The sequence below is a fragment of the Actinoalloteichus sp. AHMU CJ021 genome (genome assembly GCF_002895405.1).
GTDB lineage: Bacteria > Actinomycetota > Actinomycetes > Mycobacteriales > Pseudonocardiaceae > Actinoalloteichus_B > Actinoalloteichus_B caeruleus.
The window spans coordinates 2,419,393-2,880,765 of the sequence record NZ_CP025990.1; the positions used below are offsets into that span (position 1 = coordinate 2,419,393).

Here is a 461,373-nt window from a genome sequence, read left to right on the forward strand (position 1 = left end):
TCGGGAACCCTCCGACGGAGGGAGATCGGCTTTTCCGGATCGTGCCTTCCGACGCGGAACCGGTACCGCACGTCGTCGCGCCGGCGGTGGAATCGACGGCGGCGCGAATTCGACGGGCGGAATCCCGCGACGCTCGTAGTCTGACGTCAGAGCAGTGCGGTCCTGACGGAATCGGAGAACGCCGGTAGGACCGGCGTTCCGGGGCAGAGGGGCGGTACTTAGCCGTGACCGAACTCAGGGACAGGGTCGCCGTCATCACCGGCGGCACCCGCGGCATCGGCCTGGCCACCGCGACCGCGCTGGCCGAGGCGGGGGCGGCTGTGGTGCTCACCGGACGTTCGGAGACCACGGCCAAGGAGAGGGCGGCGGAGGTGGCCGCCGCCACCGACTCCCGGGTCATCGGCATGGGGCTGGACGTCACGGACGGGCGCGCGACGGCCACCGCGATCCGGGGCGCGGCACGGGAACTCGGCCGGCTCGACATCGTGGTCGCGAACGCGGGTGTCCTGGCCGACGCCGTGCTGGGCATGATCAGCGAGGACCACGTCCGCTCGCTGCTCGACACCAACGTGGTCGGCGCGCTGAACACCGTGCAGGCCGCCGCCCGGGTGATGACCCGGGCCCACGGCGGGTCGATCGTGCTGCTCGGTTCGATCGTGGGCGAGCGGGGCAGCGTGGGGCAGAGCGCCTACGCGGCGTCGAAGGCCGCGATCGGAGGCCTCACCCGTTCGGCCGCCAAGGAACTCGGGCGCCACGGCATCCGGGTCAACGCGGTCGCCCCCGGGGTCGTGGACACCGACCTCGTCCGCTCCCAGTCCGAGGAGACGCTGCGCCACGCCCGGGAATCGAGCCCGTTCGGTCGGCTGGGCCGCCCGGAGGAGGTCGCCACCGTGATCCGCTTCCTGGCCTGCGACGACGCCAGCTTCGTCACCGGACAGGTCATCGGGGTCGACGGGGGTCTGGTGCTGTGACCGCGCTCCGGACCGACACCGTGCTCGCCGACCTGGTCCACCCTGGCAGCGCGCTCGTCGACGCCGCGACGGGCACCACGTGGTCGGGTTCGGACCTGCTGGCCAGGGCGGAACGCTTCGCCGAGGGACTCGTCAACCTGGGGCCCGGCCCCCTCTTCCTGCTCGCCGGCGTGGACACCGGCACGGTCGAGCGCTACCTGGGTGGCCTCGCCGCGCGCCGGCCGGTGGCACTGCTCGATCCGGCCACCCCGCACGCCGTCCTCGCCGACCTCATCGGCAGGTTCCAACCGGCGGCCGTGCTCGGCACCCCCGACGGGGAACGGGCACCGGAGGGGTACCTCCCGACGGCCGACGGGTGGCGGCGGCTCGCCAGCGGGGAGGCCCCACCGCCGCACCCCGACCTCACGCTGCTGCTGGGCACCAGCGGCTCCACCGGCAGCCCCAAGTTCGTCCGGCTCTCCGGTCGGGCCGTCCTCGCCAACGCCCGGTCCGTGATCGCCTCGTTGGGCATCACCACCGCCGAGATCGCCCCCACCTGCCTCCCGCTGCACTACAGCTACGGGCTGTCCGTGCTCCACAGCCACCTCGCCGCCGGCGCGACGGTGGTCGTCACCGGGCACGGCGTCCTCGAACGGCCGTTCTGGACCGCCGTCGACCGGTACGGGATCACCTCGCTCGCTGGTGTCCCCTACCACTACGAGATGCTGCGACGACTGCGGTTCGACCCCGCGGCGCACCCCAGCCTGCGCACCGTGACCCAGGCCGGGGGGCGGCTGCGCGACGAACTCGTCACCTACTTCCACCGCACGATGGCCGCGGTGGGAGGGCGCATGTTCGTCATGTACGGCCAGACGGAGGCCGCGCCGAGGATGGCCTGCCTGCCCGCCGAGGAACTGCCAGGGCGGGTCGGGTCGGTGGGCCGGCCGGTTCCTGGTGGGACCTTCACCATCCGCTCCCTCTCCGACCAGGACACCGCCGGAGGCGCACCGGCGCCACGCCGGGGCAGGAGCGCGACCAGTACCAGCCCGGGGGCTGAGGGCGAGGTCGTCTACCAGGGTCCCAACGTGATGATGGGCTACGCGGAGTCGGCCGCCGAACTGTCGTCGGGCGACGAACTCGGCGGGGTCCTCGCGACCGGTGATCTCGGCTACCTCGACGAGGAGGGCTTCCTGTTCCTCACCGGACGCCTCTCCCGGATCGGCAAGGTCTTCGGCAACCGGGTCAACCTGGACGACGTCGAGCGGCTCCTCCGGGGCAGGACGGGGCACGTCGGCCCGGGAGCCGCCGTCGCGGACGGTGATCGGGTCGTCGTCTTCCTCGAAGGGGGGACCGTCGAGGCCTGCCGAGCCGTGGCCAGGACGCTGGCGGCGGAACTGCGCCTGCACGCGTCCGGGTTCGACGTTCGACCAGTGGACCGTCTCCCCCTGCTGCCGAGCGGCAAGACCGACTACCGCACCCTGGAGGCCGGCACGTGACCACCGCCGCTGAGCGACCGGACGCCGGGCCCGGGTCGGGGCACCCGGGGAACGGCTCCGCCCCCACCCCCTCGTCCCGCGGGGAGGACGCCGACGTCTTCGGGCTCGACCAGCCGGGGCGGGAGGCCGCTCTCCTGCCCGAACTGGTCGACCTCACCGAACGGCACCGCGACGGCTGCCCGGAGTACGACCGGATCCTCACCGCGCTCGGCGTTCCCCGTCCCGCCGCCGCCTCGACCACCTCCGACCTGCCGTGGCTCCCGGTCCGGCTGTTCAAGGAACACGATCTGCGCAGCGTGCCGGCAGAGGCGGTCTTCCGGGTGCTGACCTCCTCGGGGACCACCGGTGCCTCGGTGTCCCGCATCCACCTCGACCGGGAGAGCGCGGCGGCGCAGACCAGGCAGCTGTCGCGGACCCTGCGCGCGGTGCTCGGCCCCCGCCGGTTGCCGATGCTGATGGTGGACAGCGCGTCGACGGCGCGCGGCGGAACCTCCTTCTCCGCCCGGGGAGCCGGGGTCCTGGGCATGGCGAACTTCGGGCGGGACCACGTGTACGTGTTGGACGAGGACGACCGGCCCGACCCCGGCGCGGTCGCCGAGTTCCTCCGCCGGCACGGCGACTCCCCGTTCCTGGTGTTCGGCTTCACGTTCATGGTCTGGCGCTACCTCTACGAGATCGCCAGGGACCACCGGTTCGACCTGTCCAACGGCGTGCTGGTGCACTCGGGCGGCTGGAAGAGGTTGGCGGACCGGGCGGTCGACAACGCCGAGTTCCGCCGACGCTTCGCCGCCGACACCGGGCTGCGGCGCATCCACAACTACTACGGCATGGTCGAGCAGATCGGCACGGTCTTCCTCGAGGGACCGTCCGGGGGGTCGCTGTACTGCCCCGACTTCGCCGACGTGATCGTCAGGGAACCCGGGACCTGGCGGGAACAGCCGGTAGGGGAACCCGGGGTCATCGAGGTCGTCAGCACGCTCCCCCGGTCCTACCCCGGCCACGTCCTGCTCACCGAGGACGTCGGCGTCGTCCACGGAGTCGACGACGGCGACTGGCCCGGCAAGCGCTTCTCCGTGACGGGCCGCCTGCCCAGGGCGGAGGCGAGGGGCTGCGGTGACACGTTCTCCGGGCCGAGGAACACCGGGCCCTCGGGAGGCCGCCCATGAAGGTCACCTCGCGGTTCCCCGCCGGGCCGTCCCTCCCGGCCCCCGACCTGCTCCGCGAGCTGGCGGTCGGTGCCGTCCGCTGTGATCTCCGGGTCGGGGACGAGCGGATGGTGCGGTTCCTGACCGACCTCGCCGCCAGGCTCCTCGCACCGGCCCAGGCCCGCCGCCACCCGGAACTCGCCGCGCTCGGGTTCTTCCTCCGCCGGGGGGAGCTCACCAGGACCCTGGACGCGCTCGGCGACTCGCCCTCGACCGGCACCGCACCCGCCGGGCCCGGCGGCGCCGAGAGCGCGCTCCGGTTCCCCCGGGGCCTGGTCCTGCACGTACCACCGGCCAACGTCGACACCATCTTCGTCTACTCCTGGGCGCTGTCCGCCCTGGCGGGCAACACCAACGTGGTCAGGTTGTCGGAACGTTCGGGCGCGGCCGCCTCCGCCGTCCTCACCGCCATGCACGAGGCCCTGCGCGACGCTCCACCCGAGGTGGCCACGGCGGTGGCCGCGACCCAACGCCTCATCGGCTACGGACGGGACGACTCGGTCACGGCGACCCTCTCCTCGGAGTGCGACCTCAGGGTGGTCTGGGGCGGCGACGCGTCCGTCACGGCCCTGCGCGCCTTCCCGCTGGCCCCGGCTGCCCGGGACCTCACCTTCCCCAACCGGTCGTCCTTCGCCGTGATCTCCTCGGCGTCGTGGCGGCGCACCGACGAGACCACCCGGCGCTCCGTGCTCGGCGGCTTCTACAACGACGCCTTCTGGTTCGACCAGGCGGCTTGTTCCTCGCCGAGGGCCGTGTTCTGGGTGGGCTCGGAGGCGGAGGGGCGCGAGGCGGCCCGCGACTTCACCCGGTTGCTGCTCGACGTCGTCGGGGAGAAGGGGTTCCGCCCCGAGCCGGCGATGGCGGTGCGGCAACGGGTCGGCGCCTACGGTCTCGCCGCGACCGGGGCGGCGAGGTCCGTCAGCTTCGAGGGGGACGCCGTCGCGACGCTGGAGCTCGCCCCCGAGGCGGAGATCCCCCGCGACTGGCTTGGCGTCGCGACCTTCCCCCACCGCGCCGTGGGTTCCCTCCAGGAGCTGGCAGGGCTGGTGCGGCGCGAGGACCAGACCCTGACCCACTTCGGGTTCGACCGGGGCGAACTCCTCGCCCTGGCCGAACGCCTCGGCGGGCGGGGGATCGACCGGATCGTCCCGGTCGGGTCGGCGTTGAGCTTCGCCCCGGTGTGGGACGGCCACGACCTGCTCCGCGAGTTCACCCGGCTGACGACGGTGACCGGGTAGGCGCCGCCGATGTGGTTCCGCGCGAGGGACAGGCCCGCCGGGCCGGTCGGTGGTGCGGGGGGAGCCGGCGGGCCGGCCGAACCCGGGGTCGTGGCGGGCGCCGAACCGGCCGGCGCCCGACGGCCGGTCGAGGTCACGGGCCAGCGAGACCCGAGTGAGAGCCCCGCGGGCGGGGGCGCGGAGAGCCGTGACGTGCCCGGTCGGTCGCGGCGGGCCCGGCTGCTCGCCTGGGCGCAGCGGGGCCTGCTCGTCCTGGTGCTCGCCGCGACGGCCTGGGCGGTGGTGGGCCGGTGGTCCGAGGTGTCGGCGGCGTTGGTCGAGATCCCCTGGTACGTGACGGCGCTGAGTTCGGCGGCGACGGTGGTCGGCATCCTGGTCGGCACCCTGGCGTGGCAGGCGGTGGTGGACGACCTCGGTCCGCCGGTGGGTCTGGTGCGCGGGGCGCAGATCAACCTCGTCGGCCAGCTCGGCAAGTACGTGCCCGGGACGGTCTGGGCGTACCTGCTCCAGATGGAACTCGGCAGGAGGGCCGGCCTGCCCCGGGCACGGATCTTCAGCGGCTCCCTCATCCACCTCGGTGTCTCGATGGTCGCGTCGTTGCTGTTGGGCGTGCTGGCCGCCCCGGTACTGCTCGCGGACACCCCCAGCGCGGCCTGGCTCTACCTGCTCCTGCCCGTTGGCCTGGTGGCGTTGCACCCGGCGGTGCTGACGAGGGCGGCGGCCCTGGTGTTCCGGGTCCTCCGCCGTCCCCCACCGGCGGAGCGGTTGCGGTGGGGCACGGTGGGCCGCGTCCTCGGGCTGTCCCTGACGGCGTACGGGTTGTTCGGGGTGCACCTCTGGCTGTTGGCATCGGCGAGCGGAGCCGTCACTGGCTGGGATGTCCTGGTCTGCGTCGGTGCGATGGCCATCGGCATGAACGCGGGCATCCTGGTCTTCTTCCTGCCCTCCGGCGCGGTCGTCAGGGACGCGATCCTGCTCGCCGCGTTGTTGGCCGCGGGTCTGACCGAAGCCCAGGCCATCGCGTTCACCCTCGCGTCACGGCTGATGTTCGTCCTCGCGGACGTGCTCACGGCTGGCGGCGCGGCGCTGACCGCGCGCCTCGCGCTGCGGCGCGCCGGGGACGGCTGACCCCGGTTCGGCTGCCCTCGTGGTGGGCTGGCCGGATCGTGGCGGACCAGGTCGCCACGGTGCCGGGCCCGCGCCCGCGCTCCCCTGCCGCGCGGCCGGCGTCCACCACATCGGCTCGGCTCCTGGAACTCCCCGCGCCGGCCTGCCTCCGGTGGCCGCCGGCTCCTGGTGGGACGCGCGGGGGAGATGCTCCCGCGCGGCGGGCGTGCACGAGTGGACGGCGGGGTGACCCGCCGGGTCGGGGAGCGCGGTTCGGGGATGGCGTGCGGGTTGGGGATGGCATGCGGGTCGGGGAGGGCGGCGTCCTCAGTCGGGGCCGGTGCCGCCGAGCGGCGCGCGGCGCGGCGCGATCGATCACCCCGGTCCCCGGGTCGGCTCCGGTCCCCCGTCCCGAGGTGCCGCTCCGAGCTCGTCGCCGCGCCCGGTCGCTCTCCAGGGCCTCGTGGGCGTGGAGGAGCGTTCACCAGCTACCCGCTGGCTCCGGAGGATCGGGGTCGGGACGCGGGCGGGCACGGCGCGAGTTCCGTCGAGGCCGTCCCGCCGGGTCCTCCTCCACGTCGGCACCGGGCCCGGCTGCCGGTTCGCCCGGGAGCGGGTGGGAGTCCTTCAGGGACGCGGTGGGCGGTTGGCCCGGTGGCTCTCCCACGTCCCGCACCTCGTCGACCACGAACACCGGACGACCGCGACCGTCGTCGCCGGCACGCCACAGGTACTCGCCGAGCAGACCGAGGAACGCGAGCTGCCCGCCACCGATCACGCACATCACCGCGATCACCAGTGGCCACCCCACGGGGAGCTCGGTGAGTGGCGCGGTGAGGACGACGGACGCCCCGAGCAGTACGCCCACCGCTCCCAGCACCGCTCCCACCACCATCGCCGCCCGCATGGGCGCGTAGGAGAAGGCGACGAAGGAGTCCAGGGCGAGTTTGATCTTCCGGCTGGTGGTCCACTTGCTGGTGCCCGCGGGCCGAGGACGCTGGTCGAAGGTGATGGTGGCCTGCGCGAAACCCACCCAGGCGACCAGGCCCATGATGTTGCGGTTGCGCTCGGGCATGCGCGCCAGCACGTCCAACACGGCGCGGGACACCAGGACCTGGGAAGGCCCCTCCTCGGGGATGTTGGGGATCTGCCCCAGTCGGCGGAGCAGCCAGGAGAACACCAGGGCGGACAGGTTCGACGGTCCACGCCGGACCGAACGGACCCGCCGCACGCCCCACACGATGTCGTGGCCCGACCTCCACCCCGCCAGGAAGTCGGCGACGGCGCTGAGAGGTTCCTGGAGGTCCGCGCTGAGCGTGATCGCCGCGTCGCCCCGGCACAGCTGGAAGCCAGCGGTCACGGCGGCGTGGGAACCGAAGTTGCGGGACAGGACCGCGACCCTGGCGATGTCACCCGGCCCGAGCTGGTCGACCACCGCCTGGGCGGTGCCGTCCTCTGAGCCGTCGTCGACGACCACCAGTTCGAAGTCCAGGTCGGGGAAGGAGTTCCTGACCTGGCGGTAGAACGCGACGAGCCCTGGCGCGTTGGCCGCCTCGTCGCAGGCCGGCACCACCAGCGAGACCAGTCGCCGGCCGGTCACGCGCGCCGTCTCCCCCGTGGGGAACCGTTCTCGCATCGGATCCACCGTCCCTCCGCTCGGTCACGGGTGTCCGCTGTCGTGGTGGTCCTCCTTCCGTTCGTGTTCCGGGGCCGCTGAGGTCGGCTCGGTCGTCCTCGTCGGCTCCACGGGGGACACCTCGGAGTCGCCCGACCGGCGCCGCCGTCGGCGGTGCGTCGTCGTCACCAGCACGAGGCCGGCGGTCAACACCAGGCCGGCGGCCAGCAGGCCCATGCCGAGCCCGAGCCCGGGGGCGTTCCAGCGCAGCTCCAGGGATCCGCCGTCCATCCCGGCCGGCAGCTCGACCTGGAGGAGGCCGTCCGGCCCGGTCCTCGTGGGAACGGGGGCGCCGTCGACGCTGGCCGAGTACCCGGGCCACGCCAGCCTGGCGAAGGTGAGGCGGGTGGGGGCGCTGGGGTCGTCGCGGGTGAAGTCGACGAGTTCCCCGCTCCGGCCGACCACCTCGTCCCGTGTCACCTCGACACCGGCCGGCACGTGCGACACCCGCCCGTCAGGGTGGGGCAGCGGCTCCGTCCGCCGCCACACGGTGACGAAGTCGGTGACCTCCTGGCGTTCCCAGCCTGGCGGGGCCGGCTCCTCCCGCACGTCGACGAGGGCGTGTTGGGCGACGACCGTCTCCGCGCGGAGCAGGTCCACCAGCGGAGCCGGTCCTCCCAGGGGCCGCCGCCAGAAACGTTCCCACGCCTCCGGGCAGGTGACGCTGCCGTAGAAGTTCAGGCACTGCGCCCCGTCCAGCGCGGAGAACCCGATCCCGCTGTAGGCGGTGAGCGTCTCCACCTCCGGGATGGTGTACAGCGACCCGAAGAGGACGTCCCGGTAGATGCCGTGCGGTTCGACCGTGGCCGGGTCCGCCCTGGCGAGGTCGGCGAACTGGACGGTCATGCCCTGGTAGCGGTCCGCGAACCGGTCGCGCAGCTCGTCGGCGTGCAGGGGGAACTGGTAACCGGCGGTGTTGGCGTTGGACGGGAACCAGGTCAACTGGAGGGCGAGCACGCCCACGGTGCCGGTCGCCAGGAGGACGAACCCGCCGGCCCTGCTGGCCCACCCGGCCAGCAGGGGGACCAGCAGGAGGAGGACCGCCGCCGCGCCGAGGAGCTGCCGGGGCAGCGTGTCCGGGACCGACGCCCAGCCGAGGTAGCCGGCGAACGCGACCAGCGAGACCGAGAGGGCGGACCGTGCCACCGGTCGGGTGCGGTGGAAACCGCCACTGGCGACGACGGCCCAGGTCAGCGCGACCGCGAGCAGGAAGAAGGGGATCAGCCTGGCCGGCCAGCGGAACATCCAGAGGTTGGACGGACCGAGCATCAGCACCAGCGACGCGCCCCCGAAGACGGCCAGTCCCACCAGGGGCCGCCAGCGGTCCCGGAGCACCCCCCACCGCAGCCACGGCAGGGTGGGCAGCAGGAACCACCCGAGGTAGAGGCCGGGGAACTCCATCACCGGCAGGCCGAAGGTCGTCACGAAGGGTTGGAACGCGGGGTTGCTCAGGCCGAACAGGTCGGTGAGCGTGGGCACCAGGAAGCCGTCGTTGAAGGTGGGGCTGTCCTGGCGGTACCCGACCACCGAGGTGCCCACCAGCGGGATGAACACGAAGGCCGTCACCAGCGCCGTCGCCACGCCCGCCGCCGCCACACCGGCCACCCGCCACCGCTGCCCGGAGCACCACCCCTCGACCATCACGGCGAGGACCACCAGGGCGGTGGCCAGCAGGCCGTACGGGCTACCGATGGAGGAGCACAGGTAGCCGGCGAGCACGACCCAGAACAGGGAACCGCCCCGGTGGACGGCCCGCCGCGCCGTCCACCACACGTAGGGGACGAGCGCGGTGGTCATCTGCGCGTTGATCCACGCGGTGCCGTCCATGAACAGGTTGTAGCCGGCGAGGGGGAAGGCGAGGCCCACCAGCGCGGCGGCCCACGGCCTGGCCCCGTGGTCCCGGGCCACCAGGTACGTCCCGAAGGCCATGAGCACCATGAACCCGGCCTTGACCAGCGAGATCGCCAACGCCAGGTTGGTGAGTTGGTGGGTGGCGAGGTTCGCGGCCAGCACCAGGGGGTTCCACATGCCGGTGGCCGCCTCGCCCACCAGGTTCCCGCCACGCCACATGTCGAGCTCCAGTAGCGGTAACCTGCCGGCGAGGACCGCCTCGGCCACCCGGTGCCAGATCCCCACGGCCGCCGCGGCGGTGTCGTCCCAGTAGTAGAAGATGCGGTTCCCGACCAGGGGCAGTCCCGCGGCGATCCCGGTCAGCACCAGCATCACCGCCGGGGCCAGCACCCGTTCGCTCGGCCACCTCGGCACCGTCGGACCCGCCTGGGCGGCGGGGGCTGGTTCCTCCGGCGTGCGGTCCCGCCGGGCGGCGGCCTCCGTCACGTCCATGACGGCGGGCTCACCGGACGTCCCGGCGTGGTCGGTGTCGTCGGCACACGGGTCCTCCCTGCGTCGGTCGAACCACATGATTGCCCGGCTGACCGCGGAGCGCCTGCGGGAGGACATCACAGGTCGTCGACGTCGTCGCAGGTCAGACGCACCCCTGGCTGGCCGGGCGCGACGGGGAATGCCGCGTGTGGGCTACGGGCCGACGAGCGGTGGCGAGGTCGGCGGCACGGGAACCGGTGTCGCGGCCGTCCGCGCCGGCGCCTCCCGCCCCGGGCTCCTCCCACCGGCCGGATGACCCGTTGGGCGCACCAGTGGAGGACTGGTGCGCGCCCGTGCGGCTCCGGACCGGGTGGCGGCGGCACACCGGGAGGAACGGCCGCCGCGGGTGTTCGGGACGGCTGGCGGCGCCCACCCGTCAGCGCGGTGCCCGAGGGGCGGGACGGAGTTCGGTCAGAACCAGCGCTCCAGGATTCGCGCCACGCCGTCCTCGGCGTTGGAGGTCGTGGTCTCGTCCGCGACGGCCAGCACCTCCGGGTGCGCGTTCTCCATCGCGACACCGTGCCCAGCCCAGCGCAGCATCGGGATGTCGTTCGGCATGTCGCCGAAGGCGACCACGTCAGCCCGGTCGACGCCGTGCAGGTCGGCCACCTCGGACAGCCCCGACGCCTTGTTCACCCCCGCGCGCATCACGTCGATGAGGCCGTCGTCCGTGGAGTAGGTGATCTCGACGGCGTCCGAGACGAGCGGCCCGACCGTTCTCGCCATCTCGCGGCTGGACACCCCCCGGTGGCGGACGATCAGCCGGACGGCGGGGCGCCCGAGCAGTTCGGCGAGGGGGACCGGGCTTCGTTGGTGGACGCCCCAGGGACTCAGGTAGCCGGGCCCGACCAACGCCACCGGGGCGCCGCGGGTGTCGTCCTCGGGCGGCTGGGTGGGCGGGTCGGCGTCCACGCACTGCTCGACGGCCAGGGCGCAACCGGGCAGGGCGTCGAGCACGACGTCGGCGACGTCGCGCAGCAGCACTGGGTCGATCGCGTGGGTGCTCAGCACGGCCCGACGCTCGACGTCCAGGATCACCGCGCCGTTCACGCAGACGGCGAGCCCGCCGACGCGCAGCGCCCGCGCCACCGGGTACACCCAGCGAGGTGAGCGGCCGGTGGCGAGGACCATCGGGATGGCGGCGTCGAGCACCCTGGAGACCGCCGAGGCGGTGCGTGGGCGGAGTTGTTCGAGCGGGTCCAGCAGGGTGCCGTCCACGTCGGAAGCGACCAGGCCGGGCTTCTCCACGTGGCCGTCCTCACTCGGGGGCACGAGCGCCCGGCCCGTGCCCGGTATGCCGACGCGGGGATCGGCCGGGGGCGGGTGTCCCCTGTTCACGCTGGTCGGCGTGGACGGGAATGACTCGCGTACCGTCGGTCCACCCCCGCGGTCGGCTCGCCTCAGGTGGCGGTAACATTAGTCGGCCGCGACGACGAGGTGAATATCTATGGTCGGGGCCGGGTTCGAGTGGTTGATCGCCAGGAATCCGAACGCGGCCATGATGGCCAAACCGAAAGCAGCGAGCGTCGTGGTCAGTCGTCGGGCCATACGCCTGTCCCTTCCTCGGTGGTCGTCGGTCGCATCTCCGTTGGTCTGATCGTTCTCCCCATCCTGTTTGTTAGCCGGTGCAACCGTTCACCACTGGAACAGAGCAGTCCGTGGAATTATTCCGGCGCCACCATCACCGCTGGTAAGCGGCGAGCGGAGCTGACCATCCGGATGGCCTACCCGGCACCTCGTCCTGTCACGCACGGCGGTGGCGGTGGCCGGCGTCACGTCCGCCGCCACCGGGTCAGGTTGCCCAACACCTCGTCGGTGATCCTGGTGCCGCTGTTCTCCACGCCCCAGCCATAGGCGTGCACGGCCACCACGCACGGGTGGCAGGAACTCGCTGGCAGGTAGATCGGGGCACCGCTCTGACCGCCGAAGGTGTCGTTGTGGTGGTAGACGCGGTGGTCGGTCACCCGGCGCACCTCGTCGACGCTCTGCCACTGGGAGGCCGAGGGCTCCCGGTCCTGTGGGTACCCCTGGGTGACCGTGGTGGCGCCCACCGCGACGGGGCCGGGCGCCTGGTGACCGAACCACCCGGTGGTGGCACCGACGGTGCAGTCCAGCTGGAGGGCCGCGTAGTCGTGGTCGATGCTGCCGTCCCTGGTCCAGCCCACCGTCGCGAACGCGTCGAGGACCTCGCAGTAGCCGTAGGGGGCGTGCGTCCCGTTCCGCCCCGGGTAGACGCGGAAGTTCGTCTTCCAGTCGGCGCCCGGCCCACCGTGCACGCAGTGCCCGGCGGTAGCGACCATGTCCGCGGCGTAGAGGTAGCCGGTGCACCAGCTGGTGCTGTGGGTGAGGTAGACGACCGCGCGCGCCGGGTACGCGGTGGTCCTGGTCACCCGCCGCCGGTCGTCCTCGCCGATCACTGAGTAGGGGGTGGTGTCCGCCTCCGGTTCCGCGCCGGGGCCGGCGAGGTCGGGGTCGAACCGCACCCCCCGCGCGTCCGCCAGGTCCCCGGTTCCCTCGTGGGGTCGGTTCCCGCCATCGTCCCCACCGGCCGCCGGGGAGGAACCCCCGAGACCCGACCTCGACCTCCAGTCGTGTCGGTCCGCCGGCGGTTCCGCCTGGTCGGCCGCCACGGTCACCGCCGCCGCGGCGCTCCGCGGGCTCGTCGGGAGCCCGGCGTCGACGACGACGGCGAGCACCGAGCCGAGCAGGGCGGCGGCGAGCGGGCCTCGGAGACGACGGTTCATGCGGTCACCCCTTCCTGTTGGCTCCCTGCTGCGAACCTGCCCCAGATGCCCGAACATCGACAGTTGAAAGCGCCCGAACCGGCCGAAACCACCCGTGGCGGGGCTCCACGAGAATCGTGAGGTGGTTTCCCGTCCGGGACCCGGACACGTAAGGTCAACCCGCGTGCGAGTTGGCATCGTGATCCTCCCCGAACACCGTTGGTGGGCCGCCGAACCCAAGTGGCGAGCGGCCGAGGAGTACGGCTTCGACCACGCCTGGACCTACGACCACCTCGGCTGGCGGTCCCTGGTCGACGGGCCCTGGTTCTCCGCCGTGCCCACCCTGACCGCCGCCGCTCTCGTGACGAGCCGAATCCGGTTGGGCACCTACGTCGCCTCCCCCAACTTCCGGCACCCGATCCCGTTCGCGAGGGACGTCGCCGCGCTGGACGACGTCTCCGACGGCCGGCTGCTGGTCGGGATCGGCGCCGGAGGTGCCGGCTACGACGTGGAGGTGCTCGGGGGGCGGGAACTACCACCTCGGGCACGGGTGGACCGGTACGGCGAGTTCGTCGAGCTCCTCGACACCGTCCTGACCAACGACCGCACCACCTGGCGGGGCGACTACTACGAGGCCGTCGACGCCAGGAGCGCCCCCGGCTGCGTGCAGCGCCCCCGGGCTCCCTTCGTCCTGGCCGCGAACGGCAGGCGGTCCATGCGGCTGGTCGCTCGCCACGGCGACGGCTGGGTGACCACCGGTCGGCAGACCGAGGACGAACGGGAGTGGTGGAGCTCGGTGGTGGAGCTGTCCTCGGTCATGGACGAGGTGCTCGCCTCGGAGAACAGGGGCAGCGCGAGCGTGGACCGGTACCTGAGCCTGGACTCCGGCGGCGAGTACGGGCTGACGAGCGTGGAGTACTTCCGGGATGCCCTGGGTAGGGCCCGGGAGCTGGGATTCACCGACGTGGTCGTGCACTGGCCGAGGTCCGACGGGCCGTACGCGGGGCACGAGAGCGTGTTGGAGGCGGTCGCCGCCGAGGTGTTGCCCGCCCTGCGCCCCTAAGATCACCCGCCGGCCGGGCGCCCGGCCCCACGGGTGGCGACCGGTACCGCGCCCCCCCGGCGACCCACGGGAGGGAACCCCTTCGGCGGCCGATCGGGACGCCAGGGCGCTCCACCTCCGGACGGACCGGCGACGGCACCGCCAGACGACGGACCGCACGACAGGTCGAACTCGTGCGAACCGGTCGGCTGGTGGCGGTGCGGTGGGTTGGCCCCGGCCGGGCGCACCCGCGCCGCTTGACCCTCCCCCTGGGTCAGAGCCCAGTGTCGTGGACACGGGCGAGGAGCCCGGGACGAGGAGGGGACATGGCCGGCCTGAGCATCGGGGAGTTCGCGCGAGCCTCCGGTCTGACGCCGAAGGCGCTGCGGTTGTACGACGAGCTGGGTCTGCTGCGGCCCGCCCGGGTCGCCTCGTGGTCGGGGTACCGGTCCTACGACCGGGACCAATTGGACCGCGCCAGGCTCGTCGCGTCGCTGCGGGGGTTGGGCATGCCACTGGCCCGGATCCGGGTCGTGGCGGACCTGCCGCCCGCCGCCGCCGCCACGGAGGTGGCCTCCTACTGGCGCCAGGTGGAGGCGGACACCGCGGCCCGGCGTCAGCTGGCCACCCACCTCGTCCGTCGTCTGACGAGGAAGGACAACGGAATGCCCACGGAGGCACGGGGTTGGCTGCTCGACTCGGCCACTCATGTGGACGGCGGACCGGTGCGGCCCAACAACCAGGACGTGGTGTTCGCGGGGCGTCGGCTCCAGGTGGTCGCGGACGGGTTCGGCGCGCCGGGGTCGGATCGGACCGCGAGCGCGGCGGCCGTCGAGGCGCTGCGGGTGTTGGACCGGGCCGAGGGGCACGGGGACGTCGCCGTCGTGTTGGGGGACGCGGTGTCCAACGCCGCCGAGGCGGTTCGGGAGTTCGGTTCCTCCGCGCCCGAGCTGGCGGAGGCGGGTACCACGGTGACCGCCATGCTGTGGTCCGGTTCCAGGTTCGCCCTGGCCCACATCGGCGACTCCCGCGCCTACCTGCTTCGGGATGGTGAGTTCTCGCAGCTGACCCACGACCACACCTTCGTCCAGTCCCTGGTGGACGAGGGTCGGCTGACCGCTGAGGAGGCGGCCGCCCACCCGCGCCGGGCGGCGCTGCTCCGGGCCCTGACCCTCCCAGGAACGGGCGACCCGGACTTCCACCTCAGGGAGGCACGACCCGGCGACCGGTACCTGCTGTGCACCGACGGCCTGCACGCCGTCATCCCGGAACCCCGGCTCCGCGGAGCGCTCCTGGCCGCCGGCACCCCAACCCAGACCGTGAACCGCCTCGGTGAACTGGTCCGGCAGGCCGGCGCACCCGACAACACGGCCTGCGCCGTCACCGACGTCCTCGGACCCCCCTGACCACACCGAGACCGCGCACCAGCGCCCGGATCCCGGGAACCAGCGTCACCGGGTGCAGCCGATCGCCAGGAAGTCGACCGGCACCCCACCCTCCGCCCCCAACCGGTGCGGAACCCGCGAACTGAAACTCGCACTGTCACCCGAACCCAGCAGCACCGTCTCGGTACCGAACTCGATCCGCAACCGACCCTCCAGCACGTACACCCAGTCGTGGCCATCATGGGTGGCCAGGTCGGTGTCACGCCGCACGGGTTCGAGCCGGTACCGGGCCGCGTACAGACCGGGCACCACCGCCCGAGGGGTCAACACCTGGGCGGACAGGCCCCCGCTGTTGACGCTGGGCACGTCCTCACCGCGCAACACCACCGCGGCGGGCCCCGGCGGCTGGTCGGTGAACAACTCCGCCACCGACACGTCCAGCCCCGCCGCCAGCCGCACCAGCACGTTCAGGGAGGGCAGCCGGTCCCCGCTCTCCAACCGGGACAGGTGCGGCTCGCTCAGGCCGCTGACCGTCGCCAGCTGCTGCTGGCTCAGTCCTCGGCGGGTGCGGAGCCTCCGCACCCGCCGGCCGAGCCCGGCGAGCGCCTGGTCCGAGACATCAACCGCCATACCCCGCAGGTTACGTCAGCGGACCCGACGCGGCCCGCCGGCCGAAACCGGGCGCGACCGGAGGTCGGGGTGCCGACGGGGGCCAGGTCAGCGCGCGGTGTCGGGCCCGGGAGGCGCGGGTACCCCGATGGGCAGCGTTCCGCTGTGCTCGTGGTGGCCGCCGGCGCGGCCGTGGCGCCCGGGCCGACTGGGCGGGGAGCCGGAGGGGAGGGCGGTCGGAGATGGCCAAGGGGAAGGTTCGTGTCCTGCTGGACCGCGCGGGGCGGACTTACTCGGACGAGGGAGGTGTCTCGCTCGCGGACAAGCCGGCGCCGCTGTACCGGCTGCTGGTGCTGTCCATGCTGGCCTCGGCGCCGGTCCAGTCGCACCTGGCGATGGCGACGTCCCGCGAACTCGTCAGGAGCGGTTACGGAACTCCGGCGAAGGTGGCGGCGGCGGACTGGCAGGAGCTGGTGGACGCGCTGGGGAGGGCCCACTACCGCCGGTACGACGAGAGCACCGCGACCTCGCTGCGGGAGGGCGCGGAGCTGGTGCGCGACCGGTACGGCGGCGATCTGCGCCGGATGCGGGACGAGGCGACCCGCACCGAGAACGGCACGAGGGTCCTGGACCGCGACCGGCTGCGGGAGCTGCTCACCGAGTTCCGCAGGATCGGGCCGACCGGGGCGGACATCTTCTGCCGGGAAGCGCAGCTGGTGTGGCCGGGGCTGCGCCCCTACTTCGACCGGAAGGCACTCGACGGTGCCAGGCGCGTGGGCCTGCCCACCGACCCCGAGCGGCTCGCGTCACAGGTGGACGACCCCGAGGACTACGCCCGGCTGGCCGCCGCCCTGGTTCGGGTCACCCTCGACCGCGAGGTCGCGGAGGACGTGACGGCGTGACAGCGGGGAACGGCCGGCCGGGGTGCGGGACCGGCGGCCGGCCGGTGGGCGCCGACAGCCGATCGGACGGTTTCCCTCGCTGGTCGGCGGCGGAGACGTCAGATGATGGAGACGGCGACGACGAGGCCGAGCGCGAGGTGCGCGGCGGCCACCACGAAGCTCCCGGCGGTCAGCTCGTCGTCGTGGATGAGCTGACCGATCTGGACCCGCGCCACCCACTCGAGCACCCGCACGGCGACGACCTGGGCGATGATGCCGACGAGACCGAAGACCACGGCGGCAATCAGGCCCTCCACCAGGACACCGGAGGCGTTGTAGATCGCGACGACCACGATCAGGGCCATGCTGAACAACCCGGACGACGTGATGACCACGGCGTTGGGCTTGCCGGCCCGCACCAACTCGTTCAGCCGGCCGGGTGTGGTGAGGTCGATCGCGAAGAAGGCGACCAGCATCAGCAACAGCCCCACGACCGCGTAGAGGGCGATCGCGCCCACACCCTGGCCGAGCATCGAGAAGTAGTCCGCGTTCAGGGCGAGCTGGGTCTGGGTGGCGAGTGGGCTGGCCACGGCGTGGAACCTCCTCCGGTCTGACTGGCCACTGCGGCCTGTCGGCGGACCAAGTCTTACCCGAGATGGACCACCAGGCGACCGGCGGGTCCAGATCTTTGACCGTTATGCAACGCTTTGGGAACTCGTTCGCGTCTCAGCCGGGAATCCGGTGTGGCACGAAGGCGGCTCCGTCGTCGGTGACCAGCCCGGCGGACTCCCGGATCCCCAGCCCCGCCGACTCGTCACCGACCACCCAGGCGCCCAGCACCGGGCGCATGCCGTCGAACTCGGGAAGCGGGTCGAGCATCTGGTAGACGAAGCCCTCGTCCCCGTACACGCCGCCCGTCTCCTGCTCCATCCCGGGAGCGACGATCTTGATGTTGGCGCCCTCCCGTCCCAGGCGGGGCTTGCGGACGTACTCCGTGAGCATGCCCGGGTCGTCCAGGTAGGCCGGCAGCAGGTTGGGGTGGCCGGGGTACATCTCCCAGAGGACGGCGAGCAGCGCCTTGTTCGACAGCAGCATCTTCCACAGCGGTTCGACCCAGAGGGTCTGGGGCTGCGACGGCAGGACGTGCTCGCCGAAGACGTCGTCGACCACCCATTCCCACGGGTACAGCTTGCAGACCGTCGACATGGGGGCTTCCTCCAGGTCGACGAACCGCTCCAGCAGGGGGTCCCAGCCGATCTCCTCGATGGGGAGGCCGACGGTGTTCAGGCCGGCCTCGGCGGCGGTCTCCTGGAGGTAGGCGGCGGTGATGTGGTCCTCACCGGTGCTGTCGCCCCCGGACCAGGTGAAGTGGATCTCGTCGGAGGGCAGCGAACCGGCGATGTGCTCCCACCGGGCCACCAGCTTCTCGTGGATCGAGTTCCACTGGTCCGACCCCTCGTGGGTGTCGGTGAGCCAGTGCCACTGCACGAGCGCGGCCTCCAGCAGCGAGGTCGGGGTGTCCGCGTTGTACTCGAGCAGCTTGGCCGGCCCGGTCCCGTCGTAACGCAGGTCGAAGCGCCCGTAGAGGTACGGATCGTGCCGTTTCCACGACTCGACCACGTAGGGCCAGACCTGCTCGGAGATGCCGAAGTCCCGGAAGCGGTCGGCCGCGACGGCGTTCTCGACCGCTTCGAGGCACATCGAGTGGAGCAGCTCGACGTCAGCCTCCACCGACAGCACCTCGTCGAGCTGGAACACGTAGTGCACCGACTCGTCCCAGTAGGGACGTGGTTCCCCGTCCCGGCCGCGCGAGGGGGTTCCGAAGACCAGCCCCTGCGACTCGACCCGCTGCCGCCAGTCCGGCCTTGGCTCCGACATCTCCCGGTGCACCTGGTCAGCTCCCCCCGCTGCCCCGTCCGGTGCCGAAACCGCCCCGTTGGATGGTCGTCCCGGACTGGGTCCTGATCTCCGCGTTGTTGGGACGCACAGTAGTCCCCCCGGACACCGTGCCCCCCGGGTTGGGGGTCCCTCCGTAGTTGTAGTGGTAGCTGTTCCCCGCGATCCAGATCAGACCGCCCGTCCCGACGTAGCCACCGTTGGAGGTCGCCTGCTGCGGGTCGCAGTAGCTCTCGTCCTCGACGACGTTGTCCTCGGAGTCGACGCAGTAGGCGGTGACCTCCTCGTTGGGCTGGGCGGCCGCGTACATCACGGCGACCAGCGCCACGACGCCGACGGTGACGCCGCCGCCGATGAGGACGCGCTTGCGGGTCCTCGCCCTGGCCTCGGCGGCGGCCGCGGCGCGCTCCTCCTCCTCGCGGCGACGCCGCTCCGCTGCCATCCGGGCCCGCTTCTCGGCGAGGGTGGGTTCGCGGGGCCTGGTCACCCCGAACTCCTGCTGCCGGATCTGGCCCCGCCGTGGTGGCGTGGGACGGGACGACATCGGCCCGCTGCCCCGCTGGCCAGGCGGTGGAGTGGTTCCGCCGCCTTCGACATGCCGGTCGGACCCGCCCTCATTACTCTCGGGAGGCTGCTTCGGGTCGTGGTCTCGGTCGTGATTCGTCATTGGCTACCCCCACGGCACCGTGCTTCCTTGGTAACTGGGACGCAAAATTCCCACCGTTGGACCTTATTTTCACCCGAATGGACGAATTTGGCCAGGTAGGTTGAGGTGGAGCACGATCAGTGTGCACCTCCTGAGCAGGCATGATGGATGAGATGCCCGAGATGAGCGAGCAGAGCGAGCAACGGCAGAACCCCCGCCGCCGCAACACGCGCGTGATCATGATCGGCGCGGTGCTCGGCGCGACCGCGGTGCTCATCGCGACCGCGCTGGCGATCCTGCCCGTCGGTGGGCCCGGTGGTGACCGCCCCAGTCCCGGCGCCGAACGCGGTGGCGAGGAGACCGAGCAGGAACCACAGCCGTACCAGCTGGTCTTCGAGGCCAACCCGGGTGAGTGCCTGTTCTGGACCGAGGACGACGCCTCGGACATCCGGACCGTGACCTGCGGCGAACCCCACCTCTTCGAGGTCACGGGGAAGGTCGACCTCGCGCAGATCCAGGTCGACGACAACGGCGAGGTCGTCCCGGAGGGCGGGGAGGACGCTCCCCCCGCTGGTCCGGCGGCGGCACCGGGTGCGGGCACCGAACCCTCCGACGGCGTCGAGCCGCCGGGACCGCCGGAGCCGAACTTCCCCTATGCCGACGAGGACGCCCCCTTCCCCACGCCCGAGCAGTGGCTGGAGCTCAAGGACCAGCAGTGCGTCCCGCTGTCCAGGGACTACCTCAGCGGCCAGCTCGACCCGTACGGCCGGTTCAGCGTCAACGCCTTCACCCCGGACCGGGACACCTGGGACGACGGGGACCGGACCATGCACTGCGCGCTCCAGCTGACCACGATCTCCGGCGGGCTCTACCCGATCACGGGACGGGTGGCCGAGCTGGAGCAGGCCGACGTCCACGAGCCCGGCGTCTGCCTGGGGATCAACGGCGCGAACCTGGCCGATCCGGTCGACTGCGCGGAGCCCCACGCCCAGGAGATCGTCTCCGTCATCGACCTCTCCGACCAGTTCCCGGACGCCTACCCGGGGACCGACGCGCAGGACGAGTACCTCGCGCCGGCATGCCGGGAGGCCTCGACGGAGTACGCGGGGATGCCGGTCGTCGACAAGGGGGTGGTCCCCTCGTGGAGCACGCTGGCGCCCGAGAGCTGGGAAGCGGGCACCAGGAAGGTCAAATGCTTCGTCGCGCAGCTGCTCCCGGACGGCAGCGGCTACGCCCCGATCACGGGTAGCGTGACCGGCGACATCACCGTGGGCGACCAGCCGGCACCGCCTCCGTCGGAGACGGTGCGGCCGGGCGTGCCGGTGCCGACCGAGGAACCGTCCACGCCGGCCGAGCCCTCGGGCGAGCCGTCGGACGCGGTTCCCCCGTCCGACGCCCCCGATCGGTCGGGTGAACCGGACAGCGAAGGAAACTGATGCCGGTAGAGATGTCCCGGGCCCGCTTCGACGAGCTGGTCTCCGAGGCGCTCGACCTCGTGCCCGAGCGGTTCGCCGCCGCCATGAACAACGTGGTCGTCCTGGTGGAGGACCACAACGAGGAGGACCCCGGGCTGCTCGGGCTGTACGAGGGGGTCGCGCTCACCGAACGCGACTCCACCTACACGGGGATGCTGCCGGACCGCATCTTCGTCTACCGGAGCCCACTGTTGGAGATGTGCGGGAGCGAGGAGGAGGTGGTGGACGAGGTGGCCATCACGGTCGTCCACGAGATCGCCCACCACTTCGGCATCGACGACGAGACCCTGCACGAGCTCGGCTGGGCCTGAGCCGGAGCCCCGGGCCCGCTGGTCAGTCGCCGGCCGCGCCCGCGCCGGCCGGTTGGTCGTCGCCGATGTCGTCGTGCCCGGTCCAGAACACGCAGCGCCACCCGGAGGCGAGCGAGGTGTCCGCCTCCAGCACGACGCGGCCGGTGTTGGGCAGCAGGACCTCGTCGGCCGCCCGGCCCGTCACGTTCTCGGCGATCCAGCCCCCCACCAGGCGCAGCGCGGCTCCGTGGCTGACGAGGACCACCGTGCCCTCGGGGTGCCGGTCGCGCAGCTCCTCGAGCACCGGGAGGAAGCGGTCGAGCACGTCCTGGCCGGACTCCCCGCCGGGGAGGCGACTGCTCACCAGTCCCGTGTGCCAGGAGCCGAAGATCTCGTGGAACGTCCTGAGCGCGTCGACGTCGGAGCGGCCCTCCAACTCGCCGCACTGCACCTCGTGGACGCCCTCCAGGACCTCGACGGTGTGGCCGTGCCGGGCGGCCAGGGGCGCCGCCGTCTGCCGCGCCCGGGTCGCCACGCTGGCGTAGACGGCGACGACCGGTTCCTCGGCCAGCTCCTCGGCCAGCGCCTCCGCCTGGAGGCGGCCCAGGTCGGTGAGGGGCGGGCCCGGCGGTCGGCTGTCGAGCACGCCGCCCACGTTGGACTCGGTCTCGCCGTGCCTCGCCAGGACCAGCCGGAACGCGCTCATACCTCTCTCCCCTCCCTGACCGCGCGCACCCACGCGCTGGCCTCTGCGAACACTTCGTCGGACGTGTGCCGGCCCTCGTCGGGGCCGTGGACCCTCGGTATCGCGTCCGCCTTCGCGAACGAACCGAGGAACCGGACGGTGACGCAGCGGCGCCGGAGGGCGGCGAGACCGTCCGCCATCCTCGACTCGCCGACGTGACCGTCGAGGTCCAGGAAGAAGCGGTACTCGCCGAGGCGGTTCCTGGTCGGCCGCGACTCGATCCGACTCAGGCTGATGTCGCGGAGGGCCAGCTCGTGGAGGGCACCCGCGAGGGACCCGGGGTGGTTGGGCAGGACGACCGCGATGGAGGTGCGGTCCCACCCGGTGGGCGGCGGCGGCGCGACGGGCCGGCTGAGCAGCAGGAAGCGCGTCTCCGCGTGCCGGACGTCGGCGACGTCCTCGGCCACGGCCGCGAGGCCGTAGTGCTCGGCGGCCACCGGTGTGCTGACCGACGCGTCCACCTCCCCGTCCCGGACCGACCTGGCGGCGGCAGCGGTCGAGGTGCTGGGCAGCACGGCCGCCCGGGGGACGTTCTCGGCCAACCAGTTCCGCACCTGGGCGGCGGCGTGGGGGTGCGTCGCGACGGTGCGCACCCGGTCCAGGGTGGTTCCGGGGCGGGTCAGCACGCTGAAGCGGACCGGGAGCACGGTCTCGGCCACGGCCACGGTGGGCGCACCGGAACTGAGCGCGTCCAGGGTCGCGACGACGGAGCCCTCGACGCTGTTCTCGACGGGCACGACGGCCAGCTCGGCGGTGGGCTCGGCGTCCGAGGTCCCGGAGACCGCCCGCACCGCCTCGTCGATGGTGGCCGAGGGCGCGAGCGCGCTGCCCCCGGGAAGCACCTCGGCGCGCCCCAGCGCCCGTGCCGCCTGCTCGCTGAACGTTCCCTCGGGACCGAGATAGACGACACGCGGCATGTTCGCCACCCTACGGGCCTGCCGGGGGTGGCCGTCGAGGGGTGGGGACGAACGGACGGCGACGATCTCCCGCCTGGAGGACAGCCCTTCCACCCTGGTGGATGAAGATCACTGGTTGGCAACGGACGCCCTGGTTACGTCGGCGGTCGGGCTCCTGAAATGCTTGGGGCGTGACCGACGTTTCGGTGCGTTCCACACTCCGAGGAGGCCAACAGCTCCAGCTGGTGCTCTGCGCGCTGGACGACCGCATGGCGAAGGCGTGGCACGAGATCTCCGAGGCAAGACCGGGAATGAGCGTGCACCAGGGCTCCATCCTGGAACTTCCCGTCGACGCGGTGGTCAGCCCGGCCAACTCGTACGGCTGGATGCGCGGCGGCATCGACGCGCTCTACGCCCGGGCTTTCCCCCAGGTCGAGGAGCACGTCCGCAGTGCCGTACTCGCCTACCACGGTGGGGAGCTGCCGGTGGGTGAATCGCTCGCGGTGCCCACCGGGGCGGCCCGGCCCGGCTGGCTGATCAGCGCGCCGACCATGCGGGAACCCGGGGAGCTCCTTCCCCAGGACACCGTGCACCCCTACCTCGCCGCGCGAGCCGTGCTCCGGCTCTGGGCGGAGGGACTGCTGGAGAGCGGCATGCCGGTCCGGCACGCCGTGCGCAGCGTCGCGATGCCCGGTCTGGGCACGGGGGTGGGTGGCGTCGCTCCCGAGACCTGCGCTCGGCAGATCGCGGCGGCATGGGACGAGGTGTTGGCCGACATCCGTTGACCCCGACCAGTGACCCCGGCCCGCGCGCAGGGCCGGGGTCACCTGATCGCTCACTCCGAGGTGGGCCGCTCGCCCTCGGGCTCGGCGGGCTCGACGGTCGTCCCCACCGCCGCCTGCCGGACGGGCACCCGGGTGGCCACCGCCTCGCGGGGCGTGACCTGCCGCACGAGGACCCGCAGCAGCCCCTGGTCGTAGTCGGCGCTCACCTGCTCGGCGGTCACGTGCCGGGGCAGGGCGAACTCGCGGCGGAAGCCGCCGCCCCTGATCTCCCTGGCGAGGACCGCGTCGCTGTCGGCCCGTTCCTCCTCACGCCGCTGGCCGCTGATCACCAGCCGGCCCTGGGACACCTCGACGGCGACGTCGTTGGTGATGTCCACCCCGGGCAGCTCCAGCGTGATCAGCACGTCCTCACCGCTGCGCACCACGTCCGCCGCCGGGACGAACCCGGCCGCGCGCCGGGCCCCGAAGGCCCGGTCGACCATCGCGTCGAACCTGCGGTCGATATCCCTGTCGACACCGCGCACCAGCGCGCTGAACGGATCCCACACCGGTCGACGAGCACTCGTGGTCATCTCGAACTCCCTCTCCGCTCCGAATCGGCACTCGGTCCCGTGCGTGCCCACCGGCTCGGCTGACGGGGTTCCCCGCCCCACTCCCACCGACCCGATTTGGCACTCACCTGTCATGAGTGCCAACGGTGCCGGCGCTGGCGTTGTTCCCGAACTCGCCAAAAAACTGGCACTCGACATAGGCGAGTGCCAGCAGGCACCCGCCCGGACGTAGCCGCCGTCACCTCGGGGGGCAGCCCTCGACAGGGCTGGCCGCTCGGGTCGTAGCGTGGTGCCGTGCCCATTCGTGTGCTCCTCGTCGACGACCACGAGGTCGTCCGCCGAGGCCTGCGGGACCTGTTGGACTCCGAGGACGACATCGAGGTCGTGGCCGAGGCCGGCAGCGCGGGCGAGGCCCTGGCCAGGGCCCGCCTGGTGGCCCCCCAGGTCGCCGTCGTCGACGTGCGCCTCCCCGACGGCGACGGCGTGTCACTGTGCCGCGAACTCCGTCAGCTCGACCGCCCACCTCGCTGCCTGGTGCTCACCGCCTTCGACGACGAACAGGCGATGGTGGGCGCGATCATCGCCGGCGCCTCCGGCTACCTGCTGAAACAGGTACGAGGCCAGGATCTGGTCACCGCCGTGCGGGAGGTGGCGTCGGGCCGGTCCCTGCTGGACTCCGTCACCACCGAGCGGGTGCTGGAACGCATCCGCCGCGAGCAGACCCCGGAGGAACTGGCCGCGCTGACCGAACAGGAACGCCGAGTGCTCGACCTGATCGGGGAGGGCCTGACCAACCGGCAGATCGCCCAGCGCCTCTTCCTGGCCGAGAAGACGGTGAAGAACTACGTGACCTCGGTGTTGGCGAAGTTGGGGATGCAGCGGAGGACGCAGGCCGCCGCCTGGATCGCCCGTCGCGGCCGGCGCCCCTGAGGGGAGCGCCTCCGGTCGGGCTGGACTCCCCGGGTTGGGCCTGGTGCCGCCGGGGCGGAACGCCGTCAGCGGACACTCGCCCGCCCTTGGCGGCGCGGTCATCCTCGGGCGGGTCGCCCGGAGGGGCGGCGGCCCGCCCCGCTCAGGCGGGCGACTCCGCCCAGGGCGGGCCGGACAGGAACAGCTCGACGACCCGGTCGAGCTCCGCGCGGGTGGCTCCGTGCGTGGCCTGCACGGCGAGCCCGTGGGACGTGGTCATGACGTGCCGGGCGAGGTCGGCCGCGTCCAGGTCCCCGGGGAGGTCCCCCTCGTCCCGCGCCCGCTGGAGCCGTCGCCGCAACTCCAGTTCTCCGGAGCGGCGCCAGGAGGCGAGTTCGTCGCGCGGACGCCCTCCCTGTTCTCCCGTGGCGAGTGCCGCCTGGACGAACAGGCATCCGCCGTGGTCCCTGGCTGTCACGACCTCGACGGTGCCCCTGAGCAGTCGTTCGACCACGGCTCGCGCCGTGGGTGCCAGCAGTGCCGCCCGCAGGTGACCACCAGGCCCCTCGGCGTAGCGGAGCACCACGGCCCGGAACAGCTCCTCCTTGTTCCCGTAGGCCGAGTAGAGGCTGGGCCGGTTGATCCCCATCGCCTCGGTGAGGTCGGACAGCGCGGTGCCCTCATAACCCTGCCGCCAGAAGACCTCCAGCGCGCGGTCCAGGCGTTCGTCGACGTCGAACCCGCGCGGTCGCCCCACCGCCATGCGCACCCCCTACTTCTGTACCGATCGTTAGGGTACAGTCCCCGTTCTGTACCTATCAGTACAGAAGTGTGGGCGCCCGCCCACACCCCTGGGGACGGAGGGCACATGTCGGAAGAACTGGCTGGACGGGTCGCGCTGGTGACGGGCGGTTCGCGGGGGATCGGGGCCGCCGTCGCGGCGGCGCTGGCCGCCGAGGGCGCGGACGTGGCCATCAGCTACGGCACGTCGGAAGCGCTGGCGGACGAGATCGTGCGCGAGCTGCGGAACCGGGGAGTACGGGCCGCCGCGTACCGGGCCGACCAGGCCGACCCGGATCAGGTCGGCGAACTGGTCCGCGCGGTGGCCCGGGACTTCGGACGGCTGGACGTGCTCGTCAACAACGCCGGAGTGTCGGTGCGGGGTCCCCTGGACGACACGGGATCCGCCGCCGCCTTCGACCGCCAGTTCGGGATCAACGTCGGCGGTGTGGTCGCGGCCATCCGCGCGGCGGCCCCGATCCTCGGCGAAGGTGGCCGGATCATCACCATCGGATCCACGCTCGGGAGCCGCGCCTCCCTCTCCGGAGGGGCCGACTACTCGGCGACCAAGGCGGCCGTCGTCGGCTACAGCAGGGGCGCCGCCCGCGACCTCGCCCCGCGCGGGATCACGGTCAACGTGGTCGAGCCCGGCTCGGTCGACACCGACATGAACCCGGCCGGCGGACCGTCCGCACCCGCCCAACTGGCGATGAACCCGATGGGGCGGTACGGCAGGCCGGAGGAGATCGCCGCCGGCGTCGTCTTCCTCGCCAGCCCCCGCGCCTCCTTCGTCAACGGGGCGGTGCTGCCCATCGACGGGGGCGTCCTGGCCTGAGGCCCGGTTCCCGTCGCCTCACACCACGGGCCGGGACCGCCGGGCGAGCACCCGGACGGGCCCGGCACCGGGGAGGATCAACGCCAGTAGTCGTTGGCGGCGGCGATGGTCGCGAACTCCGTCGCCACCACCTGCGCCGCCTCGATGAGGCTGTCGGGGTCGGTGGCGTAGTGAGGCCGGCCGCCGCGGAGGATCTCGTGGTCGGGTTGGATGTGCTGGACGGAGTGCCTGGCCAGTTGGAGCGCCAGCTCACGGCCGTGCTCGGGTGTCGGGACGATGAGCGTGTTCCCGGGGATGGTGGTCCTGCCCTGCTTCGGGACGACATGGGTCATGAGGCGATCGTCGTGGCAGCCGGCCCCCACCGCGAGTCGACCTCACCCCGGTTCAGTACAGCGGTACCTCCCAGGTCACCGTCGTCCCGGTGTCCGGGGAGGACTCCACCCGGCACTGGCCACCGGCCGCCGCCGCCCGCTCCTCCAGGTGGAGGAGCCCCCGCCGGGTGACACCCCGGGGGATACCGCAGCCGTCGTCGGCGACCCGCAGCCGCAGGCCCCCCGGGTAGCGGTGCAGCTCGACGGCCAACGACCGGGCTCCCGAGTGGCGCACCACGTTGGACAGCGCCTCCCGCAGCGCCGCCCGCGCGTGGTCGGCGACCACCACGGGCACGTCGTCACACCCACCGACCAGGTCCAGGGTCGGGGTGAGGTCGAGCAGGCCGGCCGCCGTGGCCACCTCGGCCCGCACCGAATCGGGCAGGTCGACGGCGGCCCCCTGGTCGGCCGGGTCGGTGGACCGCAGCTCGCGGACGGTGTCCCTGATCTCGCCGATCGTGCCGTCCAACTGCTCGACAATGTCGGCCAACCGGGCCTCGTCCGCCGGTTCCAGCCGGCCGGCGAGCCGACGGCCGAGCAGGTCGAGCCGCACCCCGGCGGCGTACAGCCGTTGCACGACGACGTCGTGCAGGTCGCGGGCGATCCGCTCCCGCTCCTGGTAGACCGCCACCCGTTGCCGGGCGGTGGAACCCTCGGCGAGCACGATGGCCAACCCCGCCTGGGCCGCGAAGGCCGCCAGCACCTCGACCGTCGTCGGCGCGAACGACCTCGCCCCCCGCCACCGGTAGACCGCCAACGCCCCCAACCGGCGCTCCCGGGTCCCGAAGGGCGCGACGGCGAACGGGCCGTACCCGCGCAGCTGCGGCGGCACGAACGGGGAGGTGCTCGGATCGGCGGTCACGTCGTCGACGACCATCGGCACCCCTCGACGGGCGACCCGGGAGGCCACCGAGCGGGGGGAGAGCACCGCGCCCATCGGGTCCCGCACCCGCCCGGCGGAGTTCCGGTCGGCGTGCGCGGCCTCGACCGTCAGGCTCCCGTCCTCGGCGCGCACCATCACCAGGCACAGGTCGGCCTCGGTGAGGGCGGCGGCCCTCCGCGCGACCAGCGGCAACACCGCTTCGGGCTCGTCGTGGGACATGGCGGCCGTGGTGATCTCGGTCGCCGCGGCCAGGGTGTCCCTGGCGAGAGTGGAGTCCATCATGGCAGCGGCCACGCTACTCGCCCCCCGTGTTCTGCCGGGGAATGCTGACGCGGTCACCGCTGGCCGCCCCCTCGGTGCGCGCCCGATCCGAACCGGCCAGCACCAGGAGGTCGAGGTCCTGGTACTCGCGAACCGCGCCTGAGCGCACCTCCACGACGAGGTCGGCGTCCAACACCTCCTCCGGTCGGTGCGTGACGTGCACCACGGTCCGCCCGGCGAACTCGGCGCGCAGCCTGGCCAGCACCTCGCGGGAGGTGGTGGCGTCGAGGTGGGCGGTCGGCTCGTCCAACAGCACCAGCCCCGAGTCGGGGGCGGCGAGGACCGCCCTGGCGATCCCCAACCGGGCGGCCTCACCCCCGGACACGCTGAGTCCGCCGCTGCCGAGCACCGCGTCCAACCGGTCACCCCAGTCGGGGAGACCGGCGACCGCCAGCGCGCGCCGCAGCTCGGCGTCCCCGGCCCCGGGCCGCGCGACGCGGAGGTTCTCCCGCACGGAGGTGGAAACCAGGGCGGGGTCCTGCGGGCACCACGCCACCCGGTCGGGCAGCCTGGCGACGCCGGTGCGCGGCGGCACGAATCCCAGCAGGAGCGCCAGCAGGGTGGACTTCCCCGCCCCGGACGGTCCGAGCACGGCCACGTGCGCTCCGGCGGGCAGCCGCAACGTCACCTCCCGCAGCACCGGCTGGCGGTGTCCGGGCCACCCCGCGTCCACGTCACGCAGCACCACCTCGCCGTCCGGGGACGGCAGGGTCGTCGCTCCCCCGGGTTCGACGGCACCGTCGTCCTCGGCCTCACCCCACACCTCGTCGAGGCGACGCTGGGCGTCGCGCAGCGCGCCCGCCTGGGTCACCGCGGGTGGGACGGTGGCCACGACCTCGGCGACCGCCAGGGTGGACAGCACCAACACGGCGACCAGCACCGGGTTCAACGCCCCGGCGGCCACGGCCGACGCACCCAGCCACAGGTTCGCCAGCGCGGCGGCGCCGACGACGGCGGTGAGGACGGCGGACCCGGCACCGGCGCCGAGCGCGGCCCGAGCGGCCTGCCGGCCGAGCTCGCGGTCATCCTCGGCCAACGCGGCGCGACGTCGCCCGGCCGCGCCAACGGCGACCAGGTCCGCGGCGGAGTCCAGCAGGTCGAGGACGCCGACCGCGACGCGACGCCGACCAGCCGCGACCCGCCGCTCGGCCCGGCGCTGCACGGCCAGGGCGGCCAGGGACCCCCCGCCGAGCGCGAGCACCAGCGCCACCGCCGTCACCGCGCCGGCGGACGGCAGGATCAGGGAGTGGGCCAGCACCACCATCGCCCCGACCAGCAGTGCCGCCGCCGGCGGCAGCAGGACCCTGGGGACCAGGTCCCGGACCTGGTCGACGTCACCGACCAACCGGGCCGCCGTGTCGGAGTCGCGACGGCGCGGGACCCGGGCCGGACCGAGCCGGACCAGGGCGTTCCACAGCCGGACCCGCAGCCGGCCGGACAGCCGGAACGCCGCGTCGTGGGAGACGAGCCGCTCCAGGTAGCGCAGCAACGCCTTGGACAGCGCGAAGGTGCGCACCGACACCGCCGCGACGGTGAGGGTGAGCACCGGTGGTTGCCCGGCGGCGGTGGCGATCAGCCAGGCCGCGGTGCCGGTGAGCGCCACCCCCGCGGCCAGGGCGAACGCCCCGAGGACGACGCCGAGGGCCGTCCGCCGGTCCACCAGGTCGCGAAGCCGGCTGGCGGCGGGACCAGCCACCGGCTCCCCGCCCCCTCCTGGCGCGGTCGTCGCCTCGCCGGACGAGGGCGGGGGCGACGCCTCGGCGGCGGTGGGGCGGTGCGTCGCCAGCACCACGACCACCCCCCGATCGGCCGCGTCCTCCACGGCGGCCATCACCCGCGCGGCGGTGACGCGGTCCAGGTTCGCGGTCGGTTCGTCGAGCAGCAGCACGCTGGCCCCGTGCCGCACCCGCAGCAGTGCCCGGGCGACCGCGACCCGTTGGCGCTCGCCGACCGACAGGGTGCGGACCGACCGGCCGAGCAGCCGGGCGGCGCCGACGGAGGCCGCTACCTCCCCCAGCTCGGCGTCGGTGGCCGTCGCCCCGGGCCGGTCGCTCAGCGCCAACCGCAACTCCTCGCTGACCGTCTCCGCGGTGAACCGGGGGTGCTGGGGGACCCAGGCCAGCGCCGACCGCCACCGGTCCGGCTCCCACCGCGTGACGTCCCGACCGTCGGCGAGGACCTGGCCCTCGTCCGGCCGGACGAAACCCATCAGGACCGAGAAGGTGGTGCTCTTCCCGCTGCCGCTGGGACCGATTCCCCGGTCGCCGGCGCGGTCCGGCGCCAGGACCCGTCCGGGGGTGAGCCGCTGGTGGGGGTCGTTCGCCGCCACCGCGCCCCGGACCCCGACCACCCGCCCCCGGTCCGAGCTCGGTCCTGGTGGCGCGTCGAGCCGGAGGATCTGACCGGCGGAGACGGTGAAGGACAGGCCGTCCGGCGCGAACCGGTCCCGGCGGGCGACCCGCAGCCCGGACACCCGCAGTTCCGCCACCCGAGGTGGCGGCGCCTCGGAGGAACCGTCCGATACCGCCGCGGCCGTACCGCCGACGAGCACCTCGTGCACCCGCCGCACGGCCTCCACCCCGTCCTCGCTGGCGTGGTAGGCGGCTCCCGCCGCCCGCAGCGGCCGGTAGCACTCGGGCACGAGCAGGAGCACGACCAGCGCCGTGACCAGCTCCACCGACCCGGAGACCAGCCGGAGGCCGATGTTGACCGCGACCAGCGCCACCGACAGGCTGGCCAGCAGCTCCAGGGCCAGCGCCGACAGGAACGCCACCCGCAGCGTGCCCATGCTCGCCTTCCGATGGCTCTCGTTGACCCGTCGCACCGCCTCGGCCTGTTGACCGGCCCGCCGGAACGCGGTGAGCACCCCGAGGGACCGGACGAGTTCGAGCAGGTGCCCGGACAACCGGGCGGTGGCGTCGGCCGCCCGGCGGGAGCGGTGCTCGGTGTAGCGCCCGATGAGCGCCGCGAACAGCGGGATCAGCGGCACGGTCACCAACACCAGCGCGGCCGACGGCGGGTCGGTGAGCAGGATCCACCCGCCGACGAGCGGCGGCACCGCCGCCGCCGTCACCAGTGCGGGCAGGTAGGCGCGGAAGTACGGGTCGAGAGCGTCCAGCCCGGTCGTCGCCAGACTGCTGAGCCGGCCCACCCCGCCCGCGACGGCGTCGTCCCCACCGCCCCGGTGGATCCACTCCGGGCCACGGCCGAGGGCCGAGTCGAGCAGCGCGGACCGCAGCTCCCGTTTGACCCCTCCGGCCGCGCGGGCCGAGGTCGACTCCAGCGCCCACGCGACCACTGACCGGCCCAGGACCGCCGCCGCCGCCCACCCCAGGGGCGCGAGGACGTCCCCGGCGGGTACCCGGTCCACCACGACCCCGGTGAGCGCGGTGGCAAGACCGACCGCCTGCGCGACGAGCAGCACGGCGTCGGCGACCGCGAGCAGGCCGATGACGACCAGCGATCGGCGGGCCGAGGTCGACAGGGCCGGCAGCGGTCCGAGCGGGCCTCGGAACCGTCGAGCGGAGATTCCCACCCCTGCACTCTCCGGGCGGGTCCGGTCGGTGTCCAGAGCCATCCCGTCCGTCACCTCCTCCGCGTCCGCCATGCGGACGTACCGCCGAGCCACCGGCCCGCCCCGCACCGTCGCCCTCCCCGCACCGGGTCGTGGAGCCTCACGGGACCCGCACCGGTGGGATGTTCGCCGTGCTGATCCGCCGCCGGAACACCCAGTACGTCCAGCCCTGGTAGACCAGCACCGCTGGGGTGCCGAAAGCGGCGACCCAGGTGATGACGGTCAGCGTGTAGGGGCTGGATGCCGCGCCGGCCACCGTCAGGGAGAACGCCTCGTCCACCGTGGAGGGCAGCACGTTGGGGTAGAGCGAACCGAAGAGCACCACCACGACCCCGGTGATCAGCACCGCCAGCGAGGCGAAGGCCCGCCCCTCCCGGTTGAGCCGCATCCACACCAGGGCGAGAACCCCGGCCGCCGCCGCCAGGCCCGCCACGACCGCGGTCCACAGGGTGCCCTGGCGGAGTTGGACGAGCACGAGCAGCGCGAGGACCGGGGCGAGCAGCAGCGGACCGAACCGCCGCACCACCCCGTGCGCCCGGTGCCGGACGGTCCCGTCGGTCTTGAGCGCGACGAACACCGCGCCGTGCAGCAGGCTGAACGCGGTCAACGCCACCGCGCCGAGGATGGTGTCCAACCGCAGCAGGTCCATCACCCCACCGCGCAGGTCACCGTTGGGGTCGATCGGCAGCCCGGTCGCGGTGCCGGTGATCACCAGGCCCCACCCCAGCGGCGGGATCCACGACCCGATCTGGATGACCCGGTCCCAGTTCCGCCGCCAGCGGTGGCTGTCGACCTTGCCCCGGTACTCGAAGGCCACCCCCCGCCCGATCAACGCCAGCAGGATGAACAGGATCGGCAGGTAGGCCCCGGACAGCAGCGCCGCGTACCACTCGGGGAAGGCCGCGAAGGTCGCGCCGACCGCGACGATCACCCAGACCTCGTTGCCGTCCCACACCGGGCCGATGGTGTTCACCATCACCCGGCGCTCGGTGTCGTCCCTGGTCATGGGGCCGAGCAGCATGCCGACGCCGAAGTCGAAGCCCTCCAGGAAGAAGTAGCCGAGCCACAGCACGGCGATCACGCAGAACCAGAAGGTGGGCAGGTCCACGACGGTCTCCTTCTCAACCGGTGGCAGGCTGGGGGCGGCCGGTCCGGGCGCCGGGCGGGTCAGCGGGCGGACGGCCCGCCCGGGGCTCAGTAGGCGAAGGCGAGCACGTCACCGCCGCCTCCCCCGCGTCCGTCACTCCCACCCGGGCCGTCACCCGACTTCCCCTCCTCGTCGGGCTCCTCCCAGGGCGGTCGCATCACCCCGGACACGCCCGCGCGGGCGTAACGGGCGAGGAGGAACACCTCGACCACGGCGAGCACCGCGTAGACGGCGGTGAGCGCAACCAGCGAGAACACGGCCGAGCCCAGCGACACCCCTGGGGACACCGCCTGCGCCGTGTACATCCACACCCCGTCCACGCCGGTCGGGTTGGGCACCACCACGAAGGGTTGGCGGCCCATCTCGGTGAAGATCCAGCCGAAGGTGTTGGCCAGGAACGGGGCCGCGATGCCGGCGAGCGCCAACGGGGCGAACCACCGCGACCGGGGCACCCGGCCCTTCCTCGTCACCCACAACGCGAACGCGCAGGCCCCGGCGGCGACCACCCCGAAGCCGATCATGAGCCGGAAACCCCAGTAGGTGATGGGCAGGGAGGGCACGTAGTCGATGGGTTGGCCGGCCATCTCGCCCAGCCTCGGGTCGTCGGGGTAGTTCGTCCCGTACCGCTCGGTGTACTCGTCGACGAGTTGCTCGACGCCCCGGACCTCGGTGGAGAAGTCGCTGTGCGCCAACATCGAGAGCAGCCCGGGGACGGTGATGCTCTTGACGCTCTCGCAGTCCGGCCGGCTCACGTCCCCGACCGCGAACACCGAGAAACCGGCCGGGGCCTCGGTGTGGCAGAGCGCCTCCGCCGCCGCCATCTTCATGGGCTGCTGCTCGAACATCAGCTTCGCCTGGAGGTCACCGGTGATCGCGACGGCGGCGAAGGACACCACCCCGACCCAGCCGCCCAACCGGAGCGAGCGGTGCCAGACCCGGCGGTCGGGGTCGTCCTTGGGGGTGTCGCGGTGCCGCCGGGCCAGGTGCCAGGCGGCGATACCGACCAGGAAGGACCCGGCGACGGCGAACGACCCGGCGATGGTGTGCGGGAAGGCGGCCAACACGGTGGAGTTGGTCAGCAGCTCCCACACCGAGGTGAGACGAGGCCGACCGTCCTCGTCGAGGGCGACACCGACGGGGTGCTGCATCCACGAGTTCGCCGAGAGGATGAAGTAGGCGGAGAGCACGGTCGCCAGGGACGCGGCCCAGATGCAGGCCAGGTGCACCCGCTTCGGCAGCCGGCCCCACCCGAAGATCCACAACCCGAGGAAGGTCGACTCGACGAAGAAGGCGACCAGGCCCTCCATCGCCAGCGGCGCGCCGAACACGTCCCCGACGAACCGGGAGTACTCGCTCCAGTTCATGCCGAACTGGAATTCCTGCACGATGCCGGTCACCACGCCCATCGCGAAGTTGATGAGCATCAACTTGCCCCAGAACTTGGTCATCGCCAGGTACTCGGGCTTGCCCGTGCGGTGCCAGGCGGTCTGCATCACCGCGACCAGGACCGACAAACCGATGGTCAGCGGCACCATCAGGAAGTGGTAGACGGTGGTGATGCCGAACTGCCACCGCGCCACGTCGAGGATCTCCACGACCCGCTCCTCTCGCCCTCAAGCGAGGACGCTAGGGGCGGCGGAGGCCGGGAAGCGGACGGTCAGGGTCCCGTTCTCCCGGGACGTTGGTCCTGAATTCGGGCCCGCTGACCTGCGGTCATGACCCCCGTCACTCCACCTGCCGGCAGCAGGGCCCAGAACCGCCACCCCACCCGGCGCTGCCGCGTGGGGGAGCAACCACCAGCCACGCCCGCCGGGCTCGTCGCGGTGGCCAGCCGGGCCCTGGTCGGTGCGGCGAGCCGACGCGGCGGGGCGTGCCGACGGCCACCGGGACGCGGGATGCGCGCCCGCCAGCCCGAGCCGACGAGGGACGTCGACTCGGGCACAGACACGCGAGATCGTCGAACCTCACCGGCCGCCTTCGTGGCCCTGGCCGACGCCGTCAAGGCCGACCGCCCGCGCGAGAGCCCCACCAGCCACCCGACCCCAGGCGGAGCCGGGGCTGTTCCCAATCCGCCCGGCCAGCGGGAGCCGGGCGGACCACACCACCGGCACCCCGTGGCAGCGGACGGAACATCGCCCCCTCCGCCCCCGTCGTGCCGCCGGGACCTGACCGGAGGACCCGGTCGCGAGGCCCGGGGTCAGCAGCCCGCGACGGAGATCAGGTCCGACACCGTGACCTTCACCCCGTGGCCGATCCCCGAGTCGTCCGCCCACAGGTCCTCGGGCAGGGCGGGGACTCCGGCGGCCTGGGCGGCTCCGGTGATGCCGTAGGCGGTTCCCTCGACCACCACGACCGCGCCGCCGCCCTCGCAGCCCACCTCGGCGGTGTCGACCGTCAGCGGCCACGTCAGCCCGTCGGCGTCGAACGCCTCCCGCGAGACCTGCCGGAAACCTGTCGTCCGGTCCGGTTCCCGCTCGACCACCCCGCCGCACCCCACGGCGGCCAGGGCGACGGCGAGGACCGCTCCCGCTCTCGTTCCCACGACCGTGGGTCGTCGGCGGGGCGCTCGGGGTTACCAGCCCGGTCCCCTGCCCCGCCGGGGCGGTTCCTCTCGGCTGGCGGGAGGCGGCCGGGCCGCCGGAGACATCGCCGTCGGCAGCCGTCGCGGGCCGAGCCCTCCACCGTCCTCGATCAGCCCACGGCCCTCGCGACCAGCGCGGCGATGGTCTCCGCCGCCCGGTCACCCAGCTCGGACACCGCGTACGAGGTCGGCCACAGGCCGCCGTCGTCGTCGAGGCGTGCCTCGGGGGTGAACCCGAACGTCGAGTAGCGCTCCTTGTCGGCGGCGCCGCTGCGGAAGAAGCAGACCACCTTCCCCTTCCTCGCGTAGGCGGGCTGCCCGTACCACAGTTTCGGGGCCAGATCGGGGGCGTGGCTGGTGACGATCGCGTGCACGCGCTCCGCCGACGAACGGTCCGGTTCGGGCATCTCCCCGATCTTCGCCAGCACGTCGGCCTCGTCCGCGGCCGCCTTTCCTCCTCGGCCGCGCCCCGCCTCGTTCCGCAGTTCCTGGGCGCGTTCCCTCATGGCGGCGCGTTCCTGTTCGGAGAAACCGCCGGAGTTCGACCCGGCCTCCCCGTGCGACGTGGAACTCATCGCTGGTCCTTTCCTGGCGGGGGTTCATCAGAGCTGGACGCGACGGTAGCCGCCCCCGATTCCGCCGGCTTCTCGAATCCTGACCGGATCGGCGGCCGCCGGGCGCACGACCCGGCACCAAGGGAGGCGGCGCTCCCCGGTGGGGCCGGGGATGGTGACCGCCAGGACACCCGCTCGCGCCACGACGTGGGGCGGCTGTTGGGAACGCCAGCGCCGTGACGTGGCACGATGCCCCCATGACTGCTGGGCGCACGGAGGCTCAACGGTTGCGGGACCTCGTGGCGCTCCGCCGGGTCCGCGACCGGATGGACCGCGAGTACGCCAAGCCGTTGAACGTCGAGGAACTGGCCAGGGGAGTTCATGTCTCCGCCGGGCACCTGAGCAGGGAGTTCCGACGCGTGTACGGGGAGTCGCCCTATTCGTACCTGATGACGAGGCGCATCGAGCGGGCGATGACCCTGTTGCGCCGAGGGGACCTCAGTGTCACCGAGGTGTGTTTCGAGGTCGGTTTCTCGTCGCTGGGAACGTTCAGCACGAGGTTCGCGGAACTGGTCGGAGTACCACCGAGCACCTATCGGCGGGATCATTCCCAGGCCGCGGCCGGGATTCCACCCTGCCTCGCGAAACAGGTGACCAGACCGGTCAGGAATCAAGAAGCACGACCCCGGTAGGCACTCCTAGCGTTCCGGGCATGAACGTCACCGTCCACCACGCCTTCCTCCCGCACACCGACCCCGAGGCCGCGCTGCGGTTCTACCGGGACGCGCTGGGCTTCGAGGTCCTCGACGACGTCGGGTACGAGGAGATGCGCTGGATCACCGTCGGCCCGCGCGGGCGGCCCGGGACGTCGATCGTGTTGCACCCGCCGACCGCCGACCCGGGCATCTCCGAGGACGAGCGCCGCACCATCGCCGAACTGATGGCGAAGGGAAGTTTCGCGGCCATCACGCTGGCCACCGACGACCTGGACGGTCTCTTCGAACGCCTCGAAGCCGCGGGCGCGGACATCGTGCAGGAACCGGCGGACCAGGACTACGGGGTCCGCGACTGCGCCTTCCGTGACCCGGCTGGGAACCTCGTCCGCGTCAACCAGACGGCCTGAGCGCCGCCCGCCCCGTCCCGACCACCGCACCCGGACGAAGGACCACCCCCGTGCAGCTCACCCTTGACCGCATCACCCTCGGCGTCCCCCGGGTCGCCGAGGCGACCGACTTCTACGCCTCGGCGTACCCGCTCGCGACCACCGGCGGGGAGCCCTCCACGTCGCTCCACCTGGCCGGCTCCGGGCGGATCGACCTCCGGGGGGTCGAGGAGCTCGCCGCGGAGGTCGACGCGAATCCGGCGAGCTCGGGTTTCCGGGGTCTCGTCCTCTCGGCCATCGTCAACCAGCCCAGTGAGGTCGAGGCCCTCCTCGACAACGCCACCTCCCGAGGTGCGACCGTGGTCAGGCCACCGAGGAAGCGGCTGTTCGGCGAGTTCGCCGCCGCCTACCGGGCGCCCGATGGCGCGGTCTGGAAACTGGCGGCGGTCAACAAGAGGAACACCGCTCCCGCCGTCGCCCCGGCCAGCCTCGTGGAGACCGCCGTCTACCTCGGCGTTGGCAGCCCGAAGGCGTCCGCGACGTTCTACGCGGCGCTGGGGATGCGGGTGGACCGGGACTACGGTGACAAGTTCGTCGACTTCACCGTGACCGCCGGCGCATTCCGGCTCGGCCTGCTCCCGCGCGGGGCGCTCGCGGGGGATGTCGGCGTGGACGGGCGGGGCGACGGGTTCTCCGCCACCGTCCTCACCCACACCGCCGCGTCCCGTGTCGAGCTCGACGCCCTCCTCGGGGTGGCGCGAACCGCCGGAGCGCGGATCGTCACCCCGGCGACCCAGGTCGACGGGGATGGCCACGTCGCGCACGTCGCGGACCCCGACGGGCATCACTGGCGGTTCACGGCTCCGGCGTGACGAGGAGCCGGCGCGACCCGGCGGCAGGGGCACCGGCGGTCAGGCGACCGTCACCCCCGTCACCTGGTCCAACACCCGCAACAGGTCCGTCGACACCCGCACCCCCTCTGGCAACACCAGGGTGTCGGCGGTACCGCCGTCTCCTCCCACGAGCACGACCGGTGTCATTCCCTCGTGCCCGTCCAGCGCCTCCCCCACGGCGGCGAGCGAGTCGAACCCGTCGATCCGGAGCACCAGGGGACACGCGCCGGCCACCTCGTGGACCCGAACCCGCCGCGCGCCCAGGACCTGCCCGGCCCGGCCGGAGAACTCGGAGACGGGGATGGGGAACAGTGGTGAGCGGTCCACGAATCCGAACACCTCGGCGTAGGAACCGACGCGTTCCGCGACGTCCAAGGTCGTGTCGGCGGCTCCGGGAACCTCCCGGTCCCAGTACTCCCGCATCTCGGCCGCCGACTTCAGGTGGTAACCGGCCCCCTCGAACCGGAACCTCCTGGGGTCCGACAAGGTACTGCCGGTCTGCACGCAGAGCAGGGCGGAATGGGCCTGGGCCTGGTCCGGGGTGACGTAGTGGCTGTCGTTCGTGGCCACGACCGCGAGACCGAGATCCCGGGAGATCGTGAGCAGACCCTCCCGCACGTCGCGTTCCACCCGCACGCCGTGGTCCATCAGCTCGACGAGGTAGTTCTCCTTGCCGAGGATGTCGCGGTACTCGCTGGCAGCCCGCAACGCCTCCCGGTACTGACCGAGGCGCAGCCGGGTCGGCACCTCGCCCCCGGGGCACCCGGTGGTGGCGATGAGTCCGCTCGCGAACCTGGAGAGGAGCTCCCGGTCCATCCTCGGCTTCTTGTACTGCCCTTCGATCGAGGCGAGGGACGACAACCGGAAGAGATTGCGGAGCCCGGTCGCGTCGGCGGCGAGCAACGTCATGTGGGTGAAGGCGCCGCGGCCCGACACGTCACCGCCCTCGTCCCCGCTGCCAGCTCCGCCCCAGAACACCGGCTTCCGGTGGAACCGGCTCCCCGGAGCGACATAGGCCTCGATCCCGAGGATCGGCTTCACGTCGGGGTATCCGCTGGCCTGTTCCCAGAACTCGGCGGCGCCGAACATGTTCCCGTGGTCGGTCATGGCGACGGCGGGCATGCCGAGTCGGCTCGCCTCGGCGAACAGCGGCCCCACCTTGGCCGCGCCGTCCAACATGGAGTATTCGGTGTGCACGTGGAGGTGGACGAAGGGATCGGACACTGTTCGGCCTCCCAGGCAGCTGCGAGCACGAGCTTGAACACCTGGAGTGACAGTACGATCACACAGAGACATTTCCGTTGCCCTGGCCGGCGCCAGGCGGGCGTGCCGAACGCCCGGGTCGGTCGGCTGGGCCCCTGCTGCGGCCAGGCCGGGCCCTGATCCCGACGCTCGGGCATCCGTTACCCGTGCCGGTTCGGGCAGCGCGCACGGCCACCGGTTCCCGTTCCGCCGGCCGGGTACCGCCTCGCTCAGGTCAACGCGGCCGAGACCGCCTCGGCGGCGGTGACGGTGAGCGGGCCCACCGTGGCCTCGTCCACCGGGCGCATCGCCACCACCCCGACGCTCGCCCGGAGTCCGGTCACCCCGCGCACCGGGGCGGCGACGCCGTAGGCGCCCTCCTGGATCTCCCCGCTGGAGAACACCCAGTGCCGGTCGGCGGACAGGTCGATGGCCCGCCCGGCCGCGCCCTGCCGTGCCGGGTGCCGGTAGCCCACCCGGTAGGAGACGTGGAAGACGGTCCAGGTGGGTTCGACGACCGCCACGACCTGGGCCTCCTCGCCGTCGGCCACCGTGATGTGCGCGGTCGCTCCGGTCCGTTCGGCCAGTTCCCGCAGCGCGGGCAGCGCGGCCAGCCGCACCTGGGGCAGCACGTTGCCCGCCAGGGTGAGCAGGCCGAGACCGAGCCGAACCCTTGACCCCTCCCGACGGACCAGGCCCCGCGCCTGGAGCGGCCCCAGCAGCCGGTACACGGCGGCTCGACTGACCCGGATGGCGGCCGCGAGTTCGCTGATGGTCGGGGCGTCGGACTGCGCCTCGGCGACCGCCTGCAACAACGCCAACCCCCGTTCGAGGGTGAGGGAGCGTTCGCGCGGGAGCCCGGGGAGCTCGACCTCGGCGACCGGTTCCTCGGCTACCGGGCCGCGCGTCGTCACCGGGCTCGGGGCGGTCGCCGGTTGTCGGGTGGTGGGGACGGACATGTCAGCGTCCGGGACCGCGTACGGCGGTCGGCTCGACGTCGGCGGGCAGTACCCGGCCCGTGACCTCGGCCAGCCCGACGACCGAGCCGTCCGGTCCCGGTGCGGTGGCCGTGATCTCGACGGTGTCCCCGTCGAGCAGGAAGGCACGGGTGGTGCCGTCGTCGAGGGTCACCGGTTCCCGGCCTCCCCAGCTCAGTTCGAGGAAGGAACCGCGTTCCGCCCGGTCCGGGCCGGACACCGTCCCGGAGGCGAAGAGGTCGCCGGGACGGACCGTCGCCCCGTTCACCGTGAGGTGCGCCAGCTGCTGCGCCGGCGACCAGGCCATCTCGGCGAACGGTGGTCGGCTCACCACGGTGCCGTTCCAGCGGACCTCGAGCCTCAGGTCCAAGCCCCAGGGCTCGTCCTCCGACAGGTAGTCCAGCAGGGGGTTCGGCGCCGGGGGTGTGGGCACCCGCGCCGCCTCCAACGCGGCCAGCGGGGTGATCCAGTGGGCGAGGGAGGTGGCGAACGACTTGCCCAGGAAGGGGCCCAACGGCTGGTACTCCCACGCCTGGATGTCCCGGGCCGACCAGTCGTTGACCAGTGCGACCCCCAGGACGTGGTCGGCCAGCTCGGCGGTGCCCACCTCGCCCCGGACCGGTCCGCCGCAGACGAAACCCACCTCGGCCTCGATGTCCAGCCGCTCGCTCGGTCCGAACACCGGGCCCGTGGAGCCCTGCGGTCTCCGTTGCCCTCTCGGCCGGCGCACGGGGGTTCCGCTGGCGACGACCGTGCCGGCCCGCCCGTGGTACCCGACCGGCAGGTGCGTCCAGTTCGGGAGCAGCGGGTCGGAGTCCGGGCGGAAGATCCGACCGACGTTCTCCGCGTGGTGCCGCGAGGAGTAGAAGTCGACGTAGTCGGCGACCGCGAACGGCAGCACCGGCCGGACCTCCGCCAACGGCACGAGGTCGGCGCCGGGCGGCGCTGAACCGCGGTCGACGACCTCGCGCAGCCTCTCCCGCAGTTCCGCCCACGCCGGGCGCCCGGCCGCCAACAGCGGGTCCAGCGAGTCGGCGGCCAGTGGTCCGGACAGCCGTGGTCCGAGGTGGGTCGCCAGTGGGCGCAACGGCAGCGCGTGGTCGCCCACCCGCACGAGCGCACCCGTCGCGGTCTCCGCGCGCACCCGCCCCACCCCGTAGGGCAGGGTCTGCGGTCCGAACGGGTCGGCCGCGCTGAACGCGGGGTCGTCGATCCAGCTCACACGATCACCCTTCCGCAGGGAGGTGGTCGTACACCACCGAATTGACCGGGCGCGGCCGGCGTCCGGTATGGCGGGCACACCGACGCGACCCCCGCGCGTCGGTGCGGCGTCACCTGGTCACAGCAGGCCGAGTTCACGGAGATCGTCGAGCGGCTCGCTCAACGAGCAGGAGCCGTAGGAGGCGAACACGCCCCGCACGGCGCGGGCCGCCTCGTCGGAGAGCTCCTTGGCCTCCTCGGCGAGCGCGGTGGCGTCGTCGCTCGCCAACGCCTCCCGGACATCCCGACCTGACAGCGCCCTGGCGCAGGCGACCAGCAGGTTCAGGAACCCGTGGTGGGGGAAGTTGGTCTCCTCGTCCATGTAGCGCACCGCGTGGTGCATCCCCGCCGTCGCCTTGAAGGGGATGCCGGTGCTGCTGGCCACCGACAGGAAGTCGGCCACCTGGTCGACGGAGGGGAACGCCTCGGGGGTGAGGCCGCCGCACCGCAGCTTGGCCCACGAGCCGTGCTCGGCGACCCGCCGCACGCTGTCCAGCCAGCCGGCGCCGCCGCGGCGCGGTTCGATGACGCGGATGACGTCCTCCGGCACGAACTCGGACACGCGTTCGAGCCACACGTCGTCCACCTCGGACGGCGCGGGCATCTCCACCATGTTCAGCGACAGCAGTTCGGTGCGGGACTCCACGATGGATACGGCCTTGGGCACTCCCCCCAATCCGGTGTCGATGACCAGCGACAACGCCACCGGGCGCAGCGGCTTCGCCTTGATCAGTTCGGTGATGAGTTCCGGCAGCCGCGACGAGGGGCAGAGGAACAGCCCCATGACGCCGGCCGCGTTACCAGCCCGTCCCTCCAGATGGCCGCGAACCGCCTCGGCCATTCCGGTGTTGGCGGGCGGGAAGAGCGCGGCGTCGTCGACCAACCGCGCGAGCAGGGGAGGGATCCCCCGCGGACCGGGAGCATGAAGTTCAACGGCGCTTGACACGGCTGACACGCTAGTGCCGGAACGAACAATGAACAAAGGTGTCCGCATAACGAACACCGGGAGCCAGCATGCCCCACTACCGCAGTGTTGGTGAGTTACCCCCCAAACGGCACACCCAGTTCCGCTCACCGGACGGGAGCCTGTACGCGGAGGAGCTGATGGGGGTGGAGGGGTTCTCCTCGGACTCCGCCCTGCTCTACCACCGGGAACTCCCCACGGCGATCATCGACTCGCGGGAGCCGGACTGGGCCGGCCGCGCCTCCTCCGCCGAGGCCCACGACCGGTCCACCACGCCCAACCTCCCCCTGAAACCCCGGCATTTCCGCACCCCGGCGCTGAGCTGGCCGGCGGGCCCCGTGGACGCCGTCACGGGCCGGCGGCAGCTGTTCGCGAACCCCGACGTGTCCATCTCGTACGTGGAGGCGGACGCCGACAGCGGGCTGTACCGCAACGCCGTCGGCGACGAGCTGCTGTACGTGCGGTCGGGCTCCGCGACGGTAGAGACCGTGTACGGGGCGCTGGAGGTCGGCCCGGGCGACTACGTCGTGCTGCCGACCTCCTGCACCTACCGCGTCCTCCCCAGGGGTGTGTTGCGGCTCCTCGTCCTGGAGGCGACCGGCCACATCGGACCGCCGCGCCGGTACCTGTCGGCGCGGGGCCAGTTCCTCGAACACTCCCCCTACTGCGAACGGGACCTGCGCGCCCCCACCGCGCCGTTGCTGGTCGAGGGCGAGGACGTCGACGTCCTGGTCCGGCACCGCGCCGGCCTCTCCGTCCTCACCTACGCCCACCACCCGTTCGACGTGGTGGGGTGGGACGGCTGCCTGTACCCGTGGGCGCTGAACATCGCCGACTTCGAGCCGATCACCGGCCGTGTCCACCAGCCGCCGCCGGTGCACCAGACCTTCGAGGGCCCGAACTTCGTGGTGTGCTCGTTCGTGCCCCGCAAGGTCGACTACCACCCGCTCGCGGTGCCCGTGCCCTACAACCACGCCAATGTCGACTCGGACGAGCTGATGTTCTACGTGGGGGGCGACTACGAGGCCAGGAAGGGCTCGGGGATCGGGCTGGGTTCGCTGTCCCTGCACCCGGCCGGGTGCACGCACGGCCCTCAGCCCGGCGCCGTGGAGGCCTCCCTGGGCGCCGAACGGTTCGACGAGACCGCCGTCATGGTGGACACCTTCCGACCGCTGGAGCTGGGGGAGGCGGCCCTCGCCTGCGAGGACGACCGCTACGCCTGGTCCTGGGCCCGCCGGGGCCCGGAGTCCCGCGCGACGGGGTGAGCGGAACGCCGACCCGTCGGCCGCCGGGCACGACTACCCCGAACGCGGAAAACAGGTTAGGCTCACCTAACTCTTGGAGGTGAGTTGGTGGTGACGACGCCCGACCATCGCGTGACCGGCCCCGGCTCGGCCGAACGCGCGAGGAGCATCGCCGAGCGCGGAGGCCGGGCGGCCCTGATGCCGGACGAGACCAGCGCGGCCCGGGTCGAGCCGATCCTGCACCACACCGCACCGGACGGGGTGGTCACCCTCATGCTGCCGGACGAGCACCCGGTGGTGACCGGGCTGCGCGGCGGGGACGAGGGGGTCTCGGCCGCGGTGCTGGAACTGGCCGACCCGGCTCCGGTACCGCTCAGGGAGCCGGTGCGGGGGCTGTTGTGGTTCACCGGCCTGCTCACGGCGCTGGATCCGGGCGAGGCCCGTGACACGGGTCTGTGGATCGCCGAGCGCCGCCCGGACGCCCGGCTGTTGGACATCGGCCATGGCATGTCCCTCCTCCGGCTCACACCCGCGTCGATGGTCCTCGCCGACGCGGAGGGCACCTGCCCCGTGGGCCCGGAGGAGTTCGCGGGCGCCACTCCGGACCCGTTCTGCCGGCAGGAGCCGCACTGGCTGCGTCACCTGGAGAACGCGCACCGGGACGTGGTCGGCATGCTGGGCCGCCACGTTCCCGACCACCTGCGGGGCGGTCGGGTGCGGCCGTTGGGCATCGACCGGTTCGGTCTGCGGCTGAGGGTGGAGTCCGTGACCGGGGACCACGACGTCCGGTTGGCCTTCTCCCGCCCGGTCACCGAGGTGCGCGAGCTCTCGCTGGAGCTGCGCCGGCTCGTGGGCTGCCCGTTCGTGCGAGCGGTGACCACCGGGCCGTGAGCCAGCGGCCACGCCGGCATCGGTTCCGGTGGGCACCCGTCCTGTCCGCCCGCCCACGCGGACAGCCACGACCCCACCTCGGGCCAGGTCGAGGCGGTGCTGCCCGACCGGGTAACCAGCCCGGTCGAAAGCCGCCGCCATCGGCCGGTTCGGCACGTCCGTGCCCGCCACCACCCGGTCGGCGCCCTCCGCGACGAGGAGGTGCGCGCACTCGGCCCGTCGGCCGGTCGCGGCCCGGGTCCCGAGTGCCCGGAGGCGCCTTCCGCCGCGCCTCGGCCGCTGTACGGTGCGGACGTGCCCTCCACGCCGCGGTCTTGGTTCCGCCCGGCCCGCCCAGCAGACCCCGAGGTGATCTCCGATCCGGGTCAGCGACGAGCGGTCGTCATCGAACTCCTCATCGTCTTCACCGCGACACTCGGACTGTCCGGGCTGCGCAGCCTGCTGTCCCTGCTGGACTCCCTGCTGCGGCCCGCACCGCTCTCGGAGCAGTCCGTCGCCATCAACGTCCCGCAGGCCACCATCGGGTTGCTCGACCTGGCCCGGCAGCTCACGAGCGTGCTTCAACTGCTGTCCTGGGGCGCGCTCGGCGTCTACCTGCTGTGGCGCGCGGGTGTCGCGCTGCGCCGGATCGGCCTGGACCGGGCCCAGGTCGGGCGTGACTTCGCCAGGGGAGCCGGGCTCGCCGCCATCATCGGCGTTCCCGGTCTCGCCTTCTACCTCGTCACCAGGGCGATCGGCATCAACCTGACCGTGCTGCCCAGCACGCTGGACGAGGCGTGGTGGCGCTCGGTGACCCTGGTGCTCTCCGCCGTCGGCAACTCCTGGGCCGAGGAGATCCTGGTCGTCGGGTACCTGATCACCAGGCTGCGGCAGCTCGGCTGGTCGGAGAACGCGTCACTCTGGTTCTCCGCCGTCCTCCGAGGCACCTACCACCTGTACCAGGGGTTCGGCGGTTTCCTCGGCAACATCGTGATGGGGCTCGTCTACGCCAGGTACTGGCAGCGCACCAACCGGTTGTGGGCCCTGGTGGTGGGGCACGCGCTCATCGACGTCGTCGCCTTCGTGGGGTACGCGCTGCTCGGACCACACCTGTCCTGGCTGCCCTGACCCGCGCCGCGCGTCGTCGGGACCCGGGCGACGCGGAGGTCCCCCGGGCGCCCCCGCGCTCCGGAGGTGGCCCCACCGCCCCGATGCCACCTCGTCGAGGGACGACTGCTCGGATGCCCGGCGATGCCTCCGCTGTGAGGCGTGGGCTCGGCCGGGGCGCTCACTTCTGACCAAAGCCGTGTGCGACGTCCGGTGGTAGCCCAGAGCAGCGGCTTCCTGCCGCCCGTCGACCTGCCCCTCGTCGACCGCCACGAGCGACACCAGCGGCGTCCTGCCACGTCGACGTACCGGCGGACCAGGCCAGCGCGACCTCTCACCTCCTTGTCCGGCCCGCGCGGCCGCCAGGTGGGCGCGTTCACGCTCCGTCGGCGCGCCCCCAGCCGCCCATCTCGCACGTCGTCGGGGTCCGCCCGGACCGGAGGGGCCCGAACCAGGCCGGACCGGCCGCCTCCGCCAACGCGGGGAGGACCATCCCCGCGACTGACCCGGGGGAGGGGATCGGCGCGCGCTGGCGGCACCCGTTCGACCACCTCGGCCGGGACGGTCCGGGGGTCCGGGCGGTGCCGCGCCGTCCACGCCCGGATGACCTCGGCGAGCCCCACCAGCGGCGGCAGACCGCCGAGAACGGGCGGGGACAGCTCCGCGCGGAACACGGCGGCCCCGGCATGGCACACCGGGAGGACCACCGCCACGCGGCTCGGGGTCGGGGCCATCGATGGGCGATCGGGTCCGGGGCCAGCGTCCCCGTTCCTCGAACCCGGGCCGGGCGGTCGGAGCACTCCCCACCCGCGCGAGGGTCGCGGGGCGGGCGTCCGCCGTTCGACCAGCGGGTCGTGGGGGGCGGGACGAGGAGGTGCGGGGCGCCGGTCCCCGCCAGACCGGACGGACGGCTCGTTCGGGGCCGAGCCATCCTCCGGGGAAGCCGCCGGCGTCAGGTGCTGAGGATGCCGTACCGCATCCTGGCCATCATGTTCTCCGGACCGGCCTGCACGCAAGCGTCGCTGAAGAGGTCGTCGATGCGTCCGTCCAGCTCCGACGGGCGCCACCGCCTGTTGCCGGCAGTGATCTCCGCGACGGAGGTGAACGGCTGGTACAGCTCGATGCTGTCACCCTGCACCCCGAACACCTTGCCGCTGATGTGACCGGAGTCCGCCGAGCACAGGTACGCGACCAGGGGCGCGATGTTCTCCGGCGCGAAGAAGTCGAAGCCGTGCTCCTCCGCCGCGCGCTCGTGTTCCCGCATCTCCTCGTCGGGCAGCAGGTCCTCGGTGAGCCGGGTGATCGCGGAGGGGGCGATGGCGTTGGACGTCACCTGGTAGCGGGCCATCTCCATCGCGACGATGGTGGAGAACGCCGCGATGCCCGCCTTCGCGGTGCCGTAGTTGCTCTGGCCGAAGTTCCCGAGGATGCCGGAGGCGGAGGTGGTGTGCACCAGGCGCCCCGTCCGCTCGGACTCCTTCCAGTAGCGGCAGGCGGCCCGCGTGCAGGTGAAGTGGCCGCGCAGGTGCACGCGCAGCACCGAGTCCCACTCGTCGTCCGACATCTTCGCGACGGTGCGGTCCGAGACGAAACCGGCGTTGTTGACCAGCGCGTCCAGCTGGCCGAACTCGGCGACGGCGCGAGTGACGAGGGCGTCGGCGACCATCGTGTCCGAGACGTCCCCGACGCTGGCGACCGCGCGCCCGCCCTCGGACCTGATCTGGTCGACGACCTCGGTGGCCACCGCCTCGTCCAGGTCGGAGACGACGACGGCGGCGCCCTGTCTCCCGCACTCCAGTGCTTCGGCGCGGCCGATGCCCCTGCCAGCACCGGTCACGATCACCACCCTGCCGTTCAGGATGGTCCGCTCATGGATTTTCACATCGGAGAGCGTAGGACTTACCGGACGGACCTCGCGGGGTGGTTCGGCGTAGTCCTCACTCCGCTGGGCACCCGGGGGACGGTGGCCCCCCGCTACCCTCCGCTGCCCGGTGCGACCAGTAGTGGGGTAACCCATACGCGCAACGATGACACCCTTGGTTAGGCGTCAGGTTTAACGAACAACCAGAGGAACCGCTGATTACGATCGTAATTACCCACAGATCCCCGTCAGAGCCGGCTTTCCTTCCGCTCCTTCACTAGGCTGGAACGCGTGGAATCGGAAGCGACGGCGACCGCGACCCTCGACCAACAGGCACCAGAGCCGGCCGGATCGGTGCACACCGAGGTGGGAAGGCTACGTTCGGTCCTCCTCCACCGGCCGGGTGAAGAACTGAAACGCCTCACCCCCCGCAACAACGACCGGCTGCTCTTCGACGGCATCCCCTGGGTCGACCGGGCGCAGGAGGAACACGACGCCTTCGCCGAGACCCTGCGGGCTCGGGGCGCCGAGGTGCTCCTGCTCACCGACCTGCTGTCCCAGGCCCTGGCCGACCCCAGGGCTCGGGCGGCCGGTGTGGTGGCCGCCGTCGACGAGCACCGCCTGGGCCTGGACCTGGCCGACGTGCTGCGCTCGTACCTCAGCGAGGCGGACGTCACGACGTTGGCCTCCGTGCTCACGGCGGGGATGACCTTCGAGGAACTGCCGGCGGCGGAGGGCGGCTCCCTGGTCAGGAAGATGCGCCACCCCCACGACTTCGCGGTGGACCCGCTGCCGAACCTGCTGTTCACCAGGGACTCCTCGGTGTGGATCGGGGACCGGGTCGGCATCACCTCGCTCACCATGCCGGCCCGCCGCCGGGAGACGTCCCTGACCGACCTCATCTACGCGTTCCACCCCCGCTTCACCCGCGCCAGGCGCGCCTACGGGGCGCACTCGGCGCCGGTGGAGGGCGGGGACGTGCTGCTGCTCGCCCCCGGGGTGTTGGCCATCGGCGTCGGCGAACGCACCACTCCGGCCGGCGCGGAGTCCCTGGCTCGGTCGGTGCTGGCGGACGGCCTCGCGCACACCGTCCTCGCGGTACCGATCGAGCAACGTCGAGCCTGGATGCACCTGGACACGCTGTGCACGATGGTCGACACCGACGCCGTCGTGCTCTACCCGGCGGTCCAGGACAGCCTCACCGCCTTCCCCATCACCGCGCGCCCGGACGGGACGCTCCGGATCGGCGGGCCGACCCCCTTCCTGACCGCCGCCGCCGAGTCGATGGGGATCGAACGCCTCCGCGTCATCGAGACCGGCCTCGACCCGGTGACGGCGGAGCGGGAGCAGTGGGACGACGGGAACAACACGCTCGCGCTGGCACCGGGCGTGGTGGTGGCCTACGAGCGCAACGTGGAGACCAACGCCAGGCTGGAGGCCCAGGGCATCGAGGTGCTGCGGATCTCCGGCTCCGAACTCGGGTCTGGCCGAGGCGGCCCGCGCTGCATGTCCTGCCCGCTCGTCCGCGACCAGGTCTGAGACATCGACCGCACCGGCACCGGCCGAAAAGGCATGCCCCGGTGCCGGGTGGGGGTCCGCGGTGGGCCGTTCGCCCCGCGACCGGGTGAGCGGGACGGGAGGCGGCGCGACCGCGCCCACGGACGCCCCTTCCCGCCCGCTACCCCGCCCGGGCGGGAGGCCGGTGCCGTCCCGACCACCTGCCGCGCCCGGCCTACCGGCTCGTGGAACCGAGGTAGCCGCCCAGCCCGGACCCGAGGCCCTGGCCCGTGGGTGTCCCCACCGTCCACAGGACCGATCCGTGCGCGGCGTCGACGTCGACCAGGGCCAGGCCGTCCAGACCCGTCACCCGCCACGGCTGCCAGTGGCGGTCGCTGCGCCGGAGCAGGTAGGGACCACCCTCCGCGGTGCGGCCCACCGCCACCGGCTCGCTCCGGTAGACGGTCACGGCTCGCAGATCGGCGTCGGCGATGGGCGTGTCCGGGATCGACCAGTGCCGCCCGTCCCATTCGGCCAGGAACGGGCGGGGTTCGGCGTCGCCGTCGTGCGCCAGGGCACGGCCCACCGCCCACGCCTCGCGGTCGCTGACCCCGACGACGTCGAGGAGCACGACCGATCCGTCCTCACCCGCCGGCCCCGCGTGTTCCGCCCAGGAGCGGCCGTCCCACCGCAGGATCAACGGAGCGTCCAGGTCGGGGCGTTCCCCGACCACCCACACGTCCGATGCGTTCCTCGCGTGCGCGGCGGTGAGCCGGGCCCGCCCGGCCACGGGGGGCTCCTGGACGTGCCACCGGCCCTCCGTGGCCGTCCGGTGTAGCAGCAGGGGCCGTTCGCCCCCACCCGGCGGCCGGGTCGTCCCCACCACCCACACCTCACCCGAGGACGCCACGGCGACGTCGACCAGCTCCGCCCGCCCGGCGTCACCCGACGCCGGAACGGCCTCGGTGGTCCACCGAACGCCGTCGAACCGCCACACCAGCCCGCCGCCCACCGCCCAGACCTGGTCGGGTGCCGGGCCGGCGACCGCGGCTGGTTCGGCGAGCCCGGGCAGGCGCAGCGCGGTCCACACGCCGTCCCGTTCGTGCAGCGCGACCGGCCCCTGGTCGTCGACCCCGACCGCGACCGTCCGCCCGTGACCGATACCCGCCACCCCGGTGAACGCGACAGGACCGTTCACCCCGGGCTCGGCCGCGACCCAGTCCCCGAAACCGGGCGCCGAGGACGCGTTCGCGGAGACCGCGAACAGCGCGGACACGAGCAGCATCCCGAGGGATACCACCGCCAATGGGCGAGTTCGTTCCATCTTCCGACTCCTTGTCCCGGTGTTGGGTGGATGCGGCGCTCGGGCTCGACCGCGACCGAGGCCGGCCTGACGACGCCGCGATCATGGCAGCGGCACCGCCTCGGGCACGAACGCTCATCCACAGGGGAGAACCACCCCTGAACTGCGAGGATTACCGGAGGTCACCAACTTCTCACCCAGACGAGCGGGCCGCGCCGGGACAGGTCAGGAATACGTGGTTTGGTTAAGCGAACCTCAGAAATATGAGGCAACACAAAGGAAAGGAAGCCTCACCTGTGGGCGCGAAAGAATTCGTGAGACACGTCGCCACAAGTCGTCACACTCTCAACGACCCACTACGATGAATTCATGTCCGTCTCCGCGAAGAAGATCCAGCATGTCGAGTCGACCTTCCACTCCCTGTTGCGAGCCCAGGTTCGCAACGAGTTCACCGCCTCGCAGCAGTACGTGGCAGTGGCGGTCTGGTTCGACTCCCACGACCTTCCCCAGCTGGCCAAGCACTTCTACCAGCAGGCCCTGGAAGAGCGGAATCACGCGATGATGATCGTCCGCTACCTCCTCGACAACGACCTCGACCCCGCCATTCCCGGTGTCGACGAGGTGCGCAACGAATTCGGTGAGGTGGAGGAACTCATCGCCCTGGCCCTCGAACAGGAACGGGAGGTGACCGAGGAGATCATCGCGCTGGCGAAGGCCGCCAGGGCGGAGGACGACTACCTCGGCGAGCAGTTCATGCAGTGGTTCCTCAAGGAGCAGGTCGAGGAGGTGGCGCAGATGTCCACGTTGCTCAACGTGGTGCGCCGCGCTCAGGGCAACCTGTTCGAGGTGGAGAACTTCCTCGCCAGGGAGACCGTCGGGGACGGTGGTTCCGACCCGACCGCGCCCGAGGCCGCCGGCGGCGCGCTCTGACCGGGCTCGGGGTCCGCACCGCGCGGGCGTTCCTCAGCCCGCCACCTGCGGCCGGGCCAGGAACCGGGACGGCTCGCCCGTCCAGGTGATCACGAGCTGGTCCGACGCGCGGGCGCAGGCGAGGTGGAGGAGACGTCGTTCGCGCCGCTCCAGCAGCCTGGCGAACCCGGCCGCCCCCGCCTCCGAGAGGTTCCGTGCCGGTAGCCGTTCCGCGTCCGCTCCCACCACGACGACCCGTCGGAACGCGCAGCCGACCGCATCGACCAGCGTGCCCACCCACACCGACACCGCCCCCTCCGCGACGACCCCGCCGAGCCGTACGCCACCGAGGCCCGCCGAGGCCAACCGCCGGGCGAGCACATCCGCCTCGTGGGCGGTGGTGGCTAGCACGGCGGTGCCCCCGTCCGCACCGTGCCGGACCCGCCAGGCCCGGACGAGCTCCACGACTCCCCGCCGCTCCTTCTCGGCCGTGTCGAAGGCGAGGAAGGACGCGGCCGGACCAGCGCGCCCCGATCGGAGCCCGCTCCCACCGCCCACGTCGACGAGGTCGCCGAAGAGATCGGAGCGGGTCCGGACCAGTTCGAGGGTGGCTCGTCGCTCGTGGACCAGCTCAACCGACTCCCCCACCTCGGGACCACCGAGTTCCTGCTCGGTGGTGGTCGTCCGCTGCGAGGTGTCCACGCAGAGCAGGACGTCGTCCGGCCCGACGGGAACGAGGGCGCGCAACAACCGCCAGTGGGTCGGGTCGAGGTCCTGGGCGTCATCCACCACCAAGTGGTGGTAGCGGGTGACCCTCGGTGCTCCGGTCTCCCGCGCCGCCCGCTCGGCCAGGTCGGCGGCCGTACGGGCGAGGACCGAGCTGGTCATCGCTCCCCGGTCCCGGAGGTGGTCCTCGAAGCGACGGGCGAGCCGCCAGACCGTCGCCCGCTCGGCCGGATCCAACTCGACGGCCCGGTCGCCCCGGTCCGCCGCGAGGTAGCCGTCGAGACCGGCCAGCCCACGCCCGCCGAGCACCTCCCGGTACTCGGCCGTGAGGAAGGCGGGGGTGAGCACGGCCCGCTCCCGCGCGGACAGCTCCGCCGACCGTTGGAGGACGGCTCGCCACTCCTCCGCCTCCGCCCGTCCCACCCCGGACGGACCGCCGTCCGAGGCTTCGGCCCGCACCCGTCTCGCCAGCTCCCCGACGTCGCGCACCTCGACGCGACGCGACACGGACGCCTCGACCAGACCCGCCAGCCTGGCACGCATCGCCTCGGACCGTCGCTCGTCGGGCACGACCAACAGCACCCTGGCATCCGGTCGCCGGCGAGCCAGGACGATCGCGCGGTGCGAGGCGACCGTCGTCTTCCCCGTTCCCGGCCCACCCAGGACCCGTACCGGGCCCGGGCCCCACTCCCGGAACGCGATCCAGCGCTGCACCGGGTGCGGGTAGAACCACCAGTCGGTCGACGTGGCCTCCAGCAGCCCGTCCACCGTCGTCGGCGAGTCGACGACGGCGAACTCCATCGCGGCCGCCGGGTGTTCGACGGCGGCGACCAGGTCGACCCGCTCGGCTCCCTCGGACACCGGGTCGAGCCCGTAGGTCCGACGCACGGTCGCCGCGCTGTCGCCGGCCGCCAGGTCCAGGACGACGTACCGCTGCCACTCCGGGGCGTCGGTCAGCAGCTCGACGAGCTGACCTGGACCACCCGCGCGCACCGCGCTGGCCGCCAACCACCGCGGCAGCCCCAGGTCCGTGAGCTCGCTGAGCGGCCGACGCGACAGCGGCCCCCCGGCACCCTCCCCGTCGCCCCCGGACGAGTCCGGCCGGCCGTTGTCGCCCTCCCCCACGAAGGCGTCCCGCAGCACCTCGAACACTCCGTTGACGGGGTTGGGGCGGGCCCGAACACCGGTGGCGCACCGCAGGGCCGCCTCCCTCGACCGGAGCGCGACCAACACGTGGAGTCGGCGCTCCGTGTCCCCGAGGGAGACCACGACCGCCCGGTGCTCCTCCGGCAGGGCCGCGACCCAGGACACCGAACCCGCGCGCACGACCACCGCCTCCCCCTCGGGGGTGTCCTCACCTGTCCCAAGCCGGTGGACGAGGTCGCGGACGGCACGTCGCAACCGTTGCGGCCCCCGCCAGGCGCCACGACGACGGGCCTCGACGGGAGGCACCCGGTCGAGCCGCTCCCTCACCGCCCGCAGCCCGACCCTGAACTCCTTCGCGACGACGACGGTGCCCATCCGCCACGCCTCCTCCCACCCGCGAGCCCCCGGCGATCCTGCCCGGTGCCGCCCGCCGCGCCACCCGAGGACCCCCTGATCGAGAGACTGGCACGACCGTCGACATCGCGCGGCCCCCCGGCGACGTCCGCCGGCCCAGGCCCGCCTCGGCGGCCCCGCGCACTCGCGGACCAGCCGTCGAAGGTGCCGTCGCCGGCGGGTGGACCACGTCAGGCCCGGCCACGGACCAGCCGGGCGTCGAACTGGCCCTTCCCAGGACCGGCGGCGTCGAACTCCCCGCTCGCCCCGGCGGGACCCCGGGACCGTCCGGCGTGGGCGCCGGCACCGGCGCGGTCGGCTTGAGTCAGGGAGCGCCCACCTGGACCACCAGCTCCTCGAGCCGGCCCACCAGGCGACGGGCATCGCCCGAGACGAAGGTGAACCAGCGGCGCCCGTCCGGTCCGGGCCGGTGCTGGGCCAGGTGCCTGCCACGCGCGGTGTCGACGAACTCCACGGTGTGGTCGGCCCGTCGGCGGCCGGCGAGCGGGTCGAAGCCGCGCACGCTGAACTCCCCGGCCCGCAGCCGGTTCGCCGTCAACGCCTCCGCGAGGTGGCCGGCCTCACCAGTTCGGAGTCCCGCGCGGCGCAGGGCGCTCCTGAGCCGCCCCACGTCCCGTCCCGCCTGGTCCGCCGCCACGGTGATCGGGTCGGAGGGATGGCTGATCGAGGGCCCGCCACCGCCGGGCACGGGAGGCAGCACCGCGGCGGCGCGGTAGGCCACCGAGGTGGGCGGGATCGGTTCGAGGACGACCGTCCGTGCCCACTCGTCCTCGTCCGGCTGGTCCCGAAGGATCGCCACCACCCCGAAGGTCCCCTCGCGGGCCGCGACGGCGTTCCAGCCCTGGCCCCCCACCTCCTCGACCGCCACGGACACCGCGACCGCTGGTCGGGCGAGCGTCTGGAACGCGCGGTGCAGGAACGGGTGCGGTTCCCCTCCGTCCACCCACCGCTCCGCCTCCAGCTCCCGCCAGGCCCGCCGCAGCAGGACCCGGCGCTCGTCCTGAGTGGTTCCGCGACCGCCCGCCAGCAGCGTCGGCGGCAGCGCCAGGCCGAGCCGAACGCGGATGGAGTCCACCTGCGCCACGGAGAGGCGCACCTGGTCCTGGGCCGGCATGGCGCCTCACCGCTCCTCGTGGGGACGGTTCATCCCGTCCAGCACCGGTGGAGCCACCCGACGGTCGTCATCGAAAAGGGACTCCATCTCGACGAGGTAGTCGGCGCGCCGGTGGGAGGGGGTGTCGTCCGTCTCCGACGACCTCCCGGCGGTTGACCCGCCGGGTACGCCACCGAGGCCGGTTCCGGGGCCGCCGGCCGCCGGGCCGGGCCTGCTCGGGGAGGTGGTACCGCCCCCCGCCACGCCAGGGCCCGGACCCAGCGGGGCGGTACCGGATCCACCTGGGCCGGGACCGCGTCCAGGCGGTGCTCCCGCTCCGGAACCGGGGTGGCGCGCCGCCATCCCGAAAGGTCCCGGTCCCGGACCACCGGCCGTCGGGCCCGCACCGGAGGACACCCCGGGTGAGGTCGTCGTCCAGGACGGTCCGCCCGTTTCCCGCGTCGCCCACCGCGTTTCCACCGCCGGCGCCTGACCGGCGGCGGAGGGTTGCGGGATGGCGCCGGCCGGCTGCCCGCCGGGTGGGGCCGCCTCGACGTCCGGGTCCAGGTCCGGGGATGGTCCGCCTCCGCTCCTCGGAACGCGGGGCCCACCACCGTCCACCGGGTCGGCTCCCCCCTGCCACCCAGTGCGCTCGTCGCGCGGCGACATCACCGGGGCCGAGGACGGCTCCACCACGGAGTCAGGCGGGTGCACCTCGGACACGGGCGTGACCGGAGGAGGCGCGGCGACCCGGAGCTCACCGACCCGGGCCTGGGGGTCGAAACCGAGGGTGGAGCCCAGCACGCCGTTGGAGTTGCCCTGGTACTCCACCATCACGTCCCGGGCGCGCTGGTTGTCCTGGTCCCAGGAATCCATCGCGTCGGCGTAACCGGTCAGGCCTGGCAGGATCGCGTCCAGGAAACCCTTCTCCGGCCTGGGTTGGCCGATGGGCACCAGTGACCGGGCGCTCTCCAGGTACTCGGCCTGGAGGTGGACCGCGTGGGCCGCCTCCACGGCCTGGGCCCCGCACTCCTCGGCGAAGCCCGCCAGGGGCAGCGTGGAGGATCGGAAGGCCTCCGCGGCCTCCCCCTCGTGGGAGTCGACCGAGGCGCGCACCGTCGCCGCGAGGTACTCGGCGAGCGCCCGGAACGACTGGGCGATCTCCATCCAGGTGACCACCATCTCCTGCGGGTCGGCCCCCTCCCGGTCCGTGCGCAGCGCGGCCGAGATCGCCTGGGCGTTGGTGTGCTCCCAGGAGTAGTTGGCGCGGTTCAGGTTGATCCCCATCACTCCCCCGTCGTTCTGGGTTCCTCCGTCAGTCCCCCGTGGGCAGCCGCACCAGGACGGCGCGGGCGACGTCGGCGGCCCGGGCGCACGGGTCCGACTCCTCAGCCTCGGTCACGCCGTCCTCCAGGTAGAGCGCGTTGTCGGACTGCACGACGAACTGCTGGTCGTGGGCGGTCCCCACGAAGACCTGGCAGTTGCCCATCTGCTCGACGTGCTGCGCGGCGACGGCCGGGTAGCCCTCGATCGTGATCGGGGTGAACACGGCGTAGGCGTCCTTCCGGTCGTACACCTCGCCCAACCCGGTGCGCCCGATGTCCCGGTACACCGCCGCGTCGGTGGCGGTGACCCGGTTGCGCCACAGGCACGGTTCGAACGGCCCGGTCGGCCGTTCCAGTTCCCCCTCCGGGGCCAGCCCGAGTTCCTCGGCGGCGTCCGGCGGGAGCAGGTCGCAGGGCTCGAGCGCCCGCATGTCGATCGGGTTCTCCACCGGCGGGTACCGGGGGTCGGCCGGCGGCTGCTTCGACTCCGAGGGCGCGCCCGCACCCGCGCCACCGGGATGCGCCTGTCCGGCCTCACCGGAGGGCAGCGCCACCGCCAGGTAGGCCACCACCACCCCGGCGACCAGCACCACGGCGCCCCCGGCCCACCACTTCCCACTACCTGCCATGCCCGTCTCCCGCGTGGTCGACCCGCCCGTTCGGCCACTGGAACTCGACCGGTTGAACGGCGTTCGTCTCCTCCATGGACTCGTACTGGTGGAGCGCCGCCGACAGCGCTCCCACCTGGTGCTTGATGGCGAACGCGAGAACGTCGATCGCCGCGGTCAGCGACTGGTCGTCCGGGTCGAGCGCCAGCCTCCTGAACTCCCTGGTGGCGTTGGTGCTCACCCTGTCGTCGCCCCGGAAGGACAGCAGCTCGAACCGCTCCGCCATCCGCCGGATATCCCGCAGCAGATCAGCGTGAACATGGTTCAAATTCGCGATCACTTGCGGAAGCGATTCCGGATCGAGATAGTATGAATCCTGACTCACGTTACCCCCCGACTGACCACCCGACCAACGCCGCGCGATTCCGCGACCGACACCCGGGACAAGTGCGGTCCGGCCGTATTCGAAATTCCTTTCGCGTGAACCGGACCCACATCACCAGGGGCGCCAGCCCCCTCACCACCAGGAATAGCCGCCGGCCGCCGCCAGCGCACACCCCCGGACCATGCGTCGACAACATGCTCTCACCGGTGCGGTCACACCACGGCTACCGTCTCACGAGACACACCCAATCTCGCCGTGGAATATTGTCCAGACCATAACGGCGATACACAACCCCCTTCCGGGGAAAATGTGTGATCGGCTCGCGCGCTTCCGGTCGCGCACCGGGAGCTCGTCCACACGAATACGCGCGGCGGTGAGCGCGGCTCCGCCGACGAGTCCGGACAGGACGACCCCGCCCTGGCCGCACCCCCGTCGCGTACGGGATGACCTCGCCCCATCCAGGAGCGCACCAGCGAGTCGCGCGGCACCGGCAGCCCGAGGAGACAACCGCCGGCGTGTCAGGAGGAACTCCGGGCACGCCCGCATCCGGTCGCTCGCCTGCCGGCGTCCCCGTCGGCACTGGACTCCGAACCCGCGTCCCCACCGAGGTTGGCGGATGGCGTTTCCGCGTGGAGGCGCACGACGGTCTCCGCCTGCCACTCCGGTGGGAGAATCGCCAACAGGATCCCATTCCAACCCGCGACGCGAATTCGTGTGCGCCAGGTCGCAATGGAGATGACAGGCAAAGAAGGAACGCGGTACCGTGCTCGCCGCTCTTTCCGCGCGGCGCGGGCGCAACCGGACAAAGAAAAGGTCCCGCCCGCGCATTCCGCTGTTTCACTCACCCTGTGGGAGTAATTCGTGTCCTCTGTTCGGCCCAGCGTCGTGTTCCTCGTCGCGGCCGCCCTGCTCACCGGCTGCGCGGGAGGCGAGGAGCCGGCGGCTCAGCCCTCCGCCACCCCGTCCGCGCCGCCGTCGTCGTCCGCCCCCGCCGAGCCAGGCGCGGGCGGGGAGGACCTCGGCCTGGCCGAGGTTGACCTGTGCGCGTTGCTGACCGAGGAACAGCTGGCGGAGTTGGGAGTGAACGACGAGCCGATGTCCCCGCCGGCCGATCCCGACCACCCCTCCGTGCGGGAGTGCCGCCTCCCCACGCTCCACGAGGACTCCTTCGGCCTCTACTCCCTAGCCCTGGTCCCGGCCGAGGACGCTGACGCCCTGGTCGACGCACTGGGCCTGGACTCGGGCGACGGTACCGAGATCGGTGGTCTCCCCGCCACGACCTACCCGGCCGCCGAGGGCAGTCCCGAGGTGTGCGCGTTCGCGGTCGACCTGGCACCGGACCAGTTGCTCCTGGCCGCCCGGATGGTGGACGGCGTGGAGACGACGGCCGCGCGGACCTGCGAGGAAGCCAGCACGGCGGCCGAGTACGCCGTCGAGGCCCTGCTCGACCTCTGACGGACGGATGGACGGGCGGATCCGGGACAGTCGGACGGCATGCCGCGCCGCTCCCGTGCCCGTCACGACCGGGCCGATCCGCCCGCCCCTCGGGCTGGCGCCACCCCGTCCGCCATCCTCGGTCCCGCCCAGGAGGGCGGGCCACCGCCGTTCCACCGGGAATTCCACGACGAATTCGGACGAGGGTCGGTGAGGAATTACCCAACGGGTTCTTCCTGGCGGGAATCCACCACTGACGTGAGCGCCGGATCGCGACACGCGTTCCCGCGCCGTGCGGCACGATCGCGTGCCCGTCGTTCATCCTCACCGAACCGAACCGAACCGGACCGCGTGGAGAAACCGGTTCCGTTCGCGCTTTCCCCCTTCCACTCACCCTGCGGAGTATTTCGTGCCCACTGTTCGGCCCAGCGTCGTGCTCCTCGTCGCGGCCGCCCTGCTCACCGGCTGCGCGGGAGGCGAGGACGCCGCGGCCCACCCCTCTGGATCGCCGTCCGCCCCCACGCGGACGGCGGTCCCGTCCCCGCCCACGGGTGGGGTCGACGTCGACCGGGAACACCTCGACGTCGCGGACGTGAACGCGTGCGCCCTGCTGACCGAGACCGAGCGGCGCTACCTGGGGTTGGCGGACCAGCCGCGACCCAAGCCGCTCGTGGGGGACCCCGCCGGGATGGAATGCCGGTTCGTCTCGGCTGACGGGGACTCCCTCGGCTTCTACTCCATCGCCGTGTGGCCGTCCCGCAACGGCGCCTCCTTCGGCGACGAGCTGGGGCCGGAGCAACGGTACGGCCTGGTGGTCGCCGGCTACCCGGCCACGGGTTACCACGCGGGGGAGGACTCGCCCGAGGTGTGCGCCATCGGGGTGAGTGTGGGGCGCAACCAGGCGATCGCGGTGGCACGATTCGCGACCGGTCCGCTGCTGACGGCGGAACGGACCTGCGATGAGGCGCACGGAGCGGCGGAACGGGCCGTCCACGCCCTGCTGGACCCCGCGCGCCAGGACGAGCTGCGCGGCGAGCGACCCGGTGATCTGACCGTCTCCCTCGGAGACCGCCCGGCCGACCTCGACCTCACCGACGTGGACAGCTGCGCCCTCGTCGACGAGGGGACGCGGGAGTCGCTGCGCATCACCAACGCCCACCACGCGGTGGTGCGCGCGGGCAGCCGGTGCGACCAGCCGGGCTCCTGGTCGAACCTGGAGGTCCACTACACACTGCTCGCCGTCCGGCGGAACGCCGCTGCCCTGGCGGAGCACGCCGACCCGGAGGACGTCCAACGGCTGAGCCTGAGCGGTTACCCGGCGGTGTGGGTCGCCGGCGACACCACCCAGGGGTGCGTGCTCGCCGTGGAGGTCGACGACGGGCAGGCGCTCGTCGTCGAACACGAGGTGTACCTCGACGAGGACTCGCTGCTCGTACCGCCCTGCGAGGCCGCCGCGCTCATGGCCACCTCGGCGCTGCGCACCCTCGCCGCGGACCAGGGGCTGCCACTCCCGGACGGCCCGAGGGGCTGACGGGGGAACCTGAGCGTTCGTGGTTGGCTGTCACACGAAAGGACGGGGAGGACGACATGCGCGGGGACCGGGAGGCCTGGCCGACGACGGTCGACCAGGCCGAGGCGGCGGAAAGGGCGCTGCGCCCCCTGGTGGACCTGAGCGGCAGGAGTCCCGCCCGGGTGCGGACGGTGGCCGGGCTGGACGTCGCATACGCCACCGGCTCCGAGCGCGTGGCCGGCGCGGTGGTCGTCCTCGACGCCACCACGCTGCGCCCGGTGGACGAGGCGGCGGTGGTGGGGACCGCCGCCTTCCCCTACGTACCCGGGCTGTTCGCGTTCCGGGAGCTACCGCCACTGCTCGACGCCCTCGAGCGCCTGACGACCACGCCCGACCTGCTGCTGTGCGACGGGCACGGCATCGCCCACCCCAGGCGGTTCGGCCTGGCCTGCCACCTGGGCGCGCGCACCGGGCTGCCATCCGTGGGCGTCGCCAAGAACCGGCTGGTCGGGGACCACGAGGCACCCGGTCCGCGCCGGGGAGACCACGCTGACCTGCTCGACGCGGACGGCACGACGCTGGGACGCGTGCTGCGCACCCAGGACGGGATCCGGCCGGTCCACGTCTCGGTGGGACACGCGATCGGTCTGGCCCCGGCGGCGGAATGGGTGCTGCGGTGCTCGCCCCGCTTCCGGCTCCCCGAGACCACCCGGCTGGCCGACCAGCTGTCCCGGCGGGCCCTCCGCGCGGCGACCTCGGGGACCGGCGTCAGCGGATGGTGATCTGGCGGCCGGTGAGCCCGTTGCGGGCCCGGCGCTCCGAGGCGTCCAGCGGCTGCTCGTCCAGTGAGGCCAGCGCCTCCTCCAGCCGGCGGCCGAGTTCGGCGGCGGGCTGCTCCCACTCCTTGGCGTGCGACTCGGGGTCGAGGTCCCACACCGGCACCAGCAGCCCGTGCGCCCGGAACGACCCGGCGTACCGGCTGCCCTCACCCAACGCCAACTCGCCCCGAGCCGACAGGCGGGCCAGCGCGTCCAACAACCGCTCCTCCGGTTCCCGCCGCACCCACCGCAGGTGCGCCTTCTCACCGGCGTCCACCCAGTAGGCGGCGGTCACGCCCTCGGCGGCCAGCCGTTCCGTCGGCATGATGGCCGTGTTGGCGCGTTCCAGGGACAGCTTCACCTCGGCGGAGGGCTCGGTGTCCTCGGGGATCCACCAGGAGAAGTCCGGGTGGATCCGGACGTCGAACGGCGCGTCGGCGACGAGCAGGTCCTGGAGGCGGGGGCCTCCCTCGGCGGTGTCCGGGCCGACGGTGGGCAGGCTGTCACCCGCTTTGGCGGTCCTGGCCCACTCGACCGCCCGGGCGATGTCCCGGCTCACGTCACCGGACCTGGTCTGCACCTGCAGCCCGACGAACGCCTTCCCGTCTGCCCGCACCAGGGCGGCGGCCGCCATCGGCAACACGCTCGCGAGCACCACCGTCCGGTCTGTCGGCGGGTCCACGAGCGTCAGTTCGACGGTGGCCGAGGGAACGAACTCGCGGAGGGCGATCAGCTCGGGTTCCACGGACAGCCCGTCGAAGGGCCTGGTCACGATGACGTTCGTCGCGCCGCCCTCGGCGCCGTGACAGGCCTTGTACCGCTTGCCGGATCCGCACGGGCAAGGCTGGCGTGGGTTGACGCCCGACTCGGCGCGCTTCTTCCCCCTGGTAGCGGTGCGCTTGGCCACCCGGACCTCCTGGTGAGTCCCGGCGCCGGCCGGCGGCCCACCGATCCGGCCGCACCGTTCCCGGCCGGGTGTCGCTGGCCAACGCCGAACGGGCGCCACATGTCGATATGCCGGTACGGCGACGAGACGCCGTGACGGTGTCCCCCGCTCGGGGTCACACCGCGTCAGCGACGGTAGCCGACGAGTGGTTCGCGAGGGTCCGCAGGGTCGCGGCTGGCGCGTCCGTGGCGATGTGGTGGACGCCGAGGTCCGCGCAGAGCCGGATGTCCGACGGCTCGTTCACCGTCCAGCAGTAGACGTCGTTGCCGTGGGAGGCGGCGCGGCGCACGTAGTCGGGATCGGAGCGCACCAGGTCGATACCGGGTCCGGCGTGGTCGGCCCACGGCGGCAGGGAGCCGTCCCGCCGGCGGCCGGCCAGGGACCGCATCAGGAGCACCGTGGGCAGCGTCGGCGCGTACTGACGGACACGGCGGACGGCGCTCGGGGAGAAGGACATGACGGTGACCGGCGCGGTGCCGTCCGCCCCCGGTGCGAGGAGGCCGTGGTCGGACAGGTCGGCGACCAGCCTGCGTTCCACGAGGTGGCGGTAGCGGACTGGATGTTTGGTCTCGACGAAGAGCCGGATCGGTCGTTCGGTGTCGCGGACCATGCCGAGCAGGTCGGTGAACCGCAGCAGACCGAGGTCGGGCAGGTCGGGCGCGGCGAGTGGCGGCGGGGAACCCCCCTCGGGGAGGGCGGAGAACCCTCGGACCGACTGGTGGTCCGGTCCCCGCCCGGCCTTGCCGTCCCGGTCGTAGCGGTGGGCGGCGAGCCGGTCGAGGGGGAGGGCGCTGACCACTCCCCGTCCGGTGGACGTGCGGTCGATGCGCCGGTCGTGCAGGCAGACGAGGTGACCGTCCCTGGACAGCCGGACATCGCATTCGAGCCCGTCGGCGCCCTGCTCGATCGCGAGGGCGTAGGCCGCCCGGGTGTGTTCGGGGAGGTAGGCGGACGCTCCCCGGTGCGCGACCACTGCTGGTGGCATGCCCGACAGCATGCCCACACGGGGTTAACGGGAGGTGACCGGCGAGGGGCGCCGGGCCGATGGCCCGTCGACACCTCGGCCGGGTGAGCTGGCCAGCTGTGACGGGGCTCGCGACGGGTGGCGGGTGTCCGGGGGCGGGCACGGCGGACGGCGGCGCACCCGGACGACCGCACACGGGGAACAAGCCCGGTGACCAGCGGTAACGACCGCCCCTCCCTCCGAGACCGCATGTGGACGCCAGGCCGGGCGGAGCACTACGGTGCGCGGGTGCGCGCTGTCTCCCGTTCTGGTTCCTCCGCCCTCTTCGATCCGGCGGACCCCGGCTTCCTCGCCGATCCGTACCCCACCTTCGCCCGGCTCCGGGAGGCCGGCGAGGTGCACTGGCACGAGGGCCTCGGGCTGGCGGTAGCCGTCTCGCACACGGCCTGCTCCGCGCTGCTGCGGCACCGTTCGCTCGGCCGGGTGTGGACCGACGCCCGGCCCCTGGAGGCTTTCGTCGACTTCAACCTCCTGCACCGCAACTCCCTGCTGGAGAACGAGCCTCCGACGCACACCCGGCTGCGGAGGCTGGTGGCGAAGGCGTTCGGGCGCGGTCACGTCGAACGGCTGCGGCCCTGGGTCCGGGACCTGGCGGACCGGCTGGTGGCGGAGCTGGCGGAGCGGATCGCGGACGAGGGCTCGGCCGACCTCCTGGACCGGGTCGCCGGGCCACTGCCGGTGTGGGTGATCGCCGAGCTGCTCGGGGTGCCGGAATCCGACCGGGATCTCCTCCAGCCCTGGTCGAACGCGATCGTGAAGATGTACGAGTACGGCCTGGACGACCACCTCCGGCGCGACGCGGAGCGGGCTTCCGGCGAGTTCGTGGCCTACCTGCGGGACCTGGCGGAGCTGCGCCGGCGCCGGCCGGGGGACGACCTGGTCAGCGACCTCGTCGCGGTGACGGACGAGGACGGGGGGCGGCTGTCGGAGGACGAGCTGGTGGCCACCGCCGTACTGCTGCTGATGGCCGGGCACGAAGCCTCGGTGAACGTGGTGGGCAACGGGATGGTGGCGCTGTTGACCCACCGCTCGGAATGGGAGCGGCTGCGCGCCGACCCGCAGCTGCTCCCGGTCGCCGTGGAGGAGTTGATCCGCTACGACTCACCGCTCCAGCTGTTCGAACGCACGGCGCTGGAGGAGGTGGAGATCGGCGGCCACGTCGTCCGGCCCGGGGAGAAGATCGCGGCGCTGCTGGGAGCAGCGGCCCGGGACCCCCTGGTCTTCGCGGAGCCCGACCGCCTCGACGTGGGCCGGTCCACCAATCCACACCTGGGGTTCGGTGCGGGTATCCACTACTGCCTCGGCGCTCCGCTGGCGCGCATCGAGGTGGTGTCCGTCCTGGAGTCGCTGCTCCGCCGGCTGCCCGCCCTCCGCCTCGCGGGCACGGCGGAGCGGCGACCGGAGTTCGTGATCCGGGGGTTTCGCACCCTGCGGGTGACGGCGGACTGAGTCGGGCGTGGCCGGAGGGCGGCCGCATCGCGAGCGGTCGGTCGCCAACGCGTCCCCCGGTGGGGCGGGTGTGCTGCCCTACGGCCTGAGCCGTGTCTCACCCACGGCGATGCGAACACCGTTTCCGATGGTCCATTCGGGCGACAACTGGCCCGCGCATTGCCTAGCGGGCAACATTCGTCAGAGCATGTACGGGTGAGTGAGCTGATGACCGAACGCACGGTCCTCACCACTTTGGCCGTCATCGGAGTGCTCGGCATGTTCGTGATGCTCTGCCGAGCCCGCCGGGTCAGCACCTCCGTCGAGGACGCCACCTTGGCCGCACTGCACCGCGTGTCCGCGGCCGGTCCGGCCCTGCGTTCCGGGCTCACCCTCGAGGCCACCGACCGGGCGACGCCGCACCTCAGGCAGCTGCTCAACTGCGTGGCGATCGGCCTGGCGGACGAGAGCGGGCTGTTGAGCTGGGACGGGGAGGCCAACCACCACTACCAGGACCTCTCGACCGCGATCGACGTCGTCGTCAGCACCGGCAAACGGGAACACGTCAACCACGGAGACCTCGACTGCGACCGCCGGTCGTGCCCGATGCGGCACGCCCTCGTCGTGCCGTTGACCGTGGAGGGCGAGGTGCTGGGCGCCCTGGTCGTCATCGCCGCCAACGGCGGCAAGCGGTTGATCAGGGCTTCCACCGAGCTGGCGCACTACGTGTCCGGTCAGCTGGAGCTGGCCGAGCTCCAGGAGTCCCGGGAACGGCTGGCCAGGGCCGAGGTGCAGGCCCTGCGCGCCCAGATCTCGCCGCACTTCGTCTACAACGCGCTCAACACCATCTCCTCACTGGTCCGCACCGATCCGGACGAGGCGAGGGACCTGCTCCAGGACTTCGCGGAGTTCACCCGGTACGCGTTCCGGGCGACGGGCATGTTCACCACCCTGGCGGAGGAACTGCGCAACGTCGACCGCTACCTGACGCTGGAACGGGCGCGGTACGGGGAGGACCGGCTGCGGGTGCAGTTGCGGATCGCTCCGGAGGTGCTGCCCGTGGTGGTGCCCTTCCTCGTGCTGCAACCACTCGTGGAGAACGCCGTCCGACACGGCCTCGCCGGGAAGAAGGGCGGCGGGACGGTCACGGTGGCGGCCACCGACGTGGGTTCCGAAGCCCTGATCAGCGTCGAGGACGACGGCATCGGAATGGACCCCGCACGGCTGAACCGCGAGCTGGCGACCGCCCACCTCACCGGTGCCCACGTCGGGCTCGGCAACATCCACGACCGCATGCAGTCCGTCTTCGGCGACCAGTACGGCCTGGTGGTGGAGACCAACGTCGGGGCGGGCATGCGGGTCATGTTGCGGGTGCCGAAGTTCGCCCCGGGAGTGCGACCGGAAACCCCGCCGCTGAGCGAGCCCGAACCGCTGGACGATCTCGGCCCCGATCCCGATCCCGAGCTGGGCGGTGAGGCGGAGGGACGGGCCCCGGTGTCGGCGCCGCGTCCGGAGTGGACCGGCGGGCTCGCCGAGCGGGTCGAGGTGTCGTTGCCACCGAGGCGGGAGGGGGCGGGGCACGACCTGCCGCGACGGCGGCAACCCGCGGAGGACCAGGTTTCCGGGGGTCCCGCCGTCCGAGGTGAGCGGGCACGGGAACGGGCGGCCGCGTCGCGGTTCCGCGGGGCGACGACATCCGCTGATCACGCACCACCTCCCGACGCCGAGTCCCCGTAGGCTGTGCAGGCATGAGCATGACCGACAAGCTGACGTCGAAGCTCCCGGGCCGGCTCGGGGAGCGGGTCGACCGGTCGCCGATCGTCGCCGTGGTCCGCCTGCACGGCGTGATCAGCTCGAACCCGTCCCCGGTGAACCGGGGGACCATCAACCTGGCCTCCGTGGAGGCGCCGCTCACGCGTGCCTTCGGCCACGAGCGGCTGGCCGCGGTGGTGCTGCTGGTGAACTCGCCCGGTGGCTCTCCCACCCAGTCGGCGCTGGTCGCCGACCGGGTCCGCGAACTGGCCGACCGGCGGGCCCGCACCCGTGGCCCCGTTCCGGTGCTCGCGTTCTGCGAGGACGCGGCGGCCTCTGGCGGCTACTGGCTCGCCTGCGCGGCGGACGAGATCTACGCGCACCCGAGTTCGCTGGTGGGTTCGATCGGGGTGGTCAGCAGCGGCTTCGGGTTCACCGGCCTGCTGGAGCGGTTGGGTGTGGAACGCAGGCTGCACGCGACCAGCGAGCACAAGACGCGGCTGGACCCCTTCCTCCCGGAACGGGAGGACGACGTGGCCTGGCTGTTGGAGGTGCAACGGGACCTGCACGGTCAGTTCGTCGACTGGGTGCGCGCCCGCCGGGGCGACCGGCTGGCCGGCGAGGACGAGACGCTGTTCAGCGGCGAGGTGTGGACCGGGGCGAGGGCGCGGGAACTGGGGCTCGTGGACGGTCTCGGCACGTTGCGGAAGATCGTCTCCACCCGGTTCCCCGACGCCGAGATCGCCGTCTCGGAGCCGAAGCGCCCCCTCCTCGCCCGGCTCGGGCTCGGTGGTGCCTCGGGCAGCGGCAGCCGCGCCGGCGACTCACTACTTGCCGCAGTGGAGGGCCTGAACAACAGGGCCGTCTGGAGCCGCCTTGGTCTCTGATGGAGCAGGCACCATCACAACCAGCGATGAAATGTTCACACACTCGGGTGGACGAAGCACCTTGGCTCCCGAGAACCTTGATCGGCAGGATATGAATCTACGGTGACTGCTCAAGCCAACAACTCGGGTCTGATCGCGCTCGCGGTCGACGACGAGGACCGCGGGCTGGAGGAAATCACCTACCAGCTCAACCGGAGTTCGAGGGTGGCGCGGGTGCTGACCGCGTTCGACGCCGCCGAGGCGCTGCGCATCATCCGCAGCGACGATCCGGAGCTGCGGGCACGGGCGCAGGCGGGGCTCTGCCCGGTGGACGTGGTGTTCGCCGACATCTTCATGCCTGGCCTCGACGGCGTCGAGCTGGGCAAGGTGCTCGCGGCGTTCCGGGAGCCCCCGGCCGTCGTGTACGTCACGGGGGACGAGAACCGGGCGCTGGACGCCTTCGAGGTCGGGGCCATCGACTACCTGGTGAAGCCGATCAAGTCCGAGCGGGTCGACCGGGCACTGCGCACCATCGACCGGATGCGGCGGTCCAAGGAGGACCAGGCAGCCGCGACACCGGCCGAGGACGAGGTCATCCCGGTCGAGCTCGGTGGCACCACCAAGCTCGTCCCACGCTCCACCATCCGGTACGTGGAGGCGCAGGGCGACTACGCGCGCCTGCACACCACCGACGGCAGTCACCTCGTCCGGATCCCCCTGTCGCAGCTGGAGGAGCGGTGGAGCGAGGTGGGTTTCGCCCGCATCCACCGCTCCTACCTGGTGTCGCTGCCGCTGGTCAGCGAACTGCGGATGTCCTCGTCCGGGTACTCGGTCAGGCTCGGGGCCGGGGACCAGGCCATCGAACTCCCGGTCAGCCGCCGTCACACCCGCGCGTTGAAGGACAGGCTGGTGCGGGCCCCGAAGAACGGCTGGGGGCCGACTCGGTGAGCGCGACCGGGGAGGACCTCCCGAGCGCCGGCCCGGCGGGCCGGGTTCCGGCGGGTGGGCCTTCCCGCGCCTCCCGGCGAACCCGTCGGGACCGGACGACGCCACCCCGCCGGGTCCGGGTGGTCCTGGCCGACCGCCGAGGCAAACGGCGCGCGGTGCGGACCATCGTCGAACTGGAGGAACAGACCAGCGTCGGTGAGGCGCTGGTGCGCAGTCTCGTCCGCGCCCAGCTGCGGACCGCCCTGCTGCTGACGCTGACCACCCTCGGCACCATCGGGATCCTGCCCCTGCTGTTCTTCTGGCTTCCCGAGCTGGGCGCGTGGACCGTCGGGGACGTCAAGATCTCCTGGATCCTGCTCGGGGCGGCCCCGTTCCCGGCGATGCTCGTGGTCGGCCTGGTCTACCAGTGGCGGGCCGAGCGCCACGAACGCGACTTCATCGACATGGTGGAGAACTAGAAGGGGGTCCCCTGTGCCTTCCACCGAGCCGGGGGACCCGCTCCCCCCACCGCGACGGTCCGTGTCCGGAGTGATTGGTTAGCGTTGCCGCGTTCGGTTCGACGACATCGAGTAGGCATCGCATGCAGCTGAACCCCTGGGCGCTGTCGGGGATCGTCGTGATGGCCGTCGTCACCTTCGCGGTCGGCGTGTACGGATCGCGGTCCGCGCACACCACCTCGGACTTCCTGGTCGCGAGGCGGCTGGTGAACGCGGAGCGCAACGCGGCCGCGATCTCCGGGGAGTACCTGTCGGCCGCGTCGTTCCTCGGGGTCGCCGGCCTGGTCCTGCGGGACGGGGTGGACGGCCTCTGGTACCCGATCGGGTTCGCCGGCGGCTACCTGCTGCTGTTGATGTTCGTCGCCGCCCCACTGCGGCGGTCCGGGGCGTACACGCTGCCCGACTTCTCCGAGGCACGACTCGGCTCGGTCGGCCTGCGGAAGTTGACGGCACTGGTCGTGCTGGTCATCGGTTCCCTGTACGTGGTGCCGCAGTTCCAGGGAGCGGGGCTGACCCTGTCCACCGTCACCGGCCTGCCGAACGAGGTCGGCGTGGCGCTGGTCGCGCTCGTGGTGCTGGTCAACGTCTTCGGTGGCGGCCTGCGGGCCGTCACCCTGGTGCAGGCGATGCAGTACTGGGTGAAACTGTTCGCGATCTCGCTTCCGGCGTTCCTGCTGTTCACCGCGTTCCTCAGCACCCCATCGGCGGATCGGGGCGAACTGGTGGCGGACATGCCGCCCCGCTTCGAACGCGACACCACCGTGACGGTGGAGACCGACGTGGTGCTCACGGTCGCCCGGCCGGTGCTGCTCCGCGCGGAGGGCACGGTGAACGGGGCCCCCGTCTCCGGTGCGGTCTACTGGGCGGGGGACCGGCACACCGTCGCAGCGGGGACCGAACTCCGGTTCACGGCCGGTTCCGACGTCCCCGTCGTCGAGGGAGCGGTGGCCGACAACTCGTCCTGGGCGCAGCCCCAGGACAGGGGGCCGCAGGGCCTGTTCCACACCTACTCGCTGATCTTCGCCACGTTCCTGGGCACGATGGGGCTCCCGCACGTGCTGATGCGCTTCTACACCAACCCGACGGGCCACGCGGCCCGCAGGACGACACTGTTCGTCCTGGCGATGCTGGGCCTCTTCTACCTGTTCCCGACCGTCTTCGGAGCCCTGTCCCGGCTCTACGTGCCCGAGCTGCTGGTCACCGGCGACACCGACGCGGCGGTGCTGTTGCTGCCCACGGCGATGCTGGACAACTGGTTGGGCAAGCTGCTCGGGGCGATCACCGCCGCCGGGGCGTTCGCGGCGTTCCTGTCCACCTCGGCCGGTCTGGTCGTGTGCGTCGCCGGGGTGTTGTCGACGGACCTGCCCTCCGGCGGCCAGGTGCGGGACTTCCGGCTGTGGACGCTGGTGGCGACCGCGATCCCCCTGGCGGTGGCGATGGGGTTCTCCTCGTTGAGCCTCTCCCAGACGGTCGGCCTGGTCTTCGCCGTCGCGGCGTCGACGTTCTGCCCGCTGCTGCTGCTGGGTATCTGGTGGCGCGGTCTGACCGCGTGGGGAGCGGGTTGCGGCATCGTCCTGGGCGGCGGGCTGTCGGTGCTCGCGGCGGTGCTCACGGAGTGGGGGCCGCCCATGGACGGCTGGCTGGGCGTGCTGCTCGTCCAACCGGCACTGGTGACGGTGCCGTTGGCCTTCGCGACGATGATCACCGTCAGCCGGCTGACCAAGGACCGGGTGCCGCTCGACGTCGCTCGGATCATGCTCCGGATGCACGCCCCGGACCGGCTCGGCTTCATCCGGGACCGGGATGTCGAACGCTTCGGGGGGCAGGGGGGCCAGCGGCGGCCGGGGCGGCACCGCGCCCCCGAACCCGACTAGGCACCGGGGCCGTGGCCGGTGCCGCCAGGGAGGGACGGCGACACGCCGACCCCGGGGGCCCGCGCACGCGGCCGTCGAACACCGGGTAGCCGACGACGTCCCGTCCGGGGGAGGGCGGGGCAGCGACCTCCCCCGGTGACCACTGCGCTCGGTCACCCGGGAGACGCCATCGCGGTACCGCACGCCGGGGTAGCCAGGCAAGCGGCCAGGTGGGTCATCCCCGCGTCAGCCCCTCACTCTCCGTCGAGGAGAACCGGCCAAAAAGGACAGCGATCGTTCGGCTACCCGACTGCCCTAAGCCCCCGTTTGGAGGCTTACGAATGTGACGTAGCCAATACCAGCATGGGGGCACTCGCGACGCTGGGAGGTAGCGGTGAGCACGACACCACCGGACGACGGCGGCCCGTCGCCGACGACGTGGCACGAGGCCCACGAGAGCCCGGACTTCGTCGAACTGCGGCGCCGGTTGCGGACCTTCGTCTTCCCCACCACCGGCCTCTTCCTCACCTGGTACCTGTTGTACGTGATCCTCGCGGACTACGCGCACGGGCTGATGAGCATCAGGGTCCTGGGGAACGTCAACCTCGGGTTGCTGCTCGGCCTCCTCCAGTTCGTGACGACCTTCCTGATCACCGTGCTGTACATCCGGTTCGCCAACCGCCGCCTCGACCCGCTGGCCGAGGCGGTCCGGGAACGCGTCGAGGGAGGACGCGGATGACGCACCCCACCACCACCACCGGGCCGCTGCTCGCGCAGACGGCGGGCGGATCGCCCTACCTGAACATGGGGATCTTCGGGATCTTCGTGCTGATCACGATGATCGCGGTCTTCCGCGCGAGCCGGAACACCCGGACAGCTGCCGACTACTACGCGGCCGGCCGCGCGTTCAGCGGGTCCCAGAACGGCGTCGCCATCTCCGGTGACTACCTCTCCGCGGCGTCCTTCCTCGGCATCGCCGGGGCGATCGCCGTCCACGGGTACGACGGGTTCCTCTACTCCATCGGGTTCCTCGTCGCGTGGCTGGTCGCGCTGCTGCTGGTGGCGGAGCTGCTGCGCAACACCGGCCGCTACACCATGGCCGACGTGCTGTCCTTCCGGATGCGGCAGCGTCCCGTGCGGGTCGCCGCGTCCATCTCCACCCTCTCCGTCTCCTTCTTCTACCTGCTCGCCCAGATGGCGGGCGCCGGCGGGCTGATCGCGCTGCTGCTCGGCATCCAGGACCGGGTCGGCCAGTCGATCGTCATCGCCGTGGTCGGCGCGCTGATGATCCTCTACGTCCTCATCGGCGGGATGCGCGGCACCACCTGGGTGCAGATCATCAAGGCGGTGCTGCTCATCGCCGGAGCCGGGGTCATGACCCTGTGGGTGCTGGCCATGTACGGCATGAACCTGTCGTCGCTGCTGGGCGCCGCCGTCGACGCCAGCGGCACCGAGGAGATCCTGAACCCCGGCCTCCAGTACGGCATCTCCGAACTGACCAGGCTGGACTTCCTGTCCCTCGCGATCGCGCTGGTCCTGGGGACGGCCGGGCTGCCCCACATCCTGATGCGGTTCTACACGGTGCCCAACTCGAAGGAGGCCAGGCGGTCCGTGCAGTGGGCCATCTGGCTGATCGGGCTGTTCTACCTGTTCACCCTGGTGCTGGGCTACGGGGCTGCCGCCATCGTCGGGCGGGACACCATCCTCGACGCCCCGGGCGGGGTCAATTCGGCGGCACCGCTGCTGGCGGCGGAGCTGGGCGGGCCGCTGCTGCTCGGGTTCATCGCCGCCGTCGCGTTCGCCACCATCCTCGCGGTGGTCGCGGGGCTCACGATCACGGCCTCCGCCTCCTTCGCGCACGACATCTACGCCAACGTCATCAAGCGGGGGAAGCTCGACGACAAGCAGCAGGAGGTCCGGGTCGCCCGGATCACGGCGGTCGTCGTCGGCCTGGTCTCCATCCTCGGCGGGATCGCGGCCAACGGGCAGAACGTCGCCTTCCTGGTCGCGCTCGCCTTCGCGGTGGCCGCCTCGGCGAACCTGCCGACCATCCTGTACTCGCTGTTCTGGAAGCGGTTCAGCACGACCGGCGCGCTGTGGAGCATGTACGGCGGGCTGGGCATCACCGTGACCCTGATCATCTTCTCCCCAGCCGTGTCGGGGTCGGAGACCGCGATGTTCCCCGGCGCGGACTTCGCCTGGTTCCCGTTGTCCAACCCGGGCATCGTCTCCATCCCGCTGTCCTTCCTGCTCGGCTACCTGGGCACCGTGCTCAGCAAGGACCGCCCCGACGAGGCCAAGTTCCGGGAGATGGAGGTCCGGGCCCTGTCCGGTGCCGGAGCGGAGAAGGCCACCGAGCACTGACCCCACGGGGGTGAACCGGCCCGTGCGCTCGCCTCGGGGTCCGACCTGGCGGGGTCCCCCGCGTCACCCCGAGGCGGCACCAGCCGGCATGTCCTGATCCGAGGGGTACTGGTCATTGCGGACCACGCCGGGGGCCCGCATCGTGGACGGCGTGGACAGCGACACCCGGCAGCGGACCATCCTCCTCGTGCTGTACGAGGGCAGCGTGCTGCTCGACACGGCGGGCCCGCTGGAGGTCTTCGACGCGGCGAGCCAGGTCCGGCCGAACTCGTACCGGGTCAGCACCGCCTCCCCGGCCGGCGGCATGGTGCGGACGTCGTCGGGGGTGCGGCTGGCCACCGACGCCGCACTCGCGGACATCCGCACTCCACCGGACACCCTGCTGGTGGTGGGCAGCCCGAGGTACCGGGAGGCGGCCCGGGACACCGCTCTGGTCGCGGAGATCGGCCGGCTCGCGGCCGGGGCGCGTCGGGTGGCCTCCGTGTGCACCGGCGCCTTCGTCCTCGCCGCCGCCGGGCTGCTGGACGGCCGTCGCGCCGGCACCCACTGGGCGCACTGCGAGGAACTCGCCGAGAGCCACCCGACGGTGCGCGTCGTACCGGACGCCATCTTCGTCAAGGACGGGAACCTGACCACCTCGGCCGGCGTCACCGCCGGCATCGACCTGGCACTCGCGCTCGTGGAGGACGACCAGGGTCCCCAGGTCGCCCGCATGATCGCCCGGTGGATGGTGGTCTTCCTCCAACGACCCGGCGGCCAGTCCCAGTTCAGCGCCTGGTCGCGGTCCCGGCCGGTCGCCGACCCCGGGCTGCGGCGGGTGACGGACCACATCACCACCCAGCCGGCGGCCGACCTGTCCGTGCCGGCGCTCGCCGCCCTGGTGTCCGTCAGCCCGCGCCACCTCAGCCGGCTGTTCCTCCGCGAAACCGGGTCCAGCCCGGGCCGGTACGTGGAGGCGAGTCGAGTCGCCGCCGCCCGGGCCCTGTTGGAGGCCGGCTCGGACGGGCTGGACCGCATCGCCAACCAGACCGGTTTCGCCACCACCGAGACCATGCGGCGCGCCTTCCTCCGTGAACTCGGGGTGCCCCCCGGGGCCTACCGGGCCAGGTTCCACAGCACCCGAGGGGTCTGACCAGGACCAGCGCTGACCACACGTGGGCCGGGCCGGCGGGCCGACCTCGCTCCCGGCTCCGACCGGGGTTGCCCTCGGCCCGGGGCTGACCCCGATCCGGTGGCGTCCCGGCGATGCCGCGTCACCTCGCCCCGCACAACCGGCCCGCACACGCGACCACCAATACCCGCCAGGAACGTCCCGGCGCGCTCGGACCGGCCGGACACCACGACCCCGCCCGCCTCCGTCCGGGGGCGACAACGAGAGGAGACACCATGCGCGCGGCCTTCGTGCTGTACGAGAACATGACCGCACTGGACCTGATCGGCCCGTACGAGGTGCTGGCCGGCCACCCCGAACTGACCACGCACTTCGTCGCCGAGCGGACCGGCCCCGTCGCCTGCGACTCGGGGGCGGTCCTGCACGCGGACACCACCCTGGCCGAGCTGCCCGATCCGGACGTGATCGTCGTGCCCGGCAGCGGCCACTGGCGACCCGCCCTGGAGAACGACGCCCTCATCGCCTGGCTCGCCGCCGCGCACCCCACGGCGCGGTGGACGACCTCGGTGTGCACCGGCTCCACCCTCCTCGCCGCCGCCGGGCTGCTCACCGGCCGTCCCGCCACCACCCACTGGGCGGTCCGCGGCACCCTGGCCGAGCTGGGCGCCGAGGTCGTCACCGACCGGGTCGTCGTCGACGGGAACACCATCACGGCCGCCGGGGTCTCGGCCGGCATCGACATGGGGCTCCTGCTCGCGAGGGAGCTGTGGGGCGGTCGGATGGCCGACACCATCCAGCTGGCCATCGAGTACGCGCCCGAGACGCCAGGGGACGCCGGCTCACCGGAGACGGCGGACCCGGACCTCGTCACCACCGTCCGCGCGCTGATCAACCGCTGACCGGGCCCACCCAGGGCGCGGGGCCGACCGAGTGGACGCCGCACCAGCTCCACGCGCGCGGCCTGGTGGGCACCCAGCCCACCGGGAGCTCCCGGTGACCACCCGCGAGATCGCCCGGTTGGACACGTACCTGGCCGAGAACGGGTGATGACCCCCGGGCCGCGCCGGTGCCGCACCCGCCCACACACCGGGGGCAGCACCGGCGTGGCAGCATCGAGGGGTGCACCCACACCAGGTACCCAGCATCGCCGTGACCGAGGTCCGGGAACGGCTGACCGACGGCGTGACCCTCCTCGACGTCCGCGAACGGGACGAGTGGGAGGCGGGTCACGCGCCCGACGCCCTCCACATCCCGCTCGGGGAGCTCGCCGGCCGCCTCGACGAACTCCCCGAGAACGACGAGATCCTCGTGGTCTGCCGCAGCGGTGGCCGTTCCGCCAGGGCCACCTCGTTCCTGAACGGCAACGGATGGGACGCGTTCAACGTGGACACCGGCATGAAGGGCTGGGCCGCCACCGGCAACCCGATGGTGTCCGAGCGGGCCGGCACCGAACCGTCCGTGCTCTGAACGCACCAGGGCGCGGAACACCACGAGCGGGAGGATCGAGCGATGGCTGGTGACACGCGGTTCGACGGGCTCGACTCGCCCACCCTCCCGCACGTGGCGCGACCGGGCCGGGCCGCGCCCCGGTACACCGGGCCCCCTTCCTACCCGGCGACTCCACGGTGGGGTTTCCCCCTCGTGGCGTGGCGCACGCCCAGCGCCCTGCCCTTCACCCCTCCCCCACCGGTGGATCCGGCGAGCCGGCAGCACTGGCTCGCCGGATTCTCGATGCGCTGCCTCTCCCTGACCGCCCTGCTGGCCCTGCTGGCCGCCGGCGCCGAGGGCTGGCGGTACGCGCTCCTGGTGAGCAGCCGGGACGCGGGCGTGGCCGCGGACTCGGTCCGCCTCTCCGACGCCCTCGTGTACACGGCCTCGGCGCTGCTGCTGGTCGCGGCCGCGCTCTCCGCCACCAGCTGCCTGCTCTGGCTGTCGCGGGCCAGGGCGGCGGCGGAGGAGAACGCCGGGGTCCGGTCGTCCCGCCCCGCCTGGCACGTGTTCGCGGGTGTGCTCGTGCCCGGGGTGAACCTCGTGCTCCCCGGCATGTTGCTCGCGGAGCTGGAACACACGGCGGCCGAGCGCCCCCCGGACCGTCGGCCGCGCCCCTCGGGGCTCGTGCGCGCCTGGTGGTCGGCCTGGGTGGTGAACCTGCTGCTGGCCCTGCTCGCCGTGCTGTGGGGCTTCCGGGAGGGGCTCCAGGCCGCGGCGGACGGCGTGGTGCTGCACGCCGTGCTCAACCTCTCGGCGTGCGTCGTGGCCGTCATGACGATCCTCGTGATCCGCACGCTCTCGGCGCAGCTGAGCCCGGCGGACGGCGCCGTCGGGACCCGGATGGTCTTCGTCCGGGGCGCCGCCGGGACCGGACCGGCGAGGCGGGCCCGTCCCGCCGACAGCGCCCGCTGAACGGGAACCCCACCACCCGGGCACCCCGGGGGTCGGGCGTCACTCAACGCAGCAGGCGGGACAGCCGGCGGTCCGCCAGCGGCCGGCCCCCGGTCTGGCAGGTCGGGCAGTACTGCAACGAACGGTCGCTGTAGGAGACCTCGCGGATCTGGTCGCCGCACACCGGGCAGGGCAGGCCCGTCCGTCCGTGCACCCGCATGCCGGCGCGCTTCTCGCCCTTGAGCCGGGCCACCTCCTGCCCCTCGGTGCGCCGCACCGCGTCGGCCAGCACCTCCCGCATCGACCGGCTCAGCCGGGCCACCTCGTCGCCGGACAGCCGGCCCGCCACGGCGAACGGGGACAGCCGCGCGCGGTGCAGGATCTCGTCCGAGTAGGCGTTGCCGATCCCGGCCAGCAGCGACTGCCTGGTCAGCACGGTCTTGACGCGTTCGGTGCGACCGGCCAGGAGTTCGGTGAGCTCCTCCTCTCCGAGGTCCAGGGCATCCGGTCCCAGCGTGGCGATCCCCGGCACCTCGAGCGGATCGGTCACGATCCACACCGCGAGGCCCTTCCTGGTGCCCGCCTCGGTGAGGTCGAAACCCGGCCCCTCCCCCGGGTTCCCGAGGTGCGCCCGGAGGGCCAGCGGACCGCGACCGGGCCGGGGCGGCGCCGCCGGCAGCACGTCCTGCCACCGCAGCCAGCCCGCCCTGGCCAGGTGCGCGACCAGGCTCAGCCCCGAGCAGCGCACGTCGAGGAACTTCCCGTGCCGGTCCACCCCGCTGACCTCACGTCCGACGAGCGCGGACCAGGTCGGTTCGACGGTCTTGAGGACCGTGGGGGAGGCGACGTCGACCCGCCGCACGGTGCGGCCGACCGCGTGCTGGCGGAGGTGGTGGGCGATCGCCTCGACCTCGGGTAGCTCGGGCACGCACCCCAGTGTGCGGCGTTCCGCCGAGGGCGTCCTGTCGAACGTCCGACCGACGGGGGCGACGGGCGGCCGCCCCCGTCGCCGTCCTAGTCGACCGGTTGGAGGGGTCCGTCCCCGCTTGGCTGCGAGTAGACCTCGATGTTGCGCGCGGTCGTCGCCGCGTCCTGGCGGACCTGGACGACACCCCGGACGACGCCCACCCAACGCTCCGGCGGGTGCTCCTCGTCGTCGCCGTCGGTCTCCGCCATCAACGTCCAGGGCCGGCGCAGCAGCCACCGGGCGGGGAAGAACACCAGCACGAGCACCAGGCCCAGCAACAGCCACGCCGGGGTCACCACGGCCTCGGGGCGCCACAGGAAGAGCATCACCACGAAGAGCACGAGGAACGAGGAGATGACGACACCCGGGGTGTTCCCCCCGCTGACGTCGTGCTCGAACTCGTCGAGCTGGAGTGGATGACGCCACTCCATCTGGCCGGAGACCTTCCACTTCCGACCGTCGGCACCACGTACCTCGCGCTCCATCCGACCTCCAGGTCTCCCACGCCCCGGCCGTCCCGGGCTCGACTACCGAGCGTGCGTCCACGGTACCGCGCCGCGCCCACCGTTCGGGGGCTTCGGGCGGGCGGATTCCCTCTCCCCGGTGTGGCATGCCGCGCGTGCGCCGGGTGCGGCTGCCAGGATCACCGACCATGGAGCTCGCCACCGCGATGGAGACCGTCCGCCGGCAGCACCGGGCAGTGCTGGCCACCCGCCGTTCGGACGGCTCACCCCAGATGTCACCCGTGATGACCTCGGTCGACGACCGGGGGCGCGTCCTCGTCAGCACCAGGGCGACCGCGTTCAAGGTGCGCAACATCGAGCGGGATCCGACGGTCTGGTTGTGCGTGCTGCCAGACGAGTTCTTCGGGGACTGGCTCCAGCTGCGCGGCCGCTGCGAGGTCATCACCCTGCCCGCGGCGATGGACCTGTTGGAGTCGTACTACCGGTCCGTCGCCGGGGAGCACCCGGACTGGGACGAGTACCGCCGGGCGATGGAGAAGGAACAGCGGGTCATCCTGCGGGTCACCCCGGACCAGGCCGGCCCCGACCGCAGCGGCTGACCGCCCGGGACAGGGCCGGGCGGCCTGCCCCCGTGTTCCCCGGGCCGCCGTCCGGTCCGTCCTCGGCATGGTCTACAGTTGGCGACGCGCGGGCCGATCCGGTCGGCCGGCGAACCTCGCGGGTTCCCCCGGGACCCGCGATGCGGACGTAGCGCAGTTGGTAGCGCATCACCTTGCCAAGGTGAGGGTCGCGGGTTCGAGTCCCGTCGTCCGCTCCCCGCACGAGCCCCCGGTCCACGGCCGGGGGCTCGTCCGCGTTCCCGGCTCGGCCCGAGGGATCAGCCCCCGTCGAGGACGAGCCACCCGGCGGCCACGACGAGCCCGGTGGCGGCCGCCAGTCCCCCGTACCGGCCCGGCCGGGGCGTCCCCGGGAACAGCCACAGGCAGGCCACCACGACCTGACCGACGAGCAGCGCCATCAACACCGCGCTCCCGAACTGGACCGCGCGCTCGGCGAGCAGCGGCCCCACGCCGCCCGGCGCGCCGAGCAGGAAGAGGAAGGGAGCGGCGGCCACCAACGCGGCCAACGCCGTCCCGCCGCCCACGGCGAGCACCCAGAACCCGGCCGCGCGGTGCGTGCTGGCGGTACCCAGCCGGTGGGAGGAGCGGGAGGACATGACGGCACCCTACGACCCGCCCTGGAGACGCCCCGGGCCCACCGCCGGAGCCCGGACGACCCCCGGCGAGATCACGGGGCGCGGCGCTCACCGACGCGGCGCGACCGCCACCCGGGAGGGGCGGTCGCGGTGTTCGAAGTACATCGTCGCGGGTACCGCCAACGTTATCGTCCGCTCCGCACCACTTCGGTAACATCGCGCCGCGACGCACGACGGGAAGTCCCGTCCGGCGCCCCGGTCGATCGTCGGTCCATCACGGACGACGGCCCGCCGGCCATCCACCCGGGGCGCACCGGTGGCTCGCCCGCACGGGGCAGGAAGGGGACAACATGGCCGCTCCCGCCGTCGCGGTCCCCGAGACGACCTCGCCCCGGCCCGAGCGCCGCTACCTGTACGGCCTGGACGCGCTCCGCATCCTCGCGGCCCTGTTCATCATCTACCGGCACGTCGGCGAGTGGCTCTGGGCCAACGACCTCCGATGGCCGGTGGACGCGTGGCTGGGGGACGCCTTCCGGGAGCCGCTCCGGCTGAACACGTTCTTCGGGTTCGTGGGCCTGAGCACGTTGTTCCTGATCAGCGGGCTGGTCGTCACGTACGTGACGGACAGGGAGCGACCGGTCCAGTTCCTGCTGCGGCGGGCGGCGAGACTGCTGCCGGCGTTCTGGGTGGCGGTCTGCGTCGCCTGGGTCCTCGTGGCGTTCGGGCTGGTCGCGGCGTTGGGCGACGCCGAAGCGGACCTGAACTCGCTGCTCGGTTCCCTGACGCTGGCCAACTTCTTCCTGTCCGAGCAGCGGATCGTGCTGGGGGTGACGTGGACGCTGACGGTGCAGCTCACCTTCTTCGTCTACGTGGGTCTGACCCTGCCGTGGGGGCGGCGATGGCCGTGGCTGCCTCCCGCGGTGGCCGCGATGGCGCTGTCGGTGGCCCTCTCCGTGGTCAACACCATCGACGGCATCCCCGCCTACCACCTGCGGACCATCCTCACCTACCTGCCGGTGCTGTTCGTCGGGCAGCTGGTGTCGCTGGTGCGGTCGGGGCGGCTCGGGGCAGGGGTGGGTGTGGCCCTGGGCGCGGCGCACTTCCTGCTCTTCGTGCGCGCGGGCCTCACCAGCGAACTCATCCCGGAGGGCGAGGGGCACGTCCGCACCCTGGTCATCACCACCCTGGTCGTGGTGCTCCTGCTGTCCGCCGACGGCAGACTGGTCCGCTCCCGGTTGGTCGGTGCCGTGGCCCGACGCACCTACGCCCTCTACCTGATCCACGTACCCGTCGGCTTCGCCGTCCTCGGTCTCCTCGCCCCGCGGGCGCACCTGGCGGTGGCGCTGCCGGCCGCCCTGGTCGCGATGGGCGCGGCGGCGGAGCTGCTGCACCGGTGCGTGGAGATGCCCTGCCACCGCTGGTACCGGGCGTGGGAACGACGTCGCGGCGCGGGTGGCGTCCCCCCGCCGCCCGGTGGCACGGTCGACGCGCCGAGTGCCGTCGTGGGCACCGCGAACGACATCCCACCCGCCGGGGCCCCGCGCCAGGATGAACCGGGGGCGGCCGCCGGCCCCGGCGAGGACGACCAGCACCCCCGGGACGGGGGCGCGGCCGGCGGTGACCCCGGCGAGCCGACCGACACCACCCCGGACCGGACCGTGGACGTCACCAGCCCGGCGCCCGGCTCGACCGAGACCGAGGACCGGGCGTCCGACCGGGAGGCCGACCGGGAGGCCGGCACGGCCGGCTCCCCGGACGACGGGGGTGGACGCGCTGACGCGGCGGTGCCCCCGTGCGATGGGACCGACGTCCCCGCTGGTGAGGACGGCGATGCCAGCCGTCCCGCCCCCGAGAGCGGTTCCGGGGGGAGCGGGAGCGACGACCCGGCCCCGGCCGAACACCAGCCCCCACCCGCCGGCGCGGCGGTCGCCGGTGCCCTGGATCCCCTCGACGCGACGTCCCCGCCGTCGGGGGCTCCGAACGCCTCCGGAGAGGGGCGGTGACCGCACGGTGACGGATACGGTGGCACGGCGACGGGCGCACGCCTCCTTCCGGACGTGGCGTTCGTCGAGGAGTCCCTGACGGTGGCGGAGACAGGAGGCAGCGGAGTGGGCGCCCCGGACGCAGGACGGCCGTCGTCGCCTGGTGGCGCGCCCGCGAGGCAGTACCTCTACGGGCTCGACGTTCTCCGGGTCATCGCGGCGCTCTTCATCGTCTACCGCCACTTCGTGCAGTGGACCGGTTTCGAGGGGCACCCGCTGGGTTTCCGCGACGCGGTGAACGACCTGGTCGTGGCGCCGCTCCGGCTGAACCCGCATCTGGGCATGGTCGGGCTGTTGTCCCTCTTCCTCATCAGCGGGCTGGTCATCACCTACGTGACCGGCTCGGAACGTCCCGGGCAGTTCCTGCTGCGCCGGTCCTTCCGGTTGTTGCCCGCGTTCTGGGTCGCCGTGCTCGTGATGTGGTGCCTCGTGGGGTTGGGGGTGTCGCAGGGAGCGCGGGCGGACACCCCGGCGGACCTCAATTCACTGCTCGGTTCGCTGACGCTGGCCAACTTCTTCCTGACCGAGCAGAAAATCGTGCTCAGCGTCACGTGGACGTTGACGATCCAGTTCGGTTTCTACCTGTTCATCGCCGCGACCATCCCGCTCGCACGGACGAGGCCCTGGTTGCCGCCGGCGGTCGCGGCCGTTCTCGTGGGGGTGGGGCTGCTCCTCACCCCCGTGGTGGAGACGGACACCCTCAGCCAGGTTCGGACGGTGCTCACCTACCTGCCCGTGCTGTTCATCGGGCAACTCATCTCACTGGTGCGTTCCGGCCGCCTCGGTCCTGTCGTCGGCACCGCGCTCGGGACGGCGCACTACCTGCTGTTCGTGGGTGCCGGTCTGGGGCATGACACGCTGCCGGACGGGCCGTCCAGCGAGCGGACCTTGTTGATCATGGTTCTGGTCACGGTCCTCCTGCTCCGGGCTCGCGGGGGCCTGGCCAGGGCCCGCCCGGTCTCGGTGCTCGCGAAACGCACCTACGCCGTCTACCTCGCCCACATCCCGGCGGGTTTTCCCATCCTGCGCTGGGTGACGGCCGAGACGAACGCCCTGCTGGGAGTCCTGTGCGCCGTGTTGGCCACGGCGGTGGCGGCCGAGGCGCTGTACCGGTTCGTCGAGATGCCGGTGCACCGTTGGTACCGGCGCCGCGAACGAGCACGACGTGCCCCCACCCCGTCGGTGGCTCCGGGCTCGGACCACGGGGAGCGGCCGTCCGCCGAGGACGCTCGAGTGGTTCGGGACGTCGTCACCGAGGGCCCGGCGCCGGGTGGGAGGACTGACGTACGGGCCGATACCCGGCGGGACGACCCGGTCGCGGACTGAGCGAGCGGGGGACGTCCACCCCAGTGACACCTCGATCACTCAAATGGGGTAGAAACTCGGAAATACTTTGAAAAAGAGGGGGCCGGTTTAGGCAATTCTGTCGTTGCCCGGAGCGCGTGGTGGCGCTTTGCTGGACCTTCCCAGACATGGGAATCGATAGTTGAAACTCTCTCAAGTTTAACACTTTGAGGTGAAGTAGCCACAAGTGAGGCCAACACGGGCTCCGAGAGCGCCAGAATTTTTCGCATGAAAATTTCAGCATCCCCGACCACCCGGTCGGCATCGGATGGTGAAGAGCACGGAACCTCGGACGCGTTGGCTGCTTCCAAGAGTGGTCGGCCCCGGCGCACGCCGGCCGTCCAATGACCGACAACCTCCCGTCGGGGCCCCCCGCGGAAGGTCCACTCCCAGCCGCTACTTCGGGGAAGCGGGGTCCGCGAATGATCCACTACCAGGCGCCGGAACACGTCCTGGTGCCACGTCGCCTCACCGGTCCGCCCCCGGCGGCCGCACCGGACGGTCCAGCTCCCGTCCCCCGTCGCGCCGCCGACCTGGAGTACGAGCGGGCCGGCCGCCTGACTGAGGGGGAGTCGGTGTGGCCCGGCGTCTTCCGCCGGCAGCTGCACCGGGTCGACGGACCGCAGAACCGGGTGCGCATGGGCGACGCCTACCTCGTCCTGTCCGCCTGCGGGGCGCTCGCCCTCCCGTCGGTGGGAGGTCAGCCAGCCGGATACGCGTTGTGCTCCCGGTGTTTCCCCCGTTGAGACCTCCACCCGGACCCACCCGCCTCCGACCCGCCGCCCACCGCGAGGCGCGTCCCCCGAGGTAGCGGGCGAGCCGCCCGGCTCCCCAGCTGGCCGGGGACGACGCCGTCCCACCGCCTGTGTCACCAACCACTGTCCCGCCGTTCGCACGCGTAGCGCACCTACAGTCGCACTGGGTCCCGACGGTCCTCGTCGGTGACCCGCCGTGGCCGCGGCGTGCGCTGCCTCTCGTCAACCCGGTCCCCAGGTTGTCCGGAACCACCACGGCACTGATCAGGATCGGAGCCCGGCGGCGTGCGCCCGACGGCGCTGGGAGGGAGCGGACGCGGTGCGCCAGAGCATCGACCTGGGCGACGGGACCACGCTCGGCTACCGACGGGGCGGCGTTCCCGGCGGACCGGCCGTCGTGGTGCACCACGGCCTGCCACGTCATGACCGGACCGTGGAGTCCTGGCTCGCCCGCGCGGAACGGCACGGCCTCGACCTCGTCGTACCGGACCGCCCGGGCCACGGACTGTCCTCGCCGGCACGGTGGCGCTCGCCGCTGGACGTGTGCGCGCCGCTCGACGTCCTCGCCGAACGCCTGGACCTCGGGCGCTTCGACGTGGTCGGCGTCGCGGTCGGCGCCCCGTACGCCTACGCGACCTCGGTGGGCCTGGCGAGGAGGACCCGCCGGCTCGCCGTGCTGGCCGGAATCCCGTTCCCTCCCACCCCCGGGGACGGTGGCCAGCGCGGTCCGGACGAGGCGGCCGACCCCTCCCACCAGCCCACGACCTCGGACGGCGTCAGCCCGCCCTCCGGGGAACCGCTCGGCGTGGACCAGGACCGCCGGCTCGTCGGCGGGAACTGGGGCTTCTCCGCCGACCAGGTGCGCCACCCGGTGTGCCTCTGGCACTGGCGGGAGGACGACGAGGTGCCCTTCCCCTCGGCGACCGCGAGTTGGGCGCTGCTCCCCCACGCCGAGCTGCGGGTGCGACCCGGGGCCGGCGATCCCACCGACCCGGACGCCGAGGACGAGCTGTTCGACCTGCTCACCGAAGGCAGGTGAGCGGGCGGCCCCCGCGCCCGTCCACCTCGTGCCCGGCCAGGCCCGGCCGGCACCCGCCAGCCGTCCGCGCCGGCCGCGGCGTCCCTCACACCGAGCGCGCGCGGAGCCACAGGTGCCAGGGGACCTGGCGGTCCCGGTCGTTGGTCACCCAGTCCGGATCGGGCTCGCGCAGCGCCTCGAGGAGCAGGCCCGCGTCCTCCAGCGCCCGCGTGTAGTCCTCCAACGGCCGGTACCAGCCGTTCCAGACCATGCGGCTGCCGTCGAGCACCTGCTCCACCTCGAACCGCTCCCGCGTGAAGTACGAGCGGGCCATGACCCGGGGTGCGCGCGGGTCACCGGAGGCTGGCCGGGTCACGTTGACGACCGGGTGCGTGATGGACACGCAGAGACGCCCCGCCGGGCGGAGCACTCGCGCGACCTCCACCACGGTGCCCGCCAAGTCCTCGACGTCCATCAGCACGTTGTGGGCGACGACCACGTCGAAGGTCCGGTCGGCGAAGGGCAACGCGGCGCCCTCGGCCACCACGTACGCACCGCCGGGATCGGCCTCCCGCGCGGCGCCCACCAGCGTGGGTGACGTGTCGACGCCGTGCACCCGATGGCCGCGTGCCCGCAGGTCACGGCTGATCCGCCCCTCACCGCAGCCCAGGTCCAGCGTGGCCACTCCTGGCGCGGGAACCAGCGCCATGAAGCGCTCCCGCAGGTGCCACCAGGAATCGAAGCCAGGTCTGCGGGCCCAGGCGATCCAGTTCCGCGCCTGTTCCTCCCACGCCCGCGCGAGGCGTCCGGTGTCCGCCACGACCCCAGGGTAGGTACGGCGGGCCACACGGCCAGTCGGACGGCCGAGGCAGGCCACCTCCTACTCCGTTCGGCGTCTCCCGCTCCACCGAACGCGAGACGAACTCACAACCGGCCGGCACCCGCCGGGAGGGTCGCACCGGGCGGGCATGATTCAGGGCGCGAGCGGAGGCCAACCCGGCCTCCACGGATGCGGGGAGCGTTGGTGCCGGACTTCCGCGGTGACTTCGAGACTCACCTGACCCTGCGGGCGGACTCGGACCCCGGGCGGCTGGCGGCCTGGGCACGGGCGCACGACCTGAAGTTCACCCACATCCTGCTGTCCCAGGGGAGGACGGCGTCCCAGCCGATGCTCACCTACCCCGGCTGCGGATCACTCACCGAACAACGCGCCTCGGCGCGGACCTGGACGGACCGGCTGGCCCGGGACGGGTACGAGGTGGTGCGGGTCAAGATCGAGGCCGCCCCGTGGAACGCCGACGTACCCCTCACCGAGGAGGACGCCGCCACCCTGCCCACCCACTGCCACTTCGAACACCACGTGAAGCTGCTCCTGCCGGACGAGGAGACCGTCCGACTGGTCACGAAGGTGGCCGCCGAGCACCGGGCCCGGGTGTCCAGGAACGCCCGCCGCCCAGCCACCGGGGGCGGCCACGAACGGTTCGTCACCCAACGCTGCTACAAGGTCGGCCGCCAGACCGCCAGGGCGCGCCTGGACATGCTCCTGGACGGCCTCGGCGCCACCGGCTGCCCGGTGCTCGACGTCGAGGAGGAGTTCGTCGTCGTCGACGACAACCCCGCCGTCGACGACGGGTGGTTCGAGCGGAGCTACCACCAGATGGCGTCCTCCTGGCGGCTCTTCCAGGGCGTCCCGCTCGCCAGGGACGAGTTCACCGACGGCGTGCCCCCGACCCCGGCCAGGGGCACCGCCCGGTTCCCCGCCACCTACCTGCCCGTGACCCACGGAACCGGCGCCACCCAGGCCCCCATCTTCGACCCCGCGCTCAAGCAGTACGACCGGGCCTTCCGCGCCGGTGAGCCCGCCTTCACCGACGCGCTGACGGGACAACGCTGGTTCCACACCCGGCGACTGGTCATGGACCACCTGTTGCGGGTCGTCAGCCGGTCCAGCTGGGCCGAACACCTCCTGCTCCGGGGGAGCAGGCTGCTCAAGGCCTGGCTGCCGGAGGCGAGGGAACCCGGCGACCTCGACTTCGTCGTGTTCCCCCACAAGATCAACCCGACCAGCCCGTGGGCCGAGAGCTTCTTCGACCAGTTCGTCACCGCCGTCGCCGCGGCACCCATCCTGGACCGGACGATCCGCCTCGACACCGACGACGTCGCCGTGGATCCCATCTGGACCTACGAACGCGCTGAGGGCCGCCGGCTCGTCATCCCGTGGCGTGCGCCGGGGCTGCCCTCGGGCAGCGTGCAGCTCGACTTCGTGTTCAACGAGGAGCTCCGCGACCGCCCGGTGATCACGCGCCTCGCCCCCTTCGACGGTGACGCACCCATCCCACTGGCCACGGCCAGCCCCGGGCTCTCGCTCGCCTGGAAGATCCTCTGGCTCGCGAGCGACTCCTACCCGCAGGGCAAGGACCTCTACGACGCCGTCCTGCTCGCCGAGACGTACCCGCTGCGGCTGGACCTGCTCCGCCGGGTCCTCCGCCCGGAGCTGGAGCGGGGCGCCGACGACTTCGACGCCTCCGCGATCCTGGCGTTGGAGGTGGACTGGGCGGAGTTCGTGGCCGAGTACCCCACCATCGTCGGAGACGCCGACCTGTGGCTGCGCCGCCTCGCCGAAGCGCTGGCACCCACGTTCCGCCCGCGAACGGTGGCCAGGTGAACGGCGCGGCGCTCCGGCTCCGACGAAGCGTCCGGGCGCGGTCGGTGGCCGGTGCCGCCCTCGAACCCCGGGTCGAACGCCGTGTCGAGCGAGGACGCCCTTGCCTTCGACAGCGGCGCGTTGTTTGACTCGGATGCGGACATGACGACGTTGTCCTCCCCACCGCTGGCCCACCCGCCGGGTGACGGGCCGCGCGGCTCCGCCGCCACCCGTCGACGTCGTCCCCGGCCTCGGAGCAGCGGAAGTGGTGACCATGTCGACGAGGACACGTTCCCCCCTCACCGCCGTGCTGGCCCTGGTGCTCACGGTGCTGGTCGGCTCGCCGGCGGCCGGTGCCGCCCCACCGGTCCTCCACGCCGAGCCGACCCGGGTCATGGCGCTCGGCGACTCGATCACGGGCTCCCCGGGCTGCTGGCGGGCCCTGTTGTGGCGTGACCTCCAGGAATCCGGTCACCAGGACGTGGACTTCGTGGGCACGCGAGCCCCGCAGGGCTGCGGGTTCCCGTACGACGGCGAGCACGAGGGTCACGGTGGCGCTCTCGTCACCGAGGTCGCCAGGCAGAACGCGCTCCCCGGTTGGCTGGCCGCCACCGGCCCCGATGTCGTCCTCATGCACTTCGGCACCAACGACGTGTGGAGCTCCCGCTCCACCGAGGAGATCCTCGGCGCCTACGACGTCCTCCTCGGCCAGATGCGGACGGCGAACCCGGAGATCCGGCTGGTCGTCGCCCAGATCCTGCCGATGGACGCGCCGAACTGCCCCGAGTGCGCCCAGCGGGTGGTGGACCTGAACGCCTCCGTCCCGGCGTGGGCTGCCGACCGGAGCACAGCGGACTCGCCGGTGCTGGTCGCCGACCACTGGACCGGTTTCGACACGGACCTCCACACCTACGACGGTGTGCACCCCAACGCGGACGGGGACCGGCGGATGGCCGACACCTGGTACGCGGCTCTGACCCCACTGCTCTGAGCCCGGGGCGGCGGAGCCCCTCAGGGGTGATGGCGCGGTCCCAACTCGCTCGGTCACGGCGCGGCGATCGCCAGCGGACACGACCGCCAGGTCGCGCACTCGACATTGTCGGTACCGAACAGTACCGTACTTTCGTTACCGCGACCACGAGCACCGGTCCGGTCGACGACACCCGGACCAGGAGGAACACATGTCCTTTCAGGCCTACCTCGACACCATCGAGCGCAAGACGGGGCTCACGCCACGGCAACTACTCGACATCGCGCGATCCAAGGGCTACGACGACCCCTCGGTGAAGGCGGGCGTGATCCTCGACTGGCTCCGCACCGACTACGGCCTGGGACGCGGCCACGGCATGGCGCTGGTGCACGTCATCAGGAAGGGACCCCGGATCGACGCGAAGCACGTCGGAACCACGGGGTCGCACCGGGACGAGTCGGAGATCCTCTGGCTGGACGGCAGGGAGACCCGACCCTCCTGAGCGTCGCGCCCACTCCGCCACCACTCGGACACCGCGGCCAGGGGGACTCCACCACGCACGACGACTGGGGAGGGGAGCCCCGACCAGCGCGGACACCGGCTCGGCCGAGACCGGCCGAGCCGGGCCCAGCGGGCGGGCGCTCCTCCACGAACCGGTCCCGCCGGCGCGGAGTGGGCCGCCCCCTCCCCGGAGCCTCCCCAACCTCCTCGGCGACGGCTCAGCCGACCACCGCGTCACGTCGGTAGGCGCGGAGGAAGGCCTCGACACCGGCGTCGAGGGCCGGCGCCAGCTCCGCTTCGGAGACCGGCCTGGTCGCGGCGGCGAACATCGTCTGGTTGCTGGGGATCCAGAGCAGCATCCCCGCGAAGTGGTTCGCCGCCAGCACCGGCTCCGGCACATCCAGCAGACCACGGACGTCGAGCACGGAGAGGCAACGACCCACGGCGTCGAGCATCGGGAGGAAACCCCGTTCCCAGTAGAGGAGCCCGAGCTGGGGGAACCGGGTCGCCTCGGCGATGACCAGGCGCCGGAGCTGTTGGACACGGGGGTTCATGATCGAACGGGCGAACCGCTCAGCCAGCGCCCGCACCGCCTCCTCGGCGGTGCCCACCTCGGCCATGCGCTCCACGAGCGGCAGGAACGGGTTGTGGACCCGGTCGCACTCGGCGCGGATCAGCGCGGTGAACACACCCTCCTTGTCCCCGAAGGCCTTGTACAGCGTCTGTTTCGAGACCGACGCGGCGGCGGCGAGCTGGTCCGTCGAGGTTCCCACGTAGCCGTTGGCGACGAAGGCCTCGAGCGCGCGCTCGAGCATGAGTTCGCGCTTGGCCTCGCTCCTCGACCCCTCGGCGGACACCGACTCAGCCATGTTGACCTCCAGAGTACTGAACAGTACTGTACTGACGCCAGAGTACCGATCGGTACTCACGTCGATGAGGAGCATAGTGACCACTCACACCGTGACGAGCGCCGATGGAACCCGCATCGCCTTCAGCGCGACCGGACCCGCCGACGCGCCCGTCGTCATCAGCGTGGACGGGGCGACGATGTTCCGGGCGATGGACTTCAGCGGCGGCGAGGTCGGCCGGCAGCTGGGCCGCGCCTTCCGCTTCGTCACCTACGACAGGCGGGGACGAGGCGAGAGCGGGGACACCCCTCCCTACGCGGTCGAGCGGGAGATCGAGGACATCGCCGCCCTGATCGACCACCTCGGAGGACGCGCTTCCCTGTTCGGGGTCTCCTCCGGCGCGGTGCTGGCCCTCCGAGCCGTCAAGGCGGGTCTCCCGGTCGACGCCCTCGCCTGCTACGAGCCACCCTTCGTCGTCTCCTCCGACCGCGAGCCGGTCGCACCCGACTACGTCGAACGCCTGGACCGCGCGGTGGCCGACGGCCGCCCGGGTGACGCGGTCCGGCTGCTCATGACCGAGGCGGCCCTGACACCGGCGTCGGTCGTGGACAGCATGGTCGAGCAGCCGTTCTGGCCAGCACTGGAAGGAATCGGTCACACGGTCGCCTACGACGGCCGCATCATGGGCGACACCATGCGGGGACGGCCGGAGGCGCTCGACGTCTTCCGCGACGTCGAAACCCCCACCCTCGTCCTCCGCGGCGGAGCCAGCGACACCTGGATGGCGAAGGCCGCGGAGGAGTTGGCGGAACGGCTCCCCAACGCCACGGTGGAGCTGCTGCCCGGCCAGACCCACCAGGTCGACCCGAGCGAACTCGCCGCCGCCCTCCTCCGGTACCTCTCGTCGGCGCTCACCGACCCGACGCCTGCGTGACGGAGGAGCCGGTGCTCCGTCCGAGCAGGCGTGGTGACGCCGCGAGATGAGGGCTTCGCCCCGGGCGGCGGCCAGGCCCCGGGGCGGTGAGCACGGGGGTGGGGCTTGGCACTCACCCCCGTGGAGGGCTGCGGCGGGCGGCGGATCAGGACGTCGGCGTCCCGCCGGCCGCGCTGCCTCCACCCGAACCCGCGGCCAGCCCACCGACCGACCGCCCGTCAGCGCCCCGGGTGGTCCACCATCCCGCCCCCGCTCCTCGGAGGTCGGTCACGGCCTGACCGGCGCGACCGGCTCCACCGCGTCGGGAGAGCCGTCGCCTGGTAGGGCGCTCGTCTCAGGCGTCGCCGGCGGCCAGGCCGACCGGGCAGCTCACCCCGGTGCCGCCGATACCGCAGTAGCCGTTCGGGTTCTTCCCCTCGGACAGGTACTGCTGGTGGTAGGTCTCCGCGTAGTAGAAGTCCCGCAGCGGTTCGATCTCCGTGGTGATGGTGCCGTGGCCCGCCTGGGAGAGCGCGCGCTGGTACTCGTCCCTGCTGGCCAGCGCCTCGGCCCGCTGCGCGTCGCCGGTGGTGTACACGGCCGACCGGTACTGGGTGCCCACGTCGTTGCCCTGCCGCATTCCCTGCGTCGGGTCGTGCCCCTCCCAGAAGACCCGCAGCAGCTCGGCGTAGGACACCTCGGCCGGGTCGAACACCACCAGCACCGCCTCGGTGTGCCCGGTGAGCCCGGAGCACACCTCCTCGTAGGTGGGGTTGGGGGTGCTGCCGCCCGCGTAGCCGACCGCCGTCGACCACACCCCGGGGGTGCGCCAGAAGGTGCGCTCCGCTCCCCAGAAGCAGCCCATGCCGAACACGGCCGTCGCCATCCCCGCCGGGAACGGCGGGGTGATGCGCCGTTCCGGCCACACCGCGTGCCACTCGTGCACCGCCATCGCCTCCGCCCGCCCGGGCAGGGCGGACGCGGCGTCGACCGGGGTGCTCACACGCTGACCGAACCACGTCATAGCGCCCACTGTACGGACGGCGTCGCACCGGAACCAGGGACCGGCTGCGCGGAGGACCGGCCATCTTGCAGTATCAGGGGTGATGATGCCACCAGCGCCAGGCGCCGGTCCCCGAACACCGCCGCCGCCACCCGGCAGTCCCGTCGAGCCGCCGCGGGGCCGGCCACCTCGGCTGCCCGCGCCGACGCCGCCGGACCCGCCGCGCCGCCGGCCGGGGTGGATCGGGCAGGCCGTCACCCTCACGGCACTGGCCGTGGTGGCCGCCGCCGCGATCCTGGTGTGGGGGTGGGGAGCCGACCCCGCGGTGGAGGAGGCGAAGGAACGCATCCCCCAGCCCGTCGACCTCGACCCGCGCCGTCCCGAAGCTCTCCTGGAACCCACCCCGATGACCGAGCCCGAGGGTGAGGTCCTCGTGGAGCAGCGGCTGACGGAGGCCGAGCTGGACGACAACACCGTGCTGCCGCCCGAGGAGTTCGACCTCCTCGTGGAGGGTGGCCTGGTCCAGGCGGACTTCCACATCACGCGGGACCCGGAGACCGACACCACCACCGGGTTGTCCCTGTTCACCGTGAGCACCGAGCACGACCCGGCGGACCTGCTCGCGGAGATCACCGGCCTCTACCGGGGAGCCGGCTACCGGTCGACCCCCGCCGAGCACGACAATGTGCGACTCCAGGTGCTCGACGATCCGGCGATCACCGAGCAGGTCACCTACCGGGCCCACTACCTGGTCGGCCACCGCGTCGTCCGGGTCGAGGCCTACGGCACGGACCGGACCGCCGTCGCGGACCGGTTCACGACGTTGTTGGACCGACAGTGCCAGGACTTCCCCGCCGACGACCCCCAGGCTGGCTGATGGCGATGAACCAGACCAACACCCCGACGCCGCCCACCCCGGTGGCACCACCGCCAGCCGGTGCCGGCGTCACCTCGCCGATCGTGGTGGTGCGCGCGGCCGCCACGGTCCTCGTCGTGTACGGGTTCCTCGTGGGGTTGTGGACGTCCCGCAGCGGTGAGTCCCTCTGGCTGGTCGACACCGTCCGCGAGTGGCTGAACCGGCCGCTGGGCATCGGGGAGGACTTCGGGGTCCTCGGCGTCATGCTGCTCCTGCTCGCCTTCGGCTACCAGGCGGCCGGGATGTCCGCCGCGGAGCGGTCCCCGGGGCGGCTCGGGCTGGCCGCGCTCCGCCTCTACCTGCCGGTGGCGGTCGCGGTGGTGTTGGCGGCCGCGGCGCTGCTGGTCGGCGCGACGGTGTGGGTGGCACCGGATGCCGGGGAGGTCAGCGTCGCCGACTACCTCGGCAACCTGGTGTGGGCCCCCCACCTGGTCGGGGACGCGATCCGGCTGGTCCCGCTCGCCTGGGTGCCGCTGCTGGCCATCCTGGCCCTCGCCATGGCCGCCGCGTCGGCGCCGCTGCGGGCCGGGGCGCACTGGGTGCCGCTGGGCTGTCAGCTCGCCGCCACCGGTCTGCTGGTCTGGCTGGGTCTCGCGGTGCCCGAGCTGGCGAGGCTCGGCGTGGTGGCCAGCTTCCTCCCCCTGGTCATCCTCGGCCAGATCGTCTGGAGCTGCCGCGACAACGGCATGCCGACCTGGGTGGGGGTCCTGCTCGGCACGGGTTGCTGGGCGGTGGTGGCCCTGGCCGAACCGGCCTACCCGGAACTCGACAACTGGTGGTACCCGCTGACCACGGTGTTCGCCGTGCTGTTCTTCCTGGTCGCCGTGCAGTGCGCCGGCCCGGTCTCCCAGGCCGTGGCGAGATCCGCCCCCGCCCGCTGGCTGTCCTCCCGCAGCGAGTGGTTGTTGGTGTTGCTCGGCGTCGTCGGGTTCGCCGCCACCGACCTCCTCACCGCGGCCCTGCCCCCGGCCGTGGCGTTGCCGCTGGCCGTGGCCCTGCTGTGCGGAGCCGCCGAGCTGTGCCACCTGGTGACCAGAGCCCGGCGCGCAGGGTGAACGCGCTCGACGCCCCCACCCTGCCGATCAGGGTTCCGGGCAGGCTGGACTACCTGCACGGTTTCGACCTGATGCGGGTGGTGGCCGCCGTCCTGGTCGCGTACGGGCACATCGCCGGTTGGCTCGCCGCCTACGACCACGACTGGAACGTGCGGGGTTTCCTCGACACCACCGTCGTCGAACCGCTCCGGCTGAACAACCTGATGGGTTTCACCGGCGTCGGCACGTTCCTGGTGATCAGCGGGTTCGTCATCACCTACGTGGCGACGAAGGAAACCCCGGGGCAGTTCCTGCTGCGCCGGGCCTTCCGGCTCCTGCCCGCCCTGTGGCTGACCGTCACCCTCGCCTGGCTGCTGTACCAGACCAGCTGGGTCCTGCACCGGCCCGAACTGTCCCTGGGCGACCTGTGGGCGAACCTGTTCCTCGTCAACTTCTTCGACGGCCAGTGGTTCACCCTGGTCGCCGTGGCCTGGACCCTCCTCGTCCAGTTCACCTTCTACCTCTTCGTCGCCGCCACCATCCCCCTCGGCCGACGGCACCCGTGGTTACCGCCGGCCCTCGCGGTCACCGCGGTGTCGGTGCTGCTGTCCCTGGTGAACACGACGGACAACCTGGCCACCGCCCAGCTGCGCACGGTCATCACGTTTCTGCCGGTCGTTTTCCTCGGCCAGTTGGTGTCACTCGTCAGAAGCGGCCTGCTCCCCGTTGTGCTCGGCACGGTTTTCGGGATTCTGCAATTCCTGCTGTTTGTTCGCGCCGGTTTGACCAACGAGGGAATTCCCGCAGGTGAGGCCCACGCCCGAACCCTGGTGCTCGTGGTGGTCATCACAGTGCTGATGATGGGGGCCAGGGGACGACTCGTCCGGTCGTCCTGGATAGCCACTGCCGCCAAGCGAACCTATTCAGTATTCTTGACCCACATTCCGGTGGCCTACACGCTCCTCGGCCTGCTCACACCGAGAACCAGCCTGTTCGTGGCCCTGGCGGTGACCGTGGCGGCGGTCGTCGTCGTGTCCGAACTGGTCTACCGCCTGGTCGAGGTTCCCGTGTACCGCTGGTACCGGCGGCGCGAACGCTTCGGACGGGCGCGAGCCGCGGTGCCGGAGCGAACCGGAACCTGACAACACGAGACGCCTGGCCCGGGCGGGTACCCTTTGCGACGCTGGCGGGGCAGCGCGGCGCCCAGGGCGCACAACCGAAACCGCGGCAGCCGGTGACCTCCGGCCCCGGAGCGAGGAGACGCTGGGATGACCTGGCAAGAACAGTTACAGCAGCTCGACGCGGCGTTGGCCGGCGGGCAGATCAGCGCCGAGGAGCACCGCAGGCAACGGGACGAGATCCTGGCGTCGGCGTCCAGCCCGCAGGCCGGCGGGTGGACCCCCGGGGCGTTCTCCGCCAACAGCCCCCACTCGCCGATCGAACAGGCCTTCCCCTCGGGGCGGAACTTCCCCCAGCAGAACTCCGCGCAGGCCCTGGCCAACGACACCGAACGCACCCAGGTGGTGCCGGCGGTCACCGCCGGCGGACCTCCCCCGCAGGGGGCGAACGGCGCTCCCCCGTGGGGCGGCGACCAGAACTTCCCACCGCCTCCCGGTCAGGGCTGGTACTCGGGCCCGGAGTCCTTCGACGGGGCCAAGTCGTCCTCGGGCGGCGGGAAGGGCAAGCTGGTCGCGATCATCGCCGCCGCCGTCATCGGACTGGCCGCCGTCGGGGCCGGCGTGTGGTGGTTCGTCCTCCGCGACACCGGCGCGACCGCCAGCGAGTCGGAGAACCCGGGCGGTGACCAGCAGGACGCGCCGCCGGCGACGCCCCCCGAGTTCGGCCCCGACATCCTGCCCACCCTCCCGGGCGGTCCCGACGGGAACAGCGGACTGCTCACCCCGCAGCAGGGCGTGGACCTGGGCCTGTACGGGGAGACGACGCTGGGTTCGCTCACCGAGAACGGCACCGAGCAGCTGGTGTACTCGGGCAGCAACGACGCGGGCACCTCCCACACCGTGCTGGCCTTCGAGACCGCCGGGCCGGACGGGGCCACCGCGGTCGCCGACGCCCTCGTCGACGTCCAGGCCATCCAGGAGATGGAGGTCGTCACCCTCGACGGCATCCCCGAGTCGGTCACGATCATGCGTTCCAACACCGACGGCCTCGACGTGTACCGCGCTGTCTACACCTCCGGTGACCTGACCATCCGCGTCGGAGGCGCCCGGCAGGGCGAGGAGGACGAACTGGTCCTGGTGACCGAGTTCCAGAACACCCTGAACTCGGTGCTGGACGCACTGCCCGTCGACTGACGGCACGGGCCGGCGGTCGCGTCGTCGACCGCCGGCCCGCCCGCTCCGCTTCCCGGCTGCCCGCGCTGAGGCCGCGAGCCGCCCCCCGGAAAGGCGACGATGCCCGCACGTTCCGCCAGCCCCACCAGCGACACCGCCACGCACGGGACCGCGTCCGAGGACCGGACGCGACCGGTGGCGCGGCAACCGGGCGGAGGACCACGCGCCGCCGTGATCGCGTTGCTTGTCCTGGCCGCCCTGCCCGTCCTGTTCATCCTCGTCGAGGTGTTCCGCGCCCCGCCCATGCACTACGGGGACTACTGGACGATCCTGTCGAAGGTCATCGACGGCACGGGGGCCCTGGCCCCAGCCGGCCTGTTCGAGCTGTACAACCAGCACCCGATCGTGGTGACCGGCCTGCTGTTCTACGTGGACGCCGTCCTGTTCGGTGGTTCCAACCAGCTGGTGGGCGTGCTGAACGTCGTCGCGTCGGTGGCGATGTTGGGTGCCCTGTGGACGATGTTGCCCCGGCGCCTCCCCGCGACGCTGCGCGCCGGGTTGTTGGCGACGTTCTCGCTGCTGCTCTTCTCCCCCGCGATCCTCGAGTTCTACGCGATGTCCATGAGCGGGGCCCACTGGCTGTCGGGTTTCGCGCCGGCCGTCCTGGCGCTGGCCGCGGCGCACCGGGGCCGTACCGTCGCCGCGGTCCTGTTGGCGTTGCTCGGCTCCCTCGGGCACGGCGCGGCGTTCCCCGTGTGGCTGGCCATCGCACTGGTGGCGTGGCTGCGGCGGGACGCGGCCTGGCGGATCTGGACCCCGCTGGTGGCGCTGGGCGCGGTGGTCGTGGCGTTCCTCACCATGCCCGGTGGATCCTCGGTGCCCCCGGCCGACGCCCCCGCCATCGACGTGTACCTGATGTTGATCAGCGCGACGATGGGGCAGATCTTCGCGATCCAGTCCGTGGACCTGGCCACGCTCGCCGGCCTCGCCGGGCTGGTCGGGGTCGCCGTCTCGGTCACCGTGGTGGTCCGGGCCCGGTTGGCCGCCGCGCCCCCCACGGCCAGCGGTGAGGTCACCACCGGGACGCCGGGTCGGCGGGCGGCCGAGTCCGCCGGTTGGGTGGGCCTGGCCCTGCACGCCGCGCTGGTCGCCGCGATGGTCGGCAGCAGCCGGGTCAGCCTGGGTGTCGACATCGGCCAGTCGGCCCGCTACGCGATCATCCCGGCCCTGACCTGGATCGCCCTCGTCACCCTGTTCGTCCTCCTCCGCCCGCGCGTCCCCGTCGCCAGGGCCGTCGCGCTCGCCACCGCGCTCGGGGTCGTCGCCTTCGTCGCGGGCAGCACCCAGGGCCAGAAGGTCCGCAACGAGCTGCGCGCGGTTCCGCTGCTCGCCGTGGCGGCGCAGGTGGGCGCGCACGAGACGCTGGTCGGGCTCAAGATGAACCCCGACGACGTTCCCGCGTTCGCGGCGACCGGGGCCTACCCGTTCCACGACGGGTTCACCCTGGGCTGCGGGGGCCCGGAGCTGGGGGACCGCGTCGACCTGGCTTCGGTCCGGGAACTGGCCCACCCCGACGACGACACCGAGACCGCCGGCTACCTGGAGACCGGCCCCGTCGAGGGGGACGCGGAGATCTCCGGGTGGGCGCTGGTGGACGGCGTCCGCGCCGACTGCGTCCTCGTCGTGGACACCTCGGGCACCGTCATCGGCGGCGGCATGACGGGTCTCAACCGCCCGGACCTGGTGGACAACCTGCCCACCTCGGAGCCCGGCGCCGGGTTCCAGGCGGTGGCCGCCGCCGGCCTGCTGGAGGGGAGGGTGCTCGTCGCCCGCGGCGGCTCCCTGTACGAGGTGGTGGCGGGCACCGACGACGAGGCGGACGTCGACGGGGCCGGCGGGACGCCCGGGGGCTAGGGGAGCGCGGACACATGCCAAGCTGGTGAAGAGTGGTCGGCGCGGGTTCCCCGTGCACTACTCTGCAATGGTTCTCGATCTGGGTTCGATCACGACGACGTTCACGCTGTTGGCGGGCACGGGCCGGTCCCCGCCCACCGCGTGCTGTACCTGATTCGCGGGATACCCGGACGCGCCCCGAGGTGCCTCCGGTCCCGGCGGTCAGGCGGACGGAAAGCAGGCACAGGGGAGGCACGGCGGATGTCCTTGCAAGAGGATCTGCAACAACTGGACACGGCACTCGCCGCTGGCCACATCTCCGCTGACGAGTACCGGGCCCGCCGCGACAACCTGTTGAAGGGCGCCGGCGGCCAGGCGCAGCACGGTGGGTCCGCGCCGAACACCCCGGGTCAGGGCCAGCCGGCGGCGGCCCAGGGCGGCGACGGCAACCCGTTCCCACCGCCGTTCCGGTGGGGGGACAACAACACCGGCGGCGAGCACACCCAGGTGGTGCGGTCCGGGCAACAGCCAGTGCCGGGCGGCCAGAACGGTGGCGCGGCTGGCGGCGACAACGGCAGCGAGAGCACCCAGGTGTTCCGGCCGGGGCAGCTGGCGCCGCCCTCGGACCCGGACAGCACCCAGGTCGTGCCCGGCGGAGCCAAGCCCGGCGGTTCACCGGACAGCACCCAGGTGGTGCGCAACCCGGCGGGTGCCCACAACCCGGACCAGACCCAGATCGTCCGGGGCCACCAGGGCCCGCCGGGAATGCCGCCACCCCAGTGGGCGGGACAGCAGGCGACGCCACCGTGGGCCAGCGGCGACCTGCCACCCGAGTTCGGCTCCCCCTCGGTGTGGACCCAGGGCGGTGTCGAGCCCGACTTCTCCGCCGAACCGAAGGAGTCCGGCAAGGGACGGATCATCGGCATCGTCGCGGCGGTCGTCGTCCTCGCCGCCGCGGTGGGCGCGCTGATCTACTTCCTCGGCTTCGGCTCCCAGCAACAGGCGGGACCGAGCGAGAACGAGCAGCCGAACCCGCCGGTGGTCGCCAGCAGCGAGCCGCCCCCCACCCCGTCCTCCCCTCCGCCCCCACCGAGGGTCGCCCCGGAGGGTCCGCTGGCCGACTACGTGGAACTCCCCGGTGAGGAGGTCATCGCCAAGGCCGAGCTGCCCATCCAGGAGGCGATCGACCGCAACCTCCCGGACGGTGCCGAGGCTCAGCTGCTCGCCGACAACGGCGGCACCTCGGTGCTCGGGCTGGTCCGCAAGCACAACGAGACCGAGTTGATCCGGGGCATCTGGGCCTTCCAGGCCGACGGCAACGCCGGGGAACTCCTCGACGCCGTCGACCAGTTCTACGGCCAGGCCGGGCACAACGAGTTCGGCGACCTGCCCAACGGCGTGCGTGGCCGCTACCTGTCGCCCCCCGAGGACGCGGAGAACCCGATCCACACCTTCCGGGCCCATTACGTCGCCGGCGGCGCCGTGATCCGCGTCGAGGCGTTCGGTCCCGACGAGGAGGCGGCCCGGGAGGCGTTCCTCGCCCTGTTGCGGGAGCAGACGACCGAACACGCTCCGGAGTGACCACCCCTGCCCGTCGGCCGACCACCCAGCACAGTCAAGATCGACTCGCCGGGTGGTCGCCCGGCGAGTGGGGCGAGGCGCCACACGTGGCGGGACGCACCGCGTGACCGACGGAACGGCGAGCAGAGGCTGAGGGACACGTGCGAGACGGCATCGAGTACGCGGACGGCGCCGAGGACGAGGTGCTGACGATCCTCCGGAACGCCCGGGACGTGAGCGCCGGCTCACCGGAACTGGCGGCCGGTGTCACGAGCTGGGAGACGGCGTACCACCTGCACCCGCAACGGGTCGGGCTGCTGGCACCGCTGCGTCTCCGCCCGGGGATGCGCGCCCTCGACCTCGGGTGCGGATCGGGTGTGCTGACCAGGGCACTGGCCGAGGCCGGGTTGGACGTGCTCGGGATCGAGGGCGAGGCCCCCCGGGCCGAGGCGGCCGAGGAACGCTGCCGCGACCTCGACGGCGCGCGGGTGGTCCAGGGCGACGTGGTGTCCGCTCTCGCGGCCGAGGGCCAGGAGGGCACCGCCGACCTCGCCGTCCTGTGCGGCCTGGTGGAACACGCGGTCCACCAGGGCACCCCGCCGCCCGACCTGCTCCGGGCGACGGCGGCCGCGCTCGCCGAGGACGGCGTGCTGGCCCTCGCGATCGAGAACCAGCTCGGTCTCGGCTACCTCCTGGGTCAACCAGAACCGCACCACGACCGTTCCTACCTGGGCCTCGCCGACTACCCGGCCGCGGGTTTCCCCGGGGAGGGGCGAGGACCGCGAACCTGGACGCGCAGGGTCCTCGGCGACATGTTGCGCTCGGCCGGGCTGTCCGCCCAGCGCTGGCTGCTGCCGTTCCCGGACTACAAACTCCCCCGGGTGATCCTGGACGAACGCGCCTACGCGGGGCGGGGAGCCTCGGACCTGGCGGACAAGCTCGTGCGCCACCCGCTGTTGGGTGCCTTCGGGGGTGGCGAGGTGGCCGCCCCGGCCCGCTCGCTGCACCGCATGGCGGCCGCCGAGGGTTTCGGCGCGGCCACGGCCCCCAGTTTCCTGGTGTTGGCCGCCAGGTCGGAGGAGGCGCTGGCCAGGCTGGTCGACCCGGCCCTCGGCTGGATCGTGACGATGGGCCGCCTGCCGGAGTGGCGGCGGGTGCGCCGCCTGGACACCGACCTGGTGCTCCGCCCGGTGCCGGACGCCGCCGGCCTGCGCCCGCACGCGGACCGGACCGCGGACGGCGGCCAGGCACCCCGGTGGCTGCGGCAGCGGGAGAGCGGCGAGGAACCGTGGCTGACGGGCGCACCGCTGGACCGGCACATCCTGGACAGCCTGAACTCGGGGAACCTGAAGCAGACGACGATCCTGTTGCGGGGGTGGCGCGACGCCATCCTGCACAACGCCCGGGAACTGGCCGACTCCGACCCCCGCCACCCGTACCTGCCCGGCCACCCGGGGAAGCCGGTGCTCCCCGCCGACTTCCTCGACGTCCACCCGGGCAACTTCATCATCGCCGACGACGGGGGCGCGCACCGCATCGACCGCGAGTGGGTGGCGGGCACCGGTGTCGATGCCGAACTGGCGTTGTTGCGCGCCTTGTTGGAGTTCGCCAGGGAGATCACCGCCACCGGCTCCGCCCACCCCTGGGGGCATGGCGCGAGCATCCGGGACGTGCTGGCGGAGCTGTGCGGCCTGGTCGACCTGACGTCCGTGCTCGACGAGCGGTGGTTCGAGCTGCTCGCCGCGGAGGAGGGCTTCCAGGAGGTCGTGAGCGGGCCGCGGCCCCCGGCTTCCGCCCCGCTCGAACAGGAGACCTCGGCGACGGCACCGGTTCCGGTCTGGTCCGTCGCGGGTGGGCTGCCGGGTGTGCGCGCGACGCTCGACGCCCACCGCAAGCTGCTGGCCGACTTCGAGGAGGCGCACCGGCGGCTGGCCGCCAGCGACGGTGACCTGGACCGCACGCGTACCGAGCTGGCGCAGTTGCGGGACGAGTTCCGCCGTGAGCTCGGCGAGCTGGAGAACCACCTCGAACGCGTCGAGGAGGACCGGGAGGCCCTGCTGCACCGGCTGGCCGAGGCCACCCAGCAGCTCGACCAGGTCCAGGAGCGGGCCGCGCAGCTCGACCAGCGGTTCGCCACCGCGCTGGCCGAACTGTCCGACACGGTTCGCGAGGCGAGTGCGGCCTACGCGGAGAACGAGCGGCTGTTGGCGGCCGAGACCGAGGCGAGGCAGCGGCTGGCGCGCACCAGGTCCCGGCTGGACAAGCTGGAGTCGGCCGGTCTGGTCAGCCTCGGTCACCGCTACGTGTGGCCGGCGCTGCGGGCGGTGCGAGGGACGCGCGACCTGGTCCTCGGTCGTGGCGGGGAGGAGCCGGACGGCGTGTTACGCCGGTTGCACGGCTACTTACCGCCGGCGGCGCAGCTCGCCGCGACCCGCATCCGCAAGCAGACGAGGGCGGCACGGGACGCCGCCCTGCACTGGGACGTCCGGGTACCGGACGAACCGGTGCGGGTGGGCCGGGGTCAGGTGGTGGAGTTGTCGGGCTGGGTGGCCCACGCCGACCTCCCGATCCGCCGGGTCTCACTGCTGGTGGACGGCCGGGAACACCCGGTCAACTACGGTTACTCCCGCCCCGACGTGCACAGCGCGCTGGGCGCGGCCGGTGTCCCCGTCTCCGAGAACACCGGGCTGCTGGTGTCCGTCCCGCTGGCCCCGATCACCGCGCCGGCGTCCTACCAGTTGTGCCTGCGGGTCGAACTGGCCGACGGTAGTCGGCTGTACCGGGACCTGCCGGAGCTGCGGGTGGCCCCCGGCACCGGGATCCGACCGGTGCGGGTCGAGTGGCCGGTCCCCGCCGGGTCGCGAGTGGTCGTGGCGATGGCCACCTACGAACCCGAACCCGGTTTCCTCGCCGAACAGTTCGACTCCCTCCGCGCCCAGACCCACCAGAACTGGGTGTGCGTGATCGCCGACGACGCCTCCTCCCCGGCGGCCCGGGCGTCCATCCGGGAGCTGATCGGAGGGGACGAGCGGTTCGTGCTGGTGGAACACGACGAGAACGTCGGCTTCTACCGGAACTTCGAGCGGGCCCTGAGCCTGGTCCCCGCCGACGCCGACGCCGTCGCCATGTGCGACCAGGACGACGTGTGGGACAGCGACAAGCTCCAGGTGCTGCTCGCGGAGCTGGAGGACCCGGGCGTGGCCCTGGCCTACGCGGACATGCGCCTGGTGGACCAGGCTGGGACGGTCTTCGCGGACTCCTTCTGGAACAGGCGCCGCAACCAGTGGGAGGACCTGGCCTCGCTGCTGCTGTTGAACACGGTGACCGGTGGCGCATCACTGGTCAGGGCGGAGCTGGTCCGGGACGGTGTGCTGCCGTTCCCGCCCCGCCACACCGTCGCGTTCCACGATCACTGGACCGCGTTGTGCGCGCTGGCCACCGGGCGGATCGCCTTCGTGGACCGGCCGCTGCAGTCGTACCGGCAGCACGACGCGAACGTGTCCGGCCGGCGGGAGGAGGACCTCGACGCCGTGCTGCCCGCCAGCGACCTCAGGCTGGTGCTGTCCTCGTTGGGCGTCTTCGGGCGGCTCACCGACGCCCAACGCGAACTGCTCGACGTGGGCGCCGCCAACCACCTCCCGGCGCTGGCCCAGTTCGCCGGCACGCTCCTGGTCAGGTTCCGCAACGAGCTGGACGAACGGACACGCGCCCAACTGGTGCGGTTGGCGGGTGCCGACCGGGGCGCGGGTGGCGTGCTGTCCTTGTTGCAGCGGAGCAGGAAGCAGCCGGGTCAGGTGGCCGGGGTGGACCGGTTGCTGCTCGGTTCCGCCCTGCGCCGGCGGGCGGTGACGCGATCGGCACGGCGGGCGGCCCCTCGCCCTCCGGAACCGTTGGACTGAGCGTCTCCGCCGGCTGGCACCGGTCCGCGCAGCGCGGGGACCCGGCGCCCCCCGCTCGGTGCCAGCCGGCGGTTCGTCCCGCGCTGACGCGCGACGGGTGAACCGGGGACCGACGTGGAACGTCCCGCTCCGCCGGGGGGAGGCTGGCGGAGCGGGACGGGCGACCCGGCCGCCGTGGACAGGGGGGGTACGGCGGCCGGCCCGTGCCTCAGCCGACCTCGGAGTGCTCCTCGGTCGCGAGGCTGGTTCGTGGTGGCCGGCGGTGAACTCGGGAACGCGGGTTGGGTCCGTGGTCCGCTTCCGGAGTACCAGCGCGGGACGGGGGCGTCGAGTCGACGGCTCCCGAGGCCGGCGAGTCATCCACAGCGGCACTCCTGTCCACAGGGGACCTTGCGGTGGTGGTACCGCGCGCCCCCGCTCTCCTAGACTGGCCACGGGGCTGCCCCCCAGGGAGGGTGGGGGTATGCGTGGCGCCCGTTCCCCACACGCCGTACCACCCCCGCGTGTCCCTGATGACGGCCTCGCCGATCCTGCCGTCCACGGTGGTCTGTCTCCGTTGGTAGCGGAATTCCCCGTGCGGGAGCGGCGAAACCCGAATTCGCCGACACCACCCGAATGGCCGCATCGGGGTGTCGTGCTGGCGAGCGAGGTGAGCTGCCGCTCCTCGCTCCGGCGGGCCTGGGTCCCGTGGCGAGGGGCACCGGTTCGCCGCGTGTGGTGCGGCGCGGTCGACGTTCCGCCCGGTCCGGAGTCCGCTGGGGACGAGGAGCCACGGCTGGCCGGCCCCGGCGGGAGCACGCACGAGGCGGGGCGATGGCTGGGGAAGGCGTCGTGCGCATCCCTGGATCTCGAGCGGGTGGGCCACACCCTCGTGCCGGCTCGAGGGCCGGGCCGGCGTGGCGCCGTGGCCGGCGCGGGCGGCGGCGCTGGCCCCTCCCCTGTGTGGAGCGGCGGCGGTGGTGGGGCCGGGGCGGGCACCGGGCGCCCGGCGAACGAGGCGCCCGGCGTGCCCGCTGCTCAGCGCGGCGGCATCCGCAGCGAACCGTCGAGGCGGATCACCTCGCCGTTGAGGTAGTCCTGGTCGATGATGGACAGTGCCAACCTGGCGTACTCCTCGGGCCGGCCGAAGCGTTGCGGGAAGGGTACGTTCGCCGCCAGGTTCTTCCGGAACTCCTCGGTCACGCCGGCCATCATCGGGGTGTCCAGGATTCCGGGGGCGATCGTCATGACCCGGATGCCCGAGGACGCGAGGTCCCTGGCCGCCGGCAGCGTCAGGCCGGCCACTCCACCCTTCGACGCCGAGTACGCCGCCTGCCCGACCTGACCGTCGAAGGCGGCGACGGACGCCGTGTTGATCACGACGCCACGCTGTCCGGCCTCGTCCACCGGCTCCGTCCTGGCGATCTGCTCGGCGGCGAGCCTGGTGACGTTGAACGTTCCGATCAGGTTGACCTCGACGACGCGCCGGAAGAGCTCCAGGTCGTGCACGCCCTTCCTGCTCAGGATGCGCCCCGCGTTGCCGATGCCGGCGCAGTTGACGGCGAACCGCAGGGGCGCTCCCGAGTCGACCGCCCTGCCGATCGCCGCCGACACCTGCTCGGCGCTGGTGACGTCGGCCGCGATCCGCTCGACCCCGTCGACGTCCTCGGCACGTTCCAGGGCGGCCGGCAGGTCCAGCACGAAGACCTTGGCGCCCGCCTCGGCCAGTGCCCGCGCGGTAGCCCCGCCCAGGCCGGAGGCTCCCCCGGTCACGATGGCCGCACTGCCCGTGATCTGCATCCGTACTCCCTCGCCGTCATCGGGTCTCCGTTGACCCGTCCGAACAGTCCCAGCAGGAACTTACTACCGAGTAGCCCCTGGAGGGCACCGTCGGGCGGGACTTGGCGTCACCGTGATCCCGGCGGGCAGATCGCGTCGATCTCGACGAGGTCCTCCAGCGTGGGTTGCCACGTGCCGGCGACGGCGTTCGCCTTGACCTGCTCGGGACTGGTGGCCCCCGCGATCACGGTGGAGACGGTCGGCTGGGCGGCCAGCCAACCGATCGCGACATCGGTCAGGCTGAGGTTGCGCTGGGCGGCGAAGTCCCGCAGGCGGTCGATGCGATCCCAGGGGGCCTCCGCCAACAACCTCCGCCGCCCCGCGAGCCTGCTCCCGGGTGGCGGTGGGGTGTCGCGGTCGTACTTGCCCGTGAGCAGTCCGTTGGCCAGCGGGAAGTACGGAACCAGGCCGACCCCGAACCGTTCGCACACCGGCACGACCTCACGCTCGGCCTCGCGCTCCAGCAGGGAGTAGTGGTTCTGCGCGGCGACGGGCGCGGTCAACTTGGCGGTGTTGGCGATCCACGCGGCGTCGGCGAGTTGCCAGCCGGCGAGGTTGCAGTGACCGACGTACCGGATCTTCCCCTCGCGGACGAGGTCGTCCAGCACCGAAAGGGTTTCCTCGACAGGGGTAGCCGGATCCGGTCTGTGTAACTGGTAGAGATCAATCCACTCAGTGTTCAGCCTGCGCAGGGACGACTCCACGGCCCGGCGCACATAGCGGCGAGAGCCCCGGGACCCGAAGTCGGGGCCGTTCAACCCCTGCATGTCCATCCCGAACTTCGTCGCGACCACGGCGTACTCGCGACGTCCGGACAGGGCCTGCCCGAGCAGTTCCTCGCTCCGCCCCCTCGGGGCTCCGTAGACGTCCGCGACGTCGAAGAAGGTGATGCCCATCTCCAATGCCGTGTCCACCACGGACCGGGCGCCGGCCAGGCTCTCCGTCACGGTTCCGGGCCGTCCGAGGTTGTTGCAGCCGAGGCCGACGGCACTCACGGTCAAACCGGACTCACCAAGCCGTCGCTGTTCCACGGGCACAGACCTTAAATGCTCGCCGTGGTTCTGTGTCACCTCTACCCCCGTCACTCCAGAGAGTCCACCCATACAGGTGGAATTGGTCGACGGAGAGTGACACTTCGAGGGGCGTCCAGAATTCTGGATCGGTTCGGCGCGAGCCGAGTCGAAATCGCGTCCCGCTGGAGAGGAACGATCTCCACACCGGATGGTCGACGCGGGAGCACCCCATGCTTCCCGGCCCGGGCACCACCCCACACGCCCAACCCCGCTCCCCGACACCAGGAGGGCTCGGTAGCCGTACCGTCACGCGGTGATGGCGCAGGACGTCGGGGAAAACCGGAACTCCGGAGGTACCGGTCCGGGGCGGGTCCGCCTGCCCGGCATGGGGCGGTCGCGCCAATCCGACGGCGAGCACCCGTTCCCCCGACCCGGCCGTACCTGGTCGCCACTCGCCCCCGAGCGCGCTCGCGGAGCGGGCCGCCGCACGCAGGGGCCGAAGGGCCCCGCCGACCAATCGGGCGATCGAACGGGACCCGGGCCGCCGGGGGATCGCCGGTTTCACGTGAAACAGACCTGCGGACGGCGCCTCCCACCCCTCTGGTCACCGACCAGCTGGGGTGAGGGCCCGGGTGGCCGACCCAGCCCGACCGACGGGGTCGGGGTCGGCGTCGGCGAGTCCACGGGAGGACGGGCGCCCCTCGTGCGGCCGTCAGATCCGCCACTCCTGCGGGTACTCGGTGCCGCGCAACTGGGGAGGCAGGTGTCCGACGTCGTTGTAGGTGACCACGGCCGGGGCCCGCCCCGACCGGTAGAGCAGCACGGTGAGCGAGCAGTTGTAGTCGATCATGTTCAGCCAGGTCGACTCGGACGCGCCCAGGGCCTCACTCGTGAACCACCTGATCACGTTGCCGTGGCTGACGACCAACTCCCGGATGTCGTCCTTCGCCCTTCGGGGGATGCCGCCGTAGCGGGCCAGGGCGGCCGTCGCCTGCGCCGGCCCCTCCCGGTCCAGGACCTCCTGGGGGAAGCTTTCGAAGAACTCCGCCTGGGCCGGTGTCAGCTCCTCCGGATCCGGGATCGACGGGATGAACTCGCGCAGGAGGTCGGAGGGGTAGACGGGCGCGTCCGGCAGGTACTTGGTGAGCGCGTCCAGGGTCTGGACCGCCCGGGTCGCGGTGCTGTGGTGGATCGCGTGGAAGGGCACGTCCCGCAACCGGGCGCCGAGCAACTCGGCCTGTTGCCAGCCAACCGGGGTGAGTTCGTCGTCACGTGACTCGCCATGCCGTACCAGGTAGAGCAGTCGGTTTGCCATTCCCGTCCTTCCACGAGGCAGTCACCCGCCTCGCACTGGAGAACCGTCGACAACCACAAGACGCGCACCGCACGCGCCCAGTTGCCTGCCACGCCTGGATCACCTTCCCGGTTGGGCGCGGCGGCGACCCGCTGGAAGCGGCATCCAGTCGCGGTTCAGCGGATCTCCAGCGACCGGACCGATACTCGCAGGGTGGTTCGTCACCTCCCGCACAGCGGGCGCCCCTGGAGCCTCACGTCCCGGGCGGCGGCGAACGACGGACGTCCACGGCGCTTCCAGCGAACGACGGGACATCGGCGGGCGATGACGAGGACAGAGCGGCTTGCCGCGGAACTGGCGGAACACGGTCTTCTCTGCTCGGCCTGGCGGTCGGCGTTCACCTCGGTCCGCCGGGAGTGGTTCGTCCCCCCTCGGATCTGGATTGACGACGGGGCGGGGCGCAGACGCCCGGTTGACCGGGAGGCCGACCCGGCGGCCTGGTACGACGCCGTCTACACGAACTCGCCCGTGCTGACGCAGTTCGACGACGGGAACACCGTGTGGCCCGACAGCACCGGCCGGCACTGCACGAGTTCGACATCCCGCCCCGACCTGTTGCTCCGCGTCCTGGAAGCCCTCGACGTCCAGGAGGGCAACCGGGTGCTGGAGATCGGCACCGGCACCGGGTACGGCACGGCGCTGCTGGCAGCCCGGCTCGGTTCGGAGAACGTGGTGTCGGTGGAGGTCGACAGGGTGCTGGCGGGGGTCGCCAGGGTCTCACTGGCCGAGCACGGCTTCTCGGTCCGGGTCGTGTGCGGGGACGGAGCGGCCGGCGACCCGGGCGGCGCACCCTTCGACCGGGTGGTGTCCACGGCCGCCGTGCGACTCGGGGGCTTCCCGTGGACGTGGGTGGCGCAGACCCGGACCGGGGGAACCGTGGTGGCCCCGGTGCGGAGCGAGTTCGCCGGGGCGGCCGCCCTGGTGAGGTTCGACGTGACAGGGGACGACCGAGCGGTCGGACGGGTGCTCGGCGTGGTGGACGCGCTCCCGCTCCGCCAGCACCGGCCCGCGGTGGTGTCCCCGTCGGTGCTCACCGGCCTGACCGGTGGGCGGTTCAGCCGTACCGGGCTGGAACCGTGGCGGGTCGCGGGGACCTGGGAAGCGCGGTGGGCGGTCGGGGTTCGGGTGCCTGGTTGCGGCTGGCGGCACGCCCCTCCGCGTGACCGGGGTGCTCCCCACACCCTCCTGCTGGTGGACGCGGTCACGCGGTCCTGGGCCCGGGTTCGTTACGACGGCCGACCGGGCACGAGTGAGGTCAGGCAGGACGGACCGCGTGACCTGTGGAACGAGGTCGAGGCGGCCTACAGGGAGTGGGTGGCTCTCGGCAGGCCCGGTCCCGACCGCTACCTGGTCACGGTCACGCCGTCCGAGCAGTCAGCGGCGGTCCGGTTGGTGCACTGAGGACGTCTCCTGGGCGGCCGGATGAGCACTCAGCAATTAGTTATACAAGTCACATTTCCTTCGAGGGGTAAACCGTTCGCGGCGGCTGACCCCTGCCACTCGGCGAAGACTCCGCCAGTGGGTGGAGCGCAACCCGAAGGAGATGCCATGCGTGCTCGGTTGACGAGCGCGGGCCGTGTTCGCCTGCTTCTGGGAACCGGGATCGCCGTGCTGGTTCTCGGTGGGGGCGGGGGTCTCGCCCTGGCCGACTCACCTCAGGCGACCAGCTCGACGCCGCCGGTGGCCCAACCCGCACCCCCCGCACCCACTCCCGAACCCGCATTCCCCGCACCCCCCGCACCCACTCCCGAACCCGCATTCCCCGCACCCCCCGCACCCACTCCCGAACCCGCATTCCCCGCACCCCCCGCACCCACTCCCGAACCCGCATTCCCCGCACCCCCCGCACCCACTCCCGCACCCACTCCCGAACCCGCACCCCCCGCACCCAGGCACTCGTCCTCGGTCAGCGAGGCGGCGGTGTCGCCCTCGCAGGCTCCAGACCACGGGCGTCCCGCCTCCTGATGACCGGAGGCACCGCCCAGGCCGACGACCGGCCCGCTCCGCTCCGGGGCGGGCTGGTCCCGGCCCTGCTCCCGACCGGAGTAGCGATGGTAGGAGAGAACAACCGCGTGACCCGGGACAGCGAGTTCAGCCGCTACTTCACGGAGGCGTCGCGGGGAGTGCGGGCAACCGCCTACCTGCTCTGCGGCGACTGGCAGCGCGCGGAGGACCTGCTCCAGACGGCGATGCTGAAGGTGTACCTCGCCTGGCCAAGGCTGGCGAACCGCGACCTGCTCGACGGCTACACGCGACGAGTGCTGGTACGCACGTTCCTGGACGAGAACCGACGGCTGTGGCGCCGGCGGGAACGATCCACCACCGAGGTCCCTGACAACACCGTCCACCCCGGCGATGAGGCGGAGCATCGAATGATCCTGAGGTCGGTGCTGGCCACCCTCCCGGCGCGACAACGCGCCGTGCTGGTTCTCCGGTACTGGAACGACCTGAGCGTCGCCGAGACAGCGAGGGTCCTCGGCTGCTCCCAGGGAGCGGTGAAGAGCCATGTCGGTCGCGCGCTGGCGAGACTTCGCTCGCAGCTTTCAGACCACTTCCCCGAACTCGCCGCGATCAGCGAACGGAGGCGACCATGAGAGGTGAGGACGCCGCGGCCCATCACGCCCGGTCGCTGTTCTCCGACTGGACCGATGACGAGGGACCCCCGCTGCGAACGGAGGCGAAGGATGTCGTCCTCCGTGGCCACCGGGTGTTGCGGCGTCGGAGGGCGTGGAGGATCGCGGGGAGCGCGGCCGGTAGCGCCCTCGTCCTCGTCGGTGCCTTCACTCTGGTCACGGAACTGGGTCCTGTTCCAGGGGGCGTACCGGGAGGAGGGTTCACCCCCTCCGGGGTGGCCCCGCCACCACCCACCGAGCCGCCGTCCTCCGATCACCACGGAACGGCTCCCCCCTGCCCGATTCCCGGGATCGGTCCCGAACAGGGTCTCGCTGCCTCCCCGGGCGAGGCGACGCCGCCCGCCGCGCCCGACCACTCGGCGTTCCCGGCGCCACCGCCGCAGGTGGACAGGCCGGACGCCGAGGGCAGGCTGGACCCCGTGGACGGTAACTGCGCGGGGTCCCCTTGAGGCCGGTGGGATCTGGGTGGGTGGTGACGCCCGGGGCGGGGCCGGGTTCGAGCCGCCCGGGGCAGCCGGGCCAGCACAGGCGCGAGCGGCCCCCGACGCCGCCCGTCAGAGGCCGCCCGCTTCGCAACAGAAGGTCAGAGCACGCGGCACCTTGCTGGGATGACGCGTGGACTGGGGCGCGAGGCCGGTTGTTCGTCGGTGCCGGCGTCGGGCCAGGGTCGTCGACGTCGCTCGTCCACCCGGCGCGGCGGGACGGGCCCCTCGGGACCGGGGCGACCCCGGGTGTCGTGCGCGGACCGGGGAGGGGGTGTTTCCTTCAGCGTGGAGCTGACCCGCATCGCAGGACCTCACAACATCGGGAGGATGTGCATCGGGAGGTACTACAGATTGCCCCCGGGACAACTCGTTGCCAACCCCTGTCCGTCGGGCACCACCCGAATGTCGGTATGCCAGCGGCCGACGGGCGGTGTGGGGCGGTTCGCCACTCCGCTCCGGCGCGCGGCGGCCACCGGCCGACGGACACGGCCAGCGGGATGCGCGGGGACGACACCCGAGGTACGGGCCGCGCTCTCCGGGTCCGCGTGCGCCGGGACCCGTCCCGGGCACGGTCCGGTGGCGTCCGGACGGACCCGGTTCGGGTTCGTGCGCGGGAGGCCCGCCATCCACAGGTTCCGCTCCGAACCGCCCGGCGGGCCGCCCTCCCCCGATAGACTGGCCTCGGGGCCGTCCCCCTGGGCGGGTGGGGGATGCGTACCCGCGGACCTCGTCCTCCCTCGCGCCTCCGGTGTCGCCGGCTGGTCCGGCCCCCCGGAACGATCAGGAATGGTGCGTACCCGATGGATTTCCGGTCACGCCGCCGTCGGCGGGATGCCGCGATCGCGGGCTGGTCACTCCTGGACGGGCATTACCCGGTTCGGGGACGCCGGTCGCGGCGGCTTGGATACAGTGCGGGCGTGCCAGATCCTTCGAGTCCACCAGTGGTAGGAGCGGCCGCCCTCTGGTCCAGTTCGGACACGGCCGGTCTCGGTGACCAGCTGCTGCCCTGGCTGGTGCGTGCGGAGATCGGAGCCCGCCTGTCGGGCTGGCGTATCACCACGCTCGCGCCACTGGGCTGGAACGCCTCCCCCAGCACCGCCGTCACCGAAACCGCGGAACCGCTCGGGCCGTCGGACGACGGCCGTCGCCGCCGACTGGCCGAGGCGACCACGCTCACGCTCGTCGCGCCGTCGTTCCCGTTGGCCGGTCGGCCGGGCACCCTCGCGGCGCGGTACGGGGACGACCGCGCCGAGGGCGCCGCCGCCTTGCTGGACCGAGGCCTTGGCGCCGACCTCGAGACCGACCATCCCGTGGTGTGGTCCGGGGTGCGCGTCTCCTCGTTCCCGTCCGAGGAGGTCGTGCGGGCGGCCGCCCGGCAACCTCGTTGCGCCGTCCGCGACCGGCGGTCCAGGACGCGCCTCCTCACCGCGGCGAGGCGCCTCGACCCGGCCGTGGAACTCGACCCCGTCGTCCTCCCCCACCCCGGGGTCCTCGCCGGCCGGTGGCTGGACGACGAGGCCATGACCTCGCTGCGCCGCCAGCTCCGCCAGCTCGGGCGGCTGCCGGCGGACGACGGCTACGTGGTGCTGCCGGGCGCGGTCCCCGGCTCGGCTGGGCCGGAGCTGGTCGAGCGGCTCACCGGGCGGCTCCGGCGGGCGTTGGCCTCGGCCGGTCGGCCGGGAGCGGTGCCCCCGGTCGTCGTCCTCCCCACCGGACCCGAGGTGGCCGACGGGGCGGGCTGGTTGGTGGACACGCCCTCGGGTGAGGCGTACCGGCTTCCCGCCGGTCTGGTCGTCGAGGACCGCCTCGCCGTCCTCGCGGGGGCGTCCCTGGTCGTCGCGGGTGACGAACACACCGCGGCCGCCGCGGCGGGCCTGGACACGCCCTGGGTGTTGTTCGATCCCGAGGGCGAGGACAGCCCGGTGATCCGCGAGTTCGGGCGGCCCGAACAGGTCGCCCCGACCCTGGGCGGTCTTCCCTCGGCCGTGCGCGCCGCTCTCGCTCCCGGCGACGGGCCCAGCCCCGCCGCCGTGGCCCGCCGACGGTTGGACGAGCACTTCGACGCGGTCGCCCTCATCGCCGAGGAGACCCTGGCGCGACGGGGCGGCCACCTGGACCGCCGGGCGGTGGAGCTCGCCGCCGAGAACACCGCGCTGCGCGAGGCCAACTCCCGGCTGCGGCAACGGTTGCTCGCGGAGCGCGGCGAACTGGTGGAGGCCCTCACCGCCGCCTGGCGGCGGACCCGCGAAGCCCGGGGCGAGACCGACCAGGTCCGGGACGAGCTGGCGGCGGAACGCGCCGCGCACGCCGCGGCCGCGGCCAGGGAAGCGGAGCTCCGGCGTGAGCTGGAGGCCTGGCAGCACACCAAGCTCGTGCGGTGGACCCGGCCGCTGCGGGACGCCTACGGGAAGGTTCGGGACTCGTGACCGGCCCCGCCGTCGACGTGCCGGCGACGAGGGCCGTCACCTTCGTCATGGTCAGCCACGGTGGTGGCGACCTCGTCATGAACTGCCTGGACAGCCTGCGCAAGCACACCACCGTCCCCTACCGGGTCGTCGTGGTCGACAGCGCCTCGCCGGACGGGACGGCGGACTGGTTGGAGGAACGTCTCACCGACCGGGCGGAGGTCACCCTCCTGCGGCTCCGGGAGAACCTCGGGTTCGGCGCCGGGTGCAACCTCGGGGTGCGGCAGGCCGACACCGAGCTCGTGTGCTTCCTCAACGCCGACGTCGAACTCTCCGAAGGCTGGTTGGAACCGCTGCTCGCGGTGTTGGACCGCCGCCCGGACGTGGCGGCGGTCGCCCCGGTGCTGCTCGGCCAGGACGGGGAGCTCCAGGAGGCGGGCAGCGTCGTCGGCGGCGACGGTTGGTGCCAGGCGTGGGACGCGGAGCGGGCCCAGCTCGACGACCTGTTCCCCCGGGTCGTGGACTACGCCTCGGCCGCGTGCCTGCTCATGCGCCGCCGGGCCTTCTTCGCCGCCGGCGGGTTCTCCCCCGACTACGAGATCGCGTACTTCGAGGACGTCGACCTGGCGCTGGAACTCCGCCGTCGCGGTTGGCTGACCTGGGTGGAGCCCGCGTCCCGTGTCACGCACGTCCGGCACGGCAGTTCGGGGTCCGAGCGGGCCGCCGAGCTCATGCGCCACAACCACGGTGTGTTCCGCCGGCGCCAGGCCTCCGTGCTGCGCGACCGGCCCGCGCGCATCGGCATGGAGGAGGCGCCGCACCGGCAGATCCAGTTGCGCGACCGGCCGGCCCCGCACCGGGTGCTGCTCATCGACGACCGGGTCCCGCAGGCCGACCGGGGGCGCGGCGACCCGCGAACGCAGGCCGTGCTCGACGCCTGGATCGACGCGCACCCCGCGGGCCGGGTGACGTACCTGGCGGTGTTCCCCGACCGGGCGCTGGAGTGCGCCCCGGCGCTGCGGGCACGCGGGGTCGAGGTGGTGTGGGGCGTCGACGACCCCGAGGAGTGGGGTCGGGAACGCGCGGGGCTCTACGACGTGGTCGTGGCGTTCCGGCCGCACAACTTCGTCAGCCACGGCGAGCCGATCTCCCGCAGCCAGCCGCAGGCCGTGCGCGTGTACGACGCGGAGGCGCTGTTCCACCGCCGACCGCAGCAGCACTTCGAGACGGCCACGGACTCGGACGAGCGGCGCCGGTTCGCGGTGGAGGCGACCCGGCTGCGGGACCAGGAGACGGCCGCGTTCACGTGGGCCGATGTCGGGGTCTGCGTGAGCGAGGAGGAAGCCGAGTGGGCGGCGTCGGTCGCTCCCGACCGGCCGATCAGGGTGGCCTGTTATCCGACGCCACCGGTGGTCGAGGTCCCCGGCCTGGAGGGGCGGGACGGGCTGGCCTTCTTCGGCGGGTTCGACGGGACCCCCGGCACCCCCAACGAGCGGGCGGTGCTCGAGCTGGTCGGCGACGTGCTGCCCGCTCTGCGGGATCGCCACCCCGGCCTGCGGCTCCGGGTGATCGGCGCCGATCCCTCACCGGCGGTCCTGGCGTTGCGGGGGGACGACATCGAGGTCACCGGCAAGGTCCCCGATCCCCGTCCCTGGTTGGCGAGCTCCCGGGTGCACGTCGTCCCCATGCGCTACGGCGCGGGTGTGAAGATCAAGTTCGTGGACTCGATGGCCGCTGGGCTTCCCTTCGTGACGACGCCGGTGGGGGCGGAGGGGCTCCATCTCGGCGTGTTGGCCCGCCACCTCGTGGGTTCGTCGCCGGTTGAGCTGGTCGAGGCCTGCGACCGGCTGCTCGCCGACGACGTCCTGTGGGCCGACGTGCAGGCGGAGCTGGTGGAGATCTGCCGGGAGCACTTCTCCTCGACGGCGTTCGACCGGGCGATGACGCGGGTGATCGCCGACTGCGGGCTGCCGCCGCGACCCACTGCGGGCTGACCCCAGACCCGCCGATGCCCGGTCGCCGTCCCACTCGGGTGAGGGGTGTCCTGGCAGTCGAATCGCTTGGATGTGTTCCGGCTCGCCATCATTGGTGGTCACGATCGCGGACGCTTTGCCTGGTGGTGGGCGAGGGTGACGGCGCCGGGTGACCGCCCCACCGGTTGATCCGAGCCGGGGGTACGGCTCAGCCAGGACGGCGAGTTCCGCGTCAGGTGGTGGTCAGCGGGCGCGGCCACGACCGACCGGGGTGCCATCCGCGCCGACCGGGCTGGTTTGCGCCGGTCGAGCACGGCTACCCGGTAGTGGTGCGACCGCGCGGGGCGAGACGCCGTCCCGCCGCTTCGATGGAGGAGCGGGATCATGGGTGACGCGCGAGGCTACGGCCAGGGGACGCCGTGCTGGGCCGACTACTGGGCGCGTGACAGGCGTGCGGCGATGGACTTCTACGGCGCCGTTCTGGGGTGGGTCTTCGACGAGGGCCCACCGGAGACCGGTTACTACACCACCGCGTCGGTGGGTGGGAAGGTCGCGGCTGGTCTGTTCCAACCGCCGGAGCCGGACTCCCCCGTCACCTGGGGCGTGTACCTGGCGAGTGACGACGTGGACGCCACGGCTCGGGCCGTCACCGAGGCCGGTGGCCACGTCGTGATGGGGCCCACCGACGTCATGGAGGAGGGGCGGATGCTGTTGGCGACCGACCCGACCGGGGCGGTGTTCGGGGCGTGGCAGGCTGGCCGGCACCGGGGTTTCCAGCTGGTGGACCAGCCGGGGGCGGTCGCGTGGACCGAGTTGGCCACCCGGGACGCCGAGACGGCCCGTGCCTTCTACGCGCGGGTGTTCGGGGTGGGCATCAGCCCTCCGATGGCGGCGGACTTCGACTACACGACGATCCGCGTGGACGGGCGGGACGTGGCCGGCGTGTGGGGTGCCGGATCGGACGAACCCGACGCCGCGCTGGGCTGGGGGACGGTGTTCGCGGTCCCCGGTACCGACGACGCGCTGGACGTCGTCACCGGGCGGGGTGGCGTGGTGGTGCGGGCGGCGGAGGACAGCCCGTACGGCCGGCTCGCGACCTGCCAGGACCCCCAGGGTGGGCGGTTCTCCCTGGTCGGGCCGAACTCCGAGGGCTGAACGGGCGCCGGTTCGCCGACACGTCGGGGTCGGGGTCGGGGGACGCCGTGCGCCTGTCAGAGGTCCCCGAGGAAGGGGACGCCTTTCACCTCGGGTGAGCACATCCAGTCGCGGACGGCGAGGGTCGCCCGGACGTCGTCCTCGTTGTAGGTGAGCAGCCGGTCGCGTTGGTCGAGGTCGGGCACCTGGCCCTCGTACCCGACGGCGTCCCGGTACCAGCGCATCGAGTTCTCCCCGCTGGCCTCGGGGTCGCGCCAGCCGAAACCGGCCTCGGGTGCGATGGTCTTCAGGCCCTTCCCCTTGGCGCAGAGGAAGTGGTGGCGGACGCTGGCGAAGATGTCCACCCACTGGTCGGACCTGATGAAGCCTCGGACCTCCCTGCTGGTGGGCACGCCGGGCCGGCCGGGGAACCGCTCCGCGCTGGAGAGCATCCACCGGTTCTCGGCGAGCTCGTTGTAGCAGTAGGCGCGGAAGGTCAGGCCGCGTTCCCTGGCCCGGGAACGGACGAGCCGCAGCCACGTCCAGAACTCGCCGAAGGAGCGGGCCTCGTCCTCGGTCGGGACGGGCTCCCAGGTGGCGAAGGCCCGGTAGCCGGGTTCCAGGCCGATGTCGGCTCCGGAGAGCCAGCAGCCCCACAGGTAGGCGCCGGCGTCGCCGAAGCTCTCCATGTCGACGTCGAGTTCGACGTCGGCCCGGGGAACGCTCACGTCGGCTGACCGGCGCACCAGGCTCAGGTCACGCCGCCACGCCCTGGCGAGCGCGACCGCGTCGGACAGCGAGGTCACCGGGAGGGGGTGGGTGTCCTCCTGCTCCGGGTCGAGCGCGGCGAGCGCGTCGACGGTGGTGATGCCGGCCTCCCGCAGCGCCACCGCGTCCTCACCCCGCACCACGAGGCTGACGTCCCTCGCCGAGCGCAGCCGGTCCTCGCAGATCGGCCACCAGGGGCACGAGCGGCATTCCATGATCCGGGACGGGGTGGCCAGGGGGTCGGCGCCGGACGCGGCGGCGGTCGCCACCGCCAGACGGTCGGCGAACCGGTGGTCGTACTCGTCCAGGGCGGTGCGGTTGCCCGGCCAGGTGGGCGCGTCCAAGTCGTGCCAGACGACGACGTCGGCGTCCATCCCGATGGCCCCGCCGGTGGCCCGCCCCGGCCGTTGCCGGCCCGCGGCCTGGAGGAGCCGGAACGCGTGCGCGAGTCGCAGCTGGTCGCGGGCCTGCGGTCGGGCCTTGCGGTGCGGGTCGAGGTGGGCCGAGTCGGGCAGGGGGGTGTCGAGGGGGCTGGTCCTGGCCCCGGTGCCAGGGTCGGTGACCTTGTGGCGGACGACGAGCACCGGCACGTAGCCTTCGCCGCAGCGGACCAGCAGGTCGATCCCGCCCCGCCGGCCGCCGTGTTCGTCGGTGGGGAGCTGGGCCGCCCAGATGTAGGGGGTCCCGGCCCGCATGGCCCGCAGTGTCTCGAGTTCCCGGTACGCCGTTGACCTGCCGCGCGGGATCTCCACCCACCCGGTGCCGAGACGTGCGGCAAGGCTGTCCGCGACCTGTCGTCGGTGCGTGGCCGCGTCGGCGATCCGCTGCTCCGCGCCGCTGTCCAGTGGGGCGAGTTCGACGCCGGTCATCCCCGGGTCGTGTTCGAGATGCACCCGGCGGCGGCACCGCGTCACGACCCCGGCGTCCAGCAGCACGGTGTCCGTCACGGCACCCAGCCTATGTCTCGGTCGTGCCTGGTCGGTGGCACCCCACGTCGCCGCTGGTCACGGCCACGTCGCGCGGCCTGGGTGGGTGGTCTGACAGGATCGGCGCACACCGGTGGGCGACGGCGGCGGTACGCGGGCGGGGCCGGTGACGTGCCCGGGGTCACGGGGAGCCGGTCGGGGTCGCGGACCGGGTGCTCGCGGTCCCGAGATCGACCGGGCTGCGCCGTGGTGACCGGTCGGGGCAGCATGGTGGCAGCCGTTGGCGGATCGCGGCCGCGGATCGGGCGGACCGAGCACGTGGAGGTGGCGGAGATGGCCGGCAGGAGACGGGACGTCGGTTCCGGGGGCAGGGCGAGGCGGCTGGTGGGGGTGGCGAAGGTCCTGGTACCGGCGGCCGCTCCCGTGGTGCTGCCGATCGCGGCGGGAGCCGCCGCGAGGGTGCGGGAGTTGTACGACCAGGCCAGGGCCCGCCGGATGGGGGTGCCGGTGGACCGGCTCCCCGAGTTCACCGGGCACGGCGCTGCGCTGCACGCGCGGGTGGCGAACGCCCTCGACTCGGTGGACGAGTTGGGCAGGAGGTCCGGGGCGAGCGACGGTGACCGGTTCGTCGCGGAGGCCCGGACCCGCTGCGGTCAGCTCCTGGCGGCGGTGCGGGCGGCGGAACGGATGCCCGCGCCCCGCCGGCGGGCGGCGCACCGGGCGATCGACCGCGAGTTGGCGGTCGTGGAGACCGAGTTGCTGCACCGCCTCGACGTCCACCCCTGAGGTCCGGGCCCGCCGGGGCGGCGGTCGGTCTGACCCGCCGCCGCCCCGGGCGGGGTCAGCCAGGGCTGACGAAACCCTCGGACACCAGCCAGTCCAACGCCACCTGGTCGGGGTCGGCTCCGTCCACGTCCACCCGGGCGTTCAGGTCCGCCATGATCTCGTTGTTGAGGGCCTCCGCCACCGGGGTGAGGACCTCCTCGATCTCCGGGTGATCGGCGAGCGTGTCCGTGCGCACCGTCACGGCCGCGTTGTACCGGGGGAAGAACGACAGGTCGTCCTCGAGGACGACGAGGTCGAGGCCCTTCACCCGGCCGTCCGTGGAGAAGATCTCACCGAAGTTGCAGGTCGTGCCGTCGGCCGTCGCCTGGTAGATGGGCCCGGTGCCCAGCGTGTGGATGTTGCCGGGCACAGCGGTGAAGCCGTAGGTGGCCTCCACGCCGGGCATGCCGTCGTTGCGGCTGGCGAACTCCGTCTCCACGCAGAAGGTCCCCTCGGCGGGATCGGCGTTGACCAGCTCGGCCATCTCGGAGAGGGTGTCCACCCCGAGCCGGGCGTGGTTCGCCTGGTTGAGGGCGAAGGCGTAGGTGTTGTCCACGGGCGACATGGCGATCCACTCGATGCCGTGCCGTTCCCTGTCGACCTCGCGCACCGCCTCGAACTGCTCCATCGCGTCGGGGATCGGGTCGGTGAACCCGTTGTAGCTGATCCAGGACGTCCCGGTGTACTCCCACTGGAGGTCGATCTGACCGGCCTCCAGCGCCTCCCTGGCGCTGTTGGATCCCTGGATGTTGGTGAGGTCCCGGATCTCCGCCCCGGCCGCGGCCAGGGCGAACTCCGCGATGTAGCCCAGGATCCAGTTCTCGGTGAAGTCCTTGGACCCCACGGTGAGGGTGACGTCCTCCAGCCCAGGCAGGGGTTGGATCGTCCCGGGTCCCACGTCGAGCGGCAGGGCCGACCCGGAGCTGAGGCCGCAGCCCGACAACGCGGTCGCGGCCACCGCCGCCAGCACGGCGCATCTGGTTCGTTTCCCACTCATCGCAGTCCCTTCGGTCCCAGCAACTGCTCGGCCAGGCCGCCCAGCCAGTCGACGAGCAGCGCGAGCGCGGCGGAGAGCACCGCGCCGACGACCAGCACCGAGGTGCGTCGCAGCTTGTACCCCACGTCGATCAGTTCGCCGAGCCCGCCGCCGCCGATGAAGAAGGCGAGGGTGGCGGAGCCGACGGCCAGCACCAGGGAGGTGCGCAGCCCGGCGAGCATCAGCGGGACCGCCAACGGGAACTCGATGCGGCGCAGCACGGTGAACCGGGACATCCCGATCCCCCGGCCGGCCTCCAACAGCGACTGGTCGACCTGTTGGAGGCCGACCATCGTGTTGCGCAGCACGGGCAGCAGCGCGTAGAAGGCGATGGGGATCACCGCGACCCAGAACCCGGTCTGCTGGGTGAGCAGGAAGAACAACACCAGCAGGCCCAGTGCGGGGGCCGCCTGCCCCATGTTGGCGATGCCCAGCACGATCGGGGCCACGCCCTTGGCCCAGGGCCTGGTGACCAGGATCCCGAGCGGGATGGCGACCAGGAGCACGATGGCGGTGACCGCCAGGGTGATCTGGACGTGCTGCCAGGTGAGGGTGAGGATGTTCGCGGCGTTGATCTCCCGCGCCTCGATGTCGTCCAGGTCCCCGGTGAACGCCCACACCAGGACCGCACCGAGGATGGCGAGGACGACGACGGGTTCGGTGAACAGCCGGAGTCGTTCGGAACGCCGGGACCCCGAGTCCGCGGAGAACCCGGCGCGTTCCGCCGTGGTGGTGTCAGGCATGGGCCGCCCCCGAACCACCGTCGCTCCCGCCGGGCCCGTCGCCCGGTCGCCCGTCCGGTGTGCCGTCCTCGTCCTCGTACTGCTCCCGCAGCGCGCGGATCGTCCCCATCAGGCTGTCCAGGCCCACGACGCCGGCGTACTGGCCTCGGGAGCGGGTGACGACGGCGTAGCCGGCGTCCGCGGTGAGCAGGGCTTCGAGCGCGTCCTGGAGGGTGGAGGCCCGGTCGACGGAGTCCTCCACCGGCCGGCCCGCGGTGGCCAGGGAGCCGCTCCGGTCGAGGTCCCGGCGGGTGACCCAGCGCAGTGGCCGGCCTCGCTCGTCGAGGACGAGCCCGACGGCTCCCCTCCGACCGCCAAGGCGGGCGGCGAAGGCGGCTGGTTCCTCGCCCGCGGTGGCCGTGGGGAGTTGCTCCAGTTCGATGTCGCGGACCCGACGGAGGGTGAGCTGTTTCAGCGCCGCCCCGGCTCCGACGAACCCGGCGACGGTCTCGTCCGCCGGGTTCGCCAGGATCGCCTCCGGGGTGTCGTACTGGAGGATCTTGGACTGGTACCCGAGAACGGCGATGCGGTCCCCGAGCTTGACGGCCTCGTCGAAGTCGTGGGTGACGAAGACGATCGTCTTGCCCATCTCCTCCTGGAGGCGCATCAGCTCGTCCTGGAGGTTGCCCCGGGTGATCGGGTCCACCGCGCCGAACGGCTCGTCCATGAGCAGCACGGGCGGGTCGGCTGCGAGGGCCCTGGCGACCCCGACCCGCTGCTGTTGTCCTCCGGAGAGCTGTTTGGGGAAGCGGTCGCGGTACTCGGCCGGGTCGAGGCCGACCAGGTCGAGCATCTCCTCGGTGCGCTCGGCGATGCGGCTCTTGTCCCAGCCGATGAGCCCGGGCACCAGACCGACGTTCTGGCTGACGGTGAGGTGCGGGAGCAACCCCACCTGCTGGATCGCGTAGCCGATCCCCCGGCGGAGTTCGTCGGGGTTGAGCCGCAGCACGTCCTGTCCGCCGACGGTGATCCGACCGGACGTCGGCTCGATCAACCGGTTGATCATCTTCATGGTGGTCGTCTTGCCGCACCCGGAGGGTCCGACGAAGACCACGGTCTCACCGGCGGGGATCGTCATCGTGACCGAGTCGACGGCCGGGTGCCGCTGGCCTCCGTACTGCTTGGTGACGTTCTCCAGCCGGATCTCCACGCCGCTGGTGGCGCGGTCCGACTCGCCGCCGGGCTTCGGCGCGGTGTTCGTCTCAGACACGGATTCCCCTTGACGTAGTGAGCCGGCCGATCAGGACGTACACGGCGTCCAGGACCAGGGCGAGGATGACGATGGCGACGGTCCCCGCCACGGCGGCGTTGGTCGCGTTGGCGCTGCCGACCCGGGACAGCCCGGTGATGATCTGGTTCCCCAGGCCGGGCCCCTTCGCGTAGGCGGCGATGGCCAGGATGCCCATCAGCATCTGCGTGCTGACCCTGATGCCGGTGAGCACCGCGGGCCAGGCGAGCCGGAGTTCCACCCTGGTGAGGACACCGAACCTGCTCATGCCGATGCCGCGTGCCGCGTCGGTGACCGAGCTGTCGACGGAGGCGAGACCGACGATGGTGTTGCGGACGATGGGCAGCAGGGCGTAGAGCACCAGCACGGTCACCGTGGGGGGTACGCCGAGGCCGAGCACGGGGATCAGCAACCCGAACAGCGCGAACGACGGGATGGTGAGGATGGCGCTGGTCACGGCGGTCGCCACCGCCGAGCCGAACGGGCTGCGGTAGACGGCGACCCCGAGGAGCATGCCGACCACGGTCGCGATGACCACGCACTGGACCACGGCGCTGACGTGGAGGTAGGAGTCGAAGAGGAGCTGCTCCCACCTCCCGGCGACGAAGGAGCCGAAATCGGAGAGCCAGTTCACGAGTGGACCTCCGGTGGGCGAGGTCGACGGCCCACCGCGAGGACCGGAGGATCGTCCCTGGAGGCCGGAACCCGTTGGGTCGTGCGCGAACTGGTCCTGGTCCTGTCGCTCATCACAGTCGAGTACGCCCTCGTGGGCGACTCCTCCCCTCGTTGCGCCGGATGCGGGTGGACGGGCGGTCCACCTGGCTCGCCGACGACACGGCCAAATGGGGCTACATCGTCGGAAGCCCTCATACCGTTACCCAGTCCGCCTCCCAAGACAACATCGAGCGGTGCGGACGTAGTGGAAACGACATCCCCGGTTGATCTGGCCGCCACGGACCGGGCCGTCCTCCCGGAGCGGCACCACATCGGCGCGTGCTTCACCTCACACCCCTCCTGACCGGCGTCGTCGCTGGTGGTGCTTGCTCCCGCCGTGGTTCCCCGGCGGGGTGAGGGACCGGCGGGTGGTCCTCGCCCCGGGAACCACAACCTCGTTATCTGCGCTGTCGGGACGTTTGGCAAGGCGCCACTCCGGGGGAGAGCGGCCGCGGGCCGGGTGCGTCCACCCGCCACCCGGCGGTCCGCGCGGGACGAGGCCCCGCCGGCGCCGGCCCTGGACGGCTGCGCCGCCGTCGTCGTCGCTGGGCGGCGGGTCGGCTGGTTACCGTGGTGGGTGTCGGTCGGCGGCCCGGCGCCCGGGTAGGGGGTCGGGCGCGGCGCGGGTCCCGGTCGCGGTCCTCCGCGGGGTCAGGGGGGGATGGTGTCGTTCGAACACGGCGTGGCGGCCCGGCGGGCCAGCCAGGTCGCGGTGGGCACGGCCGTCGTGGTGGTCCTCGGCCTGGTCTGGGCGGGTACCGCCTCGGCGCACGTGCCGGCGTGGCCCGAGGAGGTGCCGGCCGGCGGGTCGGGCAGGGTCACGTTCCGCGTCCCCGACGAGCGGCCCCATGCGGGCACGGTGGCCCTCACGGTGCTTTTCCCCGAGGAGCACCCGTTGACGTCGGTGTCGGCCCGCCCCCCGCCGGGCCGGGCCTCGGAGGTCGCGACGGTCGAGTTGGACGAACCGGTGGAGGCGCACGGCGTCGGGATCACGGAAGCCGTCAGCTCGGTCACCTGGACCGCCGAGGACGGGGTGCGCGTCGAGCCGGGGGAGTTCCAGGAGTTCGAGGTCGACCTGGGCGGGTTCCCGGAGGGTGCCGACGTCGTCGTGATGCCGGCGGAGCGGACCCACGACCCGGGTGAGGTGGTGTCGTGGGCCGATCCCCCGCCGCGGGACGGGGCCGACCTGCCCGCTCCCACGCTCAGGCTCGACGAGGGCGGTGCCGGCCACCACGACCACGCGGAGCCCTCGGAGGACGCCGCCTCACCGGTGGGCGGCGCCGAGGGCGGGACCGCGCGTGCCCTCGGTGGGATGGGCCTCGTGGTCGGGGCACTGGACCTGGGGCTCGCGTTGGGCGTGCTGGTCAGGACGCGGCGGGGGTGATGGCGGTGCTGGTGTCGCGGGGGAACGGGAGCCGGTCGGTGCCGGCGGCGTCGGTCATGCCCCGTGGGGTGACCGTGGCGGCCGTGTTCGGTGCGGTGGTCTCGCTGCTCGTCGTCCTCGCCTGGCCCGCGTCGGCGCACAACGTGTTGGTAAGGAGCGACCCCGTGGACGGGGCCACGCTCCCCACCGGTCCCGACGCGGTGGAGCTGGTCTTCGACCAGCGGGTCCTCGGTGGTGTCAACACCGTGACCGTCACCGGCCCCGACGGGAACCGGTGGGAACTGGACGAGGAGGTCGCCGTGGAGGGGACCGCCGTGCGCCAGCGCCTGCACCCGCTGGGACCGGCCGGCGAGTACACCATCGCGTACCGGGTCCTGTCCGCCGACGGGCACCCGGTGTCGGACACCCTCACCTTCATCCTGGCCGACGACGGCCCCGGGACGGTCCCGCCCCAACCGCCGGGCGGACCGGCGGACCGGGACCGGGGGGGCCTCGGAGGACGGGGAGGAACCGGCCGCGTCCGGCGTCGCAGCCGTGTGGTGGTGGTTGGCGGGGGCGGGAGCGCTGTTGGTGGTCGGCCTGCTGGTGGCGTTCCGCGTCGCCGGCCCCTCGACGAACCGGTCCCGGCGACGCTGAGCGTCGGGACACGGCCCGGCCTCGGCCCGGGCGGGCAGGGGCGTCGAACGGTCGCTGGGCGGCGCCAGGCGGCGACCGGGGGCCCCGGGCATCCCGTGGTGTGGGAGCGGGCGGGTCAGACCAGGGGGCCGAGACGTGTCCAGCTGGTGAGCGGGGGCGGCCCCACCTCCTCCCGGAGTGCCTCGATCCTGGCCAGGCAGCGTCGTCCTCGCCGGTCGAGTTCGGTCCGGTCGATCCACCCGTCGGCGAAGTTCCGGTACGCCTGGGCGAGCAACACGATCTCCGCGAGGTAGTCGGCCGTCCGGCGGGCACCGGGCTGGTCCAGCCTCCGCACCAGGGGTAGTTGACCTCGGACGATCCGGTCCAGTGCCCTGGCGGTCCGCCTGGCCCGCCAGGCGCTCCACACGTTCCAGGCGCTCCAGGGCAGCCGCGACTGTCCGTTGACGACGGCTTCGGGCACGATCACCAGGGCTGATCACCTCGCGCGCTGCCGAGAGTTCGTCCGCCGGAACGCCGAGGCGCCGCGGTGCGCGCCGTCGGAACGCGGAGGGGTCCTCTGGTCGACTGTGACGCCCGTGACATCGACGGGCGGTCGCGAGACGTTACCGTTCGGGTACCGAGGGCGACGGTCTCCGCGTGGTGGTCACCGGTAGCGGGTCCACCTCGCGCTCGCGTCTCCCTCACGCAGCGACCGGAGCCGCAGCTCGAGCTGGGGCCGGAACTCGGGTTTGCTGCGCAGGATGGGCAGCACGCTGGTCGTCAGTTTGAGCTCCCGCACGTCGCGCAGCACCGGGAAACCGCTCCAGCGCAGGAGGTCGAACCCGTACCGCGCGGCGAGCTGCCGGTAGCGCCGACGGGACGCCCCGAACCGCAGGACGCCCACCGCCATCGGGGTGAGATCCCACTCGCGGGGGCCGACGCAGGACGAGTCGAAGTCGCAGACGACGGGACCGGCGGGACCGGAGATCAGGTTTCCCAGGTGCGCGTCCCCGTGCACGAAGCCCTCCTGGAGCGGGAACGTCAGGTCGTGCAGCCGCCGTTCCAGCTCGGAGCAGCGTTCCTCCAGGAAGGCCCGGTCGTCGTCGGCGAGTTCCTCGGCGTCGGTCAGCCGCCGACGCACGTCGTCCAGGGGCGCCCAGTAGGGCAGCGGGTGGTCGGGCATCGGGAGCGCGTGCAAGGCCCGGAGGACGTCCGCGAGGTCGTTGACCGAAGCCGGCGGCCCGGCCTCGGGCACGTCCTCCCAGAGGGTGGCCACGTGGCCACCGACCCGGACGGGCTGGCGGACCCCGGGCAGCAGCCGGACCGCGGGCACGTCGTGTTCGGCGAGCCAGCGGGCGGTGCGCACCACCTTCTCCACGCGGTGCAGCAGTTTGGTGGAGACGACGATGCGCACCACCGCCCGGTCCGCCGCCAGCCGGAAGACGGCGTTGTTGGTGCAGCGGAGCAGGGTGGCACCGGTGGCGTCGAGCCCCTGCGTGCGGCACACCTCCCGCAACACCGCGATGAGCTTGTCCTGGGTGAACCGGCCGTCTGGTGCGGCGGCGACCAGCGTGTTCACGCGGACAGGTGGAGCGTGAGTCGTTCGTTGAGCTCCTTGGCCGCCGGGTTCGCGGACCGTTTGCGGGTCTCGGCGAGCAGCGGTCGCAGACGGTCGCGCATCCGGCTGGACCGCACGTCCTCGCTGGCCTCGATGGCCAGGTGGCCGCAGCGGACGCCGTGGTCGATGTCCCCGGTGCGGAGGTGGTTGGACGCCATCATGATCTGCTGGAAGCCCCGGTTGCGGTTCATGTCCTCGCGGAGGTTGGCGCTCGCCTGTTCCAGGGCGTTGACGGCGATCCGGGAGTGGTTCGGGTCGGCTCCCTCGGCCGCCGCGAGCGTGGTGTAGACGGCGCCGATCATGGAGTGCAGGTCGGTCTCGTCGAAGAACCGGACCCAGGGGGGCACCTCGTCGGGGTTGGACCGCGCGAAGGCGTCCTTGGACATGCCGAGTTGCAGGATCGCCTGGCGGGCGAGCCCGGCCTCCGCGTAGGCCCAGGCCTCGTTGGCGCAGAGGACCGCGACGGTGAGGGCGGAGCCGGTGTTCTGGGCGGCGACCTGGCCGAGCTGGAACATCTTCAGCGCCTCGTTGGGCTCCTTGTGGTGCAGGTAGAGGCGGCCGGTGCGGTAGAGGATGTTCGCGACCAGCGTGTCGTTCCCGCCGCGCTTGGCGAATTCGAGGGCCCGCCCGAAGTGGCTACGCGCGGAGTCGATCAACCCGATGTCGAACGAGGTCCAGCCCGCGAGGCCGTAGAGGTCGCCGATCGCGACGAACAGCCGCTGCTCCACCTCCTCGGTCCGCTGGGCGCCCAGGAGCTGCTGCGCCCAGTTGAGCTGGGCGATCACGGCGTCGCGGCAGAAGCCGCCGCCATGCCGGGAGTCCAGGGACCGCAGCGCTCCGGTGGCCGCCTCGATCTGGCGGACGTCGGTGAGGCCGATGCGGTTGGGCACGGGGGTACGGGCGGCGGTCGCGGCCCAGCCGGGCTCGGAGCCGAACACGGCCGCGCCGACCGTCACGGCGGCGGCGTGCGCCAGGAACTTGCGACGCTTCACCGATTCCTCCTCTTCAGCCTGCGCGTCGTCGATGACCCCGACGACACGTGCCGCCGTGGCCTCGTCGTAGGCGAGTCCCATGTAGCCCCGGGGTACGCCGAGTCCGGTGGCGATCCTGGCCAGCACGTCGTAGGCCATGACCTGACGTCCCTTGAGGATCTCCGACACCTCGGACTGGGACTGGCCCGTCGACGCGGCGATCTGTCGCTGGGACACGCCGAACCGCCGGAGGATCCGGTACACGGTGCTGATGTCACGTCGCAGGAGCGCGTCGCGCATCTCCTGCTTCTCCCAGACCTCTGGTGTAACGGGCGAGCTCTGGGAACCGATTGTGTTCATTTGAACCCCCTCCCGCCGCAACGGGCGCCAACCGCAGAGTAAGGCCATGCCGGCCCGGCGGTGAAGCGCCGATCGGCGGAGGTGATCGGCCCCTGTGAAGGGGTGGTACCGCTCGTCGTGGAACCCCGGCCGATCGGCGCATCCCGTCTCCCCCCAGCCAACCACGTGCAGCACTGTTGGTGACGGCAAGGGAACGACGGGCAGCGAGCAGGGAGCGACCGGACACCGTGGACTGGACGACGCGTGAGGACACCCCGACCGGGGATTTCCCGGTGGTCGGTGACGGGTCCGTCCGTCTGGCGGACGACCGACCGATGTGGCTGGTCGAGTGCCGGGACATCGCGAACCGCCCCTGCGTGGTGACGGTGCTCGTCGATGGAGACCGAGTGGTGATCGTGGGACCACCCGGAGAGACAGCAGTGTTCTCCTCCTCGGAAGTGGAGACGCTCCGCAACGCGTTGCGTGAGGCGGCCTCGGCCGCCGCGCGACACGACACCGCCCTGGTGGCGGGAAGGCAACGGTGACGTTTCGGTGGACGAGATCCTGGGTCGGGTACTGCGCAACGCCGTGTGGGAGCGGCTGGACATGCTGACCGAGTTGGCCAACCGGGCCGACACGCCCTCCCTGCTCTCGGTGGCTCGGTCGGAGCTGCCTCGTCTCACGGAGGGCTGGCGTTCCCTCCTCAACGCCCACCAGCCGGACCAGAAGGGCAACTGCCCGGAGTGCTCGACGAGGTGGCGGCAGCGGAAGGCTCCGTGCGAGGTGTGGCGGGCGGCCTACGAGCACCTGGTCGCCGGTGGCCTCGCGCCGCACCCCTCGCGCCACCTCCAGCCGGCCCCGGTCGAGGCCGCCCGCCGCGGCCCGGCGCACACCTCCGTCCGGAGGAGGCCGGCCGTGCCGGCTGGTGTCTCCTGACGGACCCGAACCGGCGGCCTCGCCCTCGTACCACCCCCCGACTGGAACGAGTGCGAACAGCCGCCTCGTGACCGGTGGCCCGCGCACACGGCAGGCCCCCCGACACCGCATCGCGGGCCACCGGTCACTCCCCGAGAAAAGATCGACGAAGACCTCCGCGGGCCGGTGCTGGCACTCCCCTCCCCCGAACGGCACCGGTCCGCGGATTCCAACCAGCTCCGCCCCCGCCGTCCCGCTGGACGCGCCCGGCGGAGCGCCCGCCCTCCCGCCTGGGCCGCCCGACCCGCACCCGTCGGACGCGGGCCCCGGAGGGCCACCAGGAACGGGCCCGGGTTCCGTCGCCGCCCACACCGACGCGGACCCGGGCCCGTTTCCCCTGTCGGCACCGCTCGCGGCTCGCGGCGACGGCGGCGGCGGGGCGTGCCACCGCTGGGTCACCGAGGCCGGCAGACGACCCCGTTGTGCGTCTTGATCTCACCGTGGCGGAGCACCTCGAACCCGTTCTCGTGCGCGTAGAGGCCGAGCTGTTCGACGGTCTGGAGCTCGCGGTAGGAGAAGTTCATCAGGTCCCCGAAGAGCCGGTAGAACATGCGGGTGCGCAGCGCCACCCTGGGCGTGGTGAGGATCGCGTACCCCCCGGGGCGCAGGAAACGGCGGTGCCAGTCGAAGGCCTCGGGTTTGTGCTCGTCCGGGAAGTGTTCGACGAGCCCGATGGAGACGACCACGTCGAACTCCGGTCCGAAGTCGAGGTCGCGGATGTCGGAGACGAGGTAGCTGAGGTCCATCTGGTCGCGGTGCCAGACGCGGGGGGAACCGGTGGCGGGGTCGACGCCGAGGAAGGGGTAGTCCGTGGGGAACGAGCCGAAGCGGTGGTCGCGGCAGTAGTCGTCGTAGTCGACGAGTACCGATTCGCCTCCCGGGTACATGGCGGAGAGCAGCATCGCCTCGTAGCCGTCGGCCGCTCCGAGGAAGAGGACACGCGGTCGCCGCAGGTCGAGCCCGTCGAAGAGGGACCGTTTGGCCCGGGGGTCCCACACGGTGTCCCCTACCCGGTGGGCCTGGTTCCACACCGTCCAGCGGGCGACCTCGCCGATCGCGCGGCGGGCGGCGTCGAGCTCCGCGCGGCGCAGCCGGATCCCGGCCGCGCGGAACGCCTCGGCCCTGGCCGCTACCGGGTCGGTGTCGAAGAGGTGCTGGAACGAGCGGTTGAACATCTTCCACGCGTCTGGCACGGGCAGGGTCCGACCGTTACCGGCTTCCCAGCTCAGCCGGGCGGCCGCCCAGTTCTCGACGCGGTGGGGGCGCCCGATGTCCCGCCAGTCGAGGGTGGCGAAGTCGACGGGGCGGGACGCGGCGAAGACGTCACGGGTGGTGGGTCGCAGGTCCGCTCGGTAGGTGTCCCGGATCTCGGTGCGCCCGAGATCGTGCTCGCCCCACCGCCGCGCGGATGGGGAGGGAGTGGGTGAGGCACCGCCAGTCATCTCGACCTCCTCGTCAAGCCGAAGGCGTGCTGTCGGCGCCGGGACCGGGCGTCCCGGCGCCGTGGAGTCGGCCGCGCCTTCGCTCAATCTGGTCAGTTCGCGTGGCCTCGGGCCGTTCCGCTCGTTGATCGAGTGTTGGAGGCTCTTGGCGAGTCCCCGACAGGCAACAAACACGAATCCTATTCACATAATAGGAAGCGTTCCCCGTCCGGACACGATTCGTCCTCCGGACGGAGGAGCCGTTCCCCCCGCAGGCCGCGGGTACCGAGAGGGAGAGCGGAATTGACGACCGGCATCACCTCGCTGCGCAGACGGCCAGTCCAGCAGCGCAGCGCACAGCGGGTGGAGCGGATGCTCACCGCGTGCGCCGAACTCGTGTCGGAGCTGGGATACGACGGGGTCACCACGACGCTCATCGCCGAGCGCGCCGGAGTCGCGGTCGGATCGCTCTACCAGTTCTTCCCCGACAAGCGCGCCGTGGTCCAGGAACTGACGTTGCGGAACCTCGACAGCTTCCTCGCGGAACTCTCGAAACGCTTCGCCGATCCCGCGATGGAACACTGGTCGCAGGCGGCGGACGCGGTGTTCGACCTCTACATCTCGATGCACCGCACGGTCCCGGGGTTCTCGTCGCTGCACTTCGGCGATGTCGTCGACCTGCGGCTGCTCGACGGCCGCAAGGACAACAACATGGTCCTGGCCGAACGCCTGACGGTGCTCTTCGCCAACCGGTTCGACCTGCCCCCGGACCGGCTGAAACTCCCGTTGGCCGTGGCGATCGAGGCGGCCGACGCCGTGCTGAACCTCGCGTTCCGCGAGGATCCCGACGGTGAACCGGAGATCCTCGCCGAGGCCAGGGCGATGGTGCGCGGTTACCTGGCGACGCGGCTGGACACCTGATCCCGGCGGCTCCACGTGGCCGGCCCGCCGGACCGGCCCTATGGTCGGGGCGGACGACCGTCCACCGGCCAGAGGAGCGCACCCATGAGCCAGGGCCCGCGGTACCGCGAGGGCATGCCGTGCTGGGTCGACCTGCTGACCGACGACCGGGACGCGGCGGCGGAGTTCTACGGGACGCTCTTCGGGTGGGACTTCGCCGTGGGTGACCCGGCGGCGGGGCTCTACACGTTCTGCCAGGTCGACGGGCAGTCGGTCGCCGGCATCGCACGCCGGGCGGCGGACGGGGCGACCGAGGCGGTCTGGACGACCTACCTCGCCGTCGACGACGCCGCCGGCGCCGCCACCCGGATCAGGGCGGCGGGCGGGGTGGCGACCGAGCCGTTGGAGTTGGCCGGCCACGCCACCCTGTTGACCGCCTCGGACTCCGCCGGCGCGGTGTTCGGGGTGTGGCAGGCCGGCGACTTCCCGGGAGCCCAGCTGGTCGACGAGCCCGGCTCCCTCGTGTGGAACGAACTGGTGGTGACGGATGCCGACCGCGCCCTCGACTTCTACCACCGCGTCTTCGGCCACGGAGCGCGGACCTCTCCCGACTCCGACTACTCGGTGCTCGAACTGGACGAGCGGCCCGTGGGCGGGGTCCTGCCGATGAGCGCCGTTGAGGAGCCGGTGGCGGCGCTCGGCCCGCACTGGGCCGTCTACTTCGGCGTGGAGTCCACCGAGGACACCATCGCGCACGCGCGGCGGCTCGGCGCGACGACCGCCGACGGTCCGAACGACACCCCCTACGGTCGAATCGCCACCCTCCGCGATCCGCAGGGAGCCTTCTTCGGCGTGGTCGACGCCAGGGACGCGGCCCCCAGCCCGGCTGGGGGCTGACCGGAGCCGGCCGGCCCCCGACGGCCGCCCCTCCCTCACCTGCGACGCAACCGGATCCCCGCGAGGAACTCGCCGTCGATCACCGGTTCCGCTCTCCCGGAGAGCACCCTCGTCACGGTCGGCGGGACCATCATCCACGGCTGGCCGGGCCCCAACAGCGGCGAGTAGACGGGCACGAACGAGTGGTTCTGGAGTGATACCGCGAAGTCGGCGGACACGTGCCCCCTCGTGTCGACCGCCCCGGTCCCGTGCCACGGCAGCAGACCGGACCCCCCGAGGCAGGAGAACCCGCAGTGCCCCGGTTTGGGCACGTTGGTCAACCTCACCCGGGTCGGGTAGAGCCGGTCGTAGCCGAGGTCCCGGTCGACGCGGAGCACGGCGACATAGCGGACGGCGCTCTCCCACGCCGAGCGGAGCACCCGTCGGCGCGCCGCCGCGATCACCGGTGGGGCGGCCGGCCCCGCGGACCGGATGTCGGCGAACACCCGGCGGGCCCACCGCAACCGGTGCACTCCCGGCGGGGTCGGCAACGGCGTGGAGAACAGCAGCGAGCCGAAGAAGTCCGGCAGCTTGGCCACCAGATCGGCCAGTGGTCCGGCGGGGGTCGTGGCGATCCGCTCGTCGAGGGCGGCTGGCCCCTCCACCGGGTCGAAGTCGGCGAAGTGGTCGTGCAGCGCCCGCTCGTACCACCCGATCCGCCGTTCCCGGTCCGCGCGCAGCCCGGGACCGAGCTTCTCCTCGGCGACGTCGTCGACATCGCGGAGCTCGATGTCGGCGGTCCCGGCGACCATCCGCAGGTAGTCACCCATCTTCGCCTGGTAGGCCGCCGCCAGCGGCGCCGGTCGGCGCCGGAAGTGGTGCTGGTCGGTCAGCACCGTGATCCGGACGCCGGGCTGGTGCACCGCCCCGACCGTCTGCGCGACCTCCCGGAGGCGGACCAGCGCACCGAGTTCGGCGAGGTCGGGCAGCGGGCCGGTCGCTTTCAGGCCGTTCTGGTTGTGCTTCACGGGGAAGCCGGTGAGGACGAGGCGCACGGGTGCGCCGGCCCGAACGAAGGGCACCAGGTCCTGGCGGGCGGTGTCCAGCGGGTAGTGCGAGCGGGAGCCCTTCAGGAACTGCTTCCTCGTGAGGAGGTGGTGGACCAACGCCACCGTCCGCTCCTCCTCCCCGACCCCGCGCAGCCGGTGACCGAGGTGCTGGTGGGCGTTGTCCACCGCGCGTTTGGCCGCCCAGTCGGCGTGCGCGACGAGCTGGTCGACCAGGACCCGGCTCTGCTCCTCGTCCAGGGAGACGGCGTGGTCGGTGAGCAGCCGACCTCCGCGCATCGACCCGATGTCCAGCCCGGCCAGTGACCGGGCGTGCGACAGCACCGGGACCGCCGGCCGAGGCGCGTGCCCCCCCGTTCGGGGGGCGGCGCGCCGCCCGTCGACGTCGGTACGACGGTCCACCCGCACGAAGCGGAGCAACGGGTGCTCGCAGTTCAGCAGGTCCGCGGTGGTCGGGTCGAGCCGGCGGAACTCCTCCGCCACCGTCTCGGCGACCGCCTCCCTGACCTCGTCGACCCCGCGTTCCGGCCAGCCCCCGACCCGCAGGAATGCGGTGGCCAACTGCCCGAGTGTCCGGTGCAGGGCCCGCATGGCGCTCGCCACCCGGACCGGGCCCTCGCCGGCAGGGAGGGGGGTGACGGGGTCGCGGAGCACCACCCGACCGGTCAGCCTCAGTTCGGGGGACAACTCGGCGGCGACGGTGCGTTCGTGGGGGCCGGCCACCAGGAGGCGGTGGTGGTCGAGGAGGACGGTGACGATCGAGGTCAGCGGCCGGACGAGGTACTCGGTGAAGTTGTCCAGCTCCCCCTCCCAGTGTTCCTCCCTCGCCTCGATCACCGTGCGCAGGAGCGGGCGGCCCGAGGGCGGGGACGGACGCGTGAGCGCGTCGAGGGTGACCGCGACGGTGCCCACGGGGTACCTGGGATGCGCGGGAACGGGTTCCGGGGAGCGGATCAGCAGCGCGCGACCGGTGTCCCCCTCGGCCAGCGCGGCGAGCGCCGGCTGGGTGGCGCAGTGCAGCCGAAGGAAGGGGTCCGACTCCACCACGGCGTTCAGTGATCGCCAGCCGTTGAGGCGGCCGAGCGCCGCCCGCCCCCCGAAACCCGACGTGGAGCCGGCGGCGCGGGGAGCGGGGACGTCCGCGCCCGAGTCCGGTCGCGTACGAGGTGGGGCGATGACCGGGCCGCCGTCGGAGACGAGCGCACCCGGGTCGGCCTCGAGCTCGACCTCCCAGTTCGGGCCCCGGTCCCCGTCGCGGCGGGCACCGGGGGCGGGAGGTCGGGCGACGACGACGGTGCCGGGTCGGGTGGGCAGCGGAACGACGAGGCCGCGCGGGGGGAGGACGAGACCTCCGTCGTCCCCCCGGAAGAAGTCGATCTTCTCGGCGGCGAGGTCCGCGAGGTTCCTGGGCAGGTCGTGGTCGACCGGTAACCGGTCCAGCCGGCTCCACCCGGTGCCGTCGAGGCGCAGGGTGCGCGCGCCGTCGCCCCCGCCACCTCCGGGGAGGTCGGGAACGTGCCACAGCTCGGGGCGTCCTCCCGTCTCCAGCTCGACCGTCGCCCGTTCGACCCAGTTCCTGGTTCGCCGCCGGCGGGTCCGGCGGAGCCTGGTCAGCTGGCGGAGGACGGCTGCCCGGTCCGCCGGATCGGGCAGCCGGACACCGGTCCCCGTACCGACGCCGGTGAGCACCACGTTCCCGTTCCTGCGTTCGACGGCGAGCCCGTACCCGCCCTCCCGCAGCAGCCCCTCGATGAAGGCGAGGTCGGGGTCGGCGGGTGTCGGTGGGGTCCCGGTCTCGGGGGCCCGCGTCGCGGGTTCCGGCGTCACCACCCGCGTTCCGCCCTGAGTCATCAACTGTGCCAGCGCCTCCCTCACCTCACCACAGCCAGGGCACGGCGCCCGCTGTCGTCGACCCGACCCGACGGGCGCGCGTCATCCCGGCTGGCTGTCACCGAATTGCCCGGTCGGAAAGTCGGAGACCGACATCCCCCACCTGCGGACTCCAGATCACACGACTATGCATTGTGGCAAGGCGAGCGGCCGCCGTCGAATCACCTGGGTAAGCGGAGAATCACCCAATGCGCGGCGAAAGACAAGAAATGGAGCAAGTTAGCGGAAGGTAAATATTACTGAGCGTGATAGCCAGGGTTCATCACCCACGACGAAGGGCCGCCCCCGTTTCCGGGGAGCGGCCCTTCCGCGCGTCCTGGGCGTCGCGATACCACCGGCAGCGGGCCACCGAAGGTGAAGTCCGGGTCAAATACCGGCGACCGCCTCGTCGACCGGAGTGCCACCACCGACGAGTTCCAGTGTTTTCCTCGTACCGGCACCGCTGCCCAACAGCTCCAGAAGTACCGAGGCCACGTCCGTTCGGGAAACCTCACCCGGTTCCACCCGTTCGGCCAGGTGGACCCGGCCGGCGCCCGGGTCGTCGGTCAGGCGCCCAGGTCGCAGAATGGTCCAGTCCAGATTCCTCGAACGCAAATCCCGTTCGGCCGCCGCTTTCGCCCGGAGATAGGCCGCGAAGACCTCGTCCATCCCCTCGTCCTCGGCCCGGTCGAGACCCATCGCGCTGATCTGGACGAACCGGGGCACCCGCGCCGCCTCGGCCGCATCCGCGAGGAGCACGGCCGCGGCACGGTCCACGGTGTCCTTCCTCGCCACGCCACTGCCCGGCCCCGCACCGGCGGCGAAGACCACGGCGTCCGCTCCCTCCAGCTGCCGCACGACCTCACCCCGGTCCGCTGACTCCAGGTCGAGCACGACTCCGCTCGCTCCCGTGCTCGCGACGTCGTCGAGGTGACCGGGATCGCGGATCAGCCCGGTGACGCTGTCGCCCCGCGCGGCCAGCGACCGCTGCAGGATGAGTGCGATCTTCCCGTGTCCTCCGGCGATGACTACATGCATCCGAGAACGTTAACCGCTCGGCGCCCGCGACGCCGTCCACGACGTACCCGCCGGCCGGGTCAGTCGGCGAGGCAGCCCCTCCGGTCGGCCACGTCCCGGACCATGTGCGCGATCAACCGCTCGTAGACCAACTCCCGCAACCACCTCCCGGTCACCGACCCCCCGGGGCTCACCGTGTCGGCCCACGCCGTCTGGTCGATGCGCAGCGTGTGCTCGTCGGCGGTGAGGACGGAGACACCGTGCCGGCGGGCACGGCCCGGCGCGTTGTCGAGGTAGTCGTCGATGCCGTGGACGGCGGCGGGCAGCACCATCGCCGCGCCGCAGTGCCGGGCGAAGGGAGCGGCCGACCCCAGCGCGGTCCGCCAGTGGCGGGCGAAGGAGATGACCCCGGACAGGCGCACCGCGGGTGGCGGCACGCGACCGGCCATCTCGGGCCACGTCCAGGTGGCGACCGAGGTGCGGTCGGTGTTGGGTCCGAACCCGAGGCACAACCTCTCGGCGTGGGCCTCGGGAACCAGTTCGGCGACGGGAACGACCCGTCGCCCGAGCAACGTCATGGCGGGCAACGCCACGCCGCGCCACCCGAGAACGGAGACCACTGCCTCGCTCAGGCTCTCGGGTGGATCCGCCAGGTCGACCTCCGGCCTCGGCCGGGTGGGCAACACGTCGGAATGGGGTCCGGTCGCGTGCCCAGGTGTGCGGCTCACCGGCATCGCCTCCTCGGGGTGAACAGCGACGCTATTCCGTCGCGACGAATGTTCGTTAAGCAGAGTTACCAGCTCCGTTGAGAAACTCCTCCAGAGCGATGCGACCACTGCGACCGACGGCGTTGAGCGGTCGATGACCGGTCGACGACCGGTTCCCGGGTTTCGGCCGAGCGATGCCGCCGTTCGAGTGACCAGCGAAAACCAGCGGACGAAAGAACCAGCGAGTAGTACTATCCCTTGCGAATAATGATCTCCCCTGAGACCCTTAGCGGTGGCGGAGGGGACGATCGGCCCCGGAACCGCCACACCACAGCATGCGGCCGAACGGGCTATTCGAGGAGTTCTTCCGGCCGACATGGGAAGTGTGGGCGAGTGGCATCCCGAGGTGGTGGTTCAAGGGCGTTTCACGTAGCACCTCGACACTTCCTGTCACCCGCCCGCCACTTTTGGGGTGACTTTTGTCAGCACTGAACCGAACATCACCATCCGCACGATCCGAGAACCACCACGCGGATCGCCGAATGCGCATCCACACCCGACGAATGGACATCCGGGTTCCACCACGACCGAAACGGGGTCAGCGCGATTCGCCAACCGGGGAGGGCGGGAGGCCAGGCCGGTGGCTGGTCAACCGTTCGCGTGATCACCGGGCCCGCGACCCCGACAACGCCCCACGGCACCCTCCGAGCGGCCCCGGTCCCGGAACACCGCACCGCGGCGGGCAGGGGACGCCGGGGGTGACGGTGCGCCGGGCTGGGCGGAGGGGGAGCACCCCACGAACGACTACGGGCGGCTCCGCCACGCTGTGCGTGAACCGGAGCCGCCCGTAGGGTGGTGGGCGAGGAGGGAGTTGAACCCTCACGTCCTTACGGACACACGGACCTGAACCGTGCGCGTCTGCCATTCCGCCACTCGCCCGAGTGGAGTTGGTCTCGCTGACCGACGACGAAAGCCTAGCACGCCCCAGAACCTAGTTGGAACGGGGGCATGTCCCACCCCTCCGGCACGGATACGATCGGGGAGGTAGTCGCATCAGGTGGAGGTATGTGGTGGGCCTCGTGCAGCGCTTCGAGCGCCGTCTCGAAGGCGTCATTGGTAACACCTTCGCCCGGGTGTTCGGCGGCAGCGTCGTCCCGCAGGAACTCGCCCAGAGCCTGCAACGCGACGCTGACGGCAACGTCCGGGAACTGGCTGGCGGCCGTCTCCTGGCCCCCAACCACTTCGTGGTAACGCTGGGTCCCGGTGACCACGATCGACTATCAGGCAACGAGCAACAGGTCACCCAGCTGCTCGCTGACTGCGTCAAGGAGCACCTCGCCGAACAAGGGTGGGATACATATGGTGACGTCGTAGTCTCCCTGGAGCGCTCTGAAACGCTGCACACGGGACAGTTCCGAACCAGCTCGTCCGTCGACCCGGATGCGGGTCAGCGGCCGGCACCACCTCGCAACACAGGAGAACGACCCATGAGCCAGCCACCCGGCCAGCAGTACCCCGAGAGCGACCCGTACGGCCAGCCCGGTCAGTACGGGTATGACCAGGGCTACGGCCAGGGCCAGTACGGTTACGACCAGGGCTACGGCCAGGGCCAGCCCGGCTACGACCAGGGCTACGGCCAGCAGCAGCAACAGGGCTACGGCGGCGCCCCCCAGGGCTACGACCAGGGCTACGGCCAGCAGCAACAGGGCTACGGCCAGGGCCAGCCCGGCTACGACCAGGGCTACGGCGGCGCCCCCCAGGGGTACGACCAGGGCTACGGCCAGGGCCAGCCCGGCTACGGCCAGCAGCAGCAGCAGGGCTACGGCGGCGCCCCGCAGGGGTACGACCAGGGCTACGGCGGCGCCCCCCAGGGCTACGACCAGGGCTACGGCCAGCAGCCGCAACAGGGCTACGGCGGCCAGCCCGGCTACGACCAGCAGGGCGCGCCCGGATACGCCCCGCCTGCCGTGCGCACCGGGCCCCGACAGGTGACGGCTATCCTTCAGCTGGACGACGGCTCGAACCGCACCTACACGCTGACCCAGGGCAGCAATGTCGTCGGGCGAGGCCAGGACGCGCACTTCCGGCTGCCCGACACCGGTGTCTCCCGGCGCCACCTGGAGATCACCTGGGATGGGCAGAGTGCGACGCTGGCCGACCTCGGTTCCACCAACGGGACCACGGTCAACGGCAACTCGGTGCAGACTTGGCAGCTTGCCGACGGTGACGTCGTCCGCATCGGCCACTCGTCCCTGGTGTTCCGGAGCCAGGGCTGAGCCGGCCGTACCTTTTGGGTGTCCTCCAGGCGGGAGCGGTCGGAGACAGTGGAAGACGGGTATCCCCACGCGGGTGGGGGTGAAACGTGCCAGAGCTGGTGATTCAGCTGACCAGAGCGGGATTCCTCGCTCTGCTCTGGTTGTTCGTGCTGGCCGCGCTCCGGGTGGTTCGCTCCGATCTCTACGCTGCCTCCGGGTTGCGGGCGTCGGTGCCGAACACCCGGCGGGCGCAGCCTCGGCAGCCCAAGGGCGCGAAGTCTCCCCGGCAGCTCCTGGTCACCCAGGGCGCGCTGGCGGGGACGCGAATCGCCCTGGACGGCCGGCCCATCTCGATCGGCAGGGCGGACGATTCCACGCTGGTGCTCGACGACGACTACGCCTCGACACGGCACGCGCGGCTGGTGCTGCGCGGCAGTGACTGGTACGTGGAGGACCTCGGCTCCACCAACGGCACCTACCTCGACCGGGCGAAGGTCACGGGTCCGACCCGAGTCCCGCTCAGGGCCCCGATCCGTATTGGCAAGACGGTGATCGAGCTGCACTCATGACCCTCGTCCTCCGCTACGCGGCCCGCAGTGACCGTGGACTGGTTCGTTCCAACAACCAGGACTCCGTCTACGCCGGCCCCCGACTCCTGGCCCTCGCCGACGGCATGGGCGGCCACGCCGCGGGCGAGGTCGCGAGCAAGGTCGTCATCGCGGCCCTCGCGCCCCTCGACGACGACGAGCCGGGCGACGACCTCCTCGGCCAGCTCGAGGACGCCGTCAGCAACGGCAACGGCATGCTCAACGAGCTGGTCGCCGGTGATCCCGAACTGGAGGGGATGGGCACCACGCTGACCGCGGTGCTCTTCGCCGGGAGCCGGCTCGGGCTGGTCCACGTCGGCGACTCCCGGGCCTACCTGCTGCGGGACAGCACCCTCGGCCAGATCACCCACGACGACACCTTCGTGCAGTCGCTGATCGACGAGGGCCGCATCACCGAACAGGATGCCGCCAACCATCCCCAGCGTTCGCTGTTGTTGCGCGCGTTGACCGGCAACGACGTCGAACTGACCCTCACCGTCCGGGAGGCGAGAGCGGGCGACCGCTACCTGCTCTGCTCGGACGGGCTCTCCGGCGTCGTCACCCACGAGACGCTGGACGAGGCCCTGCGCATCACCGATCCGCAGGCCTGTGCCGACCGCCTCATCGAGCTGGCGCTCAAGAGCGGCGGCCCGGACAACGTCACCGTGATCGTCGCGGACGTCGTCGACGTGGAGTTCGGGGAGAACGCCCCCATCGTCGGTGGTGCCGCTGGTGACGGCAGCGAGGATCCCCCGCCACCCGACTCGGCCGCCGCCCGCGCCTCGGCCACGACGTTGCCAAGACCGGCACGACCGGAACCGACCCGCGCCGCCGAACCCGAGCAGCCCAGGAAGGGGCGGCTCCGACTGGCGCTCGTCATGCTCCTGGTGCTCGTGCTCCTCGGCGTCGGCGGGTTCTTCGGCTACAGCTGGGTGATGGGCCAGTACTTCGTCGGCACCGCCGCCGACGACCGGGTCGCCATCTTCCAGGGTGTCCAGGGCTCGTTACTCGGCGTTCCCTTCCAGCGGGAGGTCGAGGGCTCCTGCGAACCGGACGCGACCGACTGCGCCGAGATCAGCGTCACCGACCTGAAGCCGGCCGCGCAGGACACCGTGCGCGGCGGGATCATCAACGAGAGCCTCCAGGAAGCCAGGAACACCATCGCCCGGCTGCGCACCGAGCAGCTGCTCCCGCCGTGCTCCTCCGAGGACGACGAGGTCGGCCAGGGCACCAGGGGTGACGGCGAGGGGACCAGGCCCCAGGACGAGGACGCCGGCGGCGACGCCCCCGGCTCGGTCTCGCCGAACGCGATCTCCGACGTCGGGGAAGCGGACACCGACGAGGCGGCGGACAAGTCCGCCCTCTCCCGGCCCGCCGAGACGGCGGTCGAGGAGCAGCCCGAGCCCAGCGAGCAGCCCGGGGTGGACTGCCGGGTGGTCGGGTGATGTCGCAGCCGATGAACCAGCCCTCACCGCCGGGCGACGAGTCACCGACCGTCGCCACGGCGCCGGCCGGGCCTCCGCCGCCGCCGACGCGGCGGACCACTGAGCTGTGGCTGCTCGCCTTCTCGGCCGCGCTGCTGAGCATCGCCAACATCCTGGTGGACGCCAACCAGGAAGCCGCGCTGACCTCGCAGATCCTGTACAACGGGGCCGCGTTCCTCGCGTTGTTCGCCGCCGCGCACTTCGCGGTGCGCAAGTGGGCGCCCTACGCCGACCCGCTGATCCTGCCCTTCGCGGCCCTGCTGAACGGGCTGGGCCTGGTGATGATCCACCGGATCGACCTCGCGATGGCCTCCCGGCTGGAGATCAACCCCGAGGACGCGCAGGCCGCGTTCTACGGCGGCCCGCTGGTCGGCCGGCAGATCATGTGGATGGTCATCGGGGTCGCCTTCTTCATCCTCACGCTGTGGCGGATCAAGGACCACCGCCCGCTGGCGAAGTACGGCTACACCTGCGGCCTGGTCGGGTTGGTCGCGCTGGCTCTGCCCGGGATCATCCCGTTCTCCTCGATCGCGCCGACGGTCAACGGCGCGAAGATCTGGTTGCGATTCCCTGGCGGCTTCTCCATCCAGCCGGGTGAGTTCGCGAAGATCCTGTTGATGATCTTCTTCGCGTCCTTCCTGGTCTCGAAGCGGGAGCTGTTCACCGCCGCCGGTCGCACGTTCCTGAGGATGAACTGGCCCCGGGCCCGGGACATGGCGCCGCTCTTCGTCGCCTGGGGCGCCTCGGTGGGGGTCCTGGTCTTCGAACGGGACCTCGGCACCTCGCTGCTGTTCTTCGGCATGGTCCTGGTGATGCTCTACATCGCCACCGAACGCGCGGCCTGGGTCGTGCTGGGGTTGACGCTGTTCGTCGGTGGGTGCCTCGTCGCGTACCAGCTCTTCGGGCACGTCCGGCAGCGGATCGCGAACTGGATGGACCCCTTCGCCACCTACGACGAGGCCGGCGGCGGCTACCAGATCGTGCAGTCGCTGTTCAGCCTCGGTTCCGGGGGGATCTTCGGCAGCGGCCTGGGGTCGGGGCGGCCGGACATCGTGCCGGAGCCGCACACGGACTTCATCACCGTCGGGATGGGTGAGGAGATGGGCTTCGTCGGCCTGAGCGCCGTGCTCATCCTCTACCTGCTGCTGGTCATGCGCGGCCTGCGGTCGGCGCTGGCGGTGCGGGACAGCTTCGGCAAGCTGCTGGCGGGCGGTCTCGCGTTCACCCTCGGCCTCCAGGTGTTCATCGTCGTCGGCGGCGTGACCAAGCTCATCCCCTCCACCGGCATCACCGCGCCGTTCCTCTCCTACGGCGGGTCCTCGCTGCTGGCCAACTACATCCTGATCGCGCTGCTGCTGCGGATCTCGGACGCGGCGCGGCGCCCGGCGGCGCCGCCGAAGCCGAAGCCGAAGCAGGCGCCGATCGCGGAGGCACACACGGAGATGGTGGCGCGCCCGACATGAACACACCGCTGAGGCGAGTCTCACTGTTCGTGATGCTGTTGGTCGTCGCGCTGATGGCCAACCTCACCTACATCCAGGTGATCAAGGCGGACGAGTACCGCACCGATCCCCGGAACAGCGTCCGGAAGTCCCTGGAGGAGTACTCCCGGAAGCGGGGGGACATCCTCGCCGGCGACCAGGTGATCGCGAGCGCCGTGGAGACCGGGGGGCGGCTTCGGTTCCAGCGCACGTACTCGGCCGGTCCGGTGTACGCGCCGATCACCGGGTTCTTCTCGGACCGGTACGGCAGCCGGGGCATCGAGGCGGTGGAGAACGACGTCCTCAACGGTTCGGACGACCGGCTGTTCGTGCGGCGGTTGTCCGACCTGATCACCGGGCGGGACCCGGAGGGCGGGAAGATCCGGCTGACGGTCGACCCGCACGTGCAGCAGGTCGCCTACGACCAGCTGGCGGACCGGGGGTTCACCGGGTCGATCGTGGCGCTGGACCCGAAGACCGGGGCGATCCTCGCCATGGCGAACACGCCGTCCTACGACCCGAGCCCGCTGGCCGACCACGACAACAACGTGCAGGCCGAGGCGTGGGCGGAGTACACGGAACGGGAGGACGGCCCGATGCGGAACCGGGCCATCCAGGAGATCCAGCCCCCGGGGTCGACGTTCAAGCTGATCACCGCCGCCGCCGCCTTGGAGAACGGCTGGCGGTCGGACACCGGCGTCAGCCCGGATCCGGTGGTCACCCTGCCGAACACCAGCACCGACCTGCCGAACTTCAACCGCAACCCCTGCGGCGACGGGCAGTCGGCGACGCTGAAGGATGCCGTGGCCGAGTCCTGCAACGTGCCGTTCGCGGAGATCTCCGGGGAGCTGGGCGCGGACACCATGCGGGAGACGGCGCGGTCGTTCGGGTTCGACGAGGAGATCTTCATCCCGATCCGGGTGGCGGCCTCGGGCATGGGTGAGCTGGGCGACGTGGCGCAGCTGTACCAGGCGGGGATCGGGCAGCGGGACGTCCGGGTGACCCCGATGCAGAACGCGATGATGGCGGCGACCATCGCCAACGGTGGAACGCGGATGTCCCCCTACCTGGTGGACAGCATCCTGGGCCCGGACCTGTCGACGCTGGACAGCACATCGCCCGACGAGCTGAACCAGGCCATCTCCCCGGAGACGGCGGCCACGCTCACCGACATGATGATCGCCTCCGAGGAGTACACCGGTGGCGGAGGTGACGTCCTGCCGAACGTCACGGTGGCGTCGAAGACGGGGACCGCGCAGTGGGGGACCGACCCGGGGGCGAACCCGCCGCACGCCTGGTACGTGGCCTTCGCGCCCGCCGAGGACCCGCAGGTCGCGGTGGCCGTGCTGGTGGAGAGCGGCGGGGACCGCAGTCTGGGTGCCACCGGTGGCAAGGTCGCCGCGCCCCTCGGGCGTGAGGTGATGCGGGCCGCCCTCGGAGGTGGCTGACCAGTGCTGACCTCCGGCCAGCTGCTCGCGGACCGCTACCGCCTGGGTAACCGGATCGCGGTCGGTGGCATGGGCGAGGTGTGGGAGGCCTCGGACACCCGCCTGGACCGGACGGTCGCCGTGAAGGTGCTGAAACCGGAGCTGTGCGGCAACGCCGAGTTCCTGCACCGCTTCCGGACCGAGGCGAGGATGACGGCCTCGCTGAACCACCAGAACATCGCCTCGGTGCACGACTACGGCGAGACGGCGGCGGTCGCGGGTGGCCCCGAGGACACCGCCTACCTGGTGATGGAGCGAGTGGTCGGTGACCCGCTCGCCGCGATCATCGCCACGCAGGGCCGGCTGACCGCGGAACGGACGCTGGACGTCCTGGAGCAGGCCGGCCACGCGTTGCAGGCCGCCCACGAACGCGGACTGGTGCACCGGGACGTGAAACCCGGCAACATCCTGGTGTCCCCGGACGGTCGGGTGAAGCTGACGGACTTCGGCATCGCCAAGGCGGCGGACGCCGCCCCGGTGACCAGGTCCGGAATGGTGATGGGAACGGCGCACTACATCGCCCCCGAACAGGCGCTGGGCGGGGAGGCCGAACCGACGAGTGACGTGTACTCGCTGGCGGTGGTGGGTTACGAGTGCCTGATGGGGCACCGCCCGTTCGTGTCGGACAACGCGGTCACGGTCGCGATGATGCACATCCGTGAGTTGCCGCCGCCACTTCCGGTGGATGTACCACCCGCGGTGCGGGCGCTGATCGACGCGACCCTGGTCAAGGACCCGCGTCGTCGCTACCGTAGCGGAGGCGAGTTCGCCGCGGCCGTGGCCGCAGTGCGGGCTGGCCGACCGCTGCCGCCGCCGTCCGGACTGGCTCCTCAGCTCGGGGTTCCGCTCGCGGCCACGACCGGCCCGGTGCCGAGCGTCCCGGCCGGGATGCCGCCGCAACCAGCCGGTGTCGTGGGTGGGGGCCCGCCTCACCCGGTCGGCGCCGGTCATCAGGCCCCCTACCCGGGGCCGGGTCACGGCCCTCCCCCTCCGAACGGGGGGCGAACCGCGCTGTGGGTGACGGTGGTGCTCCTGCTCGTCGCGGCGGTGGCCGTATCGGTGTGGGGCGTCACCCGCATCCTCGGGCACAATCAGGAACCGACATCCCACGACACGCCGGTGGAGAGGACGGACACGGGAGAGGAGTTCAGTGAGGTTCCCGGTCAGCAGCGGTACCCGGGGGACACCCGCCCCACCGACGATCCCGCCGGCGGTGGTCCGCCGGACCGGACGCCGGGGGTGATGGTCGACCCCCGCGAGTTGCTCGGGAGGTCAGCCGACGTGGTGGCCGACGCGCTCCGCGAGCAGGGGCTCGAACCTCGCCTGCGCACGGAGGAGGACGAGGGTACGCCGAAGGACCCGGCACACTGTTGGGTCGACCTGGTTGTCCCGGCCCAGGGCGAGGTGCCGGTCGGAACCGAGGTCGAGGTGTGGTGCACGCAGGAGTAGGGGCGGGGCACGCCCGGCGCGGCCGCGGCCGCACCAGCCGGTCCGCCACTCCCGAGGAGTGGCGGGGGTTTGGTGCCGGCCGTCGGGCAGGCATCATGAGACGACCGTTGACGAGGATCGGGACGACGTAGTAATGAGCACGCAGCGCCTGCTCTCCAACCGCTACGAACTGGGCGGAACGCTCGGTTACGGAGGCATGTCCGAGGTCCACCAGGGCCGGGACGTCCGCCTCAGCAGGGACGTGGCCGTGAAGGTGCTGCGTGCCGACCTGGCGAGGGACCCGACGTTCCAGCTCCGTTTCCGCCGGGAGGCGCAGAACGCGGCCGCGCTCAACCATCCGGCGATCGTCGCCGTGTACGACACCGGGGAGACCGAGACCGAGTACGGTCCCCTCCCCTACATCGTCATGGAGTACGTCGACGGCCGAACCCTGCGGGACATGGTCAAGGGCGACGGGCCGCTGTCCAACCGCCGGGCCATGGAGGTCATGGCCGACGCCTGCGCCGCGCTCGACTTCAGCCACCGGCACGGCATCATCCACCGGGACGTCAAGCCGGCGAACATCATGATCACGAAGTCCGGCGCGGTCAAGGTGATGGACTTCGGGATCGCCAGGGCCCTGCACGACGGTCAGGCCGCGGTCACGCAGACGGCCGCGGTGATCGGCACCGCGCAGTACCTGTCGCCGGAGCAGGCGCGGGGCGAGGCGGTGGACGCCCGCAGTGACGTGTACGCGGCGGGCTGCGTCCTCTTCGAGCTGCTCACCGGGGAGCCCCCGTTCACCGGCGACTCGCCGGTCGCGGTCGCCTACCAGCACGTGCGGGAGGACCCGAGGCGTCCCTCCGAGGTCAACTCACGGGTGTCCGCCGCCCTGGACGCGATCGTCCTCAAGGCGATGAGCAAGAACCCGGCGAACCGCTACCAGTCCGCAGCCGAGATGCGCACCGACCTGGTCCGGGTGCTCTCGGGCCAGCGTCCCTCCGCTCCGATGGTGATGACGGACGAGGAACGGACCTCGATGATGGGGGCCGACGAGGGCGCGGACGGTGGGCGCCACCGGTCGGACGAGGACGACGACTACGACGAGCTCGCCGAGGAGGAGGAGCGCCGCCGCCGGCGTCGCAAGGGTTGGACGGCCGCGCTCGTCACGGTGCTGTGCGTGGTGGTGCTGGGCCTCGGCGCGTGGTGGGCCAGTGGTCTGCTCGGCAACCAGCAGGAACCCGACCCAGGACCCGGTGTCGACGAACCGGTGCTCGTGAACGTCCCCGACCTGGTGGGTCTTCCCGCCGAGGAGGCCGCTGCGGAGCTGGAGGAGCTCGGGCTCGTCGGCGAGGAGAACGAGGAGGCGTCCGACGAGGTCGAGGAGGGGATGGTGATCCGCTCCGAACCGGGTCTCGGCTCGGAGGTCCAGGAGGGGGACACGGTCGCCTACTGGGTGAGCACCGGCCCGGACAGCGTCGAGGTACCCGACCTCAGCAGGATGACCTCGGACGACGCGAAGCGGCGGTTGGAGGAGCTCGGTCTGGACCTCGACCCGGCCTACAGCTACGAGCAGACCTCGGACTCGAGCCTGGTGGACCGGGTGGTCGCGCAGACGCCCGCCGCGGGTTCCGGCCCCGTCCCGGTGGGGACGTCGGTGTCCATCACGCTGGGCCGCGAGCGGGAGCAGTCCACCGTGCCCTCGGTCGTGGGCCAGCAGTTCGACTCGGCGGAGAGCCTGTTGAGCAGTCTCGGCTTCGAGGTGTCGCGGCGGAACGTCAGCGGTAGCCAACCGGCCGGTGAGGTGGTGGCCCAGTCGCCCGAGTCGGGGTCCAAGGTCGACCCGGGAGCGACGATCACGCTCGACGTGTCCGAGGGTGACCAGCTCACGATGACGGACCTGGCGGGCATGACGGTGGATGAGGCCCGGGACGCGCTGGGACAGGACGGCTGGACGGGTTCCCTCGAGGAGACCGAGGTCCCGGTGGACAACCTGGAGCAGGACGGGCAGATCCTCAGCCAGTCCCCCTCGCCGGGGGCGACGCTCGGTCGCAACCAGAGCGTCCAGGTCCAGGTGGGTTCGTTCAGCGTCCTCCCCTCCGGCTGAGGTCGCTGGGCGGGCCTCGCGGCTCCGTGCTGGGCCGGTCGGTCCCGTACGCTGATGGTCATGGACAGCTCCGCCCAGGACCACGTGCGGGGCACGACGGACCGTTACCTGAGCCGGTTGGCGGCCGGAGACGTGACCGGCGTGCTTGCGCTGTTCTCGGACGACGGCGTGGTCAGCTCCCCGATGACCGGCCGCATCCCCGCCCGGGAGTTCTACCCCGAACTCGCGGCCGCGACGCAGCGGTCGGCGGTGACTCCCTTGGACGTGTTCGTCTCGGTCGCCGACACGCGGCGGGCGGCGGTGCGGTTCCGGTACGACTGGCGGCTCCCGGACGGCCAGCCGACCTCCTTCGACTGCGTGGATGTGTTGACGTTCACCGAGGACTGGTCGATCGCCGAGCTGCGGATCGTCTACGACACCCACCCGCTGCGCGCCGCCTGGCGGGCGAGCCTGCGCGGGACGCGCTGAGGCGACTGCCCTTCGGGCGCCGGCCGGCACGTCACCGGGTGGTGTGGGCGGCCGCTGACCGCTCGGCCCCGCCTCGGGGCCGGGGTGCTCCCGGTGGCGTCGCCACTGGCCGGGGTTCCGGAGGTGGTGGTCCGGGCCGGGTGGGGTGGCCCCCCGACGTGCTCGACGGTCCGTTGACGATTCGTCACCGTCCGCGATATCGGTGCCCCGATCGCGTCGCTGCCCGGCCCGCTCCCTCCCCCGGCCGGGCGGGTCCCCCTCGGCTGACTGACTCCACGTTGCGTTCATCGGCGTAGGCGGTGACGCTGGATCCCCGGCACGAGGTGCCGTGGGTGCCGAGGAGGTGGAGGTGTCTGGGATGGTCAAGTACGACGGTCGCTTTCACGCCGACGTGACCTGCTGGGATGCCTGGGGCGCGGAGGAGTTGTTCACCGTGGAGGCGGACGCGGTGCAGGTGCGGCTCACCTCGCCCGCGGGGAGCCGGGTGGGTCTGACCCCGAACGCGGCCCGCGAGCTGGCCGACGCGATCAGGTTCTCCATCGCCACCACCATCCGGCAGCGCAGGGCGGCGGCGTTCCCCCGGCCGCGCCCGGAGGGCGCTCCCGCCCCGGACACCCCTCCGGGTTGAGCGGGCGTCGTGCGGGACCCGTGCCGGGGATCGACTGGTACGCGGTTCGAGGCCCGCCCCGGCCGTCAGCGTGGCACCGGTGCCACGCTGGTCGCTCCCACTCGACGAGGCGGACCGGCCACACCGGAAGCGGAGGGGTGCGCGGCGCGCCTCACGTCCTGGCCGCGAGAGCGACCGCGCGCATGCCCCGTTCGAGTTCGAGCACGGTGCCCTCCGGCACCTGGTGGCCGCAGTGGCGGAGCCAGTTCGCGAGCATCCGGTGGCCACCGTCGGTGAGCACCGACTCGGGGTGGAACTGGACACCTTCCACGGGCAGCTCGCGGTGGCGCATGGCCATGACGACCCCGCTCCCGGTGCGTCCGGTGACCTCGAACTCGGCTGGCACCGTGCTCGGACGGACCGTCAGGGAGTGGTAGCGGGTGGCGGTGAAGGGCCGGGGGAGGCCGGCGAGCACACCGAGGCCCTCGTGGTGGACCTCGCTCGTCTTCCCGTGCAGCAGTTCCGGAGCGCGTTCGATGACGGCACCCCACACCGCGCCGATCGCCTGGTGGCCGAGGCACACGCCGAGCAGGGGGAGCCGGGCGTCCGCCGCGCGGCGGACGACCTCCATGCTGACCCCGGCCCGCTCCGGGGTCCCGGGGCCCGGGCTGAGCAGCACGCCGTCCACGCGGGTGAGGTCCGACCACTCGACCTCGTCGTTCCGGCGCACGACGCAGTCGACGTCGAGCTGCGCCAGGTACTGGACCAGGTTGTAGACGAAGCTGTCGTAGTTGTCGACGACGAGAACGCGCACGTGGACAGGCTAGCCCAGTCGTCCACCCACGCGGCTCAACCCACCGTGTTGCCGTCCGAGGGGACGTCGACGTTGTTCCACGGGAGCTGGGGCTCCACCCACGGGAACACGACGAAGAGCAGCAGCGCGGAGACGCCAGCCACGAGGACGAGCGCCAACACCAACCGGACCGCGAAGGGCCCGGGCAGGTGCCGCCAGATCCAGCCGTACACCGATGCCTCCTAGGACTGGGACAGCTCGGGCGGAGGGCCGGCGCCCTCGCCTTCCTTGGGGTACTGCGCGGTCAACAGCCCGTGGATGATCATCCGCTGGCGGTCGGAGTACCTCGGGTGACAGGTGGTCAGGGTGATGAGCGGCCGTGCCTCGGGGACGGTGATGTCCGCTTCCCGGTTGCTGGGCACCGGGAGGATGACCTCCCCCTGGCTGGGGTCGACGATGTGCCGCCCCACCACGCCGCCGTAGATGCCACCGCCCTCCACGTCCGGTTGGAGGAGGGAGGGCACGTCGACGCACTCCGGGCGCTCGGCGCGGGTGGCTTCCCAGTCGGCGAGTTCGTCCTCCATCGGGAGCACCCGGTAGACGTACCAGTTGTCCCGGTCCTCGATGACGAGGGAGTCGCAGCTGCGCAGCCGGTCGAGGTTGTTGAAGGGGGAACCCCAGCCGTCGCGGTGACCGGCGATCGAGAAGTTCCCGACCTCGCCGGGCATGGCGGTGTTGACGTAGTGCCCGACCCCGATCTGGAGGTGGCTGTCGGAGGTGCCCTCGACGATCGGCATGTGGTAGTCGGGGCCGAACGACGGGATGAACAGTTGCGCGAAGGTGTCGCCCTCGAGGACGGACACCGCCTCCCCGCGTTCGTTCTCCCCCGCGGCCCAACGCTCCTGCAACTCCACCTCCGCCTGCGCGCGGTTCCGCGCGGCGAACCAGTCGGTGACGAAGACCTCGTAGACGACGAACAGCAGGACGACCATGCCGGCGGTGAGCATCAGCTCACCGACGGACCGGGCGACCACCCGCCCGGCGCCCTCCCGCCGGCGCGGTGGCTTCCCGACGTCCGCCGCCCCCTCGGCGCGCCCGGCGTTCGGCTCGTCGTCCGGCTCCTCGTCGTGGTCCGGGTGCTCGTCGACCGTCGTCCCGCGCTGCTCGGCGTCGGTGTCGTGGCGGCCCGGGCGGTCGGGGACCGGGGGGATGAGCTCGGTGGGTTGGTCGAGCTCCTCGGGTGGCACCGCTGCCGGGGCGTGGGCGGGCCTCGCCCCGCCGGGGGGGACGGGGGGGCCGACCCGCCGACGACGACCGCCGACGGGGGGCAGCTGCTGGGTGGCGCCGGGTTCGGCCGGGGCGCCAGGGGGCGGTGGGGTGTGGGGTCCCGGGTCGAGTCGGGCGTTCAGGCTCCCCGCCTGGGGACGGGCCGGGTGGGGCTCCCCTTCGGGGAACGGGGTGGCCGTCGTGGGTTCGGCACCTGGCAGTCGACCGCGCACGGTCGGCGGGGTCTCGCCGCCGGGCCACGAGGTCTCGGAGGCGAGGTGCGGGTCCTGTTCCCTCGGCCGCGGGGTCCCACCGGGCACCGCTCCGGCGGGGTGGGGTGGTGGTGGGGCGGCGCGGCGACGCGGGGGACGGCCCTCACCGGGCGGTGGGGTCTCGTGCGCGGTCGGGGCGGGGGGTTCGGGTGCCCGTCGCCTGCGCCTGCCCTCGCCGGTGTGCCCCGGAGGGGAGTAGCCCGGTGGGGGGTTCTCGACCGGGTGGTTCTGGCCCGCGCCGGGCCAGCTGGGCGGATCGAGGTCGCCGTCCCGACGCCGTTGGGCGCGGGTGCGTTGCGGGGCGCCCTCCTGCCCTGCCGGAGGCCGGCGGGTCAGGGGGCCGGTGCGCGGGGCGGCTCGGCCGCCCGCCCCTTCGTCCGGTTCGCGGTAGCGGTGCCGCTCGGGACGGGACGGTCCCTCGTGCGGGGCCTGCCGTGGTGGGTGGGGGGGTTCGGCCGGTTGCCGGTCCGCGACGGGCCAGTGCTCCTCGTCCTCGGGGAACCCCTCCGCTCGGGGTTCCTCCGACCGTGCGTGCCGACGGGGATGGGGCGGCGGTTGATGACGAGATCCGGGACGAGCACCGAACTGGTCCCCCGTCGGCGGGAACTCATTCACCACGCAACCTCCTGGCTCGGGTCCGCCGACCCGGGGGTCGGCGGGCATGCCTCTGACGCCGGAACGGCGCCGAGGGCGGCTGGCTCGTTCCGGGACGAACCTCGCAGCTCGTGCGTCCCCGACGGCGCGCGCCACGGCGTCGGTACGTCGGTGGGGACGGGCGGCCGCGGCGTGCGCGCTCTGACAGGGTAGTGGTCACCTCACCGGGCGCGGTGACTTCCCGGCCCCCGGTGCGCACCCGGGTGGGGATCGACCCGGTGCGCGGGCGTGCCACCCGGATCCGTGAGGAGGCACGGGACGACCGCACGAGCCCGGCGCGCCGCGCCCAGGGCGGCCGGGGAGCGGGCGGGATCACCTGGCTCCCTTCGGCCGTGGGCGACGTGCTGTGGGGCTCACACCTGTCCTTCGCGGCGGTCTTCCACTACGTTAACGTGGTCGTTGTGTCGGGTCGGCCACCCCGCGAAACGCGGTCGTCCCGTCGTCAACGATCAGACGTCGTCGAACACCGGCCAACGCAGGCGAGGACACCATGCCGAAGTCCAAGGTCCGCAAGAAGGATGTCTACACCCCGCCGCCGGACAAACGTACTCCAGTGAAGGCGAAGGCGATCGGCCCCTCGCACCCGCTGTACGTCGCGGTGATGCTCGGGGTGATGGTGCTCGGGCTGCTGTGGCTGATCGTGAACTACATCGCCGGTGACCGGATTCCGCTGATGGCGGAGTTGGGTTCCTGGAACTTCCTCGTCGGCTTCGCGTTGATGATCACCGGCCTGCTGATGACGATGCGGTGGCGTTGACCGCCCCTGAACGAGTTCCTTCCCCCGACCCGGACGTGTCATCGCGTTCGGGTCGTTCGCTGTTCGGCCCCGAATCACTCACCCCGGGTCACCGAAGTACACGGATGTAAGTAATCCCCACTGGGGACAACTCCTGTGGATAACTTTGCGCCCCGAGGCACAAGCGGCCGGTCGGAGCGGGTCAGTTGTCCACAGCCCCGACCGGTCGCTCCCCGATCCGATCGGCCGCGCCACCCCGGTGGAGCGGGTCGACGTCACGACGGGTCATCGACCGGCCGGGAGGGACGGTCCGCTCAGAGCGTCAACGGCACGCACCAGGTGCCGTCGGCCGCGCATCCCCAGGGGCCGAGCTGGGCGTCCCGCAACAGGAACGCCACCGCGAGCAGCACGAGGATCCCGACGATGGTGCCGACCTGGACGGCCGTTCGCCTCTCCCGGGGAGCGAAGACCATGCCCGCCGTGGCCAGCGAGCCGACGAGCAGTCCGCCGAGGTGCCCGAGCAGGGAGATACCCGGGATCAGCACGCTGATCACGAGGTTGATGCCGATGAGCAGCAGGGCCTGCCTGGGGTTGACCTTGAGCCGCAGCGCCGCGACGGCGACGCCGCCCATCAGTCCGAAGACCGCGCCGGAGGCGCCGGCGACGCTGGTCTGCATGCTGCCGAGCAGGAACACGGCGATGCTGCCGCCGAACAGCGAGACCAGGTAGACGGCGACGAACCGGAGACGGCCGAGCAGCGACTCCAGGTCACGCCCCAGGATCCACAGCGCGTACATGTTGACGAGCAGGTGGAACGGACCGATGTGCAGGAACCCCGCGGTGAGCAGGCGCCACCACTCGCCGGCGGCCACCTGGGGCGGCCAGAGCGACCACTGGGCGAAGAGCTCCGAGTTGGCGTTGTTCATCGGGTCCCGCGCCAGGATCGCGGTCGCCACGAAGACGAGCACGTTGATGGCCAGCAGGACCGGGACGACCACTGGTTTGGTGGCCACCCTGGCTCCGGCCACCGTCACCGGGCGCCGCACGTCGCGTTGCCCCGCGCTCACGCACTCCACGCACTGCGAGCCGACGGCCGCCTCCCGCAGGCAGTCCGGGCAGGCCGGGCGCTCGCAGCGGGTGCAGCGCAGCCACGTCTCCCGGTCCGGGTGCCGGAAGCAGCCCGGTGGGCGTGGGGTGGTGTCCCCGGTCTCGTGCGACGGTTCCGATGGCACGGTCATGGCGTGGCCCCCGCTTCTGACGGCTCGGCTGATCGGACACGACCGGCGGCGCTGGGCCGCCCGGCGAAGGGCGCCCTACTCGGGGTCGGAGACCTCGACCGTCACCTGGTCGATGACCACGTCGGTGACCGGGCGGTCGTGTGCCGCCGTCGCGGTACCCGCGATGGCGTCGACGACGTTGCGCGACTCCTGGTCGGCGACCTGGCCGAAGATGGTGTGCTTGAAGTTCAGGTGCGTGGTGGGCACCACAGTGATGAAGAACTGCGAGCCGTTGGTGCCGGGGCCGGAGTTCGCCATCGCGAGCAGGTAGGGCCGGTTGAACTGGAGCTCCGGGTGGAACTCGTCCTGGAACCGGTATCCGGGGCCGCCGCGGCCGGTCCCGGTCGGGTCACCCGTCTGGATCATGAATCCGTTGATGACCCGGTGGAAGATGACGCCGTCGTAGAACGGGCCGGACCGCTCTCCCCGCGCGTTCGGCTCCGAGTACTCGGCCGTACCCGTGGCGAGCCCCACGAAGTTCCGCACGGTTTTCGGGGCCTTGTCCGGGTAAAGGGCGAGACGGATGTCGCCCTGCGAGGTGTGCAGGACGGCCGTCACCACCTTCCCGACGAGTGATTCCTTGCTGTCTACCACTGGTCCATCGTGCCATCCGAGCGAACCAGGCATAGAAGCGGCAGGATCGGGGCAACCCCTGGACGACAGTGCTGTCCGTACCGCGCTGATCTCCACAGACGGGGGCCAGCCGGATTCCACGGCATCGGTCACGGACGTTGGGGAGGGAACGTTGGACGAGGTGAAGGCGATGGCGACGGCCGGCGAGTCAATGGGCCGGGCGGTCGGTACCGGGATCAGGACGGTGCGGGAGGGCGCTCAGCGAGCGGGTCGCTCGGGGGCGCGAGCCTCCCGGGACGCCGCCCGGCGGGCCGAGGACGGGCTCGCCCGGCGGGGGCTGGCTCCCGGCCAACTCGCCGAACTGATCGACGAGAACGCCAAGAACGCTCGGAAGGGCCTGGACAGGAGGAAGAAGAAGCTGGTGAAGCAGCGGGCGAAGGCACAGAAGCAGCTGAGGAAGGCGGCCAAGGAGGCGCGGGCCGAGCTGGCGAAGCAGAACCGCCCGCGCCGACGCCGGTGGCCCTGGGTGTTGGCGGCGCTCGTGGCGGCGGGTGCCGCGGCGGTGGCGGCGTCGAAGCGCCAGGAGGAGGAGCTGTTCCTCGCCGAGGCGGACCTCAGCCCCGAACACTCCGAGGCCGAGTCCGACCGGAAGCGGCAGGGTGACCCCTTGGCCAACGGGGTGACCGACGCCTCCCGCAACGGGAGCGGTGAGAGCGCGAACTCCGACACGGGCGAGCACAGCCGGAAGCGCTGAGGCCGCCCGCCAGGTGCTGCGGGGAGGCCGTCGGCGTCCCGGCCGGTGTCAGAGGCCGAGGCCGCCGATGGCCTCCTCGACCATCGCCCTGGCGGGGAAGCTCTGCTGCTGGTTGGTCCTCGCCACCACGGCCGCCCCCTTCTCCGGGTGGTAGACGGCGAAGACGCCGCCGTCGGTGCCGCTGGCCAGCCCGCCGGTCCAGCCGCCCGGCAGGTCGGCGCTCTGGGAGTCCGCCACCGGCGCCTCCTGGTCGACCAGTGCCTTCGCGGTCCACGGCTCGCCGACGAAGACCCGGATCCGGAACTGCTCCCGCCCGTCCGCCCGGTAGAAGAAGCAGGACGGGTGCGGCTCGTCATCGCCCAGCCGGACGGACGCGACGCGCTGACCGTTGACGTCCTCGACGCTCGCGGTGGCCAGGTAGGGGCAGTCACCGTCCACGACCGGCTCGACCGGCGGCGGTGGAACCTCACTCGGGCTGACGTAGGAGGTCACGGCGGGTGGCGTGGTGGCCATGTCCTCCGGCTGCTCCGTGGAGCACGCCGCCAGCAGGGCGACGGCGGCGAGAGCGGCTGCGGTGGCGGGACGTCTCATAGCGGGTTCAGTCAACCACGTGCTGATCACCCGGGCCCGCGCCCCTCCCCTCACACCGCGCTGGCCTCCAGCACGTGCAGGTTCACCTGACCCGGCACGGTGACGACACGGTCCAGGCGCAGTCCGGCGGCGCCGAAGAGGTCCTGGTACTCGCGCGACCGCCGTTCACGGCCCCCGCCGGTCACCATCATCTCCATGTCGTCGAGCGCGCTCAGCAGGGCGGCCTCGGGGCTGTGGTCGTCGTCCCACTCCGGTACGAGGCCCGTCACGACGAGGAGGGACGCCCCGCCCGGCTTCACCGCCGCCCGGCAGCGCCGCAGGACCACCAGCGCCTCCTCGTCCGACCAGCCGCGCAGCAGGTTGCTCAGCAGGTAGCCGTCCCCGCCCCTGGGCACGACCGCGAAGCAGTCGCCCTCCTCGGCGACGCACCGCTCGCCGACCCCGGCCTCATCCAGCACCCCCAGGGCCGCCGACAGGCCCGGTTCGGCGGCGAGGACGGTCGCCCGGCAGTCGGGGTGCTGGCGCAGCACCTGGGCGAGCAGGGTGCCGTCTCCCCCGCCGAGGTCCACCAGGTGGCGGTAGCGGGAGAAGTCGTACCCGTCCACCAGTGCCCTGGCCTGGGCCTCCGCCACCGCTCGTGCCCCGGGCCGGAACGCGAACCGCTCGGGGGCTGCCCCGGCGTCGTGGGGAGGCTCCCCGTTCGGTGCGGGCCGTGCCACCGGTGTTCCCGTCCGCACCGCCGCCTCCAGCCCACCCCAGGCCGCCCACCGGCCCGGTTCGGCGTACGTCGACAGCACGGCGCCCACGGCCCCGGGGACGTCGTCGCGCAGCGACCGCCCCAGCGAGGTGAGGCGGAAGAGCTCCTCCCCCTCCCGTTCCAGCACGCCGATGCCCGCCAGGGCCCTGAGCAGTCGGCTGAGCCCCTCGACGCTGGCACCGCACTCCGCCGCGAGCTCCGGTGTGCTCCTCGCGTCGTCTCCCAGCAGGCCGGGCAGGTCCAACCGCAGCCCGACGGCCGTGATGCGGGACAGGGCGAATCCGAACAGCAGGGGAGCGAGCCGGTCGTGCGGCGGGGCGGGGCCATCCTCGGACATCGTCACCTCACAGTCGCCACGGGCGGGTCCCCGGCGTGGTCCGCCCGGGGCCACGCGGTTCCGCCGGGTCATCTCGCACGGTGCCGCCAGCTCAGCCGGCCCGCACCGTCGGCGACGGTCCGCGCCCTGAGCCGGCCGTGGCGGGCCACGCCACCCACGACCAGGGTTCGGCCGGGATCCCGGCACCGGCTGACCCGGTCGCTCACCCGGAACCGGACGGCGTGGATCTGGTCGGTGCGGACCGCCGTGTGCGGCGGGACCAGGAGGACGCAGTGCACCTCACGCAGGTCCAGCGTGAGGTGCACGACGGGAGCCGTGAACCTGGCGGTCGCCATGTCCAGCAGCACCGCGCAGCGGGTGGCGGCCACCTGGAGCCGTCCCGGGACGGTCCACGCCCCGGTGCGGACCAGGCGGTCGCCGGTCGCAGTCAGCCGCAGGCCGCCCCGTTCCGGGTGCGGTCGTGGGAGGTCCTGGTGCTCGGGTGGCCGCCGTGGCGTCCCGACGGGGTCGTCGGCGAGTTCGAGGAAGCCAGGCCCGGCACCGCCGGACGAACGCCACGGGTGGACATTCATGTGCCGAGCGTAACCATGACCCCACCCTGTCGAGAAGACGTACGCGGCTCCCGGGGCAAGTTGCTCCAACCGGACATCACCGTCCGGCACAGGCACCCGGACGTTCGACAACACCACCCCCCGAAGGTGTGAAAGGCATTTCTCCTGGATGGAACGGGCCGCCAGCCGGAGATCGGGCGGGCACCGGTCCGGCGAGCGGTGGCCGGGCCCCCGCATGGCGGCGACCGCCACCGCCCAGGCGTCGAACCCGACCCTCCCCGCCCGTCGCCCTCCCCGGATCGACGGGCGCTGGCCCCCGGGCTCACCAGCACACCTCGGGAGCGGACATCACCCGCCGAACCTCGACAGGTGGTCCACCGCCCACTTCTCGAAGGTCGCGGCCGGGCGGCCCAACACCTCCTCGACGGTCCGGGTGAGCACGGCGTTCCCGCCGGACCTCGCCCACCCCGTCCCGGCGACGGCGAGCTCCATCGCCGTGCTGTCCCAGCCGTCCTCCTCCATGCGCCCGCGCATGGCCGGCAACGGCAGGTCCTCCACGCGCAACGTCCTCCCCAGGAGCCGGCCCAACACCTCCGCCTGGTCGGCCGCGCTGATCAGCTCGGGACCGGTCAGGGTGAGGGTCCGCCCGAGGGAGTGGTCACCCACCAGCTCGGCGACCGCGACGCCGGCCACGTCCCTCGGGTCGATGACACCCTGCCTGGCGCCGCCGACCGGGTCGGGCACGACACCGTCCACGGCGATCGACCGCGCCCACCCCAGGGTGTTCGAGGCGAAGGTCGAGGGCCGGAGCACCGTCCAGTCCAGCCCGCTGCCGCGGACCGCGTCCTCGGTCTCCTGGTGCCAGCTCCCCACCAGCTGACCGTTCCACCACTCCCCCGTCCCGATCGCCGACAGCTTCACGACGCGCCGAACACCGGCGGAGACCGCCGCGTCCAGCAGGGCGACGTCGTGCGCCACGGTCGGCGGGTTGGGCACGGTCACCAACAGGACCGCGCTCACCCCGTCGAGGGCGCGGCGCAACGAGTCCGGATCGGTGAAGTCCCCTTGGACCGCCTCCACCCCGGACAGGGTCGGAACCGAGGACGGGGTTCTCGAGAGTGCGCGGACGGGGTGTTCTCCTCCCGCGAGCAGACGCAGGACATTGCCGCCGATGGCGCCCGTGGCGCCGGTAACCAGAATCACGCCTGCCAGCATGCTGGGAGGGCCGGAGCGGTGACTTGCAGATTTCGGCGGTCCTCCCGTGGACCGCTTCCGGGACGGGGACAACGTGCGTACCGTCCTGGACGTGCCTGATGGGAACCTCTCGTCCTCGTTGCCCGCCGTGTTGCGCCCGTGGTTGTCGGACGTCCGGGCGGCGGTCGCCGACGCCGGGGGCACGACCGTGGTGGAGGAACCCGACACCTCGGTCACGCTGCTGTTCTGGTCCGGGGGTGGCGGTGCCGTGGTGTTGGGGCCGAGGACGAGGGCCACCTACCGCCGGCGCGAGGCCGGGGGCGGCTGCGTCCGGATGCGGGTCAGGGCCGGACGGGCGGAGCAACTGCTGGGACGCGGGGTTCGCGGACTTGGCGACCGGGCCGTGCCGCTGCGGGAGCTGTGGGGTGAGCCGGACGACTCGCTGCCGGCCACGTGGTGGGAACGGGAACATCGGGACCCCGCCGGTTTCCGGCACGCGGCTCTCAGCTGGCTCGCCGAAGCGGCGACCCGCCGCCTGTCGTCCGCCCCACCGACCTCCTCGGTGCTGGCGAGAGCGGAGCTGGCGGAAGCCGCGGCCTCCGCCCTGTCCGACCTGGTACCCCGGGGTGGCGTGCGCGAGGTGTCCAGGCAGCTGTACGTCAGCGAACGGCAGCTCCGGGACGCCTTCACCAGCGCGGTGGGGATCGCACCGAAACGCTTCGCCCGGCTCAACCGCATCCGGTCCGTCCTGGCGCGCGCCGAGCGGGGTCAGCTGGCCACCCTCGCCGCCGAGACCGGGTACCACGACCAGGCGCACCTGACGACGGACTTCCGGAGGGTGATGGGAGTGCCGCCAGGTGCCTACGCGGCGGGGCGCATCCCGGTCGGACCGCGGTGCCGGCCAGGCAGCGGGAACACCGGATGAGGTGGGCGGTGGGGCGGTGGGGATGACCAGGGGTTCGGTGGAACCCGTCTCGGGTTCCACCGCCCTCTCCCAACGGCCCAGGCACGACGTGGAGCGTGCCATCGTTGATCTGGGTGGAGACGAGGGGAATCGAACCCCTAACCCCCGCCTTGCAAAGGCGGTGCTCTGCCAATTGAGCTACGTCCCCCGGGTGCACCAGTGGTGACCACCCCGCTCAGGCCTTCCGAGGCCTGGCCTGCCGTCCAGCCCGCCAATCCGAACCGGCGGCGGGCGGACACACGAGAAGCCGGGAGCTCGATGAGCCCCCGGCACTCGGATCAGCTCTCGGCAGGGGCCGTAGCCTCACGCCAGAGGTCAGCCTCAGCCTTGGCGGAGCGGTTCCTGCGGACGAGCAGCAGGACGACGCCAGCCACAGCACCCAGGGCAAGCAACTTCTTCACTTTCGGTCGCCTCCTAGCGTCTGGCGCACACGATCCCGGTCCTGTGTACCGATGACCGGGATCAGAAAAGTACGAACATCGGGCAGTGGGCCTAGCTGGACTTGAACCAGCGACCTCTTCGTTATCAGCGAAGCGCTCTAACCGTCTGAGCTATAGGCCCTCGGACGCGGAGTGAAGACTACCGCACGCGTCTCAGTTCCCCAAACCGGGTCTGATCTTCAGTTCCAGTCTGACGTCGCGTGCGTCATCCGCTGTGTGGACCATGCTACCCGGTGACGATCGACGGTGTTCCCCCACCCCCTCGAACCGGCCACGACCAGCGGGTTCACGCCCCCGAGCCGCCCGAGGGCACCATCCCGGCCGGCCGCTCGAACGCTCCACTGCCGGCACTGGCCGATAACAGCCGCCGGTCACACCGAGGCGGACCAGCGGCTGGCGTGGCTCGGCCGCACGACGACGGCCACGACAGCGGTGCCGCACCAGCACGGCGAGCTCCGGGCGACGACGGCCGGCCACCCGCCCCTCGGACACCGGCGAGGCACGGATCGGACACCAGTGGGCCGGGGAACGGCGCGTTCCGACCCCGGAGACCCGGCACGGCGGCGGCCGAACCGAGGGGGTCCCGGGCGCGAGCGCCGCCGGACGCCCACCAGACGACGCGACGCCCGGCCGGGGACCCGGCCGGGCGTCGCGTGGTGTCCTCGTCAGTCGCGTTCCGACAGCGTCAGCTCGATGCCGCCGGCGAGGTCCGCCGACACGTTGTAGACGAACGCGCCCACGGTCGCCAAGGCGGTGAACAGCACGATGTTGATGGCGCCCACGATCGCGGCCACCCCGAACACCCGGCCGGCGCTGATCAGGTCACCCTCGGTGGCATCACCGGTCAGGTCGTTGTAGGTCCCGTTCAGGGAGTCCCAGACGCGCATGCCGTCCAGGACGCCGTAGAGCACGCCAACCGCGACCAGCCAGATGAAGAACGCCGCGACGCTCAACACCAGGGCCAACTTCAGCACGGACCAGGGGTCCACCCGCTTCACCTGCAGGCTCGCCCGGCGGGGCCCCCGGCCGGGCCGACGACCGGTCAGACCGGAACCACCGGAGGACGGCGGCCGACCTCCTGGCCCCGGGAAGTTCACCGGCGCCCGTCCCACGGCTCCGCTTTGTTCGGCTCCCACAGGTTTCGTCATGGTGGTCGTCGCCTCGCTTCCCCCGGGCGACGCCCCCGCCGCCGCGCTGGAAGCGTACCCCTGACCAGCGTGCCGTTCAGGGTTTCCCGCGCCGGCCCCCGGCGACTGCTGCCCGGCGGACGCCTGGGCGGTCGACCGCTGCCAGGGGGGTGTGGACACGTGTTCCTCGGCAGCGACGGCCGGCTGGTCGGCCCCCTCGGCGAGATCGGACCCGCCCTCGGTGGCCGGCTTGGCCGCCGCCGGCGCCACCGGGGTCATGAAGGTCGTCTTCTCCCCACCGACCGCCTGCGGGGTGGTGTCCCCGGCGGACTCCGACTCGGAACCGCTGCCCTCCGCGGGCTGCCGCTGGTCCGGGCTGCCTGGCGAACTCATCCCTCGTCCTTCCCCGCTGTCCCGTTCTCGATGGCGGCGTCGACGACCTCACCCGCCGCGGCGTCCGGGTCGGCGGCCTCGTCGGCGTTCCGCGCCACGGCCAGCAGCGTGGTGCCCTCACCCAGGTTCATGAGACGCACACCCTTGGTCTGACGGCCTGCCTTGCGGACCTCCTTGGCGGCGGTCCTGATCACGCCCCCGGTCGACGTGATCGCGTAGAGCTCGTCGTCGAGATCGACGATGAGCGCTCCGACAAGCCTCCCACGACGCTTGTCGTGCTGGATGGTCAGCACGCCCTTCCCGCCGCGTCCCTGCACGGGGTAGTCATCGATCGGGGTGCGCTTGGCGTAACCACCGGTGGTGGCGACCAGCAGGAACCTGTCCTCGCGGCAGACGGCCATCGCCAGGAGTTCATCCCCCTGGTTGAATCGCATGCCCAACACGCCCGAGGTGGCGCGCCCCATCGGGCGCAGGACCTCGTCGGTGGCGTGGAAGCGGATGGACTGCCCCTCCGCCGAGACGAGGAGGAGGTCGTCCTCCGGCCCGCACAGCACCGCGCCAACCAGCTCGTCGTCGTCGCGGAGGTTGACGCCGATCAGCCCGCCGGAGCGGTTGGAGTCGAAGTCCGACAGGCGGGACTTCTTCACCAGGCCCTTCTTCGTCGCCAGCACCAGGTAGGGGGCCGCCTGGTAGTCCTTGATCTGCATCACCTGGGCGATGTGCTCGTCCGGCTGGAAGGCGAGCAGGTTCGCCACGTGCTGACCGCGCGCGTTCCTGTTGGCCTCGGGCAGTTCGAAGGCCCTGGCGCGGTACACCCGCCCCTGGTTGGTGAAGAACAGGATCCAGTCGTGGGTGGAGCACACGAAGAAGTGGGCGACGATGTCGTCCTGCTTGAGGGCCGCCCCCTGCACGCCCTTCCCGCCGCGCTTCTGCGCGCGGTAGAGGTCGGTGCGGGTCCGCTTCGCGTAGCCGGTGCGGGTGATGGTGACGACCACGTCCTCGATCGCGATCAGGTCCTCGATCGAGACCTCCCCCTCGTAGGGGATGATCCGGGTCCTGCGGTCCTCGCCGTGCTTGTCGACGATCGCCTTGAGCTCGTCCTTGATGATGAAGCGCTGGCGCTCCGGCCTGGCGAGGATGTCCTCGAGATCGGCGATCTCGCGCTCGATCTCGCCGAGTTCGGTGGTGATCTTCTGGCGTTCCAGGGCGGCGAGGCGGCGGAGCTGCATCTCCAGGATCGCGTTCGCCTGGCTCTCGTCGATGTCGAGGAGGTCGATCAGGCCGGAACGCGCGATGTCGACCGTCCGGGAGCCCCGGATGAGGGCGATGACCTCGTCGAGCGCGTCCAGCGCCTTGACCAGACCCCGCAGGATGTGGGCGCGTTCCTCGGCCTTGCGCAGCCGGTACCGCGTCCGCCGGACGATGACCTCGATCTGGTGCTTGACGTAGTGCCGGATGACCTGGTCCAGCCGCAGCGTCCGGGGAACCCCGTCGACCAGGGCGAGCATGTTGACGCCGAAGGAGTTCTGGAGCTGGGTGTGCTTGTAGAGGTTGTTCAGCACGACCTTCGCCACCGCGTCCCGCTTGAGCGTGATCACGATGCGCATGCCCCGGCGGCTGTTGGTCTCGTCCGCGATGTCGGCGATCCCGGTGAGCTTGCCGTCCCGGACGAGGGCGGCGATCCCCTCGACGAGGTTGTCCGGGTTCACCTGGTACGGCAGCTCGGTCACGACGAGGATGGTCCGGCCCTTGCCGTCCTCCTCGACCTCGATGACCGCCCGGGTCCGGATGGAACCCCGACCGGTGCGGTAGGCCTCCTCGATGCCGGAGGTGCCCAGGATCAACCCGCTGGTCGGGAAGTCCGGGCCCTTGATCCGCTTCATCATCGCGGCGAGGGTCTCGTCCTCGGGGGCGTCCGGGTTGTCCAGCGCCCAGAAGACGCCCTCGGCGACCTCACGCAGGTTGTGGGGCGGGATGTTGGTCGCCATGCCGACCGCGATCCCACCGCCTCCGTTGACGAGGAGGTTGGGGATGCGGGACGGCAGGACGTCCGGCTCCTGCGTCTTGCCGTCGTAGTTGTCCCGGAAGTCGACGGTGTCCTCGTCGATGTCCGCCAGCATCTGCATCGCCAGCGGCGTGAGCTTCGCCTCGGTGTAGCGCATGGCGGCCGCCGGGTCGTTGCCCGGGGAACCGAAGTTGCCCTGCCCGTCGACCAACGGGTGCCGCATCGACCACCGTTGCGCCAGCCGCACCAGGGTGTCGTAGATGCTGGAGTCGCCGTGCGGGTGGTAGTTGCCCATCACGTCGCCGACGATGCGGGAGCACTTGACGTGGCTCCGGTCCGGCCGGTAGCCGGCGTCGTACATCGCGTAGAGCACCCGCCGGTGCACGGGCTTGAGCCCGTCACGCACGTCGGGCAGCGCCCTGCTGACGATCACGCTCATCGCGTAGTCGATGTAGGAGCGCTGCATCTCCTGCTGGATGTCGACCGGCTCGATGCGATCGCCGTCCGGTGGCAGGGTCGTCTCGGTCATTGCAGTCCTTCTCGTGTGCGGGGTTCAGGGGTGCGCGGCGGCCGTTCGGTGGACGGGCCGCCGTCCTGGAGGTGACCGGTCAGATGTCCAGGAAGCGCACATCCCTCGCGTTGCGCGTGATGAACGAGCGGCGGGCCTCGACGTCCTCGCCCATCAGGACGCTGAACAGCTCGTCGGCGGTGGCCGCGTCGTCGAGGGTGACCTGGCGGAGCAGGCGGTTGGCCGGGTCCATCGTGGTCTCCCACAGCTCCTCGGCGTTCATCTCCCCGAGGCCCTTGTAGCGCTGGACCCCGTCCTCCCTGGGGTACCGCTTGCCGGCCGCCACCCCGGCCTCGATCAGGCCGTCCCGCTCCCGGTCGGAGTAGGCGTACTCGGGCTCGGCGCGGGACCACTTCACCTTGTACAACGGGGGCGAGGCGAGGTAGACGTGGCCGTGCTCCACCAGCGGGCGCATGAAGCGGAACAGCAGGGTGAGCAGCAGGGTCCTGATGTGCTGGCCGTCGACGTCGGCGTCCGCCATGAGCACGATCTTGTGGTAGCGCAGCTTGCCAAGGTCGAACTCGTCGTGGATCCCGGTGCCGAGCGCGGTGATGAGGCTCTGCACCTCGTTGTTCTTGAGCACCCGGTCCAGTCGGGACTTCTCCACGTTGATGATCTTGCCGCGGATCGGCAGGATCGCCTGGAACTGCGAGTCCCGCCCCTCCTTGGCGGAGCCCCCCGCCGAGTCGCCCTCGACGATGTAGAGCTCGCACTCCTCGGGGTTGCGCGAACGGCAGTCCTTCAGCTTGCCGGGCAGCCCACCGATGTCGAGGGCCCCCTTGCGCCGCACCAGTTCCCGGGCCTTGCGGGCCGCCATCCTCGCCTGGGCGGAGGACACCGCCTTCGACACGATCGACTTGGCCTCGGTGGGGTGACGCTCGAACCAGTCGGCGAGGTGCTCGTTGCAGGTCCGCTGCACGAAGCCCTTCGCCTCGCTGTTGCCCAGCTTGGTCTTGGTCTGCCCCTCGAACTGCGGCTCGGCGAGCTTGATCGACACGATGGCCGCCAGGCCCTCGCGGACGTCGTCGCCCGTCAGGTTGGAGTCCTTCTCCTTGAGGAGCCGCTTCTCCCGCGCGTACTCGTTGACGACGCGGGTGAGCGCCGCGCGGAACCCCTCCTCGTGCGTGCCGCCCTCGTGGGTGTTGATGGTGTTGGCGAAGGTGTACACGGAGGGGGTGTAGCCGCTGTTCCACTGCATGGCCACCTCGACCTGGAGACCGTCCCCCTGGGCCTCGAACGAGATGATCTTGCGGTGCACGGCCTCCCGGGTGGCGTTGATGTGCCCGACGAAGTCCTCCAGGCCCCCGGGGTAGTGGAAGACGCGCTCGGTGGCCTGCGGGGCCTCCCCCTCCGCGTCCTCGGCCAGCTCCTGTTCGTCGACCCGCTCGTCGCGCAGGACGATGGTGAGCCCCTTGTTCAGGAACGCCATCTCCTGGAGGCGCCGTGCCACCGTCTCGGCGTTGTACGTGGTGGTCTCGAAGATCTCCGGATCAGCCCAGAAGGTCTGCGAGGTCCCCGTGCGGTCCGTGGTCTCCCCCTTCTCCAGGGGGTGGACCGGCTTGGACTTCGAGTAGCGCTGCCGCCACACGTGGCCGTCGCGGTGGATCTCCACCTCGAAGGTGTGGGAGAGCGCGTTGACGACGGAGGCGCCGACACCGTGCAGGCCACCGGACACCGCGTACGACTTGCTGTCGAACTTCCCGCCGGCGTGCAGGACGGTGAGGATGACCTCGACCGCCGGGCGCTTCTCGACGGGGTGCATGTCGACCGGGATGCCCCGGCCGTCGTCGACGACGCGGACTCCACCGTCGGCCAGCAGGGTCACCTCGACCCTGCTGGCGTAGCCGGCCATCGCCTCGTCGACCGAGTTGTCCACCAGCTCCTGGATGAGGTGGTGGAGACCACGCTCTCCCGTCGAGCCGATGTACATGCCGGGACGCTTCCGCACCGCGTCGAGGCCCTCAAGGATGCTGATGGATGACGCGTTGTACTCGTTCTCGTTCGCTGCCACGAGCCTCGGGTTCTCCTCATGCCGACGATGCTGGCCCCGTGTCGGGGCCCCCGCGCCGTCCCTGTGGCGCGGGCTGGAAAGGACCGGACCCACGTGAAGACACGGTCGTGGAGGGCAGGCCGTGAACGCGGTCCCCTTCGAGTCTACTGCCCAACCCCCACAGAAGCGGGCAAAGGACACCCCTGGCTGCCCCGCTGGCGGGCCGAGAGGAACAGGGCCAGGTCCGAACCGCCGAAAATCCTCTTCGATGGCGCTGGCAGCCGCTCAGTCTTCGGCTGGGGCTCTCCCGCCGTCGGGTGCCCGCCGATGCCAGGGCCACCGCGCGGTGGAGCGGCTCCCAGCAGGTCGCTGACCGGCGTGGCGGCCCGGGCGAGGACTGGCTGGTGGGGCGGGCGGCGTCAGCCGTAGGTGTCCCGGGGCCCCCTGCCGGGGACGTGCTTGGGGCCGTACCGCCAGCTCGGCGCCGAGGGGCCCTGGATCCGCAACCGCCTGACGAGGTTCTGCCCGACCGCTCCGGCGATGCGTTCGAGCAGTTGCCGTTGCAGCAGTCTGAGCTGGGTCGCCCACGCCGTCGAGTCGGCCAGGACGGTCAGTTCACCATCTCGCAGTGTGACCGGGCGCACGTGTTCGGCGATGTCCGGGCCGACCAACCGGTCCCACCGGCCGAAGAGGGCGCCACCGGCGAGCTGGTCCCCCCAGCCCCGCTCGGCGACCATCCGGACCGCCAGCCGCCCCAGGGGCTGCGGGTCCCGCTCGTCGGGGCGGGCGCCCGACCAACCGCGGCGCCGGGCTCTGCGCCGTCCAGGACGCCCCGAGGAGGACCGCCCCGCTCCTGGGCGGCCACCACCCGCTCTGACCTGCGCACGAGCGGCTTCGAGCGCGGCGCGGGCCAGGTCGGGGCCGGACAGGGCGGCCGAGTCGCCGCTCGCCCCGTCCGGCGCTGCCGCCCGTCCCGTGACCGGGCCCACGCCCGGAGTCACCGAGTTATCCACAGAATCCACAGGTTTATCCCCAGGCGCGCGTCGTGAGTCACCCTTCGTCGACGGTCGGCGCTCAGTCACCGCGTCGTACCGTCCCGTCCCGCACCACGAACCGGCCCCCGGTCAGTTCGGCGGGGACGTCCTCCTCCACCGCGGCCGTGACCAGCACCTGCTCGGCCCGCCCCGCCACGGCGGCCAGCCGGCTCCTCCGCCGTTGGTCGAGTTCGGCGAAGACGTCGTCGAGGACCAGCACCGGCTCGCTCCCCTCGGCCCGCAGCAGATCGTAGGCGGCCAGGCGGAGGGCGAGCGCGAAGGACCAGGACTCGCCGTGGCTCGCGTACCCGCGCGCGGGGAGGTCGCCGATGGTGAGTTCGAGTTCGTCCCGGTGCGGGCCGACGAGGCACACGCCCCGGTCGAGTTCCTGATCACGCACCCTTCGGAGTTCCGCCAGCAGCGCCTCGGCCAGCGACTCGGGGTCCGAGGGCCCCTGCCCGGCCCTCGCCCCGCCGTCCGGCCCGGCCGTGTCCCGGTAGCGCACGGTCGCCACGCCCCCCGGCGCGAGTTCGTGGTAGGCGGCCGTCACCAACGGGGAGAGCTCGGCGACGAGATCGAGGCGCCCGGCCAACAGCTGGCCCCCGAAACGGGCCAGGTGGTTGTCCCAGACCTCCAGTGTCCCCAGCGCGGCGTCGTCGGACCGACCACGCTGCCCGCGGCGGAGTCCGCCCGCCGTCTTCAGCAGGGCGCTGCGCTGCCGGAGCACCCGGTCGTAGTCCGCCCGGACCCCGGCGAACCGCGGCGACCTGCTCGCCAGCAGCTCGTCGAGGAACCGGCGGCGTTCCCCCGGGTCACCCCGGACCAGGGACAGGTCCTCCGGGCCGAAGAAGACCGTGCGCAGGATGCCGAGGATGTCCCTGGGGCGCTTCACCGGCGCCCGGTTGACCCGGGCCCGGTTGGTCCGTCCCGGCGTGATCTCGACGTCGAGCGTCAGCTGCCGTCCCTCGTTCACGACGGTCGCGCGCACGATCGCGCTGCTCGCGCCGTGCCGCACCAGGGGAGCGTCGCCGGAGACACGGTGCGATCCGAGGGTCGCCAGGTAGCCGACCGCCTCGACCAGGTTCGTCTTGCCCTGGCCGTTGGCCCCGACGAGCACGTTGGGCCCTCGCCCGAACGTGAGTTCCGCGGTCGGCCACGACCGGAAGTCGGTGACCTGGAGGTGACGGACGTGCACCGTGCGCTGGCTTCCTCGGTGTCGTGGCCGGGCGTTCGCCGGCCGGGGGTCAGTGGCCGTGCACGTCGCCCGCGCCGGACGTGGGGCCGGCGTGGTGCACGGCGTGACCGCCGAACTGCTGCCTGAGCGCGGCCACGGCCCGCATCGCCGGGGAGTCGTCCTGCCGGGAGGCGAACCGGGCGAACAGCGCCGCCGACATCACCGGTGCCGGCACCGAGTTGTTGATGGCCTCCTCGATGGTCCAGCGGCCCTCACCGGAGTCCTCGACGTAGCCGCGGAGGTTCTCCAGCTGGGGGTCCCGCTCGAGGGCCTGCACCATGAGGTCGAGCAACCACGACCGCACGACGGTGCCTCGGGTCCAGGCCCGGAGCACCTCGGGCACGTTCTCCACCTGGGGTGCGGCCGCCAACAGCTCGAAGCCCTCCGCGTAGGCCTGCATCAGGCCGTACTCGATGCCGTTGTGCACCATCTTCGCGTAGTGACCCGCCCCGACGCCCCCGGCGTGGGCGAAGCCCTCCTCCCGAGGACCCTCAGGCCGCAGCGCGTCGAACACGGGCATGGCGCGCTCGACGTCCTCGGCGGCGCCGCCGGCCATCAGGCCGTAGCCCTCCTCCAGGCCCCACACGCCACCGGAGACACCGCAGTCGACGTACCGGACGCCGCGTTCGGCCAGGATCTCGGCGTTCCGCTGGTCATCGCTGAAACGGGAGTTGCCGCCCTCGATCACGAGGTCCCCCTCGTCGAGCAACTCACCGAGCCGCTCGACGGTCTCCCGCGTCGGGTCGCCGGCGGGGACCATCACCCAGACCAGGCGGGGCGCCTCGAGCTGGTCGACCAGCTCCTCCAGGCTCGCCACGTCGCGGACCTCGGCGGCGCGGTCGTAGCCCACCACGTCGTGGCCGGCTCGCCTGAGCCGCTCCCGCATGTTGAAGCCCATCTTGCCGAGACCGACCAGTCCGAGCTGCACGAGTACTCCCCCGTTTCCTGATGCTGCGGTTGGGGCGACATCGTCGCCGCCACGACCGGTTCGGGTCAATCCGAACGAAAGGCACGGCACACCCGGCGGGCACGTGTCCTACGTCGCCCCGTCGGTGCTGGTCACCGCGTGCGGCTCGACGACCTCGCCCGGTGGGACCGCGTCAGCCGGGCAGGCGGACCGGCATCAGCAGGTACAGGTAGCCGGGGAGGACCTGGCCCTCCTCGCCGACGGGCTTGATCAGGGCGGGCCGGCTGGACGCGGTGAAGGAGAGGTGCGCTCGTTCGGTGCGCACGGCGCTCAGGCCGTCCAACAGGTAGCCGGGGTTGAAGGCGATCGTGAGGGGCTCGCCCTGGAAGTCGAGCGGCAACTCCTCCTCGGCGCTGCCCTCGTCGTCACCTCCGGCGGAGAGGCGCAGGCTGGACTCGGTGAACTCGAGCCGAACCTGGGCACCACGCTCGGCGACCAGCGAGACGCGCTTGATCGCGTCGACGAGGGGGGCCACGCCGAGCACGGCGCTGGCGGTGTGCTCGCTGGGCAGCAGCTGGCGGTACTTGGGGAACTCGGCGTCGAGCAGCCTGCTGGTGGTGCGGCGGCCGTTGCCGGCCAGACCGAGCAGACCGTCTCCGGAGGCGAGCGAGAGCTCCACCCGGCTCCCGGAACCGCCGAGTGTCTTGGCGGCCTCGGCCAGGGTCCTGGCGGGCACGAGGACGGCGGTCCCGCTGGAGGCCTCGCTGGTGGGCTCCCAGGCGAACTCGCGGACGGCGAGCCGGAAGCGGTCGGTGGCGACCAGCGTGATGCGGTCTCCCTCGATCTCGACGCGCGTCCCGGTCAGCATCGGCAGGGTGTCGTCCTTGCCGGCGGCCACCGCGACCTGGGCGACGGCCTCCGAGAACACGTCACCCGCGACCGCCCCGGCGAGTTCCGGCATCGAGGGCAGCTGGGGGTAGTCCTCGGCGGGCATGGTGGGGAGGCTGAACCGGGAGTTCCCGCAGGTGATGGTGGCGCGTGCACCGTCGATGGTGATGTCGACCGGCTGGTTGGGCAACGACTTCGTGATGTCGGCGAGGAGCCGGCCCGAGACCAGTGCCCGGCCGGGAGTGACGACCGTCGCCGGCACGCCGACCTGCGCGGACACCTCGTAGTCGAAGCCGGAGACCGTCAGGGTCTGGTCTCCGTCGTCGTGCTCGGAGGTGGACTCGGAGCCGGTGTCGAGGAGCACGCCGCCGAGCACCGGGACCGGTGGGCGGGATGGGAGGCTCCGTGCGACCCAGGCAACGGCGTCTGCGAGACCGTCTCGCTCGACACGGATCTTCATCTGGCGTCCTTTCGGGCCGTTGCGATCATGACCGGTGCGCCGGAGATCGCGGTCCACCACGGGAGTCGACAGTCGGGCCGGATGCTGCTGGCGCTCGGAGCCAGACCGACGCTCTGAGCTCGAGCCGCTGGCAGGCGAGGCGCGGGACACCACCGTAGAGCCTGGCTCCGAGCCCTCGACGGCGGGGCTGCCCTTCCCGGGCTTTCTGAGGGCGCGGCGGAGCGACTTGTCCCCACCCCCTGTTTTTCTTTTTTCTTCTCTTCAAGAGAGAAATGTAGTGCTCGTAGTAGGGGCTGTGGATTGTGTGGATAACCCTCGTTGTCCCTGCTGACACGGCATGAGGGGGTGTGGACAGCCTGGGGGTGGATCGGTGGATGAATTTCCTTCACTGTGGATGAATCTTCTTCATCCACACTCTGTCCACAGGTGGCGCGAGTTGTCCACAGATCCATCCACAGATTTGGGGGTAGTTGTACCCAGGTCATGCACAGGGTGGAAGTGGTCTGGATCTCCCCCGATCGGGGCTGTGTACAGGTGCGCGCCCGCCGGATTTCTCCCACGGCACGCAGTCTCGGGCAACGCACCGACAGAAACGGTTGGCGCGACGGGGAGCCCCTGCGACCGCCCCACCCCGGGGCCGGGGCTGGCCACTCCGAGGAGCCCGGTACCCGCCTCCTGGCTCGTACCGCGCCCCGCCGGCGGCTCGGCCCACCTGGCCGCCCGACGAACCAGCAGGGCGCGACCTGGCCGCCCGGAACGGCCGAGGGGACGCCCCTGACGGCGGGTGAGCCCTGAGCGGGCGGAGGCTGGCGACGTGCGCGGGTCCAGCGGCGAGGGGCGGCGGGGAGGAGGCGCTCCGAGGCCGGCGCCTCCTCCGACGGCCCGAGGCGAGGACGTCCTCGGCGAAGGGGGAACACTTCCCGCCCGCACGGCGCATGATGAATCTCGGGGACCCCCAGGCGCGGCCTCCCCAGCCACAGAAAACCGCCTGGATGCGACGCCGGGTGGCACCCGACCCGGCGGGACTCGACCACTGCCCCGCGTGTGTGGCCGGGCGGGAGCGGTGCGGGGCCGGACGCGACGACCAGGAGCCGGCCGGGGCGTGCCACGGCGTTCGTGATCACCGTAGAGCCGGGGTGGGGACCGGGCGCAGCCGGGGCACCGCCCCCGCACCCCCGGGAACGTGCCCCCGGAGCACCAGCGCCGAACCGCCGGCGACGAATCTCGGGGGCCCCCAGGCGCGGCCTCCCCAGTCGCAGAAAAACCGCGGGCTACGACCGGTACGCCCCCGTGCCGGGGGCTTCCCCGGGCGGGTCGACCTCGGCACGGTTCGCCGCACCCGCGTCGCCTCGTGGACCAGCCTAGAGCGATGCTCCTCCGGGCCCGCGTCGGCCGCCCTCCGCGTACCAGCCGGGCACCTCGGACGAATCCGGTGGGCCCGGGAGCGGCGGCCCGGCCCGAGCCGGCCCGACCCCGGGTTCGTCCCCTCCTCGCCCCGGGCGCGACGCCGCCGAACCGCCGGAACCCCGTGAGGTGTCGCGAGCGCGCCCCGCGTCGTCGACGGCCATCCCCGATCGGGGCACCCCGGGCCCTGACGAATGCGAGACCCGCCGCAGCGCGGTCTCCCCAGTCGCAGAAAACCTCCCCGGCGCGACCGTCCGCCCTCCGCGCCGAACCGCGCGTCAGTCGGAGCGCGACCCCACGAGCCGACCGGAGCGTCGGGAGGGCGGCGGCAGCCCTCGTCGCCGGCGTGGGCGGAGCGGCTGACGACCGTCCAGCGGAGGAGCCGAGCGGTGGGCCGTCAGCCCTGGGCCCGCGCGCGCTGCTTGATCCGGGAGGTCAGCTCCTGGACCTGGTCGTAGATCCTGCGCCGTTCCGCCATCTCCTTGCGGATCTTCTTGTCCGCGTACATCACCGTCGTGTGGTCGCGGCCACCGAAGATCTGCCCGATCTTCGGCAGGGAGAGGTCGGTCAGCTCCCGGCACAGGTACATCGAGATCTGGCGGGCCTGGGCGAGCACCTTCATCTTCCCCGGTCCGCACAGGTCGTCCATGCTCACCTTGAAGAAGTCCGCCGTCACCGCCATGATCGTCGGCGCGGTGATCTCCGGCGCCTGGGAGTCCGGGATGAGGTCCCGCATGACGATCTCGGCGAGGTGCACGTCGACCGGTTGCCGGTTCAGCGAGGCGAAGGCGGTGACCCGGATCAGCGCCCCCTCCAGCTCCCGGATGTTCCGCTCGATCCTGGCGGCGATGAACTCGAGCACCTCGGCCGGCGCGGCCAGCCGGTCCTGGGCGGCCTTCTTCCGCAGGATGGCGATCCTCGTCTCCAGCTCCGGTGGCTGGATGTCGGTGATCAGACCCCACTCGAAACGCGTTCGCAGCCGGTCCTCCAGGGTCTCCAGCCTCTTGGGCGGCCGGTCGGAGGAGACCACGATCTGCTTGTTCGAGTTGTGCAGCGTGTTGAAGGTGTGGAAGAACTCCTCCTGGGTGCCCTCCTTGCCCTCCAGGAACTGCACGTCGTCGACCAGCAGCACGTCGACGTCGCGGTAGCGGCGCTGGAAGGCGACCTTGCGGTCGTCCCGCAGGGAGTTGATGAAGTCGTTGGTGAACTCCTCCGTCGAGACGTAGCGGACCCGCATCCCCGGGAAGAGGCGCTGGGCGTAGTGCCCGACGGCGTGGAGCAGGTGCGTCTTCCCCAGCCCGGACTCCCCCCAGATGAACAGGGGGTTGTAGGCGCGGGCCGGGGCTTCGGCCACCGCCACGGCGGCGGCGTGCGCGAACCGGTTGGAGGCTCCGATGACGAAGGTGTCGAAGTTGTACTTGGCGTTCAGCCGGGTCTGCGAACTCGGCGGTCCGTGCCGTGGCGCGGTGTAGGCCTCGGCGCCCCCCTGCGGCAGGCCCCCGACCTGGGGGTGGCCGAGCTGGTCCGAGGGAAGCGCGGCCCCGACCGGGGGCGTCTGCGCCCTGACGTTGTGCCAGACCTCGTTCGCCGGGGCGGCGACCTGGCCGAGCACGTCGTCCTCCGCCTCCCGCTCGTCCTGGTCCTCGACGAGGCCGTGGTGGTCGCGGTCGACACCGCCCACCGAGCCGGGATACCCGGGGGACGGCGGGTGGGCCGGGCCGGGCCGCTCCCCCGACTCCTCCGGGAGCGGCCCCACCGGGTCGTAGATCGAGCCAGGTCGGCCAGTGGGCTCCGCGCGCGGACCGGGGTGGCGGGGACGGGAATCCCCCGCGTAGCCGCCCATCGGCAGCACGGTGCCGAACGGAGGGGTGGGAGTGCTCTCGTGGTGGGGCTGGTGGCCCTGCTGACCGGGATCGGGCGCCGGCGCGATCACGTCGACCTTGACCGCCAGCGAGATGGGCCGCCCGAGGTGTCGGGACAACGCCTCGACGATGGGGTCGCGCAACGCCCGTTCGATGGCGTCCTTCGCGAAGTCGCTCGGAGCGGCCAACAGCGCGGTGCCGTCCAGCAACCCGATGGGGCGGACCACCCGCATCCAGGCGAGTTGGGCCCGTGAGAGGGTGCCGGAGGAGAGCTCCTCGAGCACCTGTTCCCACACGAGACCGAGATTGGCCTGGTGGTCCGACACCTGCGAGTTCCCCTCCCCACGCTGTCCCTGCTCCGTCACCGTCCAGCGACGCCGCCACCCCATGTCGAGCTCCTGTCGACCCCGTGTTCGTTTGACTTGCGACGTCAGCGGTCAGCGGTGCGGGCTGCCGATCCCCAAGATATCCACATAGTTGTCCACAACTGTGCATGAAGGTACGACGGAACACCGGAGCCCCTGTGCTTGGGTCCCGAGGTTCCGTGAACCTGCCCGGAAAGGCCAGTTCAGCGGGCATCGGCCGCCGTGGCCGTCGGAGGTGAGGCACGCTAACAAGCGGGCGCCTCCCGGAACAAGGCGGACAGCTCAGCAGGGTGAACCGGGGATGACGGCTCGGTGGGGGCTCGGCGTGTCGGGCGCAGGTCCCTGGACCACGGCCGATACGTTGGCCAATCCCTCTCCTCACCGGGCGGGTCCCGCGCCTCGCGTGAGGAGGCGGTGTGGACCCGGCAACGGGCACCGCGTAGTCTCATGCGGTCGGTCGTTCCCTGTCACGTACCCTGGGCTACTGTCGCCGTGCCCTGCGCCTCGCGCCGGGACCGGGGACGCCAGGACGCCGAGGGTCGGGATGGAACGTGCGCCGGGTGGCCAGCCACGCATAGCACGCGGAGATCACCGACCCAAGCTGTAGTGACTACCGGGAGACCTGACCGTGAGCAAGCGGACGTACCAGCCGAACAACCGTCGCCGGGCCAAGACCCACGGCTTCCGGCTGCGCATGCGCACCCGTGCCGGCCGTGCCATCCTCGCCGCCCGTCGCCGCAAGGGCCGCGACACGCTGTCGGCCTGACGGTAGGCCGTGCTACCGCCAGCCGCCCGGCTGACCAAGAGCCAGGACTTCGACCTGGTCGTCCGCCGGGGGCGGCGGGCGGGGCGACGTCGCGTCGTGCTGCACGCACTGTGCGTGCCCGAGCTCGGCGTTGGAGCACGGGACACCGACAACGCGGGGTCGACGACCCCGACTTCCCATCCCACCCGCGTCGAGCCCCCTCGCCGCTCGCAGCGTTCGAGCAGCGTCCCCGGCTCGGCCTCGACACGGGTGGGTTTTGTCGTGAGCAAGGCTGTCGGCAACGCGGTGGTCCGCCACCAGGTCGCGCGCCGTCTCCGCCACGTGGTGCGGGAACGGCTGGCCGCCATCCCGAGGGGGACCTCCCTCGTGGTGCGGGCGCTCCCCCCGTCGGCCACGGCCTCCAGTCGCGAACTCGCGGCGGACGTCGACCGGCTCCTGGCTCGGCTGGGGCTCGTCGACGACCCGAGCGCCTCCCGTCGGCGAACCGGTGGGTCCCCGACCGCCGGCCAGGAGCCACCCGCGACGCGCCACGTCGCCGAGGACGGCGGGCGCACCTCCGGTGAGGACGAGGCATGAGTGAACCAGCGGGCGCGGACCGCCGACGAGGCGGAGTCGTCAGTCGGGTCCTGCTGCTCCCGGTGCACGGTTACCGACGCTGGATCTCCCCGTACCTGCCGGCCACCTGCCGCTTCTACCCGACCTGCAGCGCCTACGCAGTGGAGGCGCTGACCGTTCACGGTGCGATCCGGGGGGCATGGCTGACCGTGCGCCGGCTGCTGCGCTGTGGACCCTGGCACCCTGGAGGCTTGGACCCCGTTCCCCCGCGCGACGCCGCGTCCCCGCGGTCCCGCGACGGCGATTCCGGGCTCCCCGACACCCGCGCCGAGGAGTAGCTTCGTGCTCAACTTCATCTACTACCCCGTGTCAGCCATCATGTGGTTCTGGCACAAGGTCTTTGGGTTCATCATCAGCCCGGACAGCGGTATCGCGTGGGCGCTCTCGGTGGTGTTCCTGGTCTTCACCCTGCGGATCATCCTGCTGAAGCCGGCCATCAGCTCCGTGCGGTCGATGCGCAAGATGCAGGAGTTCGCCCCGCAGATGCAGAAGTTGCGGGAGAAGTACGGCAACGATCGCCAGAAGCTGGCGATGGAGATGCAGAAGATCCAGTCCGAGCAGGGGGTCAACCCGCTCGGCGGCTGCCTTCCGATGCTGGTGCAGATCCCGGTGTTCATCGGGCTCTTCCACGTGCTCCGCCAGTTCACCCCGGGCAAGACCGAGGTGTACGTCTTCGGCCAGGCCGAGGTCGAGTCCTTCATCAACGCCCGCCTCTTCGGCGCCCCGCTGTCCGGCTCCATCGCCGACCCGATGTTCGGCGTCGACCCGTGGACCATCGGTTTCGTCGCGGTGCCGCTGACGATCATCGCCAGCATCGCCACCCACCTCACCGCCCGCCACTCCGTGCAGCGGCAGGCGATGAACCCGAGCGTCGGGGCCAACCAGCAGCAGGCCCAGATCATGCAGAAGCTGATGCTCTGGGTGTTCCCGCTGTTCGTGCTCTTCGGTGGCCCGTTCTTCCCGATCGCGATCCTGCTGTACTGGCTGAGCAACAACACCTGGACGCTGGGTCAGCAGTACTTCATCTACCACCGCATCGACCGCGAGGAAGCCGCGAAGAAGGCGGCCGCCGCCGCCAAGGCGGAGCAGTCCCGCAAGGACCTCTCCCCCAAGCCCGGGCAGCGTCCGGCCAAGAAGAAGGGTCCGCAGCCCGGCCAGCACGGCCCGGCCGGGACCACTCCCCCCTCGGCCCCGTCCGGTGGTGCGGGGGACGCGGCGCGGAGCCGACCGGCGACCGGCGGCGCCAAGAAGAAGAACAAGAAGCGTCGATGACCGAGCGCGGTCACGCGTCTCGCATGTCGTGAACCAAGTGAGAGGAGGCACCAGTGTCGGAAGCGGTGCAGGTGACCACCGGCGGTGACGTGGACACCGAGGGTGCCGACGGCACGCCGAACGGAGCGTCCGCCACGCCCGAGGGCGGCGAGGACCTGCTCGTCCGTGAGGGCGACATCGCCGGCGACTACCTGGAGCGGCTGCTCGACCTGCTCGACTTCGACGGGGACATCGACCTTGACGTGGACGGTGGCCGCGCCGTGGTGAGCATCGACGGCGGGGATGACCTGAGCAAGTTGGTGGGTACCCGTGGGGCGACCCTGGAGGCGCTGCAGGAGTTGACGAGGCTGGCGGTGCAGCAGAGCACCGGCGCGCGGAGTCGGCTCATGTTGGACGTCGCGGGGTGGCGGGCGGACCGGCGTGCCGAGCTGTCCGACCTCGGTCGGACCACGGCCGAGCAGGTCAGCCAGACCGGCGATCCGGTGCGGTTGAACCCCATGACCCCCTTCGAGCGCAAGGTGGTGCACGACGCCGTGGCCGGTGTCGAGGGTGTCCGGAGCGAGAGCGAGGGCGAGGAGCCGAACCGGCGGGTCGTGGTGCTGCCCGCCGAGTAGGGCTGAGTTCGTGAGTGGGCCCCGGGAACGACGTTCCCGGGGCCCACTTCCGTTCGGGGCCCTCGGTGGGACCGCTGTCCGACGGCAGCCGGGAGGTGGCGGGCCGGCCTCGCCGCTTGGTGCCGTGGGAGTCCGCGCGCCGGATCGGTGTGAACGGGTGCCGTGGGTGTGGTTCGCCAGCGCGCCGGCCGGTCCTCGCCGTGCCACGCGGGCGGTGACGGGGTTGACGGGCGGCACGGGGTCCGCGACGAGCGATGGGGTGGTCAGCCGGGCGGCCTCGTTCCCGGCTCCACCGGAGCACTCCCCCGAGGGGTCTCCTCCGCCTCGGACGGTGCGTGCCCTCGGCTCGGGGCCTGCTCGGGAGCCGCCGGCGCGGTTCCTGGTGGCATCGTTCCCGCCGGGGCGGTGCTGTCCTCCGGTCACGCGTCGCGGGTTCGGCCTCGCCGGCACGGGAGGTGCCGCGCGGGGTGCGGAGCGCTGGTGGGGTGAGATCTGGAACACCGTCCCCACTGGCGCTCCGGTTGGCGGGTGCCCGGCCGTGCGGCTTGGTGTCCGGGCGCTCCAGGCGGGCCGTGGTGCGGGACGGACCGGTCACCACGCTGGCGGTGACTGGCTCGACGGGGGTGCGCACCGCCGCCGGAGTGCGTGGAGTGCGGCCGTCGGGGTGTTCACCGTGATCGCCGCCCAGTCACGAGCGACGGCGTCCGCGCCGGGTGCGACCGGCGCCTCGGACGGTCGCGGCCGGGAGACAGGGGCGGCGGGAACGTCGGAGGCTCGGGAGGTGGCGGCCGGCCTCCGCACCAGCCGGGCGGGCGTCTCGGTGAGTCGTCGGGCACGGTGTCGGCGGTCGAGCTGGCCCGGTCGGCACGCGAACCGGCGCGGCGGCGGTCGTCCTGGACCCGAGGCGCGACATCGGCGTTGTCGGTGGCGCGTGCTCGCGACGGGCGCGAGCGATGGTTCGCGGACCTCGGGGTGCGTTGGGTGGCGGTGCCGCGTCAGCCCCAGGGACCCGTCCGCCGGTCGTGGGAGCCACCGCCCGTTCCCGCTGCCCCACCGCCCCGGTCATGATCCCGTCCCGCGGCGTCCCCGTCGCGCGTGGCCCGCCGTCCGCCAGCGCCGCGCGACCCGTCGCGACGTGCCAGCGCCGGGGCCAGGGTGCGGGCGGTGCGGAACACGCCCGGCATGTCCAGGACGAGGGCGACCGACCCTGCCTCGCGCGGAGCGGGAGCCGTCCCGCCGGGGGAACTCGGACGGTGTGGATGCCGGCGGCCCTCCACCTGGTGGGGCGACGGTGATCCGGACTGGTCCTGCGTCGAGCGTTGCTCCGCGGTAGGCCGCCGCGGGCCGTGGCCGGCACGGAGTGGGGTGGAGAGCCGTGGAGCGCGACCATGTCGGACGGCGGACGTCCGCTCCGAACGAGCGGTCGATGTTTCACGTGGAACACGACGACGCGCCCGCCTCCCCGGCGGGCCGGTCACGCCCTCCGTGTCGTCGTCGATGCCGCGTGCTGGCGCGGAGGCGGTCGGTGGGAGGACACGCGTCTGGGCCACGGCTCGCGACCCGTCGTCGGGAGCCGTCCCGCGACCCCCGGCGGCAAGGCGTCGGCTGGTCGGGGTCGTGCGGCCGGGGGCGCGGGTCTCGCCGGCCTGACGAGGGGCCCAGCAGCCGTTGCCCGCTCCTGGTGGACGCCGACGGTTGGCAGGCTGTCTCCCTCCGGTGGCTCGCCGCCCCGCCGTGACCGGGAGGCGTCGAGTCACCGCCGAGGTCGGTCCGGCCGGCCTCCAGGGCAAGGTGGGGTCGCCCGGCGGAAGCCTCGACCGGGAGGGGTCAGCCGCGTGGGTTGTCGGCCAGGCTGCTGGGTGGACGACGAACTCGTCGCCGACCATCGGCGGTCCGCCCGGCGTGGGGACGGACGGGCGGGCACGCCTTCCGGATGGTGGCGATGCGGGGGCGGTCTCCCCTCGTCTGCCCGGTAGTCCCGGCTCGGCTGTGCGTCGGGGAGAGCGGGCGGTGGCCGAGCGCGGTGGCGGCCGCCCTCCTGGCCTGCCGTGGGGCGACGTTTCACGTGAAACATCGGTGGATGTGGAGGGTTCGGTGGTCCTCGGCTCTCGCGGCGACCAGAGGGGGAGTTCGGTGCCCGGACGCACGGGCCGAGGTGGATCCACGCCGCCATCCGGATGTCACCTCGCGCGGTCGTCGTCGGTCGTGCCGGGCAGGTGCCCCTGGGGCAGCGGGCGGGCGCGGGGGGAGGAACTCCGGCGAGGAGCGCCCGTCGTCCCGCCCCCGGCCGGCACGCCGTCCGAGTGGAGTGGTCCGGCGAGTGACGCGGCAGGTCGAGGTCGAGGTTGCGGGGTCCGGGCGCTGTCGCCGCGCGACGCCGGATCGGGACAGGTCCAGGCGGGGCGGACCGGGGCGGGGCGGGGCGGGCGGACGGAACGGTGGAAGCGGGTGGGCGCCCGGCCGCGTCGCCGAGTGGGCGGTGGGTTCGGGTCGTGCGGGAGGTCGGCTCTCGGCACGGGCAGCGGATGCGGTGCCGGCCGGCTTCCAGGGGCCGAGTGGACTGGGGAGGCGGTCATCGTCGGCTGTGCTTCCTTCCGGCGGGGGCTGAGCCCGTCGTCCTGGCCTAGCCCTCGCCGTGGTGCCCCGGGACCGGCGGTGCTCCGGGCGCCCGCCGATCGGTGGATCGGACCCGCCGGGGCGATCGACCGGACGGACCCGGGAGAACGCGGGACGGGCGGCCGCTGTCGACGGTGGCGAGTGTGGTTCCGGGCGTGGAGGAGGGAGGCATCCGGAGGGGATGGCTGGGAGCCCGGTCCTCGTCGCGCACCGCTCCCCGCAGCCGGGAGCGTGCCCACCGGTGCTCGTCCCGTCCTTCCTTCGAGGTGTGGGTCAGGTATGTGACCCGTTGGTCGTTCCCGGGAGATCGAGTTGCCGGTAGCGTGCTGACCATGCCGCCTTCGGGTCTTCCGATCGCCGAGTTCGCCTTTCCCGGACCGCTGCGCGATCGGCTGGTCGTCGCGGTGCTCTCGGGCACCAAGACGGCCACGTCCGCGCTGCTCGTGGAGTACGGGAGCGAGGGTGTGCCGCTTCCCGAGGTGGGTGCCCGGTCCGTCGTGGTCGACTCGGCCGAACGCCCCGTTGCGGTCATCGAGACCACCGACGTCCGGGTGTCCCGATTGGACGAGGTCGATCTCGCCCACGCCCGCGCCGAGGGCGAGGGTTATGACTCGGTGGTGGCCTGGCGTGCCGGGCACGAGGAGTTCTGGTGCGGAGCGGACTTCCGCGCCGCCATCGGGGACCCGAGCTTCACGCCCTCCGACGGGACGCCCGTCGTCCTCGAGTGCTTCCGGGTCGTTGAGGTGTCCTCCGTCGCGGTCGTGACGTCACGGTGACGAAACCGGGGACGACGGTTGGCCCGGGAGGTGCGAGGTGTGCCGCCGAACGGTGGTGCGGACGAGGTCGGGAGACGTCGATGGGAGGTGGCGGGGCGGGCGTTCCCACCGCCACTCGTGGTTCCCGGTGGCGCGGTGGTGGCGAGGCCACCTCCGATGAGGACGTCCTGATCGGTACCCGGCCGGGGCCATGTTTCACGTGAAACATGGCGGACGGCGCCGTAGATTGAGCAAGCAGTCGATGTTTCACGTGAAACCGGAAAGTGTGTGATGACAGAACGGCAGCCACCCCCGGCGGGCGAAGTCGGACGTGGCGCGGATGACGTGGTGTTGCCCCCCGCTTCGGAGGAGGAGCCGCCCGCCGCCGCTGACCTCTTCGGCGACCACCTCCCCCGCGCCCGCCGGTTGGTCGACCTCCTCGTCGAACACGGAGAACGACGTGGCCTGGTCGGCCCGAGGGAGTTGGGACGGCTCTGGAGCCGTCACGTGCTGAACTCGGCCGCCGTCCAGGAGCTCGTGCCCGTGGGGAGTCGCCTGATCGACGTCGGTTCCGGTGCTGGGCTCCCCGGCCTCCCACTCGCGATCGCTCGCCCCGACATCAGGATGACGCTGCTCGAGCCGATGGCTCGACGGGTGGCCTGGCTGGAGGAGGCGGTGGAGGTCCTGGGGTTGGACGTCGCGGTGGTGCGAGGACGAGCGGAGGAACGCCAGGTGCGCTCCGAGCTCGGAGGAGCCGATGTGGTCACCGCCCGTGCGGTCGCTCCGCTCGCCAAACTCGGCACCTGGTGCCTGCCGCTGTTGCGCCCCGGTGGGCAGCTGCTCGCTCTCAAGGGCGCGTCGGCGGAGGAGGAGGTCGAACGCGACGCCGCCGCACTGTCCAGGGCTGGGGGCTCCCGGGCCCACGTGGTGCGGTGCGGAGCGGAGTCGCTGGCGGAACCGACGACCGTCGTGGTCGTGGAACGCGGGCAGGCCGCGCCTCCGTCGCGGCGTGCTCCGGCACGCGGTCGCCGGACCGGCAGGTGACGCGCGCGGATCGGGAACAAGCGATGTTTCACGTGAAACCGTGGAGGTGGGCAGGTCTGTGAGTTACGAGAAAGGGCAGTTGGACGTGGAGTGGACGCCGATCGAGCAGGAGGCCGCGCGGGCCACGAAGGTGCTGCACCCCACCGAGACGCTGCCGGTTCCGGCGCAGCGTCGGGTCGTCGCGGTGGCCAACCAGAAGGGCGGGGTGGGCAAGACCACCAGTACCGTGAACATCGCCGCGGCGCTCGCGCTGCGGGGTCTGAAGGTCCTGGTGATCGATCTCGACCCCCAGGGGAACGCGAGCACCGCGTTGGGAGTGGACCACCACTCGAACACCCCCTCGGTCTACGAGGTGCTGCTCGGTGAGATCAGCATCGCCGACGCCGCCGCCGTCAGCACCCAGTCGGACAACCTGGTGTGCATCCCCGCGACCATCGACCTGGCCGGCTCCGAGATCGAACTGGTGTCGATGGCGGCCAGGGAGACGCGGCTCAAGGAGGCGTTGTCCACCGAGGCGCTCGACCACCTCCAGGCCGACTACGTCTTCATCGACTGCCCACCGTCGCTGGGGCTGCTCACGGTGAACGCGCTCGTCGCGGCGCAGGAGGTGCTGATCCCGATCCAGTGCGAGTACTACGCGCTGGAAGGGCTTGGGCAGCTCCTGAACAACATCGAGCTGGTGAAGGCGCACCTGAACCCGTCGCTTCGCGTCTCCACGATCCTGCTCACGATGTACGACGGTCGCACCAAGCTCGCCGATCAGGTGACGAGCGAGGTCCGTGGCCACTTCGGTGACCTGGTGTTGCGTACCGTCATCCCGCGAAGCGTGAAGGTGTCGGAGGCACCTGGCTACGGGCAGACGGTGCTGGCCTACGACCCGGGTTCACGGGGAGCGATGAGTTACCTGGACGCCGCGCGGGAGATGGCGGTCCGGGGTGCGAACGGGGAGACAGGATGAAGGACCGGAAGGGCGGGCTCGGACGGGGCCTCGCCGCGTTGATCCCGAGTGGCCCGGCGGTGGTGGAGCAGACCGCGTCGGTCGCGGCGCCGGCCGCGCCCCGAGCCGGGGCGGTCGGAACGGTGCCCGCCGCACCACCCCGGTGGTCCGCCGGCGAGGATCCGGGCGATGCGGAGCCCGAGGTGGCCGGGGCGATCTACCGTGAGGTCCCCATCGGCGACATCCGGCCGAACCCGAAGCAGCCGAGGCAGGTCTTCGACGAGGAGGCGTTGTCCGAGCTGGAGCACTCGATCCGCGAGTTCGGGCTGATGCAGCCCATCGTGTTGCGTGAGCTGGGCCGCGGCGAGTACGAGCTCGTGATGGGTGAGCGTCGCTGGCGGGCCTCGCAGCGCGCCGGGCTGGAGACCATCCCGGCGATCGTGCGGCGGACGGCGGATGACGCCATGCTGCGGGACGCGCTGCTGGAGAACATCCACCGGGTGCAGCTCAACCCGCTGGAGGAGGCGGCCGCGTACCAGCAGCTGCTGGAGGAGTTCGGCGTCACGCACGAGGAGCTGGCCTCCCGGCTCGGGCGCAGTCGGCCGGTGATCACCAACACGATCCGGCTGCTCCGGCTGCCGCTTCCGGTGCAGCGCCGGGTGGCGGCGAACGTGCTGTCCGCCGGGCACGCGCGGGCGCTCCTCTCGCTGGAGGACCCGGGAGGTCAGGAGGAGCTCGCGAGTCGGATCGTCGCCGAGGGGTTGTCCGTTCGGGCGACGGAGGAGGCGGCGACGCTCGCGCGTCGTGCCACTCCCCCGAAGCCGAAGCCAGCCGCTCCACGCCCCGAACCCTCGCTCGGCCTGGAGGCCGTGGCGGACCGGTTGGCCGACGTGTTCGACACCCGCGTGAAGGTGGACATGGGACGTCGCAAGGGGCGCATCGTCGTGGAGTTCGGCTCGGTGGACGATCTGGAGCGCATCGTGCGGATGATCACGGCAAACGGGACGAATGGGACCTGATCGACCTGCGAGGGGAACCATGCCACCGTGTTCCGTCACGGTGACGAAAAGGCGGAGGTCGGTGAACGGCCTCCGCCGTCCTCGTCCCACCGGTGTGCCGCCTCCCGAGGAGAGGACCGGCGACCCAGCCCGGTGGCTCGGGGGCTCGAAGGATCTCGGCCAGCCGATGCCCGGTCTCGGTGCGGCCGGACGGGAACGAACACGGCCGCCACTCCCCCAGCCGAGTGGCGGCCTCCGCTTCCGTCCCGACTCACCCGAACGGCCGTGGGTGGTGCCCGGCCGTTCGCCCGGAGGCACGCCGGTCAGGCCCCGAAGCCGGGGACGACGATCGCGGGCGAACCACGACGGCGGGGCGGCGGGGCACGGCCACCGAGGACACGGCGGCCAGGAGGCCGGGCCGGCTGGCGGAGGGCGCCGTCTCGCGACCAGGATGAGGTCAGCGTCGTTCCGGCCTCGACGGCTCCTGCGGTCGGTCGGGCTCGGGGTTCAGAGCACGCGGCCGCCTCTGGCCACGGCGCGCTCCACGAGGCCGGCGAACACCTCACCGAGCGAGCGGCCCGCCGCGTCGGCCGACATCGGGAGCAGGGAGGTCTCGGTCAGTCCTGGTGAGACGTTGACCTCGAGGAAGTGCACGTCCCCGTCCGCCGTCACCACCGCGTCGGTCCGCGAGACGTCCCGGAGCCCGAGCAGCTGGTGGGCGGCCACCGCCAGGTCCGCCACCTTCCGCGCCTGACCTGGCTCGAGTCGGGCCGGGGTGTGGAACTCGGTCAGCCCCGCCGTGTACCGGGACGCGTAGTCGTAGAAACCGCTCGCCGGTTCGATCTCCACGGCGGGCAGCGCGGTTGGTCCCTCCGAGCCCTCGATGACGCTGACGGCGACCTCGACGCCCTCGACGTAGCGTTCGATCAGCACGCTGTCGGAGTACGACAGCACCCCGACCATGGCCGCGGGCAGTTCCTCGGCCTCGGTGACCAGCCTGGCCCCGAGCGCGGATCCGCCCTGGTCGGGCTTCAGCACCAGCGGGAGGCCGAAGCGGGTGACGACCGCGTCCAGCACCGCCCGCGCACCCAGCGTGCGGAAGGTGCTGTGGGGCAACGACACCCAGTCCGGGGTGGAGTGCCCCGCCCGGAGCATCTCCGTCTTGGCCGTGGGCTTGTCCCAGGCGCGGCGGCACCAGCGGGAGTCGGTGCCCACGAAGGGCACGCCGGCCAGTTCCAGCACGGACTGGAAGGCCCCGTTCTCACCCTCCCCACCGTGGAGGGCCAACACCACCGCGTCGGGGCGGTGCCGGCGGAGACGACCGAGGAGTTCGCCGTCGGCGTCCCACTCCTCCACGGTCAACCCCACCGTCCGCAGCGCGGCGGACAGCCGACGTCCGGAACGAAGCGAGACGTCCCGCTCGTGGGACAGGCCTCCGGACAGCACGGCGACCCAGCGATCTGACACGCCAGCAACTCCTCGTCTCAGGCGGAACGTCGACTGACCGCACACCTTAGTTCGACGCCTCCGGTGTCCCCGCGCGGGCGGTACCGGCCGGGGACACGCCCGGTGCCCTCCTGGTCGTGTCCGGGGGAGGGGCGGGTACGGGTGCTGGGCCGGTACCCGCGTCAGGCGCCTGAGCGGCGCGTGCCGAGCACGGCCCGGGCCAGGTTCGGCCAGCCACCCGTCGGCCGCCTCCGGGGACCCGCCGCCGAACGGTCCCTGAGCCCGGCCTCGGGGGCGGGTGACCGTCCGTCAGGCGGTGTCCGGGGAGGGCGCCTGGGGCCCTCCGAGCGCGGGCGGGCGGACGGTCCCGAAGGTGTTCAGCAGTTCGAGTTCGTCCTGGAGCACGCCGCCGAGCCGTCGCACCCCTTCCCGGATCCGGTCCGGGGTGGGGTAGCAGAAGGACAACCGCATCTGGCGGCTGCCGAAGCCGTTGGCGTGGAAGGCGGTGCCCGAGACGTAGGCCACCCGCTTGGTGATCGCCCTGGGCAGCATCGCCTTGGTGTCCACCCCCTCCGGGGCGGTCAGCCACACGTAGAAGCCGCCGTCCGGCCGGGTCCACTGGCAGCCGGCGGGCATGTGCTGCTCCAGGGCGCCCAGCATCGCGTCCCGCCGTTCGCGGTACACCTCCCGGTAGGACTTGATCTGGCCCTTCCAGTCGTGCGTGGAGAGGTAGCGGGACACCAGGAGCTGGTTGAAGGTGGGCGGGCAGAGCGTGGCTGACTCGGAGGCGAGCACCAGCTTCTCGCGGACGGCGTGGGGGGCGAGCGCCCAGCCGACGCGCAGGCCGGAGGCGAAGATCTTGGAGAACGATCCGAGGTAGATGACGTTGTCGGGGTCGTCGGCGCGCAGCGCCGGGTAGATCTGGTTGTCGAAGCCCAACAGGCCGTAGGGGTTGTCCTCGATGACGAGCACACCGTGGCGGGCGCAGATCTCCAACACCTCGGCGCGTCGTCGCACCGCGAGGGTCACGCCGGCCGGGTTGTGGAAGTTGGGGATCGTGTACAGGAACTTGACCCGCTTGCCAGCCCGCTCCGCCGCCTCCAACGCCTGGCGCAGGTCATCCGGGACCAGCCCCTCGTCGTCCATCGAGACGTGGACCACCTCGGCCTGGTAGGCGGCGAAGCTGCCCAACGCTCCGACGTAGGAGGGGGCCTCCGCGATGATCACGTCACCGGGGTCGCAGAAGATCCGGGCGACGGTGTCCAACGCCATCTGGGAGCCGACCGTCACGACCACGTCGTCGGGGTGCGCCGAGATGCCCTCCAGCGCCATCACCTCGACGATCTGTTCCCGGAGCTCCGGAACGCCGTGGGCGGAACCGTACTGGAGGGCGGTCTGCCCCTCGGTCGCGACCAGCCGCGCCACCTCGGCCGCCAGCGACTCCAACGGGAGCGCCGCCAGGTTCGGCATCCCGCCGGCCAACGACACCACCTCGGGCCGGCTCGCGACGGAGAACAGCGCGCGGATCTCGGATGCGGTCATGCCGGCGGTCCGCTCCGCGTAGCGGTCCAGGTGCGGGTCGAGGCTGCGCTGCCCGCGCGGCCCCTGCGGCTGGCCCCCGCGTAGCACGGGTGGCAGTTCCGGGCTCTCCATGCCGCCTCCGATGGTCGGCCTCAGTGCTGAGGTTCGGGTTGTCACCCGAGCTGCGCGCCCCACCGGTCGGCTCGGCCGGGCGCGGGGGACCCGCATGAGGGGTCCCCTCCTGATTAGCGGTACGGCAGCGGTGTCCGTTACCTGGCCCGAGTGTAACGACCCGCCGCCGAACGGCAGTGCGATCACGCCGCCGACAGGCCCAGGGGCCGCCGGCGGCCGGGCACCGGCGGCCACCTATCCTCGGTGGAGGGCCAGCGCACCTCCGTGGTCCGGTCGACCGCCCGGTGGGTCACCGCCGGCCGCCGGTCGAGGTGCCGCCGCGGGAGCGCCGCGGCAGGCGGGGCGTGTCGTGCGGGGAGGTCACATGTCTCGAAGTGTGGTTGGTATCACGCTGGACAATCTGCACGAGCTCCCGGCGAAGTGCCGGCGGTGCGTGTTCTGGGAACTGGCGCCGCACCTGCGTGAGGAGGCGGAGGAACTCGGCCAGACCGAGTTCGAGAAGGAGGCCTGGGTCTCCAGCGTGTTGTTGGAGTGGGGCTCCTGCGGGCGCATCGCGCACGTCGAGGGCGTCCCGGCCGGCTTCGTCCTCTACGCCCCGCCCTCGGCGGTGCCCAGGACGGCCATGTTCCCCAGCGGCCCGGTCAGCCCGGACGCGGTACTGCTCACCACGGTGAAGGTGCTCCCCGAGTTCGCGGGCAACGGTGTCGGGCGCATGTTGGCCCAGGCCGTGGTCCGGGACCTCACGCGACGTGGCGTGAAGGCCGTGGAGGCCTTCGGCAACGGCCTGCCCGACAACCAGGCCGGCTGCGTCGTGCCGGCCGACTTCCTGCGTTCGGTCGGCTTCAAGACGGTCCGCCCACATCCCCGCTGGCCGAGGTTGCGGCTGGAGCTGAGGTCCGCGTTCTCCTGGCAGGCCGACGTCGAGGCCGCCCTGGAACGGCTGCTGGACTCCGTCACGGTCACCACGGCGGGCGTGGGCCCCGCCGGCGTCGAGGCAGCCCCCACCGGCCGCTGAGCGGCGGAGGGGCGACCACGTCCGCGCCGGTCGGACCCTGACGTCGACGACCTGGTCCCGTGGACGGCTCACTGCTCCGCCCTGGCGGCGACGCGAACGGGGAACGTCCTCGTGCCGCGTGTGGGTCCGGCCCCGACGCCCGGGCACGGTCGCCCAGGCCCGAGGAACGGGCAAACGGGGAGGACCGGCCCGGCGGGATCGCGCGGACCGGTCCTCGTCGTCCCTCCCGCCACCGCGGCGGCGGGACACGTTCAGTCGATCTTGGCGAGTTCGTGGCGGAGCAGGTCGTCGAAGGTGAAGGTGCCCGTGGGCTGGTCGTTCTTGCCCAACAGGTAGTGGCGCTTCACCGCGACCAGGATGCGTTCGGCGACGATGTCGCGGAAGTTGGGGTCGAGGAGCCGCGCCCTGTCCTCGGGGTTGGTGAGGTAGCCCACCTCGACGCGAACGGCGGGCATCCGGGTCAGGCGGAGGACCTCCCAGGTCTTCCGGTGCGCCCCGCAGTCGACCATCCCCGTCTTCGCGGACACCTCCCGCTGGATGTAGCCGGCCAGGGCCTCCCCGACCGTGGAGGTGGTGCCGTTACCGGTCCCGGTGCCGAAGTGGAAGGAGGCGATGCCCTGGGCGCGGGGTGAGGAGTTCGCGTCGACGTGCAGCGAGAGGAAGAGTTCGGCCCCGGCGTCGTTGGCGAAGGCCGCGCGGTCGGACTCCTGCGGGCAGGAGTCGGGGCCCCGGGTGAGCAGTGCCTCCATGCCGGTGGCGACCATGCGCCCCTCGAGCCGGCGGGCCAGATCCCACACCAGGTCCGCCTCGGAGGCGCCGTCGACGCAGATGCCCCGGTCCGCCCCGCCGTGACCGGGGTCGAGGACGATGCGCTTCCCCCGCAGCAGCGGACCGGCGGTGCGCACCCGCTCCTGCTCCCGGAGGAAGACGGGCCGGCCACCCCGGACCTTGGGGGTGAGCTGCCGGAGCGCGCGCAGGGTCTCCGGGCCGCACACGCCGTCGGCGACCAGGCCGTAGTCCCGCTGGAAGCCGCGCAGGGCCTGCTCGGTCTGCCCGCCGAAGATCCCGTTCGCCCTTCCGGCGTCGTAGCCGAGTTCCAACAGCCGCTCCTGGAGCGCCACCACGTCGTCGCCGGTCGTGGGCTGCGTCACCAGGTAGGCCAGCGGCCGGTCCCCCAGCCGCCAGCGGGCGTCCCGGAGCGCGCGGTAGGTCGCCGGTCCGACGATGCCGTCGGTGATCAGCCCTCGTTGCTGCTGGAACACTCGGACGGCATGTTCCACGACCGCGTCGTAGACGTGCTCCTCCCGCCGCCCGTCGGCGTGCTGGCCGCTGCCGGCAGGGGCGCCATCGCCCTCGGGTAGTAGCCCCTGGGCTGCGAGATTGGCCTTGATCTCGGCGACGGCCGGACCGAAGTCACCGCGGTGGAGCAGTTGCATGTACTCCTCGCTCGACTAGAGGCGCCGAAGTCGTTCGGCGCGGAGGCGGACAACTTATTGTGCCCTGTCGGCCACGGGTCGACATATCGGGCCGTCACCCTTCCGGGTGCCCCTGCTCGCGGTGTTGATCTTCCGGGGCGGTGCTGTGCGGTGCTGCTGTTCGACCGGGGAGGGGTTGGCCCGACGTGGGCTGTTGTGCTGGCGTGCCGGATCGCGATCCGGTGGCGTCACGTCGGGGACGGACCCGGAGTCGACCGGGGTCGCGTGCCGAAGCGCGTTCACGTCCGCGCGGGGCGGGCCCTGGTCGGACGCGTGTCGCAGGCTACCCGAACACGGAGGGGGATCGGCGCCAGGCACCGACCCCCCTTCTCGAACGCGTTGGACGAGACGGTCAGGACAGGTAGTCCGACAGCTCCTTGACCAGGGCGGCCTTCGGCTTGGCCCCGATGATCTCCTTGACCTTCTCGCCGTTCTTGAACAGCATCAGGGTCGGCAGGGACATGACCTTGTAGTCGCGGCCCGTCTGGGGGTTCGAGTCGAAGTCGATCTTCGCGATCGTGATCTTCTCCGAGTACTCCGCCGCGATCTCCTCCAGCACCGGGGCGACCATCTTGCACGGCCCGCACCAGGAGGCCCAGAAGTCGACGAGAACGGGCTTCTCGCTGGTCAGGACCGTGTCGGCGAACGTCTTGTCGGTGACCTCGATGGTGTTGCCGGCCATAGTCGTCTCTCCTTGTCGCTACGTGTCCACCGGTGGAGTCCGTCCCCACCGGCCTCGAAGTTCCTGGGGCCGGTGGGTCAGCTGACGGGGACCGCGTCCTCACCGGGGCCGTACCCGCCTCCGACGTGCTCGGCGGTGGGCTCGTAGGCCGCCAACCAGCGTTCCGCGTCGATCGCGGCGGAACACCCCGACCCGGCGGCGGTGATGGCCTGCCGGTAGGTGTTGTCGACGAGGTCACCGGCGGCGAAGACGCCGTCGAGCCCGGTGCGGGTGCTCGGGTGCTCCACCCCCACGTAGCCCTCGTCGTCCAGGTCGACCTGTCCCCGGACCAGCTCGCTGCGCGGGTCGTGACCGATCGCCACGAACATCGCGGTCACGTCGAGCGTCGAGTCCTCGCCCGTCCTGGTGTCGGTGACGCGGAGCCCGCTGACCGTGTCCTCCCCCAGCACCTCGCTCACCACGGCGTTGGTCAGGAACCGGATCTTCTCGTTCTCCTCGGCGCGGCGGAGCATGATGCGCGAGGCGCGGAACTCCTCGCGGCGGTGGATGATCGTGACGCTGCGGGCGAACCGGGTGAGGAAGGTCGCCTCCTCCATGGCCGAGTCCCCGCCGCCGACGACGGCGATGTCCTGGTCGCGGAAGAAGAACCCGTCGCACGTGGCGCAGGAGGACACGCCACGTCCCAACAGCCGCTCCTCGCCAGGGACGTCCAGGTAGCGGGGTGCCGCGCCCATCGCCAGGATCACCGCGCGTGACCGGTAGGTGGTCCCGTTGACCTCGACCGTCTTCACCGGCCCCGAGAGGTCGATGGCCTCCACGTCCTCGGCGCGCAGCTCCGCCCCGAAACGGGTGGCCTGTTGGCGCATCTCCTCCATCAGGTCCGGGCCCATGATCCCCTCGCGGAAGCCCGGGTAGTTCTCCACCTCGGTGGTCGTCATGAGGGCACCACCGAACTGGGTGCCTTCGAAGACCAGTGGGTTCAGTTGGGCGCGGGCGGCGTACACGGCCGCGGTGTACCCGGCGGGGCCGGAACCGACGATGATGAGGTTGCGGACTTCGGACAAGTTGACGCCTCCACCGACTCGCTTGCGGGATCACGCTGTGCTGTCGGCCGACCTGGCATCGCCATACCGACATCGAGCTGTAACGCGATCCTAGGCGTGGGTGTTCCCGCCGCGGTTCGGCGTGTGGCGAGGGTGACGGCCGCACTGGGGCCGGTGCGGGCGCCCCAGCCCACACCGTGCCGCGCTCCCGGCGGTGGCGGACTCAGTTGATCTCGGTCTGGGTGAGCAGACCGGGCGAGTCGGGACCACAGTCGAAGGAGACGATGGCGACCCGGAAACTACCGAAGTCACCACCGCTCATCACGACCATCAACGCGGGCTCGTCCTGGTAGTTCACCGAGAGCGATCCCAGGACGGCGGTGTCGGGCACCCCGCTGGCCCGGAGGCAGGCCGTGAGCGCGGCCTCGTCGCCGAAGGGGCCGTAGTCCTCGGCGTTCATCGCGGCCCCGTAGTTGGCCTGGACGTCGTCGGGACCGGTCAGCGCGAGAGGACCCGCTCCGGGTGAGGCGCCGGTCTCCGTCGGGAGCGGGGTCGTGGTGGTGGCCGGTGGCTGGGCCATCGGGGTGCCGTCCTCCAGGGAGCGGCCGGGGAGTCCGAACGCGACGACCGCGGCGACCGCCGCGGCGGCGAGGACCCCCGACCCCCAGCCGAGCATCCTGTTCCGCCGGCGGCGGGCCGCCGAGAGGTCGGCGACCGGTGCCGGCGGGCGTGCGTGGTCCTCGGGGGTGTGGGGCGGAGCGGGGGTGGTCGGCAGCTGGGTGACCGGGCGCGGGGGTGGCGCGGACGCGCGGGTCATGGCGGCGGCCTCGTCGGCCAGGGCGCGTTCGAGCCGGGCGGCGACCTCGGGGGGCATCGTGGTGGTGGGGGCGGACAGTTCCGAGCCGAAGGCCGCCAGGTCGGCGTGCACCGCGTCCAGCGCGTCCAGCACGGCCTTCGCGTCGGGGTCGTCCCCTATCCTGGCGGTGAGTTCCCTGGCCGTCTCCGCGTCCAGCACGTCACCGTGCAGGTCCGCCAGCACGTCGAGGGACAGGCTTGGGTCGCCCGGGGCGTCGGGTCGGGACCTGCTCGCCGGGTCGAGCCCATGCCCTTCCCACTCATTGCGGGTCATCGTCCCTCCCGGTCACGACGTTGGCGGTCACCAACAGCGTCAGATGGGACGTTCGCAACTGCACCGTGGTTCCTGAGGTGCCCCAGAAGTTTCGCCAGCCGGGCCCGGCCCCTGGCGCAACGGCTCTTCACCGTTCCCTCGGCGACCCCGAGCAGTCTGGCGGTGTCCGCCACCGAGTACCCCTCCACGTCCACCAGCACGATCGCGGCGCGTTGCTCCTCCGGCAGGGCGGCGAGCGCGTCCCGCACCGCCAGGCGGGTGTCCTGCTCCGCGATGGCGTCGCGAGGGCTCGCGGGCTCCCCCGGTCCGGCGTCGGGGAGCGGGACGGTGGGACGACTTTGTTTTCGTCTGATCCGGTCCAGGCACGCGTTCACCACGATCCGATGTAACCAGGTTGTCACCCGGGACTCGGCGCGGAAGGACGACGCCGCCCGAAAGGCGGAGATCAGGGCGTCCTGGAGTGCGTCCGCGGCTTCCTCTGGGTCGCGCATCGTCCGCAGCGCGACCGCCCAGAGCCGGTCCCGGTGGCGACGGACCAACTCGCTGAAGGCGTGAGGATCCCCATGAGCGTGAGCCGCGATGAGGTCGGCATCCGAACTGGCTGGGGCTGTCACACGCCGAGAATAGCGGTACCACGTGTCGGAAACCGAGACCACAGTCTGTTTCCCGCCGCCGTCTGAACGAAACCTGAACCCGCTGTTCGAGTGAATTTCAACCATCTGACGCATGCGACGGGTGATATCCACAGCGGACATCCGTCAGATGGCGCACCCGACCGGTCGGCGGTCACTGCGGCAGCAGCCCCTCCACGGCGACCTCGCGGATCGTCGTCTGGTGACGTCCGTTGTCCAGGGGCACGATGCCGGTGACCCAGAGCAGGACGTGCTGGGTGGGTTGGCTGGCCTCGTCGAACGCGACCTCGGTCGCACCGTCGGTCAGCTCGGCGACCCCGATCAGCTCGCCGTCCTCCGGGCTCCCGGGACTGGCGGAGGGTAGCGCGCGCACCTCGACCCGCCCGCCGGCCGACGGGGAGTCGATGGTCACGGAGGTGAGCTGCGTGACCTGGTCAAGGGACAGGATCAGGCCCACGCCCGGCTTGAGCGCGTTGTCGGCGTCGAATGGCGCGTTGTACTCGGCGGTCCGCCACTCCGTGGCCGGGTCGCCGTCGAGGACGTGCGCGGCCCGGTCCGGCGAGTCCAGCTGCTGGCCGGCGGGCTGCCACTCGGTGGCACCGGTCACCTCGACAGGCCCGGACCCGAGCTCCGGTTCGGACTCGGTCTCCTGCTGTCCCGCGCTGTTCGAGCTCGGCGCCCCCACGTCGAACTGGGGGCGGGCCCCCGAACCGCCGTCACCGCTGAAGAAGGAGACGAGCTGGAAGCCGATCCAGGCGACCACGATCAGCGTCGCCGCGGCCAGCACCGCCACGCCGATCCGCAGTTTCCGCTTGCTGGCCTTGTCCTTCGGGATGTCCTGGGTACGCCACAGGGAGTCGGTGTTCCCGCGCGCCGGGGTCTCCCGCATCAGGTTCTGGGTGGGACTGCCCGCGTCGGCCGCCCGCTCCAGCACGGGCAGCAGCGCGGCGGCGGTGCGGATGTTGCCGGTGTTGATGACGCTCTCCGGGCCGGCGAGCGCCTTGACCGCCACGTTGGACAGCTCGTGCGGCACCGTCGGGCGCAGAGCTCGCGGCGGCAGCACCGAACCGTCGGCGGCCAGCGGCGCCGCCGGCAGCGTCTCCTGGCCCTGCCGCAACGGCCAGCGGCCGGTCAGCAGGAAGTAGAGGACCGCGCCGAGCCCCCGGACGTCCTCGGTCGTCGTCGCCTCGGCCCGGGACCCGGGGAAGGCGAAGCGCAGTTCGCCCTGCGCGGTGACCCGGATCCGCTCCGGGTGGTCCACTCCGAGCACCAGTCCGACGTGGTGGGCGGTCTCCACCGCCGCCGCCAGGGTCTGGAGCAGGCGGGCGGCGTTGTCCGCCGGCAGCGGGCCATCCCGGAGCAGCTCACCGAGCCTGCTCCCGTGCGTCCACTCGGCGACCACCACCCCGAGGACGTGTTCCGGGTGGTCGACGCCGTGGCTGCTGCTCAGGACGTCCAGCACCCTGGCGACCCCGACGCAGTGGAAGCTCGCCGCGTGCATGCAGCGCTCCAGGACCCGACGCGCCTTGGTGACCATCTGCCCGTCGGTCCGGTACCCGACCAGGACGGTCAGCGCCACGTCGCGTCCGAGCGCGGTGTCCTTGGCCCGCCAGAGCTGGGCCTGGCAGGACGCGTCGTACCCGACCTGCTCGATCAGCCGGTACCGGTTGTCGGCGAGCAGGGTGCCCGGGCTCAGCTCGGCGAGGTCCGACCAGTCCGGTGGCGGCGGAGCGGACGCGGGCACGGTGAGGTCGGCACCGTTGCCCGTGTGGTTCCGGTGCGCTGCCGTGTACTGCGTAGGCTTGCCGCTCACGGTGTCTTCTCCTGATCCACCCGCTCCCCGGAAAGCGAAGGCCCCCAACCACCGCCGCGGAGTCTCCGAGCTGAGGGTACGGGAAGTTGGCTGTCATCGACTGGCCGATAAGGAGGCCCACACTGGGGGCCGTCAGTAGGACGGGGCGGCACGGTCGCGCGGTTGCCTCCGGTCACCGAACGCTTCACCGCCTCACGAGTCTGCGCAGTTTGCCTGCGACGGGGTCAAGTTCACGCGTCTTCAGCAGCAACATCACCCCGAAGGTGACGATCACCCCGACGATTCCGGCGAAGATCAGCTGGATCCAGGCCTGAATCGCTGAGTCGGGTGTCATTCCTCCGGAGCCGGTGATCACGACGACCAGCGCCGCCGCGCCCGCGCCGGCCACCGAGCCGACGAGGGTCTTCCCGATCGTCACCGCCAGCGCCCGGCTGCCGAGCCGGCCGATGCGGTGCCGAAGCCAGATCTCCCCGGCGATCCACCCGACGACGAAGGTCAGCGAGTTCACGAAGGTGATGCCGAATACCACGTTCTCCGGTTCGAGCACCAGCGGGCACAGGTAGATGAGTGGCACCTTGGCCAGCGTCATCACGCCCATCAGCAGGGTGGGCGTCCGCGAGTCCTTCATCGCGTAGAACGCCCTGAGCTGGAGCATGGTGACGGCGTAGGGGAGGACGCCGAAGGCCGACACGGCCAACGCGATCCCCAGCCGGTTGCCGCCCTCCACGCCGCTGGCACCGTAGGAGAACAGCACCACGCCGATCTGCGCGCCGAGCACCGTCATCAACGCGCTCAGCGGCAGCAGGGCCGTCGTGCACAGCCGGCTGCCCAGGGAGAGGTCGTCCTTGAGCTTCTCGTAGTCGTGGCTGGCCGCGGCGGAGCTCATGCGGGGCAGGATCGCGGTCATGATCGAGAAACCGATCACCCCGTACGGGAGCTGGAGCAGCAGCCAGGCGTTGCTGTAGATCGCGAGGCCGCCGTAGGCGGTGGCGACCCGGCTGAGCGCGATGAGCCCGACCTGGGAGACGGCGACGTAGCCGAGCACCCACGCGGCGAGCCCGCCGAACTCCGCGAGACGGGAGTCGAAACCCCACCGCCAGCGCAGCGACACCTTGGCGCGCCGGAGGGCGGGCAGCAGCACGGCGGCCTGCACGACCACACCAGCGGTGACCCCGAGACCGAGGACCAGCAGGTGCGTGTCCGTCATGCGCACCGGGTTGACCGTCAGCTCACCGGGCAGCAGCGCGTAGGCGCCGAGGGTGCCCAGGATGACGACGTTGTTCAGGACCGGGGCCCAGGCCGGCGGGCCGAAGACCTGCTTGGCCTGCAGGATCGCCATGAACAGCGCGGACATGCCGTAGAAGAGGATCTGCGGCAGCAACAGGTAGGCGAAGGCGGTGGCCAGCGCGGGGTTGGCCTCGGTGTCCCCGTCGCTGACGTACATCGCGGTCAGCAGCGGTGCTGCCACCACCGACAGGATCATGCCGACGCCGAGGATCACCGTCGCCAGCGTGAGGAGCCGTTCGGTGAACGCCTGCCCACCGTCGGCGTCCTCCTTCTGCGCGCGGACGAGCACCGGGACGACGACGCTGGCGAGGACACCGCCGAGCAGGAGTTCGGTGATGATGTTCGGCAGGTTGTTGGCGGCCGTGAAGGAGTCGTTGATCGCGCCCCAACCCACGATCCAGACGAGGACGGCCTTCCAGAGGAAGCCCGTGATCCGGCTGATCAGCGTCGCGATCGCCATCGAGCCGGCCGCCCTGAGCAGGGACTTCTTCCGCCCCCCACCCGCACCGGACTCGGCGGTCGCCGCGGCGGTGGCCGTGGCCATGACCGTCGTCTCCGCGTCCGGGTTCGACTCGGCCTCGGGTGAGGAACCCACCGTGGCGAACTGGACCGTCTCCGCCTCCGAGGGGTCGGTTCCGGCCCGGATCGGCCGACCGATCCGGATGGTTTCCTCGTTGGGGTTGCTCACCTGGCCTCCTCACCCCGCTGCGATATCTGACCGCACCCCGCACGTGTTACCAGCTGCCAGCAGCCGAGGCTGCCATCAGCGCGGACGGCGTGGAGAGGGCCGCGCCGGCGGCGCGGCTCTTCGGACTGTGTCACCTGTCACTTTCCGTCGCTGTCGTGCCGGGGCCGCCGGCCGGTGGTCGACCCGTCGTGGAGGGCCCGCTCCGGTCGTCGTCCGGACCCGGTGGGTCGTCCTGGTCCGGCGCACCGGGGCGGGGTCCTTCACGGTCCCCGGCGTCGGGGGTTGGCGAGGGGCGCTCCCCGCCAGCCTCCCCCGGCGGTGGCGTGCCGCCCGCACCCCGGAACCTGCGGACGAGCCGACGTGCGGACAACAGCACCAGTGCCGCTCCGGCCACCACGGTGATGATCACCGTAATCGTCCCGTACGCGGTCGAACTGACCAACAACCGCACCGGCGGTCCGAGTTCCGTCCCCCCCGGCGTGGTCAGGACGGCCGACACCGTGAACTGCCCCGACCTGCTGACCTCGGCGGGGATCAGGCGCTGCCGGGTGCTGTTGGCCGGGACGTCGAACTCCTGGGCGTGGGGGATGTCCAGCCCCGGCGAGTCGCGCAGCAGGACCTGGACCCGGACGCCCACCGGGAGGCGGTTGCTGACGGCCAGGGGGAGCGGTGAGTCGGAGGCCGCGAGGGACAGCGGAGTGGCGGGGCGGTTGACCTGCACCCGGGCCAGGAGCCGGTCCAGGCTGAGGTTGGCCGCCGACAGGCGGTGGTTGGCGGCCGTGGGGTTGCCCCGCCAACTGCTCGACGTCGCGCCGAGGTAGGCCAGCCGAACCGGGTCGGTCAGGTCCTCCGGCTGGACCCGGCTGTTCGGGTCGACGGAGTTGTCGGGCGTGAGCGCGGACCCGAAGTCGGTGACCCGCTGGGTCCCTCGCCGGACGGACCCTCCGACCTGGGCCGGGATCTCGCGGGAACCCACGTCGGCGGGGTAGGTCAGCGCGGTGGCCCGTTCGGGGAGGGGGGAGTCGGTCTGGTCGACCAGCCATCCCGGGGTGGCCAGGTTCAGCTGGAAGAGGCGTTCGAGCCCCCCGAGGAACGCGGCGTGGTCGGCGGGGCGCTGTTCCCAGAGCCGGGGCGGCGCTACCACCAGGCGGGACGCCTCGGTGACGTTGGCGTCCGCCGTGGTCCGGAACAGCAGCACGCCGAGCGAGTCGGTGACCGCGTCCCGGGCCGGCGTCGCGGGTTCGAGCGCGGCGGCCGCCGCCCCGCCGCCGCCCAGCTGGGGGCCAGGTGTGGCGGCGGTGTCGCGCAACGCGCGGCTGACCAGCGGGTCGATCGGGAGCGCCGTGGGTTCGACGGTCGCCCCGGACACGCGGGTGGGCAGCAGACCCGGGGTGGCCTCCTCCATGCCGGAGGGGGACAGCAGCAGGGTGCTGGTGCCGGACTCGGCCAGCGCGGACAACGTCGCGTCGTCCAGGACGCCCTCGGCGGGCCACACCACCGACGACAGCGGTTTCGAACCGCCCAACACCCGTTCCACGATCTCGGCGCCCCGGGTGAACGCCAGGTCGCGGAGGTCGTCCATGCCTGACCTCGTCAGGGCCACCAGGTCGGCGTCCGCGTAGGGCAGCGCGATCACACAGCGTCCGCTGACCACGTCCCGCAGCTTGTTCAGCCAGACATCGGCGGTGCTGCCACCGGCGCCCTCGACGGGTCCCTCCCCGCTGGAGGACCGCACCAGGTACCCGGCTGACATCGCCTCGACGGCCTCCAGCAGCGCCGGGTCGATCGCGAAGCAGAGCGACCTGCTCAGGTTGGAGCCGGGAGCGACACCGTCCTCGATCGCCTGGAGGAGCCCGAACAGCCGCCCCCCCGGTCCGACCGACCTGGCGAGTTCGTCGTCGGCGAGGATCGCCCGCCCCCGGGTGTCCCGGCCGACCATCTTGGGAGTGGAGACCAGCGGCCACAGCACGGTGGTCGACGGGGAGACCGAGGAGGAGGCGGTGGCGCCGCCAGGCGCGCCCACCACGGGCAGCAGCATGGACGTCGCCGCCAGCCGGGCGTCGCCGCCGTAGTCGGGCTGGCCGTTCGCGTTGACCAGCAGCGGGTAGCTCCCGGGCTGGCTGATCCCGAGTGTGCCGTCACCCCCGGCCAGCGGTGCCCGCACGCTGAAGTCGGCGCTGTCGCCGGGGGCCAGGGACTCGACCACCGGGACGAACGGGGAGGCCGCGGTGTCCGTCGGCGCGGTTCCGTCGAGGGCCGCTCTGGCGGCGTCCGCGCTGGTGACCGGCTCACCGCGTTGGAGCCGCACCACGACGTTGGAGAGGTTGCGGTCGGAGACGTTGTGGATCCGGCCCGTGACGACGAGCTCCGGGGGCCCGTCGGGAGTCACCACCCGAGGGGTCGTCTCCGAGACGGACAGCTCGGCCAGGGCTGCCGCCGGGGTCGTCTGGCGGGGATGGCCCCCGGTGGCCGCCGGCCGGTTCTCCACCGCCCCCGCCGCACCGGCGGCACCGACGGCGATCAGACCGACCAACCCGAGGGCCGCCACACATCGCAGTAGGGACGCGCGCACGTCCGCCCGGTGGGCCCTCCGGCCCCGTTCTCGTTTCACGCCAGCTCCGTGCCTGCCTGCTCGTTGGGGTCCGGGGAACGGCTCGTCGAGGGGGACCTCGTGAGGACCTCCTCCGTCCGCCGCACCAGCCGACGCTCGTCCGCGTAGGCCAGCCGCCCGTCGAGGTCCTCGAGCGGCACCCAGGCCACCTCGGTGACCTCGACGTCAGCGTCGGACAGCTCGCCACCCACCGCGCGGAGCAGGTAGTGGTGCACCGTCTTGTGCACGCGCCTGTCCCCCGCGATGAACCAGTAGTCGATGGTGCCGAGCGGGGCCACCACCACGCCCTCGATCCCGGTCTCCTCCCGGACCTCGCGTTCGGCTGCCTGCTCGGCTGTCTCTCCATCTTCCAGGTGACCCTTGGGGAGCGACCAGAGCAGTCTGCCCCGGCGGTCGAGCCGCCCAATGATCGCAGCGTGCGTCCCGGCCGCGTCGAGCACCAGTCCTCCGGCCGATGTCTCCCGCACGGTCCGCAGCCGGCGGCGCCGGCGGCTCCTGCCGGTCGGCTTCCGGGAGCCGGAACGACCGGATGACGAGGGCATACCCGGATGGTAGTGCGGAAACGGGGGTACCGGCCGGTCGTGCTGGGCCCTCGGCGGTCCGCGTGGCCCCGGCTGGTGGTGCGGCGGAGACCGTCGTCGTCGACCGGAGGGGGCAGATACCCTGGCTTGCCGTGTCTCCGGAACAGAAGCCGATTGCCAGCAGGTCCGCCGCGGAGCTGCGGACCCAGCGCAACGCCGTGGTCGAACTGCTCAGGGTGGCGCCGGTCGCCGACGAGGTGGCCAGGAGGTTCGAGGACGCCGGCCACGAGCTCTACCTCGTCGGGGGAAGCGTCCGCGACGCACTGCTCGGTCGGCTCGGGACGGATCTCGACTTCACCACGGACGCGAGGCCGGAGCAGGTCGTGGAGCTGCTCACCGGCTGGGCCGACGCGATCTGGGACACCGGCATCGAGTTCGGCACCGTCGGCGCGACCAGGCGGGGCAGCACCCTGGAGATCACGACCTTCCGGGCCGACAGCTACGACAGGGTCACCCGGAACCCGGAGGTGGTCTTCGGCGACCACATCGACGACGACCTGCTGCGGCGGGACTTCACGGTCAACGCGATGGCCGTCCGCCTGCCGGAGCGCAGGTTCGTCGACCCGCACGACGGGATGACCGCGTTGCTCGAGCGGCGGCTCGACACCCCCGCCACCCCGGAGGAGTCGTTCGCCGACGACCCGCTGCGGATGCTGCGGGCCGCGCGGTTCGTGGCCCAGCTCGGCTTCCGCCCGGCGCCGCGCGTGGTCGCGGCCATGCGGGAGATGGCGGACCAGATCGACCGCATCACCGCCGAACGGGTGCAGGCCGAGCTGTCGAAGCTGCTGCGCGGTCCACATGCCCGGCAGGGGGTGGAGCTCATGGTTGACACCGGCCTGGCCGACCGGGTGCTCCCCGAGGTGCCGGCGATGCGCCTGGAAATCGACGAACACCATCAGCACAAGGACGTCTACCAGCACTCGCTGGTTGTGTTGGACCAGGCGATCGAGCTGGAGGCCAACGACCCGGACCAGGACGGGCCCGACCTGGTGCTGCGGATGGCGGCGCTGCTCCACGACATCGGGAAGCCGGCGACCAGGAAGTTCGAGGCCGGCGGTGGCGTCAGCTTCCACCACCACGAGGTGGTGGGCGCCAAGATGACGCGACGCCGACTGCGTGAGCTGCGCTACTCCAAGGAGTTCGTCACCCAGGTCTCGCAGCTCGTCTACCTGCACCTGCGTTTCCACGGCTACGGCACCGGCCAGTGGACCGACTCCGCCGTCCGCCGTTATGTGACCGACGCCGGGGACCTGCTGCCCCGGCTGCACAAGCTGGTCCGCGCGGACTGCACGACGCGGAACCGGCGCAAGGCCGCCGCGCTCCAACGGTCCTACGACGAACTGGAGGAGCGGATCGTCCGGATCGCCGCGGAGGAGGACCTCCAGCGGGTTCGCCCGGACCTGGACGGGAACGAGATCATGCGGCTGCTCGGGCTACCGCCAGGCCCCCTGGTCGGGCGGGCGTGGAGCCACCTCAAGGAACTCCGACTGGAACGGGGCCCGCTGAGCAGGGACGAGGCCGAGGCGGAACTGCGGGAGTGGGCGCGTTCCGAGGGCCTCGAGCCGCCGCCGGCCCCCTGAGCCCACCCCGGGACCCGGTGCCCCTCGGCGGCCCCAGCGGGTCGTACCGCACCCTCACCCGGGTGGTCCTCCCCTCCGTTCGGGCGCCCTCCCCGCGCGACCACCCGGCGGGGGCCGGCGCGGGCCGGAGCCCCGGCACATGATGGGACCACGGAACCCGAGTGTGGCAGGGGACGTCGAAGTGCCCGAGCGGTGACCGAAGGGACCGGGGGTGCTGGAATGTCGGACCGGCAGCGGACGGCGGTACCTGAGGCGTCGATCCAGTACTCGTTCGGAACCGGGCAGGGCGCGCCGACGGTGTGGACCAGTCCGGCGTCGGTGGACGTGACCGGGGCGGGAGTCGCGGACGCGGTGCCGCTCGACTTCACCGGCGACGGCCGCCGGGTCGACCTGCTGTGGGACTCGGACGGGGACGGGATCGCCGACACGGTCCTGCTCGACCTCGACGGCGATGGGGTCGTGGACGCCGCGTTCACCGACCCGACCGGGTTGGGGACCTGGAACGCCCGCGCGGAACTCCCGCCCTGGGGAGAGGGCTCCGTGGTGCCGCACCCCGACCGGGTGCCCGACCAGCGGTCCGGTGAACAGGAGCCCGGGTTCCCCCCGGCGGTTCCGACCCTCCCCGGTGAGGACCCGGCCGGAGACGAGGCGACCGGTGGAGCGGAGGACCGGGTCGGCGGGGCCGAGCCGGGGGGAACCGACGCCCCGCCAGGGGAGGGCACCGAGCGGGTACCGGCGCCTCCCGCCGACGAGACCCGCGAGACCGAGGAGACCGGCGAGACCGGCGAGACCGGCGAGACCGGCGAGACCGGCGAGACCGGCGAGACCGAGGAGCGTCCGCCACGCGAGGAGGGGCCCGGTGTCGAGGAGGCCCCGGTTCCCGACTCCGAGTGGGCCGACGACGTCCGGGACGGTGCCGGCGACGTCGGGGAGGGCACCAGGCCCGACGATCCGTGGCTGGACGACATCTTCGGCGCCGTCGCGCCGGACGGTGGCGGGGCGGGCACCCCACTGCGGTGGGTTGACTCGGCGGGGCGGGAACAGGTGGCCGTGGCCCGGGTCGACGTCGACCAGGACGGGGTGCCCGACGCGGCCTGGGTGGACTACGACGGGGACGGCCGGGCGAACGAGGCCGTGGTGGACGTGGACGGCGACGGCCGGGCTGACGAGGTGTACGTCGACAGCGACGGGGACGGCGTCCTGGACACCGTGTACCTGGACACCGACGGGGACGGCGTGATGGACGTCAGGCTGGTGGACACCGACGGGGACGGGGAGATGGACCGGGTGATCGGACGCGGCGAGGAGGGGTTCGACCTCTGAGACCGGCGGCCTGACGTGGGCACGGGGCCGCGTAGGGCGCGCGCACGGGCGCTGGTGCGGGGCGGGGGCTCGGGTCAGCTCGTGGGGCGCGGGGCGGAGGACTCCGGCCCCCGGTCGCCGTCCCGTTCGTCGGGCGCGGGGTCGCCCGCCTCGACCGCTCCGCCGGCCGAACCGCCCCCTCCCGGGCCGTCCTCCGGTGCCCGACGACTGGCCATCCCGTGTCCCACCAGCCCCAGCAGGTACAGCCCCGCGGCGGCGAAGAGCAGGGCGGGCGAGCGCCCGTCCAGCGGGGCGACCGTGGCGGCCGCAGCGATCGCGGCCACGTACATGACGTTGAACAGGGTGTCGTACAACGCGAAGACCCGACCCCGGTGCTCGTCGACGATGTCCCGCTGGACGGCCGCGTCGGCGCACAGCTTGACGACCTGGCCAGCGAGCCCCACCAGGAACGACGCGAGCAGCAGGGTCGGGAGCGTCGTCACGATGCCCAGCAGCAGCATGGTCGCCGCTCCACCGAGCAGGGCGCCGCGCACGGCTCCTCGCGCACCGTGCCTCGCGACGAGCCGGGGGGTGAGCAGCGCCCCCACGACGATCCCGGCGGCGGCGGCCCCCACGACCTGGCCGACGCCCAGCAGTCCCGCCCGGAACGGCCCGAGGTCGGTGAAACCGTGCCGCATGAGCAACAGCCCGGTGAGGGTTACCACGCCGAACGCGGCCCGATGGCTGATCAACGCCAGGAACCCCGCCGTGACGGAGGGCACCGACAACGCGGTCCGCCCTCCGTCGCGCAGGCCGCCCGCCACCGCGGCGAGCGTCGCCAACAGGCCTGGCCTGGCGGCGGCCCCGGCGGGGGGCGGGTCGACGCGGCCGTCGGCGGCGGAGGTCCCGGTCGGTTCGTGGCCGGGGCCCAGAGCCCCGCGGCTGAAACCGACCAGCACGAGGGCCGCGACCAGCGAGCCGGCGGCGGCGATCACGGTGACCAGCGCGGACCCGGCGTCGCCCGCGCCCAGCACCTCCCGAAGGACGATGGCGGAACCGGCGCCGATGGCGGTGACGGCCGCGCCGAGCGTGGTCGCCGCCGCGTTCGCCGGGACCAGTTCCCCCGGCGCCACCACGTGCGGCAGGGACGCCGACAGGCCCGCCCCGACGAACCGGCTGACCCCCATCACGAGGAGGGCACCCGCGTACAGCGGCGCCCCGGCGACGCCCGCCGCGACCGCAGCCGAGGTCAGCACGATCAGTGCCCCGCGCACCAGGTTGGCCGTCAGCAACACCCGTCGGCGGTCCCACCGGTCCAGCAGCGCTCCGGCGAACGGGCCGACCACCGAGTAGGGCAGGAGCAGGACCGCGAGGCCCGCCGCCACCACGGCCGGGTCGGCCTCCCGCTCCGGGTTGAACAGGACGGCGCTCCCGAGACCGGCCTGGAAGATCCCGTCGCCCCACTGCGCGGTGAAGCGGCTGATCAACAGCCTGCGGAACCCGGCCCGGGTGCGGACCAACATCATGAGCAGCCGGGTGCCGCCGGGCGGCCGGGGCTCGACACCACCGGTGGTGCTCGGTGGGGTGGGGTCGCTCTGGTCGGCACCGGCGTTCACGGTTGCCGAGCCTAGTCACGCCCTCGGTCCCGCGTGGGTCGCGACGCCCGACACCGACGAGTGGGTCCGCCGGGGAAGCGGGCGGGTGGTACCGGCTGTTCGGGACGACGGCCAGGTGAAATCATGGTGGAGTGCGACCTGACGTCGAGGTTGAACCCGGCACGCTGCTGGTGGCTTCGCCCGGTCTCTCCGACCCGAACTTCCGCCGAACCGTGGTCTACGTCATCGAACACCGCGGCGAGGGAACGCTGGGCGTCGTGCTGAACCGTCCGAGCGAGACCGCGCTTCGGGACGTGCTGCCGAGTTGGGGGCCGTACGCCACCCGGCCGAGAGCGGTCTTCCTCGGGGGGCCGGTGGAGCAGAAGGTGGCGCTGTGCCTGGCGGCGCTGCGAACCGGCGTCCGGGTGTCCGAGGTCCCCGGCACGATCTCGGTGCGCAGCCCGGTGACACTGGTCGACCTCGACCACGACCCTGACACGTTCGCGGGAGTGATCCGGGGGCTCCGCGTCTTCGCCGGGTACGCCGGCTGGGAGAGCGACCAGCTGGCCGGTGAGATCGAGCGCGGTGACTGGATCGTGGTCCCCGCGCTCCCGGACGACATCCTGGCCCCACCCAACGACGACCTGTGGGGACGGGTGCTCCGGCGGCAACCGATGCCGCTGGCGCTGTTGGCCACCCACCCCTCGGACCCCCGCCGCAACTGAACGGGCCGCGCACCCGACGTCCTGGCTCGGACTGGGGAAGCACCGCATCGGCGGGGGGACGGTCGGCGGCGTCCCGCCTCAGCCCGCGGCGCCCGGGGTGGCCCTGCCACCGAGCGCGCTGGCCACGCCGCACGCGCTGTCGCCGCAGCACTGACCGGAACAGCCCAGTCGCCGACCCTGCGGCTTGGGCGCGGGAACCCGGGACGCCGCCTGGTGGCCGAGCAGGCAGCCGGCGGCGGTCAACGCCAGCCCGCCCAGCCCGCCGACCACGCCGAGGGTGACCACGGTCGCGGTGCCGGTGGCGAAGGGCACCAGGGCGCCGAGCACGGTCAACACCGCTCCGGCGACCAGCAGGGGGAGACCGGCGGCCTTGTTGCCGACCCGGAAGGCCTCGTCGCTGCGCATCGTCGCGGGTGTCTGCACACCCGCCCACGAGTTCTTCGGCAGGGCTTCCCGGAGGCCGCGCAGACCCACGAAGCCGACGGCGACGCCGGCGGCCACCATGACCAGCATCAGGAGGATGCGAGGAACGGTGATCCCCCCCGCCTCCGCCTGTGCGGCGAGAACCTGTCCTGACTCCAGCACGGTCGTCACCTGGTTGAGGGTAAGCGGCGCAGGTCAGCCACCTCCCGCTACCCCGGGATCCGGTGTTCCAGGCCACCACGCCGGACCCGTCCGAACGGCGCCGGTGCTGGCGAGGGCCGGGTGGCGGTGGGCGATCCGCTATCCTGACGACGTGAGCATGGGTCGCCTGCTCCTTACACAGCCGCGCTGAGCGTCGCGAACGCGCCAGCGCGGCCACCCCTCATGCCCTCCCGGGATGGGGGGTTTCGTGTTTTCGGGGGATGGCGCGGCCCTGGCAGGTGCCGCGGCCGGCGATCGAACGGGTGACCGGAGGGAAGGAAGAGCGATGAGTGAGGCGACTTCGGAGACCGCCGCGCGCGGGGCCGGCGGGGACGGTGACGCGCCGCCGTTCCGCTACACCCCTCGGCTGGCCGCCGAGCTGGAAGCCAGCTGGCGGGAGCACTGGGCGGCCAACGGCACGTTCCACGCGCCGAACCCGGAGGGTGACCTCGCCCCCTCGGACGGGGAGGGAGCGGTCCCGGTGGACAAGCTCTTCGTCCAGGACATGTTCCCCTACCCCTCCGGGGCCGGCCTGCACACCGGCCACCCGCTCGGGTTCATCGGCACCGACGTCTACGCCCGCTACCACCGCATGTTGGGGCGCAACGTCCTGCACACCATGGGGTTCGACGCGTTCGGCCTGCCCGCCGAGCAGTACGCGGTGCAGACGGGGCAGCACCCGAGGATCACCACCGAGCGGAACATCGAGCGGTACCTGGCCCAGATCCAGCGCCTCGGCCTGGGCCACGACGAACGCCGCCGCATCGCCACCACGGACGTCGGCTACTACCGGTGGACCCAGTGGATCTTCCTGCGGATCTTCAACTCCTGGTACGACCCGGACGGCAACGACGGTCAGGGACGGGCGCGGCACATCGACGAGCTGGTCGCCGAGTTCGAGTCGGGTGCGCGGGAGACCCCGGACGGCCGCGCCTGGGCGGAGCTGTCGGCTGGTGAGCGTCGCCGCGTCCTGAACCAGTACCGCCTGGCCTACGTCTCGGACGCGCCGGTCAACTGGTGCCCCGGGCTGGGCACGGTGCTGGCCAACGAGGAGGTGACGGCGGAGGGCCGCAGTGAGCGCGGCAACTTCCCGGTGTTCCGCCGCAACCTGCGGCAGTGGATGATGCGGATCACCGCCTACGCCGACCGGCTGGTCGACGACCTGGACCGGCTGGACTGGCCGGACAAGGTCAAGGCGATGCAGCGGAACTGGATCGGCCGTTCCCAAGGGGCCAGGGTCTCCTTCTCCGTCGACGGGGTCGGTGAGCGCATCGAGGTGTTCACGACGCGGCCGGACACGCTGTTCGGCGCGACCTACCTGGTGTTGGCTCCCGAGAACCCGCTGGTGGACGCCCTGATCGGGGCGGGGTGGCCGGCGGGGACCCCGGAGTCCTGGACGGGGGGCGCGGCCGACCCGGCCGAGGCGGTGGCGGCCTACCGGCTCACGGCCTCCCGCAAGTCGGAGCTGGAACGGCAGGAGAACCGGCGGAAGACGGGCGTGTTCACCGGCGCGTACGCCGTGAACCCGGTGACCGGTGGCCGCCTCCCGATCTTCGTCGCCGACTACGTGCTGATGGGTTACGGCACCGGCGCGATCATGGCCGTCCCCGGGCAGGACCAGCGGGACTGGGACTTCGCCTCGGCGTTCGACCTGCCGGTGGTGCGGACGGTCCAACCGCCGGAGGGCTTCGACGGTGAGGCCTACACGGGTGAGGGGCCGGCGATCAACAGCTCCCACCCGTCCTCGGTGGACCTGGACGGCCTGGAGGTCGCCGAGGCGAAGGAGCGCGTCATCTCTTGGCTCGTCGAGCGGGGGCACGGCGAGCGGACCGTGCAGTACAAGCTGCGGGACTGGCTGTTCTCCCGCCAGCGGTACTGGGGTGAGCCGTTCCCGATCGTCTACGACGAGGACGGTGAGCCGATCGCCCTGCCGGAGAGCGAACTGCCCGTCGAGCTGCCCGACGTCGACGACTACTCCCCGAAGACCTTCGACCCGGAGGACGCGGAGAGCGACCCGTTCGCCCCGCTCGGGCGTGCCGAGGAGTGGGCGGAGGTGGAGCTGGACCTCGGGGACGGGCCGAGGAAGTACCGGCGGGACACCAACACGATGCCGAACTGGGCCGGTTCCTGCTGGTACCAGCTGCGCTACATCGACCCGAACAACCAGGAGACCTTCTGCTCGCCGGTGAACGAGCGGTACTGGACCGGTCCGCGTCCCGGGGAGCACGGGGACCGGGACACCGGCGGGGTGGACCTGTACATCGGCGGGGTGGAGCACGCCGTGCTGCACCTGCTGTACAGCCGGTTCTGGCAGAAGGTGCTGTACGACCTGGGTGAGGTGTCCTCGGAGGAGCCCTACCGGCGGTTGTTCAACCAGGGCTACATCCAGGCCTACGCCTACACCGACTCGCGCGGCGTGTACGTGCCAGCCGAGGAGGTGGAGGAGCGGGACGGCCGGTACTTCTGGAAGGACCAGGAGGTCACCCAGGAGTACGGGAAGATGGGCAAGAGCCTGAAGAACTCCGTCTCCCCCGACGAGATCTGCGACGCCTACAGCGCGGACACGCTGCGGCTGTACGAGATGTCGATGGGGCCGATGGACATCTCCCGCCCCTGGGCGACCAAGGACGTCGTCGGTGCCTACCGCTTCCTCCAGCGGGTGTGGCGCAACGTCGTCGACGAGACCACGGGCGCGCCGAGGGTCACCGAGGACGCGCCGGACGACGAGACCACGCGGCTGTTGCACCGGACGGTGGCCGGGGTCCGCGAGGACTACGTGGGGCTGCGCTACAACACGGCGGCGGCGAAGCTGATCGAGTTGAACAACCACCTCACGAAGAGGTACGGCGATTCGACCGGCACGCCGCGTCAGGTGGTGGAGGCCCTGGTGCTGATGTTGGCCCCGCTCTGCCCGCATGTGGCGGAGGAGTTGTGGTCGCGGCTGGGGCATGCCGAGTCCCTGGCCCACGGCCCGTTCCCGGTCGCCGATGAGCGGTTCCTGGTCGACGAGACCGTGGAGTACCCCATCCAGGTCAACGGCAAGGTGCGGGCCAGGGTGACGGTGCCGACGGACGCCGACCGGGAGGCGGTGCGGGCGGCGGCCTTGGCCGAGGAGCGCATCCAGGCGGTGGTCGCGGGGCGTGACCCGCGCAAGGTCATCGTCGTGCCGGGGCGCCTGGTGAACATCGTCGTCTGAGCCGAGGCGCGGGCCGGTCGTTCGAGGTGGGCGACCGGCCCGCGCGCGCCAGGGCGGCGTGGTGGTCCGGTCGCTCCGCCGGTGGTTGGCGAGGCGGTCCGGTCGCCGCCTGGGCGGCCGGGCGCGACCTCGTCAGCTCGACCGACGGGTCGTCGGGGCGGAAGCGACGGGGTGGTGCGCGGACGGCACCGGCCGGGTGGGTCATCCGAGGGGGTTCGGGTGCTGCTCCGGGTCGTCTAGCGCGTCCGTGCCTGGCAGGCCCCGCCGCTGCTCGCCTCGGCGACGAGTTCGGCCAGCAGCGACTCGAACAGCAGCTCCGCGTTGGAGACGGTGAAGGGGAACCGCTGGAAGACCTCCAGCGCGACGTGACCGTAGAGCCGGCTCCACCAGCGCAGGATCAGGTACACGGCGCTGAGGGTGAGTTGCTCCTCGGTGGTCTCCACGCCCAGCTCGCCCAGTGAGGCCACCATCTCCCGCCGGTAGGCGACCAACTCGTCCCGCATCGGCTCCGGGAACGCCTCGTCGTCCGCGTGGGTCAGCTCCTCGTCCTCGAAGTCGGGCAGCCCGGCGATCACCCGCAGGAAGATCGAACCGAACTGGTCGCGGGAGGTCGGGCCGTCGGTGGGAGCGTCGGTGACGGCCTGCTGCGAGGCGAAGACGAGTTCGAACTCGGTGGGGTGCGCCAGCGCCCAGCCCCGGAAGGTCCGGCAGACGGTGAGCACGGCTCCCATCTCCTCGCCGGTGTCCGCGGCGCGCGCGCGTGCGGTGATGACCTCCGCCAGGTCGGAGCAGATCTCCTCCACCAGTCGGTGCAGCAGTTCCTCCCGGGACGGGAAGTACCGGTAGAGGGCCGGCGCGGTCATGCCGAGGTTGCGGGCTATGGCGCGCAGCGTGACGGCTTCTCGACCTTCCCGCACAAGTAGTTCCCTCGCCTGGGTGAGGATTTCCCGCTCGGTCGCGGAACGTGCGCGCCCTCGACGTGTGACCCCCGACATACCTCACCCTTCTGGGTTGTAAACACCGTTTACTCAGCCGTACCGTTGCTCGAATGGGTGAACGGCGTTAACTGAGTTTACACCGTTCACACCAGTGGATGTCGGCGCGCCGACCGTGCAAGGACTGGTGGAGGAGAACACGTGTTCGCGAGGTGGGGGGTCACGGCGTTCCGTGGCCGGTGGGCGATCCTGATCACCGTTCTGGTGATCACGGTCGCCGGAGGAGTCTGGGGAACCGGGGTCTTCGGGAAGCTGGGGCAGGGCGGTTACGAGGACCCGAACAGCGAGGCGGTGCTGGCCAGCGACCTCGCCGAGGAGGCCCTGAACGGGCAGGCCGGCGACGTCATCGTCGTGTACACCGCCCCCGCCGGGTCGGACGTCGACGACCCCGAGTTCGGGGCCCGGATCACCGACGCCCTGGATGAGCTGCCCCCCGACGCCGTCACCAGCGTCACCAGCTACTGGCAGACCATGGCCCCGCAGCTGCGCGGCGAGGACGGGCGACGCGCCCTGGCGATCGTCGGCCTGGCCGGCGAGGACGCCAACGCCAAGATGGGCTCCTACGACGAGATCAGGGACCTCCTCGACGTCGAGGGAGTGCGCGGCGACATCGCGGGCGGCATCCCGATGGAGCACTCCATCGAGGAACGCGCCCAACAGGACCTCATCCGCGCCGAGATCGTCTCCCTGCCCATCGTGCTGATCCTGCTGCTGGTGGTCTTCGGTGGCGTTGTGGCCGCCGCGCTGCCCGTGCTCGTCGGCGGCCTCGCCGTGTTCGGGTCACTCGGCCTCCTCCACCTGATCTCGCTGTTCACCAACGTCAACGTCTTCGCGGTCAACGTCGCCAGCCTGCTCGGCCTGGGGCTGGCGATCGACTACGGGCTCTTCGTCGTCGGCAGGTTCCGGGAGGAGATCGCCGCCGGGCGCTCCACCGCCGACGCGGTGCGCCGCACCATCGGCACCGCCGGCCGGACGGTCGCGTTCTCCGCCACCCTGCTGGTCATCGCGTTGGCCGGCCTGATGCTCTTCCCGCAGGAGTTCCTCAAGTCCCTCGCCTACGGCGGGATGAGCGCCGTCGGCTTCGCCGCCGTCGTGTCCCTGACCCTGCTGCCGGCCATGCTCGCCCTGCTCGGGCCGAAGGTCGACGCACTCCCCATGCCCTGGCGCAAGCGCGCCGAACGCCGGCCCAAGCGCCCGGAGCGCGACGGTTGGGGACGGCTCGCCGACCGCGTGATGCGCCGCCCCACCCTCATCGCGGTGCCGATCGTCGCGGGTCTCGTCCTGCTGGGTGCCCCGTTCCTGTCCACCCAGTTCGGTCAGCCGGACGAGCGGATCCTGCCCGAGGGCGACGCCGCCAGGGTGGCCGTCGAGACGCTCAAGGAGGACTTCCCCTTCACCTCCGGTGACGGCATCGAGATCGTCATCCAGGGTGAGGGGGACACCCCGCCGGACGAGGCCGCGATCGGCCAGTTCGTCGCCCAGGTCGACGAGGTCGGCGGTATCGAGGGCGTACAGCCCTCCGGAGCGGCCCGCGGCGTCGTCGTCCTCACCGCCCAGCCCGTCGGCGACACCTTCGGCGACGAGGCCAACCAGGCCGTGCGCGACATCCGCGCCCTCGAACCGCCGGCCGGCTCCACCCTCCTGGTCGGTGGCATGACCGCCCTGAACCTCGACAGCCTCGACGCCGTCGGTCAACAACTGCCCCTGATGGCGCTGCTCATCGTGGGCGCCACGGTCGTGCTGATGTTCCTGGCCTTCGGCTCGGTGCTGCTGCCGATCAAGGCGGTGCTGCTCAGCGTCCTCAGCCTTTCGGCCACCTTCGGCGTGCTCACCTGGGTGTTCGTCGACGGCCACGGTGCCGGCCTGCTCGGCGTGACGCCGATGCCGATGGAGGCGGGCATCATCGTGCTGATGGCCGCCGTCGTCTTCGGGCTGTCGACGGACTACGAGGTCTTCCTGCTCAGCAGGATGGTCGAGGCCCGCTCCTACGGGGCGACCACCGAGGAGGCGGTGCGGACCGGACTGGCCCGCACCGGACGCGTCATCACGGCGGCGGCGCTGCTGCTGATCGTCGTCACGGGCGCCTTCGCCTTCTCCGGACTCCAGATGATGCGCTTCATCGGCGTCGGGATGATCCTGGCGCTGGCCCTCGACGCGACCATCGTGCGGATGCTGCTCGTCCCAGCCCTGATGAAGCTGCTGGGCAACGCGGGGTGGTGGGCGCCGGGACCGCTGCGCCGCCTCCAGCAGCGCGTCGGGATCCACGAGGGCGGCGACGAGCCGGAGCCCTCGCGTGGCGGAGCGGCCGAGCGGCGCGCCGACGGCGGCGGTGCCGCCTAGCTCCCGGCCGCCCGCGAGCCACGGAGACGGGCCGGCCCGGCCACCCCCAGCGGCCGGGCCGGCCCGTCTCCGTCTATTGACGTGCCGGAGCGGCCGTCGGCTCCCGGGAACCCGTGGGAAATCCGCACCGGGTCACGGACCACGGGCCGCTCCCCCTTCCGACGTCGTCGGGTGGACGTCCGGACCCGGGCCCCGGGATCACCACCGGCGCGGGTGCCCCGGGCCGACCCCGCCAGGAGCGCCGCGCGGGGACCGTTGGGCTCCAGCCCCCGCCGGCCGGCAGCCGGCCTGTGCCACCATCAGGCGGCAGGTGTCCCGACGAGAGGGGTCGAGTTCTCGTGCGACGTACGGCGGTGGCGACCGTGGCGGTGGCCTGGGCGGTCACCGGGTGTTCCCCCGAACCCGTGGAACCGGAACCACTGCCGGGTGAGGGGCTGCGCGTCGGCTTCGTGGCGACCGGCGGGGACACCGCCACCGCGACCGCCCTCACCGAGGGAGTGCGGACCGCCGCGGCGGACACCGGCGTCGAGGTGGTGACCGCCGACGTGGGAGCCGAACCCGACCCGGGGCGGCAGGCCGAGGGGTTCGCCGACCTGCTGGCGGAGGGCGTGGACGCGGTCCTGCTCGACCCGCTGGACCCGTCGGTCCTCGCCCCCGTGCTCGACCGGGCCGCCGAGGAGGACGTCCCGGTGATCACCCTCAACCGATCGCTGGAGACGACCACCGCCGCCGTGCTCCCCGACGTCGAGCAGGCGGGGCGGGTGGCGGCGCGCGGTGTCCTGGGGACCGGCGTGATCGGCGAGGTCGCCGTGCTCCGCGGCGTGCCGGACACCACGGCCAGTCAGCAGGTCTTCACCGGTTTCGAGGAGACCCTCGCCGAGCGCGACGAGGTCACCCTGATCGCCGAGCGCGCCGCCGGGTACGACCGGGACCGGGCAGCCGAGCGCACCACCGAGCTCCTCGACGCGCATCCCTACCTGGTCGCGATCTTCGCCGAGACCGACGAGATGGCGCTCGGCGCCCTCGACGCGCTCGGGGACCGCGCCGGTCGGGACGTGCTCGTCCTGGGTTTCGGTGGCGGTGACGAGGCCCGGGCCGCCCTCGCCGAGGGGACGCTGACCGCGACGGTGACCGAACAACCAGGGGAACTGGGACGTGCGGGGGTCCGGCACGCCGTCCGCGTCCTCACCGAGGACGAGCCGGCGGAACGGGTCCTGGTGGATCACGTGTTGGTGGACCGGGAGAACGCCGCCGCCGGCTGAGCGCCCCGGGAACCGGCCCTGGCGAGGCGGACGGGGCGTCCGAGGCGGCCATCGGGGAGACCGCGGCGACGCCCTCGGGTGGTCGGTCGGCTGCCCCGGGTGCGGCCGCCCTCAGCGACGACCGAGGAGCGACCACCTGCGGCCGGGCCGTCCCGCCCGCAGGCTGCTGTGGACCAGTTCGCCCCGCAGCACGATCCGGCGCCCGAAGGCCGAGGCTGGCGCGAGGTCCCGCAGCCGGACGACGCTGTGCTTCGACGTCACCTCGTCCTGCACGGCGATGCCCTCTGGAACGGTCAGGACCAGGTGGCTGTGCCGCATCGCCACGGTGATCAGGACCGTCTCCCCCGCGAACTCGGCCTGCGTGAAGTCGAGGCGGACGACGCCGCCCTGGTTCTCCACGCGGAGCGCCGTCGGTACCCGCCAGTGGCCCTCCCGGACGAGGCTCGAGCCGTGGCTGGAGAGCGTCATCGACTCCGGCTCCTCCGCGCCGGCCCGCAGGGAGAGGCCGGGGAGGTCGACCAGGAGGGAGTTGAGGTCACCCCGCGTGCGCGCCGTCAGCGCGGAGTCGGTGCGGGTGGTGAACTCGTCGAGGTCGATCAGGCCAAGCCCGATCGCTTTCTGCAGCAGACCGACGACGTGCTGCCGTTCCGCGTCGGAGACCCGGAGGTATCTCGGTGCGACTGGATTCGTTGCCGTCACCCTCACCAGGGTAGGACACCGCCGGGGCCGGTGTGCTGGTCTTCCGGCGGAAACATGGGCGCTCGAACCCCGCCGCATCGCTCGTCGTGCCCGCGCTCCCCACCGACCACGAACCCGGGGAGCAGCTGCGCGTCCCGCCGCCAGCCGGCCGCGGTGGTCCACGAGCCCCGGGGACCTCGCCGCCCCGGAGCCCTTCTCCCCGCTCGTTCCCCGAGGCGTGCCCGTCCCGGAGTCGAGCGCGTGCCTAGTCGGGGTCGCGGTCCAGACCGTGCTCGATCGCGTACCTGGTGAGTTCGACGCGGTTGTGCAGCTGGAGCTTCCGCAACGTCGACTGCACGTGGTTCTCCACCGTCCGGTGCGAGATCACCAGCCGCCGGGCGATCTGCCGCGCCGTCAGTCCCTTCGCGACCAACCGGAGCACCTCGGTCTCCCGCTCGGTGAGCTGAGGGGCCTCCTGGCCGCTGTCCCCCGAGGCCGCCATCCGCCGGTACTCCCCCAGTACGAGCCCGGCCAGGCCGGCGGTGAAGACGGCGTCCCCCGCCGCCGTCTGCCGCACCGCCGCGACGAGTTCCTCCACGGAGGCCGACTTCACCAGGTAGCCGGACGCCCCGGCCTTCACCGCCTCCAGCACGTCGCTGTGCTCCCCGCTCGCTGAGAGCACCAGCACCCGGGTCTCCGGCAGCGCGGTCGTGATCTCCCTCGTCGCGTCCACTCCCGAGGAGGAACCCAGGTTCAGGTCCATCAGGACCACCGCCGGCCGGACGGTGCGGGCGATGCGGGCGGCGGCGTCCGCGTCCGACGCGGTCGCCAGGACCTCGAATCCCCGTTCGGTGAGGTCGCGGGCCACTCCGCCGCGCCAGATGGGGTGGTCGTCGACCACCATCACGGAAATCGGTGGGTCGGTCACCTGCTCCTCTCCTTCCCCGCCGGTTGTCGTCTTGGCACCCGCATCTCCCATTCGGTCCCCTCCCCCTCAGCCGTCTCCAGCGCCAGGCTGCCACCAAGCAGCTCCACGCGACGGCGCATGGAATGTGAAACACCCATCCGGCCCTCCACGGCGGCCGCCCCCAGCCGACCAGGTGGAATGCCCGGCCCGTCGTCGCGCACGCTGAGCACCACCTCGTCGCCGAGGTCCTCCAGCAACACCCAGGCACGCGCGGTGGGCCCCGCGTGCCGGTTGACGTTCGCCAGTGCCTCCCTGACCACCGCCAGCAGCTCCGAGGTGTCCGCCGAGGGCAGCACCACGGGCGTGGCCGGCACCGAGACGGCGACCCGGGAGGTGTTCAACAGCCGCAGCTCCCTGCCGAGGTCGGTCTCCCCGTCCACCGAGGACTCGGGAGGAGCCGTGGTCACCAGGGCGCGCAGCGCGATCTCCTGTTCCCCCGCCAGCCGGGCGAGCTCGGCGGCCTCGCCGCCCAGGTCGGCGCCACGGCGCCTGACCCGGGCGAGCACCTGGAGCACGCTGTCGTGCACCATCCGGGCCAGCCGCTCCCGCTCGGCGGTCGCGGCCTCGGTCCGCAGTGCGCGGCGCAACCGCTCGTCCGACGCGCGGGCCGTGCTCGCCGCGTTGCCCAACACGAAGCCCACCCCGACGAGCATGACCGTGTCCCTGGCGATGTCGGTGTCCACATAGCCCCGGATCAGGTAGCTCACCAGCGCGGTCAACGACCCTGCCAGCACACCGCGCAACGGCCCGCCCTGGACCGCGACCGCGACCACGGCGCCGGAGGCCCAGACCGTGGTCACCGAGGGGGTGGGCACGTCGAGTTGGTCCCTGCTCAGCACGAACAGGGACAACAGCACGAGGACGTTCGTCAGCGCCAGGTCCACGTAGGCCGCGGCGCCCCGCCACCGGGGCCCCCGCACGTACGCGTAACCGATGACGCCGGTCCACAGCACCATCACGACCAGGATCGCGGCCCCCAGGCCCTGGTTCGCGTACCCCTCCCGGTGGACGGCGAAGGCGACGACCGCGTAGGCCAGGGTGACGACACGGAGGATCACGGCGGCGATCCACAGCGGTCCGAGCAACCGCGAGTGGCGTTCACCAGTGGAAACAGTCACCGTCGCAACCTATCCGAGTGAAGCGGCTCCTGATCCGGGGCGGTGGCACGATCCCTCTCGCGGAGCAGCCGCGCCCCGCCGAGCGGACCAACGGGCGGGCTGCCCACCCGATGCCACCCACTGGTCACGAACTGATCACGGTGCGCGACGTCGATGCGACGACCGTGCGACGGGTGGCGGTTGGCCTTCTGCCCGCCGCGCGACTGTGCCAGGCTGTTTTTCCAACCGAGCGGTGTCGGACCGCAGGGGACGGAGGCGTCAGCCACCGCGACGGACATCGTCGGGCGCCAGCTGACCGGGCGCCCACGTCGGTCGCCGACGACGAGGGCCGTGCCGTGCGACGCCCGCGACCCTCAGCACGCGGGAGGACTGCTTGCGTCACTGGGAGCTGTGGTCCCTGCGGTGGAGCGCGCTCGCCTACTGGCTGGTGGTCTGGGCGGTGGCGCTGGCCGTCTGCGTCCTCGCCGTCGCCGCGTCCGGACGGCCGGAACCCGAGGAGCTGCACCGCTTCGGTGCCATCGCGTTGACCGCCGCCCTGGTCATCGTCTGCACCCGGCTGGTCGGGCGCATCCGGGGCGAGCGGGAGCGCAGCCCGTGGGCCATCCACTGCTGCTACCTCCTCGCCGGGCTGCTCACGCTACCGCTGAACCTCGTCGTCCTCCTCCTGCTCGGTCCGGCCCTGCACGGAGTCCTCGGCGCGCGTCCAGCCCCGCACCGCTGGGCCTTCACCACCGCCGCCACCGTGGTGGCCACCTTCCTCGCCCGTGCCTTCGTCGGGTGGCACGACGTCACCGCCAGCCCCAACGACATCGTCCTGGCGGGTGTCGTCCTCGTGCTCACCCGGGCGCTGCTGGTGGGTGTGGGGTTCTGGCTGCGGGACCCCTCCGCCGGGGTGGTCCCGGTCGCCGGTGACCCGATCGACATCGTGCTCGGCGTGGTCGCGGTGTGCCTGGGCGGCCTGATGGGACTCGTCGCCATGTCCCACGGGGCGGCCTACGCGCTGCTGGTCGGCCCGCCGATGGCCCTGCTGGACCAGGTCGGTCGACTCCCGCACTGGCGGCGGTCCGCGCAGCACGACGCCAAGACCGGTCTGGCCAACGCCGTGCACTGGGACCGGGTGGCCAGGGACGAACTGGCCCGCGCTCGCCCGAGGAGGACCCCGGTCGCGCTCCTCCTCCTCGACATCGACCACTTCAAGCGGGTCAACGACCAGGTCGGCCACCTCGCCGGTGACGCCGCGCTCGCCGCCGTCGCGCTGCTCCTGCGCAGCAGCGTTCGCCGTGGGGACGCGGTCGGTCGTTTCGGGGGTGAGGAGTTCGTGGTGCTCCTCCAGGACGCCGGCTCCCAGGAGGCCAGGGCGGTGGCGGAGGCGCTGCGGGGCGCTGTCGCCGAACTGCGCGTCCCGGTGCCGTGCGCGGACGGCGAGTGGCGCGACCTGGACGGCATCACCATCAGCATCGGCGTCGCCACCTCGGAACGGTTCGGCTACGACCTGTCCAGCCTGCTGACGGCCGCCGACGCCGCGCTCCTCTCCGCCAAGGGCGCCGGCCGGAACCTGGTGACGATGGCCTGAGCCGGACCCGACCGGGTGGACGGGCGGACCCCCGCTGGTGCGGGGGTGGCATGGGCGGGCCGGCGCGTGGGACGAGGAGGTGACGGGTCACCGCTGCCGGATTCGGCGGGGCGCCGGGGGCCGTCCGACCGCGCACGCTCGAGGCCGGCGCGCGCACCTCCCGGACCGGCCCCGCGACCCGGCCTCGAACGGAACCCAGCCTCCTCGGCGGGCGGACCACCCCGCGCCGGGATCGCACCCCGCGACGGGATGCCAGCCGACGAGGCGGGTCACGGGTTCCGACGTGGCCGGCGGCACGGCAGGCTGGGCGCCCGGGGTCAGCTGTCCTTGCTCGCCGGGCCGCCGGACGGATCCGAACCGCCCGAGTCCTCCGAGGAGCCGGATCCGCCGGACCCACCAGCAGGACCGGACGACCCGGAACCGGAGGAACTCGGCTTGCCCCGGCGCCGCACGTTGGGCAGGACCGATCGTGCCTTCGCCGGGTTCAGCCGGCTCAGCTTGGGCAGGCTGAGCCGGGGCGCCGGCTCGTCCTCGGCCGGCCGGTTCTCGGCCTGGCGGCGCAGTGACTTGATCCCGGCGTTGAGGACGGCCACCAGCGGGACCGCGAGCAGAGCGCCGGCGATACCCGCCTGCACGACTCCGACGGTGATCGCGAGGACGACGGCGAGCGGGTGGAGTCGGACGGCCCGGCCGAGCAGCAGCGGTTGCAGGACGTGACCCTCCAGCTGCTGGACCAGCAGGACGACGCCCAGGACCAGGAGTGCCGTGACCAGGCCGTTCGCGACCAGGGCGACGAGGACCGCGACCAGACCGGACACCACGGCGCCGACGATGGGCACGAACGCGCCGAGGAAGACCAGCGCCGCGAGCGGGATCGCCAGCGGTACCTCGAGGACGACCAGGCCGATGCCGATGCCGACGGCGTCGACGATGGCCACCAGCGCGGTGGCGCGCACGTAGCCCACCAGCGACTGGAAGCCGTGCACACCCGCCAGCCGGACGCGCTCCCGGGTGGCCCCGGAGAACACCCCGGTCAGGTAGGTCCAGATCCGGGCGCCGTCGTGCAGGAAGAAGATGAGGGTGAAGAGCGCGAGCAGGAGTCCCGTGAGCAGTTCGCCGACGGTGGTGGCCGTGGAGATGGCACCGGAGGTGATCAGGTCCTGGTTGGACTGGAGCATCGTGGTGAGCTGGCCGAGGAAGTCGTCGATCTGGTCCTGCTGGAGTTGGAGCGGGCCCTCGACCAGCCAGGTCCGGATGGTCTCGATGCTGTCGACGACCTTGTCCACCAGGTCGGGGAGACCGGTGCTGAAGGCCGTGATCACGAAGGTGAGCACCCCGGCGAGGACGGCGAGCCCGCTCACCATGACCAGTGCGGTGGATACCCCGCGCGGCACCCCCCAGCGCACGAGCCGGTCGACGGCCGGCGCGAGGAGGGCGGCGAGCAGCAGGGCGATCGCCACCGGGACGACCACGACGGAGAAGGCGCCGATCAGCCAGGCCACCACCCAGACGGCGGCGGCGACCACCAGGAGACGTCCGCAGACAGCGGCCGCGACCTGGAGGGGACGTGGGACGGGGGGACCGGGGTCGACGCGCGCTTCCTGTTTCGCCTCACTCACCCCAGCTACGGTAATCGTCATGGTGGGCCGGGTGGTGCGGGTTCGCCCCGGAAGCCGCTCGCGCCACCTCCCGCTGACCGTCGTGGGTCCGCCCGCCGAGCGGGGCCGGCCGGGCCCGCGACCGCCCCTCCCGATCGGACCCGGGTGGCATCGCCCCTGGTGGAGGGCCTCGGGTGCCCCGCGGCGTCATCCGGTCCGGTGATCTTTGCGGACGGGGCTGCCATTCCGCCGATGGCTGTGAGTAACGTATGTGTCGCAGCCGGTCCACTCCGGATCGACTGAAATTCCCTGACGTCGTGCCGATTCTCGCCGCGCCGGAGAGTGACCCAGGTCATCTCCCGCCGGTAGACCTGGAGGGTCCAGTTGTCAGCCGCCGACCAGCACACGGGATCAGGAGGCCGCCGTTTCCGGCGCCTGCTGTCACGTGCCGCGCTGGCCGCCGGGGGCACGCTGGCCGCCACGGCGATCGCCTGGACCCTCGGTAGCGGCACCGCCGCCGCCGACCAGAAGGACCCCGCTCCCCGGAGCCTCGTCGGAGTTCTCCGTGAGATCCCGGCGGCGCCGCCGGTCCGCTCCGTGCTCGGCACGGTCGACGAACTGGGGGGAGCCACTCTCGGTGCTCCTCGCCGCCTCGTCGCCGGTGAGCCCGAGGGGGATTCGCCGGCGCACGCCGCTCCGGAGGAGGGCGAGCCGGCGGAGGACGGCCGGGAGAGCGCGTTGGGCCGGGTCGTCAAGCCGGTCGGTTCCGTGGTGAACCGGCTCTCCGACGCCGTGCTGCACGGCGGGCGGGACGACGCCGAGCACGACGACTCCACCGGGGCGTCCGACGGTGGGTTGCTCCCGCTGCCCATCGGCAAGGACGGCCTCGTGGGCGCGGTGCTGCCTGGCGGCGGTTCGGCCCAGGAGAACCCCGCCACGGACGCCACCGGTCCCGGCCAGGGCACGGGCGCCGAAGGTTCGGAGCAGCTCGGCGACCGCCCGGAGCAGGACCGCCCGGACGAGGACGACGACACCGACGAGGCCCGGGAGGCGGAGGACCGCCCCTCGGATTCCCGTACGAGCCGTCCCTCGACCGGTGTGGGCGTGGATCCCACGGCCCCCTGGGGCGCCACGGGCGTCCCGTCCCCCCTCGGCCACGGTGCCGAGCAGGAACACGGTGAGCAGGACACCTCCTCACCCAAGCTCCCCCGGGGTGCGTCCCACGCCCCCGCGACCCACCCGGCCCCCGCTGGTTCCTCGGCGAGCGCATCGCCGTCCGGACCGGGTGCCCTCATGCTGGGCCACGTCGTTCCGACCGTGAACGCTCAGCTCCTCTCCAGCGGCCTCGCCGTCCAGCCGATCGCGCAGGGCGTCGCCGCGGAGCAGCCGGAGCAGCCCGGCGTCACCCCCGACTGACACCTCGCGCGGATTCAGCACCCCTCCGCGGTGCGCTGGTTCTCCAGCCTGTGCGAGGTCCTTCGTGTTGAGTCCGCGAGCCACCACCCCCCGGGCAGGCGGCATCGCGCTCTGAGCGCCTTCTCCCGCCGCTGCCCCGTCGAACTGGGTGGCCGGACCACTTCCCCTCACGGTGCGCACTGGTCCGACTACCTGACCCACTCCCCCTCGGGTAAGCGAAACGGAAGGAGCCCCCATGCAGTCCTGGGCGAAGCGAGGCGTGCAGGCAGCTCTCGTCACCAGCGGCCTGCTGATCGTCGGCCAGGGCGGTGCCGCGGCGGCGGCCGAGTGCTGCCCCGACCGGCCGAGCTCTCCACTGACCGGCACGATCCCGCTGCCCCACGGTGAGAACGCCACCGAGGTGACGATGCCGCTGGGGCGGGTTACCCCGGCCGGTGCGGCGGCCGTTGGCCAGTCCACCCGGCACGTCATCGAGCCACTCACGACCGCCCCGTCTCCCACCGACGGCGCCGACGACCTCCGTCCCGACCACGACCGTGCACCCCGAAACGAAAGCAGGACGAACATGGCCATGCCCGCTGCCGACGACGCAGCGCTGAACCACTTCGACGAGAGCCAGTACAGCCAACACCAGGAGGCCGCCGAGTACTGGCGGCCCGTCGCCGACGCGGCGGCGCTGGACGGGCTCCCGGGCGGTCGGTTGTTCAGCGGGCTCTACCGCGCGCTGGCCGGTGACATCTTCGCGGGCTCCCCCGAACAGCCGGCGGACAACTCCAAGACCACGGAGCTGTCGCTCCGCGACGTGCGGGCCGCCCTCGCCGCTGACCCCCGTGGCCAGGAAGCCGGAGTGGGGGTCGAGCACTCGGAGCGGGACTCGGAGGACGTCACCACCTCCGTCCTGCCGGACGGTTCGCTGCTGACCCTCAACGGGGTGCCCACCGAGGTCATCCGGTCGGCGCTCGGGCAGGCCCACCCGGAGACCGAGGACAGGGACCCGCTGGTCGTCTGGGGCGAGCAGCTGCCCGACGCTGGCGAGCTGCCGAGGATCCCCGAGATCAGCGAGTTCGTGCGCACCAGCGCCCTGTCGAAGGCCAGCGTGCTGCCCGGGATGGGACTGCTCGCCGGGCTGGGCGACGCCACCGGAGTGGCCCTACCCGCCGCCCCGCGGGCCCGGGACGCCGGTGAGGGCACCGAGGCCGACCCCTTCGTCGACGACCGGCCCACGGTCGAGTTCCCGAGCGTCGCGGCCACCGACGCGGCGGTGCTGCCCGAGGTCGGCAGCGGTGAACTGAGCAGCGTTCCGGCCCCTGCCCTGGGCCAGTTCACCAAGGACCTCGACGCCGAGCTGTCGATCCTCGACCCGCTGCGCTCGCTGTCCTGGGGGCTGCTGCTGCCCACCGAACTCCCCGAGTTCCCGGAGATCGGCCAGCTGAACTCGGAGAACGGGCTGCCGAGCCTGTCGGACCTGACCTCGGTTGGTGTCGCGTTGCCCGCGGTGCACTCCGAGGACGAGGTGGCGGGCCGGAGCAACATCCTGCCCACCAACAAGCTCGGCCTGGACGGGCTCCCCGACCTGAACGTGGGTCGCCCGAACCTCCAGGTCGGCCAGATCTCGGGTGCTGAGCAGCTGCTGCCCGCCTCGCTGGGGAGCGCTGACCAGCCCCGGCGGACGGCTCTCGCCACGGCTCCCGCCGGCCGCAACAACGAGACCGGAGTGCGGCTGCCCGTCGCCAACACCAGCGACCTCCCCCTGCGGGGCGCGCTTGACGCCGTGCAGATCGACGCCCTCAACAACATGGACGCGGTGCGGATTCCCCCGCGTACCTCCCAGGCTCCAGCGTTGAGCACGCTGGACACCGCAGTCCTGCTGCGGAGCGTGACCGGTGACGAGGAGGGCAGCAGCCGGCTGTCCCAGAGCTGAGCCGTACTGACCGGGAAGTCGCGGTCGGTCGTGTTGGGCGGCGCCACGCGCACGCGTCGACCAGCACGGACGGTCGCCCCGGTCGGTGGTTCGGGAAGGACGGGTCGGAGGCCGTTGCCCCCGGTCTCCGACCGCACCTTCCCACCGGATCCACGCGAACGGTGATTCCGATTCCGGCGGGCCCCGAGAGCGACGCTCTCGGGGCCCGCCTCCGTCGTCCGGTGGGGAGGCGGGGATCAGCCGCGCCCGGGCGGGCCTCGCTGCCACCGGCCACCCACGGGGCTCGTCGGAGCGTCGTGGACGGGCCCGGCGACCGCCGGTGGGCTCGCCTGGGGGCCGTCCCGCCCCCATCCCCGAACTCGCCACCGGCGCCGGCGGCCCTCCGTCCGATGCGGTCGTCGTGGTGCCAGGCGGCCCACCCTCCGGCGCTGGTGGAGACGAGGGTGATGCCCCTGCACGTCGGCCGGGGGCGCGGTGGGGGTGTTCCCGGGGGGCAGGGGAGGCGAGCTGGGCGGCCTCCCCGCGCGTTGGGCGAGCGGTGCGGTGGTGGTGGTCCTCGCGGGTCCCGCCCCACGCCCGGTGCCGGGTCGAGGGTTCCCGGCGCCGCTCCTCGCGCGAACCACCCGGCCACCAGGTCCTCCAGGCCTCCCCGTGGCCACGCACCACCTGGTCGCGTCTCCTGGTGCGCCTCCGGTCGGAGCCGCAGCGCCGGCTCTTCCCGGCACCTGCGGTTAGCCCCCGTATCCGCGCTGGTCCGCCGGGGTTGGTGGAGGTCGCGGAGGGATGGGTGCCTCCCCCGGCTGGTCGGCGCCACGTCGACGACGGTTCCCGGCGCTCCGGCGGGAGCGGCGCCCCGGTCGGGCGCCGCGTTCCCGGCTCCCAGACCGGCGCGCACCCCGGCTCCGCCGCCGGAGTCCAGGGGCGGAGCGGCGACGATCCAGGAGGGACTGCCCGAACACGCGGTGTTGTCGGGAGCAGCGAGTACCGGCCGTTGGTGGGAGGCACTGTTACCAGGCGGTGCGGGCACGGGATGGTGGTGCGCGGCGGCGGACGGCCCCCCGGTCGGTGGGTACCCCGCCCTCGCTGGTGTCCCGGGGTGCAGGCGGCCCGGGGCCGCCTCGACAGGAGGCAGGGCCGCCGGCGGCCTGGGCGGTCCGGGTGTTGACCGAGGGGGTCGAACCGTTCCCCGGGCGGGCCGCGCCGCCGGCGCGGCCGGTTTCGAGCGGCTGCTCCGCCGGCGGCGAGCCGAGTCGGCTGTCCCTCGGCGGGTGGCGGGTGGAGCGGGCCCGGCTCGGTGATCGTGCCGGGGACGCGGACGTCCGCCCGGGGCACGCGACGTCGCGGTGCCCTGGAGCCGCCAGCCGGTCAGCCGCTCTCCACCTCGGGCAGCTCCAGCCGGCCCGCGAGGTGTGGCACGGGCCAGGCGTGCGGTTCCGCCCGCAGCAGTTCCTCCGCCTTCGCCATCATGGCCAACACGGATGCCGAGCCGTCCCCGGTGACCCAACAGCTCCGGAGGCGGGGCCGCAGGCGGGCGCCACCGAGCCGCGTGGGCTGGCTGACGACCTCCCGGGCCCGGAGTGCGATCGGCGCCCCGTTGCCCCGGGGGTGTTCGGCGATCACGGCGAACTCGTCACTGCCGTATCGGGCGACGGTGTGGTCGCGACGCATCCCGGTGCGGAGCCTCATCGCGATGAGGTGCAGCAGCTCGTCACCCCGCTGGAAACCGTGCCTGCTGTTGAACAGCGCGAGTTGCTGCACGTCGAGCAGGACGAGGGTGACCAGGGTCCCGTGCACGTCGGCACGGGCGAGCGCCTGTTCCAGCCGGTCGAAGAGCAGGGCGCGACCGGGGAGACCCGTGAGCGGGTCCCTGCCGACGTCCTCGCCGAGCCCGGGACTGTCCACCGGGCGCAGCAGGACCAGCAGCGCCGGGCGGCCCCGGTGGCTCACCAGGTGGTAGGTGCCGATCAGTCGCGTCTCGGGGGTGGCCCGGTGCCGGACGACCAGGGGCAGCGTCAGGGTCCCGGGGTTCCTGCGGAGCTGGGTCAGCAGTGCGGAGGTGTCCGGGAGCGGGGCTCCCGAATCGTCACGCAGCGCCCAACCCGCCGGCCTCCTCCCGTTGAGCAGCCTTTCGCGGCTCAACCCGAGCAAGGCTCCGGCGAGCTCGTTCGCGGCGATCATGTCGCCGCGTTCGTCCTCCAGCAGCACTCCCACCGGTAGTTCCGCGACGAGCTCGTCCCAGACCGTCCCGGTCCCCCGCCGTGCCGCCGTCCCCACGGCACCCATGTGGCCCCATACCTTCCGCCGAACGGAGCACTGGGGCTGAGCTTCCCCCGGAAGCACGAACAGTTCAAGCGCGCCGCTACCACTCGGAAGGGTGGGATTCTGTTGCCCCGTTGACGACGGGTAGCTGGTTCGTCGTGGGGACGTCCTCGGAAGCAGGATGGGAGTCGCGGCGTCTCCCGGTTTTGCCCAGTTCAGCCGCGACCGCGCGGGTGACGATCAGTCGATCGGGTAGCACTCTTCAACTGAAGGGCTAATCAGGCTTGCCTTGTCGGGCCGGGCCTCGCCGGAGGAGCCACGTGGCCGTCCGAGGAAGCCGAGCCCTTCGCGGTCGGCCCCGGGGGGAGGGGCCGCGCCCGGCGGCCCGGTCCGGTTCCGGCCGTGCCGTCGCCTGGGCGGACCGCGTCGGCGTGCGGGCTCGCTCGCCGGACGGCCGGGTCCTCGGAGGAACCGCGTCGAGCGGGCCGGCGTCCCACATCGTGGTGGCCCCGTGGAACGTCCGGTGAGGGGAGATGGTGTGGAGGACGAGCCGGCACTCGCCCGACTCCGGGAACTCGACGAGCGGGTGGTCGCGGTGTCCTGGCGGCACCTGACCTCGGTCGGTGCGGGCTCCCTCGCCGCGGGACTGGTGGGAACGCTGCTGGGTGTCGTGGTGGGCCTGGTCGCGGTGTTCTCCGCGCGGGACGCCGGCATGCCGACGTTGGGTCTCGTGGTGGTGGGCTGGGTGGCGCTGCTCGCCCTGGTGTGGTGGACGACGCTGCGCCCGCTGACCGCGCGGCACGGTCCGGTCGGGGCGGAGTACCGGCGGGCGGTGGCGGATCGGAACGCGGCGGAGGCCGAGCTGACGACCTGGGCGGCGCGGCCACCACGCGGCAGCGCCTCCCAGGACTGGGCGCGCATCGACGCGGTCCACGCCCGGATGGACGCGTGGTACACGCGGGCCACGTCCTTCGAGCAGCGGCATCGGGCCTCGAAGCCCGATTCGGTCCTCGTCGGGCTCGTCCTGGTGGCGCTCGTCTTCGTGCTCGTGCTCGTCTCGCTCCCCCCGAGGGGAGCGCTCGGGCTGCTGGTGGCTGGCCCACCGCTGCTGGTCGGCTGGGGTCTGGTGATGTCGGTCGCCCTCCGCCGGCTCTCCGAGGACGCCTTCGTCCGGTCCGCCCGGATCCGCGGTTGGCGTCGGGAACTGGACCACCTGGCCCGCCGGCTCCGCACCGGAGCCGGTGCGCCGGCGTGGCGGTTCCCCCGGTTCCGGGTGCAACGGCTGTGGTTCCGCCTCAAGGTCGGTCCCTCGCCCGCCGTGGTCCTGCGGTCGCTGCCCGCCGAGGGGAACCCCCTGCGCCGGTGGTTCTGGCGCTGGCTCGGCCGCTCGGCACTCGTTCCCGTCGGCGTCCTCGCGCTGCTGGTGGTTCTCGGGCTGTTCGCGAACCGGTGACCGGGCGGCGCGGGGGACGCGTCGTCGCCGGCCAGGGGCGCCGTTGGCGGACCGGGCCCGCTCCCGCACCTGGGAGCCGAAAGAACGACCGGCGCCGACCACGCCGGGTTACGATCTCCGCGTGCGGACCGGTGACCAGGACCTGGCCGTGTTCGAGGAGCAGCGCCCCCGCATCTTCGGGCTGGCCTACCGGATGCTGGGTTCGGCCACCGAAGCCGAGGACATCACGCAGGAGGTGTTCCTCCGCTGGTTCGGGGCCGATCGGGGAGCCCTCGTGTCGCCCCCGGCCTGGCTGACGCGGGTCACCACCAACCTGTGCCTGAACCAGTTGTCGGCCGCCCGGACGAGGCGGGAGCGCTACGTCGGTCCGTGGCTCCCGGAGCCCGTGCTCACCGGTGACGACGTCCCGGGGCCACCGGAGACGGCGGAACGGCGGGAGTCGGTCTCGATGGCCGTGCTGGTGGTGTTGGAACGGCTGACCCCGCCGGAACGTGCCGCCTTCGTCCTGCGTGAGGCGTTCGGCCACCCCCACCGGGAGATCGCGGAGATCATCGGTGTCAGCGAGGCGGCGTCCCGGCAGCTGCACCGCAGGGCCCGTGCTCGGCTCGCCGAGGAGCGGGGTCGGTTCGGCGCGGACGCCGACCAGCACCGCAGGGTCGTGGAGCGTTTCCTGACGGCCGCCACGGAAGGGGATGTCCGGGGGCTGGAGGAGCTCCTGGCCGAGGACGTGGTGTCCTGGTCGGACGGTGGGGGACGTACGACCGCCGCCCGCCGGCCAGTGGTGGGACGGGAGTCCGTGCTGCGGTACGTGCTCGGCCTCGCCGGGCACCGGGACGCCGCACTCCTCCACACCCGGTTCGCCGAGGTGAACGGCCAGCTCGGCGTGCTCCTGCTGCGGGGGGACGATCTCGTCGCCGTCCTGTCCCCCGACACGGACGGCCAGCGGATCACCACGCTGCGGGTGGTCGTCAACCCGGAGAAGCTGAGGTTCGTCGCCTCCCAGCTCGCGTGACGCACGTCACCGCGGCTGCTGTCACGGCGTGGTCCCCCACCTGGTCATCCCGGGTGAGGGAAAGGGGTACGACCATGACGCACCACATCGTCGTCCTGGGCGCCGGGTACGCGGGTTTGACGGCCGCTCGACGCGCCGCCCGGCTGCTGCGGGGCTCCGACGTCCGCCTGACGTTGGTCAACAGGTCCGAGCGGTTCGTTGAGCGGGTGCGACTGCACCAGCTCGCGGCGCGGGGGATTCCGCCCGGGCAGTCGTTGTTCCGTGCGCTCGCCGGGAGCGGGGTCGAGTTCGTCGTGGGCGAGGTGGCGGAGGTCGACGCCGAGGCCCGCGCGGTGACGCTGGTGGATGGCCGAGGCAGTCTCACCTACGACTCGCTCGTGTACGCGCTCGGCAGTGCCGCCGACCTCGACGCCGTGCCCGGGCTCCGCGAACACGGGTTCGCCGTGGCGGACGCGGAGGGGGCCGGGCGCCTCCGGGCCCGTCTCGACGAGCTGCCGGGTGGGGCGGTGGTGGTGGTCGTCGGCGCGGGGCCCACGGGTGTCGAGGTGGCGGCCGAACTCGCGGAGGCCAGGCCCGACCTGTCGGTCGAACTGGTGACGCGATCGGAGCTGGGGGGCGGGTTGTCCCCCGGGGCGCGACGTCACCTGCGTCGGACTTTCGCGCGGCTGGGTGTCGGGGTTCGCGAGCACCAGCGGGTCACGGCGGTCGAGCGGGACGGGGTGGTGACGGCCGAGGGGGCGCGGCTCGCGTGCACCGCCCTCGTGTGGGCCGGCGGTTTCCGGGTGCCGTCTCCCGCCGCGCGCTCGGCGCTGCGGACCGACGAACGTGGGCGCCTCGTTGTGGACGGGCGGCTGCGTTCGGTGTCGCACCCCGAGGTGTACGGAGTGGGGGACAGCGCGAGTGCGGCGACGGTGACGGGTGGGGAGACGCGGATGTCCTGCCAGGCCGCTCTACCGATGGGCCGCTACGTCGCGGTGGACCTGGCACGAACCCTGCGGGGGCGGCGGTCGGGGAGACCAGCCCGCATCCGTGACCTCGGGCTGGACGTGGCTCTCGGCCGTCGGAACGCCGTCGTCCAGCTGTTCCGGGGAGGCGGTCGCCCCGTGGGCGCCGTGCTGACGGGGCGACCCGCCGCATGGATCAAGCACAGGGTGGTTCGGGCCGCCGCGTGGCTGGCCGGGGCCTGACGACGGTCGTTCGGGCGGCGCGTTCGCGGTGCGTCCGGCCGGTTGGTCCCGGGGGTGCCGGGCGGGAGGTGGGTGGCGTCGTCGTCGCTCGGTGGGCACCGGGCCGTGCCCACCACCTCCGCTGCCAGAGGCGCGGGCGGGGTCCCCACCAGGGGGGCGGCACGGCGGTCGGCGTCACGAGGACCGGTCCAGGGGCGTCGGGGCTCCTCCCGGTCGGATGGTCGCCGCGGCTCGGAGGGTCACGCCGGCGCCGGGGGCAGCGGTGCGCTGGCAGCTTCCGGGGACAGGCCGTCGAGCACGAGCGCGAGGTAGCGCGACCAGCCCCGTCCGACGTGGTCCGCGCTCGCGACGAGCATGGTGACCAGACAGGGGAAGTCCTCCGGGGTCAGGTCGGCGCGCACCACGCCCGCCTGCCTGGCCCGGGTCAACACCTCGTCAAGGGGCCGCAGGTAGCGGCTGGCGATGGCGGCGGCCCGACCACCCCCGACCAGTTCGAGGATCCTCGGGTGCTCGACGAACACGGCGGTGCTCTCCGCCAGGGCGGTGGCCAGCGCGCGACGTGGATCGTCGTCGGCGGCGGCGCGCCGCAGGACCGGTTCCACCCGCTCGGAGAAGTAGTCCTCGAGCACTGCGGTGAGGAGGTCCTCCTTGGTGGGGAAGTGCCGGAACAGCGTGCGCGCGGTGACCCGCGCGTCCTTGGCGATCCGCTCCAGGGGGACCTCGCTGCCCAGTTCCTCCACTGCCGCCCGGGCCTGGGCCACGATGGCGGCCCGGTTGCGCCTGGCGTCCGCGCGTAGGGGCCCGTTCCTGCTCTCCGCCACCGCGCAACGCTAACACCCCTCCCAGTAAATGTCAGTTAAGTGACAGTTGTGTCATGATGCGTCCATGGAACACGGCATCGTCACCTTCCTGACCGACTACGGCATCGACCCGGTCCGCCTTGGCCATGCGGTGGAGGAGCGCGGGTTCGGGTCCCTGTTCCTCACCGAGCACACGCACATCCCCGCCAGCCGCATCACCCCGTGGCCGGTGGGCGCGCCGGTCCCGCGACCCCTGCCCCGCCACTACTCGCACACCTACGACCCGCTGGCCGCACTGGCCGCGATCGCGGCGACGACCGAGCGCGTCGGCCTCGGCACCGCCGTGTCGCTGGTCAACCAGCACCACCCGATCACGCTGGCCAAACAGGTCGCGAGCGTGGACCGCATCTCCGGAGGACGGCTCGAACTGGGCGTCGGCCCTGGTTGGAACAACGAGGAGATGGCCAACCACGGTGTCGACCCGGCGCGGCCGATCGCGCGGATGCTGGAGCACGTCGCGGCCATGAGGGCGATCTGGACCGAGGACGAACCGGAGTTCCACGGCGAGTTCGTCGACTTCGACCCGATCTGGTCCTGGCCCAAACCGGTCCGCCGCCCACCGGTGCTCGTCGCGGGCGTCGGGCCGACCGTGCTGGACCGCGTGTTGAGCCACGGTGACGGCTGGTTACCGCTCCCGCTCTTCAGCGCGGAGCGGTTCGCCGCGCGCATCGCGGAGCTGCGTTCCCGGGCGGCTGACGTCGGGCGCGCGGTGGACGTCACCCTCTACGGCGGCAGCCCGGAGGCGCTGGGCTCGTACCACGAGGCGGGGTTCGACCGGGTCCTGTTCGAGTTGCCCGACCACGAGGACCCCGACGACACCCTCCGTGAACTCGACCGCTTGGCCGGCGTCATCCACGGGAGGCGGTGATCGCGGGTGGGACCTGGGCCGAGCCACGGCCGATCGGCCGACGTGGTCGAGGAGCAGAGGTGGTCGGACCCGGGTCACCACTCCAGCCCCGCGCCGGGTGACGGGTTGATCCGGGGCGTCCGGGGCCGTCTCCCACCGGCACCCGCGCGCCACGTGCCGGTGCGTGAGTGCCACCTCCGAGACACGTGCGATCAGGGGCCCGGGTGCCTCGTCCTCCAGCCAGTCGAAGCGGGGGTGACCGTCCCGTTCCTGGCCCGGCCTCCTGGCCGAGATGGCTATCAGGGCCTGGCGACGACCCACCTCCGTCGCGCGTGGGCATCGGTCGCGGCCGCCCGGGAGCTCGGAGTGGCGTCCACCCGGTGACCGGCGGAACCAGGAAGGCACCACACGGGCCAGGCCCTACGGGTGCCGGGCTCAGGTCTGGGCCATGTCCACGAAACGGCTGTAGTGCAGCTGGTGGGCGACGGTGATCGTCGAGGTCGGGCCGGCGCGGTGCTTGGCCAGGATGAGGTCGGCCTCGCCCATCCGGGGGTCGTCCCGTTCCCAGGCGTCCGGGCGGTTGATCAGGAGGACCATGTCCGCGTCCTGCTCCAGCGAGCCGGACTCCCGCAGGTCGGAGAGCATGGGGCGTTTGTCGGTGCGCTGCTCGGGGCCACGGTTCAACTGGCTGATCGCCACTACCGGGACCTCGAGTTCCTTCGCCAGGAGCTTGAGGTTCCGGGAGAACTCCGAGACCTCCTGCTGGCGGGACTCCACCCGTTTGCCCGAGGTCATCAGCTGGAGGTAGTCGACGACGACGAGTTTGAGGTCGTTGCGCTGCTTCAGGCGCCGAGCCTTGGCCCGGATCTCCATCATGGTCAGGTTGGGCGAGTCGTCGACGAAGAGCGGTGCCTCGCTGACCTCGCTCATCCGCCTGGCCAACCGGGTCCAGTCGTCGTCGGACATCCGGCCGCCCCGCATGTCCTGGAGCCGGATCCGAGCCTCCGCCGAGAGCATGCGCATCACGATCTCGGTCTTGCTCATCTCCAGGGAGAAGATGACGCTGGTCATGCCGTGCTTGATGGAGCAGGACCTGGCGAAGTCCAGCCCCAGGGTGGACTTGCCGACACCGGGACGCGCGGCCACGATGATCATCTGGCCCGGGTGGAGGCCGTTGGTCACGGCGTCCAGATCCGTGAAGCCGCTGGGGACCCCGAGGGACATCCCCCCTCGCGACGCGATGGCGTCGATCTCGTCCATCGTCGGCTGGAGCAGGTCCTCCAGCACCGAGTAGTCCTCCGAGGTGCGCCGTTCCGTCACCTCGTAGATGGAGGACTGGGCGCGGTCGACCACGTCGTCGATGTCGGCGCCCTCCGCGCCGTGGTAGCCGAGCTGGACGATGCGGGTGCCGGCCTCGACGAGCCGTCGCAACACCGCCTTCTCCGCGACGATCTCCGCGTAGTAGCCCGCGTTGGCCGCGGTGGGCACGGTCGCGATCAGGGTGTGGATGTAGGGAGCACCACCGACCCTGGTCAGCTCCCCCCGGCGTTCCAGTTCCGCCGAGACGGTGATCGGGTCGGCCGGTTCACCCCGCCCGTAGAGGTCGAGGACGCAGTCGTAGATCGACTGGTGTGCCGGGCGGTAGAAGTCGTTGGGCGTGATGACCTCGACCACGTCCGCGATCGCGTCCTTGCTCAGCAACATGCCGCCCAGTACCGACTGCTCGGCCGTCAGGTCCTGGGGTGGCTGCCGCTCGAAGCCCTCCGGCGTGGCAGCTCGCTCGTCGGTCAGCGCCACCTGTCCCCCTCGAACTCCTGTGGTGTCGGTCTCGGTCTGGTCCCGGCCCCAGCTGGGCGCGACAGCGCAGCGCACCGCCGTGCGGGCACGCTAGGACGCCCCGGCGTGCCCAGGCAAACAGGCATGGGGGCAGCCTGTGGACAACCTGGGGACAACCTGGGGCGGGTTGACCACATTTCGGTGGAGAACTGGGGATAACTTGGGGACAACTCACGGCACCCCCGACATCAGTGCAGGTCAGGGGCTGTGGATAACTTGTGGATAAACTGACGGCCGGTTGTGCGGCGTGTCGGTCCAAGTTGTGAATTCGGCGTGTCGCGCCTGTTCCTCACCGGCACCGCCGGGAACGCACGACCTGTCGCGGAGGGCCGGAACGACACGGACCCCACGTGTCGCACCGATCAGGAGCGGGACACGTGGGGGTCCGTCAGTCACTACGGCACCGCTGCCGGGGTTCGCCCGGTCGCGGAGCCTCAGCTCGCGGCGACGACCTCGAGCCGCAGGTCGACCTTGACGTCAGGGTGAAGGCGGACGTCAACGCCGTACTTGCCGGTCTTCTTGATGTGGCCGCGCAGCTGCACGGCCCGCTTGTCGAGCAGGGGGCCACCGGCGGCCTTGACGGCCGAGACGACGTCGGCCGTGGTGACCGAGCCGAACAGCTTGCCGGAGTCGGCGCTGGCACGGACCTCGTACCGGACCGGACCCAGGTTGTCCAGCGTCGCCTTGACCTCCTTGGCGTGGTCGAGGTCGCGGATCCGCCGGGACTCCTGGGAGCGGCGGATCGTGGCCACCTGCTTCTCCGCGCCCTTGGTCGCCAGGATGGCGTAGCCGCGGGGAACGAGGTAGTTGCGGCCGTAACCGTCCTTGACCTCGACGATGTCGCCCGGGCCACCGAGTCCCGTCACGTCCGTGGTGAGGATGAGCTTCATCTTCGATCCTCTTCCTGGTCAGCGAGCGGTGGAGGTGTAGGGCAACAACGCCATCTCGCGGGCGTTCTTCACCGCGACGGCGACATCACGCTGGTGCTGGCTGCAGTTGCCGGTCACCCGACGGGCGCGGATCTTGCCGCGGTCGGAGATGTACTTCCGCAGCAGCGTGGTGTCCTTGTAGTCGATGTTCGTCAGAACACCCTTCCGGGCGTCCTTGCAGAAGACGCAAACCTTCTTCTTGGGCTTGCGAACGGGTGGCTTGGCCATCTGGTGTTACTCCCGAAACTCGTCAGATCTTCGACGGGGCGGCGCGTGCCGTGGTTGATCCGGGACCGGATCAGAACGGCGGCTCGTCGTCGTATCCGCCACTGTTGCCGCCGGAACCGGCCGGCGGTGCGGAGCCCCACGGGTCGTCCGAGGGCGCGGCGGCGGGCGCGCCGCCACCGAATCCGCCGGAACCGCCGCCACGGCTGACCTTGTTCACCTTCGCCGTGGCGTAGCGCAGCGACGGACCGATCTCGTCGACGTCCATCTCGATGACGGTGCGCTTCTCGCCGTTGGACTCGAAGCTCCGCTGCTTGAGCCGGCCCTGCACGACCACCCGCATGCCTCGCTGGAGCGACTCGGCGACGTTCTCCGCCGCCTGCCGCCAGATGCTGCACCGCAGGAACAGCGCCTCGCCGTCCTTCCACTCGCCGCTCTGGCGGTCGAAGGTGCGCGGGGTGGAGGCGACCGTGAAGCTGGCCACCGCCGCTCCGGTCTTGGTGAACCGCAGGTCCGGGTCGGCGGTGAGGTTGCCGACCACCGTGATTACCGTGTCACCGGCCATCGTGGGTCACGCCTCTCGCTGGTCAGGACTTGGCGGTCTCGCGGCGGAGCACCTTGGTCCGGAGCACCGACTCGGTCAGGGAGAGCTGGCGGTCCAGCTCCTTCACCGTGTCGGAGTCGGCACGCAGGTCGAGGACGGCGTAGATGCCCTCGCTGTGCTTGTTGATCTCGAAGGAGAGGCGACGGCGACCCCACACCTCGACGTTCTCGACCTCGCCGCCACCCGTGCGGATGACGTTGAGGAAGGTGTCGAGCGAGGGAGCCACGGTGCGCTCGTCCAGACTCGGGTCCAGGATGACCATGACCTCGTAATGACGCATGACTGACCTTCACCTCCTGTGGGCTTGGTGGCCACGGGCTCTCCGTGGCAGGAGGGTCGTCGCGTCAGCAACGGCGTCCACCGTAGCAGCGTCGGCCGGCACCGGGTCCTCGGCCTCCCCTCGTCCTCGGGGGATGAGGTGGGCCACACCAGCGACGACGTGCCGGTACCCCACTGGCCGGCCGCCGGCGAGGCGACGTCGTCGGCGTCGGGCGGACCACGGGCGGCCGGCGGCCACTGATCCGCCCACGGGGCCAACCGGGCAGCTAGGCTCGGGGCCATGCTCATCGGTGCCCACGTCGGTGACGACGATCCGCTCAACGAGGCCGAGGCCAGGGGCGCCGAGGTCGTGCAGGTCTTCCTCGCTGACCCCAAGAGCTGGAAGGCCGCCACGCCCCACCCCCAGGCGGAGCCACTCCGCGCCGCGGGGGTCCAGCTCTTCGTCCACTCGCCCTACGTCATCAACGTCGCCTCCACCAACAACCGGATCCGGATCCCCTCCCGCAAGCTCCTGCTGTCCCATGCCGAGGCGGCGGCGGCCTCGGGCGCGGCCGGTCTGGTCGTCCACGGCGGGCACGTCCGCAAGGGCGAGCCGGAGGACGTGGGGATCGAGAACTGGCGCAAGCTCTTCGGCCGGCAGCACGCCGAGGGGGGCTTCCCGGTTCCCGTCCTGGTGGAGAACACCGCGGGAGGTGACGGCGCGCTCGCCCGGCGGTTCGACGTGCTGGCCCGCCTGTGGGACGCGATCGGCGAGTACGAACCGGGCTTCTGCCTCGACACCTGCCACGCCTTCGCCGCGGGTGAGGACCTGGGCGACGTGGTCGACCGGGTCCGGTCCATCACCGGCCGGATCGACCTGGTGCACCTGAACAGTTCCCGGGACCCGTTCGGTTCCTCCCGTGACCGCCACGCCAACATCGGGGACGGCACGATCGACCCCGAGCTGCTGGTCAGCGTCTGCTCGGCGGCGAACGCCCCGGTGGTGGTGGAGACTCCGTCCGAGGGGCAGGCGGAGGACATCGCCTTCCTGCGCGGCAGGCTGGGCGCGGGCTGAACGGCGCGGGTGCCGCCGGCCGGGCCCGCGCGGACGACGACGACCAGCGACGGGACGACGGGACGAGTCCTCGGATGACGGGAGTTGGACCGGCCCGCCGCGTCCGACTCGCCACCGGTGGGCTGGTGCCCTCGCGGTGGCTGAGGGAGCGGGGGGAGACCGGCCAGTGGTCAGGCTGACGGAGCGGGCACAGTCAGGTGGATGAGATGCGGGGCGAGGAAGGGGTCGGCGCCGGCCCGGCGGCCGACGGAGCCGAGAACCGACCGGCTGGTCGGGCGCGCGGGTTGGCGGGACCGAGTACCGCCAACCGGCTCACCCGGTACGGGCTGGCGCTGGTGGTCCTGCTCAGCGGGCTGACGCTGCTGGCGGGATACGCCAACAAGGCCCGCTGCACCGGTCCCGAGTTCGACGAGTACGGGCGCAGCGGCCCGATGTACAAGGAACGGATCGACGGCGACGTCTGCTACTCCGACATCCAGCACCTGTGGCTGGGCCGGGACATCGACAAGCACGTCTTCCCGTACCTCGACGGCAGCCTGAACGAGTACGGGCAGCCCGAGGGCGGCACCGTCGAGTACCCGGTGCTGACCGGCGTGGTCATCTGGGCTGGCGCGATCTTCGCCCACAACGACGCCGAGTTCCTGCTCGGGTCGGCGCTGGTGATGGCCCCCTTCGGCCTGCTGACGGCGTGGATGCTCGGTGGGCTCTCCCGGTGGCGCGCCCTGATCTGGGCGCTGGGACCGCCCGTCGTGCTGTACGCCTTCCACAACTGGGACCTGCCGGTGGTGCTCTGCGCGGTCGCCGCCGTGTACGTCGTGCACCGGGGCTGGGGGAGGCGGGGCGCGCACCGGCCGCTGACGGATCGGGCGTTGGTCGCCTCGGTCCTGCTCGCGCTCGGGTTCGCCTTCAAGATCTACCCGGGTGTCTTCGTCCTGCCGCTGCTGCTCTACGTCCTGACGGGGGGCATCGGTGGCCGGGAGTTGCCGGCCTCGGTCCGGCGGGCGGGGCGGCGCCTCGACCCGGCCGGCGCCATGCGGGTGGCGTTCGCCGCCGTCGTGACGGTCGTGCTGGTGAACCTGCCGTTCATGCTGCTCGGGTTCGAGGGCTGGCGGGCCTCCTTCGAGTTCCAGGGCAACCGCAAGGTCGACCTGACGACGAACTCGATCTGGTACTGGGGCTTCCGGCCGTGGTCCAATCCCGACAACGGCGCCTTCCAGGCCGCGATGGACGTGCTGTCGCCGACCCTGATGCTGGCCTCGTTCGCACTCGCCTGCTGGCTGGGGTGGCGGCGTTTCCAGCGGGAGGGCACCTACCCCTGGATCGCGGTCTCGGCGGCGATGCTCTGCGGCTTCCTGCTGCTGCACAAGGTGCACTCCCCCCAGTACACGCTGTGGCTGTTGCCGTTCTTCGTGCTCATGCGCATCCGGTGGCAGTGGATCGCCGCCTACTTCGTCGCGGACCTGGCCATGGGGATCGGGATCTTCCGGTGGTACTACATCACCACCTGGGGCTTGCCGCCGACCATCTACGACGGTTTCGCGCCGCAGGCGGTCATGATCGGGGTCTGGGGGCGGGCCGCCCTGTTGTTGGCGTTGTTCTTCGTGTTCCTGAACAGCCGGTCGACGGTGGACGGTGAACCCGCGCCCAGTCCGCGCCGCCGGCGGCCGGGGCTGAGCCGGTCGCCGGCCCAGGCGGCCGTGTCGGCGGGAGCCGTGGCGCGGGGCGGGGACCCGGCGGAGCCGGGCACCGGCGCGGCGGACGCTCCGGTGGGACGGGAGGACGACCTGGGTGGCGACGCCGAGGGCACCGCCGAACGCGGCGTACCCCCGGGGGATGTGAGGTAGCGGCGGCGCAGGCCTGGTCGGGGGGCGTACCAGGCCGGCGCCACCGAGTCCTAGTGTCGACCATGAGCGCCGTTTACGTAAGCCCTTGGTGGCCTTCCTCGCTTACGTTGTGTTGTTGAGGTGTGAACCGCCGGCAGCGCTGGCCCCGCTCAGGGGCGCGGTTTTTAGCCCGAACGGCGTAGATTCTCGTCACGGTCCTGGGTGTTCACGAGTCCAGCGTGCCTCGGTGGAGGGGCGTTGCTGGTGTGGCTCGGGTGAGTGCTCCGGCCCGCGCGGGTCGCCGGCTCGCGATCAATCGCAAAGATGTTTCACGATTTCCGTCGGGAGCAGCGCTCCACGAGGCACGAGACCCGACGGGAGTGGTGAGGATGAACCAGGAGGGAGCTGCCGGGTCCGGGTGGCGCAGCAGCAGCCACAGCGACGGGCAGTGCGTGGAGGTGCTGTTCGGGGACGGCGTGATCGGCGTCCGGGACTCCAAGCGACCCCGGGAACCAGTCCTGCTGGTGACCAGGATGGCGTGGCGGCGGTTCCTCCGGGGTCTTCGCCGGGACGAGTTCGTCACCCGGGAGGTACCCGAGGAACTGCGCGACTGGCCCGGTGCCGCCCGCCGATAGTTCACCACCGGGGCGGCGCGTTCGGGGAACACCTGGCGGCGGGAACCCGTAGCATCCGGCCGTGTCCAACCCTCCCGAGCGGCGTCAGCAGCACCCACCGGCTCCACCGGAGCGGAGCTCCGGCTCCGGGGCCGGCCAGCGGCGGGCCGCCGGGGCGAGAGTCGACCAGGACACGCTGACCCCGTCGACCAGGGTCGTCCCCAGCTGGACGGAGCCGCTCGCACGCCGGGCCGCCGCCCCGTTCGGCGGCCCCCTTGGCCGGCACGCGGTGATCGGGAGGCACTGGTTCTGGTCGCCGCTGCGGGTCGGGCTGCTGCTCGCGATCGTCGTCCTCTGCCTCGGCTGGGGCACGAAGGCCGCCTGCATCCAGCAGTTCGTCCAGGACGGGGAGGCCTTCCTGGACTGGCGCGGCAACCGGCAGTACGTCGCGATGTGCTACTCCGACATCGTCCCGCTCTACACCGCGGAACACCTCGACCAGGGCGCCTTCCCCTACCGGGACAGCTGGACGGAGAACGCCGGCACCCCGGACGAGCAGGTCCGGTACATGGAGTACCCGGTGCTGACCGGGATGTTCCAGTGGGTCAACGCGAAACTCACCGACGCCTGGCTCAGCGTCGCCGAGAGCGGCCTGCTCCCCGCCGCCCTCCCCGTCGCGGTGTTCTTCAACCTCTCGGTGCTGTGGTTGGCGGTCGGCTGGTTGGTCACCGTGTGGGCGCTGTTCCTGCTGAGCGGGCGCCGGCCGTGGGACGCCGCGATCGCCGCGCTGTCGCCGCTGGTCATCGTGCACGCCTTCACGAACTTCGACACGCTCGCGACCGCCTTCGCGACCGCCGGCCTCCTGGCGTGGGCCCGGCGCAGACCGGTCCTGGCCGGTGTCCTGATCGGGTTGGGCGGGGCGGCCAAGCTGTACCCCCTGTTCCTCCTCGGACCGCTCCTCGTGCTCTGCCTGCGGGCCGGGAGGGTGGGTGACGGCCTGCGGGCCACCCTGGCGGCCGGGGCGGCCTGGCTGGCGATCAACGCTCCGATCTGGCTGCTCTACCCCGAGGGCTGGCGCGAGTTCTTCCGGCTGAACACCGAACGCCCGGCGGACCCCGACTCGCTGTACAACGTCGTCTCCTACTTCACGGGCTGGGCCGGGTTCGACGGGCCGCTCTCCCCCGGGGAGGCGCCGCTGGTGTTGAACCTCGTCAGCCTGCTGCTGTTCCTGGCGTGCTGCGCTGGCGTCGCCTGGGTGGCGCTCTCCGCGTCGAGGCGTCCTCGGCTCGCGCAGCTCGCGTTCCTGGTGGTGGCCGCGTTCCTGCTCACCAACAAGGTCTGGAGCCCCCAGTACTCGCTCTGGCTGGTGCCACTGGCCGTGCTCGCGCTCCCGAGGTGGCGCGTGCTGCTGGCCTGGATGACGGTGGACGCGCTGGTCTGGGTGCCCCGCATGTTCTTCTACCTCGGGGTGGACGACAAGGGCCTCCCCCCGGACTGGTTCCTCGGCATGGTCGTGCTCCGGGACCTGGCCGTCGTCGGTTTGTGCGTGTTGGTGCTGTGGGAGATCTACCGGCCCACCCGGGACCGGGTCCGGTCCGCCGGGGACGACGACCCGACCGGCGGGGTGCTCGCCGACGCGCCCGACGTGGTGGTGCTCGGGCGCCGGCGGCGGGGCGGCGGGGCGGACCGGCCCGACACCATGCGGTCGGTGGGCGGCGACGGGAAGTCCGACGTCGCGGTCATGCCCCCGCGCCCCGAGTAGCCGCCGGTCCGCTGGGCCACACGCGGGGCTCGGCGGGACACCGCCACGAGCACCCGCCCGTGCCGGGCGGCCTGGCGCGTCCCGCCACCTCGGCGTCGGTGTGCGGCGCTGGACGGGTGGCGCGGGAGGCAGCGGACCGCCGCCCCCGTCCCTCCGACACCCGGACCCGTCGTGGCGGGATCGACCGGCACGGCGAGCCCCTCCCCGGAGCCATCGGACCGGTCGACCGGATCTCACGACGTGCGTTCGGCCGTGGGACGAGGCTCGACCGGGGCCGCGACGCCTGGTGGGGACGGCACGCCCGCGTGGCGGCTGGCTCGCCGGCGTTCGGCGCCACCCGGCCCTGGCGGCACGATGTCCCGCCGTGGTGGCGGCCGCTGGCCGGGTGACCGGGGAGGGAGTCACCGATCCCGGCCAGCGGTGGCGACCCGACCGCGGGCACGGGAACGAGGTCCTGGTCCCGTGGTCAGCTGATCGGCTGCGGGGTGGTGGTGAGCTGGGGGTCGTCCGACCGCCAGCCGAAGCCGTTCAGCACCTGGCCCCTGCTGCCCCGGTCCGGACCGTCACCCCAGCCGTCACCCTGCCCGTGGCACTCCCACGGGCGTTCCTCGCAGTCCCCTGGCGGCGGGCCGCCGGGATCAGGCTGGTCGTTGCCGTCGGACGGGTCCGGATCGGGTTGGTCGGTGTCCTCGGGCTCGGTGGACTCCTCGTCGGTGTGGCTGGGATCCGGGGCATCGGACTCCCGCTCCCGGTTCTCTTCCTCCTCCTGGCGGCGGCGCTCGGCCTCCTCCTCGGCCTGCCGGCTGGCCTCGATCTCCTCGGGCGAGGGACCGGCCTGGTGGGTGCCGATGCCGACCGCCTGCGGGAAGTCCTCCACCGGCTTGTCCGCCAGGTAGGCGTCCATGAAGGCCCGCCAGATGTCGGAGGGCACGGTCCGCCCGTACAACGGGTTCCCGGCGGCGTCCCGCATCTCCTGCTCCTGGTCCGAGCCGACCCACACCGCGGTGGAGATCTGCGGGGTGTAGCCGACCATCCAGGCCTTGGCGTTGCCGTCGGTGTTGCCGAACTGGTGGGTACCGGTCTTGGACGCCACCGGGCGCCCGTCGGCCAGCGACTGCTGGCTGGCCGCGGCGACCGGCAAGAGGCTCTCGGTCAGGTTCCGGGCCAGCTGGCGGTTGTGCTCGGTGTCCTGCTGGTCGAAGGCGGGTACGCCCGCGGTGGCCTCCTCGTTGAGGAGCACCTCCTCACCGGTGTCCTCCCAGATCACGCTGGAGACGAAGTGCGGGTCCCGTTTGGTGCCATCGGCGGCGAAGGTGGCGTAGGCGGCGGCCATGTCGATGGTGCGCACCTGGTACTGGCCGAGGGCGATACCGAGGGCGGTGGCCTGGCTGCCCGGCTCCACCATGGTCTCGGCACCGTTGATCTCGTCGGGGATGCCGGAGAACACGGCCGCCTCCCGCACCCGCTTGGTGCCGAACTGGTTCGCCATGTCGATGAACGGGGTGTTCGCCGACACCTCGGTGGCCTCCCGCACGGTGCACCAGGTGGTGCTGGCGCACTTGGAGGAGTTCCGGAAGCTGGTGCCCTCGCGTTCGATCACGTCGGGCGACTCGTACCACTCGCCCAGGCCCTTGCCCTGCATGAGGCCGGCGAGGGTGACGAAGGGCTTGAAGGAGGAACCGGGCTGCTGGAGGCTCGTCGCGTAGTCGATGCCGGTCCCCCAGCCGGTGTCCTCGCCACCGGTCGGGTTGAGACCGCCACCGATGTAGGCGATGACCCCGCCGGTCTGCGGGTCGACCGCCACCAGCGAGCTGCGGAAGTGGGCCGGTTCGGTGGCCAACCGCTGCTCGACCGCCTCCCGCGCGGCCTGCTGGGCCGCCGGGTCGATGGTCGTCCGGACGGTCGCGCCGCGTTCCTGGAGCACGTCCATCCCGTAGCCGTTGGCGTCCAGCTCCCGCATGATCTGCTCGCGCAGCAGGTACTCGGTGGCGCTCACCCCGCTGGCCCGGGTCTCCTCCGGGTCCTTCAGGGTGTCGATCGGGTACTCCATGGTCTCGGCCTCGGCGGCGGTGATGGTGTTCGTCTCGACCATCTTGTTCACCGCGTGCTGCCACCGCGTCTCGGCGTGCTCGTGGCTGGACCGGGCCGGGTCGTGGCTGTAGGGCAGCTGGATCATCCCGGCCAGGAAGGCGGCCTGGGACGGGGTGATGTCCTCCAGCTTCGCGTCCCTGCCGAAGTAGGCCTGCATCGCCGAGGAGGGCCCGGTCGTGCCCCGACCGAAGGTGATGATGTTGATGTAGCTCTCGAAGATCTTGTCCTTGCTGAACTCCTGGGTGATCTTCACCGAGAGCACCAGTTCCTTGAACTTCCTGGTGTAGGTGGAGTCCATCTCCTGGGTGGCCTGCTTGATGTACTGCTGCGTCAGGCCGGACCCGCCGCCGTAGCCGGTGATGGCGGCCCGGGCGATACCGACCGGGTCGAAACCGCTGTTGCGCTCGAACGACTGGTCCTCGACCGAGATGATGGCCTGCTTGAGGACCTCGGGGATCTCCTCGGCCGGCACGAACTGGAAGTCACCGCCGTCCTCGGCCTGCGGGGTGTAGCGCATCAACTCCCGCTCGTCCTCGGACTGGATGATCACCGTCTTGTCGCGGCCGGACAGGATCTCCTGGGGGTCGGGCACGTCCCACATGAAGTAGCCGACCGCGAAGGCGGTGGCCGGGGCGAGGAACGCCAGGGCCGCCGCGACATAGCCGGTGCGGCGGATGCGCCGCCACACCTTCTTCTTGCGGGCCTTCTTCGCGGCGAGTTCGTCGACCTCGTCCTCGGGGTCGTCCCCGTCGTCGAAGCCCGGCGAGTGCGCCGAGGTGGTGAGGGGCTCCTCGTGGGTGATCAGGCGTTCGCGCAGGACGGTCGTGGGTGCCTCGTCGCCGGGCGGCATCCCCGCGCCGTTCCGGGGCGGTGTGCCCAGCCCCTGGGGTGGCTGACCACCCGGCGGGGTGCCGCCGGGAGCGGGGGGTGCCTGGTTCATCCGGGTCGCGGCGTCCTGACCCGGTCCCTGCGGACCGGGGGGGCCACCTGGCGCTCCTGGACCACCCTGCGGACCGGGGCCGTGTCCCCCGGGGGCGGGCGGTTGCTGGTTCATCCGGGTGGCCGGGTCCTGGTTCGGCGATCCCGGCCCGCCTGCCGCCGCGTGGCCGGCGGCAGCGCCCGCGGCCGCGCCGCCGAGCGCTCCGGCGGCGGCCGCGCCGGCCTGCTGGCCTCGTGGCGGGCGTCGATCGCCCTCGGGCTGGTCACCGGGCCTGCCCTGAGGGCTGGCCGAGGGGCCGTTGAGAGCGCGGTCCACGCGGTTGGGCTGGTCACCGGGTTCCGGCCGGTTCTGCGGGGCACCGCCCTGCGCGCCGGGGCCGTGCTGCGGGTTGCCGGGGGTGCCCTGGTGCGCGCCGGGGGGCGGCGGTTGCGGGGGTCGACCACCCGGGCCGCCGGGGGCCTGGGGTGGCTGCGGTGCTCCCGGCGGCTGCTGGGGCGGCGGACCGCCCGGGCGCTGCTGGCCGGCGGGCGCGCCCGCCGGCCTCTGGTGACCCGGCCCGGGCTGGGCCGGAGGGCGCTGGGGCTGCTGGCCCGGGGGCGGGTTCTGCCCCTGCGGCCCGGCGTTCGGGGCGGAGGGGCGCTGGCCTCCCGGCGGACCGGCGGGGGGCGGCGAACCGCCCAACTGGCCGCTCAGGGAGGGTGGCGCGCCGGCCGCCCCGTGGGGTGCACCGGGCGGCGGGCCGCTGATGGGCTGGCCGCCAGGGGGCGTACCCGGAGGGCGGCCGGACGGCGGCGGCTGACCGGGGCCGGCGGGTGGCCGTTGTCCTCCCGGGCCGGGCCGTGGTGGATGCGGGCCGGGGCCGTGCGGCGGCTGCGGCGGGCGCTGCGCGCCTCCTCCCGGCCAGGACGGCGGCTGGTCTCCGCCGGGGCCGTGGTTCGCCGGACCCCCCTCGCGGGGGGCGTGGCCACTCGGTGGATCATTCACATCATGACGTGCACCACCGGGGTGGCGTTCGTCACGCGGTCCCCGGGGTGCGGGGCCGCCCTGCGGCGACCGGGGTTCCCGGTCACCCTGCGACCGGTTGTCATGTGCGTCGTTCACGAGTAGGGCCTCCCAAACTGACGCCCCATCCTGGCACGTCGTTCGGCGTTCTCGGCGGTTCCGGTGTGTTCTCGGCGCTGGTGGTGGTCACGGTGTGCTCACTCGGCGGCCGTCCACCGCCGGGAACCGCCGTCGCGCGATCCGCGCCCTCCCAAGACGTATGACTGCACCAGGTGGTTCCAGCCGCACGTCCGGCAGACCTCGACCACGTATACCGAGAACTCCTCGAACATGGTCGCCATCCGCGCCAGTTCCTGTGGCGCCCGCGCCGACCCCGCGGCGTGCTTGAGTTCGTCGCCGTAGATCCAGGAAACCCTGGTCAGCAACTCCTTCCGGCACATCGGGCAGGTCACGTCGCTTGGCTCGCCGTGGAACTTCGCCGCCCGCAGCAGGTACGGGCTGGCGTCGCAGACCTCCATCACCCCGACTCGACCCGAGTGCACGTCGGCGAGCAGCGCCCTGCGCTGCAACGCGTAGTCCACCACCTGTCGTTGGGTCCGCACGAGAACAGCGTACGTGCCCGGGGAAGGGGGGCCATGCGCTGATCGGGGGTCCTTCGGCTGCCGCCCGCACGGACCGTGACGGAGCGCACCGCGCGGGGCCGCTCACAAGTACGCACCCGATGTATCGACGCGATATAGTGGAGCGACGCATCAGTCAGTGTCGACGATGCACCGTACCTGGGTGAGTGGATCGGGGGTGTTGTGCTGGAACTGGCTGTCCTCGGCCTGTTGCATGAGGCGCCGATGCACGGGTACGAGCTCCGGAAGCGCCTCTTCACGCTCCTCGGCGGGTTTCGGGCGTTCTCCTACGGCTCCCTGTACCCCACGCTGCGGCGACTGCAACGTGCCGAACTCATCGCCGAGGACGGTGAGGACGCTCCGCCCCGAGCGTGGGGGCGACGCGCCAGGAAGGTGTACCGGCTCACCACGGAAGGCAAGGAACGCTTCGCCGACCTCGTCGCGGACGTGGGACCGCAGACCTGGGAGGACGCGTCCTTCGGGGTGCACCTCGCCTTCTTCTCCCGCACACCCGCGGAGGTGCGGATGCGCATCCTCGAGGGCCGTCGGCGGCACGTGGAGGAACGCCGGGAGGGCCTGCGGGCCGCGCTCGCGAGGGCCGGGCAGCAGATCGACCGGTACACGCGGGAGTTGCACCGGATGGGGTTGGAGACCTCCGACCGCGAGGTGCGGTGGCTGAACGAGTTGATCGCGCACGAACGGGACGAGGAGAGGCCGAACGTCGCCCCGGAGCCCCAGAGCCAGGCGGGAGACGGCCAGGCGGGACACGAGGCCGAGCGGGACACCGCGCCGCGGGAGCGGGAGCCGTGAGGGTTCCCGGCCCGACCAGGGCTGGCGTGAGCCAGCCGCACAGCACACCGGTCTTGGAAGACAGAGTGAAGGAGGACCCGGCCATGGGCGGAGAACGCCGCAGCGTACGGGTGGCAATCGTCGGCGTCGGCAACTGCGCGGCGTCGCTGGTGCAGGGCGTGCACTACTACCGGGAGGCGGCTCCCGACACCAACGTGCCCGGGCTGATGCACGTGCAGTTCGGTGACTACCACGTCCGGGACATCGAGTTCGTCGCGGCCTTCGACGTGGACGCCAAGAAGGTCGGCCACGACCTCGCCGAGGCCATCGTCGCCAGCGAGAACAACACCATAAAGATCTGCGACGTCCCCCCGGTGGGTGTCACCGTGCAGCGCGGCCACACCCTCGACGGCCTCGGTCGCTACTACCGCGAGACGATCGAGGAGTCGGACGAGAAGCCGGTCGACGTGGTGGAGGCCCTGCGGCAGAGCGAGGCCGACGTCCTCGTCTGCTACCTGCCCGTGGGGTCCGAGGAAGCCGCGCTGTTCTACGCCGACGCCGCCATCAGGGCGGGCGTGGCCTTCGTGAACGCGCTGCCGGTGTTCATCGCCTCCGACCCGGAGTGGGCCGAGCGGTTCAGGGCGGCCGGGGTGCCGATCGTCGGGGACGACATCAAGTCCCAGGTGGGGGCGACCATCACCCACCGGGTGCTGACCAGGCTCTTCGAGGACCGGGGCGTGCAGGTCGACCGGACCATGCAGCTGAACGTCGGCGGCAACATGGACTTCAAGAACATGTTGGAGCGCGACCGGCTGGAGTCCAAGAAGATCTCCAAGACGCAGTCCGTCACCTCCCAGGTCGACCGGGACCTCGGCAAGCGCAACGTGCACATCGGTCCCTCCGACTACGTGGAGTGGTTGGACGACCGCAAGTGGGCCTACGTGCGGCTGGAGGGCCGGGCCTTCGGTGACGTGCCGCTGAACCTCGAGTACAAGCTGGAGGTCTGGGACTCCCCCAACTCCGCCGGCATCATCATCGACGCCGTGCGCGCCGCGAAGATCGCCAAGGACCGAGGGGTGGCCGGCCCGGTGTACTCGGCGTCGTCCTACCTGATGAAGTCGCCGCCCACCCAGTACTCGGACTCGGTGGCCCGCGACAAGGTCGAGTCGTTCATCCGGGGCGAGATCGACGAGTGATCCACCCGCGTCGCGGATGACGGGGGCCACGCGGACGCGTGGCCCCCGTCTGCTCTGCCCCGCGGTCGCCGGACACCGGGTGTGGACCCGACGCGGTCCCCGGGTGGGTGCGGGCTGGCCAAGGTCGCGTGCCGCCGGCGACGCGCGGCGGGCTCGACCGGCGGGCGGGCGGCGTGGCAGCGGGACGGCGACCGGCCAGGGGTTCGGGTCGGCGGCCGCCGAGGGCGGTGGCGGCCGCGCGGGGTCGGGCGTCGACCCCGCTGGGAGCATTGGCCTCACGAGTCACAACGTCGTGGTGACCACCGTGGGATTCCGCTGACCAGGCCCAGGAGCTGGCACGTGGCGCGGTCGAAGCACGGCTGCCGGCGTGCGCGCGGGTGGTCGGGCCCGTCGTCAGCGTCCACCGGCGGGAGGGCGAGGTGCGGACGGACCAGGAGTGGCAGGTCGTCGGCAAGACCACGGCCGCCGCCACCGACCGGTTGGTGGAGCACCCGCGTTCCACCCACGGCTACGACGTGCCCGAAGTGATCGTCAGCCCCATCACCCGAGGGAACCCGGCCTACCTGTCCTGGCTGGACGAGGAGACCGCCTAGGCCCCGGTGGGTTCGGGTCCGCCAGCCCTGGTTCGACGCGCGGGCGAGGCCGGTGGTGCGAGCGGTCGTGCTCCACCTCCCGCCGGGGCCACGAGCGGGAGGTGGCGGGCGATGGCGCCGATCTCGTACTCGCGGTCGTCCGGTGGCGGTCGGGACATCCCCGGCCCCCGGCTGGGTGGTGGCACCGCTCGGTCGGTGGCGGCGGAAGCCTGGCGGCACGATGCTCGCGTGGGCGCGGCGTGGTGTTCCCCCGTCGTTCACCTCGCGGACGGCCGCCGCTCCTACGGTCGGCTCGTTCCCGTCGCCGAGCTCCCCGGAGGACCCCGTGTCCATCCCGCCACCCGGAGAACGCCGCACCATCCCCCTGCCGCTCGCCGCCGGGCACGTCGGCGGCCGCTCGGGCATCACCTGCCGGTACCGCTGCGCGGACGCCTGCGCGCACGACGCCCCCAACCGTTCCGACAACCCGTACTTCGGTGACCTCGTCCGCACGGCGATGAGCCGGCGCGGTGTGCTGCGTGCCGCCGCCGTGGTGACCGTCGGTGGTGGGGCGCTGGCGATGACGGCCGGCCAGGCGGCGGCCGTCGGGCCCGGCGGCCGCCAGGCCACGGCCCGCGGCGGTGGCTCGGGGCCCGCGATCGGCACGGACTTCGAGTCGGTCACGCCGAACACCGAGGACGCGGTGGTGATCCCGACCGGCTACCGGCAGCAGGTGATCATCCGCTGGGGTGACCCCGTGGTCGGGGACGCGCCCCGGTTCGACTTCGACCACCAGACGGCCGCCGCGCAGGAGGCGCAGTTCGGGTACAACTGCGACTTCGCCGGTCTGATCCCCCGGGACGCGCTGGGCCAGGACAACTGGCTGGTCGTCAACCACGAGTACACCACCGAACCGGAGATGTTCCGGGGTTACGACCCGGACGACCCGACCGAGGAGCAGGTGCGCATCGGTTGGGCCGCGCACGGCCTGTCGGTGGTGCGGGCGCTGCGGGACCCGGTGGCCGGCGGGCTGCGGGTCGTGCCCAGCCGGTACGGCCGCCGCATCACCGTCCGCACCCCGTTCGAACTGACCGGTCCGGCGGCGGGCAGCGAGCTGCTGCGGACGTCGGCCGACCCGACCGGGCGCACCGTGCTCGGCACGCTGAACAACTGCGCCGGCGGCGTCACGCCCTGGGGCACGGTGCTCTCGGGCGAGGAGAACTTCAACCAGTACTTCGGCAACGCCGACCAGGTGACAGACCCGGTGGCCGCGGAACGGCTGGCGCGTTACGGCATCAGTGGCGGCGCCAGCACCCGCAAGTGGGAGCGGTTCGACGACAGGTTCGACCTCGCGGTCGAACCGAACGAGGTCAACCGGTTCGGCTGGGTGGTCGAGGTCGACCCGAGCGACCCCGACTCGACTCCCGTCAAGCACACCGCCCTGGGCCGGTTCAAGCACGAGGGCGCCACCATCCGGCTGACCGAGGACGGCCGGGCCGTGGCGTACCAGGGGGACGACGAGCGCTTCGACTACCTCTACAAGTTCGTCTCCCGGGGGCGGATGGTGCCCGGGAACACCCGGGCGGCCCGCCGGCACAACATGCGCCTGCTCGACGACGGAACCCTGTACGTGGCGAGGCTGACGGGCGACAGCCCCGCCGAGGAGATCGACGGTTCCGGGGCGTTGCCCGCCGACGGCGAGTTCGGCGGGACCGGCGAGTGGGTCCCGCTGGCCAGGGGCGACCGTTCCCTCGTGCCGGGGATGACCGCGGAGGAGGTGTACGTCTTCACCCGCCTGGCCGCCGACCGGGTCGGCGCGACCAAGATGGACCGGCCCGAGGACGTCGAGGCGAACCCGGTCACCGGGCGGGTGTACGCGGCGTTGACGAACAACGCGAACCGGGGTGCCGCCGGCAGCGCCGGCCCGGACGAGGCCAACCCGCGAGCGGGGAACAAGCACGGTCACGTGCTGGAGTGGGAGGAGGCCGGCGGGGACGCGGCCGCGACCACGTTCCGGTGGCGGTTGCTGCTGGTGTGCGGTGACCCGGAGTCGCCGGACACCTACTTCGCGGGCTTCGACAAGAGCCAGGTCAGTCCGATCACCAGCCCGGACAACCTGGCCTTCGACGACCACGGGAACCTGTGGATCTCCACCGACTCCACCGGGGCGCTCGGCATCAACGACGGGCTGTACGTGGTCCCCACCGAGGGCGAACGCCGAGGTGAGCTGAAGCTGTTCCTCACCGTCCCCCGGGGTGCGGAGGCGTGTGGACCGATCGTCACCGAGGACCTCGTCACGGTCTGCGTGCAGCACCCGGGGGAGATCGACGGGTCGAGCGCGGAACGGCCGGGCTCGGACTGGCCGGACGGTGGTGGCGCGAACCCCCGCCCGTCGGTGGTGGGGGTGTGGCGCACCGGCCCGGGTGGACGGGGAGTCGGCCGGATCGGCCGGTGACGAGCCGGGGCGCCCCCGGTTCGGGGCGGGGGCGCCCCCCCACCACCAGCCCGGCCCCGTCTGGCTGGCCGTCGCGACGGGTGCGGGACGGCCCCCGTCTGGTCGGGTCGGCCGGACGAGGCGCGGGAGTGACCCCGGGACCCCGGACTCGGTCGGACGGGTCGGCTGCGGGACGAATACGGTCGGGGCCATGACTTCCTCTCGTCCCCTAGCCCTGATCACCGGCGCCTCCCGAGGGGTGGGTGCCGCCGTCGCCCGGGAGTTGGCGCCGACGCACCGGCTGTTGCTCGGTGGCCGGGACACGCCGACGCTCCACGAGACCGTGTCCTCCGTGGAGGGTGCGGAGCCGTTCGCGGTGGAGCTGACCGATGCGGCCTCGCTGGCGGACGCGGTGCGCGGCATCGACCGGCTCGACGTTCTGGTGCACAGCGCGGGAGTCGCCGAGATCGGTGCCATCGCCGACCAGGGTGGTGAGGTCTGGCGGCGGACGATGGAGGTCAACGTGATCGCCGTCGTGGAGCTGACGAGGCTGTTGCTTCCGGCGTTGCGGGCGGCCGGGGGGCACGTGGTGCTCGTCAACTCGGGAGCGGGGCTGCGGCCCCCGAACCCGGGGTGGGGTTCCTACGCGGCCAGCAAGCACGCGTTGCGCGCCTTCGCGGACGCGTTGGGGGTCGAGGAGCGGGAGCACGGCGTCCGGGTCACCTCCGTCTTCCCGGGGCGGGTGGCCACGGACATGCAGCGCCAGGTGCGGGCGGCCGAGGGGACCGACTACGTGCCGGAGCACTACCTGCGGCCGGAGACGGTGGCCAGGGCGGTCGGCCAGGCGCTGTCGACACCCGCTGACGGGCTGACGACCGAGATCGTGCTGCGCCCCGCCTGATCCGGGCGGGGGTCCGGCGGCCCCGGCCGTTGGGGCCGGGTCGTCGCTCGGGGTGCCTCCGCGACGGCGTCCCGGCCGGGCGCGGGTTCGCCTCGGTCGACGTCGTGCTCGCCCGTGCCGAGGGGGTGGACTTCGGCCAGCGCCGCCCGGAGCCGGGCCACCTCACCGGGCGGCGGTGAGTGGTCGGGAGCGCGGTGCCGGCTGAGGCTCGTACCGGTTGGGGCGGTGCCAGCGGGCCGGACGGCTCCGGCGCCGTGTCGTCCCGCGCGGGGGTCGTCCCGCCGCGAGCGCGGGGTGCCGAGCGCGGGGTGGGCCGCGGCGATGGCGGTCCTGCCCGTGCGCGGACCGCGAGGTGCCGACGTTGGCCCGGGAACCCGGGGGCGGGGCCAGGGCTGCCCGGGGAGGTGACCCTTGCGTCCCCTCGGCGTCGTTCGTCCGCGTCCTCGGCGCCCGACGTCGTCCGGGTGGAGGGCGTGACGTGCCGCCCGTACGGGTTGGAGGGGGCGTGGGGCGGTCGGCCTCCACGAACGCGGTGGAGGTGACATCCCGCCTCGGAGTCGGTGCGTACCGGGGCGGGGGATGTGTCCCGCTGGTCAGCGGGAGGGTGACCTGGAAATTGGAAGACCCCGCAGTGCTGCCAGGTCGGGGGTCCGCCAGCACCGCAGGGTCACAATGCTCATCGTAAGACCACCCGAACGTGTTACACCCACGGACTTTGTGAGCCACGTCACCGAACTGGTTGGGGGTGGTCTCGGGGGGTCAGCGCTGGATCGTCTCGTGGCGCTGCTGGATCATCAACAGCTCGTCGCGCAGCGCCGGGCTGCTCGCGGCGTTGTCGATGGCGCGCTGGATCGCGCGGCGGCCACGGTTCCGGGCGCGGCGGGCTCGAAGGGTGGCGGCGATGTTCATGGTGATCGTGACCTCTTTGTGTGTTGACTTGATGTTCGATTCCTATTATGGCCCATCGCGGGCCAAGATTCACCCGATTCGTCGGTGACATGGTCCACATGCCGAAGATTGTCCGGTGGCTAACGTTCCGGGCCGGACGACCGATACCCAGGTAATAGCGTCCGCCCGGTGCGCGTCCCGCGCGCGTGCCAGGGAACCGGTCGGCGAGTGGGCGGTGCGGGTCGCGCGAGCCCGCCCCGGTCGCCACCGGAGCCAGGGCCCCGCCGCCCCTACGTCGGGCGGTCACCCCACCCGACCCCCGCCGCCGGCATCCGCCAGGAGCGTTGCGCCCGGCCGGCGACCACGGTTGGGTGGATGTCGTGACTGAGGTAGTGACCCACGGGTCGGGAGAAGCCGTCCGCATCGCCGATCGGGCGTGGCTGGTCGCCACCTTCGCCGCGGCGGGGGAGGACCGGAGCACGGCGGTCAACGAGCTGGGACGCCGGGTCGGTGATGTCGAGGCGATGCTGCGCCGTCCGGGAGTGGCGGTGCGTTCCCGGCGGCTGTCCGTCCGCGCGAACTGGGAACGCAACCGCCGGGTCGGGTGCCGGGCCGAGCAGCACTACCAGCTGCTGGTCACCGACACGGCAGCGCTGGAGGAGCTGAGCTCGGCACTGCTCGCACGGGAGCCCGAGAGCCTGAGCGGCCCGAACTGGGAGCTGACCTCGGACGCCGAGGCCGTGCGGGAGGCGCAGCACAACGCCGTCGCCGACGCGCGGCGCCGCGCGGAGGGCTACGCGGTCGCCCTGGGACGTCGTCTGGGCAGCCTCCTGCGGATCAGCGACGCGGAAGCGGAACGGGTGCAACCACGGGGTGCCTACGGTGGCGCGCCGATGGCGGCCCGCTCCGGGGCGGCGCCGGACGTCCGCGAGTTGAACCTGGAGCCCCAGGAGGTGACGGTCACCGCCCGCTGCGTCACCACCTGGTCCCTGCTGGACTGACGCCCGAGCCGGGTCGGCCCGTCACCGCTCGCCGGAGGGCAGCCGGAACGGCGAGGTCGCCGACCGGATGTCGGGGAGCGGCGCACGGCGAACAGCGCACCGGGCGGCCTCGTGGGGCCGCCCGGCGGCACGCCGCTCCCCGGACCTGCCTGCCGGCCGGGGGGTCAGAAGGTCAGTGCCATCCCGGGGTCGGCCAGCAGCGCGCCGACGTCGGCGAGGAACTGGGAACCCTGCTGCCCGTCGACCACCCGGTGGTCGAAGCTCAGCGCCAGCTGGCAGACCTTCCTGGGCACGATCTGCCCGTCCACCACCCACGGCATGTCGCGGATCGCACCCAGCGCGAGGATCGCCGACTCACCGGGGTTGATAATGGGCGTTCCCGTGTCGACCCCGAACACGCCCACGTTCGTGATGGTGAAGGTGCCGCCCAACATGTCCGCCGGCGCCGTCCTCCCCTCCCGTGCCGTCGTGGCCAGGTTCTCCAACGCCGACGCGAGTTCGCGCAGCGTCAGCCGGTGCGCGTCCCGGACCTTCGGCACGACGAGGCCACGCGGGGTGGCCGCCGCGATACCGAGGTGCACGGAGGACTTGTAGACGATCTCGCCGCTCTCCTCCTCCCAGGCCGCGTTCACGTCCGGGGTGCGCCGCACGGCGAGGCACACGGCCTTCGCGGCGAAGGCCAGCGGGGTGAGCCTGACGTCCCGGAAGTCCGGGTGGTTCCTCAGCCTGGCCCGCAGGTCCATCATCGGCGTCACGTCGACGGTGAGGAACTCGGTGACATGGGGAGCGGTGAAGGCGCTGCGCACCATGGCCTGGGCGGTCGCCTTCCGCACCCCGCGCACCGGGACCCGCCGATCCGGGGCCTCGGGCTGGAACGGGGCGCCCGAGGTGGGCACCTCGGGCTCGGTGACCACGGCGTTCTCCACGTCGTCCCTGGTGATCACGCCGCCGGGCCCGCTGCCCCGCAGCGAGCGCAGGTCGACGCCCAGGTCCTTGGCGAGCTTGCGCACCGGCGGCTTCGCGAGCGGAACGGTGCCCGTCCGCCGCTCCGCCTCGGGAGGTGCCGGAGCGGTCGCCGGGTCCGGGGCCGGAGCGGTCGCCGGGGCGGGCGACGCGGAGGCTGCCGGCCGCTCCGGTCGGGCAGGCGCGGCCTGCTTCCTGGTCCGCCGTCGAGCGGGCCCGGTCCGGGCACCGTAACCCACGAGGGCGGCCACCCTGCCGTTGTCCGACTCCTGGCCGGCCCCCGCGTCGGAGGAGGAGCCGTCCGCCTCCGACGGGGGCCCGTCCCCACCGACGTCGATCGCGATGATCGGCACGCCGACCTCGACGACCTGCCCGACCGGGGCGAGGAGGTCGGAGACGGTGCCCGCGTAGGGGCACGGCAGTTCCACGACGGCCTTGACCGTCTCGATCTCGACGATCGTCTGGTTGACCTCGACGGTGTCACCGGGACCGACGTGCCACTTGACGATCTCGGCCTCGGTCAGGCCCTCGCCCGTGTCGGGCAGCGGGAAGTGCTTGATGCGCGACATGCTCTCCCTCACCAGCCCAACGACTGCTCGACGGCGTGCAACACCCGGTCCAGGTCGGGCAGGTACTCCTCTTCCAGCTTGCTCGGCGGGTAGGGGGTGTCGAAACCGGTGACGCGGACCACGGGTGCCTCCAGGGAGTAGAAGCACTCCTGCTGGACCCTGGCCGCGATCTCGGAGGCGATGGACGACTCGCCGGGAGCCTCGCTGGCGACCACCAACCGGCCGGTGCGGCGCACCGACTCGTGGACCGGCTCCAGGTCGAGGGGGGAGAGCGTCCGGAGGTCGATGACCTCCAGGTCGTGCCCCTCCTGCTCGGCGGCGGACTCGGCCGCCTCCAGGCACGTCTTCACCATCGGCCCGTAACAGGCGATGGTGGCCGTGCCGCCCCGCCGCAGCACCCGGGAGGAGTGCAGCGGGACGGGCGTCGCGGTGAGGTCCAGCTCCGCCTTCTCGTGGTACCGGCGCTTCGGCTCGAAGAAGAGCACCGGTTCGTCGGACTCGATGGCCTGCTGGATCATCCAGTAGGCGTCGACCGGGTTGGAACAGGCGACGACCTTCAGCCCGGCGGTGTGGGCGAAGTACGACTCGGGCGACTCGGAGTGGTGTTCGACGGCGCCGATCCCACCACCGAAGGGAACACGGATGACGACCGGCATCCGGATGCGGCCCTGGCTGCGGTAGTTCAGCTTCGCCAGCTGGCTGACGATCTGGTCGAAGGCGGGGAAGATGAAGCCGTCGAACTGGATCTCGCACACCGGGCGGTAGCCCCGGATCGCCAGGCCGATCGCGGCGCCGACGATGCCGGACTCGGCCAGCGGGGTGTCCAGCACCCGCTGCTCACCGAAGTCCTTCTGGAGGCCGTCGGTGATCCGGAAGACACCGCCGAGCCGGCCGATGTCCTCCCCCATGAGGATCACCTTCGGGTCGCGCTCCATCGCCGCGCGCAGACCCAGGTTCAGCGCCTTCCCGATCGTCACCTTGCTCGGGGCCTGCCCGGGGTCGGACCCGTCGGCGGGGCGCGGACGGGATCGGGCGTCCACCTCGGTCATCACCGCTCACCTCCGGTCTGCTCGAACTGGGACAGGTACGTGAGGAACTCGTCGCGCTGGGCGGAGACCGCGCTGCTGCCGTTCGCGTACACCTCGGAGAACATGCGGTCGGCGGAGGGGACCGGCATCCGTTGGCAGTACTCCCGCAGGCGGGCCGCCAGCGCGTCGGACTCCCGCTCGACCTCCGCGAAGTAGTCGCCGTCCGCCCACTGCTGGCGGTGCAGGTACGCCTTGACCCGCTCGATCGGGTCCTTGAGCTTCCACGCCTCCAGTTCGTCGGCCAGCCGGTAGCGGCTGGGGTCGTCGGAGGTCGTGTGGGCGTCCATCCGGTAGGTGAAGGCCTCGATGAGGACCGGCCCGTTCCCGCTGCGGCACTCCTCCAACGCCCACCGCGTGACGGCGAGCGTGGCCAGCACGTCGTTGCCGTCAACCCGGATCCCGGGGAAGCCGTAGCCGCTGGCCCGCTGGTAGAGGGGGATGCGGCTCTGCCGCTCCATCGGTTCGGAGATGGCCCACTGGTTGTTCTGGCAGAAGAAGACGACGGGGGCGTCGTAGACGGCGCCCCAGACGAAGGCCTCGTTCACGTCGCCCTGGCTGGTCGCGCCGTCGCCGAAGAAGACGACGGTGGCCTCGGCGTCGGCGCTGTCGTGCCCGTCACCGATCCGACCGTCGAACCGCTGGCCCATGGCGTAGCCGACCGCGTTCAGGCACTGGTTGCCGATGACGATCGTGTAGGGGTGGAAGCGGGTGGCCATCGGGTCCCAGCTGCCGTGGTCGGTGCCCCGGAAGATGCCGAGCAGCTCGGTGGGGTCGATGCCCCGGCACCAGGCCACTCCGTGCTCCCGGTAGCTGGGGAAGGCCATGTCCCTGGGGCGCATCGCCCGGCCGGCGCCGATCTGCGCGGCTTCCTGGCCCAGCAGCGGGACCCAGATGCCCAGCTGGCCCTGCCGCTGGAGCGCGTTGGACTCGCGGTCGGCTCGACGGACCAGGACCATGTCCCGGTACAGCCCGCGCAGCTCGTCGGGCGTGATGTCGATGTCGAAGTGGGGGTGCGCCACCCGCTCCCCCTCGGGGGTCAGCAGCTGCACGAGGTCGGGGCCACCTTCGCTGGTGGCGCGTAGTCCGGCTATCACTTGCTCCGCCGTGGGTCGGGCCGCTGTGGCGGCTGGGGGACTCCCTGACGGTGACTCCGGCCCAGCCGCGTCGGGCGGCTGGGGTTTCGTCCAGTACTCCGGCGACGACATACGTGTCTCCCTCAAGGTGGGGCCGCGCGTCCTGGCTTGTGGCCGTGAGCGCGGGTACGCCGACAGACGAGATCACCGCCCTGGTGGGACGGGATGCCGATCGTCGGCGCTGACGGATCGCTTCCGCCATATTGGCATGGCGCGAGCCCGGACCGTGAGCCCGAACACAGCTCTTTTTCCTGGCTAAGAGATCGTGGTTCCTACTAAGAGTGGTTCCGACTACGCGTGCTCCGACTAAGCGGGGTTCCGACAGACGGACCTCGTCCTACCTGCGGGAACGGCCCCGGTGCTCCGGCCGGCCGCGGTGGCCCTTGCGTGGTACCGGTACCGGGGCCGAGGATCTGGCACGTGCCTGAGACAACCCCGCGCCCCGCCTCCACCCCGTCCACCGAGGCCCTCTCCGAGGCCGTCGAACGCCGGTGGACCGAGGACGTCGTGCCCAGCCTGTCCGAGCTGGTCGCCATCCCCGCCCTCTCCCCGGTCTTCGACGAGGACTGGGAGGCGAACGGCCAGCTCGACGCCGCCATCGACCACGTCAGGGCGTGGCTCGCCCAGCGCCCGATCGCGGCGGAAGCCACCGTCCGCACCGTGCGGCTGCCCGGGCGCACACCGGTGCTCCTCATCGACGTCGCGCCCACCGAGGCGGCCGTGGACCGGGGGACGGTCCTGCTCTACGGCCACCTGGACAAGCAGCCGCCGGTCGGCGGCTGGTCGGAGGGCCTGGGGCCCTGGACCCCGGTGCTCAGGGACGGCCGCCTGTACGGGCGGGGGGCGGCGGACGACGGCTACGCCGGGTACGCCGCGGTCGCGGCGCTCGAGGCGGTCCGTGAGCTGGGCGCCGACCACGGCCGGGCGGTCGTGCTGCTGGAGACGGGGGAGGAGTCCGGTTCGCCGGACCTGCCCGCCTACCTGGAGCACCTCCGCCCCGAGCTCGGCGAGGTCGAGCTGGTGGTGTGCCTGGACTCCGGGGCCGGTGACTACGAGCGGCTGTGGCTGACCACCTCGCTGCGCGGGATGGCGCAGGTCACCGTCACCGTCCGCGTGCTCGACGCCGGTCAGCACTCGGGGCTGGCGAGCGGGGTCGCCCCGAGCTCGTTCCGCGTGCTCCGGCAGCTCCTCGACAGGCTCGAGGACTCGGCCACGGGGGAGGTCCTGCTGCCCGAGCTGGTGGTGGAGGTCCCAGCCGACCGGGTCGCCGAGACCAGGGCCGCCCTGGACGCCGTTCCCACGCTGGTCCTCGACAACGTCCCCCTGCCCGAGGGGGTGCGGCCGGTGGTGGACGACCCGCTGGAGCAGGCGCTCAACAACACGTGGCGCCCCACCCTGTCCGTGATCGGCGGCGACGGGCTGCCCACCCCGGCGGAGGCGGGCAACGTGCTGCGGCCCCAGACCACGCTGGCGCTGAGCTTCCGCCTGCCGCCGACCGCCGACCCCGAGGCCGCGCTGGCGGCCGTGAGCGCCGCCCTCACCTCGGACGTGCCCTACGGGGCGTCCGTCGAGCTGAGCCGGACGGAGTGCGGCCCCGGCTGGAACGCGCCCGACCTGGCGCCCTGGCTGCGCTCGGCCCTGGACCGGGCCGGCGCGGAGGTGTTCGGGGCCCCGTGGCTGACGCTGGGACTGGGCGGGTCGATCCCGTTCATGGGACTGCTCCAGGACGCCTACCCGTCCGCGCAGTTCGTGGTGACCGGAGCGCTGGGCCCCGGCAGCAACGCGCACGTCCCCGACGAGTCGCTGCACCTGGCCTACGCGGCGCGGGTGACGACGGCGGTGGCGATGGTCCTCGCGGCACACGCCCGGGGGTGATGTCCGGCGGTCGAAAACCGCTCACGGAGAAGCTCGGGAATTCCGACAAGATCATTCCTTGTGGCTCGCGTGAGTGATACCTCCGGCGACGGAAGGTGACCGGTCGGGAAACGGAGAACACGGTTTCGCGTCAACTGTTCTCAGATCGCGCTTCCGGGTGCGAGGATGCGCACGTTTTCGCCCGGACAAGTGTGTGGGGGTCTCCGTGTCGCGGTCGTCGCTCCGTCGCGCGTTCGTCCTGCTGGCCGTCCCGGCTCTGCTCGTCGCGGGGTGCGGCGGGGAGCCGGTGGACGGCGGGAGCGCGGTGGGTGGTGCGGACCCCCGGGTCGAGCTGGTGCGGCCGGGCACGCTCTCCACGTGTGTCCGGCTGCCCTTCGAACCCTTCGAGTTCCGCGACCCCGACTCCGGGGAGATCGTCGGCTTTGACATCGACCTGGGTGGGTTCATCGCCGAGGAACTCGGGGTGGAGCAGGAGATCGTCGAGACCTCCTTCGCCCGGATCACCAGTGGGGCCGACCTCGACGACGGCGTCTGCGACATCGCGATCAGCGGGGTCACCATCACCGAGGAACGGGCGCGGGACGTCGACTTCGGCGAGCCCTACTTCAACTCGAGCCAGGCCCTGCTCGCGGGCGTGCACGAGGAGATCACCGGTATGGCGGATCTGCACGGGCGTCGGCTCGGTGTCAAGGAGGGCACCACCGGCGAGGCGTACGCCGTCGACCACAACGAGCGCAACGGTTCGCTGGTGGAGCTGGTGCGGTTCCCCGACCAGACGGAACTCACCTCGGCGGTGCGCTCGGGCCTGGTCGACGCCGTGCTCTCCGACAACGGCCCGCTCTACGGGTTCGCGCGGGTCTACCGGGACACCTCGGTGAAGGTGCAGATCGACACCGGTGAGCAGTACGGGTTCGCGGTGCGCCGGGGGAACACCGCCCTGCTGGACGTGGCGAACGAGGTGCTGGCGGCGATGCGCGCCGACGGGAGGCACGTCGAACTGCACCGGACCTGGCTGGGCGTCACGCCGAACCAGCTCTGACCGGGGGGACCTCGGGCGCCGGGTGCCCGGACGCGGCCTCGACGCGCCAATGTGACCACACCGTGCCGGACGAGGGTTTCCGGCCGGCCCGCGCGTTCGTGGCAAGAAAACGCTCGATTACTCCTTTCGGGGTTACATTCTTGGTGTCGGTCGTGATATCCGTACTCCGCGTCACCATTGTTCATCCGATGGTTATTTATTTTTCCGCCGTTCGGTGCGAAGATGCAGGGCGCCGTTAATCGGGAAGTGTTCGGGAGTACGCCTTGGCAGAGCACACGCGTCGCCTGTCCGCGATCGCCCTCGTGGCATCCTCCCTCGCCGCGCTCGCCGCGTGCGGGCAACCGGGGCAGACGCTCGACGCCGCCACGCCCAGCTCGCCGGCGGTCACCCTCGTCGACGCCGGCACGCTGCTGACCTGCACACACCTTCCCTACGAGCCGTTCCAGTCCCTGGACGGCGACACCGGGGACATCGTCGGGTTCGACGTCGACCTCGGAGATCTGGTGGCCGACAGGTTGGGGCTGGAGCAGCGTGTCGTCGACGTCCCCTTCGACCGCATCACCAGCGGAGCGGCCCTCGAGGACGGGACCTGCGACATCGCCTTCGCGGGCATGACCATCACCGAGGAACGCGCGGAGGTCCTCGACTTCGGCGTCCCCTACTTCAACGCCAACCAGGCCCTGCTCGCCGACTGGGACTCCACGATCGCCGGCCTCGACGACCTGCACGGCGGGGGGAGACTCGGAGTCCAGGAGAACACCACCGGCGCCGACTACGCAGGACGGTACGCGACCGAACACGACGCCGCGCCCACGATCCACACCTACCGCGACCTGCCCGCGCTGACCCAGGCCCTGCGCGCCGGCGAGATCGACGCCGCACTCGCCGACAACGGACCCCTCTACCACTTCGCCAGGAGCCACCGGAACACCTCGGTGAAGGTCGAGATCGACACCGGCGAGCAGTACGGGTTCGCCGTGCGCAGGGGGAACACCGAACTCCTCACCGTCGCGAACGAGGTCCTGGCGGGCATCCGCCAGGACGGGCGGTACGAGGAACTGCACCGGAAGTGGTTCGGCGTGACACCGAACCAGTGGTGACCTGGGCGGCGCCGCTCGCCCAGGCGTGCCGTCACCGTCTACGGTGCGTCCAGTCCATCGGCACAACCGGATGAAATCGAGGAAAAGTACATTGCGTCGTCGTAGCGGACAGCGGAGCGGAGCCCTCGCCCCGGTAGCCCTGGTCCCCGCCCTCGCCCTGGTGCTCGCCGGGTGCGGCGGCGGTGAGCAGGGCGTCGAGGTGGATGGCGTCCCCATCGTCGAGGAGGGAGCGCTCAAGACCTGCACCCACCTGTCGTACCGGCCCTTCCAGTTCAACGAGGGTGGCGAGGTCGTCGGTTTCGACGTGGATCTCGTCGATCTGGTGGCCGAGGACCTGGGGCTCGAGCAGCAGATCGTCGACATCTCCTTCGACACCATCACCTCCGGCGCGGCCCTGGACACCGGGGAGTGCGACGTGGCCGCGGCCGGGATGACCATCACCGACGCGCGGTCGGAGAACTTCGACTTCTCCGACCCGTACTTCGACGCCAGGCAGGCGCTGATCACGACCGCCGACTCGGGCATCACCGGGGTCGACGACCTCGCGGGTGGCTCGGTCGGAGTGCAGAACGACACCACCGGCAAGGACTGGGCCGAGGCGGAACTGGCCGACGGCACCGAGATCCGCAGCTACGACGACCTGCCGCTGCTGCTGGCGGCCGTCGAGACCGGTGAGGTCGACGCGGGGATCAACGACAACGGCGTCCTGTACGACGCGGCGAACGAGAACGACACCTTCGCCGTGGTCGCCGACATCGAGACGAACGAGCAGTACGGCATCGGGGTCCGCAAGGACAACGACGCGCTGCGGGAGCGGATCAACGAGGTGCTCCAGGCGGCCAGGGAGGACGGCCGCTACGAGGAGATCTACGTGAAGTGGTTCGGCGTGGCGCCGGAGGGCGTCGGCACCGACGCCACGGTGGACGAGGACGAGGAGGCCAGCGACGAGTCCGAGGCCGCCGACGAGTCCGAGGCGTCGGGCGCCTCCGAGAGCGCCGACGCGCCCGCCCTCTCCGAGGACCCCGAGAGCTGACCCGTCGTGACCGGGGCCGGCGTGTGGACGCCGGCCCCGCCGCCTACCCGGCACCTTCTGGAGAACTGACCACATGTCGCGTGACACCGAGCTGGGCGACACCCAGCACCGGGACCAGGAACCGCCCGGTGAACCCGGCCGACGAACCCCGGCGCCCACGGCGCCTCCCCGACGACGGATGAGCAAGCGACAGCGGGCGAGGCTCTTCCGCGGCATCCAGTACGGCATCCTCGTGGTCGCGTTGCTGGTGCTCGTTCTCGCCGCTGACTGGGACAGCCTCGGACGGGCCTTCTTCGACCCCGCCGTCATCGTCAACCAGTTCCCCGAGGTCATGACGGTGGCCCTGGTCAACACGATCACCTACACCGCGATGGGCTTCGCGTTCGCCCTCGCGTTCGGTCTGGTGATCGCGCTGATGAGGCTGTCCTCGGTCGGTCCCTACCGCTGGATCGCCACCCTCTACATCGAGTTCTTCCGTGGGCTCCCGGCGCTGCTGGTGTTCCTCGCGTTGGGTGTCGGGGTCGGTTACGCCTTCGGACTCAACCTGGACCGCAGCATCTCGATCATGCTGGCGTTGGGGCTCGTCGGTGGCGCCTACATCGCGGAGACGATCCGCGCCGGTATCCAGGCGGTGCCCAAGGGGCAGGTCGAGGCGGCGCGTTCGTTGGGGATGAGCCCGGCGAGGACGATGATCACCGTGGTGATCCCGCAGGCCTTCCGGATCATCCTGCCCCCGCTCACCAACGAGCTGATCCTGCTGACCAAGGACTCGTCGCTGGCCTTCATCCTCGGCAGCACGCTCGCGCAGCACGAGCTGACCCAGTTCGCCCGCAACGCCCTGAACACCGACCGCAGTCTGACCCCGATCGTGGTGGCCGGCTTCTGCTACCTCATGATCACCCTTCCGCTGTCCTACCTGTCCCGGCGCCTGGAGCGGCGGTTCGGCAAGGGCGCGAAGACGGGACCAGGGAGGGAATGAGCATGAGCGACACCACACGACCGGTGGTCGAGATCTCCGGTCTGCACAAGAGCTTCGGTTCGCTCCAGGTCCTCAAGGGGGTCGACCTCCAGGTCAGGCGCGGGCAGGTCGTCTGCGTCATCGGACCCTCCGGCTCCGGGAAGTCGACCCTGCTGCGCTGCGTCAACCTCCTCGAGGAGCCCTCGAGCGGCAGCGTGGTGGTCAACGGGGTCGAGCTGACCGACCCGGACTGCGACATCGACGCCGCGCGGGTGCGGATCGGCATGGTGTTCCAGTCGTTCAACCTCTTCGCGCACCTGTCGGTCCTGGAGAACCTGACGGTCGCCCAGCGCAAGGTGCTCCGCCGGTCGAAGGAACAGGCCGAGGAGGTCGCCCGGCGCAACCTCGCCAGGGTGGGGCTGACCGACAAGGAACACTCGATGCCGGCGCAGCTGTCCGGTGGGCAGCAGCAGCGGGCGGCGATCGCCAGGGCGCTGTCGATGGACCCCGAGGTGATGCTGTTCGACGAGCCCACCTCGGCGCTGGACCCCGAGCTGGTCGGCGACGTCCTCGGCGTGATGCGGCAGCTGGCCGAGGAGGGCATGACGATGCTCGTGGTCACCCACGAGATGCAGTTCGCCCGTGAGGTCGCCGACCAGGTCGTCTTCATGGACGGCGGCGGGATCATCGAACAGGGCGATCCGGCCGACGTCATCGGGGCACCCAGCCACGAACGGACCCGCACCTTCCTCAGCAGGGTGCTCGACCCCACCCACCACGGGCCGAGCGACCCGACCGGGTGACCGGAACGGTGGGGGTGTCACCGGTCCGACACCCCCACCGGCTCCGGTGCCGAGTGGTGATCCGGGGTCAGCGGCGGTACACCCAGAGCGCTCCGATCAGCATCCCCAGCACCAGCACGCCGGCCAGCGCGGTCCACAACGGGAGGTCGACGACCGGGACGAGCAGCCGGATCGCCACCTCGTCGCGGTTCTGCACGATGAAGACGACCGCGAGCACGCCGAGGAGGAGGCCCACCACCAGGCGGGTCAACGACCGACGTCGAGCGCGGTCCTGGTCCTCCGCCGGCCGGGTCGGGCCGGTCCGCTCTGACCACCGCATCACGCCTCCCGGATCCGGGTCGGACGGGGCCTGGTGCGTCCGACGCTACGCCTGGACCGGAGGGCCGGCCAGCGCCGCGCCAGGGCCGAGGCCGGGCTGATCGGCGGGCGGCCGACCGCCCACGGTGGCGGCGCCTCGCGGGCTGCTGGGACGCGTGGCACTCGGGTTAGGGTGCCTGCCGTGACAGCAGCCACCCCCTCCCCAGCTCCGGTTCCCCCCGACGACACCTACCTGCGCGCGCTGAACGAGGCGACCGCGCGGGCCGTCGCGGCGGCGGAACCCCTGACGTCGCCCTTCGCCGGCGCGGACACCGAGGTCGGTCAGCTCGTGGGCGCGGAGCTGGGGCGGCACGAGGACGCGTTGCTGGCGCTCAGCCACGACCTCCACGCCCACCCCGAGGAGGGCTTCGAGGAGCACCGGTCCGCTGGCGTCGTCGCCGAGCTGGTCCGCGCGGCCGGGCACGAGGTGACCGTCGGTGTCGGCGGGCTGGACACCGCGGTGCTGGCGACCTCGGGCAGCGGCGGCCCGCACATCGCCGTCCTCGCGGAGTACGACGCCCTCCCCGGGATCGGGCACGGCTGTGGGCACAACATCATCTGCTCCAGCGCGGTCGGCGCGTTCCTCGCCGCCGCCCCGGCGGTGGCGCGCACCGGCGGCCGGGTCTCGCTGCTGGGCACGCCCGCCGAGGAGGGGGGCGGCGGCAAGGAGTTCCTGGCACGGGCCGGCGTCCTCGACGACGTCGACGCCGTGGTGATGCTGCACCCGTTCTCCCACGACGTGGCGATGCACCCCTTCCTGGGGCGTCGTCAGCTGGAGATGGTCTTCCACGGAGTGGCGGCGCACGCGTCCGCCCAGCCCTTCATGGGGCGGAACGCGCTGGACGCCGCCGTGGCCGCCTACCAGGGGGTGGCCGCGTTGCGGCAGCACCTGCCCGACAGCGACCGCGCGCACGGCGTCTTCACCGACGGTGGAGCCCGGCCCAACGTCGTGCCGGACCGGGCGGCACTCCGCTTCTACCTGCGGTCCGCCCGACCCGAGACGCTGCGCGACCTGGCGGGCCGGGTGGCGGCGGTCGCGCAGGGAGCGGCGCTGGCACATGGCTGCGGTGTCGAACTCCGCTGGGACGAGCGGCCGCCCTACCTGCCGATCCGCTTCAACGAGGCCCTCGCCCGGCGCTGGGCGACGCACCAGGAGAGCCGGGGGCGACGGTCGCTGCCCCCGAACGTGGTGCCCTCCTCCCTCACCGGGTCGACCGACCTGGGCAACCTCAGCTTCCGGGTGCCGGCGATCCACCCCATGATCGCGATCGGCCACCCGGCGATCTCGATGCACACCGTGGAGTTCGCGGAGGCCGCCGCTGGCCCTTCGGGGGACCGGGCGGTGCTCGACGGCGCCTTCGGGCTCGCGATGACGGCGGTCGACTACCTCGCCGACGACGAGCTGCGCGCGGCGGTCCAGGAGGAGTTCGCGGCGGCCGGCGGCCCGTTGGACGTTCCTCGGTTCTTCGACTGACCGGTTGGGGGACACCGGCGGCCCTCCTCCTACCCTGGGGGCGCGCCGCCCGGGGCGGTCGCGGTCCGAACGGGCCGGACCGACCCGCCCTCGGCCCGGGCACCGGAACGGCCCGGTCCTGACGTCGTCCCGTGGGGCGCCTGGCGGAACGCCCGCGTTCGGGGCCTGGTGCGCGCCCGGCCCGGCCGTGGTGGTTCCCCGGGTGCCCGCGTCGGTTCGGGGACTCGGACCTGGGCGGCGTGGGGACGGGCCTCGGCGGCCTCGCGTCCCCCGCCGCTCCGACCGCCCCGTGCTCCCGGTGGTTCGCCGCCGCGCCCCGGTCGGCCCCCCGGTGGGCGCGGAGGTTCGGTCGGGGGCCGCGCCAGGCCCCCGGCCCTCCGCCTGGACCCCTGCCGACGTCGTGGGCCGGCCTTCCCACCAGTCCCGGCCCCCGGTCCGCCCCGGCCGTCCCGGGAGTACCCACGTTCGGCTGATTGCTCGTGATCTCCCTTGTGGCGCCTCAGGTCCACCCGAAGGGTGTGCACCGGCGTACGGCACGGGGAGGTGGCGCGGATGGCGCGTGGTGGGCGGGGACGCGGGAGCGGTGGGGCTACCTCCGCCGGCGTCGGCGGCGTGTTGGGGTGGATCGAACGGGTCGGGAACCGGCTGCCGGAGCCCTTCGTGTTCTTCGCCCTGCTCACCCTGCTGGTCGGCGTCGTCTCGACGGTGCTGGCCGCCTTCGGTGCCGCCGTGGTGGTGCCGGGGGAGGACGGGGTCACCGAGGTGCGCGGCGGTTTCTCCGCCGAGGGCATCCGCTTCCTGTTCACCGAGATGCCGGCCAACTTCATCGGTTTTCCCCCGATGGAGACGGTGGTGACGATCATGCTCGCCGTGGGGTTGGCCGAGCGGACCGGGATGTTGACGGCGCTCGTCCGGATCGCGTTCGCCCGGGCACCCCGGGGGCTGCTCCCCTACGCGGTCGGCCTCGTGGGCGTGTCCGGCAGCGTCATGTCGGACTCGGTGTTCATCGTCGTACCTCCGCTGGCCGCGATGGTGTTCCGCGCGGCGGGACGGCACCCGGTGGCCGGCCTGCTCGGCGGCTTCGCGGCCGCGGGTGCGGGTTACTCGACGTCCGTGCTGGTCACGAGCCTCGACGCGCTGTTCGCCGGCATCACCAACAGTGTCGTGTCCTCCCTGGCCCAGCCGGGCACCGAGGTGACGGCCCTGTCCAACTACTACGTGAACGTCGTCTCGGCGGTCGTGCTGAGCCTGCTGGTCGGGGTGGTCATCACCCGGGTCGTGGAGCCGGGTCTGGAGCGGTCCGGATTCCCCCGGTCACCGGTGGTGGAGGACGACCCGCCCACCGGCCCCGCGGACCCGCCCGTCGACCTGGACCAGGTGTCCCCGACGGTCACCGCCGCCGAGCGGCGTGGTCTCGCCGCCGCCGGCCTCGCGCTGCTCACCCTCGTGGTCATGTTGGGGGCCCTCGCCCTGTGGCCCTCGTCGCCGTTGCGCGCCGAGGACGGCGGTTACCTGCCGTCGTCACCGCTGTTGTCCTCGGTCACCACGCTGACCTTCCTGGCGTTCGCCGTGCCGGCCATCGCGTACGGGGCGACCACCGGTGCGATCCGGACCTCGGCCGATGTCCCCCGCCTGGTGGGGCTGGCCGTGCGTGACCTGTCCGGTTTCATCGTGCTGGCCTTCGCCCTCGGCCAGTTCGTCGCGCTGTTCGGCTGGACGAACATCGGCACCTGGCTCGCGGTGCGCGGCGCGGAGTTCCTGCGCGGCAGCGGGCTGGAGGGGTACCCGGCCCTGGTCGGGTTCGTCCTGCTGGCCTCCGTGCTGAACCTCCTCATCATCTCCGGGTCGAGCCTGTGGACGCTGCTGGCCTCGGTGTTCGTGCCGATGTTCCTGCTGGTGGGCTTCGAGCCCGGCTTCACGCAGGCGCTGTTCCGGGCGGGCGACTCCGTCACGCAGGTGATCACCCCGATGAACCCCTACGTGATCGTGCTGCTCACCTTCGTCCGCCGGTACCAGCCCACCGCCGGGCTCGGCACGGTGATCGCGCGGATGCTCCCCTTCGTCGTCCCCTTCTGGGTGGCGTGGCTCGGGATCCTGACGCTCTTCTACGTGGCCGAGCTGCCGCTGGGACCGGGAATGGGCGTCCTCGTCGGGGAGTGATCCGCCAGCGGCGGTACGGGCGAGCCGGCAATAGCGATCTTCACCGGTCGGCGCAAGCGTGTCGGGCTCACTCCTTGGAGTGGAGCAGCCCCGGTGCTCAGGCGCTACGAGTGAGTAGAGCAGAGCATCGATGCGGAAGTTGGACGTGGGAAAGGAGAACACTGTGGGACAGCGTCGTGGGTACCTGTCAGTGCTGATCGGCCTGTCGGCCGCATCCGTCCTCGTCGCCCCGACCGCGTACGCGGAGGCGGTGAACGGGTCGACGGCCAGCGAGTCCCCAACCGGTACGTCGACCCACGGGGAGCTGGCCGAGGAGGAGAGGGCACTCGGACTCGGAACGCTCCGCGACCAGATCCACGGTCTCGTCGCGGACCAGCTGGGAATCAGCTCGGTGTCGGTGGAGGACGAGCACCACCTCGTCGACGACCTCGGGGCCACCGAGGAGGACACCGCCAGCATCGTGGACGGGGCGGAGGCCACCTACGGCGTCCAGCTGCTCCAGCTGGACGTGCGGGAACTCAGCGATGTCGGATCCCTCGTCCTGCTGGTGCGGGACAAGCTGGTGTCCGTGCTGAACGGTGACGCGCTGTCGACGGATGGCGGCGCGACGAGTGAGGTGGCATCCCGGCCCGCGGGGTGACGGTGGTGAGCGGGGGGTGAACCCGGGTTCTCCCCCGACGTGCGTGCCGGCACCGGTCCGGCCGGCCGGTACGCGTACGGAGGTCCTGAGCACACGAGCCCAGGACCTCCGTGTTCGTTCGGGAGCCGTGGTCGCCAGGAGGACCGGCGTGGCCGGGGCTCCGATGACCCCGTGATGCGGGCGGTCAGGCGTCCCCGCGGGGTTCACCAGGTCGCGGGTGTGACGCCTGGCTCCGAACGCCGGTACCGGACGTGGTCGCCCAGCACGGCGACAGGACAGCGCGGTGGCGGCCGGTACCCGTCAGCCGAGGAGCCGCGCCGGACTTCCTGCCCGTGGCCGTGTCCGGCGATCCCCCGCCCTGCTCGTCGATCGGACGACGTCGTGCACGCCGGACGGGAACAACGCCCGCCCGAGTTCGTGGCTCCCGGGGTGCGCGGGAGGCTCCCCCTGGTCGAGGATCCCGAACCACGGGTGCGCCGAGCGTTGCCGGGGTGGGTTGCCCGTGCTGGGCGGACCGGAACGTTGGCGCGCCCGGGTTCCGGCGTTGGGCACCGACGTGCCGCCAGTGCCGGCCAGCTCGTACCGTCGCGGAGCGACAGCGACGACGCGTGCGGGACGTCCCCCACCACCTTGACCGTGGCTCGGCACGGAACGGCCTCGCACGGCGGCCGGGAATGCGCTGTCCGATGAAACGAAAGCCTTCTCCCACACGGGTGGATAGAGCCGTGTGGTCCGGAAGTGCCTGGTGGTGGCCATTGGTCGCCACCACCAGTGTTAGTGGCGCTCACCCCTTGGCGTGGAAGCAGGGAGTCACGGAGCGCGCTTTTCCCGCTACGCGGAGTATCTGGATGGGTTGCCCACCGAGAGGAGAGAACCTGTGTGGCAGTTTCGCAAGGAGTTGGTAGTCGCCGTCGCGGCGGCCGCGTCGAGCCTGTTCCTGGCGCCGCTCACGTCGGCGGTGGCGGCCGAGGGACCGGCCGCTGAGGTCGCCGGCACCCCGGTGTCCGGTGTGGGGACGAGCTCGCCACGGTCTGACGCGGGTTCCGCCGTGGCGAGACACGACGCGCGCCCGAGAGAACCCTTGTTGGACGAGGTACGGGAGGAGGTGCACGGCATCATCTCCGCGCGTCTCGCCGTTCCGAGGCGGGAGATCGACGACTCCCTCCACCTGCGTCGGGACCTCGGCGCGACAGCCGAGGATCTGGCTTCGATCAGCCGCTCGGTCGAGGAACGCTACGAGGTCACCCTGCTGGCGGACGAGGTCGCCGCGTTGCAGAGCGTCGGGGATCTGGTCCACCTCGTGGGGGACAAGGTCGTCCACGCACTGCTCGACGTGGTGATCTCGGAGACCTCGGAGACCTCGGAATCGTCGGTCTCCGGCGGAGGGTGCGGCTGCGCGCCGTGCTCACCCTGCTTGCCCGGCGACCCGGGTGGCCCCGGTGATCCGAGCGACCCGGGTGACCCGGGCGACCCGGGCGACCCCGGTGACCCGGGCGACCCCGGTGACCCGAGCGACCCGGGAGACCCGAGCGACCCCGGTGACCCCGGTGACCCCGGTGACCCGAGCGACCCGGGGAAGCCCGGCGACCCGGGGAAGCCCGGCAAGCCCGGCAAGCCGGGTGAGGGCGACGGTTGCGAGTGCCTGCCGGGTTCGCCGTCCAAGCCCAAGGACATGAGCTCGGACGGACGACTCTGATCCCACCCGTTCGTGCGCTGGGACCGGCGCTCGTGCCAGCCCTCCCAGCGGGTACGTGGCCATCGGCTGACAGCCGGTGGCCATGTGCGCGTTCGGCTGGAGGTGTGGTGCGGGTAGGCACTACGGCGGGGACGCCTATCCGGGCCCTGTCCCGACGTGGCGGAGGCACCGCCACCCAGGAGGAGACGTTCGGCTCCTCGGCTGGGCTTCGCCCGCTCGCGACCCCCGGTTCGGGCGGCCGTGGGACGAGAACGCCCCGCCGTGGGATGAGATCCCCGGTGGCGGCGGCTCTGGGACGGGCGCTTCGCCCGAGCAGGGTCCCGCGCCAGCCGACCGGTGCGGACCCGGCCGGGGAGCTGGCTACCCACCGCCACCCCGGCCTGCCAACGCGTGATCATCGCGCACCGCCGGGTGGAATCGCTGAAGTCGTCCCCGAGACCGCACGATACTGACCGTGATGTGAGTTTCGCGTCGAGCGGTGTGGTCGGTGAGGCGGATCTCCGGACGAGCCCGGCGGTACCGCTGCCACCGGTTCCCGCGATCCCGATCCGTCCACACCTCCGGGAGGCGTCATGACCCAGCACATGCCCATCGCGGCCGACGACCTGGTGCCTACCGCGGACTCCTCGAGATTCAGCTGGTTCCACCACCTCAAGGGGTATGACGAGGAAACCGGTCCGGTCACCAGCATGGTCGAGATCGGCCCGAAGAAGCAGCTCGTCGTGTTGCGACTCGCGTCGACCATGCTCGGCACCATCGGGTTCGAACGCGGTCAGGCCGAGCAGGCCGCCTCGGCGATCCGGGGCCGGGTGCGGTCCGCCGTGACGGTGCTGCACCCGTACGCGGTCGTCGCCCGGCTGTACCTGGCGGCCGCCGTGTCCGGAGTGGTCCTGTGGCTGGACGGCGACCGCGTCCCCGACTGGCGGGTGCGGTTCGGTGGGGAGGCGGCGGACCGACTGGCGGTGTTGTTGGAGGAGGGAGCCACGATGTTGCGGTCCCCCGTCCACGAGTTGGCGTCGCGGTCCTTCTGAACCGTCGTCGGGTACCTCGCCGGAGAGCTCACCTCGGGGCGCTGGGGGACGGGCCGTGTGAACAGGACCGCCCGACCACCGCGGGCCGCCGACCCAGGCCCGCCCGCGACCGCGGGGCCGGCCGCCACGCCCGACCGGCGAATACTCCTCCCGGGGTGTGGTCATCGGTCGTGCGGCCTGCCAGTATGCGGAGACCCCGACCCGTGACGACCCGGGACCGGGGCGCGGAGCCGCGTCGACCTCGCGGCGGAGCCACGCCGACCCGTTCCGATCCTCGCGCTCCGGCCTCGGGGTGCCCGTCGGGAGACGTGCCGGGGGGCGGGCGATACCGTTCGGTCAACGGACAGGGAATGGGTGATGTGCGTGGCTGGGCACTCGGTGCTGCGACGGTTGTGGCTGCTCCCGGTTCTGGGCGTGGCGTTCTCCTCCTGCAGTGGTCCGGAGTCCGCGCCCCCCGACGCGGCGGGGGAGACCCGCCAGACGGCGGCGGCGACCGGTGGGTCCGGGGTCGCCGACGATGCCACCGAACCCGCCGTCCTGCCACCGGACGTGCGTGGCGCCGAGGACCTGCCGGAACCCGGGGCCTGTGTGGTCGTCGACCAGAGCAGCTTCGACTCGGTCGGCTGCTCGCGACCCCACACCTTGGAGGTGGCTCAGGTCCTGGAACTCCCGGACGACCTGCCGAGGCAACGTCCCGACGACCAGCAGCTGCTGAGCCTGTCCCTCACCCAGTGCGGTGAGCCGGCCGCCGAGTACCTGGGCAGCACGGACATGGACGCCACCCGACTCGCGCCGTGGACGGTCTGGCCGTCGAAGACGGGTTGGGCCCGGGGAGAGCGGTGGCTGGTCTGCGGCGTCACCGAACTGGACGGTGCCGAGCCGGTGGAGCGGACCGGTTCGCTGCGGGGAGCGCTCGTCGGCGAACCCTTCTACGAGTTCCAGATCTGCACCGAGGGACCGCCCAGCGAGGAGTCCATCCGGATCGTTCCGTGCGACCAACCGCACCGGGGTGAGGCCGTGCCGGGCACGGTCCCGCTCGGTTCGCCGATGGACCAGTTGCCGGACTCGTCGGACATCGACGAGGTGGCCAGCCCCCACTGCGCGGTGGCCGTGGAGAACTACCTCGGTATCAGCGAGCGGGCGGATGTCCGCACGGTGCGGCGCATCCCCACCGAACAGGGTTGGCAGGCCGGTCACAACTCGGCTGTCTGCTATGTGGAGACCGAGCAGCCGGTGACGGGGACCCTGCTGGGGATCGGGGACCGGCCGCTGCCCGTCTGAGGTGTGCCTGGCGGGTGGGCCCGGGGGAGGGCGGTCACCGGCCGGGTGGTGTGGACACGTGGTGTCGACCCTCGCCCACCTCCGTGGTGGTCCCCGTCCCGGCGAGGCCGAGGGACCCCGCCGGCCGGTCTGTCCTACCCGGCCGTCGTGGTGGCGGTGCGGGGTTCGTGCGGACGCGGTGCGGGGCCCGGTTTCACGTGAAACCAGTTCACCCCAGGGAGTAGGGGCCGAACCGGGTCACCGCCACGATGAGGGCCAGCGTGAACAGGACCGCGTTGACCGCGATGACGCGATGCTCCCCCCGGCGGTGGTGGGTGATCCCGGCGCCGACCATCAACGCCGCCAGCCCGGTGGCGGCGAGCGGGACCAGGGTGGGGAGGACGCCGAACAGGGTGGGGAGCACGAGCGCCGCTCCGCCGAGGACCTCCAGGACGCCGATCGTCTTGAGTGACCGGTAGGAGTAGTCCTCGGCGTAGCCGAGGCCGCGATCGACCAGCTGGGTCGGTGTGAGCAGCAGCTTCGAGATCCCCGATGGGACGAAGGTGGCCGCCAGCACGATCTGGAGCAGCCAGATGACGAAGCTCATCACACCTCCCCGCTGGTCGCCGGCCCCGGCCCGTCGTCCTCAGTGTCGGACGCCCCCGCCGTCGCCGCAGCGCGGTCAGCCCAGGCGTTCCCGCAGCGCGGCCAGCTCGTCCCGCAGCGTGCCGGGCAGGGCATCGCCGATCGTGTCGAACCACTCCTCGATCAGGGGCAGCTCGGCACGCCACTCCTCCCGGTCCACGCGCAGCGCGGCCTCGACGTCCGCCTCGGTACCCGCCAACCCGGACAGGTCGAGCCCGCTGGCGGTCGGTACCCGCCCGATCGGGGTGTCGACGGCCGCCGCGACCCCGTCCAGGCGGTCCACGATCCATTTCAGCACGCGCGAGTTCTCACCGAAGCCCGGCCACAGGAACCGGCCGTCCTCGCCCCGGCGGAACCAGTTGACGTAGAAGATCCTCGGCAGCCGGGAGGCGTCGGCCTCCTTGCCGAGGTTGATCCAGTGCTGGAAGTAGTCACCCGCGTTGTAGCCGATGAAGGGCAGCATGGCCATCGGGTCCCGCCGGACCTGCCCGACCCGTCCGGTCGCCGCCGCCGTCTTCTCGCTGGAGAGGGTGGCGCCCATGAAGACACCGTGCTGCCAGTCCCGGGCCTCGGTGACCAGCGGGATCGTCGTCGCGCGTCGTCCGCCGAAGAGGATCGCGGAGATGGGCACTCCTCGCGGATCGTCCCACTCGGGCGCCAGCACGGGGCACTGTCCCATCGGCGTGCAGTACCGCGAGTTCGGGTGGGAGGACAGCTCGCCCCGCTCCCCGTCCTCGGGCGTCCAGTCCTCGTGCCGCCAGGAGGTGAGGTGGTCGGGGGCACCGTCCATCCCCTCCCACCAGATGTCGCCGTCCTCGGTCATCGCGACGTTGGTGAAGATGGAGTTCCCGCGCTCCAGCGTGCGCATCGCGTTGGGGTTGGTCTTCCAGTTCGTGCCAGGCGCGACGCCGAAGAACCCGGCCTCCGGGTTGACCGCGTAGAGCCTGCCGTCCTCGCCGAACCGCATCCACGCGATGTCGTCGCCGAGGGTCTCGACCCGCCAACCGGGGATGGTGGGTTCCAGCATGGCCAGGTTGGTCTTGCCGCAGGCGGACGGGAAGGCGGCCGCGACGTAGCGCACCTCGTCGGTGGGGGAGATCAGTTTGAGGATGAGCATGTGCTCGGCGAGCCACCCCTCGTCCCGGGCCATCGCCGAGGCGATCCGCAACGAGTAGCACTTCTTGCCCAACAGCGCGTTGCCCCCGTAGCCGGAGCCGAAACTCCAGATCGTGCGCTCCTCGGGGAAGTGCGAGATGTACTTGGTGTCGTTGCAGGGCCAGGGCACGTCCGCCTCGCCGTCGGCGAGCGGCCTGCCCACCGAGTGCAGGCAGGGGACGAACTCGCCGTCGCTCCCGAGGCGGGACAACACATCATCCCCCATTCGGGTCATGATGTGCATCGACACCACGACGTACTCGGAGTCGGTGATCTCGACGCCGAACATGGGTCGCTCGGCGTCCAGCGGTCCCATGCAGAACGGGATGACGTACATCGTCCTGCCGCGCATGCACCCCCGGTACAGCTCCGTCATCACCCGTTTCATCTCCGCCGGCGGCATCCAGTTGTTGGTGGCCCCGGCGTCGGCCTCGTCCCGGGAGCAGATGAACGTGCGCTCCTCGACCCTGGCCACGTCGCTGGGGTCCGAGGCGCACCAGAACGAGTTGGGCTTGGCCCGGAGGGGTACGAAGGTGCCCGCCGCGACCAGGGCGTCGGTCAGCCGCCTCCACTCCGCCTCGGAGCCGTCGCACCAGACGACGGTGTCCGGGGTGGTCAGGTCCGCGACCTCGCGGACCCAGGCGAGGAGACCTTCGTGGGTGGTGGGCGGCTGGTCGAGACCGGGTACGGCGAGTGCGGTCATGGTCCTCACGTCTCCTGACTGCCAGGTGCTGCCGGCGGTGGTTGTGCGCTGTCCACGGCTCGGTGGAACACGAAGACCCCCACGAACGCGGAAATGCTTCGCGCCGCCCGGTGGCGGCGGGCGGACCACGAAATTGGGGGTTCCCGAAGGTTAGCGGCAGTAGGCCCTCGGTACTCAACGGAAAGTTGTCGGCTCTCTCACAGGACCGATAAGGGTATCGATTCAGCACCTGGAAGTTGGGCTCTGTTCTCGTTTGTCCGCAACGAATTCGGTCCGGTTCGGGTGAGTGGGCGGGGTGCGCTCGCCGTCCCCGGTCAGGCGTACCGGCGGCGCGGCGGAGCCCGTTCGACGGCGTTCGACGCCCGGGGAGCCGGGCGAACGCGAGAATGCGCGCAACCGGTTGACCAGTTTCGGTGGGCTGGGCCGGACGCCTCCGGTCCGTGGTCCGGTCCGCAGGCGCCGGGAAATACCGGTGGCGATTCCATTCCGCGCGGCCAGGCGAAGGGGAGGTCGCGGGCCGTGGTGGTTTATCCGGTTGGCGGCCGAATGGGCGTCGAATAGGGGGATATTCGGATGCCAGGGCCAGTGCCGCGAACTTCCGCTGGAATTGGGGGAAAGTCCGCCGGTCGACCCCGTTCCCTTTCCTCCGGTAGCGGGCCCGGCGGTGTTCCGACCGCGCCGCTCACCGGATCGGGCGCGGTTCGGAGCGCGCCGCCGCCCGTGGGGGCGGTCGGCGGGCGCCAGGAGCGGACCCGCCGACCACGACGGCCACGACCACGCCGAGTGCCGTCGGCGCGGCGAGCCCTCCACGGGCTCGCCCGTCGATCAAGCCCAGTGCGCCTGCGCGACCTCGGGCGACTCCCCGCTGGCGTCCCCGCTCGGAGCGGAGGCACCGGCCACGGGGACGGCGGACCCGCCGACGGACGCGGTGACGTCGTAGCGCGCGCGTGCGTCGGTCGCCTCGTCGCCCCACTCCTCGTCGGAGCCGCTGGGCACCGCCCCGTGGTGGCCGGTGTCGGGGACGTACTGCCCCTGGGCGTCCAACCCGCCCTGTTCGACGACGACCCACTCCCCGCCGCCGGTGTGCTCGGCGAGGACCACCGTGCCGTCGGCGTGGAACTCGGCGATCAGGTCGGCGTCGCCGTCGCCGTCGACGTCGCTGACGACCAGCACGACGTCATCCTCGGTGACCACCACGGAGGTGTCGGCGACTCCGTCACCGTTCATGTCCTCCGTCGGCGCGCCGACATCCATCGGGCCGCCCGGTGTGCGCACGAGGATGGAGTCCCCCGAGTAGCTGGCGTCGTCGAAGGGTTCGCCGGCGGGCAACTCCCCGATGTCGAGGCGGGGGTTCCCCTCGAGGGTCCGTTCGGGGTCGGACGCCACCCAACCACCGGACGCCTGGTCGTAGCCGGCGGTCCCGGTGACGTTGCCGTGTTCGTCGTACTCGACCAGCAGGTCCGCCTCACCGTCGCCGTCCGAGTCCGTGAAGACCAGGTACCCGTCGTCGGTCTCCAACAACACGCTGTCCGGTGTCCCGTCGCCGGAGAAGTCGTGGTTGGTCTCCCCGGTGTACTCCTGGCCGTCGACGACCACCCGCAGGTCCGTGCTGTCGCCGGTGGTGTCACCGGCCTCACCCTCGATGTACACCGCATCCCCCTCACCGGGTCGTTTCGGATCTCGACCGGCCGACGGTGCTGCTCGGCCCCCGGGCGGTCCGGTCGGACGTCACGTTGGACTCACGGTAGGCAGTTCTGGTTCCCGCCCAACCGGGGCCCCGGGCCCGGCCGGCCCGGGGAGGTGCCGGGCTGGGCGGCGTGGCCGCGACCAGGCCCGAGCTCGCGCATCCTGGCGAGCAGCTGGTCGACCTGTTCGGCCCCGGCCCGCACCTCCGCCAGGGTTCGGCGCACCCGTTGCGTCTCCCTCGCGCGGTCGGCGGAACCCATCCGCAGCGCCCTGTCGACCTCCCGGAGCTCCTCCTCGATGCCGTTGACGCGCCGGCCGAGCACCTCGTCGAGCGCGGTCGAGAGCTGGATCTCCGCCTCGATCAGCTGCTCGGACACCACCTGGTCCAGGGTGGACCGGGCGTCGGCGAGGGCATCGGACAGCCACTGCCGCAGGTGCTGCTTGTCCGCGCCGTGGCGGCGGACCCGGCCGATCCACCAGCCGGCGCCGAGGCCCAGCGCCACCACGGGAACGACGAGCGGCAGGGCTGCCAGCCCGGCCGCGGCCCCGAAGGGCAGCATCGCCAGCTTGCTCGCCCCCAGCCCCGCCGAGATGCCCATCGACCCGCCCATGAAGACCAGCAGGCGGTCCTCCGCCGTCTGCTGGCGCCGGTCCGCCGGGCGCATCACGACGAAGGGCTGGGTGGACCTGGCCACCTGGTCGCGGATCATGGCGAGTTCGGCGGGCGAGAACAGTTCGGCGAGCGTCAGTTCGGTCACCCTGGCCAGCCGTTGTTCGAGCATCGCGCTGGTGCGGGCCGAGAGGAGTCGCAGCGCGGCGTCCACGTGCCGGGGCAACCGCTCGAGCCCGGCGCGGTCCGCGCCGTCGATCTGCCGGCGGAACCAGTACTGCACGTCGCGGACCTGGCGGGCGACCTCGTGACCGCACTCGACCCGTGCCCGGTTCAGCTCGCCTCGCAGGCGCAGCTGCCATCCCCTGCTGGCGGAGCGGCGTTCCGCCGACAGCTCGTCCCGGCGTCGCCTGAGGGCGCGGGCCTCGTCCTCCCCGGTGGTCAGGGCCCGTTCCTCGGCCTCGAGACGGGCGGTGAGGGCGGCGAGGGAACTGGCGAGCGCCCGCATCGTGTTCGCCTCGCCGAGCATGTTGCCGCGTCCGGCCACGGTGCTGACGAGCGAGGTGGCGAGTTCCGCGATCCCCGACCGCGCCCGCAGCATGTCGGCGGGCCCCGCGTGCGGGGCGGAGGCGGCGAGCTGCGACAACCGCGCGGACACCGGGTGGATGTCGGCGTCCGCGAAGCGCGGCGCGTGCTCGGCGAGCAGCGCCCTGTCGGCGGCGAGCACCTCCCGCCACCCCCGGTACTGGTCCGTCTTGGTCAGGGCGAACACCACCGTCTCCACCCGGTCGGAGATGGAGCGGAGGAAGGACAGCTCGCCGTGGGTCAGCGGGCTGGAGGCGTCCAGGACGAACAGCAGGGCCGTCGCCTTCGCCGCCGCGTCCGCCGCGCGCTCACCGTGGATCGCGTCCAGACCGCCCACACCCGGCGTGTCGACCAGGTCGAGGTCGGTGAGCAGCGGTGCCGGCCCGGTGACCGCGATGTCGCGGGGCGGCAACGCGCCGGGCGGGAGCGTGCCGTCGACGCACACCCAGTTCCGCAGTTCGCCCAGGGGGATGTCCACCGCCGCGTCGTCTCCGTAGCGGGCCGAGGCGCTCCACGAGGGGCCGCCGGTGAACCGGAGGTAGGTGGCCGTGGCGACGTCGGCGTCGACCGGGGACAGGTCGTGCTGGTCGAGCAGCGCGTTCACCAGGGAGCTCTTGCCCCGGTTGGTCTCGCCGACGACCACCACGGTGGGCCGGGGCTGCTTGGCCCCGCGTACCCGCTCGACCCACTCGGCGGCGTCGACGTCGGCCGAACGCAGCAGTTCCACCAGTCGTTCCCGCGTCTGCCTGACCAGCTTGGGCAGGGCGACGCCGGAGCCGGACGGGGCCCGCTCGCCGGTCATCCCGGCCCTTTCCGCGTGTAGACGGTGACGACGGGTACCCGCAGCGTGCGACCGCGGTCGGCGAAACCCACCACCTCCGTCTCGGCGACCGTCCCGGCCAGCGCCGGGTCGTCGGTGTCCGTCACGCCACCGGCCTCGTGGCGGGCCGGGTCGAACCGGTCCCCGTCCGGCCGCAGCGAGGTGACGCCGACGGCCGCCAGGCCCTCCTCGATGCGTTCGGCCACACCCGCGCTGCGCGCCCGGTCCAGGGCGTACAGGCAGAGCCTGATCAGGTCCTGGCGCTCACGCAGGACGCGTTCGTGGTCGGTGCTGTCCTCGGCGGTCGCCGCGCGCGCGGCCGTGTCGAGCGAATGAAGGCCCACGTCGCGGTAGGACGTGTCGCCGGCGCGGGCGGTTCCGGCCGTCCCGGCACCGGACGGGGGCACCGGTGTGGCCGTCGAGGCCGGGGGTCGGTTCTCCGCTGGCACGGGTGCGTCCGGCACGTCGGGTGCCTCCGGCACTTCGGGCGCGGCGCCGTGCGGGGTGGCGTCGTCGGGGTGGACCGAGGGGACGGCCTCGGGAGGGGCGCTGGGAACGGGCGGGGTGAGGGGCGGCTCCGGTGGTACGAGCACCGGGTCGGTGTGCTCGTCGTGGCCTCGGGCGGCCCGCCCCGGGCCGGTCCCGGGTCGTGGTGTCGGGCGCGGCTCCTCGCGTCGCCGCCGCCGGAACCAGGGGGTCATGTCGCCTCCCTGAGCTGTTGCCAGAGTAGGAAGTAGGCGCGGTGGACCACGTGGGCCACCCTGCTCTGCGCCGGAGTGGCCCCGAACGAGGCGAACGACCGCCACCAGCCGGCACGTTCGAGCGCGTGGGCGGCGAGTTCCGTCCTGGGACGTCCGGCGAGGCCCAACCGTTCCCCGGGGTCCGAGGTGCTCCCGACCCGGAGGATCTCCTCGGCGAGGTCGTCGGGCATCGCGACGGTTCCGCCCGCGACCAGGGTCAGCGCCTCCAGCAGGCGCAACTGGTGCGCTTCGGGCCGCGCCAGCAGCACCTCGATGGCGTCGTGGACGCGTTGCCGTTCGCCGGGGTCGCCGGAGGCGTGGGCGAGCGCCGTGACGGAGGCCATCGCCGCCGCCGCCTTGATCCCGTCCGCCCTCGCCTGGAAGAGGGTGCGCAGCCGAGCGCGCACGGCGGCGAGCCCGGAGGCGTCCAGGAGCCGGCGGCGGAGGGCGCCGGCGGTGATCTCGGGGTCCTCGGTGACGGCCAGGACGCCGCTGCGGACGCCGTACAGGTCGAGTCGTTCCAGGAGCCGGCGGCGGTCGGCCGGCGGCACCGCGCACTCCCAGTCGACGAACAGGTCGGCGGAGAGCAGCATCGTCTCCCTGGTCTCCTCGTCGAGCGCGGCCAGGTCCTTCAGGCACCGCGCGTCGGCCGAGGTGAAGCCGCCGGTCTCCGAGGTCTCGGCGAGCAGGCCGATGACGGGCAGCACGTCGGCGACCCTGGGGCGGAGCGCGGCCGCCTGGCTGGCGGCGACCAGGCCGGCCGCCCGCCAGGTGGAGCCGTCCGAGCCGGGGACCGAGTCCGGTTCCACCGTGTCCGCCTTGTTGAGGACGGCGACGGCGTTGACCGGGCCGGCCTCCCGGCGGGCGGTGGCCGCGGTGAAGGCGGTCAGCGCGTGCTCGTCGTCCGCCTTGACGGTCTGGGTGAGGACGTAGAGCACGGCCTCCGCTCCGGCGACCGCGTCGCGGGACACCGGGTCCAGCTCACCCGGTGGCTCGTCGCCCGCGCCCAGCAGTTCCCGGGTGCGGCGGACCGACGCCGAGTCGAGCGATCCGAGGCCGGGGGTGTCGATGACGGTCAGGTCACGCAGGACGGCGTTGGTCAGGTAGGCCTCGAGGTGGGAGACCGACGCGATGTCGACGCCCAGGTCGGCGGGGATCATGCCCTGCTGGTCGAAGGGGAGGACCTGCTTGCGGCCGTCCCGGAAGATCACCTCGACCCGGTCGACGGTGCCGTACTGGAAGCGGGTCACCAGCCGGGTGCACTCGCCCACGTCCGTCGGCGCCACCCGGCGGCCGATCAACGCGTTCACCAGCGTGGACTTGCCGGACTTGATCCGTCCCGCGACGGCGACCTGGAGCGGGGCGGAGAGCCGGTGGAGCACCTGCCGGAAACCGGCCGCCGTGGCCGGGCCGACCTGGGGCTGGAGCCGGTCGCACAGGGTGGCCACCGCCGCCGAGAGCGGGCCGGGCCAGTGCCGCTGGGGTGGTCCGTGGACCAACCGTCACTCCTCGGGCTCGACGCGGGCATTCTCGACACAGATCGTGCCACGTCCACCACCGCCGGCGTTCCGTCCGGAGGCCCGGGACCCAGCGCCTCGGCCGTCGAACCCGGTCCGGTCGCCCGCGGAGCGCCGCGTGTCCGTCAGGCGGGGGCGGGGGCCGGCAGTCCCCGTGCCGTCTCGGAGAGGCCGTCGATGGTGGTGTGCAGCACCTCGGCGAGCAGGGCGGAGGGCAGCGGCCCCTCGGGACGCGCCAGCCAGGCCTGGAGGGAGACCGAGACGGTCCCGGCGAGCGCCATCGCCCACGCCTGGGGGCGGGGGTCGGTGTGGGGGTCGGCGCCGAGCCGTTCGGCGATCAGGGCGGTCAGTTCCCGCATCCAGTTCGAGGAGACGATGTGCTGCGCGTACCGCACCTCGTCGACCTCGGCGAGGAGTTCGCACCGCAGCAGGTGCTGCGCCCGCTCCTCCTGCATCACGTCGTCGAGCTCGCCCAGCGCCCAGGCCAGGGAGCGCATCGGGTGCTCGTCGGCGGGCCGCCGGCTGATGCTCTCCCGCAGCATCTGGGCGGGCCAGGCCGGGTCGCCGAAGAGGACCGCCTCCTTGCTCGGGAAGTAGCGGAAGAAGGTGCGTGGCGCGATGTCGGCGGCGTCGGCGATCTGGGCGATCGTGGTGGCCTCGAAACCGTGTTCCCGGAACAGGCGGAGCGCGGCCGCCTCGATGCCGGCGCGGGTCCGCTGCGCCCTGCGCCGCCGGCGGTCCGGCGGTGCGGCGTGGTGGGGGTCCGGGGCCTCGGTCATGGCTCCCAAGGGTTCACGGGATGTCCGGCCAGTGTCAACCATGCCATAAGTCACGTGTGCCAACTGGCACGTGTGACATAACGTGGAGGGGTCGGCCTGGTCGAGGGAGGGCCGGCTTCCCCGTCTTGTCGAGGAGATGACGTGTCCCGTGTCCAGCCCGAGGCCCAGGTGCCGCCGGGACAACCCCGTTCGTCGATGACGGACGACGAGCGCGCCGCGGTCGCCGAGGGCATCGAGTTATCGGTCTACCGCGACAGGTGGAAGACCCTGCTGGTGCTGTGCCTGGCGCTGGCGACGGTCATGCTGGCCAACACCTCACTGGGGGTCGCGCTCCCCGTGCTCTCGGTGGACCTGGGTGCCACCACCAGCCAGCAGCAGTGGTTCAACAACGCCTTCACGCTCGTGTTCGCCGGTCTGCTCTTCACCGCGTCCGCGATGGCCGACCGGTACGGCCGCAAGGCCATGTTGCAGGCGGGCCTGGTGGTGTTCGGCCTCGGCTCCGCCTACGTGTGGCTGTTCACCGACTCGAGCACCGAGCTGATCGCCGCCCGTGCCGCGTTGGGCGTCGGCGCCGCGATGGTGATGCCCGTGACGCTGTCGATCCTGACCAGTGTCTTCCCCCGCCACCAGCGGACCAGGGCGGTGGCGGTGTGGGCCGCCGTGTCCGGCGCCGGTACGGCCCTCGGGCCGGTGGTCTCCGGAGTCCTGCTGGAGTTCTACTCCTGGCAGTCGGTCTTCGTCATCAACATCCCCGTCGTCATCGTCGGCGTGGCCCTGGGCGTCCGGTTCGTCCCCGGCCACCGGCTGGTGGCGGCCGGCGCCGGCGAGGGCGGGCACGGTGGCATCGACCCGGGTGGGGCGGTGCTGTCGACGCTGGGTATCGGCACGGTCGTCTACGCCCTGATCCAGGCGGAGCACAACGGGTGGGCGTCGGCGACGACGCTGGGACTGCTCGCGGCCGGCCTCGTCCTGGTCGCGGTCTTCGTCCTGTGGGAGCGCCGGGTGAAGGACCCGATGCTGGACATGACGCTGTTCCGGGACAAGGCGTTCTCCGCGTCGGCGCTCTCGCTCACGCTGGTGTTCTTCGCCCTGATCGGGGTGTTCTTCTCCCTCAGCCTCACCCTCCAGCTCGTGTTCGGCTACTCGCCGCTGATGTCCTCGGTGGCCATGCTGCCGGTCTCGGTGATGATGGTGCTGGTCTCGCCCCAGGTCGCCCGGGTCGTGGGCCGGTTCGGCCCGAGGGCGACCGTGGTGAGCGGGATGGGTCTCGCCGCGCTCGGCATGGGGATCCTGGGCACCCTGAGCGTCGACTCGGGCTACTGGCACCTGTTGTTCGGCCTGGCCACCGTCTCGCTGGGTATCGCGCTCACGATGCCGCCCGCCACCGACATGCTGATGTCGAAGGTGCCCCGGGAACGGGCCGGGATGGGGTCGGCCACCAACGACGTGACTCGCGAGATCGGTGCCTCGCTGGGGATCGCGGTCCTCGGTTCGGTGCTGGGCAGCACCTACGGGAGCCGGTTGTCGGACTCGCTGACGGGTTTCCCCGAGGACGTCCGGGAGACCGCGACCAACTCCTTGGTCGGCGGTCTCGGTGTGGCCCGGTCGTTGGGTGAGGAGGGCACCGGACTGCTGCGCGAGGTCATGGAGTCCTGGATGGACGGGGTGCGGGTGGCCCACCTCGCGGCGACCGTGCTGATCCTCATCGCGGCAGTGGTGGCCTGGGCCTGGCTGCCCCGGGTGGCGGAGGACATGCACCGGACCGCCGGGTCGGAGGGGGCCGGGGACGCGACGTCGTCGTCGACCGCCGGTGACGACGGGCCCGCCGAGACCGGTGGCGCCCAGCAGGAGGCCTCCGCCGTGGCGAGCGGCGCGGGGGGAGCGGAGGACGGCCGTTCGCCGGCCAGGTCCGACGGCGGGGAGTAGGAGCTCCCGATCCGGGGCGCCCGGGGCCCGGCGGGTGGAACCGCCGGTGGCCCCGGGACCGTTTCGGGACCGCCCCGGACGCGGTCGTTCGGCCCGGGTCAGCGGTAGTCGTCGGCCGTGCGGTCCCGACGACCGCCGAGGGCGACCTCGCGGATGTAGGTGGCCGCGTCGGGTTGGGAGCCGTCCAGGTCGCGCACGCCGTAGGCGGCGGCGAGCTCACCGCTGGACACGCCGCGCCCTCCCCAGCGGGAGACGTCCGGGTCGGCGGCGAGGGCCGCGACGGCGCGGCCCAGGTAGCGGGGGGTCTCCGAAATGGCGAAGTGCGGATCCCGCTCGATGCCGTCCCGCCAGTTCTCCTCGGTCACCCCGAAGTGGTCCAACATGCGTTCCGAGCGGAGGAAACCGGGGCTGACGGTGACCGCCGCTCCCCCGAAGGGCGCCAGCTCGTGGTGGAAGGCCGTGCCGAGCCGGCGCATCGCCGACTTGACCAGGAAGTAGGGCACGGCTGTCCCCACGTACTCGTCGTCGTCGCCGTCGGTGACCTCGACGAGCAGGCCGCCCGGCCTGGCGATGAGCAGCGGCAGCAGCGTGTGCGCGGTGACGAGGTGGGTCTCGACGCCGTTGCGGAGCACCCGCAGGGCGTCCTCCAGGCTGGTCTCCCAGAACGGGGTGCCGTGGACCACGAGGGGGTCACCGCCCCAGACGTCGTCGACGAGGATGTCCAGCCGACCGTCCTGCTCGGAGTGGATGCGCTGGGCCAGCGCGGTGACGTCGGCGACGGAGTTGTGGTCGCAGACGACCGGGATGCCGGTGCCGCCGGCCGAGGTCACCAGCTCGGCGGTCTCCTCGATGGTCTCCGCGCGGTTCAGGGGACTGCGCGTCCGCCCGCTCGTGCGGCCGGTGACGTAGACGGTGGCCCCCGAGGCGCCGAGTTCCACGGCGATGCCCCGGCCGCATCCCCGGGTGCCGCCGGTGACGACGGCGACCCGCCCGTGCAGTGGTGCGTTCTTCTCCGCCAAGTCCTCGTTCCCTTCGTGATGGATCTCCGGCTGGGTTGGTCGTGGCCGCCGCTCAGCCGGGAGGGCGCCGCCATCCGTCGAGCACCGCGTCCACGTCGGCGAGGAGCCGGTGGACCAGGGACCCCTCGGGGCGCATCGACCAGTGCAACGCCGAGCCGTTGACCAGGGCCGCCAGTACGGAGCCCGCCACCTCCGGGGCCGGTGCGCCGGGCAGTTCCCCTGCGTCGACCGCGGCGCCGACCAGGCGGCGCAGTTCGGTGCTGACCCGGCCGTACACCTCGCCGAGGAGCTGGCGGAGTTCCGGGTCCTGGAGGTCCGTCCCCAGCGCGGCCAGGTTGTGCGCGGCGGTGTCGGGGTTGTCGAGCGCGCGGTAGGGCGAGGTCGCCGCCGCCCTGACCGCCTCGACCGGGTCGCCGGCGTCCTTCGCGGCGTCGCGCATGGTGGTGCGCACCTCGTCGGCGCTGGCCCGGCTCATCGCGACGTGCAGGCCGTGCTTGGAACCGAACCGTTGGACCAGGGTGGCGGGCACCACCCCGGCGCGGCGGGCGATCTCGGCCAGGGCGAGCCGTCGCGGTCCCAGCTCCGCGAGCGCCGCGCTCGCCGCTCGGATCAGCTGTTCGTCCGTGGTGCTCCTCGGTCTGGCGACCCCGTTATTGAACCACGGTTCACAAACGTTTGTGAATCGTCGTTCATGAACTTGCCGGTACGCCCCCGGGGTGTCGGCCCCCAGGACCTTGCGGGGCAAGTGGGGGTTGACCTCGGGGTGATCACGGATACCCCGGGGGGTCCGTCTCCGACAGGCTGACTCCCGAAGCGACAGCGGACGAGGCGACGCCCGACAGGGGCGGGCGGGGAGTTGGTGACCATGATCGAGGCACGAGGCCTCACCAGGAGGTACGGCAACAAGGTCGCGGTGGACGACCTGTCGTTCTCGGTGCGGCCGGGGCGGGTGACCGGCTTCCTCGGGCCGAACGGCGCGGGGAAGTCCACGACGATGCGGATGATCCTGGGCCTGGACCGCCCGACCAGCGGAACGGTCCGCGTGAACGGGCAGGCCTACCACGAGCTGGACCAGCCACTCCGCCGCATCGGCGCGCTGCTGGACGCGAAGTGGGTGCACCCGAACCGGTCGGCGCGGGCCCACCTGCGCTGGCTGGCCAGGACGAACCGGCTGCCCGACCGGCGGGTGGACGAGGTGCTGGAGGCCGTGGGCCTCGCGGCCGTCGCGAACCGCCCGGCCGGCGGGTTCTCGCTGGGGATGTCGCAGCGGTTGGGGATCGCGACCGCGTTGTTGGGGGACCCCGAGATCTTGATGTTCGACGAGCCGGTCAACGGCCTCGACCCCGAGGGGATCCGCTGGATCCGTGGCTTCATGCGGGACCTCGCCGCGCAGGGCCGGACCGTCTTCGTCTCCAGCCACCTGCTCTCCGAGATGGCGCAGACGGCCGAGGACCTGGTGGTGATCGGCCGGGGGAAGCTGATCAGCCAGTGCACCACGGCCGAGTTCATCGACAACGCCAGCGAGTCCCTCGTGCGGGTGCGGACTCCCCAGGCGGAGGAACTGCGGGCGGCGCTGGCACGGGCCGACGCCGAGGTCAGGGTCGAGGTCGAGACCGGTGCCCTGCTGGTCTCGGGTGTGACGACCCAGCTCGTCGGCGAGGTGGCGGCCGCGGGTGGCGTGGTGCTGCACGAACTCGCGGTCGAACGCGCCTCCCTCGAACAGGCGTTCATGCGCCTGACCGACGACGCGGTCGAGTACCAGACGACCGCCCTGCCCGCTCCCGAGCTCGTGACCGCCGGAAGGTGAGTGCCGTGAACCTGATCTCGGCGGAAAGCATCAAGCTCTTCTCCACCCGGTCGCCCTGGTGGTGCAACCTCCTCGCGATGGTCCTCCCGGTGGGCTTCGCCACCGCGGCCGTGCTGAGCTGGCCGACCGACGTGCCGATCTCGGTCACCGAGGTCCAGATGGGTTACCAGTTCGGCATGATGCTGGTGCTGGTCATGGCGGCTCTCGCGGTCACCACCGAGTACCGCTTCGGCACGATGCGCACGACCTTCCAGGCCGTGCCGGGGCGGTCCTCCGCGCTGTTGGCGAAGACCGCGCTGGTGGCCGGCGTCGCCGGACTGGTCGGTCTCGTCGCCGCGCTCGGGTCGTTGGGCGTGGCCTCGGTCCTGCACCCGGTCTCCGATCTCGGGTTGGGGACCGCCGACGAGCTGAGGGCGGTCCTCGGGGTCGCCCCGGTGTTCGTGTTCTCGGCGGTGATCGCGGTGGCGGTCGGGCTCCTCGTCCGGCAGAGCGCGGGAGCGCTGGCCCTGCTCCTGGTCTGGCCGATGTTGGTGGAACCGCTCGTCTCGGTCATCCCGACCGTGGGTGAGCACATCCAGCAGTGGATGCCCTTCGTCGCGGCCGACCACTTCCTGCGGGGAGAGCGCAGCATGATCGCCGACCCGGTGCTCTCCCCGGCCATGGCGCTCGCCTACTTCGCCGCGGTGTCGGTCGGCCTGCTCGCCGTCGCGCTGGTGGTGGCGCGCCGCCGGGACGCCTGAGCCGGCTCCCGGTGGGGGGTGTCCGACCCCCCTCGGCGGGGTACCTCTGCTCCGACGGGCCGGGCCGTGCGGCCCGGCCCTGAGGGAGTGACCGTCCGCGCTGGTCAGAGCCCGTTCCCTCGTCGGTGAAACACCTGGCAAGAAAAGTGATATCATCTTGCTAGAAGTCACGAGGAGTGATTCGTGACGGCGAGTGCGTCGACCGGGGTAACCCGTTCGGCCACACGAGGAGGGACGATGATCGAGGTAGAGCACCTCACGAAGCGGTACGGGCGGACGGTCGCGGTGGATGACCTGTCGTTCTCCGTGCGGCCGGGGCGGGTGACGGGCTTCCTCGGGCCGAACGGCGCGGGGAAGTCCACGACGATGCGGATGATCCTGGGCCTGGATCGCCCCACCAGCGGAACCGTGCGGATCGACGGGAAGCCCTACCGGGAGCTGGACCGTCCGCTGACCAGGGTCGGCGCGCTGTTGGACGCGAAGTGGGTGCACCCGAACCGCTCGGCGCGGGCGCACCTGCGGTGGATGGCCAGGACCAACCGGCTGCCGAACCGGCGGGTGGACGAGGTGCTGGAGACCGTCGGTCTGTCGGGGGTGGCCGACCGGCGGGCGGGAGGTTTCTCGCTGGGGATGTCGCAGCGGTTGGGGATCGCGGCGGCGTTGTTGGGGGACCCCGAGATCCTGATGTTCGACGAGCCGGTCAACGGTCTCGACCCCGAGGGAATCCTCTGGATCAGGCAGATCATGCAGCGGCTGGCCTCGGAGGGGCGGACCGTGCTCGTCTCCAGCCACCTGCTGTCCGAGATGGCTCAGACGGCGGAGGAACTCGTCGTGATCGGCCGGGGGAAGCTGATCAGGCAGTGCGGCACGGCGCAGTTCGTCGACGAGGCGAGCGGGGCCACGATCCGGGTTCGGACCCCGCAGGTGGAGCGCCTGAGGGGTGCGCTCCACCAGGAGGGGATCGAGGTCAGGGACGAGGTCGTCGACGAACTGCCCACCCTCGTCGTGGCGGGTACCAGCAGCGAGCGGGTGGGGGAGATCGCCGCCGCGCAGGGCGTGGTGCTGCACGAGCTCTCGGTCCAGCGGGGGTCCCTGGAACAGGCGTTCCTCCAGCTCACGAACGAGGCCGTCGAGTACCACGCGCATGACGGCGCCACCACCGGGAACGAGGGGACCGACCGATGACCCTGCTCGCCGTCGAACGGATCAAGCTCTTCTCCACCCGCTCGCCGTGGTGGTGCATGGTGGTCGCGGTCGGTCTCACCGTCGGGTTCACCGCCCTGATGTCGGGCTTCGCCAACGAGCAGGGCACGGTGACCGTCGGGTTCACCCAGTTCAGTTACCAGTTCGGGCTGATGGTGCTGATGGTGATGGCGGTGCTGGCCGTGACCACCGAGTACCGGTTCGGCACCATCCGCACCACCTTCCAGACGGCCCCCAACCGGGCCGCGGTCCTGACCGCGAAGGCACTGCTGGTGGCGGTGCTCGCCGGGGTCGTCGCGCTCGCCGCGGCGTTCCTCTCCTTCTGGGTCAGCGACCTGCTGGCCACCAATTCGGACCTGAGCCTGTCCGGAGCGGACGCCTGGCGCAACGTGGCCGGTACCGGTCTGGTCGCCTTCCTCGCCGCCGTGCTCTCCGTCGCGGTGGGAATCCTGCTGCGCCAGTCAGCCGCCGCCGTGACGGTGGTCCTCGTGTGGCCGCTGCTGGTGGAGGGTCTCGTCTCGCTGATCCCGAGGATCGGCCAGGACATCCAGTCGTGGATGCCCTTCGTGGCCGCCCACCACTTCCTGTTCGGCGGGCAGCCCGACAGCGCCGAGGCCGCGATGATGATGGGCATGTCGGATGTCCCCTACGGCCCGTGGGCGGGCATCGCCTACTTCGGTGCGATCTCGGTGGGCCTGTTCGTCGTCGCGGTCATCACCGCGAGCCGCCGCGACGCCTGAGCGGGCCGGTTCCGGCGGTCCTCCACGGCCGGGTGGGCGACCCCGGATTCGTTTGGGAACCGCCCCGACCCGGGGAACCCCTTCATGAAGTGCTTGTTAACGCGATCGCGCTGACCGGCGCCCTCGTTCGGGATACCCGGGCTGCTCTGGATGGGGCAGCCCGGGTTTCTCCTTGTCCGGCCGATGGAAACGGAACCTTAACGAAGGGCCCTCCCGGGCTTCCGCGATCGCGTCACCAGGCCCGAATGCCGCTAGTATCGAAGGTGAAATCAACTGGTGATATACACCGGAAGTACGTGAGGTCGGTATCCGGTCGAACATGGCTCGAAGCAGTAGCTGAACTCCTACCTGGGGGGCAGGAGGATCGATGACAACGTTGCGACGCAAGCCTGACCCGCAAGAACGTGACGAGGACCCCACCCCGTTCGGCCCCGAGCGTCTCGTCTCCGGGGCAGGATGGGTTCCCCGACAGCAGCGGACGCCGCCGCGGTCGTGGAGCGACGACGCCGGGGACACCCTCGGCCCCATCGAGCGATCGGTTCCGTGGCCAGAGCCGATGCCGGAACTGGAATGGTTCCTCGCGCTCGAGGGCAGCGCCGCCGACGGAGCGTCCGAACCCTCCGACGCCAGGAACTCCTGGGTGCACTGGGCATCGGAGGCCGAGGTGCTCGACCTGTACCGAGGGGCTCTGACCGCCGGCGGTGATCCACCGGCGCCGTGGTGGATCCGCGCCATGCACATCGGGACCCTGGCGTCCAGGGCCGACGGTTTCGCACTGGAGGACGAGGTGCACGACGTCCTCTCCGAACGCCCGGGCTGGGTCTTCGTCCCCTGGGCCGGCAACGGAAGAAGCCCCTACTGGGAGTACACCCCCTCCGATGACGGTCGGGCCATCCAGCCCACCACGATCCTCTTCGGCGAACGGCACCCCGGCTTCGTCCTGGTGCTGCCCGCCCACGGCGTCACCCCGACGCCGGTGCGACCCCTCGGCGGCGTCGCGGGTCTGGTCGAACGCCTCACCGAGATCGGCTCCTGGCGGGTCTGACGCCGCCGGGAGTCCGCGCGCTCCACGCGCCTGCCCATCGCCGCGTGTCCTGGTCATGCCGCAGCAGCGCCGCTGCCGGCAGGCACCACCCCTTCGCCTCACCCTCCGCGCCGTCGTCGGCGTGGACGAGGAGCGTCCGTCCTTTCCCGACTCCCAGTGCCGTGCGCCGACCCGTCGGCCCGCGTCCGGGTTGGCCCCCGTGCGGCGGGCCGGCGTCGGTTGTTCCTTGGCAGGCGGGGTGCAACGGGTGGTGCCCTGCCGCCCCCGCCTGCCGGTCACCCCACCTCGGACTCCGGCCGCGCGCGACACGGCGGGTTGCCCGATCCGGGATGTGAGTGCGAGCGCGTCGGGGGGCGAGCGCGCTCACCTCAATGCGATGAATCGCACAAGACAGTATGCCGCGCTACAACTTCCGCAAATGATCACCCGATAGGTGCCACTAGACACCCCGGTCGCGGGGGTGTCGCACGATCGGGGCCGCTCCTGACGGAGGCGGGCGCCACGAACGCCGTCCGCCCGCCGGTGGGGGCCGTGGAGTGGTGGGTGTGGCCAGCCGGTGAGCCCGTCGCCAGCGCCCACGCCGCTTCGGTACCACGGCGGCGCTCCGTCCACACCGGACTACCTGCTCCGGGTGGCCCGCGCGCTGCTCGGGCCGCGCCCCGCGCCGGTGGTGGGCGGAAGGTGAGCGGCTGGCCGGGGTCACGTGGCCGCCTCGCCGGATCCACCCCCCGCTGCCGGTGCGTGTCCCCGCTCGGCCATCCCACGCACCCTTCGCGGATCGCGCCGGCACGGACGGCTCGCCGGGGGAACGCCCGCGTGCGCCACCACCCGTCGCCGGTTCCGGCGGCCGCACGTCCCTGCCCTGGTGGCTCCCGGTAGAGGAGGACAGCGTGTCGAGCGACCGGCGCCAGGCGGACGGGAGCGGCCAACCCCCGGCGCCCTCGCCGACCGCCGAGGTGGGGCTGGCCCGAGGGCGGACGACCTGATGGGAACGGCGAAGCCCGGCCGCCTGGCGGACGGGCCTCGCTCCCCCGACGGGCCCCTCGGCCTTCGGGCCCGGCCGAGGCCGAGCGAGGAGGGGCCGGGGGTACCGTGGCGACTCCTCGACCGGCCCCGGTGCGGGTCGGGTCCCGAGGCCGTGGCACCGGTGCTGATCCGCATGTCCTCGAGGTGGACCGCGCGCTCCGGTCGGGGGCGCCCCTGGTCCTCGCCGCGCGGCGGCTGACATCCCGAGGCGACCCACCACTTCCCACTCCTGGCTCCCGGGGCCGGTGCCGGATGCGGTGGCGCCGTCGGGCTGCCACCGGTGGTACCACCATTCCCGCGCCAGGCACCGGGTCGGTCGGCCCGGCGCTGGGACCGGGTGAACCCGTGCCGCCCCGGTGGTCGGCGAGGTGGTGCCCTCCGGTTCGGCCGCGGTGGGCGGTCCGTGAGACCGACGGCACCGCCCGTCCACCCGGTTCCAGCCCCGGAGCGGACCTGCGGGGACGGCGTCGCTACGGCGCGCGGGTTTTCGGGGGGCGGAGCGGCGGGCCCAGCCCGCCGTGGGCGCCCGCGCGACGGATGCCCACCCGTAGCCTGTGAACCGCACGACGTCAGGGAGGACTCGATTCGGTGCGTGAACTCGCCGTCGACTTCGGCACGTCCAACACGGTGGCCGCGGTACGCGCTTCTCCCCACGAGCGGCCCAGGCTGCTGGCGGTGGACGGCTGGCAGGTGCTCCCCTCCGCCGTGTGGCTGGCGCCGGACGGCGAGCTGGTGGTGGGGGTCGACGCCCAACGCCAGGCGCGACTGGACCCGACCCGCTACGAGCCGACGCCGAAGCTCCGCGTCGACGAGGTCGAGGTGCTGCTCGGCGACCGGGTGGTGCCCGTCGTCGACCTGATCGCGGCGGTGCTGCGCAGGGTGGCGGGTGAGGCTCGGCGCCAGCTCGGCGGCGAACCGCACCGGGTCGTGCTGACCCACCCGGCCGACTGGCACCGGATCCGCCGGAACACCCTGCGGGCGGCGGCGAGGGCCGCCGGTTGGTCGGGGCCGGTCAGCCTCCTCGCGGAACCGGTCGCGGCGGCCGCCCACTTCGCCGAGGTGACCAGCCACGAGCGGGTCGTCCACCCAGGCCAGGCCCTGGCCGTCTTCGACATGGGCGGGGGTACGACGGACACGGCACTGGTCCACAGGGGACGGGATGACGGGTGGCGGGTGCTGGCCGAGGCCGGGACACCGGATCTGGGCGGCGGGGACGTCGACCAGCTGCTGCTGGAGCACATCCGGTCCTCGGTCGGTCCTGACCGGCCGGAGTGGGGCGAGTTGGTCCGCCCCTCGGGTCCCGCCGCCCGTCGCGCGGCACGAGCACTCGCCGATGACGTCCGCGCCGGCAAGGAAGCCCTGTCCCGGTATCCGCAGACCGACATCCCCCTGCCGGACCCCCTGCCCGACGCCCACGTCACCCGCGCCGAGTTGGAGGGCCTCGTCCGTCCAAGGCTCGAACGCACCGTCGCGATGCTCGCCGGCACGGTGGGCACGGCCAGGTCTGACCTGGCCGGGGTCTTCCTCGTGGGTGGGGCGACCCGGATGCCGCTGGTCGCGACCATGATCGGGGAACGGCTCGGTGTGGTGCCCGTCGCGGTGGAGTCCCCGGAGAGCAGTGTCGCGCTCGGCGCGTTGACCACCCGCGCGGCCAGTGACTTCACCGAACCCGGAGCCCCGCTCGGCGAGGAACGTCCGCCCGAGGACGGCGATGCCGTGACGGCGGTGACCCGGGCTACCGGTACCGGTGAGGAGCCGACCCGTCGGCTGGCGGACGGGCCGGCGTCGGCCGACCCTCGTGGCGCGGCGGCGGGTGGGGCCGTCCCGCCGGGCGCCGAGGCGCCCACCCGGAGCATCCGCGCCGAGGACGGCCCGACCAGTCGGGTCACCGCGACGCCGGTCGGTGGGCACCCCGCCGTCGCGCCCGCCCAGCCGGCTCCGGGCGCCGCCCCCACCGGCTACCCCGCGACGCGACCGGTCGACGCCAGTCGCGTCTACCGGGTGGACCAGGCCCCGTGGCAGCCCGCCCCACCAGCCCCACCCGCCCCGCGCGACCGGCGAGGCGGTCACCGCCGCGTCTGGTCGGTGGTGGCCCTGGTGGCCGTCGTGGTCGCCGTCGCGATCGCGGTGGTCCAGCTGTGGCCGGTGTCCGGCGACGACGTGTCCGGCCAGGACCCGGCCGGCCCCGGGGACGGCGGCAGGGCGACCGAGGGCCCACCCGGCACCGCCTCCCGGGTGGCGGAGACCCGCACCCACGAGGCGGAGGATCCAGCCAAGCCCGTCCCCGGTGGGCGGGTCGACCCGTCGGTCGGCGAGCTGTTCCGGGAGGAGGCGCTCCGGGACTTCGCCGGCTCCGCCGCCGCGGGTGCCGAGGAGTGCGCTCCGGCGGACATGCCGGTACTCGACATGGTCGTGGGGTCCGGGGACGCCGTGACCTGCGAGTACACCGTCGACGGGGTGGGTTGGACGGTGACCTTCCTCTCCGGGAGCGGAGCCTGTGAGGTCGCGCTGCTCGCGAGCTCGCTCGGGGAGTCCCACGGCGCGGGCACCTGGTCCGGTGGTGGGTACTCCGGTCGTTACCAGTTCGGCAGCCTGCCCGCCGGGGCCCCCGTGTCGGCGGCGCTCACCTACACGGCCGACGGAGAGCCGCTGTGCGGGGCGGTGGAGCCCTCCGGTGGAACGTCGGTCACTCCCGAACAGCTGGTCACCTTCTGGGAGGACAATGTGCGTCCGGTGGGGTGAGCGGAGGCGTTGGGCGCCGAACCCGCACCCGACCGGAGGACCAAGCGAGCAGGGAGAGGAGCGGTCGCAGCGATGCCGGTGACCGAGCAGGCACCGCACCTGAGGAGGGTGGTCAGCTACGTCCAGCGGGGCGAGCGGATGACCACCGGACAGCAGCGTGCCTGGGACACGTACTGGGCCGAGCTGGGCAGGGACGGGGACGGCCTTCCCGACGGCCCGTTGGACGTCGAGGGCTGGTTCGGCCGGTCCGCGCCGCTGATGCTGGAGATCGGCTCCGGGATGGGGGAGACCACCGCCCAGCTGGCCGCCGCCGAGCCGGAACTGAACTACCTGGCCGTCGAGGTGTACAAGCCGGGGCTCGCCCAGCTGCTCCTGCGGTGCGAACAACACCAGGTCGGCACCCTGCGGGCGGTGCGCGGTGACGCGGTGCGGCTGCTGTCCTCGAACATCCCGGTGGACTCCCTCGGGGGAGCCCGGATCTTCTTCCCCGACCCGTGGCCGAAGAAGCGGCACCACAAGCGGCGGCTCGTGCAGCCGGAGTTCGTGCGGCTGCTGGCCTCTCGCCTCGCGCCGGGCGCGTTGCTGCACCTGGCGACCGACTGGGAGCACTACGCGGCCCAGATGATGGCGGTGTGCTCGGCGGAACCGTCGCTGCGGAACCGGTACGCGGACGAACCGGGCGGGTGGGCTCCCCGGCCGGACTGGCGCCCGGTGACGAAGTTCGAGCAGCGGGCGACGGAGGAGGGCCGCGTCGTGCGGGACCTGTTCTTCGAACGGGTCTGAGCCGGTCGGGATCACTCGAACCGGTCATCAAGTGTCGGGGTCCGGGCGACGAAAGGGATCACTCTTCGCAGGTCACCGCTCGAACGGGTGGCCCCGCTGCCCTGAGCAGGATGACCCGTCCGGCAGTGACGCGTGAACGGGGAGCCGAACTACGTTCCGGTCCGTGTCCGCCTCGCACCGGAACTCCGTGTCCTCGCCCCACCGCCCCCCGTCGGTCGCCGCGTCGCGGGCGGCGGTCGGGGCGGTCGTCCGCCTGGACCACCCGGCGGACCGCCCCCGGGCCGGCGATCGCGGTTCTCCCAGCCAGGTGACCCCGTCGGGCGGGGCGTTTCCCGGCCGGCCCCGGCGCCTCCTCGACGGCGGGGGTGAGGCCGCCCGTGACGAGCGGGTGGTCGCGGAGGCGGTCGCGTTCCTGCGGCTCCACCACGCGGGCCAGACCGACCCGAGCGCCCTGTCGAGCAGGGTGGACCAGGTCAGGCGGGAGGTGGCCCGCACCGGCACCTACACCCACACCGGCGAGGAGTTGAGGTTCGGGGCCTGGCTCGCGCTCCGGGAAAGCGGCCACTGCCCCCCGGGAGTGGGCTGGCGGGACCTGGTGGTCAGGGACCTGCGCGTGGTGCGTGACCCGGCGGGCGTCGCCGCGGGCTGCGCGGACCACCTGCGGACGGCGGTCGTCCCCCCGTCTTCCCCGGCGGGCCGGGCCGGGGCCGGTGCCCCACCTCCCAGCGGTGGCCAGGTCAGGCCGGTGGTGACCGTGTTCGGGCCTGACCTCCCCGGTGAGCCGGCCGCGAGGGTGCACAACCTGGAGCTGGTCGGGTACGCGGGTTACGAGCGGTCCGGGGGCGCCGTCGTCGGGGACGCCCGGCATGTGGGGATCACCCGGTCGCTCGGTGGACTGGGCTGGCGACGTCCGCTGCGGCCGGGGCGGTTCGACCAGCTGCCGTTGGCGATCGCGTCCGGCGGGGCCAGCCCGATGCTTTTCGACGTCCCCCGGGACGCGGTGTACGAGGTGCCGCTCGAACATCCGGAGTGCGACTGGTTCCCGGAACTCGGGCTCCGTTGGCACGCGACGCGGGCCGTCACGGGACTGGCGCTGCGGGTCGGAGGCGTCGTCTACCCGGCCGCGCCGTTCAACACCCCTTACGGGGCCTGGGAGATCGCCGCCAGGCTCGGGGCGGCGGCGGGGTTCGGGGCCGAGGCCGAGGTGGCGAGCCGGTGGGCTCGCGAGGTGGATGCGGCCCCCGAACCCGGGCGGGGACTGGAGGAGCTGGAACGGGCGGTGGGGCACTCGTTCGCCGCGGCCGGCGTGGGCCTGGTGGGCCGGGTCGGGCCGGCGGAACGCCGGTGTTCGCGGCTCCGGGCCTGGCGCGGCTCGCGGGGCCCGGCGTGCTTCGTCGTGGAGCCGGACCGGCTGTTCGCTCTGCCGGGGCCGGGGACGGTGTCCGTCGCCCCGGCTCCCGGCTGATCGGGCGGCTCAGGAGGGGTGGTGAACCGTCGGGCGCGGGAGCCCCGTGCGGGGACCCGGCCGGTCACCGGGTGGAGAGGGAACCGTTGAGGACCAGGGCCTCCGGGCGGCGGCTGGCGCGGCGGGCACGCTCGGCGGTGGCGCGCCGGGCCGCCCGCTCCTCCTTCTCCTCGGCGCGCAGCGCCTGCCGCTCGGCGACGTCCGGCAGCACGGGGCTCAGCGCCATCAGCAGCAGCACGCCCAGCGCCAACAGGACGGCGGTCCAGGTGAAGGCCATCGTGAGCATCGTTGTCTCCTCGTCGTTCGGTGTGTTCCGTTGTCATGTCCCACTGTCGTCGCCGCGGCGGCTCGGCGAATCGGTCGATGAGCCGGGACCGCGCACCGATCGGCCGAGGGGGACTTCCCTGACCCCGAACCCCGAGGCGTTCCGGGGGCGGGCCGGCGGGGGACCCGGGGCGGAGGCCGTGGCCGCGAACGGCAGCGGGGCGGAGGCAGCCCGGAACCGGCTTCCGGCGGGGAGCCGGCGGTCGGCCCGTCCGCACCGGGCCGGGTGGGCGCGTGGGAGGCCGCCAACGGCGTTCGACCGCCTCCCCGACGAAGCGTCGGCGAGAGGCCGGCTGGCGTCCCCCGGCCGACGGCGGCCGGACGGGTCGGTGTCACCGGCCGACCGGAGGTCCGCGTTCGCCGCCCGGGAGCGGGGGGCGGGGGCGATCGACGGCACCCGTCCGTAGCCTGGGACGCTGACTGGCCCGACCGGTCGCAGCCCACCCGGGAACGGGCCGGCGCTGGACCCGGGTCACCTGGTGCGGGCGCACCACACCGAGCGGAGCCGGGAGGTTGTCGGATGTCGAAGCGCCGAGAGGGTAGCGAGCCCACCGCCCGGCAGAGCACGATGTGCCACAACTGCGGTGGTCAGGGGCACCTGCTGGAGCCGGTGTGCGCGGTGATCGGCGGCTCGGGGCGGTCCCTGCCCCAGCTGCGACCGTGCCGGTGGTGCGGCGAGTCCGGTCGGGTACCGGGGCTCACCCCGCCCACCTGAGCTGGCCGGGCCACCGGACCCTGTCGGGCATTCCCGGTGCGCCAGCGCCCCCGGTGCCGTCACACCGGACGGCCCCCGTCACCGGCCGGCCAGCGGTTCCCGGCTGGCGGAGCGGAGGGCGGGACCGGCCGTGGCGGCGGCGACCACCGCGGCCAGCGATCCCACGGCGACGGGCAGCACCAGCCAGCCGTTCGGCGAGGGAGCCAGGTCCCACCGCGACAGCACCGCCGCTCCCACGAGGAATCCCGCGCCGGAGGCCACGAGGCTCGCCACCAGCCTCGGCACCGCCGCCTCCAGCCGCGACGCCCGCCCCAGGGCCCGCACCGAGGCCCCCGCCGCCACCAGGGCCCCGATCGTCCGCCGCCGGTCCGTGATCGACCCGGCGGCGCTCAACGCGGCCCCGCACCCCGCGAGCAGCCCGGCCCCCAGCAGACCGAGCGCCGCGGCCCAGCGCAGCTCCTCGTGGAGCTGGTCCGCCACGGCCCTCCGCTGGGCGCCGCTGTCGACGGCGAGGCCGGGCGCGGCCCCTCCCAGGACCCCCCTGGTCGCCTCCCTGGTCCCGGAGGTCGTGGTCACCAGCACGGCGGCCTCGGTGAGCGCGCCGGGGTCGGCCAGCGCCGACGGGTCGACCAGCGCCCAGCCCTCCGCCGGCGGTGCTCCGTCCCGCTCCACCCGGCGGACCAGGTGATCAGCGCCCGCCAAGGCCAGCTGGTCACCCGCCAGGTGACCGCCGCCAGCCGAGTGCCGCACCACCCGGGGGCGGACGTCCGCCGCGCCGCCGCCGGCGAGGAGCACGGCCGGGGAGCCGGCGCAGTCCCCGGAGCTGACCCGACCGAAGGGGACGGCCTCGGCACAGGGCAGCACGAGCGCGTCCCACCGCGCGAGCCCGTGGCCCGCCACGGTCGCCAGTCCCGCGACGGCGACGGTGGCCTCGATCCCCCGCTCGTCGAGACCGGTGCGGACGGCGTCGGCGATGGGCACGGCCCGGGTGCTGGGCAGGTCGACGGTGAGGACGGAGTCGGCCACCGGACGCTCACCTGAGGTGGGACCGGGTGGGTTGGACAGCAGGGTGAGGGTGGTCGACGCCAGGAACACGGTCAGGACCAGCCCGGCCCCGGCGCGGTACGCGCCCACGGGGTCGGCCAGCAGCCGGCGGCCGGCCAGCAGCGCGGCCGGTCCACGCCAGAGCCGCGCGAAGGCACCACCGAGCGCGGCTGCCAGTGAGGGGCCGACGAGGGACACCGACAGGGGGAAGGCCACCAGCCCCAGCACCGCCAGCGGGAGCGCGTGCTCCCCCGACGCGTTCACCCCCCACAGGAGGACCGCCAGGGCGAGCACGGGCGCCACCCACCGCCACGGGGACGGCCGTTCCCACCGCCGCTCGCCGGCCGAGCCCCACGGCGACCGCGCCGCCCGGCGCGTTCCCACCACCGAGGCGGTCACGACACCCAGGGGCACCAGGACGGCCACGAGGAGCGTCATCGGACCGGGGGGCGCCAGGTCGTCCGGCGACCAAGGGCCGTCACGCCACGGCACCAGTGCGACCAGCGCGCGCAGCGGGGCACCCGCCACCAGGCCGGCCGCCGTGCCGAGGACGCCCGCCACCGCGGCTCCGGTCGCCGCCATCGCTGTGACCTGCCAGGGAGTGGCTCCCGAGAGCCGGAACGCCGCGAGCCGCCGGGGCCGGCGGGCCGCCGCCAGCCGGGCGGCCGAGGCGATCAGCACCAGGCAGGGCACACCGAGGGCCACGACGCCGAGGCCGGCCACGGCGAGCAGCGGGAGGTCGGGTTCGCCGCCGTGGACCGCCAGGCCGGGGACGGCGGCGGAGAAGGCCGGCAGCGTCCCCGGTTCGTGGCCGACCAGCGCGAGCAGCTGGTCGGGGTGCGCCAGAGCGGCCTCCTCGACCGTCCCGACCACCTCGCCGTCGAACCGCACGGCCAGGTCCTGGTACGGGAGGTCGGCCGCGAGCTCCGCCAGCGCCGAGGACATCAGCACCTCGCCGGGTTCGGGGAAGCGCGGCACACCCGGGGGGACGGGGATCGTGTCGGGGGAGATGTCCCCTCTGGCCGGGGCCACGTCGATCCTGGTGATGGCGCGGTCGCCGACGACGTCCGGCGTGGTGAGCACGAGCGCGCGAGCCGGCCGGGCGCCGTCGTCGGCAGGGTGTTGCCAGGACGCGCGGGCCGAGCGGTCCAACGCGGCTGACGGGAGGGTGACCAGGAGGGTGATCAGCGCGGTCGTGGCTGCGACCCCCAGTGCGGTGAGCAAGGTCGCGACCAGGGCGCGCCGGTCGGCCACCAGGACCCGCAGCGCCAGGCGGACGGCGTTCACGCGCACGCCCGCTCCGCGCTGAGCCGCCCGTCCCGCAGGACCAGCCGCCGGCTCGCCAGGGCGGCCACCGAGGAGTCGTGGGTGACCAGGACGACGGCCGCCCCGGTCGTGTGGGCGGCGTCCAGCATCGCGTCGACGGTGTCCCGCCCGGTCCCGCTGTCCAGGGCGCCGGTGGGTTCGTCGGCGAAGACCACCCGGGGTGAGTGCCCGAGCGCTCGGGCGACGGCCACCCGCTGGGCCTGCCCGCCGGTCAGCTCGCGGGGCCGGTGGCCCGTCAGGTCGCCGAGTCCCAGCCGGTTCAGCCAGGTGCCGGCGGTCTCGGTCGCCCTTGCCCGGGAGACGCCGGCCAGCAGCAGCGGCAACGCGGCGTTCTCCAACGCCGTCAGCTCGGGGACCAACATGCCGCCCTGGAACACGAAACCGAAGGCCCGCCGCCGCAGCTCGCTCCGCCTCCGCTCGCTGAGCGAGTCGATCCGGTGGCCGTCCAGGAGGACGGTGCCCTGGTCGGGCGGCAGGATTCCCGCCAGGACGTGGAGGAGGCTGGTCTTGCCCGAGCCGGAGGGGCCGACGACCGCCACGACCTCCCCGGCCCGGATCCCGAGGTCGACGTCCCGCAGCGCGACGGTGCGCCCGTAGCGTTTCGTCAGTCCACTGCCCCGCAGCACGGTGTCGCCCCGACCGGATCCGCCGAGGTGGGCGCCGGCGTTCACCACCGTTGTCCCCTTCCCATGACCAAGGCCCGGCGCCCCCCGATGGCGCCGGGCAGGGAGCATCCTGCCGTCCCGCGCCTTCCGCCCACTTCCTCCTCACGGTCGGGAAGCGCGGTTCTCCCCTCGGCCGATCGGCCGACATCCCGCACCGGTCGGCTGACGTCGCGGGCAGCGGACTTCCGTACCTTGACGTGTTGTGGCTTTCCCTCCTCCGCTCACCGAGCCGGCGCCACCGAACCGGAACCTGCGTGGCCTGCTGCGCCAGCAGTGGCCGCTGGTCCTGTTCTTCGGGTTCCTGCTCACGCTCAGCGGCTACGCCTCCCTCCGGCAGGGGCCGGCCGGGACGCTGGACGCGCTCAGCGCCGCCCTGACGGCCCTGTTCGCCGTGGTGGCGCCGCGCCGCCCGGTGCAGGCGGCCCTGCTCGGCGCGCTGTCGATCGTCGCCGTCGTCCCGGTCGCCCAGGACGCGTTCCGGGACGGGCTGGAGACCGCGGTGGCCGGCAACCTGGGGGTGAAGCTGGCGGCGGCGATGGTGTTGACCGCCTACGTGGTGCGGTTCAGCGGTCGGCGGGTCGCCTGGTGGTGCGTCGGAGCGCTCACCGCCGCCCTGTCCGTGCTGATCACGGTGTCCGGCGGCCCGCGACTGGAACGGGGGCTGGCCACGCTCTTCCAGTTCTCCCCGATCGGCGCGCTGCTGCTCGTCGTGTCGGTGGTGACCGGCCTCTACTTCAAGAGCCGGGACAGCGAACGACGCCACTCGGTGAGCCAGGAGGTGTCGGCGGCGCAGCAGGCGGAGCGGATGGCCCTCGCGCGGGAGCTGCACGACGTGGTGGCCCACCACGTGACGGGGATCGTCGTGCAGGCGCAGGCCGCCCGGGTGGTGGCCTCCGACAACCCCGAGGTGGCGTTGCGGGCGTTGGAGCTGATCGAGCGCAGCGGGGTGGAGTCGCTGGCGGCGATGCGACGGCTGGTGGGCACGATGCGGGGGGCACCGGCGGCGGGTTCCTCCAACGCCACCGAGCAGGCCACCACCGACCTCGACGCGGACCTGCGGCGGCTCACCGTGGACGCGGCCCGCAACGGCATCCCGGTCATCCTGGAGATGGACCAGCTCCAGCCGGTTCCCCCGGAGCTCGGCCGGTCGGTGCTGCGGCTGGTGCAGGAGGCGATGACCAACTCGGGCAAGCACGCCGCCGCGCTGACCTCGGTGGTGGTCCGGGTGGTCGAACGGGACGGCGGCCTGGAGGTGCGGGTCACCGACGACGGCCGGGGCAAGGCCGAGAAACCGGTGGGGGGTTCCGGGGGCTACGGTCTGGTGGGCATGCGGGAGCGGGTGGAACTGCTCGGGGGGCAGTTCGAGTCGGGGCCCGGCGACTACGGCGGCTGGCGCGTCTGGGCGTGGCTGCCGATCCGGGCGGAGAACGACTCCGACGGCTAGTGGGGGCTCCCGTTCCGGCAGCGAGCAGCAGACGTCTTCCGAACCGACAGACAGCCGAGGTGCCAGTGACGATCAAGGTGCTGATCGCCGACGACCAGGAGATGGTGCGCGCCGGGTTCAGGATGATCCTGGACGCGCAGCAGGACATCGAGGTGGTGGCCGACGTCTCCAACGGTGTGGACGCGGTCAACCAGGCCAGGGCACTGCGACCCGACGTGTGCCTGATGGACATCCGGATGCCCCGGCTCGACGGGTTGGAGGCGACCAGGCAGCTGGCGGGGCCGGAGGTCGTCGACCCGGTCAAGGTCGTGGTCGTGACCACCTTCGACCTCGACGAGTACGTCTCCAGCGCCCTGTCCTACGGGGCCTCGGGCTTCCTGCTCAAGGACGCGGGGCCGGCCCTGCTGGTGGAGGCGGTGCGGGCGGCGGTGCGCGGCGACGCCCTGGTGTCGCCGCAGATCACGGTGCGCCTGCTCCAGCACTACCAGTCGGGGCGCCGCACCAGCCAGCGCCGCCCGGACGTCTCCCTCACCGACCGGGAGCTGGACGTGGTGCGGGCGGTGGCGAACGGGCTGACCAACACTGAGATCGGCGGGAAGCTGTTCATGTCGCTGTCGACGGTGAAGACGCACCTGGCCTCGGTGCAGGGGAAGTTGGGCGCGCGGAACCGCGTCGAGGTGGCCGCCTGGGCCTGGCGTTCCGGCCTGATGGAGGACTGACGGGGGCAGGAGCCCCAGACTCCTCCCGCGCCAGCGCACTCCTGTCTGCGATGGACAGCAGGCGGAATGGTCGTGAGGTCGTCACCTTGGGTGTTCGCCCGACTCGCCAGGGCTAGTAGCGTGACGCCGTGTCCATTCCTGTTCGGGCCGGTGATCTGTCCCGGAGCTGCCGGCAGCTCCGGAGGCGACCGAGTCCATCAAGGAGAGTCCCCCGGCGCACCTCCTGCGGTACTACGCGGCGGAGTGCGGGCTGAAACACGCGCTGCTCCGCCGGCGGAACGGCCGGACCACCGATGACCTGGCGCTCGACCAGCGGAGGGGCGAGAGCGGGCACGACCTGCGGTCCCTCGCCAAGGAGCTCCGGCTGGCCGATGCCGACTACCGGGAACTGCGCGCCTGCCGGCGACACGGGTCCGGTTCCGTCCGGCACCACGAGCTGCACGAGGCGTGGCGGTACGGGGTGCGGCTGGACGCGGAGGGGGAACGGAGGGCCGTGGCAGCACTCGACCGGCTCGTCCAGTGGGCCGTCAAGGAGGGAGGCTCGTGAGCACGTTCGACCACTGGCACTCCGAGCCACCCACGTTCTTCACCTGGTTCGACGTGGAGCAGTGGTTCCGGGACCTGGCGGCCGAGGGGGAGTGGCCGGAGTGGCTGGTGGAGGTGGACGCCTACTGGGATTCCCTGGAGCTGACGCTCGACCAGCAGGTCACCTTCGGACAGGTCTGGGACTACCTCGGCGACACCCTGGGCCGCCTCACCGTCGACCGGGAGGCGGAGCGGCTGCTGCTCGAGGATGGCGGCGACGACGGTGGGAACGGGCTCGATGTCGTCCTCACCCGCGCGGCCCCGGACCACGACTCGGGAAGGCGGTATCGCCGGCCGAAGTGGAACGAGAACCGGGTGACCAGGGAGGTCGGTGAGGCACTGCCACGACCGAACAACGCCGAACTGCCGCACGGGGTCAACGTGGCGGCCTTCCACTCCTTCAAGGGAGGCGTGGGGCGGACCACGCACTGCGTGGCGACCGCGCGGGCCGTCGCCGCGAGCGGGCAGCGGGTGCTGCTGGTGGACGCCGACCTGGAGGCACCGGGGATCACCTGGATGCTGGAGGCGCAGGGCAACCGCATCACCTTCTCCTTCGAGGACTTCCTCGCCCTGCTGCACGGGGCCGACGAACCGGACCGCGCCGTCGCCGTGGCCAGGAGGCACCTCGCCAACCAGGAGATCGACGGGGTCCTGCTGCTGCCGGCCCGGCGCGACCCGAACCGGACCGAACCACCTCGCCTGGCGCCGGGCGACCTGCTGACCCCCAGCCGCTCCCGCTACTTCCTCACCGAATCCCTGGCGAGGCTCGCCCACGCACTCGGTGCGGGCACCGCCCTGGTGGACCTGCGCGCCGGGGCGAGCGAGTTGAGCGCGCCGGCGCTGCTCGACCCCCGCGTGCACCGCGTGTTCGTCACCACGGCCAGCGACCAGTCCGTCCGGGGCACGGTGGCAATGCTGGACGAGGTGCGCCGCCGGGCGCCCAGCACCGCGGAGGACGACCCGGTCCCGACCGTGATCGTCACCCAGTACCAGAACTCGGTGCACGACGGCGTCGTGGAGGACGCGGCGGCGCGGCTCGCCGAGGCTGTCACCCGGATCATGAAGGGCGGGGCGGGGGCGGAGGAGGTGGCCGGGGAGGAGGACCCGACCACCGAGCTGCTGGTCACGACACCGCTCCGGAGTCCGTTCTCGCCGGGGCTGCTGGCGCTCCCCGCCTCCTGGGACGGGGTCGCCGCCGCCAGCGACCGGGCTGGCCTGGGGCGCGTCGTGGCCGGCCTCGCCGACAACCTCCGTGCCGGGGCCACCCCGGAGCCGGTGGCGGACGTGTCGCCCTCGGATCGGCCCAGCCTGCCGGACCGCCGCCGCTGGTTGGCCGAGCGGGCCCAGTTGCTGACCTACGCCGAAACCGCGATGAAGCGGGACGAGGATGCCGGTTTCCTCCGTACCAACTCCCTCGTGAACCTGGCCTCGGCGCATCGCACCGAGGCCCCGGTCGAGGTGGTCGTGGGGGCGAAGGGGTCCGGGAAGACCTTCACCTTCCTGTCCCTGTGCCGACGGCGGACCTGGGGCGCCTTCGGCGCAGACCTGGGTGTCCGGGACATCGAGCTGGACGCGGACATCGTTCCGGTCCTGTCCTCCCAGAACCTCACCGATGGCATCGGGCAGGACATCGACGAGATCCGCCGCTCGGCCGTGAACCGGCTGGCCAGCGTGGAGGGGGCCGAGGTCGAGGTTCCCGCGTGTGACCCCAAGGAGTTCATCGACGAGAAGCTGAAGGAGGACCGGACCGACGGCGACTGGCGGCGGATCTGGCTCACCGTCCTCGCCGGCTCGGTGGGGATCCCGGCGGAGCCCGACACCGCCGAGGACTACCTGGTGGAGCTGGCCCGGAGGCGCAGCGCGATCTTCGTGGTCGACGGCCTGGAGGACCTTTTCCAGGGGATCAGCCGGGAGTCCCGCCAACAGCAGGCGCTCCGGGTGTTGCTGACCACCTGCATGGAGTGGATGCGCAAGCTCCGGGGCCGGCCGCTCGGGCTGGTCATCTTCGTCCGGCGGGATCTCGTGCGGTACGCCATCACCCAGAACACGGCGCAGTTCCTCGCGCGTTACCAGCAGTTCGAGCTGCGCTGGGACCACGTGGAGGTGCTGCGCCTGGTGGCCTGGGTCTGCCATCACTCCCGCGCGTTGCCGAGGGCGAGCGAGGACCTCGTGCAGTCGGCGGGCCACGACGTCCTCTCCGAGCACCTCCTCTCGCTGTGGGGGGAGCGGCTGGGTTCCGCGCGGAGCAGGGAGGTGGGGTCGCAGGCCTGGTTCCTCGCCGCGTTGTCCGACTCCAACCAGCAGATCCAGGCCCGGGACATCGTCTCCTTCCTCAAGGAGGCGGCGGAGGAGTCCGCCGACGACCCCTCCCCGACGAAGTGGACCGACCGGCTGCTGACCCCGACGTCCATGCGGCGGGCGCTACCTGCGTGCAGCGCCCAGAAGATATTCGCGATCCAGGAGGAGATCCGCACGATCAAGGAGGTCTTCGATCACATGCGGACCCTCGACCACGAGGGGCGGAAGGTGCCGTTCCGGCGGGAGGACGTCGGGCTGAGCCTGGAGGACATCGCCCTGCTGGAGTCGAACGGGGTGGTGTTCCTCGTGGAGAACGAGTACTGGATGCCCGAGATCTACCGGCACGGGCTGAACTTCAAGGCGACCACCCGCCGACCCAGGGTGCTGGGCGTGGCGAAGCTGGTGCGCGGCTCGTCCCCCGGGGGCGCGGGACGGCGCTGACGGGAGCGGGTGGGAGGGGCGCCGCGCGGGACGCCCCTCCCAGTCTCAGCTCCTGGCGTCCTGGTCGGGCAGTGGCGTGCCGGTCGACGTCTCGTCGGTGGGCACATCGGCCCGTCCGTCCGGCGTCGTGCCGGCCCCGTCGCTCCCCTGCCCCCGGCGGACGGCGGAGAGCAGCAGCTGCGCCACGTCGACCACCTCGACGTTCTCGCCGGCGGTGCCCTCGTTCTGCCGCTGGGTGACGCCGTCGGTGAGCATCACCCGGCAGAACGGGCAGCCGGTGGCGATCTTGGAGGGGGCGGTGCCCAGCGCCTCGTCGACCCGGTCCACGTTGATCCGCTTGCCGATGCGCTCCTCCATCCACATCCGGGCGCCGCCGGCCCCGCAGCACATCGACCGGTCGGCGTGCCGGGGCATCTCCCGCAGGGAGGCGCCGGAGGCGCCGACCAGCTCGCGGGGCGGCGAGTACACCTGGTTGTGGCGGCCCAGGTAGCAGGGGTCGTGGTAGGTGACGTCCTCGGCGATGGGGGCCACCGGGGTGAGCCGTCGTTCGCGGACGAGCCGGTTCAGCAACTGGGTGTGGTGGACGACCTCGTAGTTCCCACCGAGTTCTGAGTACTCGTTGGCGAGGCTGTTGAAGCAGTGCGCGCAGGTGGCGACGATCTTGCGCCGGCCGGCCGGGCGGCCCTCGAAGACGCCGTTGAGCACCTCGACGTTCTGCTGGGCGAGCATCTGGAACAGGAACTCGTTGCCGGCCCGTCGCGCCGGGTCGCCGGTGCAGCTCTCCTCCGGTCCGAGCACCACGTACTTCACGCCGGCGGTGTGCAGGAGTTCCGCGACCGCCCTGGTGGTCTTCTTGGCGCGGTCCTCGAAGGCCCCGGCGCAGCCGACCCAGTACAGGTACTCCACGTCGTCGGCGAGCTCGCCGTCGAACACGGGGACCTCGAAGTCGAGGTCCTCGGTCCAGGCGAGGCGGTCCTTGGCGTTCTGGCCCCAGGGGTTGCCCTTGTTCTCCAGGTTCTTGAACATGCCGCCGAGCTCGGTGGGGAAGTTCGACTCGATGAGCACCTGGTAGCGGCGCATGTCGACGATGTGGTCGACGTGCTCGATGTCCACCGGGCACTGCTCGACGCAGGCCCCGCAGGTGGTGCAGGACCACAGCACCTCGGGGTCGATGACTCCGCCGAGTTCGCCGTTCTCGCCCGGTTCCCCGACGAGGGGCCGGTCGGCCTCGGCGAGGGCGAGGGCGTCGATGCCGGCGAGGCGGGCCTCGGCGCCGTCGCCGGTGATGCCGACCTCGTCGCCGGCCATGTCCTTCCGGCCGCCGGCCATCAGGTAGGGGGCCTTGGCGTAGGCGTGGTCGCGGAGGGCGGTGATGACGAGCTTGGGGGAGAGGGGCTTGCCGGTGTTCCAGGCGGGGCACTGGGACTGGCAGCGTCCGCACTCGGTGCAGGTGGTGAAGTCCAGCCAGCCCTTCCAGGTGAAGTCCTCGACCTTGCCGGCCCCGAAGGTGTCGGTGTCCGGGTCGGCCTCCTCCAGGTCGAGGGGCTTGCCGTCGCTCATCATCGGTCGCAGCGCGCCGAGGGCCTGGCCGCCTTCGGGTTCCCGCTTGAAGTAGATGTTGACGAAGGCCGCGAACCGGTGCCAGGCGACGCCCATCGTGATGTTCCTGGCGACGACGACGAACCACAGCATCGAGACGAGGACCTTCGCCGTGGCGACGAGCAGGACCCCGGTTTCGAGGGCGCCGGTCGAGGCGCCGGAGAAGGCCAGGACCAGGGGGTAGCTGGCCAGGAAGCTCGCGGAGTAGGAGTCGGCGCCGAGCAGCGCGCCTTCGAGGCCCCGGAGCAGCAGCACGCACAGCGGGATCACGAGGATCACCGCTTCGACGAAGTAGGCCTGCCGGAAGTTGGACCCGGCGAAGCGGGACACGCGGTCGGGGCGGCGCGGGTGGTTGAGCTGCCGGATCACGATCAGCGTGAGGATGCCGATCAGGGTGGCCGCGGCGAAGAACTCGATCACGACCTCGAAGACGATCCAGTGCCCGATCAGCGGCAACGCGAAGGTGGGGTCGAAGAGCTGGCCGTACCCGGTGGCGAGGGTGGGGACGAGGAGGACGAAGCCGGCCGCGACGAACCAGTGCGCGGCACCGACGACGCCCCACTTCAGCATCCGGGTGTGGCCGAGTGCCTCGGTCAGCATGGTGCGCAGCCGGGACCCCCACGGTCCGTTCCTCGTCGGGTCCGGTTGCCCGAGGCGGATCGTCTTGACCATGCGGGTGATGGCGCGCACGAACAGGGTGACGGCGTACGCCGTGGCGGCGAGGCAGATCGCCACGAGGGTGAGCTGGAGAGCGCCCATGCTTCCGGCCTCCTGATCGGGACTGTTCCCCGCAGCCTAGACCAGGTTACCGGCCGGTAATAACTCCTGGCGCTGTCGGTGTGCCCAGTTTTCGCGGCCTCCGACCGTGCGGCCGTGCATAATATGGAACAAATGTTCTGATTGTTAGGGGGTTCGCATGGTCTACCTGCTGCTCGCCGTCGCGATCGCCGCCGAGGTGACCGCGACGGTCGCCCTCCGCTTCTCCGAGGGCTTCTCCCGCCTGATCCCCTCGATCATCGTGGTGGTGGGCTATGTGATCGCCTTCCGTACGCTGGCCGAGGTGCTGAAGCGGGGGATGCCGATCGGCACCGCCTACGCGATGTGGGCCGGGATCGGGGTGGCCGCCGTCGCCGTGATCGGGGCGCTGTTCCTCGGTGAACAGCTGACGCTGGTCAAGATCGCCGGCCTGGTCCTCGTGGTGGGAGGTGTCGTGCTCCTCGAACTCGGGGGCGGGCACGGCGACCCCGGGGCGTCGTCCTCGGTCGCCACCGAGGCGGACCTGGACACGGGCGGGAACGGAAGGGCGGGAGCGCAGGGGTGACGGCGGAGTCGCGGGACGGACGGGTGGCCAGGGGTGACCGGCGCCGTGCGCTGATCGTCGCCGCCGCCGTCCGGGTGGTCGAACGGGAGGGCGTGGCCGGGCTGACCCACCGCGCGGTGGCCGCGGAGGCCGGCGTGTCGCCGACCTCGACGGCCTACCACTTCGCGACCGTGGACGACCTCATGGTCGGCGCGCTCCGGGCATCGGTGGAGGACAGCGCGGGCGGTCTGCTCGACCAGGTGCGGCGGACCGCGACCGATCCGGTCCGTGCCCTGGCCGACTACGTCACCGTCCACCGGGGGCGGGCCATCGCCGAGTACGAGCTGTACCTCCAGGCGGCCCGCCGGCCCGCGCTCCGCCCGATCGCCAGACAGTGGTTGGACGCCCTCTCCGAGGTGCTCCGACCGGTGGTACCGGACGAGACGGCCCGGCGCGCCCTGGTGGCGACCGTGGACGGCCTGCTGTTGCAGTCCCTGCTGTCGGACGAGCCGCCGAGTGAGGCGGAGATGCGCGCGCTGCTCGGGCACGTCGTGCGGGTCAGCGGCTCCGACACCGGACCGGCCGCGCCCCACGGTTGACCGCCCCCTCGCCGTTGACCGAGTCGGACGGTTGACCGGGCCGATATCGGTTCCCCCGAGCCTGGTGGGCCGGCCGGGAGCTGCCGGCCAGGGCGGGGGCCCTCCGCCGGGGCGGGGGCGAGGGGTCAGGGCGCGGTCGACCCGGTGCGGCCGTGGGGCCGGGGGCGGTCGCCGCCGCCCGCCCGGCGCGCCCGGTAGGCACGCTGCTGGCAGGCACGCGAGCAGTAGCTGCGGCGCCGGCCGGTCGGCGCGAGGACCAGTTCGGCTCCGCAGCTGAGGCACCGCGAGTGGTTCCGGGGGACGACCGTCCCCGTCGCGGAGCCAGGTTCCAGCGCCTCCCGCGACAGCGCCTCCCGCGACTGGGACTCCTGGGCGGCGACCAGGGACTCGACGCCGTCCAGCAGCCTTGCCAGACCGAGTTCGAACGCCGACCGGGGCTCGGGGGACGCTCCGGCCGCCGCCACCTTGGCCAGGCTCGGGTGGTTGGTCAGGTCGAAACGCCGCCAGAACGGCGAACCCGCTGACCGCCAGCCGTTCTCCCAGGTGCCCGCACCCTCGACCGACAGCCTGGCGGAACCCCGGACGTAGCCGTCCACGGCCTGGGCCAGGTTGACCAGCTCGTCCTCCGGTAGCCCCGTCGCCAGCAGGACGTCCAACGCGGCCTCGTGGGCCGCGAGCATGTTGGGCCCGGGAACCGCCCGGTGCGTGGAGATCTCCAGGACCCAGGGGTGGCGGTGGTAGAAGTCCCAGTCCTGGCGGGCACGGGCCTCCAGCCTCGCCCGCCAGCCACCGGCCAGGTCGTAGAAGAGCGAGAGCTCCCCGTACGCGCGGTCCACCATCACGTCCACCAGGTCGTCCCTGCTGGGGACGTGGCGGTACAGCGACATCGCCGTGAAACCGAGCCTGGTCGCGACGGCGCGCATCGACACCGCCGCCAGCCCACCCGCGTCGGCCATGCCGATCGCGGTCTCCGCGATCCGTTCCCGCGTCAACCGAGGTCGACGGCCACGGTCGGAGTCGCCGGTGGTCCCCCACAACAGCGCCATGCCGTGCGCGAACGTCTCCTGGTTCGTGCTCTTCGCCGCCATCCCACGTCCACCGGTCCTCGACGATTACCCGGAGTATGTATACAGCCCACACCCGTGGTGTACGGCGCACACCTCCGCCCTCGGCGCGTCCCGTCGGCTTCGGCGTCGACTTGCGCCGCTGAGGCGGGGGCGGTGCGGATTCGGCCGGGGAACGCGGGCGCGACGGCGTTCCCGATTCCTGGCGAGCGGGGTGAACCGGAGCGGGGAGGCGATTTCCCCGAACGTCGAGGCGGCGCGGGTTGGTTTTCCCTCACCCGGCGGACGCCAGCGCACGCGCGATGCGTGGATGGTCGTCGGAAACCCGATTCCGCCGTCGTCCGCACGGGCGCTACCACGGCGGCGCGCCGGCCGCCACCGCGCGAACCGGGCCTGGTCAGCCGGTGGAAGGATGGCGTCTAGCTCGTCGGAGGGAGCCAGGCCACGCGCCGCCGAGGGGCGGCATCCCGCCACTCGGCTTCGAATGCCCACGGGCGGGAAGGGTGTCCCGCCCGCTTCCCGTGCCGGCGAGGAAGCGAGAAGGCCCGAGGAGTGGCATCGCTCCGGAGTGGGCTCACCATTCCTCGTGGGGCGAATGCGGAGTCGGCCGACGGCGGAAAGGGAAGGAGAATTCGCCGGATCAAGGGGCGGGCCTCGGTGGAATGGGAACAGGCTCAGCTCGCTGCTTTCTCCGGGCGATCGGCGCGTGACGGAACCGGACGCGGGGTTCCCTCACGCCGCCGGGGAGCGCCGGTGGCGTCCTGGCGCGGCGTCGGAGCGCCGAGACTGGCGACAGCGGGCGGGCACAGCCCCGTGACCTGGTCGTTCCTCCCGGCGGCTCCGAACGGGACGCCGGTGTTCAGGTGGAGGCGAGCGAGGCCAGGGCGTCGAGCCTGCGCAGGGTCTCGTCACGCCCCGCCGTCTCCAGGTCGAACAGGCACCGGCCCACGCCGGCCTCGGCCAGCTCGGAGATCGTCGCGGGGTCGTCGGGAGTGCCGAAGACGGTCACCGGCAGGTCCCTCCCGGCCTTCGCCCGGACCTCGGTGACGCGGGCCGCCAGTCGTGGCGTGTTGGCCCGGGGCAGCCATCCGTCCCCGTACTCGGCCAACCGGCGGAGCGCCGCCCGGCTCTCGCCGCCCACGTAGATCGGCGGATGCGGCGTCTGGACCGGCTTGGGCCACTGGTAGATCGGGTCGAGGTCGACGTGCTCGCCGTGGAACTCGGCCAGTTCCTCGGTCCAGATGCGCCGGATGGCCAGCACCCGCTCGTCGAGGAGGGCGCCCCTGGTGGCCGGGTCGGTGCCGTGGTTGCGCATCTCCTCCTTGTTCCAGCCGCCGCCGACGCCCAGGATCGCCCTGCCGTCGGAGATGAGGTCCAGGCTGCTGACCTCCTTGGCGGTGTGGATCGGGTCCCGTTGCGGGATCAGCGCGATCCCGGTGGCGAGCACGAGCCGCCGGGTGACGGCGGCGGCCGCGCTGAGCACCACGAAGGGGTCGAGGGTGCGGTAGTACTTGCGTGGGAGCTCACCGCCCTCCGGGTAGGGGCTCTCCCGGCTTGCCGGGATGTGGGAGTGCTCGGCCAGGAACAACGCGTCGAAGCCGCGCTCCTCCAGGGCGGTGGCCAGGTCGACGGGGCGGATGCTCTCGTCCGTGACGAAGGTGGAGACTCCGAACTTCATCCTTCGAGGGAAACACGATCCGCCCGGCGGCGCCGATGTCCACGAGGACGAGCTGATCCGTGCCAGCACCGGCGGCGGTCCGCGGGTGTCAGCTCGCCGCCCGGACGTCGCGACCAGGGCCGGACGGGCGCGCGCTGGCGGTGAGGGGCGGCCCGAGGCGGACGGGCAGCCCGACGCCCGTCCTGGTGCTCGCGAGTCGAACGCCGGCATGCCCAACGGTCGCCCGACACCGACACCGACACCGACACCTGGCCCGGCGCTGCTGCTGTCGGCGCCCTCGCCGGTTCTCGCCGAAGCGGTCGGGCGATGCGCGTCCTGGGACCACCGGTCGCCCGGACCCCGGTGGTCGCGTGGGGGCCCGGGTGGCAGGCGAGGCTGGGGCAAGTCCCACCAGCACGACGTCGAGGTGCTGCGCCACCCGGGGACGGCCAGCCGCTGGTGCTACCCGCTCGCTGGGTCGGCCTCGTCGTCGAACCGGGCCCGAGCCCGGCGGACGGCCGGCAGGTTCGTCGAGCTCCAGCCCAGGAGGGCGTCGATCAGGTCCTGGAGTGTCTTCCCGAGCGGCGCGATGTGGTACTCGACCGCCACGGGACGGGTGGCCGTGACGATCCGTTCGACCATGCCGTTGCGTTCCAGCCGGCGCAGGGTGGTGGTCAGCGACTTCTGTGTGACCAGGGGGATGGCTCGGCGGAGCTCGTTGAAGCGGCGCGGGCGCTCGCACAGCGTGTCCAGCACCAGCAGCGACCACTTGTCGAGCACCTGGTCCAGCAGTTCGCGGTGTTCGGTGGTGACCTTCGGGTGCTCCGGGGCGGAGGGGGTGGTTTCCTGCACGACACCTAGTCTCGTTGAAGTGCCCTTCGGATACCAGGTACACATTCGATACCAGCTGGTTCCTGCTCGTGTTCCTCGATCGAAAGGGCGAACCATGGCCGTGCGGCTGTTGACACCCGAGGGAATGTTCCAGCCGGTCCCGTACCACCACGTCTCGGTGGGCACGGGATCCCGGCAGATCCACGTGGCGGGTCAGATCGCCCGTGACGCCGAGGGCAACCCCCTCGCCACCGGCGACCTGGCCGGGCAGGTCGCCCATGCCCTGCGCAACACCGCGCGGGGCCTCGCCGGCGCCGGCGCGACCTTCGCCGACGTCGTGCGGCTGCGCTTCTACGCCGTCGCCTGGGCGCCGGACAAGATGGATGCCTTCGTGGCCGGGATCCAGCAGGTCGCGGACGAGATCGGGCTTCCGAGCCCGCTGCCCCCGGCCTCGCTGATCGGCGTCGACTACCTCTTCGAACCGGACGTCCTCGTCGAGGTCGAGGCCGACGCCGTGCTCGACTGACGCCGTCCGGAGGGCCGGGTCCCGCGTTCCCCCGAACGAACGCTGGACCCGGCTCGGTGGCGGTCGGCTGAGGTCCGGTTGGCCGGATCCCGCCCGGGCGGGAGGCCACGCGGTGGCAGGTCCGGCCGGAGGTCATCGCCGGGGACGGCCAGGGTCCGAGCCGATTTCGGCCAGTGCCCGCGCGGTGGACGTCCCCGCTCCGCCAACTCTGCCCACGCGGCGCCCATCGCTGGAAGGGAGCGAGCTGGGCGGAGGCCACGGACAGGGCACGACGGGGGCAGGACGGCGCCAGGAGCCCAGCGTGTCCAGACCGATCAGGTGGCAGCTGCCGGTCGTGCGGCAGGTCAGCGGTGTGGGGCGAGCGCGCCCTGGCGGTGGCACCGGGCCCGGCAGCTCCGCGCGTTCCACGCCGAGAAGATCCTCCAAGAGCTTCCTCCCGGCCGGTGTCGCCGGCCCCCGAGTGACGGCAGGGGCGGGCCCTGCGCCAGTCCGATCAGGACCGGACCGCGTCGCTGCCCGCCGCCAGCTCCCGCAACGACGTGTCCAGCGCGCGTAGGAGCTCACCCACCCGGCCCCCGCCTCCCGGGGCCGCCGGGTAGCGGGTCAGGACGTCCACCACGAGGGGGCCGGCCAGTCCCCGGGCCCGGACGAGGTGGTCGGCGGCGACCCCTGGGTCGCCACCGGCGTCGAGCTCGAACGCCCGCGCCGCGTGGGCTGCCGAACCGAGGATGTGCTTGACCTGGGTCGCCTTCGCCAGGGGGTGCAGGAACGCCGCGCTGGCCGAGGCGACCGCGGCACGCGCTGCCTCCCCCGCCGACGGTTGCCCGGCGTCGCGGGCCTCCTGGTACGCGCGGAGCGCCGCCCAGGCGCCGTCCCGGATCACCTTCGTCCGCCTGGCCCCGCCGGCGAACTCCCGCGCGGCGTCGATCGCGGCACGCGGACGCGGGTCGTCGGGACGGTGCCGTTCGAATATCGCCAACGCCGGAAGGGCGCAGGCCACCGCGAAACCCGCGACCGCGCGCAGGTCCGCCGTGCTCAGGTCGACCGTCAGGCTCTCGTCGGTACCGCCGTCATCCACTCCTGCGACCGTATCGTTGGAGTACCGGTTGAGCCTTGGCGACGGGAGTGCCAGCACGGCGTGGGCGGAGTGTCGAACAGGGAGGCACCGCAGAGGTGGGTGGATCGCCGTTCGGGCGCGTGCCCGCTGGCGGTTCACCCCGCCGCCGATCCGGCCCCCAGCGGAGCGTGCGGCCGGCGCGACCGCCGTCCACCACGGCCGATCCACGTGCGGCACATCCCGGTAGAGCAGGTGCGGATCGGGGATCGAGTACGTGGGCAGCCACCGCTGGAGCCAGCGCGGATCGACGGGGACGCCGGTCTGGCGCTCGAGCTGCGCGAGGCAGGTCGGGCGGGCGAGGTCGAGGTCCACGTCAGGGCCGAGCGCCCACTCCGGGCGGATCTCGTGCTGGTGTGGATCAGGCGCACGAGGGTAGCGGTGATCGAACCAAGCGGTGATCCTGCCGTTCAGCGCCTGCGTGACGAGCCCGACGCCGTTCATGTTCCAGTACACGCTGAAGAAGGCGCCTCCGCTCGCCGAACATCGACGGGCGATTTCCGGGAACCTCAGCTCGTCCTCTCGACCAGGGAGAGGTAGGCGTCGAGTTGGGCTGCCCCGGCGAGGAGGTGGCGGCTCCGGGCGGTCAGCCGGCCCCTGCCAGGAGTCGAGGAAGTCGGCCAACGCGTCCGGGTCGCCCGCCTCACGCAGGGATTCGAGGAACCGGGCGACCTGGTGCAGCAGGTAGCCGCCCCGGCGCAGCTGCCGTGCGATCTCGGCGTCGCGCACGGCGTCCGGCCCGTACTCCCGGTGCCCCGTGGCCCGGTCGCGGGTGGGACGCAGGATGCCGGCCGTCTCCCAGGTGCGCAGCGTCGCCGGGTGCAGGTCGAGCCGGCGCGCGAGTTCCCCCACGGTCAGCGCACGCCCCCGGATCGGGGTCGGGGCACCGGTGGACAGGGCCTCGAGGGCGGCGGCGACCTCGAGGCGGGTGTCGCGTTCGGTGAACAGCGCGACGTGTGCCGCGTCGAGGAGCCGGTAGGCGGAGTCGCTGTCGCCGCGATGGGTGGCCCGCATGATCTCCGCGGCGGCCTGGTGGCCGTGCCCGCCGCGCAACGCGAGGAACGCCCGGAGGGCCTGCGCGTGCAGCGGGGTGTAGCGGCGGTAGTCGCTCCCGCTGCGTTCGGCCGGCGGGAGGACGCCGGCGTCCTCGTAGTTGCGGATCGCCTGGGTGGACAGCCCGTGCTCCCGAGCGAGGTCGACAGGACGCACGGGGTCCTCCTCGTGAGACTTCGACTTCCGCGAACGGGGTAGTTCCTCGCCCGGATATCAATGGAATTCCCAAGGTTACCGTCGGGGGCTGCCCGCACCGCGAGGAGCGAACGTGTCCACCGCCCCCACCCGGTGCTCTCGGTCAACATCAGCCACGGCGTGCGTTCCGTACCGGGTATAGGGAACTCGTCGAACGGATCCACGCGCACAACGTGGACCGGGGCGGCGGACCGAGCGGGCAGCCAGCTCAGACGCCGTCCCGCTTCAGGGAGCCGACGAAGGCGGCGAACACCTCGTGGTCAAAGAGCAGCGTCCCGCCAGCACGGTTCTTCGTGTCCCGCACAGCCACCACGGTCGACGTGGAACCCACCTCGACACAGTCGTCGGAACCGTTGCTGCTCCGACTCGACTTCCGCCAGTTGGTCAGGGTCATGTCAGCGTTCACGCGCCACGTCCTCGGAGAGGGGAACCACGTCGGCCGGGAGGTGTGGTGCGACCCGCGTGGGTTCCCGGTTCGGCAAGTAGGGACAGGTACCCAGCTTGCCTGTCCGTCGGAGGGTTGGCTATCAGTCGACTCGGTACGCCGCCGCCCCTGTATGGCCTAGCACGGTGACCAAGCTCCTCCGTAGCCGTCTCGGGTAAGGCTCGCGTTGACGGCTGGGCGGGGTGCCCGCCGGCCCGGTGGGTGGTTGGCCGGGTGGGGCCAGGAAGGACCCGCACCTGCGGTCGAACGCTGGTGCCGCCCCTGTCCGGCGACAAGCGGCGCCGAGTGCGCCGAGTGAGGTCATCCTCTAGTGAGTCGAAGGTCCCGCTTCGCTCGCGGCGTCGCTGGGCCGGGAGTGGCCGCTGAAGGTCCGGACGTACCGGTCACGAGCGGAGACCGTGGGCGAGTGTCACGCGGGAGTGGGAAGTGCCGCGCAGACCTCGTCGATGCTGCTGATCTGCCGGCGGCCGACGAAGCGCCGGAGCACCAGCAGCCCTGCCTGGTGCGCCTCCTCACCGGCATGGGAGTAGCAGGCGTCGTGGACGACCACCGGGGTGTGCCCCAGCTCCCAGGCGTCGGCGGCGGTCTTCATCACACAGCTCTCGGTGGCGATACCGGCAATGGTGAAGCGCGTCCAGCCCCGCGCGGAGGCGAGCGCCGTGAACTCCTCGGTGAAGGTCGAGTAGTAGGTCTTGTCGATGACGTGGTGTCGGGCGGCGTAGGGGACCAGTTCCGGAACGATATCGGTTTCGGGACTGCCTTGAAGTCGGGTCCAGCCGATGAGGCGCTCGTACTGGCTGCCCGGAACGTTGCGGAAACGTGTGAACACAATGGGCCGACGTGCGGCGTCCCACCGCCGCACTAGGCGTACTACGCGGTCGATCACCGGCTCGGACTTCGGACTGATGAACCCGTTTTGCATGTCGATGACAAGAAGTACGTCAGTCATGGCAGCTCCTCCCCTCCCCGAGGGGCGGCTATGAATCGACGTGGTACGCCGGCGCCCCTGTTTGGCCTAGCACGGTGACCAAGCTCGTCCGTGGCCGTCTCGGGTAAGGCTCGCGTTGACGGCTGGGCGGGGTGCCCGCCGGCCCGGTGGGTGGTTGGCCGGCGGGCCGGTGGGTGTCAGAGGCGCTCTGCTTTGATCGACATGAGGAAGCTGCTGAAGGCCTCGCGGCTGACGACGAGGGTGCCCCCGGCGCGGTTCTTGGTGTCCCGCACAGCCACCACGGCAGACGTGGCCCCAACTTCAACGCAGTCGTTGGCGCCGTTGCTGCTCCGACTCGACTTCCGCCAGTTGGTGATGTCCTGCAAGGAACGTTCCATCGAGCTCATCTCCTAGATCTCTTCGTAGCTTGCCTGAAGTAGGGCACGGCTTTCGTCCTCGGCCAACGATTGGGCGACGACCCGCTCGAACGCTGCCGCGAACTTCTCCAAGTAGGGCGGCCCGTCGTACCACTGGCCACTGACGAACGTCTCGGTGTAGGCAAAAGTGGTCACAGGTTCCCCCACGTCCAGCAGCATGAAGGACGTGCCAAGCGGGGTGTAAGCACCTGCTGCTCGCGATAGGATCTGGAGCCGCACGCGTTCGGCCCCCAGGCCCTGCGGGCCTGGGGGTTCCGGGGCCAGGTCGTCCTGGCCGCCCTGGGCACCGCCGCGATGCGTTCGGAGGTCAGCACGGCCGGCCGCCTGTACTACCTGCTGCCCCGTGACCCCAGTCCTGGTCCCACCGGTGTTCCCGAGCTGGCACGGGGGCCGCTGCGGTGTCGGCACACCGCCGAGGCCCAGGCCGGTGAGGGGTTCCTCCTCGCGTCCCAGTTGTTGCCCGACCCCGTGCTGAGCGGGACGTGACCATGGTGAACGACACGTCTGATCCCGGCCGTCTGTTGGCTTCGTCGGGGGCCAGGCCCACCAGCACGGTTCACGCCCACCCAACCGCAGCGGACAAGGACGCGGCCGCCCGTGATGGGATCACCGGGGCGTGGATCACCCGGTGCGCGGTGCGCACCCCGATCGTGGGCCGCCTCTACGGTCACGTCGACCTCGATACCGGTCACGGGCCCCTCGTCGCCCCCGGCCTGCGCTACCTGGTGGGTACCTTCGACCACCGGCGGACGGTGCTCTGCGGCGCGGTGGTGCGGCACTACGCCGAGTTCGACGACCTCTCCACTCACACGATCGCCGAGATGCGGGACCTGGCCCGGCGGTGGCGGGTGCGGGACCTCGTTCCTCCGCCGACCACGCTGAAACGCCGCCGCCGACGCGTCCCGAGGTGGGCGCGGGTGCGGTTGTGGTCCTGGGAACCCGAGGTCGAGCTGGACGTCAGCTATGTGGGTCGGGTCAGCTTCAAGCACGCCGACTGGGCCCGCATCGGCTCCCACCCGGCCGGCACGCCCGGCGGGGACGCCACCTCCGCCGTCCCATCCAGCCAGTGACGGGCTGTCCCGCCCCAGCGCCCGTGGCTCGACATGATCAGCTTGAGGCCCGCTCGTGGAACGTCACGAGGACACCATCCACTTGCATGGCACCCAGAGGGGTTGCTTGCTCATGGTGAGCGACAAGGTGGCGGTGAACCGTGTGAGCGCTGGCCGGCCCGAGCTCACCCAGGCTCGAACGAGGGAACGCAGTTCCTCCGGAACCCGCGACTCACCCGTGAACGTGATGCTGCCGTCGTCCTGTACCCAGGCGGTCCCACGGGGTGTGCGCAGTGCGCAGGCACCTGCGGCGGTGTTGACGGAGTCGTCGGCCATGTACGCGCGGGTGATCCTCGGATCGTGAGCCGCGAGGAAGACCCACAGGTCGTGGTAGTCGGCGTTCCCCCGGGCGGGGCTGGCATCAGCAATCCGGGTGGCCGGGGCGGACGGGAGGTAGTCGGCTGGGTCGTGGCTGACCAAGTCGACCGGTCGCAGGGGGCCGGCAGCCGGCATGAAGTCTGCCCACAGGAGTACCTTGGCGCTCACCACGTCGCCGCCGCTGCTGACCGCCAGGACTGGGTGCACGCCGCCGTGCGCGACCGGTGCGAGGATCAGGCCACCAGGTACGAGCTGGTCCAGCCAGTGCGGAGAGACCCCAGCCACCCCGCAGGTGACGACGACACGGTCGAACGGCGGCTCGGATGGTGCGCCGAGGTAGCCGTCACCGTGAACGACTCTGACCCGGTGCTCGAGATCGAGTCGGCGGATCGACTCGGCAGCACTCTGGGCTGTCGCCTCCCCTGCCTCGACAGTGACCACGGGACCACCCGTTATGGCGCTGATCAACGCGGCGTTGTAGCCGGTGCCTGCCCCAATCTCCAGCACGCGCATGCCCGGACGGAGGTCGAGAGCGTCGAGCATCCGAGCCATCAGGGTCGGTGCCGAGGACGACGACGGCGGGTCACCATCCTGCCCGGTACTGGTCAACAGCGACCTGTGCGAGTAGATGAGGTCAAGAACCTCGTCGCTGGGGAGTTCGTGCTGGGACACGCGGATTCGCGTCGGTCCATGGCGGAACTCGCGGACGCAGCGATGCCTCGCCACGGTGGAGAACGCGTGCTCGACGTCGGCTGATCGGATGGCACCGGCGTTACGCAGCGAAGCGGCGAACTCGACAAGCCTGGTCTGGAGTGTCTTGGGCACGGACACGGTGTCCTCTCAGACGGTGATCGACGGCGTGTAGATCCTGCGTGGGTCCACCGGCTCACACAGGGGCTCGCCGTTCACTTCGACCCATGCGTGAGCTTGTGGTGGTGGGGAGCGGAACCCGACTCGCCAGGTGACCCGCAGGCCACGTAGTCGGCACGCCAGGAGGACGGCCAGGGAGCGGTGCAGACAGTGGTGCCCACCGGCGCAACGTGGGCTGACCGTCGTAACGATCTCAAAGGCCCGTTGGGCATGGGAGAGATCTGCTTCGCGCGTGCTGCGGCGGAGCACGCCGAGAACACGACGGATGCGGTGTGGGCGGGCCTGCGTGGCTGTCAGCAGCAGGGCGGCTGCCACGACAGCCACCCGCCCGCACCAGCGTTCACCCACCGATAGTCGGTGCGGTGGGTACAACGCGACTGGGGCACTCACAGATTAACCACCAGACGACGTGCGAGAAGCGTGTCAAGAAGCCGAGTGACGTCATGCTGAACTACTGCGGCCGTAGTGGCATAACGTGTGCAGAGCGCGGTCACAGCCGACTCGTGCCCATCCCTCAGGAGCGCTGACAGGGCTATCGCTCCAGTCTCGTTCAAGTGGTAAACCACACCGCGTCGTTCATCCAACAATGTCAGCCCGTCGCCGACGGGCGTGCTCGTGACGCGTCGAGCCAAACGCACCTTAGTTTTAGATGTGCTCATGGTTGACCTCCTGTCGAGCGAACGGTGGAGCCAGGCTGCGGAGCCAGACCTCGCAGGCGATGGTGTCGGACAGGAACCCAGGCGCCAGACCTGACGGTTTGAAGGATCGCAGGCAGCCGCGTAGAACGTCCTCGTTGACCAGGCCCAACTCAGCCAGCAGCGACTGGTCGAACAGCTCGATCGCACGATGCTGATTGGTGGACCAACCACGGTAGATGTCGTCGTTGTAGTGTGCCTTGGTGCGTCGTGCGAGCAGTGGCGCTGGCACGGTGTCGGCGACCGCAGTTCGTAGCAAGGGCTTGGGTTGCCAGGGATCGACGCGATCCCATGGGACCACCGACAGAGCCGCTTCCACCACCGATCGGTCAAAGTACGGGAACTCAGCGGGCACACCATGCGCCATTAGCGCGTCCCGGTACAAGGAGGAGCGGTAGGCAGTGGACCGTATCCGTACCAGGGTGGCATGAGTGCTGTGCTCTGCGAGCGGAGCTGGTGCGATATCGAGTATGGCGGAACGGACGAGTCGTTCGGCGTCACCGCTCGCCCACTGAGGTAGCAGAGGTTGTGCCTCCCATCCGACCGCGTCGTATTCCGCACCAGCCTCGGTCCTGAGGGAGCGGGCTGCCCGCCACAACCAGCGTGGGTAGGAGGGGAGGGACACTACTGCCCGCAACAGTTGGGTTAGGGAGAAGTCCCGGAGCGCCGCATGGCCACGCAAATGCCGCCACCCGAGCCGAGGGCGCCTGCGCAGTGTGTGTCGGAGGTACGCTAACGGCGGAAGTAGGACTTCGTCACCGCCCTGCCCGTTGAGATGTAAGCGCACGCCTCGATCGGCGAGCAGCTCGGCGAGGTGGCGGACCCGCGCCGATGCGGCTGCGAACGGTGGTGGTTCGTCCATTCCGCCTATCGCTGTCGGTAGGTCGTCGAAGAACAGTGGAGTTCGCTGGGCATCCAGTACCACGTGCTTGGCTGGGGCGAGGTGCTTGCCAACGCGAAGTGCCCACATCAAGTCGTCGTTCGCTGGTGACGACGACGCTGACGTCACCAGCAGCAGCCTCGATCGATCGCTAAGGGCTTCTCCTGCCAGGCAGCTGAGTGTGGTGGAGTCCATGCCCCCAGACAGTTGGACACTTGTCGGGCTGGCTGAGGCGCGCATGCGGCCGGCGACCGCGGTACGAAGTTCATCTGCCAGGATCGGAGCGCCTTGAGCGCAGGGATTGGTCGCCGCGGGCGGTACCCAGTACCGGCCAGTGCGGGCGACGTTCCGGCCGAGCGAGAGTCTGTGTCCCGGTGCCAGCGCATGAACTCCGTTGAACGGGGTCATTGACTCTCGTATCGGGCTGGGCATATCTGGGGAGGTTAACCGCGCGGCAAGCCAGGTCCGTGACACTGGCGCATCGATCAGGCGGCGTAGCACGTCCGCGTGGTTGGAAACCACGGTGGCCTTGTTGATGTGGCAGGTGTAAACCCTTCGGAAACCCGTCACGTCACCAAATACCACCATCCCGTCGGGACCGCTGATGACGAGGTGGTAGCTGCCACGCATGGATGTCAACGCATCGAAGTCACCCCGTCGGGCCGAACGTTCAACATTCTTTCGCAGCTACGCCGAATCAACCAGGCAGCTGCCGATTACCGCCACACGTATCGCGCCGAAGAAAACCGTGCGGAGATCGTCTCCATTCCTGTGGTTCACCATCAACCACGGTCGACCAGAAGCGTGTGCCGCCGCAGGGCCGGCTTCGGCCAACAGTGATCGTGCGACTGGTTCGCAGTGATCCAAGTCGGGCAACGCGCACCACCAACGAACCCGACCTGCACTACCTCGTTCCCTCGTCGCGGTCATGGCGACCAGTAGCCACCAGCATCACCGTCGTCTGAGTGTGGCCTGCTGTAGTTACCCCTTGTTACACACCCGAAATCACCAACCACCGTCAACTCTGGTGGCTCGTACGGCTCCAGACCAGCGGTATCGGACGATTCATCGTTGGTCATCGGCAGCCCCTGTCACGATCGAACATGTCCCGACGTGGCGCAACCCCACGCAATACTCATAGTAACCTATTATACACTTACCGTGACAGTAGTTTGCCTGGTTCTTTGAGGGATCGCCCCTGCCTCTGGTTCCTCCTCCGCCGGTCCGTGTAGCTGGTACGCCCAGTGGCATCCGGTCTGGAGCATCTGGCGCCCAGGAGCCCAACGCGCCGACCCACCCCGGTGGCGCGTGGGCTCACCCCCTGGCCGGGGTGTGGGCCTCGACCTCCACGAGGTCACCGAGCACGGTGGGCAGCGGGCCCTGGTGCAGCACGCCGAGGCGCTGGGTGGCGCGGGTGAGCGCGACGTACAGTTCCGCCGCTCCACGCGGGCCGTCGGCGAGGATCCGCCCCGGCTCCACGATCAGGACGGCGTCGAACTCCAGCCCCTTCGTCTCCGACGCCGGCACCGCGCCGGGAACGCCCGGCGGCCCGATCACCACACTCGTGCCCTCCCGGCCCGCCTCGTCCCGGACGAACTCCTCGACCGCTGCCGGCAACTCGGCCTCGGAGACCCGCCTGGACCAGGGGCGGACACCGCAGGCGCGCACCGACTCCGGTGGCTGGACCCCGGGGGCGAACTCGGCGAGCAGCGCCGCCGCGACGGACATGATCTCGGCCGGGGTCCGGTAGTTCACCGCCAGCGGCCGGTACGCCCACCGGCCCGGCACGTACGGCTCCAACACCGCCTCCCACGAGGTCGCCCCGGCCGCCGACCGGCGTTGCGCCAGGTCACCGACCACGGTGAACGACCTGCTGGGGCAGCGCCGCATCAACACCCGCCAGTCCATCTCGGACAGTTCCTGGGCCTCGTCGACCACGACGTGCCGGTAGGTCCAGTTCCGGTCGGCCGCCGCCCGCTCGGCGACATCCCGGGTGTCGCCCTCGACGAAGCGGTCCGCCAGGTCCTCCGCGTACAGGAGGTCCTGGGCGAGCAGGTGGTCCTCGTCGTCCATCAGGTCGTGGCGTTCGGTCTGGAGGATCTCCAACACGCCGGCCGCGTACTCGGCCTCCGCCCGCTGCTCCCGGTCCGCCGCCCGCTCGGCCCGCGCCGCCGCCGGGTCCCGGCCCAGCAGGTCGACCAGTTCGTCGAGGAGCGGCACGTCCGACACCGTCCACGCCTCCCCGTCGGAGCGCAGCAGCGCCGGGTCCGCGCCGGCCGCCCGCAGCCGTTCCGGCGACGTGTACAGCGGCGTGAGCAGGGTCTCCGGGGTCAACACCGGCCACAGTTCGTCGACGGCGGCGGTGAAACCCGCGTGCTCGGCGAGTTCGGTGAGCAGGTCCGCCCGCATGTCCTCCCACGCCTCCTTGTCGTCCCTGGTCAGCCAGCCCTTCCCGATCCGGGCGATCGCCCGTTCGGTGAGCACGTAGGTGACGATCTCCACGAACACCGCGCGGGCCTCGTTGTGCGGGAGGCCGCTGGCCCGCGCCTCCTGGCGGGCCCACTCCGCCGTCTCGGCGTCGATCCGCACCGTGACGTCCTCCAGCTCGATCGGCAGCGGCCGCTCGGGAAGCCGTTGCCGATCGGCGACCGCGGCCGCCAACACGTCCAGGATCCGGAGTGAACCCTTCAGCCGCGCGACCTCAGGAGTGTCCTCGGCGGCCACCCGGAGACCGGGCACGAGGCCGCCGGGAGTCGTGAACACCACGTTCGACTCGCCCAGCGACGGCAGCACCCGGCTGATGTGGTTCAGGAACGCCGGGTTGGGGCCCACGACGAGCACGCCGTGGCGTTCCATCCGGTCCCGTCGCGTGTAGAGGAGGTACGCGACGCGGTGCAGGGCCACCACGGTCTTCCCGGTTCCCGGGCCGCCCTCGATCACCAGGACCCCGGGGTGGTCCAGCCGGATGATCTCGTCCTGCTCGGCCTGGATGGTCGCCACGATGTCGCGCATGCCCTCGCCGCGCGGGGCGTTCACGGCGGCGAGCAGTGCCGCGTCCCCCCGTTCGTCCCCACCCGGTCGGCCGAGCACCTCGTCGGTGAAGCCGACCAGGTGGCGTCCGCGCGAGTGGAACTGCCGGCGCCGGCGCATGTTCTCCGGGTTCGCGGCGGTGGCCACGTAGAACGCGCGGGACGCGGGTGCCCGCCAGTCCAGCAGCAGCGGCGTGTAGTCGTCGTCCCTGTCGAGGATCCCGATGCGCCCGATGTAGGTGCGCTCGCCGGTCACGGCGTCCAACCGGCCGAAGCACAGCCCGCCGTCGGCCACCGCCAACCGCCGGATCTCCCGGCCGGCGGCGCGCACCCGCACGTCACGCTCCATCGGCGATCCCCCGTCGCCGGCCAACGCCGCCTGATGTTCGGCGGTCGCCCGTTCCCGTTCCTCGTCGAGCCGCGCGTACAGCCCCGCCACGTACGCCCGCTCTGATCGCAGTTCGTCCTCGTACCCCTGAACTGACACGTTCCCCTCACAGTGCCTGGAGATGGTGTGAGCCTCGGCGGTTTCCTCGCGTGCCCGGAGGAGCCGCCGGTTCCCCCTGCCCGTTCGCCCCGCGCCGATCCCACCCTCGGGGCCACGAGGAGGCGTTTCCCGAGGTGACGCGTCTGGTCGCGGCCACGGATCCGCCTCGTCGTGCCGTCCGCTCGCGGTGGGTGGCACTCGGGTTCGGCGTCGCCGTGCGTCCGTCCGTCGACGGCGGCACGGCCACGCCTCCCCGCCAGTGTCCACGGCTGCTGGCTTCGGCCGGGCGATTCTGGAGCATCACCGGGGTCTTGCCGCAAGACCCCGGGTGCGCTATATGTTGAACTTGGCGGGGAGCGGAGCCGTGTTCCCGGTGTGCAGCTGGTGTGTTCGCGCCGCCCGCGTCCATTCCTCGTGGTGACTCCGCCCGCCGCTTCGTCGCGTTCGCGCTCGTTCTCCCTGGTCCGCCTGGCACGACCGTTCGGGCGCCCTGAGGTCGTGCTGCCCCGCCCACATCCGCGCTGTCGCTCGCGCCGCCCGTGCGCGCGCACCGCGCGGCGGCTGGGCGGCCCCCGGCGCACGTGTCTGGCTCGGCAGCAGGTCAGCGGCGTGCGTGGCGACGACGGGGGAACGCGCACCAAGGAATCTGACCGACGTCGAGGTGTGGGCGAGCGTGCCGAGATCGCGGGCCGGACGTCGGGTCCCCGGACCGCCGGTGCCGGCGCGGCTCGGCCTCAGGCGGTCCGCTCCCCCCGCCGCGCGGCCACGGCCACGCGCGGGACGGCCTCCCCGGTTCCGGGCACCTCGCGACCGGGCTTGTCGTGAGCCGAGGGCATCCGCGTGGAGACCAGCACCTCCTCGACGAGGCCGAGCAGGTACCGGATCTCCCCGACGGTCGGCGTCAGCTCGTAGGCGTGCAGGTGGCAGGCGCGGGAGAGCCCCTGCCACGCCCGGTTCATCGGCGTGGCGATCTCGGGGTGGAGCTCGCCGAGCACGAGGAGCCTCGACCGCGTCGTGGGTCTCCCGTCAGTGCGCAGGGGCAGGTCGGCCCGCACCCAGAGCTGGTTCAGGACCTGTTCCAGCGCGTAGCGGCCGAGGAACGCGGAGCCCCGCAGCGCGACGCCCGGCCCGAGTCCGAACCGACCCGCCGCGAGAGCCCGCGCCAGCCCGAGTGCCCTCCCGGCGGGCACGTCCTCCGTGTCGCTCACGCCAGCTTCCCCAGGGCCGCCACGAACTCCTCCAGACCCTTGACCGCGGCCTCCGGGCCGAGGGAGAGGCCCTTGTGCACCTGTCCGTTGCAGAGGGCCAGTGTCTGGTTCCGCGAGGGGGAACGACCGCACCAGTCGTTGAGTTCGTCCTGCCCGCCGAGAGCCAGCGTCACCCGCTCCCGGGTCAACCTGGCTTCCTCCCAACGCCGTTCCCGCTCCTCGCGGGACATGCCCTGCCTGGACTGGTGGCGGTCGTGGAGGTCCTTGGCGGCCGACTCCACCGCCAACCGGCAGATCCCCGGTAGTGCGAGGTGGAGCGCCTCGACGGGCAGGGCCGGGTCCTTCACCAACGCCCGGGCGTCCTCGACGTGCCGGAACGCCGGGCTCGGGCAAGGCCGCACCTTGACCGTCGAGTTCATGCCCCGGGTGACCTCGATGACGCGGGCCTTCACTCCCAGGGTCCGCACGGCCTGGGGGAGGCGGTCGTCGTGGGTGAAGACCACCACCTGGCGGTCCTGGGCGATCCGCTCCAGCACCCGCACGAACCCGTCGATCTTGGACAGGTCGAAGGCCTGGATCGGGTCGTCGAGCACGACGAACCGGAACGGGCTGGACGGCGCGGTGGCGCGGGGGAGGAACAGCGAGAGGCTGAGGGCGTGGGACTCGCCCTGGCTCGTCAGGCCGAGCGCGGAGCCCTCCTCACCGTCCACGCCTGCGGTGAACCGAACGGTGCGGCGGGTGTGCCGGCCCTCCAGGGTCAGGTTGCCCAGGCTGACGTTGCTCTCCTGCCGGAGGCTCGCCCAGACCTCCTGGATCTGGCCCGACAGCTCGGCGACCCGCTCGTCCCGGATCGTGGTCTCGTTCCTCTCCAGCCACTTCACGGCCTGGTCGGCGGCGCGCACCACCTCCCTGTGGGGTTCCGCGCGTTTGTTGGCGTCCAGCCAGCGGGACAGTTCGAGGGCGACGGGTGCCCAGCGTTCCTCGCGTTCGTCGAGGTGGGCGGCGGCCTGCTCGCGGACTTCGGCCATCGCGGCGGCCAGCTCGGGCCGGCGGGCGAGGAGGTGGTCGGCCAGCGCGGGCAGCTCGGTCGGGGCGTCGAACCAGCGGTTCGTCGCGGCGGTGAGGGCGGGCAGGGCCGGGAGGGCGAGGGGCTCCTCGGTCGCCGGGGGCGTGGGCACCGATTCCAGCAGCGCCCGCGCCTGCCGGCGGGCCTCGGCGGTCCGCTCCGCGACCCGCCGCTGCCGTTCCGCGTCGAGGTGGTGTTCCTGGAGGGTGTCCTCGGCCTTCCGCCGCCACTCCCCGTCGAGGCGGCCCGTCCCGCACACCGGGCAGTCCCGTTCCCCCTGCTCGGCGTGCAGTTCCAGAGCCTGTCGCAGCAGGTCGAGACGCCGGGCCTCGGTCCGGGCCCGGTGGGCCGTGAGTTCCTGTTCGGCCGTGTGCGCCGCCCGGAGGGTGTCGGCCGCGTCCCGCACCTCGTCCTCGGCGGGGGCGGTGAGGGTGGAGAGGATGCGCAGCGACCGGGTGGTCTCCTGCTGGCGTTCGTCGGTGCCGGTGGCGAGCGAGGTGAGCAGTTCGAGGTCACGTTTCCTCCCCAGCGCGGTGCGTGCGCGCTGGGCGCGGTCGTCCGGGACGTCCGCCAGCGTCTTCCTCAGCTCCCGAGACAGCTTGTCGGCGTGCTCCACCTCGTCCTTCGGCGCCTTGCGGCTTTCCTTGAGGTGGTTGATGGCCGAGGTGAGCCGGTCGAGGCCGAGGATCCGGGCGATCGCCTCGTGGAGCTTCATCGAGGTGGCGTGGAGCAGGGCGTTCATCTCCTGGTAGGACATGATCGGCCGGTAGTTGCGCAGGGCCTCCGCCCACCCGAGCGGGTCCCGGCCGGGGACCCGTCTCCCCAGCACTGTCCCGGTGCGCGGCTGGGTCCAGGGCTGCTGGTCGGTGTAGTCGGCGTCGCGGTCCCAGTCGATCCCGACCAGGACGTTCTCCGCCGCGCCGTCGACGGCCAGCTCGACGGCCACCGAACAGCGGCCCCGGTGGTGCAGGTTCCGCCACTGGGTGGCCCAGGGCGACTGCTTGGAGCGCTCCGGCTCGCCGCCCCAGCGGAAGGTGCCGCCGGTGAGCGCGGTCTCCAGGCCCTCGGCGAAGCTGGACTTCCCGGAGCCGTTGCGCCCGGTCACGATGGTCAGCCCTGGCCCGGGGTGCAGGCTGAGCGTGGTGGCCGATCCGATGCCCCGGAACCCCTCGACCCGGATTTCCCGGAGGTAGGCCGTCACCGGCCGCACCGTGTCCTCGCCCGCGCTGCCCCGCTCTCCACCGATGGTGGAGAGCAGGTCGGCCAGCTCGTCGGGGCTCTCCAAGGCCGCCAGGACCAGTTCCTTCGCGCGGTCTCCCAACGAGTCGTCCTCGGTGGCGCGGGCGGCCAGCTGAGTGACGAGGGAGGAGTCAACCATCGGGCACGTACCTTTCCACCGGGTGATCGGGTCGGCGGTGCCCTATTGGAGTGTGGAGCCGGGGAGAACACGAGGATTTCACCCGCGTTCCACCCGAAAGTGAGGAAAGCTCGGCCACCAGGTGAAACAGGCTCGTGATCGGGGTCAACCCGAACGGAGCACCGGCCGGTCCCGGCGAGAAACACCGTCGCGGAATTCGCGCCTCGGCCGTCGGAATGGTCTGCCGGCGGCACGGAGATGATCCGCCGAAGCCGTGGGGCGACGGCCGGCGCGTCGATCGAGGCGGCCGACGCGAGGAATCGTGGCGGTTGGCGCTCGCGCCTCCGTCAGCCGTCCCGCAGCAGCTCGCGGAGCGGCTGCCTCGCCTGTGCGCGTGGGTCCGGCTCGCTCTCGATCAGGGCGTTGACGACCCGACCGTCCACCAGGGCGATCAGGTGCCGGACCCGGTCCCGGTCCGAGGGGGCGCCGGCCAGTCGCAGGGTCTCGGCGATCAGGTCCTCCAGCTCGGCGCTCATGGCCCGCATCAGGGGGGCGAGGTAGGGCCGGCGGGGGGTGGTGACGAACCGTTCGTACCGGACCAGGATCGACTCCAGTTCGCGGTCGCCGGCCGGGGTGCCGAGCAGCAGGTCCAGCAGCAGCTCCACGAGTTCGCTCCGGTCGTGGCCGCCGCCCGCCAGTTCGTCGAGGCGACGGCGGCCCTCGGAGAGTTCGAGGCGCCCCCGGTGTTCGACCGCCGCCGCGATCAGGTCGTCCAGCGAGTCGAAGTAGTAGGTGGTGGAGGCGAGCGGGAGATCCGCGCGTTCGGCGACGGCGCGGTGCCGGATCGCGTCGAACCCGCCCTCGCCGAGGAGTTCCGCGGCGGCGGCCACCAGTAGTTGACGGCGACGTTCGCCCTTCGGTGTGCTGGCTGCTGCGGTCATGGCATCCGATCCTGCCAGGCGGGGAACCGGCCGGCGGCCGTCAGTGACCGCCGCCGCTCAGGTTCAGGCCGATGACCCCGGCGACGATCAGCAGCAGCGAGATGATCTTGAGGGTGGAGACCCCGTCGCCGAGCCAGACCATGCCGATCACGGCGGTCAGTGCCGCGCCGATCCCCACCCACACCGCGTAGGCGGGTCCGACCGGCAGTTCCCGCATCGCCCACGCCAGGCCGGCGAAGCTGATGACCGCGAAGACGGCGAAGCTCACCGAGGGCCACAGCCGGGTGAACCCGTTCGACAGTTTGAGCGAGATCGCCCATGCCGACTCGAAGATCCCGGACACGATCAGCACGACCCAGGCCACGATGGTCCCTCCCCGTTCTCCCGGCTTCCCTACCAGCGGTTTCGCTGATTTGGCACGACCGTACCAGTTTTTCCGTGCAGCAGGGTGCCGCCACGTGGTGGCGTCCCCCACCACCACCGAGGGGATCCGTGGATCGCGGGGTGCTGGCCCTCCGCCCGTCGCACCGGGCCCGCGCTGTTCCCGGCGTTCGTCGGGGCGGCCGATGAGGTGGTGGGGGCGCGGCCGAGGAGCCGGGCGGTGTGGCGCTCACCGCCGAGGGGCCGGATCAGGCGTCGGGAGCGGCCGACCCGTCGGGGAGGCCCCTCCCCGGTGTCCCGCTGTCCCGGGCCCGGTGTCCCACTGTCGCGGTTGTGGTGTCCCGCTGTCCCGAACTCGGGACGGCTCGTGGCGGAGAAGGGGGTCCTGACCCTGCACCCCGGCGCGGGTGGACCCGCGTTCGAGAGCGCGGGTGGACGCCTCGGGCCTCGGGGTCGCGTCGGCACCCGACGAGCGCTCCGGAACCAGAGCCGACCCCGGTCCGCTCCGCCGACGGCCTGACCCGCACGACGGCCCGACGAGCGAGGGGGGCCGGGAGCGGCTGGTACCGCCGCTGGTCGCGGTGTGCGGGACCCGGCGGAACCCAGCGGAACCCGGTGGAACCCGGCGGGACCCGGCGGGACCCGGCGGGACCAGGCAGGGTCAGCCGAGACCGGGGCGGGGGAGGGGAGCCTGTGGGTGGACGCGGGGCGCCTGGACGTCGCCGAACCCCTCACGCCCGGAGCGCCCAGGGCCGCCGTACCCGCTGGACGGCTGGTCGCGCGGTGCTCGGCCTCCGCCAGGAGGGATGCGTGACCTCGCCGCACGCCGAGCAGGAGAACACCGCCCCCAGGACCGGCGGGGCATCAGCTCGGCCCACGGGCGGAAGACAGCCGGTGCGGCCAGGGAGCACCCGCCCCGACGGGTCAGAACTGGTCGGCCAACCGCTCCCCGAGCACGGCGAGCCGGTTCACGAACGGCGGTTCCGCGTCCCGCGTCGCCGGCTCGCTCACCACCGTGAGCACCCCACCCCCCTCGGCGAGGGTGGAGTGGCTCTCCCCGTCGGGTGAGGTCTCCACGACAGGGGCCGGCACGTCCGGCGGGCCCAGCACCACCGACACCGTGCCCAGGTTCCCGTCGTCCTCCACCTGGGCGCTGGCGCCCCGGGAGTCCGGCACGCACGCCGCGTCGACGGGCCCGGGCTCCTCCGCGTCATCGGGCAGCGCCTCGGCCAGGGCGGCCGCCAGCTGGGGGTCGACCGCCCCGCAACCGGTCGGCACCGGCTCCACGGCCGGCGGGGAACCCGGCTCCAGCTCCGGCACCGGGAGGTCCGTCGGCTGCTCGGGCTCGGCCTCGTCCCGCATCGTCCCGGGCAGGTCCTCGGCCTCCGCCCGGCTCTCCTGGTCCTCCAGCGGCTGCCCCATCACCGCCGGCCCCTGCTCGGGGGCGTCCGCCTGGCCGTTAGCCAGCGGGCCCGCCACCGTCTCACCTCCACCGTCGTTCTGCCACGGCGTGGTTCCCACCACCGAGATGCCGCCGGCGAGCAGCGCGACCGCGAAGACCGACCCCCCGGCCGCCGTCATCCGGCGCCGACGGGTGATCCGGTGCGACTCCCGCGCCACGTCGCCCTCGTCGAACGAGGCGGGCGGGGTCTCCGCCCCGGCGGCCTCGCGGAACAACCCGGCAATCCGCTGTTCATCCACCACAGCACACCTCCCCACCGGCACCCGGCCGGAGTGGGCACACGGTCGCGCGTCTCATGACGCCGACCTCAGATCGTCCAGCGAGTCGCCCAGGACGCCTCGCAGGGCCTCCAGCCCCCGGGCGGTCTGGCTCTTCACGGTTCCCTCCGAGCACTTCATCACGGCGGCGACGCCCGCGACGTCCATGCCTTCCAGGAACCGCAGCACCAGCACCGCGCGCTGACGGGGGGCAACCTGTCGCAGGCCGAGCAGCAGCGCCTCCCGCGTCGCGACCCGATCGTCGAGATCCGTCGACGAGACGGGTTCGTCGGGCATCCGCTCGACCGTGTGTTCGCGGCGCCACGGCCGCCGGGACTCGTCGATCATGGCGCGGACCACGGTGCGCCGGACGTACGCGTCCAGCGCGTTCCGGTCCCTGATCTTCCGCCAACGCCGGTGCAGGGCCACGAACGCGGTCTGTGCCAGATCGTCGGCGCGGTGCCAGTCACCGCACAGCATGTACGCCATCCGTCGTACCGCCTCCCGCCGAGCCGAGAAGTACTCCGCGAACTCGGCCTCCTCACGCTGGTCCACGCGGACCTCTCCGCTCCTCGTGCCGCTGATGACAGGACGTAACACCCGCCGCTTACGGTTGCACCGGCCCTCCGACGCTTTCCCGGCGGGGTCGAGCGATGCTTTGACGCACCACTCAGGCTATGTGGTGTGATCTGTTCGTGACCAAACTAGTGCCGATCGACCTTCGTTCCGACACCGTCACCAAGCCGGACAGGACCATGCGCGCCGCCATGGCCGACGCCGACGTCGGCGACGACGTCCTCGACGGTGATCCAACCATGCGCGAACTGGAGGAGCGCTGCGCGCAGTTGCTCGGCATGGAGGCGGCGTTGTGGACGCCGTCCGGCTGCATGGGCAACACCATCGCGCTGATGGCCCACCTCCAGCGGGGTGACAGCTTCCTCGCCCCGCACCTGGCGCACGTCCTCGGCAACGAGCTGGGCACGGCGGCATGGCTCGCCGGGGGGATGCCGCAGGCGTTGCCGTGGGTCACCCCCGGCGTGCCCGCCGCCTCCGACATCACCGCGGCCTCGGCCAGCGCCGGGCCCTACTACGCGCTGCGGACCAGGCTGTTCTGCCTGGAGAACACGCACAACGCGGCCGGAGGCGCGGTCGTCGCACCCGACGAGCACGCGGTGCTGGTCGCGGCGGCGCGGGAGGCCGGACTGCGGGTGCACCTGGACGGGGCGCGGCTGTGGAACGCCTCGGTGGCGATGGAGGTCCCTCCCGCCGCCCTGACGGTGGGCGTCGACACCGCGCAGGTGTGCCTGAGCAAGGGGTTGGGCGCGCCGGTCGGCTCGGTCGTCGCCGGCTCGGCGGAGTTCGTGGCGGAGGCGCGCCGACTCCGGAAGATGCTCGGCGGCGGGGTCCGGCAGGGCGGTGTGCTCGCCGCCGCCGGCCTGGTCGCCCTGGACCGCGTCGACCAGCTCGCCGAGGACCACCAGAACGCCCGGCTGCTGGCCGACGGCCTGCGGGAGATCGGCTGGCAGGTCGACACCCCCCAGACCAACATCGTGCTCGCCACCACCCTCGACCTGCCGACCACGCTGAGCAGGCTGACCGCCCTTGGCGTGCACGCCAGCGCGATGGCCGGCCGGGTGCGGATGGTGACGCACCGCGACGTCACCAGGGCCCAGATCAAACAGGTGCTGCGGCGGATCGGCAAGGACGCCACCCGGCCCAGCGGAGGACGTTCCCTCGGCTCATCCCGCGCCAGCGCGTCCTGACCCGGTGGCCGAGGGCGGGCGGCACCGCGACCCGGCAGGACCGCTCCGCGGTCCGTCGAGGTCGGCGCGCACCCCACCCGACGCCGGACCGGCGGCCAGCCGGCCGCCCACCTCATCACTCCCCACGGGGATCGCACGCCCGGTCCCGGCCCACCGGCCGGGACGGAAAGGGCACCGCCGAACGGGCAGCGCCCCACGCGCCGCCGTCGTGGACCGCGACGGTGCCGCGAGGGCCACCGGTGTCCGCCACCGGCCACCCCGGGCCACGGCACCGGCCCGGCCAGCCGACCTGACCGGGTGACCGGTCAGGTCATCGGGGCAACTGCTTCTGGTTCCTCCCCTTGATGGCTCCGTACGCGGCGGTGCCCACGAAGAGCACGGCACCGACGATGAGGAGCCACCAGAGCGCCTTGAACACGGCGCCCAACACGGCCAGGCCGAGCCAGATCACCAGCAGAACTCCGACGACCTTCCAAATCGTCGACATGTGCGCCTCCCTCACGGCGTTCTCGGGACGTCGGCGAAGCCCCGGCTTGTCGAAACCAGCTTCGCACGGCCGGCCGGCACGCGAGACGGTCCCGCCCCGGTATCAGGGAAATCTCCGGGTGCGCCCGGAGAGCCCGCGACCGCGCGCGGGGGCGGCGGAGGGCACCCCCGCCCGGTCGGCCAGGCCCCGCCTCCGCCTCCGCCTCCGAGGGCGAGCCCGGCACGAGCGCCCCGCGCCCCGGTCACCCACACCGAACGGGACGGGAACCGGGCGGTGTCTCCTAGGCTCGGGGCATGTCCTCCCAGCGCAGTCTGGCCACCGCGGCCAGCCGGGCCCAGGTGCCGCCGTTCTACGTGATGACCGTGCTCGACGCGGCGGCCCGCCGCCAGCGGGAACGCGGTGACGTGATCTCCCTGGCCGCCGGACAGCCGTCCACGCCCGCCCCGGCCCCGGTCCGCCGCGCGGCGGCCTCGGCGTTGGAGGGCAGCACGCTCGGCTACACGGAACAGCTGGGGACGGCCGAACTCCGGGCGGCCATCGCCCGGCACTACGGCACCACCTACGGGGTCGACGTGCCAGCCGAGGCCGTGACCGTGACCTCCGGGGCGTCCGGCGCGTTCCTGCTGACCTTCCTGGCCGCCTTCGAGGCCGGGGACCGGGTGGTGCTGACCCGCCCCGGCTACCCCGCCTACCGCAACATCCTGCGCGCGCTGGGCTGCGAGGTGGTGGAGCTGCCCGTCGGCGCCGACACCGGGTTCCAACCCACCGTGGAGATGCTGTCCGAGGTCGAGGGGCCGGTGCGGGGTCTGGTGCTGGCCAGCCCGGCGAACCCCACCGGTTCGGTGTTAGCCGGCGAGGAACTGCGGGCCGTCGTCGAGTGGTGCGCCGAGCACGACGTCCAGTTGGTGTCCGACGAGATCTACCACGGCATCAGCTTCGGCGCCGCCACCTCCTCGGCCTGGGAGTTCTCCCGCGACCCCGTCGTCATCCACTCCTTCTCCAAGTACTGGTCCATGACCGGGTGGCGGCTCGGCTGGGCCCTGGTGCCGGAGGGGTTGCGCGACGCCGTGTCCGCCCTCGCCGGGAACTTCACGGTCTGCCCGCCCGCGATATCGCAGGCCGCCGCGCTGGCCGCCTTCGACCCCGAGTCCTACGCGGAGGCCGACGCGCACGTGGAGCGCTACCGGGTGAACCGCGACCTGCTGGTGTCCGGTCTGACCGGCCTGGGCATCCGGGGGATCGCACCCCCGGAGGGAGCCTTCTACGTCTACGCCGACGTGTCCCACCTGACCGGGGACAGCATGGAGTTCAGCCGGCGGTTGCTCGCCGACACGGGCACGGCCGTGGTCCCGGGCGTCGACTTCGACCCCGTCGAGGGGCGGAAATGGATCCGCATGTCGGTGGCCGGCGCCACCGAGGACATGCGGGAGGCGGTCGCCCGCATCGGGGGCTGGTTGCCGACCCTCACCTGATGACGGCACGGCGTCGACGGGGTCAGCGGCCGCCGGCCCCGTCGACGTCCAGCCGCCGCGTCATGAAGACGCTGTTCGGGTCCTCCCGGTAGTCCCCGAACGGCGGGCAGGGCGTGAACCCGTGCCGCGCGTAGAGCCGGCGGGCGGGCGCGAAGAAGTCCTCGCTGCCGGTCTCCAGGCTCACGTCCCGGTAGCCCCGGCGGCGGCACTCCTCGAGCAGGAAGCGGAGCAGGTGCGCGGCCACCCCGCGGCCCCTGGCCTCCGCCCGGGTCCGCATCGCCTTGATCTCCCCGGCCATCGGGGACAGCCGCCGCAGCGCCCCGCAGCCCAGCAGGGCGTCCCCCTCCCACACCGTCCAGAAGGACACGTCCGGCGCGACCAGCCCGCTGTGGTCGAGGGCGTGCACGCTCTCCGGGGGCGAGGTGGCGCGCATCTCGCCGAGGTGTTCGGCGACCAGCTCGCGCACCTGGGGCCGGGACAGGTCGTCACGGTCGATCGTCAGCGGGGGCACGGCCGGTTCTGAGCTGGTCACGGCAGCAGCCTAGGCGCTTCGCCGCCCCACCCAGGGCCGGACCGCCCCCGCCGTGAGCGCCGTCCCATCGCGGCGTCGACCACCGTCGAGGGCCGGTGGGGCGCCCGCCGCCGGTGGTCCGCCGGGAAGGCGGAGCCGGCGACGGGAACCCCGGCCCGGGTCAGGCGGCGTCGCCCGCCCTGTCCCGCTCCCGTCGGCGCGCCACCGCGCCGAGGACGAGGTCCAGGGCGAGGAACGCCGCGAGGCTGATCCCCAACAGCGGCAGCCACCAGCCGACCAGGCCGGCGACGGCGAGGACGGCGGCCACCCCCCACCACGGCGCCCGGCGGAAGGCGCCCCGGCCGGGGGCCCGCCCGCCGAACGCGCCCGGCTCACGGGTCGGTCGACGCCTCCACCACATGGCGTACCCGAGGACCACCATCACCGCGATCCCGCCGGCCACACCGACGAGCAGGATCTGGTTCGGCAGCCCGAACATGGTGCCCATGTGGATGTCGACACCCCACCGGGACAGCTTCGCGGCCAGCGGGTAGTCGTCGAAGTCGACCCGGTCGACCACCTCCATCGTCGTGCCGTCGATGGCCACCGCGTCGACCTCGGTCGGGTAGCTGCGCTGGATCTCCTGCACCACCCACGCCGTGCCCGGCTCGGCCGGCGGCTGGATCTCCACCAGCCCGGTGTTGACGTTCACCCGTTGGGCGATCGCCAGGACGGCGTCGAAGGTCGCCGGGTTCGCATCCCCGGTGGGGGCGGTGATCACCCCGTGGTGGTGATGGTGGTCGTGCTCCCCGGCGTCCTCGGCTTCTCCGCCAAGGCTGGTGCTGACCGCCGGCGTCTCCCAACCCAGGGCCGAGCGCATCGACGACACGCTGGTCCCCCCGAACTGGGACCAGGTGATCCCGGTGGCCGAGAGGAACAACGCGCCGAGCAGCACCCACACGCCGAGCGAGGCGTGCCAGGACAACAACCGCCGCTGCCCCGTCCGCCGGACGTTCGGGACGAGGAAGTCCCGCTTCGACCGCGACCGGCGGACCCGGGCGATCCACAGGCCGAGCCCGGCGAGGACGACGACCGCCAACCAGGAGGCCGCCAGCTCGCTGTAGACGCGGCCGACGTCGCCGAGGTGCAACCCCCGGTGCAGGTTGTTGATCCAGGTGCGCACCGGCAACGCGCCGCTGGTCCCGTACACGGTGAGGTCACCCCGGACCTCACCGGTGCCGGGGTCCACGAAGACGGCCCGCGACTCGCTCGGGCCCAACCCCTCCTCCGCGAACATCACCCGCGTCGTGTCGCCCGGTTCCGGGGCGGGGCGCACCGCGCTGAGCGTCGCGCCCTCGCCCTCGACGTGGGCCTGGGCGATCTCGATCTGCTCGGCCAACGGGAGCTGGACCTCGCTGACGGGGGCCTGGAGCTCCCGCTGGTAGATCGCCTGTTCCAGTTGCGGGGTCAGCGCGTAGAGGGCACCGCTGATCGCCGCGACGAGGATGAACGGCCCGACGAGGATGCCCGCGTAGAAGTGCAGCCGCCGCAGCAGCTGCCCCAACCACCCGCGCCGCCCGCTCCCCGCCGCCGACCGTTCCCCCCTGGTGGGCGGGGAGCTGAGGGACGTGCTCATGCCGCCCCCTCAGCCCAGCAGGGTGTCGCCGACGTAGCCGTCCTCCGCGCACCCCGGTGGGATCGCGAAGACGGCGGAGCCGATCGGCACCGTCCACTCGTTGAGCAGGTCCAGTTCGTCCAACCTGCGTTGCAGCGGCACGAACTGCCGGTCGACGTCGGCCTGGAACGAGACGAACAGCAACCCCGAGTTGGAGATCTCCGAACCCGAGGGCGGGTCGTCGTAGTTGTAGGCCCGCCGGAAGATCTTCTCGTTCGGATCGTCGCTGCGGGCCCGGCGGACGTGGGAGAACTCGGGGATCACCGGGAACCCGATGGGCGTGGTGGCCTCGAAGTCCGGTTCGTCGAACTCGTCGGTGCCCGTCAGGGGGGCGCCGTTCGACAGGTACCTGCCGACGGACTGCTCCCGGCCAGGCCGGTCAAGCCGGTCCCACCCCTCCAGGTCCATGTGGATGCGGCGCACCACCATCCCCGTGCCCCCGGCCAACCAGCCCTCGGTGTTCCACACGAGCCGCTCGAACTCCTCCGTCCCGGGCTGGGGGTTGGTGGTCCCGTCGATCTGGCCGAACAGGTTCCGCATCGTCGTGCCCGGCCGCACCGACCCGTGGGCGTGGTGGAACCCCCGCTGGGTCCACCGGACCGAGGCGAAGCCCCGGGTGTCCTTGAGCAGCATCCGCACCGCGTGCGCCACCGTCATCGGATCGTCCGCCGCGACCTGGATGAGCAGGTCGCCGTCGCTGAACTCGGGGCGGAGCCGGTCCACCCCGAAGTCGGGCAACGCCCGCAACCACTCCGGCCGGGTTCCGCCGGCGCGGTCGACCAGACCGGGGCCGAAGCCGAAGGTGACGGTCAGCCGCGCCGGGGTGACGGCGAGCTCCGGTTCCGAGTCGGCCAGGGCGGGCACACCCTGGGTGAGGCGGGCGGCGTCGTCGCTGAGGATGCGCATCATCCGCCGCAACGCGTCCGCGTCGGTGGAGTCCCGCAGGTCCAGGGCGACGAGGACGGCGTGCGCCTGCGCGGGCGTCGCCACCCCCGCCTGGTGGACGCCGTGGAAGGGAACCGTCTCCTCCCCGTTCAGGGGTGCGGCCGGCTCGCCCTCCGCCGGCCGCCGGTTGAGCACGTGGTCCGCGCCGATCGCCGTGGCCGCGCCGATCCCGGCGACGGCTCCTCCGAGGAGGAACCGCCGCCGGGTCGAGCCACGGCGACCGGAGTCGGCGCTCCGGTCGCCGGCCATCAGTGGTCCATGTCCATGTCGTGCTCGGAGTCGCCGCCCTCGTAGGACTCGTTGGCGCCCGAGTACTCCTTCACCGGTGCCGAGAACTCGAAGGTGGAGTCGTCGGAGAAGGTGAGGGTGAAGGTGACGTCCTCACCGGCATCCAGTGGGCCGGTGAGGTCCATCAACATGATGTGGTCGCCGCCCGGCTCCAGGGACAGCGAGCCGCTGGCCGGGACGACGAAACCGCCCTCGACCTCACGCATGACCATGGCGCCGGCCTCGTTCTCCACCGTCTCGTGGAGCTCCAGCACCGTGGACGCCGGCGTGGTCACGCTGACCACCGTGACGTCCTCGTCACCGCTGTTGGCCAGTTCGCCGAAGGCGGCGGACATGCCCTCCTCGGCGGCCTTCACCCACGCGTCGTCCATGCGGATGACGTCGGCGGCGGGAGCGGCCTCCGCGGGCTCCTCCTCGTCGGTGGAGGCGCAGGCGGCCAACGCGAAGGCCGTCGCGGCCGTGAGGGAGACGAGTGACGCGGTCTTCCGACTGTTCATCAGGGGTGTTCCCTTCGATGTTGCCGACTCACCCGGCGTCGGCCGAGGAGTCGGTTCCGCCGGGCCGGGCCCGGCGGCGGCGAACGAGGACCGTCAGGGCGAAGGCGGCCGTGGCCACGGCCGCTCCGATCACCCCGACCAGGACGGCGCGGGGCACACCGCCCTGTTCGTCGGTCTGACCCTCCGCGGTGTCACCCGCGCCCGTGCTGTCCCCCTGCTCGGCCCCCACGGTCGCCCCGTCGTCGCCCTGGGCCAACGGTTCGCCGTCGCCCAGGGTGAAGGGGATGATCCCGCTCACCGGGTGGCCGTCGGAGGACACCACCCGCCACCGGATCTCGAAGCCGGCGTCGGTCATGCCCTCCTCCAACGGCACCGTGACCCGGGTGCCGTCCAGTTCGGGTTCACCCGCCGCCCAGTCCCGGCCCTCCTCGTCGACCACGATCACCGCGGCCCCGATCGTCAGGACGTTGCCGGAGAACTCCATCACCACCTCGGAAGGGGGCGACTCGAGCCGTTCCCCCGCTTCCGGGGTGCTGGACAACAGCTGGTCGTGGGCGAAGGCCGGCGTGACCGGCAGGAGCAACGCGCACAGCGTGAGGAACGCGCCCAGGAGCAGCGCGCGTGGACGTGACAGGACAACGGGCACGACGGGGACCTTTCTTCGGCCGGTACGCCGCGAGCGACGGCAGAAGGAGACGCCGCACGCTGTCGGCGCTGGGAGGGGAACCACCACCCGGGGCGGTGGACGGAGACGTCAGACCACGCCGAGAGGGGGCGGTCCCCGCCGTCGGCACGCCGACGGGAAGTACCCGAGAGGGAGGAGCACCCGGTCCCCGTACCCGCGGGGTAACCGCACGTCGGGGGCGTGCGGTGGGCGGAGGTCGAGGACGTGCAGCCGGTGCCGCAGCCACGCGGCGAACGCCGCCGCGAGCCGGCGGAGCCCCACCAGGGCGGCTTCGCCCCGGTACAGCGCCGCCACCGTGATCACCGCCGCCGCCCCGTGCCACAACCACATCGACGGCCCGCCGTGCAGGTGCGGCTCGACCACCGCCGCCGAGGTGCCCAGCGCGTGGTGGTGCTGGTGGTGGTGCTCGTGGAGCACCGGCGGCCCGTGGTGGTGGTGCGCCGCGTGCGGATCGGCCCCGACCACGAAGAGCAGGTGGAACAGCACCTGGCTGGCCGCCACCGAGACCGACAACCGCGCCAGCGACAGCGACCGCCCGGCCAGCGCCACGCACACGACCACCGACACCGCCAGGGGCACGGCGACGCCCGACCAGGCCGGCGGGGTCCCGCCGCCCGCGACGTGCGAGACCAGGGCGAGGAAGGTGGCTACCGACGCGGCGGCCGTCCCCCGGAGGAGTCGGCGAGCTGGCGGTGTCGGCACGGCGCGATTGTCGCAGTTCGGCCGCCGGTGGGGACACGGCCCATAGGTCCCGTCCCCTCTCGGCCAACCGGAGTAGCGGTGGGCGGCCGTGATCCCCTGACCTCGATGGACGCCGTCGCGCGGCGGAGCGGGATGGCCGTCTCCCTCCGTGCTCAGTCGCCGACCCGCCCCGCCGGCAGGGGGGTGATCCGTGCGGCGCGGACGGCGTTGAGGATGACCAGGACCTCGGCGAGCTCGTGGACGAACACGACGCTGGCCAACCCGAGCGCCCCCGACACGGCCAGCGGGACGAGCACCGCGATGATCCCCAGCGACAGCGCCACGTTGCCCAGCATGATCCGTCGGGCCCGCCTGGCATGTCGGAGGACGTGCGGGAGGTGCCGCAGGTCCTCGCCCATCAACGCGACGTCGGCGGTCTCGATGGCCACGTCGGTGCCCACCGCTCCCATCGCGATGCCCACCTCGGCGGTGGCCAGTGCCGGCGCGTCGTTGACCCCGTCACCGACCATCGCCACCGTGCGGCCCCGCCGGGACACCAGGGCGGCCTTGTCCTCGGGGAGCAGCTCGGCGTGCACCTCGCGGATCCCGGCGCGGTCGGCGAGCGCCCCGGCCGTCACCCGGTTGTCGCCGGTCACCATCACCGTCTCGATGCCGAGCCGCCCCAACCGGGCCACCACCTCGGGGACTTCCGGGCGCGGCTCGTCCCGGACGGCGATCGCGCCGAGGACCGCGCCGTCGACCTCGACGACCACCACGGTGGCACCCAGCGACTGGAGCCGGGTGACCTCGGCGCGCAACGACCCCGGGTCGACCCAGCCCGGTTTGCCCAACCGCACCCGCCGCCCGGCCTGGCGTCCCCGCAGTCCCCGGCCGGGCACGGCGGTGACGTCCTCGGCGTCGGGGACCGCGTCGGTCGCGCCGAGGATCGCCCGGGCCAGCGGGTGCTCGCTGCGCGCCTCCAGCGCGGCGGCGACCGCCAGGACGTCCTCGCGGCGGCCGTTCCCCGGGGTGACGACGTCGATCACCTCCGGCTCGTTGCGGGTGAGGGTGCCAGTCTTGTCCAGCGCGACGGTGTCGACACGCCCCAGTTCCTCCAGGGCGGAGCCGCCCTTGACGAGCACCCCGTGCCGGCTCGCGGCACCCACGAACGCGACGACGGTCAGCGGAACCGAGATCGCGAGCGCGCAGGGGGAGGCGGCGACGAGGACGACGAGCGCCCGTTCGACCCACACCGACGGGTCGCCCAGCAGCGCGCCGAGGACGCCGACCACCGCCGACAGCACCATGATCGCCGGGACCAGCGGTCGGGCGATGCGGTCGGCCAGCCGCTGCCCCCGCCCCCTGCGGTCCTGGGCCTCCTCGACGATGTGCACGATCCGCGCCAGCGAGGAGTCCGAGGCGGGGACGGTGACCTCGACCTCGACCGCGCCGCCCCCGTTGATCGCGCCCGCGTGCACCGGGGTGCCAGGACCGGCCTCGACGGGCATCGACTCGCCCGTGATCGCGGACAGGTCGAGCGTGGTGCGCCCGGAGCGCACGATCCCGTCGGTGGCCGCCCGCTCACCCGGTCGGACCAGCATCACCTCGCCCACGGCGATCTGCTCGGGCGGCACCGCCACCTGGACTCCGTCCCGGAGGACCGTCACGTTCGGCGGCACCAGGTCCAACAGCGCGCGGAGACCGTCCCTGGTCCGGCGCACCGCGTGGTGTTCCAGGCCCTCGGCGACGGAGAAGAGGACGCCGAGCATCGCGGCCTCCGCGAACTGGCCGAGAGCCACCGCCCCCACCGCCGCGATGGTCATCAACGTTCCCACGCCGATCCGGCCGCGCAGCAACGCCCGCACGGCCCGGGGAGCGAACGTGGCCGCGCCGACGACGGCGGCGGCCAGCTCGACGACCGCGCCGACCCGCTCGTCACCCCAGGTGGAGATCAGCCACCCGGCCACCAACAGCAGGGCCGCCACGGCCGCCACGTGGAGCTCGCGGACCTGCCACAACCGTCGCGGTCCCCGCTGTTCGGCGTGGTCCCGGGGGCCGGGCTGGTCTCGGGTCCCGGGTTGTTCCTCCCGGGGGGCGCAGCACTCGTCAGCCACGGTCGCCACCCCGGCCGGCCTCAGCCCGCTCCGGTGCTCCGCCGTCGAGCTCCCGCCCCGCCGCGGGGCCGGTCAGGGCGTCCACAGGGGATGCGGCATCGGGAACGGCGGTGACCAGCGGCCGGCCGCTCCCGGTGAGCCAGTGCGCCACCAGGCGCCCGTCGCGGCGGGCGGCACTCCCGAGCCGCCGGCGGTGGTGTGGAACCGGGTCCCTGGCCCGACCCGTCACCCGGGCGCCGTCGCGCACGCACGGCTCGTCACCGGCCAGTGGCGCCGCCAGGCGGATCCGCTCCACGTGGGGGAGGTCCAGGCGCGGTGGCTCGCATGAGTTCCAGTCCGAGGCGATCACATCAACAAACTAACACTCGTTGTTCTGTTGGTATGTGAGCTGGTGGAGAGATGAGACCCAGGCCAATACCCGTTGGCCCTCGGGGTCACCGGCTGCTTGTCGTGGCCGAGGCGGAGCCCGCATCGGACGACGCACCACTCGGGGGCGGGCCGATGCGGGCCCAGTCGCCGTGCTTGAAGCTGACCCGACCCGCGTAGCTGATGCCCAGCTCGACCTCGGGTTCCCAGGACCAGAACCGCACCCGCGCCCACGCCGGGACGCGTCGGCGGCGGCGTTTCAGCGTGGTCGGTGGGGGAACGAAGTCCCGCACCCGCCACCGCCGGGCCAGGTCCCGCATCTCGGCGATCGTGTGAGTGGAAAGGTCGTCGAACTCGGCATAGTGCCGCACCACCGCACCGCAGAGCACGGTTCGTCGGTGGTCGAAGGTACCCACCAGGTACCGCAGGCCGGGGGCGACGAGGGGACCGTGGCCGGTGTCGAGGTCGACGTGACCGTAGAGGCGGCCCACGATCGGGGTGCGCACCGCGCACCGGGTGATCCACGCCCCGGTGATCCCATCACGGGCGGCCGCGTCCTTGTCCGCTGCGGTTGGGTGGGCGGGAACCGTGCTGGTGGGCCTGGCTCCCGACGAGGCCAGCGGACGGCCGGGATCAGACGTGTCGTTCACGATGGTCACGTCCCGCTGAGCACGGGGTCGGGCAGCAACTGGGACGTGAGGAGGAACCCCTCACCGGCCTGGGCCTCGGCGGTGTGCCGACACCGCAGCGGCCCCCGGGGCGGCTCGGGGAGCCCGTCGGGGCCGGGAGCGGGGTCGCGGGGCAGCAGGTAGTACAGGCGGCCGGCCGTGCTGACCTCCGAACGCATGGCGTCGGTGCCCAGGGCGGCCAGGACGACCTGGCCCCGGAACCCCCAGGCCCGCAGGGCCTGGGGGTAGCGGGGGAACGGGCCGAGGTAGGAGCGGGCGTTGATCGGCTCCAGACAGCGGTTGATGACGTAGTACACGAAGTTCTTCCTGTCCGCAGGAGAAGGAGAAGGAAAAGGAATTGGGGGAGGGTGGTTACCGCAGGCGCAGTGCGCCGGGTGGCCGCCACCGGCGTCCTGTCAGCAGGCGCGGCGCACCTGGGGCGTGCGGTGGGGGAAGGTCCTTCAGTTCAGCGGCGACCACACCCACCGATCCGCAGCGCTGCCAGACCAGCCCGTCGCCGTCGCGGACCCGGACGGCCTCGACCTCCCCGTAGCCCCGGATCACGCACCAGTCCACGAACGGCCCACCAGACCAGGCGAACCAGCCGACGAGGGCCCCGGCGCCCCGGGACAACGAGGTCCACTGCCAGCCTCGGCGGGTCAACGCGTAGATCCCGGCCAGTTCCGGCACCGCTCGTAGCGCGGTCCGGGTCGCGGTGTCGGTCATGGTCGTCCTCCGGCAGGTGGGGGCGGACCCGCCGCGACCGCACCACCAGGGGCGACACCGTCTCGGTGTCCTCGGGGGCCGGGGTCACGGGGTGGGGCCGGGGAACAGGGTGGTCAGCGACCGGGACAGCGGGTGGTCCTCGACGGCCGAGCGGAACGAGGCGACCAGGCCCACCACGACGCTCAGGGCTAAGCAGCCGGTGAGGACCGAGACAACGACGGGGACGAGAACGATCACGAGTGAGGGGTCCTTCGGTCAGCAGGGGTGCACCGCGCGGGCCGTGGCGCACCGACAGCGGGCAGCAACGGAGGGGTGGTCGCCCGGTGGGAACCGGGAACAACAGGGGGGCCGGGGTGTCCCGGTTCGACCCACCGGGCGACCGGGCAGCCACCACCCCCGACAGGCCGCGCGATTCCACACACGGGGAGGCGGGAGGACACGACCCGAAGGGGAGGCACCGGGGGTGAGCGGCTGCGATCAGGAGTCGGTGGGGCCGGGGTCCTTCGGGACGACGATCGCACCGACCGGTCTCGGACGAGGAGCGGAGGGTGGCCTGCGGCGGGGGCGACGGGGACGGGGCCAGGGATGCCCGGCGGCGATCAACGCCTGACGGGTGGTGCGCCGGACCCGACGCAGCCGGATGGTTCCGCGGAGCGGGGGAAGCAGGACGCGGTCGGCCCATTCCACGGTCCACAGCAGGGTCAGGGCGGCCCAGGCTCCGAGGGCTGCGGACAGGATCACGCGACCCGCCCCCGGGGGTGTCGGGATGGGGCCGGGAGGGGGAGGTGTCCGCTGAGGACGGTGACCCACCCCGGGTCGGGGCCTTCGACCGCAGGCGGGAGGGTGGTGGGGGTGGGGCGCCAGTGATGGCGGCCGGTGTCCTCACTGTCGGTGTTCGTTCCGGTGTCGGGGTGGGTGCTGGCGTAGGCGGTTCCGGGTACCGATGGCCAGGGGCGGGCGGGACGTCCGCAGCCAGTGGGACTTGTGCGCGCTGGGGTCGACCACGGGGTGTCCGAGGTGGCCCGGAGGACGCCATCAGCGGGGAGTGGGCCGCTGAGGAACACCACGCCGCTGACGGTGACCACGGCACGGATCGGCTGGTCAGGGCGTCCTCGGTGCCGGCGGTACACCTCGGCGAGCAGGACGGCTACGGCCAGTAGCATGGCTACCGGGATGGGATCGACGGGCATTGCGTCGGTTCCTCTCTTCAAGGAGGGGCTGGGCGGCCCGCACAGTCAGCCCGGCCCCTTCGCTATGTCGTAGAGCTTTCATAGCGCATATGTGGCTACAAGAGGAACGTCACAGACAGCAAAATCGCATATTCGGAAGGAGTTTTCACTCCAACGGATTAGGTGTGACCCTGCCGGCAGGAGAGGCGACGGCGACGGTGGCTGCCCGGTCACGCTACGAAGTAAGGATGGCAAGCTAACGACATGCCCACACCCACCGTGCGACGGCTACAGCTCGGCAACGAGCTCCGCCACCTGCGCGAACGCACAGGTCTGACGCTGGAGGAAGCCGGGAAGGCGATCGAACGCTCGCAAGCCGTGATGTCGCGGCTGGAGCACGGCGTCACAGGCTTGAGACAGCGCGATCTGCGAGCGTTGGTGGAGTTCTACCAGGAGCGTGTCATCGACAACGACGCGGTGGACGTGGAGTGGTACCTGAGCCTGAACAAGGGCGCCGACCAACGGGGCCACTGGAGCGGATACCGCGCTGCGTACGCGAAGTACTTCCGCATGGCTGTCGACCTCGAAGCTGATGCCTCGACCATCAACTGGTACGAGGTCGAGATCGTTCCGGGGCTACTCCAGACCGAGGAGTACGTTCGGGCCCTGTTCACCGAAGCGGGCACCCAGAGCGCTTCGGAAAGCCTGATACAGGCAAGGCTGGAACGTCGCACCGTACTCGTCTCCCACCAGGCACCCTGCGTTACGTTCGTACTGTCCGAGTCGTGCATCAAGCGGGTACAGGGATCACCAGCGGTGATGCAGGGGCAGATCCGATACTTGCTCGACATCTCCGAGCAAGAGAACGTCAGGATGCACATACTGCCGTTCCGCTCCAGAGCAGCCGGCAACGCGCGTTACCAGTTCACCCACTACGTCATACCGGCAGCTGGTAAGGCATCACCGTTGGAATTCGTGTACACAGAGTCATACCGGGCTGGCGAGTATTTTGATGATCCAGATTCGATTTCCAGCTACAAGCAGCTTTGGGGCAGGCTGCTGGGCTCTGCTCTGGACACTGTTGACACCCGCAACTACCTCATACACGCACAGAGCAGCTATTCGGAGTAAGGACCATGCAGATGGACGTAGTCCTGGCCAACTGGCGGAAGTCAACGCGCAGCAGCGGCAACGATGGTGGATGCGTGGAGATTGGCGGTGCACCGGGCCTCGTCGGCATCCGCGACACCAAGAACCGCGCCGGTGGCACCCTCGTCGTCAGTCGCCACACCTTCAGCAGCTTCCTCACGGCGGTCAAGGCCGGCCGCCTCTGACAGCACCAGCCCGCCGGCCACCCCACCCGGCCGGCGGGCACCCCGCCCAGCCGTCAACGCGAGCCTTGCTCGCGACGGCTACGGACGAGCTTGGTCACCGTGCTAGGCCAAACAGGGGCGGCGGCATACCAAGTCGACCGATAGCCCACCCTCCGACGAACCGGCAAGCTGGGTAACTGTCCCTACTTGCCGAACCGGGAGCCCAAGCGGGTCGCACCACACCTCCCGGCCGACGTGGTTCCCCTCTCCGAGGACGTGGCACATGGACGCGAGCATGACCCTGACCAACTGGCGGAAGTCGAGTCGGAGCAGCAACGGCGCTCACGACTGTGTCGAGGTGGGTTCCACGTCGGCCGTGGTGGCTGTGCGGGACACGAAGAACCGTGCAGGGGGAATGCTCGTCGTTGACCACGAGGTGTTCGCCGCCTTCGTCGGCTCCCTGAAGCGGACCGGCGTCTGAGCCGCCCGTCTTGGGCGGAGGGGTTCGTGTCGCGGCGACCGGTTCACCCGGTCAAGTGGTAGGAGCGGCGAGACCGAGGCCGCGTCGCAGGGCGTCCACGGCGTGGCGGCGGTGGGAGATCCGGTGCTTCTCGGCCGTGTCCATCTCGGCGTACGTGCGGTCCTCGCCCTCCGGGATGAAGATGGAGTCGTAGCCGAACCCGTTGCCGCCCCGGGGTGCGTGGGCCACGCTCCCCCGCAGCGTCCCGGTGAAGACGCGCACGCCGTCGGCGTCCGCGTAGCCGAGGGCGGTGGTGGCCGTGGCGGCGCGGTTGGAGTAGCCGGCGGCCATCCGCACCAGGCCCTCGACCCCCTGCGCCTTGAGGAACCACGCGATGAGGGGGCCGGGCAGCCCGTTCCAGGCGTCGAACGTGAGAGCCGTGTCGTCGACGAGCACCGGCGCCCGCCGGGTCCGGTAGGCCTGCGCGGCCTTGTGACGGACCACCTCCTCGACGTCCAGGGACTGGATCTCCACCAGCTCGTCCCGCACGGCGGTGACGGGAACGCCCAGCAGCTCGGTGTACTCCGCCGCCTTGTGCGCGTTCCCGGTGATCAGGGTGATCGGAGCGACCACGGGGACTCCTCCGGGCCTTCGGTGTTCCTGGACTACGGCCTCGCTCGTCGGCCGCACCCGCCACCGCTCCCACCGCCGACCCTCGGCCGGGTCCGGGCGACCGTGAACGGGCGCACCTGATCGTCTCGTGGGTGCCGGAACATTCCGCCGGCGCGTCGCGTTTACTCGCGACGTGACTTCTGTACAGCGGCGGGCCAGGGTCCGCGCCCCGGAGCTCACCGGGCGCGGCTGGTTGAACACGGGCGGTGAGACGGTCCGCCTCGCGGACCTGCGGGGCAAGGTCGTCCTGTTGGACTTCTGGACCTTTTGCTGCGTCAACTGCCTGCACGTCCTCGACGAGCTGCGTCCCCTGGAGGAGGAGTTCTCCGACGTCCTCGTGACGATCGGCGTCCACTCGCCGAAGTTCACCCACGAGGCTGACCCGGACGCCCTCGCCGCCGCCGTCGAGCGCTACTCGGTCGAGCACCCGGTGCTCGACGACCCCGAGCTGGTGACCTGGCAGAACTACGCGGTCAAGGCCTGGCCGACGTTGGTGTTGATCGACCCCGAGGGGTACGTGGTGCACGTCGCCGCCGGGGAGGGGCACGTCGAGACCCTGCGCGACCTGGTCGCGGAGATCGTCAGCGAGCACGCGGACAAGGGCACCCTGCACCGGGGCTCCGGCCCCTACACCCCGCCGCCACCCGCCTCCACCGAGTTGCGCTTCCCCGGCGCGGTGACCGCACTGCCCGGCGGGACGCTGCTGGTCAGCGACACCGCCCACCACAGCCTCGTCGAGCTCGCCGCCGACGGGACGACCGTCCTCCGCCGCATCGGCAGTGGTCAGCGCGGCCGGAGCGACGGGCCGGCCGAGGAGGCGACGTTCTCCGAGCCCGGCGGCAGCACCCTGCTGCCCCCCGACCTCGCCGAGGCGCTGGGCGTCCACGTGGTGGTCGCCGACACCGTCAACCACCTGCTGCGGGGGGTGAATCTGGACACGGGCGAGGTCAGGACGCTCGCCGGCACCGGGGAGCAGTGGCGGGACGGCGCGGACGCCGGCCCCGGCACCGAGGTCCCGCTCACCAGTCCGTGGGACGTGGCCTGGTGGGAGCCGGCCGGTGGAGTGGTGGTCGCGATGGCCGGGAACCACACCCTGGGACTCTACGACCCGGGGAGCGGCACCGTGCGGCGCTTCGCCGGCACGACCGTCGAGGGCCTGGCCGACGGGCCCGCAGGGGAGGCGTTCTTCGCGCAGACCTCCGCCCTGGCCGCCGCCGACGACCGCCTGTGGCTGGTCGACTCCGAGACCTCCGCGCTGCGGTGGCTCGAACGCGCGACAGCCCCGGCCGGGGGTGACGAGCCGCACTTCGTGGTGCGCACCGCCGTCGGAACGGGGCTGTTCGACTTCGGGCACCGCGACGGGTCCGCCGGCGAGGCGTTGTTCCAACACCCGTTGGGCGTCGCCGTGCTCCCGGACGGCAGCGTCGCCGTGTCCGACACCTACAACGGCGCGGTGCGCCGGTACGACCCGGCCTCCCAGGAGGTCTCCACCCTGGTCGGTGACCTCGCGGAGCCGGCCGGCGCGACCGTGCTCGACGGGGAACTGGTGGTCGCGCTGTCGGCGGCCCACCGCGTCGAACGCCCCGTGCCGCCCGGCGTCACCGCCCGCATCATCGCCGGGGAGGCCCAGCAGGTGCGGCGCCCCGCCACCGAGGTCGGCAGCGGTCAGGTCAGGCTGGTCGTCGTGTTCGAGCCGCCCGCCGGCCAGAAGCTCGACGAGCGGTACGGGCCGGCGACCCGGCTGGAGGTGACGTCCTCCCCGCCGGAGCTGTTGGTGTCCGGCGCGGGCGTCGACCAGTCCCTCACCCGCGACCTGGTGTTCTCCGACACCGTCGACGAGGGCGTGCTGCACGTCGTCGCCCAAGCGGCCAGCTGCGAGGACTCCGAGCTCGTCGAACACCCGGCCTGCCGGCTGACCAGACAGGACTGGGGGGTGCCGGTGCGCGTGACGCGCGGCGGAACCGCTCGGCTACCCCTGGTGATGGGTGGCCTGGACGAGTCCACAGAGAATCACACCGAGGAGTAACGCTGATATGGTTGTTGTCGGCTGTCGGCCACTGGATGGGCCGCCCGGGACCACGAGTAGGCTCTACCAGTGTCCGTAGCGAAGCTCGAAATCCAGATGCTGCACGACCGCGTCATGGTGCGGGCGTCGCCGGAGGACGGTGAACGGCGCAGCAGCGGCGGTATCGTGATCCCCGCCACCGCGCAGGTCGCCAAGCGGTTGGCCTGGGGTGAGGTCTTCGGAGTGGGGAGCAACGTCCGGACCGTCAAGGTTGGGGACAAGGTGCTCTTCAATCCCGACGAACAGTTCGAGGTCGAAGTCCAGGGCCAGTCGTACCTCGTCATGCGTGAACGCGATCTACATGCTGTCGCGAGCGAACAGACCGAGCACGGAACCGGTCTGTACTTGTGACCCGTGACCCGAACGTGATGGCGAGCAGGTAGATCAGACCGCCACAAGGCCCCACACGTTCGATGGCGAAGGGGAGACGGTGCCAGACAGGGACAGGGACATGCCCCACGGTCAGCAGCGGCCGGACGAGACGACGAAGATCGTGCCGTCCATGAGTGGCTCGCTCTTCGACCAGTCATCCGGCGACCAGCCGTCCACGCCGAACGGCCCCGGCACACCGCCAGGCGGGGAGCCGGCCCACGGGTCGGCGCTCCGCCCGGAGGAGACCGGTGGCCGGCGCGACCACGGCCAGTCGGCGACTGGTGGACACCAGGGAGCAGGAGCACCCCGGGACACCGCGCCGACCGGGCAGTCCAACCTCTTCTTCGCCGCGACCCCCTCGAACCCGGAACCCGCCGAGGGCACCACCGTGTTCGTCCGGCCGGTCAGCCCCGGGGTCTGGCAGGGCGGCGAGCCAGCGGCCCCCACCTCCTCCGAGACGGCCCCCGCCCCCAGCCAGGACCAGACCGCGAGGCTCGACGCGCCCGGCTCCGGGCGGACCCCGGCGCGGGAGCCGGTCACCGCGCGCCTCGACGGCGACGCCACCACGGTCAGCGCTCCCATCGGCGGGCGACTGGACGGCGAGGGCGACACCGAACCGCGCCCCCGGCCCGAGCAGGACTCCGAGTCGCGGACCGAGACGATGCCGGCTCCGGCCGCCTCGGCGGACGCCACCACGGTCCACCGCCCCCTTGACGCCACCCGGTCCAACGCCGCCGAAGCGACCACGGCCGCGCTGCCGGGAACGCCGCCCCGGGGCACCCACGTCGGGGAACCGGTCACCACCGACCTCGACCAGCCGACCGAGGTCATCCCGGTGATCCCGGCGGCCCAGCACCCCGGTGGCCCGCCCACCGCGGCCACCGAACCCTTCTCCCCGGCGGCCGGCTTAACCGGACCGGGGACGACCCCGGGCGACCAGGCGGTCACCGGAGGGCACCCGGGTGGCCCCCCAACGACCGGCGGCCCCGGCGGCCCACCACCTCAGCAGCCCCCCGGGCCCGACAAGCCCGCCGGCGGATCCGGAAAGCGGAGGACGCTGGTCAAGGCGGCCATCGCCGTCGCGGCCACCATCGCGGGCCTCGCCGTCCTCTACGGCGTGGACATGGCGATGAGCTCCGGGAAGGTGCCGCGTGGCGTCGAGGTCGCCGGCGTCGACATCGGCGGCATGGACCGGATGGCCGCCGAGGAACGACTGCGCGACGAGATCGGGCCCCGCCTCGGGCAGCCGATCGAGGTCACCGGCGGGGACGTCACCGCCGCGATCGAACCGGACAACGCCGGGCTGAGCATGAACTGGTCCGAGACCATGCAACTGGTCGGCGACCAGCCGCTCAACCCGATCACCAGGCTGACCTCCTTCTTCTCGACCACCGAGATCGCCCCCGTGCCGCAGGCGGACCGCGACCAGCTCGCCAGTGCCGTCTCCGACCTCGCCCCCGAGTTCGACAGGGAGGCCAAGGAGGGCGACATCCGGTTCGAGGGATCCGAGGCCGTGCCCGTGAACCCCGTCGCCGGTCAGCGGCTCGACGTGGACGGCGCCGTCGACGTGCTCATGCGTGACTGGGCCAACGGCCACTCCGTCGCGTTGCCCGTCGAGGTGGAGGAGGTCGGGACCACCGAGGAGGGCGTCCAGCTCGCGCTGGAGGAGGTGGCCCGCCCGGCCGTGTCCGGGCCGCTCACCGTCACCGGCGAGGGCGCCAACGCGATCGTCGAGCCAGCCACCATCGGTGAACTCCTCACCTTCACCCCCGGGGAGAACGGGGGGTTGGACCACGAGATCGACCGCGAGGCGCTCACCGAGAACCTGTCCGAGCAGCTGAAGGACACCGAGGAGAAGGGCCAGGACGCGGAGATCGTCTTCAGCGGTGGGTCCCCCTCGGTGAAGCCGTCGGTCGACGGCAGGGCGATCAACTGGGAGACCACCCTCGAACCCCTGGAGGAGACCATCCTCCGAGGCGCCGACCGGCGACTGGCCGCCCACTACGAGGACGAACCCGCCGAGGTCACCACCGAGGACGCGGAGAACCTGGGCGTCAAGGAGGTCATCGGCGAGTTCACCACGGGTGGGTTCGCCCCCGACTCCGGGCAGAACATCAAGCGGGCCGCCGAACAGGTGAACGGCGCGATCGTCAAGCCGGGCGACACCTTCAGCCTCAACGGGCACACCGGCCCGAGGCAGGCCGCCCAGGGCTACGTCGACGCCGGCATCATCGAGCAGGGCAAGCCGGGCCGGGCCGTCGGTGGGGGCATCTCGCAGTTCGCCACCACCCTGTACAACGCCTACTACTTCGCCGGCCTGGAGGACGTCCGCCACCAGGAGCACAGCTACTACATCAGCCGGTACCCGATGGGCCGGGAGGCGACGGTCTTCCAGAACCCCGATGGCAGCAGCGTCATCGACGTGTCGTTCCGCAACAACCTCGACCACGGCGTCGCGATCCAGACCATCTGGACGCCCAGCGACATCACGGTCAGGATCTGGGGCACCAAGCAGTACCAGGTCGAGTCGGACACCGGGGAGCCCTTCGACCACAAGGACCCCGAGACGGTGGAGGTCAGCGACCCGGAGTGCAGCCCGAGCGCGGGCGGCCGCGGCTTCTCGGTCACCGACACCCGGGTCATCAAGGACCTGAGCGGCCAGGAGGTCCGCCGGGAGCCGCGCACCGTCCACTACCGGCCGCAGCCGAAGATCGAGTGCGTCGCTCGCGGCGGCGGTGGTGACGCCGGCAGCAGCGCCGCGAGCACCGGCGGCTGAGCGCCGGGCGGGAGCGCGGCGCTCTCGGACGAGCTGACGAACGGCCGGGGAGCACTCCCCGGCCGTTCCTCGTTCCTGGCCCCGAGCACCCGGACCACGGGGTCCGGGCCGTCGATGGTGTCGGCGGTCGATGAACGTGCCGGAGCCGACGGCCAGCCCGGGTGAGCCCGGGCACGGGACGGACGAGCGGTGGTGTTCCGCGTGCCCGGTGCCGAGGCGGGGCCGGGGCGTCACGCGAGAGCGTCGTCATGGGGGCCGGTCGCGGCATGACGAGGGGCGGCGCCCGGTTCCACACCGGACGCCGCTCCTCATCGCTGGCGGTACCGCGCGCTCAGCGGCGAGGTTTGGGCTTCCAGACCACCAGCGCGGTCTCCCGTCGTCCCGGCAGCGGGACGAGTTCCCTGCGGTAGGAGGCGTGCACGGCGGCGGCCGCCTGCTCCGCGGCGACATGGGCCGCCGCGACCTGCTCGGACAGCTCCGCGACCCGGTCCCGCAGCGCCTCCAGCTCGTTCTCCAACTCGATGATCCGCTTGATCCCGGCCAGGTTGACGCCCTCGTCCTGGGACAGCCGTTGGACCTCGCGGAGCAGACCGATGTCCCTCGGCGAGTAGCGACGACCCCCGCCGTTGGCCCGGCCGGGTGAGACCAGGCCCATCCGGTCGTAGGTGCGCAGGGTCTGCGCGTGCAGGCCGGAGAGCTGGGCCGCCACCGAGATGACGAACATCGGGGTGTCCTCGTCGGCACCGGCAGGGAACGGGAAACCCGGGGTCATGCCTACCTCCCGTCCTCCGCGCGCCGCAGGATCTCCGCGCGCGGATCGTGGTCCGCGGTGGCCTCGGCGTAGGCCTCCAACGCTGCCCTGGCCGCGTCGTCGAGCTTGCTGGGAACGCTCACCCGCAGGGTGACCAGCAGGTCGCCGACCCGTCCGTCGCGTCGTTCGATCCCCTTGCCCCGGACCCGGAGGGTCCGGCCGCTGGCGGTGCCGGGAGCCACCTTGAGTGACACCCTTCCGTCCAGGGTGGGCACGGTCAAGGTCGTTCCCAGCGTCAGCTCGGGGAACGTCACCGGAACGGTCACCGTGAGGTTGTCGCCGTCCCGCCCGAACACCGGGTGGGGGGTGACGTGCACCAGCACGAAGAGGTCGCCGGTGGGCCCGTTGTCGCGGCCGGGCTCCCCGCGCCCCGCCAGCCGGATGCGCTGACCGTTGGACACCCCGGCCGGGATGCGGACGGTCAGGGTCCGCGTCTGGGTGGTGACGCCCTCGCCGGCGCAGTCCGGGCAGGGTTGGTCGATCAGCTTGCCCGACCCCCGGCAGTCCCGGCACGGCTCGCTGAACGCGAACGCACCCTGGCTGCGGTTGACCAGGCCGGCACCGCCGCAGTTCGGGCACGTGCGCGGACTGGTGCCCACCTTCGCACCCGAGCCGCCGCAGGTCTGGCAGGACGCCGGGCTGGAGAGCCGCAGCGGCACCGTGGCACCCCGCACCGCCTCGGTGAAGTCGATGCTGATCTCGGTCTCCACGTCGGCGCCGCGCTGGGCGCGGGTACCGCCGCCACCGCGACGGCGGCCGAAGAGACCGCCGAAGAGGTCGCCCAGGCTCTCGGCTCCCGAGGACCCGCCCCGGTTGCCGAACATGTCGCCGAAGTCGAAGCCACCCGACCCGAAACCGTCGAAGTTGCCGCCGCCGCGGAACCCACCCGACCCGAACAGCCGGCGAGCCTCGTCGTACTGCTTCCGCTTGGAGGCGTCGGACAGCACCCCGTAGGCCTCGGACACCGCCTTGAAGCGGGTCTCGGCCTTGGTGTCACCGGGGTTGGCGTCGGGGTGCAGGTCCCGGGCCAGCTTCCGGTACGACTTCTTGATCTCGTCGGCGGACGCGTCAGGAGGGACGCCCAGCTCCGCGTAGAAGTCCTTCTCGATCCAGTCCCTCGAACTCACCGAACGTCCCTCCCTTCCTCACGCGTCCCGCTCGGCCTGGTCACCGTTGGACGAGCCCTCGTCAGCCACCGGGGTGGGGGTACCGGACGGGTCGTGGTCGGTCACGCCGACCAGCGGTGCCCGCAGCACCCGGTCCCCGAACCGGTAGCCGCGACGCAGCACGGTGGTCACCGTCGGCTCGCTGACGTCGGGCGAGGTGTCGTGCTGCACCGCCTCGTGCACGGACGGGTCGAAGGGATCGCCCTCCGCGCCGTACGGCTCCAGCCCGGCCTTGGTGAGCGTCTCCACGACCTTGTCGCCCACCGCCTTGAAGGGGCCGGTCAGGTCGCCGTGGGCCGCGGCCCGCTCCAGGTCGTCGAGCACGACCAGCAGGTCGGTCGCCAACGCGGCCTTGGCCGAGTTGATCGTGGCCTCCCTGTCGCGCTCGACCCGGCGCCGGTAGTTGGCGTACTCGGCGCTGAGCCGCTGGAGGTCGGCGGTCCGCTCGGCCAGCTGCTGTTCCAGCTCACTGGGGGCGGCGGCCTCGGTCTCCGCGACGGGCGCGTCCTCCGGGGCCGTCTCCACGGCGTCCGCCTCGATGACCACCGGCTCGTCCTCCTGAGGCGCCGACGGCTCCTCGGGGGACGGCTCGGCGCGGTGCCGGCCGCCGTTGCTCTCGGCGTCCGGGTCGCGCGCCTCGCCGGTCTCGGGGTCGATGCGGCGGCGGTCGCGGATCACGACCCTGGGCTGCTCGTCCCCGTTCTCACGATCGGGAAGTTCCTGCCCCTGCGCGCTCACTTCTTGTCGTCCTCGTCCACGATCTCGGCGTCGACGACGTCGTCCTTGGCGCCAGCGCTGCCAGCGCCACCGGAGGCACCGGCGCCGGCGGTCCCGGCCTCACCCTGGCCCGCGTCCCCCGGCGTCGCCCCGGTGTTGGCGTACAGGGCCTGGCCCAGCGCCTGGGACTCGGTGGCCAGCTTCTCCACCGCCGTCTTGATGGCCGCGAGGTCCTCGCCCTTGAGTGCGGTGTTGGCCTCGTCGATGGCGGCCCGCACCTTCTCCTTGACGTCGGCCGGCAGCTTCTCGTCGTTCTCCTTGAGGACCTTCTCGGTCTGGTAGACGAGGCTCTCCGCCTGGTTGCGGGTCTCGGCTTCCTCCCGCCGCTGCTTGTCCTCCTGCGCGTGCTGCTCGGCGTCGCGCATCATGCGGTCGATCTCGTCCTTCGGCAGCGCGGAGCCGCCGCTGATCGTCATCGACTGCTCCTTGCCCGTGCCGAGGTCCTTGGCGTTGACGTGCACGATGCCGTTGGCGTCGATGTCGAAGCTGACCTCGATCTGCGGCACGCCGCGCGGCGCCGGCGGCAGGCCCGTCAGCTCGAAGACGCCCAGCTTCTTGTTGTAGGCCGCGATCTCGCGCTCGCCCTGGAAGACCTGGATCTGCACGGAGGGCTGGTTGTCGTCAGCCGTGGAGAAGATCTCCGACCGCTTGGTGGGGATCGTGGTGTTGCGCTCGATGAGCTTGGTCATCACGCCGCCCTTGGTCTCGATGCCGAGGGAGAGCGGGGTGACGTCGAGCAGCAGCACGTCCTTGACCTCGCCGCGCAGCACGCCGGCCTGGAGCGAGGCGCCGACGGCGACGACCTCGTCCGGGTTGACGCCCTTGTTCGGCTCCCGGCCACCGGTCAGTTCCTTGACCAGCTCGGCGACGGCGGGCATCCGGGTGGAACCGCCGACCAGCACGACATGGTCGATGTCGGCCACGCTGATGCCGGCGTCACGGATGACGTTGTTGAACGGGGTCTTGGTGCGCTCCAGCAGGTCGGAGCTGATGCGCTGGAACTCGGCCCTGGACAGGGTCTCGTCGAGGAACAGCGGGTTCTTCTCGGCGTCGACCGTGATGTAGGGCAGGTTGATGCTCGCGGTGGAGGAGGAGGACAGCTCGATCTTCGCCTTCTCCGCGGCCTCCCGGATCCGCTGCATCGCCATCTTGTCCTTGCTCAGGTCGATGCCCTGGCTGGACTTGAAGCGCTCGACCAGCCAGTCGACGATGCGCTGGTCCCAGTCGTCACCACCGAGGAGGTTGTCACCCGAGGTGGCGCGGACCTCGACGACGCCGTCGCCGATCTCCAGCAGCGAGACGTCGAAGGTGCCGCCACCGAGGTCGAAGACCAGGATGGTCTGTTCCTTCTCGCCCTTGTCGAGGCCGTAGGCCAGCGCGGCCGCGGTGGGCTCGTTGACGATCCGCAGGACGTTCAGGCCCGCGATCTGGCCGGCCTCCTTGGTGGCCTGCCGCTGCGCGTCCTCGAAGTAGGCGGGGACGGTGATCACCGCGTCGGTGACCTCCTCGCCGAGGTACGCCTCGGCGTCCCGCTTGAGCTTCTGCAGCGTCCGGGCGCTGATCTCCTGCGAGGTGTACTTCTTGCCGTCGATCTCGGTGGCCCAGTCGGTGCCCATGTGGCGTTTGACGGACCGGATCGTCCGGTCGACGTTGGTGACGGCCTGGTTCTTGGCCGACTGCCCGACGAGCACTTCGCCGTTGCGGGCGAAGGCCACCACGGACGGCGTCGTGCGCGCACCCTCCGAGTTCGCGATGACCGTCGGCTCACCGCCTTCGAGTACGGCGACCACCGAGTTGGTTGTCCCCAGGTCGATACCGACCGCACGCGACATCGAAGAACCTCCTGCTGCTCTGCTATGCGTTGAGTGGAACGGGCTCAAGTCTGCGCTCACCCGGTCGACGGAGTCAACCAGGCCTTGAGCGTCCCGCGCTCAATCTTTCTGCCACGCCCAACGTGATACCCGTCGCTCTTGTTCCCTGCTCCGGCGCCTTCTTTCGTTTTCCCTGGTCAGGGGCTCGGTAGTTGGCGCGGTGGCCGTGTGGGCCGCGTCGGGTGGCGCGGCGCCCCCGAGCGTTGGCGGGTCGCTGGCGCTGGCGCCTGGTCGGTTCCGCGCGGCCCGCGTGGCCGGGGGCGGGCTGGTGGCCGCGGTCGCTCGACCCGGGTGAGCGGCTCCGGCGGAGGTATCCGGGTCGATGCGCCCGGCGGGATCCGGTCGGGCGGGTGCCCCTTCTTCTCACTCTTTGGAAGATCTCGAACGGGCGATCAAGGTGACGGGAACGGTATTTACCCATCCATTACCCGATGCCGATCAAGGGCACCACCTCGGTGGTTGCGCGAGCGGTGTCACCGACATCACCGCAGGTAGGTAACGAACCGGCCAACTTTGTGCACTATTTCACGAAGATCACTTCCTGGCTTCGTCCCCCTGGTTACGGTCCCCATGTCGCCCAAAAGAGTGATGTCCCTTTCTCGCTCGAAGGCGTGAGGCACTGGGGGCTGGGGTGTGAAGGGAAGGACTTTCATGACCAAGGCGAGTCCCAGACGGGGACTGCTGACGGCGGTGCTCGCCGCCGGTCTGGTGGCCGCGGGGTCGGCCCTGGGCGCCACCACCGCCGCCGCGCAGGTGGAGGAGGAGCCGGCCGGCGAGACGCTGCTCGACGTCGCGGCCGAGGCGCTGCCCACCGAGATGCGGATCGCCGTCCAACGCGACCTCGGCGTCAACGCCGAGGTGTACGCGGAGCGAGCCACGGCGGCGGGGAACGCGTCCCTCGCCAGCGAGGACCTGGAGGCCGAACTCGGAGCCAGCTTCGGCGGGTCCTGGTTCGACAAGGACAGCAGGACCCTGCACGTCAACGTGACCGACGAGTCCGCCGCCGAGGTCGTCCGGGCGGCGGGCGCCCAGGCCCACGTCGGCGGACCGAGCAGGGAGCGGCTGGAAGCCGCCGGTGACCAACTGGCCTCCTGGGTGCGCGGGCTGCCCGAGGCCCAGCGCGACCTCGTGCGCGGGATCGCCGTGAGCAACCGCGAACGCGGCCTCGTCCTCACCGTGTCCGGTGAGGAGGGTGCCGGCGTCGCCTCGGGGCGACCCGACGTGGGCGTCGAGGTGAACGTCGAGAAGCAGGGTGGCCAGCCGAGGCTGGTCGACATCCGGGGCGGCGACGGCTACGTGGCCGGCCGGGACGGCGCGAGCCGACCCAGCGACCTGTACAACCTCTGCTCGTTCGGATTCGCCGCCTACGACTCCGCGCTGAACCCGCTCTTCCTCACGGCGGGCCACTGCCTGGCGCGGGAGGGTTTCGACTCCGTCTACCGCGAGCCCGCCGGGGGCCTCACCTTCCCGGTGGAGAAGATCGGCACCTTCCAGGAGGTGGCGTTCGGCAACGGGTCCGACGACTACGCGACCATCGCGCCGAGCGACGCGGTCTCGACCTCGGTCAACACCTGGGACGGCTCGGCGCGGGCGATCACCGGCGTCGTCGCCCCGCTGGAGGGCATGGAGGTCTGCAAGTCCGGTCGCACCACCGGCTTCACCTGCGGTGAGGTCACCGTGGCCGACACCAACTGGGAGTTCCCCGACGGCGGCGAGATCGTCAGCGTCGACGGCTTCGAGTTCAACGCCTGCGTCGAGGGCGGCGACAGCGGCGGCGCGATCGTCGCCGGCACCCTCGCGGTCGGCATGAGCTCGGCCGCGTACTACGACTACGACGAGAACGGCAACGAGACCTGCCACCCGCAGAGCTCCAGCCCCGAGTTCAGCGAACCACGGGCGCTGGCCGTCTCGCTGGTCAACGACGTGCTGCCCAAGCTCGACGACGTCAACGTGCTGACCGAGCTGGACGCGCCGGTGGTCACCTCGCCGGCGGACGGCGCCAGTGTGGGCGAGGCCCGCCCGACCATCACCGGGGAGGCGGCGCCGCACGCCACCGTCTCGGTGAACCTGGCCGGATCGGACACCACCGTGACGGCGGACGCCGGGGGAGCCTGGTCCTTCCAGCCCGAGGGCGACCTCGGCTACGGCGAGTACACCGTGGCCGTGGCGCAGTCGCTGGCGGTGGGCGGGACCACCGTCAGGTCCGACGAGGGCACCTCCAGCTTCGTGGTCGCACCCGCCGCGCCCGTGATCACCGAGCCCGCCGAGGGCTCGGAGACCGAGGTGCGGCGACCGGTGATCCGTGGGACCGCGATCGCCGAGGCCACCGTGCGGGTGGCCGTCGATGAGCGGGACGCCGTCGAGGTGACGGCCGACGCCGACGGGAACTGGCGGGTCGAGCTCGACGCCGATCTCTCCCTGGGCGACCACACGGTGCGCGCCCTCCAGATCGTCGACGGCTTGGAGTCGGCTGAGGCGACCGTCTCCTTCCGCGTGCTCGGAGGCGGTGGCGAGAGCACCCCGCCGACCACCACCCCGCCTCCGTCCGGCGGTGGCACCGGCGGTGACGACGAGGACGGCGCGGGTAACGGCGGCGGTGGCGGCGGGGATGACCTGGCCGACACCGGTCTCGGTCTCCTGGTGCCGATGCTCGTCGTCGGCGGGGTCGCCCTCGCGGGAGGTACCGCGCTCGTGCTGAAGTTCCGTCGCCGTGGCGCCGAGGGCGGTGAGACGGCCTGATCCGACGCTGACCCCGCCCGGCGCCTCCTGGAGGAACCGGACGGGGAACGTCCCTGGTGAGAGGGGGCGGCCGCACGACGCGGCCGCCCCCTCTCGTCGCGTCCGGGTGGGCGGGGCGTCACCCCACCCACCCCGGGACCGGGAGGGGGTCAGGCCGGCGGGGTGGGCGGCGGGGAGGCCTCCCCGCCCTGGTCGGGCCGGAGGGCCGCCGGGTTCGGGGGCGGGTCGCCCGGGGTGGAGCCCGCCGTCGACTGCTGGCCGGCCGAGCCGCTGGAGCCCACCGCCCCCTGGTACGCCTCGGTCGCGGCGCGGAAGTAGGACAGCAGGCCCGCGCGCTGCTCCTCGGTGAGCGCGCCCACGGCTCGTCCGATGGGTTCCCTGGTCCTGCCGAGCAGCTCGACCAGGGGTGCCGGCAGTCGACCCGTGTGCCGGACCACCGTGCGGCGACGGTCCTCGGGATCGGTGGTGCGTTCCGCCAGCCCGGCCTCTACCAGACGGTCCACGGCGCGGGTCGCGGCGCTCGGGGTGATCCGGAGTCTGGTGGCCAGCTCTCCCGAGGTCATCGGGCCGTCCAGGTCGAGCAGGTTGCTGGCCTGGTAGTCGGTGTGGCCCAGCCCGCTCATGTCCGCTGCCGCCAGGTGGAACCGGACGACGGCGGCCAGGTAGCGGCGGTAGATGGACGTCATCTCGTCAGGGGGCATCGCACCATCCTTGATCGTGTGCAATAATTGAACGAAGTCAATTATTGCACGAAGTGAAGGAGGCTGTGGTGGTCGAGGTGCTGTCCCAGGAACGGGTCGAGACGAGCGATGCTGAGCCCCGCCGGACGCGCCGCCGGTTGTGGTGGGTGCTGGGCGGCCTCGGTGCTGTGCTGGCGCTCGGCGCGGGCGGTGGTTACCTCGCGCTGAAAGCCACCAGTGATGTCGCGAACACGGGCGTGGCCGAGTGTTCCGAGGTCCCCGTCACCACCGGTCTCGGGCCGGAGGTCGTGGCCGAGGCGAGGGCGGGTGCCTGTGCGGCGGTCGCCGAGCTCGGCCGGGCGTGGGCGGAACATGACGCGGAGGCCTACGGCGCCGTGTTCACCGAGAACGCCACCTACACCACCTTCGCCGCCACCCACTACGTCGGACGGGAGGACATCGTGCGCAGCCACGAGGCGCTCTTCGACGGCGTCCTCGCCGGCACCCGCCTGACGGACTCCTACCTCGGGTTGCAGGTCCTGACCGAGGACGTCGCGGTCCTCACCGCGCGCGGCGACACGTATGAGGGCGATGAGCCCGGCGAGCCGAGCAAGGTGCAGACCTACACCCTGCTCCGGGACGGGGGTGCCTGGCGGGTCGCGGCGTTCCAGAACACCCAGCGCCAGGAGGTCATGGAGCGGATCCAGTACCTGTGGATGCCCGAGACCCGGCCAGCCGCCGAGCGGTGAACCACGAGCGGGCGATCGAGCGGCGGTTCTCCGGGGGTGTGCGGGTGGACACTGGCGCGGAGGACGCCGGTGTCCGAACAACGCTCCCCGTCCGCGAGGCGATCGCCCGGTGCGTGGGAAGCGGGTCGCGGTCCCGATGGTGTGCCGCCGCACGGACCCGGTCCCGGCTGTCCCGCCGTGATGTTCACCCACAAGTGCCTGCTGGACCGGCCGTGCACTGGGTACTATCAGGGTGCCGTTCACGACAAGTTTGTGACGCACAGGGCGTCGAAACCGCGCGCACACGGCAGTTGGGGGTGGTGGTCGTGTTGTTGAGGTTCCGAGCCGCCAACCACAAGTCCTTCCGCGACGAGTTCGAGTTGTCGATGATCAGGGCGGGCAGCGCCGTCGGAGCGGGCTACGACGGCGACTGGGCCGATGTCACCCGGAGGGTCGCGGCGATCTACGGGGCCAACGCCTCGGGCAAGACCACCGTCCTCGACGCGCTTCACTTCGCCGTCACCGCCATTCGCCAGTCGAACGTCCACTGGGCGGAGCGCGACACCTTCCCCTACCACCCCTTCAAGCTGGACCAGGAGTCCGCGCGAAGTCCCTCCCGCTACGAGATGGACGTCGTTGTCGACGGAATTCGGCACACGTACGGGTTCCGGAGCAACGGTCGGGGAGTGGTGGAGGAATGGCTGTACTCCTACCCGCGAGGGCGACGGCGGGTGCTGTTCGAGCGGGACGCCTCCAGTCGGACGCCCTATCGTTTCGGCAGGACCCTGAAGGGTGAGAACGCCACGATATCCAAGGTGACGCGGGACAACGCGTTGTTCCTGTCCACTGCGGCCAGCTACCGCCACGAATGGTTGTCCACAGTGCGGGCCTCCATTCTGGGCAAGTTCGATTCGTTCTGGCGCGGGAACGGCGCGACCGACCGACGGTTGGCGGCGGTCAAGAGGATTCTCGAGGGGGACAACGCCGAGGATCGAGCGTCAGTGCTGCTGAGGGTCGCGGATGTCGGAATAACCGGCGTCACCGTGGAGCGAGCCGAGGTCGACGAGAAGTTCCTGGAACTCCTCCGGCACGTGCACGATTTCGTCCAGGCCGAGCACGGCGCCGGCGAGGCTGATTTCAACGACGTCCTCGAGGATGTCAGTCGGCGCCTCCGGTTCTCCCACGCCGGGGCTGCTCCCGACACCTCGGTCATGCTCGGTCTCGACGAGGAGAGCCACGGCACCATCACGTGGTTGACGATGGCACTGCCCGCCCTGGACGTCCTGCGGGCTGGCGGCGTCCTGGTCGTCGACGAGCTCGACAGCAGTCTGCACCCCGTCCTGACCGCCACCCTCGTTCGCATGTTCGAGGAGCCGGCCACCAACACCGCGGGTGCGCAACTCCTCTTCTCGTCCCACGATGTCTCGCTGCTCGGTAAGCTGACCAGGGGCCAGCTGGAACGGGACGAGGTGTGGTTCACCGAGAAGGATTCGTCCGGGGCCAGCCAGCTCTACTCGTTGGCCGAGTTCAGGACCCCCGAAGCGGGGAACGTCGAGAAGCGGTATCTGGAGGGGCGCTTTGGGGCGACGCCGATCGTGGACCTGGGCGAGTTGGTGGGAGCCACGAGCAAGTGAGGCTGGGTGACCAGGCGAGGTACGGGTAGGGACTCCCTCTCGCGGTCCAGGGGAAACCGAAACGAGCGTCGGCGAATCCTGGTCGTCACCGAAGGAAAGGTAACGGAACCCACCTATTTGACCGAGTTGCGGCGGCGCCTCCGCGCGACGGGAGTGAGCGTCAGCGTCGTGCCTGGAAAGCACTCCGACCCATCCAGGGTCGTGGACACGGCGAGGACCCAGCGCGACAACGCGAAGCGCGCGGGGGAGGCCTTCGACAGCGTGTGGTGCGTCGTCGACGTGGACGACCACCGGGGGTTAGCCGATGCGATCAGGGACGCGAGTCGCGCCCGGTTGAAGGTCGCGGTAAGCAACCCCTGCTTCGAGATCTGGCTGTTGTGGCACTGCGAGGACCAGACGGGCGCGATCAGCTCCAAGGCGCTCCGGAAGCGGGTGGAGCGGTACCTCGACGGCAAACGCCTCCTCCCCACGTTCCCCTACGGTGCCTGGGGTGAAGCCTGTCGGAGAGCGGCGATGGACAACCCCGCCGTGCCTCCCGCGAACCCTGGCAGCGGAGTGGGCGAGCTGGTCATCGAGATGTCCGGGACGTAGCCGGCGGAGTCGGGACGCACCGTCGGGAGGGGCGACCGGCGCGGGGCGGATCCCCTCGGCATGACGAAGGCCCAGGTCTGGGGTGGACACCCTGTGACCTGGGCCTTCGTGCTACGAGCGGATGACGGGAATCGAACCCGCGTTCTCAGCTTGGGAAGCTGATGTTCTACCATTGAACTACATCCGCAGTGGCTGTTGAAGCATACACGGTGCCCGCCGAGGCCTCCACCACCCCCCGCCAGTTAGGCTGGCGCGGTGCTTCTGAGTGACCGTGACCTGCGCGAAGAGATCGGAGCCGGCCGGCTCGCGATCGATCCGTACGACGCCGAGCTGGTGCAGCCCTCCAGTGTGGACGTCCGGCTGGACCGGTTCTTCCGGGTCTTCGACAACAGCAAGTACACCCATATCGACCCCTCCCTCCAGCAGGACGAGCTCACCTCCCTCGTGGAGACCGAGGGCGACGACCCGTTCGTGCTGCACCCCGGCGAGTTCGTGCTGGGCTCGACCTTCGAGACGGTCAGCCTGCCCACGGACCTGGCGGGGCGGCTGGAGGGGAAGTCCTCGCTCGGCCGGCTGGGGCTGCTCACCCACTCCACGGCGGGCTTCATCGACCCGGGCTTCAGTGGGCACATCACCTTGGAGCTCTCGAACGTCGCGAACCTGCCGATCACCCTGTGGCCGGGCATGAAGATCGGGCAGCTCTGCCTCTTCCGGCTGTCCAGTGCGGCGGAGAATCCCTACGGCTCCTCGGCGGCCGGGTCCCGCTACCAGAACCAGCGGGGGCCCACGCCGTCCCGGGCGCACCTGAACTTCCGGCGGTTCGAGACCAGGCGCTGAGGCCCGGGCCGATCGGGCCGTTCGGTGGGCGGCGGTCGCGTGGACCGGGCCGAGGACTGATCCGCATGCCCTGGAGCACCACGATGGGCGAGTGCGCGTACGGTCAGCGGCCCCAGAGCGAACGTGGCCAGGATGCGTGCGAGGGGTCGTGAAGCCGAGATCCTCGCCCCGACCTGGGCTCCGTCCTTTCACGTCCCTGGTGATTTTCGTGCCGCGCCCCCCAGTCGAGGCGGCGCCGCGTAGCCGCATCAGTACCTAACGGGACCATAAAGCTTCGGCGGACCGGCCGTTCAGGTACGTCGGGACGCGCTAGACCAGTCACTGGCGCGGACCGGGGAGCAGCTGATGTGGGTGTGCTGCCGGTCCTGGGAAGGTCGCGCACCAGGGACCAAGGGGAGTGCGGTGATGAGGAGAGCCACCCGCCGAGCGGTGGGAGCCGTTGCCGGAGCTCTGCTGGTGTGTTCGTTGGCCGCCTGCGGTAGCCGTGTGGTCGAGGGACAAGCCGTTCCGGTGGAGGAGTCGGGGGCCACGCCTGGGGCGACGGGGAGCGAGCGCACCTCGGAGGCGGGAGGTGAGGGGCACGAGGATGATTTCGCCGAGACGCCGATCACGGAACCACGGCTGGTGGATGCTCGCGCGCTGGTGGACATGTCGGTCCTGGAACCTGTCCTGGACGGCGACTCCCTGAGCATGGAGACGAGTGCGCACGCGATCGCGCAATGCCTTTTCGGGGACTGGGACGTGTTAGGAGCGCTGCGTATCGACGACGAGAAAGTCCTCGTTCCATCCCCTGCGTCTCGCGTGCTGCGCGACTTGGACGTGATTACCTGGGACACCGTCGCGGATGGTACGTGTGAGACGACGCTGGTCTGGGTTTCTGGGGGGCCGGCCATCATCGTCGAGATGTGGCATGAGGCCGAGGGCGGGAGCGTCGGTAGCGGCGAGGAGTTGTGCGTGGCGGCTTCCGAAGTCGCGGTCGCGGCCGCCTACCGCCTGGTAGACGGCACGGATCACTCCGTGGTACCTCCACCGGGGAGCCTGTTGTCCCTGGATCCGTGTGAGGTCATCGGCGGCCTCGAGGTCGCGGTTCTGCACGACACGTTGGCGGAGGTGCCGTTGCGGGCACGCGGGACCGGGGACGTCGTATGCGAGGCCGTGAGCTTCCTCCCGGGCGGCGCGGTCCTTGTGACGGAGGTGGGATTCGTGTGGGTCCCGCTCCCGGATGGCGGTGAACTGATCAGTGTCGCCGGGCGGGATGTGTACATCGCTCCGGTTCCTGATCAGGGTGTTTCGATGTGTGCCGCGTTCCTGGTCGGACGACAGGTCGACTACGCCGCCGAGGCAGCCGACAATCTCCACGAGATGCTCAGCGCCGTCTTCTCCGTGCCGCTCGAGCCGGGAGAGGACGACGTGACGGGGTCCGCGAAGGCATGTGACCAGCTGGTGCCGGTCATGGAACCGCTGGTAGCCGGACTGTCGTGAACACGGCGGTGCGGCTGGGCGAGTCGCGCCTGGGACTGGCCATCACCGGACCGGCTGGCGGCCGGTCCCGCGCCTGTACCCGAGTCCGGCCTTCCTGACGATCAAGGGCGGGAGGAGGTCGAACCCGCCCGACACCCCGTTCTCCACCGCGCCCGTCAGATGCTGGTCAGCCGCTCGCCGCTGGTGTGGCGGTGGCTCACGCCCGACCCACGGGTCCTGACCGGACGGGGGGCCTCGGGGGCCCCGCGGACAGCGTGGAGGCGCGCCGCGAACCGCCCGTAGGGCGACGTGCGCCCGATGCGCCTGATCCGATGGGACCTCGTCCCCGGCCAGCAGGGCGGTGAGGCAGAACAGGCAGGAGCGTGGTGGGGACCTCGCGCGCGGGTACGCCTCCCCAGTGGCGTGCTGACCTCGGCTCCAGGTTGAGCTGGAGAACCGGTCACCCCGCTCGTGGCGGTGACGCCGATCGTGGCTGACCGCTCCACGTCCCAGCCGGTACATTCTCGTCCTGCCCGCTGGGCCTCGTCCACCACGGGGCACGTGCGGGCGCCGGCCGGGGCCGCCACATGGCCGGAGCGGCAGGCCGCGCGGACCCGGTGGGCTCTCGCGCCGGAACGCCGCTGACGCTGACGCCGCGATCCGGGGGCCAGCGCAGCAGGTCCACGCCGTGGGGTTCCTCGTCCCAGCGTCGACGGGCCGACGCTGGTGCCCGAACCGGCGGTGTTCCACCCGACGAGGACCAGCCGGTCCGCCACGGCACCACGGGAACCCCCTGTGCGCCTCCCGCCCTGCCGGAGGCATGCGCCGGCCGGACACCGGAGACCGTCCCGTCGCGCGGCGGACCGGTCGAGTTCCCGCCACCTGACCCGGCCCGGTCCGGGCTCAGCCCACGGTCAGCGGCGGACGACCTCCACCCCGCCGTCCCGGCGAGCCCACCGCAGCTCGGTGAGCGTGGACACCACCAGGTCGGCGGGCAGCGCACCCACGTCCGGGTTGGTGCCCACGCCCACGCTCCGCATCCCAGCCGCCCGCGCCGCCGCCACCCCGGCCGCCGCGTCCTCCACCACGAGGCAGTCCTCCGCCGGCACGCCCAGCAGCCGCGAGGCCGTGAGGTAGGGCTCCGGGTCAGGTTTGCCCCTGGTCACGTCGTCGGCGGTCACCAGGACGCGCGGGGCCCGCAGCCCCGCCGCCGCCAGTCGCTTCCCGGCCAGCGCGCGACCCGCCGAGGTGACGATCGCCGCCCGGTCACCACCGCCCGCCGCGAGCACCTCGGCGGCCCCGGGGAGGGCGACGACATCGTCGAGGTCGGCGAGCTCCAGCTCGTCCAGCCGCTCCAGCGCCGGGGCGACGCGCTCGGGGGGCAACACGGCGGCCACCGCGTCGGCCGAACGCAGTCCGTGGAGATCGGCCAGTCCGGTCGGGTCCACGCCGTGTTCCTGGCACCAGCGCTTCCAGCACCGGTCGACGGCCGGGGTCGAGTCGACGAGGGTCCCGTCCAGGTCGAGGAGAAGCGCCCGCACGAACATCGCTCGACGGTAGCCGAGTAGGCCAGGGCCGGGGAATCCACGGGGATCGCCCGCCCAGCGGCCCGGGCGGGTGGCTGCCGGGCACCGGGCCGGCGTCGAGGGGCGGCCCGGGTCGGTCGCCGACGGACCCGGCCGGCGGCCGACACGCCCGGTCGGCTCTGGGCACGCGGGGAGGACGGACCCGGGGGCCTGCCGGGCGGAGTCCGAGCGCCCCGCACCTCACGGCCCCGGGGCGGCCGGTTGCTCAGGTCCTGTCGAACCGCACGGAGCGGTCGTCCACCCCCCAGCCACGAGGGGCGGCGCGCCCCCGCCGACCCAGGGGCCCGCCGAGCGGCGCGGGGCCGTGACCTGGCCGCTGCCCGGACCGGGACCCGGTATTCCACCGGTGTCCCCCGCGCTCCACCGCCACCGGGTGACGCCGGCGGGCGGCCCGACCGCCGAGACCCTGCCCGGACGCCCCGGCCGAGGGCGGGCGACCCCGCCCGGCCCCGCACCACCGGAGGGCGGGCGACGAGCGGGGCAGCCGTGCCCGCCCCCGCCGGACCGCGCTGTTGCCGGCCCGCGTGACCTCGGCGAAGGTGGGGGGACCCGGAACCACGAGCCGCCGCGCGGGCTGGCGCCTGGGCCGTGCCAGGACGGCTGGGAGCCCTCCACGCCGGTGACAGGACGGAGGTGCCGCGATGGCCAGGAACACGGTGGCCGACCAGCTCGTGGAGATCCTGCGCGAGGTCGGCGTGGAACGCGTCTACGGGGTGGTGGGCGACAGCCTGAACCCGGTGGTCGACGGGATCCGCCGTCGGCGGGGCATCGAGTGGACGCAGGTCCGCCACGAGGAGTCCGGGGCCTTCGCGGCCTCGGCGGAGGCGCAGGTCACCGGTCGGCTGGCGGTGTGCGCGGGCAGCTGCGGGCCGGGCAACCTGCACCTCATCAACGGGCTCTACGACGCCCACCGCAGCATGGCCCCGGTCCTGGCCATCGCCTCGCACATCCCCACCAGCGAGATCGGCACCGGCTACTTCCAGGAGACCCACCCCGACCGGCTGTTCGTCGAGTGCAGCCACTACTGCGAGATGGTCACCGATCCCGAGCAGCTGGCCAGGGTCACCCGCATCGCGATCCAGCACGCGGTGGGCCGAGGTGGGGTCGCCGTCATCATCCTTCCCGGTGATGTCGCGGGCTTGGCCGCCTCGAAGCAGCCCGTCGGGCACGCCCTGGTCACCGAGCGGCCGAAGGTCCGCCCGGGGCCGGACGAGCTGGCCAGGCTCGCCGAGCTGCTGAACGACGCCAGCCGGGTCACCCTCTTCTGCGGGCGGGGCACCCAGGGCGCGCACGACCTCGTCATGCGGTTGGCGGAGCGGGTGAAGGCACCCGTCGGCCACGCCCTGCGCGGCAAGGAGTGGATCCAGTACGACAACCCCTTCGACGTGGGCATGAGCGGGCTGCTGGGGTACGGCGCCTGCTACGAGGCCATGCACGAGGCCGAGCTGCTGGTGCTCCTGGGCACCGACTTCCCCTACCCGGCGTTCCTGCCGGACGGGGTGCGGATCGTGCAGGTCGACCACCGGGCCGAGCAGCTCGGCCGGCGGGCGCCGCTGGCGCTCGGGGTCTGGGGCTCGGTGTCGGAGACCATCGAACAGGTGCTCCCGATGGTGGCCGAGAAGCACGACCGGACGTTCCTGGACAACGCGCTGCGCAAGCACGCCGCCGCCCTGGAGCGGGTGGTCGGGGCGTACACGCAGGACGTGGAGCACCACCTGCCGATCCACCCCGAGTACGCGGCGTCCGTGCTGGACGAGGAGGCCTCGGATGACGCGGTGTTCACCGTGGACACCGGGATGTGCAACGTGTGGGCCGCCCGCTACCTCAGCCCGAACGGTCGCCGCCGCCTGTTGGGCTCCTTCAGCCACGGGTCGATGGCCAACGCGGTGCCCCAGGCGATCGGGGCGGCGCTCGCCCAACCCGGACGGCAGGTGGTGGCGATGGCCGGTGACGGCGGCTTCTCGATGCTGTTGGGCGAACTGCTCACGCTGGTCGCCGCGGACCTGCCGGTGAAGGTCGTCCTGTTCAACAACTCGTCGCTGGGCATGGTCAAACTCGAGATGCTCGTGGCCGGACTGCCCGAACACGGCACGGCGACCCAGCACACCGACTACGCCGCGATCGCCAGGGCGGCCGGTGCGCACGGGGTGCGCGTCGAGCGACCGACCGACCTGCGGGCGGCGTTGCGGGAGGCCTTCGACCGTCCCGGCCCCGCCGTGGTGGACGTGGTGACCGACCCGAACGCGCTGTCCATGCCCCCGAGGATCACCGCGGAGCAGGTGTCCGGGTTCGCCCTGTCGATGGGACGCACGGTGCTGGCCGGCGGTGTCGGCCGGATGATCCAGCTCGCCAGGAGCAACCTGCGGAACATCCCCCGCCCCTGAACTGGACCGGGTCTCCGCCCCACCCAGCGGGTCGTCCTGGCCGGAGGTGGCGCGGACCGGTGGCGGGACCCCTGGTCGGGGGGTCTGATCGACTTCCGGGGTGTGGAAACGCGCGGTGGCGGGTAACGAGGGCTACAGACAGGACCGTTCCGCCGACCGAAACGCTGGGGGACACACCGGATGGTGGCAGGAGGTACCGGCCAGGGCGCCGGTCACACATCGCAGGAGAACCTCGCCTACGTGGTGTTGATCGCCGGTGCCGCCGCGATGGGCGGTTTCCTGTTCGGCTACGACACGTCGGTGATCAACGGCGCCGTGGACGCGATCCAGGACCGGTTCGAGGTCAGTTCGCTGCTCGTGGGGTTCACGGTGTCCTCCGCCCTGTTGGGGTCGGCCTTGGGTGCCTGGGTCGCCGGCGGCCTCGCTGACCGGCACGGCCGGATCCGGGTGATGCAGCTCGCCGCGATCCTGTTCGCGGTGAGCGCGGTGGGTTCCGCCCTGCCCTTCACGGTCTGGGACCTGACGGTGTGGCGCCTGCTCGGTGGCGTCGCGATCGGCATCGCCTCGGTGATCGCGCCGACCTACATCGCCGAGATCGCGCCGGCCGCCTACCGGGGCCGCCTGGGTTCGATGCAGCAGTTGGCGATCGTGCTCGGCATCGCCGCCTCGCAGCTGGTGAACTACGCGATCGCGGCCGCCGCCGGTGGGGCCCGTGGCGAACTGGGGCCGTTGGAGGCGTGGCAGTGGATGCTCGGGGTGGAACTGGCTCCGGCGTTGCTCTACCTCCTGCTGACCCTGACGATCCCGGAAAGCCCCCGGTTCCTGGTGCGCACGGGGCGCGTGGGCCGGGCACGCCGAATCCTGGCCAGGGTGGAGGGCGCGGACGAGTCGACGGTGGACGACCGGATCGAGGAGATCCGGTCCGCTCTCGGTTCGGAACGTCGACCCACCCCGCGCGACCTCACCGGCGGCCGCTTCGGCCTGTTGCCCATCGTCTGGATCGGGATGGGGTTGTCCGCCTTCCAGCAGCTGGTCGGCATCAACGTGATCTTCTACTACTCGGCGTCGCTGTGGCAGTCGGTGGGGATCGAGGAGAGCGACTCGCTGCTGCTCAGCCTGTTCACGTCGATCGTGAACATCGTCGGGACCTTCGTCGCCATCGCCCTGGTGGACCGGGTGGGCCGCAAGCCGCTCCTGCTGGTCGGGTCGGCGGGGATGACGGTGGCCCTGTCGGCGGCGGCCGTCGCGTTCTCGCGGGCCACCGTGGTCGGTGACTCCGCCGAGCTGTCTCCCGGCTGGGGCCTGGTCGCCCTGGTGGCCGCCAGTTCCTTCGTGCTCTTCTTCTCGCTGTCCTGGGGCGTGATGGTGTGGGTGCTGCTCGGGGAGATGTTCCCGCTGCGGATCAGGGCGGCGGCGATGGCGGTGGCCACGGCCACGCAGTGGATCGCGAACTGGTTGGTGACGGTGACGTTCCCCAGCCTGCGGGACTGGAACCTCGCCGGCACCTACGTGATGTACGCGGTGTTCGCCGCCCTGTCCTTCGTGTTCGTGCTCCGGTGGGTGCGGGAGACGAAGGGGAAGAAGCTGGAGGAGATGGGCTGAGCCCGGGGGCCGGGACCGGGTGGCGGAGCCGCCGCCCGCTCGGGCCGCGAGGGCGCTCGCTACCCCGGGAGGCGCGGCGGGCGAGCCCGGTGTGACCGGCCGGGTGCCGCCCGGCCGCTCGACGCGACGAGCGGAGAGCCGGCGCGGGGCGGTGCGCCGGCGGTGGGCGGTGCGACGGGCGTCTCCGGTGCGGACCCAGCCCACCGGCGTGGTGGGGCCACCAGGAGGGGACGACCCGGCCCGGGGAGAGGAGCGGCCCACCCGGCGGAGGTCGGAGCCGGTGGGCCGCTCCTCTGGGGGGGGGTGCCGTCGGCGGGCGCCAACGGCTCAGCGGGTCAGAAGGCCTCCTCGGGGACGTCCATCAGCGAGTTGTCGGTGGCCGACAGGACCTGGCGCCGCGCGGACAGCTCGGGGAGGACGTTCCTGGCGAAGAACGAGGCGACGGCCAGCTTCCCCTCGTAGAAGGCGCGGTCCCGGGGGGTGACCTCGCCGTCCAGGGCCGTCGACGCGACCTCGGCCTGGCGCAGCAGCATCCACCCGATCAGCAGGTCGCCGGCGCTCAGCAGGAGTCGGACGTTGTTCTGCCCGACCTTGTAGAGGTTGCGCTGGTCCTCCTGCGAGGAGGTCAGGAACCCGACCATCGAGCCGAGCATGCCCTGGAAGTCCTCCATGGCCTGCGCGAGCAGCGCGCGCTCCTCCTTGAGCCGGCCGTTGCCTCCCTCGGAGTTGAGGAAGTTCTGCACCTCGGTGGCGACGTGGGCGAGCGCCTGGCCCTTGTCCCGGATGATCTTCCGGAAGAAGAAGTCCATCGACTGGATCGCGGTGGTGCCCTCGTAGAGGCTGTCGATCTTGGCGTCCCGCAGGTACTGCTCGATGGGGTAGTCGCTGAGGTACCCGGACCCGCCCAGCGTCTGGAGCGAGAGCGTCAGCATCTCGAACGCCCGCTCCGACCCGACACCCTTGACGATCGGGAGCAGCAGGTCGTTGACGCGGGCCGCCAGCGACACGTCCTCCCCGGTGGCACGGCCGTGGGCGATCTGGTCCTGGAAGTGGGCCGTGTACAGGTACACCGCCCGCAGGCCCTCGGTGTAGGCCTTCTGGAGCATGAGGATGCGCCGCACGTCGGGGTGCCGCGTGATGGGTACCCGGGGGGCGGTCTTGTCGGTCATCTGGGTGAGGTCGGCGCCCTGGACCCGCTCCTTGGCGTACTCGAGCGCGTTCAGGTAACCGGTGGAGAGGGTCGCGATGGCCTTCGTGCCCACCATCATCCTGGCGTACTCGATGACCTGGAACATCTGGGCGATGCCGTCGTGGACCTCGCCGAGCAGCCAGCCCTTCGCCGGCACGCCGTGCTGCCCGAGGGAGAGTTCGCAGGTCGCCGAGACGTTGAGGCCGAGCTTGTGCTCGACGCCGCTGACGAAGGCCCCGTTGCGCTCGCCGGGCTCACCCGTCCCGGAGTCGAAGAGGAACTTGGGCACCAGGAAGAGGCTGAGCCCCTTCGTGCCCGGCTTCGTCTCGACTCCCGGGCCCTCCGGGCGGGCGAGGACCAGGTGCATGATGTTCTCGGTCATGTCCTGGTCACCGGAGGTGATGAACCGCTTCACCCCGTCCAGGTGCCAGGAGCCGTCCTCCTGGCGGATGGCGCGGGTGCGACCGGCACCGACGTCGGAGCCGGCGTCCGGCTCGGTGAGCACCATCGTGGCGCCCCAGCCCCGGTCCAGCATCAGTTGTGCCCAGTGGCGCTGTTCCTCGGTCCCGTTCTCCCAGAGGACGGACGCGAAGTTGGGGCCGGCCATGTACATGTACACGGCCGGGTTCGCGCCCAGGATGAGTTCGCTGGCGGCCCACTGGACCGACGGGGGGATCCCGTAGCCGCCCATCTCGTTGGGCAGGCTCAGCCGGTACCACTCGCCGTCCCACAGTGCCCGGAAGGAGCGTTTGAACTCCTCGGGGAGGGTCACGGAGTGGGTGGCCGGGTCGAAGGTGGTGCCTTCCCGGTCCCCCACGGCGAACGAGTCGGCGAGCGGGCCGACGGCGAGGTTGTTCAGTTCCTCGAGGACGCCTCGGCTCGTCTCCTCGTCCGCCTCGGCGAAGGGGCCGGTGCCCAGCAGCCGCTGCACCCCGAACACCTCGAAGAGGTTGAACTCCAGATCCCGGACGTTGCTCTTGTAGTGACCCATGCCCTTGCTCCCGGTCTCAGGCGGTGCTGGTCGGGCAGGCACTCCTACCCGTCGGTAACAACAGCTTATTACCCGTCGGTAACACGGGCAAGCGTCGAGTCGATCACGACTGGCTGGCAACCCTCGGGGTATGCACCCAGTCGGGCACACTTCTACTCACCTGTTCAGGTGTCCAACGGGAGATTCGACGCAATGAGTGAGAGCGACAGAGCCCTCTACTACCTCATCGGGACTACCGGCTTCCCGAACTACGGCGACGAGATGATCGCCGCTGCCTGGCTGCGACACCTCCGGCAGGTCGCGCCGGACGCCGATGTCTGGCTCGACTGCCCCAGCCCCGGGCCGGCCCAGGTGCTCCTCGGCCACCTGCACCCCAGGGCCCGCTTCACCGACACCCTGTGGCGGTTGTGCTGGGAGGCGCCCAGCGAGGAGCCGTGGCAGGTGAACGAGTTCGCCCAGCGCGCCGTCAACGACCCGGGCATGGCTCCCCGCTGGGCTTCGGGCATCCAGCTGGCGCACCGGGCGGACGTCCTGCACATCATCGGCGGCGGCTACGTCAACGGCGTGTGGCCACGCCACGTCGGCCTGCTCGCCGGGATGGTCTCGGTCGCCCGCCGGTCCGGTGCCCGCACCGCGATGACCGGAGTGGGCCTGTGGCCGGCACCCGAACACGGGGAGACGCTGATCCGCGAGCTGGCCACCCGGTTCGACGTGGTCGACGTCCGCGACGCGCCCTCCGCCCGGTTGCTCGAGAAGACGTGCGCGGTCAGCCACACGTGCGACGACCTGTTCTTCGACCTCGGCCCCCACCTCTACCGGACCGACGACGAGCTGCGCGAGTTCATGGTCTGCGTCCAGTCCGACCTCCTCAGGGTCAGCGTGCCCGCGCTCGCCGCGTTCGTCACCGAGACCCTGCGCGCCTGGGACGTCCCGCCGGACCGGCTCGGGTTCGTGGAGTGCATCCCGCGGGTGGACCGCGACGTCTTCGCCCTGGTCGAGTCCGAGTTCCCTGGCGTGCGGATGTACCCGCTGGCGGAGGTGCTCGACCACGGGATGCCGGCCGCCGCCGGGCAGACCTGGTTGTCGACCCGGTTCCACCCCCACCTGGTCGGCGCGGCCGTGGGCGCCAACGGTGTCGCGGTGAGCATCAACCCCGACTACTACGCCACCAAGCACCGCTCGCTGACCGACCTGGGCAGCGGGTGGACGCTGGTCGAGGACCTCGACGAGATCCCCACCCGACCGGTGCACGGCGGGTACAGCCCCGAGTCCCTCGCCGAGTACCGGGCCGCGAAGCGCCGGGTCGCCGACCGGATCTACCCGTACCGGCGCTGATCCTCCCCTGCCGTCGGGAGGCCGCCGGGGACGCGGACCGGCTCCCACGGGGCCGGTCCGGGTCGGGACAGCGGGCCGGGGAGCGCGGGTGGCGGCGTGAGCGCCAGGAGCTCCGCTCGCCGGCGGGGCGCGGTTCCCCGGTGCCTGCCCGCCCTCCCCGCCCCCGCCGGGAACACACCGGAATCCGGCGTGCGGCGGGGGAGCGCCGCGCGGGAGGAGGGCCCGCCAGCCGGACCCCGGGGGTCAGTCCAGGGTGAACGGGTCGTACCGGATGCGGTCCAGGGGCGTTCCCGCCACCAGCATCCTGGAGACGGTGGCCCGGATCATCGCGGGGGAGCCGCACACCATGACGTCCCGTTCCGACCAGGCCCCGTAGCGGGTGACGACCTCCGCGAGGGTGCCGTGTTCGGTGCCCTGCCGGGCGGGGCCGGACTCCACGACGGGCACCACGGTGAGCCAGGGGTTGCTCATCGCGAGGTATCGCAGGTTGTCCAGCTCGTAGAGGTCCTCGATGGTCCGGCCACCGAGGAAGAGGTGCACCCGGGGGTTCGTGCCGTACTGGGCCAGCTCGTCCAGCATCGCGCGCATGGGGGCGAGTCCCGTCCCACCGGCGATCATCAGGACGTCGCGACCGTTCTCCCGGTCGACGCCCATCCGGCCCATCGGAGGACCGACCCGCCAGGTGTCACCCACCTGGGTGTGCCCGACGACGGAACGGCTGACCCAACCGCCGTGGACCGACCTGATGTGGAACTCGAGGGTCCCGTCCTCGCTGGGCGCGTTGGCCGGGGTCAGGTACCTCCACAGCCGGGGCCGTTGGGGGACCTCGACGCTGACGTACTGACCGGCGCGGTAGGGGACCGGCTGGTGCGGCTGCACCCGGACCACGGCGAGGTCCCAGCTCAACCGCTGGTGCTCCACGACCCTGGCGTTCCACCAGGCCGGGTTCTCGTCCGCCTCGGCCGCGTTGTGCATGGTGGTGGCCATCATCGTGTAGGCCTCGGCCCACGCGAGCTCCACCTCGTCGGTCCACACCGGACCGGCGTACCGCTTGATCGCCGCCAGCAACGCGGTGCCGGTCGCCTCGTAGTGGCTGGCGATCACCCCGAACTTGCGGTGGTCGCGGCCCAGCTGGCGGAGGAACGGCACCAGGTCGTCCGGCCGGTCGATCATCTGCACCGTGTGCACCAGGGCGCGAAGCAGCCTGCTCCGCTGCACCTCCATGTTGGCGGGAAACAGCTCGCGGGTCTTGGGCGCGAGGCTGAAGAGCATCCCGTAGAAGAACCTCGCCACGTCGTCGGCGTACGGCTCGACGGCCGCGTAGCTTTCCCGGATCAGGCGCACGGTGGCGCTGACCCCCGAGGCAGATTCCGGTCGCGAGGGAGGCACGGGGCTAAGCACGGCGTTCGCTGTCATAGTCCGGGCGCAGTCTTCTCCACGTCGTTCGGCGCGCCGGGCGTGACGCGCCGTTCCTTGTCAGGATCCCCAACAAGGGGGACAGTAACTCGTTCTCTGGTTGCCTGAGTCCTTGATGCCACCTTCGAGTGTCGGCATGTAACTGCGAGTACATAATGCCTGCGACGGTTGGGCGAAGGTAGGGGGTAGATCGTGGAACTTCAGAGGTCTTCGTGACACTGTGGGGCCCGTGATTCGCGAGATGCTGGTGCCAACGGGTACCGCGGACCCCGATCTGCACGAACTTGAGCTCGTCGACGCTCCTCCGACCGGGGTAGGGCCGGGCGGCTGGGGAGGCGCACCGGGAACCGGGTCGTCGGGCGCCGGGGCGACGGTCGTGGCACCGCTCCCGCCCGATCCCGAACAGACCGTGCGGCACGCCTTCCCCGTGGTCCCGGTGGGGGCACCGCCCGCTCCGGGGCCGGTCGCGCCGCCGGTGTCCTCGTCCGGGCATCCCCTGCCCGGTTCCCGGGGAGAACACGTCCTCCAGGAGCGGCACGGCACCGAGCGGCGTGCGCGGCGCTTCTACCAGGAGCAGATGCTCGACCGCCTGAACGACGAGATGGCACGGTTCGTGGGCCGGATGGAGATGGCCTTCGTGGCCACCGCCGACGGGTCGGGGGAGTGCGACGCCTCGCTGCGCTCGGGCCCGCCCGGTTTCATCCGGGTGCTCGACCCGCACCACCTCGCCTACCCCGAGTACCGGGGCAACGGCGTCATGGCCAGCCTCGGCAACATCGAGGAGAACCCCCACGTGGGGATCCTCATGCTGGACCTGGTCCAGGACCTGATCGGACTGCATGTCAACGGTCGCGCCAGCGTGGTCGAGGACGCCGAACTGCGAGCGAGGCACTCCGACCTGCCCGAGGACGACAACCGTGGCAGGACGCCCGAACGGTGGGTCGTCGTCCGGGTCGAGGAGGCCTATGTCCACTGCCGCAAGCACATCCCTCGGATGATGCCGGTGCCACGGGACCGATCCTGGGGCACCGACGACGCGCGGCGCAAGGGTGGCGACTACTTCGAGGCCAAGGGTGATGAGCGGCCCTGGAGCCCCGCCCCGGAACGGCACTCGGAGCCGGCCTCGGGGTGAGGCCGCCCCCTCCGCCGACCGGCCCTCCCGACTCGGCCGGGTGGCGGTACTCACACCCGCGCTCGGACGTTCCCGGTTCGCCCGGTCGATTCGGACATCCCGGTCCCTGGTCTGTCAGACTTGAGGGGGTGGGAGCGAGGGGGACCAGGGTGAACCCGACACGCATGGACGGTTCGACGATGGCCGTGAACGGGCCGGAGCGGCTGGGCACGGGCGCCGACGGCACCCGTGGGGCCGCGGCCGACAGTGTCGAGCGCGAGTTGACCATCCTCTTCCGCCGCGCCAAGCAGAGCACGGCCAGACTCGCCTCGCAGATCCACGTGGAGCTGGAGCCGGCCGCCTACGGCACGCTGTCGATGATCGCCGAGCGCGGCCCCGTCAGGGGGACCGACGTGGTCGACCTGCTCAACCTCGACAAGTCCACCATCAGCCGGCAGCTGAGCAAGCTGGTGGAGCTGCGGCTCATCGAACGGGTGCCGGACCCCGTCGACGGCCGCGCGCGGCGCGTGCAGCTCACCGACCTGGGGTCGCGGCGGCTCCGGGAGGTTCGGGAGCGGCGGCGGGAGCGCCTGGACGAGCAGCTCGCCGAGTGGCCGACCTCCGACCTGACCGAGCTGGCGCGCCTCCTCAACCGGCTGAACGAGGCCTTCTGACCGGGACGTCTCCTCGGGCCGCGAGCGCCCCCCGCAGCCAGGGCGCCACCACGGGCAACACGTGGTGGGGCAGCATCGCGCCCAGGTGGTCGAGCCCGTCGAGCAGCTCCACGTCCCAGCCAGCCTCCGCGAGTTCGGCGCGGCCCCGCATGAGCCCGCCCGCGATGTCCACCGTGACCCCACCCCAGGACTCCGGGTAGACGATGGTGTCGGCGGCGCCGGCGAAGCACAGCCGGGGGCAGCGCACCGACGCGGCAGCCGCCCGGTCGTCGAAGCCCGTCAGGGCCTCGTACAGGGTGACGAACTGCCGGGTCCGCTCCGGCGGGGCGGAGATCTCGACGGTGTCCCAGTCCGGTTCGCCCCCGCCGTCGGTCTCCTGGCGCCCGTCGTGGCCGCCAGCCTCGGCGCGCCGGTGTGCGGCCGTGGTGACCTCGAGCATCTCGGCGTAGGGGCCGTTCAGGGCGGGGAATCCGCCCATGACGAGCGCGGAGAGCCGGTCGGTCCTGATCGCGAGCTGGAGCCCGGCCAGGGCGAGCCAGGAGTAGCCGTAGTAGGCGAAGCTCTCCGCCTCGACCGCGTCGGCGACCGCGAGGATGTCGGCCGCGACGTTCCCGGGGGTCAGGGTGGTGGGTTTGGGCCGGCCCATGACGTGGCCCTCGTAGTCGAAGGCGACGACGCGGAAGCGGTCGCTCAGCCCGTCGACCAGCGCGCGCCCCAGGGCGGGGTCGGCGCCCCACCTCCGCATCTCCTCGGCCCGGTCCCCGGTGATCGGGGTGGGGTCCACCGGGAGCAGCACGGTGGGCCCGCTCCCCGTGATCTCCAGGTCAAGCCGGTCGCCGTCGTGCGTGGTGCTGTACCCCATCGTGTCGCGCTCCTCGCCGGGGCGATCGGCCCCGATATCCCTTTACGTCGTACGGTGATGTGCGGGCGACAATACATTACGTTGTAAGGAGATGTGGGTGGCGGTCATCGGAGGTCGGGGAGACGCGGACCTGACCATGCGGCTGTTGTGGGCGGGGTCCGAGCGCGGGCCGTCGCGGTCCGCACCGGGTCCCAGGCAAAGCCTCACCGCGTCGGCGATCGTCGAGGCGGCGATCGGCCTCGCGGACGAGGAGGGTCTCGCGGGACTGTCGATGCGCGCCGTCGGGGAACGGCTCGGGCGGTCCGCGATGGCGCTCTACACCTACGTGCCGGGGAAGGCCGAGCTGGTGGACCTGATGTACGACCAGGCGCACGCCGACTTCTCCGGCGCGTGCGAGGAGGCGGCGGACTGGAGGTCGGGCGTCCTGGAGTGGGCGGTCGAGTTGCGTGATCTCTACCTGCGTCATCCGTGGGTCCTCCAGGTCTCGCACGCCCGCCCGGTCCTCGGGCCGCACGAGCAGGTCGTCTTCGAGGCCCTTGCTGGGCTCCTCCGGTCCACCGAGCTGCCGGGGCGGGTGCTGCGGGGAGCGGTCAGCGCCCTCTTCCACCACGTCCGGGGTTCCGCGCGCACGGCGGCCGAGGCGGGCCGGGCCGCCGCCGAGACGGGGGTGCCCGACCGGGAGTGGTGGACGCGCCGCTCCACCCTGCTGCGCGAGGTCGCCCCCGACTTCGCCGAGCGGTTCCCGCACTCCGTCCGCCTGGCTGGCGACGCGTCGGCGGGCCAGGGCGGCGGGACGCGGGACTCGGCCGGGGCGGAACGAGCGGAGCGGGGGTGGGCTCGTGGGGTCGACGCGGTCTTCGTCGCGGGGCTCACCGTCCTGCTGGACGGTCTCTCCTCGGCGACCGGGGTGGATGGGCGGGGAGAAGCCTCCGAGGGTTGAGATGGCGCCACCGTCGCCCTGACCCCGGCCGGCCACGGGTCGGCCCCACGGTCGTGGCCCCTTGGACCCGGCCCTGGAGCGCGCCCTTCCCCGGTTGGCGCCGATCTCCGGCCTTCCCGTGCTCGGTGTCCCGCGCGGCCCCGGTGGCGGGAGGCGCGGCGTCGGACATCCACGCGGTAAGCCATCTCACCCGGAGAGGCGTGGTGGGCACTCCACCGCGAGCGTAAAGTTGCATAAGGCAACTAATGACTAGAGGAGAGTTCGGGGGAGCACCAGGTGGTGGTGTCAGGCGGGACGCAGGACGCGGCGGTCGTCGCGACGGGCGCGGCGGTGCACCCGGGGCCGGACGACCAGCCCCCGATGTCCCACCGCGAGATCATGCGTGTCTTCTCCGGACTGCTGCTCGCGCTGCTGGTCGCCATCCTCAGCTCGACCATCGTGGCGAACGCGCTGCCCACCATCACCGCCGAACTCGGCGGCACCCAGGCCCAGTACACGTGGGTGGTCACGGCCACCCTGCTCGGCGCGACCGCGACCACCCCGGTGTGGGGCAAGCTCGCCGACCTCTTCAGCAAGAAGCTGCTCCTCCAGATCGCGCTCTCCGTCTTCACGATCGGCTCGGTGCTGGGCGGCCTCGCCCAGTCGATGCCGATGCTGATCGGGTTCCGGGCGGTGCAGGGACTCGGCCTTGGCGGCGTGCAGGCCCTCGTCCAGGTCGTCATCGCCGCGATGATCAGCCCGAGGGAACGCGGCCGGTACAGCGGTTACCTGGGGGCGGTCTTCGCCGTGGGCACGGTCAGCGGTCCGCTGATCGGCGGCCTCATCGTCGACACCCCCTGGCTCGGATGGCGGTGGTGCTTCCTCGCGGGTGTCCCGGTCGCGGTGGCGGCGCTCGTGGTCATCGGCCGCACGCTGCGCCTGCCGACCGTCCGCCGCCCGGTGCGGGTGGACTGGCTCGGGGCGACGCTGCTGGTGGGAGGCGTGAGCCTGCTGCTGGTGTGGGTGTCCCTGGCCGGTCAGTCGTTCGCCTGGGCGTCGCCGACCACGGCGTTGCTGGTCGGAGGTGCGGTGGTGCTCCTCGGACTGGCCGTCCTCGTGGAGGCGAGGGCGGTCGACCCGGTCGTCCCGCTCCGCTTCTTCCGGGACCGGACGACCGCGCTCTCCGTCGTCGCCGGCGTCGGGACGGGGGTGGCGATGTTCGGAGTTCCCGTGTTCGTCGGCCAGTACTTCCAGCTGGGCAGGGGGTACTCGCCCACCGTGGCCGGGCTGATGACGATCCCGTTGGTGCTGTCGCTCGCGTTCACCTCCACCCTCTCCGGTCAGCTGATCAGCAGGTCGGGGCGGTGGAAGCGGTTCCTGCTCGTGGGCGCGGTGGCGTTGCCGGTCGGGCTCGGTCTGTTGGCGACGATCGACCACCGGACGGACCTGGTGCTGGTGGGGGTGTTCCTCGCCGTCGTGGGCGCGGGGGTGGGGTTGTGCGCGCAGAACCTCGTCCTGGCCGTGCAGAACACCGTTCCCGCCCGTGACCTCGGATCGGCGACGGCCCTGGTCACCTTCTTCCGATCCCTCGGAGGCGCCTCCGGCGTGTCGGCGCTCGGCGCCGTGCTGTCCGCCAGCGTGGCCGCCCGGGTGGGGACGGGAGGCGGCCAGAGCGCTTCCCTGGATCTCGCGGGGCTCCCCGAGGGGGTCCGGGCGGAGGTGATGACGGCGTTCGGCGACGCCACCGGAACGGTCTTCCTCGTCGCCGCGCTGGCCGCCCTGGTGGCGCTGTTCGCGGTCCTCGGCATCCGGGAAGTGCCGCTGCGGACCACCGTCGACGTGGAGCACGCCGTGCCGGCTCCCGCCGTGGGTGCGCCCGTACCGAGCCCGGGTACTCCGGCCGGATCGGCTGGGCGGTCCGGGGATGGTGCTGACCGCGGGTGACGGCCTCGCCCGTGCGGTACCGCCGTCACCTGGAAGGCGTCACCCTGTGGAGTTGTCCACGGACTGTGGATAACTCCACAGCCGGCGGCCGTCCGCCCCAAGTTATCCACAGGCTGTGTGGATAACTTGGGGCGGAACTGTGGATTTGGCGTGGACTGGCTGTGGATAGTTGGGGATAACTGGGGATCAGTTGGGGATATCCGGTGGAGAACTCGGCACCGGCCGGGCGTGTCTGTGGATAACTCCCGGTGTCACCCCGCGTGGGGACGCCCTCAGCCCACGCCGTCCTTCTCCCGATCGGAGGGCTCCGGCGGCGAGCCGGCCGACGACGCGGAGGTGTCCTGGTCCACCGGTCGGATCTCCCCGGACTTCAGCTTGCCGAGGAAGTCCCTCAACTCGCGCTTGACGATGGGCGCGAGCAGGTAGAGGCCCACGATGTTGAAGAACGCCACCCCGAACAGCACCGCGTCGGCGAAGTTCAGCACCGGCCCCAGGGTGAGGACCGTTCCGACGACGATGAACGAGCAGAAGACCGCCTTGTAGACGTACTGGCTGACCATGCTCCCGCCGAACAGGTGAACCCAGGCCCGCTCGCCGTAGTAGCTCCAGGTGATGATGGTGGAGATGGCGAAGAGCGCGACGGCCAGCGCGAGGACCCAGGGGAACCACGGCAGCACGGTGGCGAACGCCTCCGAGGTGACCACGACGCCCTCCGGAGTGTCCCCGGTCGCCTGGTAGACCTCGCGTGAGTCGTCGTAGAACTGGGTGCGCGCGATGACCACGGTCAGCGCCGTCATGGTGCAGATGATCACCGTGTCGATGAACGGCTCGAGCAGGGCCACCAGGCCCTCGGTGACCGGGTGCCGCGTGCGGACGGCGGCGTGGGCGATCGGCGCCGAGCCGACGCCGGCCTCGTTGGAGAACGCGGCCCGCTGGAACCCGATGATCATCACGCCGATGACACCACCGGCAACGCCCTCCGGCGCGAAGGCACCGGAGAAGATCGCGCCCACGGCGGCGGGCACGGACTCGATGTTGACCAGGATCACCACCAGGCAGGCGAGGACGTAGATGATGCCCATCGCCGGCACGAGCTTCTCGGTGACCTTGCCGATGGACTTGATGCCACCGACGATGACCAGTGCCACGATGCCGGCGAGCAGCAGGCCGAAGAGGAAGGCGGCTCCCCCGCTGGCGAGGAAGCCGTCATCGCCCCCGGTCACCGAACGCAGCTGGGCGAAGGTCTGGTTGGCCTGGAACATGTTCCCGCCGGCCACGGCGAAGAACAGGAGCATCACTGAGGCGCCGAAGGCGAGGACCTTGCCGACCCCGCGTCCCACGCCGTTCGGGAAGCGCTCGGCGAGCCCCTTCCGCAGGTAGTACATCGGGCCGCCGGAGACCTGGCCCTTCTCGTCGATCTCCCGGTACTTCACGCCCAGGGTGCACTCGACGAACTTGGTGCACATGCCGAGGAGGCCGGCGACGATCATCCAGAAGGTGGCTCCGGGGCCTCCGATGACCATCGCCACGCCGACACCCGCGATGTTGCCGAGGCCGACCGTGCCGGACAGCGCGGAGGACAGCGCCTGGAAGTGGGTGATCTCGCCCGGTTCGTCCGCCCGGGTGTACTTGCCCCTCGCCACCTGGATGGCCAGCTTGAACTTCCCGAACTGCACGAGGCCGAAGTACGCGCTGAATACGGCCGCGGCGATCCCGAGCCAGATGACGATGAAGGGGAAGCTGCCCCCGAAGAGTGAAACCTCGAAGAAGATGACCGAGGAGAAGAAGCCCTCGATCGGTTCGAACACGCGGTTGATGGAGTCCTCGATGCCGGAAAGGACTCCACCATCCTGCGCGAGGAGGACGGGCGACGGGTCGCCGGTCGGCGGACTTGGCGGCGACGCCGCCGTTGTGATGTGTGACATGGCATGACAGTGCACGGGGAAACCCCGGTTCGCCGCAAGAGGGCGGGCCGAATTTGATGCGGAGCGTAACATTTGTTACTGCCCCGTTTCGGTTCATTGCGGTGACATATGCCCTAGCCACGGGGATGTGGGCGGGTTCGCGGTCGCGGCGAGTAGTGATCCGTATCACGGATGGTTCATGATTGCTCCTTCCGGGCGCGTTCCGCCATCGCGGCGACCGCAGCGGACGTCGCCCGTTGGCGGCGAGCGTGCTCATCGCGTCCCGCTCGCCTCGCTCATGGGGTGGGTCGGCGGTCTCGTTCGCGTGCGGGTGATCGTCGAACCGGGGTGAGGGCCGGTGGGGTCGTGTACTCCGGAGCTCGAACCCGCCCAATCGCAAGTGGTGCGGGTCACACACTTCTGGGGTATTTTTCGCACTCAGTGACTCACGGGAGGTGGCGGGTGGACCAGACCGGGCGCGAACCCCACGCGGAGGAGTCTCGGGGGCGAGTCCCCGTGACCGAGAGTGAGACCGGTGCGGGGGCTGCCGACCAGCGGATCTCCGCAGCCGCCGAACCCCCGGCCACGGTCCGAAGGCGGTGGATAGGCCTCGGGCTCGGCGTCGTGCTCGCGCTGGCGGCCTTTCTCGCGCTCCCCGACACCCTCTCCCCGGAGGGGCGCGGTACCGCGGCGGTGGCCGTGCTGATGGCCGTGTGGTGGATGACGGAGGCCATCCCACTACCCGCGACCGCCTTGGTGCCGCTGGTGCTCTTCCCCGCGCTCGGCATCGCCGAGGTCGGTGACGCGGCCAGTCCCTATGCCAACGACGTCATCTTCCTGTTCATGGGCGGCTTCATGCTCGCGCTGGCGATGCAGCGGTGGAACCTGCACCGGCGGCTCGCCCTGGCGACGGTGCTCGCCGTCGGGACCAGCCCCCGCCGACTGGTGGGCGGCTTCATGCTGGCGACCGGCTTCATCTCCATGTGGGTTTCGAACACCGCCACGGCGGTGATGATGCTGCCCATCGGTCTCTCGGTGCTCGGCCTGGTCCGTCAGCTCGGAAAGGGTGAGGGTGACACGAATTTCGGCACCTCGCTCATGCTGGGAATCGCCTACGCGGCCTCCATCGGCTCGCTGGGAACCATCATCGGCACCCCGCCGAACACCCTGATGGTCGGTTACCTCCGCGACGCCCACGACATCCACATCGGTTTCGGGCAGTGGATGCTCGTGGGGGTTCCGCTCGCGGTGGTCTTCATGCTGCTGGCCTGGCTGGTGCTGACCCGCCTCGTGTTTCCCCCGCGCATCACCACCATCCCCGGTGGGCGGGAGCTCATTCGCCGCGAACTCACCGCGCTGGGACCGGTCAGCCGCGCCGAGTGGATGGTGCTGGCGGTGTTCGTCCTGGCCGCTCTTTGCTGGATCTTCCTGCCCCTCGTCACGGGCGCCAGCAACCTCGACGCGGTGATCGCGATGGCGGTCGCGGTGGCCCTCTTCGTGCTCCCCGTCGCTCCGGCGAAGGGAGTGGCGCTGCTGGACTGGCAGACGGCCAAGGAGATCCCGTGGGGTGTGCTGTTGCTCTTCGGTGGCGGGCTGAGCCTGTCGAGCCAGTTCTCCGCGACCGGGCTGAGCGAGTGGATCGGCGAACGGGTCGCCGGGGTCGGCGCCGTGCCGGTGGTGCTCCTGGTGGTCGGGGTGACCCTGCTCGTGCTGGCCCTGACCGAGCTGACCAGCAACACGGCGACCGCGGCGACCTTCCTGCCGATCATGGGTGGGGTGGCACTGGGCTTCGGGCTGGACCCGATGGTCCTCGCGGTGCCCGTCGCGCTCGCCGCGACCTGCGCCTTCATGCTGCCGGTTGCGACGCCGCCCAACGCGATCGCCTTCGGGTCCGGGTACGTGCGGATCGGGCAGATGGTGCGGGCGGGGCTCTGGTTGAACCTCATCGCGGTCGTGCTGATCACCCTGACCATGTACGGCCTCGTCGGTTGGGTCTTCGGGTTGAGCCTCTGAGTCGGCCTCGGCCGACTACTCCCGCCTCGGCGCGTCCACTCCGGGGCGGGGTTTCGCCGTGCCCTCGTGGTCCACACCACACCCGGATACGTGGTTGAGTGGAACTGGCTCAACTTTTCTGACGTTGGACGTGTGGATGAGCGGAGTCGGGCGAGGGCGCGGCTCCGGTCGGGGCTCGGAGCCCCGGGAGCCGACCAGGTGTACGAGCTGACGAGGTGAGGGATGGACGCGTTCAATCCGACCACGAAGGTCCAGCAGGCGATCTCCGCCGCGGCGCGGGCCGCCACGCTGGCCGGCAACCCCGACGTGTCATCGGCCCACCTGCTCGGTGCCCTGCTGGCCCAGGGGGACGGAGTGGCGTCGCCGCTGCTCTCCGCGGTCGGCGTCGATCCGGCCGCGCTGCGGGGCGATCTGGAACGCCTCACGGCCGGCCTGCCCTCGGCCACGGGCGCCACGGTGAACGCGCCCCAGCTGTCACCGGAGGCGGTCCGCTCCGTCACCCACGCCCAGCGCTTGGCGACCGAGATGGGCGACGAGTACGTCTCCACCGAGCACGTGCTGGTGGGGCTGGCCAAGGAGGGCGGACGGGTGGCCGACCTCCTGCGCGACCACGGCGCCACCCCGGACAACCTCCGCGAGGCCTTCACCCGGGTCCGAGGCTCGGCCCGCGTCACCAACCCCGACCCGGAGGCCACCTACCAGGCGCTGGAGAAGTACGGCGTCGACCTCACCGAGCGCGCCCGCCGGGGTGAGCTGGACCCGGTGATCGGTCGGGACACCGAGATCCGCCGGGTGGTCCAGGTGCTGTCCCGCCGGACGAAGAACAACCCGGTGCTGATCGGGGAGCCCGGGGTCGGCAAGACCGCCATCGTCGAGGGCCTGGCCCAGCGCATCGTGGCCGGTGACGTCCCGGAGTCCCTGCGCGGCAAGCGGGTGGTCGGACTCGACCTCGGGTCGATGGTCGCCGGCGCGAAGTACCGGGGCGAGTTCGAGGAACGGCTCAAGGCGGTGCTCAAGGAGATCACCGACTCGGCGGGCCAGGTGGTCACCTTCATCGACGAGCTGCACACCATCGTGGGAGCGGGCGCCACCGGCGAGAGCGCCATGGACGCCGGGAACATGATCAAGCCGATGCTGGCGAGGGGCGAGTTGCGCATGGTCGGGGCGACCACGCTCGACGAGTACCGGGAGCACATCGAGAGGGACCCGGCCCTGGAGCGACGCTTCCAGCAGGTCATGGTGGGGGAACCCTCCGAGGAGGACACGGTCGGGATCCTGCGGGGCCTCAAGGAACGCTACGAGGTGCACCACGGGGTGCGGATCACCGACAGCGCCCTCGTCGCGGCGGCCGCGCTGTCCAACCGGTACATCACCGCGCGGTTCCTGCCGGACAAGGCGATCGACCTGGTGGACGAGGCCGCGTCCCGCCTGCGGATGGAGATCGACTCCCGGCCGGTGGAGATCGACGAGGTGGAGCGGGCCGTGCGGCGGCTCGAGATCGAGGAGATGGCGCTGGCCAAGGAGGCGGACGAGGCGTCGCGCGAGCGGTTGGCCGCCCTGCGGGCGGAGCTCGCCGAGCGCCGGGAGGCCCTGGCCGGTCTCACCGCCCGCTGGCAGAACGAGAAGACCTCCATCGACCGGGTTCGGGAGCTCAAGGGGCAGCTGGAACAGCTGCGTGGCGAGTCCGAACGGGCCGAACGGGATGGTGACCTCGGGCGGGCGGCGGAACTGCGCTACGGGCGCATCCCCAGCCTGGAGAAGGAACTCGACGCCGCCACGCAGAACGGTCGGGAACAGCAGGTCATGCTCCAGGAGGAGGTGACATCCGACGACGTCGCCGAGGTCGTCAGCGCGTGGACCGGCATCCCCGCCGGCCGCCTGCTGGAGGGGGAGACGACGAAGCTGCTGCGGATGGAGGAGGCCGTCGGGGCTCGGGTGATCGGTCAGGCCGAGGCGGTGCGCGCGGTTTCGGACGCGGTCCGCCGGGCCAGGGCCGGCGTGGCCGACCCCGACCGGCCCACCGGCTCGTTCCTGTTCCTCGGCCCCACGGGCGTGGGCAAGACCGAACTCGCCAAGGCGCTCGCCGGTTTCCTGTTCGACGACGAACGCGCCATGATCCGCGTGGACATGTCGGAGTACTCCGAGAAGCACTCGGTGGCCCGGCTGGTGGGTGCCCCTCCCGGCTACGTCGGCTACGACCAGGGCGGGCAGCTGACGGAGGCCGTCCGCCGCCGCCCCTACTCGGTGGTGCTGCTCGACGAGGTGGAGAAGGCCCACCCGGACGTCTTCGACATCCTCCTCCAGGCGCTCGACGACGGCCGGCTCACCGACGGGCAGGGGCGCACCGTCGACTTCCGCAACACCATCCTGGTGCTCACCTCCAACCTCGGGTCGCAGGCCATCGCGGACCCCACCCTGGGAGAACGGGAACGGCGGGATGCCGTCCTCGCCGTGGTCCGCCAGCACTTCAAGCCCGAGTTCCTCAACCGGCTCGACGACCTCGTCGTCTTCCACTCGCTGTCCACGGAGGAGCTGACCAGCATCGTCGACATCCAGATCGAGGCACTGGGACGGCGGTTGGGGCAGCGTCGCCTGACCCTGACCGTGTCGAGGGCGGCCAAGGACTGGCTCGCCCTCAACGGTTTCGACCCGGTCTTCGGCGCCCGGCCGCTGCGCAGGCTGGTGCAGACCGCGATCGGCGACCAGCTGGCCCGGAAGCTGCTGTCCGGCGAGATCCGGGACGGCAACGAGGTGGTCGTGGAGGTCGACGACAGCGCCCCTGGCGCCAACCGCCTGCTGGTCACCGGGCGGGCCTGACCCCGACCCGCCGGGGGCGGTCCGCCCCGGTCGGACGTTGGGCCCCGCACCGCTCCCTGAGCAGCCGGTTCACCGCCGCCCGCCGCTACTTCCGGTCAATTCGCGAACAACCGGGCATACGATCTTCGTGAACGTGCCCTGGCTCGCTACCCTGCGGAGTGTGGGGATGCCGACTTGGGTGTGGTTCACGGCGGCCGTAGTGTTCGCCATGGCGGGTGTCGCGCTGCTCGCCACCGACACGGCGCAACGCAGCGCGCGCAACCGGGAACGACGTCGATGGGCGGCGTTGCGGGGCTGGCAGTTCGCCGAGAGCGACCAGGTGCTGCCGACCCGGTGGAGCCACGGCTTCCTCGCGGCGCAGAGCGGCGGCGTCGCCAGGGACGTGGTCGCGGGCTCCACCTTCACCGCCGACGGCCGGCGACAGGTGTACGTGTTCGACCACGAGTCGGGCGGGAAGGCCGGCGCCGTGCTGGTCGCGGTGCGCTGCCGCCAGCAGTACGAGGTCGTGGTGGAGCTCTGGCTGCCCAGCGTCCCCGTCCCGCAGGAGTCCGGCCTGGACCTGCTCGGGCCCGTCGGTTCCCGGTACGCCTTCGTCACCCAGTTGTCGGCCGCGCGCCAGCTGATCACACCGGACCTGGTCGAGGCTGCGGAGGAGGTCGGCGACGACGTCACCGTGGTCTGGTTGGAGAAGGAGTGGGTGCTGGCCGCCGCGCCCTCCAACGCCTCGCCCTCCCGCCTGGAGCGGCTGCTGCGCGACGTCGGGGAGATTGCCGACCTGATCGACCCCGTGGACGAGGAGGAGCGGGAGCAGCAGCGCACCCACGCGCTCACCGTCGACCAGGAGGACGAGCGCATCTTCCGGCCTTCGAGCCAGTCCTGATCCCGCCGCCGGCGGAACGCCTCGCCGACCTGACCCCGAGCGGAGTCCGACTCCGTGCGACTCACCCCCATCACTCGTTCAGGTTGTTACCGTGCGGTACATGCCCACCGCGCTGATCACCGGTCCAACCTCGGGAATCGGGTTGTCCTTCGCCCGCCGCCTGGCCGCCGAGGGGTACGACGTCGTCCTGGTCGCCCGCACCGAGTCGAAGCTGATTTCCCTGGCCGCCGAGCTCGGTGACCGCTACGGGGTGGAGGCCGAGACGATCACCGCCGACCTCGCCGAGGCCGCCGACCGCGACCGGGTGGCGGCCCGCCTCCGGGACGAGGAGCGACCGGTGGACCTGCTGGTCAACAACGCCGGTTTCTCCACCGGCGGCCACTTCGAGCGCAACGAGTTCTCCGCGCTGCGCTCGCAGCTGGAGGTCAACGTCACCGCGGTGCTCCAGCTGACGCACGCCGCGCTGCCCGGCATGCTGGCACGGCGGGGTGGTGACGTGATCAACGTGTCCAGCATCGCCGGCTTCCTGCCGGGGCGGGGCTCCACCTACACCGCCAGCAAGGCCTGGGTGACGTCGTTCACCGAGGGCCTGGCCGCGGGGACCCGGGGCAGCGGGGTCCGCCTGCTCGCGTTGTGCCCGGGGTTCACGAGGACCGAGTTCCACGAGCGGGCCGACATCGACATGTCCGGCCTGCCCCGGTCGTTCCGGCTGGACGCGGACTTCGTCGTGCACGAGTCACTGCGTGACCTGCGGCGCGGTCGCGCGGTGTCCGTACCGGGCAACCAGTACAAGGCGTTGGCGTCGGTCTCGCGGCTGCTGCCCCGCTGGCTGGTCCGCCGGGTCGCCGGTCGCACCGCCCGAGGTCGGGACTGACCCCGCCGGAACCGGGGTGGCCTCCCGGACCGGCGGCCGGTGCCGGTCCGGGGCTGTGCGAAGCTAGCGAACCGTGCGAGAAGCGGCGGCATCGAACTCCCCCACCCCGAACGTGGATTCCGAGGACAAGGCTCGGCTGGCCCGCCTGGTGCGGGAGCTCGCGGTCGTCCACGGCACCGTGACCCTGTCCTCGGGCGCCGAGGCCGACTACTACGTCGACCTGCGCAGGGCCACGCTGCACCACCAGGCCTCACCGCTGATCGGCCGGCTGCTCAGGCAGCTGACCAGCGACTGGGACTTCCAGGCGGTCGGAGGGCTCACCCTCGGCGCCGATCCGGTGGCGGGCGCCATGCTGCACTCGGCCGCGTCCGATGGCCTCGCGCTGGACGCCTTCGTCGTGCGGAAGGCCACCAAGCAGTACGGGATGCAGCGGCAGATCGAGGGACCCGGTGTCACCGGTCGTCGGGTGCTCGCGGTGGAGGACACCTCCACCACCGGTGGCAGCGTGCTGACAGCCGTCGAGGCCCTGCGTGCCGGGGGCGCCGAGGTGGTGGGCGTCGCCACCGTCGTGGACCGGCAGACCGAGGCGCGTGAGCGGATCGAGGCGGCGGGCCTGCCCTACCGCTACCTGCTGGACCTCGACGACCTGGGGCTCTGAGCGTCGCCCCGGCCACGGGTCCCGGCGCCGACGGTGTGAGGTTCGCGTCGGGATTTTTTCGCGGAGCCCTCTTCCCGACCCGCGTGGACGGGTAACCTGCGGGCGTGGATGCCCTGCTCGTGATCCTCGTGGTCCTGCTCGTGCTCGCGGTCGTGGTCGGAATCGGCTACGTCGTGAGCTACAACCGGTTCATCGCCCAGCGGAACACCGTCGAGGAGTCGTGGCGGCAGGTCGACGTCGAGCTCCAACGACGTCATGACCTCATCCCCAACCTCGTGGAGACCGTGCGGGCGTCGGCCCACTTCGAGCAGACGACGCTGCAACAGGTGATCGCCGCCAGGTCGCAGGCGATGCAGGCCCGTCAGACGCACGCCAGCGTCCACGACCAGGGGCAGGCGGAGCAGCAGCTGTCCGGAGCGCTGCGCGGCTTCTTCGGCATCGCCGAGAGCTACCCGGAGCTGAAGTCGAACCAAAACTTCCTCCACCTCCAGAAGCAGCTGGCCGAGACCGAGGACCGCATCGCCGCCGGTCGTCGCTTCTACAACGGGAACGTGCGGGCCCTGAACACCCGGGTCGAGTCGTTCCCCTCCTCCATCGTCGCCGGCATGGCCAAGATCACCAAGGCGGACTACTTCGAGGTCGACGACCCGAACGCCCGCGCGACCCCGTCGCTGTCCGGTGCCTTCGGTTCCCTCACCGGCGGGCCGCCGGCGGCGCCGCAGCTCCAGCAGCCCACCGGGGGCCCGCAGTACGGACAGCAGCCCGGTCCCCAGGTCCACGGCCAGCCGCCGCAGCAGTACGGCCAGCCGCACCCCGGGCAGGGGCAGCCACCGCAGGGCCCGGCCGGCCCCGGCGGCTGGCAGTGACCGCCGGCTCCCCTGGTTACCGCGACTCCGCTCCGACCACCGCCCGCCGCCCCTCGCCCGAGGCCGAGCCCTCGCCGGTGGTGGGGCCGGAGCCGGCGGTGGTGGGCCCGACGGAGTGGACCCCCTCGGGCCCGGTCGTGGGAGTCGGCCCCTGGGCGGGACCGCCGCCGGACGGCGAGCACTACGACCCCGAACTCCTCCGCGACGGCGACCGGCGCAACGTGGTCGACGCCTACCGGTACTGGCGGCGGGAGGCGATCGTCGCCGAGCTCGACACCCGTCGGCACCCGTTCCACGTGGCCATCGAGAACTTCCAGCACGACCACAACATCGGGACCGTGGTCCGCACGGCCAACGCGTTCGGGGCGCGTGCCGTCCACATCGTCGGTCGGCGTCGGTGGAACCGGCGGGGTGCGATGGTCACCGACCGGTACCAGCACCTGGAACACCATGACGAGGTGGCCGGCCTCCTCGGGTTCGCCGCCCGTTCCGGGCTGGCGGTCGTCGGGGTGGACAACACCCCGGGTTCGGTGCGGCTGGAGGAGACCGCGCTGCCCCGCGAGAGCGTCCTCGTCTTCGGGCACGAGGGGAGCGGTCTGAGCGCGGAGACGCGGGAGGGCGCCGACCTGCTCGTCTCCATCGCCCAGTTCGGCTCCACCCGCTCGATCAACGCCGGCGTCGCCGCGGGGATCGTCATGCACGCCTGGGTCCGCGACCACGCCGACCTGACCCTGGCCTGGTGAACAAGGGCCGCCGGCCGTGTCATCCGGGCGGCCGTCCCCGCCGCTGAGGGCACGATGTGCGCATGACCGAGGAACTGTTGCCGACGCGGCGGCGGGTGTGGGCCGCGCGAGCCGAGGTCGCCGAACGCGCCGTTCGGCAGCGCCACCTCCGTGGGGTGTGGGGGCTGCCCGGCACCCTGATCGGCCTCGCCAGTTGGCCGCCGAGCGCCACACTGCGCCTCGGTGTCGGACCCTGGAACTACTGGTGGCAGGCGCACCTGATCGACTGCCTCGTCGACGCCGAGCTCCGGGACCCGAGCCGGGCGCGCAGGACCGCGCTCAACCGCCTGGTGCGGGGCGTCGTGCTGCGCAACCTCGGCTGGACCAACGACTACTACGACGACATGGCCTGGCTCGGCTTGGCCCTGCACCGCGCCGGCGAGGTGACCGGGGAGCGGCACCAGCACGCCCTGCGCGCGGTGGAGGCCGAACTGCGGGCCGCCTGGACCCGGCACGGTGGTGGCGGGATCTGGTGGCGGCGGCACGCCCGGTACCACGACGACTTCAAGAACACGCCCGCCAACGGCCCGGCGGCGATCCTGCACGCGAGGTTGGGCACCGACGCCCCCGGTCACGGGCTCGAACGGGCGGTCGCGATCGCCGAGTGGCTGGAGACCACCCTGGTGGACCCGGTGACCGGCCTGGTCTGGGACGGGGCCCGGGTCGACTACCGGGGCGGCGTGCGCCGGGTGGTCCGCCGCGTCTACACCTACTGCCAGGGGGTGTACCTCGGCGCCGCCCTGGAACTGGCCTCGGCGACCGGCGAGCAGCGGTGGTGGCTGCGGGCCAGGCGCACCGTGGACGCCGTCGCGACCCGCCTGGTCACCTCCAGCGGCGCGTTGCGGACCCACGGGGGCGGCGACGGGGGACTGTTCTCCGGGATCCTCGCCCGCTACCTCGCGCTCGCCGTCGCCCGGCTCCCGCCGGCGGACGTCGGATCGCGGGCCCTGGCGGCCGAGCTGGTCCTGGCCTCGGCGGAGGCGGTCTGGCGCAACCGGCGGGTGGTCGACTCCGGCCCGCTGTTCCCGGCGGACTGGAACCGACCGGCCCGGGTTCCGCCCCGGCCACCGGCCCTGTCCGAACGCCCACGGGGCGGCGAGGGCGCCGTCAGCCCCGACGTCATCCCGGAACGGGACCTGTCCGTCCAGCTCGGCGCCTGGATGGTGTTGGAGGCGGCCGCCTCGGTCGAGCGGGCGGGGGTGTCGGCCTCCGGTTGACCCGCCGCCACGAGCACCGCGGTCGCCGTCGCGCGTCCTTCCGGTCACCCGGCGGAACGGCTACCGTCAGGCAACATGGGCTCACTCGTCGACGTCGACCTGCTCACCGCCCTCCGTGCCGCCGTGGGGCCGGACCACGTCCTGGTGGACCGGGACGTCACCGAGTCCTACCGTCGCGACATGATGCCGCTCGCACCGGCGGGATCACCAGCCGCGGTGGTGCTGCCAGCCACCACGGAGGAGGTCCAGGACGTCGTGCGGGCCTGCGGGGCCGCCGGTGTCCCGATCGTGCCGAGGGGGGCGGGCAGCGGCCTGTCAGGAGCGGCCAACGCCGTCGACGGGTGCGTCGTCCTGGCGCTGACGCGGATGGACCGGATCGTCGAGATCGACCCGGACAACAGGGTCGCCGTGGTCGAGCCTGGGGTGGTCAACCTCGACCTGAGGTCGGCGGTGGAGAAGCACGGGCTGTTCTACCCGCCCGACCCCTCCAGCTACGACTGGTGCACCATCGGCGGGAACCTCTCCACCAACGCCGGCGGGCTGTGCTGCGTGAAGTACGGGGTGACCACCGACTCGGTGTTGGGTCTGGAGGTGGTCCTCGCCGACGGCGAGGTGCTGCGGACCGGGCGCCGCACCGTCAAGGGGGTCGCGGGGTACGACCTCACCAGGTTGTTCGTCGGCAGCGAGGGCACGCTCGGCGTGATCACACGCGCCACGCTCGCGCTGCGTCCGCTGCCCCAGGCACCGGCGACCGTGGTCGCCTCCTTCGGCTCCACCGGAGCCGCCGGCGCGGCGGTGTCCAGGATCGTGCGGGAGGGCATGGTCCCCTCCCTCCTGGAGATCATGGACTCGGTGTGCGTCAGGGCCGTGGAACGCCACCTGTCGACCGAGTTGGGGGACGGCGCGGGGAGCGCTGCCCTGGTCATCGGCCAGTCGGACCTTGGTGGGGCGGCGGGGCTCGCCGAGGTCTCGAGGCTCGAACAGGTCTGCCTGGACGCCGGCGCCGAGTTCACCCACCACACCGACGACCTCGCCGAGGGGCGGCTGCTGTTGGCCGCCCGGCGGGCGGTGCTGCCCGCCCTGGAGACCCTGGGGTCCTGGCTGACCGACGACGTCTGCGTCCCCAGGACCAGGATCGCCGAACTGATCGCGGGCTGCGCCGAGATCGGGGAGGAGGTCGGGTTGACCGTCGCCGTCACGGGCCACGCCGGCGACGGCAACATGCACCCGACCATCGTCTACGACGCGTCCAGGGCGGATGAGGCGGAGGCCGCGCGAGTCGCCTTCGACCGCATCCTCGCCCTCGGGTTGCGGCTGGGCGGAACGGTGACGGGCGAACACGGCGTCGGCAAGATCAAGCAGGACTGGCTCGCGACGGAGATCGGCCCGGTCGGGTTGCGCGCGCACCGGGCCATCAAGAACGCCCTGGACCCAGGGGGGTTGTTCAACCCGGGTTCGATGTTCCGGGGCTGACACCGCCACCGGGCGCGCCGCACCCCCGTCCCCCGCCACACGAGGTCGGGCGGCCCGGGATCGGGGCGGGCGTGCGCTCCGTTGGCGACGCCCGAGGGGCAGCGGCCCGCGACGGCGGTCCACCGCCCGTCGGAGGGGGCGGCGTCGGGGCCTTCGCGGCAGCCCAGCCCCGATCGGGGTGACCTGGCGGGATGACGCGGGGCTCGGCTCCGGCACGCGGCTCCGCCGGCGGAGGGGAGCGTGGCCCCGGCGGGAGGGCCTCAGAGCACGGTGATGACGCCGGCCACGGCCCCGCAGAGCAGGCCGAGCCCGAGGGAGATCCCCGCGACGACGGCCAGCCGCCGCCCGCCGCCCGCGGGTTGGTCCCGGCCGCTGGGGAGGAGGCCGCGCTGGGTCGCCGTCTCGTCCGGCGGTGGGTTGGTGACCTCCGCCGGAGCCGAGGGCGGGTCGGACCGGGCCTGGAGCGCCTGCGCGCGCAACGCTTTGGACAGCACCTGCTCCGGATCCGACGGATCTCCCACGGGAGGGAGGATACCGAGCGGTCCCCGAACTGATCGTCACCTCGACGGGTGACCAACCGGCGGGGCCTCGTCGGACGTGCCCGCTGGCGGAACCCGGGTCCCCTTCGCCAGCACGGCGCGGATGGTGAACTCCTCATCCAGCACCACGAGGTCCGCGTCGAGGCCGGGGCGCACCGCCCCGACGGCGGCGTCGAGCCCCAGCAGCGAGGCGGGCGTGGTCGAGGTGGCGCGCACGGCCTCCTCGACGGTGAGACCACAGCCCCGGACCAGGTTGGCGAAGGCGCGGTCCATCGTCAGGCTGCTGCCGGCGAGCGCCCCGCCCGGGAGCAGCGGCACTCCGCCGGTCACCGTGACGGGGAGGCCGCCGAGCACGTACTCGCCGTCGCCCGCGCCGGCCGCGCCGATGGCGTCGGTCACGGCGGCGGTACGCCGGGGGCCGGCGTGCCGGGCGGCCAACCGGGCGACCGTCGGGTGCAGGTGGACCAGGTCGCAGATCAGCTCGACCACGACCCGCTCGTCGTCGAGGAGCGCCGCGATCGGCCCGGGCTCGCGGTGGTGGAGCGGACGCATGGCGTTGAACAGGTGCGTGGCGACCCTCGCGCCGGCGTCCACGGCCGCCCGTGCCTGGTCGGCGGTCGCGTCGGTGTGCCCCACGGCCGCGAGCACCCCGGCCCCGACGAGACGGCGCACGGCGGGCAGGGCGTGGGGTAGCTCGGGTGCCAGGGTCACCATCCGCACGGTTCCCCCTCCCTCGGCCAGCAGCCGGTCCACCAGCGCGGGTTCCGGCGCGCACAGGGCGGCGGGGTCGTGGGCACCGCACCGCCCCTCGGCCAGGAACGGGCCCTCCAGGTGGATGCCGGCCAGCAGGCCGGAGCGCACCGCCGGTCGCAGCGACCCGATCTGCCGGACCAGCTCGTCGGGTGCGGCCGAGACGAGGCTGGCCTGGAGGGTGGTGGTGCCGTGGCGCCGGTGGACGTCCACGGCGGTCGAGACCGCCTCGGCGGTCCCCTCGGTGAAGGACGCGCCGCCGCCGCCGTGGCAGTGGATGTCCACGAAACCGGGGACGACCCACCCGCCGGCGGCGTCCACCACGGACCGCGCGGCGGGTGCGGGCCCGTCACCGACGGCGGTGATCCTGCCGTCGTCGATCGCGACCCAGCCCGTCACCTCACCGTCAGGTGTGATCACCCTGCCCCCGGTGACCAGCGTGGACACCGCACTGGCCCGGCTGATCGAACCACGGACCTCGGAAGGCGTCCCGCCCACTGCATGCTCCCCAGGACGAACGTCGGCTGTCGCGAGGCGACCAGCCCGGCCGCCTAGTGGTCTACACCACCGGCCGTGCCGATGGCGAGAGGTTCCACCGAGCGGATGCGCACCGGCGGGTCGCGGTGGGCCCGAGGGCGGGGGTGGTGATCCGGACCGAGCGACGTGGTCGGCGGGCACCTGAGGGTGGCCGGCGGTGCCCCACCGGTCCCGGGAGCGCGTGTGCCGTGCCCGGAGCCAGGCCGCCGGGGTCGGACGGGGAGCGTGGCGACGCCCCGCCCCTCGTGGTCCACGGCCCTCCCCGACGGCCCGGCGGGGGTGGCTGCGGTGCCGGTGCGCTGGTGCCCGAGTGCCGGGCGACTGGGACGACCCGAGCGGCGCCAGGCGTGGGCCGGCGCGCGCGGAGGTCAGCCCTGGCCCTGCCGCAGGATCGCCTGCAACGCGTCGAGGGCGCGGGACGCGGTCGACTTCACGGTGCCCTTCGAGATGCCGGTGGCCTCCGCGATCTCCGCCTCCGACAGGTTGCCGTAGTACCGCAGCACCAGGACCTCGCGCTGGCGGGGTGGCAGCTGCGCGAGCGCGCGCACCACGGTCTGGTGTTCGGCGGTCAACATGGCCAGCGACTCCGCCGACCGGGCGTTCGGGCTGTGCGGCGGCACGTACTCCCGAGCGGTCTTGCGGCGTCGCAGGACGGACCGGCTGCCGTTGACCACGGCGGTGCGCAGGTAGCCCACGGCGGCGGCGGCGTCCCGGAGGCCCGACCAGTTCCGGTGCAGGCCCGTGAACGCCTCCTGGACGACGTCCTCGGCGGTGGAGATGTCGTCGACCAGCAGGATCGCCAGCCGAACCATCCGCATCCGGTGCTGGCGGTAGAGGTCCTCCAGCGTCAACGGCGTCTGGGGGGCGGCGGGTCCGGACATGTCGAGCTTCCTGAGGTGACCGAACGTGCGTTCGACCGATCGCTCAGTCGTGCCGGGCCCCCGGCGGAACCTCTCCACACCCACGGGCTAGACGTTACCCAGGTACGCCGGGTGTTCGTAACCCAGACCGGCGAGCCGGGGCCTCCGTGGCGGGGCGCCCCCGGGCCCCTCGGAGGGCCTCGCCCGGCGCACGCCCTCGGTCGAGGGAATTCGCCAGGTCAGGTGCTCGTGTGGCCCACCGCCGCCCGGGGAATGCGCGCTCGAGGTCCGCGACGGCGGGAGAAAATCATGGCGAAAACCGATCTTCACTGGGTAGAGGGAATTGCCCGGTCTCCCGTGGCCGGCCCCACCGGGCTGCCGCACGATGGTTTCTGGCTGGGGAACAACGGGCCAGCCGGGAAATCATCGCAATTCGACGGAGGTCGGGACTGTGCGTATCGGAAAGAACGTCGCGAGGACTCTGGTTGTCGGCGCCGCCGTGGCCATGCCCCTGCTGATCTCTGCCCCCTCGGCCCTGGCCGGCGAGCAGGAGAGTGGCAAGGGCCACGACAAGGGCTACGGCCACGGCCACGGCCACGGCCACGGCCACGGCTGGGGGCCCCGCTTCCGCTTCGAGGCGGCTGACTGGTACAGCGTGAAGGTCAAGGTCAACTACGACGTGGAGTACGGTGGCTTCGAGTACGTCTCGATCGACTACTGAGTTAGTCGGTAGCGGACGAGGAATTTCCCGAGGTTTTGGCAGGTCGCCCGCGCGGCCTGCCAAAACCTTTTTTGTCGATGAATTCCCCGTGTGGTCCGGAGTGGAATGTGGGGCGGGTGTTCGGAGTGCGTCGCCCGGTTCCGCGCATTCACGTTCCACGGTGCGCGGTCACTCCGCGTGCGCGGGTGGACGATCTTCTGTGATCTCGGTCGCGGCGGATGTCGCGCGTGTCGGGCGCCCACCGGCTGGTGCGGGCGGCGCTGGGGGAGGGGGGCGCGCGCGGTACGGTCCAGCGAACGATCGCAGGGAGGTACCCGTGGCCCGTTTCGCCGTCGAGTTCTCGTACAGCGCGGACACCGAGACCCGACACGCCGCCCGCCCCCGGCACCGCGACTACCTCGCGGCGCTCGCCGAGCGGGGAGTGCTCCTCGCCGCCGGTCCCTGGGCGGACGACACCGGCGCCCTGCTCGTCTACGAGGTGCCGGACGAGGCGGCCCTGCGGGAGGTGCTGACCGCGGACCCCTACACCCCGGCCGGTGTGATCACGCGGACCCGGATCCGGGAGTGGACCCCGGTGCTCGGGGCCTGGCTCGGAACGTCGGGCGGCTGAGCTCCCGCCCCCGCCGCCGGTCGCGACCCGCGCCCGTCGACGTGGCGCGGCGTTGGGCACGGCACGGGCTCGTACGCCGTCCGGTCGGGTGGTGGCCGCCGTTCGGGCGAACGGTCGCGTCGAGGTCGAGGTCGGGTGGGCGGTTCCCCCGCCCCTCCCCGGCTGAATCGTTCCGGCCACCCGTTATGTTGATCTCGCGCGGAACGTGTCGCCCGCCCGGGCGGCGGGGAGTTCACGTCACGTTCGCGGACCCGCAGCCCCTAGGATTCACGCGCACGGAACGTCAGGTTCCGCGTCGCCCGTCGACGTCGCGCAGCGGCACGCCCCGAGGAGGAGACCGATGCCCATCGCCACCCCAGAGGTCTACGCGGAGATGTTGGACCGGGCCAAGGCGAACGAGTTCGCCTACCCGGCAATCAACGTCACGTCGTCGGAGACACTGAACGCAGCGCTGCGCGGCTTCGCCGAGGCGGAGAGCGACGGCATCATCCAGGTGTCCACCGGTGGCGCGGAGTTCCTGTCCGGCACCAAGGTGAAGGACATGGTGACCGGTTCCGTCGCGCTCGCCGAGTTCGCGCACGTGGTGGCGGCGAAGTACCCGGTGAACATCGCGCTGCACACCGACCACTGCCCGAAGGACAAGTTGGACGGTTTCGTGCGCCCGCTGCTCGAGGTGAGCCAGGAGCGCGTGAACCGGGGTGAGAACCCCCTGTTCCAGTCGCACATGTGGGACGGGTCGGCCGTTCCGATCGACGAGAACCTGGAGATCGCCAGGGACCTGCTCGCCAGGGCGGCGAAGGCCCGGATCGTCCTGGAGATCGAGGTCGGCGTGGTGGGCGGTGAGGAGGACGGCGTCGACAACGAGATCAACGACAAGCTGTACACCTCGCCGGAGGACTACCTGAAGACCGTCGACGCGTTGGGCAGCGGCGAGAACGGCCGCTACCTGCTCGCCGCGACCTTCGGCAACGTGCACGGGGTCTACAAGCCGGGCAACGTCAAGCTCCGCCCGGAGATCCTCAAGCAGGGGCAGGACGTGGTCTCGAAGAAGCTCGGGCTCGCCGAGGGCTCGAAGCCCTTCGACCTCGTCTTCCACGGCGGCTCCGGCTCGCTGCTGGAGGAGATCCACGAGGCCGTGTCCTACGGGGTCGTGAAGATGAACATCGACACCGACACCCAGTACGCGTTCACCCGCCCGGTGGCGGCCCACATGTTCAGCAACTACGACGGTGTGCTGAAGATCGACGGCGAGGTCGGGAACAAGAAGGTCTACGACCCCCGCAGCTACCTCAAGGCCGCCGAGCAGGGCATGGCCGCCCGGGTCGCGCACGCCTGCGAGAACCTGCACTCCGCCGGTCGCAAGATCGCCGGCTGAGCTCGCCGGAGCCCCCGCCCCGTGGTGTCCGAGCGGAGACCGGGGCGGGGGTCGGAGCGGGCCGATGGCGGCCGGCCCGACACAATGCGGTCATGAGCCACACGAATCTGCTCGGACCGGACCCGACACTGCTGCCCGAGTTCACCGAAGCCCAGGCTGAGCTGGACTCCGGCACCGACCCCGGGGACGTGGCCCGAGCCCATCCGACCTTCAGCGCCGCCTGGGCGGCGCTCGCCGAGCGGGCACTGGAGCAGGGTGACCCGGTCGCCGCCTACGCCTACGCCAGGACCGGGTACCACCGGGGCCTCGACCAGCTGCGTCGGGCCGGGTGGAAGGGGCACGGCCCCGTTCCGTGGCGGCACCGGCCCAACCAGGGATTCCTGTCCGCGTTGGCCGCTCTCGCGTTGGCGGCCGAGCGGATCGGTGAGCAGGACGAGTTCGAACGCTGCCGCCAGTTCCTCGTGGATTCCGACCCGGAGGCCGCCGTGGCCACCGGACTGTCGGGGGACTGACCGGGAACCGACGGGGTGGGCCCGGGGAGTCGCGGTAGCGTCGACCACGGGTGAGAACGGCCGAGAGGGGACAGGGGCGTTGCCGGACAACGACTACGCGTTCGACAGCAGGTGGGAGGTGCCCGGTCTCGTCGCCGACGTGGCCGAGGTCCTCTTCGACCCGATGACCCTGCCCGAGTGGTGGCCGTCGGTGTACCGGACGGTCGACCGGGTGGACGGTTCCCCGCCCGACGCGCCCCCGGCCGTCGGCTCGGCCTACGACCTGCACACCACCGGCTGGCTGCCCTACACGCTCCGCTGGCGGCTCACCGTGGAGTCGGTGGGGCGGGACACCTGCTCGCTGACGGCGAGCGGGGACCTCGTCGGCCGGGGGGTGTGGCGCCTGCGTCAACTGACCCCCACCTCCACGGAGGTCCGCTTCGACTGGCGGGTGCGGGCGGACAAGCCCCTCCTCCGGAACCTGTCCACCCTGGTCAAACCGGTGTTCGCCGCCAACCACCAGTGGGCGATGCGGCAGGGGGACCGCAGCCTCCGGCTCGCGATCGCCCGCCGTTCGGCGACCCTCAACGGTGACGTGGCGGCCCTGGCGGCCATCCCGGCCCCGCCGCCGCCCACCGGAGCCCGGGAGGCCGCGCTGCTGGCGGCCGGTGCGCTCGTGGCGATCGTGCCGGTGGCCTGGCTGTTCAGCCGGCGCGCCCACGTCCGTGCCGGGCTCCCCGCCCACCCCCACCTGACCGCCGGCGCTCACCCCCGCCGCCCGGGTGGGGCCGGCACCCGCGTGGGCTGAGGGACGGGGGTCAGTTCGCGGCCGCCGACGGTCGTGGGCACGGCCACACGCTCGTCAGCCGGGCCTCCTCGGCGTACCGGGGCACAATTGCCCGTGTGAACCGGGTGCGTGAGGAGTTCGGCCGCGGTGCGCGGAGACTTCTGCGCAGCGGGATCCCGATCGTGCAGTGCGCGGTGGCGGCGGCGCTGGCGTGGTGGGTCGCCGCCAGCGTGATCGGGCACGCGAGCCCGTTCTTCGCGCCCATCTCGGCGGTGATCTGCCTGGGCGCCTCGCTCGACCAGCGGATGCGGCGGGTGGTGGAACTCGTCGCCGGGGTCAGCGTCGGCATCCTGATCGGTGACCTGCTCATCTCGGCGATCGGATCCGGGCCCTGGCAGCTCGCCCTGGTGGTCGGCCTGGCCATGTCGGTGGCGGTGTTCCTCGACGGCGGCGCGATGATCGCGCGGCAGGCCGCGTCCTCCGCGGTGCTCGTCACGGTGTTGTTGCCGCCGGGTGGCACGGGGGGCTTGGACCGCTTCGTCGACGCGCTCGTGGGTGGGCTGATCGCCCTGGCGGTGGCCGCCCTGCTGCCGGCGAACCCCCTGAGCGTCGCGCACCAGAAGGGCCGCGTCGTCCTCGGTGAACTCGCCGACGCGCTGCGGGGGCTCGCGGTGGCCGTGTCCACGGGTGATCCCCGGCGGGCGGCGACCGTGCTGACGAGGACCAGGGAGAGCCAGCACGCGGTCGACCAGTTCCAGGAAGCGCTCCAGGCGGGCCGGGAGATCGCCAGGATCGCCCCGCTCCGGTGGAGGCGGCGGCGGGACCTGGACCGTTACGTCACCGCGTCGAGCCGGGTGGATCTGGCGCTGCGGAACACCAGGGTTCTCGCCCGGCGGGCGCACGCGGCCCTGCGGGACGGCGAGGAGGTGGCCCGGGCGTTGCCGGCCCTGCTGGAACGCCTCGCCGGGGCGGTGGTGCTGCTGCGGGACGAGTTGTCCTCGGGCCGGGAGCCGGTGCAGGCGCGGGCCGCGGCCAGCGCGGTGGCGAAGGCGGCGAACGCCGAGCTGCTGGAGTCCGGCGGCTTCTCCATGCGGGTGGTGGTGGCCCAGCTCAGGTCGGTGGCGGTGGACCTCCTCCAGGCGACCGGGATGAGCCGGGACGACGCCGTGGCCGTGCTGCCACCGCTCCACCGTGGACGGCGGGCGCCCGAGGAGACCGGCGAGCGGCGGGCGGACGACGCGGAGAGGTCCTCCCGGTCGGCGGCGAGTGGACCGGCCGACCGCCACCCGCGTGACGACCAGGACGCCCCTGGCGCCGGGGAGCGAGGTGGAGGAGCGGGGCCGCCGGGCGGCTGAGCGTGGCCACCGGCGGCGGGTGGCCACGCCGGCCTCAGCCCCGGGGGCGGTGCAGCGCGCCGAGCAGCGCCCGGTGCAGGACCTCGTGGTCCCGGACGTCGTGGAGGGTGACCTCGCACGCTCCCAGCCGGTACCACTCGTCGGCCTCGGCGTACCGCACCCACACGAACACCCGCCCGTGCTCGTCGCACTCGGTCCGCAGTTCGAGGTCCCCGGTGATCACCCCGACCTCGTCGGTCATCACGCCTCCGGGCGGCGCGCTGAACGGGGAGAGTAGTTCCGGCGGGTTCGGCATGGGCCACCTGCTCTCGTTCGGGCGTGCGTCACGGACAGTCGCGACGCTACGTGTCGAGAGCCCCGCCGGCGACCGTCCACACGCGATGTCAAGTGGCCTCACCGGATCGAGGGAAGACGGGCGGGAGCGGTCCTCCCCGCGCGCCGGTGGTCTCCACCGGGTGGGCGAGCCGCCCATGGCGCTCGGCGTACCGGGCTCCGTCGAACGACGGATCTCCACCGCGTCGGGGAATGACCGGCGCCGCACCGGTGTTGATCTCGGTGGCGGTCGGGCGCCGGGCCGACCGGGGCGACGGAAGGCGGATCTGCATGACGTTCAGGATGTCGGTCGACCAGCGCGAACGGTTCCTCGCCGAACCGCGCGTCGGTGTCCTGTCGGTGTCCCGGCCCGGCCGCGCTCCGTTGGCGGTGCCGATCTGGTACCACTACGAACCCGGCGGCGAGGTGACGATCTCGATCGAGGGCGGTTCGCTGAAGGACCGGCTGATCCGGGACAGCGGCACCTTCAGCCTCTGCGCGCAACGGGACACCCTCCCCTACGCCTACGTCACGGTCGAGGGATCGGTGCGGTGGGACGAGTCGCCGAGTGTCGAGGACAGGCTCCGGATAGCGAGCCGTTACCTGCCGGCGGAGCTGGCCGATCGTTACGTCGAGGACACGCACGCGGGGGCCGTGGTGCTGCGGATGCGGCCCGAGCGGTGGCTGAGCACCGACCAGACCGGGATGACGGGGGCGCTGCTGGCGGACCAGGGGACGTCTCCGATGACGTGATCCGCCGCGCCCCGTGGGGGCGCGGCGACCGGGGACGGGGCGGGCGGCGCTGGCAGGGCACGCCGCCCGCCGTGTCATCTCTCCTGGTCAGGGCTGGGGAGGCGCTGTCAGCAGGTGTCGAGCAGCCCGGTCAGGGCCTCCTTCTCGGCGGAGGTCACGCTCAGGTCGTACGCGTCCTTCGACGCGATCCAGATCTTCCCGTAGGTGCAGTGGTAGTCGGTGCGTGGCGGCACCCACTTGTCCGGGGTCTGGTCGCCCTTGGAACTGTTGACCCGGCCGGTCACCGCGATCAGCTGCGGGTTGGTGAGGTCGTTGGCGAACTCCTCCCGCTTGGCGGCCGACCAGGAGGAGGCGCCGGAACGCCAGGCCGCCGCCAGCGGAACGACGTGGTCGATGCTGATCTCGGAGGGCACCGAGGTCGTGACCCCGTCGAAGGGGCTGTACCAGCTGCCGGCGGTCGGGTAGCAGTCCGCGCCGACCTCGACGTCGGTGCCGTCCCGCCTGAGCACCATCTCCCGCGTGTTGCAGGTGCCCTCGACCGTGTTCCAGTGCGGGAACTTGTCCCGCGAGTAGCCGGACATGGAGCCCTCCGCTCGGACGGTCAGCCCGTCGAGCATGGACCGAGCGGTGCTCTCGCTCGGGATGCCGGGGGGTGCGGCGCTCGCCGGGGAGACCAGGGTGAAGGAGAGGAGGGCGGCGAGGATCGCGGCGAAGGTGAGCCGTAGCGCGCTTGCTCGTCGTGGTGACATCGATGCCTCCGATCGTGGATCACGAGTGCGAGATCCACACCGTCACCCAGTCACGGAAACGAAAGCAACACCCGGCAGTGAAGAATCGATGTCGGAGAGTGAAAATCCAGCAAGGCGTGAGCGGATTTTCACCCCCGGAACGGGGGTCGGGGCTTCCAATGGCTGAGCCGCAGCGCCGTCCCGGGCAGCCACCGGGCTCCGGGAGGCGTGCGGGACGCGACGCGCCGTCGCCTCGCGCGGTCCGGGAGGCGGTCCGGGAGGCGGTCCACGGCGGCGGAGGAGGCGACGGCGCCGCTCGGACGACGCTGCTCAGACGAGGCCGCGTACCAACCGCAGGTCCTCGGTGTGCCGGTACCAGGTCCACTTGCCGTGCTGGCGCTCGTGCGGGACCCCGTCGCGCACCACCCTCGCCGGAACGCACCCGATCTGCACGGCCCGGCCGCTCGTCTCCCGAACCCGCCTGCCCAGCAGGTTCCGCCGCACCGTGCGCACGACCAGACCGGGCCCCCGGTCCGGTCCGACCTCCAGCTGGCTGGCCTGCCCCCGCAGGACCAGCTCGTCGTCGCAGTACACGACACCGCGCAGCGGCCCGATCACCCCACGGCCCACCAGTACGCCACCGACGTCGTCCCGCAGCAGCGGCACCGGGTCGGGCTCCCCGCCCAGGGCCAGCCGCAGCGCCGCCTCCCGGTCTCGCGCCGGCAAGCCCCACAGCCGGGCCACCTCGGAGTCGGGGTCGGAGGGCAGGTACCCCACGACGACCTCGGCCAGCCGTTCGGTGCGCAGGAGGCGCAGCACCACCGAGGCGAGATCCGCGTCGGTGCCCGCGACCAGCAGCCGTCGTCCGGCCAGTTCCCGCAGCACCGGGTCCACCTCCTCACGCCCCGGGGTGGCCGCTACCGAGTGCGACACGACGTCGTCACGCTCGGTGAGACCGGTGAAGTCCCGATTTCCGCAGGCCAATGCGACCACCGTCACCATGCGCTCCTGGTTTACTCTCTTTGACCGGCGTTGCCGTCTGTACTGCTTGGAGTGTGTACATGCCCGCGATCGTGCTGATCGGCGCCCAGTGGGGCGACGAGGGCAAGGGTAAGGCCACCGATCTGCTCGGCGAGAGCGTGCAGTGGGTGGTCCGGTATCAGGGCGGCAACAACGCGGGTCACACCGTGGTGCTGCCCAACGGCCAGAACTTCGCCCTGCACCTCATCCCGTCCGGCATCCTCACGCCGGGCGTCACCAACGTCATCGGCAACGGGGTCGTCGTCGACCCCGGTGTGCTGCTCGACGAGCTGGGCGGCCTGGAGGACAGGGGGGTGGACACCTCCGGCCTGCTGATCTCGGCCGACGCCCACCTGATCATGCCGTACCACGTGGCCATCGACCGCGTGACCGAGCGCTACCTGGGCAAGGCGAAGATCGGCACCACCGGTCGCGGCATCGGGCCCGCCTACCAGGACAAGGTCGCTCGGGTCGGCGTGCGGGTGCAGGACCTCCTCGACGAGAAGATCCTGCGCCAGAAGGTCGAGGCTGCCCTGGAGCTGAAGAACCAGATCCTCGTCAAGGTGTACAACCGGCGGGCGATGGACGTCGACGAGGTCGTCGACAGCGTCCTGGAGCGCGGCGCGAAGTTCGCCGGCCGGATCGCAGACACCCGCCTGCTGCTCAACCAGGCCCTCGAGCGGGGCGAGACGGTGCTGTTGGAGGGCTCCCAGGGGACCCTCCTCGACGTCGACCACGGCACCTACCCCTTCGTGACCTCCTCCAGCCCGACCTCCGGAGGCGCCGCCGTCGGTTCGGGGGTGGGGCCGACCAGGATCAACACCGTCATCGGCATCCTCAAGGCGTACACGACGCGGGTCGGCTCCGGGCCGTTCCCCACCGAGCTGAACGACGAGATGGGCGAGCAGCTGCGCAAGTCCGGCGGCGAGTTCGGCGTGACGACCGGCCGCTCCCGGCGGACCGGCTGGTTCGACGCGGTGATCGCCCGCTACGCGGCAAGGGTCAACGGCATCACCGACTTCTTCCTCACCAAGCTGGACGTGCTGTCCGGTCTGAAGACGGTGCCGGTCTGCGTGGGCTACGAGGTCGACGGCGAGCGGGTCGACGACATGCCCATGACCCAGACCGGGGTCCACCACGCCAAGCCGGTGTACGAGGAGCTCCCCGGCTGGTGGGAGGACATCTCCGGCTGCCGGACCTTCGAGGACCTGCCCGTGAACGCCCGGAACTACGTCCTGCGGTTGGAGGAGCTGTCCGGGGCCAGGGTGTCGGCGATCGGGGTGGGCCCCGGCCGTGAGGAGACCATCGTCCGGCACTCGCTGACCGGCTGAACGCCCCGGGCGGGCCGTCAGCGGTTGCGCCAGGAGTTGTCGAGCGCCGCCTCCTCCAGGTCCAGCTCGTGGAGGATGCGGCGCAACACCTCGTCGGCGAGCTTGCCGGTGTCCCGGCGGGCGATCAACGCGGCCCGCTGCGTGTCGAGCAGCTGCTTCCGCAGCTCCACGAACTCGCGGTGGCCGCTCTCGCCCCGCTCGGTGGGGTCTCGGCCGATCTGCCGGACCGCGGCCCGACCCTGGTACTCGATCACCCCGCGCAGTCGGGCCGCCATGCGTTCCCGCTCGCTGTTGCGGCCGGGCACCGGGTCCGCCGGGAGCAGTTCGTCCAGCCGGCGGAGCGCGGCCCGGGTGGCCAGCGTCCGCGCGGCCACCTCGGCCCGGGCGTCCTGCTCCGCCTCCCCGCCGTCGTGGACGCCGAGGCGGCGGGTCAACCAGGGCAGCGAGAGCCCCTGGAGGAGCAGGGTCCCGATCGTCACCGAGAAGGCCAGGAACTGCACGAGTTCGCGGGCCGGGAACGGGTCGCCGGCCTCGGTGGTGAGCGGTATCGCGCCGGCCGCCGCCATCGTCACCACGCCCCGCATCCCGGTCCAGGCGATCACGGCCGTCTGCCTGACCGGCAACCGCTGGCTGGGCCGGGTGGGCGCCAACAGCGTGGACAGGCCCGGCACGTAGGTCACCGCGAACAGCCACCCCACTCGGAACACGATGACCGCGGCGAGCACCAGGACCCCGGAACCCACCAGGGTCCAGGCGCTCGCGGTGGAGTTCGCCGTCTCCCGCAGGATCTGGTTCAGGTACAGGCCGATCAACGCGAAGACGAGGCTCTCCAGCAGGAGGTTCACCGTCTTCCACACCTGCTGCTCCTGGAGGCGACCGGCGACGCCCACCCGGGGGCTGTGGTGCCCCACGTACAGCCCGGCCGCCACCACCGCGAGCACACCGGAACCGTGCAGTTCCTCGGCCACCAGGTACGCGCCGAACGGCAGCACGACGCTGAGGGCGGTGCTCACCTCCTGGTCGACGAGGCGCATCCGGACGAAGTGCACGGCCGCGCCGAGCAGCAAGCCGACGGCGGTGCCGATGACCGCCGCCTCCACGAAGAGCGCGACCCCCTCGAGGAGGGACCCCGTCGCGCCCACCGCGGCCGCCACCGTCACCCGGTACAGGCTCAGGGCGGCGGCGTCGTTGACCAGGCTCTCGCCGCCGATCACCGACATCACCCGGCGCGGCAGCCGAAGCCGCCGACCGACCGCCGCCGCCGTCACCGCGTCGGGTGGCGAGACCACCGCGCCCAGCACCAGCGCCGCCTCCAGCGGCAGACCGGGGATGAGCGCGTAGGCCAGGAAGCCGACCGCCACCGTCCCCGCGACGACCAGCAGCACCCCGAGCTGGGCGATCGCGCGGAAGTTCTCCCGGAAACTGATCAACGAACTGTCCTGGGACGCGGTGTAGAGCAGGGGTGGCAGCACGACGGTGAGCAGCAGCTCCGGCGGGATCTCGACGTCGATCGTCCCGGGGAGCGCGGACGCGGCCAGTCCCACGACGACGAGCAGCAGCGGCGCGATGAGGTTCCGGCGCCGGGCGAACGCCGTGACGGTCAGGGCGCACAACAGCACGACGAGGAGAGGCCCCATCCGCACCACCGCCTCCACCCGTCCGAGGGCGTCCGCCACCCAGTGCGGCGCCGGCTCCGTCCGACTCTAGGACCGGCGGGCCGGGCCCGCCGGGTACGTGAGCCGCGCGGAACCGGGGCGGGAGGGTGAACTCGTCGAGGTGAGGTCCGAGTGGAGCCGGCCCGGTTGCCCCTTCGCGCCCGCGCGCCGCTCGACCGGGGTTCCTGACGGTTCTCCCGGGCGGGGCGACTACGCTCCCGCCTCGTGCGAATCCTGGTTATCGGCTCAGGCGCCCGCGAACACGCGCTCCTGCTCGCGCTGTCCCACGACCCGGAGGTGACCGGGCTCGCCTGTGCCCCGGGCAACGCCGGTACCGCCACGCTCGCGGAGACCCTGGGCGTCGACCCGGGCGACCCGGATGCGGTGGCCGCGCTCGCGCGGCGGTGGAACGCCGACCTCGTCGTCGTCGGCCCGGAGGTCCCGCTGGTCGCCGGGGTCGCCGACGCCGTTCGCGCCGCGGGCGTGCTCTGCTTCGGGCCGTCGAGGGCGGCGGCGGCCATCGAGGGGTCGAAGGCCTTCGCCAAGGACGTGATGGCCTCGGCGGGTGTTCCCACCGCCCACAGCGAGATCGTGGACAACCCCGCCCACCTGGACGCCGCGCTGGCCCGGTTCGGCCCCACCTGGGTGGTGAAGGACGACGGGCTCGCCGCAGGCAAGGGCGTGGTCGTGACCTCGGACCTCGACACGGCGCGGGCGCACGCGATGACCCTGCTCGACGACGGTCACCCGGTGCTGCTGGAGTCCTTCCTGGACGGCCCGGAGGCCTCCCTGTTCTGCCTGGTGGACGGGACCACCGTCGTACCGCTGCTTCCCGCGCAGGACTTCAAGCGGGTGGGGGACGGCGACTCCGGCCCCAACACCGGTGGGATGGGCGCCTACGCGCCGCTGCCCTGGGCGGAACCGGGGCTGGTCGACGACATCGTCGAGCGGGTCGTTCGGCCCACGGCGGAGGAACTGGACAGGAGGGGAACCCCCTTCTCCGGCCTCCTGTACGCGGGTCTCGCGCTCACCTCGACCGGACCGCAGGTCATCGAGTTCAACTGCCGCTTCGGCGACCCCGAGACCCAGGTGGTGCTGGCCCTGCTGCGCACCCCGCTGTCGCGGCCGCTCAACGCGGTGGCCTCGGGGCGGCTGGCCGAGCTGCCACCGCTGGAGTGGTCGGACGGCGCCGCCGTCACCGTGGTCGTCGCCGCCGAGGGGTACCCGGGGAGGCCGAGGACCGGTGACGTGATCTCCGGCGGCGAGGGGGACGGTGTGCTCCACGCCGGCACCCGGCGTCGGGATGACGGCGCGGTCGTGTCCTCGGGTGGCCGGGTCCTGTCGGTGGTGGGCACGGGCCCCGACCTCGACGCCGCCCGCGAGGACGCCTACGAGCGGGTCGCGCTGGTCCACCTCACCGGTTCGCACCACCGGAGCGACATCGCGCTGCGCGCCGTCAAGGGGGAGGTCACCGCGCCACGCGGACGGTGAACCCGCCGGCGCGAGACGCCCGGCAGGGGCTCGCTCCTCTACCCTTACCGGCGGTCCGACCGTGGTCGACACGCGGGAGGGTGGCGGCACGGCTGCGAGGGGGTCGGGGTGAGTGAGGACGTCCCCGCGCCGAACGGAGGCCGGTCCACGGTCCTGTTCCACGAACGACTGCCCGCGCCCCCGCTGATCCGGTGGACGGGCGTGTTGTCCGGCGCGTCGGTCGTGGTGGCGACCGGGCTATCCCACATCCTCGTGGGGCTGTCCTCGACGGCGCTGCTCGCCGGTTCTGGGGTCGGCGTGGCGTTCACGGTGCTCGCGGTGACCGCCGGCGCCAGCGTCTCGGTGCGGGGGCACGGTCTGGTGTTGCGTTGCCCTCCTCGGCTGTGGCGCACGGTCGCCGTCGCCGACATCGCCGGGTCACGCCGCACGGCGCGGGTGGAGCCCCTCACCTCCGGGGAACTGCCCGTCCTCGGCTGGTGCCGCATCGGGCGACGCCGGTGGGCGCTGGTGATGGCGGCCGGTGAGGGTGTCGAGGTGGAACTGGTGGACGGTCGGTGTTACCTGGTCGTCTGCTCGCGGCCGGACGAACTCCTGCTCGCCCTCGACGAGTCGCGCGGTGTGTGATCCCTCACGCCGGCGCCCGGTGACGGCCCGGTGGCGGTCGCTCCACGGTGTCCCGTCGGGTGACCCGCCAACTCCGTCCGGTCCAGGGGCCCCACTCGGGGTGTCCGGGCGGACGACCGGTGGTCCGAGTGTGCGGCCGGTCACGAAGCCATCGGAACGACCGACCTCGGCGACCACGCTCGACCACTAGGGTGAACGGGCGGCACGATCGGGAGAAGGGGACGGTGCGGTGGGATCGAGGGACGAGGCCAGCCAGGGTGGAGTGCTCCACCGGGAGCGGCTTCCCACCCCCACCTGGGTGAGGATCGTGGGGCTCCTCGTCGGAGTGGGGACCGTGGTGCTCGTGATCTGCCTGCACCTCTTCGTCGAGGAGAACGTCGCCGGGCTGGTCGTGGGGGTCGTGACCGGGGCGGTGTCCGGGCTCTTCATCCTGCTCTCCAGCGGCGACATCGAGGTCCGTGAGCGGCAGCTGGTCCTGGTGGCCAGGCCGATCGTGCGGAAGAGGCTGCCGACGGCCGAGATCACCGCCGTCGAGGACGCCGGCCCCCAACGCGCTGCCGACTTCGGCGGCTCCGGGTGGCGGGTCTCGGGGCGTCGCAAGCGGACCCTGGTCATGCGCGGTGGTGAGGGCGTGCGCATCACGATGAGCGACGGCTGGGAGTACCTGGTCGTCTGTTCCCGCCCGGTGGAGCTGAAACGCGCCCTGGAGCGCGCCCGCCGCTGACCCACCCCCGACCCGGGTCCACCCCGGCCCGAGGGCGAGCGGCCGCGTGAGTGGCCGGCGGGTAGACGTGCGCGGCGGGATCGCCGCCGAAGGCGACACATCACGTTCCGCCCTGGCGTCGGTGGCCAGCACCCGTCGTCGTCCTGGTCGAGTGCGGCGTCCCCGTCCCACACCTGCCGGCCCCACCCACCAGGGGCGGTTCCCTGAGGAGAGGTGCCGCGCGGCGTCCCGCCGAGATCCAGCGGGCGGCCCGCGACGCCGGTCCGGCCCCGCCCCCGCCGCCCAGCGAATCCTCCTTCCGTGCGGGCGAACCATCGCCGCGCCGAGGCGTGTCGGAAGGCCGCCAACCGGGACCAGCCGGCCGGTCCCCACCACGGCTCACCCGTTCGTGCAACCTCGGTCCCCCTTCCCGCGTGAGAGGACTGGCATCGCGGGAAGGGGAGTGGATGAGGGCCGAGGACGAGGCACAGTTCCGCGAGTTCGTCCAGCGGCAGGCCGCGCCACTGCGGCGCGCCGCCTACCTGCTGTGCGGTGACTGGCACCTCGCGGACGACCTCGTGCAGAACGCCTTCGTGAAGCTCTACCAGGCCTGGACGAGGGTCAACCGGCGGGACGCGGTGCACGGCTACGCCCGCACCGTGTTGACGCGGTGCTGGCTGGACGAGGTGCGCCGACCCTGGCGGCGGAGCGAGAACCGCGTGGACGCGGTCCCCGACACCCCCGACCGAGGCTCCGATCCCGCCGAACGGGGACAACGGCGGTGGGAACGGGAACTGGTCCGCCGCGCTCTGGCCGAGGTGCCGCCTCGGCAACGGGCCGCGCTCGTCCTCCGGTACTTCGAGGACCTCTCGGTGGCGGAGACCGCCACCGTCCTGCGGTGCTCACAGGGAACAGTCAAGAGCCAGACCGCTCGCGGCCTGAGCGCCCTCCGGGCCGCCTTGGTGCGCCTGGGCCACGGCGCGGGCGAACTGGTCGCGGGAAGGACATGTTGATGACGAACGAGAACAGCGGCAGGACGGCCGGGCGGGACTCCGCCGGCGGACCGGGATCCCCGGGCGAGGTCGCCCAGGGCACGGGTCGCCGACGCGGGAACGCCGTGGCCGTGGTGGCGGCGGGATTCGGCGTGCTCGCTGTCTCCGGGGCGGTCCTGGTCGGTCCGGGGCTGCTGTCGGGTGACGGCGTGCGCCTCGCCTTCGCCGACCAGCCCGTCGTCGCCTCCTCCTCGGCTCCCGCCCCGCCGCCGGCCGAGGAGCCCGGCCGGGACTGGGCCGAGTCGCTGCCCGACGGGTTGGCCGCCGGGCCGCCCACCGGGTGGACACCGGTCGAGAGCGGGCCCCCCACGCACTCGGCCGGGGAGCTCGCCGCCAGGGCAGCCGAGATCGCCCCCCACGTCGAGGAACGGGTCAGGGAGCTCCTGCCAGGGGCGACCGAGGTCACCATCGGTGAGTTGGGAGGCGAGGGGCCGGGCTTCCACGACGGGCAGGACTACGTCATGGGCGTGGTGAGCTACGAGGACGACCAGGGCCCCGGCCAGGTCGCCTTCCAGTACAACTTCCCCGGCGTCTGGGGCGACTCGACGTCCGGCGAGAGCTGCTCCACTGCCCAGGCCTGCGGGCACGAGGTACTCGACGACGGTTCCGCCGTGAGGTACGCGGTGGAGCCGTGGGGGCCGGAGGAGCTCCCGGCGCTGCTCTACGCGGTCGACCACCTGCGAGTGGACGGTTCCGTGCTCTCGGTGTGGGGCTACAACTACGACTTCCCCACCGGGCAGGTCCAGCGACCGCTGCCGGTCCCCGGCTTCGACGGACTGGCCGAACTGGCCACCGACGAGGAGATCGACTTCCGGATCGACGGCTGATCCGCACGGGGTGGGCCGACCGCTCCGGCCCACCCCCACCAGCGGTGACGTCCACCTGCCGGGCCGACCACCCACCCCCAGCGTGACCCCGGCACGGCACCACCCGCAGCACGCACAGGACCGCGATCCGCCGCCGGGAACAGGGATCGGGCCCACGAAAGGACGAGGGAATGGACGAGGACGAGGTACGCCAGCGGCTCCGGGACGTCGCATCCGACGAACCCCCGATGACCTTCGACCTGGAGCGGACGCTCCAGCGGGGCCGGGAGCGGCGCAGGAACCGGCGTGCGGCGCTGGCCTCCGCGGGCGGTGTGCTGTCGGTCTCCGCGCTGCTCCTCGCCTCCTCCACCTTCCTGGACGGCCCGGACGTGATCTCCCGGCTCGTCCCGGCCGCACCCGCCAGCTCGGTGGCCGCCCCGGAGCCGGCGGGGGTCGCGGAGCGGCGGGAGATTCTCCGGCACCACGACTGGCGCTCGATGCTGCCGCCCGACCTGATGGACGAACCCCCGGCGGACTGGGTGCCCGAGGACGTCGAAGAGGGCGAGCCACCGACGACCAAGGCGGATGAGATGGCGGCCCGGGCGGCGGAGGTCATCCCCTACCTGGAGCAACGGTTGGCCGAGCTGGCACCCGAGCTGTTCGTGCTGTCCGTGGACTACATCGGGAACGAGGGGCCGGGTTTCGTCGACGGCGAGACGCACGTGAACGGGGACCTCGGGTTCGAGGACGAGTACGGCCACGGGCAGGTGATCTTCCAGCACACCTTCCCCGGCGCGGCACCGGGACCATCGGACCACCCCTGCGGTCCGCGAAGCACCTGCGGGTACCGAATGGTCGGCGACGGTTCACTGCTCGAGTACTCGGTGACCGTGCTGAACGAGCGCGAGGCCCCGCCCATGCTGTGGTCGGTCACCCACTTCCGCACGGACGGCAGCACCCTCATGATGACCAGCTACACCTACGACATCAGCGGCCGGACGCCTGACGAACGCCCCCTGCCCGCTCCCGGCTTCGACACCCTGGTCGCGCTGGCCACTGACCCGGGGGTCGACCTGCGGCCACGGTGGTGAGCGGCGCCGGGACGCCGGGGCGGACACCTCCTCCCCGGGAATCGCGGCGCGAGTGGGCGGCCGAGGCGGCTCTCCCGGCTTGACCGGGGCGACGCGGCCCCCGCCTCGCCGAGGCCGCCCACCTCCACCCGCCGGACCCGATGCGGGCCGCCGCCGTCCCCCCTCCCGGCGTGTTCCGTAAGCTCCCCTGACGTGACGTCGAAGCCCCGTATCCCCAACGTGCTGGCTGGCCGCTACGCCTCCGCCGACCTCGCCACCATCTGGTCCCCCGAACACAAGATCGTGCTCGAACGACGGTTGTGGCTGGCGGTGCTCACCGCCCAGGCGGACCTCGGCATCCCGGTGCCCGCCGGGGCGGTGGCCGACTACGAGCGCGTCATCGACCAGGTCGACCTGGCGTCGATCGCGGCACGGGAGCGGATCACCCGCCACGACGTCAAGGCGCGCATCGAGGAGTTCAACGCGCTCGCCGGGCACGAGCAGATCCACAAGGGGATGACCTCCCGGGACCTGACGGAGAACGTCGAGCAGCTCCAGGTCCGGCAGAGCCTGCTCTGGGTGCGCGACAGCACGGTGGCGCTGCTCGCGCGGCTGGCCCGGCTCGCCCTGGAACACGGCGAGGAGGTCATGGCCGGGCGGTCGCACAACGTCGCCGCGCAGGCCACCACCCTGGGCAAACGGTTCGCCACCGCCGCCGACGAACTGCTGGTCGCCCTCCGCCGGCTGGAGGAGCTGCTGGAGCGGTACCCGCTGCGCGGGGTGAAGGGCCCGGTGGGCACCGCCCAGGACATGCTCGACCTCCTGGGCGGCGACCCGGAGCCGCTGGCCGAACTGGAACGCCGGGTGGCCGACCACCTGGGCTTCGAGCAGGTCCTGACCAGCGTCGGCCAGGTCTACCCCCGGTCCCTGGACCACGACGTGGTCTCCGCCCTGGTCCAGGTGGCCGCCGCCCCGTCCAGCCTGGCCAGGACGATCCGGCTGATGGCCGGCCACGAACTCGTCACCGAGGGCTTCAAACCCGGCCAGGTCGGCTCCAGCGCCATGCCGCACAAGATGAACACCCGCTCCTGCGAGCGGGTGAACGGGTTGATGGTGGTGCTGCGCGGCTACCAGTCGATGACCTCGGAACTGGCCGGGGACCAGTGGAACGAGGGCGACGTCTCCTGCTCCGTCGTCCGACGGGTCGCGCTGCCGGACGCGTTCTTCGCGATCGACGGCCTGCTGGAGACGATGCTCACCGTGCTGGACGAGTTCGGCGCGTTCCCCGCCGTGATCGCCACCGAACTCGACCGCTACCTGCCCTTCCTCGCCACCACCAAGGTGCTGATGGCGGCGGTGCGGGCCGGGGTCGGCCGGGAGCGGGCGCACGAGGTCATCAAGGAGCACGCCGTCGCGGCGGCGTTGGCCATGCGGGAGCAGGGGGCCAGGGGCAACGACCTGCTCGACAGGCTCGCCGCCGACGACCGGCTCCCGTTGGGCAGGTCCGAACTCGACGCGCTGCTCGCCGACCGGCTGTCCTTCACCGGGGCCGCCAGCCCGCAGGCCCACGCGGTGGCCCGCCGCGTCGAGGAACTCGTCGAACGCCACCCCACGGCCGCCGGCTACGCACCCGCGCCGATCCTCTGACGGACACGGCTCGGGTGCCGCCCGGCACCGGCTGCCCGCCCCAGGACGTCGCGCCCCGTCCCTGACCGGACCCGGACGCGGGATGAACGCCGGACACCGCGCACAGGTATCCGGCCAGCTCGGCTCCGGCGGCACACCAGCGTTTGACCAGGGCGCTGGTCCACTGGACGGTGGAGGTGAGCGCCATGCCCGCGCGAGTCGCCCTGGCCCTGCCCCCCGCGTTCGGGGGCGCCGACGGAGCCGGTGCTTTCCACGTCGACCTGGATGGGGCGCCGGCCCTGCGGGCGCGCCTGCTCGACGCCGTGGGGGAGTTGCGGGCCGCCCGCGTCGCCGCCGGCGAGCTGGGCGGGCTGCGGGCGCCGGCCGCCGACCCGGTCAGCAGGCTGGCCGTGGACCGCCTCGTGAACCGTGCCGCCGGCCCGCACGGGTCGCTGGCCGTCGCCCTCGACGAGGCGATCGCCGCGCTCACCGACCTCGTGGACCAGCTCGACGCGAGCGTGCGCGACTACCAGTCGCGGGACGACGAGGTGGCGGACGCCGTCCGCGCCGCCGGTGAGCCCCGTGGATGACCGCCGGGTACCTGGCCCTCCACCGTCCGACCCACCTGGCGGCGACGATCTCCCTCGTACGACGCACCGGGTTGACCGCCGGCTCACCGCCGCCCTGCGATGCTCAGGCGACCGGTACCGATCCGCCCAACCGCGACCTCCGAGGGCACCGTGACGATCACTCTGGAGCTGGCCGAGTTCAACCTGGCGTGGCGTGAGCTGGGGCTCGGGCAGCGTCCGCTGGTGCTGTGCGCCGACGAGACCGCGACGACCCTGGCGGAGGCCGAGGACGTCGACCGGCGTTGCCGGTCCGCGCTGGTCGATCGGGGCCTGTTCACCGGGAGCGGTGAGCCGCACCCCGACCTGGACTGGTCGCTGCGCCTGTTCGCCGCGCCCACCCACGCGGTGGACGTGCGCTGGTCCCTCCCCGGTGGGCGACGGCTCCGGGCGATGACCGCGCTCTCCGGCCAGGACGCCGTCATCGGCGTGCTGGGTGACGGCGTCCTGGCCATCGACCCGCTGCGGCCGACCACGCTGTGCGAGTCGGCGGTGAGCGTGCTGGGCGCCGTGCGGGCCGGGCCGGGGCAGGTGGTCAACCTCCCGGGGGCCGCCGTGTCCAGGGCCGGTGGGAAGGGCCGGTCCGACGCCGACTTCGAGGACGCCCTGCTCGACGCGGGTGTCCGCTACGGGGACGCCCGCGCGCTGCTGGGCATGCTGGGGACCGACCGCGTGGGCGCCGGCCAGCTCGGGGTGAGCCGCTGGGAAGGACTGGGCCAGCGCCGCCGGGGCCCGTACGCGATCGACGTGATCGACACGACGCGGGGCAGGTACGCCGTCCACGAACGGGACGGCTGGCTGACCGTGGCACCGGTCGACCTGCCCCGGCTGGCGGAGATGCTGCGCGAACTCCTCGCCGTGACCTGAGACGGGCGCGGTGGGCCGACGAACGACGGGGGTGCGAGGTGGACGAGCGATCCGGCGTCTACTGGAACGGGATCAGCCACGAGCGGATCGTGGACTGGTTGCGGGAGCCCGCGACCGACTCGCTCGTCGACTCGGTGGACCAGTGGGAGCGGGGCCTCGGCGACCGGTTCCAGCGGGTCACCGACCTGATCGACCAGGCGCTCCACGCGAGCGGTGCGGTGTGGGACGGGCAGGCGGCGGACCGGATGCGGGCCGGTGTCTCGCCGCTCGCCCAGTTCGCCGTGGAAGCCGGGGAGACCGCGCGGAGCGTGGGGGCGGGGGCCCGCCAGGTCGCGGACTCCTTCGAACACCTGCGGCGGGAGATGCCGCCGGTCCCGGTCCGCCCGGACCACGACGCCTGGGTCAACGCGCCGGTCGCCGCGCTGGTGACCGGGCGGGTCGACCAGGAGTTGGCCGAGCAGGAGGAGCGGGACGCCGCCGAACGGGCCCGGGACCTGATGCGCGAGTACGAGGGGGCGGTGGGCGAGGCGACCCACGGGCTGCCGGTGTTCACGCCCGTGCCGACCGCCGGCGCTGGGAGTGGCGGCATCGCCGACCGGCTGGTCACCACGTTCGGGGGCACCGCGTCGGCTCCCCTGGTCGGGGGGCCGGCTCCCGTGCCGGGAACGCCGCCGGTCCCGGCGTCGGAGAACACCGGGCGGGCCGGGACGCTGCCGCCGCAGTACCAGCCGGGGGCGGCGGGCGGCCAGCCGGGCGTTCAGCCAGCCCCGGCGACCCCACCCGCACCCGCCCACCCGGGGGGCCCTGGCGCCGGGAACCCGGTCCCGCCTCCTCCCCCCGGCGGTGGGGCGGCCACCGGTGCGCCGGCCCCGGGCACCCCCGGCGGTCCCCTCCCCGGCAGCCAGGGGACCGGGTCGGCGCCCGCGACGGGTGGACCGGCCCCGGGGGCGGGGACCGGCGGTCCACCAGCGGGGGCCGGCCCCGGGACCCCCGGTCAGCCCCAGCCGGGCGCCGGGCGGGCGCCGGCACCCCAGCCCTTCGTCCCACCCGGGGCTCCGGCTCCGCCACCTCCGGCCTCCGCTCCCCCCGCCCCGTCCCCCGGTGCCCCGGCCGGCGGCCACGCCTTCGGTCCCGGCGCCGGTGCCCTGCCGACGGCCGGGCCCACCAGCCACGAACACCCTTCTCGCGCGGGTGGCGTCCGGCGGGCGTCGGCGCACCCTGAGGACGCGAGCGGCCGGGAGCGCGCCGACTACCTGGAGGACACCGACGACGTCTGGGGTGATGGCGACCGGGTCGCCCCTCCCGTGCTGGGCATGTCGGTCGACGAGGAGCACCGCTGAGGACGCCGGCCTCCCACGTCCGCGAGGCTCGGCGTCGACGCGGAGCTCCGGCCCCGACGGCCCCGCGCTCGCCCGCCGGTGGCCGGAGCGGGTAGCGGCTGGGGCGGCTCACCGGCGGGTTAGGGTCTCCCGGTGTCCGACATCGAGCTGGCCGACTACCCGCTGATCGCCGCGGGCAAGGTGCGTGAGCTGTACTCCGTGGACGACGACCACCTGCTGCTGGTCGCCTCGGACCGCATCTCCGCGTACGACTTCGTGCTGGAGACGCCCATCCCCGACAAGGGGCGGGTGCTGACCGCGATGAGCGTGTTCTGGTTCGAGCTGCTGGCCCAGCGGGTGCCCCACCTGGCCAACCACCTGGTGGCCTGGGACGACCCGCGCATCCCCTCGGAGGTCCGGGGAAGGGCGCTGCTGGTCCGCCGGCTGGAGATGCTGCCGGTGGAGTGCGTGGCGCGGGGCTACCTGGCCGGCTCGGGCACCGCCGACTACCGGCGCACGGGAGCGGTCTGCGGTATCGAGCTGCCGGCCGGCCTGGTCGAGGCGTCCCGCCTCCCCGAGCCGATCTTCACCCCGGCCACCAAGGCCGAGATCGGCGAACACGACGAGAACGTGTCCTTCGACGCCGTGGTGGGCACCGTGGGCCGGGAACGAGCCGAGGAGCTGCGGGCGACCACGCTGGCCGTGTACTCGGCCGCCGCCGAGCACGCCGAGAGCCGGGGACTGGTCCTGGCCGACACCAAGTTCGAGTTCGGCACCGACGCCGGTGGCCGGCTCGTGCTCGGGGACGAGGTCCTCACCCCCGACTCCTCCCGCTACTGGCCGGCCGACGAGTACGAGCCGGGCCGGGTGCAGCACGCCTTCGACAAGCAGTTCGTGCGGGAGTGGCTGACCTCCCCGGAGTCCGGTTGGGACCGCGCCTCGGAGGTGCCGCCCCCCGCGCTGCCCGCCGAGGTGGTGGCCACCACCCGCCAGCGGTACGTCACCGCCTACGAGCGGATCACCGGTCGCTCCCTCACCGACTGGCCGACCGCCGGCTGAGACCGGCCGAACGCGGTTCGGGCGAGTGGCCGGCCTCCCCGCCGGGGTCAGACCGCCGTGGCCTCGCCACGGGGCAGCACCCGCACCCGGGTGCCCTCGGGGGCCAGCTCGGTGAACCGGTCGTAGTGCATCCTCGGCATGGCCAGCACCGCCTCGTGGATGGGGACGGCCAGCCGGGGCTGGACGGCGCGGAGGTAGTCCACCGCCTCGGAGAGCTTCATCCAGGGCGCCGCCGTGGGCAGTGCCAGCACGTCCACCGCCTGCTCCGGGACGACGAAGGAGTCACCGGGGTGCAGGAACGCTCCCTCGGCCAGCAGGTAGCCGACGTTGGGCAGCCCGGGGAGGTCCGGGTGGATGACGGCGTGCGTGCCGCCGACCGCCCGCACCGGCAGGCCGGCGACCGTGATCACGGCGTCGGGGGTCGCCAGGTGGGGCCGGAGCCCGGCCGAGGTGAGCGCCTCGGCGGACCCGGGGTCGGCGATCAGCGTGGCGCCCGGGTTCGCCTGGAGCAGCGCGGGCAGGCGGTCGAGGTCGAGGTGGTCGGGGTGCTTGTGCGTGATGAGGACGGCGTCCAGGTCGCGGGCCTCCTCGAAGCCCGAGGAGAAGGCCCCCGGGTCGAACAGCAACCTGGCCTGGTCGGTGGCGACCAGCAGGCACGAGTGCCCGAAGTGTGTGAGGTGCACGGCGACTCCCCCTCGACGCGGACGGTGGGCCGCCCGGCCTGCCACCCGGACGGCCCCAGGGCATCCACCACGCTAGCGGGCGGACCGCCGTCGTTCAGCAGGCGATCCGCCCACCTGCGAGGACGGCGGGGCGGGGGTGCCGGCGCGGGTGGAACCGCCGCGCACCGCGTCCCGCCGGGCAGCCGACGCAAGAGCCCCCGCCACGGCCCGGAGCCGCACGGGCGGATGGCCGTCGACGGCGTTCCTGGTGCCGCGAGACGACCGCCACGACGGGTGTCCTCGCTGTTCGGCGGAATTCCCCGCTGAAACGGGTCCGCCACCGGTCGTGAGGTGTTCTCCGGTGGTGGTGGAAGGAATCCCGCCGGGAGGAAATCGGTGTCCCCGACATTCCGCCGGACATTTCCGGCCCCTTCAGTCCGTATTTCCGGTGCGGCGTCGTGCGGAAAGCGGTACCGAGGGAACCAGGTACCGCATACCATCACCTCACCGCGTGGCCGCGCATCGGTCGCGGCTGGATTCTCGATGGGGGACCGTGCTGGTGGGGAAATTACGAGGCATGCCGCCGCCGACGTGTGAACAGGACCAGGTCGAGCCTTCTGGGAGGGCGGCTCGGGTCGGGCTTGGGAGATTCCCCGGTGCCCGTCCGTCCGGTCGCCACGGGCGCGCCGCGTCGGCGGGACCAGCCGCGCGAGTCGCCGATCGACGGTTCCACGGCGGCTCTGGTCGGCGAGCCGGAGCCGGCGCGGGGAGCGCGGCGGCCAGGGGCCGGGGGTTCTAGTATGCGTCCACCCGGAGTGGGTCTGATGACACTGGTGCTCTGCCTGTCAGTGGGTGGCGACAGTTCTCCACGGATCAGTGATGTGCGAATCGGGGGTGTCGGTTCTCGGCTCTGCCAGAGCGACGTGAACGGTGAGACGTTCATGACGTTCAGCAGCGGGCTGGAGAACGAGGGTGGCCGCACGGTGCGGGTGACCGGGGCGTCGCTGCTGAACGAGGAGAATTTCACGCTGGTGGAGATGCTCCTCGTGCCGGTTCCGGAACCGGAGGAGAACGGCGACATCCTCCTCGTCCCCTACCAGGGCGGTGGGTACCCGTCCGACGAGATGATCGCCGACACCTCCTCTGAGAACGGGCAGGAGGCCTGGGCGGCGCGGGTTCCCGTCGTGGGCGCGGAGATCGAGCCGGGTGTGGAGTGGACCTTGACGACGATCGCCGAGCGGACGGCGGAGTCCGCGTCGACGGACGGGGTGCGGCTGTTCTACGAGGACGACCGGGGGCGGGAGTACTACTCGGATTCCACGCTCCGGGCCGAGATGCGGCCGGAGTGTTCCTTCGACTGATCGCGTCGCTTCCTCACGGTGTCCTGAGCTGGTAGCTGGTGGCCTCGACCAAGGTTTTCTGGTCGGGGCCACCATCCTCTCGCTCGTGATCCTGGTTCCAGCGGTCAATGGGTGGAGATGCTCCTCGTGCCGGTTCCGGAGCCGGAGGAGAGCGGCGACATCCTCCTCGTCCCCTACCAGGGCGGTGGGTACCCGTCCGACGAGATGATCGCCGACACCTCCTCTGAGAACGGGCAGGAGGCCTGGGCGGCGCGGGTTCCCGTCGTGGGCGCGGAGATCGAGCCGGGTGTGGAGTGGACCTTGACGACGATCGCCGAGCGGACGGCGGAGTCCGCGTCGACGGACGGGGTGCGGCTGTTCTCCGAGGACGACCGGGGGCGGGAGTACTACTCGGATTCCACGCTCCAGGTCAGCATGGAACCCAGGTGCTCCTGAGGCGAGGAGGGAGGCCCCGCTCCGGGGACTGAGCTCTCCGTCGTGGCCGCGTCCGCGCTGGTTCCAGGGGCGGTGGGCACCGAGTGGCCGGACGCGGCGGAGATCCAGCATCACCCCTGGATCGAGTGAAGGAGGCGGTCAGCGGGTCGGCCGCCGAGCGGGGCGGACGACGCTGCCCGGCAGGGTCACCCCGCCGCTTCCACCCGCAGCCGCTCCGCGCCGATCCGCCCGATGCGGCCCCGTCCCCACTCGCCGAGGGGCGCCAGGGCCTCGTTCAGCGACCTCCCGTGCCCGGTGAGGGAGTACTCGACCCTCGGCGGCACCTCCCGGTACACCTCCCGGTGCACCAGGCCGTCGTCCTCCATCTCCCGCAGGTGTTGGACCAGCATCTTCTCGCTCACCCCCGGTAGGCCACGGCGCAGCTCGGCGAACCGGCGCACCCCGTGGTGGTCCAGCTCCCAGAGGATCAACGCCTTCCACTTCCCGCTGACCACGTCCATCGCGGCGTCGATCCCGCAGACGTAGGGCCCACGGCGGTTCCGGTTCCCCATCGGCTCCTCCACCACTTACTTCCTGGTGAGTACCCCACTAATTAGTCGGTACTTCCCGACCCTAGCCGCCCGGGGAAAGGATGGCGGCACCACACGGGAACGAGAGGGAGCGACGAGGAGATGTCGAACGACGAGGGCGTCCGGGTCAGCGTGCTGGGCCTGGGGGAGATGGGCCGTGCGCTGGCGGCCGCGCTGGTGGATGCCGGGCACCATGTGACGGTGTGGAACCGCACCCCGGGCCGGGGCGCGACCCTCGCCGAGCGGGGAGCGGTGGTCGTGGACGGCGCGCGGGAGGCGGTGACGGCCTCGGACCTCGTCGTGGTCTGCCTGCTCGGCCACGACTCGGTGCGGGAGGTGCTGGACCCGGTCGCAGCCCAGCTCGGCGGTCGGACCGTGGTGAACCTGACCACGACGACCCCCGAGCAGGCCAGGGAGTCGGCCCGATGGGCGGCCGAGCACGGGATCGGCTACCTGGACGGCGGGATCATGGCGGTGCCACCCATGATCGGGCAGCCGGGGTCCACCGTGCTCTACAGCGGCTCGCGGGAGGTCTTCGACCGGTACCGCCCGGTGCTCGACCTGTGGGGGGAGAGCGCCTTCCACGGGGAGGACGCCGGGCTCGCCTGCCTCTACGACCTCGCCCTGCTCGCGGGCATGTACGTGATGTTCGCCGGGTTCGCGCAGGGCGTGGCGATGGTGCGCCCGACGGGGATGTCCGCGACGGAGTTCGCGGGGATGGCCGCGCCGTGGTTGAGCGCGATGACCACGGGTTTCGCCGGTTACGCCTCGGTCGTCGACGGCGGCGACTACGCCGTGCCGGGTCAGCAGAGCCTGAACTTCTCCGACCTCGGCTACCTGGTGGAGGCCACTCGGGAGCAGGGGGTGGACACCGGGCTGATCTCGGCGGTGCAGTCGCTGATCCGGCGGCAGATCGACGCCGGGCACGGGGACGAGGGCTTCATCCGGATCGTGGAGAGCCTGCGGGCCGCGGGCTGAGCCGGGGTTCCCGGGGCCGCCCGGACCGGGTGGTTCGGGCGGCCCGAACGGTTCAGCGGCGGATGGTGACGTGGTCGGGGGTCAGTTCGGCGACGCTGTTCACCCCGAGGAGCTGCATGGTGCGGGTGATCTCCGCGCGGAGGATGTCCACGGACTTCGCCACGCCCCGCTCCCCGCCGGCCATCAGCCCGTACAGGTAGGCGCGGCCCACCATGCAGGCGCGGGCGCCGAGGGCCAGGGCGGCGACGATGTCCGCACCGCTGGTGATGCCGGTGTCCAGGTAGACCTCGGTGCGCTCCCCGACGGCCCCGACGACGGTGGGCAGCAGTTCCAGCGGGGTGGGCGCGCGGTCCAGCTGGCGGCCGCCGTGGTTGGACAGCACGACGGCGTCCGCGCCGTGCTCGACGACGTCGAGTGCGTCGGGCAGGCTCTGGATGCCCTTGATGACGAGCTTCCCCGGCCAGATGTCCCGCAGCCACCGCAGGTCCTCGATGGTGACGGTCGGGTCGAACATCTTGTTCAGCAGCTCGGCCACCGTGCCGTCCCAGTGCCGCACCGAGGCGAAGGTGAGCGGCTCCGTGGTGAGCAGGTTGATCCACCACGCCGGGTGCATGGCGCCGTCGAGGACGGTGCGGGGGGTGAGGGCGGGCGGGATGGACATGCCGTTGCGGACGTCGCGGAGCCGGGCGCCGGCGACCGGGACGTCCACCGTCAGCACCAACGCCTCGTAGCCGGCGTCCCAGGCACGGCGGACGAGGTTCTCGCTGGCCTCGCGGTCCTTCCACACGTAGAGCTGGAACCACTTGCGGGCGTCCGGTCCGGCGGTGGCCACGTCCTCGATGGAGGTGGTGCCCATCGTGGAGAGGGCGTAGGGGATGCCGATGCGTTCCGCGACGCGGACGACCGCCCGTTCCCCCTCGTGGTTCATCATCCGGGTGAAGCCGGTGGGGGCGAAGGTGAAGGGCAGCGAGGAGGGGGCGCCGAGGATGTCCACGGCGGTGTTCGGGGAGGACACGTCCCGCAGCACCCGAGGGTTGAACTGGATGTCCCGGAAGAGCCGGCGCGCCCGCAGCAGGCTGACCTCGCCCTCGGCGGCGCCGTCGGTGTAGTCGAACACGGCCCGGGGGGTCCGTTTCCTGGCGATCGTCCGCAGGTCGCCGATGGTGTGGGCCCGGTCCAGCCTGCGCTCGGTGGGGTTGAGCTTGGGGACCTGCGGGCGCAGCAGCGGCGCGAACTCGGACCAGCGGGGCAGGCGGCGCTCGGACACGGACGGGACCTCCGGCGTGGACGTGTGACGTGCACCGCGCCCAGGCGCGGTGGCTCTCGAGGGCGGCCCGGCGGGCTCGCCGCGTCGCGGGACCGGCCGCAGGGCCATCCGCTGACGCTACCCCCGGGGAGGCCCGCCTGGCTCGTCCCTGGCCACAGCAGGCCGCGCACCCGGTGGCCCTCCGGTGCGAGGCCCAGTAGCTCCGAACGGACGATCTCGACCGACGACCGACGGAGTTTTCGTCACAGTGTGTGATCAAGCTTCTCACGACCCGTATCAACGGGTGAGTTCGTCGCTCGGCTAGGCTCGTGCGGTACCGCCGACCTGAACTAGCCAGGAGCATCGACCGTGGCCCGAGTCGTCGTCGACGTCATGCCCAAGCAGGAGATCCTCGACCCCCAGGGACAGGCGGTGGCGGGAGCGCTACCCCGGCTGGGTTTCGAGGGCGTGACGAGCGTCCGCCAAGGAAAGCACTTCGAACTGGAAGTCGACGACGACGTCGACGACGAGACCCTCGAGCGGATCGCCGAGACCCTGCTCGCGAACCCCGTCATCGAGGACTGGACCGTCCGCCGCGTGACCGTGGAGTCCGCCGACGGCTCCGTGGCGGGGGCCGTCTGATGCGCGTCGGTGTCATCACCTTCCCCGGCACCCTCGACGACGTCGACGCGGCCCGCGCGGTGACCACCGCCGGCGCCGAGGCCGTCCCGCTGTGGCACGGTGACGCCGACCTCCGCGGGGTCGACGCCGTCATCGTGCCGGGCGGCTTCTCCTACGGCGACTACCTGCGCTGCGGAGCGATCGCGAGGTTCGCCCCCGTGATGGGCGAGGTCGTCACCGCCGCCCGGGGCGGCATGCCGGTGCTGGGCATCTGCAACGGCTTCCAGATCCTCTGCGAGGCCGGCCTGCTGCCCGGTGCCCTGGTGCGCAACTCGGGGTTGCACTTCGTGTGCCGCGACCAGTGGCTGCGGGTGGAGAACACCACCAGCGCCTGGACCACCCGGTATGACCGGGGCGCCGAGATCCTCGTGCCGTTGAAGTCCGGTGAGGGCCGGTACGTGGCCGACGAGGCGACGCTGGACCGGCTGGAGGGCGAGGGGCGGGTGGCCTTCCGCTACGTCGGCGAGAACCGCAACGGCGCGCTGCGCGACATCGCGGGCATCACCGACGAGCGCGGCCGTGTCCTGGGCCTGATGCCGCACCCCGAGCACGCCATCGACGCCCTCACCGGGCCCAGCGACGACGGGCTCGGCATGTTCCTTTCCCTCCTCGACACAGTGGTGACCGCGTGACCAGCACCGATCTGACCGGCCAGCAGACCGCCGCCCCTGTCGACACCGTCGACCATGCCGCCGCCACCCCGGGCCTGCCGCAGCCCTACCGGGAACTGGGCCTGAAGGACGACGAGTACCAGCGGATCCGGGCCATCCTCGGCCGGCGCCCCACCGACGCCGAGCTCGCGATGTACTCGGTGATGTGGAGCGAGCACTGCTCGTACAAGTCGTCCAAGGTCCACCTGCGCTACTTCGGGGAGACGACCACCGAGGAGATGCGGGCCGGGATGCTCGCCGGCATCGGCGAGAACGCCGGCGTGGTCGACATCGGCGACGGGTGGGCGGTCACCTTCAAGGTGGAGTCGCACAACCACCCCTCCTACGTGGAGCCGTACCAGGGCGCGGCGACCGGCGTCGGTGGCATCGTCCGGGACATCCTGGCGATGGGCGCCCGACCGGTCGCGGTGGCCGACCCGCTGCGCTTCGGCCCGGCTGACGCCCCGGACACCCGCCGGGTGCTGCCCGGGGTCGTCGCCGGCGTGGGCGGCTACGGCAACTGCCTGGGACTGCCCAACATCGGCGGTGAGGTCGTCTTCGACGAGACCTACGCGGGCAACCCGCTGGTCAACGCCCTGTGCATCGGGTCGATGCGGGTCGAGGACCTGCACCTGGCCCACGCGTCCGGCGTGGGCAACAAGGTGATCCTGTTCGGTGCGCGGACCGGCCTGGACGGCATCGGCGGCGTCTCCGTGCTCGCCTCGGACTCCTTCTCCGGGGACGAGACCGGGTCGGGCCGCAAGAAGCTGCCCAGCGTGCAGGTCGGCGACCCGTTCACGGAGAAGGTGCTCATCGAGTGCTGCCTGGAGCTGTTCCGGGACCGGCTGGTCGTGGGTATCCAGGACCTGGGCGGTGCTGGCCTGTCCTGCGCCACCTCCGAACTGGCCTCCGCGGGTGACGGCGGGATGCGGGTCGAGCTGGACCGAGTGCCGCTGCGCGCGAGCGGGATGACGCCGGCCGAGATCCTCTCCAGCGAGTCGCAGGAGCGGATGTGCGCCGTCGTCCGGCCCGAGGACGTCGACGCGTTCCTCCGGGTCTGCGCGAAGTGGGACGTGACCGCCACCGTGATCGGTGAGGTCACCGAGGTGAGCGAGGAGGAGGCGGCCCGGGGTGGTCGTCTCGAGATCACCTGGCACGGCGAGACGGTCGTCGACTGCCCGCCGCGCACCGTCGCCCACGAGGGCCCGGTGTACCAGCGGCCGGTGGAGCGGCCGGCCGACCAGGACGAGCTCATCGCCGACACCACCGAGGCCCTGGCCCGCCCGAGCGGTCCCGAGGAACTGCGCGAGACGGTGCTCCGCATGATCTCCTCGCCGAACCTGGCGAGCCGCGCCTGGGTGACCGACCAGTACGACCGGTACGTCCGGGGCAACACGGTGCTGGCCCAGCCCGCCGACAGCGGCATGATCCGCATCGACGAGACGACCGGTCGGGGCGTCGCGGTCGCCACCGACTGCAACGGCCGCTACTGCCGGCTCGACCCGTACACCGGCGCCCAGCTCGCGTTGGCCGAGGCGTACCGGAACGTGGCGGCCGGCGGGGCCACCCCCGCCGCCGTGACGAACTGCCTGAACTTCGGCTCCCCGGAGGACCCCGGGGTGATGTGGCAGTTCGAGCAGGCCGTGCGCGGGCTGGCGGACGGCTGCCGTGAGCTGGGCATCCCCGTCACCGGCGGCAACGTGAGCTTCTACAACCAGACCGGGTCGACGGCGATCCTGCCGACGCCGGTCGTGGGTGTGCTCGGCGTGATCGACAACGTCCGCCGGCGCGTCCCCACCGGTTTCGGCACCGAGCCCGGCGAGACGCTGCTGCTGCTCGGCGAGACCCGGGACGAGTTCGACGGCTCGGAGTGGGCACGGGTCGCGCACGGCCACCTGGGCGGGGTTCCGCCGAGGGTCGACCTGGGCCGGGAGCGGCTGCTTGCCGAGGTCGTCATCGCCGGTTCGCGGGACGGCATGTTGTCGGCCGCCCACGACCTGTCCGAGGGCGGGTTGGCCCAGGCGGTGGTGGAGTCCGCGTTGGCCGGTCAGACCGGGTGCCGCGTCGTGTTGCCGGAAGGCGCCGATCCCTTCGTGTGGCTCTTCTCCGAGTCGGCCGGTCGGATGCTGGTGGCGGTTCCCCGGTCCGAGGAGCTGCGGTTCACCGACATGTGCCAGGCCAGGGGCCTGCCGGTCACGAAGGTCGGCGTGGTGGACCCGGAGTCGGACGCCGTGGAGATCCAGGGCGTGGCGACGTTCGGGCTGGACGAGCTGCGGACCGCCTGGGAGGGCACGTTGCCCGCGCTGTTCGACTGAGCCGACTCGTCGGTGCGGACCGGCCGGCCGGTGGCCCCCGCGGTGGGTCGCCGGCCGGCCGCTTTCGTGGGGCCACCCGCGCTGGGCGCGGCGGAGCTCGCCTCCCCGGCCCCGTGCGGTGGGGGTCGGCGGCGGATGCCCTTCGCTGGTGCCGCGCCCGCGTTCCTGGTGTCCCCACACGTCCGGTCCCGGTCGAGTGGGGCTCGACCGGGACCGGGGGTGGGTGCCATGCCGGGTTGTCAGCCGTTGGCCAGTGCCTGGAGGCGGTCGTACGCGCCGTTGAACCAGTTCTGGTCGCCGGGGAAGATCCCGCTGTCGTTGTACTGCCAGATGGTGTGGAAACCCCAGCCGCTGGGCAGTTCTCCCACCGAGCTGGAGTACCTGGCCAGCCACAGCGGGTTGGTGCCGCCGAACGCGGAACTGTTGCCCGTGCAGGTCTTCCACCAGCTGGTGCTGGTGTAGATGGTCGGGTACCGGGTGGTCAACCGGTGGTACTCGTTGCTGAAGTCCCTGATCCACTGGACCATCGCCGACTGGCTCAGCCCGTAGCAGGTGTTGCCGTAGGGGTTGTACTCGATGTCCAACGCGCCAGGCAGCGTCTTGCCGTCCTTGGACCACCCGCCGCCGTTCTTCACGAAGTACTGGGCCTGGGCAGCCCCACTGGAGCGGTCGGGCAACGCGAAGTGGTAGGAACCCCGGATGAGGCCGTGGTCGTAGGAGCCGTTGTACTGCTGGGTGTGGTACGGGTTCTTGAACCCCGTTCCCTCGGTGGCCTTGACGTAGGCGAACTTGCCGCCGTTGCGGACGACGCCGGCCCAGTCCACGTTCTTCTGCCACCCGCTGACGTCGAGGCCGTGCGTCTGCGTGACGCTCGCGGCCCTGGCGTCCGGGACGCCGCCGTCCCGCCCCTCGTGCTTGGCGATCTGGGAGCCGGCCCAGTGGCCCATCGGACCGGCGGGGTGTTCCGCCTGCTCCGCCTGTTCCGACTGCTGGGCCTGTCCCGCCTGCTGCGCGGCACCGGTCGGTTCGTCCTGCTCCTGACCGGCCGCGGCCGGAGTTAACAACGCGATCAGCACCGTGGCGGCCGATCCGATCGCCAGTCCGATTCGTGCCGGTAGCCGACGGGCTCCGCTGCTGGTTCTCAACATGCACCCCCACGCCATGGGTATCGGAACGGGAACTGCGTCGCGCCAGCCGGCGAACCGGACCAGCGATGTCAATGAATGACAGGAATTCGTAGGCTGTCGTGATTTTCCCACGGAGCCTATAGCAGGTTTGCCGCATTTGCCCGGTGGTGCGGCCGCGGCCGCCGAGGGTCGCGGCGTCGAATGTCGCATCCGCGACGGCCGCCGGCACTCCAGGACCGGGCCGGGTGGATCCGTCTCGTGGGTGACGCCGCCCGGGTCGGGGCAGGCGCTGCCAGCGCGGAGACCGCTTCGGCGGTGGTGGTCGGACCCGTGGAATGCAGCGATTCGGTGAGTTGTGACGCGACGTATGCTGATCCCCGGTCGGGTGAGAAACGGGGCGGGGGAGCTGCTTTGGACGCCACACGTCCGCGGGGAGTGCCATCCGAAGTTGACCTTCAGCGGCCGAATGTCGCCCGAATGCATGACTACTACCTGGGTGGTGCGCACAACTTCGCCGCCGACCGGGAATTGGCCGACGGGGTGCTGCGGATCTTTCCCCGAGCCTCCGAGCTGGCCATGACGAACAGGTTCTTCCTGCGGGACGCCCTGCGGCGCATGCACGCGGCGGGCATCCGGCAGTTCCTCGACCTCGGCGCCGGTATCCCCACCGTCGGCGCGCTCCACGCCGTCGCCCAGGACCTGGACCCGGCCTGCCGCGTGCTCGCCGTCGACCGGGAGGCGGTCGTCGTCTCGCGCACCAGGGCGCTGCTCGCCGACAACCCGTTCGCGGACGTGGTCCAGGCCGACCTGCGGGATGTCGACCTCGTTCTCGGTAGCGCCCCGGGCCGTCGGCTCATTGACGGGGAAAAGCCGCTCGGAATTCTGGTCGGCGGTGTTCTGCATTTCCTTTCCGAGAGCGACGAACCGGAAAAGGCGATATTCGACTACCACCGGGAGGTCGCCCCCGGAAGTCACCTGGCCCTGTCCCACATCGTTTTCTCCCGGCAGGGCGACGACGGCTGCCCCCCGGGCGCGCGCGAGCGGATCGGCGACCTCTACGCCCGCAGTTCCGGCGCCCTGGAGTGGCGCACCCTCCCGGAGGTGGCCCGGCTGTTCGGCCCCTTCTCGCTGGTGGACCCGGGCCTGGCCCCCCTGGGGTGCTGGCGCACCGGTGAGTACGTGGCCGACTCGGCCAGCCCCCCGTTGCCCGCGGTGGCCGGATTGGCCCGCAAGAGATGAATCACTTTCCGATCCGGTGCGGGCACGGTTTCCTGGCGGACCCGTGGGCCGGCCCGGCGCCGGAAACCGGCTGCTGGCCGGTAACCTCCGAAAAAGCGGTCGGACCCGGTACCGTCAGGTGCTTCGGATGCTGTCAGACGTGTGGTGACGACGAGAGGTGCGGTTGTGCGATGCCCCAGCGGGTCGCCTGACGAGGACGGCCGTGACGCGACGGCCGCGACCCCCCACCGCCGGGTGGCCGGGGTCGTCCCGATGGCCTGGGGCGCGGTGCCGCAGCGTCGTTCCCGCTCGGGCGTTAGGGTCGAGCCCGTGAAGGGCGACGACGTGTGTCGGACCTCGGCCCGACTCCTGGTGCTGCCACGACCGGCGGGCGCGCTCTGATGTCCGAGCACACGGAGGGCCGGGTCCGGGATCTCCCCCCGGGCCAGGAGGTGGAGCGCCTGGATGCGGCCTGCGAGCGTTTCGGCCGTGACTGGGCGGCCCTGGTGTCCGGTACCAGCTACGTCTCCATGTCCAGATCGGAGATGGTCGAGTTCCTGAGCCGCCTCGCACGCCGTCTCCTCACCGCCCTGTCGACCGAACCCTTCGTGGCCCGGCCGGGCTGGGAGGTGGGCGCCGAGCTGGTCGAGGCCCACTTCACCTCTCCCGCCAGCATCGAACGGACGCTGGTGCTCGTCGGAACGGAACTCGTCGGTTCCCTGCCGGGCACGGACGTGCCCCGGGGCCGGGTCTCCGCCATCCAGGGAGCGGTCGCCGCGGGCTACGCCAACGCGCTCCGACAACGGACCCTGGAGGAACAGGAGGCGATCCGGGAGGCCGTCCTCGACGCGAGGCAGCAGGCCGAGGCGGCGCTGCGGGCCAGTGAGGCGCGGTTCCGGGCGCTGTTCAGCGACGCGGCCGTCGGCATCGGTCTCGCCGACCTCGACGGCACCTTCCTCGACGTCAACGTCTCGCTCCAACGGATGCTCGGCTACTCCCGGGACGAGTTGCTGCGCACGAACCTGCGCAAGTTCATGCACGCCGGGGACGCGGAGTCGACCTGGGAGGCGTACCGGCAACTCGCCAGGGGCGACCGCGAGTACTTCCAGGTGGACAAGCAGTTCTTCGGCAACGACGGTTCCGCCGTCTGGACCAACCTCACGATGTCCCTCGTCCGCGACGCCGACGGCCGGCCCCAGTACCTCGTCGCCATGGTCGAGGACGTCACCGACCGGCACGAGCTCCAGAACAGGCTCAAGTACCAGGCGCTCCACGACCCGCTCACCGGCCTGGCCAACCGGGCGTTGCTGCTCGACCGGCTGGCACGCGTCTTCAGCAACCCGCCCGTCGGACAACGGGTCGGCCTCTGCTTCCTCGACCTGGACGGCTTCAAGGTCATCAACGACAGCCTCGGCCACCACGTCGGCGACGAACTCCTGGTCGCGGTGGGACGCCGACTGGCCGAGTGCGTCAACGGCGAGCACTGCCTGGTGGCCCGGATGGGCGGTGACGAGTTCGTCGTCCTCGTCGAGGACTCCACGGGCACCGAGCAGATCGTGGAGCTGGCGGACCGGGTGCTGACGTTGCTCAACCAACCGATCCGGATCGGCGGCCACCAGCTGTCGGTGTCGGCCAGCATCGGCATCGTGGAGCGCCCGGTGGTCAGCGGGGAGTCCGCCGACCTCATCCGCGACGCCGACGTGACCCTGTACTGGGCCAAGTCCGAGGGCAAGAGCCGGTGGGCGGTCTACGACCCCGAGCGCAACGCTCGGGAGGTGGCGCGGTTCCGCCTGTCCGCGACCATGCCGGCGGCGCTGGAGCGGGAGGAGTTCTTCGTCGACTACCAGCCGCTCGTCCGCCTGGCCGACAACGCGGTCGTGGGCGTGGAGGCACTGGTGCGGTGGCGGCACCCGGAGCACGGCCTGCTCTCACCCGACCGCTTCATCGGGCTGGCGGAGGAGACCGGGCTGATCGTCCAGCTCGGTCGCTGGGTCCTGGAGCACGCCTGCCAGCAGGCCAGCCGCTGGCAGCGGGAGTTCGGTCCCGCCGCGCCCTACGTCAGCGTCAACCTGGCCGCCCGGCAGTCGCGGGACCCCGGCCTGGTCAACGACGTGGAGTCGATCCTGCGGGACACGGGTATCCCGCCGACCGGTCTCCAGCTGGAGCTCACCGAGAGCGCGGTCATGGGAACGGCCGACGACCAGCTCGACGCGCTCCGCCGCCTCTACGAGATGGGTGTGCGGATCGCCATCGACGACTTCGGCACCGGGTACTCGAACCTCGCCTACCTGCGACGCCTCCCGGTGCACGAACTGAAGATCGCCGGTTCCTTCGTGGAGGGGCTGCGCGCACCCGACAAGCCGGCGGACCCGGTGGACAAGCAGATCGTCGGCGCGCTGGTGACGCTGGCGCACGCGCTCGGCCTGACCGTCACGGCCGAGGGTGTCGAGACGAGGGCCCAGGCCGAGCGGTTGCGGGACATCGGCTGCGAGTCGGGGCAGGGCTGGTTCTTCGCGCGACCAGGGCCGCCGGAGACCATCAGCAGGTTCCTGCGGGAAGGGCTCTTCTGACCGGACCCCGTGCCACCGGCGGGGCGGCCTGGCGGTGGTGGTGACCTGCCCGACCAGCGCCAGGCCGGACCTCAGCTGGCGCGGCGGACCCGACGCCGGTCCCGGTGGTGGCGGCCGTGCTCCCGGTCGGAGAGCAGGATCGCCGAGTTCACCAGCGCCAGGTGGCTGAACGCCTGCGGGAAGTTCCCGACGAGCCGCTGACTCGCCGGGTCGTACTCCTCGGCGAGCAGCCCGACGTCGTTGGCGTGTCCCAGCAGGCGTTCGAACTCCTCGGTCGCCTCGGCCACCCGGCCGCCGAGCGCCAACGCGTCCACGTGCCAGAACGAGCAGGCGAGGAAGGCACCCTCCCCGCCGGGGAGGCCGTCCACCGCCGACACGTCCCGAGGAGTGGCGTACCGGGCGAGCAGGCCGTCCGTCCGCAGCCGCGTCTCCACCTCGCGGATCGTGCTCGCCATCCTCGGGTCGGTGGCCGGCAGGAAACCGACCGCCGGCATCAGCAGGGTCGCCGCGTCGACCTCGCCGCTGCCGTAGTACTGGGTGAACGCCCCCACCTCCGGGTTCCACGCCCGGGTGAGCACCTCCTCCCGGACCCGGTCCCGCACCGACCGCCACCGGTCGACGGGGCCCGGTAGCCCGTGGTCCTCGACCGCCCGCACCGCCCGGTCGAAGGCGACCCAGGTCATGACCCGGGAGTGGGTGAACCGCCTCGCCGGCCCCCGCACCTCCCAGAGGCCGTGGTCGGGTCGCCGCCACCGGGTCTCCAGATCGGCGAGCAGGGCCCGCTGCACCTCCCACGACTCGGCCGTGTCGCCAAGGCCGCGCTCCCTGGCCAGGTGCAGGGCGTCCATGACCTCGCCGTACACGTCGAGCTGGAGCTGCCTGTGCGCCGCGTTGCCGATCCGGACCGGCCGGGAGCCCTCGTAGCCGGGCAGCCAGTCGGCCGTCCACTCCACCAGCTGGCGCTCACCCCGGATGCCGTACGCGATCTGGAGGTCGCCAGGGTCCCCGGCCACGGCCCGCCGCAACCACCGCCGCCAGGCCGCCGCCTCCCCGTGGCAGCCGGTGCTGTCCAGCGCGAGCAGGGTGAGGGTGGCGTCCCGCAGCCAGCAGTAGCGGTAGTCCCAGTTCCGCACGCCCCCCAACCGTTCGGGCAGGGAGGTGGTCGGGGCGGCGACCATACCGCCGCTCGGACCGTAGGTGAGCGCCTTGAGCGTCAACAGGGAACGGCGAACGGGCTGCTGGTACGGGCCGTCGTAGTCGATCTGCTCGGCCCAGGTCCGCCAGAACCGTTCGGTCGTCACCAGGTCGGCCGCGACGTCCCGGGGTCCGGGCAGCTCCTCCGGGTCCGGGGACCACTGCATGGACCAGCGGAAGGTCCGCCCTCGGGACACCGGGAACCGGGTGTGGTGGGCGCGGGCCCCCGCCACCGCCACGGGCAGGGGGTCCCCGCGCAGGACAACGGTGTCCGGTCCGGCGACGGCGAGGATGCCCTCGACGCCCCCCTTCCGGGTGCGCCGGACCCACGGTACGGCGGCTCCGTAGGAGAACCGCACCACCCAGCGCATCTCCATCTCCACGCTGCCCCGTAGCCCGGTGACCGAGCGGACCAGCACCGGCTGGTGCGGTCCGCCGTGCGGCGCGGGCGGCATCGCGTCCACGACGAGCACCTGCCCGTCCGGGGTCTCGAACTCCGTCTCCAGCACCAGCGAGTCACCTCGGTAGCGGCGGCGGACCCGGCAGTCACCCGAGGTCGGGGTGAGCGCCCAGTAGCCGTGGCTGTGGTCGCCGAGCAGCCGCGCGAAGCAGGACCCCGCATCGAACCGGGGCAGGCAGAGCCAGTCCACCGAGCCGTCGCGGCCGACCAGCGCAGCGGTGCGGAGATCGGAGAGCAGGGCGTAGTCCTCCACCCGACCCGGACCGCCTCCCGGGACGGGGGACCACCCCGTCCCGGGAGCCCTCCGGTCGACGGCCATGGCCCGAGGCTAGGACGGCGGGGGCACTCCCGCATCCAGGTTCGCCGGCGCCGACCGACCTCGGATCTTCGCTGGTCTCCGTGCGGGCGCGGAGACCACGCGCCGCGCCGGACGCATGTCCCTCGGACGGGTGGGGCGGTGACGGGGCGTGGTTGGGGTGGCCACTGAGGAACGGCGCCGCGGCGCCCCGGTCAGCGCCGCCGCGTCCCGGGAGGGACCGGGCCGGCGGCCCCAGGACCGGCCACCGCCCGTGCCCACCGCCCGTGCCCACCGCGCGTGCCCCACCGCGCGGCACTCCGAGGTGGTGGGAGCCGAACAGCGGCACCCCGGCCATCCCACCCCGACACCCCGGCCATCCCACCCGACCGCTGGGGCCGAGGGGAGTTCGTGGTCAGTCTGCCCAGCCCGCCCGGGACGCGCCCGGGTGCGGGCGGGCGGCGCTCTCCACCGTCGTGGTCACCCGACGGTCGGGGTGGCGACGACATGCGGCCCGGCCCCGGCCGCTCGCCTGTCCGCGCGGAACGGCCAGGTCCTAGGCTGCCCAGGTGCCAGCCCGCCGGTCCGTCGATCCCCACGAACTCCGAGCCGCCGTCACGGCCGTCGCGCCCTGGCTGCGCGGCGAGGCTCCCGAACCCGACCGCCGCGTCCTGGGACAGGCGGTCCGGCTCAGCCTCCGCACCCTGGCCGCCGTCGCGCCGGGCGGGGCCATCGAGGTGCGCGTACCCCCCTTCGCCGCCGTCCAGTGCGGGGAGGGGCCGACCCACAGCCGTGGAACGCCGCCCAACGTGGTCGAGACGGACGCCAGGACGTGGCTGGACCTCGCCACCGGCCGTGCGGAGTGGGACGAAGCGGTGGACTCGGGGCGTGTCTCGGCCTCCGGGAACCGCGCTGACCTGCGAGCTTGGCTACCGATGGTGAAACCGGACGAGTAGGTCGGCGACATGCCTGGCTGGCCCAATTCGCGGCTCGCGGTGCGGTGCCGGGAACGAGTCGGCTTACACTCGAAGACGAACGTGGCGATCCCGGGTGGTCCTCCGCGGCGCGTCCCGCGTCCGGCCCCGGGCACGCCGAGGCATCCAACTCCGTTGTGAGGGAGTTTCCGGTGGTCACCCACCAGCCCGCGGCCGCAAGTGGGTCGCCGTGCCGTTCCGAGTCCTCCGCTACCCCCGTCCCGCCGGGCGTGGCCGCCCAGCCAGGCGACGTGGAGCGGGACGTTCCGCACGAGGAGTGCGGGGTCTTCGGTGTCTGGGCTCCCGGCGAGGAGGTGGCGAAGCTCACCTACTACGGCCTGTACGCCCTGCAACACCGGGGTCAGGAGGCGGCCGGCATCGCGGTAGGGGACGGCTCCAAGCTGGTGGTCTACAAGGACCTCGGCCTGGTCAGCCACGTCTTCGACGAGCAGGTGCTCTCCTCGCTGCGGGGTCACGTCGCCGTCGGCCACAACCGGTACTCGACCACCGGCTCCGGCAGCTGGGAGAACGCCCAGCCCACGTTCCGGACCACGGCCACCGGCAGCGGTCTCGCGCTGGGCCACAACGGCAACCTCGTCAACACCGCGGAACTGGTTGAGCGGCTCCGCGAGCTGACCGAGGGCACGGGCGACGGTGACGGGCGGACCGCCCGGCGGCGGGACGGCAACCCCGAGGCCACCACCGACTCGGACGTCGTCTGCGCGTTGCTGGCGGCCGCCGCCGCCGACACCGGGCTGGAGAACGCCGCGCTGGAGCTGCTGCCCGCCCTGCGGGGAGCGTTCTCGCTCGTCTTCTCCGACGAGACCACCCTCTACGCGGCCCGCGACGCCCAGGGCGTCCGACCGCTCTGCCTCGGCCGGCTCGACCGGGGATGGGTCGTCGCCAGCGAGACGGCCGCCCTCGACATCGTGGGCGCGTCCTTCGTGCGCGAGGTCGAACCGGGCGAACTGGTCGCCATCGACGCGGAGGGACTGCGCAGCAGCCGCTTCGCCCCGCCGGAACCCAAGGGCTGCGTCTTCGAGTACGTGTACCTGGCCCGCCCGGACAGCACCATCTCCGGCCGTTCCGTGCACGCGGCCCGGGTCGCCATCGGGCGGCGGCTGGCGATCGAACACCCCGTGGACGCCGACCTGGTCATCCCGGTCCCGGAGTCCGGCACCCCCGCGGCGGTGGGCTACGCGCAGGAGTCGGGCATCCCCTACGGCCAGGGTCTCGTCAAGAACTCCTACGTCGGCCGGACGTTCATCCAGCCTTCCCAGACCATCCGGCAGCTGGGCATCCGGCTCAAGCTGAACCCGCTGCGCGACGTCATCCGGGGCAAGCGCCTCGTGGTGGTCGACGACTCGATCGTGCGGGGCAACACGCAGCGCGCGCTGGTGCGCATGTTGCGCGAGGCCGGTGCCGTCGAGGTGCACGTCAGGATCGCCTCCCCGCCGGTCCGCTGGCCCTGCTTCTACGGCATCGACTTCGCCTCCCCGGCCGAGCTGATCGCGAACGGGATCGACGAGGACGGGATTCGCCGGTCCATCGGAGCCGACTCGCTCGGTTACGTCTCACTGGACGGGCTGATCGCCGCGTCCGAGCAGCCCAGGACCAGGTTGTGCGCCGCGTGCTTCGACGGCGACTACCCGATCCCGCTGCCGGCCGACCGCATGATCGGCAAGTTTCTGCTCGAGGGTCTTGACGGTGGCGCGGAACGCGGAGTGGCCGGTCCCGCGGAGCCAGCACAGCCGCAAGGCAACGGCGCGGCCGACGCGCTACGTCGGCCATGAGTAAGCATCGGTCGTGAACGGACGTCTCACCGCCGATGAGGCGTCGACCTGGGAAAGGTGGATGGCGACCGCGCGCGTGTGACGCCACGGGCCGCCCCGCGAGGGCGATGACCGGGAATCACCGCGCGTAGCGTGGCCGACGAGATTTTGTCAGCAGATGACATGGAGCCAGTTGTGACTGCCCAGCCCGAGATGTCCAGCGCCACCTATGCCGCGGCCGGAGTCAGCATCTCCGCGGGGGACGAAGCCGTGGAACGGTTGAAGCCGTGGGCGGCCAAGGCCACCCGGCCAGAGGTGATGGGGGGCCTCGGGGGGTTCGCGGGCCTGTTCAAGCTGCGCCTCGACCGGTGGCGGGAGCCGGTGATCGCCTCGTCCACCGACGGGGTCGGCACCAAGATCGCCATCGCCCAGGCGCTCGACATCCACGACACGGTGGGCATCGACCTCGTCGCGATGGTGGTCGACGACCTGGTCGTGTGCGGTGCCGAGCCGATGTTCCTCCAGGACTACATCGCCGTCGGCAAGGTCGTGCCGGAGCGGATCGCCGAGCTGGTCAAGGGCATCTCCACGGGGTGCGTCCAGGCGGGGTGCGCGCTGTTGGGCGGTGAGACCGCCGAGCACCCGGGCATGATGGCCGCCACCGACTACGACCTGTCGGCGACCGGCGTCGGGGTCGTGGAGGAGGACGCCCTGCTCGGGCCGGACCGGGTGCGCCCCGGTGACGCCGTGATCGCCCTGGGCTCCTCCGGCCTGCACTCCAACGGGTACTCGCTGGCCCGGCACGTGCTGCTGGACATCGCTCGGGTCCCCCTCTCCGGGCACGTCGAGGAGTTCGGTCGCTCGCTGGGGGAGGAGCTGCTGGAGCCGACCCGCATCTACGCCAAGGACTGCCTGGCGCTGATCGCCGAGACCGAGGTCCGGACCTTCGCGCACGTGACCGGGGGCGGTCTCGCCGGCAACCTCTCACGGGTGATGCCCGAGGGGCTCACCGCCGTGGTCGACCGGGGCACCTGGACGCCCTCGCCCGTCTTCTCGATGATCCAGCAGCGCGGCAGGGTCGGCCGGGACGAGATGGAGCAGACCTTCAACATGGGGGTCGGCATGGTCGCCGTCGTGGCCGCCGAGGAGGCCGACCGCGCGCTGGCCGTGCTCACCGCCCGGCACGTGCCCGCCTGGGTGGCCGGCGAGGTCCGCCGGACCCCGGACGTGGTCGGGGATGACGAGAACCGGCCAGCCGTCCTGCTGACGGGGGAGCACCCCCGGTTCTGACCGGTGGGCGGGAACGTCCGGCCGAGGCCGGTGCGGTCCCGCCCGGCCACTTCCCCGCACCCGGCGGGTGCCACCGCGTGCGCGGCGGGGCCGTGGGTCGCCGCGTGCGGGTGAGCGCGGGTTGGGAGTTCGTCCGACACCTTCGTGAACTCGTCGCGCACCCCCGGCTGGCCGTGCGCCCACCTGGTGATCAGGGGCCGGAGGCCGTCCAGCGGAGCGCGGGACGAGGTGGGGACGCCCTCGGCCCCTCGTGGGCGGGTGCCCGCGCCAGCCGTCGCGGGCACCCCGGAAGCGGCACCCCGGGGCCCGCGCCGGTGGGCCCCCGGCTCCGTGTCGCCCCCGTCGAGCAGCGCGACGCCGGTCCGCCCGCACCGGGCCCGCCGAGGTGAGATCCCACGTACCGGGTTGTTGGGGAGGACCGGCGGTGCGGCGCGCCTGACGGGCCTGGTGGGATGCCCCTCGGCCACCTCGGCCCGCGCAGCGGCCGGACTACCTCGGGCCGCCGGGCACACCACTCGCGAGCGCGCCCGCCGCTCGGAGGGTGGGCCGCGTCAGGCGGCGACCAGACGCGGAGGCCGACCGATCAGGGACGCGGATCCAGCGGCCTGGCCGCACCGTGGACGGGGAGAGCGGACACCGCCGGTGCGACGTCGTCGGCACGAGAGCCGGCACCCCCAGTCGCCGCGCGCGAGGCGGCGGTGCACCGGACGAGCCCGGCCGTGCCGGAGGCCTGCGAGATCCGGCGGAGCGCGTCGCCGCCGGAGCGGCGTGGTGCCCCGGACCAGGACAGGCTGGATCGCCGCCGCACCGAAGCCCGGTGGGCGGGCGGCACCGGACCAACTTCGGCAACACGCGCGACAGGACCAGGCTTCTCACCTGGTCCTGTCGCGTGTGGTGCTTGCTGCTCCGGCAAGGCCCCGTAGTACAAGGACCCCGGACCCGTGACGAGACCCGACGATTCGAGTGGCTGCCACAACACCCCCACGGGGTTCTCACCCCGTCGTTCGGTTGAGCAGTCAACCGAATCAGCGGCGGTATTCGTCGTACCAGTCGTCGTACGAGTCATCGGGTCGGTCGTTGTCCGACCGGTCGCCAGAGGACCCGGTGCCCGACAGCTCGCGCTGTAGGGCATCGAAGTCCGTGGCGGGGGTGTTGTACTTGAGCTCCCGGGCCACCTTTGTCTGCTTGGCCTTCGCTCGGCCGCGCCCCATGGCTCGACCCCCTCGCACAGGAACGGGGCGGCCGGGGGAACGGCGGCCCCGTATCGTCTCGACAGCTTTTCCTGCCCACTACCGTACCGTGACTGCCGGGGTAGATGCGACGTGGCATCCGTTCTACGTGACGCAGTCCCCACCGCCCACCCCCACCGTCCCTGCTCATGACAGGATTTGCTCGTGCCTCGTCCGTTCGTCGCCTACCTCCGGGTGTACGAACCGTTGTCCGCCTTCCACGGGGAGTCACGTTCGGCCGTGGAACGGGCGTTACGGGACGGCCCGCTCGATCCGGGAACCGTGGGCGACTGGGAACGCGAACTGTGGTTGCGTTCACAGACTTCCCAGCCGCGTCGGCTGCTGCCCCTCGACGGCCCTGACGGCGCGGGCCCCGGGCAGCACGTCCCCGGAGTCCTGGTCCTCGATCCGGAGGACGTCGCCGGCTACCCCTCGGTGGAGGTCGGCCCCGGCCCGCTCGTCTGCCCGCAGGACGTCCGCGCCAGGGCGGCGGCCGGCCTGGTCGGGTTCCTCGGCAGCGCGAGCCCCCCGCTGCTGCGCGCCGCCGTCGACGTGCCACCCGAGGTGGCGCGGGCGCGGGCGACCGCGGCGGTCTCCGGGGTGCTGGGCGGCGCCGTCCACGTCGTCACGGCGACCTGGCGCGTCCCGCTGCCGTGGTTCGCCCTGGTCCGGCAGGAGGAGCGCCAGGTGGTGCTGACGCCGCTGGGCGACGCGAACCGGCGGGTGTGTTGGCGGGTGCCGATGGTGCGCGCGTTGGAGCGGGCCGAGGAGGCCCGCCAGCGGCTGGAGGACACGCTCGGCACCGACGGGCCGGCGGCGCTGCTCCGGGACACCTCCCGCTGGCTCGACCACTTCGACCCGGGTTCGGCCGTGGAACTCGACTACGGCGGGCTGGTCCAGCTGCTCGACGACGACACCCTCACCGACGACACCTCGGCGGCCGACGTCCAGGAGGCGCTCGCCGCGCTCGGCGGCGAGAACCCGGAGGAGGTCGCCATCCGGTACGAGAAGCTGCGGGACTTCTGGACCGAGGTGGCCACCCGCGAACGGCTCAACTGAGGACGCCAGGGAGCAGCCGCACCGAGCCGACCCGGCGGCCGCCGCCCTCGACGGGCACCTCCGCGAGTTCCGCCAGTTCCGGGGTCCAGGTCACCCCCAACGCGCGAAGCGCGCCCACTCCGACGGGCTGCCGGGCGCGGGACGCCCCGTCGTCGATCTTGAGGGCGGCGACCCGGCCGTCCGGCAGCGCCAGCGCCCACGCCCCCTCCGCGCCGATCTTGCACAACAACCCCGGGACCGCCGACATCAGCAGGGTGTCCTCGCGGCCGGTTCCGGCCACCAACCGGGGGTGAGCGCGCATCGCGTGCGCGATCCGCGCCTCCTGGCTGCCCGCCGGCGCGGTGACGAGCCGGGCGTAGGCGCGGGCCAGTCCGGTGAGGGACAGCGTGAACAGGGGCGCGCCGCACCCGTCGACCCCGGGCGGCCCCGGCTGCTCACCGGTCAACTCGGCGATGGTCTCGGACACCGCCGCCGTCAGCGGGTGCTCGGCGGACAGGTAGTCCTCGGTCGGCCACCCGTTGCGCACGCAGGTGGCCAGCATCGCGGCGTGCTTGCCGGAGCAGTTCATCGTCACCGCCGCCGGCCCGCCGCCCGCCGCCAGCACCCGGTTCCTGGCCGAGGGGAACAACGGGAGGTCCGGTGGGCACCGCAGCGCGGCCTCGGTCAACCCGTAGGTGGCCAGCAACCCCCGGACCCGGGCCACGTGGTCGGGCTCGCCGCTGTGCGAGGCGCACGACAGCGCGAGGTCCGCGTCCGAGAGGGGGGCGAAACCGGCGCGCAGCAGGGCGAGCGCCTGGAAGGGCTTGTTGGCCGACCGGGGCGAGACCGGGGCCAGGACCTCCCCGAGGCAACCGGCATCCCGCCCGTCCGCGTCCAGCAACGCCACCGAGCCGTGGTGGACGCTCTCCCGAAAACCTGACCTGACGACCTCTACGAGGGGCACGCTCATCACGGGGATGCTACGGACCGCCCCCCACCGGGCCCGTCACTCGGTCAGGACCGCGACCAGCGCCCCGTGCTCGGGGGCCGCTCAGCCGGGCTCCTGACCGGGGGTGTGCCGTTCCCTGGCGAGCAGTTCGTCGACCGAGGCCCTGCCCTCCCGGTACCTGCGCGCGATCTCCTCGTTCAGGGTGTCCACCACGGTCTGCACCTGGCGCCGGCGCAGGGACACCGACTCCTCCTCCGCCGAGTAGCCCTCGGCGGCCTCCGCCAGCTTCTCGTCCGGCAGCGAGGTGACGTCCGAGAGGTCCACGTCGGACACCAGCGCCTCGACGTGGCGCCGGTGGGACTCCGCCCTGGAGGGCTCCGGGTTCTGGTAGCGCCCGGAGCCCGTCGCCGGGCCGATCGCGTTGCGGGACAGGATCAGGGCGAGCTGTTCCACCACGGACGCGGAACCGCCCTCGGCGCGTCGCCGCTGCTCGGCCACCACGATGTCGATGCGCGCGTGCAGCAACCGGCGCAGGTACGACAGGTCCGTCTCCTCCTGCGCCGCCTCGTCCCGCAGGTCACGAACCTCCGCCAGCGACCTGTCACGAACGCCGGTCAGGTAGTCGGGGGCCAGTACGCGGTCGATCCTCCTGCGCCCACCGGGTCGTACCTCGATCATGTCGACACCTTCAGCCTCATCGTCGTGCCCACCCAAGTCCGATGCGGTGTTCGCCCGTGGGGCCGCTCGCCGTCCGGTGCGCCCACGGTTCAGTCGCCGTCCACGGCGCGTACTCCGAGGAACTCGCGCGCCGCCGTGGGGGAGAGCGGGGGGCGCTGCGCGATCCTGGCCAGGCCGGCCGCCCTGGCCACCAGTTGCGCATTGTTCCGCACCCGCTCCCCGGCGGCATAGGACAGTGTTCCCTGCATACCCACCCGGAGGTGCCCGCCGACAGCGAGGGCGGCCAGCATCACCGGCAGCCCCACCCGCCCGAGCCCCATCACGGACAGGCTCGCTCCCGGCGGGAGCAGCCTGGCCGCCGCCACGACGGTGTCCGCGTCGCCGGGCATCCCACCGGGGAGCCCCATCACCAGGTTGACGTGGACCCGTCCCACCGGTGGACCGTGCTCGGCCAGCAGGCGGCGCAGGGCCGCGAGGTGCCCCAGGTCGTACGCCTCGTACTCGGGGACGATCTCGCGGTCCCGCATCCGGCGGTGGCACTCGACCACGAAGGGCCAGCGGTTGACGAGGACGTCGTCGCCCACGTTGACGGACCCGAGGGGGCAGGACGCCATGTCCGGCATCGCCTCGAGCACCCGGAGCCGCTCGTCCTCGCCGACCGCGCCGACGGCGGCGGTCGCGAGCTGGACCACCAGTGCCGTCTCCGCGCGGAGCGCGGAGACGGTGTCGATCAGCCGACCCAGGTCCAGGGACGGTTCACCTCCCGGGGCCCGCACGTGCACGTGCGCCCTGCTGGCCCCGACCCGCTCGCAGTCCCGCGCCGTCGCCACCAGTTCGTCCAGGGACACCGGCAGGTTCGGCACCTCGGCGGGGCGGTGGACCGAACCGGTCGGGGCGACCGTGATGATCGTGCCGGGCTCGGGCGGTCGCGCCGTCGGAGAAGCCATTCCGGAATCTTGGCACAGGCGGCGGAACGCGATCGAGAAGCCGCCCATCAAGATCAAATCCCCCGGGTCGGGGCCCGTCGCCCGGCGAACGGCTCAGCCCCGCAGGCGCTGCGCCGCGATCCGCCCGGGCGGATCGCCGGCCTCCGGCGGCACCGAGTCCGGATCCACCGCCGCGGCGACCTCGCGTTCGGGGATCCCGGCGGTGAGCTCACGTTCGACCGGAACCGACCGCTTGACCAGGGCCAGCGCGATCGTCCCCAACTCGTGGTGCCGGACGACGGTACCGACCCGGCCGACCGACCTGCCCTCCGAGCTGACCGGGTCGCCCGGCTCGGGCAGCAGTTCCGGCGTCCCGTCGAGGTGCAGCAGCAGCAGACGGCGGGGCGGACGGCCCACGTTGTGCACCTTCGACACGGTTTCCTGGCCCCGGTAGCAGCCCTTGGCGACGTGCGCTGCCCCCCCGATCCAGCCCAGCTCGTGCGGGATGCTCCTGCCGTCGGTGTCCAACCCGGCCCTGGGGCGGAGCGCCGCGACCCGCAGCGACTCGTACGCCCAGCTGCCCGCGGGGCGCGCGCCGAGCTCGACGAGACGACGCCACCAGTCGAGCAGCTCGCCACGCGGCACGAGCAGGTCGGCCGTCGGACCGGTGCGCCAGCCCACGACCCGGACCAGGCCACCTCCCGGGAGGGCGGCGACCGGGGTCAGGTTCGGGTCGGACAGCGGGGCCGGGGTGGAACCGAGGACGCCCTCCAGGATCGTGGGGACCGCTGGCCCGACCACGGACAGCACCGCGTACTCGTCGCTGGCGTCCCTCGGCTCCACCTTCGACCAGAACCGCATCTCCTCCAGGTACTGGAGCACCGGCTGGTTGGCCTGCTGGCGGGCCCCGGTCACGGTGCTGCCGGGGTCGGTGTCCATCCACACGCAGCCGTCGAGGTGGGCCAGCACCAGGTGGGTCTCGACCCGCCCCTGGCTGTCGAGGATGAGCGCCTCGGTCCCCGCCCCGTCGGGCAGTTCGGTGACGTGCTGGGAGATCAGCAGGTGCAGCCAGCTGAGCCGCTCCTCGCCGGGAACGGCGATGACCTGCCGGTGGGAGCGGTCCACCACGACGGCACCGGTCTCCGCGGCCCGCTGCTCGACGAAGGGATCGCCGAAGTGCCAGGGCACCGCGCTGTCCGGCGAATCGTCCGGGGCCGGCACCGCCTTCGGCAGCTCCAGCAGGGGGGAGCGGTAGGTGGTCGAGGACCCGCTGGTCGGGTCTGCCATGAGTTCAGTCCTCCGATTCGGTGGCCGCGAGCCCGTCGGGCACCGGAAGCCCCGGCGCGGGTTCGGTCGGGCCGTCGGCACGGCGGCGTTCCCGACGAACCGCACCGGGTGGGCTGGTTGGTCCCACGAGGCCCACCCGCCCGATGGTAACCACCTCCGGGACGGGCCCGGGGAGTTCGGCTGGCTGTTCCCACCGCCCACCGGGTGCGGCCACCGAGGTCGTATCGTCTGTGCCCATGACCGTGCTGGCGCTGTTGGACGGAACGATCGTCGACCACACCGCCCCCCTGCTGCGAGCGGACGACCTGGGTCCGCTGCGCGGGGACGGCGTCTTCGAGACGATCCTGGTCGTCGACGGCCGGCCCCGTGAGCTGGGTCCCCACCTGGAGCGGCTGGCCCGGTCGGCGGCGCTCCTCGACCTCTCCCCGCCGCCCAGGGCCGACTGGGAGCGAGGCGTCGAGGCGGTGCTGGGCGCGTGGCGCGAGCCGGGGGAGATGGCCCTCAGGCTCGTGTGCACCCGGGGCGTCGAGGGCGGCGACGGCACACCGACCGCCTGGGCGATGGGCACCGCCGTCTCGCCGGAGGTGCTGCGCAGGCGGGAGCAGGGCGTCTCCGTGATCACCCTGGACCGGGGGTACGCCCCCGACCTGGTGGAGCGGGCGCCGTGGCTGCTGCTGGGCGCGAAGACGCTCTCCTACGCCGTCAACATGGCCGCGCTCCGGGAGGCGGCCCGTCGGGACGCCGACGAGGTCGTCTTCGTCGCGACGGACGGGAGCGTGTTGGAGGGGCCCACGTCCACGGTCGTGCTGGCGGAGGGGCGCCACCTGCGGACCCCGCCGCCGGACAGCGGCATCCTCGTCGGCACGACCCAGCTGGCCCTGTTCCGGGCGGCGGAACGCGCCGGGTTCACGACCAGCGTCGAGCCGGTCGGCGTGGACGAGCTGGCGGGCGCCGACGGTCTCTGGCTCGTGTCGAGCGTCCGGCAGTTGACCCAGGTCAGGACGCTGGACGGGCGGGAACTGCCGGACACGGGGACGCGGGCGGCGCTGCACTCCGAGCTCACCGACCTGCTCGCCTCGGAGTACCGGGTGTGAGACCGGGAGAGCGCCCTCCCCGACCGCGCCCGGACACCCGGTGTCCCTCGTGGGGGTGATCGGGCCGGGCGGGCGGGGCACCGGGCGCCGGTGGGCGCCCGACCGCCTCGACGTCGGGGGACCCCGTCAGCCGACGACGCGGCGCAGGCGCGCCGAGATGTGCGGCTGGGGCGGCTGACCGGCCAACGACCGCTCCTCGACGTAGGCGAGGTCACCGTCCTCGACGATGCCGTACAGCCGGTGCGCCGAGCTGACCTCCTCGGCGGACGCGGTCCGCACCACGGTGTCGGTCGTCAGCTCCCAGGAGGTCTGGTTGCGCTGCCGCCCGTAGAAGATCTCCGCCACACCACCGGAGTGGGTCAACAGCAGTTCGATGGTGTCGTCCGGCTGCGGACGCCACCAGCCGACCTCCCGGGCACCCGGTCCGATCAGCTCGCCGTCCTGGTCCAACAGCCAGGAACGCGCCTCGTAGTAGAGGAACGGTCGCCCGTCGTGGGCGAAGGTCACCTGCTGGCGGTACTGGTAGGGCTCGTCGAGCGACGGGTGCTCCGCGACGCCGTCGCCGCGCCACACGCCGACCAGCGGCAGCAGGGACAGGCAGGCGTCGTTCAGGTTGGGCCCGAGCCGGAGGTTCGCGGTGTCCGGAGTCGACGGGAGGTCGTCGAACTCGGGGATGTTCCGGTCCCGTGTGCTCGCGGCGCGCTCATCGGCCCTGCGCACCGCCTCGTCGCCACTGCGGGTCCCTGGCTCGTCTGGCGTCGACATAGCTACTTCAGCAATCCCGGGTCAGCGCTGGTCGGAGTACAGCCGGTAGATGACGTACACGGCGAACCACAGTACGAGCACCGTGGCGAGCCCCAGCAGACCGGTGAAGAACCATTCCCATCCCACGTGCCGAGCATACCCATGAGGTCGTCGGCCACGACGGGAACCGTGGGCGAGGTCGCGGTGGACCAGGCCCGTGGCGGGGCCGGCGCCGCCGGGAACCCCGGCGTGGCGCCGGCCGCCGCGATCAGGTCAGGACGACGTCCGTGCGGTGGACGCCGACACCGTCGGCGGTGACCAGTGCCTCGCCGGTCCCCGAGCGGTGCAGGGCCCGCACCCGCCAGGAACCCGGGGCGGCGTAGAAGCGGAAGTCGCCGCTACCGGCGGAGACGACCTCGGCCGTGAACTCGCCTCCGCTGTCGAGCAGCCGGACGTACGCGCCACCCACCGGCTCGGACCCGGCCAACACGCGCCCGGTGACGACGACCTGGTCCCCGCTGTCCCGAGTCGGCTCGGCCGACTGCGGGGGAGCTCCGCAACCCTCCATCGTCAGGACACCTCCGAGGGGTTCGAGACGGGGACCCCGACCAGCGAGCCGTACTCCGTCCAGGAGCCGTCGTAGTTCTTCACGTCCTGGTGGCCGAGCAACTCCCGCAGCACGAACCAGCTGTGGGAGGAGCGTTCGCCGATCCGGCAGTAGGCGATGGTCGGCCGGGAGCCGTCCAGCCCGGCCTCCTCGTACAACGCCCTCAGTTCCTCGTCGGACTTGAAGGTCCCGTCCTCGTTGGCCGCCTTGCTCCAGGGCACGTTGATCGCGCTGGGGATGTGGCCGGCCCGCTGGGCCGCCTCCTGCGGCAGGTGAGCCGGCGCCAGCAACCTGCCGGCGAACTCGTCGGGGGAGCGGACGTCGACGAGGTTCTTCACGTTGATCGCGTCGACGACCTCGTCGCGGAACGCCCGCAGCGAGAGGTCCTGTTCTGAGGCGGTGTAGGTGGTCGCCTCCCGGACCGGGACCTCCTTGGTCAGCTCCCGCCCGTCCAGCTCCCACTTCTTGCGGCCGCCGTCGAGCAGCCGCACGTCCCGGTGCCCGTAGAGCGTGAAGTACCAGTAGGCGTACGCGGCGAACCAGTTGTTGTTGCCCCCGTAGAGCACGACGGTGTCGCTGTTCGCGATGCCCTTCTCGGACAGGAGCTTCTCGAACCCGGACCGGTCCACGAAGTCGCGTCGGACGTGGTCCTGGAGCTCCTCCCGCCAGTCCAGCCGGACGGCGCCGGGGATGTGACCACCGTCGTAGGCGGTGGTGTCCTCGTCCACCTCGGCGAACACGACCCCCTCGGTGTTCAGGTTCCGTTCGGCCCATTCGGTCGAGACCAGGACTTTCTCGCGGCTCATCTGGCGGCTCCTCGGTTGTTCGGTGGGTGTCAGGGGCTGTCGGTCATGGGGTGCCCGGTCGGCTCGGTGCGCGTGCTCCTCGTGACGACGACGCGCCGGACCAGCGCGTGCAGCTCGCACCCGAGGCAGAGACCGAACACGGCGTTGAGCAGGGCCGCGGCCAGGGCGACGGCGGTGGCGACGACTCCGAGCAGCGTGAGTCCGCTCGCGTAGCCGACCAACCCGAGCAGGGAGAAGGCGAAGCCCACCCCCTGGGCGAACCGGACCGGACCGCTGTCCTCCCGGTCCGCTTCCGACCGCAGCCGTGGCTGGATGGTCCTCCGGTAGAGATGCCCCCACGGGTTGAGCCGAAGACTCACGAACGCGCACATCGCGAACAGCACCACCTGCGCGGCCAGCAGGCGCCAGCTCCCGGTGAGCAGGACGATTCCCAGGACCACACTGGTGATCAGGGCGGAGAACCGCGCACCGCGCGGGTCGACGGTCTGCTCAACGGACATGCTGGCCCTCCTGACGGTGAGAAGACATCTCGGCGAAGTCCGTCAGGGGCGGTGGGGGACGACCCGCGCGCGGCGGACACGGCGTGGCCGGTCGGGCCACCGCTCGTATCGCGCGGCTGGGCTGCTGCTACCGCCCGGTCAGCAGGTGCGACACAGGCTGCTCGCGACGCGGCACAGGTCAACCGCCCGTCGCTTGGTCAGCAGCAGTACATGCACGTGTCCGAGGTTACCCGAACGCCCGGGGCGCGGGAAGGCTTCCCACCATCCGAAACGGCCGTCCACGCGCCGGTTGTCAGAACCACCGGGAGCCCCGGGCCAGCGGCGGGCTCCCACCAGCCCGGTGTTCGACGGGTCCGAAGAGGAGCCGTGCCGGGTGCTCGGGTGGGTCAGGTCGGGCCAGCGGCGGGAGGAGGGGGCGCCAGCAGGGGAGCCAACGCCTCGGCGAGCGCCTCCCCCTTCGGGACACCGGCGAAGCGGAAGGCCTCGGTGCCGTCGGCCCGCAGCACGAGAGTGGTCGGTGTCCGGCTGACCCGGAGCCGTTCTCCGACCTCGGGTGCGCTGCCCAGGTCGAGCTCGGTGTGGCGCAGCCCGGGGGTCGACCGGGCGAGCCGCGCCAGCACGACCCTGGTGTGCCGGCATGGGGCGCAGAAGGTGCTGGAGAGCTGGACGAGGGCCACGTTGGCCGGGCGACCATCCTCCTCGGGCTCGGCGAGCAGCCGGGCGGCCAGCTCACGGACGCGTTCCGGCAGGCCTGTCACCGTTTCCACTCCCTTCCGAGGCACGCGGGGCCGGCCCTGCCACGCCCGGTGGGCCATCCCCAACCCCCCGGCGCCGACCAGGGCCGCCAGCAGCCCGACGAGTCCCGAGTGCAGCGCCGCTCACCCGTTCCGGATCACCACGTCGGTGGCGGAGCCCGCCACCAGCAGCGCCCCGCTCTCCACCCGCACGGCGGTGGGCGTGACGTCGAGCGGGAGGTTGCCAGCCTCCACCGTCGTGCTGAACGAACCCAGCAGGGACTGCTGGAGCTGGGGTGCGAGCTCCACGGGGCCCGTGCCGCCGGGATCGACCGCCAGCCGGCTCGGGGAGATCGCCACCTGGGTGCCGCCGGTGAGCGAGATGGTCCCGATCACCGAGACCTCCACCTGCTCGCCGGCCAGGTCGATGGACCCGGTCAGCTGCACGGCGGCAGTGGTGGCGTCACTGGCCGTGGCGGCCCCGTCGCCGGCCTCGTCGCCCCCCTCGGCAGCCTCCTCGACCTCCTCGGGGGGAGCGGGTTCGATCCGCAGGTCGGGGATGCCGATCACCCGGCCGAGGTCGCTGGCCCGGAGGCGGACCCGGCCCTCGACCTCGTCGATGCGCACCTCCTGGAGGGAGCCGCCGATGACGTCGGACAGCGAGAGCCGCACGTGGCGGAGGGTGGCCTCGACACCCACGTCCCGCAGCTCACCGACCGGGACCCCGTTCGCCGAGACCTGGACGTCCCGGAAGTCGCCCGCCGCCGCCTGGGTGAGGAACGGGAAGCCGTTCACCCGCACCTCGGGGTCGTCCGCGAGGCCGAGGACGTTGCGGAGCCGGTTGGACACCTGGTACTCGGCGGCGGCCGCCGCGCCGAAGTCGGCGACCACGAGGAGCCCGGCCAGGATGACGATCGCGATGACTAACTTCTTCAACCGGACATTCCCGTCTTGATGAGGTGGCGGTGGCGAGTCGGGGGAACCGCGTGGTCGAGCAGCCACTCGGCGACCCGGTCGGCGACGGCGGGGGTCATGCCGCCCTCGCCGTGGCCCATGTCCCGTTCGAGCCACAACTCGCCGTGTTCCCCGGCGGCGTCGTGCAGCGCCACGGCGTGGTCGGTGGGCAGGTAGTGGTCCCGTTCTCCGTGCAGGAGCAGCAGCGGGGTCGGTGCGACCCGGTCCGCGACCTCGACAGGGGAGAGCGGGACCTCCCGCCACGGAGCGCCGAGTCGGACCCCCAGCGACCTGGCCACCAGCCGCCCGGCCGGCTGCTCCAGCAGCCAGTGCACGCGGCGCATGGGAGCGGTCTCCCGGACCCACCAGCGAGCGGGACCGCTCACCGCGCAGACGGCCTGGGGGCGGTGGGCGGGGTCGCTCAGCGCGGTGTGCCGGAGCACCACGGCGGCGCCGAGGGAGAACCCGAGTGTCGCGACGTGCCGGAACCCGCAGTTGCGGGCGAACTCCACCGCGGCGGCGATGTCCAGGACCTCCCGGTCGCCCACGCTCGTGGCGCCGCCGGACCGGCCGTGCCCGCGGAAGTCGAAGGCGAAGACCGCCGCGCGCCTGGCGAGCCGGCGCAGGAGGCGGTCCATCGCCGGGGTGGCGCTGTGGTTGGTGAATCCGTGCGCGACCACGATGGCGGTGTCGGGGCGGCCGGGGGCCGGGCAGCCGGCCGAGGGACCGGGCAGGTGTACGCCACGTAACCGCACGCCGTCGTTCGTCACGGCTGTGACATGCGCGGTCAGCTCTCGTTTCGGGCGGGTCACAGTGCTTATACTCCCTCATGTTCGGAGGGCAACGAGGCCTGGTACGCCGGTCGTGACGTTGCTCGCCGTGGCCGGCACGAAGGGAGGCCACGGCATGGCTGGTTTCGAGATTCTGCTCCTCACCTCCGCCCCGAATCCGCACGCCGTCCTACCGGCGCTGTCCCTGCTGCCGCACTGGGTGCAGGTCGCTCCCCCGGAGCCCACCACGCTCATCGACCGCAGGTCCAGCGATCTCATCCTGGTGGACGCCACCACCGACCTGGCCGAGGCGCGACGGCTCTGCGCCCTGCTCGAAGGGGCTGGATCCGAGACCCCGGTCGTGGCGATCGTCGGTGAGGGGGGCCTGGTCGCCCTCACCGAGGAGTGGGGCGTCGCGGACTTCCTCCTCCCCACCGCCGGGCCGGCCGAGGTCGAGGCGCGGCTCCGCCTGGTCCGAGGTCGAGGCGGACGTCAGCGGGACGGTGACGGCGACGTCGTCGCGTTCGGTGACCTCGTCATCGAGGAGGCCACCTACACGGCCAGGCTGCGTGGCCGGGCGCTCGAACTGACCTACAAGGAGTTCGAGCTGCTCAAGTACCTCGCGCAGCACGCGGGCCGCGTCTTCACCAGGGCCCAGCTGCTCCAGGAGGTCTGGGGTTACGACTTCTTCGGTGGAGCGCGCACCGTCGACGTGCACGTGCGGCGGCTGCGGGCGAAGCTCGGACCCGAGCACGAGCAGCTCATCGGGACCGTCCGCAACGTCGGGTACAAGTTCGTGCGCCTGGGTTCGGCGCGCGCGGCCAGGGGCGCGGAGGTCGACTCCACGCCGGAGTCGGGGGCCCGGCCGGAGCGTGGCGCGGTGCCAGTCGGACGGGGCGCTCGCTAGCCCGCCGGCGACGGTTACCGTGGAGTCGTGCTGACTGTGACCTGGCGCAACGGCCTGTCCGCCGGAACCGTGGCCGAGGTGGATGCCCTGCTCGACGCGGCGACGGCCGCCGACGGGGCGGCACCGGTGTCCGATCAGGTGCTGCGCCGACTGCGCGAGCGGAGCCCCGCCGCCGAGCAGGTGGAGCGGGTCCAGGGCGACCTCGCCGGCTCGGAGCACTTCGTCGCCCGCCTGGCCGGGGGAGAGCTGGCCGGGTACGCGTTCCTCGACACCGAGGGCGACTCCGAGGGGCGCGCCGTCGCCGAACTGGTCGTGCACCCCGAACACCGGGGTGCCGGGGTCGGCTCGGAGCTGGTCCGTGCGCTCCTCGAGCGGATGGGCCTGCCCGTGACCCAGGAGGGCGAACCCGGCGACACGCTGCGCGTGTGGTCCCACAGCGGGCACCCGGCGGCGGCGCGGCTCGCGGCCCGCTTCGGTTTCCGGGAGGCTCGCCAGCTCTGGCGGATGTGGGCGAAGCTGTCGCCGACCTTGCCGGAGCCCCGCTGGCCGGAGGGGGTCGGGGTGCGCTCCTTCGTCCCGGGGCGGGACGAGGAGGAGGTGGTCGAGGTCAACCGCCTCGCCTTCGCCTGGCACCCGGAGCAGGGCTCGTTGAGCGTCGCCGACCTGCGGCGCCAGCAGGAGGAGGCGTGGTTCGACCCGGCGGGGTTCCTGCTCGCCGTCGACGGCGAGGGCAGGGTGCTGGGTTTCCACTGGACGAAGGTGCACCAGGGCGACCAACCGCACGGCGAGGTCTACGTGCTCGGCGTGCACCCGGAGGCCCAGGGCACCGGTCTTGGCACGGCGCTGACCCTGGCGGGGCTGCGCCACCTCGCGGGCCAGGGGCTCGATGACGTGCTGCTCTACGTCGAGGGCGACAACGGGGCAGCCATCCGGGTGTACGAGAAGCTGGGCTTCACCCACCGCGAGACCGATGTTCAGTTCTCCCGGTGAGCTGCTGCGGCGGCAACTACCGAACGTGATGCCCAAGTCGCCTGATAGGCGGGGTAGTTCCTGCCAGGAGGGGCCTCCTGCCGCGCGGAATCGTGACTCGCAGCGACTTGTTCACCTTTCGTTCACCTTCCCCCCAGGAGTAGGCCACCAGCACTGCCTACCGTCCTCATCGGCGGCAAACCGCTGCCCAGAGGGAAATCTCCGGTTCTGGAGGATCACGTGAAGACCAAGCGGCACCTCACCGCGTTGGGCCTGGCCGCCGCTAGCGCTCTGCTGCTCTCGGCCTGCGGTACCGACGACAACAGTGCCAGCCGTGGTGACGACGCGCAGGGGGGCAACGGCGGCACCAGCGGCGAGTGCGCTGGCCAGGAGAACATCCAGGCCGAGGGTGCGTCCTCCCAGGCCAACGCGATGGACGAGTTCAGCGTCGTCTACCAGGAAGAGTGCGCGGGCTTCTCCATCGACTACAACCCCACCGGTTCCGGTGCGGGCATCAAGCAGTTCAACGCGGGTCAGGTCGACTTCGCCGGTTCCGACTCGCCCCTGAAGGACGAGGAGATCACCGCCGCGACGGACCGGTGCGAGGGCGCGGTCCCGCTGCACCTGCCGATGGTCTTCGGCCCGGTCGCGATCGCCTACAACCTCCCGGGTGTGGACGACCTGGTGCTGGACGGCGAGACCATCGCCCAGATCTTCAACGGGACCATCACGTCCTGGAACGACGACGCCATCGCCGCGCTGAACGAGGGCGTGGACCTCCCGGACCAGGAGATCCTCCCGATCTTCCGCAGTGACGAGTCCGGCACCACCGAGAACTTCCAGCAGTACCTGGAGGCCGCGGCCGGTGACGCCTGGACCTCCGGCGGGGGCAAGTCCTTCACCGGCGGCGTCGGTGACGGCCGGGCCAAGTCCGACGGTGTCGCCAGCGGCGTCGCCAGCACCGAGGGCTCCGTCACCTACGTCGAGGTGTCCTTCGCGCACAGCAACGACCTGAGCATCGCCCAGATCGACAACGGTTCCGGCGCGGTCGAGCTGAACGACGAGAGCACCGGGGCCGCGATCACCAACGCCTCGCTCGCCGGTGACGGCGCCGACATGGTCATCGACCTCGACTCGGTGTACGGGACCCAGACCGAGGGCGCCTACCCGCTGGTCATGGCGACCTACCAGATCGTGTGCTCGGAGTACCCCGAGAGCGAGACGGCGGAGGCCGTGAAGTCCTTCCTGCGGGTCGCGGCCACCACCGGCCAGGAGAACCTCTCCACCCTCGGGTACGTGCCGCTGCCCGACGAGTTCCAGGAGCAGCTGCTGGACTCCGTCGAGACCATTTCGTGACCAGGGCGCCTGCCGTGTTCCCCCGCGCGGGACACTGGGTCAGCAGTAAGTGAGCGGCTTGACGCCCCACCCAGCGTGGGGCGTCACCGGCTTTTCCGGAGGGTCCCATCAGCAACGCAACCGAAACCACCAACACTGGCAGTGGCGCGGAGCCGCCAGCGGCCGGTTCCGCCGGTCGGGGTGGCACGGTCCGGCGTCCCGGCGACCGCGTGTTCCGGGGCCTCGCGCTCGGCTCCGGCGGCTTCGTGGTGGCGCTCATCGCCGCGATCGGGATCTTCCTGCTGCTCCAGGCGCTCCCCTCGCTCCAGGCCAACCAGGTCTCCTTCCTCACCAGCGGTGAGTGGACCACCGGGGACCCGAACGACATGCGGTTCGGCATCCTCTACCTGCTCTGGGTGACGGTCGCCACCGCCGCCTTCGCGCTGGTGCTGGCGATGCCGGTGGCGTTGGGCATCGCGCTGTTCCTCACCCAGTACGCGCCAAGGGCCCTGGCCCGGGTCTTCGCCTACATCATCGACCTGCTCGCCGCGGTGCCCTCGATCATCTTCGGCCTGTGGGGGCTCCAGGTGCTCGGCCCGGCGCTCGTCCCGACCGCCGAGTGGCTGAACACCAACCTCGGTTGGTTCCCGCTGTTCTCCGACGGCAACGTCTCCATCCGTGGCGGCGGCACGATCTTCACGGCCGGCATCGTCCTCGCGGTCATGATCCTGCCGATCATCACCGCCATCACGCGCGAGATCTTCGAGCGGACACCGAAGGACCAGATCGAGGGCGCGCTCGCGCTCGGCGCGACCCGGTGGGAGGTCATCAGGACCACCGTGCTGCCCTTCGGGCGCGCCGGGTACGTCAGCGGTTCGATGCTGGGCCTCGGCCGGGCGCTCGGTGAGACCGTCGCCCTCTACCTGATCCTCTCGGGGGCCTCCGGGAGGGCCCCGGAGCTGTCCCTGTTCGACGGGGACGCCACCATCGCGTCGAAGATCGCCAACGACGCCGCCGAGTTCAACAACGAGATCTCCGCCGGGGCCTACATCGCCGCCGGGTTGGTGCTCTTCGTGCTCACCTTCGTGGTGAACGCGCTGGCTCGCTGGATCACCACCAGCCGGACGGGGAAGTGAGAGAAGTGAGCACCGAACTCGAACTGGAACGCCCCGCCCAGCCCCCGTCGTTCCAGGGCATCAGCACCGGACGCAAGGCGAAGAACCTCGCGGCCACGGTGATGGTGTCGCTGTGCTTCGTCGTGGCGGTCATCCCCCTGGTCTGGGTGCTGTGGACCGTGGCGAGCCGGGGCATGGAGAGCCTGCTCCGAGCCGACTGGTGGAGCCACTCCCTCTCGGGAGTCCGGGCGAACGAGGACCTCGGTGGCGCGTACCACGCCATCTACGGCACCATCGCGCAGGGACTCGTCACCGCCGTGATCGCCGTGCCCATCGGCATCCTGGTCGGCATCTACCTGGTGGAGTACGGGGCCGGAACCCGCTTCGCCCGGGTGACGACCTTCACGGTGGACATCCTCACCGGCGTGCCGTCCATCGTTGCCGCGCTGTTCGTGTACTCGGTCTGGATCAGCATCTTCGGGTTCTCCCGCAGCGCGTTCGCGAACTGCCTGGCGTTGCTGCTGCTGATGATCCCGATGGTCGTGCGCAGTACCGAGGAGATGCTGCGGGTGGTGCCCAACGAGTTGCGGGAGGCCTCCTACGCCCTGGGCATCCCCAAGTGGAAGACGATCGTCAAGGTCGTCATCCCGACGGCCCTCTCCGGTATCGTCACCGGCGTCATGCTGGGCGTCGCGCGGATCATGGGTGAGACCGCTCCCGCGCTGATCCTGATGGCCTACTCGGCGCGGATCAACATGGACATCTTCGAGGGCAGCATGGCCAACCTGCCGCTGTTGATGGTCAAGGAGTTCACCAACCCGGAGGCCGCCGGCTTCAACCGGACCTGGGGAGCCGCGCTCACCCTGATCCTGATCATCATGCTCTTCAATCTCGCCGCCACCCTCGTGTCGAGGCTGTCCGCGGTCAAGACCAAGTAGTCGGGACGTAATCACGATGGCCAAGCGCATTGACGTCAAGGACCTGAACATCTACTACGGCAAGTTCCACGCCGTGGAGAACGTGACGCTCTCGGTGCCGCCGCGCAGCGTCACGGCGTTCATCGGCCCCTCGGGGTGCGGGAAGTCGACCGTGCTCCGTTCGCTGAACCGGATGCACGAGGTGATCCCCGGCGCGCGGGTCGACGGCAGCGTCCTGCTCGACGGCGCCGACATCTACGGCGCCGGCGTGGACCCGGTCGAGGTCCGCCGCACCATCGGCATGGTCTTCCAGCGGCCCAACCCGTTCCCGACCATGTCCATCCGCGACAACGTCGTGGCCGGGCTGCGGCTCGCGGGGACGAAGAACCGCCAGCAGCTCGACGAGGTCTGCGAGCGGTCGCTGCGCGGCGCGAACCTCTGGGAGGAGGTCAAGGACCGGCTGAACAAGCCCGGTGGTGGGCTGTCCGGCGGACAGCAGCAGCGGCTCTGCATCGCCAGGGCCATCGCCGTCCAACCGGACGTGCTGCTCATGGACGAGCCCTGCTCGGCTCTCGACCCAATCTCCACCCTGGCCATCGAGGACCTGATCACCGAGCTCAAGCAGGACTTCACGATCGTCATCGTCACCCACAACATGCAGCAGGCCGCGCGGGTCAGTGACCAGACCGCCTTCTTCAACCTGCACGGGGTGGGGCAGCCGGGCCGTTTGGTCGAGATCGACGAGACCAGCAGGATCTTCTCCAACCCCAGCCAGCGGGCCACCGAGGACTACATCTCCGGCCGCTTCGGCTGATCCGACCCGGTCGAGGCGGTCCGCCCGCCGCCGGCGGGACGGTGGGCCTCAACCCCCGATCCCGTCGGCGACCCCGGCGATCAGCCTGATCGAGTCCCTGGGGTCGAGGGCCAGTTTCTCCAGCTGGTCGAGGGCCGTCGCGTACCGCCGGGTCTGCGCCGGCTTGTCCAGGAAGGTGCAGGCGGCCGAGTTCTGGAGGAAGACCACGGCGGGGTTGGCGGGGTCCGGCAACTCGACGTAGGTCACGTTGTCACCGAGCAGGGGGTGCTCGCCGGCGCTGAACGGCAGCACGCGGACGGTGACGTTCCGGCGGTAGGACACCAGCACCAGGTGTTCGAGCTGAGCCCGCAGGACCCCGGGGCCGCCGACGAAGCGGCGCAGCGCGCCCTCGTCGATCACCACCCGCAGGTCGAGGGGCTCCGGCGCGGCCAGCCGTTCCTGGCGCCGCTGCTGCACGCGCAACAGCCGCCCGGTCGCGCAGCCCGGGTCGGCGCCCGCCGCCATGCTGCACCGGGCGTACTCCTCGGTCTGGAGCAGGCTGGGCACCACGTCGGAGTGGAAGGACCGGAGCGCCGTCGCCCCGGCCTCCAACCCGATGTAGGTGTCGAAGCCGGGCTGGAGGATCTTCCCGTACTCCTGCCACCAGCCAACCCGCTTCGACTCGCTCGCCAGGGTGCGCAGGCGCTCGAACTCGTCCGCCGCCGCGCCGTAGAACTCGAGCATGAGCCGGACGTCGGAGGTGCGGACGGGGACCTTGCCCAGCTCGATCTGGCTGATCTTGCCCTGGGAGCAGTCGAGGTGGGCGGCGACCTCGCGGTGGGTCTTGCCGGCGGCCTCGCGGAGGCCGCGGAGTTCCGTGCCAAGCCGGCGTCTGTCCAGCGTCGGATTACCGCCCACGAGTCCCCCTCGAAGTCACCCGACAAGATCCCAGCGACCCGAGTCAGCATCGCACACGGTTCACGCGGGCGGCGGAACAAAACGCCGGGGACGGCGGTACCCCGTGCTCGCAGCCGCTGCTACTAACAGCGCGCGGCCGCTGGGCCTCAGTCGTTGGTGGGGTGCGGCGGCTCGCCCGTCACGACGAAGATCACCCGACGGGCGACCGAGACGGCGTGGTCGGCGAACCGCTCGTAGAAGCGGCCCAGCAGGGTGATGTCCACTGCCGCGGGCAGGCCGTGCGGCCAGCTCTGCTGCATCAGCACGGTGAAGAGGTGCCGGTGCAGGTCGTCCATCTCGTCGTCGGCCTCCTCAAGCTGGCGCGCCAGGCTGATGTTCCTGGTCCTGATGACCTGCTCGGCCTGCTTGGCGAGTTCGACGGCGACGCGCCCCATCTCCACGAAGTAGGGGCGGACCTCGTCCGGCAGCACGGGCTGCGGGTGGCGGCGGCGAGCGGCCTTCGCGACGTGCAGTGCGAGGTCACCCATCCGCTCCAGGCTCTCGGCCGCGTGGATCGCGCTGATGACGTTGCGCAGGTCGCCCGCCACCGGAGCCTGGAGGGCGAGCAGCGCGAAGGCGTGCTCCTCGCAGTCCGACCTCGCCTCGTCGATCTTCGCGTCGTCGCCGATCACCTGCTCGGCGAGCGTGAGGTCCGCGTCCAGCAGTGCTTTGGTGGCGAGCTCGATCGCCGTGGCATCCATCTCACACATGCGGGCGAGCGCGTCCGCGAGCTGGTCAAGCTGGTCCTGGTAGGCCTCACGCATGCACCCACCATACGTAATCGGAGTGCCGCACACGGAATGCGCGGGTGAACGAGCGATGAACCTCCTCCGATCGGCCGCGCCCTGATCAGCGGATACCGCAGATCTCCTGGCCGGCGTTCACCGTGTCCAGGTTGCCGGGGAGCTGGGGCTCCTCGCTGCCCGAGGTGCCCTCGGCGCCTCCCGTCGCGGACGGCGAGACCGGCGGCGCCGACTCGACCCCGGTGAAGTTCGGGCCGATGACCAGCTGGATGGCGCCACCCAGCGCCGGGTCCTCCCGCAACTCCGCTCCCGGGACCATCGCGGCCAGCGTCGCCGCCTGGGCGTGGAACTCGGCCGAGTACAGCACCAGGGTGCCCTCGACCTGCTCCGGGGCGTTGGTGCTTGTGACGATCTCGAAGCCCGCCGCCGCGAGCGCGGTGGACGCCGTGGTGGCCGCTCCGGAGATCGAGCTGCCGTTGAGCACCTGGATCTTGATGCCGGTGGGGTCGACCAGGTCGGGACCGCCAGCACCCGCGCCCTCGGCCTGGTTCTCGGCGGCGTCCTCGCCCTCCGCCTCGTCGACGTCCTCGCCGGGCAGCGGGACGTCCTCGATGATCGCGCGGAACAACGCGTCCACGGCCTCCTGGATCATCACCTCGTTGCCCCGCTCGTTGGATTCCCCGACGGTCGGAAGCGTGACGAAGGTGACCCGGCCGGTGTCCAGGCCCTGCATGGACTGCGCGAGGCTGAGCAGGCCGTCGGTGCTCAGGTTGTCGCCGTAGGTGTTCCTCGCGAAGGTGCCGACGAAGTCGGTGAGACGCGAGGGGTCCAGCAGCACGTCGCCCGAGGTGACCTTGCGCAGCAGCGAGGACAGGAACAGCTGCTGCCGGTGCATGCGCCCGTAGTCCGAGGTCACGTCGCCCTGGACCTTCCTGGCCCGCACGAAGTTCAGCGCCGTCGAGCCGGTGATCGTCTGCCAGCCCGCCTCCGGGAGGATCGTGCCCAGCTCCTGGTCGATCATCGGCGCCTCGACGCAGACGTCCACGCCGTCGACCGCGTCCACCATCTCGCGGAAGCCCCCGAAGTCGAGGCCGACGAAGTTCGTCATCTTCAGGGTCGTGATGTTCTGGATGGTCTTCACCATGCACCGGGGCCCGCCGACGGCGTACACCGCGTTGAGCTTCACCTGGGTGGCCGGGCCGACGAGCTCCTCGGTGTAGTCGCGGGTCTCCGGGTTCCACCGGTCGCACTCCGGGCGGTCCACCTCGAGGTCCCGGGGGAAGGACACGATCACCAGCCGCTCCCGGTCGGCGGGGATGTGGGCGAGCATCGTGGTGTCGGCCCGGTCGCCGTCGGCGTCCTCCACGGTGCCCGCGTTGTCCTCCTCGGTGGCGCCGTACCGGCTGTCCGAACCCACGATCAGGAAGTTCTCGTCGCCGTACTGCTTGTCGGGGTCCGCGATCGCGTCGGACTCGGTGTCCAGTGCGGACACATGGGAGAACTGGTTGTCGACCCAGCCCCGCGCGCCCCAGCCGAACCCGGTGGCCAGGAACGTGGTGACCGCCGCCGCGAGCGCGACGCCCTTGCCGACCACCCTGGCGCGGCTGGAATGGGGGGAGCGCAAGCCGCTGAACGCGACCAGCTTGCCGACCACCGCCTTGGCGGCCGCCTTCGGTTTCCGTTCCTCCGAGCCGGTGTCGTCCCGGTCGTCGTCCTTCCCGCTCGTCTCCCCAGGCCGCTCGTCCGCGTCGTCGACCAGACCGTCCTGGTGCACCTCGGTCCGGTCCGGATCGGCGGGGGCCGATCCCTGGGCGTCCGCCTCGGACATCCGGGGCTTCGTCGACGGGTCGAACTTCTCGACGGCGCTGTCCAGGTCCGCGTACTGGTCCTGGGGCTCCAGCTTGCTGATGAGCTTGCCGAGCCGCTTCCTGCGCTTCTTCTCGCGCTCCTGTTCCTCCTCGGCGAGTTCGTCGTGCACGGCGGAGAACCGCGCGAGGGTCGCGTCGATGGACCGGGTGCGGTGGGTGAGGACGGTCTCCTCGGTCTTCGGACCGTCGTCGTACTCGGGCGGCGGGGCCGGCCGGGGTGGCCTGGGCACGTTGGGGTTGGAACGGGGGCCAGGGTCCTGGTGCGGCCCGGCGGGGTCTCCCGGCTGCGGCGAGCCCACTCCGGCGGCCCCGGCTCCCGCTCCGGGGGGGCGCGGCCCGGGACGCGGGCCACCACCCCCCGGGGCCGGCGGGCGGCCGCTGGGCGCGGGGCGCTGACGTCCTGGCGGGCCGGCGCGGTCGCCGTCGTCGGGAACCGTGGGTAGCCGGGGGTTCGAGGAAGCCTGCCCCGCCGCAGCCTGCCCCGCTGGAGCCCGCCCGGTCGGCGGCTGCCCGGTCGGCGGTGCTGGCGGGCCCGGTCGAGTCGCTCGCTGAACCGCCGGCATCTCCTGCGTCAGATCAGGAGTGTCCTGGTCCTCCACCACGGGCGGCGGGGTGTCGGGCGGGGGAGGCGCCGGGCGGCGACCCAGCTTGCTCGGCCTTGACCTGCCCTGCTGGCCCAGTGGCCTGCGCGGCGGTGCGGGTGGACGCGCGGGAGGTTCGGCCGCGTCCAGCGGGGTCTCGGCCTCCCAGACGGTCGTCGGTGCGTCGTCGAGATCGGCGTCGGCCGGGCGGGCCGGGGGAGCGGGGTCCGGCCTCGGTGCCGGTCGCTGCTGCGCGCGCCGGGCGGATCCGAGTCCGCCGGCCGGAGGCCGCGCTCGTCGCCCGGGCGGGGGGGCGAGCGGCCCGGCCGGCCGCTCGTCCTGGTGCTCGGGTTCCTGAGAGCTGGGAGCCTGGTGCCGGGAGGAGAGCCGCTGCTCGGTCTCGGTGTCCCTCGCCGCGCGCCGGGCCCGGCGCCCCAGCTTCTCCGGTCGTTCCTCGGGGACGGCCGGCGTTTCCCGTGCCGCGCGCCGGGATCGGCGGGCCGGCTCCTCCGCCCGCTCCTCCTCGTACGCCCGCCCCTCGGCGTACGAGGGGTCCTCCGTGTACGAGGGGTCCTCTGTGTACGAGGGGGCACCGGGGTAGGAGCTGGCGTCGGAGTAGTGCGTCGGCGCCTCGTCATAGGGCTCGGCGTAGGGGTCCGGCTCGCCGTACGGGGATGGCTCAGCGTGGGAGTCCTCGAAGGACGACCCGGGTTGATCCGCTCGTAAGGCGGGTTCCTCGTCCTCGAGCTGGTCCGGCGCTCCGGTGCGGTGTCTGGCGAGCAGGTCGGAGACGGAGGTGCCGCCGGTGTCCTCCATCGAGCGACGGCGGCGGCCGGTGGGTGGCTCGGTGTACCGCGCGCGGCGGCGCCGGGGCCGGTCCTCGGACGAACCGGAGTCCTGGGAGCGCCGAGAGCGGAAACCACCGGGACGAGGATCGTCGGCCACCGGGTCTCCTTCCCTCTGGTGACAGGAACGTGGCGGTCTGACTCGCCATGCGTATAGACGCCGAGCTACCGAGCAGGTTGCCCGAACGGGTGAGCCGTCCGCCAGGCGATGGTACGGCTACGCCGTTCGGCCGCGAAGCATTCCCGGAGAACCGTCACCCTCCGCGCACGGCGCGGATCGGCTGACCGGAAAGGCGAACAACCCCTGACAATCAGTAGTACCCGACCACCCGGGGTTGCACCACGGTACGGCGGCCGCCGGCCGCCCCGGCGAGCCGAGCCCGGCCCTGGTCCCGGTAGGCGACGGCGTTCCGGCCGGACTGCTTCGCCGTGTACAACAGG

397 protein-coding genes, 5 tRNA genes and 4 pseudogenes (1 of these 406 only partly in view) are annotated in these 461,373 nt (G+C 72.3%); 210 read left to right on the forward strand and 196 right to left on the reverse strand.

The features are described from left to right. Window positions 1-224 precede the first annotated feature (224 nt). From C1701_RS10185 to C1701_RS10205, 5 genes are all read left to right on the forward strand, one after another. The gene (locus tag C1701_RS10185; protein ID WP_103055853.1) at window positions 225-971 is read left to right on the forward strand and encodes an SDR family NAD(P)-dependent oxidoreductase; all 747 of its coding nucleotides are present in this window, start codon (window positions 225-227) and stop codon (window positions 969-971) included. After that, window positions 968-2,446 carry an AMP-binding protein gene (locus tag C1701_RS10190; protein ID WP_081715258.1) on the forward strand — a complete coding sequence of 493 codons (1,479 nt, stop codon included), beginning with the start codon at window positions 968-970 and terminating at the stop codon, window positions 2,444-2,446. Before C1701_RS10185 ends, C1701_RS10190 begins: the two co-directional genes overlap by 4 nt. A gap of 134 nt (window positions 2,447-2,580) precedes the next feature. Next, window positions 2,581-3,612, forward strand: a complete 1,032-nt coding sequence (locus tag C1701_RS10195) for a LuxE/PaaK family acyltransferase (RefSeq protein ID WP_051313625.1) — start codon at window positions 2,581-2,583, stop codon at window positions 3,610-3,612. Next, the gene (locus tag C1701_RS10200) at window positions 3,609-4,889 is read left to right on the forward strand and encodes an acyl-CoA reductase (RefSeq protein ID WP_026417729.1); all 1,281 of its coding nucleotides are present in this window, start codon (window positions 3,609-3,611) and stop codon (window positions 4,887-4,889) included. The genes C1701_RS10195 and C1701_RS10200 overlap by 4 nt, the downstream gene beginning before the upstream one ends. Window positions 4,890-5,081: 192 nt before the next feature. After that, the gene (locus tag C1701_RS10205; protein WP_051313627.1) at window positions 5,082-6,017 is read left to right on the forward strand and encodes a lysylphosphatidylglycerol synthase domain-containing protein; all 936 of its coding nucleotides are present in this window, start codon (window positions 5,082-5,084) and stop codon (window positions 6,015-6,017) included. A 460-nt stretch (window positions 6,018-6,477) separates the two neighbouring features. Here C1701_RS10205 and C1701_RS10210 read toward each other — a convergent pair whose 3' ends face one another. The 4 genes from C1701_RS10210 to C1701_RS10225 form a co-directional block, all read right to left on the reverse strand. Next, on the reverse strand, window positions 6,478-7,632 hold the full coding sequence (locus tag C1701_RS10210) for a glycosyltransferase family 2 protein (protein ID WP_026417731.1): 1,155 nt from the start codon (window positions 7,630-7,632) through the stop codon (window positions 6,478-6,480). Window positions 7,633-7,656: 24 nt separating this feature from the next. Next, window positions 7,657-10,092 carry a hypothetical protein gene (locus C1701_RS10215; protein ID WP_155886038.1) on the reverse strand — a complete coding sequence of 812 codons (2,436 nt, stop codon included), beginning with the start codon at window positions 10,090-10,092 and terminating at the stop codon, window positions 7,657-7,659. 372 nt (window positions 10,093-10,464) lie between these two features. After that, window positions 10,465-11,301: an HAD family hydrolase gene (locus tag C1701_RS10220; protein WP_026417732.1), complete on the reverse strand. Its 837-nt coding sequence runs from the start codon at window positions 11,299-11,301 to the stop codon at window positions 10,465-10,467. A gap of 524 nt (window positions 11,302-11,825) precedes the next feature. Continuing rightward, entirely contained in the window at window positions 11,826-12,797 is a 972-nt protein-coding gene (locus C1701_RS10225; RefSeq protein ID WP_051313519.1) for a trypsin-like serine peptidase, read from the reverse strand. Between the two features lie 163 nt (window positions 12,798-12,960). Here C1701_RS10225 and C1701_RS10230 point away from each other — a divergent pair, with 163 nt between their 5' ends. Then, entirely contained in the window at window positions 12,961-13,839 is an 879-nt protein-coding gene (locus tag C1701_RS10230) for an LLM class flavin-dependent oxidoreductase (protein ID WP_026417733.1), read from the forward strand. Window positions 13,840-14,144: 305 nt separating this feature from the next. Beyond that, window positions 14,145-15,224, forward strand: coding sequence for a MerR family transcriptional regulator (locus C1701_RS10235; RefSeq protein ID WP_026417734.1), 1,080 nt, complete (start codon window positions 14,145-14,147; stop codon window positions 15,222-15,224). 45 nt (window positions 15,225-15,269) lie between these two features. Here C1701_RS10235 and C1701_RS10240 read toward each other — a convergent pair whose 3' ends face one another. Continuing rightward, on the reverse strand, window positions 15,270-15,833 hold the full coding sequence (locus tag C1701_RS10240) for a helix-turn-helix domain-containing protein (protein ID WP_026417735.1): 564 nt from the start codon (window positions 15,831-15,833) through the stop codon (window positions 15,270-15,272). 221 nt (window positions 15,834-16,054) lie between these two features. On the opposite strand from C1701_RS10240, the gene C1701_RS10245 reads away from it, so the two are divergent. Next, complete coding sequence (locus C1701_RS10245; RefSeq protein ID WP_026417736.1) at window positions 16,055-16,714, forward strand: endonuclease; 660 nt, start codon at window positions 16,055-16,057, stop codon at window positions 16,712-16,714. A gap of 98 nt (window positions 16,715-16,812) precedes the next feature. On the opposite strand, the gene C1701_RS10250 is transcribed toward C1701_RS10245, so the two are convergent. The 3 genes from C1701_RS10250 to C1701_RS10260 form a co-directional block, all read right to left on the reverse strand. Further along, the gene (locus C1701_RS10250) at window positions 16,813-17,226 is read right to left on the reverse strand and encodes a DUF350 domain-containing protein (protein ID WP_035273910.1); all 414 of its coding nucleotides are present in this window, start codon (window positions 17,224-17,226) and stop codon (window positions 16,813-16,815) included. Between the two features lie 193 nt (window positions 17,227-17,419). Next, window positions 17,420-18,571, reverse strand: a complete 1,152-nt coding sequence (locus tag C1701_RS10255) for a glutathionylspermidine synthase family protein (protein WP_443098149.1) — start codon at window positions 18,569-18,571, stop codon at window positions 17,420-17,422. A 16-nt stretch (window positions 18,572-18,587) separates the two neighbouring features. Then, window positions 18,588-19,076 carry a hypothetical protein gene (locus C1701_RS10260; RefSeq protein WP_081893406.1) on the reverse strand — a complete coding sequence of 163 codons (489 nt, stop codon included), beginning with the start codon at window positions 19,074-19,076 and terminating at the stop codon, window positions 18,588-18,590. Between the two features lie 332 nt (window positions 19,077-19,408). On the opposite strand from C1701_RS10260, the gene C1701_RS10265 reads away from it, so the two are divergent. Together C1701_RS10265 and C1701_RS10270 are read left to right on the forward strand one after the other, a co-directional pair. Beyond that, entirely contained in the window at window positions 19,409-20,671 is a 1,263-nt protein-coding gene (locus C1701_RS10265) for a septum formation family protein (protein ID WP_211237465.1), read from the forward strand. Beyond that, complete coding sequence (locus C1701_RS10270; protein WP_026065694.1) at window positions 20,671-21,021, forward strand: metallopeptidase family protein; 351 nt, start codon at window positions 20,671-20,673, stop codon at window positions 21,019-21,021. The genes C1701_RS10265 and C1701_RS10270 overlap by 1 nt, the downstream gene beginning before the upstream one ends. A gap of 22 nt (window positions 21,022-21,043) precedes the next feature. On the opposite strand, the gene C1701_RS10275 is transcribed toward C1701_RS10270, so the two are convergent. After that, complete coding sequence (locus C1701_RS10275) at window positions 21,044-21,706, reverse strand: histidine phosphatase family protein (protein ID WP_026417740.1); 663 nt, start codon at window positions 21,704-21,706, stop codon at window positions 21,044-21,046. Then, complete coding sequence (gene pheA / locus C1701_RS10280) at window positions 21,703-22,662, reverse strand: prephenate dehydratase (RefSeq protein WP_026417741.1); 960 nt, start codon at window positions 22,660-22,662, stop codon at window positions 21,703-21,705. Before pheA ends, C1701_RS10275 begins: the two co-directional genes overlap by 4 nt. Before the next feature lie 170 nt (window positions 22,663-22,832). Here pheA and C1701_RS10285 point away from each other — a divergent pair, with 170 nt between their 5' ends. After that, the gene (locus C1701_RS10285; RefSeq protein WP_245588701.1) at window positions 22,833-23,426 is read left to right on the forward strand and encodes a macro domain-containing protein; all 594 of its coding nucleotides are present in this window, start codon (window positions 22,833-22,835) and stop codon (window positions 23,424-23,426) included. 50 nt (window positions 23,427-23,476) lie between these two features. Here the strand turns inward: C1701_RS10285 and C1701_RS10290 are convergent, their stop codons facing one another. Continuing rightward, window positions 23,477-23,998: an Hsp20 family protein gene (locus C1701_RS10290; RefSeq protein ID WP_035273913.1), complete on the reverse strand. Its 522-nt coding sequence runs from the start codon at window positions 23,996-23,998 to the stop codon at window positions 23,477-23,479. Window positions 23,999-24,271: 273 nt separating this feature from the next. Between C1701_RS10290 and C1701_RS10295 the strand changes: the two genes are divergently transcribed. Further along, on the forward strand, window positions 24,272-24,907 hold the full coding sequence (locus C1701_RS10295; RefSeq protein WP_026417743.1) for a response regulator: 636 nt from the start codon (window positions 24,272-24,274) through the stop codon (window positions 24,905-24,907). Between the two features lie 142 nt (window positions 24,908-25,049). Here C1701_RS10295 and C1701_RS10300 read toward each other — a convergent pair whose 3' ends face one another. Beyond that, window positions 25,050-25,649 (reverse strand): TetR/AcrR family transcriptional regulator, encoded by a 600-nt coding sequence (locus C1701_RS10300; RefSeq protein WP_026417744.1) that lies wholly within the window; start codon window positions 25,647-25,649, stop codon window positions 25,050-25,052. 105 nt (window positions 25,650-25,754) lie between these two features. On the opposite strand from C1701_RS10300, the gene C1701_RS10305 reads away from it, so the two are divergent. Next, complete coding sequence (locus C1701_RS10305) at window positions 25,755-26,501, forward strand: SDR family NAD(P)-dependent oxidoreductase (RefSeq protein ID WP_030104701.1); 747 nt, start codon at window positions 25,755-25,757, stop codon at window positions 26,499-26,501. 77 nt (window positions 26,502-26,578) lie between these two features. Here C1701_RS10305 and C1701_RS10310 read toward each other — a convergent pair whose 3' ends face one another. The 7 genes from C1701_RS10310 to C1701_RS10340 all read right to left on the reverse strand — a co-directional run bounded on the left by C1701_RS10310 (window position 26,579) and on the right by C1701_RS10340 (window position 35,953). After that, window positions 26,579-26,833 (reverse strand): hexameric tyrosine-coordinated heme protein, encoded by a 255-nt coding sequence (locus C1701_RS10310; RefSeq protein WP_026417746.1) that lies wholly within the window; start codon window positions 26,831-26,833, stop codon window positions 26,579-26,581. Window positions 26,834-26,885: 52 nt separating this feature from the next. Next, complete coding sequence (locus C1701_RS10315; RefSeq protein ID WP_026417747.1) at window positions 26,886-28,034, reverse strand: GAF domain-containing sensor histidine kinase; 1,149 nt, start codon at window positions 28,032-28,034, stop codon at window positions 26,886-26,888. Window positions 28,035-28,050: 16 nt separating this feature from the next. Further along, entirely contained in the window at window positions 28,051-31,611 is a 3,561-nt protein-coding gene (gene cydC / locus C1701_RS10320) for a thiol reductant ABC exporter subunit CydC (RefSeq protein WP_337662216.1), read from the reverse strand. Window positions 31,612-31,750: 139 nt separating this feature from the next. Beyond that, complete coding sequence (gene cydB, locus C1701_RS10325) at window positions 31,751-32,758, reverse strand: cytochrome d ubiquinol oxidase subunit II (protein WP_030104704.1); 1,008 nt, start codon at window positions 32,756-32,758, stop codon at window positions 31,751-31,753. 86 nt (window positions 32,759-32,844) lie between these two features. Continuing rightward, window positions 32,845-34,392, reverse strand: a complete 1,548-nt coding sequence (locus C1701_RS10330; RefSeq protein WP_026417749.1) for a cytochrome ubiquinol oxidase subunit I — start codon at window positions 34,390-34,392, stop codon at window positions 32,845-32,847. Window positions 34,393-34,994: 602 nt separating this feature from the next. After that, window positions 34,995-35,339 carry a hypothetical protein gene (locus C1701_RS10335; protein WP_026417750.1) on the reverse strand — a complete coding sequence of 115 codons (345 nt, stop codon included), beginning with the start codon at window positions 35,337-35,339 and terminating at the stop codon, window positions 34,995-34,997. Between the two features lie 149 nt (window positions 35,340-35,488). Further along, window positions 35,489-35,953, reverse strand: a complete 465-nt coding sequence (locus tag C1701_RS10340) for a DUF1801 domain-containing protein (protein ID WP_103055857.1) — start codon at window positions 35,951-35,953, stop codon at window positions 35,489-35,491. Window positions 35,954-36,189: 236 nt separating this feature from the next. On the opposite strand from C1701_RS10340, the gene C1701_RS10345 reads away from it, so the two are divergent. From C1701_RS10345 to C1701_RS10355, 3 genes are read left to right on the forward strand one after another with little or no spacing between them, the layout of a single operon-like run. Further along, entirely contained in the window at window positions 36,190-36,624 is a 435-nt protein-coding gene (locus C1701_RS10345; protein WP_026417752.1) for a helix-turn-helix transcriptional regulator, read from the forward strand. A 20-nt stretch (window positions 36,625-36,644) separates the two neighbouring features. Continuing rightward, window positions 36,645-37,055, forward strand: coding sequence for a VOC family protein (locus C1701_RS10350; protein ID WP_026417753.1), 411 nt, complete (start codon window positions 36,645-36,647; stop codon window positions 37,053-37,055). 50 nt (window positions 37,056-37,105) lie between these two features. Beyond that, window positions 37,106-37,906 carry a VOC family protein gene (locus C1701_RS10355; protein ID WP_103055858.1) on the forward strand — a complete coding sequence of 267 codons (801 nt, stop codon included), beginning with the start codon at window positions 37,106-37,108 and terminating at the stop codon, window positions 37,904-37,906. 333 nt (window positions 37,907-38,239) lie between these two features. Here the strand turns inward: C1701_RS10355 and C1701_RS10360 are convergent. The 4 genes and pseudogenes from C1701_RS10360 to C1701_RS10375 form a co-directional block, all read right to left on the reverse strand. Further along, a pseudogene (locus tag C1701_RS10360) lies at window positions 38,240-39,106 on the reverse strand (PHP domain-containing protein); the annotation flags it as partial. A 293-nt stretch (window positions 39,107-39,399) separates the two neighbouring features. Beyond that, complete coding sequence (locus C1701_RS10365) at window positions 39,400-40,128, reverse strand: IclR family transcriptional regulator (protein ID WP_337662217.1); 729 nt, start codon at window positions 40,126-40,128, stop codon at window positions 39,400-39,402. Between the two features lies 1 nt (window position 40,129). Further along, window positions 40,130-41,368: a fumarylacetoacetase gene (gene fahA / locus C1701_RS10370; RefSeq protein ID WP_103055860.1), complete on the reverse strand. Its 1,239-nt coding sequence runs from the start codon at window positions 41,366-41,368 to the stop codon at window positions 40,130-40,132. Window positions 41,369-41,485: 117 nt separating this feature from the next. Further along, window positions 41,486-42,352 (reverse strand): hypothetical protein, encoded by an 867-nt coding sequence (locus tag C1701_RS10375; RefSeq protein WP_026417757.1) that lies wholly within the window; start codon window positions 42,350-42,352, stop codon window positions 41,486-41,488. Between the two features lie 68 nt (window positions 42,353-42,420). Here C1701_RS10375 and C1701_RS10380 point away from each other — a divergent pair, with 68 nt between their 5' ends. The 3 genes from C1701_RS10380 (at window position 42,421) to C1701_RS10395 (ending at window position 45,612) form a co-directional block, all read left to right on the forward strand. After that, window positions 42,421-43,635 carry a homogentisate 1,2-dioxygenase gene (locus C1701_RS10380; RefSeq protein ID WP_026417758.1) on the forward strand — a complete coding sequence of 405 codons (1,215 nt, stop codon included), beginning with the start codon at window positions 42,421-42,423 and terminating at the stop codon, window positions 43,633-43,635. Between the two features lie 87 nt (window positions 43,636-43,722). Then, entirely contained in the window at window positions 43,723-44,505 is a 783-nt protein-coding gene (locus tag C1701_RS10385; RefSeq protein ID WP_051313527.1) for a DUF2470 domain-containing protein, read from the forward strand. Window positions 44,506-44,853: 348 nt separating this feature from the next. Further along, the gene (locus tag C1701_RS10395) at window positions 44,854-45,612 is read left to right on the forward strand and encodes a CPBP family intramembrane glutamic endopeptidase (protein ID WP_026417760.1); all 759 of its coding nucleotides are present in this window, start codon (window positions 44,854-44,856) and stop codon (window positions 45,610-45,612) included. Between the two features lie 931 nt (window positions 45,613-46,543). On the opposite strand, the gene C1701_RS10400 is transcribed toward C1701_RS10395, so the two are convergent. Then, window positions 46,544-47,473 carry an SDR family NAD(P)-dependent oxidoreductase gene (locus C1701_RS10400; RefSeq protein ID WP_026417761.1) on the reverse strand — a complete coding sequence of 310 codons (930 nt, stop codon included), beginning with the start codon at window positions 47,471-47,473 and terminating at the stop codon, window positions 46,544-46,546. A gap of 333 nt (window positions 47,474-47,806) precedes the next feature. Between C1701_RS10400 and arcA the strand changes: the two genes are divergently transcribed. Then, entirely contained in the window at window positions 47,807-48,991 is a 1,185-nt protein-coding gene (gene arcA / locus C1701_RS10405; RefSeq protein WP_103057016.1) for an arginine deiminase, read from the forward strand. 193 nt (window positions 48,992-49,184) lie between these two features. On the opposite strand, the gene C1701_RS10410 is transcribed toward arcA, so the two are convergent. Beyond that, the gene (locus C1701_RS10410) at window positions 49,185-50,273 is read right to left on the reverse strand and encodes a hypothetical protein (RefSeq protein WP_155886040.1); all 1,089 of its coding nucleotides are present in this window, start codon (window positions 50,271-50,273) and stop codon (window positions 49,185-49,187) included. Between the two features lie 348 nt (window positions 50,274-50,621). Here C1701_RS10410 and C1701_RS10415 point away from each other — a divergent pair, with 348 nt between their 5' ends. Beyond that, window positions 50,622-51,182: a ferritin gene (locus tag C1701_RS10415; RefSeq protein WP_026417764.1), complete on the forward strand. Its 561-nt coding sequence runs from the start codon at window positions 50,622-50,624 to the stop codon at window positions 51,180-51,182. Between the two features lie 33 nt (window positions 51,183-51,215). Here the strand turns inward: C1701_RS10415 and C1701_RS10420 are convergent, their stop codons facing one another. The 5 genes from C1701_RS10420 to C1701_RS10440 form a co-directional block, all read right to left on the reverse strand. Beyond that, complete coding sequence (locus C1701_RS10420) at window positions 51,216-53,408, reverse strand: AAA family ATPase (protein ID WP_103055861.1); 2,193 nt, start codon at window positions 53,406-53,408, stop codon at window positions 51,216-51,218. A 343-nt stretch (window positions 53,409-53,751) separates the two neighbouring features. After that, window positions 53,752-54,561: an ESX secretion-associated protein EspG gene (locus C1701_RS10425; RefSeq protein WP_103055862.1), complete on the reverse strand. Its 810-nt coding sequence runs from the start codon at window positions 54,559-54,561 to the stop codon at window positions 53,752-53,754. 6 nt (window positions 54,562-54,567) lie between these two features. Further along, complete coding sequence (locus tag C1701_RS27295) at window positions 54,568-55,827, reverse strand: hypothetical protein (protein WP_337662218.1); 1,260 nt, start codon at window positions 55,825-55,827, stop codon at window positions 54,568-54,570. A 28-nt stretch (window positions 55,828-55,855) separates the two neighbouring features. Beyond that, a complete protein-coding gene (locus C1701_RS10435) occupies window positions 55,856-56,494 on the reverse strand; it encodes a DUF3558 domain-containing protein (RefSeq protein WP_081893408.1) in 639 nt (212 codons plus the stop codon). After that, window positions 56,484-56,801 (reverse strand): hypothetical protein, encoded by a 318-nt coding sequence (locus C1701_RS10440; RefSeq protein WP_156038337.1) that lies wholly within the window; start codon window positions 56,799-56,801, stop codon window positions 56,484-56,486. The genes C1701_RS10435 and C1701_RS10440 overlap by 11 nt, the downstream gene beginning before the upstream one ends. 918 nt (window positions 56,802-57,719) lie before the next feature. On the opposite strand from C1701_RS10440, the gene C1701_RS10445 reads away from it, so the two are divergent. The 3 genes from C1701_RS10445 to C1701_RS10455 all read left to right on the forward strand — a co-directional run bounded on the left by C1701_RS10445 (window position 57,720) and on the right by C1701_RS10455 (window position 60,584). Next, complete coding sequence (locus C1701_RS10445) at window positions 57,720-58,313, forward strand: DUF3558 family protein (protein WP_103055863.1); 594 nt, start codon at window positions 57,720-57,722, stop codon at window positions 58,311-58,313. Between the two features lie 388 nt (window positions 58,314-58,701). Then, the gene (locus C1701_RS10450; protein ID WP_337662219.1) at window positions 58,702-59,823 is read left to right on the forward strand and encodes a DUF3558 domain-containing protein; all 1,122 of its coding nucleotides are present in this window, start codon (window positions 58,702-58,704) and stop codon (window positions 59,821-59,823) included. Between the two features lie 23 nt (window positions 59,824-59,846). Further along, window positions 59,847-60,584, forward strand: coding sequence for an endonuclease V (locus C1701_RS10455; RefSeq protein ID WP_245588702.1), 738 nt, complete (start codon window positions 59,847-59,849; stop codon window positions 60,582-60,584). Here C1701_RS10455 and C1701_RS10460 read toward each other — a convergent pair. Further along, window positions 60,571-61,527: a DUF5926 family protein gene (locus tag C1701_RS10460; RefSeq protein ID WP_030226058.1), complete on the reverse strand. Its 957-nt coding sequence runs from the start codon at window positions 61,525-61,527 to the stop codon at window positions 60,571-60,573. The genes C1701_RS10455 and C1701_RS10460 overlap by 14 nt on opposite strands. A 154-nt stretch (window positions 61,528-61,681) precedes the next feature. After that, window positions 61,682-62,551 carry a glycerophosphodiester phosphodiesterase gene (locus C1701_RS10465; protein WP_030104724.1) on the reverse strand — a complete coding sequence of 290 codons (870 nt, stop codon included), beginning with the start codon at window positions 62,549-62,551 and terminating at the stop codon, window positions 61,682-61,684. A gap of 267 nt (window positions 62,552-62,818) precedes the next feature. On the opposite strand from C1701_RS10465, the gene C1701_RS10470 reads away from it, so the two are divergent. From C1701_RS10470 to C1701_RS10525, 12 genes and pseudogenes are all read left to right on the forward strand, one after another. Beyond that, the gene (locus tag C1701_RS10470) at window positions 62,819-64,039 is read left to right on the forward strand and encodes a cytochrome P450 (protein WP_103057017.1); all 1,221 of its coding nucleotides are present in this window, start codon (window positions 62,819-62,821) and stop codon (window positions 64,037-64,039) included. A gap of 207 nt (window positions 64,040-64,246) precedes the next feature. Beyond that, window positions 64,247-65,473, forward strand: a pseudogene (locus C1701_RS10475) (histidine kinase); the annotation flags it as partial. Window positions 65,474-65,766: 293 nt separating this feature from the next. Continuing rightward, window positions 65,767-66,657, forward strand: a complete 891-nt coding sequence (locus C1701_RS10480; RefSeq protein ID WP_103055865.1) for a S49 family peptidase — start codon at window positions 65,767-65,769, stop codon at window positions 66,655-66,657. A gap of 102 nt (window positions 66,658-66,759) precedes the next feature. Continuing rightward, a complete protein-coding gene (locus C1701_RS10485; protein ID WP_026417777.1) occupies window positions 66,760-67,584 on the forward strand; it encodes a LytR/AlgR family response regulator transcription factor in 825 nt (274 codons plus the stop codon). 155 nt (window positions 67,585-67,739) lie between these two features. Further along, entirely contained in the window at window positions 67,740-68,042 is a 303-nt protein-coding gene (locus C1701_RS10490; protein WP_245588703.1) for a hypothetical protein, read from the forward strand. A 122-nt stretch (window positions 68,043-68,164) separates the two neighbouring features. Beyond that, entirely contained in the window at window positions 68,165-69,955 is a 1,791-nt protein-coding gene (locus C1701_RS10495) for a sodium/solute symporter (RefSeq protein WP_026417779.1), read from the forward strand. Window positions 69,956-70,328: 373 nt separating this feature from the next. Beyond that, window positions 70,329-70,673: a DUF485 domain-containing protein gene (locus tag C1701_RS10500; protein WP_026417780.1), complete on the forward strand. Its 345-nt coding sequence runs from the start codon at window positions 70,329-70,331 to the stop codon at window positions 70,671-70,673. Beyond that, window positions 70,670-72,298 carry a solute symporter family protein gene (locus C1701_RS10505; protein WP_035291475.1) on the forward strand — a complete coding sequence of 543 codons (1,629 nt, stop codon included), beginning with the start codon at window positions 70,670-70,672 and terminating at the stop codon, window positions 72,296-72,298. The genes C1701_RS10500 and C1701_RS10505 overlap by 4 nt, the downstream gene beginning before the upstream one ends. A 151-nt stretch (window positions 72,299-72,449) precedes the next feature. Continuing rightward, window positions 72,450-73,430: a GlxA family transcriptional regulator gene (locus tag C1701_RS10510; RefSeq protein WP_026417782.1), complete on the forward strand. Its 981-nt coding sequence runs from the start codon at window positions 72,450-72,452 to the stop codon at window positions 73,428-73,430. 254 nt (window positions 73,431-73,684) lie between these two features. Further along, entirely contained in the window at window positions 73,685-74,308 is a 624-nt protein-coding gene (locus C1701_RS10515; RefSeq protein WP_026417783.1) for a DJ-1/PfpI family protein, read from the forward strand. 220 nt (window positions 74,309-74,528) lie between these two features. Beyond that, complete coding sequence (locus C1701_RS10520) at window positions 74,529-74,876, forward strand: rhodanese-like domain-containing protein (protein ID WP_030104729.1); 348 nt, start codon at window positions 74,529-74,531, stop codon at window positions 74,874-74,876. Between the two features lie 42 nt (window positions 74,877-74,918). Then, the gene (locus C1701_RS10525) at window positions 74,919-75,812 is read left to right on the forward strand and encodes a DUF4328 domain-containing protein (protein WP_051313531.1); all 894 of its coding nucleotides are present in this window, start codon (window positions 74,919-74,921) and stop codon (window positions 75,810-75,812) included. A 43-nt stretch (window positions 75,813-75,855) separates the two neighbouring features. Here C1701_RS10525 and C1701_RS10530 read toward each other — a convergent pair whose 3' ends face one another. Together C1701_RS10530 and C1701_RS10535 are read right to left on the reverse strand one after the other, a co-directional pair. After that, on the reverse strand, window positions 75,856-76,719 hold the full coding sequence (locus C1701_RS10530) for a DNA-formamidopyrimidine glycosylase family protein (RefSeq protein ID WP_026417786.1): 864 nt from the start codon (window positions 76,717-76,719) through the stop codon (window positions 75,856-75,858). A gap of 86 nt (window positions 76,720-76,805) precedes the next feature. Continuing rightward, window positions 76,806-77,243 (reverse strand): hypothetical protein, encoded by a 438-nt coding sequence (locus tag C1701_RS10535; RefSeq protein ID WP_026417787.1) that lies wholly within the window; start codon window positions 77,241-77,243, stop codon window positions 76,806-76,808. 167 nt (window positions 77,244-77,410) lie between these two features. Between C1701_RS10535 and C1701_RS10540 the strand changes: the two genes are divergently transcribed. Both C1701_RS10540 and C1701_RS10545 read left to right on the forward strand, forming a co-directional pair. Continuing rightward, on the forward strand, window positions 77,411-77,821 hold the full coding sequence (locus C1701_RS10540; RefSeq protein ID WP_026417788.1) for a PPOX class F420-dependent oxidoreductase: 411 nt from the start codon (window positions 77,411-77,413) through the stop codon (window positions 77,819-77,821). Window positions 77,822-77,963: 142 nt separating this feature from the next. Beyond that, window positions 77,964-78,036: transfer RNA gene (locus C1701_RS10545), tRNA-Gly, on the forward strand. Between the two features lie 63 nt (window positions 78,037-78,099). Here the strand turns inward: C1701_RS10545 and C1701_RS10550 are convergent. Beyond that, a complete protein-coding gene (locus C1701_RS10550; protein WP_026417789.1) occupies window positions 78,100-78,438 on the reverse strand; it encodes a hypothetical protein in 339 nt (112 codons plus the stop codon). Window positions 78,439-78,767: 329 nt separating this feature from the next. On the opposite strand from C1701_RS10550, the gene C1701_RS10555 reads away from it, so the two are divergent. From C1701_RS10555 to C1701_RS10570, 4 genes are all read left to right on the forward strand, one after another. Continuing rightward, entirely contained in the window at window positions 78,768-80,420 is a 1,653-nt protein-coding gene (locus C1701_RS10555; RefSeq protein WP_103055866.1) for an acyltransferase, read from the forward strand. A gap of 54 nt (window positions 80,421-80,474) precedes the next feature. Next, a complete protein-coding gene (locus tag C1701_RS10560; RefSeq protein ID WP_026417791.1) occupies window positions 80,475-81,785 on the forward strand; it encodes an acyltransferase family protein in 1,311 nt (436 codons plus the stop codon). Between the two features lie 440 nt (window positions 81,786-82,225). Then, window positions 82,226-82,549: a hypothetical protein gene (locus C1701_RS10565; RefSeq protein WP_026417792.1), complete on the forward strand. Its 324-nt coding sequence runs from the start codon at window positions 82,226-82,228 to the stop codon at window positions 82,547-82,549. Between the two features lie 328 nt (window positions 82,550-82,877). After that, window positions 82,878-83,597 carry an alpha/beta fold hydrolase gene (locus C1701_RS10570; protein ID WP_026417793.1) on the forward strand — a complete coding sequence of 240 codons (720 nt, stop codon included), beginning with the start codon at window positions 82,878-82,880 and terminating at the stop codon, window positions 83,595-83,597. 85 nt (window positions 83,598-83,682) lie between these two features. Here the strand turns inward: C1701_RS10570 and C1701_RS10575 are convergent, their stop codons facing one another. Continuing rightward, entirely contained in the window at window positions 83,683-84,396 is a 714-nt protein-coding gene (locus C1701_RS10575) for a class I SAM-dependent methyltransferase (protein ID WP_026417794.1), read from the reverse strand. A gap of 204 nt (window positions 84,397-84,600) precedes the next feature. Here C1701_RS10575 and C1701_RS10580 point away from each other — a divergent pair, with 204 nt between their 5' ends. The 3 genes from C1701_RS10580 to C1701_RS10590 all read left to right on the forward strand — a co-directional run bounded on the left by C1701_RS10580 (window position 84,601) and on the right by C1701_RS10590 (window position 87,692). Continuing rightward, the gene (locus C1701_RS10580; protein WP_155886042.1) at window positions 84,601-86,241 is read left to right on the forward strand and encodes a nucleotidyl transferase AbiEii/AbiGii toxin family protein; all 1,641 of its coding nucleotides are present in this window, start codon (window positions 84,601-84,603) and stop codon (window positions 86,239-86,241) included. A gap of 253 nt (window positions 86,242-86,494) precedes the next feature. Next, the gene (locus C1701_RS10585) at window positions 86,495-87,211 is read left to right on the forward strand and encodes an SGNH/GDSL hydrolase family protein (protein ID WP_030104733.1); all 717 of its coding nucleotides are present in this window, start codon (window positions 86,495-86,497) and stop codon (window positions 87,209-87,211) included. A gap of 190 nt (window positions 87,212-87,401) precedes the next feature. After that, window positions 87,402-87,692 (forward strand): DUF4287 domain-containing protein, encoded by a 291-nt coding sequence (locus C1701_RS10590; protein ID WP_026417796.1) that lies wholly within the window; start codon window positions 87,402-87,404, stop codon window positions 87,690-87,692. Window positions 87,693-87,909: 217 nt separating this feature from the next. On the opposite strand, the gene C1701_RS10595 is transcribed toward C1701_RS10590, so the two are convergent. Next, the gene (locus C1701_RS10595) at window positions 87,910-88,560 is read right to left on the reverse strand and encodes a TetR/AcrR family transcriptional regulator (protein ID WP_026417797.1); all 651 of its coding nucleotides are present in this window, start codon (window positions 88,558-88,560) and stop codon (window positions 87,910-87,912) included. A 76-nt stretch (window positions 88,561-88,636) separates the two neighbouring features. Between C1701_RS10595 and C1701_RS10600 the strand changes: the two genes are divergently transcribed. After that, window positions 88,637-89,473: an alpha/beta fold hydrolase gene (locus C1701_RS10600; RefSeq protein ID WP_337662220.1), complete on the forward strand. Its 837-nt coding sequence runs from the start codon at window positions 88,637-88,639 to the stop codon at window positions 89,471-89,473. Between the two features lie 334 nt (window positions 89,474-89,807). Here the strand turns inward: C1701_RS10600 and msrA are convergent, their stop codons facing one another. Further along, the gene (gene msrA, locus C1701_RS10605; protein WP_103055868.1) at window positions 89,808-90,476 is read right to left on the reverse strand and encodes a peptide-methionine (S)-S-oxide reductase MsrA; all 669 of its coding nucleotides are present in this window, start codon (window positions 90,474-90,476) and stop codon (window positions 89,808-89,810) included. Window positions 90,477-90,555: 79 nt separating this feature from the next. On the opposite strand from msrA, the gene C1701_RS10610 reads away from it, so the two are divergent. The 7 genes from C1701_RS10610 to C1701_RS10640 all read left to right on the forward strand — a co-directional run bounded on the left by C1701_RS10610 (window position 90,556) and on the right by C1701_RS10640 (window position 102,048). Next, window positions 90,556-91,332, forward strand: coding sequence for a hypothetical protein (locus tag C1701_RS10610; RefSeq protein WP_337662221.1), 777 nt, complete (start codon window positions 90,556-90,558; stop codon window positions 91,330-91,332). Between the two features lie 5 nt (window positions 91,333-91,337). Next, a complete protein-coding gene (locus tag C1701_RS10615; protein ID WP_155886044.1) occupies window positions 91,338-92,426 on the forward strand; it encodes a hypothetical protein in 1,089 nt (362 codons plus the stop codon). Continuing rightward, complete coding sequence (locus C1701_RS10620) at window positions 92,390-93,547, forward strand: acyltransferase family protein (RefSeq protein WP_030104739.1); 1,158 nt, start codon at window positions 92,390-92,392, stop codon at window positions 93,545-93,547. The genes C1701_RS10615 and C1701_RS10620 overlap by 37 nt, the downstream gene beginning before the upstream one ends. A gap of 126 nt (window positions 93,548-93,673) precedes the next feature. Further along, complete coding sequence (locus C1701_RS10625; protein ID WP_026417802.1) at window positions 93,674-94,717, forward strand: hypothetical protein; 1,044 nt, start codon at window positions 93,674-93,676, stop codon at window positions 94,715-94,717. 210 nt (window positions 94,718-94,927) lie between these two features. Then, a complete protein-coding gene (locus C1701_RS10630) occupies window positions 94,928-96,610 on the forward strand; it encodes a hypothetical protein (protein ID WP_156038768.1) in 1,683 nt (560 codons plus the stop codon). A 240-nt stretch (window positions 96,611-96,850) separates the two neighbouring features. Then, entirely contained in the window at window positions 96,851-98,170 is a 1,320-nt protein-coding gene (locus C1701_RS10635) for an HPr family phosphocarrier protein (RefSeq protein ID WP_026417804.1), read from the forward strand. Between the two features lie 140 nt (window positions 98,171-98,310). Further along, window positions 98,311-102,048, forward strand: coding sequence for a glycosyltransferase (locus C1701_RS10640; RefSeq protein ID WP_026417805.1), 3,738 nt, complete (start codon window positions 98,311-98,313; stop codon window positions 102,046-102,048). Window positions 102,049-103,065: 1,017 nt separating this feature from the next. On the opposite strand, the gene C1701_RS10645 is transcribed toward C1701_RS10640, so the two are convergent. From C1701_RS10645 to C1701_RS10655, 3 genes are all read right to left on the reverse strand, one after another. Beyond that, window positions 103,066-103,827 (reverse strand): SDR family NAD(P)-dependent oxidoreductase, encoded by a 762-nt coding sequence (locus tag C1701_RS10645; protein ID WP_026417806.1) that lies wholly within the window; start codon window positions 103,825-103,827, stop codon window positions 103,066-103,068. Between the two features lie 107 nt (window positions 103,828-103,934). Next, complete coding sequence (locus C1701_RS10650; RefSeq protein ID WP_026417807.1) at window positions 103,935-104,897, reverse strand: aldo/keto reductase; 963 nt, start codon at window positions 104,895-104,897, stop codon at window positions 103,935-103,937. 694 nt (window positions 104,898-105,591) lie between these two features. Then, window positions 105,592-106,194 carry a histidine phosphatase family protein gene (locus tag C1701_RS10655; protein WP_030104740.1) on the reverse strand — a complete coding sequence of 201 codons (603 nt, stop codon included), beginning with the start codon at window positions 106,192-106,194 and terminating at the stop codon, window positions 105,592-105,594. 303 nt (window positions 106,195-106,497) lie between these two features. Here C1701_RS10655 and C1701_RS10660 point away from each other — a divergent pair, with 303 nt between their 5' ends. The 5 genes from C1701_RS10660 to C1701_RS10690 all read left to right on the forward strand — a co-directional run bounded on the left by C1701_RS10660 (window position 106,498) and on the right by C1701_RS10690 (window position 114,884). Beyond that, window positions 106,498-107,634, forward strand: a complete 1,137-nt coding sequence (locus C1701_RS10660) for a methyltransferase domain-containing protein (RefSeq protein ID WP_051313535.1) — start codon at window positions 106,498-106,500, stop codon at window positions 107,632-107,634. Between the two features lie 563 nt (window positions 107,635-108,197). Continuing rightward, window positions 108,198-108,827: a SigE family RNA polymerase sigma factor gene (locus tag C1701_RS10670; protein ID WP_103055870.1), complete on the forward strand. Its 630-nt coding sequence runs from the start codon at window positions 108,198-108,200 to the stop codon at window positions 108,825-108,827. Between the two features lie 1,441 nt (window positions 108,828-110,268). After that, window positions 110,269-111,777 carry a hypothetical protein gene (locus tag C1701_RS10680; protein ID WP_155886045.1) on the forward strand — a complete coding sequence of 503 codons (1,509 nt, stop codon included), beginning with the start codon at window positions 110,269-110,271 and terminating at the stop codon, window positions 111,775-111,777. Next, window positions 111,774-113,750: a glycosyltransferase gene (locus tag C1701_RS10685; RefSeq protein ID WP_026417813.1), complete on the forward strand. Its 1,977-nt coding sequence runs from the start codon at window positions 111,774-111,776 to the stop codon at window positions 113,748-113,750. The genes C1701_RS10680 and C1701_RS10685 overlap by 4 nt, the downstream gene beginning before the upstream one ends. Before the next feature lie 363 nt (window positions 113,751-114,113). Next, complete coding sequence (locus C1701_RS10690) at window positions 114,114-114,884, forward strand: VOC family protein (protein ID WP_026417814.1); 771 nt, start codon at window positions 114,114-114,116, stop codon at window positions 114,882-114,884. 56 nt (window positions 114,885-114,940) lie between these two features. On the opposite strand, the gene C1701_RS10695 is transcribed toward C1701_RS10690, so the two are convergent. Next, window positions 114,941-116,578 carry a TM0106 family RecB-like putative nuclease gene (locus C1701_RS10695; protein ID WP_026417815.1) on the reverse strand — a complete coding sequence of 546 codons (1,638 nt, stop codon included), beginning with the start codon at window positions 116,576-116,578 and terminating at the stop codon, window positions 114,941-114,943. 312 nt (window positions 116,579-116,890) lie between these two features. Between C1701_RS10695 and C1701_RS10700 the strand changes: the two genes are divergently transcribed. After that, a complete protein-coding gene (locus C1701_RS10700; RefSeq protein WP_026417816.1) occupies window positions 116,891-117,343 on the forward strand; it encodes a DUF6474 family protein in 453 nt (150 codons plus the stop codon). Between the two features lie 55 nt (window positions 117,344-117,398). Here the strand turns inward: C1701_RS10700 and C1701_RS10705 are convergent, their stop codons facing one another. The 4 genes from C1701_RS10705 to C1701_RS10720 are packed head-to-tail and all read right to left on the reverse strand — an operon-like array spanning window position 117,399 to window position 121,062. Then, window positions 117,399-118,379, reverse strand: a complete 981-nt coding sequence (locus tag C1701_RS10705; protein WP_051313537.1) for a glycine betaine ABC transporter substrate-binding protein — start codon at window positions 118,377-118,379, stop codon at window positions 117,399-117,401. After that, window positions 118,376-119,161 carry an ABC transporter permease gene (locus C1701_RS10710; protein ID WP_026417818.1) on the reverse strand — a complete coding sequence of 262 codons (786 nt, stop codon included), beginning with the start codon at window positions 119,159-119,161 and terminating at the stop codon, window positions 118,376-118,378. Before C1701_RS10710 ends, C1701_RS10705 begins: the two co-directional genes overlap by 4 nt. Next, window positions 119,154-120,410 carry an ABC transporter ATP-binding protein gene (locus C1701_RS10715; protein WP_026417819.1) on the reverse strand — a complete coding sequence of 419 codons (1,257 nt, stop codon included), beginning with the start codon at window positions 120,408-120,410 and terminating at the stop codon, window positions 119,154-119,156. Before C1701_RS10715 ends, C1701_RS10710 begins: the two co-directional genes overlap by 8 nt. Further along, window positions 120,403-121,062 carry an ABC transporter permease gene (locus C1701_RS10720; protein WP_026417820.1) on the reverse strand — a complete coding sequence of 220 codons (660 nt, stop codon included), beginning with the start codon at window positions 121,060-121,062 and terminating at the stop codon, window positions 120,403-120,405. Before C1701_RS10720 ends, C1701_RS10715 begins: the two co-directional genes overlap by 8 nt. A 741-nt stretch (window positions 121,063-121,803) precedes the next feature. Here C1701_RS10720 and C1701_RS10725 point away from each other — a divergent pair. Both C1701_RS10725 and C1701_RS27300 read left to right on the forward strand, forming a co-directional pair. Further along, complete coding sequence (locus tag C1701_RS10725) at window positions 121,804-122,526, forward strand: YcnI family copper-binding membrane protein (protein ID WP_337662222.1); 723 nt, start codon at window positions 121,804-121,806, stop codon at window positions 122,524-122,526. Between the two features lie 56 nt (window positions 122,527-122,582). Then, window positions 122,583-122,882: pseudogene (locus tag C1701_RS27300) on the forward strand (copper resistance CopC family protein); the annotation flags it as partial. A gap of 395 nt (window positions 122,883-123,277) precedes the next feature. Here the strand turns inward: C1701_RS27300 and C1701_RS10735 are convergent. The 3 genes from C1701_RS10735 to C1701_RS10745 all read right to left on the reverse strand — a co-directional run bounded on the left by C1701_RS10735 (window position 123,278) and on the right by C1701_RS10745 (window position 126,030). Beyond that, a complete protein-coding gene (locus C1701_RS10735; RefSeq protein ID WP_248783792.1) occupies window positions 123,278-123,628 on the reverse strand; it encodes a hypothetical protein in 351 nt (116 codons plus the stop codon). Between the two features lie 177 nt (window positions 123,629-123,805). Then, window positions 123,806-124,720 carry an aminoglycoside phosphotransferase family protein gene (locus C1701_RS10740; RefSeq protein ID WP_026417822.1) on the reverse strand — a complete coding sequence of 305 codons (915 nt, stop codon included), beginning with the start codon at window positions 124,718-124,720 and terminating at the stop codon, window positions 123,806-123,808. After that, a complete protein-coding gene (locus C1701_RS10745; RefSeq protein WP_337662223.1) occupies window positions 124,717-126,030 on the reverse strand; it encodes a helix-turn-helix domain-containing protein in 1,314 nt (437 codons plus the stop codon). Before C1701_RS10745 ends, C1701_RS10740 begins: the two co-directional genes overlap by 4 nt. Window positions 126,031-126,317: 287 nt before the next feature. Here C1701_RS10745 and C1701_RS10750 point away from each other — a divergent pair, with 287 nt between their 5' ends. After that, window positions 126,318-126,614, forward strand: coding sequence for a hypothetical protein (locus C1701_RS10750; RefSeq protein WP_245588705.1), 297 nt, complete (start codon window positions 126,318-126,320; stop codon window positions 126,612-126,614). Window positions 126,615-126,621: 7 nt separating this feature from the next. Continuing rightward, window positions 126,622-127,005, forward strand: coding sequence for a hypothetical protein (locus C1701_RS10755; RefSeq protein ID WP_030226021.1), 384 nt, complete (start codon window positions 126,622-126,624; stop codon window positions 127,003-127,005). A 434-nt stretch (window positions 127,006-127,439) separates the two neighbouring features. Here the strand turns inward: C1701_RS10755 and C1701_RS10760 are convergent, their stop codons facing one another. Continuing rightward, the gene (locus C1701_RS10760; RefSeq protein WP_026417825.1) at window positions 127,440-128,486 is read right to left on the reverse strand and encodes a class I SAM-dependent methyltransferase; all 1,047 of its coding nucleotides are present in this window, start codon (window positions 128,484-128,486) and stop codon (window positions 127,440-127,442) included. 342 nt (window positions 128,487-128,828) lie between these two features. Between C1701_RS10760 and C1701_RS10765 the strand changes: the two genes are divergently transcribed. Further along, complete coding sequence (locus C1701_RS10765; RefSeq protein WP_051313631.1) at window positions 128,829-129,386, forward strand: TetR/AcrR family transcriptional regulator; 558 nt, start codon at window positions 128,829-128,831, stop codon at window positions 129,384-129,386. 84 nt (window positions 129,387-129,470) lie between these two features. Then, window positions 129,471-130,262: a VOC family protein gene (locus C1701_RS10770; RefSeq protein ID WP_030226015.1), complete on the forward strand. Its 792-nt coding sequence runs from the start codon at window positions 129,471-129,473 to the stop codon at window positions 130,260-130,262. Window positions 130,263-130,297: 35 nt separating this feature from the next. Here the strand turns inward: C1701_RS10770 and C1701_RS10775 are convergent, their stop codons facing one another. The 4 genes from C1701_RS10775 to C1701_RS10790 form a co-directional block, all read right to left on the reverse strand. Further along, window positions 130,298-133,135, reverse strand: a complete 2,838-nt coding sequence (locus C1701_RS10775) for an L-tyrosine/L-tryptophan isonitrile synthase family protein (protein WP_155886046.1) — start codon at window positions 133,133-133,135, stop codon at window positions 130,298-130,300. Window positions 133,136-133,564: 429 nt separating this feature from the next. After that, window positions 133,565-134,215 (reverse strand): NAD(P)H-binding protein, encoded by a 651-nt coding sequence (locus C1701_RS10780; protein WP_026417829.1) that lies wholly within the window; start codon window positions 134,213-134,215, stop codon window positions 133,565-133,567. A gap of 59 nt (window positions 134,216-134,274) precedes the next feature. After that, on the reverse strand, window positions 134,275-134,928 hold the full coding sequence (locus C1701_RS10785) for a hypothetical protein (protein WP_026417830.1): 654 nt from the start codon (window positions 134,926-134,928) through the stop codon (window positions 134,275-134,277). An 826-nt stretch (window positions 134,929-135,754) separates the two neighbouring features. After that, window positions 135,755-135,840: transfer RNA gene (locus C1701_RS10790), tRNA-Leu, on the reverse strand. A 131-nt stretch (window positions 135,841-135,971) separates the two neighbouring features. Between C1701_RS10790 and C1701_RS10795 the strand changes: the two genes are divergently transcribed. The 9 genes from C1701_RS10795 to C1701_RS10835 all read left to right on the forward strand — a co-directional run bounded on the left by C1701_RS10795 (window position 135,972) and on the right by C1701_RS10835 (window position 146,826). After that, complete coding sequence (locus C1701_RS10795; protein ID WP_103055873.1) at window positions 135,972-137,177, forward strand: DUF3662 and FHA domain-containing protein; 1,206 nt, start codon at window positions 135,972-135,974, stop codon at window positions 137,175-137,177. 86 nt (window positions 137,178-137,263) lie between these two features. Next, window positions 137,264-137,725 (forward strand): FHA domain-containing protein FhaB/FipA, encoded by a 462-nt coding sequence (locus tag C1701_RS10800; RefSeq protein ID WP_016700086.1) that lies wholly within the window; start codon window positions 137,264-137,266, stop codon window positions 137,723-137,725. Further along, complete coding sequence (locus tag C1701_RS10805; RefSeq protein WP_026417832.1) at window positions 137,722-139,188, forward strand: PP2C family protein-serine/threonine phosphatase; 1,467 nt, start codon at window positions 137,722-137,724, stop codon at window positions 139,186-139,188. The genes C1701_RS10800 and C1701_RS10805 overlap by 4 nt, the downstream gene beginning before the upstream one ends. Continuing rightward, window positions 139,188-140,690: an FtsW/RodA/SpoVE family cell cycle protein gene (locus C1701_RS10810; protein ID WP_026417833.1), complete on the forward strand. Its 1,503-nt coding sequence runs from the start codon at window positions 139,188-139,190 to the stop codon at window positions 140,688-140,690. Before C1701_RS10805 ends, C1701_RS10810 begins: the two co-directional genes overlap by 1 nt. After that, on the forward strand, window positions 140,687-142,156 hold the full coding sequence (locus tag C1701_RS10815) for a peptidoglycan D,D-transpeptidase FtsI family protein (RefSeq protein ID WP_026417834.1): 1,470 nt from the start codon (window positions 140,687-140,689) through the stop codon (window positions 142,154-142,156). Before C1701_RS10810 ends, C1701_RS10815 begins: the two co-directional genes overlap by 4 nt. Before the next feature lie 3 nt (window positions 142,157-142,159). Next, on the forward strand, window positions 142,160-143,644 hold the full coding sequence (locus C1701_RS10820) for a serine/threonine-protein kinase (RefSeq protein WP_026417835.1): 1,485 nt from the start codon (window positions 142,160-142,162) through the stop codon (window positions 143,642-143,644). Window positions 143,645-143,777: 133 nt separating this feature from the next. Beyond that, window positions 143,778-145,730, forward strand: coding sequence for a Stk1 family PASTA domain-containing Ser/Thr kinase (pknB, locus tag C1701_RS10825; protein WP_026417836.1), 1,953 nt, complete (start codon window positions 143,778-143,780; stop codon window positions 145,728-145,730). Between the two features lie 60 nt (window positions 145,731-145,790). Next, complete coding sequence (locus tag C1701_RS10830; RefSeq protein ID WP_051313633.1) at window positions 145,791-146,198, forward strand: nuclear transport factor 2 family protein; 408 nt, start codon at window positions 145,791-145,793, stop codon at window positions 146,196-146,198. A gap of 349 nt (window positions 146,199-146,547) precedes the next feature. Then, complete coding sequence (locus tag C1701_RS10835; RefSeq protein ID WP_155886047.1) at window positions 146,548-146,826, forward strand: hypothetical protein; 279 nt, start codon at window positions 146,548-146,550, stop codon at window positions 146,824-146,826. Between the two features lie 151 nt (window positions 146,827-146,977). Here the strand turns inward: C1701_RS10835 and C1701_RS10840 are convergent, their stop codons facing one another. From C1701_RS10840 to C1701_RS10845, 3 genes are read right to left on the reverse strand one after another with little or no spacing between them, the layout of a single operon-like run. Beyond that, the gene (locus C1701_RS10840) at window positions 146,978-147,619 is read right to left on the reverse strand and encodes an aminodeoxychorismate/anthranilate synthase component II (RefSeq protein WP_026417839.1); all 642 of its coding nucleotides are present in this window, start codon (window positions 147,617-147,619) and stop codon (window positions 146,978-146,980) included. A gap of 35 nt (window positions 147,620-147,654) precedes the next feature. Beyond that, window positions 147,655-147,831, reverse strand: a complete 177-nt coding sequence (locus C1701_RS27305) for a hypothetical protein (protein ID WP_169731678.1) — start codon at window positions 147,829-147,831, stop codon at window positions 147,655-147,657. Window positions 147,832-147,840: 9 nt separating this feature from the next. Continuing rightward, the gene (locus C1701_RS10845; protein ID WP_245588706.1) at window positions 147,841-148,845 is read right to left on the reverse strand and encodes a class E sortase; all 1,005 of its coding nucleotides are present in this window, start codon (window positions 148,843-148,845) and stop codon (window positions 147,841-147,843) included. Between the two features lie 1,435 nt (window positions 148,846-150,280). Between C1701_RS10845 and crgA the strand changes: the two genes are divergently transcribed. Beyond that, entirely contained in the window at window positions 150,281-150,547 is a 267-nt protein-coding gene (gene crgA, locus C1701_RS10855; protein WP_026417841.1) for a cell division protein CrgA, read from the forward strand. A 293-nt stretch (window positions 150,548-150,840) separates the two neighbouring features. Here crgA and C1701_RS10860 read toward each other — a convergent pair whose 3' ends face one another. Both C1701_RS10860 and C1701_RS10865 read right to left on the reverse strand, forming a co-directional pair. Further along, window positions 150,841-151,764 carry a rhomboid family intramembrane serine protease gene (locus C1701_RS10860; RefSeq protein WP_026417842.1) on the reverse strand — a complete coding sequence of 308 codons (924 nt, stop codon included), beginning with the start codon at window positions 151,762-151,764 and terminating at the stop codon, window positions 150,841-150,843. A 75-nt stretch (window positions 151,765-151,839) separates the two neighbouring features. Next, on the reverse strand, window positions 151,840-152,397 hold the full coding sequence (locus C1701_RS10865) for a peptidylprolyl isomerase (protein WP_026417843.1): 558 nt from the start codon (window positions 152,395-152,397) through the stop codon (window positions 151,840-151,842). Between the two features lie 160 nt (window positions 152,398-152,557). On the opposite strand from C1701_RS10865, the gene C1701_RS10870 reads away from it, so the two are divergent. Continuing rightward, window positions 152,558-153,130 (forward strand): hypothetical protein, encoded by a 573-nt coding sequence (locus tag C1701_RS10870; RefSeq protein WP_443098160.1) that lies wholly within the window; start codon window positions 152,558-152,560, stop codon window positions 153,128-153,130. 48 nt (window positions 153,131-153,178) lie between these two features. Here C1701_RS10870 and C1701_RS10875 read toward each other — a convergent pair whose 3' ends face one another. From C1701_RS10875 to C1701_RS10890, 4 genes are all read right to left on the reverse strand, one after another. Beyond that, entirely contained in the window at window positions 153,179-153,721 is a 543-nt protein-coding gene (locus C1701_RS10875) for a DUF2020 domain-containing protein (RefSeq protein WP_026417844.1), read from the reverse strand. A gap of 50 nt (window positions 153,722-153,771) precedes the next feature. Next, window positions 153,772-154,815 carry a methyltransferase gene (locus tag C1701_RS10880; protein ID WP_337662224.1) on the reverse strand — a complete coding sequence of 348 codons (1,044 nt, stop codon included), beginning with the start codon at window positions 154,813-154,815 and terminating at the stop codon, window positions 153,772-153,774. Window positions 154,816-154,883: 68 nt separating this feature from the next. Continuing rightward, the gene (locus tag C1701_RS10885; RefSeq protein ID WP_103055877.1) at window positions 154,884-155,387 is read right to left on the reverse strand and encodes a hypothetical protein; all 504 of its coding nucleotides are present in this window, start codon (window positions 155,385-155,387) and stop codon (window positions 154,884-154,886) included. 327 nt (window positions 155,388-155,714) lie between these two features. Continuing rightward, entirely contained in the window at window positions 155,715-156,569 is an 855-nt protein-coding gene (locus C1701_RS10890; RefSeq protein ID WP_026417846.1) for an NAD(P)H-binding protein, read from the reverse strand. A 103-nt stretch (window positions 156,570-156,672) separates the two neighbouring features. Here C1701_RS10890 and C1701_RS10895 point away from each other — a divergent pair, with 103 nt between their 5' ends. Further along, the gene (locus C1701_RS10895; protein WP_337662225.1) at window positions 156,673-157,485 is read left to right on the forward strand and encodes a helix-turn-helix transcriptional regulator; all 813 of its coding nucleotides are present in this window, start codon (window positions 156,673-156,675) and stop codon (window positions 157,483-157,485) included. A gap of 114 nt (window positions 157,486-157,599) precedes the next feature. Here the strand turns inward: C1701_RS10895 and C1701_RS10900 are convergent. From C1701_RS10900 to dnaA, 11 genes are all read right to left on the reverse strand, one after another. Continuing rightward, window positions 157,600-157,672 (reverse strand) — tRNA-Ala (locus tag C1701_RS10900). Window positions 157,673-157,802: 130 nt separating this feature from the next. Further along, window positions 157,803-157,925, reverse strand: coding sequence for a DLW-39 family protein (locus C1701_RS27310; RefSeq protein WP_211215418.1), 123 nt, complete (start codon window positions 157,923-157,925; stop codon window positions 157,803-157,805). An 86-nt stretch (window positions 157,926-158,011) separates the two neighbouring features. Next, window positions 158,012-158,085 (reverse strand) — tRNA-Ile (locus C1701_RS10905). 544 nt (window positions 158,086-158,629) lie between these two features. Then, window positions 158,630-159,484, reverse strand: a complete 855-nt coding sequence (locus C1701_RS10910; protein ID WP_245588707.1) for a DUF3566 domain-containing protein — start codon at window positions 159,482-159,484, stop codon at window positions 158,630-158,632. Continuing rightward, window positions 159,481-162,018, reverse strand: coding sequence for a DNA gyrase subunit A (gene gyrA / locus C1701_RS10915; protein ID WP_026417847.1), 2,538 nt, complete (start codon window positions 162,016-162,018; stop codon window positions 159,481-159,483). The genes C1701_RS10910 and gyrA overlap by 4 nt, the downstream gene beginning before the upstream one ends. A gap of 79 nt (window positions 162,019-162,097) precedes the next feature. Next, a complete protein-coding gene (gene gyrB / locus C1701_RS10920) occupies window positions 162,098-164,068 on the reverse strand; it encodes a DNA topoisomerase (ATP-hydrolyzing) subunit B (RefSeq protein ID WP_026417848.1) in 1,971 nt (656 codons plus the stop codon). Window positions 164,069-164,466: 398 nt separating this feature from the next. Further along, on the reverse strand, window positions 164,467-165,060 hold the full coding sequence (locus C1701_RS10925; RefSeq protein WP_372493017.1) for a DciA family protein: 594 nt from the start codon (window positions 165,058-165,060) through the stop codon (window positions 164,467-164,469). 61 nt (window positions 165,061-165,121) lie between these two features. After that, entirely contained in the window at window positions 165,122-166,276 is a 1,155-nt protein-coding gene (gene recF / locus C1701_RS10930; protein ID WP_030106355.1) for a DNA replication/repair protein RecF, read from the reverse strand. Window positions 166,277-166,325: 49 nt separating this feature from the next. Beyond that, entirely contained in the window at window positions 166,326-167,243 is a 918-nt protein-coding gene (gene gnd / locus C1701_RS10935; RefSeq protein ID WP_026417851.1) for a phosphogluconate dehydrogenase (NAD(+)-dependent, decarboxylating), read from the reverse strand. A 172-nt stretch (window positions 167,244-167,415) separates the two neighbouring features. Further along, window positions 167,416-168,570, reverse strand: a complete 1,155-nt coding sequence (dnaN, locus tag C1701_RS10945) for a DNA polymerase III subunit beta (protein ID WP_026417852.1) — start codon at window positions 168,568-168,570, stop codon at window positions 167,416-167,418. A gap of 1,801 nt (window positions 168,571-170,371) precedes the next feature. Next, complete coding sequence (gene dnaA / locus C1701_RS10950; RefSeq protein WP_026417853.1) at window positions 170,372-172,162, reverse strand: chromosomal replication initiator protein DnaA; 1,791 nt, start codon at window positions 172,160-172,162, stop codon at window positions 170,372-170,374. A gap of 667 nt (window positions 172,163-172,829) precedes the next feature. Here dnaA and rpmH point away from each other — a divergent pair. The 9 genes from rpmH (at window position 172,830) to C1701_RS10995 (ending at window position 181,839) form a co-directional block, all read left to right on the forward strand. Beyond that, window positions 172,830-172,967 (forward strand): 50S ribosomal protein L34, encoded by a 138-nt coding sequence (rpmH, locus tag C1701_RS10955; RefSeq protein ID WP_016699000.1) that lies wholly within the window; start codon window positions 172,830-172,832, stop codon window positions 172,965-172,967. Window positions 172,968-172,976: 9 nt separating this feature from the next. After that, entirely contained in the window at window positions 172,977-173,543 is a 567-nt protein-coding gene (rnpA, locus tag C1701_RS10960) for a ribonuclease P protein component (RefSeq protein WP_081715269.1), read from the forward strand. Next, a complete protein-coding gene (gene yidD / locus C1701_RS10965) occupies window positions 173,540-173,860 on the forward strand; it encodes a membrane protein insertion efficiency factor YidD (RefSeq protein WP_026417854.1) in 321 nt (106 codons plus the stop codon). Before rnpA ends, yidD begins: the two co-directional genes overlap by 4 nt. Window positions 173,861-173,864: 4 nt before the next feature. Further along, a complete protein-coding gene (gene yidC, locus C1701_RS10970) occupies window positions 173,865-174,854 on the forward strand; it encodes a membrane protein insertase YidC (protein ID WP_026417855.1) in 990 nt (329 codons plus the stop codon). A 53-nt stretch (window positions 174,855-174,907) separates the two neighbouring features. Further along, window positions 174,908-175,468 carry a Jag family protein gene (locus tag C1701_RS10975; RefSeq protein WP_026417856.1) on the forward strand — a complete coding sequence of 187 codons (561 nt, stop codon included), beginning with the start codon at window positions 174,908-174,910 and terminating at the stop codon, window positions 175,466-175,468. A 2,948-nt stretch (window positions 175,469-178,416) separates the two neighbouring features. Further along, the gene (locus tag C1701_RS10980) at window positions 178,417-178,860 is read left to right on the forward strand and encodes an ASCH domain-containing protein (RefSeq protein WP_103057020.1); all 444 of its coding nucleotides are present in this window, start codon (window positions 178,417-178,419) and stop codon (window positions 178,858-178,860) included. A gap of 270 nt (window positions 178,861-179,130) precedes the next feature. Beyond that, entirely contained in the window at window positions 179,131-179,883 is a 753-nt protein-coding gene (gene rsmG, locus C1701_RS10985) for a 16S rRNA (guanine(527)-N(7))-methyltransferase RsmG (protein WP_337662226.1), read from the forward strand. A gap of 58 nt (window positions 179,884-179,941) precedes the next feature. Continuing rightward, window positions 179,942-180,841: a ParA family protein gene (locus tag C1701_RS10990; protein WP_026417859.1), complete on the forward strand. Its 900-nt coding sequence runs from the start codon at window positions 179,942-179,944 to the stop codon at window positions 180,839-180,841. Further along, the gene (locus C1701_RS10995) at window positions 180,838-181,839 is read left to right on the forward strand and encodes a ParB/RepB/Spo0J family partition protein (protein WP_103055880.1); all 1,002 of its coding nucleotides are present in this window, start codon (window positions 180,838-180,840) and stop codon (window positions 181,837-181,839) included. Before C1701_RS10990 ends, C1701_RS10995 begins: the two co-directional genes overlap by 4 nt. A gap of 486 nt (window positions 181,840-182,325) precedes the next feature. Here C1701_RS10995 and C1701_RS11000 read toward each other — a convergent pair whose 3' ends face one another. After that, a complete protein-coding gene (locus tag C1701_RS11000) occupies window positions 182,326-183,285 on the reverse strand; it encodes a D-alanine--D-alanine ligase family protein (protein ID WP_103055881.1) in 960 nt (319 codons plus the stop codon). A 288-nt stretch (window positions 183,286-183,573) separates the two neighbouring features. Next, complete coding sequence (locus C1701_RS11005) at window positions 183,574-184,917, reverse strand: aminotransferase-like domain-containing protein (protein WP_035291481.1); 1,344 nt, start codon at window positions 184,915-184,917, stop codon at window positions 183,574-183,576. A 364-nt stretch (window positions 184,918-185,281) separates the two neighbouring features. Between C1701_RS11005 and C1701_RS11010 the strand changes: the two genes are divergently transcribed. Continuing rightward, window positions 185,282-185,932, forward strand: a complete 651-nt coding sequence (locus C1701_RS11010) for a GNAT family N-acetyltransferase (RefSeq protein WP_026417863.1) — start codon at window positions 185,282-185,284, stop codon at window positions 185,930-185,932. A 251-nt stretch (window positions 185,933-186,183) separates the two neighbouring features. Here C1701_RS11010 and C1701_RS11015 read toward each other — a convergent pair whose 3' ends face one another. The 9 genes from C1701_RS11015 to C1701_RS11055 all read right to left on the reverse strand — a co-directional run bounded on the left by C1701_RS11015 (window position 186,184) and on the right by C1701_RS11055 (window position 197,834). Further along, window positions 186,184-187,368 (reverse strand): N-acetylmuramoyl-L-alanine amidase, encoded by a 1,185-nt coding sequence (locus C1701_RS11015; protein WP_030106367.1) that lies wholly within the window; start codon window positions 187,366-187,368, stop codon window positions 186,184-186,186. A 391-nt stretch (window positions 187,369-187,759) separates the two neighbouring features. Further along, on the reverse strand, window positions 187,760-188,089 hold the full coding sequence (gene trxA, locus C1701_RS11020) for a thioredoxin (RefSeq protein ID WP_016699014.1): 330 nt from the start codon (window positions 188,087-188,089) through the stop codon (window positions 187,760-187,762). 77 nt (window positions 188,090-188,166) lie between these two features. Continuing rightward, window positions 188,167-189,153 carry a thioredoxin-disulfide reductase gene (gene trxB, locus C1701_RS11025; protein ID WP_026417865.1) on the reverse strand — a complete coding sequence of 329 codons (987 nt, stop codon included), beginning with the start codon at window positions 189,151-189,153 and terminating at the stop codon, window positions 188,167-188,169. 202 nt (window positions 189,154-189,355) lie between these two features. Continuing rightward, window positions 189,356-190,261, reverse strand: a complete 906-nt coding sequence (locus tag C1701_RS11030) for a hypothetical protein (protein WP_103055882.1) — start codon at window positions 190,259-190,261, stop codon at window positions 189,356-189,358. Next, window positions 190,258-190,875: an RNA polymerase sigma factor SigM gene (gene sigM / locus C1701_RS11035; protein ID WP_026417866.1), complete on the reverse strand. Its 618-nt coding sequence runs from the start codon at window positions 190,873-190,875 to the stop codon at window positions 190,258-190,260. The genes C1701_RS11030 and sigM overlap by 4 nt, the downstream gene beginning before the upstream one ends. 172 nt (window positions 190,876-191,047) lie before the next feature. Then, window positions 191,048-192,706, reverse strand: a complete 1,659-nt coding sequence (locus C1701_RS11040; protein ID WP_103055883.1) for a protein kinase family protein — start codon at window positions 192,704-192,706, stop codon at window positions 191,048-191,050. Between the two features lie 184 nt (window positions 192,707-192,890). Beyond that, window positions 192,891-194,681, reverse strand: a complete 1,791-nt coding sequence (murJ, locus tag C1701_RS11045; RefSeq protein ID WP_026417867.1) for a murein biosynthesis integral membrane protein MurJ — start codon at window positions 194,679-194,681, stop codon at window positions 192,891-192,893. Window positions 194,682-194,811: 130 nt separating this feature from the next. Then, window positions 194,812-197,253 carry a DUF6049 family protein gene (locus tag C1701_RS11050; RefSeq protein ID WP_156038551.1) on the reverse strand — a complete coding sequence of 814 codons (2,442 nt, stop codon included), beginning with the start codon at window positions 197,251-197,253 and terminating at the stop codon, window positions 194,812-194,814. A 35-nt stretch (window positions 197,254-197,288) separates the two neighbouring features. Continuing rightward, window positions 197,289-197,834, reverse strand: coding sequence for an NUDIX hydrolase (locus tag C1701_RS11055; protein ID WP_026417868.1), 546 nt, complete (start codon window positions 197,832-197,834; stop codon window positions 197,289-197,291). On the opposite strand from C1701_RS11055, the gene C1701_RS11060 reads away from it, so the two are divergent. Both C1701_RS11060 and C1701_RS27315 read left to right on the forward strand, forming a co-directional pair. After that, window positions 197,822-199,453 carry a CCA tRNA nucleotidyltransferase gene (locus C1701_RS11060; RefSeq protein WP_337662227.1) on the forward strand — a complete coding sequence of 544 codons (1,632 nt, stop codon included), beginning with the start codon at window positions 197,822-197,824 and terminating at the stop codon, window positions 199,451-199,453. The genes C1701_RS11055 and C1701_RS11060 overlap by 13 nt on opposite strands. 219 nt (window positions 199,454-199,672) lie before the next feature. Next, window positions 199,673-200,776 (forward strand): hypothetical protein, encoded by a 1,104-nt coding sequence (locus tag C1701_RS27315; RefSeq protein WP_051313561.1) that lies wholly within the window; start codon window positions 199,673-199,675, stop codon window positions 200,774-200,776. A 74-nt stretch (window positions 200,777-200,850) separates the two neighbouring features. Here the strand turns inward: C1701_RS27315 and C1701_RS11070 are convergent, their stop codons facing one another. Next, window positions 200,851-202,371: an MFS transporter gene (locus C1701_RS11070; RefSeq protein ID WP_335334193.1), complete on the reverse strand. Its 1,521-nt coding sequence runs from the start codon at window positions 202,369-202,371 to the stop codon at window positions 200,851-200,853. A 131-nt stretch (window positions 202,372-202,502) separates the two neighbouring features. On the opposite strand from C1701_RS11070, the gene C1701_RS11075 reads away from it, so the two are divergent. After that, on the forward strand, window positions 202,503-203,075 hold the full coding sequence (locus tag C1701_RS11075; RefSeq protein WP_026417870.1) for a YqgE/AlgH family protein: 573 nt from the start codon (window positions 202,503-202,505) through the stop codon (window positions 203,073-203,075). 78 nt (window positions 203,076-203,153) lie between these two features. Here C1701_RS11075 and C1701_RS11080 read toward each other — a convergent pair whose 3' ends face one another. Beyond that, the gene (locus C1701_RS11080; RefSeq protein WP_245588711.1) at window positions 203,154-203,669 is read right to left on the reverse strand and encodes an SdpI family protein; all 516 of its coding nucleotides are present in this window, start codon (window positions 203,667-203,669) and stop codon (window positions 203,154-203,156) included. 316 nt (window positions 203,670-203,985) lie between these two features. Between C1701_RS11080 and leuS the strand changes: the two genes are divergently transcribed. Further along, window positions 203,986-206,895 (forward strand): leucine--tRNA ligase, encoded by a 2,910-nt coding sequence (leuS, locus tag C1701_RS11085; RefSeq protein WP_103055885.1) that lies wholly within the window; start codon window positions 203,986-203,988, stop codon window positions 206,893-206,895. A 236-nt stretch (window positions 206,896-207,131) separates the two neighbouring features. On the opposite strand, the gene C1701_RS11090 is transcribed toward leuS, so the two are convergent. Beyond that, window positions 207,132-207,812, reverse strand: coding sequence for a TetR/AcrR family transcriptional regulator (locus C1701_RS11090; protein WP_248783916.1), 681 nt, complete (start codon window positions 207,810-207,812; stop codon window positions 207,132-207,134). 219 nt (window positions 207,813-208,031) lie between these two features. Here C1701_RS11090 and C1701_RS11095 point away from each other — a divergent pair, with 219 nt between their 5' ends. After that, window positions 208,032-210,230, forward strand: a complete 2,199-nt coding sequence (locus C1701_RS11095) for an MMPL family transporter (RefSeq protein WP_026417873.1) — start codon at window positions 208,032-208,034, stop codon at window positions 210,228-210,230. 338 nt (window positions 210,231-210,568) lie between these two features. After that, entirely contained in the window at window positions 210,569-211,492 is a 924-nt protein-coding gene (locus C1701_RS11100) for a sugar ABC transporter substrate-binding protein (RefSeq protein ID WP_337662228.1), read from the forward strand. A 111-nt stretch (window positions 211,493-211,603) separates the two neighbouring features. On the opposite strand, the gene C1701_RS11105 is transcribed toward C1701_RS11100, so the two are convergent. From C1701_RS11105 to macS, 3 genes are all read right to left on the reverse strand, one after another. After that, window positions 211,604-212,191, reverse strand: coding sequence for a DUF1707 domain-containing protein (locus C1701_RS11105; protein ID WP_051713233.1), 588 nt, complete (start codon window positions 212,189-212,191; stop codon window positions 211,604-211,606). Window positions 212,192-212,435: 244 nt separating this feature from the next. Beyond that, a complete protein-coding gene (locus C1701_RS11110) occupies window positions 212,436-213,098 on the reverse strand; it encodes a response regulator (protein WP_026417875.1) in 663 nt (220 codons plus the stop codon). Then, window positions 213,095-214,255: a MacS family sensor histidine kinase gene (gene macS, locus C1701_RS11115; RefSeq protein ID WP_245588713.1), complete on the reverse strand. Its 1,161-nt coding sequence runs from the start codon at window positions 214,253-214,255 to the stop codon at window positions 213,095-213,097. The genes C1701_RS11110 and macS overlap by 4 nt, the downstream gene beginning before the upstream one ends. Window positions 214,256-214,628: 373 nt before the next feature. Here macS and C1701_RS11120 point away from each other — a divergent pair, with 373 nt between their 5' ends. Continuing rightward, on the forward strand, window positions 214,629-215,828 hold the full coding sequence (locus C1701_RS11120) for a diguanylate cyclase (protein ID WP_026417877.1): 1,200 nt from the start codon (window positions 214,629-214,631) through the stop codon (window positions 215,826-215,828). Between the two features lie 317 nt (window positions 215,829-216,145). Here the strand turns inward: C1701_RS11120 and C1701_RS11125 are convergent, their stop codons facing one another. Further along, complete coding sequence (locus C1701_RS11125) at window positions 216,146-217,447, reverse strand: AI-2E family transporter (protein ID WP_337662229.1); 1,302 nt, start codon at window positions 217,445-217,447, stop codon at window positions 216,146-216,148. Between the two features lie 363 nt (window positions 217,448-217,810). Between C1701_RS11125 and C1701_RS11130 the strand changes: the two genes are divergently transcribed. Next, entirely contained in the window at window positions 217,811-218,842 is a 1,032-nt protein-coding gene (locus C1701_RS11130; RefSeq protein ID WP_026417878.1) for a hypothetical protein, read from the forward strand. A 235-nt stretch (window positions 218,843-219,077) separates the two neighbouring features. Next, on the forward strand, window positions 219,078-220,763 hold the full coding sequence (locus C1701_RS27320) for a hypothetical protein (protein ID WP_026417879.1): 1,686 nt from the start codon (window positions 219,078-219,080) through the stop codon (window positions 220,761-220,763). Window positions 220,764-222,128: 1,365 nt separating this feature from the next. Here C1701_RS27320 and C1701_RS11140 read toward each other — a convergent pair. Then, window positions 222,129-223,046 carry a diguanylate cyclase domain-containing protein gene (locus tag C1701_RS11140; protein ID WP_081715276.1) on the reverse strand — a complete coding sequence of 306 codons (918 nt, stop codon included), beginning with the start codon at window positions 223,044-223,046 and terminating at the stop codon, window positions 222,129-222,131. 499 nt (window positions 223,047-223,545) lie between these two features. Between C1701_RS11140 and C1701_RS11150 the strand changes: the two genes are divergently transcribed. From C1701_RS11150 to C1701_RS11160, 3 genes are all read left to right on the forward strand, one after another. Then, window positions 223,546-224,475 carry a hypothetical protein gene (locus C1701_RS11150; protein ID WP_155886050.1) on the forward strand — a complete coding sequence of 310 codons (930 nt, stop codon included), beginning with the start codon at window positions 223,546-223,548 and terminating at the stop codon, window positions 224,473-224,475. Window positions 224,476-224,596: 121 nt separating this feature from the next. Beyond that, window positions 224,597-225,487, forward strand: coding sequence for an RNA polymerase sigma-70 factor (locus tag C1701_RS11155; protein WP_026417881.1), 891 nt, complete (start codon window positions 224,597-224,599; stop codon window positions 225,485-225,487). A gap of 74 nt (window positions 225,488-225,561) precedes the next feature. Continuing rightward, window positions 225,562-226,674 carry an NAD(P)/FAD-dependent oxidoreductase gene (locus C1701_RS11160; RefSeq protein ID WP_030106388.1) on the forward strand — a complete coding sequence of 371 codons (1,113 nt, stop codon included), beginning with the start codon at window positions 225,562-225,564 and terminating at the stop codon, window positions 226,672-226,674. A gap of 239 nt (window positions 226,675-226,913) precedes the next feature. On the opposite strand, the gene C1701_RS11165 is transcribed toward C1701_RS11160, so the two are convergent. Continuing rightward, entirely contained in the window at window positions 226,914-227,495 is a 582-nt protein-coding gene (locus C1701_RS11165; protein WP_051713235.1) for a TetR/AcrR family transcriptional regulator, read from the reverse strand. Window positions 227,496-227,559: 64 nt separating this feature from the next. Here C1701_RS11165 and C1701_RS11170 point away from each other — a divergent pair, with 64 nt between their 5' ends. Beyond that, a complete protein-coding gene (locus C1701_RS11170) occupies window positions 227,560-228,402 on the forward strand; it encodes an LLM class F420-dependent oxidoreductase (protein ID WP_103055888.1) in 843 nt (280 codons plus the stop codon). 414 nt (window positions 228,403-228,816) lie between these two features. On the opposite strand, the gene dnaB is transcribed toward C1701_RS11170, so the two are convergent. From dnaB to rpsF, 5 genes are all read right to left on the reverse strand, one after another. Further along, on the reverse strand, window positions 228,817-230,178 hold the full coding sequence (gene dnaB, locus C1701_RS11175; protein WP_026417884.1) for a replicative DNA helicase: 1,362 nt from the start codon (window positions 230,176-230,178) through the stop codon (window positions 228,817-228,819). 473 nt (window positions 230,179-230,651) lie between these two features. Then, entirely contained in the window at window positions 230,652-231,107 is a 456-nt protein-coding gene (rplI, locus tag C1701_RS11180) for a 50S ribosomal protein L9 (protein WP_026417885.1), read from the reverse strand. Between the two features lie 18 nt (window positions 231,108-231,125). Then, the gene (gene rpsR / locus C1701_RS11185) at window positions 231,126-231,374 is read right to left on the reverse strand and encodes a 30S ribosomal protein S18 (RefSeq protein ID WP_016698008.1); all 249 of its coding nucleotides are present in this window, start codon (window positions 231,372-231,374) and stop codon (window positions 231,126-231,128) included. A gap of 70 nt (window positions 231,375-231,444) precedes the next feature. Next, on the reverse strand, window positions 231,445-231,936 hold the full coding sequence (locus C1701_RS11190) for a single-stranded DNA-binding protein (RefSeq protein WP_026417886.1): 492 nt from the start codon (window positions 231,934-231,936) through the stop codon (window positions 231,445-231,447). A 22-nt stretch (window positions 231,937-231,958) separates the two neighbouring features. After that, entirely contained in the window at window positions 231,959-232,255 is a 297-nt protein-coding gene (gene rpsF, locus C1701_RS11195) for a 30S ribosomal protein S6 (protein WP_081715277.1), read from the reverse strand. 279 nt (window positions 232,256-232,534) lie between these two features. Here rpsF and C1701_RS11205 point away from each other — a divergent pair, with 279 nt between their 5' ends. The 4 genes from C1701_RS11205 (at window position 232,535) to C1701_RS11225 (ending at window position 237,507) form a co-directional block, all read left to right on the forward strand. Next, entirely contained in the window at window positions 232,535-233,308 is a 774-nt protein-coding gene (locus tag C1701_RS11205) for a deoxyribonuclease IV (protein ID WP_030106392.1), read from the forward strand. Between the two features lie 206 nt (window positions 233,309-233,514). After that, on the forward strand, window positions 233,515-235,152 hold the full coding sequence (locus tag C1701_RS11210) for a DUF2029 domain-containing protein (protein ID WP_155886051.1): 1,638 nt from the start codon (window positions 233,515-233,517) through the stop codon (window positions 235,150-235,152). Between the two features lie 368 nt (window positions 235,153-235,520). Beyond that, window positions 235,521-235,766, forward strand: a complete 246-nt coding sequence (locus tag C1701_RS11220) for a DUF397 domain-containing protein (protein WP_051313643.1) — start codon at window positions 235,521-235,523, stop codon at window positions 235,764-235,766. A 175-nt stretch (window positions 235,767-235,941) separates the two neighbouring features. Beyond that, complete coding sequence (locus C1701_RS11225; RefSeq protein WP_337662290.1) at window positions 235,942-237,507, forward strand: glycosyltransferase family 87 protein; 1,566 nt, start codon at window positions 235,942-235,944, stop codon at window positions 237,505-237,507. Window positions 237,508-237,973: 466 nt separating this feature from the next. On the opposite strand, the gene C1701_RS11235 is transcribed toward C1701_RS11225, so the two are convergent. Beyond that, window positions 237,974-240,538, reverse strand: coding sequence for a transglycosylase domain-containing protein (locus C1701_RS11235; protein ID WP_337662230.1), 2,565 nt, complete (start codon window positions 240,536-240,538; stop codon window positions 237,974-237,976). Between the two features lie 162 nt (window positions 240,539-240,700). Between C1701_RS11235 and C1701_RS11240 the strand changes: the two genes are divergently transcribed. Then, window positions 240,701-241,645 (forward strand): hypothetical protein, encoded by a 945-nt coding sequence (locus tag C1701_RS11240; protein ID WP_081715279.1) that lies wholly within the window; start codon window positions 240,701-240,703, stop codon window positions 241,643-241,645. A 92-nt stretch (window positions 241,646-241,737) separates the two neighbouring features. Here the strand turns inward: C1701_RS11240 and C1701_RS11245 are convergent, their stop codons facing one another. After that, window positions 241,738-242,142, reverse strand: a complete 405-nt coding sequence (locus tag C1701_RS11245; protein ID WP_026417890.1) for a DUF5318 family protein — start codon at window positions 242,140-242,142, stop codon at window positions 241,738-241,740. 201 nt (window positions 242,143-242,343) lie between these two features. Here C1701_RS11245 and C1701_RS11250 point away from each other — a divergent pair, with 201 nt between their 5' ends. From C1701_RS11250 to C1701_RS11270, 5 genes are all read left to right on the forward strand, one after another. Beyond that, on the forward strand, window positions 242,344-242,970 hold the full coding sequence (locus C1701_RS11250; RefSeq protein ID WP_035275357.1) for a PadR family transcriptional regulator: 627 nt from the start codon (window positions 242,344-242,346) through the stop codon (window positions 242,968-242,970). Between the two features lie 83 nt (window positions 242,971-243,053). Continuing rightward, the gene (locus tag C1701_RS11255; RefSeq protein WP_026417891.1) at window positions 243,054-244,145 is read left to right on the forward strand and encodes an inositol-3-phosphate synthase; all 1,092 of its coding nucleotides are present in this window, start codon (window positions 243,054-243,056) and stop codon (window positions 244,143-244,145) included. A gap of 359 nt (window positions 244,146-244,504) precedes the next feature. Further along, the gene (gene cutA / locus C1701_RS11260) at window positions 244,505-244,738 is read left to right on the forward strand and encodes a divalent-cation tolerance protein CutA (protein ID WP_337662291.1); all 234 of its coding nucleotides are present in this window, start codon (window positions 244,505-244,507) and stop codon (window positions 244,736-244,738) included. A gap of 325 nt (window positions 244,739-245,063) precedes the next feature. Beyond that, complete coding sequence (locus C1701_RS11265; protein WP_337662231.1) at window positions 245,064-247,172, forward strand: PhoX family protein; 2,109 nt, start codon at window positions 245,064-245,066, stop codon at window positions 247,170-247,172. A 190-nt stretch (window positions 247,173-247,362) separates the two neighbouring features. Continuing rightward, the gene (locus C1701_RS11270; protein WP_026417894.1) at window positions 247,363-248,052 is read left to right on the forward strand and encodes an SDR family oxidoreductase; all 690 of its coding nucleotides are present in this window, start codon (window positions 247,363-247,365) and stop codon (window positions 248,050-248,052) included. A 759-nt stretch (window positions 248,053-248,811) separates the two neighbouring features. On the opposite strand, the gene C1701_RS27325 is transcribed toward C1701_RS11270, so the two are convergent. Then, complete coding sequence (locus C1701_RS27325) at window positions 248,812-248,961, reverse strand: hypothetical protein (protein ID WP_169731680.1); 150 nt, start codon at window positions 248,959-248,961, stop codon at window positions 248,812-248,814. Window positions 248,962-249,320: 359 nt separating this feature from the next. Here C1701_RS27325 and C1701_RS11275 point away from each other — a divergent pair, with 359 nt between their 5' ends. Next, entirely contained in the window at window positions 249,321-249,941 is a 621-nt protein-coding gene (locus C1701_RS11275) for an SIMPL domain-containing protein (protein ID WP_035275418.1), read from the forward strand. A gap of 164 nt (window positions 249,942-250,105) precedes the next feature. On the opposite strand, the gene C1701_RS11280 is transcribed toward C1701_RS11275, so the two are convergent. Genes C1701_RS11280 through pdhA form a run of 3 tightly spaced genes read right to left on the reverse strand, consistent with a single transcriptional unit; the run spans window position 250,106 to window position 253,766 of the window. Next, window positions 250,106-251,473 carry a dihydrolipoamide acetyltransferase family protein gene (locus C1701_RS11280; protein ID WP_026417896.1) on the reverse strand — a complete coding sequence of 456 codons (1,368 nt, stop codon included), beginning with the start codon at window positions 251,471-251,473 and terminating at the stop codon, window positions 250,106-250,108. Window positions 251,474-251,481: 8 nt separating this feature from the next. Further along, the gene (locus tag C1701_RS11285) at window positions 251,482-252,522 is read right to left on the reverse strand and encodes an alpha-ketoacid dehydrogenase subunit beta (RefSeq protein WP_026417897.1); all 1,041 of its coding nucleotides are present in this window, start codon (window positions 252,520-252,522) and stop codon (window positions 251,482-251,484) included. Further along, a complete protein-coding gene (gene pdhA, locus C1701_RS11290; RefSeq protein WP_081715281.1) occupies window positions 252,522-253,766 on the reverse strand; it encodes a pyruvate dehydrogenase (acetyl-transferring) E1 component subunit alpha in 1,245 nt (414 codons plus the stop codon). The genes C1701_RS11285 and pdhA overlap by 1 nt, the downstream gene beginning before the upstream one ends. Window positions 253,767-254,114: 348 nt before the next feature. Here pdhA and C1701_RS11295 point away from each other — a divergent pair, with 348 nt between their 5' ends. From C1701_RS11295 to C1701_RS11320, 6 genes are all read left to right on the forward strand, one after another. Continuing rightward, window positions 254,115-255,569, forward strand: coding sequence for a M20/M25/M40 family metallo-hydrolase (locus C1701_RS11295; protein ID WP_026417899.1), 1,455 nt, complete (start codon window positions 254,115-254,117; stop codon window positions 255,567-255,569). Between the two features lie 205 nt (window positions 255,570-255,774). Then, window positions 255,775-256,608: an ABC transporter substrate-binding protein gene (locus C1701_RS11300; RefSeq protein WP_026417900.1), complete on the forward strand. Its 834-nt coding sequence runs from the start codon at window positions 255,775-255,777 to the stop codon at window positions 256,606-256,608. Between the two features lie 263 nt (window positions 256,609-256,871). After that, the gene (locus C1701_RS11305; protein ID WP_026417901.1) at window positions 256,872-257,708 is read left to right on the forward strand and encodes a transporter substrate-binding domain-containing protein; all 837 of its coding nucleotides are present in this window, start codon (window positions 256,872-256,874) and stop codon (window positions 257,706-257,708) included. A 91-nt stretch (window positions 257,709-257,799) separates the two neighbouring features. Then, window positions 257,800-258,741 carry a transporter substrate-binding domain-containing protein gene (locus C1701_RS11310; RefSeq protein WP_245588715.1) on the forward strand — a complete coding sequence of 314 codons (942 nt, stop codon included), beginning with the start codon at window positions 257,800-257,802 and terminating at the stop codon, window positions 258,739-258,741. A 178-nt stretch (window positions 258,742-258,919) separates the two neighbouring features. Beyond that, the gene (locus C1701_RS11315; RefSeq protein WP_026417902.1) at window positions 258,920-259,720 is read left to right on the forward strand and encodes an amino acid ABC transporter permease; all 801 of its coding nucleotides are present in this window, start codon (window positions 258,920-258,922) and stop codon (window positions 259,718-259,720) included. Beyond that, window positions 259,717-260,502 carry an amino acid ABC transporter ATP-binding protein gene (locus tag C1701_RS11320; RefSeq protein WP_372492983.1) on the forward strand — a complete coding sequence of 262 codons (786 nt, stop codon included), beginning with the start codon at window positions 259,717-259,719 and terminating at the stop codon, window positions 260,500-260,502. Before C1701_RS11315 ends, C1701_RS11320 begins: the two co-directional genes overlap by 4 nt. 67 nt (window positions 260,503-260,569) lie before the next feature. Here C1701_RS11320 and C1701_RS11325 read toward each other — a convergent pair whose 3' ends face one another. Next, on the reverse strand, window positions 260,570-260,821 hold the full coding sequence (locus tag C1701_RS11325) for a lipopolysaccharide assembly protein LapA domain-containing protein (RefSeq protein ID WP_051313573.1): 252 nt from the start codon (window positions 260,819-260,821) through the stop codon (window positions 260,570-260,572). 180 nt (window positions 260,822-261,001) lie between these two features. Here C1701_RS11325 and C1701_RS11330 point away from each other — a divergent pair, with 180 nt between their 5' ends. From C1701_RS11330 to C1701_RS11355, 6 genes are all read left to right on the forward strand, one after another. After that, entirely contained in the window at window positions 261,002-262,333 is a 1,332-nt protein-coding gene (locus C1701_RS11330; protein ID WP_103055894.1) for a M20 family metallopeptidase, read from the forward strand. 552 nt (window positions 262,334-262,885) lie between these two features. Beyond that, window positions 262,886-264,493 (forward strand): AbgT family transporter, encoded by a 1,608-nt coding sequence (locus tag C1701_RS11335; RefSeq protein ID WP_103055895.1) that lies wholly within the window; start codon window positions 262,886-262,888, stop codon window positions 264,491-264,493. A 163-nt stretch (window positions 264,494-264,656) separates the two neighbouring features. Beyond that, on the forward strand, window positions 264,657-265,133 hold the full coding sequence (locus tag C1701_RS11340; RefSeq protein WP_337662232.1) for an acyl carrier protein: 477 nt from the start codon (window positions 264,657-264,659) through the stop codon (window positions 265,131-265,133). An 877-nt stretch (window positions 265,134-266,010) separates the two neighbouring features. Continuing rightward, complete coding sequence (locus C1701_RS27330) at window positions 266,011-266,829, forward strand: acyl carrier protein (RefSeq protein WP_337662233.1); 819 nt, start codon at window positions 266,011-266,013, stop codon at window positions 266,827-266,829. A 572-nt stretch (window positions 266,830-267,401) separates the two neighbouring features. Next, window positions 267,402-267,860: a hypothetical protein gene (locus C1701_RS11350; protein WP_026417908.1), complete on the forward strand. Its 459-nt coding sequence runs from the start codon at window positions 267,402-267,404 to the stop codon at window positions 267,858-267,860. A gap of 357 nt (window positions 267,861-268,217) precedes the next feature. Further along, window positions 268,218-269,141 carry a septum formation family protein gene (locus C1701_RS11355; protein WP_051313575.1) on the forward strand — a complete coding sequence of 308 codons (924 nt, stop codon included), beginning with the start codon at window positions 268,218-268,220 and terminating at the stop codon, window positions 269,139-269,141. A gap of 208 nt (window positions 269,142-269,349) precedes the next feature. On the opposite strand, the gene C1701_RS11360 is transcribed toward C1701_RS11355, so the two are convergent. From C1701_RS11360 to C1701_RS11390, 7 genes are all read right to left on the reverse strand, one after another. After that, window positions 269,350-269,727 (reverse strand): DoxX family protein, encoded by a 378-nt coding sequence (locus C1701_RS11360; protein WP_030106413.1) that lies wholly within the window; start codon window positions 269,725-269,727, stop codon window positions 269,350-269,352. Window positions 269,728-269,802: 75 nt separating this feature from the next. Further along, a complete protein-coding gene (locus C1701_RS11365; protein WP_103055898.1) occupies window positions 269,803-271,623 on the reverse strand; it encodes a phosphoenolpyruvate carboxykinase (GTP) in 1,821 nt (606 codons plus the stop codon). An 825-nt stretch (window positions 271,624-272,448) separates the two neighbouring features. Beyond that, window positions 272,449-273,273 carry a DUF6802 family protein gene (locus C1701_RS27335; RefSeq protein WP_051313577.1) on the reverse strand — a complete coding sequence of 275 codons (825 nt, stop codon included), beginning with the start codon at window positions 273,271-273,273 and terminating at the stop codon, window positions 272,449-272,451. An 89-nt stretch (window positions 273,274-273,362) separates the two neighbouring features. Continuing rightward, window positions 273,363-275,306 (reverse strand): dynamin family protein, encoded by a 1,944-nt coding sequence (locus C1701_RS11375; protein ID WP_245588716.1) that lies wholly within the window; start codon window positions 275,304-275,306, stop codon window positions 273,363-273,365. Beyond that, a complete protein-coding gene (locus C1701_RS11380) occupies window positions 275,303-275,806 on the reverse strand; it encodes a nucleotide exchange factor GrpE (protein WP_425475825.1) in 504 nt (167 codons plus the stop codon). The genes C1701_RS11375 and C1701_RS11380 overlap by 4 nt, the downstream gene beginning before the upstream one ends. A gap of 215 nt (window positions 275,807-276,021) precedes the next feature. Beyond that, the gene (locus C1701_RS11385) at window positions 276,022-277,563 is read right to left on the reverse strand and encodes a dynamin family protein (protein ID WP_026417911.1); all 1,542 of its coding nucleotides are present in this window, start codon (window positions 277,561-277,563) and stop codon (window positions 276,022-276,024) included. A gap of 143 nt (window positions 277,564-277,706) precedes the next feature. Next, window positions 277,707-278,360, reverse strand: coding sequence for a TetR family transcriptional regulator (locus C1701_RS11390; protein WP_035275360.1), 654 nt, complete (start codon window positions 278,358-278,360; stop codon window positions 277,707-277,709). A gap of 141 nt (window positions 278,361-278,501) precedes the next feature. Here C1701_RS11390 and C1701_RS11395 point away from each other — a divergent pair, with 141 nt between their 5' ends. Further along, window positions 278,502-280,286, forward strand: coding sequence for an MFS transporter (locus C1701_RS11395; RefSeq protein ID WP_248783921.1), 1,785 nt, complete (start codon window positions 278,502-278,504; stop codon window positions 280,284-280,286). 98 nt (window positions 280,287-280,384) lie between these two features. Here C1701_RS11395 and C1701_RS11400 read toward each other — a convergent pair whose 3' ends face one another. Continuing rightward, window positions 280,385-281,305 carry an SDR family oxidoreductase gene (locus C1701_RS11400; RefSeq protein WP_026417912.1) on the reverse strand — a complete coding sequence of 307 codons (921 nt, stop codon included), beginning with the start codon at window positions 281,303-281,305 and terminating at the stop codon, window positions 280,385-280,387. Between the two features lie 52 nt (window positions 281,306-281,357). Next, on the reverse strand, window positions 281,358-282,050 hold the full coding sequence (locus tag C1701_RS11405; RefSeq protein WP_337662234.1) for a TetR/AcrR family transcriptional regulator: 693 nt from the start codon (window positions 282,048-282,050) through the stop codon (window positions 281,358-281,360). Window positions 282,051-282,170: 120 nt separating this feature from the next. On the opposite strand from C1701_RS11405, the gene C1701_RS11410 reads away from it, so the two are divergent. The 8 genes from C1701_RS11410 to C1701_RS11445 all read left to right on the forward strand — a co-directional run bounded on the left by C1701_RS11410 (window position 282,171) and on the right by C1701_RS11445 (window position 292,856). Then, window positions 282,171-283,112 carry an ABC transporter ATP-binding protein gene (locus C1701_RS11410; protein WP_026417914.1) on the forward strand — a complete coding sequence of 314 codons (942 nt, stop codon included), beginning with the start codon at window positions 282,171-282,173 and terminating at the stop codon, window positions 283,110-283,112. Between the two features lie 5 nt (window positions 283,113-283,117). Further along, window positions 283,118-283,852, forward strand: a complete 735-nt coding sequence (locus C1701_RS11415) for an ABC transporter permease (protein ID WP_026417915.1) — start codon at window positions 283,118-283,120, stop codon at window positions 283,850-283,852. 237 nt (window positions 283,853-284,089) lie between these two features. Continuing rightward, window positions 284,090-285,037: an ABC transporter ATP-binding protein gene (locus C1701_RS11420; protein ID WP_026417916.1), complete on the forward strand. Its 948-nt coding sequence runs from the start codon at window positions 284,090-284,092 to the stop codon at window positions 285,035-285,037. Further along, the gene (locus C1701_RS11425; protein ID WP_030106424.1) at window positions 285,034-285,795 is read left to right on the forward strand and encodes an ABC transporter permease; all 762 of its coding nucleotides are present in this window, start codon (window positions 285,034-285,036) and stop codon (window positions 285,793-285,795) included. The genes C1701_RS11420 and C1701_RS11425 overlap by 4 nt, the downstream gene beginning before the upstream one ends. 367 nt (window positions 285,796-286,162) lie before the next feature. Then, window positions 286,163-286,840, forward strand: coding sequence for a hypothetical protein (locus tag C1701_RS11430; protein WP_245588718.1), 678 nt, complete (start codon window positions 286,163-286,165; stop codon window positions 286,838-286,840). Between the two features lie 1,614 nt (window positions 286,841-288,454). Further along, entirely contained in the window at window positions 288,455-290,608 is a 2,154-nt protein-coding gene (locus C1701_RS11435; RefSeq protein ID WP_051313579.1) for an Hsp70 family protein, read from the forward strand. A gap of 72 nt (window positions 290,609-290,680) precedes the next feature. Continuing rightward, window positions 290,681-291,391, forward strand: a complete 711-nt coding sequence (gene trmB, locus C1701_RS11440; RefSeq protein ID WP_030106427.1) for a tRNA (guanosine(46)-N7)-methyltransferase TrmB — start codon at window positions 290,681-290,683, stop codon at window positions 291,389-291,391. Between the two features lie 163 nt (window positions 291,392-291,554). Then, window positions 291,555-292,856: a nitric oxide synthase oxygenase gene (locus tag C1701_RS11445; RefSeq protein ID WP_103055899.1), complete on the forward strand. Its 1,302-nt coding sequence runs from the start codon at window positions 291,555-291,557 to the stop codon at window positions 292,854-292,856. Between the two features lie 64 nt (window positions 292,857-292,920). On the opposite strand, the gene C1701_RS11450 is transcribed toward C1701_RS11445, so the two are convergent. Beyond that, window positions 292,921-293,142 carry a hypothetical protein gene (locus C1701_RS11450; RefSeq protein ID WP_026417920.1) on the reverse strand — a complete coding sequence of 74 codons (222 nt, stop codon included), beginning with the start codon at window positions 293,140-293,142 and terminating at the stop codon, window positions 292,921-292,923. Window positions 293,143-293,700: 558 nt separating this feature from the next. Here C1701_RS11450 and C1701_RS11455 point away from each other — a divergent pair. After that, window positions 293,701-293,895, forward strand: coding sequence for a hypothetical protein (locus tag C1701_RS11455; RefSeq protein WP_035275363.1), 195 nt, complete (start codon window positions 293,701-293,703; stop codon window positions 293,893-293,895). Window positions 293,896-293,973: 78 nt separating this feature from the next. Here the strand turns inward: C1701_RS11455 and C1701_RS11460 are convergent, their stop codons facing one another. Further along, window positions 293,974-296,232, reverse strand: coding sequence for an FtsX-like permease family protein (locus tag C1701_RS11460; protein ID WP_103055900.1), 2,259 nt, complete (start codon window positions 296,230-296,232; stop codon window positions 293,974-293,976). Continuing rightward, window positions 296,223-296,939 (reverse strand): ABC transporter ATP-binding protein, encoded by a 717-nt coding sequence (locus C1701_RS11465; protein ID WP_337662235.1) that lies wholly within the window; start codon window positions 296,937-296,939, stop codon window positions 296,223-296,225. The genes C1701_RS11460 and C1701_RS11465 overlap by 10 nt, the downstream gene beginning before the upstream one ends. Before the next feature lie 193 nt (window positions 296,940-297,132). Between C1701_RS11465 and C1701_RS11470 the strand changes: the two genes are divergently transcribed. The 3 genes from C1701_RS11470 to C1701_RS11480 all read left to right on the forward strand — a co-directional run bounded on the left by C1701_RS11470 (window position 297,133) and on the right by C1701_RS11480 (window position 302,417). Beyond that, window positions 297,133-298,374 (forward strand): sensor histidine kinase, encoded by a 1,242-nt coding sequence (locus C1701_RS11470; RefSeq protein WP_051713248.1) that lies wholly within the window; start codon window positions 297,133-297,135, stop codon window positions 298,372-298,374. A 101-nt stretch (window positions 298,375-298,475) separates the two neighbouring features. Continuing rightward, the gene (locus C1701_RS11475; RefSeq protein ID WP_030106434.1) at window positions 298,476-299,093 is read left to right on the forward strand and encodes a response regulator; all 618 of its coding nucleotides are present in this window, start codon (window positions 298,476-298,478) and stop codon (window positions 299,091-299,093) included. Window positions 299,094-299,636: 543 nt separating this feature from the next. Beyond that, complete coding sequence (locus C1701_RS11480) at window positions 299,637-302,417, forward strand: MinD/ParA family ATP-binding protein (RefSeq protein ID WP_103055901.1); 2,781 nt, start codon at window positions 299,637-299,639, stop codon at window positions 302,415-302,417. A 45-nt stretch (window positions 302,418-302,462) separates the two neighbouring features. Here C1701_RS11480 and C1701_RS11485 read toward each other — a convergent pair whose 3' ends face one another. Continuing rightward, complete coding sequence (locus tag C1701_RS11485; protein ID WP_103055902.1) at window positions 302,463-304,775, reverse strand: (Fe-S)-binding protein; 2,313 nt, start codon at window positions 304,773-304,775, stop codon at window positions 302,463-302,465. A 157-nt stretch (window positions 304,776-304,932) separates the two neighbouring features. Here C1701_RS11485 and C1701_RS11490 point away from each other — a divergent pair, with 157 nt between their 5' ends. Both C1701_RS11490 and C1701_RS11495 read left to right on the forward strand, forming a co-directional pair. Beyond that, complete coding sequence (locus C1701_RS11490; protein ID WP_026417924.1) at window positions 304,933-305,337, forward strand: DMT family transporter; 405 nt, start codon at window positions 304,933-304,935, stop codon at window positions 305,335-305,337. Then, window positions 305,334-305,915, forward strand: a complete 582-nt coding sequence (locus C1701_RS11495) for a TetR/AcrR family transcriptional regulator (RefSeq protein WP_016700007.1) — start codon at window positions 305,334-305,336, stop codon at window positions 305,913-305,915. The genes C1701_RS11490 and C1701_RS11495 overlap by 4 nt, the downstream gene beginning before the upstream one ends. 125 nt (window positions 305,916-306,040) lie before the next feature. Here the strand turns inward: C1701_RS11495 and C1701_RS11500 are convergent, their stop codons facing one another. From C1701_RS11500 to C1701_RS11510, 3 genes are all read right to left on the reverse strand, one after another. Next, entirely contained in the window at window positions 306,041-307,003 is a 963-nt protein-coding gene (locus C1701_RS11500; RefSeq protein WP_051313592.1) for a TetR/AcrR family transcriptional regulator, read from the reverse strand. A gap of 835 nt (window positions 307,004-307,838) precedes the next feature. Continuing rightward, a complete protein-coding gene (locus C1701_RS11505; RefSeq protein WP_030106440.1) occupies window positions 307,839-308,657 on the reverse strand; it encodes an LLM class F420-dependent oxidoreductase in 819 nt (272 codons plus the stop codon). Between the two features lie 441 nt (window positions 308,658-309,098). Further along, entirely contained in the window at window positions 309,099-309,488 is a 390-nt protein-coding gene (locus C1701_RS11510) for a winged helix-turn-helix transcriptional regulator (RefSeq protein ID WP_016700004.1), read from the reverse strand. Between the two features lie 94 nt (window positions 309,489-309,582). Between C1701_RS11510 and C1701_RS11515 the strand changes: the two genes are divergently transcribed. Further along, entirely contained in the window at window positions 309,583-309,993 is a 411-nt protein-coding gene (locus tag C1701_RS11515) for a RidA family protein (protein WP_016700003.1), read from the forward strand. 493 nt (window positions 309,994-310,486) lie between these two features. Here C1701_RS11515 and C1701_RS11520 read toward each other — a convergent pair whose 3' ends face one another. The 6 genes and pseudogenes from C1701_RS11520 to C1701_RS11545 form a co-directional block, all read right to left on the reverse strand. Further along, window positions 310,487-311,071 carry a putative immunity protein gene (locus C1701_RS11520; RefSeq protein WP_016700002.1) on the reverse strand — a complete coding sequence of 195 codons (585 nt, stop codon included), beginning with the start codon at window positions 311,069-311,071 and terminating at the stop codon, window positions 310,487-310,489. A 545-nt stretch (window positions 311,072-311,616) separates the two neighbouring features. Next, window positions 311,617-312,316, reverse strand: a pseudogene (locus C1701_RS11525) (MerR family transcriptional regulator). Window positions 312,317-312,563: 247 nt separating this feature from the next. Next, on the reverse strand, window positions 312,564-312,761 hold the full coding sequence (locus C1701_RS11530; RefSeq protein ID WP_103055903.1) for a DUF397 domain-containing protein: 198 nt from the start codon (window positions 312,759-312,761) through the stop codon (window positions 312,564-312,566). Between the two features lie 448 nt (window positions 312,762-313,209). Further along, window positions 313,210-313,749, reverse strand: a complete 540-nt coding sequence (locus C1701_RS11535; protein ID WP_103055904.1) for a cysteine hydrolase family protein — start codon at window positions 313,747-313,749, stop codon at window positions 313,210-313,212. A gap of 176 nt (window positions 313,750-313,925) precedes the next feature. Then, the gene (locus tag C1701_RS11540; protein ID WP_035291585.1) at window positions 313,926-314,126 is read right to left on the reverse strand and encodes a DUF397 domain-containing protein; all 201 of its coding nucleotides are present in this window, start codon (window positions 314,124-314,126) and stop codon (window positions 313,926-313,928) included. 12 nt (window positions 314,127-314,138) lie between these two features. Then, window positions 314,139-314,384 (reverse strand): Scr1 family TA system antitoxin-like transcriptional regulator, encoded by a 246-nt coding sequence (locus C1701_RS11545; RefSeq protein WP_245588719.1) that lies wholly within the window; start codon window positions 314,382-314,384, stop codon window positions 314,139-314,141. A gap of 75 nt (window positions 314,385-314,459) precedes the next feature. Here C1701_RS11545 and C1701_RS11550 point away from each other — a divergent pair, with 75 nt between their 5' ends. Both C1701_RS11550 and C1701_RS11555 read left to right on the forward strand, forming a co-directional pair. After that, window positions 314,460-314,651 carry a hypothetical protein gene (locus tag C1701_RS11550; protein ID WP_016701420.1) on the forward strand — a complete coding sequence of 64 codons (192 nt, stop codon included), beginning with the start codon at window positions 314,460-314,462 and terminating at the stop codon, window positions 314,649-314,651. 2 nt (window positions 314,652-314,653) lie between these two features. Then, entirely contained in the window at window positions 314,654-315,235 is a 582-nt protein-coding gene (locus C1701_RS11555; RefSeq protein ID WP_337662236.1) for a hypothetical protein, read from the forward strand. A gap of 63 nt (window positions 315,236-315,298) precedes the next feature. Here C1701_RS11555 and C1701_RS11560 read toward each other — a convergent pair whose 3' ends face one another. From C1701_RS11560 to C1701_RS11575, 4 genes are read right to left on the reverse strand one after another with little or no spacing between them, the layout of a single operon-like run. Further along, window positions 315,299-316,423: a protein-L-isoaspartate O-methyltransferase family protein gene (locus C1701_RS11560; protein WP_103055905.1), complete on the reverse strand. Its 1,125-nt coding sequence runs from the start codon at window positions 316,421-316,423 to the stop codon at window positions 315,299-315,301. A 9-nt stretch (window positions 316,424-316,432) separates the two neighbouring features. Continuing rightward, window positions 316,433-316,852, reverse strand: a complete 420-nt coding sequence (locus C1701_RS28110) for a lasso peptide biosynthesis B2 protein (RefSeq protein ID WP_372492984.1) — start codon at window positions 316,850-316,852, stop codon at window positions 316,433-316,435. After that, entirely contained in the window at window positions 316,849-317,121 is a 273-nt protein-coding gene (locus tag C1701_RS28115; protein WP_081715507.1) for a PqqD family peptide modification chaperone, read from the reverse strand. The genes C1701_RS28110 and C1701_RS28115 overlap by 4 nt, the downstream gene beginning before the upstream one ends. Beyond that, window positions 317,108-318,625: an asparagine synthase-related protein gene (locus C1701_RS11575; protein ID WP_337662293.1), complete on the reverse strand. Its 1,518-nt coding sequence runs from the start codon at window positions 318,623-318,625 to the stop codon at window positions 317,108-317,110. The genes C1701_RS28115 and C1701_RS11575 overlap by 14 nt, the downstream gene beginning before the upstream one ends. Between C1701_RS11575 and C1701_RS27340 the strand changes: the two genes are divergently transcribed. Next, window positions 318,545-318,877 carry a hypothetical protein gene (locus C1701_RS27340; protein ID WP_245533633.1) on the forward strand — a complete coding sequence of 111 codons (333 nt, stop codon included), beginning with the start codon at window positions 318,545-318,547 and terminating at the stop codon, window positions 318,875-318,877. The genes C1701_RS11575 and C1701_RS27340 overlap by 81 nt on opposite strands. 86 nt (window positions 318,878-318,963) lie before the next feature. Here the strand turns inward: C1701_RS27340 and C1701_RS28120 are convergent, their stop codons facing one another. From C1701_RS28120 to C1701_RS11615, 8 genes are all read right to left on the reverse strand, one after another. Then, a complete protein-coding gene (locus C1701_RS28120) occupies window positions 318,964-319,116 on the reverse strand; it encodes a lasso RiPP family leader peptide-containing protein (RefSeq protein ID WP_155886172.1) in 153 nt (50 codons plus the stop codon). Between the two features lie 235 nt (window positions 319,117-319,351). Next, window positions 319,352-321,553, reverse strand: coding sequence for an RNA polymerase recycling motor ATPase HelR (gene helR / locus C1701_RS11580; protein ID WP_337662237.1), 2,202 nt, complete (start codon window positions 321,551-321,553; stop codon window positions 319,352-319,354). Between the two features lie 734 nt (window positions 321,554-322,287). Then, a complete protein-coding gene (locus C1701_RS11585; RefSeq protein WP_051314073.1) occupies window positions 322,288-322,761 on the reverse strand; it encodes a hypothetical protein in 474 nt (157 codons plus the stop codon). Further along, window positions 322,758-325,205, reverse strand: a complete 2,448-nt coding sequence (locus C1701_RS11590) for an AAA family ATPase (RefSeq protein ID WP_103055907.1) — start codon at window positions 325,203-325,205, stop codon at window positions 322,758-322,760. Before C1701_RS11590 ends, C1701_RS11585 begins: the two co-directional genes overlap by 4 nt. A gap of 326 nt (window positions 325,206-325,531) precedes the next feature. After that, window positions 325,532-326,125: a TetR/AcrR family transcriptional regulator gene (locus C1701_RS11595; RefSeq protein WP_026066119.1), complete on the reverse strand. Its 594-nt coding sequence runs from the start codon at window positions 326,123-326,125 to the stop codon at window positions 325,532-325,534. 40 nt (window positions 326,126-326,165) lie between these two features. Further along, the gene (locus tag C1701_RS11600; RefSeq protein WP_016699500.1) at window positions 326,166-326,489 is read right to left on the reverse strand and encodes a DMT family transporter; all 324 of its coding nucleotides are present in this window, start codon (window positions 326,487-326,489) and stop codon (window positions 326,166-326,168) included. Window positions 326,490-327,430: 941 nt separating this feature from the next. Next, on the reverse strand, window positions 327,431-328,207 hold the full coding sequence (locus C1701_RS11610) for a hypothetical protein (RefSeq protein WP_155886173.1): 777 nt from the start codon (window positions 328,205-328,207) through the stop codon (window positions 327,431-327,433). Window positions 328,208-328,261: 54 nt separating this feature from the next. Further along, on the reverse strand, window positions 328,262-328,780 hold the full coding sequence (locus C1701_RS11615; protein ID WP_026419220.1) for a SigE family RNA polymerase sigma factor: 519 nt from the start codon (window positions 328,778-328,780) through the stop codon (window positions 328,262-328,264). Window positions 328,781-328,920: 140 nt separating this feature from the next. On the opposite strand from C1701_RS11615, the gene C1701_RS11620 reads away from it, so the two are divergent. Further along, window positions 328,921-329,988: a GntG family PLP-dependent aldolase gene (locus C1701_RS11620; RefSeq protein ID WP_051314074.1), complete on the forward strand. Its 1,068-nt coding sequence runs from the start codon at window positions 328,921-328,923 to the stop codon at window positions 329,986-329,988. Between the two features lie 310 nt (window positions 329,989-330,298). Here C1701_RS11620 and C1701_RS27345 read toward each other — a convergent pair whose 3' ends face one another. Beyond that, complete coding sequence (locus C1701_RS27345; protein WP_016699496.1) at window positions 330,299-330,475, reverse strand: hypothetical protein; 177 nt, start codon at window positions 330,473-330,475, stop codon at window positions 330,299-330,301. Window positions 330,476-330,768: 293 nt separating this feature from the next. Here C1701_RS27345 and C1701_RS11625 point away from each other — a divergent pair, with 293 nt between their 5' ends. After that, entirely contained in the window at window positions 330,769-331,947 is a 1,179-nt protein-coding gene (locus C1701_RS11625) for an aminotransferase class I/II-fold pyridoxal phosphate-dependent enzyme (RefSeq protein WP_103055910.1), read from the forward strand. Window positions 331,948-331,969: 22 nt separating this feature from the next. Here C1701_RS11625 and C1701_RS11630 read toward each other — a convergent pair whose 3' ends face one another. From C1701_RS11630 to C1701_RS11690, 14 genes are all read right to left on the reverse strand, one after another. Then, window positions 331,970-332,479: a GNAT family N-acetyltransferase gene (locus tag C1701_RS11630; protein ID WP_026419222.1), complete on the reverse strand. Its 510-nt coding sequence runs from the start codon at window positions 332,477-332,479 to the stop codon at window positions 331,970-331,972. Window positions 332,480-332,639: 160 nt separating this feature from the next. Continuing rightward, window positions 332,640-334,094: a PepSY-associated TM helix domain-containing protein gene (locus tag C1701_RS11635; protein ID WP_026419223.1), complete on the reverse strand. Its 1,455-nt coding sequence runs from the start codon at window positions 334,092-334,094 to the stop codon at window positions 332,640-332,642. Window positions 334,095-334,103: 9 nt separating this feature from the next. Continuing rightward, on the reverse strand, window positions 334,104-335,327 hold the full coding sequence (locus C1701_RS11640) for a Dyp-type peroxidase (RefSeq protein ID WP_026419224.1): 1,224 nt from the start codon (window positions 335,325-335,327) through the stop codon (window positions 334,104-334,106). Further along, complete coding sequence (locus tag C1701_RS11645; RefSeq protein ID WP_030106622.1) at window positions 335,327-335,863, reverse strand: copper chaperone PCu(A)C; 537 nt, start codon at window positions 335,861-335,863, stop codon at window positions 335,327-335,329. Before C1701_RS11645 ends, C1701_RS11640 begins: the two co-directional genes overlap by 1 nt. A gap of 28 nt (window positions 335,864-335,891) precedes the next feature. Then, on the reverse strand, window positions 335,892-336,509 hold the full coding sequence (locus C1701_RS11650; protein ID WP_026419226.1) for a copper resistance CopC family protein: 618 nt from the start codon (window positions 336,507-336,509) through the stop codon (window positions 335,892-335,894). Between the two features lie 108 nt (window positions 336,510-336,617). Then, on the reverse strand, window positions 336,618-337,250 hold the full coding sequence (locus C1701_RS11655; protein ID WP_103055911.1) for a hypothetical protein: 633 nt from the start codon (window positions 337,248-337,250) through the stop codon (window positions 336,618-336,620). 152 nt (window positions 337,251-337,402) lie between these two features. Further along, complete coding sequence (locus C1701_RS11660; protein ID WP_443098150.1) at window positions 337,403-339,343, reverse strand: heavy metal translocating P-type ATPase; 1,941 nt, start codon at window positions 339,341-339,343, stop codon at window positions 337,403-337,405. After that, entirely contained in the window at window positions 339,336-339,692 is a 357-nt protein-coding gene (locus tag C1701_RS11665; RefSeq protein WP_026419228.1) for a hypothetical protein, read from the reverse strand. Before C1701_RS11665 ends, C1701_RS11660 begins: the two co-directional genes overlap by 8 nt. Before the next feature lie 85 nt (window positions 339,693-339,777). Continuing rightward, on the reverse strand, window positions 339,778-340,359 hold the full coding sequence (locus C1701_RS11670) for a hypothetical protein (protein ID WP_337662238.1): 582 nt from the start codon (window positions 340,357-340,359) through the stop codon (window positions 339,778-339,780). Window positions 340,360-340,364: 5 nt separating this feature from the next. Then, window positions 340,365-340,694: a hypothetical protein gene (locus tag C1701_RS11675; RefSeq protein WP_103055913.1), complete on the reverse strand. Its 330-nt coding sequence runs from the start codon at window positions 340,692-340,694 to the stop codon at window positions 340,365-340,367. 55 nt (window positions 340,695-340,749) lie between these two features. Next, on the reverse strand, window positions 340,750-341,103 hold the full coding sequence (locus C1701_RS11680; protein ID WP_030104335.1) for a hypothetical protein: 354 nt from the start codon (window positions 341,101-341,103) through the stop codon (window positions 340,750-340,752). Window positions 341,104-341,187: 84 nt separating this feature from the next. Then, window positions 341,188-341,340 carry a hypothetical protein gene (locus tag C1701_RS27350; protein WP_337662239.1) on the reverse strand — a complete coding sequence of 51 codons (153 nt, stop codon included), beginning with the start codon at window positions 341,338-341,340 and terminating at the stop codon, window positions 341,188-341,190. A 240-nt stretch (window positions 341,341-341,580) separates the two neighbouring features. Next, entirely contained in the window at window positions 341,581-341,844 is a 264-nt protein-coding gene (locus C1701_RS11685) for a hypothetical protein (protein ID WP_103055914.1), read from the reverse strand. Continuing rightward, on the reverse strand, window positions 341,841-342,293 hold the full coding sequence (locus C1701_RS11690; RefSeq protein ID WP_103055915.1) for a hypothetical protein: 453 nt from the start codon (window positions 342,291-342,293) through the stop codon (window positions 341,841-341,843). Before C1701_RS11690 ends, C1701_RS11685 begins: the two co-directional genes overlap by 4 nt. 243 nt (window positions 342,294-342,536) lie before the next feature. Here C1701_RS11690 and C1701_RS11695 point away from each other — a divergent pair, with 243 nt between their 5' ends. The 3 genes from C1701_RS11695 to C1701_RS11705 all read left to right on the forward strand — a co-directional run bounded on the left by C1701_RS11695 (window position 342,537) and on the right by C1701_RS11705 (window position 344,066). Beyond that, entirely contained in the window at window positions 342,537-343,403 is an 867-nt protein-coding gene (locus C1701_RS11695) for a helix-turn-helix domain-containing protein (protein ID WP_103055916.1), read from the forward strand. An 11-nt stretch (window positions 343,404-343,414) separates the two neighbouring features. Then, a complete protein-coding gene (locus C1701_RS11700) occupies window positions 343,415-343,606 on the forward strand; it encodes a DUF397 domain-containing protein (RefSeq protein ID WP_026419755.1) in 192 nt (63 codons plus the stop codon). A 262-nt stretch (window positions 343,607-343,868) separates the two neighbouring features. Continuing rightward, window positions 343,869-344,066, forward strand: a complete 198-nt coding sequence (locus tag C1701_RS11705) for a DUF397 domain-containing protein (protein WP_103055917.1) — start codon at window positions 343,869-343,871, stop codon at window positions 344,064-344,066. A 51-nt stretch (window positions 344,067-344,117) separates the two neighbouring features. Here the strand turns inward: C1701_RS11705 and rdgB are convergent, their stop codons facing one another. Beyond that, on the reverse strand, window positions 344,118-344,678 hold the full coding sequence (gene rdgB / locus C1701_RS11710; protein WP_103055918.1) for an RdgB/HAM1 family non-canonical purine NTP pyrophosphatase: 561 nt from the start codon (window positions 344,676-344,678) through the stop codon (window positions 344,118-344,120). Between the two features lie 172 nt (window positions 344,679-344,850). Between rdgB and C1701_RS11715 the strand changes: the two genes are divergently transcribed. From C1701_RS11715 to C1701_RS11725, 3 genes are all read left to right on the forward strand, one after another. Then, complete coding sequence (locus C1701_RS11715; RefSeq protein ID WP_103055919.1) at window positions 344,851-346,743, forward strand: NHL domain-containing thioredoxin family protein; 1,893 nt, start codon at window positions 344,851-344,853, stop codon at window positions 346,741-346,743. A gap of 69 nt (window positions 346,744-346,812) precedes the next feature. Further along, complete coding sequence (locus C1701_RS11720) at window positions 346,813-347,133, forward strand: GroES family chaperonin (protein ID WP_026066133.1); 321 nt, start codon at window positions 346,813-346,815, stop codon at window positions 347,131-347,133. Window positions 347,134-347,212: 79 nt separating this feature from the next. Next, on the forward strand, window positions 347,213-349,930 hold the full coding sequence (locus tag C1701_RS11725) for a VanW family protein (protein ID WP_155886212.1): 2,718 nt from the start codon (window positions 347,213-347,215) through the stop codon (window positions 349,928-349,930). Window positions 349,931-350,261: 331 nt separating this feature from the next. Here the strand turns inward: C1701_RS11725 and C1701_RS11730 are convergent, their stop codons facing one another. Genes C1701_RS11730 through dnaK form a run of 4 tightly spaced genes read right to left on the reverse strand, consistent with a single transcriptional unit; the run spans window position 350,262 to window position 354,516 of the window. Beyond that, a complete protein-coding gene (locus C1701_RS11730) occupies window positions 350,262-350,702 on the reverse strand; it encodes a heat shock protein transcriptional repressor HspR (RefSeq protein WP_026419751.1) in 441 nt (146 codons plus the stop codon). 2 nt (window positions 350,703-350,704) lie between these two features. Beyond that, the gene (dnaJ, locus tag C1701_RS11735) at window positions 350,705-351,868 is read right to left on the reverse strand and encodes a molecular chaperone DnaJ (protein WP_026419750.1); all 1,164 of its coding nucleotides are present in this window, start codon (window positions 351,866-351,868) and stop codon (window positions 350,705-350,707) included. A gap of 18 nt (window positions 351,869-351,886) precedes the next feature. Continuing rightward, window positions 351,887-352,645, reverse strand: coding sequence for a nucleotide exchange factor GrpE (gene grpE, locus C1701_RS11740; protein WP_026419749.1), 759 nt, complete (start codon window positions 352,643-352,645; stop codon window positions 351,887-351,889). Further along, entirely contained in the window at window positions 352,642-354,516 is a 1,875-nt protein-coding gene (gene dnaK / locus C1701_RS11745) for a molecular chaperone DnaK (protein ID WP_026419748.1), read from the reverse strand. Before dnaK ends, grpE begins: the two co-directional genes overlap by 4 nt. A 690-nt stretch (window positions 354,517-355,206) precedes the next feature. Here dnaK and C1701_RS11750 point away from each other — a divergent pair. Further along, the gene (locus C1701_RS11750; RefSeq protein WP_103055921.1) at window positions 355,207-357,294 is read left to right on the forward strand and encodes an Ig-like domain-containing protein; all 2,088 of its coding nucleotides are present in this window, start codon (window positions 355,207-355,209) and stop codon (window positions 357,292-357,294) included. A 149-nt stretch (window positions 357,295-357,443) separates the two neighbouring features. Here the strand turns inward: C1701_RS11750 and C1701_RS11755 are convergent, their stop codons facing one another. Then, on the reverse strand, window positions 357,444-357,995 hold the full coding sequence (locus C1701_RS11755; RefSeq protein WP_051314171.1) for a MarR family winged helix-turn-helix transcriptional regulator: 552 nt from the start codon (window positions 357,993-357,995) through the stop codon (window positions 357,444-357,446). Window positions 357,996-358,063: 68 nt separating this feature from the next. On the opposite strand from C1701_RS11755, the gene C1701_RS11760 reads away from it, so the two are divergent. The 3 genes from C1701_RS11760 to C1701_RS11770 all read left to right on the forward strand — a co-directional run bounded on the left by C1701_RS11760 (window position 358,064) and on the right by C1701_RS11770 (window position 360,927). Continuing rightward, window positions 358,064-358,723 carry an SgcJ/EcaC family oxidoreductase gene (locus C1701_RS11760; RefSeq protein ID WP_253860237.1) on the forward strand — a complete coding sequence of 220 codons (660 nt, stop codon included), beginning with the start codon at window positions 358,064-358,066 and terminating at the stop codon, window positions 358,721-358,723. A 305-nt stretch (window positions 358,724-359,028) separates the two neighbouring features. After that, window positions 359,029-360,336: an AAA family ATPase gene (locus C1701_RS11765; RefSeq protein ID WP_026419745.1), complete on the forward strand. Its 1,308-nt coding sequence runs from the start codon at window positions 359,029-359,031 to the stop codon at window positions 360,334-360,336. Window positions 360,337-360,342: 6 nt separating this feature from the next. Next, the gene (locus C1701_RS11770; RefSeq protein ID WP_035292527.1) at window positions 360,343-360,927 is read left to right on the forward strand and encodes an RloB family protein; all 585 of its coding nucleotides are present in this window, start codon (window positions 360,343-360,345) and stop codon (window positions 360,925-360,927) included. Window positions 360,928-361,043: 116 nt separating this feature from the next. Here the strand turns inward: C1701_RS11770 and C1701_RS11775 are convergent. Further along, window positions 361,044-361,114, reverse strand: a tRNA-Gly gene (locus C1701_RS11775). A 68-nt stretch (window positions 361,115-361,182) separates the two neighbouring features. Here C1701_RS11775 and dcd point away from each other — a divergent pair. Both dcd and C1701_RS11785 read left to right on the forward strand, forming a co-directional pair. Continuing rightward, entirely contained in the window at window positions 361,183-361,764 is a 582-nt protein-coding gene (dcd, locus tag C1701_RS11780) for a dCTP deaminase (protein WP_026419744.1), read from the forward strand. 486 nt (window positions 361,765-362,250) lie between these two features. Next, complete coding sequence (locus tag C1701_RS11785) at window positions 362,251-363,246, forward strand: hypothetical protein (protein ID WP_337662240.1); 996 nt, start codon at window positions 362,251-362,253, stop codon at window positions 363,244-363,246. Window positions 363,247-364,139: 893 nt separating this feature from the next. On the opposite strand, the gene C1701_RS11790 is transcribed toward C1701_RS11785, so the two are convergent. Continuing rightward, a complete protein-coding gene (locus C1701_RS11790; RefSeq protein WP_026419742.1) occupies window positions 364,140-364,772 on the reverse strand; it encodes an HAD-IA family hydrolase in 633 nt (210 codons plus the stop codon). 680 nt (window positions 364,773-365,452) lie between these two features. Between C1701_RS11790 and C1701_RS11795 the strand changes: the two genes are divergently transcribed. After that, complete coding sequence (locus tag C1701_RS11795) at window positions 365,453-367,195, forward strand: pyruvate dehydrogenase (protein ID WP_026419741.1); 1,743 nt, start codon at window positions 365,453-365,455, stop codon at window positions 367,193-367,195. Between the two features lie 180 nt (window positions 367,196-367,375). Next, window positions 367,376-368,797 (forward strand): sugar porter family MFS transporter, encoded by a 1,422-nt coding sequence (locus C1701_RS11800; protein WP_030104350.1) that lies wholly within the window; start codon window positions 367,376-367,378, stop codon window positions 368,795-368,797. A 335-nt stretch (window positions 368,798-369,132) separates the two neighbouring features. On the opposite strand, the gene C1701_RS11805 is transcribed toward C1701_RS11800, so the two are convergent. Beyond that, entirely contained in the window at window positions 369,133-370,977 is a 1,845-nt protein-coding gene (locus C1701_RS11805) for an acyl-CoA dehydrogenase (RefSeq protein WP_030104351.1), read from the reverse strand. A 192-nt stretch (window positions 370,978-371,169) separates the two neighbouring features. On the opposite strand from C1701_RS11805, the gene C1701_RS11810 reads away from it, so the two are divergent. Beyond that, window positions 371,170-372,312 (forward strand): polysaccharide pyruvyl transferase family protein, encoded by a 1,143-nt coding sequence (locus C1701_RS11810; RefSeq protein ID WP_026419738.1) that lies wholly within the window; start codon window positions 371,170-371,172, stop codon window positions 372,310-372,312. Window positions 372,313-372,555: 243 nt separating this feature from the next. Here the strand turns inward: C1701_RS11810 and C1701_RS11815 are convergent, their stop codons facing one another. After that, window positions 372,556-373,728 (reverse strand): FAD-binding oxidoreductase, encoded by a 1,173-nt coding sequence (locus tag C1701_RS11815; RefSeq protein ID WP_081715572.1) that lies wholly within the window; start codon window positions 373,726-373,728, stop codon window positions 372,556-372,558. A 241-nt stretch (window positions 373,729-373,969) separates the two neighbouring features. On the opposite strand from C1701_RS11815, the gene C1701_RS11820 reads away from it, so the two are divergent. Then, a complete protein-coding gene (locus tag C1701_RS11820; RefSeq protein ID WP_026419737.1) occupies window positions 373,970-374,860 on the forward strand; it encodes a pyridoxamine 5'-phosphate oxidase family protein in 891 nt (296 codons plus the stop codon). 149 nt (window positions 374,861-375,009) lie between these two features. Next, window positions 375,010-375,513: a MarR family winged helix-turn-helix transcriptional regulator gene (locus C1701_RS11825; protein ID WP_245588876.1), complete on the forward strand. Its 504-nt coding sequence runs from the start codon at window positions 375,010-375,012 to the stop codon at window positions 375,511-375,513. On the opposite strand, the gene C1701_RS11830 is transcribed toward C1701_RS11825, so the two are convergent. Further along, a complete protein-coding gene (locus tag C1701_RS11830) occupies window positions 375,488-376,375 on the reverse strand; it encodes an alpha/beta fold hydrolase (protein ID WP_026419735.1) in 888 nt (295 codons plus the stop codon). The two genes, C1701_RS11825 and C1701_RS11830, sit on opposite strands and share 26 nt — an antisense overlap. Window positions 376,376-376,472: 97 nt before the next feature. On the opposite strand from C1701_RS11830, the gene C1701_RS11835 reads away from it, so the two are divergent. Then, window positions 376,473-377,315, forward strand: coding sequence for a TetR/AcrR family transcriptional regulator (locus C1701_RS11835; RefSeq protein ID WP_026419734.1), 843 nt, complete (start codon window positions 376,473-376,475; stop codon window positions 377,313-377,315). Between the two features lie 360 nt (window positions 377,316-377,675). Beyond that, complete coding sequence (locus tag C1701_RS11840) at window positions 377,676-379,238, forward strand: MDR family MFS transporter (protein WP_245588890.1); 1,563 nt, start codon at window positions 377,676-377,678, stop codon at window positions 379,236-379,238. A gap of 272 nt (window positions 379,239-379,510) precedes the next feature. On the opposite strand, the gene C1701_RS11845 is transcribed toward C1701_RS11840, so the two are convergent. Beyond that, window positions 379,511-381,163 (reverse strand): alanine/glycine:cation symporter family protein, encoded by a 1,653-nt coding sequence (locus C1701_RS11845; RefSeq protein ID WP_103055923.1) that lies wholly within the window; start codon window positions 381,161-381,163, stop codon window positions 379,511-379,513. A gap of 495 nt (window positions 381,164-381,658) precedes the next feature. Between C1701_RS11845 and C1701_RS11850 the strand changes: the two genes are divergently transcribed. The 9 genes from C1701_RS11850 to C1701_RS11890 all read left to right on the forward strand — a co-directional run bounded on the left by C1701_RS11850 (window position 381,659) and on the right by C1701_RS11890 (window position 392,722). Continuing rightward, window positions 381,659-383,155, forward strand: coding sequence for an SLC13 family permease (locus C1701_RS11850; protein ID WP_417853756.1), 1,497 nt, complete (start codon window positions 381,659-381,661; stop codon window positions 383,153-383,155). A gap of 222 nt (window positions 383,156-383,377) precedes the next feature. Next, window positions 383,378-385,972, forward strand: a complete 2,595-nt coding sequence (gene clpB, locus C1701_RS11855) for an ATP-dependent chaperone ClpB (protein WP_026419730.1) — start codon at window positions 383,378-383,380, stop codon at window positions 385,970-385,972. Between the two features lie 166 nt (window positions 385,973-386,138). After that, the gene (locus C1701_RS11860) at window positions 386,139-386,852 is read left to right on the forward strand and encodes a hypothetical protein (RefSeq protein WP_026419729.1); all 714 of its coding nucleotides are present in this window, start codon (window positions 386,139-386,141) and stop codon (window positions 386,850-386,852) included. A 100-nt stretch (window positions 386,853-386,952) separates the two neighbouring features. Further along, window positions 386,953-387,726 (forward strand): SDR family NAD(P)-dependent oxidoreductase, encoded by a 774-nt coding sequence (locus C1701_RS11865; protein ID WP_103057029.1) that lies wholly within the window; start codon window positions 386,953-386,955, stop codon window positions 387,724-387,726. 73 nt (window positions 387,727-387,799) lie between these two features. Then, the gene (pyrE, locus tag C1701_RS11870; protein WP_051314169.1) at window positions 387,800-388,384 is read left to right on the forward strand and encodes an orotate phosphoribosyltransferase; all 585 of its coding nucleotides are present in this window, start codon (window positions 387,800-387,802) and stop codon (window positions 388,382-388,384) included. Window positions 388,385-388,488: 104 nt separating this feature from the next. Then, window positions 388,489-389,250 (forward strand): LemA family protein, encoded by a 762-nt coding sequence (locus C1701_RS11875; protein ID WP_103055924.1) that lies wholly within the window; start codon window positions 388,489-388,491, stop codon window positions 389,248-389,250. A gap of 98 nt (window positions 389,251-389,348) precedes the next feature. After that, window positions 389,349-389,993, forward strand: a complete 645-nt coding sequence (locus tag C1701_RS11880) for a TrmH family RNA methyltransferase (RefSeq protein ID WP_081715593.1) — start codon at window positions 389,349-389,351, stop codon at window positions 389,991-389,993. Between the two features lie 62 nt (window positions 389,994-390,055). Then, entirely contained in the window at window positions 390,056-391,249 is a 1,194-nt protein-coding gene (locus C1701_RS11885) for a glycoside hydrolase family 76 protein (protein WP_030104362.1), read from the forward strand. 75 nt (window positions 391,250-391,324) lie between these two features. After that, window positions 391,325-392,722 carry an FAD-binding oxidoreductase gene (locus C1701_RS11890; protein ID WP_030104363.1) on the forward strand — a complete coding sequence of 466 codons (1,398 nt, stop codon included), beginning with the start codon at window positions 391,325-391,327 and terminating at the stop codon, window positions 392,720-392,722. A gap of 260 nt (window positions 392,723-392,982) precedes the next feature. Here C1701_RS11890 and C1701_RS11895 read toward each other — a convergent pair whose 3' ends face one another. The 3 genes from C1701_RS11895 to C1701_RS11905 form a co-directional block, all read right to left on the reverse strand. Then, window positions 392,983-393,243 (reverse strand): hypothetical protein, encoded by a 261-nt coding sequence (locus C1701_RS11895; RefSeq protein WP_030104364.1) that lies wholly within the window; start codon window positions 393,241-393,243, stop codon window positions 392,983-392,985. A gap of 36 nt (window positions 393,244-393,279) precedes the next feature. Next, entirely contained in the window at window positions 393,280-394,509 is a 1,230-nt protein-coding gene (nagA, locus tag C1701_RS11900; protein ID WP_081715571.1) for an N-acetylglucosamine-6-phosphate deacetylase, read from the reverse strand. A 407-nt stretch (window positions 394,510-394,916) separates the two neighbouring features. Further along, window positions 394,917-395,513: a SigE family RNA polymerase sigma factor gene (locus tag C1701_RS11905; RefSeq protein WP_026419721.1), complete on the reverse strand. Its 597-nt coding sequence runs from the start codon at window positions 395,511-395,513 to the stop codon at window positions 394,917-394,919. Between the two features lie 346 nt (window positions 395,514-395,859). Here C1701_RS11905 and C1701_RS11910 point away from each other — a divergent pair, with 346 nt between their 5' ends. From C1701_RS11910 to C1701_RS11935, 6 genes are all read left to right on the forward strand, one after another. Then, window positions 395,860-396,129: a hypothetical protein gene (locus tag C1701_RS11910; RefSeq protein WP_162147318.1), complete on the forward strand. Its 270-nt coding sequence runs from the start codon at window positions 395,860-395,862 to the stop codon at window positions 396,127-396,129. Between the two features lie 316 nt (window positions 396,130-396,445). Beyond that, a complete protein-coding gene (locus C1701_RS11915) occupies window positions 396,446-396,739 on the forward strand; it encodes a YciI family protein (protein ID WP_026419719.1) in 294 nt (97 codons plus the stop codon). Between the two features lie 340 nt (window positions 396,740-397,079). After that, window positions 397,080-398,114: a class II fructose-bisphosphate aldolase gene (gene fbaA, locus C1701_RS11920; RefSeq protein WP_026419718.1), complete on the forward strand. Its 1,035-nt coding sequence runs from the start codon at window positions 397,080-397,082 to the stop codon at window positions 398,112-398,114. 92 nt (window positions 398,115-398,206) lie between these two features. Beyond that, window positions 398,207-398,626 carry a DUF3151 domain-containing protein gene (locus C1701_RS11925; protein WP_026419717.1) on the forward strand — a complete coding sequence of 140 codons (420 nt, stop codon included), beginning with the start codon at window positions 398,207-398,209 and terminating at the stop codon, window positions 398,624-398,626. A gap of 79 nt (window positions 398,627-398,705) precedes the next feature. After that, on the forward strand, window positions 398,706-399,413 hold the full coding sequence (locus C1701_RS11930; RefSeq protein ID WP_103055925.1) for a polyketide cyclase: 708 nt from the start codon (window positions 398,706-398,708) through the stop codon (window positions 399,411-399,413). 95 nt (window positions 399,414-399,508) lie between these two features. Next, window positions 399,509-400,747: an FUSC family protein gene (locus C1701_RS11935; RefSeq protein WP_103055926.1), complete on the forward strand. Its 1,239-nt coding sequence runs from the start codon at window positions 399,509-399,511 to the stop codon at window positions 400,745-400,747. A gap of 34 nt (window positions 400,748-400,781) precedes the next feature. Here C1701_RS11935 and C1701_RS11940 read toward each other — a convergent pair whose 3' ends face one another. Further along, a complete protein-coding gene (locus C1701_RS11940; protein ID WP_026419716.1) occupies window positions 400,782-401,042 on the reverse strand; it encodes a hypothetical protein in 261 nt (86 codons plus the stop codon). 230 nt (window positions 401,043-401,272) lie between these two features. Between C1701_RS11940 and C1701_RS11945 the strand changes: the two genes are divergently transcribed. Beyond that, window positions 401,273-401,812: a pyridoxamine 5'-phosphate oxidase family protein gene (locus C1701_RS11945; RefSeq protein ID WP_337662242.1), complete on the forward strand. Its 540-nt coding sequence runs from the start codon at window positions 401,273-401,275 to the stop codon at window positions 401,810-401,812. Window positions 401,813-401,919: 107 nt separating this feature from the next. On the opposite strand, the gene C1701_RS11950 is transcribed toward C1701_RS11945, so the two are convergent. Both C1701_RS11950 and C1701_RS11955 read right to left on the reverse strand, forming a co-directional pair. Beyond that, window positions 401,920-402,561: an HNH endonuclease family protein gene (locus C1701_RS11950; protein WP_026419715.1), complete on the reverse strand. Its 642-nt coding sequence runs from the start codon at window positions 402,559-402,561 to the stop codon at window positions 401,920-401,922. A 309-nt stretch (window positions 402,562-402,870) separates the two neighbouring features. Continuing rightward, entirely contained in the window at window positions 402,871-403,542 is a 672-nt protein-coding gene (locus C1701_RS11955; protein ID WP_030104372.1) for a hypothetical protein, read from the reverse strand. Between the two features lie 59 nt (window positions 403,543-403,601). Here C1701_RS11955 and C1701_RS11960 point away from each other — a divergent pair, with 59 nt between their 5' ends. Beyond that, on the forward strand, window positions 403,602-404,891 hold the full coding sequence (locus C1701_RS11960; RefSeq protein ID WP_026419713.1) for an adenylosuccinate synthase: 1,290 nt from the start codon (window positions 403,602-403,604) through the stop codon (window positions 404,889-404,891). 17 nt (window positions 404,892-404,908) lie between these two features. On the opposite strand, the gene C1701_RS11965 is transcribed toward C1701_RS11960, so the two are convergent. Beyond that, window positions 404,909-406,528 (reverse strand): Na+/H+ antiporter, encoded by a 1,620-nt coding sequence (locus C1701_RS11965; protein WP_103057031.1) that lies wholly within the window; start codon window positions 406,526-406,528, stop codon window positions 404,909-404,911. 243 nt (window positions 406,529-406,771) lie between these two features. On the opposite strand from C1701_RS11965, the gene purD reads away from it, so the two are divergent. The 11 genes from purD to C1701_RS12020 all read left to right on the forward strand — a co-directional run bounded on the left by purD (window position 406,772) and on the right by C1701_RS12020 (window position 417,789). Continuing rightward, a complete protein-coding gene (gene purD, locus C1701_RS11970; protein WP_026419711.1) occupies window positions 406,772-408,037 on the forward strand; it encodes a phosphoribosylamine--glycine ligase in 1,266 nt (421 codons plus the stop codon). A gap of 108 nt (window positions 408,038-408,145) precedes the next feature. Further along, complete coding sequence (locus C1701_RS11975) at window positions 408,146-408,661, forward strand: hypothetical protein (RefSeq protein WP_026419710.1); 516 nt, start codon at window positions 408,146-408,148, stop codon at window positions 408,659-408,661. Between the two features lie 229 nt (window positions 408,662-408,890). Further along, the gene (locus C1701_RS11980; RefSeq protein ID WP_026419709.1) at window positions 408,891-409,385 is read left to right on the forward strand and encodes a DUF3093 family protein; all 495 of its coding nucleotides are present in this window, start codon (window positions 408,891-408,893) and stop codon (window positions 409,383-409,385) included. 446 nt (window positions 409,386-409,831) lie between these two features. Further along, window positions 409,832-410,377, forward strand: coding sequence for an RNA polymerase sigma factor (locus C1701_RS11985; RefSeq protein WP_103055927.1), 546 nt, complete (start codon window positions 409,832-409,834; stop codon window positions 410,375-410,377). Continuing rightward, window positions 410,377-411,243, forward strand: a complete 867-nt coding sequence (locus C1701_RS11990; RefSeq protein WP_103055928.1) for a hypothetical protein — start codon at window positions 410,377-410,379, stop codon at window positions 411,241-411,243. Before C1701_RS11985 ends, C1701_RS11990 begins: the two co-directional genes overlap by 1 nt. A gap of 170 nt (window positions 411,244-411,413) precedes the next feature. Next, entirely contained in the window at window positions 411,414-412,313 is a 900-nt protein-coding gene (locus tag C1701_RS11995; protein ID WP_103055929.1) for a hypothetical protein, read from the forward strand. A gap of 192 nt (window positions 412,314-412,505) precedes the next feature. Next, window positions 412,506-413,939, forward strand: a complete 1,434-nt coding sequence (purB, locus tag C1701_RS12000) for an adenylosuccinate lyase (RefSeq protein ID WP_026419705.1) — start codon at window positions 412,506-412,508, stop codon at window positions 413,937-413,939. A 185-nt stretch (window positions 413,940-414,124) separates the two neighbouring features. Continuing rightward, on the forward strand, window positions 414,125-414,508 hold the full coding sequence (locus tag C1701_RS12005) for a hypothetical protein (protein ID WP_026419704.1): 384 nt from the start codon (window positions 414,125-414,127) through the stop codon (window positions 414,506-414,508). 150 nt (window positions 414,509-414,658) lie between these two features. Further along, on the forward strand, window positions 414,659-415,411 hold the full coding sequence (locus C1701_RS12010) for an ESX secretion-associated protein EspG (RefSeq protein WP_162182529.1): 753 nt from the start codon (window positions 414,659-414,661) through the stop codon (window positions 415,409-415,411). Window positions 415,412-415,449: 38 nt separating this feature from the next. Then, window positions 415,450-416,751, forward strand: a complete 1,302-nt coding sequence (locus C1701_RS12015; protein ID WP_337662243.1) for a PPE domain-containing protein — start codon at window positions 415,450-415,452, stop codon at window positions 416,749-416,751. Window positions 416,752-416,883: 132 nt separating this feature from the next. Continuing rightward, the gene (locus C1701_RS12020) at window positions 416,884-417,789 is read left to right on the forward strand and encodes a phosphoribosylaminoimidazolesuccinocarboxamide synthase (RefSeq protein ID WP_103055933.1); all 906 of its coding nucleotides are present in this window, start codon (window positions 416,884-416,886) and stop codon (window positions 417,787-417,789) included. Window positions 417,790-417,836: 47 nt separating this feature from the next. Here C1701_RS12020 and C1701_RS12025 read toward each other — a convergent pair whose 3' ends face one another. Beyond that, window positions 417,837-418,472: an MBL fold metallo-hydrolase gene (locus tag C1701_RS12025; protein WP_026419700.1), complete on the reverse strand. Its 636-nt coding sequence runs from the start codon at window positions 418,470-418,472 to the stop codon at window positions 417,837-417,839. A 920-nt stretch (window positions 418,473-419,392) separates the two neighbouring features. Here C1701_RS12025 and C1701_RS12030 point away from each other — a divergent pair. Together C1701_RS12030 and C1701_RS12035 are read left to right on the forward strand one after the other, a co-directional pair. Continuing rightward, on the forward strand, window positions 419,393-419,812 hold the full coding sequence (locus C1701_RS12030; protein WP_103057032.1) for a hypothetical protein: 420 nt from the start codon (window positions 419,393-419,395) through the stop codon (window positions 419,810-419,812). A 117-nt stretch (window positions 419,813-419,929) separates the two neighbouring features. Beyond that, window positions 419,930-420,247, forward strand: coding sequence for a hypothetical protein (locus C1701_RS12035; protein ID WP_337662244.1), 318 nt, complete (start codon window positions 419,930-419,932; stop codon window positions 420,245-420,247). Window positions 420,248-420,432: 185 nt separating this feature from the next. Here C1701_RS12035 and C1701_RS12040 read toward each other — a convergent pair whose 3' ends face one another. After that, window positions 420,433-420,798, reverse strand: coding sequence for a winged helix-turn-helix transcriptional regulator (locus C1701_RS12040; RefSeq protein ID WP_026065982.1), 366 nt, complete (start codon window positions 420,796-420,798; stop codon window positions 420,433-420,435). A gap of 120 nt (window positions 420,799-420,918) precedes the next feature. Between C1701_RS12040 and C1701_RS12045 the strand changes: the two genes are divergently transcribed. Beyond that, entirely contained in the window at window positions 420,919-421,794 is an 876-nt protein-coding gene (locus C1701_RS12045) for an NAD(P)-dependent oxidoreductase (protein ID WP_026419697.1), read from the forward strand. Between the two features lie 52 nt (window positions 421,795-421,846). On the opposite strand, the gene C1701_RS12050 is transcribed toward C1701_RS12045, so the two are convergent. Then, window positions 421,847-423,061 carry an alpha-hydroxy acid oxidase gene (locus C1701_RS12050; protein WP_030104624.1) on the reverse strand — a complete coding sequence of 405 codons (1,215 nt, stop codon included), beginning with the start codon at window positions 423,059-423,061 and terminating at the stop codon, window positions 421,847-421,849. 348 nt (window positions 423,062-423,409) lie between these two features. Between C1701_RS12050 and purS the strand changes: the two genes are divergently transcribed. Genes purS through purL form a run of 3 tightly spaced genes read left to right on the forward strand, consistent with a single transcriptional unit; the run spans window position 423,410 to window position 426,686 of the window. Further along, window positions 423,410-423,682, forward strand: coding sequence for a phosphoribosylformylglycinamidine synthase subunit PurS (purS, locus tag C1701_RS12055; protein ID WP_016698769.1), 273 nt, complete (start codon window positions 423,410-423,412; stop codon window positions 423,680-423,682). Beyond that, window positions 423,682-424,353, forward strand: coding sequence for a phosphoribosylformylglycinamidine synthase subunit PurQ (purQ, locus tag C1701_RS12060; protein ID WP_016698768.1), 672 nt, complete (start codon window positions 423,682-423,684; stop codon window positions 424,351-424,353). Before purS ends, purQ begins: the two co-directional genes overlap by 1 nt. Continuing rightward, complete coding sequence (gene purL, locus C1701_RS12065; protein WP_337662245.1) at window positions 424,350-426,686, forward strand: phosphoribosylformylglycinamidine synthase subunit PurL; 2,337 nt, start codon at window positions 424,350-424,352, stop codon at window positions 426,684-426,686. Before purQ ends, purL begins: the two co-directional genes overlap by 4 nt. 239 nt (window positions 426,687-426,925) lie before the next feature. On the opposite strand, the gene C1701_RS12070 is transcribed toward purL, so the two are convergent. Next, window positions 426,926-427,834 (reverse strand): lysozyme, encoded by a 909-nt coding sequence (locus C1701_RS12070; RefSeq protein ID WP_211237565.1) that lies wholly within the window; start codon window positions 427,832-427,834, stop codon window positions 426,926-426,928. A gap of 456 nt (window positions 427,835-428,290) precedes the next feature. Between C1701_RS12070 and C1701_RS12075 the strand changes: the two genes are divergently transcribed. Together C1701_RS12075 and C1701_RS12080 are read left to right on the forward strand one after the other, a co-directional pair. Beyond that, on the forward strand, window positions 428,291-429,052 hold the full coding sequence (locus C1701_RS12075; protein WP_337662246.1) for an SAM-dependent methyltransferase: 762 nt from the start codon (window positions 428,291-428,293) through the stop codon (window positions 429,050-429,052). A 380-nt stretch (window positions 429,053-429,432) separates the two neighbouring features. Then, window positions 429,433-431,601 (forward strand): putative bifunctional diguanylate cyclase/phosphodiesterase, encoded by a 2,169-nt coding sequence (locus tag C1701_RS12080; RefSeq protein ID WP_026419692.1) that lies wholly within the window; start codon window positions 429,433-429,435, stop codon window positions 431,599-431,601. Between the two features lie 71 nt (window positions 431,602-431,672). On the opposite strand, the gene C1701_RS12085 is transcribed toward C1701_RS12080, so the two are convergent. After that, window positions 431,673-433,574 (reverse strand): glycoside hydrolase family 15 protein, encoded by a 1,902-nt coding sequence (locus C1701_RS12085; protein WP_026419691.1) that lies wholly within the window; start codon window positions 433,572-433,574, stop codon window positions 431,673-431,675. Window positions 433,575-434,119: 545 nt separating this feature from the next. Between C1701_RS12085 and C1701_RS12090 the strand changes: the two genes are divergently transcribed. The 3 genes from C1701_RS12090 (at window position 434,120) to purM (ending at window position 437,586) form a co-directional block, all read left to right on the forward strand. Next, window positions 434,120-434,506, forward strand: a complete 387-nt coding sequence (locus C1701_RS12090) for a sterol carrier family protein (RefSeq protein ID WP_026419690.1) — start codon at window positions 434,120-434,122, stop codon at window positions 434,504-434,506. Window positions 434,507-434,775: 269 nt separating this feature from the next. Continuing rightward, window positions 434,776-436,317 carry an amidophosphoribosyltransferase gene (purF, locus tag C1701_RS12095; protein WP_103057034.1) on the forward strand — a complete coding sequence of 514 codons (1,542 nt, stop codon included), beginning with the start codon at window positions 434,776-434,778 and terminating at the stop codon, window positions 436,315-436,317. Window positions 436,318-436,479: 162 nt separating this feature from the next. Further along, on the forward strand, window positions 436,480-437,586 hold the full coding sequence (gene purM / locus C1701_RS12100; protein ID WP_372492986.1) for a phosphoribosylformylglycinamidine cyclo-ligase: 1,107 nt from the start codon (window positions 436,480-436,482) through the stop codon (window positions 437,584-437,586). A 1,025-nt stretch (window positions 437,587-438,611) separates the two neighbouring features. Here purM and C1701_RS12105 read toward each other — a convergent pair. Next, on the reverse strand, window positions 438,612-438,797 hold the full coding sequence (locus C1701_RS12105) for a DUF3073 domain-containing protein (protein WP_026419687.1): 186 nt from the start codon (window positions 438,795-438,797) through the stop codon (window positions 438,612-438,614). A 183-nt stretch (window positions 438,798-438,980) separates the two neighbouring features. Here C1701_RS12105 and C1701_RS12110 point away from each other — a divergent pair, with 183 nt between their 5' ends. After that, window positions 438,981-439,874, forward strand: a complete 894-nt coding sequence (locus C1701_RS12110; protein WP_026419686.1) for a hypothetical protein — start codon at window positions 438,981-438,983, stop codon at window positions 439,872-439,874. Here the strand turns inward: C1701_RS12110 and C1701_RS12115 are convergent. From C1701_RS12115 to ygfZ, 4 genes are all read right to left on the reverse strand, one after another. Next, window positions 439,867-440,823 (reverse strand): asparaginase, encoded by a 957-nt coding sequence (locus C1701_RS12115; RefSeq protein WP_103055936.1) that lies wholly within the window; start codon window positions 440,821-440,823, stop codon window positions 439,867-439,869. The two genes, C1701_RS12110 and C1701_RS12115, sit on opposite strands and share 8 nt — an antisense overlap. An 81-nt stretch (window positions 440,824-440,904) precedes the next feature. After that, window positions 440,905-441,480: an RsiG family protein gene (locus C1701_RS12120; RefSeq protein WP_026419684.1), complete on the reverse strand. Its 576-nt coding sequence runs from the start codon at window positions 441,478-441,480 to the stop codon at window positions 440,905-440,907. Between the two features lie 89 nt (window positions 441,481-441,569). Next, window positions 441,570-442,427 carry a 3-keto-5-aminohexanoate cleavage protein gene (locus C1701_RS12125; protein ID WP_026419683.1) on the reverse strand — a complete coding sequence of 286 codons (858 nt, stop codon included), beginning with the start codon at window positions 442,425-442,427 and terminating at the stop codon, window positions 441,570-441,572. A gap of 93 nt (window positions 442,428-442,520) precedes the next feature. Then, entirely contained in the window at window positions 442,521-443,693 is a 1,173-nt protein-coding gene (ygfZ, locus tag C1701_RS12130) for a CAF17-like 4Fe-4S cluster assembly/insertion protein YgfZ (protein ID WP_030104613.1), read from the reverse strand. Between the two features lie 236 nt (window positions 443,694-443,929). Between ygfZ and C1701_RS12140 the strand changes: the two genes are divergently transcribed. Continuing rightward, complete coding sequence (locus C1701_RS12140) at window positions 443,930-444,787, forward strand: aminodeoxychorismate lyase (RefSeq protein WP_030104611.1); 858 nt, start codon at window positions 443,930-443,932, stop codon at window positions 444,785-444,787. Window positions 444,788-444,913: 126 nt separating this feature from the next. Here C1701_RS12140 and C1701_RS12145 read toward each other — a convergent pair whose 3' ends face one another. From C1701_RS12145 to C1701_RS12175, 8 genes are all read right to left on the reverse strand, one after another. Then, complete coding sequence (locus C1701_RS12145) at window positions 444,914-445,552, reverse strand: FABP family protein (protein WP_026419679.1); 639 nt, start codon at window positions 445,550-445,552, stop codon at window positions 444,914-444,916. Between the two features lie 247 nt (window positions 445,553-445,799). Continuing rightward, the gene (locus C1701_RS12150; protein ID WP_030104610.1) at window positions 445,800-446,099 is read right to left on the reverse strand and encodes a DUF1416 domain-containing protein; all 300 of its coding nucleotides are present in this window, start codon (window positions 446,097-446,099) and stop codon (window positions 445,800-445,802) included. A 2-nt stretch (window positions 446,100-446,101) separates the two neighbouring features. Further along, the gene (locus C1701_RS12155) at window positions 446,102-446,944 is read right to left on the reverse strand and encodes a sulfurtransferase (RefSeq protein ID WP_103055938.1); all 843 of its coding nucleotides are present in this window, start codon (window positions 446,942-446,944) and stop codon (window positions 446,102-446,104) included. 29 nt (window positions 446,945-446,973) lie between these two features. After that, window positions 446,974-447,444 carry a DUF4395 domain-containing protein gene (locus C1701_RS12160; protein WP_026419677.1) on the reverse strand — a complete coding sequence of 157 codons (471 nt, stop codon included), beginning with the start codon at window positions 447,442-447,444 and terminating at the stop codon, window positions 446,974-446,976. A gap of 138 nt (window positions 447,445-447,582) precedes the next feature. Next, window positions 447,583-447,777 (reverse strand): putative leader peptide, encoded by a 195-nt coding sequence (locus C1701_RS28125; protein ID WP_372492987.1) that lies wholly within the window; start codon window positions 447,775-447,777, stop codon window positions 447,583-447,585. A gap of 53 nt (window positions 447,778-447,830) precedes the next feature. Continuing rightward, entirely contained in the window at window positions 447,831-448,202 is a 372-nt protein-coding gene (locus C1701_RS12165) for a thioredoxin family protein (protein ID WP_337662247.1), read from the reverse strand. A 120-nt stretch (window positions 448,203-448,322) separates the two neighbouring features. Further along, a complete protein-coding gene (locus C1701_RS12170; protein ID WP_026419675.1) occupies window positions 448,323-449,114 on the reverse strand; it encodes an LmeA family phospholipid-binding protein in 792 nt (263 codons plus the stop codon). Beyond that, complete coding sequence (locus C1701_RS12175; protein ID WP_337662248.1) at window positions 449,111-449,902, reverse strand: alpha/beta hydrolase; 792 nt, start codon at window positions 449,900-449,902, stop codon at window positions 449,111-449,113. Before C1701_RS12175 ends, C1701_RS12170 begins: the two co-directional genes overlap by 4 nt. Before the next feature lie 136 nt (window positions 449,903-450,038). On the opposite strand from C1701_RS12175, the gene C1701_RS12180 reads away from it, so the two are divergent. The 6 genes from C1701_RS12180 to pstB all read left to right on the forward strand — a co-directional run bounded on the left by C1701_RS12180 (window position 450,039) and on the right by pstB (window position 455,959). Next, window positions 450,039-450,809, forward strand: coding sequence for a winged helix-turn-helix transcriptional regulator (locus C1701_RS12180; protein ID WP_051314186.1), 771 nt, complete (start codon window positions 450,039-450,041; stop codon window positions 450,807-450,809). Window positions 450,810-450,836: 27 nt separating this feature from the next. Further along, a complete protein-coding gene (mshD, locus tag C1701_RS12185) occupies window positions 450,837-451,799 on the forward strand; it encodes a mycothiol synthase (RefSeq protein ID WP_026419674.1) in 963 nt (320 codons plus the stop codon). 219 nt (window positions 451,800-452,018) lie between these two features. Beyond that, window positions 452,019-453,134: a phosphate ABC transporter substrate-binding protein PstS gene (pstS, locus tag C1701_RS12190; RefSeq protein ID WP_030104605.1), complete on the forward strand. Its 1,116-nt coding sequence runs from the start codon at window positions 452,019-452,021 to the stop codon at window positions 453,132-453,134. Window positions 453,135-453,343: 209 nt separating this feature from the next. Continuing rightward, a complete protein-coding gene (pstC, locus tag C1701_RS12195) occupies window positions 453,344-454,249 on the forward strand; it encodes a phosphate ABC transporter permease subunit PstC (protein ID WP_035273710.1) in 906 nt (301 codons plus the stop codon). A gap of 5 nt (window positions 454,250-454,254) precedes the next feature. Beyond that, complete coding sequence (gene pstA / locus C1701_RS12200; protein ID WP_026419672.1) at window positions 454,255-455,166, forward strand: phosphate ABC transporter permease PstA; 912 nt, start codon at window positions 454,255-454,257, stop codon at window positions 455,164-455,166. 16 nt (window positions 455,167-455,182) lie between these two features. Continuing rightward, window positions 455,183-455,959, forward strand: coding sequence for a phosphate ABC transporter ATP-binding protein PstB (pstB, locus tag C1701_RS12205; protein WP_026419671.1), 777 nt, complete (start codon window positions 455,183-455,185; stop codon window positions 455,957-455,959). 48 nt (window positions 455,960-456,007) lie between these two features. On the opposite strand, the gene C1701_RS12210 is transcribed toward pstB, so the two are convergent. From C1701_RS12210 to C1701_RS12225, 4 genes are all read right to left on the reverse strand, one after another. Further along, window positions 456,008-456,856, reverse strand: a complete 849-nt coding sequence (locus tag C1701_RS12210) for a helix-turn-helix domain-containing protein (RefSeq protein ID WP_245588873.1) — start codon at window positions 456,854-456,856, stop codon at window positions 456,008-456,010. A 146-nt stretch (window positions 456,857-457,002) separates the two neighbouring features. Next, window positions 457,003-457,659: a phosphate signaling complex protein PhoU gene (phoU, locus tag C1701_RS12215; protein ID WP_026419669.1), complete on the reverse strand. Its 657-nt coding sequence runs from the start codon at window positions 457,657-457,659 to the stop codon at window positions 457,003-457,005. A gap of 85 nt (window positions 457,660-457,744) precedes the next feature. Then, window positions 457,745-461,032: an LCP family protein gene (locus tag C1701_RS12220; protein WP_051314166.1), complete on the reverse strand. Its 3,288-nt coding sequence runs from the start codon at window positions 461,030-461,032 to the stop codon at window positions 457,745-457,747. A gap of 211 nt (window positions 461,033-461,243) precedes the next feature. Then, window positions 461,244-461,373: the 3' portion of a GGDEF domain-containing protein gene (locus tag C1701_RS12225; protein WP_051314165.1), read on the reverse strand. 674 nt of this gene lie beyond the right edge of the window; 130 of the gene's 804 nt are visible here — the last part of the coding sequence; the start codon falls outside the window, past its right edge; it ends in the stop codon at window positions 461,244-461,246.

Excerpts from the sequence above, each read along its gene's own strand:
- C1701_RS11270 (WP_026417894.1), top strand. The coding sequence starts at position 247,363 with ATGACTTCCTCTCGTCCCCTAGCCCTGATCACCGGCGCCTCCCGAGGG.
- C1701_RS10515 (WP_026417783.1), top strand. The coding sequence starts at position 73,685 with ATGCGCGCGGCCTTCGTGCTGTACGAGAACATGACCGCACTGGACCTG.
- C1701_RS10875 (WP_026417844.1), bottom strand. The coding sequence starts at position 153,721 with ATGAGACGTCCCGCCACCGCAGCCGCTCTCGCCGCCGTCGCCCTGCTG.
- C1701_RS10365 (WP_337662217.1), bottom strand. The coding sequence starts at position 40,128 with ATGTCCGTCCCCACCACCCGACAACCGGCGACCGCCCCGAGCCCGGTG.
- C1701_RS10585 (WP_030104733.1), top strand. The coding sequence starts at position 86,495 with ATGTCGACGAGGACACGTTCCCCCCTCACCGCCGTGCTGGCCCTGGTG.
- C1701_RS12180 (WP_051314186.1), top strand. The coding sequence starts at position 450,039 with ATGGCTGGTTTCGAGATTCTGCTCCTCACCTCCGCCCCGAATCCGCAC.
- C1701_RS11730 (WP_026419751.1), bottom strand. The coding sequence starts at position 350,702 with ATGACCCCGGGTTTCCCGTTCCCTGCCGGTGCCGACGAGGACACCCCG.
- C1701_RS11410 (WP_026417914.1), top strand. The coding sequence starts at position 282,171 with ATGATCGAGGCACGAGGCCTCACCAGGAGGTACGGCAACAAGGTCGCG.
- C1701_RS10540 (WP_026417788.1), top strand. The coding sequence starts at position 77,411 with ATGGAGCTCGCCACCGCGATGGAGACCGTCCGCCGGCAGCACCGGGCA.
- C1701_RS11755 (WP_051314171.1), bottom strand. The coding sequence starts at position 357,995 with ATGCCCCCTGACGAGATGACGTCCATCTACCGCCGCTACCTGGCCGCC.
- C1701_RS11680 (WP_030104335.1), bottom strand. The coding sequence starts at position 341,103 with ATGACCGACACCGCGACCCGGACCGCGCTACGAGCGGTGCCGGAACTG.
- C1701_RS12160 (WP_026419677.1), bottom strand. The coding sequence starts at position 447,444 with ATGTCCGTTGAGCAGACCGTCGACCCGCGCGGTGCGCGGTTCTCCGCC.
- pstB (WP_026419671.1), top strand. The coding sequence starts at position 455,183 with ATGGCCAAGCGCATTGACGTCAAGGACCTGAACATCTACTACGGCAAG.
- C1701_RS11950 (WP_026419715.1), bottom strand. The coding sequence starts at position 402,561 with ATGTCACCACGACGAGCAAGCGCGCTACGGCTCACCTTCGCCGCGATC.
- C1701_RS10860 (WP_026417842.1), bottom strand. The coding sequence starts at position 151,764 with ATGACCGTGCCATCGGAACCGTCGCACGAGACCGGGGACACCACCCCA.
- C1701_RS10305 (WP_030104701.1), top strand. The coding sequence starts at position 25,755 with ATGTCGGAAGAACTGGCTGGACGGGTCGCGCTGGTGACGGGCGGTTCG.
- C1701_RS27325 (WP_169731680.1), bottom strand. The coding sequence starts at position 248,961 with ATGAACATCGCCGCCACCCTTCGAGCCCGCCGCGCCCGGAACCGTGGC.
- C1701_RS12120 (WP_026419684.1), bottom strand. The coding sequence starts at position 441,480 with ATGATCGAGGTACGACCCGGTGGGCGCAGGAGGATCGACCGCGTACTG.
- C1701_RS10815 (WP_026417834.1), top strand. The coding sequence starts at position 140,687 with ATGAACACACCGCTGAGGCGAGTCTCACTGTTCGTGATGCTGTTGGTC.
- C1701_RS10380 (WP_026417758.1), top strand. The coding sequence starts at position 42,421 with ATGCCCCACTACCGCAGTGTTGGTGAGTTACCCCCCAAACGGCACACC.
- C1701_RS12140 (WP_030104611.1), top strand. The coding sequence starts at position 443,930 with ATGACCGTGCTGGCGCTGTTGGACGGAACGATCGTCGACCACACCGCC.
- C1701_RS10880 (WP_337662224.1), bottom strand. The coding sequence starts at position 154,815 with ATGTCCGAGGATGGCCCCGCCCCGCCGCACGACCGGCTCGCTCCCCTG.
- C1701_RS11625 (WP_103055910.1), top strand. The coding sequence starts at position 330,769 with ATGTCCTCCCAGCGCAGTCTGGCCACCGCGGCCAGCCGGGCCCAGGTG.
- C1701_RS11500 (WP_051313592.1), bottom strand. The coding sequence starts at position 307,003 with ATGGCGGCGAAGAGCACGAACCAGGAGACGTTCGCGCACGGCATGGCG.
- C1701_RS11590 (WP_103055907.1), bottom strand. The coding sequence starts at position 325,205 with ATGGTTGACTCCTCCCTCGTCACTCAGCTGGCCGCCCGCGCCACCGAG.
- C1701_RS12045 (WP_026419697.1), top strand. The coding sequence starts at position 420,919 with ATGTCGAACGACGAGGGCGTCCGGGTCAGCGTGCTGGGCCTGGGGGAG.
- C1701_RS12155 (WP_103055938.1), bottom strand. The coding sequence starts at position 446,944 with ATGAGCCGCGAGAAAGTCCTGGTCTCGACCGAATGGGCCGAACGGAAC.
- pdhA (WP_081715281.1), bottom strand. The coding sequence starts at position 253,766 with ATGTCGTCGCCGGAGTACTGGACGAAACCCCAGCCGCCCGACGCGGCT.
- C1701_RS11430 (WP_245588718.1), top strand. The coding sequence starts at position 286,163 with ATGACAACGTTGCGACGCAAGCCTGACCCGCAAGAACGTGACGAGGAC.
- C1701_RS10830 (WP_051313633.1), top strand. The coding sequence starts at position 145,791 with ATGGACAGCTCCGCCCAGGACCACGTGCGGGGCACGACGGACCGTTAC.
- C1701_RS12075 (WP_337662246.1), top strand. The coding sequence starts at position 428,291 with ATGCATGACTACTACCTGGGTGGTGCGCACAACTTCGCCGCCGACCGG.
- C1701_RS12080 (WP_026419692.1), top strand. The coding sequence starts at position 429,433 with ATGTCCGAGCACACGGAGGGCCGGGTCCGGGATCTCCCCCCGGGCCAG.
- C1701_RS11705 (WP_103055917.1), top strand. The coding sequence starts at position 343,869 with ATGGACGCGAGCATGACCCTGACCAACTGGCGGAAGTCGAGTCGGAGC.
- C1701_RS11885 (WP_030104362.1), top strand. The coding sequence starts at position 390,056 with ATGACCGAGGAACTGTTGCCGACGCGGCGGCGGGTGTGGGCCGCGCGA.
- C1701_RS11640 (WP_026419224.1), bottom strand. The coding sequence starts at position 335,327 with ATGGCCGGCGACCGGAGCGCCGACTCCGGTCGCCGTGGCTCGACCCGG.
- C1701_RS11535 (WP_103055904.1), bottom strand. The coding sequence starts at position 313,749 with ATGACTGACGTACTTCTTGTCATCGACATGCAAAACGGGTTCATCAGT.
- C1701_RS10780 (WP_026417829.1), bottom strand. The coding sequence starts at position 134,215 with ATGCATGTAGTCATCGCCGGAGGACACGGGAAGATCGCACTCATCCTG.
- C1701_RS11985 (WP_103055927.1), top strand. The coding sequence starts at position 409,832 with ATGAGGGCCGAGGACGAGGCACAGTTCCGCGAGTTCGTCCAGCGGCAG.
- purM (WP_372492986.1), top strand. The coding sequence starts at position 436,480 with ATGGAGCCAGTTGTGACTGCCCAGCCCGAGATGTCCAGCGCCACCTAT.
- C1701_RS11355 (WP_051313575.1), top strand. The coding sequence starts at position 268,218 with ATGTGCGTGGCTGGGCACTCGGTGCTGCGACGGTTGTGGCTGCTCCCG.
- C1701_RS10215 (WP_155886038.1), bottom strand. The coding sequence starts at position 10,092 with ATGTGGTTCGACCGACGCAGGGAGGACCCGTGTGCCGACGACACCGAC.
- rpsR (WP_016698008.1), bottom strand. The coding sequence starts at position 231,374 with ATGGCCAAGCCACCCGTTCGCAAGCCCAAGAAGAAGGTTTGCGTCTTC.
- C1701_RS11235 (WP_337662230.1), bottom strand. The coding sequence starts at position 240,538 with ATGAACCAGGCACCCCCCGCTCCCGGCGGCACCCCGCCGGGTGGTCAG.
- C1701_RS10345 (WP_026417752.1), top strand. The coding sequence starts at position 36,190 with ATGACTGCTGGGCGCACGGAGGCTCAACGGTTGCGGGACCTCGTGGCG.
- trmB (WP_030106427.1), top strand. The coding sequence starts at position 290,681 with ATGCCGGTGACCGAGCAGGCACCGCACCTGAGGAGGGTGGTCAGCTAC.
- C1701_RS11645 (WP_030106622.1), bottom strand. The coding sequence starts at position 335,863 with ATGAACAGTCGGAAGACCGCGTCACTCGTCTCCCTCACGGCCGCGACG.
- C1701_RS11990 (WP_103055928.1), top strand. The coding sequence starts at position 410,377 with ATGACGAACGAGAACAGCGGCAGGACGGCCGGGCGGGACTCCGCCGGC.
- C1701_RS10615 (WP_155886044.1), top strand. The coding sequence starts at position 91,338 with ATGAACCAGACCAACACCCCGACGCCGCCCACCCCGGTGGCACCACCG.
- C1701_RS27315 (WP_051313561.1), top strand. The coding sequence starts at position 199,673 with ATGTCGGACCGGCAGCGGACGGCGGTACCTGAGGCGTCGATCCAGTAC.
- C1701_RS10270 (WP_026065694.1), top strand. The coding sequence starts at position 20,671 with ATGCCGGTAGAGATGTCCCGGGCCCGCTTCGACGAGCTGGTCTCCGAG.
- C1701_RS11795 (WP_026419741.1), top strand. The coding sequence starts at position 365,453 with ATGGCCAGGAACACGGTGGCCGACCAGCTCGTGGAGATCCTGCGCGAG.
- C1701_RS11515 (WP_016700003.1), top strand. The coding sequence starts at position 309,583 with ATGGCCGTGCGGCTGTTGACACCCGAGGGAATGTTCCAGCCGGTCCCG.
- fbaA (WP_026419718.1), top strand. The coding sequence starts at position 397,080 with ATGCCCATCGCCACCCCAGAGGTCTACGCGGAGATGTTGGACCGGGCC.
- C1701_RS11030 (WP_103055882.1), bottom strand. The coding sequence starts at position 190,261 with ATGACCCGCAATGAGTGGGAAGGGCATGGGCTCGACCCGGCGAGCAGG.
- C1701_RS10235 (WP_026417734.1), top strand. The coding sequence starts at position 14,145 with ATGGCCGGCCTGAGCATCGGGGAGTTCGCGCGAGCCTCCGGTCTGACG.
- pknB (WP_026417836.1), top strand. The coding sequence starts at position 143,778 with ATGAGCACGCAGCGCCTGCTCTCCAACCGCTACGAACTGGGCGGAACG.
- C1701_RS11925 (WP_026419717.1), top strand. The coding sequence starts at position 398,207 with ATGAGCCACACGAATCTGCTCGGACCGGACCCGACACTGCTGCCCGAG.
- C1701_RS11450 (WP_026417920.1), bottom strand. The coding sequence starts at position 293,142 with ATGCTCACGATGGCCTTCACCTGGACCGCCGTCCTGTTGGCGCTGGGC.
- C1701_RS10635 (WP_026417804.1), top strand. The coding sequence starts at position 96,851 with ATGTCCTTGCAAGAGGATCTGCAACAACTGGACACGGCACTCGCCGCT.
- C1701_RS10420 (WP_103055861.1), bottom strand. The coding sequence starts at position 53,408 with ATGGGCACCGTCGTCGTCGCGAAGGAGTTCAGGGTCGGGCTGCGGGCG.
- C1701_RS11995 (WP_103055929.1), top strand. The coding sequence starts at position 411,414 with ATGGACGAGGACGAGGTACGCCAGCGGCTCCGGGACGTCGCATCCGAC.
- C1701_RS10250 (WP_035273910.1), bottom strand. The coding sequence starts at position 17,226 with ATGCTCGGCCAGGGTGTGGGCGCGATCGCCCTCTACGCGGTCGTGGGG.
- C1701_RS28120 (WP_155886172.1), bottom strand. The coding sequence starts at position 319,116 with ATGACCAACGATGAATCGTCCGATACCGCTGGTCTGGAGCCGTACGAG.
- C1701_RS11315 (WP_026417902.1), top strand. The coding sequence starts at position 258,920 with ATGAGCAAGCGACAGCGGGCGAGGCTCTTCCGCGGCATCCAGTACGGC.
- C1701_RS10595 (WP_026417797.1), bottom strand. The coding sequence starts at position 88,560 with ATGGCTGAGTCGGTGTCCGCCGAGGGGTCGAGGAGCGAGGCCAAGCGC.
- C1701_RS11540 (WP_035291585.1), bottom strand. The coding sequence starts at position 314,126 with ATGGAACGTTCCTTGCAGGACATCACCAACTGGCGGAAGTCGAGTCGG.
- trxA (WP_016699014.1), bottom strand. The coding sequence starts at position 188,089 with ATGGCCGGCAACACCATCGAGGTCACCGACAAGACGTTCGCCGACACG.
- C1701_RS11375 (WP_245588716.1), bottom strand. The coding sequence starts at position 275,306 with ATGACCGGCGAGCGGGCCCCGTCCGGCTCCGGCGTCGCCCTGCCCAAG.
- C1701_RS11790 (WP_026419742.1), bottom strand. The coding sequence starts at position 364,772 with ATGTTCGTGCGGGCGCTTCTCCTCGACCTGGACGGGACCCTCGTCGAC.
- C1701_RS10275 (WP_026417740.1), bottom strand. The coding sequence starts at position 21,706 with ATGAGCGCGTTCCGGCTGGTCCTGGCGAGGCACGGCGAGACCGAGTCC.
- C1701_RS10785 (WP_026417830.1), bottom strand. The coding sequence starts at position 134,928 with ATGCCGGTGAGCCGCACACCTGGGCACGCGACCGGACCCCATTCCGAC.
- C1701_RS10980 (WP_103057020.1), top strand. The coding sequence starts at position 178,417 with ATGCCGCCTTCGGGTCTTCCGATCGCCGAGTTCGCCTTTCCCGGACCG.
- C1701_RS12040 (WP_026065982.1), bottom strand. The coding sequence starts at position 420,798 with ATGGGGAACCGGAACCGCCGTGGGCCCTACGTCTGCGGGATCGACGCC.
- C1701_RS10690 (WP_026417814.1), top strand. The coding sequence starts at position 114,114 with ATGGGTGACGCGCGAGGCTACGGCCAGGGGACGCCGTGCTGGGCCGAC.
- C1701_RS11420 (WP_026417916.1), top strand. The coding sequence starts at position 284,090 with ATGATCGAGGTAGAGCACCTCACGAAGCGGTACGGGCGGACGGTCGCG.
- C1701_RS10425 (WP_103055862.1), bottom strand. The coding sequence starts at position 54,561 with ATGCCGGCCCAGGACCAGGTGCGCCTCTCCGTGGCGCAGGTGGACTCC.
- C1701_RS10710 (WP_026417818.1), bottom strand. The coding sequence starts at position 119,161 with ATGCCTGACACCACCACGGCGGAACGCGCCGGGTTCTCCGCGGACTCG.
- C1701_RS11190 (WP_026417886.1), bottom strand. The coding sequence starts at position 231,936 with ATGGCCGGTGACACGGTAATCACGGTGGTCGGCAACCTCACCGCCGAC.
- C1701_RS10725 (WP_337662222.1), top strand. The coding sequence starts at position 121,804 with ATGGTGTCGTTCGAACACGGCGTGGCGGCCCGGCGGGCCAGCCAGGTC.
- phoU (WP_026419669.1), bottom strand. The coding sequence starts at position 457,659 with ATGCGTGAGGCCTACCAGGACCAGCTTGACCAGCTCGCGGACGCGCTC.
- C1701_RS27320 (WP_026417879.1), top strand. The coding sequence starts at position 219,078 with ATGCAGTCCTGGGCGAAGCGAGGCGTGCAGGCAGCTCTCGTCACCAGC.
- C1701_RS11960 (WP_026419713.1), top strand. The coding sequence starts at position 403,602 with ATGCCCGCGATCGTGCTGATCGGCGCCCAGTGGGGCGACGAGGGCAAG.
- C1701_RS11140 (WP_081715276.1), bottom strand. The coding sequence starts at position 223,046 with ATGGGTGCCGTGGGGACGGCGGCACGGCGGGGGACCGGGACGGTCTGG.
- C1701_RS10910 (WP_245588707.1), bottom strand. The coding sequence starts at position 159,484 with ATGAGTTCGCCAGGCAGCCCGGACCAGCGGCAGCCCGCGGAGGGCAGC.
- C1701_RS10590 (WP_026417796.1), top strand. The coding sequence starts at position 87,402 with ATGTCCTTTCAGGCCTACCTCGACACCATCGAGCGCAAGACGGGGCTC.
- C1701_RS12085 (WP_026419691.1), bottom strand. The coding sequence starts at position 433,574 with ATGGCCGTCGACCGGAGGGCTCCCGGGACGGGGTGGTCCCCCGTCCCG.
- C1701_RS11700 (WP_026419755.1), top strand. The coding sequence starts at position 343,415 with ATGGACGTAGTCCTGGCCAACTGGCGGAAGTCAACGCGCAGCAGCGGC.
- C1701_RS10770 (WP_030226015.1), top strand. The coding sequence starts at position 129,471 with ATGAGCCAGGGCCCGCGGTACCGCGAGGGCATGCCGTGCTGGGTCGAC.
- C1701_RS10565 (WP_026417792.1), top strand. The coding sequence starts at position 82,226 with ATGATCCACTACCAGGCGCCGGAACACGTCCTGGTGCCACGTCGCCTC.
- crgA (WP_026417841.1), top strand. The coding sequence starts at position 150,281 with ATGCCGAAGTCCAAGGTCCGCAAGAAGGATGTCTACACCCCGCCGCCG.
- C1701_RS10290 (WP_035273913.1), bottom strand. The coding sequence starts at position 23,998 with ATGACCACGAGTGCTCGTCGACCGGTGTGGGATCCGTTCAGCGCGCTG.
- C1701_RS11210 (WP_155886051.1), top strand. The coding sequence starts at position 233,515 with ATGCGGGGCGAGGAAGGGGTCGGCGCCGGCCCGGCGGCCGACGGAGCC.
- C1701_RS11845 (WP_103055923.1), bottom strand. The coding sequence starts at position 381,163 with ATGTCACACATCACAACGGCGGCGTCGCCGCCAAGTCCGCCGACCGGC.
- C1701_RS11555 (WP_337662236.1), top strand. The coding sequence starts at position 314,654 with ATGGTGAACGACACGTCTGATCCCGGCCGTCTGTTGGCTTCGTCGGGG.
- C1701_RS11635 (WP_026419223.1), bottom strand. The coding sequence starts at position 334,094 with ATGAGCACGTCCCTCAGCTCCCCGCCCACCAGGGGGGAACGGTCGGCG.
- C1701_RS12005 (WP_026419704.1), top strand. The coding sequence starts at position 414,125 with ATGCCCGCGCGAGTCGCCCTGGCCCTGCCCCCCGCGTTCGGGGGCGCC.
- C1701_RS10480 (WP_103055865.1), top strand. The coding sequence starts at position 65,767 with ATGAGCATGACCGACAAGCTGACGTCGAAGCTCCCGGGCCGGCTCGGG.
- C1701_RS11010 (WP_026417863.1), top strand. The coding sequence starts at position 185,282 with ATGTCTCGAAGTGTGGTTGGTATCACGCTGGACAATCTGCACGAGCTC.
- C1701_RS12125 (WP_026419683.1), bottom strand. The coding sequence starts at position 442,427 with ATGGCTTCTCCGACGGCGCGACCGCCCGAGCCCGGCACGATCATCACG.
- C1701_RS11890 (WP_030104363.1), top strand. The coding sequence starts at position 391,325 with ATGGGCTCACTCGTCGACGTCGACCTGCTCACCGCCCTCCGTGCCGCC.
- C1701_RS12030 (WP_103057032.1), top strand. The coding sequence starts at position 419,393 with ATGACGTTCAGCAGCGGGCTGGAGAACGAGGGTGGCCGCACGGTGCGG.
- gyrA (WP_026417847.1), bottom strand. The coding sequence starts at position 162,018 with ATGACCGAGACGACCCTGCCACCGGACGGCGATCGCATCGAGCCGGTC.
- C1701_RS11945 (WP_337662242.1), top strand. The coding sequence starts at position 401,273 with ATGACCGGCGCCGCACCGGTGTTGATCTCGGTGGCGGTCGGGCGCCGG.
- C1701_RS10210 (WP_026417731.1), bottom strand. The coding sequence starts at position 7,632 with ATGCGAGAACGGTTCCCCACGGGGGAGACGGCGCGCGTGACCGGCCGG.
- C1701_RS10995 (WP_103055880.1), top strand. The coding sequence starts at position 180,838 with ATGAAGGACCGGAAGGGCGGGCTCGGACGGGGCCTCGCCGCGTTGATC.
- C1701_RS11965 (WP_103057031.1), bottom strand. The coding sequence starts at position 406,528 with ATGGGGCCTCTCCTCGTCGTGCTGTTGTGCGCCCTGACCGTCACGGCG.
- C1701_RS11695 (WP_103055916.1), top strand. The coding sequence starts at position 342,537 with ATGCCCACACCCACCGTGCGACGGCTACAGCTCGGCAACGAGCTCCGC.
- C1701_RS10300 (WP_026417744.1), bottom strand. The coding sequence starts at position 25,649 with ATGGCGGTGGGGCGACCGCGCGGGTTCGACGTCGACGAACGCCTGGAC.
- C1701_RS10315 (WP_026417747.1), bottom strand. The coding sequence starts at position 28,034 with ATGGACTCCACTCTCGCCAGGGACACCCTGGCCGCGGCGACCGAGATC.
- C1701_RS12070 (WP_211237565.1), bottom strand. The coding sequence starts at position 427,834 with ATGTTGAGAACCAGCAGCGGAGCCCGTCGGCTACCGGCACGAATCGGA.
- C1701_RS11490 (WP_026417924.1), top strand. The coding sequence starts at position 304,933 with ATGGTCTACCTGCTGCTCGCCGTCGCGATCGCCGCCGAGGTGACCGCG.
- C1701_RS10245 (WP_026417736.1), top strand. The coding sequence starts at position 16,055 with ATGGCCAAGGGGAAGGTTCGTGTCCTGCTGGACCGCGCGGGGCGGACT.
- C1701_RS10505 (WP_035291475.1), top strand. The coding sequence starts at position 70,670 with ATGACGCACCCCACCACCACCACCGGGCCGCTGCTCGCGCAGACGGCG.
- C1701_RS11505 (WP_030106440.1), bottom strand. The coding sequence starts at position 308,657 with ATGAAGTTCGGAGTCTCCACCTTCGTCACGGACGAGAGCATCCGCCCC.
- C1701_RS10410 (WP_155886040.1), bottom strand. The coding sequence starts at position 50,273 with ATGGAACGAACTCGCCCATTGGCGGTGGTATCCCTCGGGATGCTGCTC.
- C1701_RS11390 (WP_035275360.1), bottom strand. The coding sequence starts at position 278,360 with ATGACCGAGGCCCCGGACCCCCACCACGCCGCACCGCCGGACCGCCGG.
- C1701_RS11360 (WP_030106413.1), bottom strand. The coding sequence starts at position 269,727 with ATGAGCTTCGTCATCTGGCTGCTCCAGATCGTGCTGGCGGCCACCTTC.
- C1701_RS11575 (WP_337662293.1), bottom strand. The coding sequence starts at position 318,625 with ATGGTGGTATTTGGTGACGTGACGGGTTTCCGAAGGGTTTACACCTGC.
- C1701_RS10705 (WP_051313537.1), bottom strand. The coding sequence starts at position 118,379 with ATGAGTGGGAAACGAACCAGATGCGCCGTGCTGGCGGCGGTGGCCGCG.
- C1701_RS11475 (WP_030106434.1), top strand. The coding sequence starts at position 298,476 with ATGGTGCGCGCCGGGTTCAGGATGATCCTGGACGCGCAGCAGGACATC.
- C1701_RS10655 (WP_030104740.1), bottom strand. The coding sequence starts at position 106,194 with ATGGCAAACCGACTGCTCTACCTGGTACGGCATGGCGAGTCACGTGAC.
- C1701_RS10495 (WP_026417779.1), top strand. The coding sequence starts at position 68,165 with ATGCAGCTGAACCCCTGGGCGCTGTCGGGGATCGTCGTGATGGCCGTC.
- C1701_RS10265 (WP_211237465.1), top strand. The coding sequence starts at position 19,409 with ATGCCCGAGATGAGCGAGCAGAGCGAGCAACGGCAGAACCCCCGCCGC.
- C1701_RS11810 (WP_026419738.1), top strand. The coding sequence starts at position 371,170 with ATGAGTGAGAGCGACAGAGCCCTCTACTACCTCATCGGGACTACCGGC.
- C1701_RS11595 (WP_026066119.1), bottom strand. The coding sequence starts at position 326,125 with ATGACCGCAGCAGCCAGCACACCGAAGGGCGAACGTCGCCGTCAACTA.
- pheA (WP_026417741.1), bottom strand. The coding sequence starts at position 22,662 with ATGCCGCGTGTCGTCTATCTCGGTCCCGAGGGAACGTTCAGCGAGCAG.
- rsmG (WP_337662226.1), top strand. The coding sequence starts at position 179,131 with ATGACAGAACGGCAGCCACCCCCGGCGGGCGAAGTCGGACGTGGCGCG.
- clpB (WP_026419730.1), top strand. The coding sequence starts at position 383,378 with ATGGACGCGTTCAATCCGACCACGAAGGTCCAGCAGGCGATCTCCGCC.
- C1701_RS11285 (WP_026417897.1), bottom strand. The coding sequence starts at position 252,522 with ATGACCGAGGTGGACGCCCGATCCCGTCCGCGCCCCGCCGACGGGTCC.
- C1701_RS10225 (WP_051313519.1), bottom strand. The coding sequence starts at position 12,797 with ATGAACCGTCGTCTCCGAGGCCCGCTCGCCGCCGCCCTGCTCGGCTCG.
- C1701_RS11830 (WP_026419735.1), bottom strand. The coding sequence starts at position 376,375 with ATGGGGTACAGCACCACGCACGACGGCGACCGGCTTGACCTGGAGATC.
- dnaN (WP_026417852.1), bottom strand. The coding sequence starts at position 168,570 with ATGAAGATCCGTGTCGAGCGAGACGGTCTCGCAGACGCCGTTGCCTGG.
- C1701_RS11160 (WP_030106388.1), top strand. The coding sequence starts at position 225,562 with ATGACGCACCACATCGTCGTCCTGGGCGCCGGGTACGCGGGTTTGACG.
- C1701_RS10465 (WP_030104724.1), bottom strand. The coding sequence starts at position 62,551 with ATGCCACCAGCAGTGGTCGCGCACCGGGGAGCGTCCGCCTACCTCCCC.
- C1701_RS11800 (WP_030104350.1), top strand. The coding sequence starts at position 367,376 with ATGGTGGCAGGAGGTACCGGCCAGGGCGCCGGTCACACATCGCAGGAG.
- C1701_RS11865 (WP_103057029.1), top strand. The coding sequence starts at position 386,953 with ATGCCCACCGCGCTGATCACCGGTCCAACCTCGGGAATCGGGTTGTCC.
- ygfZ (WP_030104613.1), bottom strand. The coding sequence starts at position 443,693 with ATGGCAGACCCGACCAGCGGGTCCTCGACCACCTACCGCTCCCCCCTG.
- C1701_RS10340 (WP_103055857.1), bottom strand. The coding sequence starts at position 35,953 with ATGAGTTCCACGTCGCACGGGGAGGCCGGGTCGAACTCCGGCGGTTTC.
- C1701_RS11940 (WP_026419716.1), bottom strand. The coding sequence starts at position 401,042 with ATGCCGAACCCGCCGGAACTACTCTCCCCGTTCAGCGCGCCGCCCGGA.
- C1701_RS11805 (WP_030104351.1), bottom strand. The coding sequence starts at position 370,977 with ATGGGTCACTACAAGAGCAACGTCCGGGATCTGGAGTTCAACCTCTTC.
- C1701_RS10525 (WP_051313531.1), top strand. The coding sequence starts at position 74,919 with ATGGCTGGTGACACGCGGTTCGACGGGCTCGACTCGCCCACCCTCCCG.
- C1701_RS11335 (WP_103055895.1), top strand. The coding sequence starts at position 262,886 with ATGGCGCGTGGTGGGCGGGGACGCGGGAGCGGTGGGGCTACCTCCGCC.
- C1701_RS10535 (WP_026417787.1), bottom strand. The coding sequence starts at position 77,243 with ATGGAGCGCGAGGTACGTGGTGCCGACGGTCGGAAGTGGAAGGTCTCC.
- C1701_RS10550 (WP_026417789.1), bottom strand. The coding sequence starts at position 78,438 with ATGTCCTCCCGCTCCTCCCACCGGCTGGGTACCGCCAGCACGCACCGC.
- C1701_RS11860 (WP_026419729.1), top strand. The coding sequence starts at position 386,139 with ATGCCGACTTGGGTGTGGTTCACGGCGGCCGTAGTGTTCGCCATGGCG.
- C1701_RS10555 (WP_103055866.1), top strand. The coding sequence starts at position 78,768 with ATGGCCGCTCCCGCCGTCGCGGTCCCCGAGACGACCTCGCCCCGGCCC.
- C1701_RS11220 (WP_051313643.1), top strand. The coding sequence starts at position 235,521 with ATGAACCAGGAGGGAGCTGCCGGGTCCGGGTGGCGCAGCAGCAGCCAC.
- C1701_RS11170 (WP_103055888.1), top strand. The coding sequence starts at position 227,560 with ATGGAACACGGCATCGTCACCTTCCTGACCGACTACGGCATCGACCCG.
- C1701_RS11280 (WP_026417896.1), bottom strand. The coding sequence starts at position 251,473 with ATGTCGCGCATCAAGCACTTCCCGCTGCCCGACACGGGCGAGGGCCTG.
- yidD (WP_026417854.1), top strand. The coding sequence starts at position 173,540 with ATGAGTGAACCAGCGGGCGCGGACCGCCGACGAGGCGGAGTCGTCAGT.
- C1701_RS11425 (WP_030106424.1), top strand. The coding sequence starts at position 285,034 with ATGACCCTGCTCGCCGTCGAACGGATCAAGCTCTTCTCCACCCGCTCG.
- C1701_RS11205 (WP_030106392.1), top strand. The coding sequence starts at position 232,535 with ATGCTCATCGGTGCCCACGTCGGTGACGACGATCCGCTCAACGAGGCC.
- C1701_RS11820 (WP_026419737.1), top strand. The coding sequence starts at position 373,970 with ATGCTGGTGCCAACGGGTACCGCGGACCCCGATCTGCACGAACTTGAG.
- C1701_RS10885 (WP_103055877.1), bottom strand. The coding sequence starts at position 155,387 with ATGAATGTCCACCCGTGGCGTTCGTCCGGCGGTGCCGGGCCTGGCTTC.
- C1701_RS10415 (WP_026417764.1), top strand. The coding sequence starts at position 50,622 with ATGTCCGTCTCCGCGAAGAAGATCCAGCATGTCGAGTCGACCTTCCAC.
- C1701_RS10350 (WP_026417753.1), top strand. The coding sequence starts at position 36,645 with ATGAACGTCACCGTCCACCACGCCTTCCTCCCGCACACCGACCCCGAG.
- C1701_RS10255 (WP_443098149.1), bottom strand. The coding sequence starts at position 18,571 with ATGTCGGAGCCAAGGCCGGACTGGCGGCAGCGGGTCGAGTCGCAGGGG.
- C1701_RS12105 (WP_026419687.1), bottom strand. The coding sequence starts at position 438,797 with ATGGGGCGCGGCCGAGCGAAGGCCAAGCAGACAAAGGTGGCCCGGGAG.
- C1701_RS11955 (WP_030104372.1), bottom strand. The coding sequence starts at position 403,542 with ATGGTGACGGTGGTCGCATTGGCCTGCGGAAATCGGGACTTCACCGGT.
- C1701_RS11485 (WP_103055902.1), bottom strand. The coding sequence starts at position 304,775 with ATGGGCGCTCTCCAGCTCACCCTCGTGGCGATCTGCCTCGCCGCCACG.
- C1701_RS10200 (WP_026417729.1), top strand. The coding sequence starts at position 3,609 with ATGAAGGTCACCTCGCGGTTCCCCGCCGGGCCGTCCCTCCCGGCCCCC.
- purQ (WP_016698768.1), top strand. The coding sequence starts at position 423,682 with ATGCGCGTCGGTGTCATCACCTTCCCCGGCACCCTCGACGACGTCGAC.
- C1701_RS12115 (WP_103055936.1), bottom strand. The coding sequence starts at position 440,823 with ATGAGCGTGCCCCTCGTAGAGGTCGTCAGGTCAGGTTTTCGGGAGAGC.
- msrA (WP_103055868.1), bottom strand. The coding sequence starts at position 90,476 with ATGACGTGGTTCGGTCAGCGTGTGAGCACCCCGGTCGACGCCGCGTCC.
- C1701_RS11350 (WP_026417908.1), top strand. The coding sequence starts at position 267,402 with ATGACCCAGCACATGCCCATCGCGGCCGACGACCTGGTGCCTACCGCG.
- C1701_RS27345 (WP_016699496.1), bottom strand. The coding sequence starts at position 330,475 with ATGTCGACGATTTGGAAGGTCGTCGGAGTTCTGCTGGTGATCTGGCTC.
- leuS (WP_103055885.1), top strand. The coding sequence starts at position 203,986 with ATGAGTGAGGCGACTTCGGAGACCGCCGCGCGCGGGGCCGGCGGGGAC.
- C1701_RS10625 (WP_026417802.1), top strand. The coding sequence starts at position 93,674 with ATGACCTGGCAAGAACAGTTACAGCAGCTCGACGCGGCGTTGGCCGGC.
- rpsF (WP_081715277.1), bottom strand. The coding sequence starts at position 232,255 with ATGCGTCATTACGAGGTCATGGTCATCCTGGACCCGAGTCTGGACGAG.
- C1701_RS11060 (WP_337662227.1), top strand. The coding sequence starts at position 197,822 with ATGACGAGGGCATACCCGGATGGTAGTGCGGAAACGGGGGTACCGGCC.
- C1701_RS11840 (WP_245588890.1), top strand. The coding sequence starts at position 377,676 with ATGTCCCACCGCGAGATCATGCGTGTCTTCTCCGGACTGCTGCTCGCG.
- C1701_RS12150 (WP_030104610.1), bottom strand. The coding sequence starts at position 446,099 with ATGGAGGGTTGCGGAGCTCCCCCGCAGTCGGCCGAGCCGACTCGGGAC.
- C1701_RS10810 (WP_026417833.1), top strand. The coding sequence starts at position 139,188 with ATGTCGCAGCCGATGAACCAGCCCTCACCGCCGGGCGACGAGTCACCG.
- C1701_RS10805 (WP_026417832.1), top strand. The coding sequence starts at position 137,722 with ATGACCCTCGTCCTCCGCTACGCGGCCCGCAGTGACCGTGGACTGGTT.
- C1701_RS10745 (WP_337662223.1), bottom strand. The coding sequence starts at position 126,030 with ATGCGCGACGCGCTCCTGCGACGTGACATCAGCACCGTGTACCGGATC.
- C1701_RS11455 (WP_035275363.1), top strand. The coding sequence starts at position 293,701 with ATGTCGAAGCGCCGAGAGGGTAGCGAGCCCACCGCCCGGCAGAGCACG.
- C1701_RS10645 (WP_026417806.1), bottom strand. The coding sequence starts at position 103,827 with ATGCAGATCACGGGCAGTGCGGCCATCGTGACCGGGGGAGCCTCCGGC.
- C1701_RS28115 (WP_081715507.1), bottom strand. The coding sequence starts at position 317,121 with ATGAGCACATCTAAAACTAAGGTGCGTTTGGCTCGACGCGTCACGAGC.
- C1701_RS11690 (WP_103055915.1), bottom strand. The coding sequence starts at position 342,293 with ATGCCCGTCGATCCCATCCCGGTAGCCATGCTACTGGCCGTAGCCGTC.
- C1701_RS11055 (WP_026417868.1), bottom strand. The coding sequence starts at position 197,834 with ATGCCCTCGTCATCCGGTCGTTCCGGCTCCCGGAAGCCGACCGGCAGG.
- C1701_RS27295 (WP_337662218.1), bottom strand. The coding sequence starts at position 55,827 with ATGGGGATCAACCTGAACCGCGCCAACTACTCCTGGGAGCACACCAAC.
- C1701_RS11255 (WP_026417891.1), top strand. The coding sequence starts at position 243,054 with ATGGGCGGAGAACGCCGCAGCGTACGGGTGGCAATCGTCGGCGTCGGC.
- C1701_RS11550 (WP_016701420.1), top strand. The coding sequence starts at position 314,460 with ATGCGTTCGGAGGTCAGCACGGCCGGCCGCCTGTACTACCTGCTGCCC.
- C1701_RS11320 (WP_372492983.1), top strand. The coding sequence starts at position 259,717 with ATGAGCATGAGCGACACCACACGACCGGTGGTCGAGATCTCCGGTCTG.
- C1701_RS11005 (WP_035291481.1), bottom strand. The coding sequence starts at position 184,917 with ATGGAGAGCCCGGAACTGCCACCCGTGCTACGCGGGGGCCAGCCGCAG.
- C1701_RS10700 (WP_026417816.1), top strand. The coding sequence starts at position 116,891 with ATGGCCGGCAGGAGACGGGACGTCGGTTCCGGGGGCAGGGCGAGGCGG.
- C1701_RS10670 (WP_103055870.1), top strand. The coding sequence starts at position 108,198 with ATGACCGGAGGCACCGCCCAGGCCGACGACCGGCCCGCTCCGCTCCGG.
- rplI (WP_026417885.1), bottom strand. The coding sequence starts at position 231,107 with ATGAAGCTCATCCTCACCACGGACGTGACGGGACTCGGTGGCCCGGGC.
- C1701_RS12035 (WP_337662244.1), top strand. The coding sequence starts at position 419,930 with ATGCTCCTCGTGCCGGTTCCGGAGCCGGAGGAGAGCGGCGACATCCTC.
- C1701_RS10310 (WP_026417746.1), bottom strand. The coding sequence starts at position 26,833 with ATGACCCATGTCGTCCCGAAGCAGGGCAGGACCACCATCCCCGGGAAC.
- C1701_RS10240 (WP_026417735.1), bottom strand. The coding sequence starts at position 15,833 with ATGGCGGTTGATGTCTCGGACCAGGCGCTCGCCGGGCTCGGCCGGCGG.
- C1701_RS11015 (WP_030106367.1), bottom strand. The coding sequence starts at position 187,368 with ATGCAACTGCTCCACCGCGGTGACTTCGGTCCGGCCGTCGCCGAGATC.
- C1701_RS11815 (WP_081715572.1), bottom strand. The coding sequence starts at position 373,728 with ATGACAGCGAACGCCGTGCTTAGCCCCGTGCCTCCCTCGCGACCGGAA.
- C1701_RS11750 (WP_103055921.1), top strand. The coding sequence starts at position 355,207 with ATGACCAAGGCGAGTCCCAGACGGGGACTGCTGACGGCGGTGCTCGCC.
- C1701_RS10660 (WP_051313535.1), top strand. The coding sequence starts at position 106,498 with ATGACGAGGACAGAGCGGCTTGCCGCGGAACTGGCGGAACACGGTCTT.
- C1701_RS11365 (WP_103055898.1), bottom strand. The coding sequence starts at position 271,623 with ATGACCGCACTCGCCGTACCCGGTCTCGACCAGCCGCCCACCACCCAC.
- C1701_RS12145 (WP_026419679.1), bottom strand. The coding sequence starts at position 445,552 with ATGTCGACGCCAGACGAGCCAGGGACCCGCAGTGGCGACGAGGCGGTG.
- C1701_RS10760 (WP_026417825.1), bottom strand. The coding sequence starts at position 128,486 with ATGACTGGCGGTGCCTCACCCACTCCCTCCCCATCCGCGCGGCGGTGG.
- C1701_RS11325 (WP_051313573.1), bottom strand. The coding sequence starts at position 260,821 with ATGCGGTGGTCAGAGCGGACCGGCCCGACCCGGCCGGCGGAGGACCAG.
- dnaK (WP_026419748.1), bottom strand. The coding sequence starts at position 354,516 with ATGTCGCGTGCGGTCGGTATCGACCTGGGGACAACCAACTCGGTGGTC.
- C1701_RS10435 (WP_081893408.1), bottom strand. The coding sequence starts at position 56,494 with ATGGCAGGTAGTGGGAAGTGGTGGGCCGGGGGCGCCGTGGTGCTGGTC.